Source organism: Pseudodesulfovibrio tunisiensis, from assembly GCF_022809775.1.
GTDB lineage: Bacteria > Desulfobacterota > Desulfovibrionia > Desulfovibrionales > Desulfovibrionaceae > Pseudodesulfovibrio > Pseudodesulfovibrio tunisiensis.
The window spans coordinates 686010-1137063 of the sequence record NZ_CP094380.1 but is presented as its reverse complement, the minus strand read 5'-3'; the positions used below and the strand labels follow the sequence as shown (position 1 = coordinate 1137063).

General features: G+C 57.5%; 466 protein-coding genes, 5 tRNA genes, 1 other RNA gene and 7 pseudogenes (2 of these 479 only partly in view). 245 read left to right on the top strand and 234 right to left on the bottom strand.

What is annotated here, in order from left to right:
• The 8 genes and pseudogenes from MPN23_RS05760 to MPN23_RS05725 all read left to right on the top strand — a co-directional run.
• A pseudogene (locus MPN23_RS05760) lies at window positions 1-112 on the top strand (Fe-S-containing hydro-lyase); it begins 442 nt to the left of the window's first position.
• A gap of 93 nt (window positions 113-205) precedes the next feature.
• Window positions 206-373: a hypothetical protein gene (locus tag MPN23_RS05755; protein ID WP_243546733.1), complete on the top strand. Its 168-nt coding sequence runs from the start codon at window positions 206-208 to the stop codon at window positions 371-373.
• 305 nt (window positions 374-678) lie between these two features.
• Window positions 679-1020: a DVU0772 family protein gene (locus tag MPN23_RS05750; protein WP_243546732.1), complete on the top strand. Its 342-nt coding sequence runs from the start codon at window positions 679-681 to the stop codon at window positions 1018-1020.
• 180 nt (window positions 1021-1200) lie between these two features.
• Window positions 1201-2379: an aminotransferase-like domain-containing protein gene (locus MPN23_RS05745; protein WP_243546731.1), complete on the top strand. Its 1179-nt coding sequence runs from the start codon at window positions 1201-1203 to the stop codon at window positions 2377-2379.
• Between the two features lie 33 nt (window positions 2380-2412).
• The gene (locus tag MPN23_RS05740) at window positions 2413-4122 is read left to right on the top strand and encodes an FAD-dependent oxidoreductase (RefSeq protein WP_243546729.1); all 1710 of its coding nucleotides are present in this window, start codon (window positions 2413-2415) and stop codon (window positions 4120-4122) included.
• An 84-nt stretch (window positions 4123-4206) separates the two neighbouring features.
• Window positions 4207-4602, top strand: coding sequence for a response regulator (locus MPN23_RS05735; RefSeq protein WP_243546727.1), 396 nt, complete (start codon window positions 4207-4209; stop codon window positions 4600-4602).
• Between the two features lie 218 nt (window positions 4603-4820).
• The gene (locus MPN23_RS05730) at window positions 4821-5192 is read left to right on the top strand and encodes a hypothetical protein (protein ID WP_243546725.1); all 372 of its coding nucleotides are present in this window, start codon (window positions 4821-4823) and stop codon (window positions 5190-5192) included.
• A 1-nt stretch (window position 5193) separates the two neighbouring features.
• Window positions 5194-5535, top strand: a complete 342-nt coding sequence (locus MPN23_RS05725) for a DsrE family protein (RefSeq protein WP_243546720.1) — start codon at window positions 5194-5196, stop codon at window positions 5533-5535.
• Window positions 5536-5556: 21 nt separating this feature from the next.
• On the opposite strand, the gene MPN23_RS05720 is transcribed toward MPN23_RS05725, so the two are convergent.
• The 6 genes from MPN23_RS05720 to MPN23_RS05695 all read right to left on the bottom strand — a co-directional run bounded on the left by MPN23_RS05720 (window position 5557) and on the right by MPN23_RS05695 (window position 11641).
• Window positions 5557-5739, bottom strand: a complete 183-nt coding sequence (locus MPN23_RS05720) for a DUF3955 domain-containing protein (protein WP_243546718.1) — start codon at window positions 5737-5739, stop codon at window positions 5557-5559.
• Between the two features lie 88 nt (window positions 5740-5827).
• Window positions 5828-6841 (bottom strand): ABC transporter ATP-binding protein, encoded by a 1014-nt coding sequence (locus MPN23_RS05715; protein WP_243547355.1) that lies wholly within the window; start codon window positions 6839-6841, stop codon window positions 5828-5830.
• A gap of 17 nt (window positions 6842-6858) precedes the next feature.
• The gene (locus tag MPN23_RS05710; RefSeq protein WP_243546717.1) at window positions 6859-7821 is read right to left on the bottom strand and encodes an ABC transporter ATP-binding protein; all 963 of its coding nucleotides are present in this window, start codon (window positions 7819-7821) and stop codon (window positions 6859-6861) included.
• Window positions 7822-7824: 3 nt separating this feature from the next.
• Window positions 7825-8742, bottom strand: a complete 918-nt coding sequence (locus MPN23_RS05705; RefSeq protein ID WP_243546716.1) for an ABC transporter permease — start codon at window positions 8740-8742, stop codon at window positions 7825-7827.
• The gene (locus tag MPN23_RS05700; RefSeq protein WP_243546715.1) at window positions 8743-9720 is read right to left on the bottom strand and encodes an ABC transporter permease; all 978 of its coding nucleotides are present in this window, start codon (window positions 9718-9720) and stop codon (window positions 8743-8745) included. It abuts the gene before it with no gap.
• A 283-nt stretch (window positions 9721-10003) separates the two neighbouring features.
• On the bottom strand, window positions 10004-11641 hold the full coding sequence (locus tag MPN23_RS05695; protein WP_243546714.1) for an ABC transporter substrate-binding protein: 1638 nt from the start codon (window positions 11639-11641) through the stop codon (window positions 10004-10006).
• 376 nt (window positions 11642-12017) lie between these two features.
• On the opposite strand from MPN23_RS05695, the gene MPN23_RS05690 reads away from it, so the two are divergent.
• Window positions 12018-12269, top strand: a complete 252-nt coding sequence (locus tag MPN23_RS05690) for a hypothetical protein (RefSeq protein WP_243546712.1) — start codon at window positions 12018-12020, stop codon at window positions 12267-12269.
• A gap of 78 nt (window positions 12270-12347) precedes the next feature.
• Here MPN23_RS05690 and MPN23_RS05685 read toward each other — a convergent pair whose 3' ends face one another.
• From MPN23_RS05685 to MPN23_RS05670, 4 genes are all read right to left on the bottom strand, one after another.
• On the bottom strand, window positions 12348-14894 hold the full coding sequence (locus MPN23_RS05685) for a TIGR03960 family B12-binding radical SAM protein (RefSeq protein ID WP_243546711.1): 2547 nt from the start codon (window positions 14892-14894) through the stop codon (window positions 12348-12350).
• Between the two features lie 70 nt (window positions 14895-14964).
• Entirely contained in the window at window positions 14965-15306 is a 342-nt protein-coding gene (locus tag MPN23_RS05680; protein WP_243546709.1) for a hypothetical protein, read from the bottom strand.
• Between the two features lie 195 nt (window positions 15307-15501).
• A complete protein-coding gene (locus MPN23_RS05675) occupies window positions 15502-17073 on the bottom strand; it encodes a sodium/solute symporter (protein ID WP_243546708.1) in 1572 nt (523 codons plus the stop codon).
• A gap of 1 nt (window position 17074) precedes the next feature.
• Window positions 17075-17344: a DUF485 domain-containing protein gene (locus MPN23_RS05670; protein ID WP_243546707.1), complete on the bottom strand. Its 270-nt coding sequence runs from the start codon at window positions 17342-17344 to the stop codon at window positions 17075-17077.
• Between the two features lie 184 nt (window positions 17345-17528).
• On the opposite strand from MPN23_RS05670, the gene MPN23_RS05665 reads away from it, so the two are divergent.
• The 4 genes from MPN23_RS05665 (at window position 17529) to MPN23_RS05650 (ending at window position 21253) form a co-directional block, all read left to right on the top strand.
• The gene (locus MPN23_RS05665; protein WP_243546703.1) at window positions 17529-18593 is read left to right on the top strand and encodes a putative nucleotidyltransferase substrate binding domain-containing protein; all 1065 of its coding nucleotides are present in this window, start codon (window positions 17529-17531) and stop codon (window positions 18591-18593) included.
• 63 nt (window positions 18594-18656) lie between these two features.
• On the top strand, window positions 18657-20207 hold the full coding sequence (locus tag MPN23_RS05660) for a glycosyltransferase family 9 protein (RefSeq protein ID WP_243546701.1): 1551 nt from the start codon (window positions 18657-18659) through the stop codon (window positions 20205-20207).
• 81 nt (window positions 20208-20288) lie between these two features.
• Window positions 20289-20894, top strand: coding sequence for a DUF8043 domain-containing protein (locus MPN23_RS05655; RefSeq protein WP_243546700.1), 606 nt, complete (start codon window positions 20289-20291; stop codon window positions 20892-20894).
• 2 nt (window positions 20895-20896) lie between these two features.
• Window positions 20897-21253 (top strand): hypothetical protein, encoded by a 357-nt coding sequence (locus tag MPN23_RS05650; protein WP_243546699.1) that lies wholly within the window; start codon window positions 20897-20899, stop codon window positions 21251-21253.
• A 57-nt stretch (window positions 21254-21310) separates the two neighbouring features.
• Here the strand turns inward: MPN23_RS05650 and MPN23_RS05645 are convergent, their stop codons facing one another.
• The gene (locus MPN23_RS05645; RefSeq protein WP_243546697.1) at window positions 21311-22213 is read right to left on the bottom strand and encodes a hypothetical protein; all 903 of its coding nucleotides are present in this window, start codon (window positions 22211-22213) and stop codon (window positions 21311-21313) included.
• A 13-nt stretch (window positions 22214-22226) separates the two neighbouring features.
• Window positions 22227-23399: a murein transglycosylase domain-containing protein gene (locus tag MPN23_RS05640; RefSeq protein WP_243546695.1), complete on the bottom strand. Its 1173-nt coding sequence runs from the start codon at window positions 23397-23399 to the stop codon at window positions 22227-22229.
• A 141-nt stretch (window positions 23400-23540) separates the two neighbouring features.
• On the opposite strand from MPN23_RS05640, the gene MPN23_RS05635 reads away from it, so the two are divergent.
• Window positions 23541-23846: an Hpt domain-containing protein gene (locus MPN23_RS05635; RefSeq protein ID WP_243546693.1), complete on the top strand. Its 306-nt coding sequence runs from the start codon at window positions 23541-23543 to the stop codon at window positions 23844-23846.
• Window positions 23847-24223: 377 nt separating this feature from the next.
• On the opposite strand, the gene MPN23_RS05630 is transcribed toward MPN23_RS05635, so the two are convergent.
• The 6 genes from MPN23_RS05630 to MPN23_RS05605 form a co-directional block, all read right to left on the bottom strand.
• Window positions 24224-25015: a 2-amino-3,7-dideoxy-D-threo-hept-6-ulosonate synthase gene (locus tag MPN23_RS05630; protein ID WP_243546691.1), complete on the bottom strand. Its 792-nt coding sequence runs from the start codon at window positions 25013-25015 to the stop codon at window positions 24224-24226.
• A 239-nt stretch (window positions 25016-25254) separates the two neighbouring features.
• A complete protein-coding gene (locus MPN23_RS05625) occupies window positions 25255-25890 on the bottom strand; it encodes an HAD family hydrolase (RefSeq protein ID WP_243546690.1) in 636 nt (211 codons plus the stop codon).
• Window positions 25891-26033: 143 nt separating this feature from the next.
• Window positions 26034-26417, bottom strand: coding sequence for a Rid family detoxifying hydrolase (locus tag MPN23_RS05620; protein ID WP_243546689.1), 384 nt, complete (start codon window positions 26415-26417; stop codon window positions 26034-26036).
• A gap of 23 nt (window positions 26418-26440) precedes the next feature.
• Complete coding sequence (locus MPN23_RS05615) at window positions 26441-27406, bottom strand: hypothetical protein (protein ID WP_243546688.1); 966 nt, start codon at window positions 27404-27406, stop codon at window positions 26441-26443.
• A 109-nt stretch (window positions 27407-27515) separates the two neighbouring features.
• Entirely contained in the window at window positions 27516-29702 is a 2187-nt protein-coding gene (feoB, locus tag MPN23_RS05610; protein ID WP_243546687.1) for a ferrous iron transport protein B, read from the bottom strand.
• Window positions 29703-29761: 59 nt separating this feature from the next.
• Window positions 29762-30004 carry a FeoA family protein gene (locus MPN23_RS05605; RefSeq protein WP_243546685.1) on the bottom strand — a complete coding sequence of 81 codons (243 nt, stop codon included), beginning with the start codon at window positions 30002-30004 and terminating at the stop codon, window positions 29762-29764.
• A 452-nt stretch (window positions 30005-30456) separates the two neighbouring features.
• On the opposite strand from MPN23_RS05605, the gene MPN23_RS05600 reads away from it, so the two are divergent.
• The 3 genes from MPN23_RS05600 to MPN23_RS05590 are packed head-to-tail and all read left to right on the top strand — an operon-like array spanning window position 30457 to window position 32220.
• Entirely contained in the window at window positions 30457-31128 is a 672-nt protein-coding gene (locus MPN23_RS05600) for a PilZ domain-containing protein (RefSeq protein ID WP_243546683.1), read from the top strand.
• Between the two features lie 21 nt (window positions 31129-31149).
• Window positions 31150-31353 carry a hypothetical protein gene (locus MPN23_RS05595; RefSeq protein WP_243546681.1) on the top strand — a complete coding sequence of 68 codons (204 nt, stop codon included), beginning with the start codon at window positions 31150-31152 and terminating at the stop codon, window positions 31351-31353.
• Window positions 31354-31356: 3 nt separating this feature from the next.
• Window positions 31357-32220, top strand: coding sequence for a DMT family transporter (locus MPN23_RS05590; protein WP_243546680.1), 864 nt, complete (start codon window positions 31357-31359; stop codon window positions 32218-32220).
• An 81-nt stretch (window positions 32221-32301) separates the two neighbouring features.
• On the opposite strand, the gene MPN23_RS05585 is transcribed toward MPN23_RS05590, so the two are convergent.
• The 3 genes from MPN23_RS05585 to MPN23_RS05575 form a co-directional block, all read right to left on the bottom strand.
• Entirely contained in the window at window positions 32302-33033 is a 732-nt protein-coding gene (locus tag MPN23_RS05585; RefSeq protein WP_243546678.1) for an amino acid ABC transporter ATP-binding protein, read from the bottom strand.
• Window positions 33030-34040, bottom strand: coding sequence for an amino acid ABC transporter permease (locus MPN23_RS05580; protein WP_243546671.1), 1011 nt, complete (start codon window positions 34038-34040; stop codon window positions 33030-33032). The genes MPN23_RS05585 and MPN23_RS05580 overlap by 4 nt, the downstream gene beginning before the upstream one ends.
• 79 nt (window positions 34041-34119) lie before the next feature.
• A complete protein-coding gene (locus MPN23_RS05575; RefSeq protein WP_243546669.1) occupies window positions 34120-34980 on the bottom strand; it encodes a transporter substrate-binding domain-containing protein in 861 nt (286 codons plus the stop codon).
• Window positions 34981-35278: 298 nt separating this feature from the next.
• Here MPN23_RS05575 and MPN23_RS05570 point away from each other — a divergent pair, with 298 nt between their 5' ends.
• From MPN23_RS05570 to mltA, 3 genes are read left to right on the top strand one after another with little or no spacing between them, the layout of a single operon-like run.
• A complete protein-coding gene (locus MPN23_RS05570; RefSeq protein WP_243546668.1) occupies window positions 35279-36841 on the top strand; it encodes a hybrid sensor histidine kinase/response regulator in 1563 nt (520 codons plus the stop codon).
• Between the two features lie 22 nt (window positions 36842-36863).
• A complete protein-coding gene (locus tag MPN23_RS05565) occupies window positions 36864-37946 on the top strand; it encodes an AI-2E family transporter (RefSeq protein ID WP_243546666.1) in 1083 nt (360 codons plus the stop codon).
• A 10-nt stretch (window positions 37947-37956) separates the two neighbouring features.
• On the top strand, window positions 37957-39168 hold the full coding sequence (mltA, locus tag MPN23_RS05560; RefSeq protein WP_243546665.1) for a murein transglycosylase A: 1212 nt from the start codon (window positions 37957-37959) through the stop codon (window positions 39166-39168).
• A gap of 13 nt (window positions 39169-39181) precedes the next feature.
• Here the strand turns inward: mltA and MPN23_RS05555 are convergent, their stop codons facing one another.
• The 3 genes from MPN23_RS05555 to MPN23_RS05545 form a co-directional block, all read right to left on the bottom strand.
• Entirely contained in the window at window positions 39182-39604 is a 423-nt protein-coding gene (locus tag MPN23_RS05555; RefSeq protein WP_243546664.1) for an RrF2 family transcriptional regulator, read from the bottom strand.
• 87 nt (window positions 39605-39691) lie between these two features.
• Window positions 39692-40537, bottom strand: coding sequence for a patatin-like phospholipase family protein (locus MPN23_RS05550; protein ID WP_243546662.1), 846 nt, complete (start codon window positions 40535-40537; stop codon window positions 39692-39694).
• Window positions 40538-40634: 97 nt separating this feature from the next.
• Complete coding sequence (locus MPN23_RS05545; RefSeq protein WP_243546661.1) at window positions 40635-40790, bottom strand: rubredoxin; 156 nt, start codon at window positions 40788-40790, stop codon at window positions 40635-40637.
• Window positions 40791-41020: 230 nt separating this feature from the next.
• Here MPN23_RS05545 and MPN23_RS05540 point away from each other — a divergent pair, with 230 nt between their 5' ends.
• The gene (locus MPN23_RS05540; RefSeq protein ID WP_243546659.1) at window positions 41021-42328 is read left to right on the top strand and encodes a (Fe-S)-binding protein; all 1308 of its coding nucleotides are present in this window, start codon (window positions 41021-41023) and stop codon (window positions 42326-42328) included.
• 58 nt (window positions 42329-42386) lie between these two features.
• Here the strand turns inward: MPN23_RS05540 and MPN23_RS05535 are convergent, their stop codons facing one another.
• From MPN23_RS05535 to MPN23_RS05505, 7 genes are all read right to left on the bottom strand, one after another.
• Window positions 42387-44135, bottom strand: a complete 1749-nt coding sequence (locus MPN23_RS05535; RefSeq protein ID WP_243546658.1) for an ABC transporter substrate-binding protein — start codon at window positions 44133-44135, stop codon at window positions 42387-42389.
• Between the two features lie 79 nt (window positions 44136-44214).
• Window positions 44215-44493, bottom strand: a complete 279-nt coding sequence (locus MPN23_RS05530) for a DUF2160 domain-containing protein (protein WP_243546657.1) — start codon at window positions 44491-44493, stop codon at window positions 44215-44217.
• A 12-nt stretch (window positions 44494-44505) separates the two neighbouring features.
• Window positions 44506-45309, bottom strand: coding sequence for a carbohydrate ABC transporter permease (locus tag MPN23_RS05525; RefSeq protein ID WP_243546656.1), 804 nt, complete (start codon window positions 45307-45309; stop codon window positions 44506-44508).
• Window positions 45306-46178, bottom strand: a complete 873-nt coding sequence (locus tag MPN23_RS05520; RefSeq protein WP_243546654.1) for a carbohydrate ABC transporter permease — start codon at window positions 46176-46178, stop codon at window positions 45306-45308. The genes MPN23_RS05525 and MPN23_RS05520 overlap by 4 nt, the downstream gene beginning before the upstream one ends.
• Window positions 46171-47268: an ABC transporter ATP-binding protein gene (locus tag MPN23_RS05515; protein WP_243546652.1), complete on the bottom strand. Its 1098-nt coding sequence runs from the start codon at window positions 47266-47268 to the stop codon at window positions 46171-46173. The genes MPN23_RS05520 and MPN23_RS05515 overlap by 8 nt, the downstream gene beginning before the upstream one ends.
• Window positions 47269-47303: 35 nt before the next feature.
• Complete coding sequence (locus tag MPN23_RS05510) at window positions 47304-48383, bottom strand: ABC transporter ATP-binding protein (RefSeq protein WP_243546650.1); 1080 nt, start codon at window positions 48381-48383, stop codon at window positions 47304-47306.
• 141 nt (window positions 48384-48524) lie between these two features.
• Complete coding sequence (locus MPN23_RS05505) at window positions 48525-49364, bottom strand: DeoR family transcriptional regulator (RefSeq protein ID WP_243546648.1); 840 nt, start codon at window positions 49362-49364, stop codon at window positions 48525-48527.
• Window positions 49365-49680: 316 nt separating this feature from the next.
• Here MPN23_RS05505 and glpA point away from each other — a divergent pair, with 316 nt between their 5' ends.
• The 6 genes from glpA (at window position 49681) to glpK (ending at window position 56687) form a co-directional block, all read left to right on the top strand.
• Entirely contained in the window at window positions 49681-51264 is a 1584-nt protein-coding gene (gene glpA / locus MPN23_RS05500; RefSeq protein WP_243546646.1) for an anaerobic glycerol-3-phosphate dehydrogenase subunit GlpA, read from the top strand.
• A complete protein-coding gene (gene glpB / locus MPN23_RS05495; RefSeq protein ID WP_243546644.1) occupies window positions 51261-52535 on the top strand; it encodes a glycerol-3-phosphate dehydrogenase subunit GlpB in 1275 nt (424 codons plus the stop codon). The genes glpA and glpB overlap by 4 nt, the downstream gene beginning before the upstream one ends.
• Before the next feature lie 66 nt (window positions 52536-52601).
• On the top strand, window positions 52602-53135 hold the full coding sequence (locus MPN23_RS05490; RefSeq protein ID WP_243546643.1) for a hypothetical protein: 534 nt from the start codon (window positions 52602-52604) through the stop codon (window positions 53133-53135).
• Window positions 53090-54238 (top strand): 4Fe-4S dicluster domain-containing protein, encoded by a 1149-nt coding sequence (locus MPN23_RS05485; RefSeq protein ID WP_243546641.1) that lies wholly within the window; start codon window positions 53090-53092, stop codon window positions 54236-54238. Before MPN23_RS05490 ends, MPN23_RS05485 begins: the two co-directional genes overlap by 46 nt.
• Entirely contained in the window at window positions 54235-55092 is an 858-nt protein-coding gene (locus MPN23_RS05480; RefSeq protein WP_243546639.1) for a CoB--CoM heterodisulfide reductase iron-sulfur subunit B family protein, read from the top strand. Before MPN23_RS05485 ends, MPN23_RS05480 begins: the two co-directional genes overlap by 4 nt.
• A gap of 83 nt (window positions 55093-55175) precedes the next feature.
• The gene (glpK, locus tag MPN23_RS05475; RefSeq protein ID WP_243546638.1) at window positions 55176-56687 is read left to right on the top strand and encodes a glycerol kinase GlpK; all 1512 of its coding nucleotides are present in this window, start codon (window positions 55176-55178) and stop codon (window positions 56685-56687) included.
• Between the two features lie 58 nt (window positions 56688-56745).
• Here glpK and MPN23_RS05470 read toward each other — a convergent pair whose 3' ends face one another.
• From MPN23_RS05470 to MPN23_RS05450, 5 genes are all read right to left on the bottom strand, one after another.
• Window positions 56746-57216: a GNAT family N-acetyltransferase gene (locus tag MPN23_RS05470; protein WP_243546637.1), complete on the bottom strand. Its 471-nt coding sequence runs from the start codon at window positions 57214-57216 to the stop codon at window positions 56746-56748.
• A gap of 1 nt (window position 57217) precedes the next feature.
• The gene (locus MPN23_RS05465; RefSeq protein WP_243546636.1) at window positions 57218-58372 is read right to left on the bottom strand and encodes an iron-containing alcohol dehydrogenase; all 1155 of its coding nucleotides are present in this window, start codon (window positions 58370-58372) and stop codon (window positions 57218-57220) included.
• 107 nt (window positions 58373-58479) lie between these two features.
• Complete coding sequence (locus tag MPN23_RS05460) at window positions 58480-60210, bottom strand: DEAD/DEAH box helicase (RefSeq protein WP_243546635.1); 1731 nt, start codon at window positions 60208-60210, stop codon at window positions 58480-58482.
• 115 nt (window positions 60211-60325) lie between these two features.
• Entirely contained in the window at window positions 60326-61111 is a 786-nt protein-coding gene (locus MPN23_RS05455; RefSeq protein WP_243546633.1) for a hypothetical protein, read from the bottom strand.
• Between the two features lie 2 nt (window positions 61112-61113).
• Window positions 61114-61881: an NAD kinase gene (locus MPN23_RS05450; protein WP_243546631.1), complete on the bottom strand. Its 768-nt coding sequence runs from the start codon at window positions 61879-61881 to the stop codon at window positions 61114-61116.
• A 213-nt stretch (window positions 61882-62094) separates the two neighbouring features.
• Between MPN23_RS05450 and MPN23_RS05445 the strand changes: the two genes are divergently transcribed.
• Window positions 62095-62170, top strand: a tRNA-Ala gene (locus MPN23_RS05445).
• A gap of 104 nt (window positions 62171-62274) precedes the next feature.
• On the opposite strand, the gene MPN23_RS05440 is transcribed toward MPN23_RS05445, so the two are convergent.
• The 3 genes from MPN23_RS05440 to MPN23_RS05430 all read right to left on the bottom strand — a co-directional run bounded on the left by MPN23_RS05440 (window position 62275) and on the right by MPN23_RS05430 (window position 64715).
• Complete coding sequence (locus tag MPN23_RS05440; RefSeq protein WP_243546630.1) at window positions 62275-63333, bottom strand: PIN domain-containing protein; 1059 nt, start codon at window positions 63331-63333, stop codon at window positions 62275-62277.
• A gap of 192 nt (window positions 63334-63525) precedes the next feature.
• Window positions 63526-64005: an S-ribosylhomocysteine lyase gene (locus MPN23_RS05435; RefSeq protein ID WP_243546627.1), complete on the bottom strand. Its 480-nt coding sequence runs from the start codon at window positions 64003-64005 to the stop codon at window positions 63526-63528.
• A gap of 11 nt (window positions 64006-64016) precedes the next feature.
• Window positions 64017-64715, bottom strand: a complete 699-nt coding sequence (locus MPN23_RS05430) for a 5'-methylthioadenosine/adenosylhomocysteine nucleosidase (RefSeq protein WP_243546626.1) — start codon at window positions 64713-64715, stop codon at window positions 64017-64019.
• A 120-nt stretch (window positions 64716-64835) separates the two neighbouring features.
• On the opposite strand from MPN23_RS05430, the gene MPN23_RS05425 reads away from it, so the two are divergent.
• Window positions 64836-65783, top strand: a complete 948-nt coding sequence (locus MPN23_RS05425) for a LysR family transcriptional regulator (RefSeq protein ID WP_243546624.1) — start codon at window positions 64836-64838, stop codon at window positions 65781-65783.
• Window positions 65737-66291, top strand: a complete 555-nt coding sequence (locus MPN23_RS05420) for a GFA family protein (RefSeq protein ID WP_341540099.1) — start codon at window positions 65737-65739, stop codon at window positions 66289-66291. The genes MPN23_RS05425 and MPN23_RS05420 overlap by 47 nt, the downstream gene beginning before the upstream one ends.
• An 83-nt stretch (window positions 66292-66374) precedes the next feature.
• On the opposite strand, the gene MPN23_RS05415 is transcribed toward MPN23_RS05420, so the two are convergent.
• The 10 genes from MPN23_RS05415 to MPN23_RS05370 form a co-directional block, all read right to left on the bottom strand.
• Entirely contained in the window at window positions 66375-68489 is a 2115-nt protein-coding gene (locus MPN23_RS05415) for an RnfABCDGE type electron transport complex subunit B (RefSeq protein ID WP_243546620.1), read from the bottom strand.
• A gap of 22 nt (window positions 68490-68511) precedes the next feature.
• A complete protein-coding gene (locus MPN23_RS05410; RefSeq protein ID WP_243546618.1) occupies window positions 68512-69087 on the bottom strand; it encodes an electron transport complex protein RnfA in 576 nt (191 codons plus the stop codon).
• A 15-nt stretch (window positions 69088-69102) separates the two neighbouring features.
• Window positions 69103-69780, bottom strand: coding sequence for an electron transport complex subunit RsxE (gene rsxE, locus MPN23_RS05405; protein ID WP_243546616.1), 678 nt, complete (start codon window positions 69778-69780; stop codon window positions 69103-69105).
• A gap of 9 nt (window positions 69781-69789) precedes the next feature.
• On the bottom strand, window positions 69790-70359 hold the full coding sequence (gene rnfG, locus MPN23_RS05400) for an RnfABCDGE type electron transport complex subunit G (RefSeq protein WP_243546614.1): 570 nt from the start codon (window positions 70357-70359) through the stop codon (window positions 69790-69792).
• A gap of 2 nt (window positions 70360-70361) precedes the next feature.
• Entirely contained in the window at window positions 70362-71333 is a 972-nt protein-coding gene (locus MPN23_RS05395) for an RnfABCDGE type electron transport complex subunit D (RefSeq protein ID WP_243546612.1), read from the bottom strand.
• Window positions 71334-71362: 29 nt separating this feature from the next.
• A complete protein-coding gene (locus tag MPN23_RS05390; RefSeq protein WP_243546611.1) occupies window positions 71363-72514 on the bottom strand; it encodes an electron transporter RnfC in 1152 nt (383 codons plus the stop codon).
• 5 nt (window positions 72515-72519) lie between these two features.
• Window positions 72520-72993, bottom strand: coding sequence for a cytochrome c3 family protein (locus MPN23_RS05385; protein WP_243546610.1), 474 nt, complete (start codon window positions 72991-72993; stop codon window positions 72520-72522).
• Between the two features lie 552 nt (window positions 72994-73545).
• Window positions 73546-74133: a nucleotidyltransferase domain-containing protein gene (locus tag MPN23_RS05380; protein WP_243546608.1), complete on the bottom strand. Its 588-nt coding sequence runs from the start codon at window positions 74131-74133 to the stop codon at window positions 73546-73548.
• 183 nt (window positions 74134-74316) lie between these two features.
• Window positions 74317-75648: a M23 family metallopeptidase gene (locus MPN23_RS05375; RefSeq protein ID WP_243546607.1), complete on the bottom strand. Its 1332-nt coding sequence runs from the start codon at window positions 75646-75648 to the stop codon at window positions 74317-74319.
• Between the two features lie 256 nt (window positions 75649-75904).
• The gene (locus MPN23_RS05370; RefSeq protein ID WP_243546605.1) at window positions 75905-76336 is read right to left on the bottom strand and encodes a CBS domain-containing protein; all 432 of its coding nucleotides are present in this window, start codon (window positions 76334-76336) and stop codon (window positions 75905-75907) included.
• A 171-nt stretch (window positions 76337-76507) separates the two neighbouring features.
• Between MPN23_RS05370 and MPN23_RS05365 the strand changes: the two are divergent.
• The 19 genes and pseudogenes from MPN23_RS05365 (at window position 76508) to MPN23_RS05275 (ending at window position 95576) form a co-directional block, all read left to right on the top strand.
• Window positions 76508-77150: pseudogene (locus tag MPN23_RS05365) on the top strand (protein-L-isoaspartate(D-aspartate) O-methyltransferase).
• 13 nt (window positions 77151-77163) lie between these two features.
• Window positions 77164-78147: a DUF368 domain-containing protein gene (locus MPN23_RS05360; RefSeq protein ID WP_341540098.1), complete on the top strand. Its 984-nt coding sequence runs from the start codon at window positions 77164-77166 to the stop codon at window positions 78145-78147.
• A gap of 45 nt (window positions 78148-78192) precedes the next feature.
• Window positions 78193-79077, top strand: coding sequence for a P-loop NTPase (locus MPN23_RS05355; protein ID WP_279388696.1), 885 nt, complete (start codon window positions 78193-78195; stop codon window positions 79075-79077).
• Window positions 79078-79089: 12 nt separating this feature from the next.
• Window positions 79090-79674: a CDP-diacylglycerol--glycerol-3-phosphate 3-phosphatidyltransferase gene (gene pgsA, locus MPN23_RS05350; protein ID WP_243546601.1), complete on the top strand. Its 585-nt coding sequence runs from the start codon at window positions 79090-79092 to the stop codon at window positions 79672-79674.
• 17 nt (window positions 79675-79691) lie between these two features.
• Entirely contained in the window at window positions 79692-79976 is a 285-nt protein-coding gene (locus tag MPN23_RS05345; RefSeq protein WP_243546599.1) for a hypothetical protein, read from the top strand.
• Between the two features lie 4 nt (window positions 79977-79980).
• Window positions 79981-80298 carry an FtsB family cell division protein gene (locus tag MPN23_RS05340; RefSeq protein ID WP_243546598.1) on the top strand — a complete coding sequence of 106 codons (318 nt, stop codon included), beginning with the start codon at window positions 79981-79983 and terminating at the stop codon, window positions 80296-80298.
• The gene (locus MPN23_RS05335) at window positions 80291-81100 is read left to right on the top strand and encodes a tetratricopeptide repeat protein (RefSeq protein ID WP_243546596.1); all 810 of its coding nucleotides are present in this window, start codon (window positions 80291-80293) and stop codon (window positions 81098-81100) included. The genes MPN23_RS05340 and MPN23_RS05335 overlap by 8 nt, the downstream gene beginning before the upstream one ends.
• Before the next feature lie 159 nt (window positions 81101-81259).
• Window positions 81260-81970 carry a hypothetical protein gene (locus MPN23_RS05330; protein WP_243546587.1) on the top strand — a complete coding sequence of 237 codons (711 nt, stop codon included), beginning with the start codon at window positions 81260-81262 and terminating at the stop codon, window positions 81968-81970.
• Between the two features lie 48 nt (window positions 81971-82018).
• Window positions 82019-83053 carry a class 1 fructose-bisphosphatase gene (fbp, locus tag MPN23_RS05325; RefSeq protein WP_243546586.1) on the top strand — a complete coding sequence of 345 codons (1035 nt, stop codon included), beginning with the start codon at window positions 82019-82021 and terminating at the stop codon, window positions 83051-83053.
• Window positions 83053-84141, top strand: a complete 1089-nt coding sequence (gene tsaD / locus MPN23_RS05320; protein ID WP_243546584.1) for a tRNA (adenosine(37)-N6)-threonylcarbamoyltransferase complex transferase subunit TsaD — start codon at window positions 83053-83055, stop codon at window positions 84139-84141. Before fbp ends, tsaD begins: the two co-directional genes overlap by 1 nt.
• Before the next feature lie 147 nt (window positions 84142-84288).
• Entirely contained in the window at window positions 84289-84609 is a 321-nt protein-coding gene (gene trxA / locus MPN23_RS05315; protein WP_243546583.1) for a thioredoxin, read from the top strand.
• 3 nt (window positions 84610-84612) lie between these two features.
• Window positions 84613-85533 (top strand): thioredoxin-disulfide reductase, encoded by a 921-nt coding sequence (trxB, locus tag MPN23_RS05310; RefSeq protein WP_243546581.1) that lies wholly within the window; start codon window positions 84613-84615, stop codon window positions 85531-85533.
• Between the two features lie 9 nt (window positions 85534-85542).
• A complete protein-coding gene (locus MPN23_RS05305; RefSeq protein WP_243546579.1) occupies window positions 85543-86271 on the top strand; it encodes an outer membrane protein assembly factor BamD in 729 nt (242 codons plus the stop codon).
• Between the two features lie 36 nt (window positions 86272-86307).
• The gene (locus tag MPN23_RS05300) at window positions 86308-87189 is read left to right on the top strand and encodes a hypothetical protein (RefSeq protein ID WP_243546571.1); all 882 of its coding nucleotides are present in this window, start codon (window positions 86308-86310) and stop codon (window positions 87187-87189) included.
• Between the two features lie 38 nt (window positions 87190-87227).
• Complete coding sequence (gene fusA, locus MPN23_RS05295; RefSeq protein ID WP_243546569.1) at window positions 87228-89243, top strand: elongation factor G; 2016 nt, start codon at window positions 87228-87230, stop codon at window positions 89241-89243.
• 3 nt (window positions 89244-89246) lie between these two features.
• Window positions 89247-89780 carry a DUF2062 domain-containing protein gene (locus MPN23_RS05290; protein ID WP_243546567.1) on the top strand — a complete coding sequence of 178 codons (534 nt, stop codon included), beginning with the start codon at window positions 89247-89249 and terminating at the stop codon, window positions 89778-89780.
• A 423-nt stretch (window positions 89781-90203) separates the two neighbouring features.
• Window positions 90204-92117: a methyl-accepting chemotaxis protein gene (locus MPN23_RS05285; protein ID WP_243546565.1), complete on the top strand. Its 1914-nt coding sequence runs from the start codon at window positions 90204-90206 to the stop codon at window positions 92115-92117.
• 149 nt (window positions 92118-92266) lie between these two features.
• Window positions 92267-94477, top strand: a complete 2211-nt coding sequence (locus MPN23_RS05280) for a chemotaxis protein CheA (RefSeq protein WP_243546563.1) — start codon at window positions 92267-92269, stop codon at window positions 94475-94477.
• A gap of 31 nt (window positions 94478-94508) precedes the next feature.
• Window positions 94509-95576: a protein-glutamate methylesterase/protein-glutamine glutaminase gene (locus MPN23_RS05275; protein ID WP_243546561.1), complete on the top strand. Its 1068-nt coding sequence runs from the start codon at window positions 94509-94511 to the stop codon at window positions 95574-95576.
• 77 nt (window positions 95577-95653) lie between these two features.
• Here MPN23_RS05275 and MPN23_RS05270 read toward each other — a convergent pair whose 3' ends face one another.
• Window positions 95654-95998, bottom strand: a complete 345-nt coding sequence (locus tag MPN23_RS05270; RefSeq protein WP_243546559.1) for a DUF190 domain-containing protein — start codon at window positions 95996-95998, stop codon at window positions 95654-95656.
• Window positions 95999-96022: 24 nt separating this feature from the next.
• Window positions 96023-96400: a fluoride efflux transporter CrcB gene (gene crcB / locus MPN23_RS05265; RefSeq protein WP_243546557.1), complete on the bottom strand. Its 378-nt coding sequence runs from the start codon at window positions 96398-96400 to the stop codon at window positions 96023-96025.
• Window positions 96401-96446: 46 nt separating this feature from the next.
• Here crcB and MPN23_RS05260 point away from each other — a divergent pair, with 46 nt between their 5' ends.
• The 4 genes from MPN23_RS05260 to aat all read left to right on the top strand — a co-directional run bounded on the left by MPN23_RS05260 (window position 96447) and on the right by aat (window position 100522).
• Window positions 96447-97043 carry a class IV adenylate cyclase gene (locus MPN23_RS05260; protein WP_243546555.1) on the top strand — a complete coding sequence of 199 codons (597 nt, stop codon included), beginning with the start codon at window positions 96447-96449 and terminating at the stop codon, window positions 97041-97043.
• Between the two features lie 83 nt (window positions 97044-97126).
• Window positions 97127-97441: an ATP-dependent Clp protease adaptor ClpS gene (locus MPN23_RS05255; protein ID WP_243546553.1), complete on the top strand. Its 315-nt coding sequence runs from the start codon at window positions 97127-97129 to the stop codon at window positions 97439-97441.
• Window positions 97442-97448: 7 nt separating this feature from the next.
• Window positions 97449-99764, top strand: a complete 2316-nt coding sequence (clpA, locus tag MPN23_RS05250; RefSeq protein WP_243547353.1) for an ATP-dependent Clp protease ATP-binding subunit ClpA — start codon at window positions 97449-97451, stop codon at window positions 99762-99764.
• A 53-nt stretch (window positions 99765-99817) separates the two neighbouring features.
• Complete coding sequence (gene aat, locus MPN23_RS05245) at window positions 99818-100522, top strand: leucyl/phenylalanyl-tRNA--protein transferase (RefSeq protein WP_243546551.1); 705 nt, start codon at window positions 99818-99820, stop codon at window positions 100520-100522.
• A gap of 25 nt (window positions 100523-100547) precedes the next feature.
• On the opposite strand, the gene MPN23_RS05240 is transcribed toward aat, so the two are convergent.
• A complete protein-coding gene (locus MPN23_RS05240) occupies window positions 100548-101024 on the bottom strand; it encodes a hypothetical protein (protein ID WP_243546549.1) in 477 nt (158 codons plus the stop codon).
• Window positions 101025-101111: 87 nt separating this feature from the next.
• Here MPN23_RS05240 and uvrB point away from each other — a divergent pair, with 87 nt between their 5' ends.
• From uvrB to MPN23_RS05215, 6 genes are all read left to right on the top strand, one after another.
• A complete protein-coding gene (uvrB, locus tag MPN23_RS05235; RefSeq protein ID WP_243546547.1) occupies window positions 101112-103109 on the top strand; it encodes an excinuclease ABC subunit UvrB in 1998 nt (665 codons plus the stop codon).
• A gap of 3 nt (window positions 103110-103112) precedes the next feature.
• On the top strand, window positions 103113-104147 hold the full coding sequence (locus tag MPN23_RS05230; RefSeq protein WP_243546545.1) for a potassium channel family protein: 1035 nt from the start codon (window positions 103113-103115) through the stop codon (window positions 104145-104147).
• Between the two features lie 17 nt (window positions 104148-104164).
• Window positions 104165-104533 carry a DNA ligase LigA-related protein gene (locus tag MPN23_RS17190; protein WP_424450066.1) on the top strand — a complete coding sequence of 123 codons (369 nt, stop codon included), beginning with the start codon at window positions 104165-104167 and terminating at the stop codon, window positions 104531-104533.
• Window positions 104475-106193: an NAD-dependent DNA ligase LigA gene (gene ligA / locus MPN23_RS05225; RefSeq protein WP_424450065.1), complete on the top strand. Its 1719-nt coding sequence runs from the start codon at window positions 104475-104477 to the stop codon at window positions 106191-106193. Before MPN23_RS17190 ends, ligA begins: the two co-directional genes overlap by 59 nt.
• Before the next feature lie 28 nt (window positions 106194-106221).
• Window positions 106222-107001 (top strand): 4-hydroxy-tetrahydrodipicolinate reductase, encoded by a 780-nt coding sequence (dapB, locus tag MPN23_RS05220; RefSeq protein ID WP_243546543.1) that lies wholly within the window; start codon window positions 106222-106224, stop codon window positions 106999-107001.
• Between the two features lie 111 nt (window positions 107002-107112).
• A complete protein-coding gene (locus MPN23_RS05215; protein WP_243546541.1) occupies window positions 107113-108471 on the top strand; it encodes an MATE family efflux transporter in 1359 nt (452 codons plus the stop codon).
• Between the two features lie 7 nt (window positions 108472-108478).
• Here the strand turns inward: MPN23_RS05215 and MPN23_RS05210 are convergent, their stop codons facing one another.
• The 4 genes from MPN23_RS05210 to MPN23_RS05195 form a co-directional block, all read right to left on the bottom strand.
• Window positions 108479-108832 carry an Hpt domain-containing protein gene (locus tag MPN23_RS05210; protein ID WP_243546539.1) on the bottom strand — a complete coding sequence of 118 codons (354 nt, stop codon included), beginning with the start codon at window positions 108830-108832 and terminating at the stop codon, window positions 108479-108481.
• A gap of 14 nt (window positions 108833-108846) precedes the next feature.
• The gene (locus MPN23_RS05205; RefSeq protein ID WP_279388695.1) at window positions 108847-110298 is read right to left on the bottom strand and encodes an RtcB family protein; all 1452 of its coding nucleotides are present in this window, start codon (window positions 110296-110298) and stop codon (window positions 108847-108849) included.
• Window positions 110299-110420: 122 nt separating this feature from the next.
• Window positions 110421-110852 (bottom strand): ACT domain-containing protein, encoded by a 432-nt coding sequence (locus MPN23_RS05200; RefSeq protein WP_243546538.1) that lies wholly within the window; start codon window positions 110850-110852, stop codon window positions 110421-110423.
• A gap of 39 nt (window positions 110853-110891) precedes the next feature.
• Window positions 110892-112196 carry a phenylacetate--CoA ligase family protein gene (locus MPN23_RS05195; RefSeq protein ID WP_243546537.1) on the bottom strand — a complete coding sequence of 435 codons (1305 nt, stop codon included), beginning with the start codon at window positions 112194-112196 and terminating at the stop codon, window positions 110892-110894.
• A gap of 282 nt (window positions 112197-112478) precedes the next feature.
• On the opposite strand from MPN23_RS05195, the gene MPN23_RS05190 reads away from it, so the two are divergent.
• The 5 genes from MPN23_RS05190 to MPN23_RS05170 all read left to right on the top strand — a co-directional run bounded on the left by MPN23_RS05190 (window position 112479) and on the right by MPN23_RS05170 (window position 116070).
• Window positions 112479-113213, top strand: coding sequence for a DUF547 domain-containing protein (locus MPN23_RS05190; protein WP_243546536.1), 735 nt, complete (start codon window positions 112479-112481; stop codon window positions 113211-113213).
• Window positions 113214-113294: 81 nt separating this feature from the next.
• Complete coding sequence (locus tag MPN23_RS05185; protein ID WP_243546535.1) at window positions 113295-113879, top strand: nitroreductase family protein; 585 nt, start codon at window positions 113295-113297, stop codon at window positions 113877-113879.
• 20 nt (window positions 113880-113899) lie between these two features.
• The gene (gene rsfS / locus MPN23_RS05180) at window positions 113900-114271 is read left to right on the top strand and encodes a ribosome silencing factor (protein WP_243546534.1); all 372 of its coding nucleotides are present in this window, start codon (window positions 113900-113902) and stop codon (window positions 114269-114271) included.
• Between the two features lie 19 nt (window positions 114272-114290).
• Entirely contained in the window at window positions 114291-115820 is a 1530-nt protein-coding gene (gene gpmI, locus MPN23_RS05175; RefSeq protein ID WP_243546533.1) for a 2,3-bisphosphoglycerate-independent phosphoglycerate mutase, read from the top strand.
• A gap of 4 nt (window positions 115821-115824) precedes the next feature.
• Window positions 115825-116070: a hypothetical protein gene (locus MPN23_RS05170; RefSeq protein WP_243546532.1), complete on the top strand. Its 246-nt coding sequence runs from the start codon at window positions 115825-115827 to the stop codon at window positions 116068-116070.
• 169 nt (window positions 116071-116239) lie between these two features.
• Here the strand turns inward: MPN23_RS05170 and MPN23_RS05165 are convergent, their stop codons facing one another.
• From MPN23_RS05165 to MPN23_RS05155, 3 genes are read right to left on the bottom strand one after another with little or no spacing between them, the layout of a single operon-like run.
• Window positions 116240-116410 carry a hypothetical protein gene (locus MPN23_RS05165; RefSeq protein ID WP_243546531.1) on the bottom strand — a complete coding sequence of 57 codons (171 nt, stop codon included), beginning with the start codon at window positions 116408-116410 and terminating at the stop codon, window positions 116240-116242.
• The gene (locus MPN23_RS05160) at window positions 116407-117303 is read right to left on the bottom strand and encodes a DMT family transporter (protein ID WP_243546530.1); all 897 of its coding nucleotides are present in this window, start codon (window positions 117301-117303) and stop codon (window positions 116407-116409) included. The genes MPN23_RS05165 and MPN23_RS05160 overlap by 4 nt, the downstream gene beginning before the upstream one ends.
• Before the next feature lie 6 nt (window positions 117304-117309).
• Window positions 117310-117966, bottom strand: a complete 657-nt coding sequence (locus MPN23_RS05155; protein ID WP_243546529.1) for an LOG family protein — start codon at window positions 117964-117966, stop codon at window positions 117310-117312.
• A gap of 194 nt (window positions 117967-118160) precedes the next feature.
• Here MPN23_RS05155 and MPN23_RS05150 point away from each other — a divergent pair, with 194 nt between their 5' ends.
• The 4 genes from MPN23_RS05150 to miaA are packed head-to-tail and all read left to right on the top strand — an operon-like array spanning window position 118161 to window position 121780.
• The gene (locus MPN23_RS05150) at window positions 118161-119768 is read left to right on the top strand and encodes an MBL fold metallo-hydrolase RNA specificity domain-containing protein (RefSeq protein ID WP_243546528.1); all 1608 of its coding nucleotides are present in this window, start codon (window positions 118161-118163) and stop codon (window positions 119766-119768) included.
• Between the two features lie 9 nt (window positions 119769-119777).
• Window positions 119778-120341, top strand: coding sequence for a 16S rRNA (guanine(966)-N(2))-methyltransferase RsmD (gene rsmD / locus MPN23_RS05145; RefSeq protein WP_243546527.1), 564 nt, complete (start codon window positions 119778-119780; stop codon window positions 120339-120341).
• Window positions 120329-120838 carry a pantetheine-phosphate adenylyltransferase gene (gene coaD / locus MPN23_RS05140; protein ID WP_243546526.1) on the top strand — a complete coding sequence of 170 codons (510 nt, stop codon included), beginning with the start codon at window positions 120329-120331 and terminating at the stop codon, window positions 120836-120838. Before rsmD ends, coaD begins: the two co-directional genes overlap by 13 nt.
• A gap of 6 nt (window positions 120839-120844) precedes the next feature.
• Entirely contained in the window at window positions 120845-121780 is a 936-nt protein-coding gene (gene miaA, locus MPN23_RS05135; protein ID WP_243546525.1) for a tRNA (adenosine(37)-N6)-dimethylallyltransferase MiaA, read from the top strand.
• Between the two features lie 6 nt (window positions 121781-121786).
• Here the strand turns inward: miaA and MPN23_RS05130 are convergent, their stop codons facing one another.
• Window positions 121787-122272, bottom strand: a complete 486-nt coding sequence (locus MPN23_RS05130; protein ID WP_243546524.1) for a SixA phosphatase family protein — start codon at window positions 122270-122272, stop codon at window positions 121787-121789.
• Window positions 122273-122434: 162 nt separating this feature from the next.
• On the opposite strand from MPN23_RS05130, the gene MPN23_RS05125 reads away from it, so the two are divergent.
• The 3 genes from MPN23_RS05125 to MPN23_RS05115 are packed head-to-tail and all read left to right on the top strand — an operon-like array spanning window position 122435 to window position 124843.
• A complete protein-coding gene (locus tag MPN23_RS05125; protein WP_243546523.1) occupies window positions 122435-123355 on the top strand; it encodes a hypothetical protein in 921 nt (306 codons plus the stop codon).
• A gap of 5 nt (window positions 123356-123360) precedes the next feature.
• Window positions 123361-124257 (top strand): hypothetical protein, encoded by an 897-nt coding sequence (locus tag MPN23_RS05120; protein ID WP_243546522.1) that lies wholly within the window; start codon window positions 123361-123363, stop codon window positions 124255-124257.
• 10 nt (window positions 124258-124267) lie between these two features.
• Window positions 124268-124843 carry a CDP-alcohol phosphatidyltransferase family protein gene (locus MPN23_RS05115; RefSeq protein WP_243546521.1) on the top strand — a complete coding sequence of 192 codons (576 nt, stop codon included), beginning with the start codon at window positions 124268-124270 and terminating at the stop codon, window positions 124841-124843.
• A gap of 78 nt (window positions 124844-124921) precedes the next feature.
• On the opposite strand, the gene MPN23_RS05110 is transcribed toward MPN23_RS05115, so the two are convergent.
• Window positions 124922-125113 carry a twin-arginine translocase TatA/TatE family subunit gene (locus MPN23_RS05110; RefSeq protein ID WP_243546520.1) on the bottom strand — a complete coding sequence of 64 codons (192 nt, stop codon included), beginning with the start codon at window positions 125111-125113 and terminating at the stop codon, window positions 124922-124924.
• A 133-nt stretch (window positions 125114-125246) separates the two neighbouring features.
• Window positions 125247-125588, bottom strand: coding sequence for a hypothetical protein (locus MPN23_RS05105; RefSeq protein ID WP_243546519.1), 342 nt, complete (start codon window positions 125586-125588; stop codon window positions 125247-125249).
• A gap of 143 nt (window positions 125589-125731) precedes the next feature.
• On the opposite strand from MPN23_RS05105, the gene MPN23_RS05100 reads away from it, so the two are divergent.
• The 10 genes from MPN23_RS05100 to MPN23_RS05055 all read left to right on the top strand — a co-directional run bounded on the left by MPN23_RS05100 (window position 125732) and on the right by MPN23_RS05055 (window position 132802).
• Window positions 125732-126523 carry a hypothetical protein gene (locus tag MPN23_RS05100; protein ID WP_243546518.1) on the top strand — a complete coding sequence of 264 codons (792 nt, stop codon included), beginning with the start codon at window positions 125732-125734 and terminating at the stop codon, window positions 126521-126523.
• Window positions 126524-126549: 26 nt separating this feature from the next.
• Complete coding sequence (locus tag MPN23_RS05095) at window positions 126550-127230, top strand: HAD family hydrolase (RefSeq protein WP_243546517.1); 681 nt, start codon at window positions 126550-126552, stop codon at window positions 127228-127230.
• A 76-nt stretch (window positions 127231-127306) separates the two neighbouring features.
• Complete coding sequence (locus MPN23_RS05090; protein WP_243546516.1) at window positions 127307-127624, top strand: YggT family protein; 318 nt, start codon at window positions 127307-127309, stop codon at window positions 127622-127624.
• A gap of 10 nt (window positions 127625-127634) precedes the next feature.
• Window positions 127635-128138, top strand: coding sequence for a DivIVA domain-containing protein (locus MPN23_RS05085; RefSeq protein WP_243546515.1), 504 nt, complete (start codon window positions 127635-127637; stop codon window positions 128136-128138).
• Entirely contained in the window at window positions 128135-128464 is a 330-nt protein-coding gene (locus MPN23_RS05080) for a DUF167 domain-containing protein (RefSeq protein ID WP_243546514.1), read from the top strand. Before MPN23_RS05085 ends, MPN23_RS05080 begins: the two co-directional genes overlap by 4 nt.
• 21 nt (window positions 128465-128485) lie before the next feature.
• Window positions 128486-128716: a DUF465 domain-containing protein gene (locus MPN23_RS05075; RefSeq protein ID WP_243546513.1), complete on the top strand. Its 231-nt coding sequence runs from the start codon at window positions 128486-128488 to the stop codon at window positions 128714-128716.
• A 1-nt stretch (window position 128717) separates the two neighbouring features.
• Window positions 128718-130409 (top strand): biosynthetic-type acetolactate synthase large subunit, encoded by a 1692-nt coding sequence (gene ilvB / locus MPN23_RS05070; protein ID WP_243546512.1) that lies wholly within the window; start codon window positions 128718-128720, stop codon window positions 130407-130409.
• 10 nt (window positions 130410-130419) lie between these two features.
• The gene (gene ilvN, locus MPN23_RS05065; RefSeq protein WP_424450064.1) at window positions 130420-130911 is read left to right on the top strand and encodes an acetolactate synthase small subunit; all 492 of its coding nucleotides are present in this window, start codon (window positions 130420-130422) and stop codon (window positions 130909-130911) included.
• 127 nt (window positions 130912-131038) lie between these two features.
• Window positions 131039-132031, top strand: a complete 993-nt coding sequence (ilvC, locus tag MPN23_RS05060; protein ID WP_243546510.1) for a ketol-acid reductoisomerase — start codon at window positions 131039-131041, stop codon at window positions 132029-132031.
• A 279-nt stretch (window positions 132032-132310) separates the two neighbouring features.
• Window positions 132311-132802, top strand: coding sequence for a DUF2179 domain-containing protein (locus tag MPN23_RS05055; protein ID WP_243546509.1), 492 nt, complete (start codon window positions 132311-132313; stop codon window positions 132800-132802).
• A gap of 90 nt (window positions 132803-132892) precedes the next feature.
• Here MPN23_RS05055 and MPN23_RS05050 read toward each other — a convergent pair whose 3' ends face one another.
• From MPN23_RS05050 to MPN23_RS04985, 14 genes are all read right to left on the bottom strand, one after another.
• Entirely contained in the window at window positions 132893-133759 is an 867-nt protein-coding gene (locus tag MPN23_RS05050) for an alpha/beta fold hydrolase (protein WP_243546508.1), read from the bottom strand.
• Window positions 133759-134172 (bottom strand): tRNA (N6-threonylcarbamoyladenosine(37)-N6)-methyltransferase TrmO, encoded by a 414-nt coding sequence (gene tsaA / locus MPN23_RS05045; protein WP_243546507.1) that lies wholly within the window; start codon window positions 134170-134172, stop codon window positions 133759-133761. The genes MPN23_RS05050 and tsaA overlap by 1 nt, the downstream gene beginning before the upstream one ends.
• Window positions 134173-134180: 8 nt before the next feature.
• Window positions 134181-135140, bottom strand: a complete 960-nt coding sequence (thiL, locus tag MPN23_RS05040; RefSeq protein WP_243546506.1) for a thiamine-phosphate kinase — start codon at window positions 135138-135140, stop codon at window positions 134181-134183.
• Window positions 135141-135163: 23 nt separating this feature from the next.
• A complete protein-coding gene (locus tag MPN23_RS05035; RefSeq protein WP_243546505.1) occupies window positions 135164-137281 on the bottom strand; it encodes an ATP-dependent helicase in 2118 nt (705 codons plus the stop codon).
• Window positions 137272-138588, bottom strand: coding sequence for an alkaline phosphatase family protein (locus tag MPN23_RS05030; RefSeq protein ID WP_243546504.1), 1317 nt, complete (start codon window positions 138586-138588; stop codon window positions 137272-137274). Before MPN23_RS05030 ends, MPN23_RS05035 begins: the two co-directional genes overlap by 10 nt.
• Window positions 138589-138650: 62 nt before the next feature.
• Window positions 138651-139427: a glycosyltransferase gene (locus MPN23_RS05025; protein WP_243546503.1), complete on the bottom strand. Its 777-nt coding sequence runs from the start codon at window positions 139425-139427 to the stop codon at window positions 138651-138653.
• A 154-nt stretch (window positions 139428-139581) separates the two neighbouring features.
• Complete coding sequence (locus tag MPN23_RS05020; protein ID WP_243546502.1) at window positions 139582-140466, bottom strand: DUF2156 domain-containing protein; 885 nt, start codon at window positions 140464-140466, stop codon at window positions 139582-139584.
• Between the two features lie 4 nt (window positions 140467-140470).
• On the bottom strand, window positions 140471-141835 hold the full coding sequence (locus MPN23_RS05015) for an MATE family efflux transporter (protein ID WP_243546501.1): 1365 nt from the start codon (window positions 141833-141835) through the stop codon (window positions 140471-140473).
• A 149-nt stretch (window positions 141836-141984) separates the two neighbouring features.
• Complete coding sequence (locus MPN23_RS05010) at window positions 141985-142698, bottom strand: energy-coupling factor ABC transporter ATP-binding protein (RefSeq protein ID WP_243546500.1); 714 nt, start codon at window positions 142696-142698, stop codon at window positions 141985-141987.
• Complete coding sequence (gene cbiQ, locus MPN23_RS05005; protein WP_243546499.1) at window positions 142695-143387, bottom strand: cobalt ECF transporter T component CbiQ; 693 nt, start codon at window positions 143385-143387, stop codon at window positions 142695-142697. Before cbiQ ends, MPN23_RS05010 begins: the two co-directional genes overlap by 4 nt.
• A 193-nt stretch (window positions 143388-143580) precedes the next feature.
• Window positions 143581-144195: a LysE family translocator gene (locus MPN23_RS05000; RefSeq protein ID WP_243546498.1), complete on the bottom strand. Its 615-nt coding sequence runs from the start codon at window positions 144193-144195 to the stop codon at window positions 143581-143583.
• A 27-nt stretch (window positions 144196-144222) separates the two neighbouring features.
• Window positions 144223-144786 (bottom strand): HD domain-containing protein, encoded by a 564-nt coding sequence (locus tag MPN23_RS04995; protein ID WP_243546497.1) that lies wholly within the window; start codon window positions 144784-144786, stop codon window positions 144223-144225.
• 187 nt (window positions 144787-144973) lie between these two features.
• The gene (locus tag MPN23_RS04990) at window positions 144974-145921 is read right to left on the bottom strand and encodes an ABC transporter ATP-binding protein (RefSeq protein ID WP_243546496.1); all 948 of its coding nucleotides are present in this window, start codon (window positions 145919-145921) and stop codon (window positions 144974-144976) included.
• Between the two features lie 6 nt (window positions 145922-145927).
• The gene (locus tag MPN23_RS04985) at window positions 145928-146896 is read right to left on the bottom strand and encodes an ABC transporter ATP-binding protein (RefSeq protein ID WP_243546495.1); all 969 of its coding nucleotides are present in this window, start codon (window positions 146894-146896) and stop codon (window positions 145928-145930) included.
• Between the two features lie 78 nt (window positions 146897-146974).
• Here MPN23_RS04985 and trmFO point away from each other — a divergent pair, with 78 nt between their 5' ends.
• The 4 genes from trmFO to traT all read left to right on the top strand — a co-directional run bounded on the left by trmFO (window position 146975) and on the right by traT (window position 152917).
• Complete coding sequence (gene trmFO, locus MPN23_RS04980; protein ID WP_243546494.1) at window positions 146975-148300, top strand: methylenetetrahydrofolate--tRNA-(uracil(54)-C(5))-methyltransferase (FADH(2)-oxidizing) TrmFO; 1326 nt, start codon at window positions 146975-146977, stop codon at window positions 148298-148300.
• A 148-nt stretch (window positions 148301-148448) separates the two neighbouring features.
• Window positions 148449-149750: an O-acetylhomoserine aminocarboxypropyltransferase/cysteine synthase family protein gene (locus MPN23_RS04975; protein ID WP_243546493.1), complete on the top strand. Its 1302-nt coding sequence runs from the start codon at window positions 148449-148451 to the stop codon at window positions 149748-149750.
• A 174-nt stretch (window positions 149751-149924) separates the two neighbouring features.
• Complete coding sequence (locus MPN23_RS04970; RefSeq protein ID WP_243546492.1) at window positions 149925-152165, top strand: S1C family serine protease; 2241 nt, start codon at window positions 149925-149927, stop codon at window positions 152163-152165.
• On the top strand, window positions 152162-152917 hold the full coding sequence (gene traT, locus MPN23_RS04965; RefSeq protein ID WP_243546491.1) for a complement resistance protein TraT: 756 nt from the start codon (window positions 152162-152164) through the stop codon (window positions 152915-152917). The genes MPN23_RS04970 and traT overlap by 4 nt, the downstream gene beginning before the upstream one ends.
• A 227-nt stretch (window positions 152918-153144) precedes the next feature.
• Here traT and MPN23_RS04960 read toward each other — a convergent pair whose 3' ends face one another.
• From MPN23_RS04960 to MPN23_RS04930, 7 genes are all read right to left on the bottom strand, one after another.
• On the bottom strand, window positions 153145-153477 hold the full coding sequence (locus tag MPN23_RS04960) for a ferredoxin-thioredoxin reductase catalytic domain-containing protein (protein WP_243546490.1): 333 nt from the start codon (window positions 153475-153477) through the stop codon (window positions 153145-153147).
• Window positions 153478-153480: 3 nt separating this feature from the next.
• On the bottom strand, window positions 153481-153849 hold the full coding sequence (locus tag MPN23_RS04955; RefSeq protein ID WP_341540097.1) for a glutaredoxin family protein: 369 nt from the start codon (window positions 153847-153849) through the stop codon (window positions 153481-153483).
• A gap of 4 nt (window positions 153850-153853) precedes the next feature.
• A complete protein-coding gene (locus MPN23_RS04950; protein ID WP_243546489.1) occupies window positions 153854-154744 on the bottom strand; it encodes an amino acid ABC transporter permease in 891 nt (296 codons plus the stop codon).
• A gap of 16 nt (window positions 154745-154760) precedes the next feature.
• The gene (locus MPN23_RS04945) at window positions 154761-155597 is read right to left on the bottom strand and encodes a transporter substrate-binding domain-containing protein (RefSeq protein WP_243546488.1); all 837 of its coding nucleotides are present in this window, start codon (window positions 155595-155597) and stop codon (window positions 154761-154763) included.
• Window positions 155598-155627: 30 nt separating this feature from the next.
• Window positions 155628-156446, bottom strand: coding sequence for an amino acid ABC transporter permease (locus tag MPN23_RS04940; RefSeq protein WP_243546487.1), 819 nt, complete (start codon window positions 156444-156446; stop codon window positions 155628-155630).
• 169 nt (window positions 156447-156615) lie between these two features.
• Complete coding sequence (tmk, locus tag MPN23_RS04935; protein ID WP_243546486.1) at window positions 156616-157248, bottom strand: dTMP kinase; 633 nt, start codon at window positions 157246-157248, stop codon at window positions 156616-156618.
• Complete coding sequence (locus MPN23_RS04930; protein ID WP_243546485.1) at window positions 157224-158252, bottom strand: 3'-5' exoribonuclease YhaM family protein; 1029 nt, start codon at window positions 158250-158252, stop codon at window positions 157224-157226. The genes tmk and MPN23_RS04930 overlap by 25 nt, the downstream gene beginning before the upstream one ends.
• A gap of 138 nt (window positions 158253-158390) precedes the next feature.
• Here MPN23_RS04930 and surE point away from each other — a divergent pair, with 138 nt between their 5' ends.
• From surE to MPN23_RS04915, 3 genes are all read left to right on the top strand, one after another.
• On the top strand, window positions 158391-159143 hold the full coding sequence (gene surE, locus MPN23_RS04925; RefSeq protein WP_243546484.1) for a 5'/3'-nucleotidase SurE: 753 nt from the start codon (window positions 158391-158393) through the stop codon (window positions 159141-159143).
• A gap of 98 nt (window positions 159144-159241) precedes the next feature.
• Window positions 159242-160219, top strand: coding sequence for a type I glyceraldehyde-3-phosphate dehydrogenase (gene gap / locus MPN23_RS04920; RefSeq protein WP_243546483.1), 978 nt, complete (start codon window positions 159242-159244; stop codon window positions 160217-160219).
• 237 nt (window positions 160220-160456) lie between these two features.
• On the top strand, window positions 160457-161701 hold the full coding sequence (locus tag MPN23_RS04915) for an EAL and HDOD domain-containing protein (protein ID WP_243546482.1): 1245 nt from the start codon (window positions 160457-160459) through the stop codon (window positions 161699-161701).
• 70 nt (window positions 161702-161771) lie between these two features.
• Here the strand turns inward: MPN23_RS04915 and cimA are convergent, their stop codons facing one another.
• From cimA to MPN23_RS04880, 7 genes are read right to left on the bottom strand one after another with little or no spacing between them, the layout of a single operon-like run.
• On the bottom strand, window positions 161772-163370 hold the full coding sequence (gene cimA, locus MPN23_RS04910) for a citramalate synthase (protein ID WP_243546481.1): 1599 nt from the start codon (window positions 163368-163370) through the stop codon (window positions 161772-161774).
• Window positions 163370-164602 (bottom strand): aspartate kinase, encoded by a 1233-nt coding sequence (locus tag MPN23_RS04905; protein WP_243546480.1) that lies wholly within the window; start codon window positions 164600-164602, stop codon window positions 163370-163372. Before MPN23_RS04905 ends, cimA begins: the two co-directional genes overlap by 1 nt.
• Window positions 164599-165105 carry a tRNA (adenosine(37)-N6)-threonylcarbamoyltransferase complex ATPase subunit type 1 TsaE gene (gene tsaE, locus MPN23_RS04900; protein WP_243546479.1) on the bottom strand — a complete coding sequence of 169 codons (507 nt, stop codon included), beginning with the start codon at window positions 165103-165105 and terminating at the stop codon, window positions 164599-164601. Before tsaE ends, MPN23_RS04905 begins: the two co-directional genes overlap by 4 nt.
• Window positions 165106-165113: 8 nt before the next feature.
• A complete protein-coding gene (locus tag MPN23_RS04895; protein ID WP_243546478.1) occupies window positions 165114-165566 on the bottom strand; it encodes a CBS domain-containing protein in 453 nt (150 codons plus the stop codon).
• Window positions 165553-167097, bottom strand: coding sequence for an NAD(P)H-hydrate dehydratase (locus MPN23_RS04890; RefSeq protein WP_243546477.1), 1545 nt, complete (start codon window positions 167095-167097; stop codon window positions 165553-165555). Before MPN23_RS04890 ends, MPN23_RS04895 begins: the two co-directional genes overlap by 14 nt.
• A gap of 14 nt (window positions 167098-167111) precedes the next feature.
• Complete coding sequence (locus MPN23_RS04885) at window positions 167112-167486, bottom strand: holo-[acyl-carrier-protein] synthase (protein ID WP_243546476.1); 375 nt, start codon at window positions 167484-167486, stop codon at window positions 167112-167114.
• A 6-nt stretch (window positions 167487-167492) separates the two neighbouring features.
• Complete coding sequence (locus MPN23_RS04880) at window positions 167493-168218, bottom strand: pyridoxine 5'-phosphate synthase (protein ID WP_243546475.1); 726 nt, start codon at window positions 168216-168218, stop codon at window positions 167493-167495.
• 188 nt (window positions 168219-168406) lie between these two features.
• On the opposite strand from MPN23_RS04880, the gene MPN23_RS04875 reads away from it, so the two are divergent.
• Window positions 168407-169744 carry a UDP-glucose dehydrogenase family protein gene (locus MPN23_RS04875; RefSeq protein ID WP_243546474.1) on the top strand — a complete coding sequence of 446 codons (1338 nt, stop codon included), beginning with the start codon at window positions 168407-168409 and terminating at the stop codon, window positions 169742-169744.
• A 75-nt stretch (window positions 169745-169819) separates the two neighbouring features.
• On the opposite strand, the gene MPN23_RS04870 is transcribed toward MPN23_RS04875, so the two are convergent.
• Window positions 169820-170035 carry a hypothetical protein gene (locus tag MPN23_RS04870; protein ID WP_243546473.1) on the bottom strand — a complete coding sequence of 72 codons (216 nt, stop codon included), beginning with the start codon at window positions 170033-170035 and terminating at the stop codon, window positions 169820-169822.
• Window positions 170036-170349: 314 nt separating this feature from the next.
• On the opposite strand from MPN23_RS04870, the gene MPN23_RS04865 reads away from it, so the two are divergent.
• The 10 genes from MPN23_RS04865 (at window position 170350) to MPN23_RS04820 (ending at window position 182791) form a co-directional block, all read left to right on the top strand.
• Complete coding sequence (locus MPN23_RS04865; protein WP_243546472.1) at window positions 170350-170841, top strand: chemotaxis protein CheW; 492 nt, start codon at window positions 170350-170352, stop codon at window positions 170839-170841.
• 89 nt (window positions 170842-170930) lie between these two features.
• Window positions 170931-174407: a transcription-repair coupling factor gene (gene mfd, locus MPN23_RS04860; protein WP_243546471.1), complete on the top strand. Its 3477-nt coding sequence runs from the start codon at window positions 170931-170933 to the stop codon at window positions 174405-174407.
• Window positions 174408-174416: 9 nt separating this feature from the next.
• Window positions 174417-175514: a peptidylprolyl isomerase gene (locus MPN23_RS04855; RefSeq protein ID WP_243546470.1), complete on the top strand. Its 1098-nt coding sequence runs from the start codon at window positions 174417-174419 to the stop codon at window positions 175512-175514.
• 103 nt (window positions 175515-175617) lie between these two features.
• Window positions 175618-176589, top strand: a complete 972-nt coding sequence (locus tag MPN23_RS04850; RefSeq protein WP_243546469.1) for a SurA N-terminal domain-containing protein — start codon at window positions 175618-175620, stop codon at window positions 176587-176589.
• Between the two features lie 3 nt (window positions 176590-176592).
• Window positions 176593-177555 carry a helix-turn-helix domain-containing protein gene (locus MPN23_RS04845; protein WP_243546468.1) on the top strand — a complete coding sequence of 321 codons (963 nt, stop codon included), beginning with the start codon at window positions 176593-176595 and terminating at the stop codon, window positions 177553-177555.
• Between the two features lie 25 nt (window positions 177556-177580).
• Window positions 177581-178345 (top strand): DNA repair protein RecO, encoded by a 765-nt coding sequence (recO, locus tag MPN23_RS04840; protein ID WP_243546467.1) that lies wholly within the window; start codon window positions 177581-177583, stop codon window positions 178343-178345.
• A 13-nt stretch (window positions 178346-178358) separates the two neighbouring features.
• Complete coding sequence (gene glyQ, locus MPN23_RS04835) at window positions 178359-179228, top strand: glycine--tRNA ligase subunit alpha (RefSeq protein WP_243546466.1); 870 nt, start codon at window positions 178359-178361, stop codon at window positions 179226-179228.
• Window positions 179229-179261: 33 nt separating this feature from the next.
• Complete coding sequence (gene glyS, locus MPN23_RS04830) at window positions 179262-181370, top strand: glycine--tRNA ligase subunit beta (protein WP_243546465.1); 2109 nt, start codon at window positions 179262-179264, stop codon at window positions 181368-181370.
• 128 nt (window positions 181371-181498) lie between these two features.
• Window positions 181499-181762: a 30S ribosomal protein S20 gene (gene rpsT / locus MPN23_RS04825; protein ID WP_243546464.1), complete on the top strand. Its 264-nt coding sequence runs from the start codon at window positions 181499-181501 to the stop codon at window positions 181760-181762.
• A 180-nt stretch (window positions 181763-181942) separates the two neighbouring features.
• Window positions 181943-182791 carry an ABC transporter substrate-binding protein gene (locus MPN23_RS04820; RefSeq protein WP_243546463.1) on the top strand — a complete coding sequence of 283 codons (849 nt, stop codon included), beginning with the start codon at window positions 181943-181945 and terminating at the stop codon, window positions 182789-182791.
• 70 nt (window positions 182792-182861) lie between these two features.
• Here MPN23_RS04820 and proC read toward each other — a convergent pair whose 3' ends face one another.
• From proC to MPN23_RS04740, 16 genes are all read right to left on the bottom strand, one after another.
• Window positions 182862-183659: a pyrroline-5-carboxylate reductase gene (proC, locus tag MPN23_RS04815; RefSeq protein ID WP_243546462.1), complete on the bottom strand. Its 798-nt coding sequence runs from the start codon at window positions 183657-183659 to the stop codon at window positions 182862-182864.
• Window positions 183660-184082, bottom strand: a complete 423-nt coding sequence (gene ndk / locus MPN23_RS04810) for a nucleoside-diphosphate kinase (protein WP_243546461.1) — start codon at window positions 184080-184082, stop codon at window positions 183660-183662.
• A gap of 69 nt (window positions 184083-184151) precedes the next feature.
• Entirely contained in the window at window positions 184152-184946 is a 795-nt protein-coding gene (locus MPN23_RS04805; RefSeq protein ID WP_243546460.1) for an ABC transporter ATP-binding protein, read from the bottom strand.
• Entirely contained in the window at window positions 184943-185842 is a 900-nt protein-coding gene (locus MPN23_RS04800) for an ABC transporter permease (protein WP_243546459.1), read from the bottom strand. Before MPN23_RS04800 ends, MPN23_RS04805 begins: the two co-directional genes overlap by 4 nt.
• Window positions 185843-185946: 104 nt before the next feature.
• Window positions 185947-186897, bottom strand: a complete 951-nt coding sequence (locus MPN23_RS04795; RefSeq protein WP_243546458.1) for an ABC transporter substrate-binding protein — start codon at window positions 186895-186897, stop codon at window positions 185947-185949.
• 117 nt (window positions 186898-187014) lie between these two features.
• A complete protein-coding gene (gene fliM / locus MPN23_RS04790; protein ID WP_243546457.1) occupies window positions 187015-187992 on the bottom strand; it encodes a flagellar motor switch protein FliM in 978 nt (325 codons plus the stop codon).
• 340 nt (window positions 187993-188332) lie between these two features.
• On the bottom strand, window positions 188333-189580 hold the full coding sequence (locus tag MPN23_RS04785) for a divergent polysaccharide deacetylase family protein (RefSeq protein ID WP_243546456.1): 1248 nt from the start codon (window positions 189578-189580) through the stop codon (window positions 188333-188335).
• A gap of 18 nt (window positions 189581-189598) precedes the next feature.
• A complete protein-coding gene (locus MPN23_RS04780) occupies window positions 189599-190885 on the bottom strand; it encodes a S41 family peptidase (RefSeq protein WP_243546455.1) in 1287 nt (428 codons plus the stop codon).
• A 41-nt stretch (window positions 190886-190926) separates the two neighbouring features.
• Window positions 190927-192024: a murein hydrolase activator EnvC family protein gene (locus MPN23_RS04775; RefSeq protein WP_243546454.1), complete on the bottom strand. Its 1098-nt coding sequence runs from the start codon at window positions 192022-192024 to the stop codon at window positions 190927-190929.
• Window positions 192021-192677, bottom strand: coding sequence for an endonuclease III domain-containing protein (locus MPN23_RS04770; RefSeq protein WP_243546453.1), 657 nt, complete (start codon window positions 192675-192677; stop codon window positions 192021-192023). The genes MPN23_RS04775 and MPN23_RS04770 overlap by 4 nt, the downstream gene beginning before the upstream one ends.
• A 1-nt stretch (window position 192678) precedes the next feature.
• The gene (gene prmA / locus MPN23_RS04765) at window positions 192679-193539 is read right to left on the bottom strand and encodes a 50S ribosomal protein L11 methyltransferase (RefSeq protein ID WP_243546452.1); all 861 of its coding nucleotides are present in this window, start codon (window positions 193537-193539) and stop codon (window positions 192679-192681) included.
• A gap of 81 nt (window positions 193540-193620) precedes the next feature.
• A complete protein-coding gene (locus tag MPN23_RS04760; protein ID WP_243546451.1) occupies window positions 193621-193833 on the bottom strand; it encodes a hypothetical protein in 213 nt (70 codons plus the stop codon).
• A gap of 61 nt (window positions 193834-193894) precedes the next feature.
• A complete protein-coding gene (locus MPN23_RS04755; RefSeq protein WP_243546450.1) occupies window positions 193895-195103 on the bottom strand; it encodes an aspartate aminotransferase family protein in 1209 nt (402 codons plus the stop codon).
• Window positions 195104-195120: 17 nt separating this feature from the next.
• Window positions 195121-195579, bottom strand: a complete 459-nt coding sequence (gene dut, locus MPN23_RS04750; RefSeq protein WP_243546449.1) for a dUTP diphosphatase — start codon at window positions 195577-195579, stop codon at window positions 195121-195123.
• 168 nt (window positions 195580-195747) lie between these two features.
• Window positions 195748-197355, bottom strand: coding sequence for a sodium:solute symporter family protein (locus MPN23_RS04745; protein ID WP_243546448.1), 1608 nt, complete (start codon window positions 197353-197355; stop codon window positions 195748-195750).
• Window positions 197356-197357: 2 nt separating this feature from the next.
• Window positions 197358-197498, bottom strand: coding sequence for a symporter small accessory protein (locus MPN23_RS04740; protein ID WP_243546447.1), 141 nt, complete (start codon window positions 197496-197498; stop codon window positions 197358-197360).
• A 634-nt stretch (window positions 197499-198132) separates the two neighbouring features.
• On the opposite strand from MPN23_RS04740, the gene MPN23_RS04735 reads away from it, so the two are divergent.
• From MPN23_RS04735 to secF, 8 genes are all read left to right on the top strand, one after another.
• Window positions 198133-199656, top strand: coding sequence for a glutamate synthase-related protein (locus MPN23_RS04735; RefSeq protein WP_243546446.1), 1524 nt, complete (start codon window positions 198133-198135; stop codon window positions 199654-199656).
• A gap of 12 nt (window positions 199657-199668) precedes the next feature.
• Complete coding sequence (locus tag MPN23_RS04730; protein WP_243546445.1) at window positions 199669-200115, top strand: 4Fe-4S dicluster domain-containing protein; 447 nt, start codon at window positions 199669-199671, stop codon at window positions 200113-200115.
• A 36-nt stretch (window positions 200116-200151) separates the two neighbouring features.
• Window positions 200152-201432, top strand: coding sequence for an NAD(P)/FAD-dependent oxidoreductase (locus MPN23_RS04725; RefSeq protein WP_243546444.1), 1281 nt, complete (start codon window positions 200152-200154; stop codon window positions 201430-201432).
• 14 nt (window positions 201433-201446) lie between these two features.
• Window positions 201447-202544, top strand: a complete 1098-nt coding sequence (locus MPN23_RS04720) for a class II glutamine amidotransferase (protein ID WP_243546443.1) — start codon at window positions 201447-201449, stop codon at window positions 202542-202544.
• A 3-nt stretch (window positions 202545-202547) separates the two neighbouring features.
• Window positions 202548-203309 carry a GltB/FmdC/FwdC-like GXGXG domain-containing protein gene (locus tag MPN23_RS04715; protein ID WP_243546442.1) on the top strand — a complete coding sequence of 254 codons (762 nt, stop codon included), beginning with the start codon at window positions 202548-202550 and terminating at the stop codon, window positions 203307-203309.
• 42 nt (window positions 203310-203351) lie between these two features.
• Entirely contained in the window at window positions 203352-203699 is a 348-nt protein-coding gene (gene yajC / locus MPN23_RS04710; RefSeq protein ID WP_243546441.1) for a preprotein translocase subunit YajC, read from the top strand.
• A gap of 127 nt (window positions 203700-203826) precedes the next feature.
• Complete coding sequence (gene secD, locus MPN23_RS04705; protein ID WP_243546440.1) at window positions 203827-205422, top strand: protein translocase subunit SecD; 1596 nt, start codon at window positions 203827-203829, stop codon at window positions 205420-205422.
• A gap of 12 nt (window positions 205423-205434) precedes the next feature.
• Complete coding sequence (gene secF / locus MPN23_RS04700) at window positions 205435-206508, top strand: protein translocase subunit SecF (RefSeq protein ID WP_243546439.1); 1074 nt, start codon at window positions 205435-205437, stop codon at window positions 206506-206508.
• 215 nt (window positions 206509-206723) lie between these two features.
• On the opposite strand, the gene MPN23_RS04695 is transcribed toward secF, so the two are convergent.
• The 6 genes from MPN23_RS04695 to MPN23_RS04670 are packed head-to-tail and all read right to left on the bottom strand — an operon-like array spanning window position 206724 to window position 211654.
• Complete coding sequence (locus MPN23_RS04695) at window positions 206724-207389, bottom strand: adenylate kinase (RefSeq protein WP_243546438.1); 666 nt, start codon at window positions 207387-207389, stop codon at window positions 206724-206726.
• A gap of 60 nt (window positions 207390-207449) precedes the next feature.
• Complete coding sequence (tilS, locus tag MPN23_RS04690; RefSeq protein ID WP_243546437.1) at window positions 207450-208460, bottom strand: tRNA lysidine(34) synthetase TilS; 1011 nt, start codon at window positions 208458-208460, stop codon at window positions 207450-207452.
• Between the two features lie 2 nt (window positions 208461-208462).
• On the bottom strand, window positions 208463-208810 hold the full coding sequence (locus MPN23_RS04685; RefSeq protein ID WP_243546436.1) for a hypothetical protein: 348 nt from the start codon (window positions 208808-208810) through the stop codon (window positions 208463-208465).
• Window positions 208810-210180, bottom strand: a complete 1371-nt coding sequence (gene hemA / locus MPN23_RS04680) for a glutamyl-tRNA reductase (RefSeq protein WP_243546435.1) — start codon at window positions 210178-210180, stop codon at window positions 208810-208812. The genes MPN23_RS04685 and hemA overlap by 1 nt, the downstream gene beginning before the upstream one ends.
• A 3-nt stretch (window positions 210181-210183) precedes the next feature.
• Complete coding sequence (gene ccsA, locus MPN23_RS04675) at window positions 210184-210990, bottom strand: cytochrome c biogenesis protein CcsA (RefSeq protein ID WP_243546434.1); 807 nt, start codon at window positions 210988-210990, stop codon at window positions 210184-210186.
• Entirely contained in the window at window positions 210977-211654 is a 678-nt protein-coding gene (locus MPN23_RS04670) for a precorrin-2 dehydrogenase/sirohydrochlorin ferrochelatase family protein (protein ID WP_243546433.1), read from the bottom strand. Before MPN23_RS04670 ends, ccsA begins: the two co-directional genes overlap by 14 nt.
• 108 nt (window positions 211655-211762) lie before the next feature.
• Between MPN23_RS04670 and MPN23_RS04665 the strand changes: the two genes are divergently transcribed.
• The gene (locus tag MPN23_RS04665) at window positions 211763-213022 is read left to right on the top strand and encodes a glycosyltransferase family 9 protein (protein ID WP_243546432.1); all 1260 of its coding nucleotides are present in this window, start codon (window positions 211763-211765) and stop codon (window positions 213020-213022) included.
• A 32-nt stretch (window positions 213023-213054) separates the two neighbouring features.
• Window positions 213055-214335, top strand: coding sequence for a CgeB family protein (locus MPN23_RS04660; protein WP_243546431.1), 1281 nt, complete (start codon window positions 213055-213057; stop codon window positions 214333-214335).
• Window positions 214336-214404: 69 nt separating this feature from the next.
• On the opposite strand, the gene MPN23_RS04655 is transcribed toward MPN23_RS04660, so the two are convergent.
• From MPN23_RS04655 to ileS, 7 genes are all read right to left on the bottom strand, one after another.
• Complete coding sequence (locus MPN23_RS04655) at window positions 214405-215139, bottom strand: protein phosphatase CheZ (protein WP_243546430.1); 735 nt, start codon at window positions 215137-215139, stop codon at window positions 214405-214407.
• A gap of 29 nt (window positions 215140-215168) precedes the next feature.
• Window positions 215169-215690, bottom strand: coding sequence for a PilZ domain-containing protein (locus MPN23_RS04650; protein ID WP_243546429.1), 522 nt, complete (start codon window positions 215688-215690; stop codon window positions 215169-215171).
• A gap of 13 nt (window positions 215691-215703) precedes the next feature.
• Window positions 215704-216147, bottom strand: coding sequence for an NIL domain-containing protein (locus MPN23_RS04645; RefSeq protein WP_243546428.1), 444 nt, complete (start codon window positions 216145-216147; stop codon window positions 215704-215706).
• A gap of 62 nt (window positions 216148-216209) precedes the next feature.
• Entirely contained in the window at window positions 216210-217133 is a 924-nt protein-coding gene (locus tag MPN23_RS04640; RefSeq protein ID WP_243546427.1) for a tetratricopeptide repeat protein, read from the bottom strand.
• A gap of 5 nt (window positions 217134-217138) precedes the next feature.
• Window positions 217139-217357, bottom strand: a complete 219-nt coding sequence (locus tag MPN23_RS04635) for a PLD nuclease N-terminal domain-containing protein (RefSeq protein WP_243546426.1) — start codon at window positions 217355-217357, stop codon at window positions 217139-217141.
• Window positions 217358-217394: 37 nt separating this feature from the next.
• Window positions 217395-217883, bottom strand: coding sequence for a signal peptidase II (lspA, locus tag MPN23_RS04630; protein WP_243546425.1), 489 nt, complete (start codon window positions 217881-217883; stop codon window positions 217395-217397).
• A 9-nt stretch (window positions 217884-217892) separates the two neighbouring features.
• Entirely contained in the window at window positions 217893-220709 is a 2817-nt protein-coding gene (ileS, locus tag MPN23_RS04625) for an isoleucine--tRNA ligase (protein ID WP_243546424.1), read from the bottom strand.
• 202 nt (window positions 220710-220911) lie between these two features.
• Here ileS and MPN23_RS04620 point away from each other — a divergent pair, with 202 nt between their 5' ends.
• Window positions 220912-221538 (top strand): tetratricopeptide repeat protein, encoded by a 627-nt coding sequence (locus MPN23_RS04620; RefSeq protein WP_243546423.1) that lies wholly within the window; start codon window positions 220912-220914, stop codon window positions 221536-221538.
• Window positions 221539-221684: 146 nt separating this feature from the next.
• A complete protein-coding gene (locus MPN23_RS04615) occupies window positions 221685-222746 on the top strand; it encodes a DUF697 domain-containing protein (protein ID WP_243546421.1) in 1062 nt (353 codons plus the stop codon).
• Between the two features lie 77 nt (window positions 222747-222823).
• On the opposite strand, the gene MPN23_RS04610 is transcribed toward MPN23_RS04615, so the two are convergent.
• Both MPN23_RS04610 and MPN23_RS04605 read right to left on the bottom strand, forming a co-directional pair.
• Window positions 222824-223117, bottom strand: coding sequence for a hypothetical protein (locus MPN23_RS04610; protein WP_243546420.1), 294 nt, complete (start codon window positions 223115-223117; stop codon window positions 222824-222826).
• Window positions 223118-223267: 150 nt separating this feature from the next.
• Window positions 223268-223654 (bottom strand): flagellar protein FlaG, encoded by a 387-nt coding sequence (locus MPN23_RS04605; protein WP_243546419.1) that lies wholly within the window; start codon window positions 223652-223654, stop codon window positions 223268-223270.
• 310 nt (window positions 223655-223964) lie between these two features.
• Here MPN23_RS04605 and MPN23_RS04600 point away from each other — a divergent pair, with 310 nt between their 5' ends.
• From MPN23_RS04600 to MPN23_RS04585, 4 genes are read left to right on the top strand one after another with little or no spacing between them, the layout of a single operon-like run.
• The gene (locus MPN23_RS04600; protein ID WP_243546418.1) at window positions 223965-225083 is read left to right on the top strand and encodes a FapA family protein; all 1119 of its coding nucleotides are present in this window, start codon (window positions 223965-223967) and stop codon (window positions 225081-225083) included.
• Window positions 225084-225089: 6 nt separating this feature from the next.
• The gene (locus MPN23_RS04595; protein ID WP_243546417.1) at window positions 225090-225842 is read left to right on the top strand and encodes a motility protein A; all 753 of its coding nucleotides are present in this window, start codon (window positions 225090-225092) and stop codon (window positions 225840-225842) included.
• An 18-nt stretch (window positions 225843-225860) separates the two neighbouring features.
• Window positions 225861-226622: an OmpA/MotB family protein gene (locus tag MPN23_RS04590; protein WP_243546416.1), complete on the top strand. Its 762-nt coding sequence runs from the start codon at window positions 225861-225863 to the stop codon at window positions 226620-226622.
• Between the two features lie 26 nt (window positions 226623-226648).
• The gene (locus MPN23_RS04585; protein WP_243546415.1) at window positions 226649-227383 is read left to right on the top strand and encodes an OmpA family protein; all 735 of its coding nucleotides are present in this window, start codon (window positions 226649-226651) and stop codon (window positions 227381-227383) included.
• Between the two features lie 46 nt (window positions 227384-227429).
• Here MPN23_RS04585 and MPN23_RS04580 read toward each other — a convergent pair.
• The 3 genes and pseudogenes from MPN23_RS04580 to MPN23_RS04570 all read right to left on the bottom strand — a co-directional run.
• Window positions 227430-229985 (bottom strand): annotated as a pseudogene (locus MPN23_RS04580) (ATP-binding protein); the annotation flags it as partial.
• Window positions 229986-230006: 21 nt separating this feature from the next.
• Window positions 230007-231116 carry an ABC transporter substrate-binding protein gene (locus tag MPN23_RS04575; RefSeq protein ID WP_243546414.1) on the bottom strand — a complete coding sequence of 370 codons (1110 nt, stop codon included), beginning with the start codon at window positions 231114-231116 and terminating at the stop codon, window positions 230007-230009.
• A 162-nt stretch (window positions 231117-231278) separates the two neighbouring features.
• Window positions 231279-231560 carry a hypothetical protein gene (locus tag MPN23_RS04570; protein ID WP_243546413.1) on the bottom strand — a complete coding sequence of 94 codons (282 nt, stop codon included), beginning with the start codon at window positions 231558-231560 and terminating at the stop codon, window positions 231279-231281.
• A gap of 205 nt (window positions 231561-231765) precedes the next feature.
• Here MPN23_RS04570 and MPN23_RS04565 point away from each other — a divergent pair, with 205 nt between their 5' ends.
• From MPN23_RS04565 to MPN23_RS04410, 32 genes are all read left to right on the top strand, one after another.
• On the top strand, window positions 231766-233514 hold the full coding sequence (locus MPN23_RS04565) for an amidohydrolase (RefSeq protein ID WP_243546411.1): 1749 nt from the start codon (window positions 231766-231768) through the stop codon (window positions 233512-233514).
• A gap of 263 nt (window positions 233515-233777) precedes the next feature.
• Window positions 233778-234542 (top strand): DUF1538 domain-containing protein, encoded by a 765-nt coding sequence (locus MPN23_RS04560; protein ID WP_243546410.1) that lies wholly within the window; start codon window positions 233778-233780, stop codon window positions 234540-234542.
• A 15-nt stretch (window positions 234543-234557) separates the two neighbouring features.
• Window positions 234558-235352: a DUF1538 domain-containing protein gene (locus MPN23_RS04555; protein ID WP_341540096.1), complete on the top strand. Its 795-nt coding sequence runs from the start codon at window positions 234558-234560 to the stop codon at window positions 235350-235352.
• 1 nt (window position 235353) lies between these two features.
• Window positions 235354-235701 carry a P-II family nitrogen regulator gene (locus MPN23_RS04550; RefSeq protein ID WP_243546406.1) on the top strand — a complete coding sequence of 116 codons (348 nt, stop codon included), beginning with the start codon at window positions 235354-235356 and terminating at the stop codon, window positions 235699-235701.
• A 25-nt stretch (window positions 235702-235726) separates the two neighbouring features.
• Window positions 235727-236122 (top strand): CBS domain-containing protein, encoded by a 396-nt coding sequence (locus MPN23_RS04545; protein WP_243546405.1) that lies wholly within the window; start codon window positions 235727-235729, stop codon window positions 236120-236122.
• A gap of 271 nt (window positions 236123-236393) precedes the next feature.
• Window positions 236394-238082 carry a potassium channel family protein gene (locus tag MPN23_RS04540; protein WP_243546403.1) on the top strand — a complete coding sequence of 563 codons (1689 nt, stop codon included), beginning with the start codon at window positions 236394-236396 and terminating at the stop codon, window positions 238080-238082.
• A gap of 712 nt (window positions 238083-238794) precedes the next feature.
• Window positions 238795-240636: a DNA primase family protein gene (locus MPN23_RS04535; protein WP_243546402.1), complete on the top strand. Its 1842-nt coding sequence runs from the start codon at window positions 238795-238797 to the stop codon at window positions 240634-240636.
• Window positions 240637-240910: 274 nt separating this feature from the next.
• Entirely contained in the window at window positions 240911-242350 is a 1440-nt protein-coding gene (locus tag MPN23_RS04530) for a primase-helicase zinc-binding domain-containing protein (protein ID WP_243546401.1), read from the top strand.
• Window positions 242351-242470: 120 nt separating this feature from the next.
• Window positions 242471-243811, top strand: a complete 1341-nt coding sequence (locus tag MPN23_RS04525; protein ID WP_243546400.1) for a DNA modification methylase — start codon at window positions 242471-242473, stop codon at window positions 243809-243811.
• Entirely contained in the window at window positions 243808-244545 is a 738-nt protein-coding gene (locus MPN23_RS04520) for a UBA domain-containing protein (RefSeq protein ID WP_243546399.1), read from the top strand. The genes MPN23_RS04525 and MPN23_RS04520 overlap by 4 nt, the downstream gene beginning before the upstream one ends.
• A complete protein-coding gene (locus MPN23_RS04515) occupies window positions 244532-246502 on the top strand; it encodes a terminase gpA endonuclease subunit (protein WP_243546398.1) in 1971 nt (656 codons plus the stop codon). Before MPN23_RS04520 ends, MPN23_RS04515 begins: the two co-directional genes overlap by 14 nt.
• A 10-nt stretch (window positions 246503-246512) precedes the next feature.
• Window positions 246513-246710 carry a helix-turn-helix transcriptional regulator gene (locus tag MPN23_RS04510; RefSeq protein ID WP_243546397.1) on the top strand — a complete coding sequence of 66 codons (198 nt, stop codon included), beginning with the start codon at window positions 246513-246515 and terminating at the stop codon, window positions 246708-246710.
• 141 nt (window positions 246711-246851) lie between these two features.
• The gene (locus tag MPN23_RS04505; protein ID WP_243546396.1) at window positions 246852-248150 is read left to right on the top strand and encodes an AAA family ATPase; all 1299 of its coding nucleotides are present in this window, start codon (window positions 246852-246854) and stop codon (window positions 248148-248150) included.
• A 4-nt stretch (window positions 248151-248154) separates the two neighbouring features.
• Entirely contained in the window at window positions 248155-248793 is a 639-nt protein-coding gene (locus MPN23_RS04500; RefSeq protein ID WP_243546395.1) for an RloB family protein, read from the top strand.
• 116 nt (window positions 248794-248909) lie between these two features.
• The gene (locus tag MPN23_RS04495; RefSeq protein WP_243546393.1) at window positions 248910-249134 is read left to right on the top strand and encodes a hypothetical protein; all 225 of its coding nucleotides are present in this window, start codon (window positions 248910-248912) and stop codon (window positions 249132-249134) included.
• Window positions 249131-250636 (top strand): phage portal protein, encoded by a 1506-nt coding sequence (locus MPN23_RS04490; RefSeq protein ID WP_243546392.1) that lies wholly within the window; start codon window positions 249131-249133, stop codon window positions 250634-250636. Before MPN23_RS04495 ends, MPN23_RS04490 begins: the two co-directional genes overlap by 4 nt.
• Window positions 250633-251880, top strand: coding sequence for a S49 family peptidase (locus MPN23_RS04485; protein WP_243546390.1), 1248 nt, complete (start codon window positions 250633-250635; stop codon window positions 251878-251880). The genes MPN23_RS04490 and MPN23_RS04485 overlap by 4 nt, the downstream gene beginning before the upstream one ends.
• 9 nt (window positions 251881-251889) lie before the next feature.
• The gene (locus MPN23_RS04480) at window positions 251890-252264 is read left to right on the top strand and encodes a head decoration protein (protein ID WP_243546389.1); all 375 of its coding nucleotides are present in this window, start codon (window positions 251890-251892) and stop codon (window positions 252262-252264) included.
• Window positions 252265-252273: 9 nt separating this feature from the next.
• Entirely contained in the window at window positions 252274-253278 is a 1005-nt protein-coding gene (locus tag MPN23_RS04475) for a major capsid protein (protein ID WP_243546388.1), read from the top strand.
• Between the two features lie 9 nt (window positions 253279-253287).
• Window positions 253288-253686: a hypothetical protein gene (locus MPN23_RS04470; protein WP_243546387.1), complete on the top strand. Its 399-nt coding sequence runs from the start codon at window positions 253288-253290 to the stop codon at window positions 253684-253686.
• Window positions 253687-253772: 86 nt separating this feature from the next.
• Window positions 253773-254012, top strand: a complete 240-nt coding sequence (locus MPN23_RS04465) for a hypothetical protein (protein WP_243546386.1) — start codon at window positions 253773-253775, stop codon at window positions 254010-254012.
• Complete coding sequence (locus MPN23_RS04460; RefSeq protein WP_243546385.1) at window positions 254009-254167, top strand: hypothetical protein; 159 nt, start codon at window positions 254009-254011, stop codon at window positions 254165-254167. Before MPN23_RS04465 ends, MPN23_RS04460 begins: the two co-directional genes overlap by 4 nt.
• Window positions 254167-254388 carry a hypothetical protein gene (locus MPN23_RS04455; RefSeq protein ID WP_243546384.1) on the top strand — a complete coding sequence of 74 codons (222 nt, stop codon included), beginning with the start codon at window positions 254167-254169 and terminating at the stop codon, window positions 254386-254388. Before MPN23_RS04460 ends, MPN23_RS04455 begins: the two co-directional genes overlap by 1 nt.
• Window positions 254315-254908: a transglycosylase SLT domain-containing protein gene (locus MPN23_RS04450; RefSeq protein ID WP_243546383.1), complete on the top strand. Its 594-nt coding sequence runs from the start codon at window positions 254315-254317 to the stop codon at window positions 254906-254908. The genes MPN23_RS04455 and MPN23_RS04450 overlap by 74 nt, the downstream gene beginning before the upstream one ends.
• Window positions 254893-255291: a hypothetical protein gene (locus MPN23_RS04445; RefSeq protein WP_243546381.1), complete on the top strand. Its 399-nt coding sequence runs from the start codon at window positions 254893-254895 to the stop codon at window positions 255289-255291. The genes MPN23_RS04450 and MPN23_RS04445 overlap by 16 nt, the downstream gene beginning before the upstream one ends.
• Window positions 255224-255496 carry an Rz1-like lysis system protein LysC gene (lysC, locus tag MPN23_RS04440; RefSeq protein ID WP_243546380.1) on the top strand — a complete coding sequence of 91 codons (273 nt, stop codon included), beginning with the start codon at window positions 255224-255226 and terminating at the stop codon, window positions 255494-255496. Before MPN23_RS04445 ends, lysC begins: the two co-directional genes overlap by 68 nt.
• The gene (locus tag MPN23_RS04435) at window positions 255493-255840 is read left to right on the top strand and encodes a hypothetical protein (protein WP_243546378.1); all 348 of its coding nucleotides are present in this window, start codon (window positions 255493-255495) and stop codon (window positions 255838-255840) included. Before lysC ends, MPN23_RS04435 begins: the two co-directional genes overlap by 4 nt.
• Complete coding sequence (locus MPN23_RS04430; protein ID WP_243546377.1) at window positions 255837-256517, top strand: hypothetical protein; 681 nt, start codon at window positions 255837-255839, stop codon at window positions 256515-256517. Before MPN23_RS04435 ends, MPN23_RS04430 begins: the two co-directional genes overlap by 4 nt.
• Before the next feature lie 11 nt (window positions 256518-256528).
• Window positions 256529-256987 carry a hypothetical protein gene (locus MPN23_RS04425; protein ID WP_243546375.1) on the top strand — a complete coding sequence of 153 codons (459 nt, stop codon included), beginning with the start codon at window positions 256529-256531 and terminating at the stop codon, window positions 256985-256987.
• 12 nt (window positions 256988-256999) lie between these two features.
• On the top strand, window positions 257000-258403 hold the full coding sequence (locus MPN23_RS04420) for a phage tail tube protein (RefSeq protein WP_243546374.1): 1404 nt from the start codon (window positions 257000-257002) through the stop codon (window positions 258401-258403).
• 3 nt (window positions 258404-258406) lie between these two features.
• Window positions 258407-258679 (top strand): hypothetical protein, encoded by a 273-nt coding sequence (locus MPN23_RS04415; protein ID WP_243546373.1) that lies wholly within the window; start codon window positions 258407-258409, stop codon window positions 258677-258679.
• A 35-nt stretch (window positions 258680-258714) separates the two neighbouring features.
• Window positions 258715-259008: a DUF1799 domain-containing protein gene (locus MPN23_RS04410; protein ID WP_279388694.1), complete on the top strand. Its 294-nt coding sequence runs from the start codon at window positions 258715-258717 to the stop codon at window positions 259006-259008.
• 274 nt (window positions 259009-259282) lie between these two features.
• Here MPN23_RS04410 and MPN23_RS04405 read toward each other — a convergent pair whose 3' ends face one another.
• A complete protein-coding gene (locus MPN23_RS04405; protein WP_243547430.1) occupies window positions 259283-259450 on the bottom strand; it encodes a hypothetical protein in 168 nt (55 codons plus the stop codon).
• Between MPN23_RS04405 and MPN23_RS04400 the strand changes: the two genes are divergently transcribed.
• The 8 genes from MPN23_RS04400 to MPN23_RS04365 are packed head-to-tail and all read left to right on the top strand — an operon-like array spanning window position 259395 to window position 268982.
• A complete protein-coding gene (locus tag MPN23_RS04400; RefSeq protein WP_243547349.1) occupies window positions 259395-261290 on the top strand; it encodes a tape measure protein in 1896 nt (631 codons plus the stop codon). The genes MPN23_RS04405 and MPN23_RS04400 overlap by 56 nt on opposite strands.
• 3 nt (window positions 261291-261293) lie before the next feature.
• The gene (locus MPN23_RS04395) at window positions 261294-261674 is read left to right on the top strand and encodes a hypothetical protein (protein WP_243546370.1); all 381 of its coding nucleotides are present in this window, start codon (window positions 261294-261296) and stop codon (window positions 261672-261674) included.
• Between the two features lie 8 nt (window positions 261675-261682).
• Window positions 261683-262198: a hypothetical protein gene (locus MPN23_RS04390; protein ID WP_243546368.1), complete on the top strand. Its 516-nt coding sequence runs from the start codon at window positions 261683-261685 to the stop codon at window positions 262196-262198.
• 8 nt (window positions 262199-262206) lie between these two features.
• Window positions 262207-262614 carry a C40 family peptidase gene (locus tag MPN23_RS04385; protein ID WP_243546366.1) on the top strand — a complete coding sequence of 136 codons (408 nt, stop codon included), beginning with the start codon at window positions 262207-262209 and terminating at the stop codon, window positions 262612-262614.
• On the top strand, window positions 262598-266923 hold the full coding sequence (gene gpJ, locus MPN23_RS04380; protein ID WP_243546364.1) for a TipJ family phage tail tip protein: 4326 nt from the start codon (window positions 262598-262600) through the stop codon (window positions 266921-266923). The genes MPN23_RS04385 and gpJ overlap by 17 nt, the downstream gene beginning before the upstream one ends.
• 1 nt (window position 266924) lies before the next feature.
• A complete protein-coding gene (locus MPN23_RS04375; RefSeq protein WP_243546362.1) occupies window positions 266925-267947 on the top strand; it encodes a hypothetical protein in 1023 nt (340 codons plus the stop codon).
• Window positions 267947-268495: a hypothetical protein gene (locus tag MPN23_RS04370; RefSeq protein WP_243546361.1), complete on the top strand. Its 549-nt coding sequence runs from the start codon at window positions 267947-267949 to the stop codon at window positions 268493-268495. Before MPN23_RS04375 ends, MPN23_RS04370 begins: the two co-directional genes overlap by 1 nt.
• A 10-nt stretch (window positions 268496-268505) precedes the next feature.
• Window positions 268506-268982: a tail fiber assembly protein gene (locus MPN23_RS04365; RefSeq protein ID WP_243546359.1), complete on the top strand. Its 477-nt coding sequence runs from the start codon at window positions 268506-268508 to the stop codon at window positions 268980-268982.
• Window positions 268983-269209: 227 nt separating this feature from the next.
• On the opposite strand, the gene MPN23_RS04360 is transcribed toward MPN23_RS04365, so the two are convergent.
• The 5 genes from MPN23_RS04360 to MPN23_RS04340 all read right to left on the bottom strand — a co-directional run bounded on the left by MPN23_RS04360 (window position 269210) and on the right by MPN23_RS04340 (window position 272904).
• A complete protein-coding gene (locus MPN23_RS04360) occupies window positions 269210-270502 on the bottom strand; it encodes a hypothetical protein (RefSeq protein WP_243546357.1) in 1293 nt (430 codons plus the stop codon).
• 126 nt (window positions 270503-270628) lie between these two features.
• Entirely contained in the window at window positions 270629-270814 is a 186-nt protein-coding gene (locus MPN23_RS04355; RefSeq protein ID WP_243546356.1) for a hypothetical protein, read from the bottom strand.
• 117 nt (window positions 270815-270931) lie between these two features.
• Window positions 270932-271768, bottom strand: a complete 837-nt coding sequence (locus tag MPN23_RS04350) for a DUF6694 family lipoprotein (RefSeq protein WP_243546355.1) — start codon at window positions 271766-271768, stop codon at window positions 270932-270934.
• Window positions 271769-271814: 46 nt separating this feature from the next.
• Window positions 271815-272438: a hypothetical protein gene (locus MPN23_RS04345; RefSeq protein ID WP_243546353.1), complete on the bottom strand. Its 624-nt coding sequence runs from the start codon at window positions 272436-272438 to the stop codon at window positions 271815-271817.
• Between the two features lie 79 nt (window positions 272439-272517).
• On the bottom strand, window positions 272518-272904 hold the full coding sequence (locus MPN23_RS04340; RefSeq protein WP_243546352.1) for a hypothetical protein: 387 nt from the start codon (window positions 272902-272904) through the stop codon (window positions 272518-272520).
• Between the two features lie 130 nt (window positions 272905-273034).
• Here MPN23_RS04340 and MPN23_RS04335 point away from each other — a divergent pair, with 130 nt between their 5' ends.
• From MPN23_RS04335 to MPN23_RS04285, 11 genes are all read left to right on the top strand, one after another.
• Window positions 273035-273361 carry a hypothetical protein gene (locus MPN23_RS04335; protein ID WP_243546350.1) on the top strand — a complete coding sequence of 109 codons (327 nt, stop codon included), beginning with the start codon at window positions 273035-273037 and terminating at the stop codon, window positions 273359-273361.
• Between the two features lie 61 nt (window positions 273362-273422).
• Window positions 273423-273728: a hypothetical protein gene (locus MPN23_RS04330; RefSeq protein WP_243546349.1), complete on the top strand. Its 306-nt coding sequence runs from the start codon at window positions 273423-273425 to the stop codon at window positions 273726-273728.
• Window positions 273729-273804: 76 nt separating this feature from the next.
• Window positions 273805-274311: a phage regulatory CII family protein gene (locus tag MPN23_RS04325; protein ID WP_243546347.1), complete on the top strand. Its 507-nt coding sequence runs from the start codon at window positions 273805-273807 to the stop codon at window positions 274309-274311.
• Between the two features lie 14 nt (window positions 274312-274325).
• Window positions 274326-274532, top strand: coding sequence for a hypothetical protein (locus tag MPN23_RS04320; protein WP_243546346.1), 207 nt, complete (start codon window positions 274326-274328; stop codon window positions 274530-274532).
• Window positions 274533-274826: 294 nt separating this feature from the next.
• Window positions 274827-275192, top strand: coding sequence for a hypothetical protein (locus tag MPN23_RS04315; protein WP_243546344.1), 366 nt, complete (start codon window positions 274827-274829; stop codon window positions 275190-275192).
• A gap of 134 nt (window positions 275193-275326) precedes the next feature.
• Window positions 275327-276046, top strand: a complete 720-nt coding sequence (locus MPN23_RS04310) for a hypothetical protein (protein WP_243546343.1) — start codon at window positions 275327-275329, stop codon at window positions 276044-276046.
• A gap of 332 nt (window positions 276047-276378) precedes the next feature.
• The gene (locus MPN23_RS04305) at window positions 276379-276639 is read left to right on the top strand and encodes a hypothetical protein (RefSeq protein ID WP_243546341.1); all 261 of its coding nucleotides are present in this window, start codon (window positions 276379-276381) and stop codon (window positions 276637-276639) included.
• Between the two features lie 25 nt (window positions 276640-276664).
• Window positions 276665-276961 (top strand): hypothetical protein, encoded by a 297-nt coding sequence (locus MPN23_RS04300; RefSeq protein ID WP_243546340.1) that lies wholly within the window; start codon window positions 276665-276667, stop codon window positions 276959-276961.
• A gap of 63 nt (window positions 276962-277024) precedes the next feature.
• Window positions 277025-277273: a hypothetical protein gene (locus MPN23_RS04295; RefSeq protein WP_243546338.1), complete on the top strand. Its 249-nt coding sequence runs from the start codon at window positions 277025-277027 to the stop codon at window positions 277271-277273.
• Between the two features lie 69 nt (window positions 277274-277342).
• Window positions 277343-277579, top strand: coding sequence for a hypothetical protein (locus MPN23_RS04290; RefSeq protein WP_243546337.1), 237 nt, complete (start codon window positions 277343-277345; stop codon window positions 277577-277579).
• Window positions 277580-277709: 130 nt separating this feature from the next.
• Window positions 277710-278906 (top strand): tyrosine-type recombinase/integrase, encoded by a 1197-nt coding sequence (locus tag MPN23_RS04285; protein ID WP_243546335.1) that lies wholly within the window; start codon window positions 277710-277712, stop codon window positions 278904-278906.
• A gap of 74 nt (window positions 278907-278980) precedes the next feature.
• On the opposite strand, the gene ssrA is transcribed toward MPN23_RS04285, so the two are convergent.
• The 3 genes from ssrA to MPN23_RS04270 all read right to left on the bottom strand — a co-directional run bounded on the left by ssrA (window position 278981) and on the right by MPN23_RS04270 (window position 280501).
• Window positions 278981-279367, bottom strand: a transfer-messenger RNA (tmRNA) gene (gene ssrA, locus MPN23_RS04280).
• A gap of 168 nt (window positions 279368-279535) precedes the next feature.
• A tRNA-Met gene (locus MPN23_RS04275) sits at window positions 279536-279612 on the bottom strand.
• Window positions 279613-279709: 97 nt separating this feature from the next.
• A complete protein-coding gene (locus MPN23_RS04270; RefSeq protein ID WP_243546331.1) occupies window positions 279710-280501 on the bottom strand; it encodes an undecaprenyl-diphosphate phosphatase in 792 nt (263 codons plus the stop codon).
• A gap of 200 nt (window positions 280502-280701) precedes the next feature.
• On the opposite strand from MPN23_RS04270, the gene MPN23_RS04265 reads away from it, so the two are divergent.
• From MPN23_RS04265 to MPN23_RS04255, 3 genes are read left to right on the top strand one after another with little or no spacing between them, the layout of a single operon-like run.
• On the top strand, window positions 280702-280884 hold the full coding sequence (locus MPN23_RS04265) for a hypothetical protein (protein WP_243546329.1): 183 nt from the start codon (window positions 280702-280704) through the stop codon (window positions 280882-280884).
• Window positions 280885-280893: 9 nt separating this feature from the next.
• Window positions 280894-282054 carry an LptF/LptG family permease gene (locus MPN23_RS04260; protein WP_243546327.1) on the top strand — a complete coding sequence of 387 codons (1161 nt, stop codon included), beginning with the start codon at window positions 280894-280896 and terminating at the stop codon, window positions 282052-282054.
• Entirely contained in the window at window positions 282054-283184 is a 1131-nt protein-coding gene (locus MPN23_RS04255) for an LptF/LptG family permease (RefSeq protein ID WP_243546325.1), read from the top strand. The genes MPN23_RS04260 and MPN23_RS04255 overlap by 1 nt, the downstream gene beginning before the upstream one ends.
• A gap of 82 nt (window positions 283185-283266) precedes the next feature.
• On the opposite strand, the gene gcvT is transcribed toward MPN23_RS04255, so the two are convergent.
• Window positions 283267-284352 (bottom strand): glycine cleavage system aminomethyltransferase GcvT, encoded by a 1086-nt coding sequence (gcvT, locus tag MPN23_RS04250; RefSeq protein WP_243546324.1) that lies wholly within the window; start codon window positions 284350-284352, stop codon window positions 283267-283269.
• Window positions 284353-284377: 25 nt separating this feature from the next.
• The gene (locus MPN23_RS04245; protein WP_243546323.1) at window positions 284378-286126 is read right to left on the bottom strand and encodes a hypothetical protein; all 1749 of its coding nucleotides are present in this window, start codon (window positions 286124-286126) and stop codon (window positions 284378-284380) included.
• 268 nt (window positions 286127-286394) lie between these two features.
• On the opposite strand from MPN23_RS04245, the gene MPN23_RS04240 reads away from it, so the two are divergent.
• Together MPN23_RS04240 and MPN23_RS04235 are read left to right on the top strand one after the other, a co-directional pair.
• Entirely contained in the window at window positions 286395-286598 is a 204-nt protein-coding gene (locus MPN23_RS04240) for a DUF6485 family protein (RefSeq protein WP_243546321.1), read from the top strand.
• A 63-nt stretch (window positions 286599-286661) separates the two neighbouring features.
• Complete coding sequence (locus tag MPN23_RS04235; RefSeq protein WP_243546320.1) at window positions 286662-287453, top strand: inositol monophosphatase family protein; 792 nt, start codon at window positions 286662-286664, stop codon at window positions 287451-287453.
• Window positions 287454-287468: 15 nt separating this feature from the next.
• Here the strand turns inward: MPN23_RS04235 and MPN23_RS04230 are convergent, their stop codons facing one another.
• On the bottom strand, window positions 287469-287873 hold the full coding sequence (locus MPN23_RS04230) for an NUDIX domain-containing protein (protein ID WP_243546319.1): 405 nt from the start codon (window positions 287871-287873) through the stop codon (window positions 287469-287471).
• 6 nt (window positions 287874-287879) lie between these two features.
• Here MPN23_RS04230 and rimI point away from each other — a divergent pair, with 6 nt between their 5' ends.
• The 5 genes from rimI to MPN23_RS04205 all read left to right on the top strand — a co-directional run bounded on the left by rimI (window position 287880) and on the right by MPN23_RS04205 (window position 291024).
• Window positions 287880-288554 (top strand): ribosomal protein S18-alanine N-acetyltransferase, encoded by a 675-nt coding sequence (rimI, locus tag MPN23_RS04225; protein ID WP_243546317.1) that lies wholly within the window; start codon window positions 287880-287882, stop codon window positions 288552-288554.
• Window positions 288555-288584: 30 nt separating this feature from the next.
• Window positions 288585-289787, top strand: a complete 1203-nt coding sequence (locus tag MPN23_RS04220; protein WP_243546316.1) for a phosphoglycerate kinase — start codon at window positions 288585-288587, stop codon at window positions 289785-289787.
• The gene (gene tpiA, locus MPN23_RS04215) at window positions 289784-290536 is read left to right on the top strand and encodes a triose-phosphate isomerase (RefSeq protein ID WP_243546314.1); all 753 of its coding nucleotides are present in this window, start codon (window positions 289784-289786) and stop codon (window positions 290534-290536) included. The genes MPN23_RS04220 and tpiA overlap by 4 nt, the downstream gene beginning before the upstream one ends.
• 43 nt (window positions 290537-290579) lie before the next feature.
• Window positions 290580-290924, top strand: coding sequence for a preprotein translocase subunit SecG (gene secG / locus MPN23_RS04210; protein ID WP_243546312.1), 345 nt, complete (start codon window positions 290580-290582; stop codon window positions 290922-290924).
• A gap of 13 nt (window positions 290925-290937) precedes the next feature.
• Window positions 290938-291024: transfer RNA gene (locus MPN23_RS04205), tRNA-Leu, on the top strand.
• Window positions 291025-291084: 60 nt separating this feature from the next.
• On the opposite strand, the gene MPN23_RS04200 is transcribed toward MPN23_RS04205, so the two are convergent.
• Genes MPN23_RS04200 through MPN23_RS04190 form a run of 3 tightly spaced genes read right to left on the bottom strand, consistent with a single transcriptional unit; the run spans window position 291085 to window position 292335 of the window.
• Window positions 291085-291315, bottom strand: a complete 231-nt coding sequence (locus MPN23_RS04200; RefSeq protein WP_243546310.1) for a hypothetical protein — start codon at window positions 291313-291315, stop codon at window positions 291085-291087.
• A 23-nt stretch (window positions 291316-291338) separates the two neighbouring features.
• Window positions 291339-291647, bottom strand: a complete 309-nt coding sequence (locus MPN23_RS04195; RefSeq protein WP_243546308.1) for an AzlD family protein — start codon at window positions 291645-291647, stop codon at window positions 291339-291341.
• Window positions 291640-292335, bottom strand: a complete 696-nt coding sequence (locus tag MPN23_RS04190) for an AzlC family ABC transporter permease (protein WP_243546306.1) — start codon at window positions 292333-292335, stop codon at window positions 291640-291642. Before MPN23_RS04190 ends, MPN23_RS04195 begins: the two co-directional genes overlap by 8 nt.
• A gap of 266 nt (window positions 292336-292601) precedes the next feature.
• On the opposite strand from MPN23_RS04190, the gene MPN23_RS04185 reads away from it, so the two are divergent.
• Window positions 292602-292688: transfer RNA gene (locus tag MPN23_RS04185), tRNA-Leu, on the top strand.
• A 54-nt stretch (window positions 292689-292742) separates the two neighbouring features.
• On the opposite strand, the gene MPN23_RS04180 is transcribed toward MPN23_RS04185, so the two are convergent.
• The 6 genes from MPN23_RS04180 to MPN23_RS04155 all read right to left on the bottom strand — a co-directional run bounded on the left by MPN23_RS04180 (window position 292743) and on the right by MPN23_RS04155 (window position 299625).
• Complete coding sequence (locus tag MPN23_RS04180) at window positions 292743-293705, bottom strand: ABC transporter substrate-binding protein (protein WP_243546304.1); 963 nt, start codon at window positions 293703-293705, stop codon at window positions 292743-292745.
• A gap of 16 nt (window positions 293706-293721) precedes the next feature.
• Window positions 293722-294600, bottom strand: a complete 879-nt coding sequence (locus tag MPN23_RS04175) for a transporter (protein WP_243546303.1) — start codon at window positions 294598-294600, stop codon at window positions 293722-293724.
• A gap of 437 nt (window positions 294601-295037) precedes the next feature.
• Window positions 295038-297152: a tetratricopeptide repeat protein gene (locus MPN23_RS04170; RefSeq protein ID WP_243546302.1), complete on the bottom strand. Its 2115-nt coding sequence runs from the start codon at window positions 297150-297152 to the stop codon at window positions 295038-295040.
• Window positions 297153-297651: 499 nt separating this feature from the next.
• The gene (locus tag MPN23_RS04165; protein WP_243546300.1) at window positions 297652-297930 is read right to left on the bottom strand and encodes a transcriptional regulator; all 279 of its coding nucleotides are present in this window, start codon (window positions 297928-297930) and stop codon (window positions 297652-297654) included.
• A 31-nt stretch (window positions 297931-297961) separates the two neighbouring features.
• A complete protein-coding gene (gene folK / locus MPN23_RS04160) occupies window positions 297962-298471 on the bottom strand; it encodes a 2-amino-4-hydroxy-6-hydroxymethyldihydropteridine diphosphokinase (RefSeq protein WP_279388710.1) in 510 nt (169 codons plus the stop codon).
• Window positions 298459-299625 carry an LL-diaminopimelate aminotransferase gene (locus tag MPN23_RS04155; RefSeq protein ID WP_243546298.1) on the bottom strand — a complete coding sequence of 389 codons (1167 nt, stop codon included), beginning with the start codon at window positions 299623-299625 and terminating at the stop codon, window positions 298459-298461. Before MPN23_RS04155 ends, folK begins: the two co-directional genes overlap by 13 nt.
• Before the next feature lie 191 nt (window positions 299626-299816).
• Here MPN23_RS04155 and xerD point away from each other — a divergent pair, with 191 nt between their 5' ends.
• From xerD to MPN23_RS04105, 11 genes and pseudogenes are all read left to right on the top strand, one after another.
• Window positions 299817-300746, top strand: a complete 930-nt coding sequence (xerD, locus tag MPN23_RS04150; RefSeq protein WP_243546296.1) for a site-specific tyrosine recombinase XerD — start codon at window positions 299817-299819, stop codon at window positions 300744-300746.
• Window positions 300747-300770: 24 nt separating this feature from the next.
• Window positions 300771-303455, top strand: coding sequence for a CBS domain-containing protein (locus MPN23_RS04145; RefSeq protein ID WP_243546294.1), 2685 nt, complete (start codon window positions 300771-300773; stop codon window positions 303453-303455).
• A 231-nt stretch (window positions 303456-303686) separates the two neighbouring features.
• Window positions 303687-304172 (top strand): HIT family protein, encoded by a 486-nt coding sequence (locus tag MPN23_RS04140; RefSeq protein ID WP_243546293.1) that lies wholly within the window; start codon window positions 303687-303689, stop codon window positions 304170-304172.
• Between the two features lie 11 nt (window positions 304173-304183).
• Window positions 304184-304549, top strand: coding sequence for a LapA family protein (locus MPN23_RS04135; RefSeq protein ID WP_243546292.1), 366 nt, complete (start codon window positions 304184-304186; stop codon window positions 304547-304549).
• A gap of 8 nt (window positions 304550-304557) precedes the next feature.
• The gene (locus MPN23_RS04130; protein ID WP_243546291.1) at window positions 304558-305700 is read left to right on the top strand and encodes a tetratricopeptide repeat protein; all 1143 of its coding nucleotides are present in this window, start codon (window positions 304558-304560) and stop codon (window positions 305698-305700) included.
• A gap of 51 nt (window positions 305701-305751) precedes the next feature.
• Window positions 305752-308367, top strand: coding sequence for a DNA mismatch repair protein MutS (gene mutS / locus MPN23_RS04125; RefSeq protein WP_243547348.1), 2616 nt, complete (start codon window positions 305752-305754; stop codon window positions 308365-308367).
• The gene (locus MPN23_RS04120; RefSeq protein ID WP_243546290.1) at window positions 308364-308825 is read left to right on the top strand and encodes a hypothetical protein; all 462 of its coding nucleotides are present in this window, start codon (window positions 308364-308366) and stop codon (window positions 308823-308825) included. The genes mutS and MPN23_RS04120 overlap by 4 nt, the downstream gene beginning before the upstream one ends.
• Window positions 308826-308855: 30 nt before the next feature.
• On the top strand, window positions 308856-310094 hold the full coding sequence (gene lysA, locus MPN23_RS04115) for a diaminopimelate decarboxylase (protein ID WP_243546289.1): 1239 nt from the start codon (window positions 308856-308858) through the stop codon (window positions 310092-310094).
• Window positions 310095-310145: 51 nt separating this feature from the next.
• A pseudogene (locus tag MPN23_RS17080) lies at window positions 310146-310292 on the top strand (RNA methyltransferase PUA domain-containing protein); the annotation flags it as partial.
• A 251-nt stretch (window positions 310293-310543) separates the two neighbouring features.
• Window positions 310544-310888 carry an RsmE family RNA methyltransferase gene (locus MPN23_RS17015; protein WP_279388693.1) on the top strand — a complete coding sequence of 115 codons (345 nt, stop codon included), beginning with the start codon at window positions 310544-310546 and terminating at the stop codon, window positions 310886-310888.
• Window positions 310885-312111, top strand: coding sequence for a replication-associated recombination protein A (locus MPN23_RS04105; RefSeq protein ID WP_243546288.1), 1227 nt, complete (start codon window positions 310885-310887; stop codon window positions 312109-312111). Before MPN23_RS17015 ends, MPN23_RS04105 begins: the two co-directional genes overlap by 4 nt.
• A gap of 45 nt (window positions 312112-312156) precedes the next feature.
• Here MPN23_RS04105 and mgtE read toward each other — a convergent pair whose 3' ends face one another.
• A complete protein-coding gene (gene mgtE, locus MPN23_RS04100) occupies window positions 312157-313494 on the bottom strand; it encodes a magnesium transporter (protein ID WP_243546287.1) in 1338 nt (445 codons plus the stop codon).
• Window positions 313495-313651: 157 nt separating this feature from the next.
• On the opposite strand from mgtE, the gene nadC reads away from it, so the two are divergent.
• From nadC to MPN23_RS04080, 4 genes are read left to right on the top strand one after another with little or no spacing between them, the layout of a single operon-like run.
• A complete protein-coding gene (gene nadC, locus MPN23_RS04095) occupies window positions 313652-314524 on the top strand; it encodes a carboxylating nicotinate-nucleotide diphosphorylase (RefSeq protein ID WP_243546286.1) in 873 nt (290 codons plus the stop codon).
• Window positions 314525-314536: 12 nt separating this feature from the next.
• Window positions 314537-315577: a quinolinate synthase NadA gene (nadA, locus tag MPN23_RS04090; RefSeq protein WP_243546285.1), complete on the top strand. Its 1041-nt coding sequence runs from the start codon at window positions 314537-314539 to the stop codon at window positions 315575-315577.
• Window positions 315578-315607: 30 nt separating this feature from the next.
• Window positions 315608-317200, top strand: a complete 1593-nt coding sequence (gene nadB, locus MPN23_RS04085) for an L-aspartate oxidase (protein ID WP_243546284.1) — start codon at window positions 315608-315610, stop codon at window positions 317198-317200.
• 6 nt (window positions 317201-317206) lie between these two features.
• Complete coding sequence (locus tag MPN23_RS04080) at window positions 317207-318127, top strand: hypothetical protein (protein ID WP_243546283.1); 921 nt, start codon at window positions 317207-317209, stop codon at window positions 318125-318127.
• 80 nt (window positions 318128-318207) lie between these two features.
• Here MPN23_RS04080 and MPN23_RS04075 read toward each other — a convergent pair whose 3' ends face one another.
• The 7 genes and pseudogenes from MPN23_RS04075 to MPN23_RS17185 all read right to left on the bottom strand — a co-directional run.
• Window positions 318208-319665: a TrkH family potassium uptake protein gene (locus tag MPN23_RS04075; RefSeq protein ID WP_243546282.1), complete on the bottom strand. Its 1458-nt coding sequence runs from the start codon at window positions 319663-319665 to the stop codon at window positions 318208-318210.
• Window positions 319666-321036 carry a Trk system potassium transporter TrkA gene (gene trkA, locus MPN23_RS04070; RefSeq protein ID WP_243546281.1) on the bottom strand — a complete coding sequence of 457 codons (1371 nt, stop codon included), beginning with the start codon at window positions 321034-321036 and terminating at the stop codon, window positions 319666-319668. It abuts the gene before it with no gap.
• A 138-nt stretch (window positions 321037-321174) separates the two neighbouring features.
• Window positions 321175-321834 carry a nitrite/sulfite reductase domain-containing protein gene (locus MPN23_RS04065; protein WP_243546280.1) on the bottom strand — a complete coding sequence of 220 codons (660 nt, stop codon included), beginning with the start codon at window positions 321832-321834 and terminating at the stop codon, window positions 321175-321177.
• Window positions 321827-322558: a nitrite/sulfite reductase domain-containing protein gene (locus MPN23_RS04060; RefSeq protein ID WP_243546279.1), complete on the bottom strand. Its 732-nt coding sequence runs from the start codon at window positions 322556-322558 to the stop codon at window positions 321827-321829. The genes MPN23_RS04065 and MPN23_RS04060 overlap by 8 nt, the downstream gene beginning before the upstream one ends.
• Complete coding sequence (locus MPN23_RS04055) at window positions 322536-322853, bottom strand: cupin domain-containing protein (RefSeq protein ID WP_243546278.1); 318 nt, start codon at window positions 322851-322853, stop codon at window positions 322536-322538. The genes MPN23_RS04060 and MPN23_RS04055 overlap by 23 nt, the downstream gene beginning before the upstream one ends.
• 12 nt (window positions 322854-322865) lie before the next feature.
• The gene (locus tag MPN23_RS04050; RefSeq protein ID WP_243546277.1) at window positions 322866-323642 is read right to left on the bottom strand and encodes an ATP-binding protein; all 777 of its coding nucleotides are present in this window, start codon (window positions 323640-323642) and stop codon (window positions 322866-322868) included.
• Window positions 323643-323832: 190 nt separating this feature from the next.
• Window positions 323833-324288 (bottom strand): annotated as a pseudogene (locus tag MPN23_RS17185) (4Fe-4S binding protein); the annotation flags it as partial.
• An 812-nt stretch (window positions 324289-325100) separates the two neighbouring features.
• Between MPN23_RS17185 and MPN23_RS04040 the strand changes: the two are divergent.
• On the top strand, window positions 325101-325748 hold the full coding sequence (locus MPN23_RS04040) for a Crp/Fnr family transcriptional regulator (protein ID WP_243546275.1): 648 nt from the start codon (window positions 325101-325103) through the stop codon (window positions 325746-325748).
• A gap of 1 nt (window position 325749) precedes the next feature.
• On the opposite strand, the gene cbiB is transcribed toward MPN23_RS04040, so the two are convergent.
• The 8 genes from cbiB to rsmA all read right to left on the bottom strand — a co-directional run bounded on the left by cbiB (window position 325750) and on the right by rsmA (window position 334937).
• Window positions 325750-326688 (bottom strand): adenosylcobinamide-phosphate synthase CbiB, encoded by a 939-nt coding sequence (gene cbiB, locus MPN23_RS04035; protein WP_243546274.1) that lies wholly within the window; start codon window positions 326686-326688, stop codon window positions 325750-325752.
• Window positions 326689-326742: 54 nt separating this feature from the next.
• The gene (rpoD, locus tag MPN23_RS04030; RefSeq protein WP_243546273.1) at window positions 326743-328497 is read right to left on the bottom strand and encodes an RNA polymerase sigma factor RpoD; all 1755 of its coding nucleotides are present in this window, start codon (window positions 328495-328497) and stop codon (window positions 326743-326745) included.
• Window positions 328484-330235 carry a DNA primase gene (gene dnaG, locus MPN23_RS04025; protein ID WP_243546272.1) on the bottom strand — a complete coding sequence of 584 codons (1752 nt, stop codon included), beginning with the start codon at window positions 330233-330235 and terminating at the stop codon, window positions 328484-328486. Before dnaG ends, rpoD begins: the two co-directional genes overlap by 14 nt.
• A gap of 25 nt (window positions 330236-330260) precedes the next feature.
• Window positions 330261-332564: an endonuclease MutS2 gene (locus tag MPN23_RS04020; RefSeq protein WP_243546271.1), complete on the bottom strand. Its 2304-nt coding sequence runs from the start codon at window positions 332562-332564 to the stop codon at window positions 330261-330263.
• Window positions 332565-332592: 28 nt separating this feature from the next.
• Complete coding sequence (locus MPN23_RS04015; RefSeq protein WP_243546270.1) at window positions 332593-333039, bottom strand: GatB/YqeY domain-containing protein; 447 nt, start codon at window positions 333037-333039, stop codon at window positions 332593-332595.
• A 5-nt stretch (window positions 333040-333044) separates the two neighbouring features.
• A complete protein-coding gene (gene rpsU, locus MPN23_RS04010; RefSeq protein ID WP_243546269.1) occupies window positions 333045-333245 on the bottom strand; it encodes a 30S ribosomal protein S21 in 201 nt (66 codons plus the stop codon).
• 370 nt (window positions 333246-333615) lie between these two features.
• Complete coding sequence (locus MPN23_RS04005) at window positions 333616-333888, bottom strand: HU family DNA-binding protein (RefSeq protein ID WP_243546268.1); 273 nt, start codon at window positions 333886-333888, stop codon at window positions 333616-333618.
• Between the two features lie 272 nt (window positions 333889-334160).
• A complete protein-coding gene (gene rsmA / locus MPN23_RS04000; protein ID WP_243546267.1) occupies window positions 334161-334937 on the bottom strand; it encodes a 16S rRNA (adenine(1518)-N(6)/adenine(1519)-N(6))-dimethyltransferase RsmA in 777 nt (258 codons plus the stop codon).
• 121 nt (window positions 334938-335058) lie between these two features.
• On the opposite strand from rsmA, the gene MPN23_RS03995 reads away from it, so the two are divergent.
• From MPN23_RS03995 to dapA, 14 genes are all read left to right on the top strand, one after another.
• Window positions 335059-335577 (top strand): adenine phosphoribosyltransferase, encoded by a 519-nt coding sequence (locus MPN23_RS03995; protein WP_243546266.1) that lies wholly within the window; start codon window positions 335059-335061, stop codon window positions 335575-335577.
• 16 nt (window positions 335578-335593) lie between these two features.
• Window positions 335594-336337: an S-methyl-5'-thioadenosine phosphorylase gene (gene mtnP / locus MPN23_RS03990; protein WP_243546265.1), complete on the top strand. Its 744-nt coding sequence runs from the start codon at window positions 335594-335596 to the stop codon at window positions 336335-336337.
• 12 nt (window positions 336338-336349) lie between these two features.
• Window positions 336350-337690: an amidohydrolase family protein gene (locus MPN23_RS03985; RefSeq protein ID WP_243546264.1), complete on the top strand. Its 1341-nt coding sequence runs from the start codon at window positions 336350-336352 to the stop codon at window positions 337688-337690.
• Window positions 337691-337810: 120 nt separating this feature from the next.
• Window positions 337811-338095, top strand: a complete 285-nt coding sequence (locus tag MPN23_RS03980) for a PxxKW family cysteine-rich protein (protein ID WP_243546263.1) — start codon at window positions 337811-337813, stop codon at window positions 338093-338095.
• 110 nt (window positions 338096-338205) lie between these two features.
• Window positions 338206-339429, top strand: coding sequence for a M20 family metallo-hydrolase (locus MPN23_RS03975; protein WP_243546262.1), 1224 nt, complete (start codon window positions 338206-338208; stop codon window positions 339427-339429).
• 12 nt (window positions 339430-339441) lie between these two features.
• Entirely contained in the window at window positions 339442-341325 is a 1884-nt protein-coding gene (gene mnmG / locus MPN23_RS03970; RefSeq protein ID WP_243546261.1) for a tRNA uridine-5-carboxymethylaminomethyl(34) synthesis enzyme MnmG, read from the top strand.
• A 228-nt stretch (window positions 341326-341553) separates the two neighbouring features.
• Entirely contained in the window at window positions 341554-342282 is a 729-nt protein-coding gene (locus MPN23_RS03965) for a hemolysin family protein (RefSeq protein WP_243546260.1), read from the top strand.
• A gap of 4 nt (window positions 342283-342286) precedes the next feature.
• Entirely contained in the window at window positions 342287-343798 is a 1512-nt protein-coding gene (gene lnt / locus MPN23_RS03960) for an apolipoprotein N-acyltransferase (RefSeq protein WP_243546259.1), read from the top strand.
• Window positions 343799-343801: 3 nt separating this feature from the next.
• A protein-coding gene (gene prfB, locus MPN23_RS03955; protein ID WP_243546258.1) for a peptide chain release factor 2 occupies window positions 343802-344921 on the top strand; the annotation gives its coding sequence in 2 pieces (ribosomal slippage) (window positions 343802-343876 and window positions 343878-344921; 1119 coding nt in all).
• Complete coding sequence (locus MPN23_RS03950) at window positions 344899-345753, top strand: GGDEF domain-containing protein (RefSeq protein ID WP_243546257.1); 855 nt, start codon at window positions 344899-344901, stop codon at window positions 345751-345753. The genes prfB and MPN23_RS03950 overlap by 23 nt, the downstream gene beginning before the upstream one ends.
• A gap of 12 nt (window positions 345754-345765) precedes the next feature.
• The gene (locus tag MPN23_RS03945; protein ID WP_243546256.1) at window positions 345766-346584 is read left to right on the top strand and encodes a MinD/ParA family protein; all 819 of its coding nucleotides are present in this window, start codon (window positions 345766-345768) and stop codon (window positions 346582-346584) included.
• A 101-nt stretch (window positions 346585-346685) separates the two neighbouring features.
• Window positions 346686-346994, top strand: a complete 309-nt coding sequence (locus MPN23_RS03940) for an HU family DNA-binding protein (protein ID WP_279388709.1) — start codon at window positions 346686-346688, stop codon at window positions 346992-346994.
• Between the two features lies 1 nt (window position 346995).
• Entirely contained in the window at window positions 346996-347853 is an 858-nt protein-coding gene (locus MPN23_RS03935; RefSeq protein WP_420705229.1) for a UshA-like (seleno)protein family 2, read from the top strand.
• A 43-nt stretch (window positions 347854-347896) separates the two neighbouring features.
• Window positions 347897-348778 (top strand): 4-hydroxy-tetrahydrodipicolinate synthase, encoded by an 882-nt coding sequence (gene dapA, locus MPN23_RS03930; RefSeq protein ID WP_243546253.1) that lies wholly within the window; start codon window positions 347897-347899, stop codon window positions 348776-348778.
• 189 nt (window positions 348779-348967) lie between these two features.
• Here dapA and MPN23_RS03925 read toward each other — a convergent pair whose 3' ends face one another.
• The 14 genes from MPN23_RS03925 to MPN23_RS03860 all read right to left on the bottom strand — a co-directional run bounded on the left by MPN23_RS03925 (window position 348968) and on the right by MPN23_RS03860 (window position 360364).
• Window positions 348968-349888, bottom strand: coding sequence for a manganese-dependent inorganic pyrophosphatase (locus tag MPN23_RS03925; RefSeq protein ID WP_243546252.1), 921 nt, complete (start codon window positions 349886-349888; stop codon window positions 348968-348970).
• A 94-nt stretch (window positions 349889-349982) separates the two neighbouring features.
• A complete protein-coding gene (locus MPN23_RS03920; RefSeq protein WP_243546251.1) occupies window positions 349983-350576 on the bottom strand; it encodes a hypothetical protein in 594 nt (197 codons plus the stop codon).
• A gap of 109 nt (window positions 350577-350685) precedes the next feature.
• A complete protein-coding gene (locus tag MPN23_RS03915) occupies window positions 350686-351150 on the bottom strand; it encodes a PTS sugar transporter subunit IIB (RefSeq protein ID WP_243546250.1) in 465 nt (154 codons plus the stop codon).
• Between the two features lie 2 nt (window positions 351151-351152).
• Complete coding sequence (locus MPN23_RS03910; protein WP_243546249.1) at window positions 351153-351527, bottom strand: PTS sugar transporter subunit IIA; 375 nt, start codon at window positions 351525-351527, stop codon at window positions 351153-351155.
• 72 nt (window positions 351528-351599) lie between these two features.
• Window positions 351600-352481 carry an RNase adapter RapZ gene (rapZ, locus tag MPN23_RS03905; RefSeq protein ID WP_243546248.1) on the bottom strand — a complete coding sequence of 294 codons (882 nt, stop codon included), beginning with the start codon at window positions 352479-352481 and terminating at the stop codon, window positions 351600-351602.
• A 14-nt stretch (window positions 352482-352495) separates the two neighbouring features.
• Window positions 352496-352945 carry a PTS sugar transporter subunit IIA gene (locus tag MPN23_RS03900; protein WP_243546247.1) on the bottom strand — a complete coding sequence of 150 codons (450 nt, stop codon included), beginning with the start codon at window positions 352943-352945 and terminating at the stop codon, window positions 352496-352498.
• Window position 352946: 1 nt separating this feature from the next.
• Complete coding sequence (gene hpf, locus MPN23_RS03895; RefSeq protein WP_243546246.1) at window positions 352947-353492, bottom strand: ribosome hibernation-promoting factor, HPF/YfiA family; 546 nt, start codon at window positions 353490-353492, stop codon at window positions 352947-352949.
• Between the two features lie 38 nt (window positions 353493-353530).
• Window positions 353531-354955, bottom strand: coding sequence for an RNA polymerase factor sigma-54 (gene rpoN / locus MPN23_RS03890; RefSeq protein WP_243546245.1), 1425 nt, complete (start codon window positions 354953-354955; stop codon window positions 353531-353533).
• 242 nt (window positions 354956-355197) lie between these two features.
• Window positions 355198-355923 (bottom strand): LPS export ABC transporter ATP-binding protein, encoded by a 726-nt coding sequence (gene lptB / locus MPN23_RS03885; protein WP_243546244.1) that lies wholly within the window; start codon window positions 355921-355923, stop codon window positions 355198-355200.
• Between the two features lie 5 nt (window positions 355924-355928).
• Complete coding sequence (lptA, locus tag MPN23_RS03880; RefSeq protein ID WP_243546243.1) at window positions 355929-356774, bottom strand: lipopolysaccharide transport periplasmic protein LptA; 846 nt, start codon at window positions 356772-356774, stop codon at window positions 355929-355931.
• A 7-nt stretch (window positions 356775-356781) separates the two neighbouring features.
• Window positions 356782-357402, bottom strand: coding sequence for an LPS export ABC transporter periplasmic protein LptC (lptC, locus tag MPN23_RS03875; RefSeq protein ID WP_243546242.1), 621 nt, complete (start codon window positions 357400-357402; stop codon window positions 356782-356784).
• Entirely contained in the window at window positions 357403-357930 is a 528-nt protein-coding gene (locus tag MPN23_RS03870) for a KdsC family phosphatase (RefSeq protein ID WP_243546241.1), read from the bottom strand.
• The gene (gene kdsA / locus MPN23_RS03865; protein WP_243546240.1) at window positions 357920-358723 is read right to left on the bottom strand and encodes a 3-deoxy-8-phosphooctulonate synthase; all 804 of its coding nucleotides are present in this window, start codon (window positions 358721-358723) and stop codon (window positions 357920-357922) included. The genes MPN23_RS03870 and kdsA overlap by 11 nt, the downstream gene beginning before the upstream one ends.
• A 6-nt stretch (window positions 358724-358729) precedes the next feature.
• On the bottom strand, window positions 358730-360364 hold the full coding sequence (locus MPN23_RS03860; RefSeq protein WP_243546239.1) for a CTP synthase: 1635 nt from the start codon (window positions 360362-360364) through the stop codon (window positions 358730-358732).
• 171 nt (window positions 360365-360535) lie between these two features.
• Between MPN23_RS03860 and MPN23_RS03855 the strand changes: the two genes are divergently transcribed.
• Both MPN23_RS03855 and MPN23_RS03850 read left to right on the top strand, forming a co-directional pair.
• Window positions 360536-361351, top strand: coding sequence for a phosphoribosylformylglycinamidine synthase subunit PurQ (locus MPN23_RS03855; protein ID WP_243546238.1), 816 nt, complete (start codon window positions 360536-360538; stop codon window positions 361349-361351).
• A gap of 7 nt (window positions 361352-361358) precedes the next feature.
• Window positions 361359-361847: a nucleoside deaminase gene (locus MPN23_RS03850; RefSeq protein WP_243546237.1), complete on the top strand. Its 489-nt coding sequence runs from the start codon at window positions 361359-361361 to the stop codon at window positions 361845-361847.
• Window positions 361848-361941: 94 nt separating this feature from the next.
• Here MPN23_RS03850 and MPN23_RS03845 read toward each other — a convergent pair whose 3' ends face one another.
• Genes MPN23_RS03845 through MPN23_RS03810 form a run of 8 tightly spaced genes read right to left on the bottom strand, consistent with a single transcriptional unit; the run spans window position 361942 to window position 369438 of the window.
• Window positions 361942-362400 carry a hypothetical protein gene (locus tag MPN23_RS03845; RefSeq protein WP_243546236.1) on the bottom strand — a complete coding sequence of 153 codons (459 nt, stop codon included), beginning with the start codon at window positions 362398-362400 and terminating at the stop codon, window positions 361942-361944.
• A gap of 9 nt (window positions 362401-362409) precedes the next feature.
• Window positions 362410-363726: a DUF2201 family putative metallopeptidase gene (locus MPN23_RS03840; RefSeq protein ID WP_243546235.1), complete on the bottom strand. Its 1317-nt coding sequence runs from the start codon at window positions 363724-363726 to the stop codon at window positions 362410-362412.
• A complete protein-coding gene (locus MPN23_RS03835) occupies window positions 363726-364709 on the bottom strand; it encodes an AAA family ATPase (protein WP_243546234.1) in 984 nt (327 codons plus the stop codon). Before MPN23_RS03835 ends, MPN23_RS03840 begins: the two co-directional genes overlap by 1 nt.
• A gap of 8 nt (window positions 364710-364717) precedes the next feature.
• Window positions 364718-366091 carry a methyl-accepting chemotaxis protein gene (locus MPN23_RS03830; protein ID WP_243546233.1) on the bottom strand — a complete coding sequence of 458 codons (1374 nt, stop codon included), beginning with the start codon at window positions 366089-366091 and terminating at the stop codon, window positions 364718-364720.
• A gap of 19 nt (window positions 366092-366110) precedes the next feature.
• The gene (locus MPN23_RS03825) at window positions 366111-366497 is read right to left on the bottom strand and encodes a DUF1987 domain-containing protein (RefSeq protein ID WP_243546232.1); all 387 of its coding nucleotides are present in this window, start codon (window positions 366495-366497) and stop codon (window positions 366111-366113) included.
• Window positions 366498-366541: 44 nt separating this feature from the next.
• Complete coding sequence (locus MPN23_RS03820; protein ID WP_243546231.1) at window positions 366542-367093, bottom strand: SiaB family protein kinase; 552 nt, start codon at window positions 367091-367093, stop codon at window positions 366542-366544.
• Window positions 367094-367109: 16 nt separating this feature from the next.
• Complete coding sequence (locus MPN23_RS03815; protein WP_243546230.1) at window positions 367110-368330, bottom strand: PP2C family protein-serine/threonine phosphatase; 1221 nt, start codon at window positions 368328-368330, stop codon at window positions 367110-367112.
• A 19-nt stretch (window positions 368331-368349) separates the two neighbouring features.
• The gene (locus MPN23_RS03810; protein WP_243546229.1) at window positions 368350-369438 is read right to left on the bottom strand and encodes a sensor domain-containing diguanylate cyclase; all 1089 of its coding nucleotides are present in this window, start codon (window positions 369436-369438) and stop codon (window positions 368350-368352) included.
• Between the two features lie 174 nt (window positions 369439-369612).
• On the opposite strand from MPN23_RS03810, the pseudogene MPN23_RS03805 reads away from it, so the two are divergent.
• Window positions 369613-370011 (top strand): annotated as a pseudogene (locus MPN23_RS03805) (transposase); the annotation flags it as partial.
• Between the two features lie 383 nt (window positions 370012-370394).
• The gene (locus MPN23_RS03800; protein ID WP_243546228.1) at window positions 370395-371507 is read left to right on the top strand and encodes an amidohydrolase family protein; all 1113 of its coding nucleotides are present in this window, start codon (window positions 370395-370397) and stop codon (window positions 371505-371507) included.
• Window positions 371508-372118: 611 nt separating this feature from the next.
• Here MPN23_RS03800 and MPN23_RS03795 read toward each other — a convergent pair.
• A complete protein-coding gene (locus tag MPN23_RS03795) occupies window positions 372119-372499 on the bottom strand; it encodes a hypothetical protein (RefSeq protein ID WP_243546227.1) in 381 nt (126 codons plus the stop codon).
• On the opposite strand from MPN23_RS03795, the gene MPN23_RS03790 reads away from it, so the two are divergent.
• The 4 genes from MPN23_RS03790 to MPN23_RS03775 all read left to right on the top strand — a co-directional run bounded on the left by MPN23_RS03790 (window position 372492) and on the right by MPN23_RS03775 (window position 377261).
• Entirely contained in the window at window positions 372492-373331 is an 840-nt protein-coding gene (locus MPN23_RS03790; protein WP_243546226.1) for a restriction endonuclease, read from the top strand. The genes MPN23_RS03795 and MPN23_RS03790 overlap by 8 nt on opposite strands.
• 8 nt (window positions 373332-373339) lie before the next feature.
• The gene (locus tag MPN23_RS03785) at window positions 373340-375838 is read left to right on the top strand and encodes a DEAD/DEAH box helicase family protein (protein ID WP_243546225.1); all 2499 of its coding nucleotides are present in this window, start codon (window positions 373340-373342) and stop codon (window positions 375836-375838) included.
• Between the two features lie 24 nt (window positions 375839-375862).
• Window positions 375863-376390: a hypothetical protein gene (locus tag MPN23_RS03780; protein WP_243546224.1), complete on the top strand. Its 528-nt coding sequence runs from the start codon at window positions 375863-375865 to the stop codon at window positions 376388-376390.
• 583 nt (window positions 376391-376973) lie between these two features.
• Window positions 376974-377261 carry a phage antirepressor KilAC domain-containing protein gene (locus tag MPN23_RS03775; protein ID WP_243546223.1) on the top strand — a complete coding sequence of 96 codons (288 nt, stop codon included), beginning with the start codon at window positions 376974-376976 and terminating at the stop codon, window positions 377259-377261.
• 46 nt (window positions 377262-377307) lie between these two features.
• Here MPN23_RS03775 and MPN23_RS03770 read toward each other — a convergent pair whose 3' ends face one another.
• From MPN23_RS03770 to MPN23_RS03640, 27 genes are all read right to left on the bottom strand, one after another.
• Window positions 377308-380151, bottom strand: coding sequence for a PLxRFG domain-containing protein (locus tag MPN23_RS03770; RefSeq protein WP_243546222.1), 2844 nt, complete (start codon window positions 380149-380151; stop codon window positions 377308-377310).
• Window positions 380152-380167: 16 nt separating this feature from the next.
• On the bottom strand, window positions 380168-387244 hold the full coding sequence (locus MPN23_RS03765; RefSeq protein WP_243546221.1) for a MuF-C-terminal domain-containing protein: 7077 nt from the start codon (window positions 387242-387244) through the stop codon (window positions 380168-380170).
• Window positions 387245-387254: 10 nt separating this feature from the next.
• On the bottom strand, window positions 387255-390320 hold the full coding sequence (locus tag MPN23_RS03760; protein WP_243546220.1) for a hypothetical protein: 3066 nt from the start codon (window positions 390318-390320) through the stop codon (window positions 387255-387257).
• A gap of 51 nt (window positions 390321-390371) precedes the next feature.
• A complete protein-coding gene (locus tag MPN23_RS03755; RefSeq protein ID WP_243546219.1) occupies window positions 390372-391739 on the bottom strand; it encodes a hypothetical protein in 1368 nt (455 codons plus the stop codon).
• Window positions 391740-391893: 154 nt separating this feature from the next.
• Window positions 391894-392175, bottom strand: a complete 282-nt coding sequence (locus MPN23_RS03750) for a hypothetical protein (RefSeq protein WP_243546218.1) — start codon at window positions 392173-392175, stop codon at window positions 391894-391896.
• Between the two features lie 4 nt (window positions 392176-392179).
• Window positions 392180-392749, bottom strand: coding sequence for a hypothetical protein (locus MPN23_RS03745; protein ID WP_243546217.1), 570 nt, complete (start codon window positions 392747-392749; stop codon window positions 392180-392182).
• Window positions 392736-393287 carry a hypothetical protein gene (locus tag MPN23_RS03740; RefSeq protein WP_243546216.1) on the bottom strand — a complete coding sequence of 184 codons (552 nt, stop codon included), beginning with the start codon at window positions 393285-393287 and terminating at the stop codon, window positions 392736-392738. The genes MPN23_RS03745 and MPN23_RS03740 overlap by 14 nt, the downstream gene beginning before the upstream one ends.
• Window positions 393284-393490: a hypothetical protein gene (locus MPN23_RS03735; RefSeq protein WP_243546215.1), complete on the bottom strand. Its 207-nt coding sequence runs from the start codon at window positions 393488-393490 to the stop codon at window positions 393284-393286. The genes MPN23_RS03740 and MPN23_RS03735 overlap by 4 nt, the downstream gene beginning before the upstream one ends.
• Window positions 393487-395274, bottom strand: coding sequence for a hypothetical protein (locus MPN23_RS03730; RefSeq protein ID WP_243546214.1), 1788 nt, complete (start codon window positions 395272-395274; stop codon window positions 393487-393489). Before MPN23_RS03730 ends, MPN23_RS03735 begins: the two co-directional genes overlap by 4 nt.
• Window positions 395274-395627 (bottom strand): hypothetical protein, encoded by a 354-nt coding sequence (locus tag MPN23_RS03725; RefSeq protein ID WP_243546213.1) that lies wholly within the window; start codon window positions 395625-395627, stop codon window positions 395274-395276. Before MPN23_RS03725 ends, MPN23_RS03730 begins: the two co-directional genes overlap by 1 nt.
• 12 nt (window positions 395628-395639) lie before the next feature.
• Window positions 395640-397094 carry a glycine-rich domain-containing protein gene (locus tag MPN23_RS03720; protein WP_243546212.1) on the bottom strand — a complete coding sequence of 485 codons (1455 nt, stop codon included), beginning with the start codon at window positions 397092-397094 and terminating at the stop codon, window positions 395640-395642.
• A 1-nt stretch (window position 397095) separates the two neighbouring features.
• Window positions 397096-397770, bottom strand: coding sequence for a hypothetical protein (locus tag MPN23_RS03715; RefSeq protein ID WP_243546211.1), 675 nt, complete (start codon window positions 397768-397770; stop codon window positions 397096-397098).
• A 9-nt stretch (window positions 397771-397779) separates the two neighbouring features.
• Window positions 397780-398169: a phage tail fiber protein gene (locus MPN23_RS03710; protein WP_243546210.1), complete on the bottom strand. Its 390-nt coding sequence runs from the start codon at window positions 398167-398169 to the stop codon at window positions 397780-397782.
• A gap of 11 nt (window positions 398170-398180) precedes the next feature.
• Window positions 398181-398822, bottom strand: coding sequence for a hypothetical protein (locus tag MPN23_RS03705; protein ID WP_243546209.1), 642 nt, complete (start codon window positions 398820-398822; stop codon window positions 398181-398183).
• Entirely contained in the window at window positions 398819-399478 is a 660-nt protein-coding gene (locus MPN23_RS03700) for a phage adaptor protein (protein ID WP_243546208.1), read from the bottom strand. The genes MPN23_RS03705 and MPN23_RS03700 overlap by 4 nt, the downstream gene beginning before the upstream one ends.
• Window positions 399479-399492: 14 nt before the next feature.
• On the bottom strand, window positions 399493-400116 hold the full coding sequence (locus tag MPN23_RS03695; protein WP_243546207.1) for a hypothetical protein: 624 nt from the start codon (window positions 400114-400116) through the stop codon (window positions 399493-399495).
• A gap of 63 nt (window positions 400117-400179) precedes the next feature.
• Window positions 400180-401274 carry a N4-gp56 family major capsid protein gene (locus MPN23_RS03690; RefSeq protein ID WP_243546206.1) on the bottom strand — a complete coding sequence of 365 codons (1095 nt, stop codon included), beginning with the start codon at window positions 401272-401274 and terminating at the stop codon, window positions 400180-400182.
• Window positions 401250-402521 (bottom strand): ICP22 family protein, encoded by a 1272-nt coding sequence (locus MPN23_RS03685; protein ID WP_243546205.1) that lies wholly within the window; start codon window positions 402519-402521, stop codon window positions 401250-401252. The genes MPN23_RS03690 and MPN23_RS03685 overlap by 25 nt, the downstream gene beginning before the upstream one ends.
• Window positions 402522-402863: 342 nt before the next feature.
• Window positions 402864-403067 carry a hypothetical protein gene (locus tag MPN23_RS03680; protein ID WP_243546204.1) on the bottom strand — a complete coding sequence of 68 codons (204 nt, stop codon included), beginning with the start codon at window positions 403065-403067 and terminating at the stop codon, window positions 402864-402866.
• Window positions 403064-405157 (bottom strand): portal protein, encoded by a 2094-nt coding sequence (locus tag MPN23_RS03675; protein ID WP_243546203.1) that lies wholly within the window; start codon window positions 405155-405157, stop codon window positions 403064-403066. The genes MPN23_RS03680 and MPN23_RS03675 overlap by 4 nt, the downstream gene beginning before the upstream one ends.
• Window positions 405158-406444, bottom strand: a complete 1287-nt coding sequence (locus MPN23_RS03670) for a hypothetical protein (protein ID WP_243546202.1) — start codon at window positions 406442-406444, stop codon at window positions 405158-405160.
• A complete protein-coding gene (locus MPN23_RS03665) occupies window positions 406434-406922 on the bottom strand; it encodes a terminase small subunit (RefSeq protein WP_243546201.1) in 489 nt (162 codons plus the stop codon). Before MPN23_RS03665 ends, MPN23_RS03670 begins: the two co-directional genes overlap by 11 nt.
• A 256-nt stretch (window positions 406923-407178) precedes the next feature.
• Entirely contained in the window at window positions 407179-407421 is a 243-nt protein-coding gene (locus MPN23_RS03660; RefSeq protein WP_243546200.1) for a hypothetical protein, read from the bottom strand.
• A complete protein-coding gene (locus tag MPN23_RS03655) occupies window positions 407418-407828 on the bottom strand; it encodes a hypothetical protein (protein WP_243546199.1) in 411 nt (136 codons plus the stop codon). The genes MPN23_RS03660 and MPN23_RS03655 overlap by 4 nt, the downstream gene beginning before the upstream one ends.
• 2 nt (window positions 407829-407830) lie before the next feature.
• Entirely contained in the window at window positions 407831-408238 is a 408-nt protein-coding gene (locus tag MPN23_RS03650; protein WP_243546198.1) for a DUF5675 family protein, read from the bottom strand.
• 227 nt (window positions 408239-408465) lie between these two features.
• Window positions 408466-409059, bottom strand: coding sequence for a hypothetical protein (locus MPN23_RS03645; RefSeq protein ID WP_243546197.1), 594 nt, complete (start codon window positions 409057-409059; stop codon window positions 408466-408468).
• Between the two features lie 21 nt (window positions 409060-409080).
• The gene (locus tag MPN23_RS03640; RefSeq protein WP_243546196.1) at window positions 409081-409752 is read right to left on the bottom strand and encodes a DUF2628 domain-containing protein; all 672 of its coding nucleotides are present in this window, start codon (window positions 409750-409752) and stop codon (window positions 409081-409083) included.
• Between the two features lie 372 nt (window positions 409753-410124).
• On the opposite strand from MPN23_RS03640, the gene MPN23_RS03635 reads away from it, so the two are divergent.
• The 4 genes from MPN23_RS03635 to MPN23_RS03620 all read left to right on the top strand — a co-directional run bounded on the left by MPN23_RS03635 (window position 410125) and on the right by MPN23_RS03620 (window position 412025).
• The gene (locus MPN23_RS03635) at window positions 410125-410448 is read left to right on the top strand and encodes a hypothetical protein (protein ID WP_243546195.1); all 324 of its coding nucleotides are present in this window, start codon (window positions 410125-410127) and stop codon (window positions 410446-410448) included.
• Entirely contained in the window at window positions 410441-411220 is a 780-nt protein-coding gene (locus tag MPN23_RS03630) for a BRO family protein (RefSeq protein ID WP_243546194.1), read from the top strand. The genes MPN23_RS03635 and MPN23_RS03630 overlap by 8 nt, the downstream gene beginning before the upstream one ends.
• Window positions 411221-411390: 170 nt before the next feature.
• Complete coding sequence (locus MPN23_RS03625) at window positions 411391-411762, top strand: type II toxin-antitoxin system Phd/YefM family antitoxin (protein ID WP_243546193.1); 372 nt, start codon at window positions 411391-411393, stop codon at window positions 411760-411762.
• Window positions 411759-412025 (top strand): Txe/YoeB family addiction module toxin, encoded by a 267-nt coding sequence (locus MPN23_RS03620; RefSeq protein WP_341540094.1) that lies wholly within the window; start codon window positions 411759-411761, stop codon window positions 412023-412025. Before MPN23_RS03625 ends, MPN23_RS03620 begins: the two co-directional genes overlap by 4 nt.
• A gap of 351 nt (window positions 412026-412376) precedes the next feature.
• Here the strand turns inward: MPN23_RS03620 and MPN23_RS03615 are convergent, their stop codons facing one another.
• From MPN23_RS03615 to MPN23_RS03575, 9 genes are all read right to left on the bottom strand, one after another.
• Window positions 412377-413522, bottom strand: a complete 1146-nt coding sequence (locus tag MPN23_RS03615) for a Fic family protein (RefSeq protein ID WP_243546192.1) — start codon at window positions 413520-413522, stop codon at window positions 412377-412379.
• A gap of 207 nt (window positions 413523-413729) precedes the next feature.
• Window positions 413730-413933: a MerR family transcriptional regulator gene (locus tag MPN23_RS03610; protein ID WP_243546191.1), complete on the bottom strand. Its 204-nt coding sequence runs from the start codon at window positions 413931-413933 to the stop codon at window positions 413730-413732.
• Window positions 413930-414724: a hypothetical protein gene (locus MPN23_RS03605; protein WP_243546190.1), complete on the bottom strand. Its 795-nt coding sequence runs from the start codon at window positions 414722-414724 to the stop codon at window positions 413930-413932. The genes MPN23_RS03610 and MPN23_RS03605 overlap by 4 nt, the downstream gene beginning before the upstream one ends.
• On the bottom strand, window positions 414721-415215 hold the full coding sequence (locus tag MPN23_RS03600) for a VRR-NUC domain-containing protein (RefSeq protein ID WP_243546189.1): 495 nt from the start codon (window positions 415213-415215) through the stop codon (window positions 414721-414723). The genes MPN23_RS03605 and MPN23_RS03600 overlap by 4 nt, the downstream gene beginning before the upstream one ends.
• A complete protein-coding gene (locus tag MPN23_RS03595) occupies window positions 415208-415423 on the bottom strand; it encodes a hypothetical protein (protein WP_243546188.1) in 216 nt (71 codons plus the stop codon). Before MPN23_RS03595 ends, MPN23_RS03600 begins: the two co-directional genes overlap by 8 nt.
• Window positions 415420-415704, bottom strand: coding sequence for a hypothetical protein (locus MPN23_RS03590; protein ID WP_243546187.1), 285 nt, complete (start codon window positions 415702-415704; stop codon window positions 415420-415422). Before MPN23_RS03590 ends, MPN23_RS03595 begins: the two co-directional genes overlap by 4 nt.
• Window positions 415682-416815 (bottom strand): hypothetical protein, encoded by a 1134-nt coding sequence (locus MPN23_RS03585; protein WP_243546186.1) that lies wholly within the window; start codon window positions 416813-416815, stop codon window positions 415682-415684. The genes MPN23_RS03590 and MPN23_RS03585 overlap by 23 nt, the downstream gene beginning before the upstream one ends.
• 5 nt (window positions 416816-416820) lie before the next feature.
• Window positions 416821-417204, bottom strand: a complete 384-nt coding sequence (locus tag MPN23_RS03580) for a YdaU family protein (protein WP_243546185.1) — start codon at window positions 417202-417204, stop codon at window positions 416821-416823.
• 4 nt (window positions 417205-417208) lie between these two features.
• Window positions 417209-417694 carry a phage regulatory CII family protein gene (locus MPN23_RS03575; protein WP_243546184.1) on the bottom strand — a complete coding sequence of 162 codons (486 nt, stop codon included), beginning with the start codon at window positions 417692-417694 and terminating at the stop codon, window positions 417209-417211.
• Window positions 417695-417753: 59 nt separating this feature from the next.
• On the opposite strand from MPN23_RS03575, the gene MPN23_RS03570 reads away from it, so the two are divergent.
• On the top strand, window positions 417754-418029 hold the full coding sequence (locus tag MPN23_RS03570) for a hypothetical protein (RefSeq protein WP_243546183.1): 276 nt from the start codon (window positions 417754-417756) through the stop codon (window positions 418027-418029).
• Window positions 418030-418036: 7 nt separating this feature from the next.
• Here the strand turns inward: MPN23_RS03570 and MPN23_RS17180 are convergent, their stop codons facing one another.
• A complete protein-coding gene (locus tag MPN23_RS17180) occupies window positions 418037-418255 on the bottom strand; it encodes a helix-turn-helix domain-containing protein (RefSeq protein WP_424450063.1) in 219 nt (72 codons plus the stop codon).
• Window positions 418256-418367: 112 nt separating this feature from the next.
• Here MPN23_RS17180 and MPN23_RS03565 point away from each other — a divergent pair, with 112 nt between their 5' ends.
• From MPN23_RS03565 to MPN23_RS03515, 11 genes are all read left to right on the top strand, one after another.
• Window positions 418368-418739 (top strand): hypothetical protein, encoded by a 372-nt coding sequence (locus MPN23_RS03565; protein WP_243546182.1) that lies wholly within the window; start codon window positions 418368-418370, stop codon window positions 418737-418739.
• A 222-nt stretch (window positions 418740-418961) separates the two neighbouring features.
• Window positions 418962-419693, top strand: a complete 732-nt coding sequence (tcmP, locus tag MPN23_RS03560; protein WP_243546181.1) for a three-Cys-motif partner protein TcmP — start codon at window positions 418962-418964, stop codon at window positions 419691-419693.
• 343 nt (window positions 419694-420036) lie between these two features.
• Window positions 420037-420759: a DUF5131 family protein gene (locus MPN23_RS03555; protein WP_243546180.1), complete on the top strand. Its 723-nt coding sequence runs from the start codon at window positions 420037-420039 to the stop codon at window positions 420757-420759.
• A gap of 258 nt (window positions 420760-421017) precedes the next feature.
• Complete coding sequence (locus tag MPN23_RS03550; protein WP_243546179.1) at window positions 421018-421305, top strand: hypothetical protein; 288 nt, start codon at window positions 421018-421020, stop codon at window positions 421303-421305.
• Window positions 421306-421503: 198 nt separating this feature from the next.
• A complete protein-coding gene (locus MPN23_RS03545) occupies window positions 421504-421767 on the top strand; it encodes a hypothetical protein (RefSeq protein WP_243546178.1) in 264 nt (87 codons plus the stop codon).
• Window positions 421768-421769: 2 nt separating this feature from the next.
• Window positions 421770-422078, top strand: coding sequence for a hypothetical protein (locus MPN23_RS03540; protein WP_243546177.1), 309 nt, complete (start codon window positions 421770-421772; stop codon window positions 422076-422078).
• Window positions 422079-422080: 2 nt separating this feature from the next.
• The gene (locus tag MPN23_RS03535; protein ID WP_243546176.1) at window positions 422081-422710 is read left to right on the top strand and encodes a YqaJ viral recombinase family protein; all 630 of its coding nucleotides are present in this window, start codon (window positions 422081-422083) and stop codon (window positions 422708-422710) included.
• Between the two features lie 12 nt (window positions 422711-422722).
• Window positions 422723-423640, top strand: a complete 918-nt coding sequence (locus tag MPN23_RS03530) for a DUF1351 domain-containing protein (protein WP_243546175.1) — start codon at window positions 422723-422725, stop codon at window positions 423638-423640.
• 15 nt (window positions 423641-423655) lie between these two features.
• A complete protein-coding gene (locus tag MPN23_RS03525; RefSeq protein ID WP_243546174.1) occupies window positions 423656-424909 on the top strand; it encodes a recombinase RecT in 1254 nt (417 codons plus the stop codon).
• Between the two features lie 81 nt (window positions 424910-424990).
• Window positions 424991-425437, top strand: a complete 447-nt coding sequence (locus MPN23_RS03520) for a helix-turn-helix domain-containing protein (protein ID WP_243546173.1) — start codon at window positions 424991-424993, stop codon at window positions 425435-425437.
• A gap of 325 nt (window positions 425438-425762) precedes the next feature.
• On the top strand, window positions 425763-426827 hold the full coding sequence (locus MPN23_RS03515) for a tyrosine-type recombinase/integrase (protein WP_243546172.1): 1065 nt from the start codon (window positions 425763-425765) through the stop codon (window positions 426825-426827).
• Between the two features lie 113 nt (window positions 426828-426940).
• Here MPN23_RS03515 and MPN23_RS03510 read toward each other — a convergent pair.
• A tRNA-Ser gene (locus tag MPN23_RS03510) sits at window positions 426941-427034 on the bottom strand.
• Between the two features lie 357 nt (window positions 427035-427391).
• Between MPN23_RS03510 and rbsD the strand changes: the two genes are divergently transcribed.
• The 10 genes and pseudogenes from rbsD to MPN23_RS03460 all read left to right on the top strand — a co-directional run bounded on the left by rbsD (window position 427392) and on the right by MPN23_RS03460 (window position 437375).
• Window positions 427392-427799, top strand: coding sequence for a D-ribose pyranase (gene rbsD / locus MPN23_RS03505; RefSeq protein WP_243546171.1), 408 nt, complete (start codon window positions 427392-427394; stop codon window positions 427797-427799).
• On the top strand, window positions 427799-429310 hold the full coding sequence (gene rbsA / locus MPN23_RS03500) for a ribose ABC transporter ATP-binding protein RbsA (RefSeq protein ID WP_243546170.1): 1512 nt from the start codon (window positions 427799-427801) through the stop codon (window positions 429308-429310). The genes rbsD and rbsA overlap by 1 nt, the downstream gene beginning before the upstream one ends.
• On the top strand, window positions 429310-430278 hold the full coding sequence (rbsC, locus tag MPN23_RS03495) for a ribose ABC transporter permease (RefSeq protein ID WP_243546169.1): 969 nt from the start codon (window positions 429310-429312) through the stop codon (window positions 430276-430278). Before rbsA ends, rbsC begins: the two co-directional genes overlap by 1 nt.
• Before the next feature lie 28 nt (window positions 430279-430306).
• Window positions 430307-431185 (top strand): ribose ABC transporter substrate-binding protein RbsB, encoded by an 879-nt coding sequence (rbsB, locus tag MPN23_RS03490; protein WP_243546168.1) that lies wholly within the window; start codon window positions 430307-430309, stop codon window positions 431183-431185.
• 32 nt (window positions 431186-431217) lie between these two features.
• Window positions 431218-431526: pseudogene (locus tag MPN23_RS03485) on the top strand (PfkB family carbohydrate kinase); the annotation flags it as partial.
• A 37-nt stretch (window positions 431527-431563) separates the two neighbouring features.
• Complete coding sequence (locus tag MPN23_RS03480) at window positions 431564-432190, top strand: PfkB family carbohydrate kinase (protein ID WP_243546167.1); 627 nt, start codon at window positions 431564-431566, stop codon at window positions 432188-432190.
• A gap of 3 nt (window positions 432191-432193) precedes the next feature.
• The gene (locus MPN23_RS03475) at window positions 432194-433204 is read left to right on the top strand and encodes a substrate-binding domain-containing protein (RefSeq protein ID WP_243546166.1); all 1011 of its coding nucleotides are present in this window, start codon (window positions 432194-432196) and stop codon (window positions 433202-433204) included.
• A gap of 107 nt (window positions 433205-433311) precedes the next feature.
• Window positions 433312-434103 carry a LytR/AlgR family response regulator transcription factor gene (locus MPN23_RS03470; protein WP_243546165.1) on the top strand — a complete coding sequence of 264 codons (792 nt, stop codon included), beginning with the start codon at window positions 433312-433314 and terminating at the stop codon, window positions 434101-434103.
• A gap of 1 nt (window position 434104) precedes the next feature.
• Window positions 434105-435835, top strand: coding sequence for a LytS/YhcK type 5TM receptor domain-containing protein (locus MPN23_RS03465; protein ID WP_243546164.1), 1731 nt, complete (start codon window positions 434105-434107; stop codon window positions 435833-435835).
• A gap of 118 nt (window positions 435836-435953) precedes the next feature.
• Window positions 435954-437375: a carbon starvation CstA family protein gene (locus tag MPN23_RS03460; RefSeq protein WP_243546163.1), complete on the top strand. Its 1422-nt coding sequence runs from the start codon at window positions 435954-435956 to the stop codon at window positions 437373-437375.
• Between the two features lie 107 nt (window positions 437376-437482).
• On the opposite strand, the gene MPN23_RS03455 is transcribed toward MPN23_RS03460, so the two are convergent.
• A complete protein-coding gene (locus tag MPN23_RS03455; RefSeq protein WP_243546162.1) occupies window positions 437483-438142 on the bottom strand; it encodes a lysophospholipid acyltransferase family protein in 660 nt (219 codons plus the stop codon).
• Window positions 438143-438309: 167 nt separating this feature from the next.
• Between MPN23_RS03455 and yedF the strand changes: the two genes are divergently transcribed.
• Both yedF and MPN23_RS03445 read left to right on the top strand, forming a co-directional pair.
• Entirely contained in the window at window positions 438310-438930 is a 621-nt protein-coding gene (gene yedF / locus MPN23_RS03450) for a sulfurtransferase-like selenium metabolism protein YedF (protein WP_243546161.1), read from the top strand.
• 82 nt (window positions 438931-439012) lie between these two features.
• Window positions 439013-439765, top strand: coding sequence for a pseudouridine synthase (locus MPN23_RS03445; RefSeq protein ID WP_243546160.1), 753 nt, complete (start codon window positions 439013-439015; stop codon window positions 439763-439765).
• A 67-nt stretch (window positions 439766-439832) separates the two neighbouring features.
• Here MPN23_RS03445 and lolA read toward each other — a convergent pair whose 3' ends face one another.
• The 4 genes from lolA to MPN23_RS03425 all read right to left on the bottom strand — a co-directional run bounded on the left by lolA (window position 439833) and on the right by MPN23_RS03425 (window position 443976).
• Complete coding sequence (gene lolA, locus MPN23_RS03440) at window positions 439833-440531, bottom strand: outer membrane lipoprotein periplasmic chaperone LolA (RefSeq protein ID WP_243546159.1); 699 nt, start codon at window positions 440529-440531, stop codon at window positions 439833-439835.
• Between the two features lie 14 nt (window positions 440532-440545).
• Entirely contained in the window at window positions 440546-442819 is a 2274-nt protein-coding gene (locus MPN23_RS03435) for a DNA translocase FtsK (RefSeq protein WP_243546158.1), read from the bottom strand.
• Between the two features lie 83 nt (window positions 442820-442902).
• A complete protein-coding gene (efp, locus tag MPN23_RS03430; protein ID WP_243546157.1) occupies window positions 442903-443460 on the bottom strand; it encodes an elongation factor P in 558 nt (185 codons plus the stop codon).
• 54 nt (window positions 443461-443514) lie between these two features.
• Window positions 443515-443976 (bottom strand): type II 3-dehydroquinate dehydratase, encoded by a 462-nt coding sequence (locus MPN23_RS03425; protein ID WP_243546156.1) that lies wholly within the window; start codon window positions 443974-443976, stop codon window positions 443515-443517.
• A 109-nt stretch (window positions 443977-444085) separates the two neighbouring features.
• On the opposite strand from MPN23_RS03425, the gene yihA reads away from it, so the two are divergent.
• Together yihA and MPN23_RS03415 are read left to right on the top strand one after the other, a co-directional pair.
• On the top strand, window positions 444086-444688 hold the full coding sequence (gene yihA, locus MPN23_RS03420; RefSeq protein WP_243546155.1) for a ribosome biogenesis GTP-binding protein YihA/YsxC: 603 nt from the start codon (window positions 444086-444088) through the stop codon (window positions 444686-444688).
• Window positions 444689-444767: 79 nt separating this feature from the next.
• Complete coding sequence (locus tag MPN23_RS03415; protein ID WP_243546154.1) at window positions 444768-445214, top strand: DUF1499 domain-containing protein; 447 nt, start codon at window positions 444768-444770, stop codon at window positions 445212-445214.
• On the opposite strand, the gene MPN23_RS03410 is transcribed toward MPN23_RS03415, so the two are convergent.
• The 6 genes from MPN23_RS03410 to MPN23_RS03385 all read right to left on the bottom strand — a co-directional run.
• Window positions 445211-445708, bottom strand: coding sequence for a GNAT family N-acetyltransferase (locus MPN23_RS03410; RefSeq protein WP_243546153.1), 498 nt, complete (start codon window positions 445706-445708; stop codon window positions 445211-445213). The genes MPN23_RS03415 and MPN23_RS03410 overlap by 4 nt on opposite strands.
• 78 nt (window positions 445709-445786) lie before the next feature.
• Window positions 445787-446194 carry a hypothetical protein gene (locus tag MPN23_RS03405; protein ID WP_243546152.1) on the bottom strand — a complete coding sequence of 136 codons (408 nt, stop codon included), beginning with the start codon at window positions 446192-446194 and terminating at the stop codon, window positions 445787-445789.
• A gap of 151 nt (window positions 446195-446345) precedes the next feature.
• On the bottom strand, window positions 446346-446528 hold the full coding sequence (locus MPN23_RS03400) for a ferredoxin (protein WP_243546151.1): 183 nt from the start codon (window positions 446526-446528) through the stop codon (window positions 446346-446348).
• Window positions 446529-446885: 357 nt separating this feature from the next.
• Entirely contained in the window at window positions 446886-448220 is a 1335-nt protein-coding gene (locus MPN23_RS03395; RefSeq protein ID WP_243546150.1) for an HlyD family type I secretion periplasmic adaptor subunit, read from the bottom strand.
• 19 nt (window positions 448221-448239) lie between these two features.
• Window positions 448240-449952, bottom strand: a complete 1713-nt coding sequence (locus MPN23_RS03390) for an ATP-binding cassette domain-containing protein (protein WP_243546149.1) — start codon at window positions 449950-449952, stop codon at window positions 448240-448242.
• 22 nt (window positions 449953-449974) lie between these two features.
• Window positions 449975-451054: the 3' portion of a TolC family protein gene (locus MPN23_RS03385; protein ID WP_243546148.1), read on the bottom strand. 243 nt of this gene lie beyond the right edge of the window; the window shows 1080 of its 1323 coding nt (coding positions 244-1323); its start codon lies off the right edge, out of view; its stop codon occupies window positions 449975-449977.

Genomic DNA, 451054 nt, shown 5'->3' with positions numbered 1-451054 from the left:
TGGCCCCGAAGCTGTTCGCGAAATGAAAGTCGAGGATTTTCCGCTGCTTGTCATCAATGATTGCCACGGGGGCGAACTTTATGCCAAACCGAGGCTTGACACGATCGGGTAAATTGTTCACCTAGGGGGCGGACGACGCAGCCGTCCGCCCTGGTAATTTTATATTATTTCCAAGGGAAAACCTTTTATAAAAGAGGGTTTAAACATGGAACAACGCGTGAACGAAAGCTACGATTGTTACCACGACGAGAACGAGTCCCGTACCTATGTCCCGTTTCCGGGCGCCGACGAAAAGTATGAAGACGGCAAGGATTGGCGACTCTATAATCCCGAGAAATATCGCGACCCGAACTGGTCTCCTGAAAAGGAGTAACGATAAGGGGCCGTTTCGGCCCCTTTCTCTTGGCCTGCCGATCTTCTGCCTCTGATTCACGTTGTCCCGGGATTTATCCCGACTTTCGACTTCGCACCTGATCGACTTTTCCAGTACGCCTTTCCCCGTCCCGGGCGGGGAAAGGCTTTGTTGTGTCCAATTTACCGCCTGATTTGTCGATGGGGAATTTTCCGGTTTTGCGGCGTTTTTTCACGTCAGGAAAGTTGTTGACACTTGAATGGTAATAGTTATTATTAACTCAAGTTCAACATCAATTTTCAACTGTGAAAAAATCAGGAGGACTCATGGGTAGCCTGAGAAATTTCAGAAATATGGATATCGACTGGAACATGACCCCCGAGGATGCTGTGACCATGTATCTGGAATGGGGAAACAACTCGTGGCATGCCGAGCACAAGCCCGTCACCTCCAAGGCCGACCACAGTACGTATTTCGTGGTGTATGCCTGGGACGAGAAGCCCAGAGCCATACTGATCCGCAGGAATTCCGAGGAAGCCCGGGAACTGGCTGAAGTGGCTCTGCCGACTGATCTGGCACAGCGCTTTCTCGAATCGACCGGGCGCCACAAGGGCGTATATGCCCCCACGCCTGAAATCCGGTCGTGGCTTGAGCACCAGCTCAACTAGGCTGACTTGTTGCAGCACGAATTGTGCATGCTCCTCTTCCTCCTCCCGGGGCCGACATCGTGTCGGCCCCGAATTACATTCGAGATCGGCATATTGAACCGCCCGGATTAAATGGTGTTGCGTCTTGCTTCCGGGATGGATTCGGGGTATGCCCGATACTCTAGTTTGGAGGAGCTTGTTATGTCTCAGAAATTCGCCCGTCGCATGGGCTCTGTTCATCGTTCGTTCATTCGTGAAATCCTGAAAGTCACCGCCGATCCGGAAATCATTTCCTTTGCTGGCGGGCTCCCCAACCCGGCCCTTTTTCCCGTGGCCGAGATGGAAGAGGCGGCCAGCCGCGTACTGTCCAATACCGGACGCTCCGCACTGCAGTATTCCACCACCGAGGGCGATCCCGCTTTGCGCCAATGGATCGCGGATCGCTATCGTACCCAAAAGGGACTCGACGTGGGACCGGATGACATCCTGATTTCCACTGGTTCCCAGCAATGTCTTGATCTTGTGGGCAAGATTCTGCTCGACAAGGGCGACAAGGTCGTTATCGAGCGTCCGGGCTATCTGGGTGCGATTCAGGCCTTTTCCTTTTTCGAGCCCGAGTTCGTTCCGGTTTCACTGGAGAGTGACGGACCGGATCTCGAAGAGCTTGAAGCGGCATTCAAGGATGGTGCCCGCGTCTTCTACGCGGTTCCCAATTTTCAGAATCCGTCCGGCCTGAGCTATTCTCTGGAAAAGCGCAAGGCCGTGGCCGAGCTCATGGACCGCTACGACGTGGTGTTCGTCGAGGACGACCCCTACGGCGAATTGCGGTTTCTGGGCGAGCATCTGCCGCCCGTGTACTCCTTCCGCACCGGTCCGAGCCTGCTGTGCGGATCGTTTTCCAAGGTGGCGGCTCCGGGCTATCGCATCGGCTGGGTCGTGGCTCCGCAGGAAATCCGCGACAAGCTGGTCATTGCCAAGCAGGCGTCCGACCTGCACACCAGCACCTTGGCGCAGGCCATCATGCGCGACTATCTGCAGCACAACGACCTCGATCGGCATATTGAACGAATCCGCGAATGCTATGGCAGGCAGCGGGGCGTGATGGTCAAGGCCATTGAGGACTGCTTTCCCGCCAGCGTGGAGGTTACCCGGCCCGAGGGCGGCATGTTCCTTTGGGTCACGCTTCCCGAAGGTACGGTGTCCATGGACCTGTTCGACATTGCCATTGAACGGAAAGTGGCGTTCGTTCCGGGCAGACCGTTCTATGTGGACGGTTCCGGCGAGAACACGCTGCGCCTGAATTATTCCAATTCGGATGAGGACCGCATCAGGGTCGGCATCGGCCGCCTCGGCGATGCGCTCACGTCTTTCATAGGGTGAGCAGACAACCTACAAACCATTGAGGGCAAGTAGATGGCACAGCATGTTGTCGTGATCGGCGGTGTTGCCTTGGGGCCCAAGGCCGCCTGCCGGTTCAAGCGTCTGGAGCCCGGTTCCAGGGTGACCATGATCGATCAGAGCGACGTCATCTCCTACGGGGGATGCGGGATTCCGTATTATGTTTCTGGCGATGTCTCGGACGAAGTCCAGCTTCGCACCACCAGCTTTCACATGGAGCGCTCTCCCGAGTTCTTCAAGGCTGTCAAGGATATCGATGTTCGGACCCTGACCAGGGCCACCTCCATCGATCGGGACCGGAAGCAGGTGCATATTCGGAATGTGGTCACAGGTGAAACCGACGTTCTGGATTACGACAAGCTGGTCATTGCCACAGGAGCCACGCCCCGCAAGCTGGGGCTGCCCGGCGAGGACCTCGATGGTGTCAGTTACGTGTCCACTCCTCATGATGCCGTGCGCATCCGCGAGCGTGTGACCAGGGGCGAGGTTGGAAGTGCCGTGATCGTGGGTGCCGGTTTCATCGGGTTGGAAATGGCCGAAGCCTTTGCCGACATGTGGGGCATCGATACCACGGTGGTGGAAATCACCGGGCAGATCATGCCCAGACTCGTGAGCCCGGCCATGGCGCAGATGGGTCAGCACCACATGGAAGAGCAGGGTGTGCAGTTCCACTTCGGTGAGACCGTGGAGCGCATTGAGGGCGAGGATGGCAAGGTGACCCGGGTGGTGACCAGCAAGCGCACCCTTGATGCCGATGTGGTCATCATCGCGGCGGGCGTGGTGCCCAGTTCCGATCTGGCCAGGGAAGCCGGATTGAACGTGCATGATCGCGGCGGCGTATTCGTTGACGAACACATGCGCACCAGCGACCCCGATATCTATGCTGGTGGCGACTGCGCCATCATCAGGCATCTCATTACGGACAAACCGTTTTTCCTGCCTCTCGGCTCCATGGCCAATCGTCAGGGTCGGGTGATCGGCAACAATCTGGCTGGCGAGAATGCCACGTTCGACGGGGCGACCGGGTCTTTCGTGGTCAAGATGTTTGAAACATCCATGGCCGGAAGCGGTCTGTCCCTTGATGCGGCAAAGGACGCAGGGTTCGATGCCTTCAGCGTGCTGCTGACCCAGATGGACCGTGCGCATTTCTATCCGACCAAGGATCTCATGACCTTGGAACTGGTCGTGGAGAAGCCCACCCGCCGTGTGCTTGGCATTCAGGGATTCGGCACTTCGGGCGATGCAACCGTGGGGCGCATCAATGCGGTTGCCGCGCTGCTCAAGTTTCATGCGACCATTGACGACATAGCCAACATGGAGTTCGCCTATTCCCCGCCGTTTGCTTCGGCCATGGACATCGTGAATACCTTGGGCAATCTCGCGGACAATGTGCTTCGCGGCATCAATCGGGGCATGGGACCGGACGGGTTTGTCGAGCTTTGGAACAACAGGGATGCGGACGATTGCTTTTTTCTGGATTGCCGGGAGCTGCCCAATGCGGAGCCCTGCATGGAGCGCAACCCCGGCCGGTGGCACAACGTGCCTCAGGGCGAGATTTACCAGCGGCTGGACGAAATCCCCAGGGACAAGCGGATCGTGCTGGTGTGCAACACCGGTGCGCGTTCCTATGAAGCGCAGATCATGCTGGATGCCAGCGGCTACGACGACGTGGTCAATGTGCAGGGCGGCATGGCTGCCTTGAAAAAATACGGCGTGGAAATCTGATCCGCCGTTGAGTCAGGTTGAAAAGGCCGGGCTGCCAAGGCGCGGTCCGGCCCTGCTTCATCATCGCCCATCCGGAGTCATGCAGTGCGAGTCCTGATTGTCGACGACGACGAAAGCGTTCACCTTTATCTGGACATGGTGCTTTCCCGGTTTGCGAATTGCGATTTCGCGTTTTCCGGGCCAAAGGCATTGGAAATGTTCGATGCTGCCCATGTGGTTGAAAAACCGTATCATGCCGTGTTCATGGATATTCTCATGCCGGGCATGGATGGGCATCAGTGCGCCGAACTGATGCGGGACCGCGAGGACCGTCTGGGCATTGAGGAGCGCGATCGGTTCAAGCTGGTCATGATTACCGCTCTGGTGGATGACGCCAACGTTAGCAGGGCGTTTTTTCGCAGCCATGCTTCCTGCTATCTGGTCAAACCCTTTGAAAAGGAACATATCCTTGAGGAACTCAAGGCGAATTTGATTCTTTGAGTTTCTTCTCCTTTTCGTTTTCATCCTTTTTTTCGCACATTGGCAGGGAAGGTCTTTCCTGAAATGCGAACCACGGGCTTTTGTCCGGTTCGCGATTTCAATGGCGTTGCCGTCCCTTTTTCCTTTGAAAAAGGGGACGGCAACGCCGTATTGCAAGGCCTGTTGGCAGTCTGGGCAGAACTTTCTGTCCCGAATGAGTTGAATCAACCGGAATTTCAATGACAGACAGTCAGATTTCAAGAGTCGACTACCAGAAGATCATGGTCATTCTTTCCGAGAAGCGGACTGCGCATACCACGCTCCGTTCCGGGATTGCGGTTTGCGCTTTTTCCATGACCATCATTTCCTTCCTGATAGCCCTTGGTTTCGGCCATCAGTTCGCGTCGAGCACGATGGTGCTCGTCTTTTATCTGTTTTGCGCCGCAATGCTTTTTTTCGGCGTGTACCTGATTCGGCGCGGACTGGTGCGAATAGCTTTTCACGACCGGATGCTGACAAGAATTCTTGATCGGAATCCGGAACTCGCTTCCGTTTTCTACAGCAGGGAGCGAGCCGACAACCTTCAAAAAAACAATGCTGAGGATGATTAGCATGGATCGGAAGATTCTTTTTCACGTCGACAAGGGCCCCGAGGACTTGAATATTGCCATCAGCAATGTGGGCAATGTCTTCAATGCGTTGAGCTGCGAGGAATGTTCGCTGGTCATGGTTGTCAACGGTCCGGCGATCAGATTCATGAAAAAGGACGGGGAACATGCCGAAAAGCTGGAACAGCTTGCCAGGAAGGGGCTTTCGCTGCGGGTGTGCAACAATGCCCTGAATGGTTTCAACATCCTGCCCGAAGAATTGAATGCGGCCTGTGAAATCGTGCCTGCCGGAATTCTGGAAATTGCGGACTTGCAGCGCGAGGGATTTGCCTACATCAAGCCGTGACTGGTGGATTGCGGGGAACTGTCAACGGTTGCGGAGTCCTTTGCGTAGCAGGCTGGCAAACGCGATGACAGCTCCGGCCAGCAGGCAGAGCCAGCCGAGCGGGATCAGGGCGAAAGGTTCATGAAGAATGCCGTTGTCGTCCACATTGGAACCGACAAGCCGAAAGCCCGCCATGCAGGCGAAGCCAAGGCTGAAAAGAGGCAATGACACTTTCCATGAAATCGGTTTGCCGAGCATGTTGTGATCCTGTCTGAAGAAAGGCCCATCCGGATGGATGGGCCTTTTTCAATGGCTATATTCTGCCTTCCTCGACGGCGTGGCAGGCGAGCTGCACGCCGGATTCGAGCTTCTGGTGCTTGGGGATTTCCGTGTGGCAGCGTTCGTTTGCATGCGGACAACGTCCATTGAAAACGCAGCCGGGCGGCAGGTTGATGGGGGTGGGCACATCGCCGGACAGACGAATGTGGTCCCCGGCCGTGCCGCCGAGTTTGGGGATCGCGGAAAGCAGCGCCTGCGTGTAGGGATGGCGCGGATTGTGAAACAGTTCCTTGACCGGACCGAGTTCGCACAGGCAGCCGAGGTACATGACTGCCACACGGGTGGAGATGTGTTCCACCACGGACAGGTCGTGGCTGATGAACAGGTAGGTCAGGTTGCGTTCGGCCTGTGCATCCATGAGCAGATTCAGAATCTGTGCCTGAATGGACACGTCCAGAGCGGCAATGGGTTCGTCGGCCACGATGAATTCCGGGCCGAGGACCAGTGCGCGGGCAATGGAGATGCGCTGGCGCTGGCCGCCGGAGAACTCGTGCGGGTAGTTGCCTGCCCAGACCGGATCGACGCCCACCGCGCTGATGACTTCGGCCACGCGGTCCTTGACTTCGGCTCGGCTCATTTCCGGATGATGGAAGCGCAGGGGTTCTTCGAGAATCTGGCGGACCGTCATGCGCGGGTTCAGGGATGCGTAGGGGTCCTGAAAGACCATCTGCATCCTGGTGCGGTAGGGCCGTCTGGTGGAGCCGCTGAGCTGATCGATGCGCTTGCCCCGGTAGAATATTTCGCCCCGGTTGGGGTGATACAGGCCCATGACCGTGCGCGCCAGTGTTGATTTGCCACAGCCGGATTCGCCCACCACGCTCAGGGTTTCGCCTTCGTGAACGTCAAGAGTGACGTGGTTGACGGCCTTGACCACGGTCTGCTTGCGGGTGAGCTTGCCACCGCGCAGCGAGAGTTGGTCAAGAAACGAACCGGATATGTCGAAGTGCTTGTCGACGTCGTTGATATGCAGGATCGGTTGTTCGGACATGCTCATGGGAATCCTTCCTAATCCCTTTCAAAGCACGCCACATGCGCGCCGGTTGCCAGTTCCCGCAGGGCGGGAACCTCGTGTTTGCACCGTTCGAGGCGGATGGGACATCGCGGTTCGAACGGACAGCCCGTCGGCATGTTCAGCAGCGAGGGCATCATGCCCGGAATCTGGTTGAGGCGATTGGAGCCTTCGGCCATCTGGGGCAATGCCCTGAGCAGACCCTGTGTATAGGGATGCTGCGGGTTGTTGATGATCTGTTCGGTGGGGCCGATTTCCGCGACCCGGCCGGCATACAGCACGGCGATGCGCTGCGTGACCTCGGAAACCACGGCCAGATCGTGCGTGATGAGGATCAGGCCCATGTTTTCGGTTTCGCAGAGCTCCAGCAGCAGGTCCATGATTTCGGCCTGAATGGTCACGTCCAGTGCGGTCGTGGGTTCATCCGCAATGATCAGGCTGGGCGATGTGAGCAGAGAGATCGCGATGACGATGCGCTGACGCATGCCGCCCGAGAATTCGTGCGGGTACTGGTTCAGCCGTTTTTCCGGAGAGGGAATGTAGACCTTTTTCAGTTTTTCCAGACAAATGGCCTCTGCCTCTGCCTTGGAAACCTTCATGTGCGCGAGTACGGTCTCCCGCATCTGGGCCCCGATGGTCAGGACCGGGTTCAGGGTCATCATGGGGTCCTGAAAGATCATGGATATCCGGTTGCCCCTGATCTTGCGCATTTCGTCGTAGGAATACTTGGAAATGTCGTGTCCCTGAAACATGACCTTGCCGGATTCGATGTACCCGGGCTTGGAGATCAGGTTGATGATGGAGAAGCCGAGTACGGATTTTCCGGCTCCGGATTCGCCGACAAGCCCCAGACGTTCGCCCTTGTGTATCGAAAGACTCACGTCCCGCACGGCACGCAGGGTGCCGGTGCGCAGGGCGAAGTCCACGTTGAGATTCTGTATGTCGAGTAGCTGTTCCACGTTTTACCCCTTGTAGAGCTTGGGGTTCAGGAAGTCCCTGACCCAGTCGCCGAGCAGGTTGATCACCAGAATGAGACCGACCAGCAGGATGCCCGGGAAGATGGTGATCCACCAGGAACCGGAGAAGATGTACTCGAATCCGGCGGTGATGAGAGAGCCAAGGGACGGTTTGGTGATGGGCATGCCCAGACCGAGAAAGGACAGGGCCGCTTCGGACATGATGGCGTTGGCCACCTGCACCGTGGAGATGACGAGCACGGGAGACAGGGTGTTCGGCAGAATGTGCCGCCACATGATTCTTCTCTTGGACAGGCCGATGACGCGTGCGGCTTCCACGTATTCCTTCTTCCGTTCCGCCAGCACGGATGCACGGACCGTGCGCGCGTACTGGGGCCACTCGGCCAGACCGATGATGATGATCAGCAGGGGAACGGCCACGTCCTCGTAGCTGGCGATGCCGAATGCGGTCTGGAAAATGGCGCCGATGAAGATGGCGACCATGTATGTGGAAAAGGAGAGCTGCACGTCCGCAATGCGCATCAGGATGTTGTCCAGCTTGTGGATGTATCCGGAAAGCAGACCGACCACGATGCCGATGAATGCCTGAAGCGCCACGGCGCCGACGCCGATGATGATGGATACGCGCATGCCGTAGAGCATGGTGGACAGGATGTCGCGTCCCTGCGCGTCGGTGCCGAGCAGGAAGTTGGACGATCCTTCAGCCATCCATGCGGGCGGAAGTTCCGCATCCATGATGTCGATGGTCGTGGTGTCGTACGGGTTGTGCGGAGCCAGAATCGGCGCGCCGAACGCGGACAGGAAGAGCACGACAAGAATGGCGAAACTGATGTAGGCCATGGGGTCGCGCAGAAAACTGTAAAGGAAATAGGATTCCCTGAAACGTTGCCATTTGGATCGCATCTATTTCCTCCCTGCCACGCGAACTTGCGGGTTGACCAGGCCGTAGATGAGGTCCACCGCGGTATTGACCAGAACGAAGATGAAGCCCACGAACACGAGGTAGGCCACCATGAGGGCGGTGTCCGCGCGTTCCACGGATTCGATGAACATGGAGCCCATGCCCTGCCAGTTGAAGACCGTTTCCGTGAGAATGGTGAAGGCCACCATGATGCCGAGCTGCACGCCGCCCACGGTGATGACCGGGAGCAGGGTGTTCTTGAAGGCGTGGACGAACCAGACGCGCCACGGGCGGATGCCCTTGGCCCAGGCGTACTTGACGTATTCGCTTTCCAGAACTTCCATCATTTCGGAACGAATGAGACGGATGAAGAGCGGCAGCATGATGGAGGACAGGGCAATGGACGGCATGAACAGGTGCTTGAGCCCGTCCCAGGTGAGCAGACCCGTTTCCCAAACGCCGAACAGGGTGATGGTCTCGCCCCGGCCGAATGATGGTAGCCATCCCAGTTCCACGGAAAACAGGTAGATCATGAGAATGGCGGTGAGAAACACGGGCATGGACACGCCGATGATCGATCCGCCCATGACGAGCCGACTGAAAAGTCTCTTGGGTTTGATGGCTGCGTAGATGCCCAACGGGATGGAAAGGAGGACGATCAGCAGGGACGAGGTCATGACCAGTTCGAGCGTGGCCGGAGCCTTGCGCACGATGACGTCCAGAGCGGGCTTCTTGAAGAAGTAGCTGCGTCCCAGATCGCCGTGCACCGCGTTTTTGAGAAAGCGGCCGTACTGGATCACGAACGGGTCGTTTAGGCCGAGCTGGTCGCGAATCTGCGCCCGCTCCTCGGGCGTGATGCGCTCACCAACCAGCTCTCGCACCGGGTCGCCGAAGTTGTGCTTGATGGCAAACCCGATGAAGCTGATGATGAGCATGACCAGCACGGCTTGCATAATTCGTTTTACTGTGAAGGCAAACATGGTCTCTCGATTTGTTGTAAACGGCCTGACAATTCAGGAATCCGCTTCACCTTGCCGGGGAGGCTGCTTTGCGAAAAAAGGCCGGAAGGCCCTCCGAAGCTGATGCGGTGAACAGAGTGCAATCCTGGAACGAATTTCCACTGTCGCCTGTTAAGATCCCCAAACCTATGACAAAAGCGTGACAGGGAAACTCCGTGAAGTGTTCGGCCTAAAGGGGAACACCCGAAAGATCGGGGTTCCCCTTTAGTGTTATTTCCGTTTTTTGGCAAGTTCGCCGATATCCTTACTTCACGACCAGGTCGCCGAAGTAGGGGAAGTTCATGGCGTTGACCACGTCCTTGGTGTTCATGTTGCCCTTGGAGCCCCAGGACAGGTTCTGCCAGTGCAGCGGCACGAAAGCGGCTTCCTCGAAGAGGATCTTTTCCACTTCCTGCAGGATGGCGGCACGCTTGGCAGGATCGGTTTCGGTCTGGGAGGCGATGGTCAGCTCGTCGACCTTGGGGTTGCAGTATTCGCCGGAATTGTACTGACCGTAACCGGTTTCCTTGTTCGGGCACATCAGCAGGAATTCGGTGTAGTTGGCGGAGTCCTCGGTGTCCGGGTGCCAGCCGATGAGCTGGATGTCGGCAACCTTGGCGTCGAACTGATCCCAGTACTGGGCCTTGGGCATGGTCTTCAGGGAAACCTTGATGCCGATCTTGGAAACCATGGAAACAAAGGCTTCGGCGATCTTTTCGTCGTTCACGTAGCGGTTGTTCGGGGAGATCATGGTGCATTCGAAACCGTTTTCGTAACCGGCTTCCTTCATGAGCTTCTTGGCCTTTTCCAGATCGTAGCGGGGCTGGAGTTCAGGCACGTAGGAAACAAAGCCCTTGGGGCCCTGCTGGGCGGCCGGAGTGGCGAAGCCCTTCATGATCTTGCTCACGATGCCCACGTTGTCCACGGCATAGACAATGGCGTTGCGGACCTTGGCGTTGGCCAGAGCCGGGTTGCGCTTGCCGTTCATCTGCAGGGTGATGATGCGGGCGCCGGGCATGGTCACCAGCTGGAGACCATCGGTGGTTTCCACGCGGTTCAGGTCCTGCGGAGGCACGGGCATGATGAAGTCCACGTCGCCGGAGAGCAGGGCGGCCACGCGGGTCGCATCATTGGAGATGGGGGTCAGCACGATTTCCTCGACATTGCCGGAATCCTTGTCCCAGTAGTCGGCAAAGCGGGTGAAGACGTTTTTCACGCCCTGTTCGCGGTAGGTCACGGTGTAGGGACCTGTGCCGGATTCGTGGGTGTTGGCGTAGGAGTAGTCGGTCTTGATGATGGCATCCTTGGGCTTGCCCTTGTCATCCACGCCCGAATAGAACTTCTTGTCCATGGGGAAGATGTAGGTGGCCATGTTCAGGACCAGACCGTAAGGCTTCTTGGTCACGAGGTCCACGGTGTAGTCGTCGACGGCCTTGGCACCGGCGAACGGCTCGAACAGCCCCTTGTAGTCCTCGGACTTCTTCAGGCGTTCCATGGTGAAGACCACGTCTTCGGCGGTCAGCTCGTTGCCGGAGTGGAACTTGACGCCCTTGCGCAGGTGAAAGCGCATGGTCAGGTCGTCGATGCGTTCCCACTTTTCAGCCAGACGGGCTTCGAACTTCATGTCCTGGGTCCAGCGGATAAGCGGATCGAAAACCATGTGGGAGAACTGGAGCATGCCGCCGGAAAGCTGAACATGCGGGTCAAGGGAGACGGGGTCGGCGTCCATGGCCAGTTTCAGGACAACCTTTTCCGGAGCCTTGGCCGGAGTTGTGGCTTCGGCTTTTTTCGCGGGCTCCTTTTTCTCTTCACCGGCGCAACCGGCGAGGAGCATCGCCGAGACGATGATGGCAAGCAGCGTGAGCGAAAGCTTGCCCGCTGATTTGAGTGAGGTGAACTTCATACGGGATTTCCTCCATGATTGGTGATGTCGCGGACATCCGCGGCGTGAACCGTAACCTTTCCTCTGTCCGTTCGAAATTCGAGGCGTTCCGTTCCCCCCTCGGGAACAGGATTTGCCTTGTCGCCTGAAGGCGTTATACTGCCCGAACGGAAACGAAATTGTCATACACGTAAAACTTTTTTTTTACAATAGATTGGAGCAGTATTCCATTATGTGCAAAAGGCGAATTTTGTTCAGTGGCGCAGGGGAAAAATGTGTCATCTTGACACTTTTGTTGTTTTTGTGTGGTTGCGGTTGGGGCGGAGGAAGCGGTTTGTTCGCCGAAGCCCGAATTGTGGAATTGGATAACGGTTTTGAATTTTCCACGGAAGCGGACGTGGGTGCACGGATCGTACTGGATTGTCCGGTGCCTTTGGAAAAAGGGTACCGCATTGTCGGGGCGGCCTTTGATCCGATCATATTGAGGTTGGACGGGCATATCCGGGAATCTGGCGAAGAGGAGCATCCCCGGGTGCGGTATTCCTTCACGGCTCTGGAGGCGGGGCGTACGGACGTACTCGTGAAGATGGAGCCTCTTTCGGGCGGCAATCCTGAAGTATATCGGCGGGTGGGCGTTACGGTCCGCTGACAGTTTACGCAAAAGAAAGCCCCGGCAGTTTCGGCTGCCAGGGCTTTTTCATATTGTGTGGACGTGATTTCAGGCGAATCAGAGCTTGGCATCGAAACGCTGCGCTGTTTTCACAAGAGAGAAATCCAGCAGCGTGGCCTCGGGCATTACGGCCCGGGCAATGGTCAGAGGGCTCATGTAGCTGTTGCGCCAATCGAACACCACTTCAACGGTGTTGTCGACTTGCTCCACGCTTTTGGTCATGGCGCGGAGATCGATCTTTTTCACCTTGCCCTTCTTGGTGAGTTTTTCCACGGAAAGCTCGTTGGCGTCCCGGAAGCTCATCCACTGGTTGATGTATTGATCAACGCAATTGTCATCAGCGAATGAAATTCGGAAAACCTCTTCCACCTGTTGGGGCTGTTTCTTGCCCATGGAGAGCCTGTCCGCCTTGAGCATGTCGATGCCTTCCGGGAGCAAGCCCTTGAGCAGCTTGGCAACGGCGACCGGTTCCATGTCTTCCCGCAGGAATATGTTGAGCCATTCCGCACGGCTTTCCACGCCGACGGGCAGAGCCATGCCGAAGGAAATTCTCGGCATGGGGTGAAAACCGGCGGAAAACGACAGAGGCAGGCGGGCGCGGCGAAAGGTCCGTTCAAAGACGGACTGCAACTCCAGTTGGCTCAGGTAAGCTGCCGGGCCGAGTTTCGTGAACCAGAGGCGGTAATGCCCACCCTTGATCGTCAGGTCGGGCTTTTCCACGTTGTACGGGGGCTGTTCGCCTTCCTGATCGCGTTCCGTGAAAACGATTCTGGGATGAATTGCCTTGGATTGCGCCTGATTTTCCAGAGAGGATTCATGCGCGTCGAAATTGCAGACTCCACAGTTTCGGCATGCGTGATAGCGACAGTCCTGTGTGATTTTTTCGGAGAGCGCCCGCTCCCGTTCCTTGCGCAGGAAGGTCTCGCTCAGGCCGCTGTGCAGGTGGGACCAGGGCAGTCCGCGTTCCTGATCGCGCGCTCCCAGAAATTCGCGCCAGTCCAGACCGCATTCACGCATGGCCTCCATGTACGGTTCCAGTTGAAGATGATCCTTCCAGCTGGAAAAAAGTGCGTCCGCCTTGTAGGCGCGCTCCACGACCTCGGCCAATCTGCGATCGCCACGGGAGAAAATGCCTTCCAGAAAGCTCATTTCCGCTTCGTGGTACTTGAGCCTGATCTGCTTTTCCTGACGGAATATGTCGCGCAGATGGCCGATGCGACGCTGGATTTCCTCAAGGTCGATCTGCGCTTCCCATTGGAACGGCGTGTGCGACTTGGGCACGAAGGGCGAGACCGCAGCCGTGATCTGAAGCCGTTTGACTCCGAGATTGCGGCCGAGCTGACGTACCTTGGTGCACAGGTCAAGAATCGCGTCCAGATCCTCGTCGGTTTCCGTGGGCAGGCCGATCATGAAATAGAGTTTGACCGATTGCCATCCGTTTTCGAACAGGAGCTGCACATGGTCCATGATCTCGGGTTCGGTGATGCCCTTGTTGATCACGTCGCGCATGCGCTGGCTTCCGGCCTCGGGCGCAATGGTCGCCCCGGTTCGGCGGATGCTGGAAATGCGTTCCATGATGGGCGCGGACAGTGAGCCCACTCGCAGGGAGGGCAGGGAAATGGAAATCTGTTCTGCGGCGCAGTGGTCGAAGCTGCGGGCGAACAGGGTGTCCAGAGCCGAAAAATCGCCTGTGGACAGGGAAAGGAAGGAGGTTTCCTCGAACCCGGTTTCCTCCAGTCCCTTGATGAGAATGTCGTGCAGGTTTTCCGGATCGCGTTCCCGCACCGGGCGGTAGATCATGCCAGCCTGACAGAATCGGCAGCCGCGCGTGCAGCCGCGTGCGATTTCCATGGTCAACCTGTCGTGCACGGCCTGTCCGAAGGGCACGGCCTGTCCCGTGGGAAAGGAAATGGCGTTCAGGTCTTCCACAATCGCCTTTTCCACGATTTCCCGGCCCGGAATCAGCGCCTTGACCGGTCCGCCCGGTTCCTGCTCCTCGAAAAAGGAGGGAATGTACATGCCCGGGAGTTCGGCCAGTTTCAGGAGCAGTTCTTTGCGCGGAATTTTGTTGTCGCGAGCCGCGACAACCGTGTCCAGCAGCTCCACGATGGCGTTTTCTCCATCACCGATCACCATGGCGTCGAAAAACGGGGCCATGGGTTCCGCGTTGAAGCACGCGCCGCCGCCAGCCACGATCAGGGGATGGGATTCGTCCCGGTCCTCGGCGCGAAGCGGGATGCCAGCCAGATCGAGCATGTAAAGGATGTTGGTATAGCACAGCTCATGGGTCAGGCTGAAGGCGATCACGTCCATGTCGGCCAGGGGCGTGTCGGATTCCAGTGTGGCCAGAGGCGTGTTGTGCTCGCGCAGGATTGCTGCGGTCTCCTCGCAGGGCGTGTAGGCCCGCTCGGCCCAGTATTCGGGCCGGAGGTTGACGACATGAGCCAGAATCTTCTGTCCGAGATAGGACATGCCGACTTCATAGAGGTCCGGGAACGCCAGGGCGAGCCGGGCGGTCACTTTGGCGGGGTCCTTTCGGACAACGCCCCATTCGGACCCGAGATATCGGGCGGGCCTGGGCAGGATGGGAAGCAGTTCCTTCATGGTGCGACACAAAAAGCGGGGTGGTTTTCAAGGGAAACCACCCCGCTGGAGTTTAAAGGTTTGTTGTTCCTTACTTCATGATCAGTCCGCTGCCGGAACCGCCGCCGGCAGCTCCGCCGCCGAGGTTCAGTCCGCCAGAGGACAGGGTCAGGTTCGTGGCTGCCTCAAGGTACTTGGTCTTGAGTTCCTCGGGGCAGGTCTTGTACTGGAACATGACGTGATCCATGGAAATTTCACCTTCCATTTCGGAATCAAAGGGATATCCGAAGGGAAGCAGCATCATCTGCACGCCCTGCTGGGTCGGCACGGTCTGGATGATGGCGGGTTCTTCAATCTTGTTTTCTTCCGGCAGGAACTTGCCGATCACGGTGTCTCCGCTGACAAGTTTCACCAGCTTGATGTCGTAGCTCATTGATATCTCCTTGCTGTTTCAGTCGGTCAATAAGTAGGTATGGTGCTGGTGGCTGTCAAGGAGAATGCTGAAGGGCGAAGGACGCATTGCGTCCTTCGCCTCGGGCTGTCGACAGCGGGGCGACTGCGTTGTTGTTGTTTCAGAAAAGGCATTCGCTCCGTTCTCAACAGTCTGCCTGTTCAGGGGATGCCGTTTTTACGCCTGTTCCGGGCCATGCAGGATGGCCATGACCTCGTGGGTGTCGTGCGGCAGGGCGTCCTCGCCTCTGGCCGCGTATTCCATGCGGGAAACCGCGTAGATGGCCAGAAAGCTCAGCAGCATCACGAATCCGCCGGGATTCTTGAATTGCAGGATCGTGGGCAGATATTCCCTGCCCAGAATCATGGCAAACGAGCCGACAATGCCCGTGACCAGCCCGGCGCATGCTCCGCCTCTGGTCATCTTCGGCCACCACACGCCCATGACCAGCACCGGGAAGAAGGTGGATGCGGCAATGGCAAAGGCGAGTCCGACCAGAACCGCGATCTGCATGTTCTCGGCCATGAATCCCAGTGGAATGCCAAGCATGCCGATGAACAGGGAGGCGACGCGGGCGACCGTGACGCGCGTGCGTTCCGGCATGTTCGGATTGAACACGTTGACCACGAGGTCGTGACCGATGGCTCCGGCGCAGGCGATGATCAGCCCGGCCACGGTGGACAGGATGGCGGCGAACGCGCCAGCCACCACGATGCCGAGCAGGATCTGTCCGCCGAAGTGCGATCCGGCCACGGGAACGGCCAGATTCTTGCCGTTGGCCGCCAGCCATTTCATCAGGTGCGGACTCACGCCCAGGGTTTCGCCCTGAAGGTAGACGTAGCGGACCACGTGGCCCACGTACGGGCTGAGGATGTAGAACATGCCGATGAGCAGCAGCACGTAGATGACTGTGCGGCGTGCGGCCTTGCCGTCCGGTGCGGTGTAGAAGCGGACCAGAATGTGGGGCAGACCGGCCGTGCCGAACATCAGGGCCAGAAGCAGGCTCAGGGTATCCTTGAGGTTGGTCAGCCAGTAGGCAGGAGATGCATAGGCCCCGCCGTCGAACATCTTGCCCGTGGGGTCCGGTCCCTTGAACTGCTGGATGAACGCCACCACGTCGGTGTAGGTGTATCCCTTGACCATGAACGGGATGAAGGCGAGCAGGAACATGGCGCCGAACAGAATCCAGAACTGGACGAGCTGGTTGACCGTGGTGCCCTTCATGCCGCCCACGGCCACGTAGACCGTGATGATGCAGGATATGACCACGATGGCCGTGCCATATTCCATGTTCAGGAGCAGGCCCATGACCTTGCCCGCGCCCAGCATTTGCGGAGCCATGTAGAACAGGGACACGAACAGCACGCCGATCACACCCAGAATGCGCGCGCTCTTGGAATGAAACCGTTCGGACACGAAATCCGGCACGGTATAGCGGCCGAATTTTCTGAGCGGGCTGGCCAGAAAGAGCAGCAGGGCGATATAGCCCACGAAGAAGCCCAGTGCGTAGATGATGCCGTCGAATCCGAACAGGAAAGCCACGCCGGCGACGCCCAGAAACGAGGCTGCGGACAGATAGTCCGAGGAAATGGCCGAGGCATTGATGAAGGAATTGACCTTGCGTCCGGCAAGGTAATAGTCGGCAGATGTTTTCTGCCGTCGGAACATCCATGTCGTGACCACGGTAAAGGCCAGCATGCACCCGATCAGCACCAGAGCCGTGATGGGGATCTGATATCCGGTTTCCATGTTATTCTCCTCCCTCGATTTCGGCGATTTCGTCTTCCATGGCGTTGGCGCGGCCGACATACCAGATGAACAGAGCCCAGGTGAGGGGGTACACGGCTACGGCAACGAGCCAGTAGTGCAGGGGGAATCCCATGATGCCGACTCCGGCTACGGCGTCCTTTGCCAGATACACCAGCAGGAATATGCCGATGACAAAGGCGAAGTACGGAATGCCGATGCCCAGCGCCATGTTCAGTTGACGTTTGCGGATGGCCTCGATTTGCTGATCCATGATTTCCCCCGAATGTTGAAATTTTTGCCGATGAAAGCGTTTTACAGTAAGGAACATGAAGCAGGCATTCGCTTTCCGGTGAACGGTCAAAGGGCTTCGGTCACGGGAAAGTGACATTGGGCGGGCACGGCTAACGGATGATTTCCGCCGGTCAACGGCGGATGCGCATGGCATGGAGGCGCATGTGAACGCGAGTGGCGACGCGGATTCCGGTCGGGAATGGTCGATCCGGCCACCGGAACGGCTCGGGGCCGAATTGCAGGTCATGGCCGCGGACGGCAAGTTGCGCGGCATTCGGCGTACGCGTCTGGATCTGGTGCAGGACTGGCTGGATCAAGGGCTGGACGCCGAGGAGACCTGCCGCAGGCTGACCGCGTTCAACGAGGACGTGGTGCTGGCCGTGCTGGAGGCGCATGCGGATCGATATGCCTGGCTCAAGGACTGCACGTTTCTGGAATTCGGTTCGGGCGGACGCGGAGAGCAGGTCATGGGCTCGGATCAGGACAACGGTCTGCTCGTGCGCGGCAATCCCGATCCGGACGAACTGGACGAAGCTACGGGCGACATTGTTCTTGCGCTGGACGGAGCCGGGTTGCCCTTGTGCCGGGGCGGAATCATGGTCAGCAGCGAGGAATGGCGCGGGGACTTCGATTGCTGGCTGGAGCGGCTTACCGGCTGGCTTTCCAATCCCATGGAAAAGGGGCCGTGGCAGTCCGGGCTGATTCTGGATTTTCGTTCCCTGTACGGCAGCAGGGCCGAAGCGTTGCTGCTTCGCGATCGGCTGTGGGAGTTCGTGCGTTCGCGTCCGGTCGCAGTGCGGATGCTGGTGGACGAATTGACGCAATATCGATTGCCCCTGACCTTCTACGGGGCCTTCATCACGGAAAAATCCGGGCCGTGGCACGGTTTTCTGGACATCAAGCACAGCGTGCTGGCGCATCTGACCAATGGAGCGCGCATTCTGGCCCTGAAATACGGTTTGCCGGAACTGCACACCTGCGACCGCATTCGAGCCTTGGCTGCGCAAGGGCATGTGTCCGAAAGGCATGGCACGGACATGCTGACAGCATGGGAACACCTTCAGCGAATGCGTCTGGAAATCGGTCTGGCCTGCGCAGAGGAAGGATTGTCCGGGCACAGCTACGTCAATCCCTCCTATATGTGCAAGGCAGACAAAAAGCGATTGCGCGATGCCGTGGCGGCTGCGGAAAAACTGATCCGGCTGGTGCAGGCCGGGGCCGGATTGTAGGTATTTCGGTCCTTATCTTGCAAAGTTGCGATAGTGCACACTGAATTTTGACAAGGCGATTTCATGAACGTTCTGATCATCAATCTGACCCGATTCGGCGACCTCATTCAGACCCAGCCCGTGATTTCCGGTTTCAAGGCCCTTGGCGGCCGCGTGGGACTGGTCTGTCTGGAGAATTTTTCCGGTGCGGCGCGTCTGCTGCGCGATCTGGATTCGGTGTTCAGTCTGCCCGGGGCCCGGTTACTTGCGGCGCTGGACGGAGACTGGCGCAAGGCCGTGCGCGAATGCACCGGGTTCCGCGAGGCATTGGCTGCGGAGTTTCCGGCGGACATTGTCGTCAACCTGACTCCGTCCGTATCCTCGCGACTGCTGGTGCGGGCGCTGGCCCCGGATGGAGCTGAATTGCGCGGTTTCAGCGTGGACGAATTCGGGTTCAACGCGGACTCGGGACCGTGGGCCGCGTTTCTGCAAATGGCGGGCGGGAATCGGGGAACCAGTCCCTTCAATGTCTGCGACCTTTTTCGCAGGACCGCCGGGTTGCAGGACAAGGGAAAATCCCTGCGTCTGGCCGATCCCGATTCCTCTGTCATGGAGCAGGCACGCGAGCTGCTGACTTCCGGAAGTGGAGAGTCCGGAAAGGGATTTCTGGCCGTGCAGCTCGGAGCGAGCGAAGAGCACCGACGTTGGCCCGTGGCGCATTTCGTGCGTGCTGCCCAACTCCTTTGGGAAGAGGAAAAGCTTGTTCCCGTGCTGCTGGGTACGGCGTCGGAAACCGGATTGGCGCATCGCTTCAGCGAAGGCGCGACCTGTCCGCATATTGATTTGACGGGAAAGACCGGGCTGGAACAGCTTGGTGGTGTTCTGCGGCATTGCCGTGTCCTGATCACGAACGATACCGGGACCATGCACCTTGCTGCCGGTCTTGGTGTGCCCGTGGTCGCGATTTTTCTGGCCACGGCCCAGCCTTGGGATACCGGGCCGTACAGCGCCGGATGCGTCAGTCTGGAGCCGGATGTGCAATGTCATCCCTGCGAATTCGGCAGGGCATGTGCGAATGATCATGAATGCCGTCATGCCGTGCAACCGGAAACCGTGGTCGGATGCGTGCGCCAGCTTTTCGGGGCGCAGGCGGGCATCCCATGGACCGGTGCCAGAGTCTGGCGATCCGTGGTCGGTTCCGATGGATTCATGGCTCTGGAATCCCTTTCCGGGCATGGCAACACGGGACGCGCGTGGTGGATTGATGCCCAGCGCAGGCTCTACCGTGGTTTTCTGGACAGGGAATCTTTGGAAGGCATTTCCCTGCCCCGGTGCCCCGATCCGGATTTGGCCGAATTCCTGTCCAAAAATTTGACGGATGCGCATGACATCCTTTTTCTGCTCCTTCAGCAGGGCATGGTGCTTGCGAAGAATCCTCGGGAGCATGCCAAGCAGAAGTTTCTGGGCTCATGGCAGCGGTTTCAGAACCTTCTGGAAAGTGTTTCGGAACTCAAGATACTCGGATCATTGTGGATGTTCGAGTCCCACAAGGACGGAAACCATCTTGTCGCGTTGCTGGAAATGATTGAGCGCTACAGGGCGCTGGTCGGCGCGATGAAAACGGCAATTTACTGATAGGCACGTTTCTTGTATCTGAATCCTCGACCGGTTATGGGCGGCAAAAAAGTATCATCCCATTGCGCGAAGGAGTCAGCAATGTTGTTTATCGACGGCAAGAAATACGATCTTGGTGAACGCAATTTTCAGAATCTGGAGCAGGTCTTCAGCACGGTCATGGAAGACGGTGCGCTGGAGAACCGCATCGTCACGGACGTGCTGGTCAATGACGAGCCCTTTACGGAAATCTACCCGCATCAGGCCGAGGACATCGAGATGTCCGAGGTGGAGAGCGTGGAGATCAGGACCATGGCGGTCAACGACATGGCCGTGGAAATCACCCGTGAGCTGTACAAGGTCGTGACCATCATGAGCGAGGGCGGCAAGCGTGTGGCCGAACTGTTTCGTCAGGCCGACGACGCCGAGGCTCTCGAAACCTATCAGGACCTGCTGGACGTTACCCGCAATTTTCTCCAGATGGTGGGACTGCTCCGCAACGAGTATTCCCTGAAGGATCATGTTCAGTATGCGGACGCGGCCGAAGAGCTGTCCGGCCTGTTCACGGAGATGAGCGACGTCCTTGAAAACGAGGACTGGATTCTTCTGGCCGATCTGCTTGAATACGAATTTTTGCCTGCGGTGGAAAAATGGAAAAAGGTCATTGCCCAGCTTCGCGAGGACATTCGCGCCTACAGGAAGAAGTAGATATGGCTGAACGTCGTCAATTGCTCAATGAAGCCCTGAACATTGGGCGGCGCGAACTCGGTTCCCTGCTCGACGGGGATGTGTTCGAGGCCGACCGTCTTGCTCAGGACAGGGAGCGGCTGCTGGATCAGGCCATCGCCGATCTCGGGCGGGACGATTTGCAGTCGCTGGCCGACGAATTGGTGGAAATGAAGAACCTGCATGCCGAAATCACGAGTCAGGCCAGAAAGCTGCATGCATCGCTCAAGCATGACCTGCTCAACATGCGCAAGCAGAACCGCCGTTTTTCCGGTTACAGCCGGGGAGCCGGAAACATGCCGAGTCTTGCCAGGGATCGGTTCATCAGCAAGCTTGGTTGATTTTTTCGAACATGGGATCAAAAAAGGACCCGGCAAATGTCGGGTCCTTTTTGATTTCTAGAGATTGTTCCAGGTCAGTTCCCGAGCCGTGAATCTGCCGACGCCCGTGAATTCGATGCCGATTCGCGTGAACCCGGGCGAAGCCTGTCCAAGGGAGCGCACTTCGCCCTGATACCAGAAGGGGTGAAACTCCTTGTCCCTGAAGCGGAACATGAACAGGTTGACCGTCACCGGAGCGCCCACGCCGCACGTTTCCGGAAGCAGGGAGTCGCTGATGGACAGAGCCATGCCGCTTTTCGAGATGTTGATGACCGAATTGGCGGATTGGCCGTTGCGGCTGGCAAAGGCATTCACTCCGATATGCGGGACCGCGTCCTCGAAGGCGATGTCGGATTCCTGCGGATCAGCCAGCCAGAGCTTCACGCGCACGAATTGCTGGTCCACGACCCGCTTGCGTTTCTGGCTGCGTCGCGATTTGTGAAACAGCTTGTTCGGCCGTGCCAGCACGACGTGTCCAGCTTCGCCCTTGCTCAGGTCCAGTTCCAGCATTTCGGCGTAGAACGCATTGACGGTGCGGTCGTCCACGCGTGCGGGCGCGAACATGCACAGTGCGTTTTCCCCCTGTTCGACCTGTGGCAGATCAAGACGTTCCACGACCGCGCACCTGAGACGTTTTCGGGATACGGACGTGATTGCGCAGCGCAGTGCCGTCGACTTCGGCCCGTTCATCACGTCCAGCATCACGCCTTTTCTGCTGAGGTGGGCAAAAATGTCCCTACTGACGGTGGGCTTTTTCTTGCGCAGCAGGGACGCGGCGGCAATGAGCAGAAGCAGGGCCAGACAGACGAGCACGGTTGCCCCGGCATAGCGGAGCAGGTCCGAGGGCAGCCCCGGGGCAATGGATTGCAGGTTTTCGTTGACGGCCCTGGAGGCGGTTTGAAGGATTTCCTGAAGTGGCATGGGCGATTGCGGGCTAGAAGTTGACAAAGGATTTCTTGGCTTCCATCACCTTGAGGAGATAGCGGCGCGTTTCCGCCTGCGGCAGATCGGCCCTCAGGGTCCGATATACCTGATCCGGCCCCAGCGAATTGATATGGGAGACGGCCTTGTCCCTGTCCCGGGAAAAAGTGCGCAGCACATTGCCAGCACCCCCGTTGTATCCCGAGATCACACAATATTCCCGGGAAACCGGGTTGTCGATCCGGCCGAGAAAACGGGTGTCCAGCAGGTGCAGGTAGGCTGTGCCGTAGGTGATGTTCGTGTCGGGCTGGAACAGCATGTTCTTTGTGGGGCGACCGTCCCGGCCGTTGAGAAAACGGTACACGTCACTGCCTGCAGTTGTCGGCACCACCTGCATCAGGCCAAGTGCCATGGCGTGGCTCACGGCGAACGGATTGAAATCGGATTCCACCTTCATGATGGCGTAGATCAGGTTCGGGCTGACGTTGAACCGTTTGGCCGCAGTCCGGACGTGGTTGCGGTACTTGGCGGCGCGCACGTTCAGATGGTCCCGGGTCATGGGGATCGTGACATAGGTGGCAGTGCGTTTCCCTGACTTTGCGCGGATGGTTCGCGTCCTTGCATCCGAAACCAGTCGGTCGGCAAACCGTCCGGCGCGCCATTCCCAGCGGATGTCGCTGCCGTCGAAGTCCTTGACCTCGCCGAGCAGGAACGGAGTTTCGCCGAGGACCACGGGCTTGGCCGAATACAGGTCCACGGCCCGGGGATCGTCCGGGGTCAGCAGGGTGACCACGATGGCTTCCCGCAGGCTTTTTCGGGTGTCCTTCGTGTCCAGTGTTTCCACGGTGACGAGCCCCTTGTCGAAATCCACCGTGGCTCGCGACAGGTAGTCCTGCGTATATTTTACATAGGTCTTGGGCTGGGGCAGGCGCACGTCCTTGTCGCCCCATTCGCCCTGAATCGCCTTGACGAATTTTTCCAGCATGTTGCGGAAGGTCTTGATGTCCGAAACCAGTGCTTCCGGGTTCGTGGCATAGGAGACGGCCTGATCGCGCGCAAGCGCTGTTGCGGCTGCGGCGGGATCGCCCGAGGCTGCTGCGCGGGCAATGCGGTAGGCATCGTGCCGGGTGCAGGAGCCGACAAGGGCAAGACACAGGAGCAGGACGGCGGGTTTGATTGCGTTCATGGTATTATCATTTGCGGCGCGGAACCGAGGCTTGATATTTCAAGGGACGGAAACGGGACATTCATGCAGGCAGGGTAGTTGCCTTTGGCAAGGAGTTCAAGAGGCAACTCGGCGCGGGGGGCGGCCCGGATCGGAGGAATCATGGCGAAACAGCCCATGCTTGAACATGTTGATGCGGAACTGGAAGTGCTGATGGACCGCTTTTTTGCTTCCAGCCGCAGGGATGTGGAAACAATGCGCCAGGCTTTGGCGGAAGGCGATCTGGCAACCGTGACCCGTCTCGGCCATTCGGCCAAGGGCGCTGGCAGGGGATACGGTTTTCTGGGGATGGGCGAGCTGGGGCGCGAACTCGAGCAGGCGGGCAAGGCCGGTGACAGGAAGGCTGCCGAGGATGCTCTGGATCGGCTGGCCCATTATCTGGACAATGTTCGCTACGAGTTCAAGTGAGTCTTTCCCGGGCCGTTGCAACGAAAGGGCGAACGCTTGCGGCGTTCGCCCCGACGATCCGTGTGGGCCCGGTCAACCGTGGGCGGGCGGACTGGAACGGTTTGCTTGATTGGGCTCTGGCCCTTTCAACCTTCTGTTTGTGTTCGTTCCCAATCTCTTTCCAGCCTCACCTGTCTTCCAGGCTTTATATTAAGATAAGCACGATTCATGCCATTGTGAAGAGGGCATGGCTGTGGCGGATGAGGATGCAACTCCGATGCAAATCGGGGTGTTTTTCATGCTTTGAGGCAAGAGGAGGATCGTTGGAATTCCGACGGCGGGCAGAATGTGCCGGGTCGGGATGTGCATGGCTCCCGACCCGGTCTGATGCGGTTGAACTAGAGCAGCTCCATTGCCGCGTCAATGTCCCAGTCCTCGTGCACGACCTTGTGCAGTGCCGCGACGATCTTGACGGGATTGGGATGCTGGAAGATGTTCCTGCCCACGGACAGCCCTGCGCCTCCGGCCTGCACCGAATCATGGACCATGCGGACCAGATCGAGTTCGTTCTCCAGTTTCGGGCCTCCGGCAATGACCACTGGCACGCAGCAGCCTTCCACCACGCGGACAAAGGATTTCGGGTCTCCGGTGTAGTTGACCTTGACGATGTCCGCGCCGAGCTCCACGCCCACACGGGCGCAATGGGCCACCACATCCGGGTCGTATTCGTTTTCGATCTTGGGCCCCCGGGCGTACATCATGGCCAGAACAGGCATGCCCCACTCGTTGGCTTCCGAGCAGATTGCGCCAAGGTCCGCGAGCATTCTGGATTCGGTTTCGTCGCCCAGATTGATGTGCACGCTGACCGCGTCCGCACCGAGCTTGATCGCGTCCGTGACCGACCCGACCAGCGTCTTGGCATTGGGATGGGGAGACAGGGACGTGCTGGCGGACAGGTGGATGATCAGGCCGATGTCCCTGCCGTGACGACGGTGGGAGCAGCGGGGGATGCCCTTGTGCATGAGCATGGCGTTTGCCCCGCCTTCCGCCACCTGATTCACGGTTTCGCGCAGATCCACCAACCCGTAGATCGGGCCCACGGTGACGCCGTGGTCGAGAGGCACGATGATGGTCCGGCCATTGTTGCGGTTCATGATGCGTTCGAGTCGGACGGCTTTTCCGAGTTGCATGGCTTCCTCCCTGGAAGTTTTCGCGGGCCCGGGCCGAAAAAAAGGCCGCGGGGTGTGCCCGCGGCCTTTGATTGTTGCAGAAGTTCTGTCCTCGTGTCAGATGCGCACGCAACGGCCCCGGGCTGTTTCCTTGGAAAAGAAAAAGAAGAAAAAGGAAAAGCTGGACATGGTGCGCATGACTATCCCCTGCCGTGGATCGATATCCGAGTCAAGTATTTGTTTGCGGAGCCCTTGCCGTGTCAGGGAAGCAGAACGGAGCCGTAGTCCGCAAGATGGATTCCGGCCTTAAGGTCGGAGTTGCGATAGGCCCAGAAGGTCACGCCCGCGTTGTTCGCGGTGCGCATGTCGATGCTGGAATCGCCGATGAACAGGGCTTGCGCCGTGTTCAGGTCGAATTCCCCGAGGATGGCGTGCACGCCTTCGGGCGAGGGTTTGCCTTCGGCCACATCCGCCGTGGTCACGATCTTGTGGAACAGATGAAGCAGGCCCACGTGTTCCAGAATCATGTGCTGCTCGATGCCGCCGTTGGTGTCCACGGCCAGCTTGAAGCCTGCATCGCGCAGGCGTTCCAGAAATTCGACTATGCCGGGCTGGAGCTTGACCAGAGGAAGCAGCTCTTCGAAGCGGACGGTGGCCTTTGCCTGTGGGATCAGGTGCTTCAGATGGTCCGGGGTTATATGGTCGATGCTCTGGTCCACGGTGTGGATGAAGCTGTAGTCTTCCTGATCCCGAGACATGGGACCGAGGCCCATTTCCTGCCTGATGCGGTTGAAATAGTGAATCGAGGAGTCCCAGGAGTCGATGAGCACGCCGTCCTGATCGAAGATCACGGTGCGTGCGGCTTCAGGGAGGCGGATGTGTGTGGTTTCAGGCATTGTCTATCCTTGTCGGTGGTTGGTTCCCCTGACGAATGGCCGGGATCGGCGACATTGTCAATGAACCGGAGTGCGGTCGAAAAAGGAAACCGGCCGAGTGCATGGTTCGGCCGGTTTCGGAAACGGAATGATTTTCAGGATGATCAGTCTGTCAGGGCCGTGCATTTGAGTTCGACCAGACCGCCCAGAGGCAATCCGCCCACTTCGATGGCGGCGCGGGCCGGTTTGTGGTCCGAAAAGTATTGCGCATAGATTTCGTTGAAATCCCTGAATGCGGCCATGTCGTCCAGAAACACTTCCACGGCCAGTACCTTGTCCAGCCCGGAACCCGAGGCTTCCAGAATGGCCTTGAGGTTTTCCAGCGCCTGTTCTGCCTGCGCGCGGAATCCGGTGGCGAGTTTGCCCTGATCCGGGAGGATGCCGAGCTGGCCCGAGACAAAGACCATGCCGTTCGCCTTGGTGGCCTGCGAGTAGGGGCCGACAGCGGCCGGAGCCTTGTCCGTATGGACGATTTCAATGGATTTCATGCGCCTCTCCTTGCTGTTGAATGTCAGGCGGGATCGCCCCACAAGTATTTGTCGCAGAACTTTTCCGGCAGTTTGCGGACGATCTGGACCAGTACGGCTACGGCCATGATGCTGAATCCGAAGCGGCCCCAGAATATGCCGCTGAAATGCGCGCCGATGAGCGCGAGAAGCAGGGTGTCCTCGATCAGGGAATGGCAGAGCCCCATGAGCGTCAGGGAATAGAACACGTCCTGCCTGCCCACGGTGCCGGATTTGGCTTCGCTGATGATCAGGCCGCCTCCATAGGTCAGGCCCAGAGTCAGGCCGATGACCGTGATGGCCGATGCCTTGGGACCTATGCCGATGAGTTTGAGCACCGGGCGCAGGATGGCGTTGAGCAGGTCCACGATGCGCAGGGCGTGCAGCAGGCGCATCAGGGCCATGAGACAGAACACGATACCGAAGATGCCGAGCAGGTTTCGAAGTTCGCCGAGAGCCCATGTCGTGAGGGATGTCTCCGTTTGTGCCGATGCCTGAAACAGGACCACGGCAGGCTGTTCAAGCGTTCCCGCGGCCGTGTAGATCGTGTGGAGGAGCCAGCCGAGGCAGAGTGCACCGATTATGCGGGACAGGCATTGGAACAGGAATCGGCTTCCGGCCTTGCGTGCGATGGAGGATTCCACGGGCAGGCCGTGGGCCACGAGAAAGAGCACGCCGAGCACGGTTGCCTGCGCCGTTGTCAGGGGGGTATCCTTGATCAGGGACAGGAAGACGATGAGGCCGGAATATATGTTGTTGACCATGGCCGTGGCCCAGGCCAGCCCCATTTCCGCGGGCAGGCCCACAAGGCCCATGACCGGGCGCAGAGGCCAGGCAAGATACTGGATCAGGTCGAATTCCTGAAGAATCCTTACCCCGATGATGATCGGGATCATGACCTTGTAGAGTTCCCAGCAGGCCGAGGCCGCGTTGCGGAACAGGTCGCGCAGCAAGTCGAGGAGTTTCTTCATGCGTTCCACTTTGGTTGAGTAGCCGGGACTCTATGGCATTTCCGGTAAAATGAAAAGAGGGAGTCCGGTTCCGGACTCCCTCTTCAGTTTTTTTGCATGAAGAGTGGATTTACAGGATGTTCTTCGTGATCTGAAAAGCTGCCACGGCAAGGCCAAAGGCCAGTCCCGTGGAGCCGAATACGCTGAACATGGCCCATTTCCAGCTTGATTCCCGGGCCATGGTGACCACGGTGACGAAGCAGGGGGCATAGAGCATCACGAAGATGATCAGGGCGATGGCTCCGGCCTTGCTGAAACCCGGATCGGCCGCGATGCGTCGGGACAGGGGCTGGGCGTCCTCGGGGTCCACGTCCCCCAGGGAATAGGCCGTACCCAGCGTGGACACGATGATTTCCTTGGCTGCGAATCCGCCGGTCAGGGCGATGTTCGTGCGCCAGTTGAAGCCCGCCAGTTCGGACACGGGTTCCAGCGCGGTGCCGATGCGGCCTGCGAACGTGTTTCGCAAGGCGTCTTCGGCTTCGCGGTTCGTGATTTCCGAGAGCTTGTCCTCAAGCGGGGCAATCGCGGATTCCGGAGGATTTTCGCCGAGGGCCTCGATCTGGGCCGCTATGGGAGCGCGTTCGGCCTCGAATTTCGCCACTTCGGCTTCGGGAAGCTGGGGAAAGGTCATGAGCGCCCAAAGCAGGATGGAAATGCCCAGAATCACCGTACCCGCCTTTTTGGCATACTCCCATGTGCGTTCCCATGTATGGATCAGGACGCCAGCCAGAGTCGGCATGCGGTAGGGTGGCAGTTCCATGACAAAGGGGGTGGATTCGCCGCGGATTACGGTCCAGCGCAGAATGCGGGCCACGATCAGGGCCATGACCCATGCGCCGAGGGTGATGGCGACCATCACGGCCGCACCCTGGTTGGGGAAGAAGGCCGCTGCCAGCATCAGAAAGACGGGCACCTTGGCTCCGCAGGTCATGTACGGGGCCACGAACAGGGTGGCCAGCTTTTCCCGGGGGCTGCGCAGGGTGCGCGAGGCCATGACTCCGGGAACCGCGCATCCGCCCGCAATGCCGCCGGACACGATGAAGGGCAGCACGGACGTGCCGTGCAGGCCGAAGGTGCGGAACACGCGGTCCAGCATGTAGGCCATGCGCGCGATGTAGCCCGAGTCCTCCAGAGCCGAAATCATCAGGAACATGAACATGATCAGAGGCACGAAGCCGAGCACGCCGCCTACGCCGTCGATCACGCCGGAGACCATCAGCGATCGAAGCAGGCCGTCGGGCATGGCCGCATAGACGGTCTCTCCGAGCCAGCCGAACAGGGATTCCAGCCAGCCCATGGGAATTTCGCCCACCGTGAACGTGATCTTGTAGATCATGTACACGATGCCGAGCATGATGAGCGGGCCGAGAAACTTGTGCGTCAGCACCTTGTCGATCTTGTCGGACATGCTGATCCGTCTGGAGTCGAGCACGGGATAGCTGACCACGCCCTTGATGATGCCCGCAATGTAGCCGTAACGGTAGTCCGCAATGATGGCGTCCGGGGCTGCCTTCAGCGTCTTGATCGTATGGTCGGAAACCTTGTCCGCCATCTTTTCCAGACGGTTGGACACGTCTGCGTCCATAACCCGTCCCTTGAGCACCACGTCTTCGTCGTGTTCAAGGTATTTGATGCCGGTCCACCGGGCCGGGATTCGGTCGGTCATGAAACCGGAGGTCTCGATGATTTCCTCCATTTCCGTCAGAACCGGGTCCAGATCCGGGCCGTAGGAGATGTGCAGGGGATGCCATTCTCCCTGTTTTTCCTCGGCAAGCTTCAGGGCCGCGTCGAGCAGCCTGTTCTTGCCCTCGCCGTTGCGGGCCACGGTTTCCACGGTCGGGCAGCCCGTGAGGGTGGCAAGGCGTTCCGTGTCGATGTCCTTTCCGTGTCGGTGCACCTCGTCCATCATGTTCAGGCCGAGGACCAGAGGAATGCCCATTTCGCGGAACTGCACGGCCAGATAGAGGTTTCGTTCCAGCGCGTCCGCGTTCAGAATGTCCACGACAACCTCGGGGCGTTCTTCCACGAGGTAGTTCCGGGAAACCAGTTCCTCCTGCGTGTATGCGGTCAGGGAATAGGTGCCGGGCAGATCGACCAGTTCAATCTCCCTGCCCTGGGCGTGCATGCGTCCGACCTTTTTTTCCACGGTCACGCCGGGCCAGTTGGCCACATGCTGTCGCGCCCCGGTCAGGGCGTTGAACATGGTGGTTTTGCCGCAGTTGGGGTTCCCGGCAATGGCTATGGTCACTTTGTCCATCAAAAGACTCCTTGGTCACTCATGCGTCTTGAGCGCGCCCGTTGCAAATGAACGGCGTTCTAGTCCTCGAGCGGCTCGACCATGATGTGGTCGGCCTCGCTGTTGCGGAGGGTCAGGGTAAAGTCCTTGAGCCGAAGGGCAACGGGGTCCTTGAGCGGAGCCTTGCCGATGACGTGCACTTCGGTCCCGGGGATGAGGCCCATGTCGCGGATTCGACGACCGAGTTCACCTTCGGCGGAAACGGTCAGTATCTTGATTTTCTGGTTCACTTTGGCTTGCCTGAGGCAAATCGTTCTGGACATGGCTGCTCCTCTGTCATCCGAGAATGTATTTGATATGTTCTGCAAAAAGAATCAGCGGCAGCCGTCGCAATCCGTTCCGCAGGAAGAGCCATTGCATCCACCGCCGCATCCGCCGCTGCAACCGCAGCCGATGTCCCTGGCGGTGAACCTGCGGTAAAACATCCTTCCCACGTACAATGCGGCCACCGTGACGATGGCTAATACCAGTATTGTATCCATAAGAAAATCCCTCAAAGTTGGTCAGGCTTCAATACCTGACGACAGAGAAATAGTGATGTTGAGAATCAAAGTCAAGTCTAAAGTTGACAGCAGTAGTCGGAATTTCTTTTCCCGTCTTTTCAGGATGATTTCGTAAAAATCCAAGATCAGTCAACCTATTTGCCGAAAGCATATTGTCAAAATCGATATTTTGTGATCATATCCTTAAACATGTGTTTGGGAGGGGGGAGAGAGTGAATTCGACCAGAATGCTGCTTATTTGCGAGCGGGGGTTTGCCAGAGCCGCGTATGTCGAGCGGGTTCGCGGACTTGGCGTGGAAGTGGACTGCATTGAAGAGCCGGATACGCTGCGGCACGAGCTTTCCGAAGTGCCCTACAGCGGACTCCTGATCGATGTTCCCACCATGATTCGATCCGAAAGCAACGCCAAGGGATGGCTGACGGGATTCATGGCGCGTTTCCCGGTCCTGAGATTGGTGTTCGACCCCAGATGCGGCGGTATCAGGGGGCTGAATCAGGACTTCGCCATTTGTGACAATGCCGACATTGCGGATTTTGTCATGGACAAATGTATTCGCAATGCGCCGGTTTCCGTGCGCAAGGCTCGCCGGATTGAACTGGAACTGGGCGTGGAACTGCTGGATCGGGCCGATTCCGTGTCGGCAAGGGAACGGACCCGGACCTTGAACGTGTCCAAGCAGGGGTGCTTTGTCCTTTCCGATCATGTCTGGCCCGTTGACAAAACCATGTGGATCGTGGTCAACGAATTCGAAGACAAGACGCCTATCGGATTGAAAATTTGCTGGAGCCGGGAAAGCCGTGCCGCATCCCTGGTTCCGGGCGTGGGCGCCAGATTCGAAACCTTGACTGAACGTCAGTATTGGCAGCTTTGCTCGCTGGCGTAACCCTTTCCACACAGGAACGACATGCCCGACAACGATTCCAGAAATTTTCTCGAGTGGGTGGATGCCCTTGGCCGGGGCATTCTCATCGGTGCTTCGGCCGGAGCCCTTGCCGGATACATCGGTCTCATCGCCGTGAGCCGGGGTGTGTTTCTCGGCGGCCTTGTCGGCATTCTGGCCGGAATCACGATCAAGAATCGCCGCGACAGCCGCAAGAAACGGGATTAGTCCGTGCCGTTCAAGGTGTTGGCGGCTCTGGCCGTCACTCTGTTGTTCTGGGGTTCCGCATTCGTGGGCATCCGGGCCGGATTGGAGTCGTACGCGCCGGGCCATCTGGCTTTGCTTCGTTTTCTGGTTGCCTCTGCGGTCCTCGGCAGCTACGCCGCGTACAAGGGCGTGCGCCTGCCCCGGCTTCGGGACATCCCCGTCCTGATGGTGCACGGCTTTCTCGGCTACACCGTGTACCATGCCTGCCTGAACTACGGTGAACAGACGGTTTCCGCTGGCGGAGCCAGTTTCATCATCAGCACCATTCCGGTATTCAGCATTCTGCTGGCTGTCGTCTTTCTCAAGGAACGCATCGGATCTCGCAGCGTTGCGGGAATTCTGGTCAGCATGGCCGGCGTCACGCTCATCTCGTTTGGCGAGGGCGGCGGCTTTTCCTTCAATGCCGGGGCGCTGCTCATCCTGCTGGCTGCGTTTTCCGAATCCCTGTACATCGTGCTGCAAAAGCCGTTTCTGTCGCGGTATACGCCGCTGGAGTACGTGACCTATACCTTGACCGCGGGAACCCTGTTTCTGCTTTTCTATGCGCCGGGACTGGGACAGGCCGTGGCTGCCGCGCCCCTGCACGATACGCTGGCCGTGGTCTACCTCGGCGTGTGCCCGGCTGCCGTGGCCTATGTGACATGGTCCTACGCCCTGTCCCAGGGCGATGTCTCGCGCATCGTTGTCTCGCAGTACTGTCTGCCCGCCATCGCCATCGTGATCGGTGTGATCTGGCTGGGTGAACTGCCGACTCTGGTTTCGGTTTTCGGCGGTCTGATGGCATTGGGCGGCGTCGCGTTGATTACCGGCAGAAAAACTTCGGGATAGGATTTCGGAGATCCCGGCGCAACACAGCCCCTTCCGTTGAAAGGCGAAAGGGGCTGTGTTGCGTCGGGCGCGTGGAAACGGCTAGAGAATCTGGCTCAGGAACAGCTTGGTGCGGTCGTTTTCCGGATTGGTGAAGAAATGTTCCGGAGTGCCCACTTCGATGATCTTGCCTTCGTCCATGAACACCACCTGATCCGCCACTTCCCGGGCAAAGCCCATTTCATGGGTGACCACGACCATGGTCATGCCTTCCTTGGCCAGCGCCTTCATCACGTCCAGAACCTCGCCGATCATTTCCGGGTCCAGTGCGGACGTTGGTTCGTCGAACAGCATGACCTTGGGGTCCATGGCCAGGGCGCGGGCAATGGCCACGCGCTGCTGCTGTCCGCCGGAGAGTTGGGACGGATACACGTTGGCCTTTTCGTGAATGCCGACCTTGTTGAGCAGCTTCATGGCGTTTTCCGCGGATTCGTCCTTGCCGCGTTTGCGCACCGAGGTCTGTCCGATGGTCACGTTTTCCAGCACGGTGAGGTGCGGGAACAGGTTGAAGGACTGGAAAACCATGCCGACTTCCATGCGAACCTGATTGATGTCGGTCTTGGGGTCGAGAATGTCGGTACCGTCGATGAGGATGTGGCCCTCGTCCGCATACTCAAGGCGGTTCAGGCAGCGCAGGAACGTGGATTTTCCCGATCCGGACGGACCGATGACCACCACGACCTCGCCGGGCTCGACGTGATACGACACGTTGTGCAGGGCCTGGACTTCGTGGGGCACGTAAAAGGTCTTGTAGATGTTTTTGACGTCGATCATTGTTCCACGGTCCTTTTTTCAAGATATTGCACGAACATGGACAGCCCGAAGGTCAGAAGCAGATAGAGCAGGCCGCAGGTGAGCCAGAGCTCGTAGGCCATGAGACTGCCCGTGGCCGCCTCGCGCGTGGCCTTGGTCAGTTCGCGGATGGCTATGATGCCAAGCAGCGAGGAGTCCTTTATCAGGGAGATGAACTGTCCGGCAAGGGGCGGCAGGATGCGGCGGAACGCCTGAGGCAGAATGATCCTGCGCATGGCCGTGGGCGTGTTCATGCCAAGGGATCGGGCCGCTTCCATCTGACCCTTGTGCACGGATTGGATGCCTGCGCGCACGATTTCCGCGACATAAGCTCCGGCAAAGATGGCCAGTGAAGCCACTCCGTACCAGATGCCCGGAATTTCCGGCAGGCCCGCGCCAATGAGCAGCCTGTTGATCAGGGTGCCCACCACGAAATACCAGATCATGATCTGCACGAGCAGGGGAGAGCCCCGGATGAGTTCGATGTAGGTCATGGCCCCCCATCTGAGGGCCGGATTTGTGGAAATGCGGGCCAGCCCCGTGAACAGGCCCAGCAGGATGCCGAAAAGGATGCCCACCGCGCTGACCTCCAGAGTCAGGAGCAGCCCGTCCGTGAGCAGGCCGATTTTCCACTCCCTGTAGGAACCGATGGTATCGCCCATGTACACGGTGTCACCCCGGGACACGCGCAGCCCCTTTTGCGGGACAATATACTGTTCCGAGACATTGTCGCCCTGCACCACGACCACCATGTCCCTGCCTCTGGGCGTGACTGCGGCGACTTCGCCTTCGATTTCCGCCCGAATCCGTACGTCGTCGTGATAGTAGAAGTACTGGGGTACGCGATTCCAGCGCCAGATGTATTCCGCTCTTTGCGTGGCGTAATAGAAGCCCCACGCCACGATGAAGAGCGCGATGAAGAACACGATTTTCCAGATCAGTTGGCGTTTCGCCTCCTGTCTGGCCAAAGCCGTACTGCCTGCTGCCATGGCTGTTCCCGGAGTTTGTGTGCTGGAAAAGGGGAAAACCGGGAAACCGCATTGCGGTTTCCCGGTCGAGGTCCGTGATCTACTTCATGTCCCCGGCCCAGGCCGTGCTCCCGAGCCACTTGTTGTACATGCGTTCGTAGCGGCCGTCGTTTCTGACCTGCCGCAGGAAGTTGTTCAGCCAGTTCAGGAAGTCGGGATCGCCCTTGTTGATGGCCCAGGCCAGCGGCTCGAAAGTGAACGGCTCATCCAGAAACACGAGCTTGTCCCCGAATTCGGCCTTGAAGTAGGCGCAGTTCGGCAGGTCGTAGACATAGGCATCGGCCTTGCCGCTGATCACTTCCATGACGGCTTCGGTCTCGGCCTCGAAGGATTTGTAGTTGGCCTTGGGAATCATGGCCTGCACGGCCTTTTCCCCGGTGGTGCCGAGTTTGGAGGTAATGGTGTACTGCGGATTGTTCAGGTCCTTGTAGGACGTGATTTCGCCTTTCAGTCTGGGGTTGAGCAGAATGGTCTGTCCGACGATGATGTACGGGTCCGCGAAGAGAATCTTGAGATTGCGATCCTGCCGCACGGTCATGCCGGACATGATGATGTCGAACTTGTCCGAGAGCAGGGCCGGGATGATGCCGTCCCAGGCCGTGTTCACCGGCACGAATTCCACGCCCATGGCCTTGGCCATTTCCTTGGCCATGTCGATGTCGAAGCCGATGAATTCCCCCTTCTTGCTGGTCATTTCAAAGGGAACGTATCCGGCTTCGAAGCCCACGTGGAGCTGGCCGCGCTTGAGCACCTTTTCAATGGTGGACATTCTGGCCAGTTCCAGCTTGACGTTGACGTCCTCCCTGGCCGGAGCCTGCTGATCCTGCTGCTGATTCTGGCCGCAGGCCAGAAACATGAGAAAAACGCATGTTGCCGCCGCGAGAGAGAGTACCCGTTTCATCCTTTCCTCCTTGAAAACGTGAATTCGTTCCTGAACCGGCAGCCTGAAAGTTCCATCGGAGTATCGGGACATGTCGCTGGCCGACAGTTCGGGACGATATTACCCCATAGCCGCAATTGGCGACAAAAGACAAGATCGTTAGCCGAAATCGGGGATGCCGTTGGTTTCCTTCGGCCATTGCTCCTTGTCTTCGGACCGGCCTGCGTGAGAAAAGGCGCTGGAATTGTAATGGCCTTGGCCTGCGGGAAAGGGTATGTTCAAACAGTGGTGCGGAAATGTCATCAAGCGAGGAGTCGTCATGCCCACCGAACGCATTCTGGTTGTCGAGGACGAACCCATCTCCCAGCTGGATATCACGGCCGCTCTGGAACGGGCCGGATTCGAGGTAGCCGGAGTGGCCGCTTCCGGGGAGGAGGCCATTTCTCTGGCCGATTCCGAAAGTCCGGACCTCGTGCTCATGGATATCCGTCTGGACGGGACCATGGACGGAGTCGAGACCGCGAATCGCATTTCCCGCCGGTATGATATCCCGGTCATCTATCTGACCGTGTATGCGGATGAGGAAACCCTGCGCTGGGCCAAGGTCTCGGGACCATACGGGTATCTGCTCAAGCCCGTGGACCACAAGGAGTTGAAGTCCGCCATCGAGGTTGGTCTCTACAAGCATCAGATGGAGTGCGAACTGCGCAAGGCCAAGCGTGCCGCCGAGGCTGCCAACCGGGCCAAGACCTCGTTTCTGGCCACGGTGAGCCATGAATTGCGCACGCCCATGAATGGCGTGCTCGGCATGACCGAACTGCTCCTGCTCTCGGATTTGCCCGAGGCATATCGGGAAAACGTGCTGCTCATCAAGGACTCGGCCATGTCTCTGCTGTCCGTGCTCAATCAGATCATCGACTATTCCAAGCTGGAGGCGAGTTCGCTCAAGGTCCGGGAAATGGATTTTCGCGTGGAGGACCTGATTACCGGCGTGCTGTCCCAGTTCCGCCGGTCCGCGGAGGCCAAGGGAATCCATCTGGGATATTCCATAGACCCGGCCGTACCCGCGTGGGTGCGGGGCGACTCCGGCAAGGTTCGCCAGATTCTTTCCAATCTTGTGAACAACGGGGTCAAGTTCACCAGAGCCGGGCATGTGCTGGTTGAAGTGTCGGTCCGCGAGGGATTTCGGCCCGACCTTGCGTCCCTGCGCGTACTGGTCAAGGATACGGGGCTGGGCCTGCCCGAGGAGATGGCGGAAGACCTGTTCGAGAGCTTCACCCAGGTCGAGGACCCGCTTACCCGGCATCAGGGCGGCCTCGGATTGGGACTGGCCATAGTGAAGCGGCTCGTGGACATCCTTGGCGGAACTGTTCGATGCGAAAGCACGAAGGGGCGGGGAAGCGTGTTTTCCGTGGATCTGGACTTTCATGCAAGCGAATATGAAAACGAGGAAGCCGCTGCAACTCTGGCGGCAAGGCCTTTGGAAGGAATCAGAATCCTCGTTGCCGAGGACGATCTGATCAATCAGAGATACGTGACGCGTCTGCTTCAGAAGATGGGGGCCGACGTGTCCGTTGTGGAGAACGGCGAGCAGGCCTTGAAATCGTTGGCCCACGAACCGTTTGACATCGTGCTCATGGATGTGGAGATGCCGCTTCTGAACGGGCTTGAGGCCACTCGGGCGATTCGGGCGGGCGACTCGGGCGTTCGCGATTCGGAAATTCCGGTCATTGCCCTCACGGCTCACGCCATGTGGGGGGATGAGCAGCGGTGTCTGCATGCAGGCATGGACGACTATATTGCCAAGCCTGTTGATATTGACACCGTGGCCGCAATCATACAATCCAATCTGAGCAGGAAAAAAACAATAACAGCGGGTTGAGTCCCGCATCAACAGGCGGATCATGCAGCAACCAGACGGAAGGAACGGAGCCACCAGCTATTACAAGGCGTTTTTGGCGGTCCTGCTCCTGTTTTCCCTCTACCTCGGATATTCCCTGGTGGAGCCATTTGTCCACACGTTCATTTTCTCCACGGTGCTCGCCATACTGTTTTCCCCGGTGTTCTCCCGGGTGCTGAACGCGTGCAAGGGCAAGCGGACCATGGCGTCCCTGATGACCGTGGCCATCATCGTGTTCTGTCTGGTCCTGCCCATGCTGTTCCTCACTCTGGCCCTGATCGGGCAGGGCGTGCAGTCACTGGGCGCGCTCAACGACTGGGTCGTGAAGACCGATTTCAACGAATTGCTCAAGACCGGGATTCTTGACGAATACATGGGCGACTTTGCCAGACATTTTCCGTTTCTGCGGATTCAGGAAATGGACATTCAGGGCACCATCCTCCAGTATTCGAAGGAGTTTGCTCAAGCCATGCTCGGCGCGGGCACCAAGCTGGTGCGCAATGCCGTGATTCTGGTGCTGCACTTCCTGCTCATGTGTTTCATCCTGTTCTATTTTCTGCGGGACGGCGCGGACATGGTGTCCTATCTGCGGCATCTTTCCCCGCTGCGTGCCCGGCAGGAGGATTACATCATCGACAGCCTCAAGCGCGTGTCGCGCGGGGTGCTCATGGGCTGCCTGCTCGTGGCCCTGCTGCAAGGCATTGCCGGAGGCATCGGGCTTGCCATTGCCGGAATTCCCGGCGTGTTCTGGGGAGCGATGATGGCTCTTGCCTCTCTCGTGCCCGTACTCGGGACCGGACTGGTCTGGGTGCCTGCGGTCTGCTATCTGCTCATTCTCGGGCAGTGGGGCATGGCTGCCTTTCTGACCCTCTGGTGCGGAGTGCTGGTCGTGGGCATCGACACGCTGCTCAGACCCGTGTTCATGCGCGAGGCGGCCCGGGTTTCCACATTCTATCTTTTCATTGCCATTCTCGGCGGGGTCTACACGTTCGGCATGCTCGGCGTGTTCTACGGTCCCCTGATTCTCAGTTTCGTCATGGTCATGCTTCAGATTTACCTTGAAGAATACGCCTATGCCCTCAAGTAAGGAGGTTGGAGTGCTGTTCCGGCGGTTCGCTGTCCTGTTCGCGTTGTGTTGTGTCGTTTTTTCCGTTTCCGCCTGTACGGACAGGAGTGCGGAGCCGCCCGTGGTGGTCGAGGGATATGTTCGGGTCGAACCGGACGAGGCTGCAAAACTGTTTCAGAGCATGACTCCCGGATTGCAGGGGTTGCAGTCCTGGAACGACCTGCGTCCGGCTCTGGAGGACAGTCTGGGATACATTCTTCGCCGCCCCAAGGGAGCGCGTTGCGTGAACAGGCCGGGGCTGGACCTGAAATGGGGCGAGCTTGCCAGCTCCGTTGCCGAACTCATCGCGCTGCTGCCCCGGCTGGATGCGAATCCCGAGCTGCTCGCCGAGCGGTTCGCCTGGTTTCGCATGTCTCCGGAAACCCTGCTGACCGGGTACTATGAGCCGTGGCTCGAAGCTTCACTCGAACCCGGCGGCGAGTATCAGTATCCGCTGTACGGCGTACCGGAAGACCTCAGGACCGTTGATCTGGGGCGGTTTCATCATCGATGGAAGGGCCAGACGCTTGTTTATCGCGTGGATGGTGACAGGATCGAACCCTATTTCGACCGCGAGGGCATCGACGGCAATGGCGCGTTGAAGAAGCAGGACGTGGAGGTTGCCTGGGCCAAGGACCCGGTTGACGTGTTCTTTCTCCAGATTCAGGGGTCGGGGCGGCTCGAACTGCCCGGCGGACAGGTCAAGCATATCCTCTACGGCGGCAAGAACGGCAGGCCCTATGTCTCGCTGGGCAGGGTACTCATCGAGCGGGGACACATACCGAGGGAAGAGATGAGCATGCAGCGCATCCGGGCCTTTCTCAATGCCAATCCCGACGTTGCCCGCGATCTGATGTTCGAGAATCCGAGCTATGTGTTCTTCCGGCTCTCGGACAACGGTCCCTACGGGAGCATGAGTTCCATTCTCACGCCGCGGGTCAGCGTGGCCGTGGACAGGACCATGGCACCTCTTGGCGGGGTCATGCTGCTGCAAACCGCACTGCTGGATTACGACAACGGGGGCGTGACGCCGTTCAATTCCCTTGTCCTGGCGCAGGATACGGGCGGGGCCATCAAGGGAACCCGCTGCGATTTCTTTTGCGGCTCGGGCCGGGAGGCGGAGTTTCTGGCCGGACATCTGCAGGAGAACGCCCGGTTGTACATGATGGTCAGCAGGAGGGTGCTGGAGGCCGTGGGCAAGTAGGCTCGTGGCCGGGTCAGTCCATGAGTTCGGGGAACGGGGATTCGATCAGTTCGGACAGGAATATCGTATCCAGCTCGGTTTCCAGCGCCCGGGAGGCCCGTTCCCATACCTGACGCGTCTTGCAGCCCGGCGAGCGGTTGCAGGCCCCCTCGTCGCACAGGCAGTCCGCGAGGTTGATGCCGCCTTCCATGGCCCGGACAATGTCGCCGATGGATATCCTGTCCGGAGAATGGGCCAGCATGTGTCCGCCGGATGCGCCCCGCACGGACTTGACCAGCCCGTCCTTCTTCAGGGGGCGGATGATCTGTTCAATGAACTGGATGGTGATGCCGGTTGCCTCGGAGATGTCTCCGGCTCGCCGCGGCGTGTTGTCCGCGTGCACGGCGAGGTCCAGCAGGATTCTGGTGGCGTATCTGGTTCTGGCGGAAAATTTCATGTGATGCGTCTGTCTGGTTGTGGTTGTTGCCGGACGATCTTCCGGGTTTATATTGGAGTAGTTTAATCGGATTTTGGCGTCAAGCGGTCAATCGGCCAATCCGGTGCGTTCCAGCTCCCGGAAAAGCTGTTCCCTTGCTGCGGCTGCCTGTTTGTATATTTCCCGTGTCTTGTGGAATTCCAGCGATTTTACGCCGCGGATGTCCATTTCGATGTAGATGTCCGGCGGCCTGTGTTCCAGCTTCTGGCGGATGATGGATTTTTCCATGATCTGGAACGTGCTGAAAATGGTTTCGAACAGGTCCGGCACTTCGCCGTTCCTGCGGCCCGGGCCGGAGCTGATCAGGTCGATGGCAATGACTGCGTCGCATTCGTCCTGCAACAGATCGTAGGGCAGGGGATTGACTGCTCCGCCGTCGATGAGCACTCGGCTGCCCTGAGTGACCGGGGTGAAGACGCCGGGCAGGGCCATGCTGGCCCGGATCGCGGGTCTGAGCGGGCCCGAGTCGAGCACGATTTCCTCGCGGCTCCAGAACTCCGAAGCCACGACCTTGAGAGGAATTTGCAGGGCCTCGAAGGTGCGCACCCCGATCATTTCTTCAAGCATGTCCATGAAGCGGTCGCCGGAAAGCATGCCGCTCTTGCCGAAGCTCGGATCGATCAGGCTGATGATCTGTTTCAGGCGGTTGCCCGTGAACGCGTCCTTGATGGCATCCTTGATGCTGCCGGACAGCGGGCCGACAAGATCGTCCACGCCGCGCCGAAGATCTGCGCCGGAGTTGCCTGCGGCATAGAGTGCGCCCATGATTGCGCCGATGCTGGCCCCGGCAATGGCATGGGGCCGGATGCCTGCCTGATCCAATGCCTCGAGCATGACGAGGTGGGCCAGACCGCGCGCACCGCCAGCGCCCAGAGCCAAACCGATTTTTGTCATATGTATCTTCCGCTCCTTTTTTGCGTGGCAGAGGATACTGGCTTTGGCGGAAAAGGCAACGCCCTTGGCATGAGGGCGTTGCCGACGGTCGGGCTGGCTAGAGTTTTTCGAAAAATTCCTTTTCCGCTCCGCATTTGGGACAGACCCAGTCCTCGGGCACGTCTTCCCATGCGGTTCCCGGCTCCACTCCATGCATCGGATCGCCTTCCTCGGGGTCGTATACATACCCGCAAGGGCATTCCCACTTGTCCATGTTGCCTCCCTTGTTTGCATTTCATGCTAGCACAACCCCGAGGATATTCAACATGCGAACAGGGGGACATGCCTCGGGATCAGCGGAAATCAGGGCTTTGACCTGATGAAGAAGCTGGTGTAAGCGGTGGGCTGTCGTCTGGGCAATATAGACCTTTGAGGTATGGTTTCGGGCGATATTTCAATCGGGAGAGAAAGCGGCACGGCTTTCGTCCGTTTTCGGGAAGGTATATGAACAACTCGGCAACGTCCTTTCTGGATCATTCCACCAGAGAATTTCTGGATTCCTTCGAGTTCACGGCCTGCATGGTCTGCGGCTCCTGCTCCAATGCCTGTCCCGTGACCGGCACTCCGGGGCTGGGCATGGATACCCGGCGGGTCATGCGCATGCTGGCCAATGGGCTGGTGCAGGAGGTCGTGGAATCGGATTTCCCTTGGCTGTGCACCGGATGCGGCCGATGCGCGGCCTCGTGTCCCATGGGCATCGACATCCCGTCGGTCATGGGACACATGAAGAGCCTGCGCCCCCGCGAGGAGGTGCCCGGCTCCCTGCACAAGGGGACCGTGAACAATCTGGAAACCGGCAACAATCTGGCCATCAGCCGCGAGGACTATCTCGAGGGCATGTTTGAGCTTGGCAACGAGCTGGCCGAAGAATGCCCCGGATTTTACGTGCCCGTGGACAAACAGGGCGCGGACATTCTGTTTTTTCCCAATTCCAAGGAAGTGTACGGGGATTTCGAGGATCAGTTCTGGTGGTGGAAGATATTTCATGCGGCCCGCGAGAACTGGACCGTGCCGTCCGAGGGATGGGAAGCCGTGGACTGGGCCTTGTTCTCGGGCAATGACGAGGCCAACAAGGCGCTCGCCCGGCGCAAGATGGCGTACATGAAGGACCATGGCATTGCCCGCATGATCATGCCGGATTGCGGAGGCGGTTCCTATGGCTGTCGCAAGGGCATGGACAAACTGGAGCACGAGAATCCGGACAATTCCGTGGGCTTCCTCTATCTGTACGACTATCTGGTGGAACTCATTCGGGATGGCCGCATCCGACTGGACAAGTCCGTGCATGCAGGCAGGACATTCACCTTTCATGATTCCTGCAAGCATGGTCGGGAATTGGCGCGTCATTTCGGGCGCGGATTCTTTGACGAACCTCGTTGGATCATCAATCAGTGTGTTGACGAGTACGTGGAACTGAGCCCGAGCCGCGAGCGGAATTTCTGTTGCGGGGCTGGGGGCGGCATGTGGCCCATGCCCTATGAAAAGGAATCCGCCTGGCACGCCCGGTTCAAGTACGAGCAGATCAGGAGCAGCGGCGCGGACGTGGTTGTCGTGGGATGCTCCAACTGTCGCGATCAGCTCATGAGGCGCATTCCCAAATTCTATCCCGATGCGAATTACGAAGTGAAGTATCTGTGGCAACTGGTTGCCGAGGCCCTTGTCATCGAGCCGTGGGAATCGGAAGCGGTGGACAGGGCCGAACAGGAAGCGGAAGCGCAGTGGAAGCGGTTTGGCATGGAACCGATCGACTAGATGAACAGGAAGGGGCGCCCTTGGGGGCGCCCCTCTGACGTCGGTACAGGACGCGTGTCTACTTGACGCGACCTTCCTTCCATGCCTTGAGCAGTTTGTCGTAGTCCAGAGTCTTGCCCTGAGGCTTTTCATTGGCCAGCTTGGCCTTGGGAGCTCCGGGCTTGTTCAGCCAGTAGGACTCGTCCTTTTCCGGGTTCAGCTTGGGACCGCATTTGCCCAGCACGCCCGCGCGTTCGAGGCGCATCAGAATCTTGTCCTGTTCCTTGGCCAGATTGTCCATGGCGGTTTCCACGGTGACTTCGCCGGAAACGGCTTCACCGATGTTCTGCCACCAGAGCTGTGCCAGCTTGGGGTAGTCGGGCACGTTGGTGCCGGTCGGGGTCCAGGCCACGCGGGCCGGGGAACGGTAGAATTCCACCAGACCGCCCAGCTTGGGGGCGCGTTCGGTGAAGGACTTGTCGCGAATGTCGGAATCGCGGATCGGGGTCAGGCCCACATGCGCCTTTTTCAGGGACGTGGTCTTGGCCACGCAGAACTGTGCGAAGAGCCATGCCGCCTTGCGGCGATCCACCGGAGTGGACTTCAGGAACGTCCACGAACCGCAGTCCTGATAGCCGAGTTTCTGGCCTTCCTCCCAGTAGGGACCATGCGGAGACGGAGCCATGCGCCAGAGCGGAAAGCCCTTTTCATCCACGGTCATGTTGCCCTTTTCCCGGGATTCCACCAGAGAAGCGGTGAACGCGGTGTACCAGAAAATCTGCTGGGCCACGTTGCCCTTGGCCAGCGACGGCAGGGACTGGTAGAAGTCCATGCCCAGAGCGCCCGGAGGAGCATACTTGCGCAGCCATTCCATGTACTTGCGCAGGGCATACTTGGCTGCGGGGCTGTTGGTGGCGCCGCCGCGCGCAACAGTCGCGCCCACGGGACGGCAGTTTTCCACACGGATGCCCCATTCGTCCACGGGCTTGCCGTTGGGCAGTCCCTTGTCGCCGGCACCGGCCATGGACAGCCATGCGTCGGTGAAACGCCAGCCGAGGTCCGGGGCCTTCTTGCCGTAATCCATGTGGCCGTAGATGGCCACGCCGTCGATTTCCTTGACGTCGTAGGTGAAGAATTCCGCGATATCCTCGTACGCGGACCAGTTTTCGGGAACGCCCAGTTCATAGCCGTACTTGGCCTTGAACTTCTTCTTCAGGTCAGGGCGCTGGAACCAGTCGTAGCGGAACCAGTACAGGTTCGCGAACTGCTGGTCCGGAAGCTGGTAGAGCTTGCCGTCCGGGCCGGTGGTGAAGGACTTGCCCATGAAATCGTCGATATCCAGCGTGGGCAGGGTCACGTCCTTGGCTTCGCCCGCCATCCAGTCGGTCAGGTTGACCACGTGGCCGGAACGGAAGTGCGTGCCGATGAGGTCGGAATCATTGACGTAGCCGTCAAAGACATTTTCGCCGGACTGCATCTGGACCTGAAGCTTTTCGATGACGTCGCCTTCCTGAATCAGGTCGTGAGTGACCTTGATGCCGGTAATTTCGTGGAAGGCCTTGGCCAGAACCCTGGATTCGTACTCATGGGTGGGAATGGTTTCGGAAACGACCTTGATGTCCATGCCGCGGAAGGGCTTGGAGGCCTTGATGAACCACTCCATTTCCTTCATCTGTTCCGCCTTGCTCAGGGTGGAAGGCTGGAACTCCTGCTCGATCCATTTCTTCGCCGCTTTCTTGTATTGGGCATCGTCCGCAAAGCCGATGCCGGCGGTGGCGAGGAAGGCCAGAGCGAGCGTTCCCGTCAAGAGAACACGCCACAGTTTCATACGATCCTCCATCTGCTGAAAGTGAATCCTCTTCAACAAGCAACACCTAGTTCACAATCCGTCGGCTTTCGGTCCGGGGCTAGCCCCAGCGCAGCATGATCGCGATGAAGCAGACGGAAACAACCGTAGCAATCCACAGGCTGAAATCGGTCAGACCGAGCCAGGCCAGGTGAATGTATGCGCTGCCCAGCAGTCCCATGAAAAGTCTGTCCCCACGGGTGGTGACGATGGGCAGGAATCCCTTGCGCGCCACGGTGGGCACCATGACCTGCCAGATCGTCATGCCGATGAGCATGAGCATGATGAACGTGAAGAAACAGGCTGTCAGGGGCGTCCATGCCATCCATTCGAGATTCATGTCCGTACCTCCTTATACGCGGCCCAGAGCAAAGCCCTTGGCAAGATGATTGCGCACGAACCAGATGACCAGCGCACCGGGCACGATGGTCAGGATGCCAGCGGCGGCCAGAAGACCCCAGTCGAGGCCGGTCGCGCTGACCGTGCGGGTCATGGTCGCGGCAATGGGCTTGGCGTTGGTCGTGGTCAGGGTCCGGGCCAGAAGCAGTTCCACCCAGCTGAACATGAAGCAGAAGAACGCGGTCACGCCGATGCCCGCCCGAATCAGGGGGATGAACACCGTGGCAAAGAATCTGGGAAACGAATACCCGTCAATGAACGCGGTTTCATCGATCTCCTTGGGCACGCCCGACATGAATCCTTCCAGAATCCAGACCGCCAGCGGCACGTTGAACAGGCAGTGCGCCAATGCCACGGCAATATGCGTGTCAATGAGGTTGAACACGGAATAGAGCTGGAAAAAGGGAAGCAGAAAGACTGCGGGCGGAGCCATGCGGTTCGTCAGGAGCCAGAAGAACATGTGCTTGTCCCCGAGAAAGCTGAACCGGGAGAACGCATAGGCAGCGGGCAGGGCGAACAGCAGGGAGATGATCGTGTTGAGGGTGACGTAGATGATGGAATTGACATAGCCCATGTACCAGGAAGGATCATGGAATATCTTCAGGTAGTTCTGCAGGGTCGGGTCCTTGGGGTACAGGGAGAATGCCGCCATGATGTCCGCATTGGTGCGCAGGGACATGTTGAGCATCCAGTAGATGGGCAGCATGAGCAGGATCAGGTAGATGATCAGCCCTATGTAGCGTTTGCTTGTTTTCATGATTTCTCTCCGGTTCCGACGTTTTGCAGAGCCTGATAGAAGAGGAAGCAGAACAGCAGGATGATCAGGAAGTAGATCAGGGAAAAGGCCGCTGCCGGGCCGAGGTCGAACTGTCCCACCGCGATCTTGACCAGATAGATGGACAGGAACGTGGTGGAGTTGCCCGGCCCGCCGCCCGTGAGCACGAAGGGTTCCGCGTAGATCAGGAAGCTGTCCATGAACCGCAGCAGCAGGGCGATGGTCATGACCCCGCGCAGCTTGGGCAGCTGGATGTAGCGGAAAATCGCGAATTGCGATGCTCCGTCGATCCTTGCGGCCTGATAATAGGCCTCGGGAATGGCGCGCAATCCGGCATAGGCCAGCAGGGCCACAAGCGGCGTCCAGTGCCAGACCTCCATGAGCATGAGCGTGACCCAGGCGTCGTGTGCGCTGGCCGTATGGTCGAACGCGATGCCGGACGTATTGATGAAATATCCGAACAGGCCGATGTCCGGTCGGGTGAAGATGATCCAGATGGTGCCGATCACGTTCCACGGGATCAGCAGGGGCAGGGCCAGGAGTACGAGACAGAGGGATGCGCCCCAGCCTTTCTTGGGCATCATCAGGCCGATCAGGATGCCGAGGGGAATTTCGATCAGGAGCACGAGCCCGGAAAACAGGAGCTGGCGGTACAGGGCCTCGTGCAGCCGAGTGTCGTGCAGCACTTCCCGGAACCACTCCGAGCCCACGAAAAAGCGTTGTCCCGGTCCGAAGATGTCCTGAACCGAGTAGTTGACCACGGTCATCAGCGGAATGATTGCGCTGAAGGCCACGATGATGAAGACCGGGAGGACCAGGAACCAGGCTTTGTTGTCCTGCCATTTATCCATGCTGTTCCTCCTTGACCAGATAGCTGTCGCAAAAGAGCTTGGTGCGCTCGGCCGGAAAGTTGACCCAGCATGCGTCGGCCGGGATTTCCCTGCCTTCCGGCACCTTGGCCTTGAGCTTGTTGTCCCCGACCATGACCGTGGCGATGCGGCTGCTGCCTTCGTCGTCCACGTTGATCACGGTGCCGGGCACGCCGCCGTTCTTCTTTTCTCCGGCAATGTCCAGATACATGGGGCGGATGCCGATCTCGACCTTGCCCGCGTCTGCGGCCGCCTGTGCCAGATGTTCCGGCAGAGGCAGGGTTCCGCCGCTGAACACGGCGTTGCTGCCGTCGAGAGAACATTCGATCAGGTTCATGCCCGGGCTACCAATGAAGTAGCCCACGAAGGTGTGGGCCGGGTTTTCGAACAGGTCCTCGGGCGAGCCGATCTGGAGCAGCCTGCCGTCATACATGATCACGATGTTGTCCGCGAAGGTCATGGCCTCGGTCTGGTCGTGGGTCACGTAGATCAGGGTCAGGTTGAACTGCTTGTGGATTTCCTTGAGCTTGCGCCGGAGCTGCCATTTCAGGTGGGGGTCGATGACCGTGAGCGGTTCGTCGAACAGGATGGCCGCCACGTCCTTGCGCACCAGTCCGCGTCCAAGGGATATCTTCTGTTTGGCGTCCGCGGCCAGTCCTGCTGCGCGTTTGCCCAGAAATGGGGTCAGATCGAGCGTCTCGGCAACTTCCTTGACGCGCTGGTCCACTTCGGACGCCTTCACGCCCCGGTTGCGCAGGGGAAAGGCCAGATTGTCATAGACGGTCATGGTGTCGTACAGCACCGGAAACTGGAATACCTGAGCGATGTTCCGCTGTTCCGGCGGCAGCTTGCTCACGTCTCTGCCGTCGTACAGAATGCGGCCCTGACTCGGGGTGAGCAGGCCGGAAATGATGTTGAGCATGGTGGTCTTGCCGCAGCCCGACGAGCCGAGCAGGGCGTATGCGCCGCCGTCTTCCCAGGTGGTGTGGACTTCCTTGATGGCATAGTCCTCCGGTCCCTCGGGATTGGGCTTGTAGCTGTGCGCTATGTGTTCCAGTTCTATTTTCGCCATGAAAAAACCTCTCGCGCTTCGCTGTTCGGCCCCGGTTAATCCCGTTCCGGGTGCAGGACCAGATTGCCTTCCTCGTTGAACACGTAGAAATCGCAGGGCCGGACGTACATGGTGACCGAGTCTCCGGCCTTGCGGGAGCGGACGCCCTGTTCGTGGGCAACAAGGGATCGATTCCTGTAGTGGAAGTGGAGGAAGGTCTCGGAACCGTTGATTTCCGAGAGCTCGACCATGGATTCGATGCAGATGTCTTCCGGGGTCTGCCGGTCCAGATTGAAGTGGTGGGGCCGGATGCCGAACTGGTAGGTGCCGGGCTGCAATTCCGACAGGTGCCCGCTCAGGGGAAAATCCAGACCGATGCGCAGGTGTGCCCTGTTGTCGGCCACGTCCGCCCGAATGAAGTTGATGGGCGGATCGCTGAACACCTCGGCCACCTTCATGGTGGCGGGTTTCAGATAGACTTCCGAGGTGGTTCCGGTCTGCAGGATGCGGCCCTTGTCCATGACTACGATGTGGCCGCCGAGCATCAGGGCTTCGGTGGGTTCGGTCGTGGAATACACCACCACGGACTGGCGCTGGCTGAAGATGATCTGCAATTCGTCGCGGAGTTCCTCGCGCAGCTTGTAGTCGAGGTTGACCAGAGGTTCGTCAAGAAGCAGGAGGTTCACGTCCTTGACCAGAGCGCGGGCAATGGCGCACCGCTGCTGCTGGCCGCCGGAAAGTTCGGCCGGAAGCCGGTCCAGCATGTCGTCCAGATGCAGCATGGCCGAGGCCTCGCGTACGCGCCGGTCGATTTCGGGCTTGCTTGCGCCCGCTATTTTCAGGGGAGAGGCAATGTTGTCGTAGATTTTCAGGGAGGGATAGTTGATGAATTGCTGGTAGACCATGGCCACGCTGCGTTTTCGGACCGATACGCCGGTCACGTCCTCGCCGTCCGCCACGACCTTGCCGGATGAGGGACGGTCCAGCCCGGCCATGATCCGCATCAGGGACGTTTTTCCCGCCAGCGTCCTGCCGAGGATCACGTAACGCGACCCGGAATCCAGAGTCAGGTCCACGTCCGCCAGATGGACTTCCCCCGCCACCGTCTTGTTCACATTGACCAGTTCAAGCCCCATGCACACGCTCCAGTTGGTGAAAGCCGATGGTTGGCAACAGATTGTTCGAAATAGGTTACATTATGGTCGTAAACGCATAACATTTTCACGGGACTTTCTCAACCGAAAAGAAAAAAACATGCTCCCCTTTTCCTGTTTTTCTCATTTTTCATTCCCGCAATCCGTGTCGGCCACGAAAAATTGCACATCCGCCTGTTCCATGCGTTCCACGATGGGCTGCGGTGGCATCATGTCCGTGAACAGCGCGTCGATTTCCTCGATGCTGCCGAGACGGACCATGGCGTTTCGTCCGAACTTGGTGTGGTCCGTGACGAGAAACACCTTGCGCGAATTGTCGATGATGGCTCGGGCCGCGCGCACCTCCCGATAGTCGAAATCCAGCAGGGTGCCGTCCGCGTCGATGCCGCTGATGCCGATGATGCCGTAGTCCACCTTGAACTGGCCGATGAAATCCACGGCCGCTTCGCCCACGATGCCCCGATCCCGGTGCCGTATCAGACCGCCAGCCACGATGATCTCCGCATCCTCGTTGCCGCACAGGGTGGAGGCCACGTTCAGGTTGTTGGTGATCACCTTGAGTCCCTGATGCCGTATCAGCGCCCGGGCGACTTCCTCGGTGGTGGTGCCGATGTTGATGAACAGGGATGAGCGGTGGGGAATGTGTCTGGCCACCATTTCGCCGATGTGCCGTTTTTCCGTGCGGCAGAGCACCTTGCGGTTGGAGTAGTCCACGTTTTCCGTGCTGACGGCCGGACCGGCTCCGCCGTGGTAGCGCTCCACGAGTCCCTTGTGGCTCAGGGTGTTGATGTCCCGGCGAACGGTCTGGGGCGTGACGTCGAAATGCTCGGCCAGTGCCTGGATCGTGGCAAACCCGGATTCCTGAATCAGAGTGACCATTTCCTCGTGGCGATTCCTGACCGAGGCGTGTTTGGCCGTGTCGGGCTCGTGTGCGGCGAATTGAGAGGTTGAGTGCCCGGGCATTGTTGGAATGTCTCCTTGATGTTCGAATGTGAAAACAAAAAAGGTGATTTGTGATGCAAAAAAGAAAATTTATATGGCGAGAATCAAACAGACATGATAATGTACAGTCCAATATTGACTCGGCGCGCCAAAGGTTGTGTGTTTGGGTGACCATAGCACCCGTGTGGACATTAGACAATGTTCTTTACGCATATTCCTGTTTGTTCGCGCACAGGCTCTGATCGTGAAGAAGCAATTTTCATTGCATTGCGAAAGCGGCGAGCGCAATCCGAAAAGAAAATTCCGGGTGAACGCGAACTGTTCCGGGAAGGGAAGAATGGCTATCGAAGCAAGAGTGCTGATCATCGGCGGCGGAGTGACCGGAACCGGAGTGGCGCGAGATCTCGCGCTGCGGGGCGTTCCCTGTCTGCTGCTGGAAAAGCGCGACATCAATGCCGGGGCCTCGGGCGGCAACCACGGGCTGCTGCACAGCGGTGCGCGCTATGTGGCTTCGGACATGGAGGCTGCCGTGGAATGTCGCGAGGAAGGGGAGATTCTCAGGCGGATATCCCCGCAATGCATCGAGGACACGGGTGGTCTGTTCGTGGCCGTGCAGGGTGATGATGAAGATTATGTCGCCGATTTTCCATCCCTGTGCACTCGCAGTTCCATCCCCAGCCGCAAGCTCGATCCTGCCGAGGTCCGGGAGCTTGAACCTGCCTTGTCGGACAGGGTGATCGCGGCCTATGCGGTCGAAGATGCTGCCGTGGACCCGTTCATGCTTTCTCTGGACAATCTTTCCCATTCCCTGACCTTGGGCGGAAGCGTGCAGCGCAATGCCCGGGTCACGGCAGTGGAGACCGAAGGGGGGAGGATCAGGCGGGTTCGTTTCGTGGACGGGAATTCCGGGGCCGAGCATGTGGTGGAACCGGAGATCGTGGTCAATGCGGCCGGGGCATGGGCCGGGTTGGTCGCGGAAATGGCCGGGGCGCATATCGATCTGCTGTATTCCTCGGGCTGTCTGCTCGTGACGCAGGACCGCATTTCCCGGCGCGTGGTGAACCGGCTGCGCAAGGCTTCGGACGCGGACATTCTGGTGCCGGGCGGCACCGTGTCCGTGCTGGGCACCACGTCCGTGACCGTGGATCATCCCGACCATTGCCGTCCCACAGTGGAGGAGGCGGACCGCATCATCGAGGACGCCCGGGCCATGATGCCCATTCTGGAAACCACGCGCTACATCCGCGCCTATTCCGGGGTGCGGCCTCTGGTGCTGTCCGGTGACGCCGGGGACGCTCGCAGCGTGAGCCGTGGCTTTTCCCTCATTGATCACGCCCGCGACGGACTGGACAATTTCGTGACCATCACGGGCGGCAAGCTGACCACCTATCGGCTCATGGCCGAGCGAACTGCGGACATGGTCTGTGCCAAACTCGGCATTGATGCACCGTGCCGAACCAGAACCGAACCCGTGCCCGCATCTGCCATGGGCATGTGGACAGAGCCGGGCCGCGCGCCCAGAAACTGGGTGGACAGACGGGCCGAGGACGACCTTGTGCTCTGCGAGTGCGAAATGGTTTCCCGCAGCGTGGTGGATGCCATCATTGCGGAGCTGGGCGACATGCGCGGTCGATCCATGCTCAAGGCCATCGGCATGCGCAGCCGGGTGGGCAAGGGACCGTGTCAGGGCGGATTCTGCGGCCTGCGCATTACCGGGCACCTGTACGATCAGGGGCATCTTTCCGGCGACAGGGGCATTGCCGAACTCAAGGCATTCGTGGAGCGACGCTGGCGCGGTTTTTCCCCGATCCTGTGGGGATTGCCGCTCATGCAGGCCGATCTTCAGGAAGCCTTGTATTGCGGCATGCTCGATATGGAGCTTGCCCGGCCCGAATATTTCGAATCGGAGGACGGGGAATGAGCAGCGGGGAGCGCGTCTACGACGTCATGGTCATCGGCGCGGGATTCGCGGGCATGGCAGCCGCCCTGTTCGCTGCCTCCCGGGGCAGGTCCGTGGCGTTGGCCGGCTCCACCGGAGGCATTGATTTCAGCACCGGTCTGATCGATCTCATGGGCGTGCATCCCGTGGAACAGGGACGACGCTGGGATGATCCATGGGCCGCGATCCGGGCTGTTGTCCGGGATTGTCCCGAGCATCCCTACGCCCTTGTGCCGGAAGCGCAGATTCGCATTGCCCTGAAACAGTTTTCGGATTTTCTCGCGGAGCAGGGGCTGCCCTATGTCGGCGACCATGACCGCAACATTCCGGTCATCACGCCTGCCGGGACCGTGAAACGCACGTTTTTCACCCCGGCTTCCGCGCATGCCGGGACCGTGGCCTTTGAGGAAAAGGCTCCGACCTTGCTGGTGGATTTTCATGGTCTCAAGGGATTCAGCGGCGCACAGATCGTGGAGAATCTCGGGCCGCAGTGGCCTGATCTGCGTACGGTACGAATCGATTTCCCGGGTGGCCGCGGCGAATTGTATCCCGAGCACATGGCCTGGACCATGGCGGATCCGGCCCGGAGGGAGGAGCTGGTGAAACATCTTGCCGAGCATGTCGGCAATGCCTGTTTTATCGGTTTTCCTGCGATTCTCGGTCTGATTGATCCCATGAAAATCATTCACCATCTCGAGTCGTTGACAGGACTTCGAATATTTGAAATTCCTACACTGCCGCCGTCCATCGCAGGTACTCGGCTGCGGGCCGCTTTCGATCGCGGGTTGCCCGGGCTGGGTGCGGACACCTTTTCCCAGAAAATGGTGATCCAGGGGGAACGTGAGGACGGCGGCACCTTTCTTTTTCGCGTCGGCAATGAACGACACAACCTGTCCGTGCGTTCCCGGGCCGCAATTCTGGCCACGGGTCGCTTTTTCGGCAAGGGGCTCCGGACGGACAGGAAAAAGGTCTTCGAACCGATCTTCAACCTGCCCGTGATTCAGCCGCAAGCCCGTACCGATTGGCATCAAGAGCGGTTCTTCGATGCGCAGGGACATCCCGTGAACATGGCCGGAGTGCAAGTGGACGACTGCATGCGTCCCTTGAACGACTCCGGGAAATCGGCCTACGGCAATCTGTACGCTGCCGGGGCCGTATTGGCGCATCATGACTGGATGCGCATGAAATGCGGGGCCGGATTGGCCGTGGCCACCGCATACAAGGCTGTTGCCTGCATGGCCGAATCCGGCTGATTGTCCGGGGTTGGCCTTTGTCGGGCGGCCGGACCGGGTCGCCCCTGATCCATGTCAGGAGGGGGTATGGATTCTTTCACTGTCGGCCTGTTTCTCTCCCTGATGATCTGCCTGATCGGAACCGTTTGGCGCGTGGCCGGATGGTTTCGGGGACGGGCTGGCGATTCCGGTCCGGAATCCCTGCGACCGGGCCGATTCCTTTCGATTTCGTTTTCCGCGATTTCCTCGTTCCTTTTCGATATCCTTCTGCTTCGCCGCACCGCCCGGACCGGGCCCATGCGTTGGCTGGCGCATTCCCTGATCCTTTTCGGCTTCATGGGGTTGCTGTTGTTCCATGCCCTGGACGGGGTTGTCACGGCATCCCTGTTTTCCGATTACGAATCCACGCTTGATCCGTGGCAGTTCCTGCGCAATCTGTTCGGCGCGCTGGTGCTGTTCGGGGTGGTTTTGGCCGCGGTGCGCCGGTTGGCGGACACGCGGCTTCGGGCCTTGTCCCGGTTTCAGGATTGGGCGCTCCTGCTTGTTGTCGGGGGTATTGTGGTGTCCGGCTTTTTTTGGAAGCGTCCAAGATCATGTCCGAGGCCGTGTACGACCGCATGATCGCGGAATATTCCTTTCTTGATGATGCGCGGGAAATGGAGGCGCTTCGGGCCTTCTGGGCCCGGGAATACGGCGTGGTCTTTTCCGTGACCCCCCAGGATTCCCCGGAATTCCTGAATCTGGGAAAGGCGGTCGACGCGGACAATTGTGCCTCCTGTCATTCCGATACTGCATCGGCCTTTGTTTCCCGCAGTCTTGCTTCGGGACTGTTCTTTACCGCCCGGGCCATGAACACGAGCCGGGCCGATCTGGTGTTCCGGCATGTGCATCTCGGCCTGTGCTTTCTGGGGTTGGCACTGCTGCCGTTCGGCAAATTCTTTCATCCCGTGGCGGTTTCGGCGAATCTGCTGGTTCGGCAGGGGAAACATGTGGCCGAAAGGGCGGAATCCTCGGGGATTGGCTCGGGAGTGGGGCTTGATGCCTGTTCCCGGTGCGGGGAATGCAGCCTGCATTGCAGCGTTGCGCCCGTGTTTGCCGTGTTGGGCAATGCGGATATCCTGCCCTCGGAAAAACTGCGTTCGCTGAATAGGCATGCTGTGGACGGACTGGATGGACGCGCATTGGAACTGTTCGCCGAAGGTAGCCGCATTTGCACGGAATGTCTGCGCTGTACGGATATCTGTCCGTCCGGCATGGATCTTCAGTCCTTGTGGATGGCTTCACGGGAGCATTTGGCTCAGGGGCGCACTGCCGGGCCGAATGCGGAAATTCGCATGGGGCATCCCAAGGGGTGGGCCACGGCGTTCATGGAAATGGGCGAATTCGAGGCCGAGCGTACAGGCGGGGACGGGCTGGCCGACAGGGCGGAATCCTACTGGGCATGCGTGCAGTGCACCACCTGCACTAGCGTGTGTCCGGTCGTGGCCGTGAGCAGCGACCCGACGCGCGATCTCGATTTCACGCCGCAGCAGATCATGAATCTCCTGCGCATGGGACTCAAGGATCAGGCCTTGGGCGTGCGCATGGTCTGGAGCTGCACCACCTGCTACAAGTGTCAGGAGCATTGTCCGCAGAACATTCCCGTGGCGGACGTGCTGTACGAGCTCAGGAACGTGGCTGCGGCCCGGCTTCGGGAACAGCGGGAAAAGAGGGAAGGGCGATGAAGTACGCATATTTTCCCGGTTGCAAGGTCGCTCATCATCTGCCCCAGTACGGTCTGTCTGTGGAAAGCGTGTGCCGTGCCCTTGATATCGAGCTGGTGCACATCGAATTCAACTGTTGCGGCTGGCCCGTGCGGCATGAGAGCTTCGAGGCGTCCATCTATTCCGCGGCGCGCAACCTTGCCTTGGCCGAGGACGCGGGCCTGTCGATTCTCACGCCGTGCAAATGCTGTTTCGGCAGTCTCAAGCATGCGGTTTCCCGACTTGCCCATGGCGGTCGGCTGGCTGGGGGCACGGCGGAGTTGCTGGATCGGGACGGGCTTTCTCTGCCGGACAGGCCCGAAGTGTTTCATCTGCTCACGGTGCTGGCGAAGCATGTGGGCATCGATACGCTCAGGGGCAGGGTATCGCGTCCCTTGGCCGGGCTGGCCGTGGCCTGCCATTACGGGTGTCATGCCTTGCGGCCCGGGGATGTGACCGGATTCGACGATCCGCTTGCTCCCACGATCTTCGAGCGCGTGGTTGCGGCGTTGGGCGCCGAGCCCGTGAACTGGGATTTGCGGCTGGAGTGTTGCGGTCATCCGTTGCGCGGCAGGGACGACGTGATTTCCGAGGCCTTGATGCGGCGAAAGCTGGAGGACGCGCAAACAGCCGGGGCGCAGATCGTGGCCACGGCATGCACGTATTGCCAAATGCAGTTCGACACGGAACGCGACCGGCTGGACTGGCGCGACCCCTTGCGGTCCGCACCACCTGCCGTGCTGATCTCCCAGCTTGTCGGGCTGGCTTTGGGATTGGATTCCGACTGTCTCGGACTGGGGAAGAACCGCATTCCCTTCGATTTTTCCGGGTTTTAGGGATTTCGGCTTTATGCTATGGACTCGAAATCGAACCGTTGTGTCGCCCCGAGGCGGCCCATGCGAGCACAAGGAGACGAAATATGGCGAAATACGTGGGAGCCGTGGATTCCGGGACCACCAGCAGCCGATTCATCATTTTCGATGAACAGGGCAGGATAGTGGGGCTGGATCAGAAGGAGCACGAGCAGATATATCCCAGACCGGGCTGGGTCGAGCATGACCCCATGGAGATATGGAATAATACCCGCGAGGTGATTCGGGGCGCATTGACCAAGTCCGGGCTCAAGGGATCGGACCTTGCGGCCATCGGCATCACCAACCAGCGCGAGACCACGGTGGTCTGGGATCGCAATACGGGCAAGCCGTTCTGCAACGCCATTGTCTGGCAGTGCACCCGTACCCATGAGATATGCAAGGAACTCATGGCCGACGGCGGACAGGATCGGTTTCGCGACAAGACCGGTCTGCCTGTGGCGACATATTTTTCCGGCCCCAAGATCAAGTGGATTCTGGACAACATCCCCGAGGCCAGAAGTGCGGCCGACCGAGGGGACGCCATGTTCGGCACCATCGAGACATGGATCATCTGGTGGCTCACGGGGGGGCCCAAGGGCGGGGCGCATGTCACGGACGTGACCAATGCCAGCCGAACCATGCTCATGGACCTGCGCACTCTGGAATGGGATGAGGAAATCATGAAGATCATGGGCGTGCCTGCACAGGGGCTGCCGCGCATCGTGCCTTCCTCGGACGAGAATACGTGGGGGCCGACGGCCGAGGATGGACCGTTCGGCGCGCGCGCGCCGGTATGCGGGGCCGTGGGCGACCAGCAGGCCGCTCTGGTGGGCCAGACCTGCTTTGCTCCGGGCGAGGCCAAGAACACCTACGGCACGGGCTGTTTTCTGCTCATGCATACCGGCCACGAGCCCATCAAGTCCGAGCATGGTCTGGTGACGACCTTGGCCTACCAGTTCAGCGGGCGCAAGCCGTCCTATTGTCTGGAAGGCTCCATCGCCATTGCCGGCGCTCTGGTGCAGTGGCTGCGCGACAATCTGCGCATGTTCGATTCCGCGCCCCAGATCGAGGACCTCGCCCGCAAGGTCGAGGACACGGGCGGCATGTACATCGTGCCTGCATTTTCCGGGCTGTATGCCCCGTACTGGCGGCCGGACGCGCGCGGAGTCATGGTTGGTCTGACCCGGTACATCAACCGCAATCACATTGCCCGGGCCGTGCTGGAAGCCACTGCGTTCCAGACCAAGGACATTGTGGAGGCCATGAACAGGGATTCCGGCGTGGAGCTCAAGACGCTCAAGGCCGATGGCGGCATGGTGTTCAACGAACTGCTCATGCAGTTCCAGTCCGATATTCTGGATGTGCCCGTGGTGCGGCCCAAGGTGGCGGAAACCACCTGTCTCGGCGCTGCCTATGCCGCAGGCATTGCCACGGGATTCTGGTCCGGACGCGAGGAGTTGTACAACAACTGGAAGGAAGACAAGACCTGGAATCCGGACATGGAGGAGCGCAAGCGCGCCTTCTTGTACGCGGGATGGAAAAAGGCCGTGGAGCGGACCTACGGCTGGGTCGAATAGAAGAAAGAAATTTGCAGGAGCGAAAAGCGCCCGGCATGTGATGTGCCGGGCGCTTTTTTCATATTTCCAGTTGCATGGGCAGATGGCGGATGCCGTTGTGTTCCTGCATGGAGTCGGTGGGGTGGAAGCCGAATCTGCGGTAGGCCTTGACGGCATTGGGGGAAGCATTGACCGTGACTGCCGCCAGCGTCGGATTGATTTTTCGCAGCAGGGAAACCGCGTGATCCAGAAGCGTTTTGCCGAGGCCCGATCGTTGGCAGGCGCCGTCCACGAAAAAGAATACGATATGACTGTTGTTTCGGAGCTCCATGATTCCGGCCAACCCTTCTCCGGTTTCGCAACCAAGCAGTATGTTGCCCGAAGCCAGTCGTTCGCATGCCGCTTCCGCATTGGCGTATTTGCGGAATTCCCGGCTGCCTTCCGAAGAGAATTCCGGTGCAACGAATTCATCGAATACGCGGAGCACCAGAGCCATGGCCTGTTCCGCATCTTTGGCTGTCAGTCGTCTGAAGCATGGCTTTGTGGTCATGTCAGTCCCCCAGTTGCAGAATTTCCAGAAGTTCGTCCCGTGTCAGCTCAATGGGATTTCCCTTCATGGAACTGGCGTTGCCCGCCTTTTCCGCCAGATTGGGGAAGTCCTTTTCCGTTACGCCCATGGCGCTCAGTCCGGGGATGTTCATGTGCAGGCAGAGCTGCTTGATTCGGGCGATGCCGTCTTCAGGCGTTGCATCGGCAGTGTTCGTGAGGATGCGAGCAACCTCGGCATAGCGTGCAAGGGCCGGACTGTTCGGCATGCGTTCCCGGAGCGCGCGGATGTTCACGGCCATGACGCCGGGAAGCAGGGCCGCGCAGATCGCGCCATGCGGGGCGTGGAATTCCCCGCCGAGCGGAGCAGCAAAGCCGTGCGCTGCGCCGAGTTTGGCATTGGCCAACGCCATGCCCGAAAACAGGCTGGCGACAGCCATGTCCTCCCGAGCCGCAATATCGTCGCCGTGGTCGAAGGCCTGTTTCAGGGAACGTCCGGCCCGGACAAGCCCTTCCCGGCACAGTCCGTCGGTCAGGGGTGTTGCCGCGTGGGTGACGAACGCTTCCAGAAGCTGGGTCAGGGCATCCATGCCCGTGGCTGCGGTCACGCTCGGCGGCACGTCCAGCGTGAGTTCCGGGTCCACAAGTACGATGTCCGGGATCATGGCTGGCGAGCGCAGACTGACCTTGACCTGATGTCGGGGCGACAGCAGTACGGCGTTTGCCGTGACTTCCGCTCCCGTGCCCGAGGTCGTGGGCACGGCAATGCACGGAGCAGGGCGGCTGGTCAGCGGAAGTCCCTTGCCCACCACTTCCAGATAGTCAAACAGGTCGCCGGGATTGGTCAGGAGCGCGGCAAGAGCCTTGCCCGTGTCCAGCACGCTGCCGCCACCCACGGCGATCACCATGTCGTTCGATTCGGCCTTGGCCTGCCGTGCGGCCTTGATCAGGGAATCCGTATTCGGCTCTTCCGCAACCGGGATGGTGAGGGGAATTTCAATGGTTGAGCGCAGCTTTTTGATCAGCGCCTGATGTCGTTCCGGCTTCGATCCGGTCACGAGACAGGCTCGTTGCCCGAGTTCGGCAGCCTGTTCAGGCAGATCGGACGCTGCACCGGGGCCGAAAAGAATTCTGGATGACGTGGCGAATGAAAAGTGCATGGTTTCTCCTTGCAATGCGCGTAACTCGCTGAATCCTGTACCATTGCGGAGGGTTGACGGCAACAGGGGCAATGAAAAAGCCCCCGGAACGGGGGCTTGTCTGCTTTCTAGGAACGAGGGCGTCTGCGCCTGCGGCGTCTTGGCCTTGGCTTGGGCTCATCGTCTGCCGGAGCGGCTTGGGCCTGTCTGGGGGCAGGTTTGGGAGCGGGCTTCTGCTGTCCCTCGGACTGCTTCCGGGGCTGTTTGGGAGCCTGCTCCCCTGATTTCTCCAGCTGTTTCGGCTCGGTCTTTTGCGGCTGTGGTTTCTGCTGCGGTTTCTCGGGCCTGGATTCGGCCGGAATCTTGGACTCCTGCGGCTGGGGCTGACTCTTTTCGCTTTTGGGTTTCGGCTTTTTGCGTCTGGCCTTGCGTTTTTCCTCGGTCTGGGAGGGCTTGGGGGTTGGTGTGCTTTCCGGCTGCTGGGGAAGGGCATGCAAGGTATGCTGATACAGTTCGTCCAGCAGGATGGCGAGCAGAAATGCGGTGTCCGGGTCTTCGCCGAAACGCTTCGCCATGTCCTTGTAGCGGGAAATGCGTTCGCGTTCGATGGGTTTCACGGCCCGGTTCTTCTTTTCAAGCAGGGCCGTGAGTCGGGTTTCGGCCAGCTCGGCAACGTCCTTGTCCGTGGGAATGGATTTTTCCACGAAATCGATGCCGAATTTGACGCCGATGCGTCCGAGTTCCGCCTTCTGGATCACGTCCACAAGGGTGTAGACCGTGCCAGAGGCTCCGGCGCGGCCTGTGCGGCCAGCCCGGTGAATGTAGGATTCCGGGTCCTCGGGCGGTTCCATGAGAAAAACGTGGGACAGTTCGTGAATGTCGATGCCTCGTGCTGCCACGTCCGTGGCCACCAGAAAGCGGAGTTGGCCGGACTTGATGCGTGCCAGCACCTTTTCGCGCTTGCTCTGGGTCAGGTCGGACGAAAGTCCTTCGGCGTCATAGCCGAAGTTCTTGAGAACCTGGGTGATGAACTCCACGTCCCGTTTCGTGTTGGAAAAGATGATGGCCGAGGTCGGGTTTTCCGTTTCGATGAGTCGAACCAGATTCCGTTCCTTGCCCATGGCCGGAACTTCGCAATACACGTGCTCGATGTTGGCCACGTGCACCTGATCCCCGGACAGGCTGAGCATTTTCGGGTTGTCCTGAAACTGCTCGGCAAGGCGCAGGACTGCGTGCGGATACGTGGCCGAGAACATGAAGGCGCCGAACAGGCGTTTGGGCAGGTAGCGCTGGATTTCCTTCATGTCCGGGTAGAAGCCTACGGACAGCATGCGGTCGGCCTCGTCGAAGATCAGCACTTGCAGCTTGTCCAGCGTCAGGTTGCGCTTCTCCAGATGGTCGAGAATGCGGCCCGGTGTGCCGACCACCAGATGCGCGCCCTCGTTGAATGCGTCGATCTGGGGCTTGTAGCCAACGCCGCCGTAGACTTCGACAACGCGCAGGCCGTTTTCTCCGGCAAGGGTGCGCGCTTCCTGTCCCACCTGATGGGCCAGTTCGCGGGTGGGCACCAGAATGAGGGCCTGACAGTGCGGTTTGGCCGGGTCGATCTTGTGGATGAGCGGAAGCACGAATGCGCCGGTCTTGCCGCTGCCGGTCCGGGCCTGAACCATGACGTCCTTGCCCTGAATCAGGTAGGGCAGTGCCTTTTTCTGTACGGGCATGAGGTCGTTCCAGCCCGCTCGTTCGCATGCTTCCAGAAGCGGTGCGGGCAGGGTCTCGAAGGACACCTCGGGAAGAAGGTCGAGTTGTTGTTCGGATTCGGTTGGGCCGATTCCGTTTTCTTGTGATTGATCGTTCATTTGGTTCCTTTAGTATAATGCATATACGGTCCGATGGCTCGGACACTGCTTTGTAACATGGTTTTACCGGGAAATACTATCTTGTCCCGGAGAAATGCGCAAATCCGGATTGAAATCACATGTAGCGTGTGCGGATTTGCCTGAACAGATCGGGCTTGCGGTCGTACTGGTGCACGATTGTCGCCTTGCTGCCGCTGTCGTTGAGAACATCGCCGTCGGCATCCGTTTCCGGTTCGCCTTTTTTGTAGGCCAGCGTTAGAATCGGGCCGGAATTGTCGTGCTGCGAACATTGCAGCAGCCGATTGTGCACGATGTGGTTGTGCACGCCCTGGTCATAGCCGTTCATTCCCTTGCCCGGCGTGAAGGGAAGCAGAAGTTCGGTCAGCACGTCCAGATATTGGAGCATGGTCTCGCGGTCCGCCAGCGTGGTTCCCGAACAGGAAATGTTGCGTTCGCGAAGCGTTTTCCATGCCGATTCGCCGAGGTGGCCGCTTATCCAGCGGGAGGCGTACGGACACGCACCGATGGTCATGCGTCTGTCTTCCAGTGTGACGTTCAGGCCTGCGCCCCAGGCATGGGAGAAAGGGTCGCTCTGAAAGATGACGTCCCGTACGTCGGAAAGGAGAATGCGCCCATTGCATTCCGGATGGGCGGCCAGATAATCGCGGTACAGGAAATAGCGCCATGCATTGTACGGCACGTGGCCAGCCCTGTCCGGACGGTCAAAGGGAATGACTTCCGCCCCGAGTTCCTCCATGCATTTCAGATCACGGGTCGTGTTCGAGACGAACAGCACGCACCTGCCTTGAAAACCGCTTTGCGCAAGAGAGACGAGAAACGGGCGTACATCACCGCAGTGGTATCCGGCGGCAAGGCCGAGGACGAGATCGTTTTCGGCCATGATCAGGAGCTGAACTGTTCGTTGAAAATGCGTTCCTCCAGAGAGTGTCCCGGATCGAACAGCAGCATGGCACAGGGATTGTGTTTTTCCTGAACCGTGACCCGGATTACATTTCGTGCTTCGAAGGAATCCGCGGAAACGCCGACCGGACGTATTTCCGGTTCCAGTATGTCGAACTGGACCGTGGCCGTGTGCGGAAGCAGGGCTCCGCTCCAGCGTCGGGGCCGGAACGGGCTGACCGGGGTCAGGGCCAGCACGTTGGACCCGAGCGGAATGATCGGGCCGTGTGCGGAAAGATTGTAGGCCGTGCTCCCCGCCGGGGTGGACACCATGATGCCGTCGCAGACCAGCTTTTTCAGTCGAACCCTGCCGTTCACGCTGACACGGATATGTGCGGACTGCTGAAATTGGCGGTTCAGGGCCACTTCATTGAATGCCAGTGCACTGAATATTTTGCCGTCCACTGTTTCCGTATACATTTCCAATGGGTGGAGGCTGTGCGCCTCGGCCGCATTGATCCGTTCCAGCAGGTTGTCCTCGCTGTAGGAATTCATGAGGAAGCCGACAGTGCCCCGGTTCATGCCGTAAATGGGCACACCAAGGCGCAGATGGACATGCATGGTGTGCAGCATGGTGCCGTCGCCGCCGAGCACGACGATGGCCTGAGCTTTTTCCACGGGGACGAAATCGTAGCGTTCACTGAGACGGGCAAGGGCCGAGTCGGCGCGTTCCGTCCCGGAACTGATGCAGGCTATGCGGGAAATGGTCATACCGGGTTTTTCTCTACTCGGGTTGCCCGGGAAGGTAAAGCCCGGAAAAAGGGGAGTTTTGCCTGAACTGTCACAATAGATCGGCACAGAATGCCCGTTTGCCAATGGCTTGTCCGGTATCATCGCGCCGTTGCTAACGAAAATTTTGAAAAAAATGAAATTTCCTGTTGACACCGGCACGGTTTTTCCGCAGATTGACTTTCCCAACGACGTGGGGCTGTAGCTCAGTTGGGAGAGCGCTTGAATGGCATTCAAGAGGTCGTGGGTTCGATTCCCTCCAGCTCCACCAAAAAAATAGAAACAACCACTCAAGGTCTGTCTTGAGTGGTTGTTTTTTTCTTTTGTGGAAATGGGTATACACCGAGGTATACAAATGAAATCTGAAGGTTTAATTTAGAAGCAATCGTGATTCTGAACTTCAAAGTAGATTGTATCAGGGATATCAGTTTCCCAGTCAATCAGTCCTTCAAACTCTCCAGAGTCTGGGTTCAAAGCGTATGTGAAACGTCCCCCAACTTGAATTTCATTTACTACTTCATCGTTTTCAACCTTTTCCCAATAGAAGACCTCTTTGGTTTCGTCATCTTTATACCATGAATCTGGATCGCTATAGCTAATGTTGGCTGTATATGTGATTAGGCTATCAGCTGAAAATATTATATATTCGTCGTCAGCTTCCTCAATAAAGAAGTTGATTAAGTCGACTTGATTAACCTCGACTGAATCCACGTATTCATCGGGGACATCGGTTGCCATGAATCCATGGTTGGGAAATCGCTCTTCGAATAGTTCCCGTATCGGAGAGAAGTGCTGTTCTATCACCGCATGGGCTTTGCGAAGTCTAGCGGCTTCAACTAGCATTTTTTCAATGTGGGAGAAGAAGGGGCCAGACTCTAGAAAAAATGTGCATTTTTTTTCATCTTTGAAGGCCTTTTGCCAGCCTTTATCTCTTGAGATTACGTGGTACTCTTCATCAAAGAAAGCCTTCGTGGATTCAATTGCAAAGGCGTCGGGGAATTCATTTTTCTTTTGTTCTTTATTTTCAAAAGGCGGCTTCAACGAAAAATAATCGTTAAAGACGTTAGTGCTTCTTTCGCATGCCAATGGTATTATTGTAACATCTAATAATTGTTTGAATTCTTCATATTCTTCAATTACTCTGGAGATCAAACTGTTTTTGCTTTCTCTGCTCTGAAAAAAAATCACCATAGCTTTAATCGGCTCTAGATTGGACACAGCAATTGCGGGGGTGTTGTCGAATTGTTTTTTGATGGAAGCAAAGGCCTTTTTCGCCTGTTGGGTAAGGTGGTTTTGAATTTCTCTGTCCACCACTTCAGGTATATATACTTCAATGAGTCCGTCGGCATGGAGTTGCTGTAACAGTAGGTTCTTCCTGCTTTTCCAGTCGAATTTTTGTTCGAAAAAAAATGTAGTGTCGAAAACAGCTTTCATGATTGATATTCCCGCTATGCACTTCGAAGTTATCAGGTAATCCTCTTATTTCAGGCCCCTTAGAAATGGGAAGATTACCGGAGGATTACCGTGACAACGTTTTCAGTGCAAGTTGTCACTCGAAATGAGAAAATCGCCCACCTGAAATGAGAAATTTCGGGTGGGCGATTCTTTTTTTCGAATATACCCGCGTTATGCGGGGTAGGTCAGGTTTTCGTTTTGAATGTCGGTGAGTACTTCGCGGAGATATTTATCGGCTTCATGTTTTGCCTTGGCAAGGTCCATGAACGTGCAGTTGCCGCATTCGACGGGCGAGGCGCCGGGGATTTTGCCTTCGAAATCCGCCATGAATCGGAACAGTTGCCGGAGGAGAGGGACGATTTCCTCCGATTCGTGATCGCTGCCGAGCAGCAGATAGAAGCCGGTCATGCAGCCCATTGGGCCGAAGTACACGATTTTCTGTCCGTATTCGGAATGGTTCCTCAGGAAGGTTGCCGCAAGATGCTCGATGGCATGGGCGGCCGCCGAAGAAAGTGCGGGTTCGTTGTTCGGTTCCTTCATTCGGATGTCGAACGTGGTCACTGTCGCGTTGCCGAGGGTGTCCTTGCGGGAGACGTAAACGCCTCGCTTCAGCTTCGTGTGGTCGATTTGAAAGCTTGCAATCCGTTTCATTTTCGTGCTCCTCAATTCATGCTTTGAAGTATTCCAAGCGCCATTCTGACGGAACTTTCCGCAGCCTTGTTCAGGCTGTTTTCGTAGACGGACTTGTTGTCCGTATCGCGAATCCTGTCCGAGATGGAGCGGATCAGGATGAACGGGATGTCAAAGAGAAATCCGGTCTGTGCGATGGCGGCCCCTTCCATTTCCACGGCCATGGCTTCGGGAAATTTTTCCGCCAGAAAGGAGATGTGCTGCGGCGTGTGAACAAAGGTGTCGCCCGAAAGGATGGCTCCCTGATGCACCGCCACGTTCGTATCGCCCAACTTGACCTTGCCCGCTATGCGCAGGAGGTTGCTGTCGGCCTTGTAATTCGCCGGCATTTGCGGAATCTGTCCAAGTTCGTATTGAAATGCCGTTGCATCGGCATCGAAGTGCCGGACCTCGGAGGATATGACCACGTCGCCGACGTTGACTTCATTGGAGAAGCCGCCAGCCACCCCGATGTTGATGAGGTAGTTCGGCTTGAATTTTTCCAGCAGCAGGGTTGCGCCCACTGCGGCGTTTACCTTGCCTATGCCGCACCGCGACAATATGACCTCGATTCCGTTGATTTTTCCGACATGAAAATCGAATTGACCGATTCGCATGTCGCTTCTTTGATCCAGTTGCGCGGTCAACTGGACGAGTTCTTCGTCCATGGCCGCGATTATGCCTATTTTCATGAATGACTCCTGCGCCAGACTTGGCGAATTGGCTTGCACAATAGGGTGGAGTCGATTAGTAAGTAAAATTAATATTACTACGCATTTTGATTAGTTTTAATGATGTATATGGAGAAAAGCATGCTTCCTGATTTCAACAGGTTGAAGGTGTTTTATCATGTGTACGGCCAGCAGAGCAGCACGGAAGCGGCCAAGCGACTGCACATTACGCAATCCGGTGTCAGTCAGCATTTGAAGAAGTTGGAGGAGGAGCTTCAGACCGCTCTGTTCACCCGGGTCAACAGGCGATTGGTCCCCACGGCCGCTGCCCACAAGCTGTATGCCATTGTCGAGGATTTCATGACCCGGCTTGAAGGTGGTGTTCGGGATCTCAACGCGGCACTTGAAACACCTTCCGGCGAACTTCGCATTGGCGTTCCCGCCGAGTTCGGGAAAAGATACATGCCAAAAATCGCGGCATCGTTTCGTCGTCAATATCCGAATGTGACGTTCAACCTTGAGCTGGGCGATCCGAACCATCTGTTCGGCAAGCTTTCCAGAGCCGAGCTTGATTTTGCGTACATCGACATCCTGCCGATTTTTCTGAATACGCCGGGCGGTCGGGCCGCCTATGATATCGTGCCGATTCTCAGGGAGGAATTCGTTCTGGCCTGCTCCAGAAAATACTATGAGGAAAATGTGCGCGGAATTGATTACAATGATTTGGTCAAACTTCAGTACATTGGGTACAAGAAGGACCTTGCCCTGTTCCACAGCTGGTTCAGGCTGCATTTCGAAAGTACGCCTCCAGCTTTGAACATGGTGTTTGTTGCGGATAACACCGGGGCGATCATTTCAGCCATTGAAGCGGATATGGGCCTTGGGGTCATTGTCAGCCATTTCATCAGCGAACAGATCGCAAACAGGTCGATTGTCACCATTGCAGCATCGGGCGGCAGACTGGAAAACACCATTGCGTGCGTCCAGTTGAAGAACAAGGCGGAGACTCTCACGGAAAGGCGGTTCAAGGAACACCTTCACAATGAACTGGGAATGGTTTCCAACCTTCGGCTGCTCGACGTCGAATAGGCGGATTCCACATGAGCCTGTATTTTTCGGGAAACGTCCGGGGAAGGCGTTTTCGTCAACTGATCAGGTCATGGAGACAAACGGAACAGGAGGATATGTCGTGAAACATTCCGGGGCGTGCCTTTGTGGCAGAGTTCGTTTCGAAGTTGATGGGGTTTTCGAGAGTTTCTATCTTTGCCATTGCGAACGATGCCGAAAGGATACCGGATCGGCTCATGCCGCAAATCTGTTTTCCGCTTCCGCAAGACTCCGGTGGTTGTCGGGTGAGGGGTGCATCAGGACCTTCGATTTCAATTCCACCGGTCATGTCAGGAGTTTCTGCACTGTTTGCGGGTCGGCGCTTCCCAACGTGCAGATGGATGGGGCCCTGCTGGTCGTGCCTGCCGGGAGCCTTGACACCGATGTGCCGATCCAGCCTCAAGGGCACATCTACTGTTCGAGAAAGGCCAACTGGGATACGGCATTGGAGGCTGTGCCCAGGTTCGAGGAACTCCCGGAAGAGGAGTGAATCGGAATCGCGATTCTTTTCGGATTTTTGACTGAATGACACGGGCCGCCCCGATCGGGGCGGCCCGTGTCTGTGGGAATGGATCAATTGTTTGCGGCTTTTGCAAAGGGTTGCACGTCTTCGTCCACTGCGTATTCGGCACCGGCCTCCGCATCGTAGCAGGTAAGCCCGCAACGCAGACAACGGCTGGCTTCCTTGCGGGCCGCCTCGAAGGAAATGCCGCCCTTGACCTCTTCCTTGAACGTGGACTTGCGCTCCTCGATGGATATTTCCGGCACCTTGATGCGCGGAATGGTGTAGGTGATGTGCACGTCCTTGAGAATGGTTTCCGGAATGACGCGGAGCTGGGGCTGCTCCGGGGCCGGGATTTCCCCCCGGGTCACGAGGAAGTGGATGGCGCGAGCCGCGCGGCGACCGTCCGCAACGGCCTGTATCACGTAGTTGCGCCCGGTGTGCACCTCGCCACCGGCAAACACGTGCGGGATGCTGGTTTGCAGGGTGATCGGGTCGACCTTGACGCCTCCGGTCTTCCTGTCCATTTCGAACAGGGGCGCGCCGGTTTCATCCACGAATGGGGAAGTGTCCACCAGCCGATCCGTGGCGACGATGATCAGATCGGCACGCATCACGGCTTCCGAACCGGGGACAGGCTTGGGCGTGCCCGAGGCCTTGGCTGGATCGTCGTATTGCAGGGAACGGTATTCGATCTCGCACACGTTGCCATCTCTGGTCATGATGCGCATCGGTTCCGTGAGCAGCATGAGATCGGCACCCAGTTCCATTGCACGCCTGATTTCATTCTTGTTGGCTGCCATCTTGCGTTCGATGCACGGAATCAGGGCATGGGTGTCCGCACCGAGGCGTATGGCGCTGCTCAGGGAGTCCATGGCCGTGTTGCTGTCGCCCACCACCACGACCTTCTTTCCGCGCAGGCTGGTGAGCGTTCGACCTGCCTCGTACAGAAAGTCGATGCCTGAGACAACGCCGTGCGCATTACTGCCTTCGATAGCCAGGGGGGGCACCTGCCAGGCCCCTGTTGCCAGAAAAACAGCTTCGTACCCTTGAGTTTCCAGATCATGCAACGTGAAGTCCCGGCAGAATTCCATTCTGTTTTTCACGGACACGCCGAGGTCCAGTATGGATTGGATTTCCCAGTCCACGACCTTTGCGGGCAGCCTGTATTCCGGAATGACGCCCTTGAGCAGGCCCCCTATCCGTTCCCTTTTTTCAAATATCACAGGTTCGTGGCCGATGCGGCGCAGGAAATAGGCGCATGCCAGTCCTGCCGGACCGCTGCCGATGATTGCCACGCGGTGGCCTGTCGGCGGATTGCAATCCACCTTGACCCGTGAACCGGAATTCATTTCCCAGTCCGCCACGAAGCGTTGCAGGGTATGGATGGCCACGCCGTCGCCAATAATGTTGCGGCGGCAGATGGTTTCGCAGGGCGCGGGGCAGAGCCTGCCCACGACCAGCGGGAACGGATTGCGTTCCTTGATGGTCAGAAGCGCGCCACGCATGTCTCCCCGCTTGAGCTGGGCTATGTAGGTGCGGACGTCCACCTGTGCCGGACATTTCTGCATGCAGGGAGACAGGCAGTCGCCGTTGTTGTTGAGATGCAGCAGGTCCTGCGTCATGCCACTGAGCCGGATGGCTCCGGTCGGGCAGGCTTCTGCGCATTTTCCGCAGGAGCGGCAGGCGTTGCGGTCCACTACGGGCAGGCCGTCGCTGTTCAGGCGGATTGCGTCGAACGGGCAGACCTTGACGCAGGTGCCCATGCCGATGCAGCCCAGTCCGCATATCTTGTCTCCGCCGTAGAGCAGGGCTTCTGCGCGGCAACTGTGAATACCCTCGTAATCGAATATCTGATTGGCGCGAGACCCGCCCGTGCAGATGCTGTGCGGCAGTTTGGGCTCCTTGAAGGCAATCTCTGCCCCCATGGCCAAAGCTATCTGCGAGGCGATGTCGTTTCCGCCTGCAACGCAGACATTGGGTTCGGCCTCTCCGTTGACCACGGCCCGCGCTGCTGCCGAGCAACCGGGATATCCGCAGCCGCCACAGTTTGCTCCGGGCAGGCAGGCTTCCACCTCTGCAACGAGCGGATCTTCCTCCACATGCAGGATGCGTGAAGCCGCTGCGAGAATCGCGGCCATTGTCAGGCCCAGAACGAACAGGACCAGAATGGATGATGTGACCATGACGTATCCTTTGTTCCTTCGGTTATGCGGCCATGCCCTTGAAGGCGAAGAAGGCCAGGGACATGACTCCGGCAGTGATCAGGGCAATGGGAACGCCCTTGAACGCGGCCGGAACCGGGGCGATGTCCATTCTCTCCCGGAGAGAGGAAATGATGACCAGAGCAATGGTGAAGCCGATTCCCGAGGCAAGGGCGTAGACCATGGACTTCAGGAACGTGAATTCGCTGCGCTGCACCATGATCGCCACGCCCAGCACCGCGCAGTTCGTGGTGATGAGCGGGAGAAACAGGCCCAGGGAGAGATAGAGCGGCGGGATCAGCTTTTTCAGGAACATCTCCACGAACTGGACGAGCGAGGCTATGACCAGAATGAAGACGATGGTCTGAAGATATTCGATTCCGTACGGCTTCAGCACATACTGATGCAGGGGCCATGTGATGGACGTGGCCATGAGGATGACGAATATCACGGCACTGCCCATGCCCAGCGCTACGTCGGTTGATTTTGACGTGCCCATGAACGGGCAGGTGCCCAGATATTGAACCAGAACGATATTGTTTATGAATACCGCGGAGATGAACAGCAGGAAATATTCCATGACTTTCTGCTCCTTCTAGTCTCGGGGAAGAGGGTTGCATGCGCCGCAGGAAGCGCAGGCCGAGTTCAGCGGTTCCGGGGCCTCTTCGCCCTTTCTGCGGCTGAGGTGTCTGTTCAGGGCATTCATGCATGCCAGAATCACGCCCAGAGCCATGAACGCGCCCGGGGCCATGACCAGCAGTCCGGCGGGTTGAAAGGATTCCCACAGGACCGGCATGCCGAAGAGCGTGCCGCTTCCCAGCACCTCGCGCAGGCCGCCGAGAAAGGTCAGGGATGCGGTGAATCCGAGGCCCATGCCAAGGGCATCGGCAATGGAGACCAGCACGCCGTTCTTGGAGGCAAAGGCTTCGGCGCGTCCCAGAATCAGGCAGTTGACCACGATCAGGGGAACGAAGATGCCCAGCTTCTGGTAGAGCGGGTAGGCGTATGCCTGCATGAGCAGCTCCACTGCAACCACCAGGGAGGCGGCGACAACGATGAAGCAGGCTATGCGCACCTTGGCCGGAATGGTTTTGCGCAGCAGTGAAATGATCATGTTGGACATGGTCAGCACCGCAACCACGGCCAGTCCCATTCCCAGACCGTTTTCCGCGGTCGATGTCACTGCCAGCGTGGGGCACAGGCCGAGAAGCACGCGGAAGGGCGGCAGTTCGGCCCACAATCCCTTGATGAATTCCTTGAATATGCGATGCATGGGCGGCTCCTATGATGTCTGCCAGCGTTCCAGAATTTTCGGCTTGATGGCACGATACATTTCATACGCCTTCTGTACGGCATTCACGGTGCCACCGGAGGAGTAGGTGGCACCGGAGATGCCGTCGATGTTCCCGCCTCGTGACGCAAGGTCCACCGAAGCCGGATTTCTCGTCTTGAACTGGTCGGTAAAGGACGGGGAAGCGATTCGGCTTCCCAACCCCGGAGTTTCGGTCTGCGTGGTGATGCCTATGCCCACGAGCACATCCTTGTGCACGTCGAAGCCGACCATGACCCCGATGTCGCCGGAATAGCCGGGAGCAAAGGCTTCCAGAGCGATGCTGACGAGCTTGCCGTCCCGCATGGCCGGAAAGACGGTCACGTCGTCGATTGTCGCCCGTTCGGCAATGGGATCGTTGTCGCGGTCCGCCAGAACCGAAAGCAGGGCCGGTCCTTGGACATAGGTGAGCACCTGCTGCTCGATCCTGTCCTTGGTGGATATTTTCAGGTTGACCAGAAGAGCGCCGGAACCGGCGCAGATCAGGGACAGCACCATGATCATGTGGAGTATTTCGCGCATGACTACTTCGCTCCGAAAGGCTTGGGATGCACATGGTCGAGCAGCGGGGTGAGTAGGTTGGCCAGCATGATGGCGAACGGTGCGCCGTCCGGATAGACACCGTAGACCCGGATGATGACCACAAGAGTACCGGCTATGAGTCCGAACAGGATTTGCGGCAGCATGCCCACCGGGCTGGATGCCACGTCCGGTGCCAGAAAGAATGCGCCGAAGATCGTGGAGCCGGCCAGCAGGTGAAACATGGGGTCCGCGTACAGCGTCGGATCAATGAGCCAGAACAGGCCGGACGTTGCCACAACGCCAGCGAGAAACGCCGTGGGAATGAAGGCGCGTACCCATCCGGCACCGATCAGGCAAAGTCCTCCGGCCAGCAGGGCCGCAACCTGTGAGGCCCCCAGTCCGCCGAGCTGCTTGCCGATGAACAGGTCCATGTAGTGGAACTGGCTCAGGCTGGCCACGCCGAAATGCTTGAGCTGGTCCAGGGGCGCGTTGCTCAGGAAATGAGCCAGATTCAGGTCGATATCCATGGCCTGTGGCCAGGACAGGCGGCAGAATGCCCATGCCACCAGCGGAGCGCAGACCGGGTTCGTGCCGTAGCCGCCGAATACGGTTCGGCCCAGGGCAATGGTCAGCATGGCGCCGATGGTCACCAGCCACCATGGTGCCGTGGCCGGGAGCAGAAAGGCGAAAAGAATGCCATCGTACAGGGCCGTGAAATTATCCACTGTCACGGGGCGGCCCTGCAACCGAAGACAGACGGCTTCGGTCATCACGGCCACGGAGCCGGACAATCCGATCACGGCCAATGCCTGCGGGCCGTACATGCCCACGGCCATGACCGCGGCCGGGGCAAGGGCGAGCAGGTGCGCCTGCATCATCTTGAGCACGGTGCGCCTGCTCCGCCAGTGCGGTGCGGGCGACACGGTGAGCCTGACCGTGATGTCGGACATGGCTTTGACTATGGGAGGATTCATGTGGCTCGTCCTTTTGTTCGAACGGGTTGTCAGTTTGCGCCTTGAACGGTTTCGGCCTGTCCTCGGGCCTTCAACTGTTCCTTTGCCAGCCGGATGTATTGGAGCAGGGGGCGTCTTGCCGTGCAGTTGAACGAGCACAGACCGCATTCAAGGCAGCTGTGCAGGCCGCACTTTTCGGCCTTTTCGAACATTTCGAATTCCGCATATCGGCTGATCAGGTTGGGTTGGATTCGTCCGGGGCAGTTCAGTACGCATTCTCCGCAATTGATGCAGGTTGCGTCCTCGATGGGCGGGAATTCGTCTGCCGGGATCACGAACAGGCCGTAGTCCCCCTTTTTCACGCCTTCATCCAGACTGTAGACTGCTTCGCCCCGGAACGGGCCGCCAAGCACGGCCTTGTCTCCGGAGGAAATCGGGATTTCCAGAACGCTGAGCAGGTGCTTGATGGGCGTCCCCACCGGCACGCGGTAGTTTCTGCCCTTGATGGTCATGATTGTGTCCGTGACCGGAAGGCCGCGCAGGGCCACCAGCCCCAGTTCATAGAGATTCATGAGGCTCAGCACCCGGGTGTTGTCCGGATATTCCTCGCCTGTGACGGCCTTGACCGTGAGCGCGTTCAGGGAATTCGGATACTTGGCCTCCACCTTCATGGTCTCGGCTCCGGGCAGGATGCAGGAACTCGACGGCGCGGCCAGAACCGTGCGCACGGGCATGATGATTTTTTCGGCAAGGCCGAGGCCCGCTTCCAGAATGTCCGATTCGGTCTGAAGAAGCTGTCCGGCAACCGATATGCCGGGCTCGGGATTGAGCCCGTTGATGACCAGCAGGTCGGCTCTGGAGAGCTGCGTCATGTCCAGTCCAAGGTCCTGCAGGGTGAGCATGAGTTCCTTGCCCGGCCCCATGGCAGCCACGTTGACCGGAGCAACGTCGGTTTCCTTGCCGTCACACTTGATGGACAGATGGTAGTAGGTGACCTTGGTTATCTTGCCGGATGCCGCGGCGTGGTGCGTCCTGCCCGTGCGAGCCGGGTGCTCGGCAATGAGTTCGCCGCGTTTCACGGTCTTGCCTTTTCCGGTCTTCAGCACGAGATTGCGCACGCGCATGTTGAGTTCGGACGGCGCGGGAATTGGCCTGATGACTCTGTTCGGGTCGGTTTTCAGGGAGTAGTTGATGGAGAGCATTGGCGTTACCTCGCGTGGCAGGTGGAGCAGTCGTCGCCGTCCGGACCGCCGTCGGCGGCGTGGCATTCGATGCATTGACCATGAAAGGCGTCGGCCCGAAGCGGAATGCATTCCGCGTCAGGGCGTTCGGAATCGACCAGAGGTGCGTGGGGAGCCGCATCGTGACATCGCAGGCAGGCTGTTTCTGTGGAGAAGCTGCGTTGATGTCCGATTCGGTACTCCTGATCGTGAGCCGCAGGGTGACAGGCGGAACAGGCAAGCGGGCGCTTTTGGTCCGTGTCGTCGTGATGGCAGTCCGTGCATTCGTATCCGTATTCCGAAGCATGCACGGCATGAGCAAAGATCACTCTGCCGCCATTGTTGTCCAGAATCACGCGGGTCGGATTGTCCCGGGCCGTGGCCGGGGTCAGATATACTGCGAGGGCAACGGCCAGCATGATGGCCGTTGCGCTTGCTATGGGGAAGTATCGATGTTTCAAGGTGCTGTCCTCTTGGGGCTGCTGTTGCGACATGCCGAAAACCGCAGGCATCCGGCGGTCCGGAAGCGGACCGGAATTTCCGCCGGATGCTGTGCGGAGCAGGATGGGCCTGTTTACGTGATTTCGGACCGAAGGTTCGGCATGCTTGTCCTGCCTTGCGGGGGTGAGAATCCGGAAACCATGAAAATACAGAAGCAGGTGAAGGAAACGTATCTCATTTTCATCAACTCTCTTGGTTGGTTACGTCATGCGTTTCATGGGAGGAATTTGCATGGTGTGTGCCATGCATTCATGGATTGCGCGAAAAAAAGGTTTTCTGGCTTTATCAAGTCTGATTGAATCTGTAATTCATTGTTCTCAAAGACTTTTTCTGTCTCGCAAGACGTCGAGGAAATCGTGGTTGCAGTCTTGCTGGATGTGCTTCGATCACGCAATTCAATCAGAGGGTTGTGCAGGAAAGAGGCGAAAAAAGAGAGGAGTGTTCCGGAACGTGAAACGGGCTGATTCCGTGGAATCAGCCCGTTGGGAGGAAGCTTGCTGCAGAGTCGCAAACTATGGCATCCACTCCATGATGCCGTCTGCGGGATTGTTCCTGGTCCATTCCAGGAATTCCCGGTAGTTGCGTACTCCATCTCGGATGACGGATTGGTAGATGGCGATGCTGTTGGCCTTGTTTTCAAGAGGCATTTCATTCTTGATTGCCAGAATGGCGTGTCTTGTTTCCGGTGTCAGGGCTTCCCGGATGCGGTCAGCCACTTTCTCGAAGTAGCCAGCGAACGGGGAATCCGCGTGAATGTGGATCATGTCGATCTGCCACAGTCGGTCATCGTCGTCCTGAAACCATGCGTGCCATTCCAGACATTTTTCCTCGGTCTCCAGCAGATTGGCGTATTCGATGCGTTTGATTTCCCTGTTCTGGGCCAGTTCGGCCATGGCGGCAAAGCTGGCGGACAGGGAAAACGGGTCGGAGTAGATGTGGAGGTCGATGTCCAGATGCTTCATGAGCAATCCGGTACGCAACGAGCCCACCAGATGGGGTTTTGCACCCACGGATTCCCAGATGCGGAAAAGGCCGGTTTCTTCGAGTATTTCATTGGCTCTTTGCAGATTTTCGGCAGCCGTATTCGTGAAGTCGGACATGGGTTTTCCTTGCGTGTGGTTGTTCTGGTGTGGGAAATGCTGTCGAAGTTGCTGATGGCCGGAACTGTGACAGTCGATTTCATGCAGGGTGGAGCGAATACCCAAGTATGGGGTTGGAAGCAACACGCGGCGAGTTGCGGGCAGAAAAAAGGCGGCCGGGAGGGCCGCCTTTCGGATGAGGTGCTAGTTCAGCTTGGACGTGATGTTGTTTCTGATCCAGGCCGCGTCCCACCATTCGATGGGCTGGACCGGGATGCCCGAGATTATCACGCCGTAGTGCAGGTGGTCGCCGCCAGCCAGCCCGGTCGTGCCGGTATGGCCGATGATCTGTCCCTTGGTCACGGTATCTTCGGCCTTGACGCTCATGGAAGTGAGGTGGGCATACAGAGTTTGGAGACCCAATCCGTGGTCGACCACCACGCAGTTGCCGTAGATGCCGAGAAAATCGGCCCAGACGACCGTGCCGCTGTTGGCCGAGGGAACCGGAGCGTTGCGCAGGCTGGCCAGATCCAGGCCCAGATGGGTCTGATGATCCACCTTCTTTCCCTTGTACATGTAGTCGCGTGCATCCGCAAAACGGGCGCGGTTGGCGGCATTGGGCAGTCTGACAAAGGTTCCCTTCCACAGAAAGGTCGGGCTGGTCTTGCGGCCCAGCTCAAGGAGCTTGGCCCTGTTCTGCGTGCGGATCGTATTGTTGATGAAAAGGTATTGGTCGAGCAGGGAGCCTCCCACACCCTTCAATTGTGCCTGGAATTCCGGGATGGTGCGTTCCATGAACCTGTCGGACAGGCCGATGCGGTCCTTGCGGAACGAGCGGGCGTTCGCGTGGAAGTTGAAGGAACGGCTGGTCATGTTGCCAGCAGCATCTTCGGCCTCGATCATGGGCGCGAATTTGGAGGGCGGAGTATCCCAGGGAATGGTGAACATGCAGTAGTACAGATTCTGCTGCGAGGCGCCCTGTTGCAGATATGCGGGAAACCAGCGTTCGCCAACACGGATTCCGGCTCGGGTCGCGGTTTCCGAAAGCGTGAAGGCCAGCAGGCCCGCTCCGCCCTGATTCAGGTTGTTGGTGTGGGTCTGGACATAGATGCGCGGCGGAGTCGCGTCGAGCAGAAAGTCGCGGGAAACCGTGGCCAGTCCGGCATCGCCGAACGGGTACAGGGAGTTGTCGCGAGCTTCGACGCGAATTGAAAATGCGCCTTCCTTGATGTCCGCCTTGTCCAGAGTGACCGTTTCCTCAAGGGCGGCTGTTCCCTTGGGCAGGGCCTTGTCCACGAGCAGGGCCTGTTTGTCTCCCTGCACCGCATAGATTTTTACCCATTTCAGGCCCAGCCCCATATCCTGGGTAGTGACCGTATACCGGGTCTTGGCTCCGACGGTTGCGGTGTCCGGGCCGATGGATATGACGGGCACTTCGGTGTCCCTGAAAAGAAAAAACGCGCCCGCGCCAAGCGCCGCGATGACGAGCAGGGCCGGGATCCAGATTCCGAGTCCTTTTTTTCCGTTGGTACTCATGATTGATACGTCTCTTTGGGTTTTCTGGTTCGGTGGCGATTAAGTCTAGATTATGTCTATACAGTTTCCCTCGGGACCTCAAGGCCGCTTTCCCGGATTCGGGCAAAAGGTAGGGTCTCAGCCCTTTGTGCTACTCGGTTTTCGGACAATTCCTTGGGAAGAGCCTTTTCGTGAAGAGGAGTGCCCATGACTGCATTTGCGCAAGAAAAAAGGGATGGCCGGGCCATCCCTCCGAGTTGCCGGGGGAAAAACGTTGTCAGTCCTTGTCGTTCAAGGCTTCCAGAAGGTTGATGGTCAGCCGGAGAAAGTCGGCCTCGGTCACGATGCCGACAAGCTCTCCGCTGGAGACTACGGGCAGGCAACCGTACTTGTGGTTGAGGAGCAACTGGGCTGCTTCCTTGAGATGGGAATCCTGCTCCACGGAGGTGATGTCCGTGCGCATGATTTCCCGGATGGGGATGCCTGCGTCGATTTCCTTCTGGGTTTCGGGGTCCAGTTCCGCCAACTGGGAAATGGTTGCCGAGAGAATGTCCCGATGCGTGAGCAGGCCGATGAACTTGTTGTCCGCGTTGACAATGGGAATGTGCCTGATGCGCTGCAGGTTCATCAGCGAACGCGCGTTGTGCAGCGAGTCGGTTTCCTTGAGAGAGAAAACCGGCGTGGACATCAGGTCCTTGACTTTGAGCATGCGGTCCTCCAACTGGTTCCGATTTCATGAAACTCTTCCCGAAAGACGGGCCTGTGTCAATATGGCCGGCGGATTGAAATCATAAGATAGGGCATTTTATTGACTTGGCGGTGAAAATCTGTTCAGCATCGCGCAGATATTCGTGCCCGGAGTCCCGGGTGCTCAGGAGGAGTGATGATCGATCCCGTACGGGTCAGGGAGCGCATGGTGCGCGAACAGATTAAGGCGCGCGGCATATCCGACCCGGCCGTGCTGGCGGCAATGCGAGAAGTGCCCCGCCATATTTTCGTGGAAGAGGCTCTTGCGGACAAGGCCTATGGCGACAGTCCGCTGCCCATTGGCGAAGGGCAGACCATTTCGCAGCCGTACATCGTGGCTCTCATGAGCGAACTTCTGAAGGTCGAGTCCGGAATGAAGGTACTGGAAATCGGGACCGGGTCCGGATACCAGGCCGCGGTGCTCGCGCACATGGGAGCCGAGGTGTACACGGTGGAACGCATTCGCAAGCTTTTTTTCGGCTCGCAAGCGCATGATGGACATGCGGCTGTTCAGCGTGAAGCTGAAGCTTGACGACGGCACCACGGGCTGGCCGGACGAGGCCCCGTTCGACCGCATCATCGTGACCGCTGGCGGTCCGGAAGTGCCGCAACCGCTGGTCGATCAGCTTGCGGACAACGGCAGAATGCTGATTCCCGTGGGGGATACCCGGCGGCATCAGAGCCTGAAACTGGTGGTCAAGAAAGACGGAAAAACCGAAATTCGCGACATGGGTGGCGTGGCCTTCGTGGACCTCGTCGGCCGTCATGGCTGGTAGCCGGGGAGAACTGGTGTCTGAGGAAATCAAGACTTTCAGGGATGCGTGGATGGCCGGTCCCGGCCCCAGAAACGCGCGTTCCGCCGCGCTGCTCTGGGCCAAGGGGTTCTGCATGGGGGCGGCCGACATCATTCCCGGCGTTTCCGGCGGAACCATTGCCTTCATTACCGGAATCTACGATCAGCTCGTGGATGCCATCCGTTCCTTTGACCTGAATTTTGCCGGTCGTCTTCTGCGATTGGATGTGCGCGGAGCCCTGGCTTCGGCGCATCTGCGATTTCTTGTCTGCCTGCTGTTCGGGATTCTGACCGCCGTGGTGGGCATGGCCCGGGTCATGAACCACATGCTGGTCAATCATCCTGTACAGATATGGTCCCTGTTCTTCGGGCTGATCGCGGCCTCGGTCTGGATCGTGGGGCGGAAGATCGAGCCGTTTTCCGCGTTCAATATCGGCATGGTCATGCTCGGGGCCGCAGGGAGCTATCTGCTTGTCGGCATGATTCCCGTGTCCACGCCGGAAACCATGGGATTCGTGTTCCTGTGCGGGGCCGTGGCCATCTGCGCCATGATCCTGCCGGGCATCAGCGGGGCCTTCATTCTGCTCATGCTCGGCAAGTACGAATACGTGACTCGTACTTTGAAAAACCCATTTTTGGCGGATAACATGATGATAATTCTGGCCTTTGCGGCCGGAGCAGTGGTCGGGATCATTGTCTTTTCCCGTATCCTGCATTATCTTCTCCGCAACTGGCACGCGGCCACGGTCAGCGTGCTGACCGGATTCATGCTCGGCGCGCTTCGCAAGGTCTGGCCCTGGAAGGAAATTCTCGACTCTGTGGTCATCCGGGGCAAGGTCCATGTCCTGAGCGAAAGAAACGTCCTGCCTTCGGGTGTGGACTCCGAGCTGTTCCTCGCTGTCGGCCTCGCCCTTGCGGGTGCCGCAGCCGTATTGGCATTGGAAATGTTGTCGCGGAGCCGTCCCGGTTCCGCTTCCTAGGTCCCGGCCCTGTCCGGCTGACTAACTAAGGATAGGTGACAGACAATGAGCGAATGCAGTTCCTGCTCTTCCGGGAGCAAGGAAAACAAACAGAGCGCCAAGCAGATGATTCAGGACGAGATGATCAAGTCCACGCTGGCGCAGATCAAGTACAAGCTGTTCATCATGAGCGGCAAGGGCGGGGTGGGCAAGAGTTCCGTCTCCGTGAACCTGGCCGCCGCGCTGGCAGCCAAGGGGTACAAGGTCGGCCTGCTGGACGTGGACATTCATGGTCCCAGCGTCCCGACCCTGCTCGGACTTTCCGGTCAGCTCGACGTTGACCGCGGTTCCCTGATCCTGCCCAAGGCCTACAACGAGAATCTGCACGTTGTGTCCATGGAATCCCTGCTCAAGGACCCGGATCAGGCCGTGCTGTGGCGCGGTCCCATGAAGACTTCGGCCATTCGTCAGTTCATCTCCGACGTTCAGTGGGGCGAACTCGACTTTCTGGTCGTGGATTCCCCTCCGGGTACCGGCGATGAGCCCATGACCGTGCTCAAGACCGTTCCCGAAGCTCTGTGCGTGGTGGTGACCACCCCGCAGGAGGTTTCCCTGTCCGACGTGCGCAAATCCATCAACTTCCTCCAGTATGCTCAGGCCAACATCCTTGGCGTGGTGGAGAACATGAGCGGCCTGATCTGCCCGCACTGCCACGAGTCCATCGACCTGTTCAAGAAGGGCGGCGGACGCGATCTTGCGGAAAAGTACGGGCTGGAATTCCTCGGCGCCATTCCTCTGGACCCCGCAACCGTGGTTGCCGGAGACCGTGGAACGCCCGTGGTACTGCTCGAAGAGGATTCGTACGCCAAGACCGCGCTTGCCCAACTTGCAGACACTGTTGCCGAGGCCGCTGAAAAGAGCCTGGAAGCCGCCTCGACCACTCACGCTTAAGAGAGAAATGCCATGGCCCGCAAAGCCCTGAATCTGCCCAATTGTCTGACCCTGGCCAGAATTCTGGCCGCTCCCGTTATCGTACTGCTTCTTTACCTGGAGATGTGGTTCCAATTCCGGTTCGGGGCCTACCTGGCCTGTCTGATGTTCATGTTGGCCTCCTTGACCGACATGTTCGACGGCATGATCGCGAGGCAGCAGAATACCATTACCAATCTGGGAAAATTCCTGGACCCCCTTGCGGACAAGCTGCTGATCGGCTCGGTGCTGATCATGCTCGTCCGCATGGGGGCGGATTGGAAGGTGCCTGCCTGGGTGGTCATCATCATCGTGGGGCGCGAACTCATGGTGACCGGCATGCGTGCGGTCGCTGCGGAAAAGGGCGAGGTCGTGGCCGCGGACAAGTTCGGCAAGGCCAAGACCATCGTGCAGATGTTCGCTCTGGTGCCCCTGCTCTGGCATTACCCGGTGTTCGGCTACAATCCGGTCCCTCTGGGACAGGTCCTGTTGTATCTGGCTCTTGTGCTTACCGTGTTTTCCGGGGCGAATTACCTTGTTAATTTCTATAAAAAGTGGTTAAAACAGGAAGAGAATTGATAACCGGGACGGTACTGATGACCGATTCCAGCTCCCTGAATCACCTTGCCCGCATAACGAACTGTCTCCAGACCATTCTGGACCTGGAGCCCGAGCTCGAGAAGCTTGAGCTCGGGCAGTCGTTGCTGGACGAGTTCGCGGTTCTGAAATCCTTTCTCGAAAAGGTGGATCGCATGAGCCTGAGCGAGAAGGATGTGGAGCGGATCGAAAAGGCGACGGCCAGCTTTCTGAAGGAACTCAAGGGCCCCTTGGCGCAGTCCGAAGATGAAGGCAACTCGCGGAAATCCGCTCGGTTGCAGTGACGCAATGATTGGACGCGGCATTCTTCTGGCGTTTCTGGTGCTGCTCAACCTGTTCCTCGTGGTCAGGCTGATGTGGACAGATCAGGGCGTCTTCGCCTACCTGGAGCTCAAGAATCGCTATGAGGTATTGCATCAGCGGCTTGAGAACGTGGATGCCGGAAACATGGACCTGAGTCTGGAAATCCGTCGTTTGAAAACCGACAGGGCGTATCAGGAAAAAGTCATTCGGGAACGCATGAATTTCATCAAGAAAGACGAGATACTCTACATTTTCCCCGAGGCCGGGACCCACCCGAACACCGGAGATGCGACTGATGAGTGACAAGATTGAGTGGTATCAGGAAGTTCTTTCCCTTGAACCCGGCTCAAGAGTGTTTTTCCCGCTTGCCAGACTTTTTGTGGAAATCGGCAGGATCGAGGATGCGGTCATCACGCTTCAGCGCGGGCTGGACAGGCATCCCGATTATCTGGAAGCACGCATGCTGCTTGTCGATTTGCTGACCCAGCTTGAGCGTGATGACGAAGTTCATGATCAGCTTGAGCGCATCATCGGCCCTCTGGCCAAGCATCCTTCGTTCTGGAAGGCCTGGGCGCGCAGCCTCCCCGAGGAGCGCCGAGATCTCGGCGTCTTCATCATGCTCGTGGCCTCCAATCTGCAAGGCGAGGAAATAAGCTGGACAGATGTGGTATTCGAGGGCATGTCTTCCCTGTCCGACCGTTTGGTGGGAGCGCCTCTGCCTCCGCCAGCCAAGCATGTTCGTCGGCCTGCCATGCCGGAAGTGGATGTGGCGGATCAGGATTTCTTCGAGGACGAGCAGGGCGAGCCAGAGATTTCAGCCGTTTCCGGCAATCTTCGGACAAAGACCATGGCCGGGCTTCTCGCGTCCCAGGGGGACTTTGACGGAGCCTTGGAAATCTATCGCGATCTGCTGGCCGACGCCACTGTTGATGAGGTTCGCGAAGACCTCAAGGTACGCATCGCCGATATTGCCGCGCGCAAGCGGGACGCCATGCGTGCTCCGACCGAAGAGGATCGGGATGTGTTCGGCTCTCAGGCCAAGGATCGGCTCATCGGCGCTCTGGAAGCGCTTGCCGCCAGATTCGAGGCCCGGGTACAAGCCTGATTTCGGCTTCCGCCGTTTTTGTGAAAACCGGGCCGTCCGTGTGATCGGGCGGCCTGTTACCGTCAGGATTCAATCGATTTTATGAGAAAGTCTGTTCTTCTGTTCGTCTTGCTTTTGGTTTTGCCCGGTTGCAGCACGTGGCACTCCACCAAGAAATATGTGAAGCAATCCTGGGAGACTACCAAGGATTATATTGATCCTCCGCCGGAAATCGATACGGACAGCTATCAGTTCACCAATCCCAATCAGGAAAAGCTGGCCAAGCTCATGACGCCTGTGGATGGGCCGCTGTCTTCCCTGATTCGTTTCGTGGAAGACAAGGATTCCAAGCCTGACGAGAATTGGCAGAAGCTGCTCGTGACCCGGTTTCCTTGGGTGCATCGCGTATTCGTGACCGACGGAAATGGGGAAATTCTTTTTCAGCAGCCCGGGATTCCCATCAAGAAATTCAGCGAACCGCTGGAATTCTGGGGCGTCTGGCGTGAAATTTCCATGGCTACGGTTGTGGACTACGCCGACCTCGGGGCTGAGCTGTATATTGGTCGCCCCTATTTCGAGAACATCGATTTCAAGGGACTCATCGGCGTGGGGTTTGATCCCCGAAGCCTGTTGAATCTGGCTCCCCACCCCGAGGAGCTGCTGTTCATCCATCCGGGCGGAGGCGTCTGGTCTCTGGGTGAGGTGGACGAGCGCGGAATTCTGGACCTTCCATGGGACGAGATTCTCAGGGAACATGTGCAGGGGCAGGTCAAGGTGGGTGATAAATATTACACCTGGCTGGTCAAATACATCGGGGAAGAGTATTACATTTATGCCACTGAAAGCGTCGATCCAAAGGCGGACGGCGATTCCGGCTGGTGGTTGTTTTAACGCTTCGGCGAAGGATATTCCATGAAAACGTGGGCTAAGGAGGTGGCCATGCCGCAGCAAGTCACCGTGACAGAACACATTATGCTGCATCAGAAACGGATTCCGGGTGCGACCGGACAGTTTTCCCGGCTCCTGAACGAGTTGGTCATGTCCGCCAAGATCATTGCCCGAGAGGTGACAAAGGCCGGTTTGGTGGATGTTCTGGGCTTTACCGGCGAGATCAACGTGCAGGGCGAAGAGGTCAAGAAGCTTGACGAATACGCCAACCGCATCCTGATCCATCGGCTGTCCCGGTCCGGCGTGCTGTGCGCCATGGCCTCCGAGGAGAATGCCGACATCATCGAAGTCCCGGATTCCCTGCCCAGAGGCGATTACATCATGATTTTCGACCCGCTGGACGGGTCCTCCAATATCGACGTGAATGTCAATATCGGTACGATCTTTTCCATCTTCCGTCGCAATAGCGACCCGGAAGAGCCTTTGCTGGCAGGCGATGTGCTTCAGAAGGGGGCGGAACAGGTTGCCGCCGGATATGTGCTGTACGGCACCTCCACCATGCTTGTGCTGACCACGGGCGACGGCGTGCACGGATTCACCCTTGACCCGAGCGTGGGAGAGTTTCTGCTGTCCCATCCCAACATCCAGATTCCGGAGCAGGGCAAGATATATTCCGTGAACGAGGGGAACTACAAGTACTGGAGCCCCTCCATGCGCAAGGCGTTGAACTATTTCAAGTCCAACAGGAATGCGCTCAAGAAGCCCTACAGTCTGCGCTACATCGGTTCGCTGGTTGCCGATTTCCATCGCAATCTGCTGTACGGCGGTGTCTTCATGTATCCGCCGGATGTGCGCGACCCCAAGAAGCCCACGGGCAAGTTGCGGCTTACCTGCGAATGCAATCCCATGGCCTTCATCGTGGAGCAGGCGGGCGGCATGGCCACGGACGGCGTCAATCGCATCCTCGACATCGAGCCCGACCATCTGCACCAGCGCGTTCCGTTCTACTGCGGTTCGCGAAACGATGTCCTCAAGATTCAGGAAATCTTCGAGGAAGAGGCCAAGGCGAGCGCAAAGAAGGCCTGATGCTGACACTCGGTATTGAGAGTTCCTGCGATGAAACCGCTGTTGCTCTGGTGGACGGCGGTCGGCTTCTCGGGGAAAGGATTGCGTCGCAGGTGGACGTGCATGCCCTGTTCGGGGGCGTGGTCCCGGAAATAGCCTCCCGGGAGCATTTGCGCGTGCTGCCCGGGTTGTTCGAGGATTTGCTGCGGGAAACCGGCGTTTCCGTGGACGATATAGAGGCTGTTGCCGTGGCGCGCGGTCCCGGCTTGCTCGGCAGTCTTCTGGTAGGCGTGAGTTTTGCCAAGGGACTGGCACTGTCCACGGGCGCACGGCTGGTGGGCGTGAATCACCTCTGGGCGCATCTGCTGGCGGCCGGACTTGAGCGCGAGCTGCATTTCCCTGCCTTGGGGTTGCTGGTTTCGGGCGGACACACCCATACCTATCTGATCCGCTCGGACTGTGAATTCGAATTGCTGGGCCGGACATTGGATGATGCGGCAGGCGAGGCGTTCGACAAGGTCGCCAAGGTGCTGAATTTTCCGTACCCCGGTGGCCGATGGATCGACAACCTTGCTTCCGAGGCCGAGCCGGACAAAAAGATGTTTCCCCGTGCGTTCATTGACAATCCGAGTCTGGATTTCAGTTTCAGCGGTCTGAAGACCGCCGTGGCCAACCATGTGGCTGCTCATCCCGAACTGGTCATGAGCGAGATGGCCGACGCATCCCTGCTGGAGCATGTTGTAGGGCCGCGTCGCGAACAGCTTGCCGAAATGTGTGCGTCCTTCAACTGGAGCGTTGCCGACACGCTGCGCATCAAGGTGGAACGTGCCTTGAAACAGGCTGGAAAGGTCGAAAGCCTGATCGTGGCGGGCGGCGTGGCTGCCAATTCCATGATCCGTTCCTTCATGACGGAACTGGCTGCAAAACAGGGGATCGAGCTGACTTTGCCCGGGCTTGGTCTGTGCACGGACAATGGCGCCATGATCGCCCATGCCGGTGAACGATTTGCCGAGGCCGGGTATGCCCATGATCTCGATCTGGAGGCGATACCCCGCGGACGCGTCGTGCCACTGGATTGGCATGGGCCGGACAGCGTCTGCCGCAGGTGATATTTTCCCCGGTCCAGCTTGACAGGTGGATGGGGGGCAACTAGTTTATGTATCTTGGTTTGACCGTCCTGACGTTTCGTGTGAACGCCGCGGGCGGGTAGAGGGTAACGGCTTCGAGCCGATGCAACGAATAATAAGGAGATATTCATGGCCATTCAGGTGACCGACAGCAACTTTGAGGAAGAAGTGTTGAACTGCGATCTGCCCGTCCTGATTGACTTCTGGGCGCCCTGGTGCGGCCCCTGCAGGGCTATGGGTCCCGTTATCGACGAGCTGGCCGATGAATACGCCGGTCAGGTCAAGATCGCCAAGATGAACGTGGACGAGAATTCCGCCACCCCCGGGAAATACGGCATTCGCGCCATTCCCACCCTGATCCTGTTCAAGGGCGGAGAGGTGCTGGATCAGAGCACTGGTGCTGTGTCCAAAAGCAGCATCAAGGAAATGATCAGCAAAAAGGCTCTGTAGTTCATGAGAGAATACGACGCCGTAGTTATTGGGGGCGGTCCGGCTGGAATGACGGCCGCCCTTTATCTTTTGCGTGCCGGAGTCAGGACGGCCATGATCGAGAAGCTGTCGCCGGGCGGACAGGTGCTGCTGACCTCGGAAATCGAGAATTATCCCGGTTTCCCCGAAGGGTTGCAGGGCTGGGAGCTGTCCGACAAGTTCTCCGCACATCTGGATAATTACGAATTGGACCGGATCAATGACGAAGTACGGTCCATCACCGTGGGCAAGACGATCCACGAGATCGCGGTCGGCGACGAGGTCGTGGGTGCAAAGGTCATCGTGCTCGCCTCCGGTGCGCGGTATCGCAAGCTGGGCGTGCCCGGCGAGGATCGGCTTTTGGGACGCGGCGTGTCCTACTGCGCTCTGTGCGACGGGAATTTTTTTCGGGATCGCGAGGTTGCCGTGGTCGGGGGAGGCAATTCCGCTCTGGAAGAGGCCCTGTATCTGGCCCGGCTGTGCAGCAAGGTGCATCTCATTCATCGCCGCGACGAATTTCGCGGTTTGTTCTGCTATCAGGACAAGTGTTTCAAGCACGACAAGATCAATGTGATCCGCAGCACTGTTGTTGAAGAGATCGTGGGCGGGGATGATTTGGAAGCCCTTGCCCTGAAAAACGTCAAGACCGGCGAAAAGAGCCGTTTGGAGTTGGACGGTTGCTTCATCTTCGTGGGATTCGAGCCGATCATGGATTTCGTTCCCGAAGACGTGAAGCGTGATCCCAATGGCATCCTTACGGATCAGGAAATGCGGACCAGTGTCCCGGGCATTTTTGCCGCAGGCGACATCCGGTCGAAAATGTGCCGCCAGGTGGCCACCGCCGTGGGCGATGGAGCCACCGCCGCAACTGCGGCCTTCTCTTATCTGGAGCAGATGGGGTACTAGGGAGTCGTGATGAGGCGTTTGTTTGCCCCGATGTTGATGCTTTTGCTGCTGGCTTCGTCCGGCTGTGCGCTTATTGACGCGTATTTCCTGCCTCCGCCCGAGGATACGGCGCAGGAGTTGTGGGAAGCCGGAACCGATGCCATGAGCGAGAAGGATTACATCGAGGCACAGGAATATTTTGGCAAGATCAAGGACCGTTTCCCGTTCAGCCCGTTCGCCCTCAAGGCGGAACTGGGTCTTGGAGACGCCTACTTCCTCAACGAGGACTACCTTCAGGCTTTGGATTCCTACAAGGAATTCGAAGCATTGCATCCCAGCTACGAGGAACTGGATTATGTCCTGTTCCAGATCGGCATGTCCAACTACAAGATGTTCCGCTCCATCGACAGGAGGCAGGAAAACATCAAGGAAGGACTGGAATACTTCTACCGTCTCGAAGAGTCGTACCCGGATTCCAAGTATGCGCAATCCGCACGGGGACTCATTCTGGAAAGCAGGAGAATTCTGGCCGAACACGAAGTCTTCATTGCGGATTTCTACTGGCGGACCGAAAAGTACGGTCCTGCCTGGAACCGCTACCAGTTCGTTGTGGAGAATTTTTCGGATATCCCGGACCTGCGCGACTATGCCAGACGGAGGGCCGAATACTCCTACTACGAATATCAGAAGACGCTTTCCGAGGATGAGCGACAGCGCATTCAGGGAAGTTGGATCAGATGGGTCAAGAAGTGGCTTTAACGATTTGAACAGCGGTCTTCCGGCCGCTTTTTTCTTATGAGCGAATCAACATTCTCCTTTCCCGAGTGGCTGCAAGAGCACGTTCCCGACGATTCCCTGTTCGCCTTGGCGTACGGGGACATCCCCGCTGAAAAGCGTGCACTCATCAAGACGTCCATAGCCCGTCTGTACGACTGGTACGGCCCGTGCCGTCATGTCGGGCTGGAGGAGAACCGGCGTTTTCCTGCCGGGTTTACCGCCTCGTCCAGAATGGAGCCCGTGGAATTCGCGGTGGTGCTGTTCGACAGCAGCATCCTGTCCCCGGCCCGGCTGCTTGCCGGTATCGTTCCGGCCATTGCCGCAGGCATTCGCGATGTGGTCGCGGTTCGGGTCGGCAAGGGCGGCCCCTGGCGAAAGGCCGTGCTGACCGGGCTGGAACTGGTCGGGCAGGAGTTCGTTGCGGATTTGACGGAACTTCAGACCAAGCGGCTGTTCAGCGAACTCAGGGATACCGGTCGTCCCGGAGCTGTCACCGTGCTCGGACCCAAGGCTGCGGCCATCAAGACCGTGGAACTTCAGGCCGCGTCGCGAATCTCGTTCTGGCGTCCCCGGTATCGCCGTGCCGCCACCGTGTGGATGGACGACGAAAACACTTTTGATCTGGAAGCGCTGGCATTCATGCATCCGGATATCATCTTCAGCGTGTTCGGCACGGAAGTGGAATTGCCTGCCGACAATTTTTCCTATGAGGGGAACGGGTTCGACGATTGCCTTGATTCCATCATGGACGTGGCATACATGCCCATTGCCCGGGCCGACGTCGCCCAATCCCGCGCCAAGTTGACGCTATGCCCCGGCCAGGAAGGCTGCTGGGTCTGGCCGGACCTGCATCTCGATCACTTTCTGTTTCACACCACCACCTGGGCCATCGGAGACTGACCGTGACGAAAAGCAATGCTCCTTCGGCGAAGGCTCTCATGAACCTTCGCAATATCGGCATCATCGCGCATATCGACGCCGGAAAGACCACGTTTACCGAACGTGTTCTCTACTATTCCGGAAAAATCCATCGCATCGGCGAAGTCCATGAGGGCACGGCCACCATGGATTACATGCCCGAGGAGCAGGAGCGCGGCATCACCATTTCCTCGGCCGTGACCACGTGCCCGTGGCAGTCGTTTCTGGTGAACATCATCGATACCCCGGGCCATGTGGACTTCACCATCGAGGTGGAGCGTTCCCTGCGCGTTCTGGATGGTGCGGTCGGCGTGTTTTGCGGCGTGAGCGGTGTGGAGCCCCAGTCCGAGACCGTGTGGCGGCAGAGCGAAGCCTACAAGGTTCCCAAGATCGCGTTCATCAACAAGATGGACCGGCTGGGAGCTGATTTCGAGGCTGTGCTGGAGACCATGCGCACTCGTCTCAAGGCCAATCCGCTCGCCGTGCAGGTACCGGATGGCGAGGGACAGGATTTTCGCGGCGTGTTCGATGTCATCCGGCTGAAACGGCTGGTTTTCGATCAGGAATCCAAGGGATTGGAGTTTCGTACGGAAAGCTTGTCCGAAGAGGAGCTGGAGCGCGTACTGCCTTGGCGGGAGCGGCTCGTGGAAACTGTTGCCGATCATGATGACGAGCTGCTTGAACTGTATCTGTCCGGCGAGGACATCCCCGAGGAACGCATCAAGGCCGTCATTCGCAAACTGACGCTGGAAAGAGTCGTGGTGCCGGTTCTGGCCGGTTCCGCTCTCAAGAACATCGGGGTGCAGCCGGTGATGGACGCGGTGTGCGACTATTTGCCAAGCCCGCTTGAAGTGCCCACGGCTTCCGGCATTGTTCCGGGAACAAGGGAACGCATTTCGTTCAAGCCGTCGCACAAGGAGCCGCTTTCGGCTCTGGCCTTCAAGGTCAGCATGGATTCGGGGCGCAAGCTGGTTTTTCTTCGCGTCTATTCGGGCCGTCTGGAAGCCGGGAACACCGTCTTCAACGTGACGCAGGACAAGGACGAGCGGATAGCGCGTCTGTTCCGGCTTCATGCCGGGCGCAAGGAAAAGGTCGAGGCAGCCTTTCCCGGCGACATGGTTGGCGCTGCGGGCATGAAGTTCGCCAGAACCGGCGATACGCTCGCCTTGCGGGAAAAACCCATTCTTCTGGAGCAGATTGCGGATTACAAGCCGGTCATTTCTCTGGCTATCGAGCCCAGAAATTCCGAGGAATCCGACAAGCTCGATGAAGTTCTGGAAAAATATCTGCTGGAAGATCCCACCCTGACGTGTCAGCGCGACGAGGATACCGGGCAGATCATCCTGTCCGGCATGGGCGAACTGCATCTGGAAGTCATTTTGGAGCGGCTTCGTCGGGAATACAGGCTGGAGCCGAGAACCGGCAAGCCTCAGGTCGTGTATCAGGAAACCTTGGGCGCATCCGCAACCGCCGAATCGGAGTTTGATCGCGAACTTGGCGATGAGCAGCACTATGGCTGGGTGGCTGTGGAAGTGGAACCGCGCAAGCGGGGCAGGGGTGTGGACATCGTGCTCGAGTTCGACCCGGAGCCGTGGCCCGAAGTCTGGCTTTCCGCTGTGGAAGAAGGCATTTCCGACGGCTTGCAGAGTGGCGTGGTACGCGGCTATCCGGTGCAGGACGTGCGCGTGCGCGTGCGTGAAATCCGGCGTCGGGAGGGCCAATCCAGTCCCGCAGGCTACCGCATGGCTTCGGCCATGGCCCTGAAGCGTGCCTTGGCGGACGCCTCTCCCAGACTCATGGAACCCATCATGTGGGTGGAGATCGGCGTTCCCGATGAATTCGTGGGTGAAGTGGTCGGCCTGCTCGGCTCCAAGGGGGCCAAGGTCGAGAACATGTTCGATCGTACCGGGCAGAAGGTGGTGCAGGCACTGGCTCCGTTGCGGCAATTGTTCGGCTTTTCCACCGATCTTCGCTCCGCAACGCAGGGCCGGGCCGGTTTTGTCATGAAGTTCTCCAAGTTCGACGTGATGGAGTAGTCGGTGGCGCAGGATGCACGGAACCCCCTCGACGGGCAGGCCAATCAGGACAAGGGGTGGTGGCCCAGAACCAAACGGGCCACACGATACTGGTATCTGCGGGTCATGCGCCAGCGGTCTTCGGCCCGGAATCTGGCCGGAGCCATGGCGCTCGGCATGTTCATCGGCGCGATGCCCATCATTCCCTTTCAGTCGGTGGTGGTCATCGGTCTGGCGTTTCTGTTTCGCGTGAACAAGCTTACGGCATGGCTCGCCACCTGCTATTCCAACGCCTTCACCATGGTGCCGTTCTACTATTTCCTTTTTTTGGTCGGCAAGGTGGTTACCCCGTTCAAGGACGTGAGCTTCGATCCCAATCATCTGGAAATGCGTCAGCTCATCGAGTCCGGATGGGAGGTGTTCGTGGTGATATTTTCAGGTGGGCTGGCATTCGGGATTCCTGCCACCATTCTGACCTATTTCATTTCTCTTTTCGTGATTCGGCGATATCGCCAGCGGCGCGCCATCAGGCGCTTGCGCAAGCAAACCCAGCTGTAGGGCGGGGTACTGCATGTCTTTCTGAAGCACGAGACTTCGGGCCGGAACCGGAATTGCGGTTCCGGCCTTTTTTTCGGACTTGCTTTTGCTTCGGAATGCTTGTCCTCGGCGTTTGTTTTATTATTTCATCTCTTTTTTCACTCGGCGTTGCATTTCGCACTGATTGTGCGTAAAAACAGTCTAGGAAATAATACCAATTTTGTTGAATGATTCAGGTCGCTTTATTTTGAGTCCGCCTTTTTTTCGGAGTTGCAAATGAACAGCGTTTCCGGTTTCAAATCATTTTTTGTCGTCGTTGTCGTCTGTGCCTTGTTTGCAGGGGCCTATTGGCAGGGAACGCCCCTGTTTTTTTGGGGAACTGTCGGAATCGGCGTTGTCCTGGGCTTTGCTGGCGCATGGTGGGTTGCCGCTTCGGAACGTCGAATGCGTCGGCTGCTCCATGATGTGGCGGGGGCCGGGGATGTGGAAGAGGCCTGCGATCTGGTTCGCGGTGAAAGCGCTTTCGAGGGCGTGGGCAACTTGCTGGAAGCCGAGGCTGTGCGGAAGTCCTTTTATCGCGATGCGCTCAAGGTCCTCGGCAATCCGGCTCTGCTGACCGATGGTGAGGGGCGCATCCTGCTGACCACCGAATCTCTCCTTCAGCTTTTGAAAAAGTCCGGTGATCAGGTGGTCGGTCACACCGTGAGTCAGGCGTTTTACAACACCGAAGGAACCTCCATCACGGAAAAGGTGCTGAATTCCGGACGAGCCGAAGATTCCATCACGGAACTGAAGCTGTGGGATGGTCGCTCGGTAACAGTCCGAATCTTTGCCAATCTGGTCTTTGACGCTTCCGGCAAGCCTGTGGGCGTGGCCACTTCCTTTGTTGATTTGTCCGAACAGGTGCAGAGAAGGCGCGAAGCGGAAGAGCAGAAACAGCATATTGAAAAAATAGGAAATGAACTCAGTGTGTTGGCTGAAAATGTTGCGTCCGCTACCGAATTGCTTTCCGCATCTGCGGACGAGCAGGCGAACGGCGCGTTGAAACAGCGGAACCAGACCGCTTCCGTGGCCACGGCCATGGAGGAGATGACCGCCACGGTATTCGAAGTGGCCAAGAACGCCTCGAACACGTCCGAAGCCGCCGAGGAAGCGCGCAAGGCAGCAGGTGACGGCGTGAGCATGGTGACGCAGGCCGTGGGAGCCATCAACAAGGTGGCGGAATCCGCAGACCGGTTGGCTCAGGAAGTGGGGGAGCTGGATAGTCAGGCCGAGGAAATCGGGCGCATCATCAATGTGATCAACGACATTGCCGATCAGACGAACCTGTTGGCCCTCAACGCGGCCATCGAGGCTGCACGCGCCGGAGAAGCTGGGCGCGGCTTTGCCGTGGTGGCCGACGAGGTCAGGAAGCTTGCGGAAAAGACGGTTGCCGCCACCAAGGAGGTGGAGGAGGCCATTGTCACCATTCAAAGCCGGTCCCGTCACGCCATGGAGGCCATGCAGCAGACTGAAGGTCAGGTCACGGAAAGCACGTCGCTTTCCAATCAGGCCGGGTACGCCTTGCAGCATATTCAGGATCGTACCGAGGACATGGTGGGACAGGTTGCGCAGATCGCCACTGCAGCGGAACAGCAGTCCGCGGCTGCCGAAGAGATCAATCGGAGTGTCGATGAAATTGCCGTGATCGCTGGCGAGGCTGATGAGGCGGCCGGACAGGCTGCCAGCGCTACCCGTGATCTTGCCAAGCTTGCCCAGCAGCTCGTGGACGTGTCCCTGAGTTTCGGAGGCGACTCTGGCGGACAGGCCAAGCTTCGCGCTTCCGAGGGGGAGATGAAGGGCATTCTTCCCAAGATCACCCAGAATTTCGTGAAGGAGAAGTACGGAAACGGCATGTACGAGCACATGCAGGTGGAAATGGGGAATCCGGTCTTTTTGCCCACCGGCAGCTATCCTGATCAGGTGCTCATGCAAATGGCTGAAATCGTGGCTGAACGTCAGGGATTCACCCCAAGGGATTTCTTCCTTGAACTCGGCAAGCATACCGTGGTGCAGTTCCACAAGATGTACACCAGATACTTCAAGAACGAGTCGCTCAAGGAATTCTATTTGCGGATGAACGACGTGCATGCCCAGTTGACCAAGGACAATCCCGGCATCAATCCTCCCAATTTCACGTACGAGGACAAGGGGCGCGTTCTGTTCATGAATTATCGGTCCGGGCGAGGGCTGTTCGACTACTTCGAGGGCATTCTTCTCGGGGCTGCGGCGTTCAAGAAGGAACGGGTCTCCGTGCGGATCACGCCCTTTGACGAAGAGAGTGCCCGGGCAGAAATCGAGTTTCTGGACATGCCCTGATGTGGGGTGAAAAGTCCATTTCCCGGCAATTTATAATGGGAATGGGAATTCCATCTGTGTGATAAACTGAATATCCAGATCGGCTGGCGGTCTATCCGAACAATTCGTAATCGTGCGATTGCCGCGTTGCTGCCCTAGGAGAATCCCGAATGTCGGATGATCTCAATAGACAGATTTTCAAAGAAGAGGCCTATGACCTTCTGAGCGAACTCGAGGGGACGCTGCTCGAGTTGGAGCAGGCTCCCGAGGACATGGACCTCATCAACCGGATATTCCGGGCCCTGCATACCATCAAGGGGTCCGGCTCCATGTTTGGGTTCGAGGATATCGCGGAATTCACCCATGAGGTGGAAACCGTGTTCGACCTTGTTCGCAACGAGGAACTCGCAGTTACCGGGGAATTGTGCAATCTGGCGCTCAAGTCCAGAGATTACATCCAGAAAATGTTGGACAATTCCGAAAGCGACGACGTTGTCGACCCGCACGAGATGGAAGCCATTCTTTCGGGGTTGCAGGGATTGCTTTCCGGTGGCGGAGCTGAGGAGGACGTGTCCGCCGGGGAAGAGGCGGCTGTCGAATCCGAGTCCGAATCCTCTGAAATCGAAACCGCCGAGCCGGAAGCCGAGAGCGTGACGTTTCATCTTGTCCTTCGTTCGAAGAACCCTTCGGAATCCGATGGTGAGAAACTGCAATCCCTGTTCGAGGAACTGGAGCGGCTCGGTGCTTTTTCCCTGCTGTCCACGCCGGAAGGATCGGGCGAGCCCGTATGGGAGGGCGAACTTGTTTCCACGCATTCCCGCGAGGATGTGCAGGACATTTTTTTCTTTGCGGAAATCGATCTGGACGTGACGATTGCCGAGGCCGGAGCCCCGTCCGGGGATGCGGCTGAAGACGTGTCGGCTCCCGAACCCGAATCGAAGCCTGTAGTGGAAGTCCGGCCGGAGCCTGCCCCTGCTCCGACGCCCAAGGCGGCTGAAGATTCCGCCGAGGATGATACCGAGGATGCTCCAAGGCTTGGCGAAATGCTCGTCAAGAGCGGGGAAGTGTCCGAAGACGACGTCAAGGAGGCATTGGCCAAGCAGAAACCGCTTGGCCAGATTCTCGCCGAGAATGGCAAGGTCTCCCGGGAGCGGGTGGACAAGGCAGTGCAGCAGCAGGCGCAGGCCAAGGAAGAGCAGGCGTCCAAACGCCGTCAGGAAGTCGTGTCGAGCATTCGCGTGGCTGCGGACAAACTGGACTATCTGGTCGATCTGGTCGGCGAACTGGTCATTGTTCAGGCTCAGATCACGCAGGTCGTCGGAGAACGCAGCGATCCGCAGATGACGGCTCTGGCGGAGGAATTGGAGCGACTTTCCGACGAATTGCGGGATTCCACTCTGGGAATTCGCATGCTGCCCATCGGCACCACGTTCAGCAAGTTCCGTCGTCTGGTGCGGGACCTGTCCGCCGAACTCGGCAAGGAGATCGGTCTGTCCACCAGCGGTGCGGAAACCGAGCTGGACAAGACCGTGATCGAACGGCTCGGCGACCCTCTCGTGCACCTTCTGCGCAACAGCATTGATCACGGCATTGAGCAGCCTGCGGACAGAAAGGCCAAGGGCAAGCCGGAAAAGGGCATGATTCTGCTTTCCGCGGAACATTCCGGCGGCGAGGTGCTCATTCGCATCACGGATGACGGCAAGGGCATGGATCCCAAGGCCATTCGTGAAAAGGCGATTGAAAAGGGTCTGATCGCGTCGGATGCCGAGCTGACGGAAAAGGAACTTCTGAAACAGATTTTCGAGCCCGGTTTTTCCACGGCCTCACAGGTGACAAGCGTGTCCGGGCGGGGCGTGGGCATGGATGTGGTGAAGCGCGCCATTGATTCGTTGCGCGGCACCATAGACATCGACAGCAAGCCGGGCAAGGGCACCACCATCACCATTCGGCTGCCCCTGACTCTGGCCATCATCGATGGACTTCAGGTGTGCGTGGAGGACGGATACTACGTCATCCCGCTGAGCCTGGTCGAAGAGTGCGTGGAACTGACCCGGGAAACCGTGGATGAGAGCGATTCCGGGCAGCGCATTCTCTATCTGCGCGGAGAGATTGTTCCCTACATTCATCTGCGCGACTGGTTCGACATCGAGGGAGAAAGTCCGCCCATTGAACAGATAGTGATCTGCGGCGTGGAAGGTTCCAGAGTGGGCATTGTCGTGGATACCGTGATCGGCGAACATCAGACTGTCATCAAGAGCCTGAGCCGGGTTTACAAGGACGTGGAAGGCTTGTCCGGTGCGACCATCAAGGGAGACGGTTCCATTGCGCTGATTCTGGACGTTCCCAGCCTGGTGCGCCGGGTGATTGCCGAATCCCAATAGCATTCAACCTACAATTTCGACGGTAAAAACGATGGCAAACAAGATTCGCGTTCTCATCGTGGATGATTCCGCAGTGGTGAGGCAGACTTTGGAGGACATCCTTTCCTCTGACCCGGATATCGAGGTCATTGGTACGGCCATTGACCCGTTCGTGGCCGCGGAGCGTTTGAAAAAGGAAGTTCCCGACGTCATTACCCTGGATATTGAAATGCCGCGGATGGATGGTCTGACCTTTCTCCGCAAGCTCATGGCCCAGCATCCCATTCCCGTGGTCATCTGCTCCTCGGTGGCGGCCCAGGGAACGGAAACAGCTCTCAAGGCTCTGGAATACGGAGCAATCGAGATCATCAGCAAGCCGAAAGTCGGCACCAAGAAATTTCTGGAAGAATCCAAGATCAGGCTGTGCGACGCAGTCAAGGCCGCGGCCATGAGCAAGCCGGGCAAGGCCAAGCTCATCAAGCCGCTTACGGTCAAACCCAAACTGGATGCGGATGCGGTTATTCCCATGGCCAAACCCCAGCACATTTCCGCCACGGAGAAAATCTGCCTCGTGGGTGCGTCCACGGGTGGGACCGAGGCTCTGCGAGTGTTTCTGGAGCAACTGCCTGTCGGCTGTCCGCCGGTTGCCATCGTGCAGCACATGCCCGAGCATTTCACCGCAGCCTTTGCCCGGCGACTCAATTCCATCTGCGCCATCGACATCAAGGAAGCCGAGGACGGGGACAACATGGTTCGCGGACAGGCGCTCATTGCTCCGGGCAACAGACACATGCTGCTCAAGCGGAGCGGCTCCCGGTATTATGTCGAGGTCAAGGAAGGCCCGCTGGTTTCCCGGCACAGGCCGTCGGTGGACGTGCTGTTCCGCTCCGGAGCCAGATACGGGGGCAGGAATGTCGTTGCGGCCATCATGACCGGGATGGGCGATGACGGTGCCAAGGGCATGCGCGAATTGTTCGACGTGGGCGCATATACCATTGCTCAGGACGAGGCGACCTGCGTCGTGTTCGGCATGCCGCAGGAAGCAATCAAGGCGGGCGGCGTGAACAAGGTCATGCCGTTGCAGCGCATAGCTCAGGAAATGGTTCGCATGTGCGGGTAGTTCCTTGAAGATTGCCAGAGCGAGTCAAGGCCCGGCAGCGTGTTGCTTCCGGGCCTTGTTGCGTTCGGAAAAGAAGATCAGCCGTGTTTCTTGCCGTGGCGGTAGGCAATGACCTTCACAGGCTCGCGAGTGATCATGCCTTCGCCGATCATGGTGTCCAGAACCGGAAGAAAGGCTTCGATGCGTTCCGGATGTTCCACGATTTCCACCACCAGAGGCAAATCCTCGGACAGGCGGAGAATCTTGTTGGTATGAATGCGGCTGTTCGCCCCGAAGCCGCTCAGGCCGCGAAATGCCGTTGCTCCGGCAAGACCCTGCCTTCTGGCTTCCTCCACGATGGCATCCACCAGAGGTTTGCGTCCGTGCTTGTCGTCTTCGCCGATATAGATTCTGAGCCGTTCGGCTTTTTCCAGCAGTTTCATGCTGTTCCTCCTTGTGATAATGCGTTACAGCAGACGACCGAAGGCCATTCCGGCAAAGACCAGTGCAAGACCTGCGAGGCTCTGTCCGGCCACATTGGCGAACGCCATGGCCAGTTGGCCGAATTTGACGAGGTTGGCGGTTTCGAACATGTAGGTGGAAAAGGTGGTAAATGCGCCCATGAATCCCGTGAGCACGAGAAGCCGAATCTGACTGCCGGGAGCCACGCGGTTTTCCAGATAGCCCCACACCGTGCCGAAGAACAGGCATCCGAGCAGGTTCACGGCTGCGGTGCCTGCCGGAAAGCCCGAGCCGAAAAAGCGTTGGGCCACGCCCGAGAGCCAGTAGCGGGAAAGGGTGCCTGCCGCACCGCCCATTGCGAGAAAAAGTACTTTGGTCAACATGATTCATTCCTTGCAGAAAAATATAGCATAGGGGCGGAGTAAGACAATGTCTCTGGAATGTGAAGTAAAATTCCCGGAAGTGGATCCTTCGGAACTTGCTGCTCGGCTTGTCCGGGCCGGGGCCGAATCCCTGGGACGGTATCTGGAACGCAACCTCGTGTTCGATGATGCGAGCCGTTCGCTCAGGGAGGCGTCCATCCTGCTTCGCCTGCGCAGCAGGCAGGGAGAGAGCGTACTCACTGTCAAGCGTCCACCGGACAATCCTGTCCCTTCCAGCCTCAAGGTGTTCGAGGAGCTGGAAACCCACGTCGCCGATTTCCAGATCATGCGGGCCATTCTGGAGGCCTTGGGATACTCCGTGGCTTTTGGCTATGACAAGGTGCGGGCCAGGTTCCGGTTCATGGATTGCGTGGTTTGCGTGGATGAACTGCCGTTCGGCTGTTTTGCGGAAATCGAGGGAAGCGAGGAAACCGTGTGGCCGTGCGCCCGGGTTCTGGGGCTGGAACGGGCAACCGCATCCACGGAAACCTATCATGCCCTGAATCGTGCCCATCGGGAGAGGAACGGGTTGAAGCCCGATGAAAATTTCACGTTTTCCCGGGAAAGACTGGACAGAATCCGGTTGGAACTGGAGAATCTCTAACGGCTCTATACTCGACAGGCGGCCCAAAGCTTTTTATATTGGGTTGTAAGGATAAACAGGAAAATGTTGGAGCGGAAACTTCCATGACTGAACCTGCGACAGGTGATGGCTTTCAGCCAGAGGTCATTGACGAACGCGAGGTCCGGGAACCTCGCAAGTACAAGGTCCTCATGCACAATGACGACTACACCACCATGGATTTCGTGGTGGAGGTCCTGATTCGGGTCTTTCACAAGAGCGAGGCCCAGGCCACGACCATCATGATGGCCATTCACAATCAGGGAGTGGGCGTCTGCGGAATCTTCACGGCCGAGGTTGCCGAAACAAAGGTGGATTTGGTTCACCGGCTGGCCAAAGGTGCCGGCTTTCCATTGAGATGCAGCATGGAAGGTGTTTGATATGACGATGCTCAGCAAGGAACTGGAAAACGCCCTGACCGTCGCGGTCAACGAAGTGAAGCGGCGCAACCATGAATTCCTGACTCTGGAACACCTGTTGTTTGCCATTGCTTCCGGTGATCAGGGTGAGGAAATACTTGAGGCGTGCGGCGCTGATCTGGAAAAGCTGCGCGATCAGCTTTCGCGTTTTTTCGTGGAGAACATGGAGGCGCTGCCCGAAGGGACCGAGACCGAGGTCATCCAGACTCTCGGGGTGCGGCGCGTGCTGCAACGGGCCGTGTGGCAGAAGAAGGCCTCCGGCAAGGATATCGTGGACGTGGGCGACGTGATCGCGGCCATGTTCGACGAAGAGGATTCCTATGCGGTCTATTTCCTGCGCACCCATGACGTGTCCCGTCTGGACATTCTGGAATACATCTCCCACGGCATGGCCTCCGGCGAGGAATGGGGTGGCGGGCCGGAAGAGGAACCGCATCGCCCGTTGCGCGATGTTGCGCCCAAGCCCGGAGACAAGAAGAGTCCGCTTGAGGAATTTACGGTCAATCTGACCGACAAGGCCGCCGAGGGCAGGATCGATCCGCTCATCGGCAGGGGGCCGGAACTGGAGCGCACCGTGCAGGTGCTTTCCCGTCGTCGCAAGAACAATCCCATTTTCGTGGGCGACCCGGGTGTTGGCAAGACCGCCATGGCCGAAGGGCTGGCCCTGATGATCGTGGAAGGCAATGTGCCCAAGGAGTTCCTGAACGCCGAGGTCCATGCTCTGGACATGGGCGCGCTTCTGGCCGGAACCAAGTATCGTGGCGATTTCGAGGCCCGGCTCAAGGGCGTGCTGGCTCAGCTCAAGACCAATCCCGACGCCATTCTGTTCGTGGACGAGATTCATACCATCGTGGGCGCAGGTTCCGTGAGCGGGGGCAGCATGGATGCCTCGAACATTCTCAAGCCCATGCTCCAGTCCGGGGAAATCCGCTGTATCGGGTCCACCACATTCGAGGAATACAAGAATCATTTCGAAAAGGACCGCGCCCTGTCGCGCCGGTTTCAGAAGATCGAGATAGCCGAACCTTCCGTGGAAGAGACCATTGCCATTCTCAAGGGACTCAAGCCGCATTACGAGCAGTTCCACGGGGTGAGCTATTCCCATTATGCGCTCAAGTCCGCTGCAGAACTGTCTGCCCGGCATATCACGGATCGGCATCTGCCGGACAAGGCCATTGACGTGATGGACGAAGCCGGTGCCCTGTACAAGCTGTCCGGCAGAAAGCGCAAGGACGACCGCATCAAGGTCGCGGATATTGAAAAGGTCGTGGCGCGCATGGCGCGCATTCCGGCTCGCAGGCTGTCCGTGACCGACAAGTTGCGGCTTCAGGGACTTGAGGAAGATCTCAAGAGCGTGGTCTTTGGCCAGAACGAGGCCGTGGATGTACTGGCCCGTTCCATCAAGCGTTCCCGCGCAGGCATGAAGCAGGCCGGTCGGCCGGTCGGCAGTTTTCTGCTCGTCGGTCCCACTGGGGTGGGCAAGACCGAACTGGCTCGTCAGCTTGCCTCCTGCATGGGAATCGGATTCCTGCGTTTCGACATGTCCGAATACATGGAAAAGCATGCCGTGGCACGACTCATCGGTGCGCCTCCGGGCTACGTGGGGTTCGATCAGGGCGGCCTGCTCACGGATGGCATCCGCAAGACCCCGCATTGCGTGGTGTTGTTCGACGAGATCGAAAAGGCGCATCCCGACGTGTTCAACATCCTGTTGCAGGTCATGGATTACGCCACGCTTACGGACAACAACGGGCGCAAGGCCGACTTCCGGCATGTGGTCCTGCTCATGACCTCCAATGCGGGGGCGCGCGAGGTTGCCAGGGGCAGCATCGGTTTTCGTCGCGACGAGGAGTCGGATCGCAGGAGCGGGGCGGTCAAGGCCATTGAAAAGGTGTTCAGCCCGGAATTTCGCAATCGACTGGATGCCGTGGTGCCTTTCTCTGCCTTGGATACCGATGTCATGGAGCGCATCGTGGACAAGTTCATCGGTGAACTCAACGGCCAGCTTGCCGAACACAGGGTGGAGGTCAGATTGACTCCGTCCGCCCGTGCGCGCTTGGCCGAACTGGGCTATGATCCGGCCATGGGCGCACGGCCCATGAGCAGAATCATTCAGAACGAGATCAAGGATGCCATTGCCGACGAACTGCTGTTCGGACGGCTCATGAAGGGCGGCGTGGTCGAGGTCGATTTTGCGGGCAAGGCCGTGAAGGAACGGTCAACGATTTCGTTCGGCCCATCCGGCGAATTCGCCTTTTCCTACGAATCCGCCTCGGGAAAGTAACTGGAAACGAATTGCAGGGGGCGGCGCAGGCCGCCCCTTTTTCCTGGTCGCATATGGTCATTTACCGGCTTTTCGAGGAACCTGTTTTCCCTGATCCGGAAGAAGCTGATCCGGACGGGCTTCTTGCCGTGGGTGGCGATCTCAGCCCTCAACGGCTTGTCAACGCCTATGCCAACGGCATTTTTCCCTGGTATTCGGAAGATTCCCCCATCCTGTGGTGGTCCACCGACCCCAGACTCGTGCTGCTGCCAGATCAGTTGCACGTGCCGCGCAGTCTGCGTCGGCTTTTGCGGAAGGATGCGTTTTCCTTCACGCTGGATGCGGCCTTTGACGAGGTGATCCGGGCATGCGCCCAGTCCGGCAGGCCGGAGCAGGACGGCACCTGGCTGGTGGAAGAGATGATCGAAGCCTACACTGACCTGCACGAACTGGGAGTTGCCCACAGTGTGGAGGCATGGCAGGACGGGCAGCTTGCTGGCGGACTGTACGGCGTGTCCTTGGGCCGGGCGTTTTTCGGGGAATCCATGTTCTACCGCGTGCCGGATGCGTCCAAGGCCGCGTTTGTCACTCTGGTCCGTCAACTGGAGCGCTGGAAGTTTCAACTGGTGGATTGCCAGCAGACCACGGAGCATCTCCTGCGCTTTGGTGCGTTCGAGATGCCTCGGTTCCGGTTTCTGTCCACGCTGCGGGACGCACTGGAGTTTCCGGACAGGAAGGGCCCCTGGCGGTTTGATTCTCAGGAAGAATGCGATTCCTGAGTGAACTGTCCACGAATGCGGACGATCAGGCGTCCACGATCGGCTCGTGCTGGCTCAGGTCGTACAGGCCGCACAGAGGCAGCTCAAGGGAATAGCTCGGAATTTTCCTGAACTGGACAATGCCCACGCTCTTGCCCGGCTGCACGTCGGAAAGCGCGGGCAGACCGGCAGGAACCGGGAATTCCAGCGGAACGGAGCGTATGGCCGTAATTCTTGTGGAATACTGTTCTTTCAGGTAATTTACGATCCGGTCGCGCTCCTGTTGCGTGAAGGATTCCATCACGATCTTTCGGCTGCCTCCCTCGCCTTCCAGCGGGGTGTCGTCCGAGGGCACGATCAGGTCGTCCCACGGCATGGCCGCTTCTTCGGATTCCGGCCATTCCGAACGGAAGAGGTGCAGGTCCACGTTGCGGCGGCCCTTGAAACTGCGGATGGTCATGCAGACCGCGTAGGCGCGTTCAACGGGAAGAGTGGTTGTCGGATCGAGGATTTCCATGTCCATTGCTGACTCCAAGTCTTCGATTATTCAGGTGAATGTTTTCATGATACGTTGTTTGAACGAATCTCTCAAGCCGTTTGGGTGGTTTTGATGCCGGATTTCAGGTTGCACAGCGAATTCACTCCTACCGGGGACCAGCCCGAAGCCATTGATCAGCTCGTGGCGAGCCTTGCTTCCGGCGTCGAGGCGCAGGTGCTTCTCGGTGCCACGGGCACGGGCAAGACATTCACCGTGGCCAACGTGGTGGAGCGGCTCAATCGTCCCGCACTGGTGCTGGCTCCGAACAAGACCCTTGCCGCACAGCTCTATTCCGAATTCAAGTCGCTGTTTCCGGAAAATGCGGTGGAGTATTTCGTCAGCTATTACGACTACTACCAGCCGGAAGCCTATCTGCCGCATTCGGACGTGTACATCGAGAAGGATTCGTCCATCAACGATGACATCGACAAGCTCAGGCACGCGGCTACCCATGCGCTGCTCACGCGGCGGGATGTGCTGATCGTGGCATCCGTATCCTGCATTTACGGTTTGGGTTCTCCCGAATATTACGCCAAGATGATCATCCCGGTGGAGCAGGGGCAGGCCATGAGCATGGAGTCCCTGATCGGGCGGCTCGTGGAAGTGCATTACGAACGCAACGACTATGATTTTCATCGCGGTACGTTTCGGGTGCGCGGGGATGTGGTGGAGATCATTCCGGCATACAGCCGGGAAAAGGCGCTTCGCGTGGAATTCTTCGGCGACGAGATCGACTCGCTTTCCGAGACCGATCCCCTGACCGGCGAAGTGTTGGCCCGGATGCGCAAGACCGTGATCTACCCGGGCAGCCATTACGTTTCGGATCGGGACAACCTGAATCGTGCTGTTTCCGACATCCGCGACGAATTGCAGGAACGGTTGGCGCAACTGCGGCGGGACAACAAGCTCGTGGAAGCCCAGCGTTTGGAACAGCGCACCATGTTCGACCTCGAAACCATCGAGGAGCTGGGATACTGCAACGGCATCGAGAACTATTCCCGGCATCTGGACGGCCGCAGGGCCGGGGAACCGCCCGCAACCCTTCTGGACTATTTTCCGGATGATTTTCTGCTTTTCGTGGACGAATCCCACATAGCCGTGCCGCAGGTCGGAGCCATGTACAACGGGGACCGATCCCGCAAGACCACGCTTGTGGACTACGGATTCCGGCTGCCGTCCGCTCTGGACAACAGGCCGCTGTGCTTTGACGAATTTCTGGAACGCATGGGCCAGGCCGTGTTCGTTTCGGCCACGCCCGGTCCGTGGGAACTGGATCGGGCGCAGGGCGTGGTGGCCGAACAGGTCATCCGGCCCACGGGCCTGCTTGATCCGCAGATCGAGGTCCGCAAGGTGCAGGGCCAGATTGACGATTTGCTCACGGAATGCAAGAAAAGGCAGGAGCGGAACGAGCGCGTGCTCGTGACCACGCTGACCAAGCGCATGGCCGAGGATTTGAACGACTATCTGAACCAGATGGGCGTTCCTTCCCGCTACCTGCATTCGGACATCGACACGCTGGAGCGCATGGCCATCATTCAGGCGCTTCGGGCTGGAGAATTCTTTGTGCTGGTGGGCATCAACCTGCTGCGCGAAGGGCTGGACATTCCCGAAGTCTCGCTGGTCGCCATGCTCGATGCGGACAAGGAGGGCTTTCTCCGGTCCACGCGTTCGCTGATTCAGACGTTTGGTCGGGCCGCGCGCAATGTGGATGGCAGAGTCATCCTCTATGCGGACAGGGAAACCCCGTCCATGCGCGAGGCCATGAACGAGACCGCACGCCGCCGGGAAAAGCAGGAAGTGTACAATGCTGAGCATGGCATTGTTCCCCGGACCATTCGCAAGAGTCTGGACAATGCCTTGGGACCGCTTGCTTCCGATGGCAGGGAGAGTGCTGCCATAGCGGCGGAATCCTCTGCCGAATACGGATCGGATCCGAAAAAGCTGGAAAGGATCGTGAAACGGCTGGAAAGGGAAATGCGTGAGGCTGCAAAGGAATTGGAGTTCGAACGGGCTGCGGAGTTGCGGGACAGGGTCGCGCTGCTCAGGGAACGCATTCTGACGCTGGGGTAGCTCATGTTCAAGGTTGTGCACCAGAGGATGCTGCGGCTGCGGGCCAGACTGGGAACGCTGTGGAGCGTGGTTCTTGGTGTGGTGTACATGGTTCTGATCTTCAGCGTGGGCATTTCCTGGTACATGCTGATCGAGGACTGGGATTTGGCCAGTTCCTTCTACATGGTGGTCATCACGCTTTCCACGGTGGGCTTCATGGAAGTGCACCAACTGACCACCGAAGGCCGGATTTTCACGGCGTTCATGATCATGGCCGGTGTCGGCGGCTTCGTGTTCATTGCTGGTGCGTTCGCCCAGCTCATCATCGAGGGGCGGCTTCAGATTCTGTGGGGGAAGCGCAAGATGCAAAAGGAAATCAGCAAGCTCAAAGGGCATTACATTGTCTGCGGCTATGGCCGGATCGGCAGCATCGTGGTTCAGGAGATCATGCATGAAGGCCACCCCGTGGTGGTGGTCGAGCAGGACCCTGAACTGATCGACAAGATGGAACAGGAGGGCGTCCTGTGCATCGAGGGCGATGCCACGAGCGATGAAGTCATGATCATGGCCGGACTTTCTCAGGCCTGTTCGCTGATCACGGCGTTGACCAGTGATGCGGCAAACGTGTACGTGACCCTGACCGCGCGCCAGCTCAATCCGGATATCACCATTGTCGCCCGTGCTGGCGACAAGTCCCATATTTCCCGGCTGGAACTGGCCGGGGCCGACAGGGTCGTTCTGCCTAATTTCATCGGCGGGGTGCGCATGGCCCAGAACGTGCTCAGACCAACGGTGACCAATTTCATCGACCTTGCCGTGCGCGGGGGCATCGATCTCCAGATGGAGGAACTGCTGGTGTCGCCCGAGTCGGAGCTGGTGAACAAGGATTTGATCGAATCCCAGATTCGTCCCAGATACAATCTCATCATCATTGCCATCAAGAAGGAATCCGGCGACATGGTGTTCAACCCCGGTCCCAAGGAAGTGATTCAGGGGAATGACACGCTTCTGGCCGTGGGCAGGAAGTCCGGACTTTCGGAAATCAAGGAAATCCTTTAACATAATCAAGCTGAAATATGGTTTCATCCGACATTGTCCGCCGCGCAGAGGATTTGCGCGCGCGGCTTGAGTATCACAATCATCGCTACTACGTACTGGACGCGCCGGAAATCACGGACGCGGAATACGACGAACTGTTTCGGGAGCTTCAGGCTCTTGAAGCCGAATATCCGGAACTGGACGATCCCAATTCCCCGACCCGCCGGGTCGGGGGCAAGCCTGCCTCGGGTTTCGAGACCTACAAGCATGCCGAGCGGCTCTACAGTCTGGACAACGCCATGAATCTTGACGAGTGGAACGCGTATGCGGACCGCGTGGCCAAGACGCTTGGCAGGGACTCCCCTTGCCTACTGGGCCGATCCCAAGATGGACGGACTGGCCCTTGAGGTCATCTACGAGAACGGCGCATTCGTGCGTGCGGCAACGCGCGGCGACGGCAGCGTGGGCGAGGATGTGACCGCCAACATGCGGACCGTCATGAACCTGCCCCTGCGTCTGCGCGGCAATGATGTTCCGTCCCTGCTGGAAGTGCGGGGCGAGGTCGTCATGAAGAACCGCGAGTTTCAGGAACTCAACCGGCGGCAGGAGGAGGCCGGGGAAAAGGTGTTCGCCAATCCCCGCAATGCCGCAGCCGGTTCCATCCGCCAGCTCGACCCCAAGGTTGCCGCGTCCCGGCCCTTGCGGTTCATGGCCTATGGCGTTGGTCGGGTGCAATGGGCTTCGCCGCTCATGGCCTGGACCACGCAGCACGAGATAATGGAACGCCTTGGCGGCATGGGGTTCGAGATTCCGCCCCAGACCCGGCTTTGCGCATCCCGGAAGGAAGTGGCGGAGCATTACCGTCTGCTCATGGAAACGCGCGACTCCCTGCCGTTCGAGATTGACGGCGTGGTGGCCAAGGTGGACAGTCTGGAGATGCAGCGGGCCCTCGGATTCACCTCACGCGCACCGCGTTGGGCTCTGGCCCTGAAATTCCCGGCGCGGCAGGAATACACCGTGCTGGAGGAAATCCGCATTCAGGTTGGCAGGACCGGTGTTCTGACTCCGGTTGCCGAACTGCGGCCCGTGCGTTTGGCCGGGGTCGAGGTGTCCCGTGCAACCCTGCACAACAAGGGCTACATAGCGGAACACGATTTTCGCGAGGGGGATACCGTGCTCATTCAGCGGGCAGGCGACGTGATTCCGCAGGTTCTGTCCGTGGATTTGGAAAAGCGGCTGGAGCATTCCGTGGAGTTCGCCTTTCCGGATTCCTGCCCGGTGTGCGGGAGCGAGGCGCGCGAGGACGGCGAGGCCGTGCGATGTACGAATTCGGCCTGTCCGGCCAAGACCGTGCAGCGCATCATCCATTTCGTGTCCAAGGCCGGTCTCGACATGGAAGGCGTGGGCCGGACATGGGTGAAGAAGCTCGCTGAAAACGGCGTGCTCAATACGCCGGCTGATCTGTTCACCCTGACCAAGGCCGATCTGCTCAAATACGAGCGCATGGGCGACAAGTCGGCCGAGAAATTCATCGCCTCGGTGGAACGTGCCCGGGAAACGGCCCCGTTCTGGCGACTCATTGCCGGGCTGGGCATTCGACATGTGGGCGAGCAGACAGCCCGGATTCTTGCTTCTGCCTATGTTGATCTGGATGCGCTGGGCATGGCCACGCGCGAGGAATTGCAGGATCTGGACGATGTCGGTCCGATCGTGGCCGAGTCCATCCACGGATTTTTCGGAATGCCGGAAACGCAGGAACTGCTGGCACGGTTTCGCGAGGCCGGGTTCTGGCCTGTTGGCGGAGCCGAGGAGCCTGCGCCATCCGCGGAATCCCCGTTGTCGGGCAAGGTGTTCATCTTTACGGGAACCCTGCCGGACATGTCACGCTCCGACGCGCACAAGCTGGTGGAAGAACGTGGCGGAACCGCCGTGAAGTCCATCTCCAAAAAGGTGGATTACGTGGTTGCCGGGGAAAACGCCGGGTCAAAGATCGCCAAGGCCGAGAAACTCGGCCTCACGGTCATCGGTTTTGATGCCTTCATGGACATGGTTCGGCAAGGCGAGTAGTGTACTGGAAATTTCAAGGAGAGAGATAATGGCGACAAAGGTAGTGATTCTGGGAGCCAAGGGCCGCATGGGAGCCACGCTGGTCAATCTGGCCAGAGCTGACGAGGAACTGGAACTCGCCGGAGTGTGCGAGCGCCCCGGTCACAGCGACGGACTGGAATATCTGCATTGCGAGGTGGATGACGATCTGGACGCGCTTCTGCCCCGGACTCCGGGCGCGGTGATTGTGGATTTCACGGCTCCAGCAGCCACCGTTGCCAACGTCAAGGTCGCGGCGCGGCACGGCAATCCCGTGGTCATCGGTACCACGGGCTTGAACCCGGAACAGATGGGTGAAGTGCGTACGGTCGCGGAATCCCTGCCCGTGTTTCTGGCTCCGAACATGTCGGTCGGCGTGAACGTGCTGCTCAAGATTCTGCCCGAGCTGGTCAAGGCGCTTGGCCCGGATTACGACATGGAACTGGCCGAGATTCATCACAGGATGAAGAAGGATGCGCCCAGCGGCACGGCCCTGAAGCTGGCCCAGTGTCTGGCCGAGGCGCGTGGCTGGGAGTATGACGAGGTCAAGCAGCATTGCCGGGACGGTATCATTGGCGAACGGCCCAGAGAGGAAATCGGCGTGCAGACTTTGCGCGGCGGTGACGTGGTGGGCGATCACACCATGTATTTCTTCGGACCGGGCGAACGCATTGAAGTGACGCATCGTGCCCATTCCCGCGACACCTTTGCCTCGGGAGCGCTTCGGGCGGCCAAATGGCTTTCCAGTCAGAAGCCGGGCAAGCTCTACGCCATGGCCGACATTTTCTAGACTCCCTTCCGAAGGCTGGAATTCCGGCAACTTCGGGATGTTTCCCCGCGCCGCGCATTCTGGTGCGGCGCGGGTATTTTTTCCGCCTTGCGCGCGTGAACGAGGTGCGCCGTGTCCGATTCCCATGCTCACGGGGAACACCCCTTTGTCTCCTCTCCGAACAGGACGCTTGCCGGACTTGCGGTGCCTGTCCTGTTTTCCCTTGTGGCCGAACCTTTGACCGGTTTGGCCGATACCGCGTTCGTGGCCAGATTGCCCGGTTCCGAGCCCGTGGCTGCGCTGGGAATCGGGACCGTGGCCTTTTCCTCGATCTTCTGGGCGTTCACCTTTCTGGGCATTGGTACGCAGACCGAAGTGGCTCATTCCCTTGGCCGAAACGACCGGGGCCGGGCCGTGCGCGTGGCTTCCCTTGCCTCGGTGCTGGCCGCAGCCATTGGCGTGATCCTCATGATTGTCGCATTGCCACTGCTGGACTGGTTCTCCCTGCTGCTCGGGGCAAAGGGCGTGGTCGTAGACCATGCTGGGGAGTACATGCGCTATCGTCTGCTTGGTGCCCCCGGCGTGTTGGTTTCCCTGGCATGTTTTGGTGCGCTTCGTGGCATGGAAGACATGCGCACGCCCCTGTGGGTGGCCGTGAGCATGAATGTCCTGAATATTCTTCTGGATTGGGCGTTGGTGTTTGGCGTGGGACCGTTTCCGGCCATGGGCGTGGCCGGGGCGGCTGTGGCCAGCTCCATAAGCCAGTGGTTTGGTGCTGTTTGGGCGTTTCTCGCAGTCACGGTTCGTCTGGGGTTTCTGCTTGCCCCAAATCGTACTGAAGTGGGCAAACTGTTTTCCATCGGTGGAGATTTGTTTGTGCGCACTGGCATGGTGCTGCTGTTTCTGGCGTTGTGCACACGGGCGGCAAATGCGGCCGGAGCACATGAAGGTGCGGCGTATCAGGCCATCCGTCAGTTCTTCATTTTCGGATCGCTGTTTCTGGATGCGTTCGCCATTACCGGCCAGACTCTGGTGGGCTATTTTCTGGGACGTCGAAATTGGGCGCAGGCGCGGCGCGTGGCCGCATACGTGTGTTGGTGGAGTGTGGGCATGGGCGGACTTTTGTGCGTGTTCATGCTGTTTTTCCGGCAGGGGATCGCCACACTGCTGGTGCCACCGTCGGCCGTGCATGTGTTTTTCCCGGCCTGGACCGTTGCCGCACTGCTTCAACCCATCGGTGCATTGTCCTATGCCACGGATGGCATCCATTGGGGAACAGGGGATTTCCGCTATCTGAGAAACGCCATGATCGTGGCGTCCCTTGTGGGGGGAGGCGTGGTGTTCGGTCTGGAGCAGGTCGGGCCGGACAACGTGCTGGTTTACATCTGGCTGGCAACCATTCTGTGGGCCGGGATCAGGGCCGCATTCGGCCTTGTGCGGGTCTGGCCGGGGATCGGCAGGGCCCCCTTGGGACGAGGTGGGGTACGGTAGGGAGAAATCAGTTCTCTGCGAGAAAGTTGAACATGAACGCGTAGGCGTTCCGCATCTCGCTTTCCAGACATTGCAAATGCTTTTGCGCTGCCTGAAGGTCGTTTGATTTTGAAGCCTTTTCCAGAAGCAGACAACAGTCGCGCACGCGTTCCGCCCCCATGGTGGCGGCACCGCCCTTGAGGGCGTGGGCCAGCATTCGCAGTTCCTTCACGTCGCCCGAGTTCAGGGCATCGCGGATTTTCCGGATGCGCTTCGGCTCCTGCGAAATGAAAACCGTGAACATTCGTTTCAGGAACGGATGCTTGCCGGCCATGGACGCCAGAAAGCGGCTGTCTATGACTTCCTTTTCCACTTCAACCATCTGGAAAACTCCCTTTACCCCTTGACGCACACCAGGGGGAGCACTTTCGCTACCGGTATGACCAACCCCGCCCCGGTGGCGGAAGCAACGACTTCATCTATACATTTATACGCGTCGGGAGCTTCTTCGGCAATACCTTTGCTTGAAAAACTGCGAACGAAAATGCCGTTGTGGCGCAGGGAATCGGCCACATCGCGACCCTTGAACCGCTTTTTTGCCAATGTCCGGCTCATGACCCGCCCCGCGCCATGGCAGGCGGACCCGAAACTGCGCTGCATGGCTTGCGCGGAGCCTGCCAGAATGTAGGAGGGCGAGCCCATGCTGCCACCCACCAGTACGGGCTGTCCGGTCTCGCGGAATTCTCCGGGAATGTCCGGATGCCCCGGACCGAACGCCCGGGTTGCGCCCTTGCGGTGCACAAAGACCGTTTTCCGTCTGCCGTTGACCTCGTGCGTCTCGATCTTGCAGGTGTTGTGGCACACGTCGTAGAGCTGGGAAAGAGTGGATCCGGGGAACACCGTGTCGAAAGCCTGTCGCACCAGATGGGTGATGACCTGCCGGTTGGCAAGGGCGCAGTTGATGCCCGCCTGCATGGCTCCAAGATATCGCTGGCCCGCGTCGGAATGGATCGGGGCGCAGGCGAGTTCCCGGTTCGAAAGCGTGGCCGAAGCTGCTGCTTTCCGTTTTCTGTTCCTGCCTTTTTTCGGGGCGAGTTCGTCCAGAAAGTCCGTGCCGATCTGATGGCCGAGGCCACGCGAACCGCAATGAATGGAAACCACGGCATCCCCCTGCCGCAGCCCGAAAATCTCGGCTTTTGCGGGATCGAGAATGGATTCGACCCACTGGACTTCAAGATAGTGATTGCCGGACCCGAGCGTGCCCACCTGATCGCGGATGCGGGTCTTGGCATGGTCGGAAACGTGTTCCGGTGCGGCCCCTCGCGCATATCCGCCTTCCTCGGTACGCGTCAGGTCGCGGGCGGTTCCGAGTCCTTGATCCACGGCCCATGCAGCGCCACGGTAGAGCATGGCATCAAGTTCGTCTCCGGCAAGGATCAGTTTGCCGCCGCGCCCCACGCCCGACGGCACGGCCGAGAACAGGGTCTCGGCAAGCGTCTCCTGCCGGGAGATGATGTCATCGCGCGTCAGGCCCGTGAGCAGGGTCCGCACGCCGCAGGCGATGTCGAATCCCACGCCGCCCATGGAGACCACGCCACCTCTTGCCGGATCGAATGCAGCCACTCCGCCGATGGGAAAGCCGTAGCCCGAGTGCGTGTCCGGCATGGCATAGGCCGCGCCTGCAATGCCGGGCAGGCAGGCCACGTCCCGAAGCTGGCTGACTGCGAGTGCATCCATGTCGCGGATCAGCGGTTCGCTCGCATAAATGATCGCGGGCACATTCATGCCTTCGGAACAGGGCAGATGCCATTCGAATTCACCGTGCTGGATCAGGGGCAGTCGCTTCATGGTGTCCGCTCCTTCATGAACGGTCAGGATACGGCATCGGCAGGAAGGCGGCAACGCGTATCGCACGAAAAAAGGGGACCGGTGACCCGATCCCCTGTTGCTTCGATTCGTTCGATCAAGGGCTAGAGCTTGTAGAGCGTCGCGCCTTCGATGATCTTGATGTTGTTTTTCTGCAGGACTTCGATGCCCTCGTCCGTGCGGTCGAAGCGGAAGATCAGCACGGCGCTGTTGCCGCTTTGCTGCACGAATGCGTACATGTATTCGACATTGATGTCCGCATCCTGAAGCAGATGCAGAATGTTGTTCAGACCACCGGGCTGGTCATCCACCTCCACGGCCACGACCGAAGTGCGGCCAACGGTGAATCCGTTTTCCTTGAGCTTGTCTCTGGCGGCCTCGAAATCCGAAACGATGAGGCGCAGGATGCCGAAGTCCGAGGTGTCGGCAAGGGAGAGGGCGCGGATGTTCACGCCCGATTCGCTCAAAAGGCGAGTGACTTCGGCCAGACGTCCGGCCCGATTTTCCAGAAATATGGAAAGTTGATCTACTTTCATGGTGCTTCCTCGCTGTTTGCGTGAGCGCCGATGGAGCGGCTACTGTTCGTTCCTCTTGTCGATGATGCGCTTTGCCTTGCCCACGGAACGCTCTATTCCCTTGGGTTCCACGAGTTTGACCTTGGCGGTGACGCCGAGGAATTCCTTGATGTTTTTCATTACCTTGGTTTCAAGACGTTGTAAATTTTTAATTTCGTCGGAGAACACGCCTTCGTTGATTTCCACCTGCACTTCCAGCGTGTCCAGATTGCCGATTCTGTTCACGATCAACTGGTAATGCGGGCTGAGTCCGTCGGTTTCCAGAAGGATGGATTCGATTTGGGACGGGAACACGTTGACGCCGCGAATGATGAGCATGTCGTCGCTGCGGCCCATGATGCGGTGCATGCGCGCTGTAGTGCGGCCGCATTTGCAGGGCGTGGTGTTGAGAATGGTCAGGTCGCGGGTGCGGTAGCGTATGAGCGGGATGCCTTCCTTGGTCAGGGTGGTGAACACGAGTTCGCCGGGTTCGCCCGGAGGCAGCGGTTCGCCGGTTTCGGGATTGATCACCTCGGCCAGAAAATGGTCTTCCTGAATATGCAGACCGTCCTGCGCCGCCTCGCATTCGATGGCAACGCCCGGGCCCATGATTTCGGACAGGCCGTAGATGTCCAGCGCCTTGATGCCGAGGCGTTTCTCGATGTCGCGGCGCATTTCCTCGGTCCATGGTTCTGCGCCGAAAATGCCGACGCGTAGCGGGAGCTGCTGCGGATCGATGCCTGCCTCCTCGGCGGTTTCGGCAAGGAACAGGGCATAGGACGGAGTGCAGCAGATGACTTCCGGGCCGAAATCCTTGAGCAGCATGACCTGCCTGCGGGTGCCGCCGCCGGAAACCGGAACCACTGCCGCGCCAAGGGCTTCCGCGCCGTAATGCACGCCGAGGCCACCCGTGAACAGGCCGTAGCCGTAGGCGTTGTGGATCATGTCCCTGGAGGTCGCGCCTGCCGCCATGAAGCTGCGCGCCATGAGCTGGCCCCAGGTCTGGATATCGCGGCGGGTGTAGCCCACCACCGTGGCCTTGCCCGTGGTGCCGGAGGAGGAATGGATGCGGACGATCTGGTCTCGACTGACTGCGAACAGGCCGAAGGGGTACTGGTCGCGCAGGTCCTGCTTCTGGGTGAAGGGCAGCCGCTTGAGGTCGTTCAGAGAGCGGATGTCCGACGGCTTGATGCCTTTTTCATCGAATTTTTTCCTGTAGAACGGGACATTGGCGTAAACCCGTTCGCACAGGGCCTGCAATCGTTTGAGCTGAAGGGCTTCCAGCTCTTCCCTTGGCATGGTTTCATTCTGTTCGTCGTAAATCATCCTTTTCTCCTTGATTGGTCCCGGCGCAGCGTGGCGAAAAAAAAGGCCACGGACTTCTGCCCGTGGCCTTTTCGAATTGACGTTACAACACGTACTCTATCCACGAGCTCTTCTTGGCAAGTCGGTAAAAAAGAAAAAGCTGGTGGCGATCGTTTTTTGCATAACCGAGAAGATGCACAAACCCGGCCCGGGCGTCAAGAGCTTTATGCTCGCGAATTTCTAACCGGAATGCGCCGTGTTTCATGGTATGCAGACGACATGTGCATCAAAAAGGCAAGACATGTGTGGCTGTTGTTTTTTTTCGGCTTGTGGCCGCTCTCCGCATGGGCCGGGGTGGACAATGCCCTGTATGCCGAACTGCTTGCGAATCATGTGCACGGCGGGCTGGTGGACTATGCCGGACTCAAGGCGGACCGCGCCGGGCTGGATGCGTATCTGGATCATTTGGCCGAAGTGCGGCCCGGCGAACTGTCCCGTGACGAACAGATGGCCTTTTACATCAATCTGTACAATGCCCGGACCCTGCAACTGGTGGTGGACAACTATCCGGAGATCGAGACCATCAAGGATCTCGGAGGATTGTTTTCCTCGCCGTGGAAGGAGGACATCGTGCGTCTGGATGGCAAACTGGTCTCTCTGGACCATCTGGAGCACGACATCATCAGGCCCGTGTTTCAGGACGAGCGTGTGCATTTCGCGCTCAACTGCTCGGCGCGGAGCTGTCCGCCGCTGTTTGACAGGCCGTTCGAGGGGCGCAGGATCGAGGTGCAGCTCGAACGCGTGGCCCGGGCCTTTGTCAATGATTCGGAGTTCAATCGACTTGATGGGGGCACCCTGTACGTCAGTCGGATTTTCAAGTGGTTTTCGCGGGATTTTCCGCCGGACCTGATTGGCTGGTTTCTGGATTATGCTTCCGGAGATTTTCGGAAGGAACTGGAAGAACTGGTGCGAAACGGCGATCGGCCCGGAATACGCTACCTTGATTATGACTGGTCTCTGAACGATGCCGGGCGGTGACGTTCGGGGGGCTCCATTGTCATCATTGCGCTACCTGTCGCAATCCTTTACATTCCGGGTACCGAACGTCAGGAGGCGGAAATGGATTTCAAGCAGCTTGTCACGGCGAGCCGAAGCATTCGCCGTTTCGATCAGTCCCGACCTGTCAGCGAAGAGGTCTTGTGCGAACTGGTGGACATGGCCCGGCTCACGCCGTCCGGCCGCAATTCCCAGCCCCTCAGGTACGCGGTGTGCTCGGGACCGGAAATGTGCGACGCCATTTTTCCCCTGCTTGGCTGGGCCGGATACCTCAAGGACTGGCGTGGCCCGGAACCGGGCGAACAGCCCACCGGGTATGTGGTCGTCATGCTGGACAGTGATGTTCAGGATTCGCCGGGGTGTGACCATGGCATTGCGGCGCAGACCATCATGCTGGGGGCGGCCCATCAGGGCCTCGGCGGGTGCATGGTCGGCACGGTGAATCGAAGAAAGTTGGCCGAACTGCTTGAATTGCCGGACAATCTGGAAATTCTGCTGGTGCTGGCCCTCGGCGTTCCAGCCGAGGAAGTCATTTTGGAATCCCTTCCCCTTGACGGGAAAATCGAGTATTGGCGCGATGAAACGGGACGCCATCATGTGCCCAAGCGGAGCTTGGAGGACATTCTGGTGATTCGGCGGTCCCGATAACGAACTGCAATGGTGGATGCATGAACAAGGAAAAGAAGTATCTGGTCATGGAGAGTGGCGACAAGGCCAAACTCGTGGCCGACTGGCTGGATGAGAAACAGGGCGAGGACATCGTGATGCTGGACGTGAGCGGATTCAGTTCCGTGACCGATCAGGTGCTTGTGGTGTCCGCCCGCGGCATGAAGCACGCTCAGGCCCTTGCCGATCATTTGCTTGATCAGGCCAGGGAGAAGACCGTGGAATATCTGGGCATGGAAGGCTACCGTTCCGCAGAATGGCTTCTGGTGGACCTGAACGACGTGGTCGTGCACATCTTTCAGAAGGAACTCAGGGGATTCTACAATATCGAAGGCATGTGGGCCGAGGCTCGCCGAACCGATTACACTGCCTAGCCGGGCAGGGGGAACGCGTATGTCCGAGTACACGAAAACACTGCTGCTGATTCTGGATGGCTGGGGCATTGCTCCGGACGGCAAGGGGAACTGCGTACGCAACGCGGCCACGCCGTATCTGGACAGTCTGTTCGACGCCTATCCGCATGCCAGCCTGCAATGTTCGGGCAGGGCCGTGGGCCTTCCCGACGGATTCATGGGCAATTCCGAGGTCGGCCACATGAACATCGGCGCGGGCCGAGTCGTGTATCAGGACATGACCCGCATCGATCTGTCCATCGAGGATGGATCCTTTTTCGAGAATCCCGCGTTGTTGGACCTCATGAAGCGGACCAGGGACGGCAGCGGGCGGTTGCATCTCATGGGACTGGTCTCGGACGGTGGCGTGCACAGCCATCAGAATCACATTGACGCGCTTTTGGAAATGGCTCGGCAGCAAAAGGTTCCCGAGGTGTTCGTGCACTGCTTCATGGATGGTCGCGATACGCCGCCCACAAGCGGATTTGGCTATGTGGAGCGGCTGGAACAGACCATGAAGCGACTTGGCGTGGGACGCGTTGGCGTGGTTTCCGGCCGATATTGGGCCATGGATCGCGACAGGCGTTTCGAGCGAAACGAGATTGCGTACAAGGCGTTGGTGGATCGCGACGCGCCCGAACGCCCGGATGCGCTTTCCGGCATCCGGGCGGCCTATGATGCTGGTGAAACCGATGAATTCATCAAGCCGTTCGTGGTTCGGGGCGTGGATGCGCAACTGGGCGACGGAGACGGTCTGTTCTTTTTCAATTTCCGTGCGGACCGTGCCCGACAGATCAGCCGGGCCATATTTGAACGGGATTTCAGCGAATTCGAGCGCAAGCGCGTGCCCGAGCTGGCCGGCTTTGCCACCATGACCCGGTATGAGGCCGCGTTTCCGCTGGCCGTGGCGTTTCCGCCTCAGACGTATGAGGACACGCTCGGCGAGATGGTGTCCAAGCTCGGACTCAGGCAACTCCGTATTGCCGAGACCGAAAAGTATGCGCATGTCACCTATTTTCTGAACTGCGGCCGTGAGGAGCCATTTCCGGGCGAGGATCGGGAACTGGTGCCTTCCCCCCGCGAGGTGGACACCTACGACCAGAAACCCGAGATGAGCGCACGGCAGGTATCCGATCTCCTTGTGCAAAAGATGGATCAGTATGACCTGTGCGTGTGCAATCTCGCCAATCTGGACATGGTGGGGCATACCGGCATCATCGAGGCGGCGGAAAAGGCGTGCATTGCCGTGGACGGCTGCGTGCGGTCCATTGTGGAGCGTATGCTGGAGCTGGGCGGTCGGGTGCTGCTGACGGCAGACCACGGCAATGCCGAAGAGATGATCGACGCAAACGGCGGTCCGCAGACCGCGCACAGCACCAATCCCGTACCGCTGGTCTACATCGAGCAGGGCAGGGAGGCTGCCCGGGTGCATTCCGGCATTCTCGGCGATCTGGCCCCGACCATACTTTCCCTGTGGGGCGAGTCCCTGCCCGGGGCCATGACCGGAAAGAATCTCATAGAACAAGGATAAGCCAATGATCGGCAACAACAGAAAGATAGTGAATCCGGTCAAGCCAACGGGCATGGAGATGATTTTTCTCTATCCGTGCCCGCATTGCGGAAGCGAGGTTCCGCTTCTCGCTCCGACCCGGCCTGCCATGGCTCAATGCAATGCCTGCCGTCAGGATTTTCCCATAGTGCCTGTGGACGACAAGGCCATTCGTTACATGAAGACCATCTATGCGGATGGCAAGGCTGCGGTGGACCCTGACTTTTTGTAGTCAGCAACGCGAATAATCATGCAAGACAGCCCGGCACGATTCGTGTCGGGCTGTCTTTTTATTCCCTGAAAGTCTAGATAAAATTTAGTGTTTTTCTAATATCCTTTTTTATCGGATGGATAAGATGCAAGAGGTGGATGCCCTTTCGAGGAAGCCGTTTTCTGTTTCTCTATGAATGCATATGGCCCAGAAGCACCATGATGCCGATAAATGCTGGAAATCCGACTAGACAGGCGAGGGCCGCATTCCAATCGGAATTCAGCATGTCCGTTGGAAGGAGTGATAGTATTGCGCCTGTGCCGACAAGGGCGAGCAGCGTGTGGATGAAGTTGCGGATCATGATTTTCTCCTCCATTGCATGAGCGCGTTGCCAGCGATGATGAAGACGAGTCCCGTCACGGTGGAGGGCAGGATGTCCTCACCCACCAGAAAGTGGATGAAGATCAGGGACAGGAACGGCGACAGGAAGATGAGGTTTGCCACGCGCGCGGTGCCGCCGCCGTCCGGAGCCGCTGCATGCTTCATGGCGGCGAGCCAGAGGGCAAAGGTCACGCCCATTTCGAATACGCCGACATAGGTCGCGCCAAGCAGTCCTGCCGGAGTCAGGGACGGCAGATCGGAAAAAACAATGCAGGTGATGAGGATGAGCGGTAGGGCAAACAGAAAGTTGAGCAGGAGTCCGGCAACCGGGTCGGCCTTGCTGCGAGTGTTGCCTATCCAGTACAGGGCCCAGATCAGGGTGCTGAGCAGGGCCAGCCCCACGCCTGTCGGGTTGCTGAAACTCATGGAAAGCGGATCACCGTGCGTGGAGATGAGTACCACGCCGAAATAGCTGACAAGGATGGCGGCCAGTCCCCTGAAGCTGATCTTCTGCCCCAGCAGGGGGACGGAAAGCAGGGAAAGCGTGATGGCCCACGTGTAGTTCAGGGGTTGGGCCTCCTGAGCCGGGAGCAGGTCATAGGCCTTGAACAGGATGACGTAGTAGAGAAACGGGTTCAGAGCGCCGAGCAGGGCACAGCGCAGGACTTCGCGCCGGGGCATGGTGCGGATGCGAGCCAGTCCGCCCTGAAGAAGCAGAATTGCGGTCAGGACGAGCAGGGATGCGCAGTCCGCCAGCAGCAGGAGTTGCAGCGGGTCGAGGTGGCGCAGGGAAAGTTTGAAGGCCGAGGCCACGGTGGACCAGATGCCCACCGTGGCAAGACCGAAGAGAAGCGCTTTTCTGCTGCGGGTCATGATCTGCTAGATGATGACATGCCGCTTGATGTGGGCCACGGCTTCCTTGATGTCGTCCGTGACGATGAACAGGTCCAGATCGTCTTCGTGTGCGTATTTGTCCGTGACCAGCTGGTTCCTGAACCAGTCCACGAGGCCGCTCCAGAATTCCGTGCCGAACAGGACGATGGGAAACGGCTTGATGCGTTTGGTCTGGATCAGCACCAGCGCCTCGGCCAGTTCGTCGAGGGTGCCGAAGCCCCCGGGCAGGGCCACGTAGGCAAGGGCGTACTTGATGAACATCAGCTTGCGGATGAAGAAATAGCGGTAGTCGCTGCGGTGGGTCAGGTAGGTGTTCGCATCCTGTTCCAGCGGCAGGTGGATGTGCAGGCCTATGGATTCGCCGCCAGCCTCGAATGCGCCCTTGTTGCCCGCTTCCATCAGGCCGGGCCCGCCGCCCGTGATGACCGAGAATCCCGCCTTGACCAGTTCGCGGGCCATTTCCTCGGTCTGCTGGTAGATGGGGTCTTCGGGTTTGACCCGTGCGGAACCGAACATGGAAACCGCCGGGCCGATTTCGGACAGGGTTTCGAAACCGTCCACGATTTCGGACATGATCTTGAAGAGTCTCCAGGACTCGTGCATGGACAGATCATCAATGAGATACTGTTTGGAACGATTCATGTTTTCTCCTGAGTTGTGCCGGGGAATTCCCGGTTCGCATACGGAATTGTTGCCTGAATTCGGGTAATAAGGCATTCTTTCCCAATGATGGGAGCCGATGTTCGACTCCTTGGCCTTCATGTTACATTTTTTTTCCTCCGCCCGGAAGGGAGAATCCGTATCGGGCCGGGAAAAAAAGAAAACCGGAGCTGCCGATGAAAATAACGTTCATGGGAGCGGCCCGCACGGTCAGCGGGTCATGCTACATTCTGGAACATGACGGAAAACGGTTCGCCGTGGATTGCGGCCTGCATCAGGGAAACGCGGAAATAGAAAAGCGCAACCTGAACATCAGCGCCTACGATCCCAGGAACATAGATTTCATTCTCGTGACGCATGCCCATATCGACCACAGCGGCTACCTGCCGGCTCTGGTGGCCAAGGGCTACAAAAATCCCGTTTACTGCACCGCGCCCACGCGTGATCTCATGGAAATCATGCTGTTGGACAGCGCCCATATTCAGGAGATGGAAACCGAATGGGCCAACCGCAAGCGGCTGCGTCAGGGCGAACAGCCCCAGAATCCCCTGTACGGGGTGCCGGATGCCGAGGCTTCCATTCCCCTGCTGGCGACCGTGGAATATGCCAAGCCATTTGAACCCATGCCCGGAATGACCGTGACCTACAAGAATGCCGGGCACATTCTGGGCTCAGCGTTCATTGAAGTGGAATACATGGAGGACGGCAAGCCGACCAAGCTGGTCTTTTCCGGTGATCTGGGAAGGCCGGAACAGCTCATTGTCAAGGACCCGAGCGAAGTGGAGAGCACGGACTACCTGTTTCTGGAATCCACCTATGGCAACCGCACCCACAAGGATGAGGAAAACAGTCTGGACGAATTGGCCGCGGCCATTGAATACAGCTACAGGAACAAGGAAAAGGTCGTTATTCCGGCCTTTGCCGTTGAGCGGTCCCAGCAGCTCATCTATTCGCTTTTTCTGCTCGACAGGCAGGGACGTCTGCCGCGGGACATGCCGATCTATCTGGATAGCCCGCTGGCCATCCGCGCTACCGAGATATTCCGCAAGCATCCCGAGTTCTATGACAAGCAGACCCAGGAGTTCATTGCCAAGGGGCAGCACCCTCTGGACCTTCCCAACCTGCATTTCACGGAGACCCGGGAGCAGTCGCAGGCCATCAACGAGACCCGTGGTCCGGCCATCGTGATTTCCGCCAGTGGCATGGCCAATGCCGGGCGCATCAAGCATCATTTGCGTCACAACCTCTGGCGAACCGGGGCGAGCGTGATTTTCGTGGGCTGGCAGGGCGTGGGGACGCCGGGCAGGAAGATCGTGAACGGCGCGAAAAAGATCAAGCTGTTCGGCGAAGAGGTCGAGGTCAATGCCAAGATCTTTACCATCAACGGCTTTTCCGGTCATGGGGATCAGAACGATCTCATGGAATGGCTGGAAAACATGCGCGGCAAGCCCGTGAAGATCATTCTGGTGCACGGCGAGGCCGAGGTGCAGGCCGAATTCGGTCGGCATATCAAGGAACGTTTCGGCTTTGACGTGCACATTCCCGAATACATGGAGGAACTCACCCTCGAACCCGGTGCGGAGATGGTCCCGCTGGTGGATATGGACAAGGCCCGGCCGCGTGTGGATTGGGAGTTCCTGCTCAAGGACGCCGATCACCTGTATGCCGAGCTCATGAAGCGGCTCAAGGATGTGGACAGGAAATCCTGGGTTGACCAGGCCGACATTCGCGACCGCATGCTGGACATGAACCGCGCCATGGTGGCGCTGATAACGGATTTGTAGGAGAGTGGAGTGCGTATAGTCGGCGGCGAGTTCCGAAACAGGAAAATCGCCACATGCGAGGGGCCGGGCTACCGGCCCACGACGCACAAGGTACGCGAGGCCGTTTTTTCCATGGTTCAGGCCCGAGGGCTTGCATGGGACGGCCTGCGCGTGCTGGACATGTTCGCGGGCAGCGGTAGTCTGGGGCTGGAATGTCTGAGTCGGGGCGCGTCCGAAGCCTGGTTTGTGGAGAAGAGCGGCAAGGCCGCAAGCCTGATTCAGCGGAATCTCAAGGAATTGGGAGTGGGGAAGGATCGGGCCAAAGTGTTGCGCAAGGATCTGTTTTCGGTTCTGTCCGGTCGTCCGGATCAGCCTTTCGGCCTGTTTTTGGTTGACCCGCCGTACGGGAGGGATTTATTGCTCCCCGCGCTGGAGAAAGCCCTTGAGAACGGTTGGCTCGCCCCGGGCGGGTTCGTGCTGGCCGAGCTCGAAAGCTCCGCGTCCGTGCCCGGCAAAGGGACGGCGCTCGAGAGCCTGGAGTGTGTAACCGACCGCGAATACGGTCAAACCAGGATTGTGATATGGCGGAACTGAACCCGAGACTGGCAGTATATCCCGGAACCTTCGATCCGTTGACCATGGGGCACGTCAGCCTCATCAAGCGTGGCCTGTGCGTGTTCGACGAGGTGATCTTCGCCGTGGCAAACAGCACGTCCAAGAATACGCTGTTTTCCATTGACGAGCGGCTTGAGTTGGCCCGCAAGGCCTTTGCCTCGGAGCCGAGGATCATTGTGGAGGCGTTCGACGGTCTGCTCATCGATTACGTGAACAACCGGGGAGCCGGAAGCATTCTTCGTGGCCTGCGCGCAGTGTCCGATTTCGAATACGAATTCCAGATGGCCTTGATGAACCGCAAGCTGAACCGCGACATCCAGACCGTTTTTCTGATCACGGATTTCAAGTGGATGTACCTGAGCTCCACCATAATCAAGGATGTGGCCCGCAATGGCGGCGACATTCGGGGCATGGTGCCCGGATGCGTGGTGCGTCGCCTGTTCGAGAAATTCGGCATCAGCCCGACCTGGAAATAGGATTTCATGTCTTTCAAGCCCCCCATCGTCTGCCTGCTCGGAGCCACGGGCACGGGCAAGACAGAAACCGCGCTCGCCATTGCCCGGCGCATGGATGCGAGCGTGGTCAACTTTGATTCCCGACAGGTGTACGCGGATTTCCCGATCATCACGGCCCAGCCGGATGCCGGGGAACAGGCCGTGTGCCCGCATCTGCTGTACGGTTTTCTGCCGACCTCGGAAAAGATGAATGCGGCCCGGTTCACGGAACTGGCCAAGGAGACCATCGAGTCCGTTCGGACGCAGGGCCGTCTGCCTGTCATGGTCGGCGGGACCGGAATGTATCTGCGTTCCCTGCTGCAGGGCATTGCCCCGATTCCGGAAATTCCCCGGGATGTTCGCGAACGCGTTCTGGCTCGCGTCAAGGCCGAGGGCCCGCAGGTGCTGCATGCGGAGCTCTGCGAGACCGATCCGGACTATGCCGCGCGCATCCATCCGAACGATTCCCAGCGCAATGCCAGAGCTGCCGAAGTCTTTCTGGCCACCGGGCGCAACATGACATGGTGGCACACGCAGTCCGAGCACGTTCCGGCTCCGTATGAGGCGCTGAAGATAGGCATTCGGCTCGATCTGGACGTGCTGACTCCCAGATTGGGAGCGCGCATCGACAAGATGGTCGAGCAGGGGGCCGTGGAAGAGGCGCGCCGGGCATATGCCGCGTGCGCCGATCCCGAAGCCCCGGGCTGGACCGGCATTGGTTGCGCGGAACTGCTGGCCCATCTTCAGGGAAAGATGACCCTGGAGCAGACCAAGGACCTTTGGGCAAGAAATACGCGTGCCTATGCCAAGCGGCAGATCACGTGGTTTCGCCGGGAAACGGGTATCGAATGGTTCGATCCGGGGCAGGGCGAGGCGGTTGCCGCTCGCGTTGCCGAATGGCTGGAACAGCGGGTCGAAAACTGAGTCGGATCAGGAAGCCGCGACAAGTCCGAGCTGTGCCGGAGAAAGATACCAGGACAGGGTGGCGCGTGTGGCGGGCGAGTCCGTATCGATACGCATGATGCCGCCGTTTTCGATGGCGATGTTCAGTCCCGGCCCCTGCACGAGCAGGTGCGAAGCCACCTCGTTCAGGGACGGCAGATGTCCGCAGACAAGGATGGATTCCGCGCCGAGGTCGCTCAGGTAGTCCATGGTCGTGGAGACCGGAGCCTTTGCCTTGACTGCGTCCGTGACCAGAATGGCCTTGGCCGGATAGCTGGTTGCCTCGGCCATGATTTTCGCGGTCTGCATGGCCCGTTGCTTGGGGCTGCTGACGATCGCGTCAAAGGCGAGTCCCATTTTTTGTGCCGCGATTCCGCTTTTTTCCACGATTTCGCGGCCTACCGGGCTGAGTGGCTGCTGCGGGTCGAGTTCCTTCGGGAGGCAGACGCCGTGTTGCATGAGATGGATGCGCATGTTGGCTCCTTGGTGTGTTGGCGCAATGCGTGAAGGCTATCACGCGCTCTGGTGCCGGGGCAAGGACCGTGGCGACCCTTGCGGAAAACACGCAAGCAGGATACATGCGGATAGTTTTCACTTCGGTCCCTCTGTCTGATTTCAAAAAGGATTCGTGGCTGTATGGCCCTCAGAGTATTTGTACTCCTTTCGTGTTTTCTGTTCCTGGCCCCCGGGGCGCAGGCATTTCAGGGATATGTCCGGACTCAGGGCAATGCAACGATCGCCTGGGGCGACGGCAGCCTGAGCGTTGCGGAGCCGCTGGAGGTTGCCGAGGACGCGTTCGATCCGGATCATGCCTCGGCCATTGCCGTGCGCAAGGCCGCGACCAGCGCCCGCAAGCAGCTTCTGGATACCATCCTCGGCATTCGTATTGATGCGCGAAGCACCATTGGCGCGTATCTGGCGGATAATGACGAATTGGCCGCCGCCTTGCGCGGACTGGTGCAGAATTCGCCGCTTGAACGGCCTTCCGCGCTGGAAGGTCCTGCCGAGGTCCGGGTTTCCGAGTCCCTGCGCGGGGAACTCGCACAGTACGTGCTGCCCACGACCATGCCGTTCCAGAGCAATATTCCGCCGCGACTTTCCACCTCGCTGGAACAGCAGTTCATGGAAGACGCCGTTGAACCCGCACCGGCGGGCTATCTGCCCGGCGGATATACCGGACTGGTGGTCGACGCCCGGGGCCTGAACGTGACCCCGGCTCTGGCCCCCGTGATATACGGGCAGGACGGCGAAGGCGTGTACGGTGCCTTTCTCGTGAGTCGCGACGCGGCCGTGAGGCACGGCATTGCGGCCTATGCCGACACCGTGGAGCCAGGTGCTCTGGTGGAGCGCGTGGGAGACAGACCGCTCATGGTCAAGGCGCTCAGCGCCTTTGGTTCCTGGCGAACCGATCTGGTGGTGGCTACGCCCATGGCCCATATGATCAAGGGCCTGATGCGGCCCGGTCCGGTTGTGGAAACGTGCAGGGTGGTGATTGTTCTCGATGCTCCGGCAGCCCCCCTTGAAGAGACCGAGGAGTCCGGGGAGGGAATGGAATGATGAGAATGCTGAAACATGTTTCGATTGCCGTCATGGCGGTTCTGGTGTTTGCCGGAACCGTGCTTGCCGCCGAGGTTCGGGTGTTCAAGCCCATGGAAGAGGGCATGTCGCAGATGCAACTGCGCCGACAGGCCCTTGACGAGGGGTTTGCCCAGGCCGTGCTGGACGAGGCCGTGAAAATTCTTCCCGGAGAACTGGACGAGACCCGGCGCGAACTGTTTCGTCAGTATCTTTTGCCGCGCGCCGGAGCCTATGTCCGCGAATACAAGGTAATTTATTCTCAGGCTCTTGAGGCGGGCGTGATTCTGCGTCTGAACGTTCGGGTCAATCAATCCGTGCTGCGGGACGGGCTCGTTCGCATGGGATTCATGGAGACATTGGCCGTACCGTTGCCCGTGACCGTGGAACGGCCCGAGGACCTTTCCGAGGAAGAGGCGCTTGCTCTGGACAATCTGCTGGTGCTGACCAATGCCATTCCGCAGGAAAATGCCGGATTCCGGTTCATCCTGTCCCGTGGGGCGGAAAATCTCTACCGGGGCCAATTAATGACTCCGGATCGGGAATGGACTGCTCTGGACAAGGATATGGCTAACCTCTGGTTTACCTTGTGGGCGCATCATTTCAACAGGGCCGAGGTTCGGTCCGCAAGTTCCGACCGTGCCACGCTTGCGGTTTCCGGCTGGTTTTCCCCGGATGGCGTGCTGGAGTTTCAGCGAGTGGTCGGAGGCTGGGATTCCGTTGTCAGGGACGTGAATCTTCTGGACATGGACATGGAATCTTCCGGAGTCGGTGCGAGCTGGAGTTTTCGCATCATGGATGCCGAGGGACTGAAGCGCAGGCTGGATGCCTATCTGCCTGAGCGCGGGTTGCGGTATCAGATCGTCCGGGAGGCGGACAAGTAGGGGGGCAATGATGAGCCGCGATTCGATTTGGACCGTTCCGAATCTGCTGACCGCCAGCCGCATTCTGCTGACGCCGGCTTTTGTCGTGGCCTATACCAGCGAGCGTTTCTATCTGGCGTGGGCTCTGTTCGCCATTGCGGGACTGACCGATGCTCTGGACGGTTTTCTGGCCCGTCTGCTGCGCCAGCGCTCTCAGCTCGGAGCCATGCTCGACCCGTTGGCAGACAAGACCCTGCTCGTGACTTCCTTCATCTGTCTTGCGTTGCAGGGCTGGATTCCCACATGGCTGGCGGTTCTGGCCGTGAGCCGGGACGCGATCATTGTCGGCGGGCTGGTCTTTCTCCAGATTTGGGGCGTGGACGTGAAGTCGCGCATTCAACCCATCTGGGCGAGCAAGTTCACGACCACGGCCCAGATTCTGCTCGTGATCTATGTCATGCTGGAAAAGACCTTCATGTTTTCCTTTCCCGTGCTGCTGCAGAGTCTCATCTGGGTGACCGGGCTGCTTACCATTGTTTCCGGCATTCTGTATTTTCGGCGCGGTTTCGCCATGATGGCCGAGCCCATCGAGGACCGCACCTGCTGATTTGCTTCAATGCATGAAAAAAAGGCCCGCAAGCATGTGCTTGCGGGCCTTTTTTCATTGACTTGGAACGGGGGAGGACTAGCCTTCCTTTTTTTCCTCATCTTTTTTCGGGGTCACGTCGATTTCGTCGGGCTCATTGGTGGCCCGCTTGAAATTGCTGATGGCCTTTCCGATGCCGCCGCCGATTTCAGGCAGTTTGTTGGCACCGAAGATAAGCAGCACGATGACGAGGATAATCAACAGTTCCCAGATGCCGAAGCCGCCGATCATATATGTCCTCCAGTGGTAGAAGTCTTAAAGGGAAAGCAGATTGCGCTATACACCCGGCCGTCTTCAAGGTCAAGGATGCAGGCCGTGGCACGGGCGGTTTCCCGGGGCCGGGCTTTACAATTGCGGAGTCGGCCTATACATCTTCCGTAACAATGAAAAGCCGGTGTGCGGTGAAGTTCTCTGAGGGGTTGGCGCGTAATCGGAAGGATTCGGGAATATGGGTGATTTTTGTCGTTTGCCGGGGCTCGGATGCGTTTATTACGCAAGGGGGCGCTGCCTGTACGAAGAGGAGTTGAATCCCGGATACAATCAGGCGTTGCGGTGCAAGGTCCTTTTGCACTGGGAGGCCGCCTATGACGATTTTCTTTGCCGTGTGGATGCGTTCGCTCTGGATCAGGACGTGGTGCCGGACTTGTGGCGGCGTCGGTTCGAGCGACTCGTTCAGGAACAGTACGGGTGCGATGATTTCGAACATGCGCCCGGGGCCGGTCCTCCTTCCTGCGCTTTTGTCATGGATGGGCTGTGTCTGCTGCGGCTGCCGAGATGCGAGGGGCGGTGCAGGCGTTTCAAACCTGTGGTGACAGGTGATTTTTTCGATTTTTGATCAAGGAGAGGACCATGCTTATATATTTTCCTTCCATGCATCCGGGAACGCTGACGAACCGGATCGTTTCTGGCTCCCTTTTTTTTGATCCCGGCTTGACTGCCGACAGGAACGAAGCCTGTTTTCGGCCCGAGGGACTGCCGCTTGATCCTGCCGCGGCGCAATCTCTGGTTCGCGACTGTGTGGCTTTTGGCGAACAGTTCAAGGACCCTGCGGAAATGGCATACTTCGGCGTGCAGACGTCCGAGGAGTTCTATGCAAAGGACAGAGCCAGTGCGATTCAGCAGGAGCTGCTCAACCGGATTTCCGGCAATGCCGGGGAAAAGGCGGAGCACGAGGCCCGGGCCAGAGCGCAGTTCGTTCTGGTGCTGGCATGGTCCTTCGAGGAACGCATGCTGGAATTGCAGGGCATCGAACAGGGCGTGAAGCGGTCATGGGGAAAGTTTTTCGATGAGACCCTCGGCATGGACGAGGAGGATCGGCGCGAGGAAAAGGTGCTGAACGTGGAGCAGGCATTGAGCCACACCGGTGGCGTTACCGACGGATTGCGCGTGGACCTGCCCTGGCAGCGCATGATCGAGGCGCTTGCGGTTCTTCTGCCGGAAGACAGTGTGCTTGTGTGCACGGATGAAGCCGTTGCATCCCAGTGGCGGGACATGGATATCGAGTTTGTCCCGGCTGCGGGAGACGATCTGCCCGAAGGGGCGCAGACCGCCCGGGTTCCGGCCTGGAGACTGGCCGGTCGCAGAAGCGCGCCGAAGAGCATGCCCCATGTGCTCCGCGACATGACAGTTGTTTTGGTTTAACAGGAATTGATTTCAAGGAGATACGAGTGATTCAACTGAATGACCTCATGCGGCTGGACTGCCTCAAGGGCCTGAAGTGCATAGTGTTTGATTGCGATGGTGTGCTGATCGATTCATACGACGCGAACATGCGGTATTACGGGATGGTCAAGGAGACGCTGGGACTGCCTCCGCTTACTCCGGATGAAAAAGTGTATGTGCACAGCCACACCCACAAGGAAGGGCTGGAATACATCACTCCCGAGGACCGTTTCGAGGATGCGTGGAAATTTCAGGAAGGATTTCATTACAAGGACCTGCTTCCGTATCTCAAGCTGTCCGACGGGTTGCATGAACTGCTCTGGTGGCTGCGGGACGCGGGCTTTCTCATGGCCGTGAACACCAGCCGTACCGATACCATGCCTCTGATTCTGAACCAGTTCGATCTGGAGCCGTATTTCCACCCGGTCATCACCTCCGCCGATGTGCGGCGGCCCAAGCCCAATGCCGAGGGCATGCATCGGATCATGGCCAAGCTGAATGTGGAAGCCCATGAGATCGCCTTCATCGGCGATACTGCCGTGGACATGCGCACTGCGCGGAATTCCGGTGTGCGTTTCTGGGCCTATGGCGACGAGTTGCTTGATGCAGACGTGCACATATCGGATTTCTGGACTTTGCGTCGACTGCTGCATAGGGCATACGAAGGGGCGGGACGCATCATTTAGCACTTGATTTGTGAATGGCTGTGTGCAAATTTACTGTCTTGAAGGCAGTCTCTGAAAACAACGAGGCGGAGGATTCATGTCCGTTCTGGGTTCCCTTGTTCAGGCCGCAGCTTTCGTGCTCGGCGCAGTGTTGAATATCTATTTCTGGATTGTCATTGTTTCCGCCCTGCTTTCCTGGGTGAATCCCGATCCGTACAATCCCATCGTCCGTTTTTTGCGGGCCATGACCGAACCTGTCTTTTACAAGATCCGCCAATGGATTCCCTTTGCGGTTGTGGGCGGCTTCGACCTGACTCCCGTGGTCGTGCTGCTGGTCATCAAGGTCGCGGAGATCGTGATCGTGGGGAATCTGGCTCAACTGGCATTTTCCCTTCGTTCGGGAGCCATGATGTAGGAGGGCAGAAGTGACGCTTTCCAAGATCGATCTTCTCAACAAGCGGTTTTCCCGCAGAATGTTCGGGTACTCCCGGCTCGAGGTGGACCAGTTCCTCCTTGAACTCGCCGAGGTGCTCGGAGATGCGGCGGAAACCCAGAAATCCCTGAAAAAAAAGGTCAAGCGGCTGGAATCGGCCGTGAGCGAATATCGCCAGCGGGACGAAACCCTGCGCGATACGCTCATGAGTACCCAGAAAATGGTGGACGACCTCAAGGTACAGGCGTCCAGGGAAGCCCAGCTCATTCTGGACGAGGCTCGCACCAAGGCCGATGCCACGGTGCAGAAGGGTCACAACCGGCTTGCTCAACTGCATGAGGAGATAGAGTCCATCAAGCGCCAGCGCACGCAGTTCGAAATTCAACTGAAGGGGCTACTACAGGCGCATATGGAAATGCTGGAAAGGTGCGACCCCGAACGTGACAAGTTCGAGGAAATGGAGTCAAAGCTCAAGTATCTGAAAAAAGCTGAATGACGAACACTTCCTCTTCAATACAGCACGAATTCGTGAATTTTGCCGGAAACGGCACGTGGCGGGTCGCCGTTTGGGTCCAACCGGGATCCAAGACGGATGGACCCGCCGGTTTGTATCAGGGGTGCGCAAAGATTAAGCTTTCCGCCCCTGCCGTGGACAACAAGGCGAACAAAGCACTTGTGGCTTTTGTGGCAAAACGATTAGGATTGAAAAAACGCCAGATCGAAATTGAAACAGGCCATACTGACCGCAGAAAGCGGCTGGCCGTCAATGCGGCGGTGGAACCCGATTGGGAAAGGCTGTTGCCTCCGGTCGGCACCGCGTGACCCTCAACAAAGGAGCGGTACATGGAAGCCAGAGACATTGAAATCATTGAGCGGTACCAGTCCCAGGACGCCGAACTCAAGGCGCTATGGGACCAGCACACCTCTTTTGAGAAGATGCTCGCCAAGATGGAATCCAAGTCGGCCCTGAGCCCGACCGAGACGCAGGAAATCAAGGAACTCAAGAAGAAGAAGCTGGCGGGCAAGACCAAGTTGCAGACCTTGTTGGACAAGTATCGACAAACGGAGGCTTAGTATGGAAATGACCGGGGCCCAGATCCTTTTGAAGTGTCTGGAAAAAGAGGGAGTGGATGTCGTGTTCGGTTTTCCGGGCGGCGCAGTCATCGACATTTATGATGAAATTCCCAATTCTTCCGTAGAGCATATTCTCGTACGTCACGAACAGGGCGCGATTCACGCGGCTGACGGCTATGCCCGGGCAACGGGCAATGTAGGGGTATGCCTGGTCACTTCCGGCCCCGGTGCGACGAATACGGTTACCGGGATCGCCACCGCGTATGGAGACTCCATTCCGGTGGTGGTCTTTACCGGGCAGGTGCCCACGCCGCTCATCGGCAACGATGCCTTTCAGGAAGTGGACATCGTGGGCATCACCCGGCCCTGCACCAAGCACAACTATCTGGTCAAGGACATCAAGGACCTGGCGCGTACAGTGAAGCAGGCCTTTTATCTGGCGCGCTCCGGTCGTCCCGGTCCCGTTCTGGTGGACTTGCCCAAGGACGTCATCACCGCCTCGTGCGAATTCGAGTATCCCGAAGAAGTGCACATGCGCAGCTACAATCCGAATGTGAAACCGCACATCGGACAGGTGCGCAAGGTCGCCGATCTGATCAGAAAGGCGGAACGGCCGCTGTTCTACACGGGCGGCGGCGTTATTTCCTCCAGAAGTCACGAAGAGCTGGTCTGGCTGGCGGACAACCTCAGGATTCCCGTGACCTCCACCCTGATGGGACTGGGTGCGTATCCGGGCGAAGGGGACATGTGGCTGGGCATGCTCGGCATGCACGGCACCTATGCCGCGAACATGGCGGTGAACAACTGCGATCTGCTTCTGGCCGTTGGCTCGCGTTTCGACGACCGCGTCACGGGCAAGATCAGCACGTTTGCCCCGCATGCCACCATCGTGCATATCGATGTGGACCCCACTTCCATTCAGAAGAACGTGTCCGTGCACGTCCCGCTGGTTGCGGATTGCAAGGCTGCGCTTGGTGCGCTCAAACGGGAGCTGAAACCTTCCCTTGATCAGGTCGACTGCGGTGAAAAGCGCCGCGACTGGATTGATCAGGTGACGCAGTGGAGTCAGGAGCATCCGCTTACCTACATTGATGAAAGCGATTCCATCAAACCGCAGTATGTGGTGGAAAAGATTTACGAGATCACCAGGGGTGACGCGATCATTGCCACGGAAGTCGGGCAGAATCAGATGTGGGCGGCCCAGTTCTACAAGTTCAAGGGGCCGAATTCCCTGCTTACCTCCGGCGGACTTGGCACCATGGGGTACGGGTTTCCCGCAGCCATGGGCGCACAGCGCGCGTTTCGCGACAAGCTCGTCATCGACATCGCCGGTGACGGCTCCATCCAGATGTGCATTCAGGAAATGATGACCGTGGTCTGCAACAAGCTGCCTGTGAAAATCGTCATTCTCAACAACGGCTATCTCGGCATGGTTCGGCAGTGGCAGGAGCTGTTTTACGACCGGAACTACTGCGAGACCTGCATGGACGCGCAGCCGGATTTCGTGAAGCTGGCCGAAGCCTACGGAGCCGCCGGGTTCCGGATTACGGAAAAAAAGGACGTGGAATCAACCCTGCGCGAAGCCTTCGCTCTGGACAAGCCGGTCATCGTGGATGTCCGGGTGGCCCGGGAGGAGAACGTGTATCCCATGGTTCCGGCTGGTGCGTCCCTGACTGAAATGCTGCTGGTGTAGGAGAATGGCGATGAGCAAGCACACACTTTCCGTCACGGTTGAAAACGAACCCGGCGTGCTGTCCCGGGTGGCCGGGCTGTTCAGCGGCCGCGGCTTCAATATCGAGTCCCTCAATGTTGCGCCCACTCTGGAAAAGGGCGTTTCCCTCATGACCATCGTTGCCGAGGGCGACGACCAGATCATCGAGCAGATCGTCAAGCAGCTTCGCAAGCTGGTACCCACCGTCAAGGTGCGCGATCTTACGGAACTGGATTCCGTGGACCGTGAAATGGTGTTGCTCAAGGTCAATGCCGAGGATTCCAAGCGTGCGGAAATTCTCCGCATTGTGGATATCTTCCGGTGCAAGGTCGTGGACGTGAGTCCCGACGAACTGACCATTGAAGTGACTGGCGATCAGGGCAAGATCACCGCACTGATCAATCTGCTTACCCGTTTCGGCATCAAGGAGATAGCCCGTACCGGCAATGTAGCCATGATGCGGGCCATGCAGAGCAGCCTATAGCGGGCCATCCCTTTTGTTTCCACGGGTCCGGGCTGCTGGTCCGGTCCCGGTGGTTGCCTTTTGGCATATAGTTCACCCCCAAACAACGCGGCCACGCGTGGCAAAACGTATATGAGGAGAGAATCCCATGAAAGTGTATTACGAAAAGGATGCTGATCTGAAATTTCTCAAGGACAAGACCGTTGCCATCATCGGCTATGGCAGCCAGGGTCATGCCCATGCCCAGAACCTGCGCGATTCCGGCGTGAACGTGATCGTGGCGCAGCGCCCCGGCGGTCCGAATTATGATCTGGCCAAGGAGCACGGCTTCGAGCCCATGAGCGTTGCCGATGCTTCCAAGCAGGCGGACTTGATCATGATTCTGCTGCCCGACCAGTATCAGGCCGATGTGTTCAGAAAGGACATTCAGCCCAATCTGGTTCCCGGCAATGCGATTGCCTTTGGTCACGGCTTCAACATCCACTACCAGCAGATCACCGCGCCCAAGGGTGTTGACGTGATGATGATCGCGCCCAAGGGCCCGGGCCATCTGGTTCGCCGCACCTACACCGAGGGCGGCGCTGTTCCCGCTCTGGTGGCAGTTGCACAGGACGAGTCCGGCAAGGCCATGGACATTGCTCTGGCCTACGCCAAGGGCATCGGCGCCACTCGCTCCGGTGTTATCGAGACCACGTTTCGCGAGGAGACCGAGACCGACCTGTTCGGCGAGCAGGCCGTGCTGTGCGGCGGTCTGACCGAACTGTGCAAGGCCGGCTTCGAGACTCTGGTGGAAGCCGGATATCAGCCCGAGGTCGCGTACTTCGAATGCCTGCACGAGCTCAAGCTGATCATCGACCTGATGTACGAGGGCGGCATGGCCAAGATGCGCTATTCCATCTCCGACACCGCCGAGTTCGGTGATTACGTGACCGGTCCCCGCATCATCACGGACGAGACCCGCGAGGAGATGCGCCGCGTGCTCAAGGACATTCAGCAGGGCCGTTTTGCCCGTGACTTCATTCTGGACAATCAGGCCGGTCAGGTCGGACTCAAGACCATGCGCCGCGTGAACGCCGAGCACCAGATCGAGGAAGTCGGCGGTCGTCTGCGCGAGATGATGAGCTGGCTCAAGAAGGATTAGTTCCGATTCTTTGGCATCCGTTTCAGCGGCCTTCCCTTGCGGGAAGGCCGCTTTTTTGTGCCGTTTCGCGTCTCGAATTCTTTTTCCCATTGTTTCAACTGGTTGTGAATTTATTGCAGAAAGGGCCGTTTTGTTGCTTGACCCGATGGAAAAGTGCTCTTAAAAGGTGCCTCGTTTTTGAGATAACGAGGTGTGCAAGTGGAATCGAATGTCCTTATATTAGGGATGGTTATATTTCTGGCTGAGGTTGCGGTTCTGACACTTGGGACCATCCGGACCATGGTGACCGTGCTTGGGGAAACCAAGGCGGCCTTTCTGCTGGGCTGTCTGGAGATGTCCCTGTGGATTTTCGGTACGTCCGCAGTCATGCTCAAGGTGGGGGAAGAGCCGTTTCTCGGCGTGTGCTACGCCGTGGGGTTCGCCTGCGGCAACGTGGTGGGCATTCTGGCCGAACGCAAGCTCGCTCTGGGCAATGTGGTGGTTCGCATCATCAGCGCATGGCATGGGCCACGCATTGCCGAGGCCGTGCGGCAGGCCGGGTACGGCATTACCACGGTCGCCGGGGAAGGCTCGGAAGGACCGGTCACGGTGCAGTTCGTGGTCTGCAAGCGCAAGGACATGAAGCATGTGCTTCGCGTTGCCCGGGAAGTCGATGCCGAAATTTTCTACACCTTTGAAACCGCGGGAGGGGCGAACCACGTTCAATCTCCGTCGGAGAGCCGCGCCCGGCGCATTGCCGGTATGTTCAGAAAGGCGGTTCCCCAGTTCTAGCCACAGTCCCGCGTTGACATATAGTGAAGACAAAACGCCCGGCCTTGCGCAAGCCCGGGCGTTTTGTCTTCCGGTTCGGAATGTGGAGGCTCAGTCGAGCGTGGCAGCGAATTCGCGTACTGTCCGGTTGAAGTCCTCGGCGTCCTCGTAAAAGGGAATGTGCCCGCTGTGGTCGAACAGGGCCAGGGTCGAATTCGGCAGGGAATCCGCCACGAATTGTCCGGCTCCCGGGCCGTAGCAGAGGTGCTCTGACCTGCCGTAGGCCACGAGCGCGGGCACGGAAACCTTGGGCAGCACGTCCAGATAGTCCCGGCGCGCATAGTCCGCATAGATTGCCGCGGCCGAGCTGGCGGGAATCTTGAGGTGCTCCCGGAGCATCCATTCCATGTCCTGCTGGGGGGCGACCCCGGAAAGGAACATGTTGCTCACGAACAACCTGCCGTAAGTGTCCCGGCTGCGTTCCATGGCGTCCAGATCCGCTTCCATTGCCTCGGCGTTGTGGTCGCGGTAGCGGTGGGTGTTCCATGGTTCCGAACACATGGGCGCTGGCGCGGATTCCACCAGGCCGATGCCGTCCAGCCTGTGTCCGCCGAATTGGTTCCAGTATTCCAGCACGGCGGCTCCGCCCATGGACCAGCCCATGAGCAGGCATCCGTTCAGGTCCAGAGTGTCGATGATGTCCCGAACGTCCTTGGCGTAGCGGGGCATGGTGTGCCCGTTGTCCGTGTTCGTGGAATTCCCGTGGCTGCGGAAGTTCACGGCCACGAGACAGAAATCCTTTTCCAGTCCCTGCATCTGCCGTTCCCAGAACCGGGAGCTCATGGTCCAGCCGTGCAGCAGCACGAGGGGACGTCCCTGTCCGCGAATCTCCACCCGCAATCTGGCCCGGTCCGTGGTTGTCACTCCGAGTTCTGCATGGTCCGGGCCGCGGTGTTCGATGATGTCGACCACTCCCATCAGCGTTGGTCCGGGTCGGTTTGAGGTACGGGCTTGATGTCGATCACCGGGGTATTGTCCAGTGCCTCGAGCGGTTCCACTTCCAGTCTGGCACCTTCAATGGACACCAGAGTGACGCGATGCAGACCGATGGGATTGGGGCGCTGGGGCGAACGCGTGGAAAAGACTCCGCGTTTGGGCCGGGATTTGTCGCCTCTGGGATGAACGTGCGTCACGGAGCGATCGGACAGGTGGAACCATGTGAACAGTTCCAGAGCCATGCCCGGCTTCAGGCCGTTCAGGCTGGAGGCGAATTCCGGGGTGATCTCGACGATGGCGCGTACCGCGCCGGGTTCGTCTTCCATTTTCGGGGCGGAATCCAGAGTCTTGATCGAGGACCGGATGTGGCCGATGGGGGTGAGAGTCAGGTCCATGTGCGCTCCTAGTTTTCGAAATGGTCGAAGCCCGGGGCCTCGAAGGGCTGTCCGTTCACGATCAGGCCCGGCATGTCCGTGACTTTGCCGATGACCCGGATGCCGGGAACGGATTCGATCTTGCTCTTGAGGTCCAGAAAATCCGCTGCGCCGACAAGGGCGTAATCCTCGCCGCCCTGGATTGCCAGATTGACGGGGTCGGCATTGATGGCGTTGGCGAATTCAATGACTTCAGGGTGCAGCATGTCTTCGCGGATGTCCAGACTGGCTCCCAGTTCCGGGCCGACAAGCCGGGGCAGATCGCGAGCCAGTCCGTCGGATACGTCCATCATGGATTTGACGCCAGCCGCATTGAGCAGAGTCCCGATGAGGACCTTGGGTTTTGGCCGGAGATGCGCGGCCGTGGCCGAAGGAAGGGCCTTTGCCGCTTCCGGGCCCGAGGCTTCCAGCGCCATGAGGCCGGCCCGGGCAAGGCCCATGTCGCCGGACAGGAACAGGATGTCTCCGGGCTTGCAGTTTTCGCGTTGCACGAAACGTCCGCCGCTGCCGGGCTGGCCGTAGATGGTGATGCTCACGCCGATCTTTTCCGCGCGGCTGAGATCGCCGCCCACAAGCGCAAGGTCGTTCTGCCGGGCTATCTGGCTCATGCCGGAGAAGAATTTTTCCCAGAATTCGCCGGGCACGTCTGCCGGGATCATGAGGTCCATGCCAAAGGCCAGAGGTTTGGCTCCCATGGCCGCGATATCGCTGATGCTGACGGCAAGGGCCTTGTATCCGATGTCCTCCGGGGAAAAGTAGCGGGTGCGGAAATGCTGGTCTTCCAGAAACAGATCCGAGGACACGCACAGTTCCGTGCTCGCGGGCAGCACGCCGCAGTCGTCACCCCTGCCGAGTACCAGATGCGGATGGCGGCGGGGAAAATGCCGATCAATGCAGGCGAGGAATTTCTCTTCAGAGTCAAGTTTCATGGTTTGCTCTCGATTTCAGTTGGTTACAGCATCTTGAGATAATCCCCGATAATGACCTTGAGGCCGAAACCCGGGAAGTTCACTTTGTACTTGTTGGGCGGGATGTGGGCGATGATTTTCCCTTTCCCGAAAATCTTGTGTTCGCAGATGCCCAGTTTGCAGGGCGCAGGCTGTGCCGGGGCCGTGGACGTCGGGAATGCCGGGGCCTTTGGCGTGGTAGCGGGTTTTCTGCGTTGCTCCAGTCCACCGGAATAGGATTCGTTCAGGCTGTCGTACACGGTTTCGGGCAGTTCCTGAATGAACGGGCTGGGCAGGGCCGGATCGGACATGCCGTTGAAGCGGTTGTAGATTGTGGAAGGCACGAACAGGTACAGCTCTTCCTTGGCACGGGTGCAGGCCACGTACATGAGACGGCGTTCCTCCTCCATGTCCTCGGGCTTCTGCATGGCCTTGCGCGAAGGAAAACGGTCCTCCACCAGATCGATGAGGATGACCGCACTCCATTCCAGCCCCTTGGACGAATGGACCGTGGACAAGACCAGAGCGTTTTCCTTGCGTTTTTCCTCTTCCGGGTCGCCGTCGAGACTCATGTCGCCGAGAAAGGTTTCCACGTCCTGATAGCTGCCCGCGATCTGGGCAAGCTGTTCGAGTCCGGCCTGCCGCTTGGGGTAGTCGTCCGGGTAGCGTTCCACGAGCATGGGCTGGTAGAACGTGATGATCCGGTCGATGGCCGGGGCAGGCTTGAGCTGCATCTTGCCCAGAGCATCCAGCTCGGCCAGCATGTCCTTGAGCGCGGGCTGCTTCCTTTTCATCTGCTCGAGGTATTTGGCATTGCCCGTGTGAATGGCCTGATAGATTTTCTGGACCGTCTTGGGACCGATGCCCTTGAGCGGAGACAGGGCACGCTGCCATGCCATGAGGTCGTGGGAATTCACGGCAAGGCGCAGATAGGCCAGCACGTCCTTGATGTGAGCGGCCTCGTGAAAGCGGATTCCTCCGTATTTCTGGTACTCGATGCCCACGCGGGCCAGCGCCACTTCCAGAGGATAGGACTGGTATCCAGCCCGGAACAGCACGGCGATGTCGTGCAGATCGTATTTCCTGTAAAGTTCCAGCACCTTGTCCACCACGAGCCGAGACTGGGTCTGATCACTCATGGTTTTGACCACGCAGGGCAGCTTGCCGTAGTTGCGGTCCGAAAACAGGGTCTTGTCGAATTTGGTGAACGCGCCTTTCAGGATTTCGTTGGTCATGTCCAGAATGGGCTGGACCGAGCGGTAGTTCTGTTCCAGCCGGATGACCCGGGTGTTCTCGAAGAAGTTGGGAAACTCCAGAATGTTTGCCACGTTTGCGCCGCGAAAGGCATAGATGGACTGGGCGTCGTCGCCCACGGCCATGACATTGCCCCGGCGACCGGCAAGCTGCTTGACGATGCGCGCCTGCACCAGATTGGTGTCCTGATATTCGTCCACCATGATGTAGCGGTACCGGGCCTGAAGCTGGTTGCGGAGCGGTTCGTTGTCCCGAAGCAGGGTGTCCAGCTTGAAGAGCAGGTCGTCATAGTCCATGAGTGCGTGGTTGCGCTTGAATACGTCGTATCCCTTGGAAATCTGAACCAGATCTTCCAGATACGGATTCAGGTGGTAGGCTTCCTTGTCCAGAAGCTGATCCAGCGTGAGTTCCTTGTTTCTGGATTTGCTGATCAGGTCCATGAGCGTGCTTTTTCTGGGATAGGATCGGTCGCCCTTGCCGAACTTGAGGTCGTCCTTCACGCTTTTGACGATGGATTCGGATTCGCCTCTGTCCATGAGGGTGAATCCGTTGTCGAATCCGATGTCCATGGCGTTTCGGCGCAATGTGGCATAGGCAAAGGAGTGGAACGTGCCTCCGCTGGTTCCGGTCAGGGGGCGACCGAGAATGAATTCGGCGCGCAGAAGCATTTCCTGCGCCGCCTTGCGCGTGAAGGTCAGGAGAAGAATCTGTGACGGATCAACGCCCTGTTCCACGAGATGGGCCAGACGGTAGACAATGGTTCTGGTCTTGCCACTGCCTGCGCCCGCGATGACGAGTACCGGGCCTTCGGTGGTGGTGACGGCTTCAAGCTGGGCCGGATTGAGTTCCTTGGCAAAATCTATGGGCATATGCTGTTGTCTGCTATGTCGAAATGTTTGAGGATTTCCGCTCCGGTGTCGCGCATGCGTTCCGGGCGGCTTCCGTGGGAGTCGAACCAGATCGCGCCGTTGACCGTATGCGTGCCGGTTCTGCCGAAATGGCCGAACACCTCGGTTCGGTCGAATTTGGCCTTGAGGTCGAAGCCGGGGCGGGCCTGACACACAAGGTCGGGAACCGCCGGGCCTTCGGCTTCGGGATAGAGTTCCGCTGCCGTGTGCACCTGTTCCATGACCTGTTCGCCGTTCCAGGTCAGGGCCATGAGATCGTCTCGGATGCGGTGCGTCAGAGCGGCCGTCTGTTCCGGCTGCACCTGTCCGCGAGCGAACCGGGAAGAGGTATGCATGTAAATTCGGCCCGGGTCCAGAGCAAAGGCGCGTGTTTCCGGCCCGATGCACGATGCATCCCATTCGTTTTCCGGTTCACGGTTCAGCATGAGCAGGCCCTGATGCTTGAGCCATGTGTTGAGGCATACTTCGGTCTTGAGTTCCGTGAATCCGTGGTCCGCCACGACCATGAGCCGTTTCGGGGCATCCAGAGCGTCGTAGCGTTCCAGAATCCGGCCTATGGCTGCGTCCCATTCCACGAAAAAGGCCAGACAGTCGATGTGGTGAGGGTGATCCGGGTGCAGGACCGCATCCATGAGAAAGTGGAAGAGTCGGTCCGTTTCCGTGAGCACCAGCACGAAGACATCCCACGAAAGGTCGGGCCAGAGCAGATCAAGGGCGTTCATGCGCGAGGCCAGTGTACGGCGCAGCCCCTTCAGGAGATACGCGGGATCGGATGCGCCTCTGTTGGTGTCCGCTTCCAGCTCGTAATGCATTTCCCGCAGTTTTTCCGCGAGAAAGGGGGGATATGCGGCCTTGTCCATGTCCTGCGCCACGAATCCGGAGATGAGCATGCCGCGCAGCGGTTGCGCCGGATAGGTATTGGGCAGGTTGATGATTCGGGACACGTATCCGGCCTGCCCGAGCCGGTCGAAGATCGTGGGACAGGCTACTTGCGTGGCATCGGCAACGGAAACTTCGTAGGTTTGCGGATTCATGCTGGCAAATCCGTAGATGGAATGGCTTTCCGGACCTCGGGCCGTGGCAAGGGATGTCCAGTTCACGGGCGAAAGCTCGGGAAGTTCGGCCCGGACCCGGGTTGCTTCACGGGCAATGCGCGCGATGTTCGGCAGGTGCGTTCCGAGCGAACGCGCCAGATCAAGGGGAAGGCCGTCAAGGCCGAGCACCACGAGACGGTTTCGCGGTGCATGGGACGAGAGAAGTATGCTCATTCGTGCTGTGTCCGGGTTGCGATGATCACGACCGGACATGGTGCGTCATAGGCGCGGCGATGTCAAAGTCCGGGAAGGTCGTTTTCCGGCAGGAATGTACGGGCAATCAGGTTGTAGGTCGTGTCCTCGGAGCGGAGCACCTCGGGCGTAAGGCCCTGAATGCGGCTCCACGAGCAGTTTTCCCAGAGATGCAGGGAATAGACGTCGGAATCCAGAGGTTCGTTCCGGTCGAACATGGCGGCAATTCCGGCCCGCGTGTACAGGAAGTGGAAAAAGCTTTTCTGCGGTTCGATGTGGATGGCGTCCGGCATTTTCCTTGCCAGCAGGCTCGGGTAGAAGATGGAATGGTTGTCCCATTCGCGAGAGCCGGGCTCTCCGCCCTGAAAGCAGTGGACGTGATCCTTGAGCCATGCCGCGGCAAATCGGCTGCCCTTTTCCGCCATCATCAGGGCGTTGCACAACCCTTCGTGTCCCTGCGGGGCCATGACGAACGGGTGAGTGTACAATTCGTCCGGCATGGGGTGCACGAACAGGGTGTCCATGTCCGCGTACACGCCGCCGTTCGCCATGAGGATTTCCAGCCGGAGCACGTCGGCCTGATGCGCGTAGCTGGATATGGGCATTCCTGCGATTTCCCTTGGCGGACGGGCCTTTTCCAATGTGAGATGCGGCCTGATCCAGTCCCACCACGGCCCGTATGGCTCGAAATGATGGTGAAACACGACCGAATCGGGGCGGTTGACCGCAATGCAGGACTTGACTGCCAGGGCGTGGACCATGTGCAGTGGCGCTGTCTGTTCCTTGAGGCCGAAGATGAAGTGGAATTCTTTCGGGATCATGGCGACCGTCCTGTTTGCGGTTTTCGATCATTGCATAAGTACTTGTGCAAGATCGTTTTTGTCAAGGAACGGTCACGGCATGATCACGGCATGAAAAAAGCCCGGCTCATGCCGCTTGGGGCATGGCCGGGCGCGTATCGGCGAATCCATGGAGTCAACTGAGGATTTCGGCTTCGAATTTTTTCAGGAAGAAGACGGGATTGTACGAAAGCTTGGCCTTGCGCAGACCCTCGTCTCCAAGGTCCTGCTCCCGGTTGACATAGGCATGCTTGCCTGCCTCGTTTTCCAGAAACATCTGGTTGATGGCCTGGTACACGCCCTTGAAGCGCACGTCGCCCTTTTCGAAATGGATGACCATGGTGTCGCCGCAAAGCGGTTCGGCCACGGTATAGGCGATGACCTTGCCATCGATGCGCAGGGTGGCTCCGGTCAGGTTGTCGATCTGGTCGAAGTTGTGCAGCACGCGGGTGATGGCCCGGTTCTCCGCCTTGAGTGCTTCGGACGGATTGTGCTCCTCGTACCATTTGTACCATTCGTCCTGCATTTCCAGAACTTCCTCGACGCACTCCGGTCCCATGGGCTCGTACTGGTAGTCGTATTTCTTTTTGAACTGGTTGAGCAGGTTCTTTTTCTTGTGGAATTTGTTGCCCTTGAGCGCAACCATCTCCTCCACGGAATATACGTAGTCCCAATGGTCGCGGTTTTCCGTGATTTCCATGCGCGGCCCGAACGCCTTTGCCCACAGTCCGGCCAGATGCTCGGGTACCCGTGTGAAGCTGGCTGCATCGAGCATGGCCTTGCAGTCGGTCCAGTCGTAATCGTCCCACGCTCCCACGGGCGCCCAGTATGCGGGAGTCGGATAGTTCTGGCGAATGAAGACCAGTCCCTTGTGAAAGGCCCATTCCAGCTTGTAGTATTCGGCCCAGCCCCAGATGTTGGCCAGCGCGAAGTCCGAGGTGACGAGCTGGGGACAGCCGTTCAGCGCGGCGCGATATTCTTCCTGTCGGTCCAGTGAAAGCGGTTCAAAAGTCAGGGACATGCCATCAGTCCTTGTTGTTTCTGGTTTTGATCATGGCAAAACGCTGCCAGTTTCTGAATGTATAGAAGTACATGAGCAGCAGGGCTTGAACGATTTGCGAGCAGAACATGGCTATCCAGATGCCCGAGGCGTCCTGCATTATCTCATGCCCGAGAATCCATGCCAGCGGCAGGCGGATGCACCAGACAGCGGTTCCCATGAGTACCATGTTGTACAGCGTGGCGCCAGCGCCGTTGAATGCGCCCGCCACGATCATGCCGGTCAGGGTGAACGGAATCGCCATCATGTTCCATTTGAGATACTCCACGGCCTCGGCAGCCACGACCGCATCCGGAGTGAGCAGGCCGACCCATGGCGTGACAATCTGCCACACGGCCAGTGTGAGCAGGGAAATGGACGTCAGTCCGATGCCGAGGATGCGGAAGCCGAACATCTTGGCTTCCAGAGGCTTTCTTGCGCCGAGGTAATGGCCGATGATGATGCTCGCGGTCATGTTGAAGGCGAATGCGGGCAGGAACATGGCGGATTCGATGCGCAGACCGATGGCCATGCCCGCCAGAGCATTGACGTTGTCGCCAAGTGGCAGGCTCGCGGTGATCGCATACAGCACCATGTATCCGGAGTGCCAGACCACCTGCATCAGGCCGGACGGCCATGCCACTTTTGCCAGATAGGGCAATGCCCGTTTCGTCCAGCGCCATGGCGCGAAACATCCGGCGCAGAGCACCTTCTTGCGCAGCAGGATCAGAACATTCATGGCCGCGCCGCCGCAGATGGAGCCGAAGGTCGCCCATGCCAGTCCCTTGAATCCGATTTCCGGAAATCCCCACCAGCCGAGACCGAGGCCGATGTCCAGCACCGCGTTGACCGTGGTGACCGTTATCATGGAATACAGGGGATACATGACCTCCTTGCGCGCCCGGAAGATCGCGTTGGTGATGATCAGCACGTAATACGGTGGCAGAACCAGCAGATATACCGTGAGAAAGTACTCGGTGATGGGTCTGATCTGGTCCGGGACCTGAAGAGCGGTCACGAAGACGTTCTTCATGGGCAGGCCAATGAGCACGAACACGCCGCCCATGACCACGGCCAGTTGCAGACACAGGCCCACGTAGCGCATCACGCGTTTGTGCAGTCCGGCGCCCATGGATTGGCTGATGGCGGCGATGGAACCGTTGGCAACGGCCATGGCCACCACGAGCAGAAAGATGAGGGATTGCGTGATGATCCCCAGTGAGGCCTGCACATCGCGGTCTATCTGTCCGGCCACCCACACGTCGGCCATGCCGATGAGAAAATGGAATCCCATCATGAGCACCTGGGGCCAGGCAAGGCGCCAGATGGTGCGGTATGGGGACCGGGACATGTCTAGTTCGTTGAAATCGTTGGACATGAAAAATAGTGTTTCAGCGTGGGCATGAAGTCGACCGCGCCGGAAGACAATAGGCATTATTCGGCAAATGCCAAGCCGTGTCTGCAAAAAAGTGCGTTCAGTGCGAAAGATCGGTGTTTTTTTCAGTGCTGATGCGGCACATCGCCTTCGGCGTGCACATGGACATGCGTATGCGGCTTCATGGTGCCGGGCCGGACCTTGCCGTTCTGCATGGCCAGAATCGTGTTTGTGGTGGCCCCCAGAAAATCCGGGTTGTGGGACACCACGAGTCTGGGCAGAGCCAGTGAATTCAGGATGGAAACAAGACGGTCCTTGGCGTCCGGGGACAGCCCGGTGGTGGGTTCGTCCAGAATCAGCACTTCCGGGCGCATGGAAAGCAGGGTGGCAAGTGCGACCAGCCGTTTTTCTCCGCCGGACAGGCGGTAGGGCACGTGATCCTCGAATCCTTCCATGCCCACGGTGGCAAGCGCTTCAAGAGCGCGTTCCCTGGCCTTGGTTCGGGAAAGCCCCTGATTCAGGGGGCCGAATGCCACGTCGTCCAGCACGGTGGGGCAGAATAGTTGATCATCCGTATGTTGAAACAGAAAGCCGATGCGAAGCCGGACTTCATCGAAATCCTTGGATGTTTCCATCCTTTTGCCAAACAGTTCCACTTCGCCGGATTGCGGCGCGATCAGGCCCATGAGTATGTGCAGCATGGTTGTCTTGCCGGCACCGTTCGGCCCCATGAGTCCCAGCTTGTCTCCGGCATGCAGGTGAAAATCAAGGCCGTTCAGGGCATTGCCCCTGCCCGGATAGGCGTAGGTCACGTTGGTCAGTTTGATGAGTGCGCTCATCCTGCAAGTCCCCGGTAAAAGATTTCCATGATGATCATTGCGCCGGAAAACAGGGCGAACAGCATTCCGAACGCGTGATCCATGCGGCAAAAGGCAAATTCGGCAAGGGAATGGAACTTTCCCTTGAATCCCCGGCAGCGCATGGCGTTGTTTACGCGTTCGGCCCTGTCCCAGCTCTTGACCAGAAGCATTCCGGCCAGCCAAGCAAAGGAACGATAGGTGTGCATGTCGGTTCGGGGATGGAAGCCCCGGGCACGCATGGCGCGGCGCATGGTTCGGTATTCGTGGTGAATCACGAAGATGTAGCGATAGGTGAACAGGAGCAGATGGCAGAGCTTCGGGGGAACGCCCATCTTCTGCATGGCCGGCCCCAGCGTTTGAACGGGAATGGTGCCGAGCAGCGGCATGAGCATCAGGGAGATGGCATTGGTCTTGATGGTCAGGAGCAATGCGAGCCGGAAGCCCGGGACAGTCGCATGCAGGGGACCGAACGACCAGACAGTGTGCCCGGGAAGGGAAAAGGGCAGGAAAAGCCAGAGAAACAGAACGAATGCGTTGATTGCAAGCAGGCGTTTGCCGACCCGGGAAAGAGACAGTCCGGCCAGCAGGGTGAGCAGCGTGCCGATGCCGAGGGCCGCGCATGCGGTTTCCATTGTCTGGGCAAGCGCCGCAGGTATGGAGAGCAGCACTGACTCCGGCAAGCCGGGTACGCGGGTCCAGTGCGTGGATGCGGGAATCCCCTTTGGCGAACGGCACGGAAAGATTGGTCAAGCCTGTCTCTTCACTGATGATTGGAGTTTCTGGTGATGAAGACAGATGCGTAATACACTTGCGGGGATCGTGCAACCGGATAAAGGCGGCGCAATCGAACCTGACGATCGTCTAGTCGCTGGCCACGGCTATGCCTGCGCCTATCATGACTGCGCCTGCCGACCTGTTGAGAATCTTCCATGCCCTTGTGGAACGGAGCAGACTTCTTCCCTTGGACGCGAGCCATGCGTAGCAAAGCAGTACCGAGACAATGGAGCTGATGACCGTGCATGCCGCGATGAGTACATCGGTCGGCGTCAGGGTTTTCAGGTCCATGAAGCCGGGGAGGAAGCCGCAATAGAAGGCAATCACCTTGGGATTGCTCAGGGATATGCTCAGCCCTGCGGCCAGCGAGCGGAGTCTTCCGGTCCGGGGCTGAATCGCGTTCTCGGCAATTTCGAGAGGGCGCGAAGTCCAGTGCCGGACTCCCAGATGGATCAGATAGGCCGCGCCAGCGTATTTCAGGGCGAGAAAGCCGCTGCCGAACTGTTCGGCCATCCAGCCCAGCCCGAAAATGGCGGTGAGCAGGTAGACAAGGTCTCCCAGGGCCATTCCCACGGCCCACAGCGCGGCGGTGGAGAATCCACGCGTCAGGGATTGGGTCACCATGGCCGCAACTCCCGGACCGGGGATCAGGGCGAAGAGCATGGTCGCCAGTGCCAGAGCCAATGTGCTGTGGGGCGTCATGGGAACGGCCTTCCTGAAAGCTTGCGGCTATTCCGCAGCCAGACCCACTTCCGGGGCTATGGCCGTGATGGACGTGATGGCGATCTGAAGGAAATCACCCAGTTCCAGACCGATCCTGTCGCATTCGCGGATGCAGTCGCGGTTGACGCTGGCGGCGAAGGCCTTGTCCTTCATCTTCTTTTTCAGGCTTTTGGGCTTCATTCCATCAATCCTGGTGGGGCGGACCAATGCTCCGGCATGGACCATGCCCGTCACGGTTTCACCACATCGCAGGGCGTAGTCGAAATCGGTTTCCGGGGCTTCCGCGCCGTTCATTTCGCAGGCATGGCGGCGGATTGCATCCAATGCTTCCGCCGGGAGCTGGGCTTCCAGCATGTCCGCAGTGTCCAGTCCGTGGCGTTCTGGCTCGGATTTGGTCTTGGCGTAATCCAGATCGTGCAGCAGGCCGGTGATGCCCCAAAGTTCCTCGTCCTTCCCCAGCTTGGCGGCCAGACCGCGCATGACGGCTTCGGATTCCAGAGCGTGGTTGATGAGGCTCCGTTCGGAGTTGTGTTTCTTCAGCAGTGCATAGGCTTCATCACGGGAAATCATGGCAAGCTCCTTGTCGTTTCAAATATTAAAGTTAAACTTTAACTTTAATAAATTATACTGATATCTCAATGGGTAAGTCGTTTGGCGATTGCCAATGCCCCCTTGAGGATGAGATACTGTCGCAGGAAATCTGTTTGCGGTACAGCCACAGTTGCGGACCTGTTCGGCAATAACAGATGCGGCCGGGTCAGTACAGCCAGCAGGCCACGCTGCGGTTTCCCATTTCCCGCAGTGCAGGTCTGCGTTCGCGGCATTTGTCAAAGGCCTTGGGACAGCGTGGGTGAAACGGGCAACCGGATGGCGGATTCATGGGGCTGGGCATGTCACCACCGATTCCGACCGGATTGGTTTCCCGATCCGGGTCAGGAGGAAGTACGGCGGACAGCAATGCTTCGGTGTATGGGTGCTTTGGCGATTCGAACAGGATTTCCGTGGGGGCCAGTTCCACGATTCTGCCCAGATACATGACCGCGACGCGATCGGAGACATGGCTGACCACGGCAAGATCATGGGAAATGAACACATAGGTGAGATCAAGCCGTTTCTGAATGTCCCGCAGCATGCGCAGAACCTGGGCCTGTACCGACACGTCGAGCGCGGAGACGGGTTCGTCGCAGACAACGAGGTCCGGATTCAGGGCCAGACTGCGCGCCACGGCAATGCGCTGGCGCTGGCCACCGGAAAATTCGTGCGGGTAGCGGGACGCCTGTTCCGGGCGAAGACCGACCAGCTCCATCAGTTCCAGCACCTTGCGCTTGCGTTCTTCGCGCGTGCCGAGCTTGTGGATGTCCAATGCCTCGCGAATGATGGAACCGACCTTCTGCCTCGGATTGAGCGAGGAATACGGGTCCTGAAAAATCATCTGGATGTGACGGCGAAGCAGTTTGTTGTCCCAGTCCTTCAGAAGCTTGTCCTGAAAGGATATGCTGCCTCCGGAAAGCGGTTCAAGGCCCATGATGCATTTGGCGAGGGTGGATTTGCCGCAGCCGGATTCCCCGACCAGTCCGAGCGTTTCGCCTTTGTTCACGGTCAGCGAGACATCGGATACCGCGTGCACCGTGCCGGATTGGAGGCCGAGCAGACCGTTGGTCACGGCATAGTGTCTGGAAACGTCATGCAGTTCGAGCAGAGGCATGATGGGTTACTCCTGGGCGTGCAGCCAGCAGCGCACTTGTCTGTTGCCCATGGCCAGCAGGGGGGGCAGTTCTTTCGAACATCTGGCGAACGCCTTGGGACAGCGCGGGTGGAAGCGGCAGCCCTGTGGCTGGTCGAAAATGCCGGGCACGATGCCGGGGATCGGGGAAAGTTCCCGTTTCAGGCCGATTTTCGGCACGGACCCGAGCAAGCCCTGCGTATAGGGATGAAGCGGGGCATGAAACAGGTCGCGGGCCTCGGCAAGTTCCACGATCTTTCCGGCATACATGACCGCAATGCGTTGCGCCATGCGGGCGACCACGCCGAGATCATGGGTGATGAGCATGAGGGAGCCGTTCATGCGCTGCTTCATGTCATTCATGAGATCAAGAATCTGCGCCTGTATGGTCACGTCGAGCGCAGTTGTGGGTTCGTCCGCAATGAGCACGTCCGGATCACAGCTCAGGGCCATGGCGATCATCACGCGCTGGCGCATGCCCCCGGAAAGTTCATGGGGAAAGGCGCGGGCCACTGCCGAAGGGTTGGGAATCCCCACGCGGTCCAGCATGTCCACGGCCTTGTCCAGCGCTTCCCTTTTGCTCATGTTCCGGTGCAGGCGAAGCGGTTCCGCGATCTGGTCATTGATGCGGAAGACCGGATTCAGGGCGGTCATTGGTTCCTGAAAGATCATGGAAATGTCGTTGCCCCGGATCGTGCGCAGTTCGGGTTCGCGCATGTCCAGCAGGTCGCGGCCCTTGTACAGGACCGAACCTTCGGTAATGCGTCCGGGGGGATCAGGCACCAGACCGAGTATGGAAAGGGCCAGCACGGTCTTGCCGCAGCCGGATTCCCCGACAAGGGCGAGGGTTTCTCCTTGCGTAAAGCCAATACTGACGGTATCCACCGCCTTGGCTATGCCCTGCGGCGAGGAAAAGCAGGTGGTCAGGCCCTGTATGTCGAGAATCGGGGTTGTCATATCGGGATAATCCGGGTTCGATGTTTTGCCACATATACGGCAAAAGCTGTTGAACCACAATAATACCAAGGTGCTGAGATGAAGAAGGTGGTTATCGTCGGCGGTGGACTTGCCGGGTGCGACTGCGCCTGGACCCTGGCCCGGGCCGGTGTGGCTGTGGAGCTGTACGAAATGAAGCCGGAGAAACATTCCGAGGCGCATACCGAGGACGGGCTTGCCGAGCTGATCTGCTCCAATTCCTTTCGTTCGGACGAGCCCGTGACCGGTGTTGGTCTGCTCAAGAACGAGATGCGGACTCTGGGCAGTCTGGTCATGGAAGCTGCCGAGGCGACCCGCGTGCCTGCGGGCAAGGCCCTTGCCGTGGACCGGACCCTGTTTTCCGAATACGTGACCCGCAGGATCGAGGAGCATCCGAACATCACGGTGATTCACAAGGAAATCGATTCCGTGGACGCGCCGGAATTCGCAGGGGCGGATCGTGTGGTCATTGCTGCCGGACCGCTTGCCAGCGAATCGCTCACGCAGAGCCTGATGCAGGCCGTGGGCGACAACAGCCTGTATTTCTACGACGCCATCGCGCCCATCGTGAGCCGGGAGTCCATCGACTTCGACAAGGCGTTCTGGGGATCGCGTTGGATGCCCGGTGACGAGGACTATCTGAACTGCCCCATGAACGAGGAGGAATACAAGGCGTTCGTGGCCGCGCTGCTGGAAGGGGAAAAGGTTCAGCCGCGCGAGTTCGAGAAGAAGATACATTTCGAGGGGTGCCTGCCCGTGGAGGTCATGGCCGAACGCGGGGAAATGACGTTGGCATTCGGTCCGCTCAAGCCCGTGGGGCTGGAAGACCCCAGAACCGGGGAGCGTCCCTTTGCCGTGGTGCAGCTTCGTGCAGAGAACCGCGAAAAGACCGCCTTCAATCTGGTGGGCTTTCAGACCAAGCTCAAGTATCCGGAGCAGAAGCGCATCTTCCGCATGATTCCGGGGTTGGAAAACGCCGAGTTCCTGCGTCTCGGTTCCATCCATCGCAACACCTACGTCAACGCGCCCGAGGTGCTGAATCCGGACCTGTCCCTCAAGGCGAGACCGGAAATGCATCTGGCCGGGCAGATCACCGGGGTGGAAGGCTATCTGGAATCCGCCGCCTGCGGCCTCTGGCTGGGCCTCTCGCTTGCCGCGACTCTTGGCGACAGGGTTGTGCCCGAACCGCCTGCGCAAACGGCTCTGGGTGCGCTTCTGAGGCATCTGCGCACCGAGGCCAAGAAGTTTCAGCCGTCCAACGTGCATTTCGGGCTCATGCCCGGACTCGGAAAACGCATTCCCAAGAAGCTGCGCAAGGAAGCCTATGCCAAGCGGGCCGCCGAAGTCTTCGACGTCTGGGCAAGGGAGCAGGGATTTCGGGAGTAGTCTGCCGAGGTCCGATGCGCAGAAAAAAACGTTTGTTCCGAACCCGCCCCTTGTCATGGGGGCGGGTTTTTCGCATTGTGGGGGAGACGTGATTCCGGGCCGGGCGCCGGACGGGATCATTCCTCATGTCTTCAAGGAGAGAGAATACATGGCTGACAAGAAGACGGGCCTTCAGACATTGGCCCTGCATGCGGGACATACCCCGGATTCCGATACCCTTTCCCGGGCCGTGCCCATTTATCAGACTTCGAGCTACATGTTTCGCGATGCCGAACATGCGGCCGACCTGTTCGCCCTGAAGGAACCGGGCTACATCTATACGCGCATCGGCAACCCGACCACCGAAGTGCTGGAAAAGCGCATGGCCGCCATGCACTCGGCTCCGGCCGCTCTGTGCACGGCTTCGGGCATGGCCGCGATTTTCTACGCCGTGACCAACATCACCTCGGCCGGGCAGAACATCGTGACCGGATCGAATCTGTACGGCGGCACCCAGACCCTGTTCGAGCATTCGCTGAAGCGGTTCGGCATCGAGGCGCGGTTCGTGGATTCCTCGGACCCGGCGAATTTCGAAGCCGCCATTGATGAGAACACCCGGCTCGTCTACACCGAGGCCATCGGCAATCCCAAGTGCAACGTGGATGATCTGGCCGCAATCGCGGACGTGGCACACGGGAATGGTGTGCCGTTCATCATGGACGCCACGGTTGCGCCGCCCCCGATCTTCAATCCGTTTGACGTGGGCTGCGACATTGCCGTGTATTCCATGACCAAGATCATCGGTGGGCATGGCTCATCCATTGGCGGCTGCATTGTGGACGCTGGTTCCTTTGACTGGGGCAACGGGAAATACCCGGAGATTGCTTCCCCGGACCCGACGTATCACAACATCGACGTCTGGGAGATGCTGGGCGGTCTGGAGAAGTCCGCCCCGGCCTTTGTGACCAAGGCGCGCATGGGCCTGCTTCGGGATTTCGGTGCGGCCCTGTCGCCCATGAACAGCTTCCTGATTCTTCAGGGCGTGGAAACCCTGCCCCTGCGCGCGGAACGGCATTGTGCCAATGCGCAGAAGGTGGCTGAATTCCTGCAGAATCACGAGGCCGTGGCGTGGGTCAACTATGCGGGCCTTGCTTCCCATCCGGATCATGAACGGGCCTGCCGCTATTTTCCGCTCGGCCCGGGCGCGGTATTCGGATTCGGGGTCAAGGGCGGTCTGGAAGCCGGGCGGAAGTTCATCGAGTCCGTGGAGCTCTGTTCGCATCTGGCCAACATTCTGGACGCGCGCACTCTGGTCATTCATCCGGCCAGCACCACGCACGGCCAGTCCTCCCCGGAAGAACAGCTTGCGGCCGGAGTACCGCCGGACCTCATCCGCATTTCCGTTGGGCTGGAGGATGCGGACGACATTCTGGCCGATTTGGATCAGGCCCTTTGTTCGGCTGTTGCCTGACGCGGAAATGGAACGGGAAAAACGGAAACGCTCCGACTTTGGTCGGGGCGTTTTTTTGTTAACATGCCGATTGGGCTTGCCTTTTCATTTGCGGACGAGTATCGAAAGTTTTTATTGAGAACGTTCAATCTGTATTTGTCCGCTTTTCGTGTTCATGTTCCTGAGGTGGAAGGAATGAGGCGTTTTTCTTCTCTGGTTCCGATTGTCCTGTTGTCCATTGTCCTGATGTCCTGTCAGGCCGGGAAAGGCGGGAATGGATCTCTTGATTCCGAAGCTCCCGATGTGCAGGTGAAAATTCTGATGGAGCAGGGCTATCCGGATCGCGCTGTTGCCGTGGTCGTTGCCCATGAAGCATGGTTCGCGTCCGCTGCGGCAACGAATGCCGAGGTCCGGGCGTTGCTGGACAGGCTCAAGGCCGGGGTGGATTACCTTCATGCGCCTGAAGCTCTGGCCGTGCAGCAGGAGGTTGCCGCAATCATTTGGCCAGTGGACCGGAGCGGCTGGCCGTTGGTGAAGGCCGATCTGGAACGGCTTGGGATCCGAGTGGATGCGCTTCGGGAGTTGGCCTGTTACAGGTCTCCGCGCTTTCGACCCGAGAGTCTGGACAAGGCCGTCCATGCCTTTGAAGGAAGACTGGCGGAAATCAGGCGGGGAGCGGTCAGGGCCTTTGCCGTATATCCGCTGTTTTCCGGTCTGGATTTTTTTGCGGAGTATCCGGTTCCCGTGGATCGGGAAACCGTGCTGTCCGAGAATGCATCGCATGTGGCCGAGGCATTGAAAAAGGCAACGCCTTCGCAGGTTGCCGCGTTCGCGCAATGCCATGGCGATGCCTTGCCTCAATCCATGCGTGATTCTTTGGGGGAGCGGTATTTCCTGTCCCTGTGTCCCGAGCCTGCCGGAGCCGATCTGCATGATATCCTTGCGGCGTATCGCAAGTGCACGGACGCCGGGTATTCCCTGTCGCGCATTCCGGGCGTGAAGGTGGCGTTTCTTCAGGTCACCAGCCCGGACCTGATCCGGAAGAAGGTGCTGGATTTTCCCATCGACGTGAAGCTGGATGTGCCGTTCGAGGCGAAAAAGGCAAACATGAAAACCGCGTTTTCCAGCGTGACCGTGAAGAACGCGGACATCCTGATTCTGATGAACGTGGCCATGTCCAAGGCGCGGCGCTCCGTTTCCGAGACCGAACGCATGGAGTCCGTGTTCGTGGCCTCCTATGGCAAGGAGGAGAATCCGGAATACGAGATCGTCAGGGCCGAGCTGGAAGCCGCATCCGAACAGTATCATGCAGCTACGTCCAAAAGCACCACGCCGTGGGCCTGGTCCATCCTTGTGCACATGGCCGAGGAGAGCGCCAAGGAGGATCAGGTGCGGGACACGGCCACGCGGCTGGAACAGCTCAAGGTGAAAATGCGCAACACCCCGAAATATATTTCCGTTCCGAATTATCAGCCCTACATGGTAACCCGTGCGCACATGGACGTGTCCAAGGCGGCCACCGTGGATTACTACGTGGTGGACCAGCGCAGCCGGACATGGTTTGCCAACACGTTCGACGTGCGCCGCAAGTCGTATTTTGCGGTTTGTTACGACATGATGGAGTCCGATCCGGACAAGGACAAGTTTCTGGGTTCTTCCGTGCTTGAGGACGATGTGGTACGATTCGAACAGGAGGCCGTGACCGTGAATCTGTCCGATCTGCTGGCGGATTTCGCAGCGGATGGGGCTGCGAGAAAACGCTATGCGTCGCTGGCATCCGTGCATCGGGAGATTGTCAGGGATCGCAACGTTGCCTTGGCCAACCTGAAAAAGGAAACCTTCGACTTCGACAGATACCATGACAGGCGGTTCGACAGCGTGGTGGTCGTGCAGAACATGGGCCGAGGGTTGGGCTCCGGGTTTTATGTCACGGAAAATCTGGTGCTGACCAATTATCATGTGGTGGAGGAAAATTCGTTTGTGAAGCTTCGGCTTTTCGACGAGCGGGAAACCTTCGGCAAGGTGGTGGCCAAGGATGTGCGGCTTGATCTCGCCCTGATTCAGGCGGATACCATGGGCAGGCCCGTGCGATTCTATTCCGGGCGGACCATGCCGCTTGGCGAGACACTCGAAGTCATCGGGCACCCCAACGGCCATCTGTTTTCCGTGACGCGCGGCATAGCCAGTTCCGTGCGCAAGGCCTCCAGCGTCATGGGTGTGAAGGGCAAACCCGTCCTGTTCGTGCAGACCGATGCTGCGGTGAATCACGGCAACTCGGGCGGTCCACTGTTCTGGGGCAATCAGGTGGTCGGCGTGAACGATTGGGGCGATATCCGGGATGGAGCGGTCAGTTTGAATTTTTCCATTCACTATTCCGAAGTCTGCAGATTCCTGAAGGACAATGAAGTCGCCTATCTGACGGGGAGCAAGCAATGAGAAAGCTGTTGGTGTGGATTCTGGCCGCATGGATGATGCTGCTGGTTGCGGCCTGTGTTTCCACGCAGAAGAACAGATACAAGCTGGTCAAGGACCCGGGCACCGGGTTCTCCTATGGTGCGGTCAAGAGCGGGGAGTTCGTCACGGACCCGGCCATGTACAGGGACAATCGGCTCAAGCTGCGCATCCGCAATACCTCGGGTGATCCCGATCTGGACATGTACGCGTTTCGGACCCGGCTGGAGCAGGCGTATTCCAATCTCGGCTACGAGGTGGTGCATGGTTCCGGCTTCGGCATTCTGCTGGACGTGAATGTCCGTTATTTCGGGCAGGTCACGGACATGCTGCCCAGGGAGTACACGTTTCTGGGCACGGCCATGGGCGGCGTGGCCGGGGCGGCCCCGGGCATTCAGGGCGGGCGGTCCGCGGACACCGTGACCGGCGGCATGGCCGGGATGGTGATCGGCACGGCATTGGCTGAAATCATGCGAAACTATGCCACGGAGGAGACCTTCATCATTGTTTCGTCCGTTTCTCTTGCCACAGTGGTGCCGGACCAGTTGAAGGACGAGACCACCATCAGTTTTGTCACGGGCAGGAAGATCAAGGAAAAGAAGAAGAATTTTCGGGGATTTCGTTCCCGCGACGTGGTCGACCTCGCAGTGTATGCGGGGGGACGCATGATCAGCAAGGGTGATGTCATGAACGAGGTGCGCGACAGGTATGCGCGCATTCTCCGGGACATCATCTGATTGTTCCGATCCAATCGGATCGGGTGGGGTGCGTGGTCTTTGCCCCCGACGGCTTCCTTGTCCGGATTGGGCTCTGCAGGGCCTCTCCCACAAATCCAGGACAAAAAAAGGAGTAATCCGGGTCGCTACCGGAGTTGTGGAGCCGTCGGGGGCAATCCTGCGTTGAAAAGAGAAAGGGCCGGACACATTCGTGCCCGGCCCTGTTGATTTATTCAGGGATTTTCGTGTCAGAAGACGATTTTTTCCGGTGGTCTGCGTTCCGGCACGGTCTGTTTTTCGATCTCGCCATTGTTCCATGCCTCGGATACGTACAGTCCGCAATAGCATTCTCCGAATTCCTCGACATCGGGCTGGCGGTAGACGCAGGGACAGACAATGTCCCGGTCGGCTTGAAAGTCGCCATTGGCCAGCCTGCATGGGCAGGCCATGTAGCCGTAACGCTTCTTGTTTTCCAGCAGGCTTTCCAGCAGGGACAGAGTGTGGTCCATGTCCTTGTTGAACTGGAAGCCCTGCGCTTCCTGAATGGCCTTGAGATTGTCGTAGAGCGTTTTTGCGTCCATGATCTACCCCTTGAGCGCGTCGTCGATTTTGTCCTTGTTGAATCCCACGACAACCTTTTCCCGGATGACGATGGTGGGAAACGAAACAGCGGGGTTGTGTTTTTTCACTTCTTCCACGACTTGCTTGCGGTCATCTCCCGAGAGCTCATCAACGTGGATACAGGCGTATTTTACCCCGCATTCGTCGAGGTACTTCTTTGCGTTTCTGCAATGAATGCAGGTGGAAAGGGCGTAAACCTTGACATCTTCGCTCATGATGAATGCCTCCAGGTCAAAGGGCGTTGTACACGCGGTTGCCTTTGCAACCGCGGTTGACTGCGTCTTGCCAGCGTCCAGTTTGGGCCGGAAGAATCGTTTCAGGAAATCGAGCATGATCCTATTTCCTCTGCAGACCGAGTTCCAGCTTGCGGACTGCCAGGGAGCAGCAGAATGTCAGGGCGAAATACATGGCGAGCACGGTTATCCAGACTTCGAAGCTGCGATAGGTGGTCGCCATGAGCTGCTGGCCCTGAAAGGTCAGTTCCTCGATGGAAATGACCGACACGATGGCGGAGTCCTTGATTGTGGATATAAACTGTCCTGCCAGTGCTGGCAACATGCGTTGCATTGCCTGCGGCATGATGATGTAGCGCATCTGCTTGAAGCGGCTCATGCCGAGGGAACGGGCCGCCTCCCATTGGCCCGGTTCGATGGAATCGATGCCGGCCCGCACGATTTCCGCAATGTATGCGCCCTCGAAGAGCGAGAGCGTGATCACCGCGGACAGGAACTGCGGCAACTGGTGCGGCGGTCCGAACAGGAATTCCACCGGTCCCAGCGAGGAGAGCGGAAGGCTCCGGATGAGTTCGTCCATGTGCAGGAGCGCCATGATCTGGTCGCCGATGTAGAAGTAGAAGACAAAGACGAGAACCAGCGGCGGAGTGTTGCGGATCAGTTCCACATAGGTGCCGGCAATCTGCCTGCGGAACAGGCGGGGGCTGACCCGGAACAGCCCCATGATCGTTCCGAGGATGGTGGCCAGGACTCCGGACCACAGGCTGAGCCGGATCGTGGTCAGGAGTCCATGGACAAGCAGGCCCGGAACCCATGCCTTTGCGGTTTCGTCGAAGCGCAGGATGTACTGGGGAATGATTTCCCATTTCCAATGGTAGTTGAGTCCGGTCGCGGCCTTGTAGCCGACGTAGCCGAAGGCTCCGGCAACGGCGAGCAGTATCGCCGCATCAACCGGAGTGATGCGAAAGGCGCGGGGGCGCGTGGAGTGTCTCAAGGTTCCGCTTTCCGTTCTATTGAATCCGGTTTTCCCATTCCTTGGTCTTGAACCAGTAGTCATAGCGGTTCTTGAGCCAGCCCTTGGCATTGGTGAACAGAATCCAGTTGTTCACCCAGTTCAGGAAGTCCGGATCGCCCTTGCGCAGGGCGAATCCGATGGGTTCGCTGGTGAAGTCCTCCTGAAGCGGGAGGTATATCTGATCCGCATATTCCGCGGCAAGGTTCGCCGGGAGCGGATTGGAGGCCACGAGCGCGTGCGCACGGCCGTTCAGCAGTTCCTGAATGGTCTGGGATTCCTCTTCGAAAAAGCGTTTCGTGGCCTTGGGCAGAAAGTTCTTTGCGGCTTCCGCTGCCGTGGTGCCCAGTCTTACGGCGACCACGATCTCCGGCTTGTTGAAGTCCTCGAGGGAGGAAAGGCCCGGGGCCTTGGCCTTGTTGGCAAGGATGGCCATGCCCGTGAATTCGTAGGGCATGGAAAAATTGACCTTGAGATTGCGCTGCGGGGTGATGCCCATGCCGCCGATCAGGATGTCGAACTTGCCGGAGAGCAGGGCAGGGATGATGCCGGACCACTTGGTGGGCACGAATTCGGCCTTGACGCCCATGTCCGAGGCCAGCCTTTTGGCCACGTCGATTTCAAAACCGATGTATTCTCCGGTCTTGTCCTTCATGGCCCATGGTTTGAAAGTGTCGAAACCGATCTTGATCGTACCGCGTTTCAGGATGGTTTCCAGAGAGCTTTCCCTGGCCAGCGCGTTGCGCGTGTCGCTTCCGGCAAGGGTGACGTGGGATACGCCGAGGATGACGACCAGAGTGACCAGAGATGAGACGACTGTTCTCCACAAGGTCATGGCTTTCTCCTGTAGTTGGGGTTGCGGCCTTCAGGCCGTGGTATTGCCGAACCGCCGTTCCATGACGCGAACCGCCCCGGAAAGGGTCAGGGTCACGGCAAGATAGATGGCGGCCACGGTGAACCAGACTTCAAACGTCAGAAATGTTTCCGAAATGATGGACATGCCTTGCATGGTCAGGTCGAAGATGGCGATGGTGCTGACCAGCGCGGAATCCTTGACCAGGGATACGGCCTGCCCGGTGAGGGGCGGCAGTATCCGACGGATGGCCTGCGGCAGGATGATGTGGCGGTACATGGCGAATCCGTTCATGCCCAGACTTTTTGCTGCCTCGAACTGGCCCGTGTCGATGGACGTTATGCCTGCCCGGAATATTTCCGAAGCGTACGCCCCCTCGAACAGGCTCAGGGCCAGCACTGCGGACCAGAATGCGGAGATGTCCAGAATCGGGGCGATCACGAAATAGAGAAAGAATATCTGGATGAGCAGCGGGGTGTTGCGGATGATTTCCATGTATGCCCGTGCTACGCCTCGGGCTGCCCACGAGTCCGACTGACGCATGAGCGCGGATCCCAGTCCCACGACAAAGGCGAGGATCAGGCTCCAGATGGTTATCCTGAAGGTCACGCCGAGGCCGAGCATGAGCTTGCCCCACTGGAAACCGTCGTCGGTCGTTGTCCAGAGGTATTGGGGAATCTGGTACCACTGCCAGTTGTATCCCAGCCGGTCGCTTCCGGCTGCCAGCAGCCATGTCAGCGCACCGACGACAGCAAGGTATTTGACGGTATCCAATATGACTGTCGGCTGGAGAAATCTGCCTTTCCCCGGCCTTGGAGGTTCATGATTCATTGGCTTGCGTGTTGTTGCGAAATGGTTGTTGTTCCTGCGAACATATCACATTACGTGCTGCATGGGCAGGGAAGAATTATATTCGGCGTTTCCCGGGACGTTCTTCCCGGTAAATGAAAAAGGACAAGCCGGCGAAAAGCCGGCCTGTTCATTGATGCTCTGGAAATCCTTATGCCTGTCTGGATTCGATGATGCTGAGGACGCGTTCGAAAACCGTGTCCGGATCGGGGGTGGCATCCACCACCTTGATGCGGTCCCGGTTCATGGCCGCCCATGTCAGGTAGCCTTCGCGGATGCGGCGGTGAAAGGTGATGTGCTCGGCCTCGAAACGGCCTTCCTCCCGGGAAATCCCGTTTTCCGCATTGCGGCTGTTGGCACGTTCCAGACCGGTTTCCGGGTCGATGTCCAGAACCACGGTGAGATCGGGCCACAATCCGTCAACGGCAACTTCGTTCAGCTGGCGGAGCAGGTCCACGTCCAGCTCCCGTCCGTAGCCCTGATAGACCACGGTGGAGTCCGCGAATCTGTCGCATAGCACGACCTTGCCCGCTTCCAGCTCCGGCCGGATGACTCGGGCGACATGCTGGGCGCGGTCCGCGAGATACAGGAACAGCTCGGTGATGGGCGTAATGTCACTGTTGTCCACATGGAGCAGCATCTTGCGCAGTTCCCTGCCCACGCGGCTGCCACCCGGTTCCAGCGTCAGAAATACCTCGCGGCCCTGAGCTTCGAAGTGTTCGCGGACGCGCTGAATCTGGGTGGTCTTGCCAGTGCCTTCTATCCCTTCAAAGGTAATAAACATTGGTTCTCGCTGGAGTTGCTGTTTTTGCGCGTGCTGTCCGGCGTTCTGGGAGCGCGGTGGATGTTGCGTTCGAGAAAGCGCATGTACGGGGACCATTCCTGTCCGCTCTTGTCCATCTCGTCACAGGCCTGTCCGATGATGTTCATCTTGGCATCCATGTTGTCCGCGAAATGCAGGGCGAACGCTTCGGCAGTCTTGGGACGAATCGGGGAACCGAATTCGTGTTCTCCGTGATGGCTGGTGATCAGGTGCTTGAAGTGCAGCTTGAGTCCCTGATCCAGATCTCTGGTCTTGGCAAGGAACGGTTCGAGTTTTTCCAGACCGAGCTGGATGTGTCCCATGAGTCGCCCTTCGTCCGTGTAGTCGTTTTCCGGACCGCCGGACAGTTCCCATGCCTTGCCAAGGTCATGGAACAGGGCTCCGGCGAGCAGGGTCTGTCGATCCAGTTGCGGATAGACATCGCACATGGACATGCACAGCCGGGCCACGTTCAGGGAGTGTTCAAGCAGGCCACCCACATAGGCGTGGTGCACGGTCTTTGCGCCCGGAGCCGTGAGCAGACGGTTGCGGATATCTTCGGAGCGAAGCAGCTTGCGGCAGAACTTCTTCCACGGCCCGTGCTTCATGTATTCGGTGATCATGTCTTCCATCTGCTCCAGAAGGTCCTGGGGCGGCACTTCCGAGCTGGGGAGAAAGTCAGCGAAATCTATCTGTTCCCGAGGGATCGGGTTCAGGATCAGGTTGTCGACCTTGATCTGGGGCTGGTCGCGGTAGCTTTCCACCCAGCCGAGCACTCCGGCCACCGTGCCGGATTCCAGTGCGGGATATTCCTGACTCTTGGGGTTCCATATCTTGGCATTGACCTTGCCGGTCCTGTCCTGGAGCACGAGGTTCCAGTACGGGCCGTTTCGGGACTGGGACAGGCTGGCAGATGCCAGCAAAAAGATGTCGTTGATCTGATCGCCGGGCGTCAGCTCATTAATATACTGTGTTTTTTGTGGCACGTGTCTTGTAAACCGGTTGATGTTCAGGTACCCCTCGGAAATCGCATCCCTGTGGGGACTTTCAGGGGGTGTTTCCCCGCTAGAAGGTTATGAACCTGATTTCACTGCAATTGTCAAACACACAACGCCGGAGGCTGCATGGACATCTTGCTTGCCAATGACGACGGCATACAGGCTGCAGGCCTGCGGGCGCTCTATTTTGCCCTCAAGGAGGCCGGACATTCGGTGCATGTTGTCGCACCCGTGACCGAACAGTCCGCCGTGGGACATGCCGTCACCCTGAGCATGCCGCTCAAGGTCAAGGAATTTCGGGAAAACGGGTTTCAGGGACTCGGAGTATACGGGACTCCCGTGGACTGCGTCAAACTCGGACTTACCACGCTCCTGGAGCGCAAGCCCGATCTCGTGCTTTCCGGCATCAATGCCGGGGCGAACGTGGGCGTGGACATCCTGTATTCCGGTACGGTTTCCGCAGCCACGGAAGGCGCGCTCATGTGCATTCCCGCCATGGCCGTGTCCATGGACAGCTTCAAAGCTGTCGAGCTGAGCGGACAGGCCCGGTATGCCGCGGATTTGCTCAACCGGATTCCCTTTGATCGTCTGCCGGAAAAATGCGTGCTCAACCTCAATTTTCCGGACAGGCCGATGGAGGAGACCCTTGATCTGGTCGTCTGCCCTCACACCCGCGCTTCGTATGACGATTGGTACGACGCAAGGATTGACCCCAGAGGCGGGCCGTATTATTGGCTCAACGGCATGATTCCTCCCGAGCGGCTCAGTCCCGACAGGGACCGCGCACTGCTGACCATGGGACATGTCACCCTGACCCCGTTGCGTTTCGATTTCACGGACAGACAGGCCATGGACACGCTGAGGGATGGTATTTTCTAATTCACCCTCGTTGACGTATATTCCCTGCGTCAGTATGGTTTCGTCTATCCCATTCTGTAGTGTACGGAATAAAACTCTCATTTTCAGGAGGATCGGATATGGCAGTTAAAGTTGGCCTCAATGGTTTTGGACGTATCGGCCGCTACATGGCCCGTTTGCTGGCCGAAGAAACCGAGCTGGAACTGGTACAGGTGAATGCCCGCGCTTCCAATGAAGACCTGGCCCATCTGCTCAAGTACGACTCGGTGCACGGCCGTTTCATGGATGTGGAGGCCAATGATGACGGCTTTGTCATGGCCGGGAAGCAGGTCAAGGTGACCCGCAATGCACCGGGGGAATGGGATTGGTCCGGTTGCGATCTGGTTGTGGAATCCACGGGCAAGTTCCGTGATCGCGAGAGCTGCGAGAAGCACATGGCTGGCGGTGCCAGAAAGGTCATCATCAGCGCTCCCGGACAGAATCCGGACGTGACCATCGTCATGGGCGTGAACGATCAGGACCTCAAGCCCGAACACAGGATCATTTCCAACGCCTCCTGCACCACCAATTGTCTGGCGCCGGCTGCCAAGGTGATCAACGACACCTTCGGCATCAAGCACGGCATCATGACCACGGTGCATTCCTATACCATGAGCCAGCGCATTCTCGACGGTTCCCACAAGGACATCCGTCGCGCCCGCGCCTGCGCCGTGAACATGGTTCCCACCACCACTGGTGCGGCCAAGGCCGTGGGGCTGGTCATCCCCGAACTGAACGGCGTGCTGGATGGCATGGCCATCCGCGTTCCCACTCCCAACGTGTCTCTGGTGGATCTGGTGTGCGAACTGGAAAAGCCCACCACCGTGGAAGAGGTGAACGCCGCGCTCAAGGCCGCGTCCAACGAGAACATGGGCTACACCGAAGAGCCTCTCGTTTCCGTGGATTTCATGGGCTCCACCCACGGCGGCGTAGTTGACTCGCAGCTGACCCGTGTCATGGGCGGCACCCAGCTCAAGCTGATCATCTGGTACGACAACGAGGCCGGTTTCACGAATCAGCTCGTGCGTCTGACCCGCAAGGTCGCTGGTACGCTGTAGGCAGCCCGAAGGCTGTTTCAGGCTTTTTGTCAGGCCCGCGCTTCTGCGCGGGCCTGTTTCTTTTCGGGGACGGAATCATGTTAGCCGATTCCCAAAATAATGGTGCGCAGTGGCGTTTTTTGCTGGAGAGTATTTACTTGGGGAAAGTTTTCAAATATTGAACAATAATTCAAAATAGGTATGCCCTTTCAGGGTGGCAACAACATGACGGCGTGTGGGAAGAGGAGCCTCTGGAACATGCTTTCCGACGAAACCATGGAACTCGGCGACAGTTCGCTTTTTCTCGTTCGGCAACCGGTTTTTGACCGGGACAGGAACGTTTGGGGGTACGAACTCAAAACGAATGCTGTCGAGGCCTTGGATGGGCTCGTTCAGGAAAACATGGTGGACGCGTTTCGGGATACTCTGGCCGCCATCGGCGAGAATGCCGGAATCGACAAGAAAATATTCGTCAGCGCGGATCTTGAGGAACTGCTTGGCGAGGGAGACACCCCCATCGACTGGGGCAATTGCGTTGTCACCTTTTCCGGCGAGTCGGCCGGGTCCCGGGAACATCGTCTTTTCGTCGAGACCATGAAGCAATTCGGCGGAACAATGCTGCTGGATCAGGATGTCGGAGCCGAAGTCTTTGATGAACTTGCCGCAGAGGCCGACATCTTTCGGGTTTCACTGGCTGGAAAATCTCCAAGGGATATTGTCAAGGCGAGACATTCGCTCAAGGATTTTCCCGGCAGGTTTCTTGCGTCGGACATTGAAAGCTGGGAAGCCTATGAAGGGACGCGGGCTCTCGGATTCGATCTGTTTCAGGGTTCGTTTTTCAGCCGTCCGTTCATTGATCCGGAAAGGGATATTTCTTCGGGAAACGTGGCCAAGCTGCAACTGCTGCGGGAATTGAACAATTCGGCTTGCGAGCTTGACGAGCTGTCGGCCATCATTTCCACGGACGTCGCCTTGAGCTACAAGCTGCTCAAATACATCAATTCCGCATCCTTCGGCATGCGCAACCGCATCCGTTCCATTCCGCAGGCCGTTTCCCTCCTCGGACTCAAGGAGGTGCGTCATTGGGCCATGGTCGTGATCATGGCCGACCTTGACCCCACACCCAGGGGAGAAGAACTGGCATACATGGCCTTGCAGCGTGCCCGGTTTCTGGGGAAGCTTGCTTCGGTCCTGTCCCGGTTGCCGCAAAGCGGGGAATCCATGTTTCTGCTCGGCCTCTTTTCCAAACTGGATGCACTGCTTTCCTATGACATGCGTCAGGCTCTGGCCGACATTCCGCTTGATCATGACATGAAGGCGGCCTTGTGCGGCGAGGAAAACGAATATCGGGAGTGGCTGGACATGCTGGACGCCGTGGAACAGGCCCGTTGGGGATATGCCAACGGGTTCATCGTCCGGTTCGGCGCCTGCCTGACCAAGGCTGCCACGGAATATCTCAAGGCCTCGTCATGGGCGGCTCGGCAACTGCCGAACATCCGCTGATTTTCGAAAGGAAAACGCCCGGCTCCACGTGAGGGAGCCGGGCGTTTTTTTTTTGCAGGATGAAAGCGGGTCAATCCGCCTGTCGCCGGAGGTCGTCCTTGTACAGCTTGTACTTGATGGAATCCACCACGGCCTGCCAGCTCGCTTCAATGATGTTGTGGGAGACGCCCATGGTGGTCCAGCGCGATTCCCTGTCGCCGGATTCCACCAGCACGCGGACAAACGAGGCGGTTCCACCCGTGTCGCGCATGACTCCGGACAGGACGCGGACCTTGAAGTCGAGCAGGCGTATGTCCGAAAGTCCCGGATAGAAGCGTTTCAGCCCCTTGCGCAGGGCGCGGTCAAGAGCGTTGACCGGTCCCATGCCCGTGGCTGCGGTGTGTTCCACCTCGCCCTTGACCTCCACGATGACCGTGGCCTCGGAAAAGGGCTCCGGGTCTTCCTCGCGTTTTGCGTCCACAACGAAGAAGTTGCGGAAGTGGAAGTAGTCCAGTTCCTTGCCCAATGCCTTGAGCAGGATGAGTTCGAAGGAGGCGTCGGCCACGGAATATTCGTAGCCCATGCTTTCCCTGAGCTTCAATTCCTTGAGCAGCCGGTCCAGAGTCGGATCGTTCTTGCCCAGATCATAGCCGAGTTCCCGGGCCTTGAACATGATGTTGCTGCGCCCGGCAAGGTCGGACAGGAGCACCCGCTGTCCGTTGCCGACCAGTTCCGGTCGAATGTGTTCGTAGGTCCGGGAGTCCTTGAGAATGGCACTGACATGCACGCCGCCCTTGTGTGCAAAGGCGGATGCGCCCACGAACGGCTGGCGCATGAAGGGGCGCAGGTTGGCTGTCTCGCTTACGAAATGGGAGGTGGCGGCCAGTCGTCTGAGGTTGTCTGCGCCCACGCAGTGGATGCCGCATTTGAGTTCGAGATTCGGGATGATCGAGCAGAGGTTGGCATTGCCGCACCGTTCACCGTAGCCGTTCATGGTGCCCTGAACCTGCACCGCGCCGAGCCGGACCGCTTCCAGAGAGTTGGCCACCGCAAGTTCGGAATCATTGTGCGCATGGATGCCGAGAGCGGCTTCGGGCAGTTCTTCGCGGACCGTGCGAATGATTTCGCCGACCTCGGCAGTCAGGGTGCCGCCGTTGGTGTCGCATAGCACGAGCACGTCGGCCCCGGCCTCGTGGGCTGTCCTGAGACAGGTCAGGGCGTATTCCGGATTGTTTTTGAATCCGTCGAAGAAGTGTTCCGCGTCGAAGAAGAGTTCGGGAGTCCGTGGTCTGAGATACCCGAGGCTGTTGGCGATGAGTTCGAGGTTGCGTTCCAGTGGGACCCCCAACGCCGTCGTGGCGTGGAGGTCCCATGTCTTTCCGAAGATGGTGATGGCGTCCGTGCCCGCTTCGAGCAGGGCCGCGAGATTGGGATCGCTTTCCGGCGTGAGCTTGGCCAGATGCGTGCTGCCGAACGCGGTTGTCTTCGCGTTCTTGAGCGGTTGCCGTTTGACGGCGTCAAAGAATTTTCTGTCTGTTGGGTTGGAACCCGGCCAGCCTCCCTCGATGTAGTGGATGCCGAATTCGTCCAGTTTTCTGGCTATGCGGAGTTTGTCCTCGTGAGTGAGGTTCAGTTCCTCGGCCTGGGTTCCGTCCCTGAGCGTGGTGTCGTATATTTTGACCTGTTTCATTATTCTCGTATTGTTTGTTCTTCTTCCAGCTGAAAAGCCTTGTGAAGAGTTCGCACCGCAAGTTCGGTGTATTTGTCGTCTATGAGGCATGTGACCTTGATCTCGGAAGTGCTGATCATCAGGATGTTCACATTCTCGTCGGCAAGCGCGCGGAACGCCCGGGAGGCCACACCCGAGTGGCTGCGCATGCCGACGCCGATAATCGTGATCTTGGCTACGTTCAGGTCGGAACGCAGCTCCTCGTAGCCTATTTCATATTTCAGTTTGTCCAGGATTTTGACGGTCTGGTCAAGGTCGGCGCGAGGCACGGTGAAGGTCATGTCCGTGACACCGTCCTTGCTCGGGTTCTGGACGATCATGTCCACGAGAATCTTCTTGTCGGCCAGGGGACCGAAAATGGTGGCGGAAACGCCGGGCTTGTCAATGACGTGAACAAGAGTGACGCGAGCCTGATCCCGGTCGTAAGCGATTCCGGAAACAAGTGCAGCTTCCATGTTTTCATCCTCCTGAGTGACTATGGTGCCCGGCTCATCGGAAAAGGTGGAGCGGACATGTACGGTAACATTGTATTTCTTGGCAAATTCAACAGAGCGGATTTGGAGCACCTTGGCACCCATGCTGGCCATTTCCAGCATCTCGTCGTAGACGATTCTGTCCAGCTTTCGAGCATCGCTGCAAATATTGGGGTCCGTGGTGAATACGCCGGGGACGTCGGTATAGATCTCACAGAGGTCGGCCTCAAGGGCGGCGGCCAGAGCAACTGCGGACGTATCGGAACCGCCGCGGCCCAAGGTGGTGATGCGGCCGCAATCGCTGCATCCCTGAAAGCCGGCCATGACCAGCACGTCGTATTCCTCAAGCAGACCTTTGAGCTTGTCCGCGTCTATGTCCATGATTCGGGCCCTGCCGTGGGAGCCGTCGGTCGTGATGGGGACCTGAAAGCCGAGCACGGAGCGGGCCTGAATGCCCTGATTCTTGAGCAGCATGGCGAAAAGCGAACAGGAGACCTGCTCGCCCGTGGAAACAAGCGTATCGGTTTCCGCCGGGTCCGGGGTGGAAGACCATTCCCGGGCCAGGTCCAGCAGCCGATTGGTCTCGCCGGACATGGCGGAGAGCACCACCACGACCTTGTTGCCGTCCCGCAGAGGGCGAAGCACTTTTTTCATGACCTGGCGCTGGCATTCGAGGTTGCGGACCGAGGTTCCTCCGAATTTTTGTACAACGATGTTCATTTTGGCCTCTTTGCCCCGACAAACCTCTCCAGCCGGGGTTTCAGTGTTTCGATCAGACCCTCGGCATCCTTTCCAATGGCATGCATTTCGAGGGTTCGTCCAGTCTCGCACGGCTTCCATTCCAGAAACAGGCCGTTGTCCGGCCAGTATTCCCGGTCCAGAAACTGTATCCATTCGACTGCCGTGAGAGTGGATGGGGCGCCCAGAAATTCGAACAGGGATTCGTCCGGAGGCATGCCCTCCAGACGGTACAGGTCGAAATGGGCGACAGGCGGGACGGTCGGATACAGATTGAAAATATTGAAACTCGGACTCGAAACTTCAGCGAGTTCCGAGCCGGGCAGGGATTCCACCAATCCGCGGATCAGCGTGGTTTTGCCGGAGCCGAGATTCCCCTGAAGGAGCAGGGCCGGCACGGGACGGGCTGCCGCCAGTACCTGTGCCAGTATCCTCCCCAGTTCAAGGGTGTCTTCGGCGGTATGCAGGCGGAGCGTCAGAAGCATGGGAGAAGTTATTGCCCTTGCACAAGGGTACGCAACACGTCTTCCTTGCCCACGACGCCCACCAGTTCGCCATTGTCGATGACCGGAAGGGTATACAACTTGGCGTTGGCCATCAGGGTCGCGATTTCCTCGACAGTGGACTCCGGAGTCACGAAGGTCGGCGCCGCGGTCATGGCGTCGCCCACGGTCAGGGCCGTGATCTTTTTCATCTCGGCTTCCAGCTCATCATGAGAGGATAGGGGAAACACGCCGTCGAGCAGAGTGAAGAAGGAAGGCAGCGTCACCTTTTTCTGCTGGGCGACCAGATCGGATTGGCAGAGCACGCCCACGACCTTGCCGTCTTCCAGTACCGGAGCACCATTGATTTTTTTTTCAAGCAGGGTTTTGGCCGCAACGGAGATTTCGGTGTCCGGAGTAAAGGTGACGCATTTGACGGTCATGATGTCTTCAGCTTTCAGCATTGCAATGCTCCTTTGCGGCTCGCGGAAGCATGTCCGCGATTTCATGGGCCAGATTGCCCCTCATTGGATATTCTTTTCGTAACAGTTTTCCTGCCAGCCCGTGCCAGTACACGGCCAGACTCGCGGCGCGGACGGGCGGCATGCCCTGCGCTGTCAATGCGCCGATGATGCCCGAAAGCACGTCTCCGGAACCGCCGACAGCGAGATTGGGCTCGGCGAATGGGGACAGGCAGGTCATCACCTCGTTGGCCACGATGGTTCCGGCTCCCTTGAGAACCAGAGTTGCCGACGTGCTTTCCGTGAAAGCCCGGACCGCCCCGATCCGGTCGGCCTGAATTTCGGCCGTGGAAACGCCCGCCAGACGGGCCATTTCTCCGGGGTGCGGGGTGAGTACGGTGTGGTATCCGAATTGTCCGATCAGTTCCGGCGTTTGGGCCAGAGCGAACAACGCATCGGCATCGTACACGACGTGCGTCGGCCACTCTGCAACAAAAGCCCGGAGGAAATCAACCGTTTTCGGGTCCCTTCCCAGACCGGGGCCCACAACGGCCGCGTCGAACCTGCGGGAATGCTCGAGAAGTTGGGCCAGACAATCCCGGTCCCAGTCCGGTCCGCATCCCAGCGCCAGCGTCATGATGTCCGGGCTGCCCGCCTTGATGCTCTGGGCCAGCGCACCGGGGCAGGCGATGGTGGCGAGGCCCGCTCCTGCTCGCAAGGCACCGAGTGCGGCCAGATGCGGCGCGCCGGTCAATCCCGGGGAACCGCCCACGATCACGACATGTCCGGCCGTGCCCTTGTGCATGTCCAGGCCGGGGACCGGGATGTGGTTCATGATGTCCGGTTCTATCAGGTAGTGACGGGTTGGCAGGTTCTCACGAATCTTCCTGGGAATGCCGATGGAGCGGACATGCACCTTTCCGGTGTAGGTCCGGGCCTCGGGCATGGCCAGACCGAGTTTTGCCGCTTCGAACGTGGCCGTGGCATTCGCCCGGATGGCTTCGGGCTGTGGCTGTCCTGTCATGCCGTTCAGGCCGGAGGGGATGTCGATGGCCAGCACAAAGGCGTGAGAGCCCATGCTGTTCAGGGTGCGGATCAGTTCCAGCGCATCCGGTCGGAGTTCTCCGGCGAATCCGGTGCCCAGAATGCCGTCCACGATGATGTCCGGCTGGGGCAGGGTGCTGATGTCGGTTTGGGAAAGATAATGTATTGGCACACCGACTTCGCGCGCCCAGTTCAGGTGCATCCGGGTTTCGCCACGGTAGCGCTTCTTGGGCTTGGTGTGGAATACGGACACCTTGGCGTCCATGTCCAGAAGGTGGCGGGAAAGGGCGAACGCATCGCCGCCGTTGTTGCCGGAACCTGCGAAGCAGTACACGGTTCTGCCTGTCACGGGGCCGTATTCCCGCAGGAGTACGTTCAGGGCCTCGCGGCTGGCGGTTTCCATGAGTGCGGCCCCGGGAAATCCGAGGCCCTGTATGGTTTCCGAGTCCCAGGTGGACATTTCGGCTGGAGTGGGCAGGGGAGTCAGCATGGTCGGGTACCTCCTCAGCCCTCCAGTATCACGGTTGCCGCCGCAGTGTCACGGGAATGGGTCAGGGAGATGTGTGCCCGGGTCGCACCCAGTTCCCTGAATCTTTCCTGACCAGCGCCCAAAAAGGCTATTTCCGGTTTGCCGGATTTGGCGTGGAGTATTTCAACGCATTTGAAATGAATGCCGTTGGCGAACCCGGTGCCCAGGGCCTTGACCGCGGCTTCCTTGCCCGCAAACAGGGCCGCGAGTCTGGGCACGGGGTTTTTCCCGGGCAGTTGAGCGAGTTCGTCCGGGGTCAGGATTTTCCGGGCGAACCGTTCTCCGAATTTTTCATGGAGCATGCGGATGCGATCCAGTTCCGCAAGGTCTGTGCCTATGCCTTTTATCATGTGTCCCTAGTCCGCGAAGGTTCTGACAAGTCCGGCCATGTCGCGCACGGCCCGGTCCAGCCCCACATAGATGGCGCGGGCCATGATGGCGTGTCCGATGGAATATTCGCTGATGCCCGGCACATTCCTGAAGGCCAGAATGTTGCGGTAGTTCAGGCCATGTCCCAGATTCACCTTGAGATCGTGCTTCTGGGCCAGTTCGATGCCTTTCAGAATCTTGTCCAGTTCCTTTTCTCTGTCGCGGAAATCCTTGGCATCCGCATAGTGACCGGTGTGGATTTCGATGAATTCGCTGCCGATGGCTGCGGCAGCTTCGATCTGGGCCGGGTCCGCGTCGATGAACAGGCTGGCTCTGATGCCCTGATCGTGGATCGGTTTCAGAAATTCGCGCAATTCCTGTTCGCGGCCAATGCAGTTCAGGCCACCTTCTGTGGTGAGTTCCTGACGTTTTTCCGGGACCAGACAGACCATTTCCGGATTCACTTTCAGGGCGATGGACTGCATTTCCCCGGTTGCTGCCATTTCCAGATGCAGACGGGTGTTGCAGGTGGCCTTGATCAGTTCCACGTCCCGGTCCTGAATATGCCTGCGATCCTCGCGCAGATGGACAATGATTCCGGTGGCTCCGGCAGTTTCCGCCATGTAGGCGGCCGTGACGGGCTCCGGCTCGATGCCCATCCGGGCCTGGCGAAGGGTGGCAACATGGTCCACATTGACGACGAGAACTGGCATATGAGTACCTCCGGGGTGAGATTGCGATTGAAAGTCATTGAGTAAGACTTCCGGGACCGGAATGCAACCTTTGGCGCGCTTGGTCAACGGGTAATCGGCATGAAGGGTGCATTGACAATATGCGACGCACGGATGTATCCAACACAGCCTGAAATGGATTGAAAAAAAGCTTTGGAGTTTTTTGCATAATGAATATCTGCATCGTTGGGACCGGATATGTCGGCTTGGTGTCCGCCGCATGTTTTGCCGAAATGGGCAGCCATGTGATGTGCGTGGACGTCAATCCTGTTGTGGTGGAAACCCTGAAGAGCGGCAAGGTGCATATTTTCGAGCCCGGCCTTGAGGAGATGGTTGCCCGCAACACTTCGGAAGGTCGATTGGATTTCACGACCGATCTGGGGCAGGGACTGGCCGAGGCCGAAGTCGTGTTCATCACCGTGGGGACGCCGTGCGGTGAGGACGGAAGCTGCGACCTGCGCTACGTCGATGCCGTGGCCCGCGAAGTCGGACAGCGCATGACCTCGCCCAAGATCGTGGTGGACAAGTCCACCGTGCCCGTAGGCACTGCGGACCGGGTTCGGGGCATCATTGCCGGGGAGCTGGCAAAGCGCGGTTTCGACATCGACTTCGACGTGGTTTCCAATCCGGAGTTTCTCAAGGAAGGCGACGCGGTCAACGATTTCATGAAGCCGGATCGCGTCATCGTGGGCACGGACAATCCCGCCTCGGCCAAGGTGTTGCGTTCCCTGTACGCTCCGTTTGCGCGTAGTCGGGACAAGCTCATCGTCATGGGTGTGCGCAGCGCGGAAATGACCAAGTATGCAGCCAACTGCATGCTTGCCACCAAGATTTCCTTCATCAATGAGGTTGCCAACATCTGCGAGCGCGTGGGCGCGGACGTGTCCGAGGTGCGTGCCGGAATCGGGTCGGACAGCCGTATCGGCTACAGTTTCATCTATCCCGGCGTGGGCTATGGCGGCTCCTGTTTTCCCAAGGACGTCAAGGCGCTGATCCGCACCGCGGACGAGCACGGGTGGAACGCGCGTTTGATTCGGGCCGTGGATGACGTGAATGATGTGCAGAAAGGCGTGCTGGCCGACAAGGTCAAGGCGTATTTCGAACCGCAGGGGGGTGTCGCCGGAAAGACGCTGGCCTTGTGGGGTATCGCTTTCAAGGCCAATACCGATGACATCCGCGAGGCCTCTTCCGTGGTCGTGATTCGCGAGTTGACGGCTGCGGGCATGAAGGTTCGCGCCTTTGATCCGGTGGCCAGCGAGCGCGCCCGCAAGGAGCTGGCGGACGTGGAAGGGCTGGAGATCGTGGAGAGCGAGTACGAGGCTCTGGAGGGAGCGGACGCTTTGGCCGTGGTCACGGAGTGGAACATGTTTCGCAACCCGGATTTCGAACGCATCAAGGCGTCTCTGACCGCTCCCATCGTGTTTGACGGCCGCAATCTGTATGCGCCCGAGGATATGGGGGCGCGCGGATTCGCCTATTTCAGTATTGGCAGAAAGGCCGTGGCCTGATGTCAGAACAGCGAAAAAAGCCCCCGTCCGCTTCGGACGGGGGCTTTTTTTTGCGTTTCCTGATCGTTTCCGGAACTAGATGTTGCCCCGGCAGCAGGTCCTGAACTGCAACTCCTGAAGGATGATGCGTTCGTACTCGGGACAGTATTCGGCGTCGGGATTGTCATCCTGGTTTGCCATTCTGGCAAGCTGTTGGGTTTCTTCCCAGAAATCCAGTAGTTCCTCGTCGGCCAGAGATTTGACCTGTTCCTCCAGAGTCGAATCGCTTGTGAAGGCGGCATATTGACCCATGCGCGCTGCACCGTCCTTGATTAGAAAAATTATAAGAAAATCAAACTGATAGGTACAAATTGAATTTTAAGTTAGTCCTTTATTTTCTGGCCGTCAACCTGCTCAAACCCGTGTTTCGCGGCGCAGCGTGTCAACTGGTGGGCTTTGTTGGCTAAAAAAAATGCAGGAAATGGCATCCCGGAAGACGAACGCGGGCGAGCTGTGGCTGTCTGTTGGGCGCGGGACTTTTCCATTGACAAACATGTTCTGGGTTGCCAAGGTGATTCGACTGAAATGTTTGTCTTTTATTTGTCATGTCGTTCGCGAGGTGCGTGATGGATTTCCAGCCCGAGGAAACCGAAGTCAGGGAAGTGGACCAGAAATTGATTCAACTGGTCACGTTCAGCATTGGTGAAGAGGAGTTCGGCGTCGATATTCTCCGCGTCCAGGAAATAATCCGGACCATGGAGATCACCAAGGTGCCCAGAGCTCCCGAGTTCGTGGAAGGGGTGATCAATCTGCGCGGCAAGGTCATTCCCATCGTGGACCTGCGCCGCCGGTTCGGTCAGGAGTCCAAGGAACACGACAAGTATACGCGGATTATTGTCATGGAAATCGACATGATGATCGTCGGTTTTGTCGTGGATTCGGTGTCCGAGGTGCTTCGCATTCCCGCCAACTCGGTTCAGCCGCCGCCGCCCGTGGTTTCCGGCATGGATTCCGAATACATAGAAGGTGTCGGCAAGCTGGAGGACAGGCTGCTCATCCTGCTGGATTTGAACCTGCTGCTCAGCGGCGAAGAACGTGATGCACTGGCCGCTGTCTGACGACACGGTGTTTTTTCTGGTGACAAGCCGCCCTTGAACCCGGTAGGGAAAGGGCGGTTTTTCTTTTTTCCCACAAACACTATTCAGTTATGGCAATCGTTTTTCCCAAAGAGGCCGCCGAGTTCCTTTCCGGTCGGCTCAATTCACTCCGCATTTTCAAGAGCGGTCCCGGAACGCAGGCCCTGTTCGCGCAGACGCTGTTGTCGCGCGGCAGGAATTGCGTTGTGGTCGTGCCAGGTGCCCGAGAATTTCGGGAGACCCGTGCCCTGCTGGGGCTCATGGCCCCGGGCAAGGCCGGAGAAGCTCCGGTCTGGGAGCGCGGTTGGGCCGTGTTTCCGCCGTATCTTCCCAAGCAGCCCGATGCCGAAGCCTGGGGCGAGCGCTGGGCCGCGCTGTATTCTCTGGAATACGGACGCAAGCCGTGCGGCGTTCTTCTGACCGTGGACAATCTGCTGCCGTACTGGCCGCCGCGCCGCATCTTGCAGGGCAACTGGATTTCCCTGTCCAAGGGGGACGACATGTCCCCGGAACTGCTCATGGAGCAGGCCGTGGCCTGGGGCTATACCCGTCGCAAGCTGGTTTCCGGCTGTGGAGACATGGCCATGCGCGGCGATATTCTGGACATTCACGCTCCGGGCTATCCCATGCCGCTTCGTCTGGAATTCTTTGGCGATACCCTTGAGGGCGTGCGACTTTTCGATTCGGCCACGCAGCGGTCCAGAACCGAGCTCGACGAGGTGGTGATTCTGCCCGTGGCTCCGGGCATGGGCATGGAGCCCTGTGCCGGGCAGGCCCGGGAACACTGGTCCAGACTTCGTACCACCGGGGAAATCAGTTCTGCCGAGGAGCATCATCTTGGCGAACGGCTCGAAGTCGGGGACGGCAACATCTGGCCCGGCCTGTTCTACTCGGATCGAGGCGGGCTTGAAGACATGTTTCCGCCGGATGCCGCGTACATTCTGGCTTCGGGCGAAGTTCTGCGTTCCCGTCTGGAGGATGTGGAGCAGGGATGGCGCGACGCCTTGGAGGCCGAGACGCGCGAGAGCGGCATGAAATGGCCGCTGCGGTTCATCTGCCGGACCGAGGAGAGCGCCCGCAGCGTGTGGCGCGACAAGCCGCAGGCCGTGTTCGAGGATTTGACTTTGGGGTCGGACCGAATGGGGATCGATCTTCCCGAGCAGGCATATTCGGATTTCGGAGACATTTTCTGGAAACCGGAAGCCGCGCGGCGTCCCTGGGCCGTGCTCATGGCCGCTCTCGGGGAATGGGCAAGGGAGCAGGGGCAGACTCTGCTCAGTTTCCGCTCCGAGCGGTCCCGCAGCAAGTTTCTGTCCCTTGCCGAGCAGGAAGGGATTCCCATGTCCCTCGAGTATTCATCGGACGGCAAGGGCGTGTTTGCGCTGGTGTCTCCGTTTCGGGCCGGCATGGAGTTCTCCTGGTGCGGTTCGCGCATTCTCGGCGAAAACGTGCTTCAGCCCGAAGCGCCGCGGGAAGGTGCGGCCAGAACCGGTGCCTTCAAGGGCATGGATCGGTACGACGATCTGTCCGAGGGGGACCTGCTCGTGCACCGCGATTACGGTCTGGCCCGGTTCGGTGGGTTGCACAGCATGAACATCGGCGATGTGTCCAACGACTACCTACTGCTGTTTTTTGCCGGGGACGACAGGCTGTACCTGCCTGTGGACCGGCTCAATCTGGTGCAGCGGTTCAAGGGGCCCGAAGGCGCGGCCCCGGTCCTTGACAAGCTGGGCGGTTCCCGCTGGGCCAAGACAACCGCCCGGGTCAGGAAGGCCATCGAGAAGATCGCCATGGAACTTGTGGAGATGTATGCGCTCCGCAAGGTGTCCAAGGGATTTTCCTACGGGCCGCCCGACGAGATGTATTCGGAATTCGAGGCCACGTTCGGATTCGAGGAAACTCCGGATCAGGAACGCGCGGTCAATGACGTGTTTCGGGACATGGAGAGCAGCGAGCCCATGGATCGTCTTGTCTGCGGAGACGTGGGCTTCGGCAAGACCGAGGTGGCGCTTCGTGCCGCATTCCGGGCTGCGCTCGAAGGGCGACAGGTCGCGCTGCTGTGTCCGACAACCGTGCTTGCGGAGCAGCACTACCAGACTTTCGTGCGCCGCATGGAGGGGTTTCCCGTCAGGATCGGCATGCTCAGCCGGTTCGTGCCCAGAAAGCGCCAGCGTACCGTGCTGGAAGCTGCGGCTCGGGGGGAAGTGGATATTCTCATCGGCACGCACAGGCTGCTGTCCAAGGACGTGGCCCTGCCCAACATCGGTCTGCTCATTCTGGACGAGGAACAGCGTTTCGGCGTCAAGCACAAGGAAAGGCTCAAGCAGTTCCGGAAGAACATCGATGTGCTGACCCTGACTGCCACGCCGATTCCGCGTACCTTGCAACTTTCGCTTTCCGGCATACGTGGGCTGTCCGTCATCGAGACACCGCCTCAGGACAGAAAGCCCGTGGAAACCGCGCTCATCACCCGGGACAAGCATACGCTCAAGGGCGTTCTGGAGCGGGAACTGGAGCGCGGCGGACAGGTTTTCTGGGTCTACAACCGCGTCAACGGGCTGGAACGCGTGGCCGAATACGTGAAGGAACTTGTGCCGGACGCCCGGGTGGGCATGGCGCATGGGCGCATGACGGAAAAGGCGCTTGAGGAGGCCATGCGCGGATTCTGGCACGGAGAACTTGATGTGCTGGTGTGTACCGCCATCGTGGAATCCGGTCTGGACTTTCCCAATGCCAATACCCTGATCGTGGATCAGGCCCAGCTTTTCGGGCTGGGGCAGCTCTATCAGCTTCGGGGCCGCGTGGGCCGAAGCGATCGGCAGGCCTATGCCTATTTCGTGGTTCCGTCTCTGGACGACATCTCCGAACTCGTGCGCAAGCGGTTGCGCATCATTCTGGAGATGGACTATCTCGGGGCTGGATTCAAGGTGGCCATGGAAGACCTTCGGCTCCGGGGAGCCGGAAACATCCTCGGCGAAGCCCAATCCGGCCAGATTGCCAAGGTGGGGCTTGATCTCTTTCTGGAAATGCTTGAGGAAGAAGTACGGCGCATTCGGGGCGAAGCCAGCAACCGGGCCACGGACCCGGAGCTCAATCTGGTCTTCGAGGCGCATATTCCGAGCGACTATGTGCCGGACCCGAGAGAGCGTCTGCGCTATTACAAGGCGTTGTCCTCGGCCCGCGACGACCGGACTCTTGTGGAACTGGAGGCCGAACTCAAGGATCGTTTCGGCCATCTGCCCGAAGTGGTGGAGGTCTTTGTCGGCGTGCTTCGGCTCAAGCAGACGCTTTCGCGACTTCAGGTGGAGCGCGCCGAGCTGTATCCGGCCAGAATCGTGCTGACCTGGGGCAAGGACATCGACGCGGTGTCGCCGCAAAAGCTGGTGCGCTGGGTCGATGAACGAAGCGACCGGGCCAGAATGCTGCCGCCAGCCAGACTGGAAATCCGTTACGGGGATACGTGGTCGGTCCGGCATGCCCTGGAACAGACCGCTGTTGAACTCGAATTCCTGCTGGACGTCCCGGACGCTCCGGCCATTGAACAATAACGAGGGCGTATGCTGCGCAAATATCTTCTTTTTTTCTGCATGGCCGTGGTGCTTTCCGCATGCGCGGACGATTCCGAGGATATCGGGATCGTGGCCCGGGTGAATGACAGCCCGATCTATCTGTCCCAGTTGGAATTTCAGCATGACCAGTATCTTTCCGACGTGACCGGAAGCTATGTCCCGAGCGTGGAAAAGCTGCGTGACGAGTATGGAAGCATTCTGGGTGATCTGATTGTTCAGGAACTGGTGCTCCAGAATCTGGAACAGGACGGACTCGGCATTACCGACAAGGAGATGGTTGATGCCGAGGACAAGGTTCGGGCCGATTATCCGGACGGAGCGTTCGAGCAGGTTCTTGTCGAGGAATACATCGACCTCAAGTCGTGGCGGCGGCAGCTTCGCTACCATCTGGCCATGAACAAGTTCTTCCAGCATGTGCTGCGTCCGCGGATCAAGATCGACTACAAGGAGGCCGAGCAGTACTATCGGGATCACATTTCCGAGTTCTACCTGCCCGAGGCCATGAAGATTCTCGTGGTGCGCGGGCCGAGCCGGGAGATCGTGGAAAAGGCGGTGCACACGTTTCTCAAGGAAAAGGACCGCGAGGCCCTGACCGTGGGCTTCGGTGAGGTGGAAACCCGCGAAGTCGTGGTGCGCGAGGGACGTTTGTCCGCAACGTGGCGCAACGTTCTGGCCGATCTGGAACCGGGACAGGCCTCGGACGTGCTGACCGAACGGTTCGGCTTCGAGGCACTGGTCCTGCTGGACCGCAATCCGGCCAAGGTGCTGGAACCGGCTCAGGCCTATCCGCTGGTCGAGGAATCCCTTCTGGAAAGCAAGCTTCAGGCCGCCTTTGCGGAATGGCTGGACAAGGTTGTTGCCCAGGCGAGGATAGAGGTCAGCGAACATCTTCTGGAACAGGCGGCGCAGCAGCAGGCTGCCGGAGACATGATTCAGGACGAGGAAGTCCTGCAGCAGCCGAGCCCTGCGACCGATGAAGATCAGGTAGCTCCGGAGGATTCGGAAAGCGGAGACCAGGGCGCTGAGGGCGACAAGCCCGAGGCCGTCGGAGCCGATCAGCCGGACGAGCCTGCTGAAAGCCAGTGATCCATAGACGTTGCATACTGCGTGCAAACCGTCTAGACTATCTGCGATTTGGTGTACTGAAAGCGAGACTTATATTCCGGCTTGGCCGGGTATGGGAGTTTGAATGATATTGAGAGTTTTGCCCGCGCTGATTCTTGCATTGGCATTTACCGGAGCACAGGCGTGTGCCGAAGAGTTCGTGTACGACCGCATTCTGGTCAAGGTGAACGATGGCATCATCACCAAATTCGATCTGGATCAGGAGATGAAACCCGTCTACGCCCAACTCAAGGGCCGTGTCCTGTCTTCTGCCGAAAAGAAGCAGCTCGCCAGGCTGCGTCGCCAGATGCTGGACAAGATGGTTCAGGACAGGCTGATGGATCAGGAGGTCGCGCGGTTCGGCGTCACGGTCGATGAAAAGGACATTGATGACGAGATCCGCCGCATTTGCAAGAAACGCGGCATGAACGAGGACGAGTTCGGCGAGGTCGTGAAACAGGACGGCCTGACTCTGGACGAGTTCCGCGAACGTCTTGGCGAGATTCTCAAGAAGCAGCAGCTTCTCAGCCACATGGTGTCTCAGAAGGTTGTTGTCACGGACACCGAGATTCAGGAAGCGTATGAGGCCGACAAGGATGCTTATGTTCTTGAAAAGGCCATCGATCTTGCGATAATAATGCTTCCGCAGGATGTGGCGGCCAAGGAAGTGCGCAAGCGTATTCTCGATGGCGAGATGACTTTTGCCGAAGCTGCGGCCAAGTACTCGGTTGGACCGGCCAGTGAAGAGGGCGGCGCCATTGGCGAGGTGGAATGGTCCGCCATTGCCGATGACTGGAAGGCCGCGCTTGAGGGCCTTGAGGCAGGCGGCGTTTCCGAACCGCTCATCGTGCAGGGACGCGAGGCGCTTCTGGAGTTGCGCAAGGTTGCGGAAGACCGCATGGTTCCCTTGGAGGAAGTCAAGGACGAACTGTATCGCAAGCTTCTCGAACAGAAGCATCAGGAAGTTTTTGACGGGTATTTTCAGGATTTGCGGCGGCGTTCCGTCATCGTATACATGGACGACACCAATGCCGGCCCCGAAACGGCAACGGAGTAGCATATGAATTTTGAGGAACTCGGCCTGACGCTCAAGCGTCAGCGTGAAACGCTCGGATTGACGATCGAAGAGGTCATGGAAGCGACGAAGATCAGCCGTCGCAACATCGTGGCCATGGAGACAGGGAATCGCGATGACCTGCCGCATCCCGTGTATACCAAGGGATTCGTGCGAAGCTATGCCCGATATCTCGGTCTTGATGCCGAGGAACTGTGCATGGTGGTCGACCGGGATTTCCAGTTTGGCGAGGATGAACCGCTGGAACAGCCCTATGATGTGTCTCCGGGCGCGGAAAAGGCGTTTCACGAACCTGTCCGTCCCAAGGGGGAATCCCGGAAAGGTTCGTGGATGACGTTTCTGATCGTGCTCATGCTTGTCGGCGTGGTCGTGTATCTGGTCGTGAACCTCAACAAGTCGGATGACTCCGTGCCCACGGCGCCTCCCGTGACGATCGAGGAGACTGCGCCCGAGGCTGCGTCTACCGAGCCCGATTTCGCGTCCGACAGTGCCGCCGCTCCTTCGGAGGGCGTCGAGGGGTCCGCCGGACAGGAAATGCCGGAAGCTTCCGCGGTTCCCGAGGCGGAACAGCCTGTGCCTGAAGTGGAAGCTGTGCCGCAGGCACAGCTTCCTGCGGCTCCGGTTCAGGCCGCAGCCGGAGAAACTGTTGATGACGAGGATGAAACCTCCGGCACGGAAGAGGATCAGCCCAAGTATGCGCACATGATGGTCATCACTGCCACCTCGGACAAGGGATGCTGGGTTGGCGTGTGGCGCGGCGATGCAGAGCGGATGGCTCGGGATTTCGTGCTCAAGAAGGGGGAACCCCTTCGGCTCATGTTCAATACGCCCCGCCGTATACGCATTGGCAACGTGGCTGGCGTGACCGTGACCTACAATGGCGCTCCCTATTCCCTTGATGATACCAAGGGCAACATTCAGACGCTTCGGTTCGGATATTCCGACTGATCCCGGTCTGACGGAAACGGCTGACATGGCCATGGTCTCCACCGAAAAAGCTGTTGTGCTCAAGGTGGGCAAGTTCAAGGAAGCGGATTGCTGGGTCCGGCTTCTGTCTCCCTCCAGGGGAATTTTCAATGCCTTTGCCTTCGGCGGCTGCCGGAGCCGGAGGCGTTTTTGCGGATGCCTTGATCCGCTCAATCTCGTGCTGTTTTCCATCGGGGCAAATCGATCCGGTTCCTATTCCGTGCTTGAGGAAGGTTCGCTGCTGAATGCCTATCAGACAGTGAAGACCGATCCTGCCCGAACCGGGATTGCGGTGAATTGTACGAAATTTCTGGAAAAGCTTGAACTCGATGCGCAGGCCGCCCGTCCGGTGTTCGAGTTGGCTGTGGAAATGCTGAACGCGGTGGAGCAGGGCGGGGTCGGGCTGGAAGCCATGCCCTGGATGTTTCGCATCAAGTTGGCTTTCGAGATGGGCTATGCCCCGAGTTTTGTGGAGTGCGGGCTTTGCGGCTCCGAAGTGGGCAATGAATCCGGGTATCGATTCTCCGTGGAGCGCGGTCAGGTTGTGTGTCCCGCTTGTCATTCGGCCGGGAAATCGGTAGAGGGTTTTGCTCGCCCGGTTACTGCGGGGGCGTTGCGCGTTCTGGACTGGATTCACGACAGTCGTCCGGCTGAGTGGAGCCGGGCCGCGCTGTCCGCGAAGATCGGTCGCCAGTGCCGCCAGATGGCGGAGCTGTTTGTCGCGTATCACCTGGGTTTGTCCTGGGAAAACGGATTTTATAAACAGGTTTGAGTTGGAGCAAAGAATGTATTTTCAGGATGTCATCTTGAAGTTGCAGGAATTCTGGGCGAGCCGCGGTTGCGTCATTGTCCAGCCCTACGACATCGAATGCGGAGCGGGTACCTTCAACCCCTCCACTTTTTTTCGCGTCATCGGTCCCGAACCCTGGAAAACCGCGTACGTCGAGCCTTCCCGCAGGCCCACGGACGGCCGCTACGGTGACAATCCGAATCGGCTCCAGAACTTCAACCAGTTTCAGGTGATCCTGAAGCCGTCCCCGGACAATGTTCAGGAACTGTATCTGGAGAGCCTCGCCGCATTGGGCATCGATGCTGCCGAACATGACATCCGTTTTGTCGAGGACGACTGGGAATCTCCGACTCTCGGAGCCTGGGGCCTTGGCTGGGAAGTCTGGCTCAACGGCATGGAGATCACGCAGTTCACCTATTTCCAGCAGGTGGGCGGCATTGATCTCAAGCCCGTGAGCGCGGAAATCACCTACGGCCTTGAGCGCATCTGCATGTACCTTCAGGAAAAGGAATCCGTGTACGATCTGGACTGGAACGCGAACGTGACCTACGGCAACGTGTTTCACCAGAACGAAGTGGAGATGTCCAAGTACAATTTCGATTATTCGAATGCGGACATGCTCTTCGATCTGTTCGACAAGTTCGAGGCGGAATGCCTGAATCTCTGCGAGGAGAGCCTGCCGTGGCCCGCCTACGATTACTGCCTCAAGTGTTCCCACTCCTTCAACCTGCTGGATGCCAGAGGAGCCATTTCCATTACCGAACGGGCCACCTACATCGCCCGTGTTCGCAATCTGGCTTCCCGGATCGCCCATCTCTACGCTGCGCAGCGCGAGGAAATGGGCTACCCCATGCTGAAGAAGTAACCGCCGGAATTTTTTAGAGAGAAGAGTAGAACAATGGCCGAATTCATACTGGAAATCGGGACCGAGGAAATGCCTGCCCGTTTCGTGCCCAAGTTGGCGGCGGAACTGGAAAGCGTGTTTTCCGCGCTCCTTGGCGAGGCAATGATCGAAAACGGCGGTGTGGACACCCATGCGACCCCGCGTCGCATTGTGGCCCACGTGGCCGACATGGCTGAAAGCCAGCGTACCGAAGAGGAAACCGTGACCGGACCTCCGGCACGCATTGCCTATGACGGCGACGGCAACCTGACCAAGGCCGGACAGGGCTTTGCCAAGACGCAGGGCGTGGCCGAAGGTGACCTGTTTCGCATGGAAACGCCCAAGGGCGAGTATCTGGCCGCCAAAAAGATCGTGGGCGGCGGCAAGTCCGTGGACATCCTGAGCGGAATTTGCGTCAAAAGCATCGAATCCCTGAGTTTCCCCAAGAAGATGAGCTGGGGAGACTATGATTTCACCTTTGGTCGTCCCGTGCGCTGGCTGCTGGCCCTGCTGGGCGACGAGGTCGTGGATTTCTCGGTGGAGAATCTGGTTTCCGGTCGCGAGACCCGGGGACATCGCGTCATGGGCGCAGGACCGTGGACCGTGAACTCCGCCTCCGAATATTTTTCCGTCATCAGTGACAAGTGCAAGGTCGTCATCGATCCCGAGGAGCGCAGGAAGCTCGTCGTGGCCGAAGGCAACAGGCTTGCCGAAGCTCTGGGCGGCAAGGTGGTCTGGAAGGACTCCCTGCTGGAAGAGGTTGCCAATCTCGTTGAATTCCCCAAACCTCTCATTGGCGACATTGATCCCAGATATCTGGAACTGCCCCGTGAAGTGCTGCTCACTTCCATGCAGTCCCACCAGAAGAGCTTCGGCATCGAAGGACCCGACGGCAAACTGCTGCCGCACTTTCTGACCACCTTGAACCTTGAGCCGCGCGATCTGGCTCTGGTCAAGAAGGGGTGGGAGCGTGTGCTCAAGGCTCGACTGGAAGACGCGGTGTTCTTCTGGGAGGCCGACTGCAAAGTGGACATGAAGACCTGGCTGGACAAGCTGGACAAGGTCGTGTTCCTCGGTCCCCTGGGCAGCATGGGCGACAAGACCCGCCGTATCGGTTCCCTGTGCGAAAAGCTGGCTGCGGCTCTTGGCGAGTCCAAGGGCATCCTGCCCGGCGAAATCGAGAAGTATCGTACCGCAGGCCGTCTTTCCAAGGCGGATCTGGTGTCCGAGATGGTCAACGAGTTCGACTCGCTTCAGGGCGTCATGGGCGGCATCTACGCCGAGCGCACCGGAAAGGGCGAAATCGTTTCCAAGGGCATCTACGAGCAGTATCTGCCTGCGGGAGCGGACTCCCCGGTTCCTTCCAGCCTGTCCGGTGCTCTGGTGTCCTTGGCCGACAAGGCCGACACTCTGGCCGGATGTTTCGGGCTGGGCAAGAAGCCGTCCGGAGCCAACGACCCCTATGCGCTTCGCCGCTGTGCACTGGGCATTGCCCGCATCATCATGGATCACGGTCTCGACCTTGATCTGCGTACCGTGCTGGAATGGGCTCAGGCCGCCTATGTCGACGTGAAGTGGAAGGTTGCACCTGCCAAGGCTCTGGAAACCCTGATGGATTTCTTTGGCCAGAGGCTGCGTGCCCTGTTCACGGGCAAGGGGTTTGAAACCCGTGTCGTGGACGCGGCTCTTGGAGCCGGATTCAGCGACATCCGCACTTTCGAGAAACGCCTTGAGGCTCTTTCCGAATTCGCGGCCGGTGACGATTTCGAGCAGGCCGTGCTGACCTTCAAGCGTGCCGCCAACATCATCCGCAAGCAGGGTGACGAGGCTGGTCAGGAATTGACCGGGAGCTATGACGCGGAATTGTTCGAGGATGAACATGAAATCGCGCTCGGTTCCCTGTTGGAGGAGACTGCCGCCCGGTTCGCCGAGCTGTGGGAAAATGATGATTTCCCTGGTCTTCTCGGCATGTTGCGGGAACTGCGTCCCACTGTGGACGGCTTTTTCGACAATGTGATGGTCATGTGCGACAATGCCGCGCTCAAGCTGAACAGGCTGAATCTGCTCAAGGCGCTGGTCGACAGACTGAGCCGTCTGGCGGATTTCAACGCCTTGCAGGTCTAGCCCGACGTGACGGATTGTGCTAAAAAATGCTTGACAATTGTGGAAGAGTCCATATAAAGGGGCCTTCCCGTTTGGGTAATTCAAACAAAAACGCAATGAAATAACATACCAAGATCAGGAGAATCGTTTTGGCTAACCACAAGTCCGCCCTGAAGAGGCACCGCCAGAGCCTGGTGCGCAATCTGCGTAACCGGATGACCAAGACCCGCATCAAGAACTCCGTCAAGGCCGTTCGCCTTGCCGTGGAAGAGAACGACGCCGCCAAGGCCGCCGAAGCTCTGAAGGAAGCCACTTCCGTTCTGGATCGTGCCGCTACCAAGCGGGTCATCCACGCCCGTCAGGCTCAGCGCCGCATCTCCAGGCTGCAGCAGGCCATCAACAAGATCGCCTAGCCTGATCTAGCCGATATGGCTGTTCAGCCCGCCTTGCCCCGTGCAAGGCGGGCTTTTGTCGTGTGGTTTTTCGGACGGAATCCGGTGTCAAAAGGGCATGATGAATTATGTTCTTTTCGGCATAACTCGCGCAGGCTACATGATTGTCTCCACTGAAACCCATTTGGCGAGGAGTTGATCATGAAACGGTTGTTTGCGGTATTTGCGTGTCTGTTGCTGCTGGTTTCGGCGGCTCAAGCGGCTGATGTGGCCTGCAAGGCCAGTTATGGTTCCGGTCAGACTGTCTACAAGGTGGCAACAGGCAGTCCGGGCGAACTTGGATTGCTCAAGGAACTGGCTGACGTGTTCAATGCAGAGCACGACACCACGATGTGCTGGGTCAAGGCTGGATCGGGCAAGTCGCTGAAGCTGCTCCACGGCGGAATGGTGGATGCCTGCATGGTGCATGCTCCGGCAGCGGAGAAGCTGGCCATGAAGGACGGTTGGGCAGCCGGTCGGACCTTGATCGGCTCCAACGAATTCTACATTGTCGGCCCGAAGAATGATCCTGCCGGAATAGCCTCAGCCTCAAGCGCGGCCGAGGCGTATGCACGGATTGCCGATGCAAGAGCAAACTTTTTGTCCCGCGGCGACAATTCAGGAACGCACAAGAAGGAATTGGCCATCTGGGAAAAGGCCGGGATTTCCCCGAAAGGGGATTGGTATGTCGTGACCGGAGACTTCATGATGGCCACTCTGAAAAAGGCCGACAAGTCCAAAGGCTATTTCATGACAGACAGCAGCACATGGGTCGCGGGCAAGGCCGGAATGGCGAATCTCGAGGTTTTGTATCGCGGCGATCCCATGCTCATCAATGTCTATCATGCGCTGGCGCGGCCAGAAGGTGCGCCGAATCAAGCGTTGGCAATGGAATTCATCCGTTTTCTCGGATCGGACAGGGGGCAGAGCATAATCCGGGATTATGGCAAGACGGAATTCGGCGATGCCATGTACAATGATGCGGAGTACGCCAGACAGTACGATCACTAGTTCGGGACAGACAAATGAAAAGGGGAACCGCGCAATGCGGCTCCCCTTGATTTCGTCATTCGAACAGCGGCTATTCGCCGAGTTCGACGCTACGCAGGTACGCTTCGATGGCACCGTCGATGATGGTGCCCCGGACCGCATTGCGGTCAAAGTGCATCAGGCCGCGGATGGTGGTGCCTCCGGGGGAGGTGACCATTTCCCGTAGCTCGGCCACCGAGTGGTCGCTCTCCGCAGCCAGCTTTGCCGAACCGAGAAACAGCCCCTTGACCATGTCCACGGATTGCGGACGGGTCAGACCGAGGGAGACCCCGGCCTCGATCAGGGCTTCCATGAAGTAGAACACGTAGGCAGGACCCGAGCCGATCACGCCGGTGTAGGCGTCGAACAGCTTCTCGGACAGCTCGTGCACCGTACCGATTCCCTTGAACAGCTCGGGAATCGAGGTTTTCATGTCATCGGTCAGGGCGGCATCGTCCAGACACACCGCAAAGACGCCTTCGCCGACAAGGGCGGGCGTGGTGGGCATGACGCGGACGACAGGACAGGCATTGCCGGTCCATTCCCTGAACTGCTGGCTGGTAAGTCCGGCGCAGATGGAGATCAGGCACTTGGAGTCGTTCAACTCGGGCGCGATCTCCCTGACCACGGGCTCGGCATGTTGCGGCTTCACTGCCAGAAGCACGTAGTCGCACTTGCCGGCCATTTCCGCGGCATTGGTCTCCACCACGAGTCCCAACTCTTCGTGCAATTCGTCGAGCCGGGCCGTGTTGAGGTCGATACCGTGAATTTCAATATCGCGGGAGGCAAGGCCCCTGATAATGGCCGTGCCCATGTTGCCTACGCCGATAAACCCGATTTTCCTGGACATTTATCCCACCAATTCGTCTTCGTTGAAAAAGAAAGCCACTTCGTTCCTGGCGGTGTCGGGAGCGTCGGAACCGTGGCAGGAGTTATTCTGGATGTTCTGGCCGAACCGTGCGCGGATCGTGCCTTCCTCGGCCTGCTCGGGGTTGGTAGCACCCATGAGCTTGCGGTAGTTCTCGATGGCGTTTTCGCCTTCAAGGCAGGAAACCACGACCGGGCCGGAGGTCATGTATTCCACCAGCTCGCCGAAGAAGGGGCGCTCCTTGTGCACGGCGTAGAAGCCTTCGGCCTGCTCCTTGGACATGTGGATCATCCGCATGCCCTTGATCTTCAGACCGGCCTCGGTGATCATCTTGAGGATGTCGCCGATGAGGTTGCGTTCCACTGCGTCGGGTTTGATGATGGAAAAAGTGCGTTCGATAGCCATTGTGCCTCCGTAGCAAGTTGTTTGTTGAATCATATACACCAGCCGTGAGCCTCCGCCAAGGGAGGGCGGCTAACAGAGCAGCATCCGATCCGAAACCCCTTCCTCGCCCCTGAGTTCCGAGAAGCGGAACAGCAGGTCTTCGACCTTGAGGGTCTTTTTCTCCTCCCCACTGATGTCCATCACGATGGTGCCGCGATGGAACATGATGAGCCTGTTGCCCAGAGCAAGGGCCTGGTTCATGTTGTGGGTCACCATGAGGGCGGTGAGGTTCTGGGATTCCACGATTTCCTCGGTCAGTTCGAGGATCATGGAACCGGTCTTGGGGTCAAGGGCGGCTGTATGCTCGTCCAGTAGCAGCAGTCTGGGCCGGACCATGGTGGCCATGAGCATGGTCAGGGCCTGCCGCTGGCCGCCCGAGAGCAGGCCGGTGGCGGTCCTGAGCCGGTTTTCCAGACCGAGTTTGAGCAGGGAGAGACGGTCCCGGAAGAAGTCCCTGTCCTTGCTCTTTACGCCAAATCCCAGCCCACGTCGCTGCCCCCGTTTGAGGGCAAGGGCCAGGTTTTGTTCAATGGTTGCGTCCGCGCAGGTGCCCAGAAGCGGGTCCTGAAATACGCGGCCGATGAGCGAGGCGCGCTTGTGCTCGGGCCAATGGGTCACGTCGTGATCGTCCATGACGACCTTTCCGTCATCCAGAGGAAAACAGCCTGCAAGCGCGTTGAGAAACGTGGATTTCCCGGCTCCGTTCGAGCCGATGATGGTGATGAAATCCCCGTCCTTGATATCGAGATTCACGTTGCTCAGGGCAACGACTTCATTCACGTCGCCCTTGTTGAACGTCTTGCCGATGGATTCGATGCGGATCATTTGGCCCTCCCGGCAAGCACCTTCTTTTTCATTTTGGGCATGACCAGCGCGGAGACCACGAGAATCGCGGTAATCAGATTCAGGTCGCTGGGCGTGACGGAAAACGCCCCGAGCTTGAGACCCAGCGCAAGGGCGATGGCAATGCGGTAGATCACGGAACCGAGCAGAGCCGCAATGAGTGCCCGGGCAATGGTCCTGTCCCCGAACAGGGTTTCGCCGATGATGACCGAGGCCAGACCCGCGATGATGGTGCCCACGCCCATGTTCACGTCGGCCGCGCCCTGATTCTGGGCGACCAGTGCCCCCGAGGCTGCGACCAGCGCGTTGGACAGGCCCACGCCGAAAATGATGACGGTATGCGTGTTCACGCCGAGGCTGGTGATCATCTGCGGGTTGTTTCCCGTGGCCAGCACGGTCATGCCGATTTCCGTATGCATGAACCAGATCAGCACGGCCACGGCCACGGCGCAGATGATGCAGAAAAGAATCGGGGTGGACATGTATTGGGGCAGGCCGGAAAACGCGGTGAAGGAATCGACCACGGTATCCTTGCCCAGCAGGGTCATGTTGGGTTTGCCCATGATGCGCAGGTTGATGGAATAGAGCGAGATCATGGTCAGGATCGAGGCCAGCAGGTGCAGAATCCTGAACTTGGTGTTCAGGATGCCCGTGACCATGCCTGCCAGAAATCCGGCGCAGGAGGCCATGATGATGGCCAGCACCGGAGAATGGCCGTTGGTGATGGCTACGGCGGATACGGCCGCGCCCAAAGGCAGGCTGCCGTCCACCGTGAGGTCCGGAAAATCCAGAATCCGGAAGGTGAGATACAGGCCGAGAACCATGAGGCCGAAGGCGAAGCCCTGTTCAACGGCGCCGTAGAAAGCGTAAAGTGTCATGAGATGTCCTTGTCTGCCCGCATTGGAAAAATGAAAGAAGGCGCGTTGCGGACAACGCGCCTTTTAGCCTGTCTTGGAACAAGAAGCAATGCTCGGTGCCGGGCCTAGTCAATGACCACTTCAGCGCGCTTGAGCACGGATTCCGGCAGGGAAACGCCCATTTCCGCAGCAGCCTTTTTGTTGACGTGCAGATTCACCTTGTTGATGAATTCCACGGGGATGTCGCCGGGGGTGATGCCATCGGCAAGGATACGCTTGGCAATGTCCGCAGTCTGCACTCCCATGCCGTAGTAGTCAACAGCCACGGCCGCAATGGTGCCGCGAGCCACGGAGTCGGTGTCACCGGAGATCAGGGGCAGCCGATTCTGGCGGCAGACCTTGATGGCGGATTCCAGCGCGGAGACCACGGTGTTGTCCAGCGGAATGTAGATGGCATCGCAACGGCCCACAAGGCTTTTGGCGGCCTGATATACGCCACTGGAGTTGGCGATGGTGGCTTCCTCCACGGTCATGCCGAGCTTGGCGGCCTCTTCCCTGAGTCGGGTGACCAGAACCACGGAATTGGGTTCGCCCGCGTTGTAGATCACGCCGACGGCCTTGGCATCCGGCACGATTTCCTTGACCAGCGCGGCATGCTGATCCATGGGACTCATGTCGGACATGCCTGTGATGTTGGTGCCGCCCGTGTTGTTCAGGTCCTTGACCAGACCGGCGGAAACCGGATCGGTCACGCCCGTGAACACGATGGGGTGGTCCTTGATCTTCTGGGCCACGACCTGCGCGGATGGGGTGGTGATGGCCAGAACCAGATCCGGGGCCTCGCCCTTGATCTGGTTGGCAATCTGGATGTTGTTGGCCTGGTTGCCCTGCGCGATGTGCACGTTGTAGGTCGCGTCAAGACCCAATTCCTTGAGCCTGTCCATGAAACCCTGACGCATGGCATCCAGCGACGGATGCTCCACGATCTGATTCACGGACACGACATGCTGTTTTCCCGCAATGACGCTGCCTGCCACAAGCAGCACCGCCATTGCGGCGACGAGCAGTTTCTTCATGGGACTCTCTTGCCTCCTCATGGGGATGATATCATGAAATTTTGAACGTTGGGCAGGGGGAAGTCAAGCGCTTCAACGCTTTCCGTGCAAAAAAGGGGAGAGAGGAAAGGGGAATCGCTAGTAGCGGATTTCCTCTTCCTTCATGACCTGAAAGGATTTGTTGCCCTTGACCCGGCCGGGCAGGCCGTAGAACTTGCGCACGCCTTCGACCTCGGCTTCGAGGAGTTCATCTTCATCCGTGTCCAGCAGCAGGATGTCGCCTTCGCGCAAATGCAGAAGCTGGCGGCCACTGATCTTGGTCCGGCCCATGCGCACCACCATTTCCACCGGCGTTTCCATGAGGCGTTCCTTGAACCGGTTGATCCAGACGTGGTCCACTTCGAGTCGTTCGGACTGGAACGAGGCATGGAGCTTGGAACGGATGGGTTCCATGGTGGCGTAAGGCAGGCAGACGATCAGGGAACCGATGGCGTTCTCCAGCTCCACTTCGAAGGTGACCACTATGACCACGTCCGAAGGCGGTACGATGGCCGCGAACTGGGGATTGACCTCGGTGCGCACCATTTCGATGTGCACTTCGTGAACCGGTTTCCAGGATTCTTCCAGATTGGACAGGGCGATCTTGACCACGCGTTCCACGATGGCCTGTTCAATGGGCGTGAAGTCCCGACCTTCGACCTTGGGCTGGCTGCCTGCGCCGCCGAAGAAGTTTTCCACCAGAGCAAAGACCAGCCGGGAGTCCACCACGAGCAGGGCGTTGCCGCGCAACGGGTCCATCTTGAAGATGGAGATGGACGTGGGCACCGGCAACGAGCGCATGAAGTCCCCGAACTTGGACATGTCGATGGAGATGGGGTTGATGTCCACGCGTTTGCGCATGGTGTTGGCCAGCGCATTGGTGCACAGACGTGCAAAACGGTCGTTGACGATCTCCAGAACCGGCATGCGGCCGCGGATGATTCTGTCCTGATTGGCCAGATCGAACGCGACAACCCCGGAGTCGTCCTCCGGTATCTCGGTTTCGGTTTCGACGTCACCGCCCGAAAGCCCCCGCAACAGGGCATCAACTTCATCTTGTTCGAGAATCTTGCTCATGCGTCACAAAACCTTTTTCCGGTTCCGAATCGGGACCACTTGCCGTCGTTGTGACGGAATTCTGAATCCCTCGCAAACCAAAGCAAAAAGCGGGCCGTTGTGTCCGTCTTCTTTTTCGGTGTCTTGCCGGGATTCCTTAGGAAGTTCATTACACGCTGTCGGTGCCAGAGGCAATACCCGTCGCGTTTTGCTTTCGTGAAAAGGGCATTCTATCTATAGAAAGTCTAGAAAAAATCTAATATTGTTTCTATCTGTCTGAAATAAATTGGTTTGTTTCTGTACCTGTCGAGTTGCGTGATTTTGCCTTGTCAATGTTTCGTGCCGCAGGCCATTTGCCGGTTCAGGGGCGTTCCGGAGGCAGCGACGACAGGGAAACAATGGTTATTTTTCTGTCATGTTTTTTTGCCCAACTGCGCAGGGCTGCAAGGGTTTCCCGGTAGGGATGACCAATGGCGATGGCATGGCCTCGTTTCAGAGCGAGGCGTTCCGCCTTGCGAAGCTGGAGCACGATGGCTTCCGGGTCCTTGACATTGTCCAGAAAAACATCCCGCTCATAGAAGGGAACGCCGATCTTGGACGCGCAGATTCGGCCCACGCTTTTCGGTGTGGTCAGGCTGTCCAGAAAGAACAGGTTGCGATCGTGAAAGACCTGAAGCGCGGCGCACAATTCAGGGCTGTGCTCGGTCAGGCGCGAGCCCATGTGATTGTTCACGCCGATGGCTTTGGGGACCCGGTTCAGGTTGCGGGCAACAAGAGCCGTTATTTTGCTTTTGGTCATTCCCACGAAGAGAGCATCATCACCGGGGTCGACCTCGGGATAGCCGCGAGGTTCCATGGGGAAATGCACCAGCATGTCCTGATTCTCTCGTGAAATCAGGCTTATGGCGTCGTCCGTATGGCTTGCATTGGGCCAGACCGCATAGGTCAGGGGAATGTCAAGGCCGAGCAGCCCCTTGAGTACACCCATGTTTTCGCCCACGTCGTCAATGACCACTGCCACCTTGGGGCCGGGGATGATCTCTGGTTCCGCAACCGGATGGGAAGGAGCGAAAAACAGCTTGTGTGTGGGAATGCCGAAGATGGTGACCATGGCGCGGTCCTGTCCGGCTTCGGACAGCACAGCCTTTGGCGCACGGCTGGTCAGGTTGGCGCGGATGGCCTCCATGAACGCCTTGCGGTCGTCGGGAGAGGGCAGGGCCAGCTCCTGATAGTGGTAGGTGCGTCCTTCGTGGTGCCGCAGTTCCACGTCCTGAAGGTCGAGCTTGTCCATGCCGAGACCTGCGGCGCGCATGGCCTGAATGATGGCCAGATCCACCTGCTTGACGCGGTCTTCCAGATCGCTGCCGAGCTCGGCTTCGTACTGGCGGGGCTTTGCTGTGGGGCCGGGGACTGTCTCTTTCGGAGCGGATGCCACGGGAGCAGGCTCGGACGTGGGTGTTTTCAGGGCGAACCAGGCTATGGAGAGCAGCCCGGCCACGATGAGGGTGAAGAACAGGATAAGGGGACCGGGACGATAGAGCCTGCTGCGCAGGCTCTTCGTTCCGGTCCCCGTGGTCTCTTGCCGGTCTTCTGGCTGAAGGTCGGTCATGCCGGAGAGTCTCCCGGACTACTTGATTTCCTTTATCTTGGGCAGGGACTTGACCAGTTCCAGACCGAGGCGGAGCTGATTGTCGCGCTCCAGCATTTTTTCGGCCCTGTCGTCCTGATCCATATCCTGTGCCTTGTCCTTGCTGCCGTTTTCCAGATGGCGATTCAGGTCCTTTTCGCGCAGGGTGAAGTGCTCGCGCAGCTCCTGATCTTCATCCGAGGCCGGAGGCAGGAATTCCACGCGTACGTCCGGCTCGATGCCCTTGGCCTGAATGGAGCGGCCCTTGGGCGTGTAGTACAGGGCTGTGGTCAGCTTGATGCCTGCGCCGTCGGACAACGGGATGATGGTCTGGACCGATCCCTTGCCAAAGGAGCGTTCGCCCACGATCAGGGAGCGCTTGTGGTCCTGAAGGGCGCCGGCCACGATTTCCGAGGCAGAGGCCGAACCCGCATTGATCAGGGTCACCATGGGCACCGTCACGGTGCCTTGGGTGCGGGAAGCCATGAAATCCTTGCGGTTGGCTTCGTCCTTGCCCTGAATGTACACGATCAATCCCTTCTCCACGAAGGTGTCCACAACCGAGACAGCCTGTCCGAGCAGACCGCCCGGGTTGTTGCGCAGATCGAGAACAACACCCTTGAGCTCATGCTTCTTGCGGTAGGCTTCAAGCTTTTCGCGCATCTTGGCCGTGGTGGTTTCGTGGAATTTGGTCAGGCGCAGATACAGGTAGCCGTCTTCCAGCTCCTGGCTCTTGACGCTGACGATGGGGATGGTGCTGCGGGTGATGGCAACCTCGATGGGTCGGGTGCCGTCTCTGTGCAGGATCATCAGCTTGACCTTGGAGCCCTTGGGACCCCGGATGCGTTTGACCGCATCGATCAGGCCCATGTCGCGGGTCGATTCCCCGTCGATCTCCAGAATGATGTCGCCCGCCTTGAGTCCGGCCTTGAATGCCGGGGTATCCTCAATGGGGGAGACCACGGTCAGGCGACCCTGCTCCATGCTGATTTCAATGCCTATCCCGCTGAATTTTCCGGAGGTGTCTTCCTGCATTTCCTTGAAATCCTCGGCATTGAGGTAGGCGGAATGCGGGTCGAGCTCTTCGATCATGCCCTTGATGGAATTTTCGATCAGCTCTTTCTTGCTAACGGGTTGGACATAGTAGTGCTCCACCATGTCGAGTACCTGGCTGAAGCGTTTCAACGCTTCGAAATTCGCTGCATTGTCCGCGCCCACGACAGGGCCGGGCATGACGGTCAGGGTCAGCAGCAGGGCAAAGGATGCCAGCCAGAGGGTTTTGCGCATTTTTTCCTCCAGGAAACGAAAAATTGGGGGTCGGACTGCCGCTACTTTTGCGCAGTCAACCAGACTCTTGGATTAATTGGTTTTTGGTGAAAACGCAATTCAAAATACAGGCCGGGGCCGTTGGCCTTCGGGCAATATCCGGCTTTTCCTATGGGTTCGTCCTTTTCCACCTCCTGCCCCATGCGGACGTAGGAGTCCTCCAAGTAGGCATAAAGGCTGTAGTAATCATAGCCATGGTAGACGATGACCACCCGGCCGAAACCGCGAAGCGTGTCGTTGTGCACCACCTTGCCCCAGAACACGGAGCGCACGTCCGAGTTGGCGCCAACGCTCAGGGCGATCCCCCGTACCGGAGGCTTGGCGTTCGGAGCGAACCCCTCGACCACTCGCCCCTGTGCGGGCCATGGCAGGCTTCGCTTGTAGTAGGCGAACCGTTTGGTCTTCTGGGATTGCAACTGGTATTTGATGTCCTCGATAACCGACAGGATGGAGTTGAGTTCGGCTTCCGCGTCACGGCGTTCCTTGCGGATCGATCCGAGCTTGCCGCGCAGTGCGTACTTGTTTTTGAGCAGGGTGTCCTTGTTGCCGTTGATGCGGCCAAGCTGGATTTTCGCTTCCTCTTCCAGAATGCGCTGACGTTCAAGGTTGCGCGTGATGCGGTCGTAGTTGACACGGGCCTCCTCGAATTTGCCTTTTGTCGCGTCGTAGATATCGCTCAACCAGGCAAAGCGGCGGTCCAGCGAAGCCCAGTCCCCGATGCCCTGAAACTTGGCCCGGGTATTCTGCATGTGCACGGGCCACAGGGATTGGAGCAGGCCCCGGAGCTCGCTGTGGATGCGATCCTTTTCCTTCCTGAGGGCAAAATGTTCCTGTCGGGCGGCACGTTCGCTTTCCCGGATGTCGTTCAGTATCCTTTCCTGACTGCGAATTTTCCGCTGCAATGCGGCTATGTTGGATTCGATTCGGTCTATTCGGCGGGTGAGCTGCCCGGCAACGCGGTCGAGCTTGCGGACTTCCTGTTCCTTTCTGTCGGCCTTGACGTGCTCCTTCTGCAACGCCTCGGGAGAGACCTCCTCGGCCGAAGCGGGCCGGGAAAACGCCAGAAGCAGGGCAAGGAAGAGAAAAAGGGTTCGTTTCATGCGTCGTCGAGAAAAGGTTGGAGCGGGCATTGTTCGCAGAGCCCGGCTTTCTTTTTGCACCACTGATTGCCCACGCGTACCAGCAGGGCGTGAAATTCGTTGTACAGTGCCACATCTTCGGGCAGCGCGTCCATGAAAAGGGCCTGAAGTTCTTCGTAGGACACGTTTTCCTGAATCAGGCCATGGCGGTGGGCAATGCGTGCCGTGTAGGCGTCCACAACAAAGACCGGCATATCCAGCGCATACAGCAGAATGGAATCCCCGGTTTCCGGGCCGACCCCGTTGACCGACAGGAGACGTTCCCGAAGCTGGATCGGATCGCTTTCCATCAGCGATTCCAGATCAAAGGCGCATTCCTCGTCAAGAAAGCGCAGCAGGTTGTGAAGGCGTTTGGCCTTCATGTTGTAATAGCCTGCCGGACGAATGATTTCCGCGAGTTCCGGGACGGGCATGGCCAGCAGGTCGGGCCCGTTCAGCAGATTCCTGTCGTGCAGATTGGCCATGGCCCTGGTCACGTTCCGCCAACTGGTGTTCTGGCCGAGAATCGCGCCCACGATCACTTCAAAGCGGGTTTGCGCGGGCCACCAGCCGCTTGGCCCCAGCTCGGAAAGCAGGGTGTCATACATGGCAGTGAGCCGCGCAAACGTGCCCATGCTAGGCCCCCACCTTGCGCCAGATCAGACCGGCCCATTCTCCGTCGATGCGGATTTCCGGCTGGCCGATGCCTCGGCGGGCATAGGTCTGGGCAACCGCGTCCGCCTGTTTTTCCGCAAGGATGCCGGACAGGATCAGGCAGCCGCCGGGCTTCACATGGGGCAGAATGTCTCCGGCCATCTCGATCAGCGGGCCGGACAGGATGTTGGCCACGACCACGTCGTAAAATTCGTTTTCGTCAAGACTGTCCGCACTGGCAACGGCCAGTTCCATGGCGTCGGCCACGTCGTTGGCAGTCAGATTTTCCCGAGCGCATTCAATGGCCTGCGGGTCGATGTCCAGACCGATGCCGGTCAGGCCGAGCTTGCACAGTCCGATGCCCAGAATGCCGGACCCGGTGCCCAGATCCAGAAAGGTCTGGCCCTTGCGAATCAGTCCTTCCCCGGCCAGATCGCCGATGGCGGCGAGACAGACCGAGGTGGTGGGGTGGTGCCCCGTGCCGAACGCCATCTTGGGTTCGATCACGATGTGCATGGTCTCGTCGTCTTCCTCGTCAAGCCAGGGAGGGAGGATGCGGAAACGGTCGCCGCAGTTCACGGGATTGAAGAAGTCCTTCCAGGCCATGGCCCAGTTTTCGGATTCCTGTTCCGAATGGGTCACGCCGCAGTCCGGCCATTGGTTTCGGATTGCTTCGACGACTTCCATGCCGAGCGAGTGGTCTTCCAGAAAGATGGTGAAGCGCATGGAGTCGCCTTCAGGAGTTTCCTCCCAGCCGTGGGGCACCTTGGCCGTGATGAATTCTCCGGCGGCCTCGGCCTGGTCCGCGGGAAGCGTGAACTGAATTTTCAGCAGAGTGGGCATGTGAATCTCTCTTGGGTTCCGTAATTGCATGAAAAGGGCCGGGGAAGATTCCCCGGCCCGGATTTGCTGTTTCGGCGCGGGTCAGATCATGTGATCGATGAATCCGCCCTTGCCCGTATATTGGGAGTTCTGAACCGTTGTCTGGAAATCCTGCTGCTCGCGGGCCGACTTGACCTGCTGCGCCTGAACTTCCTCATCGGGAAGCTGGCGCGCGGGCTCGATTTCCTCGCGCTTGGCCTCATATCGGTTGGGCGCATATTCGCTCAATGGTTCAAGGGCGCTTATGTCGCTCATGCGAACTCCTTGTCCACAAACATAGGTGTTTCCGGGCAAGGGGTCAATGTCCGTGCTTCTGCTATGCTTCCGGTGAGGAAAGCACGTCGTCCAGAGCGGCCATGAAGGCGCGCACGTCGTCCCGCGTGATGGTCAGGGGCGGCACCAGCCTGAGAATGCGGCCCTGGGTCAGGTTGCAGATGAACCGGCGTTCCAGCAGGCCGTTCCACACGGGCTTGCCCTCCACGGACAGCTCGATGCCGAACATGAGGCCCAGACCGCGCACGCCCTGAATCTTGTCGGGGTGCCTTTCCTTGAGCTTCAGGGCCTCGGCCTTGACGAATTCGCCCATTTCGCGGGCGCGTTCGGCCATGTCCTGTTCGTTCATGATGTCCAGCACCTTGGAGGCCACGGCGGAAACAAGGGCGCCGCCGCCGAATGTGGTGGCATGGCTGCCCGGGGCAAAGCCCTTGGCGACTTCGTCCGTTGCCAGAACCGCGCCCATGGGCAGGCCGTTGGCAAGGGCCTTGGCCGAGGTGAATATGTCCGGGGTGATGCCGTAATGCTGGTGCGCCCAGAATTTGCCGGTCCGGCACATGCCGCTCTGCACTTCGTCCACGATCAGGAGCACGCCGTTTTTGCGGCAGATGTCCATGACCGCATTCACATAGGCCGGTTCAAGGGGACGCACGCCGCCTTCGCCCTGAACCATTTCCATCATGATGGCTGCGGTCTGCGGGGTTACTGCCTGTTGCAGCGCCTCGATGTCGTTGAACGGGACCGTGAGGAAGCCCTGCGGCAGCGGTTCGAAGCCGTCCTTGATCAGGCCGGTCTGACCCGTTGCCGTGAGCGTGGACAGGGTCCGGCCGTGAAAGGACCGGGCAAGGGTGATGATCTCGTACCGGTCCTCGTTGCGCACCTTGCGCATGTATCTGCGGGCAAGCTTGATTGCACCTTCGTTGGCCTCGGCGCCGGAGTTGCAGAAGAAAACCTTGTCCGCGCCGCAGGTGGCGACCAGCTTTTCGGCCAGTTCGATCTGCGGAGCCTGGTAGAACAGGTTGCTGGCATGCACCAGTTTCCGGGCCTGTTCCGCCATGACGTCGGCCAGGTCTTCCCGGCTGTGGCCAAGGCTGCAAACGGCTATGCCTGCAAGAAAGTCGATGTATTCGTTGCCGTCCAGATCATAGAGGCGGCAGTCCCTGCCGTGGGAAACGGCCACGGGATACCGGCCGTATGTGGAACAGATGACGGAATTTTCCCTCTTTACCATCTCGTCGAACTTCTGACTCATCGTGAATTGCCTCGGGGTTAATGTTTGCCTGTGGACCCGAAACCTCCGGCGCCACGGTCCGTGCTGTTCAGCTCTTCGGACCTGAGGATGTTCGCCTGGAAGCAGGGCATGAACACCAGTTGGGCGATGCGCTGTCCGCGCGTGATTCGTCGCTTCTCGCCCGAGGTGTTCAGCAGGGACACCTTGATTTCCCCTCGGTAGTCGGGATCGATGACGCCCACGCCCTGACTGACGGTCAGGCCTTCCTTTGTGCCCAGACCGCTGCGGGAATAGAGAAAGCCCGCAATGCCGGGTTCGCGGATTTCAATGGCGATTCCCGCGGGAATCGCTGCTCTTTCGCCCGGGCCGATTTCGATTTCATCGGCATCGATGCAGGCGCGCAGGTCCAGACCGGCGGAATGCTCGGTGGAGTAGCCGAGAGTGTTTTCCTCCCAGACTTCGTGCAGGAACTTAACCTTGACGTCGATCTTCTTCATGTCATCAATCCATGTATCTTGAGTTTCCAGAGGAAGTTGGTTTTCAACCTTATCCGCTTCGCTGTCAATGGCGGCTTGTGTCGAAACGGAAAAACATGAGGCTCCGGAACATCCGGCGGGAGAGGAATGCCTGGTGTCCCGGAGCCCTTCTGCGGGAATGCTGGCGGGTTATCCGATTCCCTCCCAGCAGGTTTGCAGATGCTTCTGCGCCAGTTTTCCGGTCACGAGACTGACTCCCACGGCAAGGCACAGAGACGCGGGCAGGGCAACCACGTTGGGGTCCACCCATTGGAGCAGCCAGAGCCATGAGCCCCTGGCCGCATCCGCCACAAGGGTGTCGCGGCCGATCAACGCCTTGCACAGACCGATGGACGCGGCTTCCTTGAGATGCACGAAGAGCAGCCAGAACATGGACAGGCAGAAGCCGCCGACCATGGAGGCCTTGGCTCCGGCCTTGGTCATGCCCTTCCAGTACAGGCCGAGCACGTATGCGGGCAGGAACGAGGCCGCACACAGACCGAAGAAGAAGGCCGTGGCCCGGGCAATGATGTTGCCGGGCAGGAGCCATGCCCAGACCAGCGTCATGACGACCGTGGCCGTGACTCCGATCTGATTGATCTTCATGGAAGCGCGCTCGTCCCGGGCCGAAAGGTACTGCTCGAAGAAGTCGCGCGCCAGTGATGTGCCACCCACATGATATTGGGAGCTCATGGTGGACATGGCTGCCGCGAACATGGCCACGAGAAACAGGCCCGAGAACCAGCCGGGCATGATCCTGTCAATGTAGATCGGGATGATCCTGTCGAAGTTGCCTTCGGCCATGGCAATGGAGATTTTGCCGAATTCCTTGAAGAATACAGCGTTGGAGAGTGCACCGACGCTGAAGGCCACGCCGGTCATGAGCAGGATGAACACGCCTCCGATGGCCACGGCACGGTTCAGTTCCCGGTCGGACGGCACGGTCATGTACCGGATGGCAAGCTGGGGCTGGGCCAATACGCCGATGCCCACGCCATATATAATGGTAGTGTAGATGGTCAGCCCGATGGGCGAGTTTGCCCGTGGTCCCTCGGTCCAGCTCGTGTTGCCGCCCAGTCTGAGTTTTTCCGGCATGAGTGCGGCCATGTCCGTCAATGTCTGGTGTGCTTCGGTCACGCCGCCGAGCATGGTGTAGGTGGAAACGAGCAGGATGACCATCATGGCCGCCATGATGGTTCCCTGAAACGAGTCCGTGTACATTACGGCCTTGAGGCCGCCCATGACCACGTACATGGCCACGATGCCGGTGACCACGATGAGCCATGAGCCGTAGGACACTGCCGGGATCGCCACTTCCAGCATGCGGCAGATGCCGATGAGCACGGCTGCGGCGTATACCGGGATGAACAGGAAGATGACGATGCCGGAAAACTGCTGGATGAAGCGCGAGGAATAGCGTTTGCCGAGCAGTTCGGGGAAGGTGTGGCTGTTCAGGGCGAGTCCCATGCGTCGAGTGCGTTTGCCGAAAAAGACCATGGCGATGAACACGCCGACAAAGATGGTGAGAAAGGTCAGCCAGAGCAGGGAAAAGCCGAACAGTCCGGCCACGCCGCCGAATCCGATGATGGCCGAGGTGGACACGAATGTCGCGCCGTAGCTCATGGCCATGATGAACGGATTCATTTCCCGGCCTGCCAGCATGTAGTCCGTGGACTGCCGGGTTTGACGCCATGCCTTGTAGCCGAGATGGAATATGACGCCAAGGTAGAGGAGAATGCCGATGACTTTACCTGTCATGATCAGCCTCCGCGTTTGCTCGGGCCGGTTTCATTTCTGCCCGAATTGTTCCAGTTCCTGATTCCGTAGGCGACGCAGAGTGCCGTCGCTGCCAGACACAGCCAGAATGCCGTGGCTATCTCCACGCTTTCGAATCCCATCATGTTTTTGCTCCTTCCCTGTTGCGGGGCAGGCGTCCGGACGGCAAAAGGAAAGGGCCGCCGGCGTGATGCCTGCGGCCCTTTGGTTGTTACTGTGTTGTTTTTTCAGCGAATACCAACCATCCCCCGGCCACAGGCGTGGGTAAAACGGAAAAAACGGAAAAAGAAATAATTGGCCGTACAGGCCTGACAGGTGGTATTCATAAGACAGTCACTAGGGTGGAGGCCGGGAAAAGTCAAGTTTTGGCAAAAAAGAGGTGCGCAAAACATTTTTTCCGGGCTGAAAAGATTATAAAACGAAAATACGTTCTGGATGCCCTGTGTTTCCATTCCATGGATACTCTTGGGTATTTTGATGTAACCAGTTTGAAACACAGTATTTATAGCATGAATGCGAAGGAGGAATAATGCGAAAAAGCTTGATTGAAAGCATTTTGACAATATTTTTTGAGAAAATAAAATATTTTAAAACAAGCTGTTAACAGAGTTGTTGACATTTTGACGTGCAATATGGTTTTCTGTTTTCTCCTGTTAAATACAAGATTTTCCTTTTTTGTGAAAATCAATAGGTGTCGTTTGGGTCGTCAAAAAGAGTGATGACTTTTTTGGCAAACCTAAAGAAAAGAGGATACACGCCTTGCTGTTCCAGCCCATCAACAAGAACTATCACGAGTTTCACATTGATCGTGACAAGGACCTGTGCATCAACTGCAAGGTCTGCGTGCGTCAATGTTCCTACGAGGCCCATTACTGGGACGAGGCTCGGCAAAGGGTCATGCACGACAATTCCAAGTGCGTGGGATGTCACCGCTGCGAGGCCCTGTGCCCCACGGCTGCGTTGCACATCCGGACCAAGCCGTCCGAGTTCCGGCCCAATCAGAACTGGAAGCCGCATTTCATCCAGAACGTGTACAAGCAGGCCGACACGGGCGGCGTGCTGCTCGCGGGCATGGGATCGCCGGTGGACATCCCCGTCTACTGGGACAAGCTGCTGCTGGATGCAAGCCAGGTCACGAATCCGTCCATCGACCCGCTGCGCGAGCCCATGGAGCTGAAGACCTTTCTCGGCGCCAAGCCCAAACGGCTGGAGATCGTGGTCAAGAAGGGCAGGCCCGAACTGGTCACGAAGCTGACCCCGCAGATAGAGCTCAAGTATCCCATCATGTTCTCGGCCATGAGCTTCGGGTCCATCAATTTCAACCTGCATCGCGCCATGGCCCGGGCCGCTTCCGAACTCGGCATCATGTACAACACGGGCGAGGGCGGTCTGCACAAATCCCTGTACAAGTACGGGAAGAATACCATCGTGCAGGTGGCTTCGGGCAGGTTCGGCGTGCATCTCGACTACCTGAACGCGGGTGGCGGCATCGAGATCAAGGTCGGGCAGGGAGCCAAACCGGGCATCGGTGGCCATCTGCCGGGCGAGAAGATCAACGACATGGTTTCGGAAACCCGTATGGTGCCCATTGGCTCCGATGCGATTTCCCCGGCTCCGCATCACGACATCTATTCCATCGAGGACCTGCTTCAGCTCATCTATGCGCTCAAGGAGGCCTCGGAATACCGCGTGCCCGTGTCCGTGAAGATCGCGGCTGTGCACAACGTGGCCGCCATTGCCTCGGGCATTGCCCGGGCCGGGGCAGACATCATTGCCATCGACGGCATGCGTGGCGGAACCGGCGCGGCTCCGGCCATGATCCGCGACAACGTGGGCATTCCCATTGAACTGGCCATTGCTTCGGTCGACCAGCGTCTGCGTGACGAGGGCATCCGGCATCAGGCCAGCATCGTGGCTGCGGGCGGCATCCGCTGTTCCGCGGACGCGACCAAGGCCATAGCTCTGGGCGCGGACGCCGTGTACATCGGTACTGCCGCGCTGCTGGCTGTGGGCTGCACCCTGTGCGGCCGCTGCTACACGGGCAAGTGTCCGTGGGGAATCGCCACCAATGATCCCCGGCTCGCCAAGCGTCAGAACCCGGACATCGCGGCCAAGAAGATGGCCAATCTGGTCCGGGCATGGGGTCACGAGATCGAGGAAATGCTTGGCGGCATGGGCCTGAACTCCATCGAGAGCCTGCGCGGCAACCGCGACAAGCTGCGGGCTGTCGGACTTTCCGACACGGAAATGGATATCCTCGGCGTGAAGCATGCCGGGCGGTAGACGGAGGACGATATGAAGAGAGTCTACCCGGACAAGGATTACTGCATCGGCTGTCACCTTTGCGAACTGGCGTGCCTGACCGCACATTCCGAAAGCAAGGATCTGATCATTGCCTATACCGAGGAGCGCGCCCGCGACGGACTGTCGCCCTGCAAGCGCGTGTTCGAAAAGGGCACGGTGAGCGTGGCCATCAGCTGCCGTCATTGTGACGAGCCTTCCTGTGTTGCGGCCTGCATCTCCGGCGGCCTGCAAAAGGATCCGGAGACCGGACGCACGGTCTACAACCGCGACAAGTGCGTGGGCTGCTGGTCCTGCCTCATGGCGTGCCCGTACGGCGCGATTCGCAGACATCCCACGGAAAACAGGATCGTCAAGTGCGACCTGTGCGCGGACAGGGAGGAAGGCCCGGCCTGCGTGGCCGCCTGTCCCAATCAGGCCCTGAAATTCGAGGAACGGTAACTGCTGGTTCGCCATCCCACAAAGCCGAGGTCTTCAATGAAATACGTCATCATCGGTAACGGCATCGCCTCCATCGGGGCCATCGAGGGCATCCGCAGGGTGGACAGGGAGAATGAAATCCTTGTCATCGGCGCGGAAAAATCCCCGGCATATGGCCGTCCCCTGATTTCCTACCTGCTGGCCGGAAAGATCGGCCCGGACCGTCTGGCCCTGCGTCCGGCGGAATTCTATGACAAATGCAACGTGACCCTGAAACTGGGAACAAAGGTATCGGGCATTGATACGAAGGCCCGTACCGTAACCACGGATTCCGGCGAGGTCATTGCCTACGAGAATCTGCTTGTTGCCACGGGGGGCAATCCGTTCACTCCGCCCATTCCCGGTTCGGACGGTCCCGGCGTGTACAACTTCACCAATCTGGAACATGCTCAGACCCTGATTGCCAAGGCCAGGGACATGAAGCGCGCCGTGGTCATCGGTGGCGGGCTCATCGGTCTCAAGGCCGGGGAATCCCTGTTTGACAGGGGAGTGGACGTGACCATTCTCGAACTGTCGGACCGCATCCTCAGTCTTGCCTTTGACGAGAATGCCGCAGCTCTTGCGGGCGGTCGTCTGGAGGAGGTCGGCCTCAATGTTCGATGCGGAGTGACGGCCAAGGAGATTCAGCGCGATGCTGACGGCAACGTGGTCGGCGTGCATCTGACCGATGGCAGCTTTCTCCAGACCGGAGTCGTGGTCATCGCCATCGGCGTGGTGCCCAACTACGACCTTGCCCGGGATGCGGGCATTGCCGTGGATCGGGGCATCAAGGTGGACGAGCACATGCGCGCCAGCGCGGAAAACGTGTATGCTGCCGGAGACGTGGCTCAGGCGCGCGATCTGCTGTTCGGCGACGACCGGGTGATCCCCATCTGGACCAACGCCTACAATCAGGGCTTTTGCGCGGGCAAGAACATGGCGGGCGAACCCACGGAATTTTCGGGCAGTCTGGCCATGAATTCCATCAGCTTCTACGGTCTGCCCACCATTTCCGTGGGCAATGTGAATCCGCCCGAGGGGGACGAATCCTACGAGGTTTCCGTTTTTCTGGACGAGAAAAAGAGGAGCTACCGCAAATTGGTGTTCAAGGATGAGCATCTCGTGGGCTACGTGCTGGTCGGGGATATCGACATGGCGGGCATGTACACCGCGTTCGTCAAGTTCCAGATGGCCGTGCCCGAGGAGGCCAAGCGTCAGCTTCTGGCCGGGGAACCGGACGTGCTGCTGTGGCCCGAGGATTTTTTTGATCAGACCTGGAATCCCGAAGTCCGGGATTAGAGAGCGAGGATACAATGAAAGCGCCTGCAAGGTACTACGACTTTGAAAAGGATATTTCGGGTTGCGGAATATTCGGCGTCATCCACAGGAAGCGCGGGCTGATTTCCGGAGACATGCCCATTTCGGCCATGGCCTGCATGCATGATCGGGGCAACGGCCTTGGCGGCGGGTTCGCGGCCTACGGCATCTACCCGGATTTCGCGGACAAGTACTGCCTGCACATCATGTGCGATGACAAGAACGCCGTGGAAGGCTCCGAGCGCATGATCCGGGAGTTTCTGGACCTGCACGAGTACGAGCCGATTCCCACCCGCAAGACGCTGGCCATCACGAATCCGCCCATCGTGAACCGCTATTTCGTGAGCGTGCCGGAACGGCCCGTGGGGGAATTCGCGGAGCTGCCCGAGGAAGACTACATGGTTGCCGTGGTCATGAAGATCAACACCCATGTGCCGGGCGCGTTCGTGTTTTCCAGCGGCAAGAACATGGGGGCATTCAAGGGCGTGGGCTTTCCCGAGGATATCGCGGACTTCTTTCGTCTGGACGAGTACAAGGCATACATCTGGACCGGACACAACCGGTTTCCCACCAATACGCCCGGCTGGTGGGGCGGGGCGCATCCCTTCACCATCCTGAACTGGTCCATCGTGCACAACGGCGAGATTTCCTCCTACGGCATCAACCGTCGCTATCTGTGCGAGCATGACTATCTCTGCACGCTCATGACCGATACCGAGGTCGTGGCCTACGAACTGGACCTGCTCATCCGCAAGCACGGTCTGAGCTGGGACATGGCTGCCAAGGTCTTTGCCCCGCCGTTCTGGGACGAGATCGAACGCATGCCGGAAAGGGAGCGTGAATTGTACACGGCTCTGCGCGCCACCTACGGTCCGGCCATGCTCAACGGTCCGTTCGCCATTCTGGTTGCGGACAACAACCGGCTCATGGGGCTGAACGACAGGATCAAGCTTCGGCCTCTGCTGGTGGCGGAAAAGGACGACATGGTGTTCATGTCCAGCGAGGAATCCGCAGTGCGCGACGTGTGTCCTGATCTGGACCGGGTATGGATGCCCAAGGCTGGCGAACCAGTTATCGTGGATATCGAGGAGTAGGGAATGCCGAGCAGGAGAAAACAGCGGACCTTGAGCGCCGGGCGCACCTATTACAAGCAGTTCAACGAGCAAATCCGGGAGCTTGCCCGAGACGGCGTGACGGATTTCATTCTCAAGGACGTGAACGGGCAGCGGTATATTGCCACGGCCATGGACGGGGATTTCCGTTTCGACGTGTACGGAGTTCCGGGACAGGATCTTGGCGCATTCATGCGTGGCCCGCATGTGCGGGTGAACAACAACGCTCAGGACGGCGTTGGCAACACCATGGACGACGGCAGGATCGTGGTGGATGGTCTGGCCGGGGACGTGCTTGGTTATGCCATGCGTGGCGGCCGGATATACGTCAAGGGCGATGTCGGCTATCGTGTCGGAATTCATATGAAAGCCTACATGGATCAGAACCCGGTCATCGTGGTCGGGGGCAAGGCCGGGGATTTCCTCGGCGAATATATGGCTGGTGGAATTATTTTGCTTCTGGGGATGTTTTCTGGTAAGCCTGATGCGCCTGTTGCGGGACGAAGTCTTGGCACGGGCATGCACGGTGGCGTGATCTACGTGCGGGGCGAAGTGCCCGAGCAGCAGCTCGGTCCCGGCCTGCACGCTCAACCCGTGGATTCCGAGGATCTGAAGGTCATCGAATCGCTGGTTGCGGATTTCGCCAAGGAGTTGAAGCTGGACACCAAGGAAATTTTGAGCGAAAACTTCGTCAAAATTCGCCCGTTTTCGCATCGGCCGTACGGAAATCTGTACGTTCCAGCGTAAGAGAAGCCGACGGCAAAACAACCATATCCCCGTGGAGGAAGTATGTTATTCGAATCGGTCGCCTATGCCATGGGAGCCGCTCCCAATGGCGCTCAGGCCCAGGGTCCCGCCGGCATGTTTCAGGCTTTTCTGCCTCTGATCCTGCTGTTCGCGATTTTCTATTTTCTGCTCATCCGCCCGCAGCAGAAGAAGCAGAAGCAGCATCGCGCCATGCTCGACAGCCTGAAGAAGGGTGACAAGGTCTGGACCAATGGCGGCATCCTCGGCACCATTTCCGATATCGACGGTGACAATATGACCGTGGAAATCGCTCAGGGCGTCAATGTGGTCATCAAACGTGGTTTCGTTGCCGATCTGGACCGTCAGAATGACAACAAAAAGGACAAGTAGCAGGCTGTACGGCCTGGTATAAGGGCTTGTATGCGGACCGGACCACGATTTTCGTGGCCCGGTCCGCCTTGTGTTTGGCTGTTATGCCTTCACACATCGCAACCCGTTCGCATTATAGGGAGTTTTCATGCAGAGTCTGCGTTGGAGAATCATCGTCACCCTCCTGGTCCTGGTCCTCGGGCTGGCGTACATGCTGCCCTCGATACCGGGCATCCAGGGAACCTCGCTCGCCAAGTTGCTGCCCGGCGACGCGATCAACCTGGGGCTCGATCTCAAGGGCGGCATCCATTTGACCCTCGGGGTCGACATGGATACGGCCATGAAGAACAATCTCGCCCGCCTCGGGGACGACCTCAAGGCCTCGGCTGCTGAAGAGCAGGTTTTCGTGCTTCGCCCCAGAGTCCTGGGCGAAGACAAGATTCGGGTTGTTCTGCTCAAGGGCGAGCAGAAGGACAAGTTCAAGGGTATCCTCAAGCAGTTTGATTCGCTGAGTGTGGATGCCACGGAGCCCGGGGAAAACGGCAAGGTCGAATACATCCTTTCCCTGACTCCGCAGTACAGGAAGTATCTGACCAAGCTGACTCTGGATCAGGCCGTCAAGACCATCCGCAACCGCATTGACCAGTTCGGCGTTGCCGAGCCGGACATTCGCAAGCAGGCCGGCAATCGCATTCAGGTGCAGTTGCCCGGTCTTCAGGACCCGGAGCGCGCCATCAAGATCATTGGTCGCACCGCGCATCTGGAATTCAAGATGGTGGATGAAGGCGCGGATGTGGAGACGGCCAAGAAAGGGGCTGTTGCCCCGGGTCGCGAACTGACCGTGTTGCTGCATCGCAAGCCTGACGGGTCCTACACCGAGACGCCCATCGTCCTGAAAAAGGACGCCGTGCTCACCGGTGAGTACATCAAGGATGCCCAGGTGCGGTTCGATCAGTTCAATACTCCGTACGTCGCCCTGAATTTCAACACTCGCGGGGGCACCATTTTTGCGCGCCTGACCGGCGAGAACGTGAACAAGCGCATGGCCATCGTACTGGATGGCAAGGTGTATTCCGCTCCCGTCATTCAGGAGAAGATTGCGGGCGGCCGCGCCAGCATCACCGGCTCCTTCGACAAGGAAGAGGCCACTGATCTGGCCATCGTGCTGCGCGCCGGTTCCCTGCCTGCGCCCATCGACATTCTGGAACAGCGCACCGTGGGGCCGTCCCTTGGTCAGGAGTCCATCGACAAGGGTGTGACTTCCGCCGTGATCGGTCTGGCTCTGGTGCTGGTCTTCATGGGCATCTACTACGGCATTGGCGGCCTGGTCGCGGATATCGTGCTGGTCCTGAACATCATGCTCATCATGGCCGGTCTGGCCGCGTTCGGCGCGACCCTGACCCTGCCGGGCATCGCAGGCATCATTCTGACGATCGGCATGGCCGTGGACGCCAACGTCATCATCTTCGAGCGCATTCGCGAGGAATTGCGACGTGGGCTGACTGCGGGCGCTGCGGTTACCGAAGGATATGGCAGGGCGACTTTGACCATTCTGGACGCCAACGTGACCACCATCATCGCGGCCATCATTCTGTATCAGTTCGGCACCGGCCCGGTGCGCGGCTTTGCCGTCACCCTGACTCTGGGTATTCTGACGTCGATGTTCACGGCCATCTTCGTGTCGCGCATCATGTTCGATCTGTACACCAGAAACCGCGCCGACCGCGCCAAGCTGAACATTTAGGGGGAAGTTCCTATGGGACTGCAAATAATCAAGCCTGATACCCATATCGATTTCATCGGTTTCAGGAAAATCGCCTTCATCATTTCCGCGATCGTGATTCTGGCCGGAATCGGGTCGCTGCTCGCCAAGGGCGGCCCCAAGTACGGCATCGACTTTGCGGGCGGCATGATCGTGCAGATCAAGCTGGACAAGGCAACCGATGTTACCGACCTCAAGGGGGCCATGAAGGAACTGAACCTTCCCGGCCTGACCGTCCAGACTTTGGGCCTTGAGGATGACCATGAATACATGATCCGTACCTCCTCTTCGGACATTTCGTCCCAGGCGGTGCGTGACGGCATTGACCGGAGCCTCGCCGCCAACCTCAAGGATCGGACTTTCGAGATTCAGCGTCTGGAAATGGTCGGCCCCAAGGTGGGAGCGGATCTTCGCGCCAAGGCGCTTGAAGCGCTGTTCTATGCCGTGCTGCTCATCGCCGTTTACATCTCCGGTCGTTTCGAGCAGCGCTGGACCGCAGCCGGAATCATGGCAGCGGCCCTTGCAGGTGGCATCTACGGCATCGGCCTGACCGGGTTGGACATGGGGTGGCTCATCATCTCCGCTCTGGTCCTCACTCTGGGCCTGTGCTGGTACCTGAAGCTCAATTATGCGCTGGGCGCGGTGGTCGCCCTGATCCACGACGTGATCATCACCGTGGGCATCTTTTCCATTCTCGGAAAGGAATTCGACCTGACCATCATTGCCGCTTTGCTGACCATTGTGGGTTATTCGCTGAACGATACCATCATCGTGTTCGACCGCATCCGCGAAAACAATATCGCGGCCAAGAGCGGAACCTACTTCGGCGACACCATCAACAAGAGTGTCAACCAGACCCTGTCCCGTACACTCATGACCTCGATCACCACTCTTCTCGTGGTGTTCTGCCTGTTCGTGCTGGGCGGTGGCGTCATCCATGACTTTGCCTTGGCTCTGCTCATCGGCATCGTGGTGGGTACCTATTCCTCCGTCTTTGTGGCCAGCCCGATTCTGCTCGGGTTCGGTCCCGGCTCCCATGTCGGCGAAGGAGAGGTTGAAGCCGCATAGCTTCGAAATCTGCATTCAAAAAAAAAGGGAAGGATCAAAAATCCTTCCCCTTTTTTTTGTGTCCAATCGGCGTTTGCTACTCGGAAAAGAGGTTGGATTTTCCGAATCGTCAACACCGCCCAGAGGCTGTTGGTGTATGGAGGTCGCATCTTCAAGGAAAAGGCCCGGCCGGATGATTTCCGGTCGGGCCTTGCATGTTCTTGCAAATGCGAAGCTTAGGCGAGCTGGCTGATCAGGTAGTCCTTGATCTCGTTGATGGACTGTTCGCCGTCGAGCTGGATGTATTTGAAGCCGCCATCCTTCATGTTCTTGTAGAAGTTGCAGGCAGCCATGGTGCCGGTGGTTTCATCGTAGTAGATGTTGTGGCGCTTGTTGATGGCTTCCTCGTCCTGATCGTCGTCGCGAGCGGACAGGGCACCGCCACAGACACGGCACTTGTCACCGTCGGGAGCGATGGCCGGGATGCCGATGTTGTTGGGGTGGTTGGCGTTGTTTTCGCACAGGCGGCGACCCATGATGCGGGCCTTGGCGATCTCGCGGGGCAACTTGATTTCGATCACGTAGTCCAGCTTCACGCCGTCCTTCTGCAGGGCTTCCCAGAGCTTTTCGCCCTGGACCAGGGAACGGGGAAAGCCGTCGAGCAGCCAGCCGTTGGTGGAGCCGGAGAGCACGTCGAGAACCATGGGAATGGTGATGTCGTCAGGAACGAGTTCGCCCTTGTTGATGTATTCCTTGGCCTTCAGACCGAGTTCGGTTCCGCCGCCAATGTGTTTGCGGAAGATGGCACCGGATTCGATGTGGTCCAGGGAATACTTGTCTTTGACCAGGTTGCCCTGGGTGCCTTTACCGGAGCCGTTGGGGCCGAAAATCAGAATATTCATGAATCTCCTCCTAACATTGTGCAAAAGATCACATGCTATTATCCCGGCTCAAGCCGGAAGTCAATGGGTGTGCCGGAAAACCACGCCTTTGCGTGCAATTCTGGCGGTTTTTTTCCCGGGAAATTGAAACATTGCGCCAGTTCTTTTCTCCAGCCATGCCTGATCCAGACGAAACAGGGTGTCTGCAAGGGCCTGTCCCGGCCCTAGATGGTCCAGCCCGGCCTTGTACAGCCGCAGGCGAAGCGCCTTGTGCGCCTTGTTCAGGGTTTCGGCTGGGATAAGCTCTTCGCGTATTTCACAAGCCGTGGTCCAGTAGTCCTCGTCAATACGCCCCACGCGCCAGAGTCGGGCCACGGATTCCGGGAAATTCGGATTTTCTCGCAGGAACAGAGGGAGAATCTCGTGGCGTATCCGGTTGCGGGTGCAGTCCGTATCCGCGTTGGTCGCGTCCTCGCGCCACTGAATGGACAGGGCTTCGAGGAATGCCTGCAATCTGGCCTTGGGCGTGAGCAGGAAGGGGCGGACAAGGTGGCGATCATTGTCGATTCCGGGCATGCCCGCCAACCCGGGCCAGCCGGTGCCGCGCGAAAGGCGCATGAGCATGTCTTCGCACAGGTCGTCGAGATGGTGGCCGAGAAATATTGCGTCCGCCTTTGCGGCGATTCGGGTTTCCTCCAGAAAGGCATAGCGGGCCAAGCGGCCCGCTTCCTCAAGCCCGACGCCCTGTTCCCGGGCCAGAGCCGGGATGTCCCGTCTGATCTTGGTGAAGCGGATGTTCGCATCCTTGCAGAATTGTTCTGCCCATGCCGCATCCTCGCCGGACTCCGGCCGGATGGCGTGGTCGAGATGCGCGGCAGTCAGCACGGCATTGTTTTTTGCGCAGAGGTACTTGAGAACCAGCAGCAGGGCCGTGGAGTCGATGCCTCCGGAAAACGCGACGACAACGGAACGCCCCTGAAGGTCGTATCCGAGTTCGTCGTGAAGAAAGTTTTCGGTATGGAGGCAGAAATGCGCCCATTTCGGAGGCAGGTCCTGCAGTCTGGCAGGGGGGATTCCTGACGCAGGAGACATGATCAGACGGCCACGTCGAGATCCTTGATGAAGGCATCAAGGTAGTCGATCATGTGGTTTCTCTGTTCGGAAGAGGCATAGGCCACACAGGAACAGCGAAGGCGATTGCGGCCGCGTACCAGCAGTTCCATCTTGAGCATGTTTCCGGAAATGTCGGGGACGGCTTCCACGGCCAGAAAATACGGACCGCAGTCGTTCAGATGCGCAGTCTGTTCCTCGGAAAGCAGGTTTTCCGGCATGGGCAGATAGTAGATGTCCTCGATGGGGCCCTTGAATCCCGCGGCATCGAATGCGGCGCGGATTTTTTCGAAATCGTTGTCGTAGAGGTCTTCGATGAGGTAGGTGCGCATTACTGTTCCTTTTTGGTGGCGTCGATGAAATGTTCGATTTCGTCCGAAGTGCAGACCCCGGGCTTGCGGTTCATGTGGGCGCTTTCGGGAATGATTTCATCATCCAGATTGAACATGCGTCTGGCCAGATCGATGAATCGTTCGGCAGCGCCTTCTTCCTGAGTGCGGCGTTTGAGAAAACAGATGGGCTCGTGCAACACCTTGTGCCCCACGGACAGGACCAGCGTTTCCAGAGCCTTGCGTGTGGCTTCGTCCACCGGGCCGATTCTCTTGAGGGTCTTGGCGAGTTCGCGATGCGCCACTTCCTCGGCATTGTCCACAAGGCCCACGATGGTGGGTTGCAGGGTCAGGGAGTTCAGCCAGTTGCCGAATGTCGCGGTTTCCGCTTCCACCACGGACATGGCCTTGTCCGCTTCGCCCTGACGTTGGGCCATGTTTTCCTCCACCACTTCCTTGAGGTCGTCGATGTCGTAGAGGTAGACGTTGTCCAGATTGTTCACGTCCGGGTCGATGTCGCGCGGCACGGCGATGTCGATGAAGAACATGGGCTTGTTCTTGCGCTTCTTGAGCACGGCCTTCACGTCCCTGGCGCGGATGACGGCAGTGGGCGATCCCGTGGAGCTGATCACGATATCCACTTCGTGCAGCCGATCCGGCATGTGTTCGATCTGGATCGGCTCGCCGTTCATGCTTTCGGCAAGGTCCTTGGCTCGGGACAGGGTGCGGTTGGCGATGATGATGTCCTGCACGCCGTTGGAAAGCAGATGCGTGGCCGCCAGTTCCGCCATTTCCCCGGCACCCACAAGCATGGCTCTGGTGCCGTGCAGGTCGCCGAAAATCTTGCGCGCCAGTTCCACGGCAGCAAAGCTGATGGAAACCGCGCTGGATGCGATGGCGGTTTCCGTGCGTACGCGTTTGGCAACGGAAAAGGATTTGTGCAGCAGGCGATTGACGATGGTTCTGGCCGTGCCACGATCCACAGCGTTGCGGTAGGCGTCCTTGAGCTGGCCCAGAATCTGGGGCTCGCCCATGACCATGGAGTCCAGACTGGACGCCACGGCGAACAGGTGACGCACCGCGTCGAGTCCCTGATACTGGTAGATGTTGTCCGCCAGCACTTCGGGCGATCCCTTGCAGGCCGATGCCCAGTACTGGAGCAGGCTGTCCAGAACCTCGCGTTCGGTTGCTCCCGAGGATACCGCCACGATCTCCACCCGGTTGCAGGTGGAGAGGGCCATACATTCCCGCACCGGACAGTGGGCCACGAGACCCTGTTCGAAATTCTCCACGTCGGTCAGGGCGAATTTTTCGCGAACCTCGACTCCCGCGGTCTTGTGGTTGAGTCCTATGAGAAAGATTTTCTGGTTCATGGCTTACGACCGGAACATGATTGCATGGTGGATAAGGGAAATGGCCAGGCCAATGAAGACCCAGACCGCTGCAATGGCGGGCTTGCGACCGCGCCATCCCAGCACCAGCCGCTGGTGGAACAGGAACGCGAACACGAACCAGACCGCCAGGGAAGAAAGATTCATGATGTCCCAGGAAAACTGCTTGCCCGGGGAAATCCAGTACCAGACATAGGAGGAGAAAAGGCCCAGCGTGTACAGTGGAAATCCCAGAAGCACGGCCCAGCGGTTGACCCTGTCGAACATGTTCAGGGATGGGGTGTCCTTGCCCAGACTGGCCAGCCCGGCCTTGGTCTTGATTTTCCTGTTGTAGTGGATGAAGGCCAGTCCCGCGCCGAAGGCCATGGTCATCATGCCCATGGTCACCACCAGCGTGCCGATGTGCAGGCCGAAGAAGAGCAGGGTCAGTTCCCGTGGCATGGAAACCTTGATGCCGCCCAGCGCCATGGACCCGGCAAAGAGCAGCAGGGCCAGCGGCAGGGCGGTCAGGGCCAGAAATTCCAGCCGCAGCTTCCACCAGAGAAAGAAGTAGATCAGCAGCACGCACCAGGCAAGGGTGCTGAAGTAGAAGTTGCCGCCCTGAAGCACGGACACATCCTGGATCAGGAGCGCGGCAATGTCGGCGGTATGCAGGGCGAATCCGCCCACGGCCAGATACATGGAGATGCGCTTGAGCCTGTCGTTGCGGGTGGTGAGTCCGGTCAGGAACAGGAGCGCGCCCATGAAATAGAAGGCGATGATCACGAGTTGAGTCAGTTCAAACAAGCCCATCCAAAAGCTCCGGAATGTTGGCGTGCAACGGTTCGGGCAGGGTTTCCTTCAATATGTCCCCGGCCGCGTTCATGTCGCGGGTTCGGAATGCTTCGAGCAGGCCGGAACTTACCAGGGAACGGAACACGGCTGTGTTGTCCCGGGTCGGCATGCCCATGCCCAGAAGCAGGGGACGAATCCGGCCCATGGTCGTGAGCAGGATTGCGTATTCGTCGCCGAAGCTGTGCTGTAAATCCTTGCGTATCCGTTTGGCAAGTGCCGGGCTGCGTCCGGCCGTGGAAATGGCCACGGTCAGGTCCCCGCGCTTGACCGTGGCGGGCACGATGAAGCTGCACTTTTCGGGCTGGTCCACGATGTTGCACAGAATGCCGCGCTCGGCGCACAGATTGCTGATGCGCCAGTTCACGTCTTCGCTGGAAGTGCAGGCAATGACCAGAAATTTGCCGTCCAGATCGCTGTCCCGGAATTCGCGGCAATGAAAGTCCACGTGCTTCAGGTCGAGAATGGACTGCATTTCCGGGTCGGCTTCCCGTGTCTCGATGATGGTCACATGTCCGGCCCCGGAATCGATCAGGGACTGGATTTTCCTTTTCCCGACCTCTCCGGCCCCGACCACGAGGCAAGCCCTGTTTTCCAGATTCACGAAAATGGGGTAATAACGCATTGCGGCATGGTACCTTATGCCTTGGCGCATGTAAAATCTGAAAATGCTCGTTTCTTGCATAATTCGACCGGATTGGGCAAAAAAGCGACAGGGCGGCACAAAAAGAAAATGAAACACTATCTCGTCATGCAACTCGCCAGATTCGGCGATCTGATCCAGAGCAAGCGGCTTGTGGCAACGCTCATGCGGCGCGATACCGCCGTGGTGCATCTTTGCGTTGACAATTCATTGAAATCACTGGCGGAAATTGTTTACCCGGAAGCTGTTGTCCATGCCGTGGCTGCTCATGGCACAGGCGTGAAACCAGCCGAAATCGTGCGCACTCTTCTGCTTGGAAATCTTCCGGCATTTGCCGAATTGCGACAAATCGAATTTTCCGAGGTGTTCAACCTCAACTTTTCTCCGCTCAATTTTCGGCTGGCTGCCCTGTTCGACCCGGAAATCGTTCACGGATACAAGTGGCGCAATGGGCAGGATTTGGTGGACACGTGGCCGTCCATGGCCATGCGTTGGTCTCGCAACCGGCGGATCGGGCTGAATCTGGTGGATTTCTGGGCCGGATATTGTCGGGACATGATTCCCGCGGCCCAGGTCAATCCTGAAGCAACCCCGAAAGGCGGAGGCATTGGTGTGGTGCTGGCCGGGCGTGAATCCCGGCGTTCCCTGCCACCCGAAGTGCTGGCGAGGATCACGGCAACGCTGGCTGCCCGAGACCATGCCCCACAGGTCGTGCTGCTGGGCGGGCAGTCCGAACGTGCCACAGGCAGGGCAATGATGCGGGAACTGCCGCCACGGGTTCAGGCCGTGACAAGAAATCTGGCCGGGCAGACTGATTGGACCGGGCTTGTCGAGGTCGTGGGAAGTCTGGACATGGTGATTACTCCGGACACGGGTACCATGCATCTTGCCGCGCATCTGGGGACGCCGGTACTCGCGTTCTTTCTGTCCTCGGCATGGTGTTTCGAGACCGGACCGTACGGGATGGGGCATACCGTGTATCAGGCGCAGGCTCCCTGTCTACCGTGTCTGGAAACCGTACCGTGCGAATACGGAGTGAAATGTCTGTCCTGTTTCGATGATCCCGGCTTTCCGCGTTTTCTGACCACGGGAAAAGCGGAGCATTGCCCGGACGGACTCACGGCATTCCACTCCGGATTCGATGATTTGGGCATGGATTTTACCCCTTTTGCCGGAACGGATTCCGAACGGAAGACACGGCAGGCATTCCGGAAGTTTCTGGCTGACTATCTGGGACAGAAATGGCAGGCGGGTGGGCAGGAACCCTTTTCCGGGGCGGAACGGATTTTTCAGGCACGGGATTGGATGGGCGAGGCCGAGGCCAACGGGTATCGGTTTACGGCCGACTAGAAACGGACCAGACATCAGGCACAAGGTTGATCATGACGGATTCACGTTTGCAAGGATTGAAGATTCTCGTTGTCCTGCCTTTGTATGGCGGTTCCCTGCCCGTGGGGCGGTTTGCTGCGGATGCATTGCGTCAGTCCGGGCATTTTGTCGAAGTGTTCGAGGCCCCGGAGTTTCTGGACTCGTACAATTCGCTCAGGAACCTCAAGGTTACCACAGATCGATTGGAATATTTGCAGAATTCCTATCTGAATGTGGTCAGTCAGGCTGTGTTGGCCAAGGTGGAAACCTTTGAGCCGGACATGGTGCTGGCCATGGCGCAGGCACCGTTGACGCATCAGGCGCTCAAGCGGCTTCGGCGCGACAAGGTGGTCACGGCCATGTGGTTTGTGGAGGATTACCGGCTTTTCACCTACTGGAAATCCTACGCGCCTTTTTACGATCTTTTCGCAGTCATTCAGAAGGGCGAATTTTTCGAGGAACTTGCTGCCATTGGGCAGCCCAATGCCCTGTATCTTCCTCTTGCCATGCAGCCCGACGTGCACAAGCCATTGGAACTGACATCCGTTGAAAAGCGGAAGTTCGGTTCGGCGTTGTCCTTCATGGGCGCGGGATATCCCAATCGGCGCATCGCGTTTCGGGAACTGGCGCACAGGGATTTCAGGATATGGGGCACGGAGTGGGAGGGCGATCACGTACTGGAACCTCTGGTGCAGATGAAGGGTGCGCGTGTCTCTTCCGAGGATTGCGTCAGGATTTTCAACGCCACGGCCATCAATCTGAACCTGCATTCAAGCATTCAGGCCGACCAGTTGGTTTCGTTCGGGGATTTCGTGAATCCTCGGACCTTTGAAATTGCCGGATGCGGAGCTTTCCAGCTTGTTGATGAACGAAAGCTTTTGCCCGAGGCATTTGCTCCGGATGAAATGGCCACGTTTTCCAGCATGGCCGACCTGAAGGAAAAGATCGGATATTTCGCGTCCCATCCCGACGAAGTTCGGGAATACGCCCGCAAGGCAAGGGCGCGGGTTCTTGCCGATCATACCTATGCGCACCGCATGGCAACGCTTGTGGAATTTGCGGCTGCGCGCATGGAGGGCTGGCCAGCGCCTCGGAAGGATGATGCCGTTTTCGGGCCGGATTTTCCCGAAGAACTCAAGGCGGACATTCTGGCTCTCATCACGAGGTTGGGACTTCCCGAAGATGTGGGATTCAGCGATCTGGTCTGGGCCGTGCGCCAGCAGCAGGGACGGCTTTCCGAGCTGGATACCGCAATTCTGTTTCTGGACGAGTGGCAGAAGTTGTACAGGAATTAGCCGAGGCCAATTGAAAAAGCCCCTGATGCGTTCCTGCATCAGGGGCTTTTTTTTGGGAAAATGCTGTTTCTAGTCCAGACCGAGAGAGGAAAGCAGGTCGTCCACGTCGTTCTGCGAGTTCTCAAGTTGCGGTCCCTTGAGGTCCGAAGCCTTGTTCTTGGCTTCCTGCGACAGGGAATCAATGTCCCTTTCCGGTTCCTCTTCACGCTGGCGGAGCATCAGCCCCGTGGAAACCATGACATCGCGCACGATTTCCTCGACCTTGCGTATGGAGTTGATGATGATCTTGATGCGCTGGCCAGTGAGGTCCTGAAAGCTCAGGGTGACCATGATGGTGGAAAGGTCGTTGCCCAAAGTTTCATTGATTTCCTTGAGCCTTTCGCGGTTTTCCCTGGTTACGCCGCCGGATTCGAAGCCCTTGACGATGTCGGCCACGCTGGTCTGGAGTTCCTGAAGGTTCTCCACGATGTCGATGATCTCCACGGCAGCCTTTTCCGTGGTCTTGAGCACGGCGTCGAGTTGGTCCGAAGCCTCGTTGAACAACTCCTCGGGATCGATGTCCGCCTCGATCTTCCTGACCACGGTGCCGCCCTTGGCGGCTTTGACTTCCTGATAGATCTGCTTCAGGCCTTCCTGGAGATCGTCATTGACCCGGCGGTAGAATTCGCCTTCCAGCAGAGCTGTGGAAAGGTTTTTCGCGATTTCCCTTTCCACGGAGGCCGTGATGGAGTCCCGGAGACTGTTGACCAACTGGTCCGAAACCTTTTCCATCAAATCCCTGACTATTTCCTCATTGGTGGTCATTGGTTTCCTCCTCCGGGAATATGGGCGCCCTAGCGCATGCTGGAGTTGCGAATCTGTTCGCGCTGCTGCTGGAACACGAATTGGACTATGGCTTCCTTGTCCGTGTCCCGGATGTTGACGAACTCAAAGCGGAACAGATTCGTTTCCGCATCCAGTCCGACAATGCGGCCCTTTGCTCCGGCCATCTTCAAGGGCACGCGGTTCAGGACGAAGACGGCCTCGAGGCAGTCGTCCACCTTGAGCGGATCATCCGTGCGAAAGCGGACGCCAGCAGCGGAAATTTCCATGACATCCAGATTCAGGGGAAAATCGTCCCTGAGCTGATCCTGACTGAGCAGGCCGAGGATGCGGTCCATTTTCCGGTCCATTTCCATGAGGAAATTGGCAAGGTCGTCCGGGAGCTTGCTTGTGGCGGCGAAGCCCTCCCGGCTGGAAAATTCGCCGATTGCGCATCCGCGGAAAAGCTGCGGGGATTCCAGACTGTCGACCCGACGCGCATAGGTCTTGACGCGGGCCTCCACTCGGGAAAAGGAGCGTTTTTCCTCACTCATGGATTCCTCCGGGCTAGTGGGCTCCGTTTTCATCCAGATCAAGGGTCATGGCCTTGACCGGACAGATTCGCGTGCACATGCCGCAGGCGGAGCATTTGTCCACGTTGAAGGTCACGGTCTTGTCGCTTCTTTCCAGTGTCAGTGCATTGGTCGGGCACATGGCCGTGCACAATCCGCAGTGGATGCAGGCATCCTCGTCGCGAAAAATCTTGTGCGCCACGGGCGTGATGCGAATGCCGCTTTCCTTGAGATAGGCGATTCCCTTTTGAAATTCGGCTTCCATTCCGGAAATTTCCAGAGTCATGGTGCCCTCATGCCGGGGACTGATGTCAGCCTTGAGGATGTTGAAGCTCAGGTCGAACAGCTTGCCCAGATTGCACACCACGGGGCGACCGGAAATGTCCGGGGGGAACGTGAGGTAGACGATCTTGCGAAACCCTTTGACAACGTCTTTCATGGAATTTTCCGCCATTTGTTATGTATGCCATACGGTGCGGGACAGCCGCAAGTCCGGTGCCGTTATTTCATTTTCTCCAGAAACCGTTTTGCCTGGGTGGCTTCCACGGTCTTGGGGAATTTGCCGATGACCTCGTTCAGGCGCATTCTGGCCAGTTCGGGCTTGCCCAGATGGCTCCAGGAATAGCCGGAGCGGAGCAGGGCGGATTTGTATTTCGAGCTCTTCTTGTGCTTTTCGATCACGTCTTCATACAGAATGACGGCCCGGGCATAATCCTTGAGCTTGTAGTAGCACTGGCCCTGCCAGAACAGAGCGCTGCCAACGTAGGCGTGTTTCCTGAAGGTTTCCGTGAACTCGGCCCAATAGGAACGGGCCTGGTCGTATTTGCCTTCCTTGTACAGGGCATAGGCCTTGTCATACAGCGCCTTGGCCGGATCGCTTTCGACCTTGGGAGATTCCTTGGCCGGAGCCTTGGGCGCGGTTTTGGGGGCATCCTGTCCGGCTACCGCTTCGGTTGCGGCTCCGGCAACGACTCCGGTTGCTGCGGCCTGCTGCGCGGTCTGGTCTTCCGTGGTTTTGGGCAGCTCAACGTGAAGCTGGTTTTCCAGAGCGAATTCGATTTCCTTGATGCGTCTTTCCAGAGAGGAAACCGTGGTGGGGGAGTCCGCAGCGCCCAACTGGCGGTCCATGCGGATTTCCATGGTTTCCAGTTCGCCGCGGAGCTTGGCGAAAGCCATTCGCAGTCCCTGAATCTCCGCCCAGATGTCAGCGGTTTTCTGTCGGACAGGGGACTGGGATTTTTCGATTTCCTCCTTGAGCAGCACTCGGGATTCCTCGAGCTCCTGTTCAAGCTGCTGAATCCGTGCGCGGTCGCGCTGGCGTTCGGACTGGATGGTTTCCATGTCCTGTCGCGAGGCGCAGCCCCAGGTGCCAGCCAGAGCCATGGTCAGGGCCAATACCGTGAAGGTCCTCGAAATGCGATTCATGGTGTTCAACTCCCTCGTTTTCTTCCTACGAAAAGATATGCCAGTGCGCCGAGAATGGGAATGAAAATGCACATCTGCATCCAGAGCGCCTTTTCGTTGGACGATTCGAATTGGCGCTTCCAGACGTCCAGAATGCAGAAGGCGCTGAGTCCGAAACACACGGCCACAACGCCCAGTATTACGGTCCATTGCTGCGCGGTAAGAGCGGAGAAGTCGGCGAACATTGTCGATTCCTTGAAGTCTTTCGGCGTGGGAATGCCGTTATGCGTTTTGGTCCCTGTCCCGGTTTCGGTACATGGAAATCAGGATGCAGACCGCGCCCACGGTCAGGGCCGAGTCCGCAATGTTGAACGCGGGCCAGTGATATGAATTCACGTAGAAATCCAGAAAGTCAACGACTTCACCCAGACGGACGCGGTCGATGAGGTTTCCGATCGCGCCCCCGGCGATCATGCCCAAACCCGTGACCATCCACTTGTCGTCTTCGCGGGTGGTCTTGAGCATGTAGGCGATGAAGCCGAGGGCAACGATTGTGATTCCTATGAAGAGCGGCACCTGCCAGTCGATGTCTTCCCGGTCCAGAAAGCCCCAGGCCGTGCCCTTGTTGTGCACGTGCACGAGGTTGAAGAAGCCGGGGATGATCGTCTTGTACGTCCATTCCGGCATGGTGCCCATGACCAGCAGCTTGGTGAGCTGGTCAAGGGCGGTCATGGAAACGGTCCAGACTGTGGCAAGCGCGTAGCGGTTCATTCCGACCTCTTAATTCAGAGTGGAGAGCACGGCGGTGCAGCGCGGGCAGGCATCGGGATGCGCCGGGTCGGTTCCCAGATCCTCGCAGATGCGCCAGCACCGTTCGCATTTGCGGCCCGGAGCCTGAGCCACGCCGATGCGCAGGGATTCGATATCCTCGGCATGTGCGGCATCCTCGGGCGCGCTGCCGAGTTCGTCCAGCACGACCTTGGACACGATGAAGAGTTCCTGAATGTCCAGATCCTCACCGGAAAGCAGGTCGCGCAGGTCCTCGTCGCAGTACAGGGTCACCTGTGCGTCGAGGGATTTTCCGACCACGCCATCCTTGCGTTTCGGTTCGATGGCGCGGTTCACCGCGTCGCGAATTGCGGCCAGAGTCTCCCATCGTTCGCATTCGTCTTCGCTCAGGTCGGTTTCGTCCGGAGTGAAGCGCAGGGCGAACACGGTCTTGTCCTGGGAGAGCTTGCCCTTGATGGTGTCGGGCAGGGCCTGGAAGGCTTCCTCGGCAGTGAAGGAAAGCACCGGGGCCATGTCCTGAAGCAGCATGAGCAGAATCTGCCACAGCACGGTCTGGGCCGAACGGCGTCTGATGCCGTGCTGTTCCTCCACATAGAGGCGGTCCTTGATGATGTCGAGATAGAATGCGGACAGGTCGACCACGCACAGGTTGTGCAGGGTGTGATAGACCTTGTGGAATTCGAAATTGTCGTATGCCTCGCGAATGGTCGCATGTCGGCGGGTCACCAGATCGAGGGCGTAGCGGTCCAGCGGCAGCAGATCGTCGACAGCCACCTTTTCCGCAGGATCGAAGTCGTTGAGGTTCGACAGCAGATAGCGGCAGGTGTTGCGGATGCGACGATATGCGTCAACCAGTCTGTTCAGGGTTTCGTCCGAGATGCGGATGTCTTCCTGATAGTTGGAGGCGGAAACCCACATGCGCAGGATTTCCGCGCCGTACTTGTCGATGATTTCCTGAGGCGCGATCACGTTGCCGATGGACTTGGACATTTTGCGGCCTTCGCCATCCACCACGTAGCCATGGGTGAGCACGGTCTTGTAGGGGGCCTTTTCCCGGGTGCCCATGGACGCGAGCAGGGAGCTGTGGAACCAGCCGCGATGCTGGTCCGAGCCTTCCAGATACAGGTCGGCCGGATACTGGCATTCGTCACGTTGCTCGACAACGGCCGCAAAGCTGGTGCCGGAGTCGAACCACACGTCCAGAATGTCGCGCTCGCGCTTCCAGTGGGTGCCGCCGCATTTGGGACAGGTCAGTCCCTCGGGAACGAGTTCCTCGATGGGAGCTTCGAACCAGTAGTCGCAACCCGTGGGGTGCTTTTCGTACTTGTCGCAGATGTCGTAGACCCACTGCGCGTCGAACCAGGTTTCGTCGCAGTCCTTGCAGATGAGTGCGGAAATGGGCACGCCCCAGTTGCGCTGGCGGGAGATGCACCAGTCGGGACGGTTCTCGACCATGTTGAAGATGCGTTCCTCGCCCCAGGACGGCACCCAGTTCACGTTGTTGCGAATGGCGTTCAGGGCGCGGGAGCGCAGGTCGTTTTCCTCCATGCCGATGAACCACTGGGTGGTGGCGCGAAAAATGACCGGCTTCTTGCAGCGCCAGCAGTGCGGGTAGGAGTGGGTGATGTCTTCGGAGGCCAGCAGGTTGCCGAGTTCCTGAAGTTTTTCAATGACCTTGGGATTGGCTTCCCACACGTTCAGACCGGCGAAGAATTCCACCTCGGGCAGGAACACGCCCTTGTCGTTCATGGGGGAAAGCACTTCCAGACCATAGCGGATGCCGGTTTCGAAGTCCTCGCGGCCATGGCCCGGAGCCGTGTGCACACAGCCCGTGCCCGAGTCCAGCGTGACGTAGTCGGCCAGCACGATCGGGGATTCGCGGTCGTAGATGGGATGTTTGGCCTTCAGGCCTTCAAGCTCCGAGCCTCTGACTCGGGTCAGGATTTCCGGGGCTTCCCAGCCGAACTTGCCCGCGCATTCCTCGAGCAGGGCCTCGGCCATGACGTAGAAGTCCTCGCCGACCCTGATCACGGCGTAGTCGAAATTCGGGTGCACGGCCACGGCCATGTTGTCGGGGATGGTCCAGGGGGTGGTGGTCCAGATGGCCACGTACAGCCGGTTCATGTCCACATCGCCGAGCTTGGAAGCAGCCGGATCGGTCAGGGGAAAACGGACGAAGATGGACGGGGAGGTGTGGTCCTCGTATTCCACCTCGGCCTCGGCCAGAGCCGTGGAACAGTCGCAGCACCAGTGCACGGGCTTCTTGCCGCGCACCACGCCGCCCTTTTCCATGAAACGTCCCAGTTCGCGGGCCGTGGCTGCCTCGTAGGTCGGGTTCATGGTGCGGTAGGGTTCTTCCCATTTGCCCAGCACGCCGAGCCGCTTGAATTCCTTGCGTTGCACGTCCAGCCATTTGGCGGCGTACTCGCGGCAGATCTTGCGGATGGTCAGCGTGTCGAGTTCCTTTTTCTTCTTCTTCAGTTCCTGCTCGACCTTGTGCTCGATGGGCAGACCGTGGCAATCCCAGCCCGGGACATACTGGGCCCTGATGCCTTCCATGTTCCGGGACTTGACCACGATGTCCTTGAGAACCTTGTTCAGGGCCGTTCCCATGTGGATATGGCCGTTGGCATACGGCGGGCCGTCGTGCAGGCAGTATTCGCCCTTGTCCCCGCCGGAGGTAATCATTGCGTCGTAAGCGCCGATCTTTTCCCAGAACTTGAGCATCTCCGGCTCACGTTGCCGGAGATTGGCTTTCATGGGGAATTTGGTTTTGGGCAACAGCAATGTTTTTTTGTAATCGCTCATGACGTTTTCATCCTCCAGGGACCGTATATTTCTTTAATCTAAATGCCGGGTGCTAACGAATCGGGGTAGATTGGTACAAGGTGGCCCGGAAGTCAAGCGCTGCGGCGGTTGACGTGGACTTGAGCAAATCGGACCAATCAGATAAGGAATGCCTTGTTTCGCCGGAAGTCTGTCGAAAACCTTATCCGGAGAAAAAAGTATTATGGGAACGAACAAACGTCAGCGTGAATTGGAAGAATTTCGAAACAGTCACGTGAAGAAATCCACGTGTGCGGTTCTGGTCGTGTTTGCCGTTCTGGCGGGGGCCTTCATCGGCAATACCGCGACCGTGTTGTACATGAGCCCCAAGCATGTTGCGGCTCCGGCTTCGACTTCGCAGCCGCAGGACAGCCCGCAGGCAACCGGATCGTTCACGGATTTGCAGAAGCTGGAAGCCGCTACGGCGAAAAGTCCCGGTGATGCGCATGTCTGGATCGATCTGGGCAATTTCTGTTTTGACAACGGGCTCAACGAAAAGGCTGTTGTTGCATATGAACGGGCTCTGGAGCTTGATCCGGTCAAGCATCCCGGCGTCTGGTCCGACCTCGGGGTCATGTATCGGCGCGTGAAGCGGTTCGAGGACGCGGTCAAGGCTTTTGACCGGGCCGCGGAACTGGACCCCGGGCATGTGACATCACGTTTCAACATGGGCGTGGTCCTGCTGCACGATCTGAACCGCAAGGCCGATGCGCTTGCCGCATGGAAGGCTGTGCTTGCGGTCAAGCCGGATGCGCTTTCTCCGAGCGGAGTGCCTGTCGCGGACATGGTGCGTGATTTGGAAAACGATTGATTTGCCGGGAATCTTGTGGTGGTGTGAAAAAAACCGTCCCGCATGATTCCCGAACATTTTAGCATGAAATTCGATGCAGGGGGCGGTCCCAAGCCGCTCCCTTTTTTTCGTGTTCGCACATCGGTGGGGGGCAGGAACATGCTGACATGAAACATTCCCTTGTGCGTGCTTTTTTTCTTGTGCTGATTCTGCTGTGGATCGGCTTTCTGCTGTTCATGATGAATCAGGTGGCCGGACTTGCCGATCTGGCGAATCGCTTCGTCCCCGGAGCCGAGCCGTATGTGTTCTGGGGCGGATGTGCGCTGGTCTTCTGGTTCACGGCGGTCCCGTTCGTCCTTGTGTTTCGGCGTCCCCGTCCACTCAGATTGCCCGAGAACGCCTCGGCTTCCCAACGGTCCGACTTCTTTCGGAAGGCAAGGAAGCGGCTGCGCCGCAATCCGCATGTGCGCAAGGCCGAGCTGGGCTTGCGCACCGAGGAGGATGTGGAGCTGGCCCTGCACCATCTGGACGAGGTGGCCAATGAGGCCACGAGGAAGACCGCATCCCGCATTTTTCTGACCACCGCCATCTCCCAGAACGGCAAGCTGGATTCCTTCGTGGTCTTCGGCCTGCTGACCAAACTGGTCTGGGACGTTTCCGGAATATACAGTCAGCGGGCTTCCCTGTCCGGTCTGGCTCGTGTCTACGTGAATGTGGCTGTGGCAACATTCCTGGCCGGAGGCGTGGAGGAGCTGGATGTACAGGAACAGATAGATTCCATACTTTCCCCGGTGCTGGCGAGTTCGGCCATGGGCGCGATTCCCGGCGCCAGCGGGGTTGCAGCGGCTCTGACCGCGGCCTTGCTGGATGGGGCGGCAAACGGGTTCCTCGCGCTCAGGGTCGGCATCATCACCCGCAACCATTTCAACTATCAATTGGACGGCTCCAGTGCAGCCTGTCGCAGAGGTGCCATGTCCGAGGCCGGAACCATGCTGGTGGCCGTGACCGCCAATGCGGCCAAGACCATCACGTCTGTCTACCTCAAGTCCCTGACGCATGCCGCGGGCAAGGGATTCATGAAGGCGGCACGGGCCGTTGTCGGGACTGCGGACATGACCGTGGATGCGACTTCCAGAGCTGCACATGCTTCGGCCGATGCCGTCAGTTCCGGGGCCAGAGGCGTGGGCAGGTTTACCAAGGCGGCAGGACGGATATTTCGCAAGGAATAGGAAAAGACGGTGAGTAAACGAAAAAGGCCATCCACATATGTGCGGATGGCCTTTTTCGTTTTCTGTCCGGGAGGGGGTCAGGCAACCTTGTCGGCAATGGACCCCGTGCCGTCCATGAGGGCGTTGCTGACGGCCTTTTGAATGTCGACATCGGTTCCCGTGGACGAGAAATCGGTCCCGGATCCGAAGAACTCCGTGTTTCTGGATGCGAGTTCCGCTCCGGCCGGAGCCATCTCGACCTGATCCATGCCGTCGGGATTCACGCCGGAAATTTCGGTGTTCGAATTCTGCCCCACGGACTGGATACCTATGGATTGTTCGTCAAAGGCCATGGACTGAGGCGTCATGGCGGAGATGCTGATATCGGACATACTGCCTCCCCTGCTGGGATTTCCCTGTACTCAATATGCCCGAACCCGGAGAAATAGGCAAGACGCGACAAAGCGTCCGACCTGCAGGGCCGGAGCCTTGTCCAAGCCTTGAGCGAAACTTCGCACGAGGCGTGATTGCCTTGACCGCGATCAGGACGTCCTGTCCAGAAATCCGCCGACGAATTCCTTGATGGACTGCGAGAGCTTGATCATCTCATCAGCCGGAATCTTTCGGATGACCTTGCCCTGTTCGTCCTGGACTTCCACCTGAACCGTGTCTTCCTTTTCAAGGACATTGAACTTGAGCTTGATGTCCCTGGCGTCCAGCTTTTCCTGGACGGTCTGAACCTGCCGTTCCACTTCCTCGCGGGAGGCACTGCCTTCCTTTTGCGGGTCAGCGTCGGCCTTTCCCGTTTTCTGTACGGCATCCTTGCGAAAGCTCATGTCCTGCGGAGGACTTTCCTGCGGCTTCACGGCAGGCGTGACGTTCTCCGAACGAAGAGCCCGCACCTCGTTGTTGACTTCCGGGATATTCATGGTCTCCCTCCCTGGTGTTGCACGAATGATCCCAACCTGGGTTCCCGTTTACGTCTGATTTATCGGCAGGCGGGGCGTTTTCTTTAGGGAGGGTAGGGGCAGATCGGGAGTATTCCCCAAATGGTTCCCGACATCTTGAATTCTCGGGATGGTGTGGCTATAGCATTGACGGCCTGTGTAAGGTGTAAGTATGATAATCACTTCCATAAGGGTGGCCTGTTCGCTCCTTGTGAACACGTCTGTTTTGTGGAAAGGAAGGTGATGGTCCCGAATTTGGGACCGGACAAGCTGAATCATCCAAGGGGTGCCGATGCCTTACTACCTGAAACATCATTTTGATCCGGATACGGGTCGTCGCCGATTGGTTCCGGAAAAACAGGCGGATGGAAGTGTTGATCATTTCGAATTGAACTACGTTCAGAATGTCGAAGCCGGCAACGTCATTGCGGAGTGGGTCGAGGTTGACGAAGAGGAAGCCGAAAAGCTGGATTCCCGATACCTTTTCGAGGAAAGAAAGTTTCCGGCCGGGCACGGGACCGGCATCAAGCATAGGCACCCGGATCGTCTGTATGCCGCAGTCAATGGTTGGGTCGGGTACAGCGATGGCAGGATTCGCGTCCATGAAAAACTGACCATTGAAAAGGACGTCGATTACAATACCGGCAACATTGATTTCATCGGCAATCTCACTGTCAGAGGCTGCGTGCGCAGCGGATTTCATGTCGGCGGGCGAGATGTCAGGATCGATGGACAGATCGAAGGTGCCAGAGTGGAGGCCCTGCACAGCCTGAGTTGTCGGGGCGGAGTCAAGGGAAGTCACGAGGCGTTTCTCGAGTCCGGCAAGACCATGAAACTGGCGTTTTGCGAAAACGCCACGCTCAAGGCGGGCGAGGACGTGCTGGTCAAGGGTGCACTCATGCACAGCGATGTGTATGCCGGTCGCAGATTGGCCGTGGGAGGCCGCCTGACGGGCGGAAGAATCGTCTGCCATGAGTATATCTATGTGGGAGAACAGCTTGGCGGCGGATTGGACACGAGCACCCGAATTATACTCGGCTACAATCCGACATTGATGTACGCTGACGAGGAATACAACGCCCGGATCAGATTGCTGCACGACCGGATCAAGACTTATGAAAAACAGATGAGCAAGGGGCCCGATTTTCGAGAGGAATTCGGTCCCAAGCTTGAGGCGGCGATCAAGGAACTCAATCTGGTCAAGATGCTCAAGGTCAAGCTGTGGGAAGGAATTCAGGGAACCGAATGCCTTGATGAATGCAAGATCCTCGTGCCCGGCGTGGTCAAGCCCGGTGTCGAAATCAGCATCGGGGACGCTTTCCTGAAGGTGGACGACTATTTCGAGGACGTCTATTTCTATTACGAGAACTACGAAGTGAAGATTGGAACGTCTTCAAAGAGGCTTGGCTAGCTACATATGGATATTGCAACGTTAATCGGACTTGTCGGCGGTTTCGGCCTTATCGTCACCACTGTCCTCATGGGAGGCAATGCCGGCGGTTTTGTGGATCCGCCGTCCCTGGTCGTGGTTGTCGGCGGTACGCTGGCCGCAACTTTCGTCATGTTCCCTCTGAAAACGGTCATTGGCACGGCCAAGGTGGCCATGAAGACCATTCTGTTCAAGTCTCAGGATCCGCAGGACATGATTCGTCTGATTACCTCGCTCGCGGATACCGCGCGCAAGGAAAGTCTGGTTGCTTTGGAAAAGGTCAACATCGATGACGCGTACCTCAAGAAAGGGGTCATGCTTGTTGTGGATGGTTCCAGCGAATCTCTCGTGCGATCCGTCATGGAAATCGAGCTTGATTTCATGAAGCAGCGGCACAGAGCCGGGCAGGGGGTTTTCAAGGGAATGGGAACCATGGCTCCGGCTTTCGGCATGATCGGGACGCTTATCGGCCTTGTGAACATGCTGCAGAACCTGTCCGACCCGTCCTCCATCGGCCCGGCCATGGCCGTGGCACTGCTGACCACGTTTTACGGTGCTGTGCTGGCCAACGTGGTTTTTCTGCCTCTGGCAACCAAGCTGGAACAGCGTTCGGAAGAGGACGCCCTGTTCATGCAGATCATGATAGAAGGTGTCGCGTCCTTGCAAAAGGGCGACCATCCCACCGTGGTCAAGGAAAAGCTGCAGGCCTTTTTGTCTCCGGCTCTCCGCGAGGAATCCTAGCCCGCCCGGGGTCGATCCATGGCAGACAAGCAAGAAGTTCTGGAACCAAGGCAGCCGGAACCTCCCAAGCAGGAGGAGGGGTTGCCCGCCTGGATGGCGACGTTTGCCGACATGATGACGTTGCTGCTCTGCTTTTTCGTCCTGCTTCTCTCGTTTGCCGAGCAGGATGTGGAGAAGTTCCGGGATGCGATGGGCTCCCTGAAAGGGGCGTTCGGCGTCAGGGAAGTCCGGGCGGTGTCCAAGGACATGGCTCTGTTCAATACCAGCAAGAGCACGCAGGACATGGTGTCCAAGATTTCCCATGACGAGCGGCTGCTTCTCGGTGTGGTCATGCGCATCAAGTCGCTGCTTGAGGATGAAGATGTGGAAATGCGGAAGGGAACCGGAGTGACCGCGGATCGCGACGGTGTCGTTTTCAGCGCGGATTCCGCAGCCATGTTCAAGCCCGGAACTGCGGAACTCACGACGCGCGCCAGTGCCATTCTGGATAACGTGGTCAAGGTGCTCAAGGACTACAAGCTGAATCTGGTCGTTCGGGGGCATACGGATGATCGGCCGATTTCAACAAACAAGTTTCCATCCAACTGGGAGCTGTCGGCAGCCAGAGCCGCCGTGGCGCTGGATTACATTCTCAGGAAGGGAAACATCGAGGTGAGTCGGGCCAAGGCGGTCGGGTATGCCGACACGCGGCCTGCAGCGCCCAATGACAGCCCCGAAAACAGGCGCCGGAACCAGCGGGTGGAGTTCTATCTTCACATGCCGCAACGGGACGCGTGGTAAGTATGCCGGATAAAGACGGAATTGCTTTGAATGCTCCCAAGCCTCCGAAAAAGCAGGAGCCGCCCCGGGGCGAGGAAGGCATCCCGCCGTGGATGGCCACCTTTGCCGACATGGTGACGCTGCTCCTGTGCTTTTTCGTGCTGCTGTTGTCCTTTACCACGCAGGACATCAACAACTTCAAGATGCTCATGGGCTCGGTTCAGGAAGCGCTCGGCGTGCAATACGAGGACCGGGCTTCCCGTTCCATTCCCTATGCCGAGACCAGCTTTCGCGAACACAAGCTTGTCCGGGAGAATCGGGAAATCGTGGAGATGGGTGCGCGGCTCAAGCAGTTCATTCGGGCGCAGGATTTGACCAGTATTGCTCGCGTGAGCCGGGAAAAATCCGGGGTCATGCTCAGAGTCGGCAACTCAGCCCTTTTTGCTCAGGGCTCGGCTCGTCTGACTCCCGGTGCCAGACGCGTGCTCGCCGGAGTCGTCGATGCTTTGAAAAATTCGGATTTCAACATGGTGATCCGTGGGCACACCGATGGGGAAAGGCCTGAACCCGGCATGTACCATTCGAACTGGGAACTTTCGGCTGCCCGCGCTGCTGCCTGCCTGCGTTACGTTCTGGAACATTCCGACATTTCGGCGCGACGCATGAAAGCCGTGGGCTATGCCAGTGCCAAGCCGTTTCTTCCCAGCACCACAGCCGCAAACAAGGCCGCCAATCGGCGTGTGGAATTCTTTTTCCTTCCCAACGGCGACTCCAAGTGGTGATCCGGATTACTGTCTGAAGTTCAGCCGTTGCAGAAGCTGCTGTCAGTTCTTCGATGCTCACGGGTTTGGGCAGATAGTCGGACATGCCCATGGCAAGAAAGCGTTTTCGATCTTCGGGCATGGCGTGGGCTGTCAGCGCAACGATCGGGATTTCCGATTGCGGAGGCCCCAACTCCCGAATGTGTTTCATGGCCTCGATCCCGTCCATCCCGGGCATTTGTATGTCCATGAACACGCAGGCATACTCGTTCTTCTGCACGGCTTCGACCGCTTCCTGTCCATTTCCTGCGCATTCGGCCCGGTGGCCGAGCTTTTCAAGCATTTTGGTGATGGCGATCTGGTTGATTCGGTCATCTTCGGCCACAAGAATTTTCTGTGAGAACGGCTTCAGCACGGGAATGGCATCCTTTTGCTTCGGATTGGCTGTCTCGGGGTGGGGCTTTTCGAGCTCCAGGGTGAAATGGACCGAGGTGCCGCATCCCTCCTCGCTTTCCACGGCAATGGTGCCGTTCATGAGTTGAACGAGCTTTTTGACGATTCCCAGACCGAGACCGGTCCCCTGATAGGCCCGTGTGTAGGTCCCGTCCACCTGCGTGAACGATTCGAAGACAAAGTCGATCTTGTCGCTGGGGATGCCGATTCCCGTATCCTGGACTTCAAAGAGCAGACGTACCTTGTTTGATCCTTCCAACATGGGCAGAGCGGACGCGGAAACCGAAACCTTGCCGGAATCCGTGAATTTTACGGCATTGCCGACCAGATTGAACAGAATTTGACGAATGCGAACGTCGTCGCCTTTCAGAAGCTTGGGAAAGTTGGGGCCGATGTCGATGGAAAGTTCGATTTCGGAGCCTTCGGTGGAATGCTTGAAGAATCGGTACAAGGTTTCCAGCAGCTCCTCGGGGCTGAACAGTTTTTCATGCAGAACCATTTTCCCGGCCTCGATTTGAGAAATGTTCAGAATGTCGTTGATGACATTGAGGAGCACCTTGCTTGAACTGATGGCCGTGTCCACATATTCGGCCTGTTCCTCGTCCAGCTTGTTCTTTTTCACAAGTTGCAGCATGCCGAGAATGCCATTCAACGGCGTTCGCAATTCATGGCTCATGTTGGTCAGGAATTCGGTCTTGGCCGTGTTGGCGGATTCTGCCGCAACCTTTGCTTCATGCAGGCTGGATTCGACATTCTTCCGGCGGGTTATGTCCTCGGCGACTCCGACCAGCCGGACTTTGGTGCCTACGTCGTCATAAACAGGGTAGGCTTGGGCACGAATCCATTTGGTCGAGCCGTCCGGCTTGAGAATCCTGTATTCCTCGTTGAAGACGATTCCTTGACTCCGCAAGGCTTCGCGTGCCGAATCAACGCGTTTCCTGTCCGTGGCCATTTGCGTGCTGAGTATCTCCAGCCCTCCATCCAGAAGCTTTTCCCGGGGAACGCCCCATATCTGTTCAAAGGAGGGACTTGCATAGAGAATCCTGTCCGTAGCGAAATCCTGTATCCAGAATACTTCATGAATGCTTTCGACAAGCTGTCTGAATCGTTCCTCGTTTTCGCTTATCTCCTGTTCCCGCAATTGGATGTTCCGGGTCATTGCATCGAATTCCTGCTCGATGACCGCCAATTCGAGAAACTTGTTGGTCTGGGGAAAGGGGTGGTCATATTCTCCGCGTGCCACCATGTGCATGGACTTGGTTACATTGGAGAGCGGGGTGATGACGTTTCGTCGCAGGCGGAACTGAAGATAGCGTGCGAATATCAGGAAGAGCACGGCCGCTGTTCCCAAAAGGGCAACAATCGAGGATATCAGAGGAAAATAGACCGTGAATGCCGGCTGGGAAATGAGGATGAGCCATGCGGTTTCCGGAACACGGCTTATGGTTCCCAGAAACAATTGATCGTCGTTCCTGTATACCGTTGTCCAGGGCGAGGCCTTCCTGTAGTCCTGAATGATTGAAAGATTGCCTATGTTGTCCTGCTCCATCACCCGTCTTGAGTCCGGATGGATGATGAGGTTGCCGTATCCATCGCACAGAACGAGTTCTCCGTGGTCCTGCGGAATCAGGCCGGCGAGCCGTTTCTGCAGCATGTTCAGATTCAGTTCCCCGATCAGGATGTTGCCGGATTTCAGCTTCATGCCGATGTGGACCACAAGATTGCCCGTGGTCGTGGAGGGAACCGGCTTGAACATGATCGAAGGCTTGTCCGAGATGCTGCCCTGAAAGAGATTCAAGGCGGCGAAATCGTTTGCCTGAGGGCTCGCTGCAAGAATCTTTCCCTTGGACGTCAGGTACACGATGCGTTCGAAGTCCGGGTTGGACTGGAGAAAGTTGCCCAGTATCCAGGAATACCAGAACGGGTCGTATTTGATTATACTTTGGCTAAGTGCGTTGACTGCTGTCTGTGCGTTGTAGACGTGCAACGTGATGCTTTTGGCGACGGAAACGGCGAGAATCGAATTGTTCGTGTCGAAATCCTTGTTCCGTTCGTATGCCAGATAGATTCCCAGCAGAAGAATAAAGCAGAGACTGGGCGTCAGAATCCATTGCAGCAGGTTGGCATGCACGATTTTGTTGAGAGAGGGAGGAGCATGGTGTCTCTTCATTCTTTTTCCCATCGTTTGCCGCTACCGCATTTCAACCGTGTGGAAATTGCCTTCCTGAACCGCAATGATGAACATGTTGCGTTGCACGTCGCCGTATTCATCAAAACGAAAGTCGCTGACGATGCCGTTGGTCACGCCCTGTTCCATCAGGGCTTCGGCCAGTCCTTCCCGTTTTGCCCCATTGAGTTCCAGGGCCTTGGCCAAGGCAAGGACCGCCTCATAGCTGAATGCCGCAGCAAAGTTGGGCATGGAGCCGAAACGATTCCTGTAGGACACCTTGAAGCGGATGAAATCCGGGTCCGGATTGTCCGGGGCGTAGTCCAGGGAAAGAACCATGCCTTCGACGAATTCTCCGCCATAGGTCAGCAGGTCGTCCGTGTACGCCCATCCACCGCTCAGGTATTGGCTTGTCGCGCCTTGCGAATTCATGTGCGCTATCAGGGCCGCTGCATCCTTGGCTGAGCTGCTGATGACAACTCCGTCCGGTTTCTTCTGGATTATGGTTCTGACAAGAGCTGGCCAGTTCGGATTCTTGGATGAAAAATCAAGGCGGGTCAGGGTCTTGCCTCCGATTTTCAGAAACGCCTGACTGAATTCGTCCGTAAAGGTGTATGTATAGCTTTTGTTGTCGATGTCCGCGACCGTGATTGCGGTCTCCATGTCCAGAGCAAAGCGGGCGTAGTCCGCCAATTCCCCGGCCTGGTGGGAATTGTCGTTCATCAATCTGAAAAAGAAGTCCTTTTTTTGGGTGAGCAGGGTTGTCGTGACGGAGGGAGAGATCATGACGACATTATGCTGGGCGAGAAAATCACTGGCAGCAAGAGCCTGAGAGCTTGTCATGTGGCCGATTATGGCGACAACGCCAGCCTGAATCAGTTTTCCATCGGCCTGTACGGCCCCTTCGGGGGTGTTGCCATCATCGTGCGCCAGAAGCTTCAGAGGCCTGCCGTTGATGCCACCTGCCTTATTGATTGTTTCAACGGCAAGTTGAGCTCCATTGCGGCCATGTACGCCGAGAATGGCGTTCTTTCCCGTCAATTGTCCGGAAAAACCGATCAGGATGGGGGTGTTGTCCCCACATCCTGCAAGCATGAATATCATTGCTGCCAGATGGATGATCACTCGGTTCATTGTGTTGCCCGTACCGGTTTGGGTGATGCCTGTACTTGTGAACCAAGGTAATCCGACGATTTGTTTTTGGCAATTATTGCTTTTGTTTTTGGGAGAACAGGGCAATGGCCGGGAAGAGGATGTCCACCGGGCTCCTTGTTTGAAACCCGGTGGAAGGATCGGCTAGTTCTGCAGAGCAGCGACCGCAGCGGCGCAGAGTGCGCATGCGGCGTCGGAGCTTTCCGAAGCGAATTCCGTTTCGTTTCTGGAGAAGGACGCTTTCCACATGGAATCGGTCAGGCTCTTGGGACAAAGGTCCTTGAGCTTGAAGGCATATCCTCTGGCTTCCATGATTTCCGCTACCCGCAGCGCGACGTGAATGTCGGCCGTCGGGTGTTCCGGCATTTCCGGCCCAAGGCATTGTTCAAGTTGTTCTTCCAGAATTTTTCTTGCTTGTTCGGACATGAGAGTGTCTCCCGGATAGCTGATTATGAAAATCGAATGATGCAAGTAGTTGGCATGGCATGTCAATCATGGCCTGAAGGCTGTTTTGCCCATCACAACCGGTGCAAAGTGCCAGAAAGTTCGTTTCGGAAAATAATACACAATGCGGCTGACGTGATATCCGGTGTGCGATGTCTTGTGGTATTGTTTGCGGTACAATTGTCGTTTGCAGGTACGTACGAAAATCATTTCCTTATGCGGAAGGGAGGAATCAATGAGGAATTCGAAATGTTTTCGACTTGGAATGACACTGGTGAGCATCGCGATCATGCTGGCGTTGGTGTTTGGATTTGGTCGCCCGGTCGAGGCGGCACAAGCAGGAGGGCTCATGCGAATATTCGTCAATGGAACCATCCATCTGGATGCAAAGCGGACAGCGACGAATCTTGTTGTTCAGGACGGAAAGGTCATGGGTTTTGATGTTGATCTTCAAAAGCATTCGGAAGCCGAGGTTGTGGACCTTCAAGGCGGCGTAGTCTATCCGGGATTCAACGACAGTCATTGCCATCTCATGGAGGCGGGATCCTTTCTTCGGATCGGGGTGGATCTTTCGCAGTGCACGGATGCCAAGTGCATCGCGGAAGCCATGCGAAAAAAGGCGGTAACGCTGAAAGGCAGGGAAGACATGCTTCTGGGAATTGGGTTTTCCCTTGAGAACTACGATGCATGGTCTCTGGCTGATTTGGCTCAACTGGATTCCGCCACGGGTGACCATCCGACGTTTCTGATGGACAAGCTCGGGCACAATGTTCTGGTCAACTCGGCTACCATGGCCCTGACCGGGATAAAGCCGGGTACCACGCCTCCGCCGGGAGGGAAGATCGTCGAGGAAAATGGGAAGCCCACCGGGATGTTGCGTGAATCGGCAGCGCTTCTCGCCGGAAACGCCATCTATGCTCGACTGGATGCCGGACAGGTCAAGGCGGGTACCCTCGAATTGCTGCGCAGGTGGGCATCCATGGGGTATACGGCCATTATCGACATGATGGGGTCCCCTTCCGGGCGGATCATGCAGCCTGAGGTCTTTCGGGAAATGGAACAGGAAGGTTCGCTGCCGTTGCGGATCAATTACATGTACACCATCTACAAGCTTGATGATGTCGAGGATGCATTGAAATATGCGGGCAAGGATACGGACATGGTCCGTTTCACGGGGGTGAAGCTGTTCGTGGACGGAGCATATGCCGGAGGGCTGGCCTGGACCACCTGGCTCAATGCTCAAGGCGGACACGGTCTGCATTATGTGGATGGGGATGATGCCGAAGGCGATCAGTACAATCTCGATCGAATCGTGCAGCGCATCGAGAAGTGCGGGCTCAATGCGCATTACCATGTTCAGGGGGATGCCGGGATCAAGGCCCTGCTGAATGCCCTGGACAGAATTGTGAGCGAGCAGGGCGCGTTGCACAGTACTCATACGATTATCCATTTGGCATTTCCGACCCCGGAGCAAATCGAGCGCATCAAGCGTTTTGAAGGCAAGGTGGTGACAACCGTACAACCTGCCTTCTGGGTAGTGGAAAGCGATGCAGATCATTACTACGGGAAACGGGCTCCGGGAGCCTACCCCATCAAGAAGCTGATTGATGCCGGAATTTCCGTGGGGATGAGTACGGATTTCAGCGTGTCCCCCCTGTCCCATGCGCCGCCAACAATGATCATGAAAGTCGCGGCCACGGAATCCGGTCCGGGGCGCAAGCCTGTTTCGGTTCCGGAAGTTGTTCACGGCTTGACCGTGGGAAGTGCGGCCAATACGGCAAAAAGCGACATTGGCATACTTGATGTGGGCTACAAGGCGGACATGGTCGTTTATGACAGGGAACTTTTCACGTCCAAGCCCGAAGGATTCGACAAGGATGTTCCCAAGGTCCTCTCAACATGGATAGGGGGGCGCAAGGTGGAAATTCCTCGATAGAAGTACCTGTGTCTAGCGAAAAGGGCCTGCAGTGAATGCAGGCCCTTTTTATTGGCACAATATAACAGTATAGATAGATCTTTTGTTGGTATGTGGTTGAAACTGAAAACTGCAAAGAAGGGCATGCCGTTTGGCAGATGGGTCGAGGACATCTGGTTCCCTCGAAACAGGAGGATTATCCAATCAGTTGTCTTGAAATGGCGTTTTTTGTCAGGGACGACAGATTGAAGGCCATAAATATCTGAAGAGTGAGAACAGAGTTCATGAATGTCAAAAGTCATTCCCAAGCACGCAGCATTTTGAAGGCAGTTCTTCGGAAGCTTTGGAGTTCCTTCAAAGACTTGTTGCCGATAATTCTGGTTATCGCGTTTTTTCAGGCCGTGGTGTTGCGTCAGCCTCTGCCAAACCTGGAAGATGTGATTTTCGGCGGTATTCTGGTGGTGCTTGGGCTTACACTTTTCATGCAGGGATTGGAGATGGGGCTTTTCCCCATCGGCGAAAACATGGCCCATGCACTGGCCCGCAAGGGCAGTCTGTTTTGGTTGCTCTCCTTTTCTTTTGCATTGGGATTTTCCACCACCGTGGCCGAACCGGCGCTTATTGCCGTGGCCGCTGAAGCTGCCAGCATTGCTGCGCAGGGCAGCCTTATTGCTCCCGGAGAGGAGTCTCTCACCAGCTATGCACTTGGCTTGAGGTTCTCAGTGGCTTTCTCGGTTGGCGTGGCAATTCTTGTCGGCGTATTGCGCATTCTCAAAGGCTGGCCTGTGCACTATTTGATCATCATTGGCTATGTGTTGGTCATGCTCATGACCTTGGTGGCCCCCAGCGAAATCGTGGGCATAGCCTATGATGCAGGCGGCGTGACCACTTCCACGGTCACGGTGCCGCTGGTCGCTGCTCTGGGGGTCGGTCTGGCCTCCATCATCAAGGGGCGAAGCCCACTTTTGGATGGTTTCGGACTCATCGCCTTTGCTTCGTTGCTTCCCATGATTTTTGTCATGGGCTATGGACTGATCATCTTCAATTGAGAGAGGGGCAATACCATGCTGCAATATCTTGTGGACTTCGGATCAGTCCTGCTCGCCACTATCAGGGATATCCTGCCCATTCTCATTCTGATCGTCTGCTTCCAGTTGTTTGTGTTGAGACAGCCCATTCCGCATCTGAGGCAGCTCATTGTCGGCGGCGTGTATGTTGTGCTCGGTCTGGCTCTTTTTCTGATAGGTCTGGAGAAAGCTCTTTTTCCTGTAGGCAAGGTAATGGCTGCTCAGCTTTCCGATCCAGCCTTTCTCACCGGGGGAGTCTCGGATATTGCGCCCACAGATTGGAAGGCGTACGGCTGGATTTACCTGTTTGCAGCCATGATTGGTTTTTCCACCACCATTGCCGAGCCATCGTTGCTCGCCGTGGCCCTCAAGGCTACTGAAGTGTCCGGCGGAGTCATCAGTCAGTGGGGGCTGCGCATCACTGTGGCCCTTGGCGTGGCATTGGGCATCTCGTTGGGGACGTATCGGATCGTTACAGGGACTCCATTATATATCTATATCATGATAGGTTATGTCATCGTGATACTTCAAACGTTTGTGGCACCCAGGAAAATTGTCGCTCTTGCCTACGATTCGGGTGGTGTAACCACTTCAACCGTGACTGTGCCGCTTGTTGCGGCTCTTGGTTTGGGGGTGTCCGAGGCTGTGCCGGGACGCAACCCGGCTCTGGATGGTTTCGGACTTATCGCTTTTGCCAGCCTTTTCCCGATCATCACCGTTATGGGATACGCCCAGTATACGCATTGGGCCGCACAAAGAGCCCGTTTGGCAACCAGCTCCAAGGAGGCATGAAATGAAGTTCAAGCTTGTACTCGCATTAGTCAAAACCCATAAGACCGATCCCATCGTGGACGCGGCCAAGGCGGCAGGTGCTACCGGGGCAACCATCATCAGCGGACGGGGAACGGGGGTGCATGAAGCGAAGACTTTTTTTGGTCTGACCTTGGAAGATCAGACAGACATGGTGATGTTTCTTTTGGAGGAACATTTGGTCAAACCTGTCATGTCTGCCATAGAGGAGGCCGGGGAATTTCATAAGCCAGGTACGGGCATAGCCTTTGCCATTCCTGTGGATTTCATTACCGGCATGGAAAGCCAGATGGAAAAATTCAAGGAAAACATCAGGGACCAGTATTTCTAGTTTCAAACAAGAAAAGGAGCAACCAATGGTTCGATCAATCATTCGAGTACAGGATGTCATGCAAAAGGAATTGTTGACTATAGACGGCATGGCAACTTCCAAGGAAGCCGCAGCAGTCATGCGTTCTCACGGAGCTTCCGAGCTGTTGGTGCATAAAAGAAATGATGACGATGCCTGGGGCATTGTGAGTATCTCGGACCTCATTCGGAAAGTTGTTGTCCCGGACCGTAAAGCTGAGGATGTGTATGTGTATGAGATCATGACCAAGCCTGTAATCACTGTGCCTGCGGATATGGATATCAGGTACGCCATTCGTCTTGTTCATGGAACAGGGCTTCATCGTGCCCCTGTGGAAAGCATGGGGAAGATTGTTGGGATGATTACCCTTTCCTCACTTGTTTTGGATCATGAACTGCTTTAGGGGGGCGAATGCGAGATGCCTCTGTATGCGAGGATTTCTGCTGCTTCCCAAAAGAGGGAGAGCCGAGAGGGGCTTGAAAAAAAGAACAGTCAGGCTTGGTGCAATGCTCAAGCAGGTATGCAATGATGATGTTCGTACACGGAGCACGTAAAGGCAGGTGGAATGTTTTGCCGCCGTCCACACCTTGCCGAAGCTTTCAACAACGTGTGTTTCAAGTACAATTTCTTTGCGACGCCGACTGGGAGTATGAGCACAAAACGGAATGGTCTTCATGAAATACATCCCTTCACAGTTACTCTATTTCTTCCATGATCGACGCGCCCAGCGCAATCTGAATTCTCTTATCAAGTTCATTCTTTTCCTTTGCCTTTTCATCGTTTTCTACAGTGTGCTGTTTCATGTACTGATGGAGATGGAAGGTCAGCATCATTCCTGGATTACTGGCGTGTATTGGACGCTGACGGTCATGTCCACCCTTGGATTCGGCGACATTACCTTTACTTCGGACATTGGCAAGCTGTTTTCGCTTTGCGTCCTCATGTCGGGCATTGTCTTTCTCCTGGTCATGCTGCCATTCACTTTCATACAATTCTTTTATGCGCCATTTCTTGAGGCCCAAAGCAAGTCCAGGGCCGCCCAGGAATTGCCAGAAGATACTTGCGGACATCTGATCATTATCGGTTCAGATAGGGTAGCCCTCAGTTTGGCTACACGCGTCAGCCAATTCAACTACCGATATTGCATCCTCGTCAATGACGTGAACCATGCTTTGGATCTGGTCGACAAAGGATACAAGACCGTGGTGGGAGATTCCGACAACCCCAAGACGTATTCACTTTTGCGAGCGGACCAGGCGGCCATGGTCGTGCTTTTGAGTGATGACATGAAAAACACCAATGCGGCATACACGTTGCGCGAAGTGGCGCCGGAGGTGCCAGTCGTGGCCAATGCCGACTCCGAGGAATCGGTTGATATCCTTCAATTGGCCGGAGCAAGTCACGTCTTTCAGTTCATGGACATGCTTGGAGAAATACTCGCCCGGCGGACCCATGGTGGGGATACCAGAAGCAACGTCATCGGCAACATTAAGCAATTGTATATCGCCGAAGCACCAGCCGCTGGTACGCCGTTTGTGGGGCAAAGCATCAGGAATTGCGGGTTGCGAGAAATTACAGGTATGAATATTTGCGGTCTGTGGGAACGCGGCCGTATGATTCCCGCCCATCCGGATACCATTATCAATTCGAAAACAATCGTCGTTTTGGCTGGAAGTGAAGATCAGCTTCGAGCGTATGACGATTTTGTCGGAGAGATTTCCTTGGGTGGGGCCCCCGTACTTGTTCTTGGCGGCGGTCGTGTTGGACAATCTGCTGCCAAGGTGCTTGATCTACGTGGAATTTCCTACAAGATAGTGGAGAAAAAAGCCGGTCTCATCAAAGATGATATTCATTATGTTCACGGAAGCGCCTCGGATATCGATGTCCTGAAGTCAGCAGGAATCGACAGAGCACCCTCGGTGTTCATTACGACGCACAACGACGATTTGAATATATATCTTACCATTTACTGCAGGCGACTCAGGCCGGACATTCAAGTCATCACCCGAGCAACATTCGACCGCAATATCAATGTCTTGCACAAGGCCGGTGCCGACTTGGTCATGTCGTATGCCACCATGACAGCCAACACGATCATCAACCTGCTGAGCCCCGGCAAGGTGATGACACTCACGGAAGGGCTCACCATCTTTCGGGTCGAAGTCGGTCCTTCGTTGGCGGGCAAAACACTTATGGAAAGTAACATCCGAGATGACACCGGTTGCAGTGTCATTGCGGTATTGCGCGGTGAGAAAATGGAAATCAATCCGGATCCGATGCAGCCCTTGAGTCAAGGGGCTTCACTGCTTGTGATTGGCGGTGATGAGAATGAACGACGTTTTCTGGAAAAATATCAAACCTGACAAGCTGAATCTCGCCTTAACACCATTGGATGTCTGACGGAATGCTTCGGGCAGTACGCAAGGAGCTCCAAACTGTCAAAGGGAGCCATGGCGCAGGTCGGGAAGATGTTCACGCTCTCCGGCGAATGTGGGTAACTCTTTTGGACGGATTCCTTGTTACCCGGAAAGTTACCCGCATTGAACCCCGGATGTCAACGGATCGGGCTGGACGGAGTTGGATGCTCGAAAAGAGAAAAGCCCTTGCTGGGCAAGGGCTTACTGGACTTTTCTGGACACCGTTGGACGGTGCTCTGGTGGAGGCGGGGGGAGTCGAACCCAATAGCGTTTTGTGAGCCTAACGCTTCCAAGAATATCGCGCACCACATGTGTGCTGAATCGGTGCTGCGCGGTCACTGTTTTGAACCTCGATTTTCGTGGCCCGGGCGCGGGGGATGCTTTGCGTTCCCCGCCGCCTGGCGGGTCGGTCTTCAGTGGGCAGGGCGGACCTTTCGTCGCGTCCTCTCCGCCCTCTCCTCAAGGAATCTCGCCAATCATCCAAATCTGCGGCGGGGTGTCTCGGGTCCTTCCCGGGCCTCCGAATTACAGGGGTCGCCAACAGCGTGGTTGGTGTGCGCGTTGGGATTTTTTGTTGGGTGGGAAAATGGGAAGCGTGTTTTCCATGACATGAATTGTGGCACTTCGCAGAGGAACGTAACACAAGCGAGGTGCGCAAATGTCCAATGATTCCAAGAAGATTTCAGCAGAGGTTATGCCTCGGCTGACCTTGCCTCAAGGGTACTCGCTGCATCAGGACACCAACGGGCACTGGGACGTGGTTCCGCCGCCCGATGCGGATCTGAGCGATCCCAAGGTGCTTGGGCTTCTGACCGACCTGCGGCGTTCGCTGGAGGAAGTCCTGTCCCCATCGCCGCCCGGCGCATCGCGTCAGGACGGCCCGCCGCAGGAGATGCCGCGCTTCCGGCCTTGGGAAAACCTTGATCCGGCATGGATTCTGACCTCGATGTACCGGAACGTGACCGGGGATGCCGAGGTCTATGCAGCCATGCACAAGGACCACGTGGCCATCAACATCACCACGGGCGGCGACCGCAAGACTCCCGAGACCCTGCGCTTCACCGGCCATCACTGGGTAATGGATTCGGCCAGCGTGTATGCGCATTCGCTCATGGAGAACGTGGCGCTTTCCTATCAGTACGCGCACCAGATGAAGGTGGTCGTCAGCTTCCAGCGGAAGATCGGCGAGCTGGAGGAGCGCGTGGAAAAGGCGGTGACCGAGGAGGAAAAGACCCTTCTCGCTGCGGACGTGCTCAGCCTGAAGAAGGCGCTGGCCGCCAAGAACAAGGCGGTTCGGGAGCGGATGAATTCGCTGCGGTCTCCGAACAGGGAGAATTCGGTCATGACCAAGGTGCGGTCCATTGCCGGGTTTCCCCTGAACTGCGAATCGTGGTGGCTCGACAACCGGCCCGATCTGCTGCCGGTTGCGAACGGCGTTGTGGATCTGACCACTGGTCGCCATCGCCCGGGCCGCCCGGAGGATTGGATGGTTCGCGCTGCTCCCGTGGAGTGGAGGGGCGAGGATGCCGACCGGAAGGACTGGCTCGAATGCCTGAACGGCATCTATGCGAATCCCGAGACCGGGGAACCGTATCAGGATTTGATCGCCTTCATTCAGCGGCTGTGCGGCTACGCCCTGCTCGGAGCCACGCCGAACCATATCCTGCCCATTCTGACCGGGCGCGGCCGGAACGGAAAGTCCACGCTGCTCAATACGCTGTACAAGGTGCTTGGCCCGCTGGCCGGAGCGTTGCCTTCCGAACTGCTGCTGGATCAGGGCGTGAATCGGTCCGCGGATTCTCCGACACCGTCCATCATGTCGCTCAAGGGACTGCGGCTGGCATGGGCCTCGGAAACAGCCGAAGGCCGCAAGTTCAGCATCGACCGGGTCAAGTGGCTGACCGGAGGCGATCCCCTGACCGGCCGCCATCCCAATGACAAGTATCCGACCACGTTTGCGCCGACGCACCTCATGTTCCTGCTCACCAACAACCTGCCCTCGGCTCCGGCCACGGACTATGCGTTCTGGAAGCGGGTCATGGCCATTCCCCATGCCATCTCCTTTGTACACGGTGAACCCACGCAACCGTGGGAGCGCACCATTGATCCCGATCTGGATGCCAAGCTGGAGCAATGCCTGCCCGGCATTCTGGCCTGGCTGGTGGAAGGGCATCTGGCGTGGCGCAGATACGGGCTGAACCCTCCGGCCATCGTGACCGAGGCCACGGCCCAGTACCGGGAGGGCGAGGACATGCTGGGCGAATTCCTCTTCGAGTGCTGCGATGTTGACGAGAACCTGCGGGTGGGCAGCTCCAAGCTCTACGAGGTGTTCAAGCAGTGGCACCACAAGAGAATGGGGAAGTTCGAGCCGTCGCAGAAGAAGTTCGGCAGCTGGATGAAGGACAAAGGGTTCGAGAAGATCAAGTCCGGAACCATCCTGTATCAGGGGCTGGCCCTGAAGGAACGCCATTTCGAGGGCTTCAACCCGCAGGAGGATTAGTCGAAGGTCCGCATGGTCCCTGCATGGTCCGGCAAAGGTCCATGCCGCAACCCTCTGAAATACCGGGGAAGGCCGTAATGCGTGGGATGATAGGGAGGGTTATCCCTATACCAAAAGAATCTTGAATCAAAGAATGGCAATAAGAGGAAATAGAAAACAGGTCCCTATGGTCCCAATCTGTTTCAACCTGTTGGTTTACCGTTTGTTATCGGTCGGACCATTGGCCGGAGTTTCAGGGACCATCCGGACCATTGCAAGCGAATGGAGGAACGCCATGCCTGCTGAACTGGTTGAATTGGTTCGCGCCCGGGTCGGCTCGGGCTTTGATCTGGCAAAGGGAGCCAGAGGGGAATTCCATGGGCCGTGCCCTGCCTGCGGCGGTACCGATCGCTTTCATGTGTTTGCGGATCAGACTCCCAGTGGCGATCTGGCTATGCGTGCGGGCATGAACGGCGGGTACTGGTGCCGTCAGTGCGGTTTGGCTGGCGACTATGTGCAATGGCTGGTGGAGATCGAAGGGTGGGATTGGACAAAAATTTTCGAATATCTGGGAGTAGAGGGCGCGCAGACGGAACGGAGCGAGCCGGTGCAGCGGGCTGCGGCGCGGCCAGCGGTCACGGGCAGGCCCGTGAACGAGCTGCGGCCGTTGGAGTTCCCGGCAGTGGCGTGGCAGGAGCACGGGGAAAAGTTCGTCCAGACATGCGCGGCCGCGCTGGAACGCAATGCGCGTCTTGTCCGTTGGCTGGAGGACAGGGGCGTGCCTCTGGAGGTTGCCCGGGAGTATCGGCTCGGGTGGCATGCCGGACAGCGGCAGAAGAACAATCGGCCCCCCTGTGCCTATCGCAATCGGGAGTCGTGGGCACTGCCTCCGGCAACGTTTCCGGACGGCAGGCCCAGAAAGAGCCTGTGGCTGCCGCGCGGTCTGGTCATTCCCAAGGTCAGGGAAGGGCAGTTGCTGGGCATCCGGATTCGTCGGCCTTCCGTGGATCTGGAAAGCGGCAGGAGCAGAAAGAAGTACGTTCAGGTCGAGGGTTCCAGACACGGCTGTCTGATCACGCCCCGGGCGCGCGCCTATGTGGTGGTGGAGTCCGAGCTGGATGCGCTGGCCGTGATCGCGGCGAACGTTCCGGACGTGGGCGGCTGCGCCATCGGCAGTCTGTCGGCCTATCCGGACCTTGAGGCGGCGGAGCATCTGAAGCGGGCCGTGGACATTTTGCAGGCACTGGATTTCGAGCCGCAGGGGGACGGGGAAAAGCAGGGAAGGAAGTTCCGGACATGGTGGCTGAACGCCTTTCCCCAGTGCCGACGCGCGCCCATGCCCGTGGGCAAGGATCCCGGAGAGCTGGTGCAGCGGATCGGCATGCAGGGATTGCAGTCGTGGATCCTGTCCCAGATATCCCCGGTTCTGCGCGTGGCCGCGCCCAGACCCAGGGGCCGGGTGGCTTCGGCTCCGGAGCCGGCAAGGGCGGCGGAGGGCGCAATTCCCCGGAGCGTGCGGCGGCTCGACAGCCTGATGCGGCAACTCAATGTACCGGTGTGGCGAGGACCGGACAGGATCGGCGTGGATCTGGAACATCCTTGGCATTACCCGTCCGGGCCGGAAGCGGACGAACTGATGCGGCTCTACTTTTCCGGGGAGGTCATGGACTGGATCGGCGAGAACCACAACCCGGGCAGGATCATGCCCGGCCAACTGCTGCGGACGGGAAACTAGGAGAGGGTTGCCGGTTGGAGTGGCACCTCCTTCCGGCGACCGGATAAGCGCGTATCCGACCAGGAAAACTCCCAACCCTCGCGCTAGTAGACACCGAGGGCTTACCACGGGTGGGGTCGGATGGAAAAGCTCAAGCTGGAATTCTGGTCATTGGAACGGTTCGTCAGGTACGCAAGACGGCTCAGGAAGAACGAGGTGCACGTGGAAAAGATGATGCAAAGCATTCGGGAGTTCGGGTTTCGCGTTCCGGTGCTCGCCATGTCGGACGGCGAGGTCGTGGACGGGGATCTGCGTCTGCAGGCGGCGGAACGGCTGGGCATGGCCTCGGTGCCGGTTGTGCTGGCGGACGGGTTGAGTCCGGCGCAGGTCAAGGCGTTTCGCCTCATGGCGAACAGCTCGGCGGCGTGGGCGAACTGGGATGAGCAGGGTCTGGGGCTGGAGCTTCAGGAACTCCGGGCTTTGGAGTTCGATCTGGAACTGACAGGGCTGGACCTGTCGATCTGCGAGGACCTGCTGGAGCAGCTCCGGCTTGCCGGGGACGAACGCGACCCGGACGCGGTCCCGGAGAGCGGCGGGCCGTGGGTGACGGAGCCGGGCGACCTCTGGACGCTCGGGGAGCATCGGCTGCTCTGCGGGGATTCCACCAGCGTGCGGGACGTGGAGCGGCTCATGAACGGGGAGCTGGCGGACATGGTGTTCACGGACCCGCCCTACAACGTGAACTATGAGGGCAAGGCCGGGAAGATCCGGAACGACCACATGGCGGCCGAGGACTTCTACCGTTTTCTGTACGATGCCTACACGACCATGTTCCTGCACCTGAAAAAGGGCGGTCCCATCTACGTGGCGCACGGGGAATCCGAGGGCGTGGCCTTTCGCAGGGCGTTCGAGGACGTGGGCTTCAAGCTGGCCAGTTGCGTGATCTGGGTGAAGAACCAGTTCGTGATCGGGCGCAGCGACTATCAGCCGCAGCACGAACCCATCCTGTACGGCTGGAAGCCCGGCGCGCGGCATTGCTGGTTCGGCGGGCGCAAGCGGACCACCTCGGTCCGGCTGGACGGGGATGTTGTTCAAGTGGAGGATGATGGTCTGCAACTCAATCTGCCGAACCGGATTCTTCGTGTCTGCGGCCGCGATCTGGGCATCGAGGAACTGGTGCCGTCCGTGGTCTTCGAGAAGAAGCCGCTGCGCAGCGACGACCATCCGACCATGAAGCCCGTGGCTCTGGTGGAACGGTTTCTCCTGAACAGCTGCAAGCGGGGCGAGCTGGTGCTGGACCCGTTCGGCGGTTCGGGTTCCACGCTCATGGCCTGCGAGACCAACGCACGGCGCTGCCGGACCATGGAGCTGGATCCGCGCTTCGCGGACGTGATCGTGCGGCGGTGGCAGGAGTTCACCGGACGGCAGGCACGGCTGGATGGTTCGGGCATGACCTTTGCGGAAAAGGAGGCGCGGCAGTGACCGATCACGAGTTGCAGCAGCTGGTGGAGCAGAGCGCGTCAACGGACATGGCCTTTCTGCTCAAGGCCAAGGAGGATGCCAAGGCGCGCATGAAGGCGGACCCCAGCAAGGCGAACATCGCCGCCTTCAACAAGGCTGCCGAGGCCCTTGACCGACTGGTCCGGAACGGAAGGGACGCGGCCGGAAGAACGGGCAGCGGCAGGACGTTCGATTCCGTGGAGGCGGTGCGGCGATTCCTGTCCGAGAGCGGCTTTGCAGCGGCGCGGACCACGGTTTCCCGGCATCACGGCAAGGGGCTGTTCGGCAGGAACAGCGACGGGGTGTTCGAGGAGACTGCCGTGCTGGCCTATGCCGAGGCCCATCTCAAGCTGTCCGGCTCCGGGAAGAAGGTGTCCGAGGAGGACAAGGAGCGCAGTCGGCGCAAGTCCGAAGCCGAGATAGCCCTGCTCGAGGAAAAGCATCTGCGCGAACAGCTGAAGCGCAGGCGCGAGCAGGGCAGGCTGGTGGAGCGGAACGAGCTGGAACTGTATGTGGCGGCCCGGGCCGGAGTGCTGGAGTCCATGATCAAGTCCGAGTTCCAGAAGCGCATTCTGGAATACGTGGAGCTGGTGGGGGGCAGGCCCGGCCGGGCCAAGGATCTGCTTCAGGAACTCAACCATACCCTGGATGCCGCGCTGAACGAGTATGCGCGCACCGACAGCTTCGAGGTGGTGTTCCGCCATGACGACGCATAGTAGACAAATCGCGGTTTCCTCACGCTGGCTTCCGGATGGGGAATCCCGGCCCGAGAGCTACGTGTTCTCGCCGAGCAGGGCCGAGCGCAAGGCGTGCCGGAAGCGGCAGCACATTGCCCCGAGCGTGTGGGCACCAAGGCATCGCATCCTTTCCGAGGAATCCGCGCTGCCCGGGCCGTGGCAGAACGATACGGCCCCGTTCGTCACGCCGATTCTGGATGCGGCCTACACCTCGGGCATCGAGGAAGTGGACTGGTGCGCGGCTCCGCAGGTGGGCAAGACCGAGGGAGTGAACACGATTCTGGGCTATGCCATCGACCGCGACCCCGGGCCTGCCATGCTGGTGTATCCGGATCGGGACACGGCCAAGCACAACCTGAGCAAGCGCATCTTCGAAGGGCTGATCCGGCCGAGCGCGCGGCTGCGCTCCTATCTCACGGGCGCGGAGGACGACATTTCCTCGACCCGGATTCTGCTGGAGCACATGGCCATCTACACGGCATGGGCCAAGTCGCCGTCCTCCCTGTCCAACAAGGCGATCAAGCTGCTGATCTTCGACGAGGTGGACAAGTACCCGCGCACGTCGTCCCGGAAGGAGACCGGTCCCATTCCGCTGGGGGAAAAGCGGACCCGGACCTACAAGTGGTCGCGCAAGATATTCAAGATTTCGAGTCCCACCATCGTGACCGGGGAAATCTGGCAGGCGTTGCAGGCGTGTCAGGTCGTGTTCCATTTCTTTGTCCGCTGCCCGCACTGCGGCCAGTTCCAGCGCATGCACTGGGACCAGTTCCGGATGCCCGAGAACGTGCGTGACCCGGAACGGATCGAGACCGAGGGACTGGGCTGGTATGAATGCGAGTTCTGCAAGGGGCGCTGGGAGGATCATCATCGGGACAAGGCCGTGTCCATGGGCGAATACCGGGACATCCTCACGGGCAAGGAGCTGTTCGCGTATCTGCGGGAGCATCGCCCCAAGCGGATCGGCTTTCATACGCCTGCCTGGCTGTCGCGGTTCGTGCCGCTGGCCGAGGTCGTGGCCGCATTCCTGCGCGGCAGCAAGAAGCACGGGGGCACGGACTGGAAGGAGCGGGCCAAGGATTTCCGGAACGCCTACGAGGCGGAACCGTGGGAGAACTTCGAGGTGCAGCGCGAGGCGGACCGCATCTGGGAGCTGTGCGACAACCGGCCCCGGATGCTGGTTCCCGGCCCGGTGAACGGGATTCCGCGCGTGGCCGGACTGGTGGCCGGGGTGGATACGCAGGACAGGAGTCTGCCCTATTCCATTGTGGCGTTCGGCTGGGGGCAGGCCGAAGAGTCGTGGCGGATTCGGGTCGGCACGGCCCTGACCATCCCGGTTCTGGAGGAGATCCTGTGGGGGCAGGCGTACAGGGACGCGGAGGGCAACGAGTACCGCGTGCGCTGCGTGTTCTGGGATGCCATGGGACACCGGACCAAGGAGGTCTATGCCATGGCGGTCAAGCATCGCGGCAAGATGCTGCCCATCCGTGGGCGGGACACCCTGTCCACGCCGATCACGTTTTCCCCGATCGAATATTATCCCGGCACCAAGATCCGCATTCCCGGTGGCGTGACGCTGGCGAATCTGGACACCAAGTTCTTCAAGGACGACTTGAGCACCGCCCTTCAGGTGCAGCCGGGCGATCCCGGCGGATTCCACCTGTACGACAGGACGGCAATGCCTGCGGACTATGCGGATCAGATGTGCAACGAATACTTTGACGACGAGACCAACAAGTGGATCCAGCCCGAGCACAAGCGTGTGGATTTCTGGGACTGCGAAGTCTACGCCCGTGCCTGCTGGTACTATCTGGGCGGCGCGAACTGGGATCAGCCCAAGGCAAGGGTACAGCCCAAGCCACGGCCCGTGGCGGAACGGACCGTGACCCAGGCGGACATTCTAAACGGATTCCGGCCGAGCTGGTTCGGCCAGTTGTAGGGAGACTCACATGGAAGCAAAGCAGGATCTCGGCCCGGGCCTGAACTGGAAGCAGGCCATCAAACGTCTGGGGTGTTCCAAGAGCATGTTCTACTACCTCGTTGAAAACGGCGCGTTTCCCAATGCCTACCGACTCGGTCGCAACAAGGGAGTGAGAGTTCCCTTGGCGGATATTGATGCGTTTCGGGGGCAGAAACGGTTAGCATAAAATTTCTAAATTTGTGATATTGGTATCAATCCTATATAAATTTAGGTTGCAGTTGGGTAAATTCTGCCATAGTGATAGGAAAAATCCAAAAAATGGATACAAACGTAAAATAAATCGAAAGGCTTTCTGCGAGGAGTGGGCATGCTTTTGGAATTTACAGTTGGTAACTTCAGGTCCTTTGGAGAGAAACAAACTCTATTTATGCAACCAGCTCGCAAGCTGTCGGGATATCATGATATTTTGAATACTGGCATTTTTAGGGAGCCAGATGCTTTGCCTTGTGCTGTTATTTATGGGGCTAATGCGTCGGGAAAAAGTTCTTTATTGAATGCTTTTTCCTATTTGAGGTTGATTGTTAAGACCAGTGCTTCTCGTGAAAAAAAACAAAGCTTTTCTGATAAACGATTTAAGTTGAAAGCTGTATATCAGGATAAGCCTTCTGAGTTTGATATTAAGTTTGTTGGGCCTGACGGTAAGTTGTATACTTATTCTTTGTCGTTGAAGCCTGATCAAATTTTATTTGAAAAATTGACAGTCAGAGGTGCTGCAAAGGGGTCTCAATGCATCGAATTAATCCTTCGTGAAGAAAATGATGTTAGGTTGCACAAATCTATTCATTCGAACAAAAGTTTTTTAGACGTTTGGTCTGCAGAGGTTAATAAGCAAGAAACTTTTTTGGCGTTTTTAGCTAAAAAAGGCGATGTTCATGTTTTTGATCCTGTGATGGATTGGTTCTCAAGTTTTTTGGAAATTCCGTTGCGCAAAACCCGTCCTGATTATACTGCGACCCTTATCCATAATGGAGTACTGGATGTAAATTCTGTAATCTTGAAAATGGCAATAGCGGATATGAACATCCATGGGGTGCGTGTAGAAGAGCAGGAGATAGATATTCCTATTCTTTTGCGGCAATATATAACTGAAGAATTGGCCAAGGAAGGCGAAGATGCAAAATTAAAAGACAATCCAACCGTTGCGAATACGTATTTTGAGCATCTGGATACAGATGGTAAAGTCGTTTTGTTTGATTTGCTGGACGATGAGTCAGAGGGGACAGCAAATTATTATTCGTTGCTGGGGTATATTCTAATGGCTCTAAAAAACGGTTTTACCGTTTTTGCAGACGAATTAAATCGTTCTCTTCATCCATATTTGCTTCGCAAGATTGTTCAAATGTTCACATCGTCTAAAACCAATCCGAATAAGGCTCAACTTATTTTTTCAACACACGACACAACTATTATGGATAAAAAATTGTTACGTCCCGATGAAATCTATTTCACAGAGAAAAATAGTTGTTCTTTTGAATCTTCTCTTTTTAGTTTAGCAGAATTCAAAAATATTCCATCTGTAACTAAGAACGATCGAGGAGAATTATTTTCAAAAGAGTATTTGGCTGGGAATTTTGGGGCTGTCCCCAATATTGATTGGGGGGAATAAACAAATGGCACGGCGTAGTCGACCTACTAGGGACAGGCAAAAGAGATGTTTTGTTGTGTGTGACGGGGAGACTGAGAAAAATTATTTTGATTATGTGCTAGGAAGATTCTTAAATGACAAGAGGGGAATACAAAAGAAACTCACAATAAAAACTAAAATTGGGATACATCCGGATCATGCCAAGCGAGAATTGTGCAGAGCCCGTGAAAATTATGATTGCGTAATTTTTTTATGTGATTTGGAAAGACCAAACCTTGTTCCCGGCGATGTCCAAAGGATAAGGAATTTTGCTGCCGAAGTGAAATCATACAATTCCAGACAGCAACCGTGGCATATCTTTTACAATATGCCGAGCATCGAATATTGGTATATTCTTCATTGTGAATGTTGCACTCGGGCATTTCCTGATTCAAGAGCCGCTGAGAATCATTTAAGAAGAAATTGGTTGCCAGAGTATGAAAAGCCAATGCCCAGAAATTGTACAGAAGCAGAGTTTTTTCTAGCAAAAGTCGATGATGCCTTGCAAAACAATCGCAATGCACAACCTCTCGGGCAGCTTCGATACTCCATACCTAGTTGCCGTGATGCCACTAACCCTTATTCTGCATTGAAAGATATCATAAAAATTCTTTTAGATTTGTAAGTTTTTTTCATAGAATTTGAAAATGTGTTTTGGGGCTAACAAAATGCATTTTCTGTCCATGACGTCCATGACGTCCATGACGTCCAAGACAGCATGTCGAAATTCGACATATTATCTTGGGCATGAATATCTGGACCGAAGCTGAACTTCTTGAGGCCATAGCAACGACCAAGAAGGCGTTGCAGGAGGCCACTGTCCTTCGCGTGGACACGGGTGACGGCAGTCATGAGATGGCCAACCCGTATCAGCTGCGCGAGAATCTCGAATACTACAAGCGCGAGCTTGAGGCGCTGCGCGGACAGAGCGGACCCATTGCCGTGGTCGGGAGGGTGATCCCATGATCTCTCCTCTGGTCAGGTCTCGGGCCGTGGCGTTTCGCGGCGTGCGTTCTCGCGGGTTCGGGCGGGTGCGGTCGGTTGCCGGCCGGCATGAGGACATCCTGTCCAACTGGAATACGGGCCGGGCCACGCGGGACGGGGAGGCCCGGGAACGCGAGGTGATCGCGCGCCGTGCCGAGGAACTGGTGGACAATGATCCGAACGCGGCTTCGGTCATTGATTCCATGACGGTCAACATCGTGGGCGGCGGACTTCGGCCGCAGGCCAAGGTGGACCGCAAGCGGCTCGGGCTGACCGAGGACCAGGCCGAGGAGTTGCAGGACGCGCAGGAAAAGGCGTGGCTCCGCTGGTGCCCGGAAGCCCATGCCGGGGGCCGGGCCTTTTTCGGGGACATGCAGTTCCAGTCCCTGCACTCCGTCCTTGCCAAGGGCGAATTCTTCTATCTGCCCAGAATGCTGGACGAGGCGCGCTATCCCGAGCGCATCTTCTCCCTTGCCTTGCAGGACGTGCATCCGGCGCGACTGTCCACGCCCGTGGACATGCGCCAGCGCGAGGACATGGTGGACGGCATCGAGATCAACGACGACGGCCGCGCCGTGGCCTACTGGATCTGCAACCCGCCCAAGGACCAGTACGGCGAATTCCTTTCAAGCTCCCATTACGTGCGGATTCCGGCCCGGATCGGACATCGGCCGGGCGTGCTGCACGGATATCGGTACACGCGCGAGGAACAGTTCCGGGGCCGCAGCGTGCTGGCTCCGGCCATGAAGTTCTACCGGCTGCTGGGCAAGTCCGTGGACTACGAACTCATCGGTCAGATCATGGCCGCGTCCATGCCCGTGTTCATCGCGTCCCAGAACCCCATGGGCGCAGCCATGCCCATGGGCCAGCCCGATCCGCCGAGTCCCTACGACGAGTCCGGCCAGCCCAATCCCCTGTATCACCGGACATACTCGCCGGGCACCGTGCTCTACGGCGCGCCCGGGGAACGGCCGTACATTCTGGAATCCAACCGGCCGGGCAACAATTTTCAGGCCTTCGCCCATCTCATCATGCGCGCCATGGCCGCTGCCACGGGCATGCCCTACGAGGTGCTGGCCAAGGACTTTTCCCAGACCAACTATTCCAGCGCACGCGCGGCCCTGCTCGAAGCGTGGCGGGTGTTCATGGTCTACCGCAGCTGGGCCGGGGCGCATTTCTGCCAGATCACATGGAACATGGTTCAGGAGGAGGCGTACCTGCGCGGCCTGTGGTCCGTGCCTGCGGGTGCGCCGGACTTCTACGACGATCCCTTTGCCTATCTTGGCGTGCGCTGGATCGGCCCGGCGCGGGGCTACATCGATCCGGTCAAGGAAATCCTCGCCTACGTCAAGGGGCTGGAAAACAACATTTTCACCCATGCGGACGTGGTGGCCGAGCAGGGCGGCGACGGGCAGGAGGTCGCCGAGACCCGTGCCCGGGAGCGCAGGCGCGACCGCGATCTGGGGCTGGAGGCGATTTCATGAACGAGCTTTTGCAGCTGATGTCCGGTGTGTGGGCCATTTCCGAGGAAGGATTGCACAGCCTGATGCGGCGGGTCCGCCCGGGCGCGCAGGGGAGCGATTCCCCGGCCATGCTTTCCTTCACGGAACCGGAACGCTCGGACGGGCTGGTTCCGCGACAGGACTACGGCCGGGTGGCGGTGCTCGAAGTGTACGGCACGCTGGTCAAGCGGACCCGCTGGAGCTGGTCCGGCATTGCCTCCTACGAGAACATCCGGGCCTCGCTGGACGCGGCCATGGCGGATTCGGGCGTGGATGCCGTGGTGCTGGACATCGATTCCCCGGGCGGCAACGTGGACGGCTGCAAGGAGCTGGCGGATCACGTGTTCAGCCTGCGGGAGCGCAAGCCCATCTATGCTCTGGCAAACGGCACCATGACCAGCGGGGCGCAGTATCTGGGCGCGGCCACGGGCAATGTCTATGCGTCCAGCCCCACGGTTCGCGTCGGTTCCATCGGGGTGCTGGCCCTGCATACGGACTGGTCCAAGTGGAACGACATGCTGGGCATCAGCCCCACGTGGCTGCATTCGGGCCGGTTCAAGGTCATGGGCAATCCCGACGAGCCTCTTTCCGAAGAGGCTTCCCGCTATCTGCAGGGGAACCTTGATCACACCTACAACATTTTTCTTGCCGATGTGGCCCGGTATCTCGGGCTGGATCCGGCGCGGTCCGCCGACTGGGCGGACGGCAGGGTCCTTGACGCGGAGGCGGGACTGGAGCTGGGGCTGGTGAAGGGCATCATGACCCGGCAGGAACTCATAGCATCCATACAGGAGGAAGCCATGACGAAAACAGCGGCTCAGCTCCGGAACGACTACCCCGAAGCTGTGCAGGAGATCGTGAACTCGGTGGAGGCCAAGGCCAAGGCCGATGCGGAAAGGCAGAACGGCGAAGCGGTCGCTGCGGCCACGGCGCAGGGACGTGACGAGGTGATGACCATGGTCGGGGCCGTGCTGGGCGATGCGGCCAAGGACAGGCTGGAGCCGCTCATGGCGGCCGGGGTCACGCCCGAACAGCTTGTCGCCATCGGGTACACGCCCGAACAGACCGAGGCCAAGGCCGGGGACGAGGATGCCCGGGCCGCGATTCTGGATCAGCTCAAGGCGCAGGACCCCGCCGGGGTCAAGGCCGGAGCCGACCCGGCATCCATCAGCGCGGAACAGAAACTTCAGGCCCGCATCGACAGGATCGGCGGGTTGAAAATCTAGGGGGAGCATATGACCAGAGCCATGGCGGAATATCATGATTTTGCCGTGCGGGAATTCGTCGGTTCCCATCCCGTCATCACCATGGCGGCGGTGTTGGCCTCCACTGGCGAGGTGCAGGAACTGGCGGCCGGGACGGTTCTCGGCAAGGTGACTGCCAGCAAGAAGTATGTGGTGTGGGACGCGAGCGCAGGGGACGGAAGCGAGATCGCCGCGACCATTCTGGGCGAGGACGTGACGGTCCCGGCGGCTGGCGACGAGGCGGCCCTGCGCTACGTGCATGGCGAGTTCAGGAAAAACGGCCTGACCTGGGACCCGGATGCCGACGAGGCCGCCATTGACGCGGCCATCGAGGCTTTGGCCAGCAAGGGCATCTACGTCAAGTAGGGAGGCGACATGGAACTTTTCGACAGAAGGACGCTTACCGGCATCATCGACCGCCGTCCGGTCAAACCCAAGCTGTTCAAGGAGCTCTTCTTTTCCAGAAGGAATCCTCTGGACACGACCACGGCCCAGCTCGACATCATCGTGGGCGGCAAGTCTCTGGTGCCCTTCGTGACCAAGTTCGAGGGCGGCACGCTCATCGAGGGGACCACGCGGGAATCGCAGGTCGTGGAAACCCCGCGCATGCGGCCCAAGATGCACTTTTCCGCCTGCAATCTGCTCGACTTCCGGCAGGCCGGGGAACCGCCCGTGATCAAGCCCGGGGTCACTGACGACCGCGTGGACAAGGCCATTGCCACGGACATGCAGGAACTCAAGGACCGGGTGGAGATCACGGTGGAGTACATGGCGGCCAAGTCCCTGCAGGGCGGCAAGATTCCCCTTGTCGGGGAGACCTTTCAGGGCGAGGTGGACATGCGCATGCCTGCCTCGCACATCATCGTGCTCGGAGCCGGGGACACCTGGGCCGATGCCGGTGCCGATCCGTGCGAGGATCTGGAAGTCTGGGCCGACCTGATCGTGGACGCGACCGGCCTGACTCCGGATGTCTGCGTTCAGGGAGTCAATGCCTGGCAGGCGTTCCGCAACAACGCCAAGGTGCAGGGCGAGCTGGACAACCGGCGCATGGAGACCGGGCAACTGGCTCCCGAGGTGGGCAAGGCGTATCGCGGCCACGTCAACGGCGTGGACATCTACCGCTACGGCGGCTCCTACCACGATGCGGCCGGGCAGGTGCAGAAGCTCATGCATCCGGACTACGTGGTGTTCGGCTGCACCGAGGCGGAAACCACCATCGACTTCGGCCTGCCCGAGGATCTGGAGAACAGCGGCCCCGTGGAATACTTCGCCAAGAGCCGGATCAACTGGGATCCGTCCTATCTGGAGTTTCTGGCCGAGTCCCGGCCCCTGCCGTGGCTCAAGCAGCCCGATGCCTTTGTCTTCGTCAAGGTCGTGTAGGGGGACATCATGGCAAGCAAGGAAAGGATGAACGTGATTCTGACCGTGGCCTACAAGCAGGGCGGCACGACCATGGCTCCGGGAAGCCGGGTCGAACTCCCGGTCAAGCAGGCGCAGGCCCTGATCGACAACGGCCATGCCCTTGATCCGGGAAGCCTGTTTCCCGAGGCCCCGGAAGGCGACAAGGCCGTGAAGGTGTTCAAGGACAAGATCGCCGAGTTGCAGGCTTCGCTCAAGCAGGCCAAGGCCGCCAAGGCCGAAGCGGACACGCTTCTGGCCGGGGCCGAGTCCGGCCTCAAGTCCCTGAGCCGGGCCGTTCTCGATCTGGATCCCGAGGCCAAGTCGCTTCCGGATTCCGTGGCCGAGATGCAGGAAAAGCTGCGGACGGCCCTGTCCAAGGCTCCCTAGGCAGCAACCTCCGTCCCTTTTGCCGGTCCGGTCTGCGGCAAGCGCCGGGCTGGCAAGAGGGGAACGGGCAACCACAGGAAGGACGGATGACGTTTACCCCTGCCGAAGCCTTGTTGAGCACGCTGCTGGTCACGGTGATCACGGCGGCGGTTGTCCGGGCCTGGGATGCCCGCAAGTTCGTGACCTGTGACGAATGCAAGGCTCGACACGAGGCCGACAAGGAAGCCGTGCGCATCGTTTATCGCATGGTCCGCGCCCTGATAGTCCATTCGGATATGCCCAAGGAGGAAAAGGAAAAGATTCTGAACGACAGGAGCGTGGAATGATCACGGCACTGCTGGCGTTCCTTCAGCATCACCTGAACGGGCTGCACATGGAGTGCCGCCTTGTGGGATTCGGTTTTTCCCGGTCTCGCGCCAGACGCGTGGCGCGGCTCTGGGAAAAGGCGATTCGGCCAATACTCTACCGCAAGGAGGGGTGATGTTGGAACTCATCGGCATCCAGTATCTGACCACAGCCCTGTACGCCATGACCGCACTGGTGCTCGTGCTGGGGCTTCTGCGCTGGCTCGACAAGAGCGCGGGGCGGCCCTGGGGCGACGTTATCGACATAATCAGGGAGGATCCCCATGCGGCTGCGCTGTATTACGGTGTGCGCTTTGCTGGCGCTTGCCTGCTCGTTGGCCTGGTCATGTCCAGCTAGGGCGGGACAGGGCATTCCCGGCAGGTACGATTCCCTGATCCGGTCTGCGGTCCATCGCTGGTGGCCGCGCGTTCCGCATGCGGACTGGCGGTACTGGAAGGCGCAGCTCTATCAGGAGTCCCTGCTGGATCCGGACGCGGTTTCCCCTGTGGGCGCGCGCGGACTGGCCCAGTTCATGCCCGGCACATGGCGCGAGGTCGCCGGACAGCTGGGGCTGGGAGCGGTGTCGCCGCATGCGGTGCGGCATGCCATCAATGCCGGGGCCTACTACATGGCCCGGCTCTATCGCGCCTGGTCCAGCCCGCGTCCGGACCCGGACCGCTGGGATCTGGCCCGGGCCAGCTACAACGCGGGCATGGGCAATCTGCTCAAGGCCCAGCGCAGGGCGGGCGGGGCAACCGGGTTCGCGGACATCATGGCCGCGCTGCCGCAGGTCACGGGCCATCACAGCCGGGAGACCATCACCTATGTGGAACGCATCCACCACATCTACCGGAGGCTGACATGTGGACGGCGCTGATTGCCCGGGCCGCGTCCCTGTTCGGCGGTTCCCGGCTCGTGAAGTGGCTGGTGGCCGGAATTGCGGCCGTGGCGATCGTCGCGGCCTTCGGATGGATCCTGCGCGACAATGCGCACAAGGACGCGGCTCTGGCCCGGGCGAATGCGGCAAACGCCGCGCTCCGGTCCGCGCATGCGGCCAGCCGGGCCGCGCTTGCCGAGATGGAGGCTGCGGACGCGGCCAAGGAAGCGGCTCTGGCCGAACGGGAGAAAACCATTTCCGCAATCAACGCCGACCGTGCGGCCCTGCGCCGCCGGTGGCAGGAGGCTTTGCGCCATGACGAAACTGTACGCGACTGGGCTGACACTCCTCTGCCTGATGCTGTGCGCGGCATGCTCCGGTAGGCAGCAGCCCGAGGTGGTTGCCGTGCCCCGAATCGTGCGCGTGACTCCGCCCGCACATCTGCTGGCGGACACGCCTGCCCCGGATTGCCGCGATGCCCGGACCAACGGGGACCTGCTGCAATGCGTTCAGGACTATCGGTCCGCGCTCCGGCAGTGCAATGCGGACAAGGCCGCGATCAGGGCGGGCATGGAGGGCAGGCCATGAGCATGGAATATGCGGCGCGCGTGATTCTGGATCGGCAGGGCCAGCCCGTGACCTATCAGCCGTGCGAGGGCGAGGCGCGGGAACTCACGGCTCTGGTCATCGATCACGGCTTCGGGTCCACGCCGTCCGGCTGGGACAGCAATTTCTTCGAGGGACAGGCCAGATACGCGGAACTCAAAATCGTGTTCAGCGACATGACGGATGCGCCCGGGTACCGGGATGCCTTTGTCTTCAACGGATTCACCTACGATGTGCGCGCGGCGTATCCGGTTCCCAAGACCGGGGCGAGAAAGATGTGGTGGGTCGTCTACGGCGTGGCCGATCAATGCGGGGTGTTCGCATGACCAGTTTCGAGGGACGAGTTCCTGTTCCCACAAAATGGGTGGACAAGGATGGCGTTGATCGGATTCGTGTCCGTCACTATCCCTTCCATTCGAAGGCCACGGGTTCCATGCTGGAAATTCGTGATGGTGTAACGCCATTTCTCGCCTACTGCGCCCGCACCTTTCCCAACGAAATGAACAAGGCTCTCGGCCACATTGGGTGGTGGATGCGCAAGCGGATTCAGGAAGCGGTCTACAAGGAGAAGCCGCAGGGGACACACTGGCCTGCGTTGTCCGACATCCAGCGGATGCGCACTCTGGATGACGTCAAGCGTGAGCGATTGGGCAAGAGTCTCCGCGCACCGGCGACTCACGCTTTCGGACAACTGGTCAAGGCAGTGGGCTACAAACGAGACAAAGCGCTCATGCGTGTGCGCATCGGCTGGCTTTCCAGGGCGGCTGCGGCCAAGGCTGCCAAATTGCAAGCCGGGTTTTCCACTCCGGTTACCCTGAAGATGAAACGTTTTTTTGCCGCCGCAGGACTTGGCATCCCGGAAGGCGGTTCCATCCGCACCGAGGGACGCGAGCTGATCCGGCCCATGTTCGAAGCCTCCCAGCGCGAGGTCATGCAGCGCATCGAAGACAAGATTCACAGCTACCTTTTCCGCGCGGAGCGGAAGTTCAAGCTGGTGGCATAGGAGAAGATATTATGGACACCACCAGTCTGGACATCGCCGAGACCTGGTACGAGGCTCTGCTCGCTTCCGTGGCCGTCAATGAACATTGTCAGGCCGCGTTCGGCAAGCTGCCGTCCATGTTCCTGGATTTCGACAAGCGGGACAAGCACGGCGCACAGCAGGTGCCGTATATCGGTGTCATCCCCATGGCCGATCGCGACGGCGATGAAATCGGCATGGGAGTTCATTCCATTCTGCTGGTGCTCGGCATCAAGGACGACGACACGGTCGAGGACGCAGGAGGCCGCGGCGTTCGCTACATGGGCGGCAAGACTCTCCAGCGGTTCGAATCCGTGGTGCGATCCTTTCTCGCATCGCTCCGATATCCCCTGTCCGACTGGCAGGCGGAGAAATCCAACCCGGGCAACGGCTACTTCGAAAAGCATATTTTCATCACCGTCAACCTGCCCAACACCCTTGGGCGAGCATAGAGGAGATCTGGCATGACCCAGGCAAGAGGATACAAAGGCAAGTTGCTCGTGGATATCGAGGCGGCTTTCGGCGTGGCCCCGACCATCAGGAAGACCCACCTCATGCCCTACAACACCTGCGATCTGTCCGCCTCGCGCGAGCAGAATACGGCGGCGACCATCACCGGCTCGCGCAACCCCGTGGCCCCGTTTCAGGGCAACGTGGACGTGCAGGGTACGGCTGAAGTGCCGGTTGACGCGCACAGTTTCGGCCTGTGGCTCGTGGGGATGTTCGGTATGCCGACCACTTCGGCCGTGGCTGCGGTCAATCTGGATGCCGGGGACGCCGTGGACAAAGGCTCCGGCAAGGTCGGCCTGCCCGCTACGGGGCATGGATTCGAGGCCGGGGCAACCATCGTGCTTTCCGGTACCACCAGCTACGACGGCGCCCACATCCTGCAGCCGGAAACTTCCTCGAATGAACTGGTGATTTTGGCCAGCTTCACGGGGGAGACGTTTTCGACCACCGACGAGGCGCAGCTGGCGGCTCGGGTCAATCTGGATGCCGGAGACGCCGTGGACAAGGGAAACGGTCTCGTCGGCCTGTCTGCCGCCGGCCATGGTCTCGCCGTGGGGGCAGAAATCGTCATCGCCGGGACCACCAACTACGACGGCACCTACATGGTCAAGCGCGGTACCTCCATCGGCGAGATCGTCATCGAGGAAACCTATGCTGCCGAAACGTTCGACGGTTCCGAAACCGTCACTGCCCTGTTTCGGGACCACGTGTTCAAGATCGCGGAGAGCATGCCTTCCCTGGGTGTGGAAAAGCAGTTTCCGGACATTCCTGCCTATCTTCTTGCCAGCGGCATCAAGATCGGTTCCTGCGCCCTTTCCGTGGGCGGTTCCGACGAACTGACCGCCTCCCTGTCTCTGGTCGGGCGAGACGAGACGCGCAACGCCGCCGTCTACGACGCCAATCCTGTGGAGTTGCCGTTCAACCGCTTCGGCAACTTTCAGGCGCGAATCATCGAAGGCGGCACGCTGCTCTCCAGCCGCAACAAGACCGTGAACATCAACCTCGATTTCGGTCTGGACACCGACCAGTACACCCTCGGCGATGGCGGCGTGCGTGGCGACATCCCCGAGGGGCTGACCACCGTCTCCGGCGACATCGAGGCCCTGTTCACCGATACCCGCTTTCTGGACAAGGCCGAGGCCGGCACGCGTTCCAGCGTGGAAGTCCAGCTGGTCAACGGCGGCTACAAGCTGTCCGTGGCCATGCCCGAGGTGGAATACCAGCGCAAGACTCCCGGACTCGCCGGTCCGCGGGGGGTGCTGGAAAACTTCTCCTTTGCGGCGTTTCACGACACCGATTCCGCAGGTTCCGCCGTGGTCGTGACCCTGCGCAACGAGATCAAGAACTGGACGGAGTAACCCATGGACAAGAAAACAATCGAACTGGGCGGCGAGGCCTTCGAGGTTCGCCCCATGAATTATGGCACGGCCAAGGCTTTGAACCTGGCCGGGATCAATCTGGCCAATCTGGACGAGCAGCCGGATCGGCTGTTTGACGCCATGACCATCCTGCTGGACAGGGTCTATCCGGACGAGGCGGATCAATTGCGCATCGAGGCCCTGTCCCTGAACGACGCCATGAAGTTGTTCACGAGCGTGATGGAAGCTAGTCAGGCTGCTGAATCGGGAAACTGATCGAGGTCTGGGCGTGGCATTCGAATCCGAGGCGATTGGCCTACTGCGAAATCTGTGGCGCTTCGGATGCGTGCGCGGAGTGCGACTGGCGGCGTCCGGATCTCTGGCCGGGCAACGAGGATGCCTGGTCGCTGTGGGTGGCATCCAGCACGCAATGGCGGTCCACCGGTTTCGGCATCATCGGGTTGGACTACCCGGCAGTCAAGCTGGTCTCGGAAACGATCGGCATGCGATTCACGCCGGGCCTGTTCGCCAAGATCCGATTGCTGGAGATGGAGTCGCTGGCCAGACAGGTCGCGCGGCTAGAGGAACGATCCGATGCAGACTAGGGCCGCCAGAAAGCCGATCACGACGGCGGCTCCTGCGAGCCAGCCCAGGCCGTAAGCAGAGAGCAGGGAGAACCCCAACCGAACAGTGCCCGGTTCTTGCGGTTCTCTAGAGTCGAAGGAAGATCTCATACCCCTCTTATAATCATTAACCCGAGGGGAGGCAAATCGTGTCCGCTGAAACGCAAATGATATTCACGGCCAAAGACATGATGACCAGTCATGTCAGGCGGATGTCCATTGCCGCCCAAGGACTGGCGGTCAAGTTCGTTGCCATTCAGGGCGCGATACGCGGCGTCATGAGCCTGTTTTCCGGTGCTGCCGGGTTGATGAGCGGTTTCACGGGGACAGCCTCGGAATTCGAGACGTTGTCGATCAGCCTGGAGACCGTGACCGGCTCTGCCGAGCAGGCCGAGGCCGCCATGGCGTGGATCACCGATTTCACTGCCCGGACTCCCTACGAATTGCAGGAGGTTTCGAACGGATTCCGTCAGCTGGCGGCGTATGGCCTTGATCCGACAAAGCATCTCAAGCCTTTGGGCGATACGGCATCCTCCATGGGAAAGACCCTTTCCCAGGCTGTGGAGATGTTCGCCGATGCGGCGCAGGGCGAGTTCGAACGTCTCAAGGAGTTCGGTGTGCGTGCGTCCCAGCAGGGCGACACGGTCACGTTCCGGTGGTCGCAGAACGGTCGGGACATGGTGAGGACAGCCCGGAAGACGCAACAGGGCATCACCACGACACTGGGTGAAATCTTCAGACGTTTCGAAGGAGGGATGCAAAAGCAATCCCGTTCCTGGGAAGGCATGATGTCCAATGTGAGCGACATCTGGACCCAATGGAAGCTCATGGTCATGAAATCTGGGCCATTCAGGGTCATGAAAAAAAGTCTGGAGGAGTTCCTGAAAAGTCTGGAAACCAGCGAAGGCCGCATGAACTTGGCCAGGTGGGCGGCGATGACGGCGGAAGTTATCGTCGGAGCTTTCCAGGGGATGGTTGTCGGAGCGGAGTTGTTTCTGGATTCCATCGACGTAATCAAGAAGGCGTGGGTCGGATTGCACAGGGTCGTCGGACGGTTCGTGCATGATTTTTTCGAGGCACTATCGATGCTGCCTGGCCTCGGGGACAAGTTTGGTTGGCAACAGCTTGCTGCCAAGTCCAACCTCAAGAAATTCAGGGAGGAATATGCAGAGATCGACAGGTCTCTGGATGACAGGGAAAAGGCTTTCGACAAGGTGTTTTCCCTGTTGAAGAAATGGGGCGCGGCATCGAGCGACCTCACTTTAATGGCGGCAAAGGGGGATGCCTCAGAGTTCAAGTTCGCCGGTGGTGGCAACGATGCAGCTGCCGGGGTGTCCAAGACGTACACCTCTCAGTTCGACGACCATATCAAGGAATGGCAGAAATATCAGGATCGAAAAACGGCGACTCTGGAAAGGTTCAGCAAGGACTACCAGCGCATCACGCTCGGAGAAACGGCGTTTCAGATCGCCGAGGTTCAGGCGCGATCCCGGCAGTTGCAGGACATGGTTGTCGGCGATGCCGACACGATTGCCCAGATCAAGGAATGGGAAGCCAAGTCGATTGTCGAAATCAATGAACAGGCCGCCGAAAAAACGCAGAGCGTCTGGGAAAAGTATGCGGCCTCATCCATGGACCAGATGTCGAACATGGGCGACATGGCAGCCACGGTGGGGCGTCGTCTTGAGGACTCCTTTACCGATGCCTTCACTGGAGCCGAGGTCTCGGCCATGGATTTTTTCAATGCGATTTATGCCGAGATGATACGCATTTCCGTAGCCAAGCCTTTGGCTGGAGTCGTCACCGGTGGAATCGGCAGCATCATCGGCAGTCTGTTCCCGTCCGCCAAGGGCAACGTCCTTTCCGGCGCAGGCATATCCTCACTTTCCAACGGTATCTACAGCAGCCCGACCTATTTCGGGTTCGATCGGCATTACTCCAAGTTCGCCAATGGCGGTGTTCTTGCAGAAGCCGGGATCGAGGGCGTTTTCCCCCTGGCCAGAACAGCCTCCGGCGATCTCGGTGTGCAGGCTGTCGGCAATGGCCGCAGCGGCGGCAACGGTGGCGACAACGTTCAGGTGATCATTCACAACTCCACCGGACAGTCGGCGACCCAGCAGAAGAGCAGCGACAACTATGGCAATACCCGTGTCGATGTCATGATCGGCGATGCCGCAGCCAAACAGCTGGCCACGCCTGGCTCCTCTTTGAATCGGGCCATGCGCTCCAGCACCGGCATGAAACAACAGGTTGTCAGGAGGTAGCACATGGTATCCGTCTGGCCCACGGGACTCCCCCAAGCTCCGCTGTATGACGGCTTTTCGAATCCCTATCCGAATCGCCTGCTGACATTGTCCATGGATTCCGGTGATGACAAGACCCGTCGGCGCGGGCCGAAGCCGAGACAGCTGGATGTCCGGTACTCCATGTCTTCCGCTCAGGTCGCTGTTCTGGAGACGTTTTGTTCGGATACGATCAAGGATGGTTCTTTGTGGTTCGACTGGCCACATCCTTTCCGTGGAGATTACGTCCGCGCGAAACTCGTTCCGTCCGGTTCCGGCCTTTTCTCTTTGGAACCGGACGGTGTTTCGCTGAACTGGCTGATCGGATTGACCATCAAATACTGGCCTGACGTGCCGCTGACATAGGAGGCTGAATGGCTCTTTCCCCGCGCACCACGACCGCCATGATGGCGCAGGACACGGCCGATCGTGATGTCGTGCTCATCACCATGACCCACGAATCCTGGACCGAGCCTGTACGGTTGTCCACCGACGCGACCGAGTGGTTGCACAATGACGAGGACACCGGCGAGCCGATCATGGGTACCGTCAGCCGCGGTGAGCAGTATCTGTTCGTGCCCATCAATGCATCCCTGCCCACATCGTCGGACGAAAGTCCGCCCGAGGGCAAGGTCTCCTTTGCCAACGTGGGGCGCATGGTGACGCCGTATCTCAAGATGGTGGACGAGGCATATCCCAGGATAACTCTCGAATTCGTCAATGCGGAAACCCCTGACGAGGTCGAGGTCTGCTGGCCGGAAATGGAGCTTGGATCCGCCGAATGGGATGCGTCCATGGCTGACGTCACGATCATCAACAACATTGCCTCCAGCGAACCCATGCCCTGGCTGCGGTTCGTCCCGGCGTACTTCCCCAACCTCTTCGACTAGGCGGCGGCATGGACACGAGCAAATACATCGGCATCCCCTTTCTGGACCACGGCACGGACCGGGCCGGTTGCGATTGCTGGGGATTGGTGCATCTGATCTACCGCGAGGAGCTGGGGATCGGGATGCCCGACCTGGGCGACCGATACTCCGACGCCTACGCTCGCGGCGAGGTCGACCTTCTGGTGGACGGCGTGGCCGAGGAGTCCTGGAACGTGGACGTGACCGCCGGGCCGTGGCGTTCCCTGGACGTGATGATCTTTCGCCGCGCCGGGGTGGAGGCCCACGTCGGGCTTTATCTGCGGCCCGGCACCATGCTGCATGTCGTGGACGGCATGGCTGTTGCCGAGGAACGGTACGACACGGCCCGGTGGGGCCGCAGGCTTTCAAGGGTGCTCAGGCATGTCGATGCACGCTGACCAGACCGTTGCCGTCATGGGGCGGCGTTTCGACTCCACGCGTCCGGTCTTTTTCGAGACTATGGCAGGGACGACATTGGCGACCGTTGTCGAAGAGGCCGTGGGAAGGCTGCGTCGGGATCGGGTGTACACCCCCTCTCAGGCTCGATTTCTGCTGCGTTATGCCCGGTGTCGTGTGGACGGCGTGGAGATTCCGAGGACGCACTGGGCCGACACCCGCCCGGTCCCCGGCGCGCGCATCGAGGTTCTTCGCACGGTGCTGCGGCGGCGGGGAGGCGGAGGCAAGAGTCCGGTCGGCATGGTCGCGGCCATCGCGGTGATGGCCGTGGCCGCCTACGCCGCACCCGCGCTGCTGGGCGCCATGGGCGGGATCGAGGCCGGTTTCGTCGGTCCGTTGGCGTCCGGACAGTTCTACATTTCCTCCTGGATGACGGCGGCCATGACCGGAGGACTGATGGCCGCCGGATCGTTCGCCTCCGGAGCTCTGTTTTCCCAAGCCGTGCCGTCGCTTGGCTCGTCGACCTACGACGCAGGGACAGACTCGCCGACATACTCAATCTCCGGGGCCAGGAATGCGGCAAATCCTCATGGCTATGTTCCGTTGGTGCTCGGTTCCCATCGTCATACGCCGCCGCTGGGTGCGAAAAGCTGGACTGCGTGGGAAGGCGAGGATCAGTTCTTCAACATGCTGGTTGTCTGGGGACACAAGGATGTCGTGGTTTCCGATTTCCGCATTGGCGAGACCTCTCTGGACGAATTCGCCGACGTCACCCATGCATTCCATCAGTCCACCATCGGCGGCGACCTGACGTTGTTTGCCAAGTCGTACACCGAAAGCAGCGTCGGCTCGGCGCTGACCGAGTCCGGCGGCTGGGTCACCAGAACCGTGGGCGAGGCCGAGGAACTGTCCTTCGACATTTCCTTTGAACGCGGACTGACCACCATCGACAGCAGCACCGGACGGCGCGGCGATCGGACAGTCCAGTTCGAGGCCCAGTATCGCGCGGTCGGAGCCGAGTCGTGGATCGATTCCGGGTTGGGCACGTTTTCCGTCACCAAGGCCCAGACAACATTCTTTGTTCATACATTCCGCGTCGAGTCCCTGAACCGGACCACCTACGAAGCTCGGCTTCGCAGGGTGACGGCCGACTCCGACAGCCAGTACATCTACGACGAGGCGACGTGGTCTGTGGCCCGCGCGGTTCTGGGCCAGCCTGCATTCAATACGCCGATCCCCATCTGCGTTTCGGAGCTGCGGATCAAGGCCAACGACCAGCTTTCCGGATACGTCGACGACTTCAACGCGCTGTGCTCATCGAATCTGCCGTCCTGGGACGGGGCCGGATGGGGGACTGTGGCCGAAACAGCCAACCCTGCGGACCAGATGCGTTATCTGCTCACCACGAGAAGCGGTTTGGCCCGGCCGTACTCCGAGACCAAGATGGACGACACCACCCTGGCCGAGTTCGCCGAATGGTGCGATGCCCAGGGACACGAGTTCAACTACATCTGCGACAGCGAGACACGGGTATGGGAGCGGCTGACGCAGATTCTTTCCGCCGGGCGGGCTGCCGTGACCACGGACGTCGACGGGTTGTGGGGCGCGACCATCGATCAGCCGGGGAAACGCATCAGGCAACTCTTCACTCCGCGCAATTCCTGGGGATGCAAGATCAAGCGCGGGTTCATGGAGCTGCCGCACGCGCTGCGCGTCTCCTACGTGGACGAGGACGACGACTACAAGACCAAGGAGGGCTTCGTCTATGCCGACGGGTACGACGAGAACTCCGCCGTGGACATCGTGTCCTGGGATTACCCGGGCGTCACCAACTGGTCAGCCATCTGGAAGATGGGGCGTCGTCATTTTGCCAAGCTCCTGCACCGGCAGCTTTCCATCTCCCTGTCCACGGACTGGGAATGGCTGGCCGCGCATCGCGGTGACCTGGTCGGGGTGGCGTCGGACGTGCTGATGAACGTGTTCGGCACGGCCCGGATCCGGCGGTTGCTGTTCAACATCGACGGCGAAGAGGTGCTCGTCGGGCGAGAGGAGGACATCCCGCTGGATGAGGGCGACGAGCCTCTTATTCCCATCGGCGTGCAGATCGACGATACTGTCGTCTTTTCCGATCCTGCTCCGGCCCGGTACGGCATGGCCATCCGGGACAACTCGTCGAGGCTGACCACCTACGAGATCGTGCCCGAATACGGCGAGGAAAATGACGTGCTCCGTTTTTCCTACGTGATCTCCTCGAAGCCGGCCCCCCAGCTGGAGGCGCTTTGTTCGGTGTCCATCCTGGGCGAGGAGTATGACGAATATCTCGTGTCCGCCATCACGCCTGGTGAGAACCTGACTGCGGACCTGACGCTGATACCTGCTGCCATGGACGAAATAGAGGCGTCCGTGTCCGGGGCAATCCCGGAGCATGCTCCTCCTGTGCGGTTGGACGTAACGAGGGGACGGTTCATTCCGGCACCACGCATTACTCTGGTCCGCAGCGACGAAGGGGTCATGGTGCGCGACGCAGACGGCACGCTTTCGTCGCGCATCTGTGTCGCCTATGCCCTGGGGGCAGGTGCGTCGGCCGCAGAATCGGTGCAGGTGCAGTATCGCGAAAGCTCATCGTCGCAATGGATCAATGCACCTACGGTCAATGCCGGGGTTCAGGCCTTCATCGCTGGGGTCGAGGACGGGGCTGCCTATGACATACGCATTCGTGCCGTAACGTCTGCCGGAGTCGGATCGATTTGGACCGTTGAAACCGGTCACACTGTTGTCGGCAAGACCAGCAATCCCGGTGATGTCAATGTGTTCACCCTGTCCGCTGCCGACAACAGCATTGTCGCGACGTGGGAGCAGGTGGTGGATTTGGATGTCAGCCGCTACGAGATACGGTCCACGGATTTCGGCTGGGGCGACGGCAAAGAGGTCGCCACGGGCCCGGGATCCACGGCCGCCTTGCCAATGACTGCCGCCGGAACGCACACCTACTACATCCGCGCGCTGGATACGACGGGGCATTATTCCACGACTTCGGCATCGGCCACCATCGTCGTTCTCCCCCCAGCACAGCCTTCGGTTGCCGCGACCATTTCCGGTACAAACATTCTGCTGTCCTGGAGCAGGCCCTCATCATCCTTTGCCCTGTCTGGATGCGAGGTCTTGTATGGCCCAGATCTGGCCTCTGCCGAATCCGTTGATGCGGGGTTGATTTCCACCAGTCGGCAGTTTCCGGGGGCGGCGGGGTGTCATCGTTTCTGGGTGCGCTACACGGATGCGGCGGGCAACACGGGGCCAGCCGCATCCGTGGACATGACCATCATCGCGCCGGGCGCCGTTCTGGTCACACAGCAGGTGATCGACAACAACGTGCTGCTCTACTGGACGGAACCAGAGACCGGCACCTTCCCCGTCTCCAACTACATAGTGCGCTCCGGCGAGACGCTGGAGACATCCATGATGCTGGGCACGGTGGATGCCCGGTTCATTTCACATTTCGAATCGCAGGGAGGTTCTTACACCTATTGGGTGGCGGCTGTGGATACGAGCGGCAACGAGGGCGCATTCGCATCGGTGTCGGCCACGGTCAGCCAGCCGCCGGACTATGTGCTGCTCTACGATTATGATTCGCCACTGGGAGGAACTGCGACCCGATTCATCATGGAAGGCGGGGAGCTGATAGGCCCGGCGTTCGACGAGACGTGGCAGGAGCATTTTTCACGTTGCGGCCAGACGACCATGCAGGATTTTGCCGACGCCGGTTTTCCTCTCTACCTGCTGCCCAACGCGACAAGCGCCGTCTATGAGGAGGAGATCGATTACGGCACAGTCCTTTCGGGGAGCAAGATCACGGTCACGCCGACCATGCAGGCACTCACGGGTGCTCCTTCCGCCACATGCCGGATAGAGGTCCGGGCGGCCACGGACGAAGCCTGGAGGTTGGTGGCCGACGATTGGCAGGGCTATGCCACGGCGTTCCGGTATCTGCGGGTGACAGTCTCCGTCATATCGGATGGCAGGGGGGCGGTGCGCATCTCCGGCCTGAACATCCGCTACGACATCAAGCAGCGCAAGGAGGGTGGCATGATGCAGTGTCTGGCGTCTCACTCCGAAGGCACGCCGGTGACATTTGCAGACAGCTATGTGGACATTCAGGCCATCGCAGTCACGCCCAAGGCCGGCAGCGCGGCCAGGTACGCCCTCTACGATTTCGTGGACGAGCCGAACCCGACCGGGTTCTCCATATATCTGTACAACGCCAGCGGTGCCCGTGTGGATGGCGAGGCCAGCTGGTCAATCATAGGAGTTTAGCATGACAGCCGATTTCAGCAAGCCGACTGCGACGAGTCCGTACACGAGTTTTCCGGCGGAAATTCGCGAAATGTTCGAAGCCCTGGCCAGGCTCTTTGACGGTACGGCGACCCTGAACATGCCCGGCGGGACGATCCGGTGGAATTCGACGAACAAGCGGTTCGAAATTTATGACGGCACATCATGGGGGCCGTTGACCGATCAATTCAACATGAACGTGTCCAACCTTGGACACGCGTCTCCGGGCAACGCCAGCGGCAATATCCCCGTATCGAACGGTGATCGCTGCGTGAACCTGGTCGCGGACAAACTGGACGGGCTGGAGGCGAGCCAATTTGCACGCAGGGATATCAGTGCCCTGATGACCTCTCCGTTGTATGTAAACTCGTCCAGCGCATACGCCGAATTGCGCTTGCGCAGTGACGTAACTCAAAAGATTCGTGCAAACCTGAATGCCTCAATGAGCACGAATACCGCCAGATTTTCCGTGTACAATGATGCTGGTGATTCCTACAAATATCTCGAAATCGGTTATGACGGAAGCTTCGCTTGGAACGGCACCACGGTGCTAACTGATGACAATTCCCCCACTGCGGCATTCACATCCGGCGATGTCCCTCGGCAGATGATTTCTTTGACTGACATGACGGACAATACGTTTGTCGGAGTGGTCGTGGAACGTCAGCTTGCCGCAGCCACGAATGCCGGTACGCTGGTCTGCGTAAACAGCACCGGCCAAGCCGCGCCTGCCGACGCGGACGCGTTCGCCACCATGCCCGCCATCGGTATCCAGTGCTGGGCAGGCGCGGCGGGAACGGTCCGCCCGATCCTGGTTCACGGGTTCTTTCGTCATACAGCGTGGTCCTTCACTCCCGGCGACATTCTGTATGCTTCGCCTGTTGGCGGGCAGACTATCAGCACTCCGCCGAACGGCAGCGGAGACATTGTTCAGGCCATTGGGGTCGCCGTGACCTCCGACATAATTCTGGTCAACCCGTCCCTGACCTACTTCGAGGTGGCGTGATGGCAGTCTTAACGACGATGGATGGAGTGAGCTTCGCCCACATCGCCCGCATCAACGCCCATTCTGTCGGCCAGTTGGCATCCTGCATGGGGATGGAGTGGGGCTTTGACGCTTACAAACACCGTTGGGCTGTCTGGAACTTTGCAACCGGTACTACCGGTTGGTCAGACGATTATTGGAATGAACTGCATTCGCCGAACGGCATTGCTACTACTGCGAATGATGCTGCATACGGATTTCTTGGCGCTGACGTAACCGCTATCGGGCACAAGACCCTCAATGTGTCCGGGAATGTTGCAGCTTCTTCGACGGTTGGGCTTCGAGAAATATCAACTCATGTATGGACTGATGGAGGTGGCATGACTGGAAAGGTTGTCCGGGATGTTGCAATTGCGGTTGGTCAGCCCTTCTCCTTCTCCTGGACTCCTCCTGCCACTGTCAGCTCTTGGACGATAGCTGGTCCGTGTTGCATTACCTTTGTCAAAAGTGATGCACCTAGCAACAATCTTTTCGTCATCGAGAATTTGAAAATTTGGGTGACTGCATAGGAGGCTTTCCATGACGTACTACAAACTTCCGGCGTCCAAGAATCCTGACGGGGGTGATCAGCTTGTCGGTCCTTCCTCCACCATCTCCACTTTCCACTTCCTGAACGCTGACGGTGTGGCAGAAAAATTCGGTGGGGGCGATTACGAGAACCCCATGAAGCTGGCTGAAGCGGGGCTGGTCGTACTTCACGTCGATGGTCCCGATACCGAACCGGACGAATTCTCAACCCTCTCCATCACCCCCGACTTTGCCAACAATCGTGTCCTTGTGGTGCTCGAACTTCTGCCGGAAGACGAGGTGGCTGAAATTGTTCGTGCCCGTCGTGATGCCCTTTTGCGGGCCAGCGATCATACCCAGCTGCCGGATTCACCGTTGTCCTCTACTGTCAAGGATGTTTGGTCCCTGTATCGTCAGGAATTGCGGGATATCCCACTGCAGGCAGGTTTTCCCCATTCTGTCACTTGGCCCGAAATCCCCAATGCTTAACGGGGTGCAGAGAGCCTATGGTTATTGTTTTTTTTTTTGAGTTATTCTTTGCGGAATTTTTTCTGACGATGAAGGTGACGATATCATTTACGAAGTCCTTGAGTCTTGAGGGCTTTGCGCGGTAGTGGGGGCAAAATCACTGATATAAGATGTGGTTATGTGGATTGAAATTTGGCATACAGATGTAATGAGATTGTTATATTGTCATAATTAATTCAACCTTAAGGCTATTGCCATTCTTCCATCAAATTTCCAAAACCTTCACCATATTCTTCTCCAGCATACCAAACGGATTGTATGTTTTCTGGGACAAATCCATTTCTATTAAAAGTTGTCACTGTTTCTTCAACGTCAAATAAGCCCTCAAGAGGAACTATATACTTAGCGATATGGAGATATATTCTTTCCAAGCCTTCCTGATTGTCTTCAAAAGAAAGTATTTCTTGGAAGTTGTTGCGAAGTCTTTCATGATAGGTATTTAACCCATTGCATTCTTCAATTAAGATGTGAATATCTCCATGATAGCCAGCATTTATTTGACGTGTCGCTTCAGCTATTTTTCGTTTTGCGTGTTGGGCCTTTTTTTGAGCTGATTTATAATTGTCGAGATTGCCAGAAATTACTGAGGCAGAATTTATACGATCTATATATGGTCCATACATTTGCCCACTGAGCAGAAGTTTATAGTTAATAAAAGGGCTGTAGCTGCCAGTTAGATATTCTATTATGGTTGCTCCTTGAACATGGCGCATAGGGTCCATGTCAACATTTATTAAATTGGGATTTATTGGAGAAAATTTAATTTTGAAATCTTTGTTTTTGGTAATGTGAAAAGGTCTTGTTATTGATTGGCATACATCAATTTTTTTGTAGATTTTACGAAAAATCCGCTTTGGATTTATTTTTTCTAAGACCTGCAAAAATTTGATATGAATGTGCCCAGATAGTTCTGTTTCGGTTATGATTTTTTTTATGCCATCAGCTATTGCGTACCACCTTACCAATTCTTTATATGAGTATTGGTTTCCTCGTTGCATTTTTTTACATTCAACATGCCTCAAGACTCCATTTTTTTCAATTTGTAAATCGGGAGTACGTCTATTCCCTACTGGCACAAACGATACATTATAACCCAATCCTACATACCCTAGTGCTACTAATATTTCAAATATGGTAGCGTCGATATTGTTGTTCGCAACGTCGCACATCTCAGTTATTTTATCTTCATAATTTCCTATTTCATAAATGTTTGGCCATTTTTGAGCTAGATTCACGAACATTGGAATGGATCTAGCCCCTTCGTTAAAGTTGTACAAAGTGAAGTCGTTATTTATTATCGATTGTGCATAAAAAACATATAGAAATAATCGATCTGGACAATTCCTATATATGGGATCTCCGGTTCCTAGAAAGGTAATGATTCCGTCAATCCTTTCCCCGTATTGATTGCCGAGTCTTTCTTGTAGGTATGAGTTAAATTCTGCAAGATGTGCAATAGCGTTTTCCATATTAAGTGGCATTCCCCCCCCCCTATAGTTCCCTTTTGTCGCATTGTTTCATTGAAATAATGCTCAATTGATTCTGATTGATTGTCCATATTTTACAAGGCGTAGCCAAGAGGCCCGGCGCGAGCCGGGCCTCTTGTGCTAGGTCTGATTTTCCTCGGACGGTTGGGCAACGACGATTTCGTCGGCAATCTCGTGGAGCCGTTGGGCAATGCGGCTCTGGAGGTAGGCATTGCCCGGGTGTTCCTCGAAGTGTGCCTTGGCGATGAGCAGAAGCGCGTCCCCCATTTCATGCAACTCTCTGATGATTTCCAGCTGATGGTCCATTGGGTGCCTCCTTCACGTGGAATGTCGATTACGGTATGCGTGCAGCATGGGACATTCCGTGTGATTCTCCACGGCTTTTCGAGCCGGGCAGGGAAGAGGCGGATCTGTTTTGTTACGTCAGTTTTGTGATTGATATTTGGCTTTAAGTTCTTCCAATCGTTTCCTTTTGGATTCGGAAAAGTCAGAGGAGAACAGTTCCTTTTCGTCTGGCCCGTCAAGGCGTGTGATGGTCACTGTGAGAACAGCATCTTTTGGCGCATCCACTTTCCCCCATGTGCTGAAGGAATTGGGCGCAAGCGACCAGTCGCCAATTTCGCCGGGTTCCAATCCTCCTGCTATCTGGTAGTTGAATTCTTCTTGCAGCCAAGGGATGGCTCTGCCGGGGCTAGCCAAAACGCCTTGGCAATATATGCGGGAGATCGGATATGTCGTTTCGTTTTTGACCTTCAATTCGATAATTGGTTTTGCAGTGAAAGAGTGCTCTTTTTTGTATTTGTAGAAGCGGGATTTGAGCACTTTGAATTTCTCAAGTTCCACTTGAGCTTCTTCCGCCTTGATCTTGGAGGCCTCAAGTTCGGCGATTTCCTTAAGGGCTTGTTCTCGCATCTTTTCTTCTCGTTCCTTCATGACCTGGTTGGCATGTGTTATTATCTGGTCTGCGTTCATGCCTTTCAGGTCCTGAAGAGATGCGAAAGGATCATATTCCTTGCCCGCCAAGGACGCACGCATGGCGGAGCCGAGGTCTATGGAATTGCCGATAAGAAAAGTGAGAGCTTCTTTGAATTCTTCGCTTTTTGTTGCGTCCAAGGATTTCATGATTTGTTCGGTTGACGTTTCAAAGGTTGCCTTCGATGTCGTGTCAAGGGTTGGTTCCGTACATCCAAAGACACAAAGTGCAAATGCTAATAGGCAAATTGGCTTGACGAACCCTTCGACACTTTCATGAAAAGACATTGTCGTATCCTCGCTATGCGGTTGAGAGTGAGAGCAAAAAACATCACTATTGCGGGCAAGATGCAAAGCCCAGTTGTTTCCCTTCTTTGTCCTTTATCGCCACGTTTGCGCCCGTGATTCCATGGTCTGCCAGTACGCCACACAAATACTGGGCAAAGCCGTCATGAGACCCCTTGTAGGGGGTGACTGCTGTCATGAGTGTCTGGTCTTGCCATTCCGCAGCAATGATCTTTTGTTCGTTGAGTACGGCCTTCAACGCCCGATCCAGTGTTTGCTGGCAGCGGTCGAGGTCGGCTCTGTATTCGTGATTGTTCGGGGCAAATCGGGTCAGTTGTTCGTAGGCCGCCAGTCGTTCGCCAACATGGGAGACGGGGATGTCCTTCATTTCCTCAAGCAGAAGCTGTTCTTGTATCTGATTGCGCAGAGCCTGAAGGTTCTGGTTCGAGTAGTTCTTGTATTTGTCGGTTTCAGCGAGGGCGGCGTGATAGGCATGGGCATCCACCAGTGTTTGTATCTCGGCAAGAACCTCATCCGGATTGGCGTTCAGGCGAGCGATGGCTTTGGTTTGCTGGTTGCCAACAGTAACCGCCTCCCATTCCTCGACTAGGGAGATGGCAAACCATGTCGCAGCCATGAAAAGGATGATTGCAAGACAGCCTGATCGTTTCATCTGTTTTTCATTGACGAAGTAATTCGTAAAACGAGTTGAAGTGGGTACATAAAAAGCCGCGACAAAGCGGCTTTTTCCTTTATTCCTCTTTGTCCGCGTTGACCTTGGCCAAGCCCATGACGGTCTGCCAGACCACGGCATCCGTGGCTCCGGCCTGACGAAGCGCTGTCTCTGCCGTCCGGACTGCATCCGCTACCGGAGTAGCTATTGTGTGAGTCGGGGATGATTCTTGGTTTTCTTCAGATTTTTGAAAGGGTTTTCCCTCGCCAAAGACAAGCCAATTTCGATTCACTGTGGGGTATTTCTCCAGAATGTTCAGGAGGAGAGATAACTTAACCCTTTGTGCACCGTCTTCCACCAGATATCCGTGAAAAGTGGAGTTGTTTACCCCAATCTTGTCGCTGAATATCGAGCGTGATTTTTCAAGTTTTTCAGCTAAATAAAGTAATCTTTCGTTAATTTTCATTTATTTTCTCAAATAGATTTCCGAAAAACTATTGACCGTTTTCAGATTTTCAAATAAAAGTAGCTCAACACCAGAAAACAGTTTCCTAAAATGGTCCTTAACCTGACACGCGTTGTGCAAGGAGCATGTCATGAGTCAAGTCGCCATACCTGTTGGCCCGTTGGGGTGCCCGGAGTTTGCGTTAGCCCGCATTCATGCCTCGCTGGAGCGGCACGACTATGTGGACGATGTTCCCGGACGGTCATGGACCAAGGTCTTCTTCTCCCAGAAAACCAGAACGCGGACCCGGGTTGTCGTGGTGCTCCACGAAGAGCAGGGCATCACGATTTCGGGATCGTCCATGCTGGCCGGTCTGGATACGCCTTCCATAAGGTTCTGCTGGGCTGACCGGGAATGCGACCCCGAAAATCTGGACGCGACGCTTGGTCAGTTCGACCGCTTCTTTTCGGAGGCATAAGCCCAGCCTAGCTTCTTCATGGGCTGCCCCTTTTCAAATTTTAGAGAGAATATTTAAAAAAATGGTTGACCGCAAGAAAGAGATAAAAAAGTGGCTCATTGATCATGAATTGAACTTCGTCGAGCTGGGGGAAGTCTATGGCTGCTCCAAGCAGGCGGCCTACAATTATCTGGTCAATCTCAAGACATGCCCTCCGAAATTCGTCGAGCTGTGCCGGGAATACGGCATTCCCGAGCATCTGTTGCCGTATCCGACCAAGCCCAAGGGGCAGTTGCTGGCCGAGAACAAGCGGCTTCGCCGGGAGCTTGCCTGGTGCTGGTCCAAGCTGGAGCAGTTCGGAACGCATCCGGGTGAGGCGATTCGGTAGTTCGTTTTCCGGCTGATGTTCAGTTTTTCGAAAAGCAGACGCATCCGCAAGATAAGAGCACGAGGGAATATCCACCATGAACAGCAATCCGCACGAGTCCATTGACCTGACAACGCTGGCGCTGCCGGACGTGTTGCAGCTGATGGTCACGTCCTCCGGCAGGAGCTGGGAGACCGTGGCCAACATGGTCGGCTGGGGGCCTGCCAACGTGAACCGCATCCGTGATGCCAAGGATGATTACTGGCCCACGCTGCCCAAGCTGGCGCGGTTCTGTTCGGCCTGCCGGTCCACGCTGGTGCTGGACTGGATCGGGGCGCAGGTGGAGATCGGCGCGGTGGAGCTGGAAGTGGCGGCGCTGGATTGCGTGTCCCTGCTCGACAGTCTGGGCGACCTGTTCCGCGAGATGGGCGAGGTTGCCAAGGCTGGCGGGGATGCCGTGCATGATGACGGCGACAAGGGGTGCCACATTTCCCAGCGCGAGGCGCGGCAGATCATCCGCGAGCTCGTGGACGTGATCAATCGTGGAATGCTCATGGTGTCCCGGCTCCGGCCCATCGCGGGCAAGCCCGGGGACCGCATCTAGGGGAGGGGAGAGACATGCAGGGCGCGACTTCGGTTGAACAGCATCTGGCAGAGGCGCAGCGGCATCTTGAGGCGGCCAAGCGATTCTATCCGCAGGACATGCTGGCCCGGCGCGCCCTGAACGTGGCTCTGGTCTCCATCGGGCATCTGCGCGGACGCAAGCCACTGGCTCTGGTGCCGCCCGCGTCCGGCGACGTACATCGCGGCTGCCGTCTGGATTGACGATTTTTTCCGGCTGTCCCGGGTTGTCCGGGCCGCCATGTGATCTTTGACCTGTTCGGAATCCGCCGAGACCTCCTCAGCAGATGCAGGGACGCGAGTTCATCCCCCCTTTACGCTGCGTCCCTGCTGGCTGCGGCCCACATGTGCCGCATCCTTTGGTCGTGGATCCTGCGCCGTCGGCGCGGGCTGACCGTGCCTCGGGGGTTGTGATGGTCGGGGAAATGCTGTTCGTCATCGGTCTGGCCGTGGGCGTATGTCTGCTGGTCCGGCGCGTTTTCGACAGGGGAGGGAGCCATGGGAAGAAGTCGCAAGGATCGTGAGGCCATCTACAGGACGAGGGTCAGGCGGCTGGCCGAGCAGCTGTACGGCTGCATCGTGAAGGGTGAAAAGGCCGTGCGCATCGGCCAGCTCTGGAGCGAGTTCGGCGAGGACAATCTGCCCGGAGAGGCGGACATCCATTCTCTCGGGGGATTCGCCAAGTTCGTGGACTCCTGCGGCCTGCCGCGTCAGGGCCGTCCGAGCGAAATCCGTCTTGCCAGCCGGGCCATCCGTTTCGTGGAACTGCACTGGCGCGTCCATGCCGTCCCCGGAACAGGTGTGGGAGACGCGGGAGTTCGCGCCCGTGGGCGATCCAATTTTCAGTCAGGGCGGGGCGGTTGAGTCGTAAAGTCTTTGGAGGGATCGAGCCGCGTTTCGGGCCATGGACCGAGACAAGGCGAGGGGCAGCGCGCATCGCCCGCCCTCCTGAATTTCGCATCGGGGAATGAGAGGGTAGGTTTATGGAATTAGGTTGCATGCCGTTCACCGCTTCGCTTGCGCTCTCCATCTTGGAGGGCCGCAAGACGCAGACGCGAAGGGTTATCCCTGACCGTCTGACCATTAACGCGGACATCGATAAAAACGACCCGACATACTTCTTTGCCGAAAATTCATACGGTGACTTTTATCCAGGAGAACGGTTCGCCCCGCATCAAAAAGGCGATGTCCTTTGGATTCGTGAACCTGGCCGTGTGGTTGCTTACGAAGAATCACCGGACTGCCAGTATGAATGGATGCGGATCAAATATATGGCCGATGATCACGAAGAAGAAATCAACACCCCATGGCGGATGTCTGAGGTTTGGGACTCTAACGGCCAGAAGTTCCCATATGGTGCGCCTAATTGGGTCTGGAAAAAACAGGGCATACCCAACGGCATTTTTAAGGAAGCCGCCCGTCTCTTCGTCAAGATCACCGACGTTCGCGTCGAGCGGGTTCAGGACATCTCCATTGAGGACTGTATCGCCGAGGGGATTGGTGATGAGGAAACGCCGTGTCCGGTCAGACGCGACAGGATTCATTCCGACGCTTGGTACGACGGCGAGGGCTGCGAGGCTTGCGGTGCGCTGTCCGCTAGGGAGTTGTTCCACTCCCTGTGGCACGACCTCTACCCCGGCTCATGGGAGAGAAATGACTGGGTGTGGGTGTACGAGTTCGAGCGCACTGAACGGCCCGCCAACTGGCCGCAAAATTGATAGAAGTGAGGCAATTTTATGAACCGAACAAACTCAGTATCCAGGCCTTCGTTGGGTCCACAAGAAAAGCAAGGGCAAGGTCTCCCAAAAAGAGCACGCAGAACCCGACAAAAAAAACTGTCAGATTCCAAAGGCTTTTCCAAAAATAACGGCAAAAGGTGCTTTGGCAGTTTCCCTCCTGCCACCCAAAAAAGCCACCACACAATTGGTCTACTTTTTCATGCGCCCAGCTTGTCATTTGTTGGCCTCCCGATTTTACGGGGACTATGCACCCCGTATCAATTTATTGCAAATACCCCGCAGACCAATGCTTCAAAATCAGGAGACACAAAATGACCATGGAAACCCCGGAAAGCATCATCTCGGACGAAGAAATCGAGCGCGTCCACGCATACGCGGATTTTGGCGACCACATCACCAAGCGCGAAGTGGTTGATATGGCCGTGCTCAAGGTTGCGTCCGGCTACTACCAGGGCCACACCTCGCGCACCATCGCCGAAAAGCATGGACTGGTGACCGCTGAGTACGACCTCACACCCAAGGGGCGCTCCTATCTGTGGGCCGTCTACAGCAAGGCCCATCCGAATTTCTAAGACTATCAGCAGTCAGGAGTTGACCATGAATAAAATCAGGCAAGCGGCGTGGGCCGACAGGAATCAAAAGCCGACCTATGGCTCCATTGATAGGCAGGCCCGGCGCGTCCTATTTTTGGAGAGGGCGTACCGCTATCAGCGGGCAGCAAACATGATGCTGGTCGAAATGATCAACGCCTGTCAGCAACGCGCCTGTGGAATGGAATCTCAGTGGGGGTTCTCCCCTGAGAAGCACGATGCAGCCATCGAAAAGCTCTCTCAAAAGAGGGCTTGGGTGATGGGACAGGCAACCGCGTATTACGAACGGGCCGCAACAATCTAGCCCTATCCGCAATCATCACAATTTTTCCGTAGGCACGAACGTAAGCACGCAAGGAGATACGCAATGATTGCAAAGTTTGAAACCGAACACGGATGGAGCTTCATGGAGTGCGTCAAGCTGGACACCCAAAACGAACGAGTCAACCCGGCCATGGCTGATGAAGAGTGCTCGTACTCGTTTGGAATGGACGACACGGCCAAAGACTGCAAGCGGCTGATCCTAGCCCGATACGACGGCGACGTGGTGGCCGTTTACTACGACAGGAAAGCGTACCTGATGAACGATCAGGGCGACACCGTTTGCGCACTGTAGCGCAACCAAGGCAGCCCCTGGAGCCTACGCTGGGGGCCGTCACAACAACTTTTGGGGAAGAGGGGCATCATGAAAGACAAAAGCAAGGGCATTTACAACAAGTATGTCGTGTTTCGAACGGACCGGCGGGATGCTCCCGGTGAAAAGCATGATGGGTGTGAGTATTTCGTTCTGGATGTCACCCATGATCCGCATGCGATTCCGGCTTTGCGTGCTTACGCTGAGTCGTGCCGGGATGAATATCCGGTTCTGGCCGCTGACCTTGATGCGCTTGTCGCCCGCACCGAACAAACTGTCAAAGGCTGATCATGGCTTGATGTCTTTCCGGTCATGGTCCGCATGATGAGAAACCATAAGGAAACTCATTAAGAAAATGAACAGGTTGTACCACCATAGCCAGCATGCTACTCCTGTGGGTTTATCAGGAGGTTTATGCATGAAAGGCAACATCTACACTCGGCAGAAGTGTGGCATTTGTGGTGGTCCCCTGCGGCATGACGAGCGGCGGGGCGGATGCTTTTGTCCCAGACATCCGCATGTGGCGGCGTACCGTCAGTTCTACGTCAAGTTCGGCCGCGAGCTGCGGAAGTGCTTCCGGACCTACGCCGAGGCCGAGCGATTCCTCAACGGGATCCGGTTCGAGGAGGACAAGGGAACTCTGGATTTTCGGGATTATCAGGCCGACAACCCATTATCCTTTGAAAAGCTGGCCGAGGAATTCGTGGACGAGAGGCACGCGGAAACGAATCTGTCCGACAATTACAAGCAGAAGCTGACGCGGGTCATGAAAATGGCCATCGAGGCGTGGGGCGACCGGAACGTCAAATCCATCGGGCGGCGCGAGATCAAGCACTTCCTGCTCGGATTGAACGTGAAGAGCAAGACCAGGGCAAACTATCGAAGCGTGTTGAACGTGTTTTTCACCCGGTGGCTGGTCGAAGAGGAAATCCTGACCCGTGATCAGGTGCCTGTCCTTCCGGTCATCGAATTCGAATTGGGCTGGCGCAACTTCACGGACTGGGAGACCCAGAAGAAGATCAAGGACAAGGTGCGGGAGCTGACGTGGGACCTCAATCCAAAGATATACGTGGGGATCGACCTGCTTTCGATCTACACCAATCTGCGGCCGCTGGACCTGCTCCGGCTGGAAGAAGGCCACATTGACCTGCACTACGGCGTGCTGGATTTCCCGCGCCCGACCAAACGCAAGAACCGGCGCAAGACCGTGCGGCTGCTGGACGAGCATGTGGAGGTGCTGGACTGGCTCAAGCGGAAATATCCCGCGCTGCCCGGCACGCTGTTCTTCCGGCATCACAATGCCATTCCGCCCGTGAAGGAGGGAACGCCCTTCGGGCAGAAGTATCTCTATGTCTGGTGGAAGCGGGCCTGCAAGCTGGTCGGGGTTGAAGGCGTGGATCTGTACGGCGGAACCCGGCACACCTCGACAACGCAGCTCGCCAAGCTGGCTGGCCGGGACGCTGCCAAGGATGCGTCCGAGCATGACACCAACAAGGCGTTTGATCGGTACTGCCAGCTCCAGGGAGAGCGGGCTTTCGAGATGTCGAAACTGATTCGCCGTGCACAGGGGAACGGCGAGAAAATCGTTCACTTGAAACGACGTGGAGGAGGGTAATTATGTGCACCACATCAACACCACGGGTTTTCGGGGTGTTTGCAGCGCAAATAATTGAAAAGATTGAGGATAAATGGTGGAGGCGGGGGGAGTCGAACCCCCGTCCGAGAACGCTTTGCTCAAGGCGTCTACAGGTTTAGGACCGTTTGTGAATCTCGCCTGACGGATTGCCCCGGCCCAGGGCGGCCGTCAGGCCAGCGCGCTTTTAGTTCTCACGCCTTCCGCAACGTGCAAACGGAAGACGCCAGCTTCATGAATTGACGACTCGTTCCTCCTATGAAGCCTCGGAGAAGGAGTCGTGACAATCAGATGTTGTCAGGTGCTACTCTGCGCTAGGCAGCCATAGCGTATTCGTAATCGTTATTGGCACTTGTGTGCTTGGTCGATTTTTACGAGGCCATCGACCAACCTCGACCTGCAACCTTGGCATCGACTATCCCCGTCGAAACCAATGCGCCCCCATTTCAAAGAACCTCTTGAGGTCAAGACCTATATAAGGATCAAGGCTCTCTTGGCAAGGGAAAAAGTTGGAATATCTTTGAAATGCCCGTACGCCGAACTTTTGTTGAATTGTGAATTGGAGAAAAGAAAAAGCCCGCAAGATGAATCCTGCGAGCTTTGTGTTACCGTGGTAGCGGGGAGAGGACTTGAACCTCCGACTCTGCGGATATGAGCCGCATGCTCTGACCAACTGAGCTACCCCGCCACGTTTTGGGGTCGCGCCCTCAGCGCGGAAAAGCATATAGACCGACTTTGAGACGCTTGGCAAGTAAAAAATGAATTTTTTTACGATTTGAAATTACTTATAAAAAAAGCAAAACCAGCGGAGCCAGAGCCAGACGATAAACAGCAAAGGGGCGGAGCGTGGTTTTTCCCAACAGGTAAATGAATCCCTTGACCGCGGCCCAGGCGGAAAAAAAGGAGACGCTGAATCCGATGGCCAGAAAAAGCATATCTCCGGCCTCGAACAATTGGTAGTTTTTCAGGAAATCGTAGCCCGTGGCCGCGCACATGATGGGGACGGCGGCGATGAAGGAGTATTCCGCGGCGGTTGAGCGGCGGACTCCGAGGAGCATGCCGCCCATGATCGTGGCCGCGGAGCGGGAAAAGCCGGGCCACAGGGCGAGGCACTGGAAACAGCCGATTCCGAAAGCCAAGGCTGGCGTGATGTCGTCAATTTCGGCAGCGGTTTCCTTCTTGTTCATGCCTTCCACGATGAAAATGATGACCGCGCCCACGCCAAGGGCCCAGGCAACCGTGACCGGGGAGAACAGGTGGGTCTTGATGAACTTGTGAGCCAGCAGGCCGACAACGGATGCGGGCAGCGATGTCAGGAACAGGAGCCAAAGTCCTCGTATTCCCGAGAAATTCCTTTTGCCGGAAAAATCGAGAAGTCCGTAAAAGCGTTCCCAATAGAGCACCACCACGGCGAGAATGGCACCAAGCTGGATGACGATTTCAAAGGTTTCCGCCTTGGGGCCGGTGTAGCCGAGCAGGTGCCCGGCAATGATGAGATGCCCGGTGCTGGAAACCGGAAGGAATTCGGTCAGGCCTTCGATTATGCCGAGAATGACGGCCACGTACCATGAAGTCATTGTCACCCCTTGTGGTGTGTGCTGCGTGTTCAGCGAATTTGCCGACATGCCATGGAACATGGATGCCGCCTCGGCAACTTGATGCGAGGCGCTGGAAATCCGCATGGGTAACCAGCCTGCTAGCCCAAGGCGGCCCGCCTTGCAACCCCTTGTAAGGTGGTGTAGTTTAGCCGCGAAATCTTGAACCACAGGAGAATGCCGTGACGACAGTCATGACTCACAGCGAATTGGCCAAGAAGGCCGTGGCCTGGATCAGTCAGGCCCGCCAGGACAATCCGGAAAAACCGCTTTCCAAATTGGTCGAGGAGGCCGCCATGCGTTTCAATCTCGGCCCCAGGGATGTGGAATTTCTGGAGCGTTTTCTCGCTGAACAGGAACGGTAATTCCCGCCGGTGAAGTTGCTCCATCGTCACATATTCATGGAACTCGTCAAGCTGTTCGGCCTGACGGTGTCCTGTCTGCTCGGGTTGATTCTCATCGGCCGGATGCTGCAATTGCGCACGCTGCTGCTCGCGCTTGATCTCGGCGTGCTTGATCTGTTGCAGCTTTTTTTTCTGATGAGTCCGCTTTTCATGCTGCTCATCGCGCCGATCAGCTGCATGCTGAGCGTGTTTCTGACCTTTTTGCGCATGAGTTCCGACAATGAGCTGACCGCGCTCAAGGCCAGCGGGGTCAGTCTGTTTCGGATGCTCCCGGCACCGTTGCTGTTTTGCGCTCTGGTCACGACCTTGACGTACGGGGTTTCCTTTTACGGCATTTCCACCTGTTACGACGCCTTCAAGGTGCGACTTGTGGAACTGGCCAGAACAAAATCCAGACTGGCCATTCAGCCGGGCATTTTCAATCAGGAATACCCCAACCTCACCATATATGCCCGCAAGGTGGACCCGGCCACCAGTTCCTTCAAGGACATCTTCGTGGAGGACAGGACGAACAGGAGCGTCAAGGTGGTTGTGACCGCACCTTCCGGACAGGTGCATTTTGATCATGATACCGGGGATATTCGCATCGAATTCCGTAACGGCAGCATTTTCAAGAATCAGGGCGACAGCCTGACACTGCTGAAATTCGGCAAGTATTCCGTACGGCTGCCGTTCGCCAACATGGTCGGGGGAATTTCCCTTTCCGGCGAGGAAAAACCAAAGGAAATGTCGTTTGCCCAGCTGGGGGAACTGTTGGAACAGGGCAACGCGGATATGCGGTATTCCACGCGGAATTTCAACAAGATACATACGGAGTATTACAAGAGGCTGACCTTGCCGCTTGGCTGCTTCATTCTCGGCTTGTTCGCTTTGCCCATGGCAGTATTTTTTCAGGGCTTGAATCAGAAATACGGTCTGTTGCTCGCCCTTGTCTTTTTTCTTGTCTACTACAGCGTATTCTCCGTGGGGGTGAGCATGGGGGAATCCGGGGCGTCGAATCCCGGATTGGCTCTGTGGGTGCCGAATCTCCTGTTTGCTCTTTTTTCCGTTATGGGCTTCAGATATGCCAATCTGGAACGGCTTCCCTCGATTGTCGTCTGGGCGACGCGTTTGCGAAGGAGATCGGCCTGATGCGGTTCGGCGTGCTCTCCCGATATCTGCTGCGGCAGAACATGTATTACATGCTTATCTGCCTGTGTTGCGGCGCCTGTTTGTACCTGTTGTCCGACGTGTTCGACAGGCTGGACAATTTCGTGCAGGCCGAAGTCGGAACCGAAACGATATTCTTCTATTTTCTGGTCAAGATTCCGCTCATCATCTCCCAGCTCATGCCCGCGATTTTCGTGCTGGCCATGGTCATTCAATTGGGCATTCTTTCTCGATCGAAAGAGATGCTGGCCTTGCGCGCCGGAGGGGTGTCATGGACATGGTTCATCATGTTTTTCGTCTGGTACGGACTGTTCTGGAGCGGCGTGCAATTCGGTTTTTCCCAGGTTGTGGGCGTCTATGGCGAGCATGAGGCCAACCGCATCTGGAAGGAGGAGGTTCGCAAGCGGCAACTGGATGAGTTGCGAATCAAGCACCTTTGGTTTCGGGACGGCCCGTTTGTGGTGCATGCCGAGGAGGCCCAACCCAGCAAGAGCAGGGCTACGGGTGTCACTGTGTATGAATTCGCCACGGACAGCGAGCGGCTGATTCGAATCATTTCCGCGAAAAAGGCTCTGGTGGACGACAACGGCTGGGGCCTGCTCGATGTGCATGAATTGGACACCCGGACCTTCAGGGCGGCGGAACGACTTTCACAATTCCTGTCGGTTCGGCAGAATCTGGAGTCCTTTTCCGCTGTCAAGCTGAGTAATGACAAGGCCCAGTTGCCTCTGTGGGAACTGGGGGATGTCATTGGGAATCTCAAGGTGTCCGGTGCCAACGTGAATCAGCTGGAAACCGTGTGGCACTCCCGCTTTGCCTATGCCTTTTCCGTTTGTGTCATGGCCTTGCTCGCCTTGGCCCTGTCCACGGTGTCGGACAACCTGTTCCTGAACATCGGTTTGGCTCTGGCTCTCGTGTTCGTGCACTACGGTTTTCATGTAGTCGGTGTTTCCGCGGGACAGCAGGGCACTGTGCCGCCCGTTCTGGGGGCATGGTTCGGCAACATGGTCATGGGCGGGCTGGCCGTGCTGCGGTTGGCCTGGGTTTCCGTGCCCGGGTTGGCGGATTCCGTGAAAAACTGGTTGGCCGGATTGCGTTTCGGCAGAGTGTGACGCAGAGTTCATTGCATTGAAAAAACAAAAAAACGGGGGACATTGCTGTCCCCCGTTTTTTTGTTTTCCATGAGATGATTGCCTAGGCGATTTTCCTTCGGGCAGTTCCTTCGGCATAAAAGGGCAGACCGACCTTGGCGGCCTCAAGCTCGGCCCGGGCCGTCTTGACGATGAAGATGTCATTATCCTCGTCCTCGGCCCGGACATAGGCCAGAGCAATGCAGTGCCCAAGGGATGGGGAAAAGGAACCGCTGGTGATCACGCCGGTTTTCTCGCCGGACGGCAGGCAGACGTCATCTCCGTGACGGGCGGTGCGGCGTCCCTGAATGGACAGGGGAACGAGCTTTTCCCGAACTTTTCCAAGGCCGGCTTTGCCCATGTACTCGGTTTCCTTTTTCAGGAAGAAACCGCCGCCGGATTCCACGGGGGTATGGTCGTCGTCCAGATCCTGACCGTACAAGGGGTAGCCGATCTCCAGACGCAGCGTGTCTCGTGCGCCCAGTCCCACGGGCTCCACGCGCTCGTCCGCAGCAAGTTTTTCCCAGATTTCCAGTGCCTTGTCCGCAGGCAGGTACAGTTCATACCCCAATTCGCCGGTGTAGCCGGTGCGGCTGACGATCATGGAGCATCCCGCGACCTGACACTGCTCGAAATTGAAATATTTCAAATGGCTGAAGTCCGCGCCAAGAACTTCGTTGATCACGGCCAGACTTTCGGGCCCCTGAACGTCGATCTTGGCGGTTTCGTCGCTGACATCCTTCAGGGGCAGGGCATCGGGCAGCTTGCCGGAGATTGCGGCATGGTCCTTTTCCCGGCAAGCGCCATTGACCACGAGCATGTAGGCGTCATCTTTCAGACAGTAGACGATGAGGTCATCCGTGATTCCCCCGGATTCATTGAGCAGGAATCCGTAGCGGCATTTGCCCGGGGCCAGGGTGGTCAGATCGTGAGTGACAACTTTGTTCAAGGCTTCAAGGGCGCCGGGGCCCTCCAGAATCAGTTCCCCCATGTGGCATATGTCGAAGATGCCGACCTTGGAGCGGGTGTGTTTGTGTTCGACAATGATGCCCTTGTACTGGACGGGCATGTCGAAACCGGCGAACGGAGCCATTTTCGCCCCGTTTTTCCTGTGCCATTCGGTAAGGGGGGTGACAGCGAGAGAGTCCAAATTCTCCTCCTTGTTGGTACTGGAACTAGAAGCCTATGCTGCGAGTGCCGCCGGTGGACATGCGGGATTTCCGGATGGAACGGAATTCGTCCAGAAGCGCCACGAGGCGATAGTACAGCCGCTTGGTTTCAAGGCCGTATGCGGACAGCTCCTCGTCCTTCTTTTCCACATAATTGCGTTGCAGATACCTGTCCGAGACCATGTCCTCGCCAATGACGAGAACTTTTGCGACGAATTTGTCGAAATAGTTGACGATTTCAAACTTCAATTCATTGAGTATGGATGTCATCAGCTCCAAGGTCCTTCGGTAGCCGATGCGTTCGCCCTTGTAGCGTCTGGCGTGGAGATCCTCAAGCGCCCTGATTTTTCGCGCCTGCTGAATCTGGCTGTATTTCGACCAGACTTCCTGATGAAGGTCGAAGAGTTCATTGAAGACGTCGTAGTTGTCCGGGGCGAGCAGATACCCGTCCAGAACGCGCACCACCTGTGCATAGTATTCATCCGAGTAGTCGATGATCCGGTGCATGTGCTTGGACAGCCAGCTGAACAGGAATTTCAGTCGTTTCTCGTGCGTATCCGTGTCCGTGACGTTTTCCCGGCGCTTGTAGTTCACCGTGCCCTTGAATTCGCCGCGCACGATGTCGTTGAGTCGCAGGATCATGTTCTGGACGTCCTGAATGATGTTCAGATGATCCAGAATTCGCCCGGTGATCGGGTGAATGACTTCCTGCGTGCGGACGGAAAGCGCTCTGTCTTCCCGGATGTTGCGGGAGTTGTAGTCGTGCTGCTGGTAGGTGACGCGAAGTATCACGACCCGTTTCTTTTCGTCCACGAAAAAGCCCTGATCCTTGAGCAGGGCGATGGCTTCGGTCTGATTCTCATTGACCTGCACCAAAGCGATCTTCTCCACCTTGGGATGGGCTTTCCGACGTCTTGCGCTGACTGCCAGCGGAGACGTGAACGTGGTGATGGTCCTGTCGCTCTGGCCGAGGACGCGGATCATGAATCGTTCCCCCTGACGCAACAGGCGGCGAGCGAACATGGCGGCCGAGGTGCGACGCTCCGAGACAATGGGAAATCCGTGCAGTTCCATGAGAAAATGGTACACGAACAGTCGGTTGCACTCGTACATGAAGCTGTCGCCCGGCTTGAATTTGCCGATTTTCAGGCCGAACTGCTTGAGCTCGGAATCCAGATTCGAGGGCAGGGAGGCGTAAATCCCCTGAAGTCCGAACGCGCCGGAACTGTCATGGGCAATGATGTGCGCGCGTTCAAGTTCGAGGAGGAAGGGAAGCATGTTCTCGTAGTTTTCCAGAGCGCATATGTCCGAGTCGTGCATTTGCTTCACGAATTCGGCGTGATGCCGTTTGGGCAGGCGGCTCAGAAACGTGCGGGTGTTGGCTGCCGAGACATTGCCTTCCAGAGAGCAGGCGTCGGCTTCGAAATCCAGTTGCCAATCCGTAAGGGAATGCAGGGAATCATATTGAAATATTTCCTGAAAGGAACTCAGGGGACGCTCGAAGACAACTGCCGTGAACCCCGGCAATGCCTTGTATTCGTAGAGATCCACTTCAAAGGAGGGAAGCAGTTCGCGAGATTCGACCAGAGGATATTCTTCGGTCTCGAAATACGGTTTCAGGAGGCAGTGCTTGATATGCAGCCAATCGAAATGGGATTTGACCTGCTCGATAGTACGCAACTCCAGCGGAGTTGCCTCGCTGGATTCATTTTTTCGGAACAGTCCCGGAACTTCGCTGAAAGCCTTTTCCCACATTATTGGTCTTTTGGTGAACGTGTGATGATTGATTTCATCGTATTCGCAAAGGGCTGAGTTGACCAGTATTTTATGCAATCAGGTTCGGGATTTGGCAACGGGCTATTGGGAGAGTCGAGCCGGGGGCTGGTGTGAATGCTTCATTCGGGAATCGTGCGATTATCAGGTTTGCGACCTCGAATATTGACACCCGTTTAAAGGTGACGTAGTATTCATGACCTCGTTAACAGGCTGGCAAGTTTGATTTTTCCTTTCAAGGTGGGGTGGTATGAAAAAAAAGGACCAATGCCCTCGGGCAAAGATCAATGAACAATACTGTACCTGTACATACCCTTGCGACAGGCATGGTATCTGTTGCGAATGCCTGCACTACCATCGGCAGCGTGGGGAACTGCCCGGATGCTATTTCACTCCGGAAGAGGAAAAGACCTACAATCGGACAGTGGAATTCTTTGTGCAGCGGCGTTCATAGCCGGAGCTGTTCCAATTTGAACGGGCGGTTTTCAACCGCCCGTTTTTTTTGTATGTACACTGCATGCACAACAGCGACCTTTCCCAATTGCTCGACTCCTTGATTCCCGTGGTTGCCCGTTCCGGCGAAATCATTCGCGAGGCCGACGGCAGAGAGCGCCGGATTCGGCACAAGGGCAGAAACGATCTTGTCACGGAAACCGATCTCGGTGTCGAGCTGTTTCTCAAGGAACAGCTTGCCGCATTGGTTCCCGAGGCTGACTTTCTTGCCGAGGAGACGGCCAAGCAGACCGAACCGGGTGAATTGACATGGATAATCGATCCTTTGGACGGCACCACGAATTTTGCGCACGGCTTGCCGTTCGTGGCGACTTCCGTGGCGCTCTGGCATCGTGATCGTGTTGTGGCTGGTGTGATCAATCTGCCGCTGCTGGGCGAATTGTACAGCGCGGGCAAGGGGATGGGGGCTTTTCGCAATGGTGCCCCCATTCATGTCTCCCGCGTTGACGACGTGCAGGACGCTCTGGTTGCCACCGGATTTCCCTATGCCATCGAGGAGCATCTGGACACGGTCCTGCGTCATTTGCAAACGCTGCTTCCCGCTTCGCAGGGGGTGCGTCGGCCCGGGGCCGCGGCCTTGGATTTGGCCTATGTGGCTTGCGGTCGATATGATGCCTTCTGGGAAAGCGCATTGAATCCCTGGGACGTGGCTGCCGGAATTCTGCTGGTAAACGAAGCGGGCGGGTGCATCAGCGAGTTTGATTCGGCAACCCCGCATCGGTTGCGTTCGCCGAATATACTGGCCTCCAACGGCCTTCTGCATGAAGCCATGGCCGGGCTGCTTGCTCGACAATAGAAGGAGCTGGCCGGATCAGGAATCAATGGTTCCGGTTTCCCACAGGGTGACGAGCTGCGGAGTAAGCAGTTCCCGAAAGTTCCTGACCAGACAGGTCAGTTCTTCTCTTGAATAGTAATAGCCTTCGTCCACAGCTTCCGGGTTGGGCGTTATGGTGAGCGTATTTCGATGCAGGGCAAAAATGGAAACGAATTCAAACCCGGTTTCCGGGCAGGCGGGGAGTTGCCGCACGAAGTGCAGGCGGTCGGTTTCAAGCCCGAGCTTGTCCCGGACCACACGGACCGCAGCTTCGGAAAACGATTCGCCCGGTTCGGTGTGCGTACTTGCGGAAACATCCCAGCGGCCCGGGTAGAACTGTTTCTTTCTGCTTCTCTTCTGTAGATATATCTTGTTGTCCGGATCAAAGATGAGCACCAGCACGGACTTGTGATACAGAAGATGCCGGTGGGCTACATCCTTGGGGATCAGGGCAAGGGGCGGCGGCTGGCATCATCCACCACTTCGACCAGACCGTCGAACCTCTTGTCGGGTTCAAGAAAGGCGTTTCTGTTTGTCATTGCCTGCACGTACCTGAATTGTTTTGCTTTACGTTTAAACTATGTATACACTGCATCACAGGGATTTTCCAGAATTATGAGTGCCCAGTCCCGATCAGGCAAAACGTCGTTCAATGTCATTCGCCTTGGCGAAAACGACGTGGATGACCTTATTGCCCTTGAATCCTTATGTTTTGCCTATCATTGGACCAGAGAGCAGTTTCTGCTCGGTCTGGAACGAAATGCCTTTGTCGTCTTCGGCATTCGAGAAGCCGAACGACTTGTCGGCTACATCGCGTTTTCCGTGATTCTGGATGAAATGGAAATTCTCAATATCGCGGTCCATCCCGATGCCAGACGGCGGGGGATGGGCGCGGTCCTGTTGGAGAGCGCGCTTGCGTACTCCCGGGAAAAACAGGTGGCCAAAAGTTTTCTGGACGTAAAGGAAAGTAATGCGCCGGCCATAGCCCTTTATGAAAAATACGGGTACAAGCAGATTGGCGTCCGAAAGAAATATTACCCGGACACCCGGGAGGACGCCCTGCTTTATCGTTGTGACCTGTAGGACAGCAGCAATCAGAATCGGAGATATGTCATGCAATTCATAGATCAACTTGATATCACGAACAAAAAGCTTCTTTTTCGTGTCGATTTCAATGTGCCTCTGGATGGGAAAACCATTACGGACGACAACCGTATTCGTGCGGCGCTTCCCACATTGCAATACGCGCTGGACAGGAATGCCGCTGTGATCGTCTGTGCGCATCTGGGCAAGCCCAAGGGAGAGGTCCATCCCGAGCTTTCGCTTGCGCCTGTTGCCGCGCGCCTTGCCGAACTTCTGGAATGCAACGTGGACCTGGCTCCGGATTGCGTGGGCAATGAAGTGGAACGCATGGCCGCCGAATTGAAGCCCGGCCGGATTCTGATGCTGGAGAACCTGCGGTTTCACAAGGAAGAGCAGGGCAAGACCCCGGAAGATCGCGGCGACTTCGGTGCCCGGCTTGCTTCCCTGGCCGACATCTATGTCAATGATGCCTTTGGTGTGGCCCATCGGGCCAATGCCTCGGTCGTGGACATTCCGGCTCACAGTCCGATCTGCTGCGCCGGCTTTCTGCTGAAGAAGGAATGGGAATATCTCGGGAAAGCCCTGAAGAATCCGGCGCGTCCCTATGTGGCCATTTCCGGTGGAGCCAAGGTTTCCACCAAGCTGGGCATTCTGCACAACCTGCTGGGCAAGGTGGATGACATCATCATCGGCGGAGCCATGGCCAACACGTTCATGCTTGCCAAGGGCTACGAAGTCGGTCGTTCTCTTGTGGAAAAGGATTTGGTGGACGAGGCCCGGACCATCATGGACAAGGCCGAATCCAGCGGTTCCACGCTCCATCTGCCCACGGATTTCGTGTATGCCGAAGATGTCAAGGCCCAGAAGGCTTCGGGAGTTTGCGCTGCGGATGCCATCCCCGCAAACAGCATGGCTCTGGACATCGGCCCTGAAACAGCAGCCGCGTTCAATGCGGTTTTGAAAAAGGCGAAAACCATAGTCTGGAATGGACCCATGGGATTGTTTGAAGTTCCGGCATTTGCCGAAGGCTCCCTGTCCCTTTGCCGGACCATGGCCGACCTTGAGGATGCCCTGACCATCGTGGGCGGAGGCGACACCGATGCCGTGGTGCATCAGGCCGGACTTGCGGACAGGTTCAGCTTCATCTCCACTGGCGGTGGTTCCTTTCTCGAATTTCTCGAAGGCAAGGAGCTTCCCGGCTTCAAGGCCTTGAAGGAGTGCGTGAAGAAATGAAGAAATTGATGGCAGCCAACTGGAAGATGTACAAGACCTGGGATCAGGCATGTGCCACGGCCCGGGAGCTGGTCCAACTGGCCGCAAAACAGCTTCCTGAGGATCGGGAAGTGCTTGTTTTTCCGCCTTTTACTGCCTTGCGTGGCGTTTCCGAGGCTTTTGCTTCCTCCGACTTCATGACCGGAGGGCAGGATTTTTATCCCGGGGAGGAAGGTGCGTTTACCGGCGAAATTTCTCCCATGATGCTGGACGATGCCGGGGCGGTTTACGGCTTGACCGGACATTCCGAACGCAGGCATGTTCTGGGCGAGCCCGATGAGCTTGTTGCGGCCAAGACTGCCTATGGTCTGGACAAGGGGTTGAACGTCATCCTGTGCATCGGGGAAAGGATCGAGGAAAGAAAGGCCGGAAAAGTCGAGGACGTGCTCAAGCGGCAGCTGGAGATCGGCCTTCAGGACGTGCCGAGGGATGTTGATCCGGAGCGGTTGAGCATTGCCTATGAACCTGTCTGGGCCATCGGTACCGGAGAGGTTGCCGGGCCTGAGGAAATCAAGGCCGCGCACGGTTTCATCAGAAAAATCCTTTTGGATATCTTTGGTGAAAAGGCGAATGAAATCAGAATATTGTACGGCGGAAGTGTCAAATCTGCCAATTGTGCCGAGATCATTTCCCTTGACAATGTCAATGGTGTGTTGGTAGGAGGCGCGAGTTTGCAGGGCGAAAGCTTCAGCCAGATTGTACTGGCTTAATCTGCAAGCTTTTTTCAACGAGTCAGGGATAGAGGAAGAGACCTTGGAAACCATACTGATAGTTGTTCACGTTCTTGTTTGCATTTTCCTGATCGTCCTGGTGCTGCTGCAGAGCGGCCAGGAGGGCATGGGAGTTATTTTCGGCGGAGGCAGTTCCTCCATGTTCGGCAGTTCTGGTGCAGGCGGTCTGCTTGCCAAGGTGACCGCCGGACTTGCCGCGCTTTTTCTTCTGACTTCCCTGGGCTACAACGTGCTTACGGGCAACAAGGTTGCGGATCAGGACTCCATCATGATGCAGGGCGAGGGCGTGGTGAAACCCATTGTCCCGGCCGAGCAGCAGAAACCGGCGATCCAGTTCAAGGATTCCGGGGAGGCCAAGTCCGAATAGCCCTCTTCGATATGCCGAGGTGGTGGAATTGGTAGACACGCTGTCTTGAGGGGGCAGTGGAAGAAATTCCGTGGGGGTTCGAATCCCCCCCTCGGCACCACGAAATCAAAAGGAACAGCCTGCAATTGCAGGCTGTTCCTTTTTTTTGTGCAAGTTTTTTTCAACTTTCAATACCCATATGCTTCAATACGGCACGGCCAATTGCTTCCGGTTCCAATTTGACAGGATGTCCTTCTTTCTCAACGCCTACATGAAGTTTTTCCCCTTCAGGACGAACCGTTCGCTTGATGAAAAGTGCAGAGACTTTACCCTCGCGATTGCCAACATAAAGACGCAGCCCCCGTCGATTCGGATGGTTTTCCCAGTCCTTGATATGGGAATTTTCAGCCATTTTCATTCCTCCTGTTTTTTGCATTATGCTCCGAACATCTGCAATTGCCTGAGAAATGCGACGGAACAGACGCCAGCCATCAAAGCGAGAGGCATGCTTTTGCATTTGAAGGCGATGACAAGGGTGATGCCTGCGGCAACGGCTTCGGCCGGGCCTGTTGCAAATACCAGAGGGGCGAGCAGAGCAGCCAGAATGCTTGCAGGCAATTGGGCCAGACAGGCTTCCAAACGATGGTTGCCCTTGACCAGCCGAACAAAAAAGGGGCCGCAGATTCGTGTCAGGTAGGTGACCAGTGCCATGCCGCCTATGGCCAGAATGCTGTCGTTATCCACGATCCCTCCAAAGTCCGGTCAGGCTCCCGGCCAGTCCCCCGAGGATGATGTACCATTTGCCGGGGATGAAGTGGTGGGCGCACAGGGCTGTTGCTCCGGCTACAACCCACGCGGGCAGGTCTCTGTTGTCCCGCCACAGTCCGGCCAGCAGTGCAAGGAATACTGCGGTGAAGGCGAAATCCAGTCCGAATTTTTCCGGAGACGGAATGGCTGCCCCGAGCAGGTATCCGCTCAGCGTTGCGCCCATCCATGTAAACCAGAGCACGATTCCGCAGCCAAGAAGGAATCCCATGTCGGCCGTTTTCTTGTTGAGCGCGCCGATTGTCAGTGCCCAGCTTTCATCCACGAGGAAGAACAGCAGGCCGCAACTGGTGCGCGGAGGAATGCCCTGCATCCACGGAGCGAGCGACGCGCCCATGAGAATGTGCCGCAGGTTGACTATCAGCGTCGTAACGATCAGGGCCATGACCGGCAGGGGATGTGTCCACATGTCCAGAGCAACGAATTGCGCGGAGCCCGCATAGACCAGTCCGCTGGACAGGGCGGCTTCGAGCAGTGTCATGTCTGCCTCTCGTGCCAGCAGACCGTAAACCGTGCCGTAGGCCAGAACGCTCAGGGCCACGGGAATTGTCTGTAGCGCTCCAATGCGGATGGATGCCGTGGTGAGACGAAAATGAATTTGTGTCATATTTGTTTTGTCTTGTTGAAATGTTTCGATCTTATGGGAAGCCAACGGGATAGGCAATCGAATACGGATGGGCGTTCGACTGTTTTTTTAACGGCTGTCGGATTCTTTTCGGGGCGTTTTTCGGGAAAAAACGGTTTTGATGGCTTTTTTTCAAGAAAAATCATTTTTCTTTCATTACTTCCTTGACTTATGCGCAGCATCCGGGCAAAAGGTTTTTCCCGGACGCGACGAGGCCAACTCAAACGTTCGGCAGTTCATTGCATAGAGCCGAGGTGGTGGAATTGGTAGACACGCTGTCTTGAGGGGGCAGTGGAAGAAATTCCGTGGGGGTTCGAATCCCCCCCTCGGCACCATGTAAAAAAGGGCCGCAACCATATTGGTTGCGGCCCTTTTTTACATGGTGCGCACTATTGCTGCAGTGCCTGGCTCCATTGGCGGAATATGTGGGGGTATTCCAGCACGCCGGAGTCTCCGTAAAACGGAAGGCTGTATACGGCATTGTTGCGGATGGCCGGAATTTGCGAGAGTTCCGGATTCCTGGCGATAGCCTTTTTCAGGGCGAGCTGGACGGCAAACGCGTCGCCTGTCGCCACGATGACGTCGGGATTAGCCTTGGCAAGCCCTCTGAGCCTGCCGCCCGAGACATGCCCCTTGGTAATCTTCATGGTGTCCGAGATCATGGCGTCAGCGGCATTGCGACAACCCAGCGGAGTCAGGATGTACTGGTCGGAATAGCCGCCCGGGGCTTCGATTCGGACAAAGCCTTTGCCGGACAGGTCGGAATAATTGCCGTTCAGGATCAGGACGCGTTTGCCGAGCCCCTTGGGCATGTTTTTTTCCACCTTTGCCATCTGCTTTTCATATTCCGCGACAACCCTTCTGCCATGTTCCTCGACATTCAAAAGCCGCGCGGTCTGCATGATGGCCGGGGCAACCCCTTGGCCGAAGTCCACGAATTCGACTGTCACTCCGGGGATATCCTTGACCAATTCGGCTGCACTTTCCGGTTTGACTTTGGGGAAATACAGGCAGAATTTTTCATTTCTTTCAATGATGACACGGGTAATTCCGTGAGTCTTCATGTAGTTGGGCACGGTTTCCGGCTCCTTGACCGTGACCCGGTTGGGGCAGCCGAGCAATTGGGTCGCCAGACGCAACTGATCCCCTTTTGACCAGATCGATGCACGGACCGACATGGCTTCGGGAATCACGCCAAGCTTCAGAGCGACGTCCACGAGACGGTCTCCGATCATGATGGCCCTGATTTTTTGCGGAACCGGATGCGGATGGGCAAAGGCCGTACCAAAGGCCACGACCGAAAAGAGAAAGGTCAGGCACAGGGTCAGCAACATCAATTTTCTGTTTTTCATTTGGATATCCTCGTGATTAGAAACTGAACCCGAGGCGGGTAACGACTTGGAATTCTTCACCCAGCCCGAATTTGCCCAAGCGTTCCGGAGTTCCGGGTTCGCCATTGAGATTGCGATACATGACCAGAGGGACGCCGAGTGACAGATGGCATTTGTCCGTGATTTTCCAATGAACGCCCGGGGTCAGGAATATGGTGTGCCCACCGGTGTTCACTGTCGAGGCATGATCGTATCGATGTGATTCCTGAGCTACGCCGTTCAGTTCCAGTTCAAGGTCAAAGTACTTGTTCAGGGCATAGCCGTACCCCAGATTGTACAGGAACTGATTGCCCTTGCGGGAACCATGCGCACCATCGCCCGGGATCGTGTACATGAAGTGCGCGTCGACGCGGGAGCGTCCCATGAATCTGGTCGCGCCAAGTTCGAATTTCGGGTCCCAGGAGCCGGTGCCGAGTTGGCCGCCCGGGCCCATGTACTTGTGGGTTTTGGAAAAGGGCAGGGGATTCTTGTGGTCGGCATCCCCCGTGGGAAGTTTCAGGCCCGCTCCGATGGCCAGATTCATCCAGTCGCCCTTGCGCTGGCTCATCAGGGCATAGCGGCCCATGATGACAACATCGCCAAGTCCGGACAGATTGTCGGTGTCGACGTGCTTCGGGGTAATCCCTGCTTTGCGTTTCACCTGCTTGTCCCAGAAGGGGACCATGATGCGGGCTTCGAAATTATCGAAAATGCCGGCTTTTGCCGTCATTTGATAGAGCATGTTCACCCGGTCGTATTTTCCGTTGTAATTCCCCTTTTTTTCCGTGCTGCCGTCAAACAGTTTGTCCTTGTGCACGTATTTGGCTTTGACGCAGGCCGTGACCTTTCCCCTGGGAAGCACCATCCCATTGGACATGTTGACCAGTCCGATGCATTTCACCGGTTTTGTGTCAGGACGATTCTTCAGTTTTTTTTCCGAGTTCTTGCCTCCACCCATGACCGGGCCGGCCAGAGCTTCAGGTACTGTTGCGGAAAACAGCAGAAGAGCGGCAAGGAGTAGTGAAGATAATCGTTTCAAATGTTCCTCCTGTTTGTTTTTGCCAAATCCTTCCCTCCGGGATTTTAATGAAATCGAAAATCGTTTTCATTTTCAACAAGGGCGAGGATTAGCCGAAGAAGGAATGGAGTGTCAAGAAGATATGATTCCGTAAATAAAGACTAAATTGGTGTGAAATGAGGCAGAGCCGAGGCGTCCTCAAACAGGTGGACACCAAAGGAATTTCTTCAAGGACGAGATGAACCAGAAAAAGGGCGCACTCCGATCGGAGTGCGCCCTTTGCTTTTGGGGTACTGCTAGAAGGGGTAGACCAGCGCGCTTTTTCTGTCGGTCTTTCTGCCCATCTTCTTCTCGATGGCGGCGAGTCGGGCCTTTGCGGCGTCGCGTTGTTCCTTGCGGTCGGCTTGTTTGACCACGGTTCCGAGCAGTCGTTTGGCGGTTTCGTATTTCCCATTGCGCTCGTAAATGATGGATGCGCGGTACATGGCGGTCAGAGCCCAGATATTTTCCTGCGGGTACTGCCAGGCCAGTTTGAGGTAATAATCCAGCGCCTTGCGGCTGTTGCCCATGCCCTGTTCTCCTTCTCCGAGCCAAAACAGGGTTTCGGCCTGAAGTTCGGTCGAGAGCGAGCCCCGTTGTTCCCAGAGTGCGAGCAGCTCGCGTTCCGCCGCCTTGAAATTGCGGCGTTGCTGCAGAAGCAGGGCCACGCGAAGCCGCGTCATGGCGGGTACCATGTCATTGGAAAGACTGACCAGCTCGGTATATGTCTCAAGAGCCTTGTCCGGCCGTCCGGATTCCAGTTCCAACCGAATTTTGGCATCGAGCCAGGAGGCGCGCAAAGGTTCGGGCAGCATGCGTTCGTTGATCTGATTCAGATAGAAGGCGGCAAGCCGCAAATCCTTTTTGCGGACTTCGTGGTCGGCCAGTGAAAGCAGACTTTGGATGCCGAAGGAAGTTCCCTTGAAAAGGAAGGCGGCTCGTTTGGCCAGATTGACGTCTTCTCCGGCGCCAAGGCGCTGCTGCCAATAGGCGAGGAGAAGCAGACGATCCATCGGGTAGGTGTCCGTGGCAAAATCTTCCAGTTGGTCGTCGGAAATCGCGGTCCAGAAGGGGGCTTCATGGGAAGCCGCAAGGTCCAGCCCTGCAGCGCCACTCAGGGAGGAGAGGAGAGGGGCTTCCTGAAATGAAAGTCGAGTATCGGACGTCAGAACATCCTTCAAGTTTTCCTTGAAGAGAAGCATTCCTGCCAGTTTCAATGAAAGAGGGAGGTTCCGTTTATCCACATTGGCCCAGAGGGAGCTGGCCAGAACGGTTTCTCCGTGCGTCAGTGCATAGGCCAGCTTGAAGTTGCGAAGGAGTCTGGCGGTCTGTTCGGAAATGAGCATGGATCCCAGCTCCTTGTCGATGGCCTGATAGGCTTCGGCAGGGGCCATGTCCAGAAGCTCGTTGCGGAATCGGGTCCACGGCGTGGAATCGGGATTGCCGAGGAACCATGCGTCCCGGTTTTCCGCATACCGGGAAAGAATGTCTCCGGACCAGAACGCCAAGGGCTTGAGATAGCCTTCGGCGCGGTAGGGGGCCATGTTCAGATTGCTGCTTCCCGATTCGAGAAAGGATTCCAGATCGAGCCAGAATTGGCGGACGGTTGAAGCGGATATCGTGTTCAGCAGTTCCCTGGCCTTGTCGAATTGCTGAAGGGAGAGCGCGGCAGCGGCCATGCCGATAACGCGAGTATCGTTCGGGGAGACGGCAGTGGTGGCAGGAGGAGTGCTTGATGTCGAGGTCTGAGGAGCTGCTTCCGCTATGGCGGTTCCGGAGATGCGCTCAAGAATGAAGCGGGCTTTCTCCCAGAATGGACCTCCCCAGACTTTTTCCGCAATCTCAAGGCTTTCATTCAGGGTTTTCAGTTGGGCCTCCCGAGAGGCGGTGAAATTGGCATCACATGTCCATAAAAGATTGCGCCAGGCATCGCGCCAGACAATATCAAGCCGAGGTTCCGCCTTGCAGCGGGCGGCCAGTGTCTTGTCGTCCATGTGCCGGGATGCCTGGGAAAACCAGAGCACGGCGCGGGAGAGGTCTCCAAGGGCCCGGTGTGCCTGACCGCCGATCCACAGCCGGGAAGCCTCTGAAGGATCGTCGTCAAAGGCCGGAGTCATTTCCACGATCTCCAGGGCCTTGTCCGGCGAGTTGAGGTTCAGATACACCTCGGCGCGCTTGAGGGTGGATGTTTCGGAAGTCGCAACCGATTCCTGAGTCGCATATTCCTTTTCCAATTGGTCCCATGCGCCATATTTTTCAAGCCAGTGCTCAAAGGATTCCGCGGGAGCCGCGTCAGCAGGTCCGGCGCCAGCCAAAAGCAGGGCGCAAAACAATGCAGCCAGAAAAGAGGAATGGAAGAGAGGTGCTTTCATGAGCAGTCTTATGGGGTTTCTCGGACATTTTTTTCAAATTTTCGATGTGTAATCTAGCAGCAGCCAGAAAAATGCTCAACGGCGCAAATTTGGGTCCTGTGTCGAATCGAAACCCATCGGAAAGCGTAATTTACATGTCCAAAGGGGGTTGCCATTTTTAAAAGTTTACATAATTTACATTATGAGACATCAAAATGATATTGATTTTATCTCTTTAATATCTGGATGTTGTGTCAAGTATGGCCTTGGTTCAAGTTCTCTTTGAAAGGTCAAAACCGGTTTTACCGAATTAAGCAGCGACTGAATTTTGAGTGTTGCTTTTTCAGGTAAGACACTTACCGGTCAGGATGGGCTGTCTGTCGTTGATTGGTTGGAAAACTGGCTTTGTCAAATGACCTAAAGTCAACTATTTCTGCAGGTTAAGTGTGTGTTTGTCAACTGACTAAGTTCTTTGCGTAAAAAAAGGGCTCGAAATGAGCCCTTTTGTGTCCGAGATGATTTAGTCGTCTTCCTTTTCAATGGTCACCGCTTCAAGCTGCTTCAAATACTTGTCCCGGCACTCATAGGAACAGAACACATGAACCTTGTCCCCTTCCCTGACGCGGATGTCTCCGTCCTTTTTGACGTAGGTCCCGCAGATAGGGTCCTTGACCATTTCGCCGGTAGCGACTTTACGCTTGGTTTCCTTGGCCTGGTTCATCTCCCGCTTCTTCTTGTCGCCCATGAACAGCTTGTACACAATGAACAGGGCAACGCCTATGATTACAAATTTCAGCATGATGTCGTCCTTTCGGCGGTGGCCGCGAGCATTAGTCCTGCCAGATCTTCCTGTCTTCCATCCTGTAGGAAATGGAATCGAGTGCCTGGTCGATTGTGGTTCCGTCGGGAAACACGAGGTCCGGGGCAATTTCCTTCAGCGGGATGAGCACGAACGCCCTCCTGGTCGCTCTGGGATGCGGAATGGTCAGGAAATCGCTTTCCTGAACGGAATCCCCCCAGAGAAGGATGTCCATGTCCAGTGGACGCGGACCATCCTTTTTCCCGCAGGTTCGACCCAACTGTCCTTCTATGGCCTTGCAGGTGGACAGAAAGCCTTCCGGAGACCATATTTCCGCGTCGATTTCCAGTTCCACCACCTGATTCGTGAACCAGGGCTGATCCTTGATCTCGCCCTGCGGTTCGGTCTGGTAGTATTCGGACTGCCGCTTCAGGGTGATCTCGTCACCATAGGTTTCCAGCCGCGCCAGAGCCTCGTTCAGGTTGTCCTCGGGTTCGCCCATGTTGGAACCAAGGCCGACGTAGCAGGTTACAGTTTGGATATCCGTGATACCGCCTCCTCGAGCAGATCATTGTTCACGGTCAGGGAGATGCGGAAATACCCTTCTCCCGGCTTGCCGAAGCCGTTGCCCGGGGTGAGCACCACGCCTGTCTGCTTCAGGACGCTGGTCACGAATTCGGACGAAGTATGGCCTTCGGGGGTGTTGCACCAGAGATAAAAGGATGCGTCGGGCACGCGATGCCTGATGCCGATCTTGTTTAGGGCATGGCTCACCACGTCGCGGCGTTCCTTGTAGATGGCCCTGAATTTTTCGGCGTGAGGTTCGCCGTGCCTGAGAGCGGCGACTGCCGCTTCCTGAACAGCCTGGAAGATGCCGGAATCCACGTTTTCCTTGACCTTGCCGAGACCGGCCACGAGCTGCGGGTTGCCGACGGCCATGCCGATGCGCCAGCCCGTCATGTTGTAGGTCTTGGACAGGGAATGGAATTCGATGGCCACATCCTTGGCGCCCGGGGTTTCCATGATGGAAAGCGGTTTTTTGGCCGGATCGTAGTAGATTTCCGAGTATGCCAGATCCGACACCACGATCACGTTGAACTCACGAGCCTTGTCCACCAGTTTTCTGTAGAATTCAGGGGTGGCCGTGGCTGCCGTGGGGTTGTTCGGGTAGCACACGAAAATCATCTTGGCCTCGCGCCAGGTGTCTTCGTCGATGGCGTCGAGATCGAGCAGGAAGTCGTTTTCCTCAAGCAGCGGGAAATATTTGACTCTTCCACCCGCAAAATTGGTGGCAACCGGATAGACCGGATAGTTCGGCGTCGCCACGATCGCCAGATCCCCGGGGTTGATGAATGCCAGGGGGAAGTGCGCGATTCCCTCCTTGGACCCGATCAGGCTCACGATTTCCGTGTTCGGGTTCAGATCCACATTGAACCGCTCCTTGTACCAGTCCGCCACGGCCTGCCGGAACGCCAGCATGCCGATATAGGACGGATACTGGTGGTTCACGGGCTTTTTCGCGGCTTCATGAAGCGCTTCAATGATGAAATCGGGAGTGGGCAGATCCGGGTCGCCGATGCCCAGGCTGATGATGTCCATGCCCTGTGCCGCGACCTCCGCCTTTGCCTTGTCGATGGCGGCGAAAAGGTACGGGGGCAGCATGGCCAGCCTGTCAGCGAGCTTGAAATTTGACATGTATACTCTCTCCTTGAAAAAACGTAAGAAAGAAACTCATAAATGGGGTGCGCATCACTGTCAATGGTCGCCCTTGCGCCCTGCTCCGCTCTTGTGGGCGTTTGATGGAACGTGTAGGCTTTTTCCGAATCCGCATTCGTGCAATGTGCGGAAATGCTTTTTTATCAGCAACCGAAGCGTGTGATCAAGGCATGGTTGAAACAGCAGATACCCTCTCTTCTTCCGAACAGGTCGCGGTCCACCCCTGGGTGGATCGCTATCTTGAGCATCTGCTCGTGGAAAAGGGCCTTTCCGAAAACAGCCTCAGCGGATATTCCACGGACCTTTCTTCTCTGCTTGATTTTCTGGAGAGCAAATCCGCCACGCTCGAAGAGGTGACGAGCCGCGTCCTTTTCTTGTATCTCACGCATCTGAGGGTGCGGGGGTTGGCGAGCCGTTCTCTGGCTCGGCATCTTTCTTCCCTGCGCGGTTTTTTCGTTTTCGCCACCGAGGAAGGCTGGTACAGGGAAAATCCTGCCCAACTGCTGGAGAACCCCAAGCTGCCCAAGAAACTGCCCGAATTCCTTCTGCGTGAAGAAATGGCCCGCATTCTCGCCCTGCCGGACACGAGCACTCGGCTGGGCATGCGTGACCGCGCCATGCTGGAGCTTTTGTACGCGGCCGGGCTTCGCGTTTCCGAACTGATCGGACTCAGAGTGCTGGACTACGACCCGCAGACCGGATTGTTGCGTGTCTTCGGCAAGGGTGCCAAGGAGCGGCTGGTTCCGGTTCACTACACGGCACAGGAAGTTCTGGCCCAATATCTTTCGACCACGCGTCCGACTTTTCGCCCGGCTCAGGATTTTCTGTTTCTCAACCGCTCCGGCAAGGGGTTGAGCCGTCAGGGCGTGTGGAAACTGATCAAACGCTATGCTGCCGAGGCCGGAATCAAGCGCAGCATTTCTCCGCACACGTTCCGCCATTCCTTTGCCACGCATCTGCTGGAAGGCGGTGCGGACTTGCGCACCGTGCAGCTTTTGCTCGGCCATGCGGACATCAGTGCCACGGAGATATACACGCATGTGCAGGCCGGACGGCTTCGGGCCCTGCACAAGGAATTTCACCCGAGATCAGGCATGTAACCCTTCAGAATTCAGAACCACGACATGACCACACCCAAAGCCAAGATTCAGGCGGACACCATAATCACCGCCCACGCCAATGCGGATTTCGACGCACTTGCCGCCATTGTCGCAGCCAGCAAGCTGTATCCGGATGCTGTTCTGATTTTTCCCGGTAGTCAGGAAAAGAATCTGCGCAACTTCTACATCCAGAGCACGACGTACCTTTTCAATTTCAAGGCATTCAAGGACATAGACCCGGATTCGGTGAAGCTGCTCGTGGTGGTGGACACCCGGCAGCGGTCGCGATTGCCGCATGTGCGCCCTCTTCTTGAGCGCGATGACATTACAATACATCTATATGATCACCATCCGGATTCGGACGAGGACCTTGCTGCGGAAAAAAGCGTGGTCAAGCCGTGGGGATCGTCCACGGCCATTCTTGTGGCGGAAATGCGCGCTCTGGGCATCGAGGTGAACCGGGAGGAAGCCACCATGCTCGGGCTCGGCATATACGAGGACACCGGTTCGTTCGGTTTTTCGTCCACCACGGAACATGATCTTGCCGCTGCAGCATGGCTGCGCGGTCACGGCATGGACATCGACGTGATAACCGACCTGCTGTCACGCGAATTGTCCGTGGAGCAGATTACCAACCTGGGTACCCTGCTGGAAAATGCCACTACATATGACATTCATGGCATCGAAGTGGTGGTGACCGAAATTTCCACGGAAAAATTCGTCCCGGATTTCGCGTTCCTGATCCACAAGCTGGTGGACATGGAGGAAATCAACGTGGTGTTCGCGCTCGGACGCATGGGAGACCGGATTCATCTTGTGGCCCGGTCCAAGAATCCCGACGTGAACGTGGGCCAGATTTGTTCCTCCCTTGGCGGAGGCGGACACGCGTACGCGGCTTCCGCCACCATCAAGGACAGGACTCTTGCCGAGGTGCGCGACGACCTGTTCGCCCTGTTCTACTCGCAGATCAACCCGCAGGTGGTTGTGGACGGGCTGATGTCGCGTCCTCCCATCACCATCGGGGACGACAGGACTCTGGACGATGCCGTTGAACTGCTGACGCGGTTCGGACTCAAGGACGTGCCCGTGCTGGCTGCGGGAACCGAACACTGCGTGGGCATGATCAGCCACAACATTGCGGACAAGGCGGTTTCCCATGGACTCGGGGACATCAATCTGACCGAATACATGGTCCGCAGGTTCAATACCGTGGCTCCGGACACGGATTTGTATCAGGTCATGGAAATCATTCTCGGCAACCGGCAGCGCATGCTGCCCGTTGTGGATGACGACAAGCTGGTCGGAGTGATCACCCGCACCGACCTCATGAATCTGCTCATCGAGGAACCGGCCCGGATTCCGGAAACCCTGCTGCCTGATCGGCGCAGGGAAAAGAACATTGCTTCCACCGTGTCCAACAGGCTGCCGCCGGATCTGCTTGAACTGCTTCGTGCTGCTGGTGAACTGGGACAGGATTTGGGATGGGAAGTCTACACCGTCGGCGGTTTTGTCCGTGATATTCTGCTCAGCCGAAGGAATTACGACATCGACCTTGTCGTGGAAGGCGACGGCATTGCCTTTGCCTACGCCCTTGCCGAAAAGCTCGGCGGCCGCGTCAAGGCGCACCGCAAGTTCAGGACCGCAGTCGTCATTCTGGACAAGGACGACCAGCGGGTGGACGTGGCCACGGCCCGGCTGGAATATTACGAGTATCCGGCGGCCCTGCCTACTGTTGAACTGTCTTCCATCAAGATGGACCTGTACCGACGCGATTTTACCATCAACGCCCTGGCTCTTCGCCTGAATCCGGATCGCTTCGGACAGCTCGTGGACTTTTTCAGCGCGGAACGGGACATCAAGAACAAGGCTGTCCGGGTCCTGCATTCCCTCAGCTTCGTGGAAGACCCGACGCGCATTTTGCGGGCCATCAGATTCGAGCAGCGTTTTGATTTCAATATCGGTGGTCAGACCATGCGTCTGATCAGGAATGCCCTGAATCTGAATTTGTTCAACAGACTTTCCGGAAGCCGAATCATGCACGAGATGCAGGCGATTCTGGCCGAGGATAATCCTCTGCGCTGTCTGGAACGCATGGAGGAGCTGGGAATTCTCGAAGCCATTCATCCACACCTCAAGCTGACTTCGGACAAGGTTGTCGTGCTTCAGGAACTGGTCAAGGTGCACAACTGGTACAAGCTGTTGTATCTGGAGCCCGAAGTCCAGCCGTGGAAGCTTTTCATGCTGGGGTTGACCATGGGGGTGAAACGCGACGAAATCAGTCAGGTTGCGAGACGGCTGCATTTCTCCAAGCGCGAGGAGCGTGAGTTCATTCATATGCGCAGCATGATCGGGGACGCGCTCATGAAGTTGATGAGCTGGAAGGAGGGCCGCTCCAAATTGAGCCGACTGTTTTTCATCCTCGACCCCATGCCCCTGGAGGGGGTACTCTTTCTCATGGCTCGGAGCCGCAAGGAGGAGATTCGAAGGAACATTTCCCAGTACCTTGCCAGATTGCGCTATGAATCTCTGGAAATCGACGGCAATGATCTGCTGGAGCTGGGCATTGAACCCGGGCCGGTCTATGCCCGGATACTCGAACGGGTAACCGCCGCGATGATCGATGGTCGAACGGTTTCGCGGGAGCAACAGCTCAAGCTAGCCTTGAAGCTTTCCGGAAGACTTGCGGAGAATACAGAGGATGCGAATTGATTTCCCGATGGTTGGCTCTTGCTCTCTTGTGGCAAGACGTGTAAATAAACCAAGCTGTTTCATTATGCAGCCCCGGTCCCGCCGTTGCTTGGCTCTGGCTTGTTCCGGATGATGGAATTGGAATGCGACAGGCTCGTCCTGCCCGACTTTTGAAAGGTTCCGGTTGCGTTGCTTTTTTTGTTTTTTCGCATTGCCTTGGAACTGGTGAAATCTGAGTTGGAGTGATACGGTATGGACGTTTTGTGGGCGCCGTGGCGTCTCGATTATATTCTTGGACCCAAACCGGATGAATGCGTGTTCTGCATTCCGGAACACACGGATGAGGATGAAGAACGGCTCGTGCTCGCCCGCGGCAGGCACTGCTTTGTCATCATGAACAAATTTCCCTATAATAATGGGCATTTGATGGTCACTCCGTACAGGCATGTAAGTTGTATTACGGACCTGACGGAGGAAGAGGCCAATGACTGCATGCTCTGGGTTCGTCGCTGCGTCAAAATCCTCAAGCAGGCCTTCAACCCCCAGGGGATCAATGCGGGACTCAACATAGGCGATGCGGCCGGCGCGGGAATTGCTGCGCATCTGCATTTTCAGATTGTGCCCCGTTGGAGCGGCGACGCTTCGTTTATGGCGGTTTTCGGAGAGACCACGGTCATTCCCGAACACCTTGCCTCCACGTACGGAAGGCTCAGGCCTCTTTTTGATGAAATAGCCTAAGGAGAGTGTGCATGCGTTTTGTAAAAGTCCTTTTTCTGGTGCTTCTGTTCGTTCTGTCCATCCTGTTCTTCAACCAGAACGACGCATTTTTGTCCCAGGCAAATCAGCTTGTGCTGGATATTCCCTACATCGCCAGCTTCAAGTCGGTTCCCCTGCCCTACTACCTGATCGTGCTGATCGCGTTCGCGGCAGGTTCCATTCTGACCATGCTGTATTTTCTGGCCGACAAGTTTCGCGGTTCCGCCAAGCTCAAGGAATGCCGCACCCGCATGGCCAGCCTGGAGCAGGAGTTGAATTCCCTGCGCACCATGCCCATCAATGACGATCCTTCTCTTCCGGCCACGTCCGAGGAAGAGAAAAAGGACGAACAGAACTAGGAATCCGTATGGCCTGGAATTTTTTCCGCCGCAAGAAGACAGGCATTGCACCGAAACTCGACATGGCCCGGGAGGCCGGAGGAGCCGATGCGCCTCCGGTGCAGGACACCCGCGCCGCCATCGAGGAGCTGAGCCGCGTTGTCAAGAACGACCCCGAAGCGGTGGAAATCTACCTTGCCCTTGGCAGCCTGTACAGGTCTCAAGGGGAGATAGAACGGGCCATTCAGATCAGAAACAGTCTGATCCTCAGGCCGGGCCTTGATGCAAGATTCAAGGCCCGTGCCTGGTTTGAACTTGGGCGCGATTTTCGGCGCGGAGGTTTTCTGGATCGGGCTTCCAGCGCTTTTGCCGAAGCGCGTTCCCTTGGATACGAACCCACTGCCATTCTTCTGGAAAATGCCCGTCTTGCCGCGCAGCGCAGCGATTTCGAACGCGCTGCCGAGGCTTACGGACAGCTCGGTCTTCCCCTGCCTCAGGCGCATTACTATGTCCGTCTTGCTCAGGAACGGTTTCGTGACGGTGCGGATTCCCAGGGGGCTCGAGCTCTCCGGCATGCGTTCCGAGCCTATCCCGGATCGCCTGAAGCATGGTTGCAGAAGATCGAACAGGCATATTTTTCCGGCAATCGTTCCAAGCTGGCTTCGGTCTTTGCCGAAGCTCTGGGCAATGTGGAGCCGGAATTGTGCTTCGTGCTCATGGATGAATTGTATCGCATGGTGGACCGGACCGAAACTCGCAGGCAGGCCGATGCCGACGAGGCAACAGGTCGGGAGTGTTCTCCCAGGGATGTTCTCAAGGCCGTGCTTCCGGCCATTGAAGAGCGTGATCAGGATGTGCTGCTCCTGTTTTATGCCGCCAAGATACTGCTTCGCTTCGATGAAATTTCCCAGGCCAGAACATGGCTTGAAAAGGCGCTGCTGCTGCATCCGGACTTCTGGCTGGCTCGGCTGGAACTTTTCGAGCTTTCCAGAAACGAGCAGAGCCTGACTCCCTTCTTCAAGGAACAGTTGAATTTCTTTCTGGCTCGTGCACACGAGGTTCGCAGGTTCTATTGCAGAAAATGCGGGCTCAAGCGCGATCAGGTATTTTTCGTGTGTCCGCGCTGTCATACGTGGCATTCCATAGCCTTCAGGACCGATTTTTCCCAATAAAAGACGTAAATAAAGGGTGGGCGACTCGTGGCCGAGAAAAAACTGACCCCCATGCTTGAACAGTATTTGCAGTTCAAGCATGAGCATCCGGATGCTTTGCTGTTTTTCCGCATGGGCGATTTCTATGAGCTCTTTTTCGAAGATGCCGAAGTCGTGGCCCGTGCCGTACAGATAGCGCTCACCAGCCGGAATCCCAAGGACGACAACCCGATTCCCATGTGCGGAGTGCCCCACCATTCCGTGGAGCCGTACATGAGCCAGCTTCTGGACAAGGGATACAAGATTGCGATCTGCGATCAGATCGAGGACCCCAAGCTGGCCAAGGGGTTGGTCAAACGCGCCGTAACCCGGGTGCTGACTCCGGGAACCGTTGTGGAAGATGCCAATCTCAATGCCAAGAATCACAATTATCTCGGCGCATTGTTCTGGAGTGAATCCAAGGGACGCGGCGGTTTGGCGTGGCTGGATTTTTCAACCGGTCAATGGTCCGGGCTGCATTCCAGAAAACAGGCCGAGCTGTGGCAATGGGCAGTCAAGATCAATCCGCGGGAACTGCTGTTGCCTCAGGGAACCAAGGTGCCGCCGCAGTTCGGCGAACTGTCGCCTCAGGTGACCACCACGCCGTCCGGCTCCTATTTTGATGCTGCGGCAGCGGCCCGTCGTCTCAGGGATGTGCAGAAGACCGCCGGGCTTGAAGCTCTGGATCTCGGAGACAAGCCGGAACTGGTTCGCGCCTGCGGCGCCCTGCTCGCCTATCTGGAGCAGACGCAAAAAGGCAATTTCGGACATCTGGGCGAATTCCGTCCCGTAAACATGACCAAGTACCTGCTTCTGGACGAGGTCACGGAACGCAATCTGGAACTGTTCCGCCGCCTGGACGGCAAGGCCGGAGTGGGCACGCTCTGGAAGGTGCTGGACAGGACCATGACGCCCATGGGTGGCCGCCTGCTCGAAGCCCGTCTGCATCAGCCTTGGCGGGAATTGGGACCGCTGGAAAAGAACCTGTCCTGCCTCACCTTTCTGCATGAAAACGACATGCTTCGGACCGAGCTTCGTTCCGCGCTTGATTCGGTCTATGATCTGGAGCGGTTGTCCACGCGCATTTTTCTCGGCCGAGCCGCACCCAAGGATTTCATTGCCTTGCGCATGAGTCTGCGCATGCTGCCCACGATCCGCGACGCGCTTGTGCGTTCCGAAGGGGAAATGCCTCCGGCAATGGAAGAACTTGTCCGGAATTGGGACTCCCTTGAGGACCTGTGCGAGGTGCTGGAGGGGGCCTTGGTGGACAGTCCACCTCCGGCCATCACGGACGGTGGCCTGTTTCGCAAGGGGTATGACGCTGCACTGGATGAACTCATCGAACTGCATGAACACGGTGAAGACAAGATTCGCGCTCTGCACCGCAAGGAGCAGGAAAACAGCGCCATTCCCAAGCTCAAGCTCGGGTTCAACAAGGTTTTCGGCTATTACTTCGACGTGTCCAAGGCCTTCAAGGGGCAGGTACCGGAACATTTCATCCGCAAGCAGACTCTGGTGAACAGCGAACGCTACGTGACTCCGGAGCTCAAGGAAATGGAAGAGCGGATGCTTTCGGCCTCGGACGAACGCAAAGCTCTGGAATACCGTCTTTTCCTTGATTTGCGCGACAAGCTTGCCGCAGCCAGAAGCCGTTTTCTGTTCATGGCCGACACTGTGGCATCCCTTGACTACTGGCAGGGGCTTGCGGAAGTGGCGCGAGTCAATGGCTGGACCCGGCCGGATTTGCACGACGGCATGGAAATCGAAATCGAGGCAGGCCGCCACCCTGTTGTGGAAGACGCCATGGGCGGAGCCAACTACATCCCCAACGACATTCAGATCGATGAAAATCGGCGGATTCTGCTCATCACCGGTCCGAACATGGCTGGTAAATCCACGGTGTTGCGGCAGGTTGCCCTTTTCGTGATTCTGGCGCAGATCGGTTCGTATGTCCCGGCAAGGCACGCACGCATCGGGCTGGCCGACCGCATTTTTTCGCGGGTCGGTGCGTCGGACAATCTGGCGCAGGGGCAATCCACATTCATGGTGGAAATGACCGAGACCGCCCGCATTCTTCGTCAGGCCACCAAGCGCAGTCTGGTCATTCTGGATGAAATCGGACGCGGGACCAGCACCTATGACGGCCTGTCGCTGGCATGGGCCGTGGTCGAGGAACTTTCCACGCGCGCCCGGGGTGGCATTCGAACCCTGTTCGCCACCCATTACCATGAACTGACCAGTCTCGAAGGCTCCATCGACGGGTTGCGCAACCTGAACATTGCGGTCAAGGAGTGGAAAGGCGACATTGTTTTTCTGCGCAAGCTGGTGCCCGGGCCTGCGGACAGGAGTTACGGCATCGAGGTGGCCAAGCTGGCCGGAGTGCCTCGGCCCGTGGTTGAACGGGCGCGGGAAATTCTTGCGAAGCTCGAAGAAAAATCGCAGGATGAGCGTTCGGGCAAGATTGTGGATCGGGCCTCCCAATCCCTGCTGCCCGGCTTCGGCGTACCGAGGGTGGAAATTCCGGAAGAAATGACCGAGCATCCCGTGGTCACGCAACTGCGGGAAGTGGACGTGAACGGCATGACTCCGATTCAGGCGTTGGTCATGCTCAATCAGCTCAAGCAGACGCTTGACGACATGGAGCAATGATGCGTTTTTCCGTGATTCTGCCTGCTGCCCTGCTTGCCATGGCCCTGCTTCTGATTTCAGGCTGCGCCATCGGCAAGAAGGAATGGCCTTCCGCCGTGCCCAAGGAGGACAGGTTTTCCCTTCATGTGGAACAGGGAATGTTCGAAGGCGACTGCCTGCTGCTTTCCATTCGGGTGAGCGGCGCCGTGAATCGGCTTTGGGCCGTGAACGTTCAGTATGAATCCGTTGGCCTTGACGAGGGGGACGGATGCGAAGGCTGTCCGTTCATGCCCCGAACCGCCGAGTATTTTGCCCGCGGCCAGAAGGGGTTCGACCTGAATGGAAACGTGCTTTCGGTGAGTGTGTGCGGCTTGAATCCCGACAAGCAGTACCGCTTCCGCATTGCCGGGGAAAACGAACTGTCCGGCATGGACCTTGAGTACACCGAGGTTTTTGAGACTCTGTCTCAGATCGATTAATCGTCTTTTTTGGAAAGGAGAAAGACCCAGATGCATCATTTCGAGTACCGCGACGGCACGCTGTATGCCGAAAACGTGAGTATTCCCGAGTTGGCGCGCGAATATGGCACGCCGCTTTACGTCTATTCCGCAGCCACGCTGCGCCGTCATTTTCAGGCATTCGACTCTGCGTTCAAGGGCCTGGATCACATGACCTGCTATTCGGTCAAGGCCAACTCCAACCTGTCCGTCCTCAAGCTTTTGGCCGAGATGGGCGCAGGCATGGACATTGTTTCCGGCGGCGAATTGCACCGGGCCATCAAGGCCGGAGTCACCCCGGAAAAGATCGTGTATTCCGGCGTGGGCAAATCCGAAGCCGAAATCCGTCAGGCCCTCGAGACAGGAATTTATGCCTTCAACGTCGAGTCCATTGCCGAGCTCGTCAAGATAAATGAAGTGGCCGAAAGCATGGGCAAGGTGGCACGGGTCGGATTCCGCATCAATCCGGACGTGGACCCCAAGACCCATCCGTACATTTCCACGGGCATGAAGAAGAACAAGTTCGGTCTGGATTTCGAGAACTCCCTGCGCGCCTACAAGATGACCCGTGACATGAAGGGTGTCGAGGCCGTGGGCATGGACTGCCATATCGGCTCCCAGCTCACCAGCATCGATCCCTTTCTCGAAGCGCTGGAAAAACTGCTCGATTTCTACGGGACGTTGCGTGATCTGGGACTGGACATCCAGTATCTTGATCTGGGCGGCGGTCTGGGCATTCCCTATGATGCCGAGGAACCGCCCCACCCCACCGAGTTCGGAAAGGCTCTCGGCGAAAAACTGATCGGTTTGCCGCTCAAGGTCATTCTGGAACCGGGACGTGTCATTGCCGGCAATGCAGGCATTCTCGCAACCGAGGTGCTGTATGCCAAGTCCACGCCGAGCAAGAATTTCCTCATTGTGGACAGCGCCATGAACGATCTGGTGCGCCCCAGCCTGTATGGCTCGCATCACACCATTGCCGAGGTCGTGCAGCATGGCCGCCCGGCAAAAATGGTGGATGTGGTCGGACCGATCTGCGAGTCCAGTGATTTTCTGGCACGCGACAGGGAGCTGCCCGAGGTCATGGGCGGCGAGCTGCTCGTGGTGTATTCCGCCGGGGCATATGGGTTTTCCATGGCTTCCAACTACAATTCCCGCCGCCGCGCCTGCGAACTGCTTGTTGACGGCGACAAGGTCATCGTGGCTCGCAAACGCGAAACCTACGACGATCTGATTGCCAACGAAATATAAACCGATGTCGCCCGGGTCGCATCATGCGCCCCGGGCGGATCAGGACTCCACATGGCCCGCCTGAATTCGTTTTTTCTTCCCTCCCCGGCCTGGCCTTCCTCTGTTGGTGAATCCACTCTGCTGGACGGCCCCGAGGCCCGGCACATGCTCAAGGTTCTGCGGACCAGAACCGATGATGTTGTTCGCCTTTTCGATGGCTGTGGCCGCGAAGGCCTGTTTCGCGTGGCGGAAACGTCCAGAAACAAGGCCGTGCTTGAAGCCGTGAAGCTGGATTTTCACCAGCCGCCAGCCGCGTCCGTGACCGTGGCCTGTGGCTGGAACAAATCGTCGCGACGGGGGTTTCTGTTTGAAAAGGCCGTGGAACTGAGGGCCGGAGGCGTCGCCTTCTGGCAATCGGCGCGCAGTCAGGGCGGAATGCCTGATTGCCCCAAGGATGTCTGGACCGAAAAATGTGTTCAGGCTGCCAGCAGCAATGCGGCAACCCGTGTCTGCCCGAGTTGCATACGGTTGCCGGGGGCGTGCCGGGATTGCTGGAATTCGGAGAGCGCTTCGACCGGAAATTTGTTGCCTGGGAAGGAGCGGAACGGGAATTTCCCCTTTCGCCAGCACATCTTGAGGATGGATCGTCTCTGGTTGTCATCGGACCGGAGGGCGGTTTCGATGATGACGAGGCCGAAGCCCTGATGGACGGTGGTTTTGCACCCGTAACCCTGGGCGACAGTATTTTGCGATGGGAAACAGCAGCCCTGTATTGCCTGGGGCTGGGATTTTTTGCACGGCAGGTTGAAAAATGAGACTTGAAATAAGTGAAGGACAGCCGCTTGCGGATCGCATCCGGCCGAAATCCCTTGAGGAATTCATCGGACAAAGTCATATCCGCAACCGCGTGGAAGCGTTTGCCAAATCCAAGCGCATGCCGAGCCTGCTGCTGTTCGGCCCTCCGGGGTGCGGCAAGTCCACCCTTGCCCTGCTTCTGGCCAAACTGACTGGAAAGACCTTTCTGCGCATCAGTGCGCCCGAAGCCGGATTGACCCAGCTTCGCAAGCGGTTGCCCGGGCATGACATTCTCATTCTGGACGAATTGCACCGGTTTTCCAAGGCGCAGCAGGATTTCTTCCTGCCGATTCTGGAGACCGGGGAAATCACCATGTTGGCTACCACCACGGAAAATCCTTCGTTTTCCGTGACCCGGCAGTTGCTTTCGCGGCTGCATGTCCTCCGCTTGCGCTCGTTGAGCCGGGAGGAACTGGAGCAGGTTGCGGCTCGCGGTCTGGAAGAACTGTCTCTGGAGCTGGACGAGGAAAGCGTGAAACTGCTGGCTGCCATGTCTGGTGGAGACGGCAGAACACTTTTGAATCTTTTGGAATACACGGCGGAATTGCCACGCGATCAGCGTGATGCCGAATCCTTGCGCGAGGCTTTGCCCGAAATCGTGGTACGCGGTGATCGCGGCGGGGATTCACATTATGAACTTGCCTCGGCACTCATCAAATCCATTCGCGGCAGTGATCCGGATGCCGCCTTGTATTATCTCGCCTGTCTGCTCGAAGGCGGTGAAGATCCGCGATTCGTGACCCGCAGGCTCATCATTTCGGCGTCCGAGGATATCGGATTGGGTGATCCCGGCGCATTGCAGATGGCGGTGGCCTGTCATCAGGCGATCGAGACCATCGGCATGCCCGAAGGCTTCATTCCCATGGCCCAGACCGCCGTGTATCTTGCTCTGGCCCCGAAGAGCAATTCCACCTATGCCGCCTATCGCAGCGCGCAGAAGGAAGTACGTGAAAACGGCCAGAAACCGGTTCCCCTGCATTTGCGCAACGCCACGACCGCGCTTCAGCGGGAGTGGGGATATGGTCGGGGATACCTCTACCCGCACAATTTTCCCAAGTCCTGGGCCGATCAGGACTACCTGCCCGGAGAGTTGCTGGGCAGGCATTTCTACAAGCCCAAGGATCAGGGAATCGAACCCAAGCTTCTCGCCTGGGTCAAGCAGTTCAGGAAGACATCGAAATAGATTTCGGCTCAGGGCCGATAATGTGAGAAGTATTCGTCAGCAGAATCAGCCGCCCATGAGTACGACCCCTGCCAGACCAAGCAGGAACAGAAAGCCCATGGAATCGGTGATGGTGGTCAGAAAAATGCTCGAAGCCTGAGCCGGATCGCGTCCCAGCTCTTTGAGAATCAGGGGTATGGATGCTCCGGCAAAGGCACCGACTATCATGTCTATGCCCAACGCCGCGCCCATGACTGCAGCGAGCAGCCATTTGCCCGTTATGAGCAGAACGGCGCACAACACCAGAGACGAGACGATCAGGCCGTTGAGCATGCCGATGCGGAGTTCCCGCACCACGGCTAGCCAGGCTTTTCTGCGGTCGAATTTTTCCATGGCAAGCTGACGGATCATGACTGCCAGAGCCTGCTGGCCCGTGTTGCCCGCCTGATTGGCCACGATGGGCATGAGCACGGCGAGCACGGCCATTTCCGCAATGTTGCCTTCGAAAAGATGCACTACCCAGGCCGAGATGGCTGAAAAAAGCACATTGATGATCAGCCAGGGAAGCCGCATGCGCACGGAATACAACCATGGAGAATCCGTGGTTTCGTCCGCGCCGGCACCGACCATTGCCTGCATGTCCTCACTGGCTTCCTCGTGAATGATGTCGATGACGTCGTCAACAGTCACCACGCCGAGCAGGCGGTTGCCGAAATCCACCACGGGCAGAGCCAGAAGATTGTAGTGGGCGATTTGGCGCGCCACCTCTTCCTTGTCTATGTTGTAATTGACGGAAATGAGATTCTGGGTCTTGACCAGACCTTTGAGGGTGACCCCTCTTCGGGCGAGAATGAGATCGCGGAGAGAGACAACGCCTACCAGGCGTTCGCGACGATCCACCAGGTAGGCATAGTATGGAATTTCCTTGTCCTCGACCGCATCCCGGAGTTGGGTGATGGCCTGATCTGCGCTGAGGTCCTGATCCAGTATGACCACCTCGGTGTTCATGACGCCACCGGCGGTGTCCGGGTCGAAGGTGAGCAGGGTCTTGATTTCCGCCCTGTCTTCGGCTGCGACCTTGCTCAGGATGGATTTGCGAAGGCCTTCATCGAGTTCCTCGAGAATGTCCGTGGCATCGTCGGGAGCCATCTGCTCCACGATGCGTGCGGCAAGACCCTCGTTGAGGTTCCTGATCAGGACCACCTGGTCGTAGGCGTCCATCTCCGCAATGGATTCGGCCGCATCCCTGATGGGGAGCTGCTTGACGAACTTGATCTGGTCAACAACGTCGAGTCCCTCGATATGCTCCGCCGCATCTGCGGGGTGCTGGTTCTCGAGGTCCGCGAGGTTCTGATCTTCGTCAGTTCTTGCGACCGTTTCGGTATTCTCGGGCTTCTCAGTCATGGCTCCTCTCCCTAGCTCAATTCACGGTCGAGGTCAAAGAAATAACATCCCGGCAACGCTACGTATTTGTGAAATATTTCATGAAGTCGGCCGCGCCTTGACGAAAATCCGCCCGTGGCTTACGAGCGAGCAAGTTATCAAAAAAGCGAGGTTTGTCATGGCTTCCGATATATTCGAGAATTTTTTTCAGGCAGAAGCCCGGATGTTTCTGCTTACAACCATCCGCATTGCCCTGGCCGAGGATGGCAGCGATCTGACTTCCCAGGCATTGTTCAAGGAAACCGACACGGCGCAGGCCAGAATTGTGGCCAAGCAGGACACCGTGGTTGCGGGCATCGACCTTGTTCCTCTTGTATTGGAATTCGGCAGCAACGAGTGTCAGGTCCTGCTGAACGTGGACGAGGGCGACCGCGTGAGCGAGGGAACACTGGTTGCGGCCCTTCAGGGCCCTGCCCCGATCGTGCTCAAGGCCGAACGCGTCATTCTCAATTTTCTCTCCCATCTTTCCGGCATTGCCACGCAGACCGCAAAATATGTTGATGCGATCAAGGGAACCGGAGCCCAGGTTCTGGATACACGCAAGACCCTGCCCGGGCTCAGGTATCCGGAAAAATACGCCGTGCTTGTCGGGGGCGGCACGAATCACAGGCTGAATCTGAGCGAGATGCTGATGCTCAAGGACAACCACATCGACCGCGCCGGGGGCATTGTTCCGGCTGTGGAACGGCTGCGTACCGAACTCTCCACCTGCCCCCCCATCGAGGTGGAATGCCGCAATCTCAAGGAAGTGCGTGAGGCCGTGGAGTGCGAGGTGGATCGCATCATGCTCGACAACATGGACGCAGACGGCATTCGGGAGGCCCTGAAAATCGTGCCGGAATCCATTGAGACCGAAGTCAGTGGCAACGTGACACTGGAAAACATCCGTTCCATCGCGGAACTCGGACCGAATTTCATTTCCGTTGGCAGGCTGACCCACTCCGCCCCGGCCTCGGACTTCAGCATGCAGTTTTCCCTTTTCGACGACTAACCAGAGGTAGCCATGCCCAATCACGATGACATCATCGCTGAAATTCGCAATCAGCGCGGTTCTTCCCTGGCCATTCTGGGCCACCACTACCAGTCGGACGCGGTAATCGCACATACCGACATTCGTGGCGATTCCCTGGAACTGGCCCGCAAGATCAATGGTCTGGATGCCGAGTACATCGTGTTCTGCGGCGTATACTTCATGGCTGAATCCGCTGCCATTCTGCGGCGGTCCGGGCAGAAGATTCTCATTCCCGACACCTCTGCGTCCTGTCCCATGGCGGACATGGCCAATGCCGCAAATGCGGAAACCGTGCTGTCGATCCTGAACAGCGCCGAGCAGCGGATCATCCCCCTGACCTACGTGAATTCCTCTGCTGCGGTGAAGGCCGTGGTGGGCCGTTTCAACGGTTCAGTCTGTACGTCCGCCAATGCGCAGACCATGATGAAATGGGCTTTGGCGCAAGGCGACGGCGTGCTTTTTCTGCCGGACAGGCATCTTGCCGTGAATACGGCCAACGCGCTGGGTGTTGCCGAGGACGAACGGGTCATCCTCAATGACAACGTGATCCATGGAGACCCTGCCCTGTATGTGGATGCCTCTCTGGCCCGAGGCAAGAGACTGATTGTCTGGCCGGGCTTCTGCCCCATTCACGAGGAATTCACGGTTGCGGACGTTGCCCGGATTCGCCAAACCGACCCCGACGCGAAAATCGTTGTGCACCCCGAATGCCCGCCCGATGTGGTGAGTGCCTCGGACGGCAACGGTTCCACGTCCTATCTCATCAGATTTGCGGAAAAAGCTCCCGAGGGAGCCATCATATACATGGGTACCGAAGAGAACCTGGTCCGCCGCCTTGCCGCAGAGCATGCAGGACGCAAGACCATCATTCCCCTCAAGGCGAGCCAGTGCGAAGACATGGGCAAAATCACCCTTGAAAAACTCGCCGCCCAGCTTCAATCCCTTGATCAGGCCGAACCTGTGGACGTCCCGGACGATGTTCGCGAACCGGCCAGAGCCGCCCTTGAACGAATGCTTGAGGTCTGCTCCTAACACAAAGACAGGTACGCTATGTCAGCAGCCATGAATGATTTTCGCCTCCAATCCGACGTACTGGTCATCGGGTCCGGCATTGCCGGAGCCACTGCCGCGCTCACGCTTGCCAATCAGGGTGTCGACGTGGTGCTGCTTACCGCCGGGGAGGCCCTGACCTCGGGCAATACGCAATTGGCTCAGGGCGGCATTGTCTATCAGGCCGAGGACGATGACCCGAGCATTCTGGAAAAGGATATCCTGACCGCGGGCTGGAAACACAACTATACCAAGGCAGTACGGTATCTTTGCCGCAAGGGACCGGAAGTTCTCAAGGAATTGTTCATAGATCGCTACCACGTCCCCTTCAATCACCGTGAGCCCGGGGACTGGTTCCTGACAAAGGAAGGCGGTCATTCCCTTGCCCGCATTCTGTACTGTGATGATCATACCGGCAAGAACATCATCGAAACCCTTTCCGCGGCCGTGGAAAAATGCCCGAACATTCGGGTTCTCACCAAACGTACGGCCATCGACCTGCTGACCACCCGTCATCACGGAAGACATCACGACTTCAAGTACAGTCTCTCGAATCAGTGCGTCGGTGCCTATGTGTACAACGAGGACCTCGGACAGGTGGAGACCATCCTGAGCCGGTTCACGGTCCTTGCGACCGGCGGCGTCGGTCAGGTGTATCTGCACACCACGAACACCAAGGGCTCCATCGGTGCCGGCCTGACCATGGCCATGCGCGCCGGAGCCGAATTGCTGAACTGCGAATACGTCCAGTTTCATCCCACGGTCATGTTCGGTGGTTCCAAGCGCGGCGAACGGCGTTTTCTGGTGTCCGAGGCCGTACGCGGCGAAGGCGCCCGGCTGGTGAATTCCCAAGGGGAACAGTTCATGCCGCGTTATGATCAGCGTGCGGATCTCGCTCCCCGGGATATCGTGACCCGGGCTATCATGGACGAGATGCTGCATTCCGGCGACGATTGCGTGTATCTGGACGTGGCGAACAACGTCAAATGTGACATTCTCAAACGTTTTCCCACGATTTCGCAACGCTGCCGGGAAATCGGCGTCGATATCTGCAAGGACCCGATTCCGGTGGTTCCGGCCGCGCACTACTTCTGCGGCGGCGTGCTGGTGGACACCCGGGGCCGCACGACTCTGGATCGACTCTATGCGGCAGGAGAATGCAGTTGCACCGGCGTGCATGGCGCGAACCGGCTTGCCAGTACTTCCCTGCTTGAAGGCATGCTCTGGGGCCACAGTGCCGCCAACGACATTGCCCAGCGGCTTACCCGAAGCTCCCAGCTCAGCCGCAAGCTCATGGACAACATTCCGGATTGGGAATCCCCGGGCAACGTGCATAACGAGGACCCCGCTCTCATTGCTCAGGACTGGGCCGCCATCCGCAACACCATGTGGAACTATGTGGGCATTACCCGCACCAGCGCCCGGCTGCATCGAGCCTTTACGGATTTGCGCAAGCTGTCCAAGAACCTTCAGGATTTCTACAAGCAGACTCCCCTTACCAAGCCGCTGATCGATCTTTTTCACGGGTGTCAGGCTGCGTATACCATCACGCTGGCCTCGCTTCGCAACAAGAAGACCAATGGCTGTCATTATCGGGCCGATTAGCCTCCCTTGAAAAGCGGCAATTTGCTGCGCTGCTTTCAAAAAGGTCACCCCGTTGAAAATGGCCCTGCCACGTCTTGTGCGGCAGGGCTTTTTCTTTTTTTTATCCTGTTCTATCCTGTCTACTTCGGCTTCAAATCTTGCCTTTTGCACATCAATCACAGGACTTTTTTCATGATATCAATGCTGAAAACCCGTTTTGGAATCTGGCTGATCCTGCTGGCGGCCCTGTCAGGCTGCGTAACGCTTTCCGCGTCCGCCAAGCATCGCGCAACCTCGGAGAATGGCTGGAAACCATTGCCGGACAACGTATCTAATAATTCTCTAGACAATCTTGAAACTTTTCGAGGCCTGTTGAGGCTTGGGCATGAGACGCATTCGTTCTCGCCATGCGGGGAAAAAAAGGAATATTGGGTGGTTGATCGAACCAATGGCGACCTGGCCGACCTATATGAGGAATTGACTCGCAAGCCCTATGAACCGATTTTTGTCGAGGTACACGGATTTGTGGGCCGAAAGCCGAAAGACGGATTTGGCGCGGATCATGATGCTTCACTTGTCGTGCTGGAAGTGGTTCACGCCTCGCGCCTTGAGGATGCCTGGGCCTGCCGGGAAAAATATGCGGAGTTCGCGTGGAAGGTGCAATGCAACGAACCGGGCATGATGGTTGTCGTCATTCCGGATTCCGTGACGTCCTACAGCATGGACGGAACATTCGCGTTCACTCGTTTTTCGCATCGGATACGGAACGAGGTTGTGGAAATGGCTGCTTCGAACGGCGGGCATTCGCTTCGGCTGCGTATTCGTCCGGAACGCTGCCGTGACACCATGGTGGATGAAATCTTCGGTTGGTCTGCGGAGGTGAAATTCGATGGCCGTGTTCTGCATGGTTGCGCCAGGAAAGGTGATCTTTCCATGCCAGAGGAATAGGAGTTCCCTTGTGTCCGCTTGCATGAAAAAGGCCGTGCTGTTCGACAGCACGGCCTTTGCTTTGCGGAAATCGGTTTTGGCTACTTCCGCCAGAATTCCGGAACGAACAGGATGATTACGGTGTAGATTTCCAGCCGCCCCAGAACCATGCAGAATGTCAGGGCCCATTTTGCGGTTTCCGGAAGCCATGCGTAATTGTCCGTGGGCCCTACCCCGCCAATGCCCGGGCCAATGTTGCCGATGCAGGCAAGGGACGAGGCAAATGATGTCACCACATCCACGCCTGAAGCGGCCACCACGAATGCGGCCAGCGTCAGCAATCCGAGCCAGAGAATGAAGAAGCCCCACACGCCACTCATGACGTCGTCCTGCACCACGGTGCGGCCCATCTTGATGCGGCTGATGGCTCTGGGATGGATCAGGCGAAACAGCTCCTGATAGGACTGCTTGAGAATCAGCATCATGCGCATGACCTTCATGCCGCCACCTGTTGAGCCTGCACAGCCGCCCACGAACATGCAGAACAGCAGAATGGCCTGGGCCAGCCCGGGCCAGAGTTCATAGTCCGCCGTGGCAAAACCGGTCGTGGTCAGGATCGAAGCCACCTGAAACGAGGTGTATCTGATCGCATCCGGCACGTTTTCGTAGTTGCTGTTCATGAGTACCGCAATCGTGATGATAACCGTGAACCCGAGCATCATTGCGGCAAAGACGCGAAATTCCGGGTCGCGAATCAGGGATTTCGGGCGTCCCTTGAGCAGCAGATAATGCAGGGAAAAATTCACGCCTGCAATGAACATGAAAATCGTGATGACGTAATCGATGTATGCGCTGTCGAAATAGGCGACCGACGTGTTCTTCGTGGAAAAACCGCCCGTGGCCATGGTGCCGAAGGTGTGGCACAGCGAATCGAACAAATCCATGCCGCCGATCATGAGCAGCATGGTTTCCAGAATGGAAAACAGGACATAGACCTTCCACAGGGTCATGGCCGTGTCCTTGATCTTGGGCTTGAGTTTGTCCGGCACGGGGCCGGGCACTTCGGCCTTGTACAACTGCATGCCGCCGACGCCCAGAAATGGAAGAATGGCAAGGGAGAGCACGATGATGCCCATGCCACCCAGCCAATGGGTCAGGCTGCGCCAGAACAGAATGCCGCGTGGAACGGCTTCGATGTCCGACAGCACGGATGCGCCCGTGGTGCTGAAGCCGGACAGGGATTCGAACACGCAGTCCACGAACAGGTCGAAGGTACCGTCGAAAAAGAATGGCAACCCACCTGCCAATCCAGCGGCAAACCACCCCAGAGCCACGATGGCCATGCCTTCGCGGTGGCTCATCGGCCGTCGCGAATAGTCCGGATTTCGAAACAGAAAAAACAGCGCAGCTCCACTCACAACGGAAACACTCAGGGCCAGCGCGAGCGCGCCAGCCGAACCGTCGTCATAATAGACGGCCCAAAGCAGGGGCCAGAGCATGGTCAGCCCGACACAGGCAACAAGGGCACCAATGATGTGCAGGACATATTTCCAACGCATCTACATGAACTCCACCTTGACGGTCAGGGCTTTTTCCACCTTGGGAATGTTTCGCCGCATGGACAGGATGATGAGTCGGTCCTCGGGCTCGATCACGGTGTCGCCTCTGGGAATGATGACCTCGTCTTCGCGTTGGAAGCACAACACCAGACATCCCTTGGGAAAACCGAGATCCATGATGGGTTTGCCCACTATCGGAGAGTTGGCCTCGGCAATGGCTTCCAGCGCTTCGGCCTCCTCGCCCTGAATGCTGATGGACGAAATGATCTTGCCTCGCCGGATGTGGTGCAGAATGGAGTTGATGGCCGAAAGCCTCGGGCAGACCAGATGGTCGATGCCGATGGGTTCGATCAGCGGCATGTAGCCGAAATTGTTGATTCTGGTAATGGTGCTCTTGGCCCCCAGACTTTTGGCAAGCAGGCAGGTGAGGATGTTGGTTTCCTCATCCCCGGTCACGGCGATGACCATGTCCATGTCCTCAATGCTTTCCTGCCGGAGAATGTCCTGATCCGTGGCATCGCCCATGAGCACGATGGGCCTGTCCAGACGTTCCGAGAGGAATTCGCAACGGGACTGGCGGGCTTCCAGAAGTCGGGTATGATAGAACTTGTTGTCCAGCGCCTTGGCCAGCCTGTAGCCGATGTTGCCGCCCCCGACAATGAGGACTTCCCGGACCGGCTCGGCTTCCACGCCGAATCTGTGCAGGATTTCCTCCTGATCCTGAATGTCACAGGCGAAATACACCACATCGCCCGGCATGATGGCGTCTCCGCCGGACGGAACTATCAGTCGGTTGTCGCGGACAAGGGCCGCAATCACGAACCGAAGTTCCTGACCGACCTGTTCTCGAAGCTGGTGCAGCTTGACTCCCATGACCGGACTGTTGTCAGGCAGGCTCATGCCGATGAGTCGAATCTTTCCTTGGGCGAATTCGTTGATTTCCACGGCTCCGGGCACGCTCATGAGTCGGAGTACCGAGTTCACCACTTCCTCGTCGGGATTGATGATCTTGGTAATCTGTGCCCCTTCCCCGGTGAGAAGATGCTTGTAGCTGGTGTATTGCCTGCTGCGGATGCGCGCCAGCTTGGTGAGCTTGCCGTTCGAAAGCATGTTGGCAAAGAAGCAGGCGATGAGATTGACCTCGTCGCTGTCGGTCACGGCAAGCAGGATGTCGGCGGTTTCGATGCCGGCCTCGGTGAGAATCCTGGGACTGCTGCCCGACCCCTGAATGGTCTGGACATCGGAGGTTTCGGCCACCTTGCGGAGTGCTTCGGCATCCCGGTCGATGACCACGACTTCCTTGTTCTCAACGGCAAGACGCTGGGCAACGTGAAATCCCACTTCGCCAGCGCCGATAATAATGATTCGCAATGAAAACTCCTATTGCTGCGCCAAAGCGCGAAATCACCGCTCTACTACGCTTCTTTCGCGACCAACGCAACAGTCGGACGTGGAATCAAACAGTCAAACCAATATACCGCATCCCCAGTTGAACGAAATGTTGAATTTCTATTCTAATATTGCCTGTTTTATTGCGTCAATGCCGACCTTGTCGAGCAGCCTTGCCGTGCGCAGTCGTTTGCCTCCGTTTTCCCGGTAGAAGTCGAGAAAGCGTTCCACGAGTCGAATCACTTCGTCCCGAGTCAGTTTTTCCGCCAACACGTCGGCAATGCGCGGACGGCCCGAGGCGTTGCCACCCACGACCATCGTCCATCCCTTGGGTTTGCCTATCAGCCCCACGTCGCGCACGTAGCTTTCCGCACAGCACATGGGACATCCCGAGACCCCGACCTTGAGCTTGGCCGGGAGTTCCCTGCCCACGAACATTTCCTCCAGCTCCAATCCCAGTCCGAGGGAGTCCTGTACACCGAGCTTGCAGACCTCGGTCCCCGGGCAGGCCTGCACATAATGCACGCAGAGCCCTACGGCAGGTCCTGCATCCATTTTCAGGTCATCCCATACCTGATCGATCTGATTCGGTTCCAGCCCGACCAGAGCGATGCGCTGTCCCGACGTGATCTTCATGATGGGAACGGAGAATTTCCTTCCCACGCGGGCCAGGGCTTCAAGAATGTCCGGGGTCACAAGTCCGGCAGGTGTTCTGGGGACAATGGCGTAGGTCTTCCTGTCCCTTTGCAGAATGGCTCCCTTGGGTGTTTCGTCAGACATGTCCATTTTCTCCGTCCTGTTCCTGAATTTCCGCCTTGCTCATGACTCGTCGAATCGACTCGATGCCGACCCGTTCCACGAATCGCGCGGTTCGTTCTCCAGCCTTGGCATTTTCCCTGTAAAAATCAAGGACCTTCGCCAGAATATCAAGAACCTCGTCCTCAGACACGTTTCGGGCCAGTTCATCGCCCTTGCGTACGCGTTTGCCTGCATTGCCGCCGAACAGAATGGTCCAGCCGTTCTTTCTGCCAACAAGGCCGATGTCACGCACATAGCTTTCCGCGCAGCACATGGAACAGCCAGCCACTCCGGATTTGACTTTTGCCGGCAGATCGAACTGGTTCAGAAAGCTTTCCAGCTCAAGGCCCATTGTCTGGGAATCCCGCATTCCCATCCGGCAGGTCACTGCACCGGGGCATGCCTGTACATACTGTTTGCAGGTGTCGCCCATCAGGCCCAATGTTTCAAGCACTGCTTGAAGTCTTTCTTTCGGGATGTTGGGAATCATGAGTCGTTGCCCAGCGGTTACACGGATTTCCTCAAGTTGAAAGACTTCGACAACATGCTGTATTCTCGCAAGTTTTTCAGCAGAAACAACCCCCAGCGGCATGCGCGGAGTAATGGAGTAGCAGCCATTGCGTTGCCGCCGGACTCCCTTGGGGAGCCCGGCGTTTTCCTTGTTTTCGGGCATGGTGTGGTTCCTAGATTGGTGGGGCAATGGCAACCAGCACACGCATGTCGGTAGTGGCGCGGATCCCGTGGGGGGTAGCAATGGCGGAAATCAGGACATTGCCGGGCTTTGCCGGTATTGCCGCATTGTCCGCGCCCAGGAATTCCCCTTCGCCTTGCAGTACCGTGATGGTCAGCTCCCCTTCAATGTCATGGGAGTGGACCGGAAGCGTCTGCCCTGCCCTGAAGTTGAAATTGATGACCTTCATGAATTCCGATTCGTGAACCAGAAAGTTGGAAAAGGTTGCATCCTTGAATCCGTTTTCGGCAAAGACATCCATTTTCTTCATGAGAATATCCTCCTATACATTTACATTTTCCTTTGCAAGAACGGTCCCGTTGCGTCCGACTATGATTCGTTCGGTGCGAACTGTTTTCCCGGCTCGTTGCATGGCCTTGCCCAGAATGACGCTCATGGAGGAGCAGCAGGGAACTTCCATTTCCATGACCGTGATGGATTTCAGGTTGTTGGCCGAGATGATCTGGGCGAGCTTTTCCACGTATTCCATCTGGTTGTCGAATTTGGGACACCCCATGGCAACCGCGCGTCCGGCAAGAAAGTCCTGATGAAATCCCGGAAGCGCAACCGGAACGCAATCCGCGACCAGCAACAGGTCTGCCTCTTTGAAAAACGGTGCCTCGGGCGGAACCAGTCGGAGTTGAACGGGCCAGTGCCTCAACGCGCTGTTTTCGGATGCATTGGAGCTAGGCTGGTTGGCCTTGGCGCATGGACTGAGCTGCATGGCCGCTGCTCCGGGACATCCGCCCGGCCGGGGTGGCGAATCCATGCGCAGGGATTCCGGGCTGGGCATGTGGTTTGGCACTTTCCTGCCCTGTGATTGCAGATGATCCGTTACGGCATCGGGGTTGAAATCCTCGACTTCGCGCACCTCGATGGTCAGTGCGCCCTGCGGACATTCCCCAAGACATGCTCCAAGTCCGTCGCAGTAGATTTCCTTGACCAGTCTGGCCTTGCCGTCCACGATCTGCAATGCGCCCTCTTCGCAGGAAGGAACACACAGACCGCAACCGTCACACTTTTCTTCGTCGATCCTGATGATTTTTCGGGTGCTCAACATGCGGATAACCCTCGCTTTTGTTTCATATTCTTGCCACGCCGAGGAATACGGCATGGAGGCTGACGACAATCACGAGAAAAATGGTTCGTGCCGTTCGTGAAGAAAGCCCCGGGAATCGGTATTCCAGATGACCATGCGGACAGGCGGAAACGCAGTCGCCGCACAGGGTGCAGCTCAGGCCCGGCCTGCCTGTTGCCATTTGGTCCAGACTCAGGGCATTATATTGGCAACTGGGAAAACATGCACCGCATCCTGTGCAATCGGAATGAACGCGTATTCGCCAAGGTGAAAGTTTTCCCGCCACGTTCGCAATCAGGCCCATGGGACAATATGTGGTACAGTGCGCCATGACTCCGGCTTTGCGAGAGATCATAACCATGATGCCCACGCCGATCAGGCCGAAGCCAGCGGCAAGCCCTGCTGCGACAAGTCCGGAGACTCCGGCTATTCTCAGCAGCCATGCCGTGCCCAGCGTCAGAACCAGCGTGCTGATCCTTCCGGGAATGGTCCAACGCGCCACGGATTCAGCCAAGGGCTTTCTGCGTGTGGCCCGACTCATGGCATCATCCCATGCACCGATGTAGCAAAGATGGCTGCACCATGCCGGTCCGACCAGAAGGACCGTGACGGAAAACAGGATGATCATGAACAGTCCGCTTCCGCGGAAGACCGGACCTGCCGTGATGAGAGCAGGCACAGGCATATGCAGTGTCCCGGTCATGAGCAGTTCTTCGACTCCGGCAAGTCCTGCGGCGAATTGCAGGAAAAATATCAGGGAAAAACCTCCCCAGATTACGGGACGCAAATTTCTGTGCTTTGCCGGGGTCAGCATCTTGCCGCCGATCCATGTCGCATACAGGGCGAGAAGCAGGATTTCCAGCCAGCCCCAGCCCGGGAAAAAACGGTCAGCCAGCAGGATCGGAAACGATACCTTGGCGCGAGCCATGCCCAGTCCAAGTACAGTCAGCACAAACATGCCTGTCTGGGCAGGAGCTGCTTCTCGGTTGCGAAGAAAATGGAATTCGGCCCGTCTGCCAAGAAGCACGGCAAGGGCAAGCACATCGAACAGAAGCACCCCGGCCATGATCAGGCCGAGTCGCATCCATGGCTGGTTCAACTCCAGACGGAGGCGAATCAGATGAATTCCGCTGTCCGCCCAGACAAAAGCCCCCCAAGCCAGTACAGCCGGAATCACCCAGCGGGTCCATGCCTGACGAAAGGGAACGAGTGCGGCCAGAACAAGAAAGGCCGAGGCCAGACCGGGGTCTCCTTGTCGCAGGACGTGTGCCCCGAGCAGAATCAGGGCCAGCATGGGTATGGTCATGAGCATGTGCATATCATTCGACTCCAAGGTCACTATTCACCCATTCTTTGACCTTAACCATGACTTAGGTCAAATTGATCGGACAGATTCTTTTCAGAGGGAAAAACATGGATGTGAAAACGTTGATCCGAACGATGCCGTTTTTCGATGGATTGCCCGAGGAACAGATTTCCGCTCTTGCGGAGATAGCCACGGGAAGAAAAATCGTGAAGAACGAGTTGCTGTTCGAGGCCGGAACCGAGGCCAATGGATTCTATGGTGTGGGAACGGGCCGTGTGAAGGTTTTCCGCAACTCCCCTTCCGGCAAGGAGCAGATCATCCATGTGTTCGGATCGGGCGAGGTGTTTGGAGAAGTGCCTGTCTTCGAGGGCAGTACCTTTCCGGCCAATGCGCAGGCCCTGGAAGCTGGCGAACTGCTGTTTTTTCCGCGTCGGAATTTTGTGGAAATCATTCGACGCGATCCGGATCTGGCCATGAAGATGATGGCCGTGCTCTCGCAGAAACTCCGCTTGCTGGTCAGGAAAATCGATGACCTGAGCCTCAAGGAGACTCCGGCCCGGGTTGCCTCCTACCTGCTTCTGCTCAGGGCGACGCACAAGGCGGACGTGTTTGAGCTGGATTTGCCCAAAGGACAGATTGCCTTTTATCTCGGCACAATACAGGAGACCCTGTCTCGCATTTTCAAGCGTTTTGCGGAACAGGGAACCATTGCCATGGACGGCAGGAAGATTCGCATTCTTGCGCCGGATGTTTTGCGGGAAATGGCGGATGAAGGCCGATAGTCTATAGCCAAGGCAGCAAGAGAAGGCAGGTGACCGCTGCAATAATGCCGGCCCGATCCACCAGCTTCAGCAAGGTGCGGATGGCCTGTGCATCCCAGTTCCGGTTCTCCGGCCCGAGGATCGGCTTGCTTTTGACCTTTCCGAAATAAATGGTGTTGCCACCCATCCGCCGGCCTGTCAGCCAGGCCGAGGCCGCCATGGGCCACCCCGCATTGGGGCTTTCCATCTTGTGTGCATCAGCGGGAAAACGCTGCATGGCCGTACGCCAATCCAGCCCCGCCATTTTTCCGGCCACAAGCAGGCAGCCTGCCGCGATGCGAGCCGGAACAAAGGCCAGCACATCATCGGTTTTGGCTGCGGCATACCCCAATTCCGCGTACTCCGGGGTAAGGTACCCCCACATGGAATCCAGGGTGCTGACGGTCTTGTAGGCCCAGAGTCCGGCCGGGCCGAACAGGCAGAGATAGAAGACCGGAGCTACGAAACCATCATTCAGATTTTCGCTCAGGGTTTCGGCCAGACTGCGGCGCAACTCGCTTTCACCCATGTTTTCCGTATCCCGGGAAACCAGCATGGACAGGGCATGACGGGCTTCCGGCAACCTGTTGTCATCAATCAGTTCTGCCACGTTGCGGCATTCCCTGAGCAGTGAGCCCATGGCCAGTCCGGCAAACCCCAGATACACGGCCAGAATCGGTCCGAGATAGGGAATTCCAGCCAGAGCGTGGGCTGCACCCCAGGCAATGCCGGAAAAAAGAATCAGTACGCACCACCCGCTTGCCTGTGGGGACAGCCTGTGTTGGCGGATTGTTCGTTCGGCAAGGTCCAACCCCTTGCCGATGAACCTGACCGGATGGGGCCAGTTCTGCGGGTCGCCGACGAGACGATCCAGAACAATGGATGCAGCCGGGACAAGAAAGGAAGTAATGCTTATGCCCATGATACGATGTGGTGGCCGAAAAAAAAGGCCGGGAATCGATCCCGGCCTTTTCTGCTAGTTTTCGAAGTAGGACCGCAACAGGGCGCTGCGCACCGGATGGCGGAGTTTTCTCAAGGCCTTGGCCTCGATCTGCCTGATGCGTTCGCGGGTGACGTTGAAAAGCTTGCCCACTTCCTCAAGGGTGTGGTCGGACTTTTCGCCGATGCCGAAACGCTTCCGAAGTACCTGCTCCTCGCGCGGGGTCAGATCGGACAGCACGGACGCAATCTGCTCGCCGAGCTTGGTGGAAACCACCTCTTCGGCAGGTGCAGTGGCCTTCTTGTCCTCGATGAAATCGCCCAGGCTCGAATCTTCCTCGTCGCCGATCGGAGTTTCCAGAGAGATGGGCTCCTTGGCGATCTTGAGCACTTTCTTGACCTTTTCCAGCGGGTAGTCCATGCGCTCCGCGATCTCTTCGGGCGTCGGGTCGCGTCCCAACTCCTGAACAAGATAGCGCGAAGTCCGGATGAGCTTGTTGATCGTTTCGATCATGTGCACCGGAATGCGGATGGTGCGGGCCTGGTCCGCGATGGCGCGGGTGATGGCCTGCCTGATCCACCATGTTGCATAGGTGGAGAACTTGTAGCCGCGCTGGTATTCGAACTTGTCCACGGCCTTCATCAGGCCGATGTTGCCTTCCTGAATCAGGTCCAGAAACTGCAGGCCGCGGTTGGTGTACTTTTTGGCGATGGATACGACCAGACGCAGGTTTGCGCGAATCAGTTCCTGCTTGGCGCGCATGGCGGTGTCGTTGCCGTGCTTGATGCGCCAGAGGACTTCCTCGAGGTCGCCTACGCTGTGGCAGCACTTGTCCTGAAGCCGCTGGATGATTTCCAGCTTGCCCGCGAGCATTTCCTTGAAGGAGAAGAATTCCTCCACCATCATGCCGAGGTCGTCGGCAGCAGCCACGGGCGAGACTTCGCGGGCGTCCACCTGCTGGAAGAGCTCGCGGATTTCGTTCTTGGTCTTGCCCACGGAAAGCACGTATGCGGAAAGGTCGCGCTGGCAGTTGTGCATCTGGCGCACATAGTCGTTGACCGTCTCGATGATGCGATCAATGAGCGTCTTTTCCAGCTTGATATCCCTGAGTCGGGAAACCACGTCCTCCTTGTAGTCAAGGATGCGTTTCTGAATGGCGTAGACACGTTTCTCGGTCTGGGCGCACTCGTCGAGCTTTTCGTAGACGCTGTATTTCTTGTTGAAAAGCTTCTTGACCTCGTCGAGCAGGAAAATGACCCGCTGACGCTGGTTCATCTCATCTTCGGAAGGATCGTCTTCCTCGATGGTCTTGACCACGTCCTTGAGCTTGATCTTGCCGTCCTTGAGGTCCTCGCCCACCTGAATGAGTTCCTCAACCGCAACCGGAACCTCGATCAGGGCGTAAAGCACGTCGAGTTCGCCATTCTCGATTTTCTTGGCGATGACGACTTCACCCTCGCGATCCAGAAGGGGCACGGCACCCATTTCTCGCAAATACATGCGTACCGGGTCCGTGCTGCGTGTGGCATAATCGGCCTCGTCCTCGGAATCGTCGGTCAGATCCAGTTCTTCGGCATCGTCATCGGACTTTCCGGAACCTTTTTTCTGGCCGTTGCTGTCAACGATGGCGATATCCATCTGGTCGAAGATGGATATCACTTCATCAATTTGTTCAGCCGTCGTGAAATCCGAGGGAAGCGCCTTGCTCAACTCCTCGAACGTGAGAAATCCCTTTTTCTTACCCTCTGCAATAAGGGTCTTGATTTGCTGGATTTCCTTAATGTTGCTCATCATCCCTCCCGAGAGATTCATTCAAGGCCCGGAGACATTGCATGATTCGTTGACTGTCGCCCGCCTGCTGTGCCTGTAGCAGGGCCTCTTTGAGCTGCCATCTATTCAACCGCTGTTGTCCAGAGGCGATTTTATTACAGATATGTTCCCATTCGTCCAGCAGTTGCTTTCCGGAAAGCATGTTTTCCCGCAATCTCTCACGACAACGGATGTAGAAGCGCTTTTCATTGTCGTTCAGCCGAGACAGAATGTCTGCTCCTGGCTGCTGTGTCTTGAGCTTCTCCCACAAGGCCTTGGCCCAGTTCGTGGCCAGAATGCGTTCAAAACCCTTTTTATCCAAATCCCGGATGTAATCCGGATACTGGATCGGAAAACTGATGAAATACTTGTCGTCCTTGTCATCCTTGCCGACAGGTCTTGTCTGTGCGGCTTCATTGTTTTCGGGCTTTTTTTTTGCCCGCGTGGTCTGTGCCGACCATGCGCCTCCGGCATTCTGCCGAAGTTCCGCCTCGTTCAACCCGAGCCCGTTGGCTATTCGAGGCAGATAATAGGCCCTGAGAGACGAATCTCCAAGGTCCTTGAGAAATCCCTTGGCCCAGTCCATTATTTCCCTTGGCGAAAATTTTTCGCGCAAGGTGGACAGGCAGAAGTCCAGGCCGTCCGGTGCGGTTTCCGCGCATTGCTCGAAGCCGTCCCGGCCGTGCGTCTGCAGCAGGCTGTCCACGTCCTCGCCGTCCGGCATGAGCAGGACCCGGCAGGCAACGCCCTGAAGCAGTATCATCCGGCTGCTTTTGAGTGCGGCCTTTCGTCCTGCATTGTCACCGTCGAAAACCAGATCCACCCGCGAACAGAACCCGGCTAGCCGCTTGACCTGATCCGGGGTCAATGCGGTTCCCAGCACGCCGCAGGCATCGGTATATCCGAACTGGTGCAGCGAGATCACGTCCATGTATCCCTCGGTCAGAATGGCCCGCCGGGTGCGTGTCATGCTGGGGCGCGCCAGATTGAGTCCGTACAGATGATCGCCCTTCTTGTAGATGGGCGTATCCGAGCTGTTGAGATACTTTGGTTCTCCTTCACTAATTATTCTGCCGCCAAAAGCAATAACCTTGCTTGACAAATTTTGGATGGGGAAAATCAGTCTCGATCGGAACCTGTCGTAAATGTTGCCTTTTTCATTTTTTACCAACATGCCGGCCAACACGGAATCTTCCTGAGAAATTCCCTTGGACCGGAAATGCCTGTCCAGACCGTGCCAATCGTCCGGGCTGTAGCCCAGTCCGAACTTGTCGATGACTTCGGCGGCAATGCCTCGCCGGGACAGGTAATCCCGGGCAATTCGACCGGTTTCCATGCGCAGGTTGCGCTTGAACCACGCGCAGGCCTCGTCATGGATGTCGAGCATCAGCTTCTTGCGGGCCTTGCGCTCCGCAGCATGCGGGTCAGGAGCGGAATACCCGAGTTCAATACCGGCTTCCGCTGCAAGCTGTTCCAGGGCTTCACGGAATTCAAGGCCGTTGATGCGCATGTAGAAATCAATGACATCACCGGAAGCCTGACAACCGAAACAGTAGAAGAACCCTTCCTCGTCGTTCACGGACATGGAGGGTTTGGTTTCCTGATGAAAGGGACATGCCCCCATCCAACGGCCCGAAACCGGTTTCAGGTCGACATAACGTCTTACCACATCAACAATGCTGATGCGTGCTTTGACGGCTTCAATTCCGTTTTTTTCCATGCCGTTCCACCAAATTCGCTGGCGGCTACCTGAGAAACACTTCGGTCATGCCGTCGCCGCCCCTGTCTTCCGGGGCCAGTTCAAAACGATCCACCGCAGGATAATGCTTGAGAAATTCGTGAACTTCACGTCGCAGAGCCCCGGTTCCCCTGCCGTGAACAATCTCCAGACCGGCGGCTCCGCGCATGATTGCGTTGTCCAGAGCACGTTCCAATTCGCTGAGCGCCTCGTCGGCGCGTCGTCCTCGCAGGTCGAGCTCCAGCATGACCGTGGGCTGGTGCTGGACGCCTCCGGCGGATTGTCTGCCGGATTTGCTGCCACCGGATTTCGCGCCGCACAGGCCGAGATGCTCGGCCTTGACCCACATGGCCACGCCGTTCACGTCCACCTTGGCCTGCTTTTTCCGGTCATTGACTTCCAGAACGGTTCCGGTCTTGTTCCATGCCAGATACGCCACTTTTCTGCCGGGAACAATATCCTTCCAGTCAAGCCCTTCCGTCCTTGCTTGCGGCTTGCCGGTCATGGTTTCGACCGCGTCCCGTTTTTCCGCCAGTTTGCGGCGTGCTTCCTTGCGACCGATCTTGTCGGCCTGCCACTGCTTGACAATGGCCTGCGCCTGTCCCTGAATTTCGTTCAGAACGGATTTGCGTTCCTGTTCGAACCGTTTTTCCAGTGAAGCGCGCTTGCGTTCCATCCTGGCCTTTTCGCCAGCCAGTTCCTGCAACTGCGATTCCCGTTCCACGGCAAGAGCATTGAGACGGTCCAGAACCGATGAGGTGTCCGATCCGTCCAGAAGCAGATATTTTTCGGCCCGTTCAAGGATTTCCACAGGCAAACCGTGTTCCCGGGCAACATCAAGGGCAATGGACGCGCCAACCTGATCATAGGCCAGACGGTACAACGGCTTCTTGGTTGCGGGATCGAACAGCACGCTTGCCGCACGCACCTTTTCCGCAGCCATGGCATACGCCTTGAGCGCGGGAAAATGCGTTGCCACAACGGAAATCGCTCCCCGTTCAACCAGCGAATCCACGACTCCCTGTGCCAGAGCCGCGCCCTGCGTGGGATCGGTGCCTGCGCCGAATTCGTCCAGAATGAACAGCGTGTCGTTGTTCACGTTGGGCCATACGCGCCGGAGATACTGAATCTGGGCGGTAAAGGTGGAAACATTTTCCTCAAGGCTCTGCTCGTCGCCCATGACCACGAAAATCTCGGGCCAGAATGGCAATGAACTGCCCTCCTCCGCCGGTACGGGCAGGCCGGAGAACGCCATCAGGGAAATCAGCCCCAACGTCTTGAGGCAGACGGTCTTGCCGCCGGCATTGCCGCCGCTGATGATCAGGGCCTGCTGCCCTTCGCGCAATTCGATGTCGAACGGGACAACATCATTGCCGAGCGCGAGCAATGGATGCCGTGCATTTTTGAGGCTGGGAGCGTCGTTGTCGGAAATGGTGATGGTCCGGCCATCGAATTCCAGAGCGAGCTTGACGCGTGCGCACAGGGCGTCGAGTGCCACAAGGCAATCATAGGCTCCCTGCACCCCTTCCCGCTCCTGTCTGACCAGTTCGGTCAGATAGGTGAGGACCTTGTATTCCTCTTCCCGTTCCTCCCGCTTCAGTTCCTGAAGACGGTTGTTGGTTTCCACCAGAAACATGGGTTCGAAATAGCAGGTTTCCCCGGTCTGGGAATAGTCGTGGATGATGCCCTTTATCCGTCCCTTGAAATTCGATTTCAGCGGCAGCACGTATCTGTCGGACGAAATGGTCATGAACTCGTCCTGTAGTGCGTTGCCAAGGTCTTCGCGCAGAACGAATTCCTTGACACGTTTGGTGCAGCGCTGATGAATGGACCGGATTTCCTGACGCACGGCAAGCAGATCGGGAGAGCTTTCGTCGCGAATGCGGCCTTCCGGGTCGAGGCAGCGTCCAATGCCGGACATGGTGCGCTGGGGCCAGTTCTTGCCGAAAACCAGTTCGAATAGGCCGTCCCAACCGCGTTCCTCGCATTGATTCAAGGCATTGCGAGCCTTGTCTGCTTCGGAAAGAACCGTCTTGAGCGCGAACAGGCCATCCTGATCCACAACGCCATTGGGGCGATCCAGATAGGAGAACAGGCCATCGAGTTCCGGAAAAGGTTTGAGAGAATATCCGGTTTCTCCAACCCATGCGTGCGCCTGATTGGTCAGGGCGCAACGTTGTCGGGCCTGATCCAGCGTATCGGCCGGGCGCAACGAAAGACACGCCCGAGCTCCTGGCTCAGAAACGGAAAAATCGGCCAATACGCCGAGAATCTTGGGAAATTCCAATACCTGTAAGGTCCTGGACTCCATGCCGACCTGCTTGAGTGGACAGAGGTTTTCAGGAAGAGAGCCTGGCTTTCACCAGACCGCTGGCCTTTTGGCCATCGATGCATCCCTTGTGGGCCTGCATCAGGGCTTGCATGACTTTGCCCATGTCCTTCATTGAAGAAGCACCGGAATCGGCGATGGCCTTGTCCACGGCAGTGGCAAGCTCATCGTCGTCAAGCTGTTTGGGAAGGTAAGTCTCCAGCTCCGCCAATTCAAGAGCTTCGATCTCGGCAAGGTCAGCGCGTCCGGCCTTTTCGTACTGGACAATGCTGTCCTTGCGCTGCTTGACCTGTTTGGCAACAAGATCAAGCACTTCAGCATCGGACAAATCAGCGCGCACCTCGACCATGCGGTTCTTGATGGCCGCCTTGAGAAGTCTCAAGACGGCCACTTTAACCGTTTCTTTCGCCTTGTAGGCGGTGAGGTAATCCCTCTCTATGCGTTGTTGCAGACTCATATGGTCTAGAGCGAACGCATCTTGCGCATTTTCTTGAGCAGCCGCTTCTTGGCGGCAGCCTTCTTCTTCTTGCGCTGCACGCTGGGCTTTTCGTAGTGCTGACGCTTCTTCAACTCGGACAGAATGCCCGCCTTCTCCACCTGCTTCTTGAAGCGGCGCAGAGAGATGTCGAAGTTATCGTGGTCATCAAGGTAAACACCAGGCAAGGAAATCACCTCCTCTTCAGTCCTTCGCCTTATGCGAAGTGACGAAATGAACACAGCAAATTATACATGAAATACGGCTTTGGCAAGCATTATTTTCAATCCGTTTCAGGCCAAAAAAAGTCCGCCGCACAAGAGTGCGGCGGACCTGACTCTCTGGATCAAAAACGAACGGCCCGAAGGACTAATGTTCGGGATTGTCGCAGTTAGCCTGACACCAGGACTTGATGAAAGTGTAAGCCAAGCCAATGCCAATGACGCCCAGGACAATGTACAAAACGCCAAAGAAGACGAAATGATCAGGCATCCACCAAGGGAGGTCCTGAGGCAGAGGGCTATGTACAGTTTCGCCGTGGAGCATGAGAACCTCCAGTTACTTGACGGCTTCCTTGAGGATCTTGCCGGGGCGGAATTTCACAACCTTGGTAGCCGGAATCTTGATTTCGGCACCGGTGCGGGGATTGCGGCCAACGCGGGCCTGGCGCTCTTCCACCATGAAAGTGCCGAAGCCGGTCAGGGTCAGCTTGCCGTCGCTCACCAGCGTGCCTTCCACGGTTTCCAGGAACGCATTCAGGGCGCGCTCGGCGTTAGCTTTGGTCAGATTGGCCTTCTCTGCGATTTTGACAACCAACTCAGCCTTCGTCATCAGTCCTTCCTCCTCAATTAAAACGATGTTGATATTCGGTTAAAGTGCTGCCTTGATGCGGGTTGCATCGGCACTTCTGTTCCGTGCGGCTCACCTCTTGGGCTTTAAAGCAAACTCAGCTTTGTGTCTAGTCTGGACACTCAAAAAAACGAAAAAAACTACGCCTGAAGCCACTTTTCAGCCTTTTTGCCCTTCTCGAACGATCACCCCACAGACACTTTTCCCGCGAGATAGTCAATAGGTGATATTCCCATTCTATGTGAAAAAATGAACTAAATGCAACGGGAAAGTCGCTCGAACTGCTCCGGAGAGAGAGTTTCCGGCCGAGCCGAAGGCGCAACCCCTTCCCGGTCGAACCATTCCCGGACCGGTTCGGTCCATTGCTTCTTCAAAATGGTGGAAAGCTGTTTTCTGCGCTTCTGAAACAGGAGACGAATCAGCTTGGAGAGCGCGTCGGGGTTTTCAGGCCGTTTCCCCGCAGGCAAAGGCAGAAATTCCACCACGGCGGAATCCACTTTGGGTTGCGGCCTGAATACGGTGGGGGGTACCTTGAACAGATATCTCGTCTCGGCATGATTGCGCACCCAGACAGTCAGTCCGCCGAACGCCTTGGTGCCCTGCTCTGCCGTCAGCCTCAGTGCCACCTCATGCTGCACCATGAAAACTGCCCGCTTCAGATTCGGAGTACGGGCGACAATATCCCAGATGAGCTTTGATCCAATATTGTACGGAAGGTTGCCCACGATGGTGCACGCTCCCTTGCTGCCGAAGTCCTCCCAGGAAAAACGGAGTGCGTCCGCCTGAAGCACGGTCAGTTCGGGATGATCGTTTTCCAGCCGTTCCGCAAGGTCACGGTCCTTTTCCACCACTGTCAGATCGCAGCCGGTTTCCAGCAGGTGACGGGTTAGCGCCCCCTGCCCCGGACCGATTTCCAGCACCCGGCTGTCTTCCTTGATCCGCGCGGAATGGACGATTCTTCGACAGATGTTCTGGTCCACCAGAAAATTCTGTCCGAGGCTCTTCTTGGCTCGATGATAGGTGTTATTCATTTTCCCTCTTTGGCTTGGACGGCCGTGGATAGCGCAACATGGCAAAGGTATCAACCATATTGACACGTTCGCAATACTGTATTTAAGACTCTTCCGTTACGAGAAACAAGGAGGACTTTTCATGAACCTGCGCGCCCATATCCGGGATATTCCCGATTATCCCAAGGAAGGCATTGTTTTTTTCGATATAACCCCGATCCTTTCCGATCCCGAGGCGTTTCGCCACACGATCGACCGCCTTGCCGAAAAATTCAAGGACTGCGGTGCAACCAAGGTGGTTGCAGCCGAAGCCCGCGGATTCATTTTCGGCGCACCTCTGGCCTACAAGATGGGCATCGGCTTCGTTCCGGTCCGCAAGCCGGGCAAGCTGCCCTACAAGACCCGGTGCGTGACCTATGATCTGGAATACGGCACCGACACCCTGTGTATCCACGAAGATGCCATTGCTCCGGGCGAAAAGGTGCTGGTCATTGACGATTTGCTCGCTACCGGCGGCACGGCCGAGGGAATGCTCAAACTTGTCAAGGAGTCCGGCGGCGACATCGTGGGCGTTGGATTCGTGATTCAGCTCGGCTTCCTTGATGGTCCGCAGAAGATCAAGGATTCCGGTTTGGAATACACCTACCTGCTCGAACTCTAACCCATCGGATTCTGCTATGAAAATCGGCATCATCGGCGGCAGCGGTCTGGACAATCCCGACATTCTGCAAAATGCCCGGGACATTGAGGTGGAAACCCCGTACGGGAAGCCGTCTTCCCCGATCAAGGCGGGGACCATCGAAGGCCGGGACGTGTGCATCCTTGCCCGGCACGGACGCGAGCACACGGTTCCGCCTACCCAGGTCAACAACCGGGCCAACATCCTCGCGCTCAAGCAGGCCGGATGCGACCGCATTCTTGCAACCACTGCGTGCGGCTCCCTGCGCAAGGAAATCGATCGCGGCCATCTGGTGGTTCTGGATCAATTCATTGATTTTACCCGGCTTCGCGCCTTGACGTTTCATGAGCATTTCGAGCCGCATGGCGCTGTGCATACCCCGATGTCCGAACCTTTCGATGCGGACCTGCGATCCCTGCTTTGCGATGCATGCAAAAAGCTGGATGTGGTTCATCATGAACGCGGCACGGTCATCACCATTGAAGGCCCTCGTTTTTCCACCCGCGCGGAATCCAGCATGTTTCGCATGTGGGGTGCGGACGTGATCAACATGAGCATCGCGCCGGAGTGCATACTGGCCAACGAGGCCGGCATTCCCTATGCCGCCATTGCCATGAGTACGGATTACGACTGCTGGAAGACGGACGAGGCTCCGGTAACCTGGGAAGAAATTCTCGAGGTGTTCAAGGGCAATGTGGAAAAGGTGACCTCGGTGCTGATGCAGGCCATTCGGATCATGTAGCGGAGAAATCTCATGGCGGATTCCCTTTCCCCACTTCCCTGCGACCTTCTGGTTTTTGCCGAGACTGTCGTCACTCAGGATGCGGATCGTCGCATCCTGAGTGACGCGGGTGTTGCCATGCGCGACGGCATGATTGTCGACGTGTCGGATCGGAACTCTCTCAAGGCAGGATTCACGGCGCAAGAGGAACTCGACCTTGGTCCAGCCATGCTCATGCCGGGACTGGTCAATGGGCATACCCATCTTCCCATGACCCTGTTCCGGGGCGTTGCCGACGATCTGCCGCTCATGGACTGGCTGGAAAAGCACATCTGGCCCGTGGAGATGCAGCTCACGCCCGAGCTGCTCGAACTCGGAGCCATGGTCGGCTGCATGGAAATGATCCGAACCGGTACCACGGCATTCCTCAACGGTTACTTCAAGGAAGAAGCCGTGGGCGATGCCGTGGAACGCACCGGAATTCGTGCCGTGATCGGCGAGGGATTCTTCGATTTTCCGTCGCCGCATTTTCCCAGTCCGGAACATTACCGCGAAACCGTGGAACGGCTTGTCGACCGCTATCAAAACAGTTCACGCGTTCGCGTGGCCGTCACGCCGCATGCGGTTTTCACGGTCGGGGCCGACGCTCTTGTCGAGAGTCATGCTCTTGCGCAGGACATGAACATTCCCTGGCAAATCCACCTTGCCGAATCTCCGGCCGAGACACAGGCCTCTTTGAAAAAACACGGCAAGCGGCCCGTGGAACTTCTGGAGTCCCTGGGATTGCTTTCCGAACACGTCACCCTGCATCACTGTGTCGATCTGACAGACAGGGAGATTCGCGTTCTGGCCGACAGCGGCGCGCGCGTTGTGCACAATCCGTGTTCCAACCTCAAGCTGGCCTCGGGCGTGGCCCCCGTGCAGAAGCTGCTGGATGCCGGAGCCGTGATGGGGCTGGGTACGGATGGTGCGGCCAGCAACAACCAGCTCAACATGTTTCGTGAAATGAGTACTGCCGCCCTGCTTGGCAAGATTGCGGCCAATGACGCTTCCGCAGTCAATGCCGGAGACGTGCTCGACATGGCCACGCGTGGGAGCGCGGCCTGTCTCGGCTGGGAAACGCTGGGCCGTCTGGAAGCTGGCTGCCCGGCGGACATGATCGCTCTGGATTTGCGCCAGCCCAACATGATGCCCATGTATGCGCCGACTTCCCATGCCGTTTACGCGGCCACGGGCATGGAAGTGCGCCTGACCATTGCGGAAGGCAGAATTCTGTATCGCGACGGTGAATTTCTCACGTTGGACGCGGAAAAACTGCGCCGGGAAATCCGCAGAGCCGCGAAATGGATTTCGGCCAAAAAACGGAAAAAATGAGCAGATCACTTGACAATACCCGCCTCTGGCGCATATCGAATGTCGCTCTTGCGTGATGAAAATTATGACGTGCCGTTTCCGGCATGGACTGAGCCGCATAAATTTATGGAGGATCCAAGAATGGCTAAGAAAAACACCGTATCCCTTGAAGGCGCTGTCATGACCGAGAACGGTTTGAGTTACAAAGGCGTCATCATGGAGCCTGTTGTCGAAAAGTGCGAAGGTTGCGACCGTATGGTTGACTTCGAAGGACAGAACTTCTGTCCCACCTACGCCCAGCCTGCCCGCAAGTGGGCTGGCGGCGTTTGCAACTTCGCCACCCATGTCCGCGCCGAGATGGACAAGGGCGGCAAGGTCAAGATCAACCCGCTGAAGGCTTCCAAGCGCGCCGCCCGCGGTCGCTAGGCCATATTCCGACGGATGTTCGGGGCGGGGCGTCAGCCCCGCCCTTTTTTGTTTTCGCTGACTGCCGGAATCGAGTATACCTGTCTCTCACCCTGTGATCGGAGGACTTAATGGACAAGATTTTCAAGAGCCTGGACACCAGAAAGGACCTGGTCGTCGAGCTGCAGAGGAAACTGACCGCCATCCCGGCCATCGGGCCCAAAAACGGCGGTACTGGTGAAAAGGAAAAAGCCGATTTCCTCATGCAGTACCTGAAGGACATGGGCATTTCCGACATTCGCGAATTCAATGCTCCGGATTCTTCCGTTCCCTGCGGCTACCGTCCCAACATTGCCGCCGTCATTCCCGGCAGGAACACGGAAAAAACGCTTTGGGTCATCGGACACATCGACATCGTGCCTCCGGGCGACCTGACCCTCTGGAACACCGATCCCTACGAACTCGTGGTCGAGGGCGACAAGCTCATTGGCCGGGGTGTGGAAGACAACCAGCAGGCCATGGTTTCCGCTCTGCTCGTGGCGCATGAACTGCTCGAAAAGGACATTACGCCCGAATTCAACTACGGCATGCTGTTCGTGGCTGACGAAGAAACCGGCAGTGCGCACGGACTGGGCTACATGGTCGAGGAACACGCCGAGGTCTTCCGCAAGGGCGATTTGTTTCTGGTGCCGGATTCCGGTGAACCGAATGGCGAGGCCGTGGAAATCGCGGAAAAAAGTTCGCTGTGGACCAAGGTGGTTGTCGAGGGCAGACAGTGTCATGCCTCTTCTCCGGAACAGGGCAATAACACCATGTATCCTTCCGCAGCCCTGATTCTGAAGATTCGGGAGCTGGAAGAAATTTTCGACGCGGAAGATCCCCTGTACGACCCGTCCCGTTCCACGTTTCAGGCTACCAAACGCGAGGCCAACGTGGAAAATGTCAACACCATCCCGGGCCGCGACGTGTTCCATGTGGATTCCCGCATTCTGCCCGAATACAAGATCGAGGACGTATCTGCCAGAATTCGGGAGTTCGCTGATGAAGTCGCCGAAGAGTACGGCGTGACCATCACCTGCATTGCGGATAAGGGCGAACAGGCAGCGCCTCCCACGCCCGAAAACAGCGAAATAGCGCTTCGGACGTTGAAAAGCGTCAAGAAGGTCTATGGCAACAATCCGCGTTTTGTCGGTATTGGCGGCGGCACTGTGGCTGCGTTCCTGCGTCGCCACGGCCATGACGCGGTTGTCTGGTCCACCCTGCATCACAACGCGCACCAGCCCAACGAGTGGGCACTGATCAGCAACACCATCGGCGACGCCAAGGTGTTTGCGGACATGGTGCTGTCCAACTAGCCGGAATCGATCATGCAGCAGAAAGCCCGGTTTCCCGAATTGTTCGACCTGATCGTGGTGGGCGCTGGCCATGCCGGTTGCGAAGCCGCCATGGCCTCGGCCCGCATGGGCTTCTCCACCTTGCTGTTGACCATCAATGTCGACCGCATTGGACATCTGTCCTGCAATCCCGCCATAGGCGGCCTTGCCAAGGGACATATGGTCAGGGAGATGGACGCTCTGGGGGGCATGATGGGACTCTGGGCCGATGCTGCGGGCATTCAGTTTCGCACCCTGAACACCCGGAAAGGACCGGCCGTGCGTGCCTCTCGCGCGCAGATCGATCGAGCCGAGTACATGCGCGTCGTGCAGCAGTCCATATTTTCCCAGGATAATCTCTGGGTCTTTCAGGACACGGCCAAATCCGTGATCACCAAGGACGGCAGGGCCGCCGGAGTCACCACGGATCTGGGAGAAGTCTTTGCCTCGCGCGCCGTGCTTCTGACCACCGGGACTTTTCTCAAGGGACTCATCCATGTGGGGCTGGATCATTTCAGCGGCGGGCGCCTCGGCGATCCCGCATCCAACTCCCTGAGCGACAGTCTGCGGGAGATAGGTCTGACTCTGGGACGTCTCAAGACCGGAACAACGCCCCGACTGCTGCGGGCAAGCATCGATTTCGACAAACTGGAGGAACAGCCCGGCGATACCCCGCCCAAGCCCTTCAGCTTTCGAAATCGAACCGTGCCCCTGCCGCAGTTGCCCTGCTACCTGACCTATACCAATCCCGAAGCGCATGCTGCCATCCGGGAAGGCTTCAGCCGGTCCCCCATGTTCACGGGCATAATCGAGGGAACCGGAGCGCGGTATTGTCCATCCATCGAGGACAAGGTCGCCCGTTTTCCGGAAAAGGATCGGCATCAGGTCTTCATCGAGCCTGAAGGACTGGACCATCCCGAAGTCTATCCGAACGGCATTCCCACCAGTCTGCCTCTGGATATCCAGAAGCGGATGATTCATGCCATCGTGGGATTGGAGCACGCCCAGATCGTTCGGCCCGGGTATGCCATCGAATATGATTATGCCCAGCCGACCCAGCTTCGCCCGACTCTGGAAACCAAGGTGCTGCCCGGTCTGTATCTGGCCGGACAGATCAATGGAACTTCCGGATACGAGGAGGCCGCAGCGCAAGGCATGTGGGCTGCAGTCAACGCCTGCCGTTCCATTGCCGGGGAATCGCCTTTTCTGCTCACCCGCGATCAGGCCTACATGGCCGTGCTCGTGGATGATCTGGTCACCAAGGGAACCAACGAGCCGTATCGCATGTTCACTTCCCGGGCCGAATACCGTCTGCTGCTTCGCGAGGGCAATGCGGACCTGCGTCTTACCGAGACGGGCCGGAAGCTCGGCATGGTCGATGACGATCAGTGGAACATGTTCACGGCAAAAAAACGCAATCTGGAACAGGTGCTGGAGGCCATGCATTCGATCACCATCCGGCCGGACGCGTCCACGCGTGACATGCTTGCCGACATTGGTGCATCGATTCCGGGCAAGGCCGTTGAACTGGCCGCCCTGCTGCGTCAGCCGCAGATGACCATCGAGGCCTTGACGCCGTTCTGTCCCATGCTGGCGGAAATGGACGAGGACGTATTGCGCGAGGCGGAAACCCAGATTCGCTATGAAGGGTATCTCAAGCGTCAGGAAGACCTTGTCGCCAAGTTTCAGGACATGGAGGGCACGCCGCTTCCTTCGGACCTGGACTATGCCGAAGTGGCCGGTCTGACGCGCGAAGCCGTGGAAAAGCTGTCCAAAGTCCAGCCCATGACACTTGGGCAGGCCAGTCGAATTTCCGGCGTGACTCCTGCCGCTGTTTCTTCTCTGGAGATTCATTTGAAGAAACTTGGTCTTCTGTAAGGCCGACCGTCGTTCTTTTGTTGACAGGCTCCCCTACCCCGCTTAGATAATGGAAAAACGACGAATCCACACTTTGGATTCGAATCGGCTTTCATCAACATTCATGCAAGGGAGCAGAAATTGGACGAGGTCCCCGGCAGTCGATTCAAAAACATCTTCAAAAAATTATTCGGTTCCAACGGGCATCCGCTCGAAGAACACATTCTTGAAGCAGAAGAAGAGGGGGAATTGGAGAAGGACGAAGTCTCCATGCTCCTCAACATTCTCGATCTCGACGAGAAAGAGGTTTCCGAAATCATGGTCCCCAGAACGGACATGGTCTGTGCGGAAAATCACAGTTCCGTCGAAGACGTCGCCCGGATCATCTTTTCCCTGGGCGCCCATTCCCGCATTCCTCTTTTCGAGGAAACCAAGGACCGCATCATCGGCCAGGTGCATGCCAAGGATCTGCTTGAGCCGCTCTTGCGCGGCATGGGCGCTGCCCCGGCCTCAAGCTACATGCGGCCTCCCTATTTCGTTCCCGAGGACATGAGTCTGGACATGGTGCTGTCCCGATTCAAGAAAAACAAGATTCACATGGCCATTGTGCAGGACGAATACGGTGGAACCGCCGGACTGGTGACCATGGAGGACGTGCTCGAGGAAATCGTCGGCGAAATTGCCGATGAATATGATGAGGAACGTCCCGATGAATTCGTGGTCAACAAGGATGGTTCGCTCACGGTTTCCGGCCGCGTCACCCTTGAGGACCTGTGCGAAAAATGCGCTCTGGAACTGGAATCCGAGGAAGTGGATTCCATAGGCGGCTATCTTGCCGCCATGGCTGGCCGCATTCCCCATGCCGGGGAATGCTTCATGATCGACAACATGAAATTCACTGTTCTGGAAGCGGACGAACGCCAGATATGGTCCATTCGTCTGGAACAGGCACCTGAATCGCAAACTCCCGCCGAATAGATTCGTGTCGTATCTCATTCTGATTGCCATGTTCGGAGCCTGGGCCGGATTTGCCAACCCGGTATTCCAGTTTCCTCTGGCTGCGCTCGGCTTGCCTCTCGGACTTGCCTGGATCGGTTTTCGTGCCACTTCCGCCAGAAAGGCGTTTCGTTTCGGATGGCTGGCAGGGACATTGGCGGCAACCGGCTGTCTGTACTGGATGGTCATTCCCGTCAGCCAGTATGGCAATTTCCCGTTTTTGCTGGCCTTGCCCTGCCCCATGCTGGTGGGAGCGGTGCTCGGCATGTACTACGGCGCGTTTTCCGCATTCATGCACGTGGCCGGAAAGCATGTTTCCGGCGCGATTCTCTGTTTGCTGGCCGGTCTTGTCTGGGCCGCCCTGGAAATCCTCTGCGGCACGCTGTTCACGGGATTCCCGTGGATGAACCTTGCTTCGGCATTCACGCCGTGGCCCGCTGCAATCCAGCTTGCTTCCATTGTCGGGGCATACGGTCTTTCCGGCATATTCGTTGTGCTGGCCGTCAGTCTCCTGCTTTGTTCCACGTATCGTTCCTCGCTTGCACTGGCCGTGTTCATGGCAATCCTGGTTGCCGGATTCGGCCTGTTTCGATTGCAGCAGCCGCTGCCGGACGGCCCCGAAATCGACATTGCCCTGATTCAGGGCAATGTCGATCAGAGCCGGAAATGGGATGGCAGGTTTCAGGTCGATACCGTTGAAAAATACATCGGCCTGACCCGCAAGGCCGAACAGGAAGCAGCCCCGGAGCTGGCCATCTGGCCGGAAACCGCCATGCCGTTCTATCTTCAGGAGCGTACACGGCTTTCGGAGGTGGTGCGGAAATTTGTCCGGGAATCCTCCGTGGCCGTGCTGACTGGCACCCCGGCCTATGAAATGACCAACCCGCAAACGCGCGACTATGTCCTGTTCAACCGGGCCGCACTGGTTTCCCGGGATGGTCGCATTCGCGAGTATTACGACAAGGAACATCTGGTTCCCTTTGGCGAATACATGCCGTTCGAGGAGTGGCTGCCCTTTGGCAAGCTGGTTCAGGCTGCCGGGGATTTCGTGCCGGGAAAGACCTCCGCACCGCTGTCCGTGGGAAAGGCGGCTCTCGGCACGCTCATCTGCTACGAAGCCATTTTCCCGGAGCTGGCGCAGAAACAGGTTGCGCAGGGAGCGACCGTGCTGGTGAACATCAGCAACGACGCATGGTTCGGCCGAACTTCCGCCCCCATGCAGCACCTGTCTCTGGCGACTCTTCGCGCTGTTGAGCAGGGCCGTTGGCTGGCAAGGTCCACCAACACAGGCATTTCCGCAGCCATCGACCCCCATGGCCGCATTACGGCGCGCTCGGGCATGTTCACGGAAGAGTTTCTGAACATCCGGGTGAAAGCCATTGACGAAAAAACAATATTCCACCACACTTGCCCCACGCTGGCTTGGGGGATTCCCTTGGCCGCTCTTTTGGGAGTCGCCTTTGTGGTGAGGCGTGAGCATATCGCGAGAAAGAGATAATTTATGCAAGAATACCAAGACTTGAAACTGGCATCCGCCGACCTTCTGAAAAAATTCGAGACGCTCTGGGGGCGTCTTTGACTATTCCGAGACCAAATCCCGCCTCGATGAGATAGAAAAGGAATTTTCCAAGCCCGGAGCCTGGGACAAGCCCGAAGAACTGACTCCTGTCCTCAAGGAAAAGAGTCAGCTTGCGACCAAGCTGGAAATGTACGATGGGCTTGCCGGAGCCAAGGAAGATCTTGAGGCATGGCTTGAACTTGCCCACGATGATCAGAGCGAGGACGCCCTTTCCGCTCTGAATGATCAACTCGCTGTCTTCAGGAAGCACCTGCACGGCACGGAAATGGCCGCCATGTTCGCATTCGAGCATGATCGGTCCAATGCCATTCTGGAAATTCATCCGGGAGCTGGCGGCGTCGAGTCTCAGGACTGGGCGGAAATGCTCTTGCGCATGTACATGCGTTATGCGGAACGACGGGGATTCAAGGTAAAGCAGCTTGATTACCAGCCCGGCGAGGAAGCGGGCGTCAAGTCCGTGACCATTCAGATCGAGGGATTGTATGCCTACGGTCTGCTCAAGGGCGAGGCAGGTGTTCATCGTCTGATTCGCATGTCTCCGTTCGACTCCTCGGGTCGAAGGCACACGTCGTTTTCTTCGGTGGATGTCTACCCCGACATGGACGAAGACATTGAAATCGAGGTCCGCGAAGAGGATTTGCGCGTCGACGTGTACCGGGCCAGCGGTCCGGGCGGTCAGCATGTGAACAAGACCAACTCCGCCGTGCGCATCACGCATGAACCCAGCGGAATCGTGGTCCAGTGCCAGAACGAAAAGTCGCAGATTCGAAACAAGCAGACGGCCATGCGCATCCTCAAGGCCCGGCTCTACGAACAGGAGCTGAAAAGGCAGGAGGAAAGCCGCAGAACCGACTATCAGTCCAAGGAAGCCATTGCCTGGGGCAGCCAGATACGGACGTATACCCTGCAACCGTATCGGCTGGTCAAAGACCACCGGACCAATGCCGAGGACGGCAATGTCGATGCCGTTCTGGACGGAAGTCTGGACGAACTCATCAGAAACTATCTATTGTACCTCCATGCCCAAGGAAAGCCGAAATAGCCTTTTTTCCGAATCCGGAATCGCCAGGGAGCTCGCCAACCTCCAGACCGAACTCTGCAATCTCTCCGAAGAATGCGGAGCCATCGGCAATGGGGACAACGCCATCTGGGTCTTTCGTCTTTTTCAGGGCGTCAGTCCAGATGACTGGGTTGATCTTGCCAAAAAGCATGATTTTTCCGGCTGGCTCACCCTGCCCATAGACGGAAACGCCTATCCGCATCTGCGGCAGTTTCAGGAAATACTCGAACGGTTGGCCTACCAGACCGAGCACGATCCCCTGACCGGCTTGGCCAATCGAAGAGCTTTTGACAGAACGCTGGAAATCGAAATCGAGCGGACCAAACGGACAAATGCACCCTTGTCCCTGGCCATTCTCGATCTGGACGATTTCAAGCATATCAACGACACCTACGGGCACCCCAAGGGCGATGAAGTGTTGAAGCAGTTTGCCGAATGCCTGGATTCAACGACTCGTGCCTATGATCTTGCCGCCCGCATCGGCGGTGAGGAGTTCACCCTGCTTCTGGCCGGAGCCGGAACCGTGAAAGCCAAGCAGATGCTGAACCGCGTGCGAAATCAACTCGGCAGCATTCGCTTCGACTCTCCTCAGGGAGCTTTCAACGTGACCTGTTCCATAGGCCTGACCTGCTACAAGGGGGCCGTGGATCTCTCCACCGCCGAATTCATCGAGCTGGCGGATCAGGCTCTTTACGAAGCCAAGCGGGCGGGCAAGAATCGTCTGGAGGTGTCGAGACTTCCCTTTGTCGACATGGTACCCAAGGAAACTCTGGTTCATGCCGATGAAAAGCAATTTCTTTTCGGTTCCAAGTAGCGGAGCGTGGATATGATCAATCAGAACAAGACACTGAGCCTGTCCATCATGAGCGGCAAGGGCGGTGTGGGCAAAACCAATATCGTGCTGAATCTCGGCTATGCCCTACGTGAGGCCGAACAGTCCTCCATGCTCATGGATTGTGATCTGGGCCTTGCCAATCTCGACGTGTTGCTGGGAATTTCCCCGGACAAGAATCTTCAGGATCTGCTGCAGACCGGCGTTTCCGCCGAGGATGTGCTGGTTCCCATCGAACCCGACGGAGGTCTGGACATTCTGCCCGCCACAAGCGGCGTGCCCGAACTCGTGGAGATGGACGAGGACATGCAGGACATCATCATCCACAAGCTTACGGGCATGGCCGGGGATTACGATTTCCTGATTCTCGACCTCGGCGCGGGCATCAGCAGGACCGTGCTCTCCTTCGCGGCCCTCACCCAGTTGCGCATCATGGTCGTGACCCCGGAGCCGACCTCCATGACCGACAGTTATGCCATGATCAAGGTCTTGTCCTCGCAGCACAAGGTTCGCGATTTTCTGATTCTCGTGAATCAGGCCGCAACCCGGAATGAAGCCAAGGTCACCTTCGAACGGTTGGCCGCCGCCTGCAAAAACTTTCTGGATATCACGGTCACGAATCTCGGCTATATCCGTCAGGATTCCACGGTGATTGAATCCGTGCGCCACCAGACCCCCCTGTTGAAATTCGCGCCTAACTGTCCGGCCAGCAAGGATATTCGAGCGCTGGCAAAGCGACTTCTCCGGTACCGGGAAGACAACAGGGACCGCATTTCCAGACGGCCGATTCTCCGGGATTTTCCCGAAATGTGAACCGCAATTTAATAGTTGACGAAAAGCACCATTTTTCGGCATAGTTAGTGAGAATATAGGTCCAGAACCAATTGCGTTGGCCCTTTCGGCTCGAATTCGATCTGGTTCAACCACATCTCTCAGAGGGGGAAACCATGAACAAAAGTGAATTGATCAAGGCTCTGGCAGAAAAGAGGAAAATCCATGTGGACGAAGCCACCAAGGTGGTAGGAGCCTTCGTCGATTCCATCAAGGAAGCGCTCCTTCGCGGCGACCGTGTGGAAATTCGCGGCTTTGGCAGCTTCAAGATCAAGGATTACGAAGGCTATGTCGGCCGTAATCCCAAGACCGGAGACGTGGTTCAGGTTCAGCCCAAAAAGCTGCCCTTCTTCCGCCCCGGCAAGGAATTGAAGGAATACATCAACAACTAGAATGCGACGGATATTTTTCAGCCTGCTGCTGGCCGTGCTGTTTTGCGCAGCATCGGCCAGAGCGGGCGATACCCCGTTGCTGACCATACTCTACACGGCGAACACCTTTGGGACGCTTCGCCCATGCCCCTCCTGAGGCGGAAAAACCTTGGGAGGTGTGGCCCGGCGGGCCACCTATTTCATGGAGCATGAAGCGGATTCGCCTACGTTGAGAGTTGGCGGCGGTTTTGAATTCATGCACAAGGCCGGTCCGGTTCCGGAACCGGCCTCTCTTTCTGCCCTTGCAAAAGCCCTGAATTTCATGAAGTATGACCTCGGGCTTTTGGCCGAGGCGGAAACTGACGCCTTGCGGGATGCTGGGATTGGTCTTGACGGCGCCTGGCATTCCGCAGAGGATCACCCTTTCACGACAGTGGTTCTCCCCTCGGGAAAACGGATCGGCTTTCTGAGATATCCGGAACTCCGTGGGGATGACGAAGTCCCATCCTCTGCTCTTTTGAAAAAAGTACGGTTTCAGGTCAGGGAGCATCGCTCCAAGGTCGATCTGCTGATAGGCATGAGCGACTGGGGGTGGATCGGCGAACGCGAATATCTCGCTGGTTCGTCCGACGACATGCCCCACATCCTGCTGGGAAGCGGCAGAGGCAGCGGTGTCAACGGCCGATTGAACAATGCGGGCAACTGCATTTGGGTCCGCCCCTACGACAAGGGACGTACTGTCAGTGAAATTCGCGTAAGCGCGCTTCCGGGGCCGAATCCGGATTTCAAGTGGAACAACCTGGATACGGTTTCAGTAAAGGCCGTGGGACTGCGCGACAATATTGCGGACAACCCCGAAGTGAGTGCCATCCTCCCATAGAGACGCTCCTTCGGGATAACATCATGCTTAGGAGGAGATGACTATGGAATTGCGAGGAGCGCTAACAGCTCTGTCAACGCCGTTCAAGAACGGTGAAGTTGACGAGGAAGCCTATCGCGCGTTCATCGAATGGCAGATCGAGCAAGGCATCGACGGGCTCGTTCCCTGCGGAACCACGGGCGAAGCCGCTACCCTGGACCACGACGAACAGGGACGTGTCATCCGCATTTGCGTGGAACAGGCCAAGGGCCGGGTGCCGGTCATTGCCGGAGCCGGTTCCAACAACACCCGTGAAGCCGTGTATCTGACCCGCCTTGCCAAGGAGGCCGGGGCCGACGGTGCATTGCAGATCACGCCGTATTACAACAAACCCACTCCTGACGGCCTTATTGCCCATTTCAAGGCGATTTCCGAGGAAGTCCCCTTCCCCATCGTCGTGTACAATGTTCCCGGGCGTACCGGCCTGAATCTGCTTCCCAAGGATTTGAAACGCATTGTGGATGCGGTTCCCGACGTCATCGGCGTCAAGGAAGCCACTGGCAACATGATCCAGGCAGCTCAGGTCGTGGAGGAATGTGGCAAGGACTTCACCCTGCTTTCCGGCGACGACTTCACCGTGCTGCCCCTGCTGTCCGTGGGCGGACGTGGCGTCATTTCCGTGGTGTCCAACATCATGCCCGGGGAAATGGCCGGTCTGTGCAAGGCATGGGAAGAACGCGACATGGAAACCGCTCTTGACCTGAGCCTCAAGCTGGCCCCGGTCAGTCGTGCCATGTTCATGGAGACCAATCCCATTCCCGTGAAGACCGCCCTGTACATGAAAGGCATCTTTTCCTCCGAGGATTTTCGTCTTCCTCTGGTCAACCTGCGTTCCGAGAACAAACCCAAACTGGAAAAAGTGCTCAAAGACGCTGGTCTATTGTAATATTCGAAAGCCCCTGCCGTTTGGTCGGGGCTTTTTTTCGAGTCATCTCCGGAAAGGACGGGCTGCGGCCCGTCCTTTCTTTTTTGCTCGCTCCCAACTTCGGAATCCGTTTTTTCTCAGGAAGAAAAAACAAAAGCCCGACGGGGGGTCCCGCCGGGCTTGAGTACTTTGCGCGTCAGACTCGTTCGATTAGGCGGAGAAGGCCTTTTCGAAATTGGGGACGACCTGCTTCTTGCGGCTCATGACGCCGTCCAGCCACACGGACTTGCCGTCGACGGACACGCCAAAGGCCTTCTGAACGACGGTAGCGTCGTCGGAAGCGATCAGCATCTCGGAGCCTTCCTTCATGATGTCGGTCAGGAGCAGGAAGACGGAATGACGACCGTCAGCCTTCACCTTTTCGATCTCGGCCTGAAGGGCTTCCTTGTGGGCGTCCAGCATGGACAGATCAACCACTTCCAGCTGGCCGATGCCGATCTTGTTGCCGGACATGTCGAAATCCTTGTAGTCACGGAACACCAGCTCGCTGGGAGCAGCGCCGTCAACAGCGGATTTGACCTTGAACATTTCCATGCCCAGAGCGTTCACGTCGGCAACGCCGGCGATCTTGGCCAGAGCTTCCACAGCGGCCTTGTCAGCGTCGGTGCAGGTCACGGACTTGAACATGACGGTGTCGCTCAGGATGGCACAGAGCAGGATGCCAGCGATGTTGGCCGGAACCTCGATGCCGTAGAAATCGTACATGGCCTTGATCACGGTACCGGTGCAGCCCACGGGCCAGACCCACATTTCCAGCGGATTGGGGGTGGTCACGTCACCCAGCTTGTGGTGGTCCACAACGCCCAGCACTTCACCCTTGGCCAGATTGTCGAGGGACTGGTTCAGATCGGAGTGGTCAACCAGAATGATCTTCTGATCGGTGGCATCGGTCACGATTTCGGGAGCCTGCAGGCCGAATTTCCCCAGAACAAAGGCGCTTTCGGGAGCGAGTTCGCCCTGAGCGATAGCCTTGGCTTCCATGCCGCGTTTGGTCCACAGGTCAGCGACAGCGATCGCGGAAGCGATGGTGTCGGTATCGGGATTTTTGTGTCCAACTACCAAGATAGCCATATCAAGTCCTCCTAGATTGAATTACCCGTGATTAGGTTAATTTGTCTCTCAAGACAGAATGTGCCAAATATCACAAACACTCGGACATGCCAAGTCAAAACCGACCCCATATCATAATTCCGACAGCAATTGCGATACCCGTTCCGAGCACGGCATACACTCTGGACAGACGCAAAGCCATGAATCCGCCTAGGGATGCGGCGATCCACAGGTGCGCCCAGGAAACATCAATGCGCGAAAGAACACCCGGAAATGCTTGAAAAAATATTTTGAATCCAAATTGAAGCAACATGGTTGCAACGAAAAAGCAAACCCAGGAAGACAGGAAAGTGAGAGCCAGAGAACGAGCAACAAGCATGGCGGGAACATGGTCCTGCTCCGGATGCCGGGACCAGTTCAGCAATTTGTTATAGCTCCAACGGGCCTGATCCCTGAGCATGGCTTCAACCTTGGCTCCCAGCCATGCCAGAGGCATGCTGGCGAACAGCACGCCCATGATTCTGGCGGGCTGTTCCAGCCCGAAATAGGTCGTGAGCGCAAGTGCGGAAAAGGTGGCGGCAGTCAGATGAGGCGGCAGAAATGTGCCCGCAGGGATGAGATCGAGCCAGAAAAGCTCAAAAAAAACAGCTATATAAAGACTTGTCGTAAAGTCCCCTGAGTACACCCCCCCAAAACAGGCCGACAACAAGAGGACGTTCCAGCAGGCCAAGACTTATGGAGTATCTGAACAGGGAAAACAGGGCAAAAAAAAAAGCAGCCAAGGCAAACCACACTGTTGCGTCGTATATGACCATGATCTAAAACCTCACCTGCACCGGATCATTGGGGACACACCGGAAATCCAGGGTAACTCCCTGCCGTTTCAGCATTCTCAGACATCCTTCATCCTCTTCCGACAGAGCGACACTGGGAGAAATCTGTTTTTTCCCGGGGGAATAGTGCACATTCCCGATATTGAGCTGCTCAAAGGAGAACCCATGCTCGTAAGCACGCTTGGCATCCGAGCATGTGGAAAAAAGCACAAGCAGGTCTTCCGGCTTGCCGGGCAGCGAATCTATTTCGGAGGCAAGAGCTTCGACAGGCACGAAAAGGCTTGCCGTGGTCGCTGGAATTGCAAGGGACATTATCTCCTGCTGCAAAATGTCTCCGGCCAGTTCGTCGTTTGCCACGATCACCATGCCTGCTCCGGTGAAGGGCAGCCAGGTTTCAATGATCTGACCGTGAATAAGCCGGTTGTCTATGCGTACCAGAGTGACGGTCATGGCTACTTCCTCGTTTTGCGACGCAGCATGGCTCCGGCAACCATGATGCCCTGCTGTCCGGCATCCTTTACAGTGCTGGCCAGCTTTTCCAGATTCATCTTGCGTCCCTGAATGGCGGATATGACCATGGGCAGATTCACGCCGGTAACAACCTCGATGGTTTCGGATTTGAGCAGCGAAAGGCTCATTGTGGTGGGAGAACCGCCAAAAAGATCCGTCATGATCAGAACGCCGCATTGATCCCCGGCATTTCGGATGGCTCCTCTCACCTCTTCCAGAGTTTCATCAACGCCGCGGTTGACGTCCACCCCCACGGCAAAGCATTTTTCCTGTGGTCCCAGAATGGTCTGGGCCGCCTGGACAAGTTCATTCGCCATGCCGCCATGGGTTACCACCACAATACCGACCTGGCCTCCTCCGCACGATTTTTTCTGCTTTGCTGCCATGAATCAACCCAGTTCAAGGTGCCTGTGTTCGATGGATGCCGCGTAGCCCTTGTCCTTGAGCCGTGCATACACGGCTTCGGCCACGGCAACGGACCTGTGCCTGCCGCCAGTGCATCCCAGTGCCAACGTCATCCTGTATCGCCCTTCTTCCGCATACAGGGGAAGGATGTATTCCAGAAAATCAAGATAGCGGTCGAGAAATTCCGAGCCGGGCTGCCCTTGCAGAACATATTTCGAAACCGCTGCATCCTTGCCCGAAAGCTGCTTCAGTTTTTCATCAAAATACGGGTTCGGCAGGAAACGAAGATCAAAAACCAGATCAGCTTCCCGAGGCACTCCGTATTTGAAACCGAAGGAAATGACATGAACCCGCATTCCCTTGGCCTCTTCATCGAATGCCGCCCACTTCTCCTGAATCACGCGTCTGAGGTCATGGATGGAATACCCCGTGGTGTCGATGACCAGAGCTGCGGTCTGCCGGACGGGGTCCAACAGGTCGCGTTCCCGCTCCAGCGCCTGCTCCAGTCCCAAATCCCGGGTTTCCAGAGGATGCGGGCGACGGGTGGTGGCGTACCGTCGCACGAGCGTGTCCATTCGCGCTTCCAGAAAGACCACCTGAACCGCTGCCTGCTGCTCCTGCAACTGGCTGACGACGTCTTCCCAGCGCCGAGGGAAATCGGGCTGGCGCAGGTCCATGCCCAATACCAGACCTCGATGCTTTTTGTCCTGTCCGGAAAAAAGTTCGGCCAGCTTGGGCACCATGCCCGCTGGCAGGCCGTCAATGCAGAAATATCCGAGATCTTCGAATACCCGGAGAGCCGTGCTTTTTCCGGAGCCGGAAATGCCGGTGACCACGATGACGGGAAAAGTGTTGCGCGGAGACATCGCCACTCGGTTGGTTACGCGTTCTTGAGCAGGTTCCAGAGGGTATCTGCATCCACGGCATCCATGAATTCCTGTCTGAACGAGGAATCGCGCAGGAGCCGGGAAATATGCGCCAGAATGCGCAGATGCATTCCCGCCACCTGAGCCGGAGCAAGCACGAGAAAGAAGATGTGGCAGGGTTTGTGATCGAGCGCATCGAACTCCACCCCTTCGCTGCTGCGTCCCACCAGAACGAGAATCCTGTCCAGATCGTCGAGTTTGCCGTGGGGGATGGCGATTCCATCTCCGATGCCGGTGGAACCAAGCCCTTCACGTTCGAGAAGGACGCGAACGGCCTCGTTCGCGTCCAACTCGGAATATGCTTCGCCCAAGGGGGCGACAAGTTCTTTCAGTACCTCGGACTTTGTCGAGGAAACGAGGTTCGGAAAGATGAGTTTCTTGTCCAGGTAATCACCAAGTATCATGTCAGAATCCAGGTTCGATCAGTCCGAAATCCCCGTTCTTGCGCTTGTAGATGACATTGACGCCTTCGGTTTCCGCATTGCGGAACACCAGGAATTCGTGATCCATGGTTTCAAGCTGCATGGCGGCTTCGTCCACGCTCATGGGCTTTGGTTCATATTCGGAAGTCAGCTCGATCGACGGCGTACGTTCGCCGCTGAGGTCATCAAAGCTGAGGACGTTCATTTGCACGGTCTTGTTGCCGCGCGCCATCTTGCTGCGGCCCTTCATCTTTTCACGCATCTTTCTGAGCTGGGCTTCAACCTTGTCCAGCACCATGTCGATGGTGGAATACATGTCTTCGGAAGATTCGAAGGCCGAGATATGAATATTGTCGGCGGTAAGCACGATGTCCGCCTTGTGGCGAAACTTTTCTACCAGCAAATTCACCTGCAGTTCGGCAACCTCGTCGCCGGTGAAAAACTTTCCAAGCTTTTCAAACCGCTTGTTTGCATAGCCCTTGAGATGATCGGACGGTTCGAAATTCTTAAAGGTGAAGCTGATGTTCATGGTTACCCTCCTGGTTGATGATGGGTACAGACAACCTGTTAAAAAAACTGCTTGCGCTTGGAAGAGGACGGAATGTCCATTGCGGAACGATACTTGGCCACGGTGCGTCGGGCGATGTTCACGTCCAGCTTTTCCTTGAGAATCTCGCCGATGCGTTCGTCGCTCAGCGGCTTCTTGGGATCTTCCTCGGCGATCATCTTCTTGATGAGCGCCTTGACGCTTTCAGAGCCCACCTGAGAGCCGTCACCCAGGTCCAGCGCACTGTTGAAGAAAAACTTCAATTCGAAGATTCCGTGCGACGTGGACACATACTTGTTGGTGGTAATCCGGCTGACAGTGGATTCGTGCATGCTGATGTCCTCGGCGACCTCCTTGAGGATGAGGGGCTTGAGTTTGGTCACCCCGTTCATGAAGAACTCGCGTTGAAAGCGGACTATGCTCTCAACTACCTTATACAAGGTGCGCTGCCGCTGGTACAGGCTTTTCATGAGCCATGCAGCCGAACGCATCTTTTCCTGAAAGTATTCCTTGTCCTTGGCCGGAGCCGCGTCCAGGCTGTCCATGTAGAAGGAATTCATCTGCAGCCGAGGCAGTCCGTCCTCGTTCAGGATGATGACGAAATCGTCGCCGTAGCGGTACACGAAGACATCCGGGCTGACGTAATATGGTTCGGTACTGCTGAAATTAGTCCCGGGCATGGGGTCGAGCTTCTGGATTTCATCCAGATAGCCCTTGAGTTCTTCCAATGAAATCTTGAACTTGCGTGCAAGGGGCTTGTAGCGATGCTTTTCAAGGTCCTCCAGATGCTCGGTAACCAGCGAGACCAGAATGGGGTCTTCGTCCATTTTGAAAAACTCCATCTGGACCATCAGACATTCCTGCGGGGTGCGGGATGCCACGCCCACCGGATCAAGCCGCTGGATGCGTTTGATCACGGCCTCGATGCTCTCTTCCGGAGCGGAAACCATGCATTGTATTTCCTGAATGGAGGCCTGGAGATATCCCTTGCTGTCCAGATTGCCCAGAATGACTTCACAGATGGCAAGGTCCTGTTCCGTGAAATCGGAAAGATGAATCTGCCAGCTCAGATGGCCTTCGAGAGAAGGTTTCGATGCCAGACGGGCTTCAAAGGAGAGCCCTTCTTCAGGGTGGTCCGTTTCCCGGACCTGAGCCTGCTTCGAGGTACTTGAAAATTCACCGAGATAGTTTTCCCAGTCCGCATTGCGGACCAGTTCCTCGTTTTCCTGGGATTCGCTCAGCTTTTCGTTGGGGTCGCTTTCATGCTGCGGTTCGATGGGGTCCGTTTCCGATTCGTCCAGAAACGGGTTTTCCAGAAGTTCCTGCTGAACCGTTTCAACCAATTCCAAACGCGAGAGTTGCAGCAGCTTGATGGCCTGCTGCAACTGGGGAGTCATGACCAGTTGTTGCGAAAGCTTGAGTTGTTGTCTGAGTTCCAGTCCCATATTGATGCCCTGTGAACGCCGCTGAAGCCCGTTCCGGGTTGTGCTCGATTATCAAATCATGCGTTATTGTAATCCGATCGTTTGTGATACTATGCCACACACTGGGCACCCCTGCAAGACAAACCGCCTAACATGCCGTGACTATAGAAAATATACAGGCAGATACACGATATGAAAAAAGTGTACCAAACCTTTCCGGGAGGTGTAAATCGGGAAAAGGGGAAAAAACGCGGAATCCGCTTTTACAGGCGAAAATCCTCGCCGAGATATATCTGCCGAGCCTGACTGTTCTGGACGATTTCCTCGGGAGCTCCCTCCAGAATGACCGCGCCTTCGTAAACGAGATAGGCGCGGTCGCAGATACTCAGGGTCTCGCGCACATTGTGGTCGGAAATCAATACGCCGATGCCCATGCTCTTGAGCACGGAAATGATTTCCTGAATGTCGATGACCGCAATGGGGTCAATGCCGGCAAACGGTTCGTCGAGCAGGATGAAATCCGGGTCCAGAATCAGGGCCCGGGCGATTTCCAGACGACGACGTTCGCCGCCGGACAGGAACATGGAGGCCTGATCCTGAAGTTTGGTGATGGTAAACATCTCCAGCAGCTCGTCGGCGCGGGCCCGCTGCTGAGCCCGGGTCATGTCGGTCTGTTCCAGAATGATCTCCAGATTCTGGCGGACGGTCAGCTTCTTGAAGATGGAGCTTTCCTGGGGAAGATAGCTCACGCCGAGGCGTGCGCGTTCATGAAGAGGAAGGCCGGTGATGGGCTTGCCATGCAGCGACACCTCGCCGGCATTGGGTTTGACAATGCCGACAAGCATGTAGAACGTCGTGGTTTTCCCCGCGCCGTTGGGACCGAGAAGTCCCACGACTTCCTTGGGATTGACCTCAAGGCTGATGCCGTGCACCACCTCGCGTTGGCCGTAGCGTTTGGCCAGCCCTTTTGCAGCAAGTCCTTTGGACATTTTCGTTAGTCCACCTTGATCTTGGGAGTCAGGAAGATGGCTTCAACGCGCTTCTTGCTGCCGCCCACGACTTCGCTGCGGTTTTCACGCACGTAGAAATTGATGACTTCACCGGCAATGGAATTGGGACCGTCCTTGAGAACCGGATTTCCCTCCATGCGAAGCAACTGCTTTTCCACATGGTAGGTGACGGTTTCACAGGAGCCTTCCGTGTTGTCCTTGCGAGCCCGGACATTGCCGTTGGCCACGATACGGTCAACGCTGTCCACGCTGAACGCCTTGTCATTGGCCGAGGAAAAGAAGGCGGAGAGTCTGTCCGCATCGAGGATCAGCTTGCCGTGCCTGGCCTTCACATTGCCAACAAAGGACACGACCTTGTTTTTTTCATCATAGGTCATGCGGTCGGCCGTAATCTTGACCGGGGCCTTTTGGGGATCAGCTCCCAAAGGCTTGACTGCTGCCGGAGGTTCCACGGCCACCGCCGCAGTCAGTTCGCCCTCCCCTTCGGGTTCGGGGACGGCTTCCGGCTGTTTTGCCGGAGTATTCACGACTTTCGCGGACTCGGGAACGGCAACCAGATATTTGGCATTGGCATATCCCAAGGCGCGTTTTTCGTCCCTGACGGTTTCCTTGAGATCAAACACGGCAATCCATCCATCCCTGGCAAAATCCACGCGTACCTGTTCCCCCTTGGTCAGGGTCAGCACATGCGCGGACTTGGGACTACGCGCCTCTCGCACATTGAGATTCACCGAGGCGGCCCGAATTTCTCCCCACTCCCCGGCCATGGCGGAAAAAGCGGCGAGAAACGTCAGCAGTATGGCGAAAGATGCGATTCGGGTCGTTTTCATCGGAGAGTTACTCCTTGTTCTGTGCTTCGTAAAAGGGACTTTCTTCAATGCCTTCCGGGGCCAAAAGAGCGGTCACCCCGCCAGCCGCGATCATCTGACGCGACACGAGATCGATTTCCACGGCCATGGCCTTCACCAGCATATCCGGCCGTTTCACGGCCACTCCGCCCTTGAGGTATACCTTTTCAATGGCACCGACATAATCAAGCTGCCCGGCATCCAGAGTAAACGGACCGAAGCGGCCCTTGACTTCATCGTGCAGCATGAGGTTGTCATTTTGCTGGTCCACTTCGCCGGTTGCCGCCTTGACATAGACTTCCTGACGGTCTTTGCCAAAATAAGCCTGCAACTGCGGTCGTTTGACCACAATATATTTCATTTCCTGATTGTATTTGGCTTCGGCCGCAAGAATCTTCCACTGCATGACCCCATCCCGGCCCTGCACCAGTTCAACATCCTCGGCGGAAACCGTGGCATTGGCAACGGCGCGTTCTGCCTGGGAAACAACGGGACGGACCTGCTTGGCAGGCCGAGGCGGAGTGGAAAAAAAGTACGCCTTGACAGCAATGCCCAGAGCAAGCCCCGAGGCGAATATCAGGAGTAGAACCAGAGCAGGACGCCCTTTCATCTAGTCAGCCCACTTTTGCCAGAGACCGTCCAGCAGGCCCTGTGCGTCGAGGATGAATTGCACGGCCTCGCGTACAGCCCCATGCCCTCCGGCTCGGGTGGAAACCCAGTGGGCTTCCTTGAGAACCTCGGGCACAGCGTTATTCACGGCCATGGAAAGCCCGACTTTGCGCATGACACCCACATCGACCCAATCGTCGCCCAGAAATGCGGCCTGATCCGCAGTGACGCCGACCTTTTCGCACATTTCCTGAAACAGCGGCAGCTTCCGTCGCTTTCCCGGATAGTAATGTTCTATGCCGAGTTCGCGGACACGGGTTTCCACGGCCTTGTGGTTCAGGCCGGTAATCACCCCGACCTCCACCCCGGCGGCCTGCGCCAGCTTGATGCCGAGACCATCCTGAACATTGAAGCGTTTCATGACTCTGCCATCGGCATCGTAATAGAGACCGCCGTCCGTAAGCACGCCATCGACATCCAGCACGAGCAGCTTGATTTTCGCGGCTCTTTCCCTTGCATTATCCGGCATCGGAAATCTCCCAGAGGGCCTTGAGGCGACGCAGCACCTTTTCGACATCCCGCAGAGCCAGACTGTTGGGGCCGTCGCAAAGCGCCTTGTCCGGATCGGGATGCACCTCCATGAACACGCCGTTCGCGCCAGCGGCCACGGCTGCCCCGGCCAGTACCGGGACATACTGGCGCTGGCCTCCCGAAGCGGTGCCCAGTCCGCCGGGCAACTGAACGGAATGCGTGGCGTCGAACACCACGGGCACGTCGAATTTGGCCATTTCCGGAATGGACCGGAAGTCCACCACGAGATTGTTGTACCCGTACGTGGACCCGCGTTCGGTCAACCAGACGCGGTCATTGCCGGAATCCCGCACCTTCCGAACTGCGTTTCGCATATCCCAGGGGGCCAGAAACTGCCCCTTCTTGATGTTGATGATGCGTCCGGTCCCTGCTGCGGCAACCAGCAAGTCGGTCTGGCGGCAGAGAAAGGCCGGAATCTGCAGCACGTCCACGACCTTGCCGACAATTGCGGCCTGATCCGGGACGTGAATGTCCGTAATCACGGGCAAACCGGTTCTGTTCCTGACTTCCTCCAGAATTCGAAGCCCCTCCTCCATGCCCGGCCCGCGGTAACTGGTTACCGAAGTCCTGTTGGCCTTGTCGAAAGAGCTCTTGAATATCAGGGGAAGGCCGAGGCCTCCGGCGATTTCCGCCAGAGCCTCGGCCGTTTCAAGCACTATTTCCCGGCTTTCGATGACGCAAGGACCGGCAATGATGAACGGGCCTTCCTTGCTCGCGGTGTACAAATCCATGAAGTGCTACTTGTCCTTGTTTACCTTTGCGGCCTTGATGAACTCCCTGAACAGGGGGTGCGGACGCATCGGGGTGGACTTGAATTCCGGGTGGAACTGGCAACCCAGGAACCAGGGATGATCAGCAATTTCCACGATCTCCATCAGGGATTCGTCCGGAGCCGTGCCGGAAAAGCTCAGACCGCCCTCTTCGCAGCGCTTGATGAATTCGTTGTTGAATTCATAGCGGTGACGATGGCGCTCGTCGATGTTCACGGTCTGGTAGGCTTCATACGCCTTGGTGTCCTTCCTGAGCTTGCAGGGGTATGCGCCGAGACGCATGGTGCCGCCCTTGTCGGAATCCTCGTCGCGCACTTCGATCTTCTTGGTGCGGAAGTCGTACCATTCCTTCATCAGATAGATGATGTTGTGCGGAGTGTCGGGATCGAACTCCTCGGAATGCGCGCCTTCGAGACCAAGCACGTTGCGGGCGAATTCAATGCAGGCGCACTGCATGCCGAGGCAGATGCCGAAAAAGGGCACCTTGTTTTCGCGAGCATACTGGATGGCGAGAATCTTGCCTTCCACGCCACGGGCTCCGAAGCCGCCGGGAACCAGAATGCCATCCAGTCCCTGCATCTTCTTGGCCACGTTCTTGGCCGTGACCTTTTCGGAGTTCACGTATTCCAGCTCGACCTGCACCTCGTTGGCCACGCCACCGTGAATCAGGGCTTCGTGCAGGCTCTTGTAGGCCTCGGTCAGGTCGACGTACTTGCCGACAATGCCGATCTTGACCGATCCCTTGGGGTTCTGGAGAGTGTGCACGAGGTTCTGCCAGGAAGCGAGCTCGGCATTCTTGGCCGGAAGACGAAGCAGGATGGCAATCTTCTGATCCACGCCATCCTCGTAGTACTTCAGCGGCACTTCATAAATGTTTTTGACGTCAATCGCGGAGAACACGGCATCCGGATCCACGTCGCAGAACATGGCGATCTTCTTCTTGAGGCTGTCGTCCAGAGTGACCTCGGAGCGACACAGAATGATGTCGGGCTGAATGCCGATGCTCCGCAGTTCCTTGACGGAATGCTGGGTCGGCTTGGTCTTGAGTTCGCCCGCCGCGCGCATGTAGGGGACCAGAGTAAGGTGAATGTACAGGACGTTTTCCCGGCCCAGATCGTTCTTGAGCTGACGGATGGCTTCCAGAAAAGGCAGTCCCTCGATGTCGCCCACGGTACCGCCGATTTCGATCAGGGCCACGTCTTCGCCGTTGGGCATGTTGATGACGGCTTCCTTGATCTGGTCGGTGATGTGCGGGATGACCTGAACAGTGCCGCCGAGGTAGTCGCCGCGGCGTTCCTTCTGAATGACGGTGTTGTAGATGGAACCGGAAGTGTAATTGTTCTTCTGGCTCAGGGACACGCCCAGATAACGCTCGTAATGGCCAAGGTCCAGGTCGGTTTCGGCGCCGTCGTCGGTCACGTACACTTCACCATGCTGAAACGGGTTCATGGTTCCCGGGTCGACATTGATGTACGGATCAAGTTTCTGAATGGTTGCCTTGAGGCCGCGTGCCTGAAGCAGAGCGCCGATGGAAGCGGCGGCAAGGCCTTTACCGAGAGAGGAAAGCACTCCTCCGGTAATAAAAATGAACTTGGTTTTCATGGAATTGAAAGCCCCTTGCTTGTGCTTGATTTCTAAGGGTTATCACAAAAAAAAGTCATGGACCGGCCATGTTGACGGCGGGCCGTCGGACACGTATGTTCCTCGCCATCGCCGCGCTGCGTAGAATTATGCAGGGTAAAGCCACAAAGTCAATACGAAGAGGAGAAATTCATGTCCCGCGTCAAAGCCCTGGTGATCACCGGTTACGGAACCAACTGCGAGAATGAATCCGCATACGCGGTCAAGGCTGCGGGAGCGGATTCCGCAGATGTCATATATTTCTCCGATCTGGCGGCAGGCCATGTGCGCATGGATGCCTACAATTACCTGATTTGTCCAGGCGGATTTCTGGATGGAGACGATTTGGGCGCAGCGCAGGCCGCCGCGCTTCGCTGGCGTTGGTCCAAGACCGAAAACGGCGACCCCGTTCTGAACCAGTTGAAAAACTTTTTTCAGGACGGCGGCATCATTCTCGGCATCTGCAACGGATTCCAGCTTCTGTGCAAGCTGGGACTGCTCCCGGCTGTTGGTGGAAAGTACTTTGAACGGCAGGTCTCCCTGTCCTACAACGACTCCGGCAGATTCGAGGACAGATGGGTGCATCTCAAGGCCAATCCGGCCTCTCCCTGCGTCTTCACCAAGGGATTGGACAAGCTGTATGTCCCGATTCGCCACGGCGAAGGCAAGATCATTCCCAAGGATGAAGCCTTTCTGCAGGAGCTGGTGGATGCCAACCTTGTTGCCGTCCAGTACGTGGACCCGGAATCCGGCAACCCCACGCAGGAGTATCCCTACAATCCCAATGGTTCGCCTCTGGGCATCGCCGGTCTGACCGACCCTTCCGGCCGCATTCTGGGCCTCATGCCCCATCCCGAGGCATACAACCATCCCACGAATCACCCCTCCTGGACCCGTGAAGGTGCGGACGCCCATCCTCTGGGGTTGGCCATGCTCGAAGCCGGAGTCCGCTACCTCAGGGAACTGTAAGCCCGTCATGTCCGGTTCCCGTCACATTCCGCCGACCAATCTGAATTGGCGGGAACTCATGGCCCCGGCCTTTGCCGAAGCCTGCAAGGCAGCCAAGGCCGGGGAAGCTCCCATTGGAGCCGTCCTGTTCACACTTTCCGGCGATCTGATCGCCTCGGCGCACAACGCTCCCATCGTCATGAATGATCCGACCGCGCACGCGGAAGTGCTCTGCTTGCGCAAGGCAGCGCAACAGCTCGAAAACTACCGCTTGCCGAACACCGTTCTTGCCGTAACGCTCGAACCCTGCATCATGTGTGTCGGGGCCCTGCTTCATGCCCGGGTCGCAGGCGTTGTCTTCGGAGCCCGCGACCCCAGAGCCGGAGCCCTTGTTTCCAATCTCGACGGACACGCCCTCCCCTTTGCGAATCATCACCTCTGGACAGTGGAAGGCGTTCTGGCCGAAGAGAGCTCGGGGCTGCTGAAACGGTTTTTCCTGGAACGAAGAAAACACTGACGCTTTTCCAATTTCCCTTTTGATGATCCTTGCCTGAAGAGATCCGCCGACTTCGCGTCTTCTTTCACCCGGACACCCCGCAATACATTCGCATCTACAACCCCACGGCTTGCAGAAAACGTTGTGCGGCCACACCGGTAGCGACATGCCGACGGGTTTCCCCGGAAAGCTCAAGGCGTCCGGATTGTTCGAGAGGCTGACTGTCGTAGGTGTTTTTCAACACGATTTCAAAATGTTCGCGCAACAGGCGGAATGACGTTTCAACCTCGGGATATTCCCCGTCTTCCCGCCACGGCAGGCGGAGGCTGTCCGAAAGCTTTCCCTGCTTGTGGCTCGGCGTATGAAGCCGATAGGTTTCGCAAGGAAGTCCCGCACGCTCCGCATGGCCGGGATGGCAGTGGTTCGTCCATCCCTGCGGAGGTCTGGGAATGGAGCTTTCCAACACGACCTGAGGAACAGCCAGATTTCGTTCAAAGGGTTCCAGACTGATGGAGTATTCCAGCATGGGACGATAGTTGCCGCGTTTCTTGCGGATGGTCCATTCAAGAATCATGTCGCCTCCTCATTGCACGATGTCGATGACGTTGCCGAACGGGGGAATCCGTCCGCCTCCTCCGATACGTGCCCACAGCACGGGATACGGAGGAATGTTTTCAGGAAAACCTGTGGAGACCATGTCCGTCAGATATACCAGACAGGCTGGTGCCATGCCGGTTTCCTCGACATGGCGGAACACGGGCCGAAAATCCGTTCCACCGCCACCGCATGCCTTCAGCGAGAGGGGCAGATCTTCACGGCGAACCGTTTGTTCCCCCATGATTTCCCGATCGCAGTACAGAATTCGAAGTGTGGTGTCATACTGCTCCAGAATCGCGGAAAGCTCGGCCGCAAACTGTTCCAGATCATGGGCAGTCACGCTGCCGGAAGTATCAAGAGCCAGAACGACCTCGGGCAGAGCTTCCTGCGCAAGGGACGGGAAATACAGCCCCATGTGCAGATGTCTGCGGCTGGGAGGTGTCCAGGCATAGTCGTTGCGTGCCCTGTCCCGAATGAACCGATCCAGCAATTCGCGCCAATCCAGCCTCGGGGAAAGCACGGACTTGACCAGCCTTTCCAATCCGCCGGGCAACTTGCCCATGTCCCTTGCCTGCTGCGCGGCTTCGGCAAGAGCCATGCGCCATTCCTCGTCCGCCTTTTCCTGTCCCCGAGGACTGCCGGAACCGTCCTCGTTGTCCGCGTCGCGCACTTCGCCGCTTCCACCCGGATCGCCGGACATCCCGGGGTCTTTCGAATATTCGGCCTCGCCATCATCCCCGCTGTCCGGTCCGCCATCCTGTTCGCCCTGCCCTCCACTTCCGGAAACTTCGTCTCCCGAGCCCTCTTCGCCATGCGACGATCCAGCCTGTTCCGGTGCGGCATCGCCCTGCTCCTGGCCATCCCCGGACTCGCCGAGTTCCCCGGGACCGTCACCGGATGCAGCGGAGGCCAGAGCCGCATAGATTTCGTCCGCATTCAAGCCGTGGTAGGCGGGATTGTCCAGATACCCGACAGGCAGGTTCAATCCGGCATCCAGCAAAAGCCAATTGATGGCATGATCGCAGGCCATGTTCCATAAATCATGGTCGCGCCCCTTGCGCCGGGTGTGATGCTGACAGGCTGGGTGCATCACGGTATGCGCCAGCAGGCCGCAGAGGGCGTCCGGTTCCAGACTGTCCACATAGGCCGGGTTGTAGGCAAGAGTTCGCCCATCGGTCCATGCTGTTCGGCACGTCGAGTCCTCCTCCGGAGTCATGCGCAGACACAGACTCCCGAAAAAGGGGTGATCCAGAACAAGGGCTGTCCGCGCCTTGAGCAGTTTTCTGCGGATGGTCTCGCGCATCAGAACAGCACATCCGCATTGGCTTCGGCCCAGCGGGAAAAGGCTGGGGTTCGCACCATGTCCCGATGGGTGCGCACCGCGCCGCGAACCAGAACCACACCGAATTCCGACGGCAGTCTGGAAGCATAGGTCACAAGCGCCTCGGAAGTCTCGTTTCCGGCCTTTCTGGCCAAGGCTTCACACAAGGCGTACATGGTGGCTGGACTTTCGGGCATGGCAGCGGTCTCTGGAGCGGCAAGGACCTCATCCGGATCGGGAAGCTCGCGGTAGACCTTGCAGAAACCGACGAATTCCGCAGCCGCACCTTCGCCCACGGCCCCCTTGACCAGATCGTATTCCATGTCGGCCGCAGGTACTGCCTGCGCAATGCGGGCAACATATTCCCAGGTACGCGGCGAGGGAAACGCCTTTTCACTTCCCTGCGGATCAAAATCATGCAGCAGGGCGGGGCGGAAACGGATGAAGGCAAGCAGTTCCGGCGACAGGCCCCGGGATTCCGCCCATTCGAGCCAATCCTTCACATCCGTCTCGAAATCAAGGTGAACAAACCGGTTGGCCAGAGCCGATGGCATCCGATGCGTCACCGCACGATCGGATTCCCGGTTGCCGGCCGCCACCACGGTCCATCCGTCGGGCAATTCATATTCCCCTATCCGACGGTCCAGCACCAACTGATAGCAGGCGGCCTGCACCAGAGGCGGAGCCGCATTCAATTCATCCAGAAAGAGAACCCCTTCTCCCCGAGTCGGCAAAAAGGACGGCGGGCACCAGCTTGCGGTTCCGTCCTTCTCGATCCTCGGCAGTCCGCGCAAGTCGACCGGGTCGAGCAGAACGGCTCTGATGTCCACGAGTTCACGGCCCAGTTTCTCGGCCACCTGTGCCACAATCTGACTTTTGCCCACTCCCGGCGCTCCCCAGACAAAGACGGGCTGAGCCAAAGGCACAAGGAGCTTCAAAGCGTTTTCAATCTGTTTCGGTGTCATCAATATTCCTAGGCAGCCTTGCGAAAGGCAACGCCCTCCTGGCGCATGTCTTCCACGATCCGCTGCAGTTCATTCATGTTTCCGATCAACCGCTCCAGGCATTCATCCGCCCGTTGCGTTCCTTCCGCCGTATTTCCGGCTACATCATTGATGACCTTCACAACACGCCCCATCTGTTCCGATGCTGCGGCCTGCTGATCCGATGCCGTGGCAATTCCCTGTATGCGGTTCGTTGCATCCCGAGATAATGTCACGATGGCATCGAGCGCCTGTCCGGATTCCCTGGCCGAGGAGGTCACGTCATTCATGGCTTTTCCCGCCTCCCGCATTCCTTCGATATTGGAATCCGCGACAAGACGAATGGAATTGATGATTTTTCCAACCCTGCCGGTGGCATCCATGGTCTTTTCCGCCAGCTTGCGCACCTCATCCGCCACCACGGCAAACCCTCGACCGGCATCTCCGGCACGGGCCGCTTCTATGGCGGCATTCAAGGCCAACAGATTGGTCTGATCCGCTATGTCGCTGATCACCTCGATGACGCTGCCGATGTTCCCGGTTTCCCTGCCCAGTCTGTCCACGTTTTCGGCCAGAGAATGATACAGGGCGTCCAATTCCGAAATCGCATGAATGCTCCGTTTCACGATCCGAGCCCCCTGCACGGCCTGTTCCGTGGCCATGGAGGACTTGGCGACAGCCTCTCCGGAATTGCTGGAAATATCCGCTGCCGCGATGTTCATCTGTTCCATGGACTCCCCGGCCTCTTCCAGCTTGCGTTGCTGGGAAGCAGCTCCCTGCCCTGCGGAACGCACCGTTGAAAGCAGATTGCCGGCTCCGCCGCACACCATGTCCACCACCTGTTCGATTTGCGACGACGCCTGTTCCAATGTCTGTCCTCTGGCTGCCTCGGCTCTGGCGGATTCCTGTTCCGCACGCCGCACGGCGCGAGTTGCCTTGCGGGATTCCTTGAAAGCTTCCCGGCGCATGGCTTCGGCATCATCGATTTTTTCCCGTACACCGAAAATGATTTCACCCACGGCCTTGCCAAGCTCTCCCATTTCCGCAGGATGGTTCGACCGGGGGAGATTTTCATAATTCCCTGACGCCGCATCCCGGCACGAAGTGCAAATGTCCTCCAGAGGGCGGCACACGTACCGGCACAACGCTGCCGAGGTAAAAAGAAACAGGATGAGCAGTCCCAGCGCCACGGTTCCGCCAAGCCACCAATGCGCATGAGGCATTTCCATCCGGGCAACATGAAATCCGCTGACCGCGGCCGCCCCGAGGCATACGCCGCCGACCAGTCCGTTGACAGCCCAGATGCAACGGGCCGCACGATTCAGACGAAAAAAGGATCCAACAAGGAAAAGAATCCGCCGCATATGTTCTCCCGTTACGCAATCAGGCTGGAATTTCCACAAGGTTGAAGCGAACGTTGCTGACATCCTCCATGAATTCCTCACCGCACTCCTGCGCGATCTCGTTTTCCTCGTGATATCGCCAATTCACCACAATATTCCGGCCTTTGGCCGCCTCATTGTCGAGCATGTCGAAAAGGTCCATGAACACCTTGGACGTGGAACTGTTGAAATAGATGACCTCCATGTTCAATTCGGTGCGGGTGCGAGGGGCGGAGTCCATGTAGGATGCGAGCCAGTCGAACATGGGAGTGTAGAATCGGGAGCAGTTTTCCGGGTACGATTCCCCCCTGATCTCGAAAACACCTGACGTCGGATCGAAATCGATGAAAGGAGATGATTTGGTCCCCTGCACGGTATATTTGGTCATGGTTTGCCTCCTGTTGACAGTGTGTTCAAATCTTCAAGCCGGAATCAGGCAACGACCTTCATGGAAAAAAAGGACGTATCGCAATCCACGGGAATGATCCTGAAATCCATGGGCCCGGCAGCCTTTCGGGCCATGTCGATGAATCCCAATCCCGCTCCCTTGGAATCCGGTGCAGGACCATTGCGGCGTTGTTCCCTGTAAAGAACCTTGAGGTCGGCCTTGCTCATGGAGCGAACCTTTTCGATACGTTTCGAAAGAGTCTCTCCATCCTTTGCCGCGATCCGATTGGCGCAGGCCACGAAAAAACGTCCGTCATCCTCCTGCCCCACGACAACCTGCCCGAGAGCAATTTCGCCATTGCTTTCAGTATGATCCGTACTTTTGTCCACGGAGTATCGAACGATGTTCTGCATTTGTTCCACAAGAATCGCAAACACGCGGTGCACGACATTTCTGTCCGCGACCTCAAAACGCATCTTTTCGCGCATCAATTCGGCAAAACTCTCCACCATACCCTGTGAAACAGGACCGTTGAAATACAGTATTGCCCGATCTTTCTGGAATTTTTCATAGTATCCAAACATTTCCGGTGTCATTTCATTCGCTCCTCGCCTAAATTTCAAATCCAAGCACCGTGACATCATCTCTTCTGGGTTCCTCACCTCTATAGTCTTCAAGCGTTTTTCTCAGCGGAATATCCTGTCCTTCCAACGTGTTGTCCGCATGCTCCAGCAAAAAGGCCAAGAGCCGACTTTTTCCAAACGGCAATCCCCTGGGACCGCCGACCTGATCCGTGACGCCATCCGTTGTCAGAAAGAAACGCATTCCGGGCCGCAACGAAACTTCGTGATCGGTAAAAGCAAATGCTTTGGGCGAACGCACGTATCCGATGCCGCAACGATCTCCCTTGAGCGTACGAATCTGATGATTTTCCATGATGAACAAGGGACGATTCGCACCGGAAAAAAACAAACGGCTTCTGTCCGGTTCGATGAAGCACAACGCGCAATCAAGCCCGTCATCGGATCGGGACGTCCCATCGTTTTGACCAAGAGCATCCTTGATGAGGCAATTCAGTCTGGCCAGCACTTCGGAAGGCTTTGCGGAATTCGCTTCGAACACGGCCCTTTCCAGCATAGACTGCACGATCAGGGTCATGAATGCGCCGGGCACGCCATGGCCTGTGCAATCTATGACCGCCACGAAAAAACCGGAGCCGTACCGTTTCACCCAGCAGGAATCTCCACCAACCCTGTCCCGTTGGCTCCAAAGCAGAAAATGACTGCTGAAAATGTCACTGAATTTGCCCACGTCCGGCAGAAACGAGGTTTGAATCAGGCTGGCGTATTCGATGCTTTCCAGAATCTGATGTTGCGTTTCGGCCAGTTTGTCGATGGCACTGGCCAGCTTCTGCTCCCGAGTGGCAATGGCGTACCCCATCCAGTGCAGATTTCGCCTGAGTCGCATGAAATCATGCTCCTCCCCCTGCTCCGGCGGCAGCACATCCAGAGAATAATCCCCCCTCTTGAGCCGATAGCACTGGTCATTCAATTTCCGAATGCTGTGTTCGGCCATGAGCAGACTGAGCCCGCGCGATATGGGGATGAAAAGGATCACGGACAAGGTCAGAAATCCTACCGTGAAATTGAGCAGTGAGCTCTGATCCTGCGAATAGCCGACCAAAAGCAGTGCGAGGGGAAAGAGAACAAGCCCCAGAAACAGGACAATATCCATTTTTCGTCTGATGCTCCACCCGGCTACGCGTTCAACCATGCCATTCACCCATGTCATTTTCGTTTCAACCTGTTTTATGAATTTGAGTTTCATTTTCATTAAAGTTCGAAAAAAAACACTACATGCAGCAAGGACGACGAAACACTTCAACCCGATCCCGACCATTTTTCTTGGCCGCGTACAGCGCGATATCCGCGTATTTCAGCAGTTCATCAAGATCACGTGTCTTTTCACTCCAGGAAGTGACGCCGATACTGACAGACAACTGCAATGGGCCGTCCCTGGTCGGCACGATTTCATCCCTGACCGCAGCTCGAATGCGATCCGCCACAAAACAGGCGTCCATCCTTCCGGAACCGGGAAGCAGAATGACAAACTCCTCTCCTCCGAAACGTCCGATAACATCAATTTCACGGACCGAGGCACAAAAAACCGAAGCCAGGGTTTGCAAGGCCTGATCGCCCACATCGTGCCCGTGGGAATCATTGACCGACTTGAAATGGTCCACATCCACCATGAGCAGGGAAAGCGCTCCGCCATGCCGTTGATTCCGCGCCAGTTCCCTGCGGGCCAACTCAATGAAGTAGCCCCTGTTCCACAGCCCGGTCAGGCTGTCCGTCCGGGCGAGTCGGCACATCTCTTCCATCATGCACTTCCGTTCGGTCACGTCCACGATCACGCCCACGATTCCGCCAGGCGCTTCCTCCTGTTCAGGCAACAGACTGGCACTCAGTTCTCCCCAGAAGAATCTTCCGTCCGAATGCTTCATTTCGGTTTGATAGGCACGCAGGCTTCCCTGCCGTTCAAGCGTGTTTTCATAGCGCTTCACTGAGGAAATACTGCGAAACATTTCCTGCACCCTTGAAAAACAGGCCAGAAAATCAGAGGGAGTGGCATAACCGAACATGTCAGCCAGAGCGGGATTGACCTCTACCAGCCTGCCATCGGGGCTAGCGCGAAAAATGCCTTCAACCACGTTTTCAAATATGCTGCGATACTTCCATTCGCTGGCGGTCAAGGATTGATTCAGTTCATTCAGACTGTTCTGCATCCTGTCACCCATGGTCACCAGACGACGACTTTGGCGCAGCAATTTTCCGTATTCCGCAACAAGGGAATCAAAAGCCTGAATTTTTTTCCCTGATTCCAAGCAGGTACGAACCCGGCCCAGAATTATTTCCTCTTTCCTGAATACCGCCTTCTGCACGCGCTTCCCCTCCGGAATCCGAACTGATTTCGTCATGTCGAATTGACTGATATTGATATTCGTTTTCAATGTCAAGAGACTCCCACTCTAAAAAAAGCATTGGCGCTCTTCAGCAGGACACCGAAATGAGATTCTGTTTCGTAAGGGACCACCGCTCGCATTTTTTGGTGAAGAGGATGTGCCGTACGCTCAAGGTTTCCAAGAGCGGATATTATGCGGGCTTTCCACAAGGTTTTTGCCCGAAGGCGGCCACCTCACGGCCTTTTGATCCACAGCGACAGGGAAATTCAGCTTGCCAGCCATGATTTCCGATCGGAATTGAGAAGACATGGCTGCGTTCAGAGCATGAGCCGCAAAGGAAATTGCTGGGACAACGCCGTTGCTGAATCCTTCTTTCATACCCTCAAGACTCAATTCGTCCGACATCGGCGATTCTCAAACAGCCTTGAGGCGGAACTGGCGCTGTTTCAATACATCGAGGCCTACGACAACCGGAGGCGGAGACATTCCTCAAATGGCTGGATATCGACCGCCGAATTTGAAAAACAACTCGTCATGAAGGAAGTGGCTTAACTGGTGGTCCACTTTTTTGTAGCAGGATCACATTGTTTCTCATGACTTTTGAAGGACCATGGTGGGCTTGGGAAGGCCTCCATAAATCAAACGCTCCCTCGACTCAGCTGATCATGGGGGCGATATGCATTGCGGCCCTACCCTTAATTCTTCAACGAAAACCCAAGAGCTGTGGCTGGCGAGAAATGGGCCCGGGCCCTCTTGAATGCCATTTCGAATCATGCCATGATTCAATATAGACAACCCTGCGTCAGGGCGCATTGAGTCTTGCGCACGGAGGATGGCCGCGTCGATTGCATGTATTGCTGCCACTTGCCTGGAACCGCCGACTCGCGACATCCGATTTGCTACCAAGCGGTTCCGGCGAGAGAATGCAAATGACCATGACGCGACGTGAGATGTTGCAGGCGATGGGAATGGTGGCTGCGGCCGCCGCCGTAAGCCCCGGGACGGCTTTGTCCAAGTCCATGCCCAAAGCTCCGGGAGGGGGCCTCCTCAAGAGCGACGCCCACTGCCACGTGGTGGACTTCATTCAGGGCAGCGAAGGGCTCAAAAGCCTGATCGGGCATATGAACAAGGCCGGGGTGGCGCACTGCCAGATCATGGGTCTGCCTGTGACAAAAAAATGGGACAGGGTCGATCGGAAGCCGCCGACCTATTATCTCGACAACGATTCCCGGGTTTATTTTTACGGGTCCACGGACGTGGACGTGGCCAGAGCGTATCAGGCCCTGCCAGAGAGCGAACGCGGTCGGCTCCACCCGTTCCTGTGCGGTTTCAATCCCACCGACCAATACGCCATCAACCATGTACGCCGGATGTTCGACTGGTTTCCCGAAGTCTGGCAGGGCATCGGCGAAATCATGCTGCGCCACGATGATCTCACCGCCCTGACCTTGGGCGAGACGGCCACGGCCGACCATCCGGCCTTGGATTCGGTCTATGCTTTTGCCGCCCGGCGCAACCTACCGGTTCAACTGCATTCCAATGTCGGCAACAAGCGGCTTGGGGAACCGGTGTATCTCTACGAAGTGGAAAACGCTCTGGCCAAGCACCCGGAGACCACAATTATCCTGGCGCACGCCGGGGTGTCCCGGTCTTTCTCCATTCCGACCATCACGGCCGACATCAAGGGGCTGATGACCCGCCGTCCCAACCTCTGGATCGACCTGTCGTGGGTGGTCTACGAGGAGTGCGTGGCCCCGGGCGGCCATGTGGACGAACGCTGGGTCGATTTGGTGGAGACGTTTCCCCGGCGGGTCATGATCGGCACGGACATGATAGGCCACTGGTCGGAGTACGCGGCCGCCATCGGCAAGTACGATCCATTTCTGGCCAAACTGGGGCCGGAGACTGCCATGCGGGTGGCCAGCCGCAACTTTCTGGATTTGGTCGGCGCAACAAAGCGCACCCCGGCCACGGCCGATCCCGGGAAGGAGGAACAGCCCTTGCAGCAACGTCTGTCCTTGCTGTCCTCGGACGTGGTCGAGGTATAGCCCGGCCGTCGGGGACATTCCCCTTTTCGCACCCCAAAACGGTGAAGGCTCCTCGGTGTCGCGCTACACCTAGAAATGGGAGGATTACCTGTGCATCTAAGGTGTTGGCGCAGATCACAAGGAACCACCATCCTGAAGTAAGCACCATGGGTAACGAGATAACTGGGCCATTGCTGACTTTTCGGGGCATGCCGTCAACTCCGATTTGTGTGACCGATTTGTGTAATTGGGTCACCGGAGCATGATTTCGGCCCTTTTGTTCAGGACGTCGAATTGGAAAAAAGAAAAGGACTACAGGCGTTTACCCATAGTCCCCATTGCTGGCTGGCGGAGAGGGTGGGATTCGAACCCACGTATGGGGGTTACCCATAACTCGATTTCGAGTCGAGTATAAAGAAATCAAACGAACTGAAAATCAAAGAGTTATGCGGCTTTAATGTGTGATAATGTGCGACAAAATGTAAGAGCATTGCAAAGAATCACACATCAAATCACACATTGTTTCTCATGACTTTAGAAGGACTATGGTAGGCTTGGGAAGGTCTCCATAAATCAAACGGTCCCTCGGCCCAGCGGATCATGGGGGCGTGTTTTTTTTGCGAACCTGCCCTCTAATTGAGGGATGGTGAATTGCACCCTTCCAAGGCTTCCACAAACGCTTCGTCGTGGTCCTTTTCAAGCCCCGGGAAAAAGTTGAGTCCGGTCCGAATTTCGATCGCATTGACCGAAGCGGCGTAGCCCATTTCCTTTGCCCCCTTGGCGTATTCTGGTCGAAAATGAATCCGAGAAGCCGCAAAGGCTGTTGGGAATCTTCCGTCATGATCGCGATGATCTTCCAATACCCGGACGGCACCTTGTGCGGCCGCGAGTAATTGGGCAAGGACGGCATATCCTGTCATTTTGTCAAAAGTACGCTTGAGCCGGATGAACCTTTTTTTGTTTGGCCCTTGGCTTTTTATAGACGGAGGAGTATGCCGACGACATATGATCATACCCAAATACCACGAAATGGTGATCCCCACGCTAACTGTCATCGACGAACTTGGAGGTTCTGGAACCATTCAAGAAATCGCCGAAGGAGTAATCCAGCTTCTCAACCTGCCGGAAGAAGTCACTTCCCCCCCTCACAACCCTGAGAAGTCCAGCCAGACCGAAGTTGAGTATCGTCTTGCTTGGGCTAGGACCTATCTCAAGAAGGTCGGCCTGATCGAGAACTCCAAACGAGGTGTTTGGTCTTTTACCGACAAGTACCAACGTGGGATGAAACTCGACGCTGAAGAGATCGTTCAAACGGTTCGAGGGTTGACAAAAAACTCAAGAAAGAAAGTCATTGATGATGCTCCCGAAGCTCTTCCAGAAATGGGTGATTGGCGTGAGGTTATTCACCAAGCGGTTCTAGCACTTGATCCGAGTGCTTTTGAACGTTTGGCAAAGCGCATCCTTCGTGAAATTGGTTTTGTTCAAGTCGAAGTAACAGGTCAGTCTGGCGATGGTGGTATCGACGGAAAAGGAATCGTGAAGATTCAGGATGTCCTAAGTTACCACGTTGTCTTCCAGTGCAAACGCTACAAAGGCTCTGTTGGACCGGGAGCAATTCGAGATTTCAGAGGTGCCATGGTTGGCAAAGCAGACAAAGGACTGTTCATCACCACTGGGACCTTTACACGCGAAGCAACCAAAGAGGCGACCCGTGATGGGGCTTCACCGATTGATTTGATTGATGGGGATGACCTCGTTGAAATGCTCAAGAAGCTACGGCTTGGTGTGAATGTTCGGATGGTTGAGGAAGTTGAAGTCGATAGCCAATGGTTTGAAAAGATATAGGGACAAACATGTTTGACAAAGTAAGCATCCGAAAGGCGGGCAAAAAAACCGCAGTTGATCCGCTTGAAATATTTAATGGACTAACTCTCCGAGGAACTGTTGAAAACATTTGGGCTCCTCAAAACGAGGCGTTAGTCGAATGGTCAAAGCAACGAGAAAATGACGACATCATAGTTGAGATGAACACAGGCGGCGGGAAGACCCTTGTAGGGTTACTCATCGCACAATCAATCATAAACGAACATCGAGAAAAGGTGCTCTACCTTTGCCCAACAATTCAGTTGGTCGAGCAAGCAGCTAAAAGAGCCAGCGAATGCGGACTACTTGTTTCAACGTATGTAAATTCTAGCTGGACAAACCGCGAACATTTTGACCGCTGCGATGGCCCTTGTATTACAACCTACGCTGCGCTGTTTAACGGATTTAGTATATTTAATCGAGAAGAAATCCGAGGATATGTTTTTGATGATGGACATGTCGTCGAAGGGATACTTCGTGATTGCTTTACCCTAAAATTCAAACACGGATCAGATGCATTCGATGAAATCATTACACTCTTCCAACCATTTTTCGAGGATTCATATCAGTCCGAAATCGTAAACGATGTGCGCTCCGGGAAATATGAAGCGATGCTTTACCTTCCTCAATTTGAACTGAGAAGAGAGAAGGAAAAGCTTCTTGAAATTTTAAGACGCAACAATGTAGCAGACGATGACAACAAGTTTGCATGGAATCATATCAAAGATGATCTGGTGAGATGCTGCTTAATAATTGATGGTTCAGGCATCGAAATAACACCTCCCTGTCTTCCTACACATCGACTCAACGTCTTTGCTGCTGAAAGCAAAAGGGTATACCTCACCGCTACTCTACCAATAAAAACCGATTTCATACGAACATTTGGCATTGAAGCACCGACAAGCATTACTCCTTCTGGAAAATCGGGTGACGCGCAAAGACTGTTTGTATTTCCTGAAGGAGAGGAAGATGAGAAGCAGCGGGAAGAAGCCGAAAATCTAATAGAAGACAAGAAAGGCTGCATAATCGTTCCATCATACAAAGCGGCGGAGGAGTGGAACCACATCGGAGAAATATTTGATAAGAATTGTGATGAAGAATTCTTAGAATCATTCAGAGGTAGAGACGACAATTCAAAACTCATTTTAGTTGCTCGATATGATGGGGTTGATTTGCCAGGGGATAGCTGTCGTATTCTTATTCTATGCAGAACCCCATCGAGCTCTCATCACTTCGACAAATTCCTAGAAAACAAGCTTCAAGTCTCAGTATTGAGATCATCGAAGACAGCTATTCGTATAATTCAAGCTATTGGTAGAATTTTTAGAAGCAATACTGACCATGGAGTCGTTGTTGTCACCGGAAATGAATTGCGACGCTGGCTTTCAACTCCAAAAAACATCGTGCACTTTCCCAGCCTTCTTCAAAAGCAAATCAAACTTGGAGAAGAGTTAAAACGAAACGTGGCCCTAGGCAACATCGCATACGATGATTTGGTTGAGGGGGTACTCTCTGGAAACCCTGAATGGGATAACTTCTATTCAGAAAACATCACTCAGATGGAAACTGAACCAGATCAATTTTTGCCTAGTTGGATATCTGAGATACTTCTCAGGGAAAAAAGAGCGTTTCAAAAACTATGGGAAAGTGACTATCAGGCAGCTTTGAGACTTTTTTCTAAACTTTGCGAAGAGACCCAGAGGCAGGATATTCGTCTCGCCTCTTGGTACCGTCATTGGCTTGGCTTCGTTTATGAAGAACTGGATGACCACATATCTGCTTTTAGGGAGTACAGAAAGGCTGCAAACACTAGGGCAGCCCTTGGACTCCCTAAAAATTTACAAGACTTAAAAGCTAGCATTGGCAAGCAAGACATAAGGACACAGCAATCCACTAACATATTTAGAATATTCGAATCCAGCTATCCCAGAATCCTTAGGGACTTTGACGATCTTAGAGCCGACATCATTTATGGAGACAAGACAAACCCTTGTGAGGAAGCCCTCAAGCAGCTTGGGGAATTGCTTGGTCTTGAAGCTAGTAGACCTGACAAAGAACACAAGACCGGACCTGATGTCTTATGGATTGATCATGAGTCAAAATCGCTATTAATTTTAGAAGCGAAAACAGACAAAAGTGACCCTGCAAAATACAGAAAGAAGGACGTTGCTCAATTCGACGATCATGTTAGATATGTTAATGCAAAATTTCCTGGATATGAAAAATTCCTTGTGATCCTCGGAAGAAACCTTGATGTAACAGCAAGCTGCAACCCACACCCTGACCTAAGAATTGTAAACATAGAACAGTTTCAACGTCTTTGCGACATTGCAAAAGAAATATACAAAGATACCCAAACACTCGGAAAGAGCAAATCAGATTGTCTCGTTTACGATTGGTTAGAATTCAGAGGAGCTAATTGGCCGAGATGCATTACCAATATGCAATCAACACTAGCCATCGATTTGAAAGAAAAACCTAGGGATTAACTTCATATATTGAAGGGGAAGGCCATGAGCTACTCAGAAGTGAAACAAGAGCAAGAAAAGTCAATTCTAGAGGACTATCTTGATTGGCTCAATGAAGGCGAAGATGAATATGAAGTCATCGCCACCCCTGACCCACCAGATGGGATAGTACAAAATCTCACGACAGACGAAACCTTCTGGGTTGAAGTATCGTCTTCTTACCATAGTGATAAATGGGCAATAGACCTGAATTCGTATGCCGACCCAGACCGAAATCATATAGCGATGCCGGATGGTAGATATATGAACATGGACCAGTACGTTGCAGAAAAATTCGCTGAAACCCTAGCAAGCAAACTTTCTAAGACTAGCTACAAAGAAGCATTCGATGAATATGGTCCAGGAGCACTCGTGATAAAAGTCTACTCTCCATGGGCGGTGGATGACACAACATTCGGACTCATGGAAGAAGAGTGCAAGTCAGTGAAAAATGAAACGGGCTATTTCGATGAAGTTTTCATCTACCACAATGACGGTGATGGCTACCGTTTTAGTGAATGGGAAATTGATTAGTCTCTTAAAACCTGACCCATCAAACTTCCCCTGCAAATCCGAGAGGATAAGTGCATTTAGCCGGGAGCCATGGCAAAATTGCACATTCCAACCCTGCGCGATTACTACCTAAAAATAAAAATGTATCCGATGGATGTGTCGGTAATCCCCCCCTAGAAATGGGGGGATTACCTGTCCGATGTTTTTCGGACCAGAAAATAGAAAAAGGATCTTAACCTAAACGACTAAGATCCTTGTTCTATTCTGGCGGAGCCGAAGGGACTCGAACCCTCGGCCTCCGGCGTGACAGGCCGCAACGTGCCAATCTTGACCCTTCCTTCACTCAATTATTCCAGTAACAACCGATTTGAGCAAGCCTCTCAATCCCCTCGCGGGGGTTCAGGAGGGGGTACAGGTTTCCACCCCAATCTCCCCCCTCCAACTCCCACCGCGCGCATTACTTCCCACCCAAAAGGAAGTCTTGCTCAACCCAGACACGCTCATCCGACTGGCGACCGACCTCAAGACTGAACGCGAAAAGCGTCAGGAGCTTCAAGCAGAGCGCGACAGGCTCAAGCCAAAGGCCGAAACATTGGATTAGCTCATGGCTTCGGACACGACTCTGCCCATCGGATCGGTAGCCAAGGCCCTGCACAAGGATTTCGAAATTGGCCGCAACAAACTGTTCAAGTTTTTCCGGGATCGGGGAGTTCTTATGGCGAACAATGAACCCAAACAGATTTACATAGACCGAGGATATTTCCGTGTCGTGAAACGCCTCTACGAGGTTCACGGCGAGATGCGCGTAGGCACGCAAACGCTCGTCTACCAGCGAGGCGTGACCTTCATCGTGAAAATGTTGCACAACTCCTCTGACAAGGCAGCGGCGTAGGACAAAAAGAGAAGGCCCTCAAAAATTTGAGGGCCTTCTCTTTTGCTCAATACGCCTTCATCTGCTCCAGCACCATGCCGATATCTCTTCGGCTGACCTTGTGGACCTTGGCCCGGGCCTTGACTCGGGTGGCGAGGTTCGTGCTCGTGATCTGCATCCACGGCTTGCCCTCGGCCTTCATTTCCCGGTTCCATGCTTTCCACTCCGCCTGAATCTCATGCACCTTGCGGCGGTCGTGATCCCGGAAGGCGCGGACAAGGCGATTGGCAAGTTCGCCCGCCTTTTCACTGCGCACCTGCGTCTTCACCTGTCTGGAACGGTATTGATCGTAGGACTTCCGATTCGACACAGGCTGGAATCCGAGACTCTTGCCGATGGCCTCACTGCCAGCCAGCTTGCGCGGACCGGGCTGGCCCGGGTCGTTGATCGGCCTGCCGGACAAGGTGTACTGACCGTCCCGCCACATACGATATCCGGCCATGCCGTTGCGCACAATGGTCGGCGCGACTTCCTCGAAGGCCCTCCAGTCATCCCCGGCCTTTCTGGCCTTCATGAATCTCGACGGCTTGGTCACGATCAAATCCCATGGAATGCCCAGAATGTCGCCCAGATTGTCGGCGATGTTCTCTTCCAGCGTTGCGCCCGGCTCCATTCGGGCGAGAACCGGAGTCTCCAGTCCCACTGATCCGCCAAGGGAAAAGCCCGCGCCTGCGGGCAGGCCGTAGGAAACGATGTCGCGCAGCACGTCACCTTCAGGCAGCCGCTTGCGGATTTCCTCGGTCCAGTCGTCATCATCGCCAGTCAGCCACTGGAACAGATGCATGATCGTGGCGTAGAACGGCAATGCCGTGAATCCGCCAACCAGAGCCGTTCCCAGCATGGACTTGGCAAAGGCAGTGCGCCCTTCCCTGCCCTGCGTGCGCAGCATCCAGCTCCAGATGGACAGGATGTTGTGGGAGAAGGTCCGGAACGTGTAGACCGGATTCGCAGCGCGCCCGGCCACGGAATTGCGGAGCGGCTGGGGCAGGTTGGTCTTGCCGTAGACAAAATGGGAATCTCGCACGATGTCTTCGGCAAATGCCTTGGCAGCCTCGAAGTTCATCTTCCTGCCCGGATGCTGTTTCAGCTTGCCGTCCCGCGCGGCCCGGTATGCGGCCAAAGCCAGAGACGCCCGGTTGAACCGCTCGGCAATGGCCATGGGCATTCCGGCCCACCGAAGCAGCTTGTTCCAGAGGTTGCCCAGACTCACACCCTGCACACGCCCGCGAATCTCGTTGAGGAATCCCTCGGTGATCACGTCCTCGCGGTACAGGTCGTTCAGGAGCCGCGCTTCATCCTCGGGCAGATGCTTGCCCTTGGTCACCGCATCCGTCAGCGTAGCCATGGCGGCCTTGGCATACCGGAATCCGCCGTCCCTGGTCTCCATGCTCAAACGCGGCACGCCCACGATGAGGTTCTGCGTCAGGTTGAGCGCGGCGGTCTTGAGGTTGAAGCCCAGATACCACAGAAAGGCCAAGGCCTTCACATTGCCCACGGTCCGGTCGATCCGGTCCCCGTTCCTGAGCATGTTCTGCACGTAGTTCGTTGCATAGACATATTCACGCGGATGGTCTTTCGCATCAATCTTGCCCAGCAGCTTCGTGAAATCCCGACTGGCCTGCATCTTGGTAATCCATCCGGAAAGCCCAGCCTTGTAATCGTAGAGAATGCCCTGAATGTCCTCGGTTTCATACCCGGGAACACCCTTGCGGCCAATGGTCGCAGCGGACCAGCCCCGGGCCTTCATGATGTCGGACACGGCTTCGGCCATTCTGGTCCTGATCTCTTCGCCCCTCTTGCGATCCTCCACCTTGTCGGCAGCGGCGTTGATGATCTGCTCCATGGCGTTCGTGTCGATGGGGAATTCGTACAGCTCGTCGGGAAGGTGCTTGTTCTCCCCCTTGTCCCAGTTCCGGGAATCCGCAAGGTCGATGTCGGGAAACCTTTTCTGCAGTTCAGGCCATTTGGCCTTCAGCTTCCGTGAAGCCGACGCCTTGTTGGCTGCGTCAAAATGCTCCCGATAAACCACTCCCCTCCTGTTCTCACGCCAATACTTTTGGGCGGTAGATTCCTTGGCAAATTCATCCGATACGATATCCCCCGCGCCATTGAACACAGCCCAGTTTCCGCTTTCAGTCCGGCCAACCCGATTGTCGCCCATGATCTGAATGTAGTAGGCGCCGTACCGCTTGTGCGGGAAGTAGTTGTGGACGTGGTTGATGTTGGTCCGGAAGGCCTTGATCGTATCGTCGTCCACCTCGGCCATTTCCCGCATGGCATCATAGGCCCGCAAAAAATCCCGATCCAGCGACGTTCTCAGGGCCAGCAGGGCCTTCTTCACCTTGTCGGACACGGGCTGCCTGTCGAGCCATGCCTCGAACATTTCATGGTAGCGCGGATTCATTTCCAGCACGACCCGACCGTTCTCGATCACGTCCCGGCCTCTGTCGTCCCGGACCGCAATGAACTTGTCCAGATTCATTCCGGGCAGCTTCCTGCCATCGATCTTCCAGATCATGTCCCGCAGCGAAGCCTGATCCTCCCTGCTCATGTCCGCAAAGAAATCCTCGACTTCCTCCAGCGACTCGCGCAGCACCTTGGCCCGCTCGTCCATGCGAGTGAGCTGACGGCGATAGATGGCATCGAATGCCGGGAACCGCTTGGCAATCCAGTGCGGCAGACTGCAGACCTCCTGAAGGGAGGAAAGATCGCCGGATGAAAGCTTGTAGACGAAGGACGGGACCGAATCCTTTCGAGCGGCCTGTTTGGCAATACGGCTCGGCTTGTCTGTCAGGCCACGTGCAGCAGCTTCTCCCCACTTCGGGAGCCTGCCGTGGTTCCTGTCCCGCATTTCTTCAAGGAGTCGCTTAAGGGGATTGAGTTCGCCTCGGGAGAACTGAGCCGTTCCGGAATCCGGCTTGACAATATCTTTTTCGCGAATTATTTTGTTTCCACTCCGGAGTTGGAAGGCCCCAGGCAATTGCAGCTTGGACATGCGTCTGACCTCGGAGTATTTTTTTTTCATTGAGATACTTCAAGCGGCCTTGTCTCGCCTGACCAACCACCCAATTCCATCCCGAAACCTTTCTGCCGTCTCTTTCGACGCTTCGGTCATGGATGCTTGCAATCTCATTGACCACAGCTTTCCCACCCTGAACGTCCAAATGGACGGGAACAGCCAAATGCTCTCCGGCGTGTTCCATTTCCGTCATGACAACCAAACTGTTGGCCATGGTCGCGGATTCCAAAACAAGAATCGGGTCCGCAAGATGCAGCGGAAGAAGGTGAAGCACTTCCAGAGGAATATCGTGCTTGTTCCGTGCCTTTCGAAGGACATGCTGAGACATGACCACAGGGACATTGCTGGCCCCCAATTTCCGGAGGACATCAGGAGTTTGCCCCACAGTCAAAATTCTTCGAGGATGAAGTTTCCCGGCTTGGAAGTCATCCAACTGTGATTCCCACTGCTCCACATCGCTTTGCACCTGCTTGGTGACCTGCGCCTGCGTCTGCCGTTCCTTTGCATCCCTCTGGGCAAAGGACACCGCAGGCTCCATGCCTTCCACGGTTTCGCCGTTTTCCCGGGAACGCCCATGGATGGTGGCACGGATGGATTCGTTCACGATCCACGCGACCTCGGAACCCGTGAGCCGCAGGTTCACACCGTGTCGTCGCAACCATTCGGCCACAGCCTTGACGAACCGCCGCCATGCGGAAATCTCCCGGCCCTCAAGAGCATGATCCGCCTTGACCTTTTCCGCGAGGTGCGCAAGGTATTCCTCGGCAGCCCTGCGCTGATCAATACGGCTGTTCAGATCGAATCCGTACTGCTTGGCAATGAGCCGGAAGGTCGGTCTCCCGCCTGCCGCCACGTACACGAGGTTGAGCATCCGGCGATATTCCAGCGGGGAAAACAGCTCCCGCAGTCCGGTATGCACGCCCTGCTCATGCATCCAGAGAGCAACGGCCCGGCGGACCGACCCGATGTTCTCGGCAACAAGGTAGACCTTTTCCCGGTCGTTCGCGGCCTCGATGTACCCGGAACCCTTTTCCCGGGCCTGCGCCTTGATGGATTCCGGCAAGTCCTCGAAGGACTGCACCACTTCCAGCGGCAGAGCGTTTCTGGCCTTGCTCTGCAATCGCTGCAAGGTCGCCAGAAGCAGCTTGCGGGGCATGCCTCTGGTCCTTTTGCTGGCAAAGGAAAACGCAGCATCACGAGCCGTGTCGGGCTTGGAAACGCCCTCCTCCCGCAAGGACTCGGGCTGCACCATTGCCTGAAAGACCTTTCCGTCATCCTGTCTGCGTTCAAGAAGCACGGCAGGCATCCCGTCGCGCTCTCGAACCGCCTGTCTTGCGCTCCCGGCAACAAGACCCGTGGTCCGGTAGGCTTCGCCATCCTCGGCCACGATGGTTTCCGACTCTTCAAGAGCGGCCCGGGAACTCCGGGAAAGACTGCGAGTCCGATCCTGTTCGATGAACTTGTTCGGACGACTGCCGCGCTCAATGTCCGCTTCGGCTTCGGCAAAGGCCACCTGTTTGGCCAGCCACTGCACTTCCTCGCGCAACGCATCCCGCTCCGAGGTGTCGACCTCGATCCGGGCCAGCTCCTCATTGCGCGGCTTGGCCTTCTTGAGCTTTTTCAGAGAAGTCTGCGCTGCTGATCCTTCCCATTCCACCAGACGCGAAAGCGTGGTCGGGGAAAAGACCGAGGCAAGGTTCGAGGAATTGACCGCTTCCTTGGCGCGAACGGCTTCCAGCCGCAAACGCTCCCCGCCCTTGGTGACCAGCTCCACGAGAAAACGGATACGACCGTCCCTGTCCTTCATGTCGCCGGAGATTTCCAAGGCGGCTTCCCCCAGATCAAGAGAAACCGTCTTTCCATATCCGGCCTTTCCGAGTGCCTTGCCGACAGCCCGGGCATAACCGGACCGGGCCTGCATCTCCCTGCTCATCAGGTGCGGCTTGACGGGCGGCTTCGGAGCCACGGGCGGCTTGCCTCTGGTCTTCTCCGGAGCGTTCTCCCATCCGGCAAACGCCTTTTTGTACTCCTCGAGGGCGAGCTGGTGCGCAGCCCATTCCCTGTTGAACTGCCGCGTCAGGGCATCCATGGCCTGAGCGTATTCCTCCACGGAGCCACCTTCCCGCCCGTATCGAATCCGGGAGACCGAAACATTGCCGAATTCCCGAGCCCGCTTCTGCAACCGTTTGGAATTTGCGTCGAAGCGGTCAAGAAAAGCCTTGGCGTTCTGTCTCGACATCAATGCGCCGTCGATTTCGGCGGAGATTTCGTCCAGCTTGCGTTCGGCCTCCAGCTTCTGCCGGAATACCGGGTTGCCCGTGGAAGTGGCCATGAACTCGGCGTACTGGTCGGAGTCCGAACTTTCCTCCTGCACGGAATCAATGTCCCCGGAACGGAACTGCTCGATGGCTCCGGCCTTTCGTTCCAGAATCTGCCACATGACCGTATCCGAGGTCTGGCTGGTGGAATACGCGGTAATCTCGACCTGAAACCCGTCCGGGTCCTGTTCGTAGAACATGTTGCCCTGACGGATGATCCGGCCTTCACGCTGTTCCACGTCACTCGGCCGCCACGGGGCATCCATGTGATGCAGGGCCACGAGTCGCCGCTGCGCATTGGTCCCGGCCCCCATCTTGGCGGACGAACCGATCAGCACGCGCACATAGCCGTTGTTCATGCGGCCGAAGAGCTTGTCCTTCTGCTGAGGCGTGTTGTGATCGTGAATGAATTCGATCTCGGTCTCGGGGATTCCCCTTTCCACCAAAGCCGCCTTCAGGTCGTCGTAGACGGAGAATCCCGTATCGGCCACGGCCATGGTGGTCAGAATGTCCTCCGGCGAATTCGCGGCAAAAAAGGCCTCCACCTTGTCGCGCATATCGTCCCGGGCCTGCGGGTCGCTGACAAGCGCTTCGACGCGCTCGTACAGCGTTGTCCACTGGTCCGAATAAGGCATGGACCCCAGACTGCGCAGAAAGGACGCAGCCCGCTTTCTGTCCATGACCAGATGGGCAACGTCGCGCAGCGTCTTTTTGGCATTCTTGGCGGCCTGCTTGGACGGCGTGGACAGATCGCAGAAGACAAGCTGAGTGCCACGCTGTGCGTCCCATTTGCTGTAGGTCTCGGAAATCCGTTCCGCTGCCCGGGCCACCTTGCCGCCTTCGTCCCGGGGGGCGGCATGATCGACCGTGCGAATGTCCAGACTCATCTTGCGGGCATCGGACAACACCCAGAGGGCATTATCTATGCTGGCGTAGTCCCGATCGCTCTTGTTGGCTTCAATGGCAGCCATCCGGGCCACAAGGTAATCCATGAATTCCCGCTGGGCCGGAGTGATGTCCCCGGTATCCAACTGCCTTCCGCCGCCCTTGACCTTGGGCAGAGGGAATTCGGCCCGTTCATGAGTCCCGTGTTTCCTGTTCCGCTCCCTGACCTCTTCCGCATAGATTCGCTTGAGGTCTTTCAGCGAGATCACATCGGCAAAATGCTCGTAGATCTGCTTGAGCGCAGACAGGTTGTTCAGGCCGGAAAGAACGCGACGTTCCTTGAGTTTCTGCGTGGCCGTGTACTCCAGCCGGGTTTCCGTGGCCGCATATGCACCGGACCAGGAATCGAACTGCAACTGGTTGCGCGCCGCCAGTTCGTCATGCGCGAGGTAATTCATGATGGTGTAGATTTCGACCAGCGAATTCGACACCGGAGTACCCGTGGCAAACACCACGCCGCCACCGCGCTTCTGGACGCCGCGAACCTTGATGTAGAGGTCGAAGGCCTTCTTGCTGCCGTTCGGGTCGTTCATCCCCACGACGCGCTCTCCGGCCGTGGCATACTCGAGGTTCTTGAACTCGTGCGCTTCGTCAACCACAAGGTAGTCCACGCCCATATCCTTGAAGTTGATACCCATCTCGTCTCTGGGCCGCTCCTTGAGTTCCTTCAGCTTGTCCTCGTAGCTGTCGATCCGGTTCTGAATCTGCGTCAGAGTCCGTTTGCTCTCCCCGGTACGCCGGGCCTCTTCCAGCACCTCGCGCAGGGCATCCATCTTTTCGGTGACGATGATCTCGACATCCTCGGTCGGAGCCTCGATGAACCCGAGCGAGGAATGCCCGATGATGACCGCATCGAAGTCCCCGGTCGCAATCCGGGCGAACAGGCGGCGGCGATGCTTCTTGGCAAAATCGGCCGGAGTCGCAGCCAGCACCTTGGCGCCGGGGTACAGCTTGTAGAAATCCTGCGCCCACTGCGTGACCAGATGATTCGGGACCACGATCATGGGCTTGCGCGAAAACCCGATGCGCCTGCGCTCCATGATTCCGGCAATGGCCGTGAACGTCTTGCCCGCACCAACCACATGATCCAGCAGGACGTTCTGATCCTGAACCATGCGCCATGCCGCGTTTTTCTGGGTCCGACGAAGCTGGATGGCCGGGGTCATGCCCGAGGGCCTGAAGTACTTCTCGCCGTCATATTTTCGGGGCGAATGCGTATTCATCTTCTCGTTGAAGGCTTCCACGATCATTTCGACCCGGCCTTCATCGGAATACGCCCAGTCCTCGAAGATTTTGGCCATCCTGTTGACGAGCGCGTTGACTTCCTTTGTCGCCTTCTCGTCCTTGTACGAAGTCTCGCCGTCCCGCCGCATGATCGTCAGGCTTTTTCCGGCGGCTGCCGCATTGAACAGCTTGACGAGATTCGTATCGGGATGACGGAAGGTCAGGCCCAGATCGGTAAGGCTCTGCCCCTGCATCTTGGCAACCATCCGCCCCTGAGACTCAAGCAGGCTGAGGCTTGCGTTCTGCGCTCCAAGGGCTTCCAGAAAATCCTTGAAAATCTGCTTGGGAATCCAGAAGCCACGGATGTTCGGCCGAATCTGTTCCCTTGTCTTGGGCGCAGGCATGGCCACTTTCAACGCCTTGATGTTCGGAGCCATGTCCCGCGTGCTGTCGCCTTCCATGGCCCGATCCAGCTTCCGCTTCACGTTGCCGGACAAATAGCTTTCCGCGTCCTCGAACGCTTCCGTTTCCGGGTTGAAGAACAGCTCGGGGTTTTCGCCAGTCGTCAGATCGTCAATGACCGCGTTGATGTCCTGTCCGGTCAACTTGGCCATGTACGGCAGGTCAACCTTGCCGTGCTCCACCATGGACACACGCAACGCATCCGACGAATTGGCTGCGGACGTTATCTCCTTGCGCGGATAGTTCACCCGCTGGTTCAGGATGTCGGACTTGGTGGCGTGGGCCTTGCGAGGTTTGTCTCCGGTTTTCTTTGAAACCGAAGAACTTATTGCTGCTTCATACGAAGACTCCAGCCCGGCTTCCGCGCCGATATCTCCGCCAAGCAGACGAAAGTTTCCGGGTGCACTGACAAAACCATGCTTTTCGACAAAGGCATCGTAGGCCCTGTTCAAGTTCTGCCTGAACTTTTCGATATTCGGGCCATCCGCCAGTTCTTCCTGAATCAGTCGCTGGGTACGGTTGCGAAGGTCCAGCAGGCCCTTCAAGGCGGCATGCCCCCTTGTCCCCAGCTTCTTGCGGCTGTAGTTCCGGCGCACCTGTTCAAGGTCGTCCTCGTAGTCCCACTTCAGGCGACTTCCCTGCGCTTCCACGGCATTCCTGATCCGGTAGACCGAGGCCTCGGCTCTGGTCGGCTTCGGCTTTTCCTTCATGCCCTGATTGTAGGCGACCTGCGCGGCCTCGTTGAACTCCGCAAGGATCGCTTCCGGGACATCCCCCTGCTGCGCTCTTGTCCTGATTTCCTCGGCAGCATCGGCCAAGGACTCCCATTCCGCAGCCTGATCGCTCCATGGCGTTTCCGGCGTGACTTCCGTCACAACGGCATTGCCGGATTCATCATCCATTTCCCGACGCAGGATTCGGCCTTCGTCATCGAGCATCATGCCGCCAATGGGAATGTCGCTCTGTTCCAGCATGGCCGGAGCCAGGTCCATGTCAGCGGCAGTCCTGTCCAGAATGCCGGACAGTCCGGAAAGGGAACCGGCGAGGATTTCGTCAATGGCCTTGCCCACGTCGCGCCCGTCACCATGCACCGTGTACTCCTCCGCACCACGGGCATACATGGACCCGTCCATTGCCGACTTGCCGAGAATATGGCCGGAATTTTCCGCAAAATACCGATTGACGCGAATGCCGTCTTCAAGCTGGCCCGAGGTGTCCAGCCACGCGGCCCCCGGTTCCGGCTTCTCATCGGCCCGGAGTTTCTGCAGAAGAATGATGTCCGTCACGACATCGGTTCCGGCGTTCGCCTTGAACGCATCGTTGGGCAGGCGGACCGCGCCGAGGAATTTGAAGTCCTTTGCCAGAACATTTCTTGCTTCCGGATTGGCCGTATCAAGGAAGCGGTGAGTGACCACCATGCCCATGACGCCGCCGGGGCGAAGATGCATGCCGGTCTTGGCGATGATGTAGTTGTGAATCTTCATGCCGGAAAGATGCTTCCGGTGTTCGGAACCATCCCGCACGACATTGGAGCCAAAGGGCGGATTGCCTATGGCGATGTCGAACACGCCGTCAGCAAATGGCGCGTCCTGAAATCCGGTACCGACCATGATGTTGGCTTCGGGATAGACCATTGCGGCCAACTGACCAGTGATCGTGTCGAGTTCGGCGGCATGCCATTCCGTGGCTGCGGCCATGTCCCGGGGTTGCAGCCCGAGAAAGTTGCCGATTCCCACGGACGGTTCAAGGGCTCTGCCACCCTTGAAGCCCATGAGACGGAACATGCGCCACATGGCATCCACCACGCCCCTTGCCGTGTAGTGGGCATTGCGGACGGAAGCGTATGCGTCGCGGTATTCGTCTTCGGACAGGAGTTTTTTCAGCTCGCGCTGAGCTCGTCCGTACAGGTCGGAAGATTCGGCCTTCTTGGGATCGAAGACCGACTTGAGTCCGCCCCAGCCGACATAGCTGGCCATGGCCGCCTGTTCATCCCGGGGAGGGCGGGCGATCCTGTTCCTGAAGTCTGCGAAGGATGCGGATGGCCTCAAGGTTGTTCCTGATCTTTTGGCTGTCCGTCCCCTGCCCCAGACCGAAATCCTCTTCGATGAAGAAATTGCCGGGATTTTCCTTGGCACGCTCAATGTCCCGCGTGGATTTGCCGGGACTGGTGGGGCCTGCTACTGCGGGTCGGGAACCACTGGCGGCACCAGACAGATGTGGCGCGCTTCGGTCCACGCCGTGGCTTCGTCCAGACCGATCTTCATCAGGTCGTCCATCTCGCGAAGCGTCATTCTGGCCAACGCCTTCCTCTGCGCCCGGCATTCTTCCGGCCCGATCTGCTTCACGATCTTCCGATAATTCCCCCACCAAAAATTCGTGATCGTGTGTTCGATTTCGTCCATTGTCATGGTCGCTCTCCTCATGTTGCGGTTCAAGGATATCACCGCTCATATCGTCGGGCAACTGCCCGGAGTTGTCCGAAGCCTCGTACTGTGCGACTTCCTCTTTCGTCAGGAACTCATGCTTGCCACGCTGGTACAGCGTTTCCGCAGAATCATGCATGCCACCGCCGGGAGTCATGGACACGGACTGCTTCGTCAGGATGTCGGGCAGTTCCTCCACGGCCCGCACGCCGTTTCCGTCCGCGTAGACATTCCTGTTGTCCCGGTTTCTGCCAAGGAGCTTGTAGGACCTGTCGGGAGGAATGTCGTCGCTCTTGGGCTTTGCCTTGGGAGCAGGTGTGTCGGCGGGCTTTGCCGCTTTTTCGATATCTGCGAGTTCGGCCTTGTCAATCTTGACCTTCGCGCCGGAACGCTGCCAGACCTCCGCAATATTCCCGGGTCTGGAGTAGCCAGCCTGCCTGAAGGACTCGCGAACGGTCTCATCGTCAACCGTTGTGGAAGTTCCCTTGTCGGACGTATGGACCCATCCCAGAGCCTCGGGTGCTTCTTCAAGAAACTGTTCTCTGGTCTTGCCCTGTTCCGCGTATTCCCGTGCAAGGACTTCCGCATCTTCAACGTACCGGGGAGCAGGCTGCTCAACCTTTTCCCTGATGCCCCAGGAATCGCCTTCGATCTGAACAGGCTCCCATTGCCTGCCGTCCCTGCTGCGGCTCTTTCCCGTGGCAGCAAGCTGTGCGCCCTTTCTGCTGTACGGCTTTCCATCGCTCTTGACCCTGATTCCCTCGGGAATCGCCTGAGCAAGGGGTTCAACCTTTGGTTCAGGAAACTCCTGATCACGACTTTCCTGCACCTGTGCCTGCGGACTCCGTTCAGTGCTCAGCGGTTCATGCGGCGAAACAATTTCCCCTTCGGGCATATCCCAAGCGTTCTCGAAAGGAGCAGCCTCTTCCTTTTCAGATGAAGAAACCACTTCCTCCAGAGCCTTCACCGGAGCTTCCCGCACACCCCATTTTCCGGGCTGATATTCCACAGTCTCCCAAGGCTTTCCGGTCCGCTCGGTCCGCGCCTTGGCCGCGACTTCCGCGCCCTTGGCCCGATAGGGTTCTCCGGAAGAACGCACCACCACACCGTCAGGCACGGACTCGAAAGCAGATTGTTCCCGAGGATTCTCCGCCTCACTCTGACGGACGGGAAAGTCGGGCTGTACAACCGCCACAGCCTGTCGCCTGCCCTTGTACGGAACGGGCAGATCACGCCGCTGCGCATCCGGCACCAGTTCATGATCCGGAGTATAGACTGTCTCGAAATTCGGGCTGTATGTCTCGATGGGGTCACCATTCCGAGGCTCCCCCACGGGGATTGGCGGATAGGTATTCGGAGCCTGCGGCAAAGCGCGTGGGGCCGGACCGCCATCAGGCAACGCCGTGCCTCCCCCCATTCCCTGAGGAGGTACAACAATAGGGCCATATCCGGTCTTTTCCGTCTGCTGGGGAATGACAAAAGGCAATGCCTTGGCTTCACCAGAAGGCAAGGCCAAAGACCCCTCCGGCATGCTTGGCGCAGTATCTTCGGCCGTTTCCTTTCCCTTGGCGGAAAGCCGATCATAAAGCTTTGCCCCAACCTTGTGGGCACCCAACTGCAAAGCGGAACCAACCGCAACGGGACCGGCCTGAGTATCAACGAACTCCCCCAGACTCGGGTCATCCTTGCGGAGTCCCATATCCTTCCGGATGCCCTCCTGCCCCATGTACGTGGCAAATTCGGTCGCTTCTTCCTCGACCAGTTCCCCGCTGATTTTCGCGCCTGCGCGAGTCAACGCCCGCTTCGAAATATTTTCGGTGACCTTGGCAACACCGGGTATTTTCCCCAGAAGCTTGCCGCCAACGCCCTTGAACAGGCCCGCAGTAAACGCCTGAGAGAGTGCTTCCGGTCCGGCTTCCCATAAACCGTACTGGGTTGCCTCATCATCAATGTCCTTCTTGATCTCTTCCCATTCCTCAGGGGTCAAATCGGCGTTGTTCTTTTTGGAAAGGTCGTACATTTCCTCAAGGAACTGGTCTTTCGCCAGCCGGTAGAACGCCACGCCCGAGGTTGTTCCGGCACCGACCATGCTGCCGACAAGAGCACCCCCCGCGACTCCCGGAGGCCCAAAGGGAGCACCTATGGCAGCACCTATTTTCCCACCTCCCAAAGCACCGGACACACCGGTTGCCGCACTGGTCACGACACTTGCCGGACCTTGAGCAAGAGCTTCGTTTACCTTGTCGCCAAGAATGACCTGTCTGGACAGAACACGCGAGGCTCGGTCCTTCTTCTGCTCGGCAATCCACCGATCTTCCCATGTGTCCGTCTCCGGATCGACATCGCCACCACGAGAAATGCGGGCCACGTCTTCGGGAAACTGATCCACAACAGCATGACCGATTCCGTGTACAAGTTCGGATGCTCCACCCCAAAATCCACTTCGGTCAGGGATGTCTTCGATAGAGATAGGCTTGTCAGGATTCGTCTGATTGTACCACGAGACGTAATCCCCCACCTTTTTGTTCTCGGCTTCAACCTCGGGATCGCGACCGAGCAGTGTTTTTCGCCAGTCAGGGGAAAAATTGCCCAGAAGCTCGTCGATTTCCTTGTCGGAATAAATACCCATTGTTCAACTCCAGTCCAACGTCGATTCGTGCCACCGCTATTATTTACCGCGTTACTTGTGGTCGAGAGCTTTCTTGAGTTCAGCCACAGCCTTATACAGCGGCACACCTTGCGCGACCTTTTGCATGACAAGGCCCGTGGCGTGGGCCACCTCGTTGTCCATCGGATATTCCCCGTTCAAATCAGCCTGATGCCCGAAGGCTTGAGCCACGGCCCCGTAGATTGCCTTCTGGTCCGAAAGGGAAAACGGCTTTCCCTTGCCTCCGCCTTTTCGGACAAGCTCCTCCTGAGCCTTGCTTGTCGCGGTCTGCTGCCGGGTCTTGGCAATCTCGGCCAGCGACTTGGCGCGTTCCAGATTCTCGGGCATGAGGCCACGGGCATTCAGTTCATCCATGCTGAACATTTCCGAGTTCTGCGAAGCCTCCGAGGATGTGCCGGAATGCGGATCACGATTCCCGGCCTGCTTGCCTGCATTCCGGATGATCTTGCCGCTGCTGTCCATGAGGATGTAGTCCGTGCTCCGGTCATGATCCCACAGGTTGTTCTGCGGTACGGCCTTGAACACGCGCCCCTTCCTGTCACGCAGGGTCAGCCAGTGGGACGGATCATTGCGAGCCTCCAGATTGCCGTGCCGGGTAGCTTCGTTGAAATTCAACGCGGTCTGGAAGAAATAGGGATTGACCGTATGTCCGGACTCGGACACCTGTTCGCCACGCATCACCTGCGTCAGGGCCTGCGCAGCTTCCTCCTCGGTCACATGACGATTCTGCTCCCATCTGCCTGTCCGGTTGTCGCGGAACTCCTCGACATAGAAGCCGGAACCTTCATCCCATTTGTAGCGGTACGGAATGGGCGCAGCCTTGCCTGCCGCCTCGATGTGCGGACGGGCTCCGGCCGTGTCCCCGGCCTGAATGCATTTCAGGGCTTCAATGGCATGAGGCCGAAACGTGGAATACTGCTGGCTGATGCGGCCCATCTGCGCCTTTCTGAGCTGGTCGCGGGCAACCTCGTTGTCGGTCAGCCCCCTGAAGAAACTGCTCTGTCCGGCCATTTCCGCCGCATTGGACGGGGCATGGAGCCTGTTCACGTCACCGCCGTTCCGCTTCCATTCCTCGGCATACTTGCGTGCGGCCTCATTGGCCTGCGACGTGGCAATGGCATCGCCATGCCCAAGGGATGTGGCATAGAGTCCCTGCGCGGCCACACGATTCTGCGGAGACAGGTTTTCAGGCACGTCCTGCCCGTTCTGCAAGGCGGCAAAGCCCTGCCCGACCTCTTCGCGGTCCTGTCTGCCCTGCCGAATTTCCTTCAGCTGTTCGTCACGCAGCTCGTTTCGCTTGTTTGCGTTCATCATGGCGGAAATGTCCGCCCCTATCTTCATGCCGTCCTGCATGGAAAACCGTCCGTACTGATCAGGCATTTCAACCTCCTATCTGTCCATTGAAAACACAGGCTGTTCCGAAATGGTGAGATGCAAGGCGCGAGAAAGGTTCAAGGCCGATGCGTATGAGGCAATACGCGAGGGTTTGAACTTTTCGACGCAACGCCGCAGATCGCCGTTTCGGGACAGCCTGTCAGGAAAAAAGATACGCTGCCGCGCCCAGACCTGCGCCGATGAGCATCGGAACCGGACCACCGATTCCCGCCATCAATCCAGTCGCGCCTTCCGCGGCCATCATGGAGCCGACACCTGCTCCGGCCACGGCACCGCCCAAGGCTCCACCAATAGCCCCGCCAGCGGTATGGCCCGGCACAGTGGTCTTCACGTCCCGCTTCTGCTGCAAGGACCCCATGGTGCTGGTCGCGCCCTGCATCTGCTGCGTTGCCCTGTCCGCCGGATTCATCACTCTGTACATTCGCTTACTCCCCCTTGGTCATGCCCATGGCCGTAGCCAGACGCTTGTACTGATCATCCTCGCCAGTCCTGCGGCCCATGGTCATGGCTCCGGCCCGCTTGGCGGCCTGATCCGTTGTCATGCCCGTCATTGCCGAGGCGAACTTCCCGGACGTGGGATCAAGCCCCATGCGCGAGGCACCCCGAACCATCTGCTCGTTGGCGTTGGCAAAGGAATGGGTCACATCCGCCCCGGCCTGCATGGCCCGGGCAGCAGGATCGGCTCCTTCGAGGCTCTGCCTGTAGAAGGCTTCCTGCACGGGCTTCTTCTGCGCGATCTCGGCCTTGTTCGCTTCGAGCATGGCGGACTCCACGGGCTTGTAGTCGGACTTCCAGAAGTTGAAGTATTCCCGCGCCCAGTCCTGCTGCTCCTCGGAAAGCGTGGCCATGCGGTTGTTGTATTCCTTGTCCACGGTCGTGGTGGAGCCGCCGCTTCCGCCCTTGCACAGCGCGACCGGACCCGAGTATTCGTGGGAATCCTCCTCAAGGACCGTCATGGTCTCCATGTCCAGCACCACGCGTTCAATCACTTTCATTTCGAATCCCCTCTCTGGTCAGGGTGATGATGTAGGCCTTCTCGCTCTGCCCGGTCTGCGGGTTGTAAACGCCCCGGGGCAGTTCCCCGGTGATCCTGCCGAAACACTTGCGGACATAGCTCACGGCCAGCCGGTTGCGGGCCGGAAGAATGCCCACGAGCATGTCCAGACAGTATCGTCCCCGACTGTCCCGCATTTCGAGCAGGGTCCGGTTCACATGCCTGCCAAGCTCCACGGCGGTCCTCCCCCAGACTTCCCGGAAGGTGCAGAAATGCATCTGCGCCCAGCGGTACTGAATGCGGTTCAGCCAGACGATTCCGGCAGGCAGTCCCTGAACGAACAGCACATAGGGATGCGTGCCGGGCGACTGCATGACCGCAAGAAAGGCATCCTCGCCGTCGATGCCGCTGCCCATGAACACGAGGCCAGCCGTGCCGTCTTCGACCATGCGCCGATACAGCCCCCGAATCTGTTCGTCCGAAAACGTGCGCTTCCCGCCCGCCTCGCAATACGGGTAAATGAAGAATCTGCTGTTCATTTGCGTTCCGCCTGCTTTCTCGCCCTGTCCTCGGGAACAAGTCCGAGGTCCACCAAATCCTGAAACGTGACCACCTTGCGCATTCTGTCGGGAATGCCCTGCATCCGCTGCTGCCACGAGGCACGCAACGCCCGAAGGAACCTCGCCAGCCACATGGGCACACCGTCCCCGCGCACTTCGGGAAGCATGGAAGTGAAACTCATTCCGCAAGCTCCTGCATGGACGGGGCAATGCGAATCGCCGACACGGGCACGTCCGCCGCAACAGCGAACTCCCATCGCCGGGCCGCGTAGCCCTTGGGCAGGGGAAAAGGTCGATCGTTCGATACATTCCTCGTGTAGCGAAGCTCGCCATCGCCCCAGAGCTGAAAGGTCACCTGCGGACATTCGGAATACGGGACATTCACGGTATCCATGACATCCCCGCCGAACACATGCTCACCGGCCGGGGAATCCCCGACCGCCCCGCCATAGTCGTCACGGGAAAGCAGATCGGCATAGGAGGCCAGCAGTTCGCGCCTGCGCTGCTCGAACTCCTCTTCCGTGATCGTGGACAGGTAATCGGCCTCGACCTGTGCCGCAGCCATGTTCACGGGAAAGGACGCGCGAAATTCCCGGGACCGGAATTCGGACCGGAAGGTGAACGGCGATGCAGCCCACTCCGCAATCTCGGTCACTGCCCCGTTTTCGCAGGCGAGGTACAGGGTGTTGCCCTTTTCCCGGACCATTCCGGCCACGGCATGAAACCCGAGTTCGCGCACAACGGGCGGCTCCCCGAACTCGAAGATGAAACCGCGCCGTTCGCCACGGCCACCCTCGAAAAAGCAGATGTACTGATCCTGAAACCAGAACGCGCACATGGTCTCGGGCCGCATGGCGTTCCAGTCCTCATCCGAGAATATCTGCCGGGAAACGTTCCGGGCAGCCGTGGATGCTGCCGTGATGAGATACAGGCCGTCCAAGCCCGGATAGATCACGCCGTACTGCGTGGAAACCACGCCCCGCGCAGACGCACAGGGGGCCGAGCCTTCCAGATCGCGCACCGTCATCATGGAAACGTCCGTGCAATCCACCACGGAAGGCACGCCGCAGGTCAGAACGGCCAGCGTATTGCCTGTCCGCGCCAGCGCCTTCACGTCAAAGCCGACCGTCAGGTTGAACCGGAGCGGCCATGCATGGGGATATCCGGGCAGGGAGAACCACAGATCACGGCCCTTGAACGCGGCAAGGAATCCGCCGGGCATGGCAGTCAATCCCTGCAATCCCGGCACGGGTGCGGTCCAGTCATTGGAAGGCAGCACCTCGCCCAGATCGCCCGCCGCCACCGTGTCCGTGAACTCGATCACGTCCGCCTCGATCTCGGCCACGAACTGATGCGCAGCACTGCCCGAGGCTCCCACGTTGACCCGGTAGATGCGTTTGGCCGTGATCCGGTTGCGGCCCGCAACATCGGGCATGAGCAAGCCGGATACCGTCACGGTCTCGCCGGGCATTGCCGTAATGTCGTCGGACGGCGGAGACGGCGGTCCTTCCTCGCCATGCTCGGACACGAGCGTGAACACGTAGTTGGTCGTGCTGGCTTCACCGTCCCCATTCCCGTTCCCGGCCACCTGCGGCTTGGCCGTTGGCGCGGGAATTCCCAGCAGGGTCGAATCAAAACGGCCCGGAGCCACGTCCTTTGCCGTGAACATCTTCACGCCTTCCGCGTCCGAGAAATAGGTCCGCAGCTTGGGATCATCTGCCAGAAACCCGCTGCACACGGAAACAGGTTCGGTCCACGCCAGCCATTGCGGCATGGGTGCGTCATGATAGTACACGCCTTGCACGCCGCCCATGTTCAGCCGATTCACGATTCCGGGACGCGCCAAGGCCCGGAACTCGCCCGAATCCAGCCGACAGTTCTCGGCCTTGCGCCCCTTTGTCTCATCCAGAAACTGCGGAGCCAGTCGCGGCTGAATCCCGGAAAACGCCTGTACCGAGAACTGCATTACGCCTGCTCCGGCTTGGGATAGCGCACCTTGATATCCTGAATGTCGGCCAGGAGCGCATTCAGCTTGTCGGGCCGGGACGGATTCTCCGCCGCCTCGGTCAAGGCTTCGAGCTGCTGCGGCACAGGGTGACGCGCAAGAATTTCCGCCTGCCGTTGTTCCTCGTAGGACGGTTCGGGCGGCTCCGGTCCTATGGGAACGGAATATTCGACGCCATTCCAGAGCCATCCCTGCTCAACTTCCTCAGACGCAAGATGCCAAGTGGCAGCAATTTCCGCTGTGAACAGTTGCGCCGGGTCACCCGACAATTCCACCACCTCGACAACCACTCCGTTTTCAACTCGTGCGTACATTTCAAAGCCACCTTAATATCGTATGATAACGCATCCCGGTTGCCCGTCGCCTGCAACACTTCCGTGTGTAGCCGTACCCGAAGTCGGACCTCCTCCAGATCCAAACCCACTTCCGGACGGCGCTTTTGCGTTCCCTTGCCCCATGCTATATCCACCTCTTCCATAGGGAGTATGGCCTCCTCGTCCATCATTACCGGTCGCCGAGCATGGAATGCCTTGTTCCCCATTCAGATTTATGTCCCCGCCAGTAGCTACCCCCGGACCACAAGCGATATTTCCACCTCCGGTACAGGTTATTTCCGAACCGAACGAGCTTGTTCCTCCGTTCTCGCCACGACAGTATTTGTCCCCCCAAAAACCATTGGAACCATTGCCACGTCCTCCCTTGCCGATGGTGATTTCATATTGTGCGCCCGGTGTTACCTTCAAAGCCTTCAGAGCGTAGGCTCCACTTGGTCCAGCTCCATAGCGTGAAGTGTAGTCGACGCTCGGTTTTACGATGTCCTTTGCGCGATTCCCGCCTCCACCACCGCCAACGACTTCAACCATGATTTGAAATACGCCTTCCGGTACAGTCCACGTCTGCGAAGCAGTAATTATTTCAATGTGAGGGACACAACCTTTTGCCTGTGCTTCAATGGCAGCCCTGACCAAGGCCGCACTCATAAGCCCAGTCCCCTTTCCAGTTTTGGCTGCGTCTTCCGAAGCAATATTCAAAACAGAAGAGGGAAATTTCCCACCAACAACTTCCGTCAGGTCGTCCACACTGTGACCATGGTGCGCCAGCGCATAATGCGAAGGTGCACGGCCACCAAACGTGGACGCACTGTCAGCCTGTTCCGCCCGATCCGCAGAGGTTGCATGGTCCGCAGTGGCGGCATGGCCGTATCTGGGGGCGGCCTTCACGTCCTGCCCGACCTCGACCAGCACCAGCCCGGCATCAAGGGAAAGGCCGGCCACGCTCACCACGGTTCTGCCAGCCCTTGCTTCGTAGTTCGAAGAGGCCACGTAGCCCGCAGCGTCCGCATTCTGGAAGACGCGGACCGCGCGATGAACCGGGAAGAACGCGGACCAGTCTCCCTTGAGGGCAAAGGAGGCCGCATTCAGCAGCTTGGGCGCGACCACGTTTCCCGCAGCATCCAGAGGGCGGTGCCAGTCGTTCCGGGCCAGTCCCTCCCATGCCTGAGCCGTGACGCGCAGTTCCACGCGATCTCCGGCAGAGAAGGCCCGGGCCACGGTGCCTTCCTGCCCGCGCTCCACTGTGAACAGATTGGCATTTCGGGCTGTCACCCTGATGAATTCCGTGTTGTGGCTGGTATCCACCAGAGCGGCCACGAACCAGTCGCTTGGCAAATCCAGAGCCGGAAACCTGTCCGCATCCGCATCCAGAACCCGCAGTGTGACATCATCAGCTCCGATTCCGGTCAGCAGCGAGGAAACCGCTCTATTCCTGAGTTGCACGCCCATGTTAAAGTACTCCTTGAAAAACTATGACCGGGCCGGATTCGCCCGGATCACGATCAAAAACACCCTGAAAGACAACAGGCCGGGCCGCTTCCCCTTCCTGAAACGCCACAGCCACGGCGCGCCCCCAGACCAGCCGGACCAGCCGTTCCGCGCACAGCCTTCCTACGCCCCTGGTCTCGACTTCCAGCCCCCGGATTCCGTCCAGCAAGGCAGACTCGTCCGTCTCCCCGGACACGGCAGCGCAGACCAGAATCCGCACGCCATGCAGCACAGCCAAAGGGCTTGCCTGCCCACGGCCGTTCACGGGCAGAACCCGAAACACAATGATCGGCCCCATGCCGCGGCCCTTTCCAGCAGCAAGCACGGGCAGACCCCGGACAGCCGCAAGCAGGGATTCCGAGCGGCTTTTTCCCGAAACGCCTGCCTTCAGTTCCTTGAGACAGGTCACGACAGCCGAACTCGTTGCCACGCCGCTGCCAGCCGCCACCAGCCAACGCACGCCGCACACTCCGGCCACGCTCTCGCCATGACCGTCCACACCAAGGGGCAGCCTGCGCAGACCATTCAGCCGGGACGCCCCCCGGGCCGAACCATCAGCCCGGCCCGGAAACGCTCCGACAACATGTTCCCCGGCAAAGGGAATTGTTCCGGCGAGAAAAGTGCCGACTGCGCCCATATCCTCTCCCTATTCTTCGCTGATGGTCATGCCTGCGGGCACCTGCGGCGTGTCGCCCTGATAGAAGGGCTTTGCCTGCGGGAAATCCCCGGCATAAAGCACGTTGCCACCCGTGGGCGCATCCATGATCGCCCAGCCCGTGACCGTTCCCCAATCCGTCGTGGCAATGGGAAACGTGATTGCCGTGTCGGTCGTGATCACGCCGTTCACCGGAGCCGGAAGCGTGGCCTTCCGCCGCTCGTATCCGCCTCCGTCCACTTCATGGGACAGGTCTCCGGCCTGCTCCACGTCCGTCATGTCCAGAAACAGGGCCATGAACACGCCTGCCGGGGCTGCGTAGGCAGTGCCGCGCAGAACGTGGTTCAACAGCTTGTTGCTCAGATAGATGCTCTTGCCCATGCTGCACTCTCCTAGATTCCCATCTTGCCGCCGCGAAAGCGGGCGTTGGTGCCGCCTCTGGACGCGGCTATTCTGGCGCGGTTCTCCTGCCGGATGAAATCCTGACCGTGCGCCATGCCGATCTGCAGATCGGTCCATGGCTGGTTCGGGATCAGCATCAGGTCCTTGAGTGCTTCGGCGGCAATGGTCCGATCATGCGCCGACAGCAGAAAGGACGGTGCCTTGTCACTGGTCAGGGTCGGAGTCAGGGCCACTTCCACGGTCATGGCTCCGGACATGTCCTGCGAGGGAATCGGCCAGAGGTGAACCATGCCGGGTTCCGTGACCATGTACTTCCCGGGCAGTTCCGCCGAACGGGTCGGGTCCAGCCCCCGCCACTGCTCGGCATTCACGGATTCCAGAGGCTGGCCCCTGATCTCGACCTTGAGCACGGCGCAGGTCTCGGCGTTCCGATCCTGCACGGCGCAGGCGTAATCCGCGTGTCCGGCCAATATGTCCGTAGCCTCGGACCGATGCGTCCAAAGCCGCGTCCGGGAACAGAACTTCCGCGCCGCGCCCCGCACGGCCTGCACAATGACCGGGACCGGACACTTGGGCACCTTGAGCTGAATCAGGGGAAGGAATTCCCGCCAGCCGACAAAGGGCATGCTCATGACGCGCTCCCCTGTTCCGCATTCGGGTTGAACACCAGTCGCGCCTTGGCTTCCTCGCCAAGGGACAGGTAGAAGCGGGAAAGGTATTCCTTGGATTTCATGAGATCGGCAGGAGAAGACGCGTTCACGCCGTAGCAGCGGTGAAACACGTAATCCATGAGCGGTCCCTTCCAGATGTCGCCCAAATCCGTCTCGTCATCCAATCCGGTCAGGGCCGAAGGCACCACCCCGTATTCCAGTTCCACCCAGACGCCCTCTTCCGGCACCGGACAGACCCAGAACACGGTGGGAACCTTCTCGTTGTAGGCATAGTGGTCGATCTCGCTGCATGGCGCGTCCATGTGCCACATTCGGCTTACGGCATCGAGCGCAGGGCGTTCCACAAGGGACACGGCCCGCCCCGGAGTCCTGCCGTCCGCGCCCATGTTGCGGACCACGCCGAGAAGCTGCGTCCCCCGCGCGGGCAAGGTCTGCTTGGACCCGCCAGCCAGAGGCACGGCTTCGACCACGGCATTGGCGTCCGGACGCAGAAGCACGATCTGGTACATGCCGTCCGTGACGAATTCGAGCAGGTCCTCACGAGTCCAGCGCACCGGATCGGCAATATCCTCGTTCAGGGCATCCAGAACCGGCTTGATGATCTGTTTCGCTTGCACAAGGCTCCTCCCTCTTATCGGGCCGTCATGGCCTGCATCTGCCTGATGATGGCCTTGCGCTTGGGCGCGACAGGCGTTCGAGCCTTGAACGCCTCCATGCCGAGCACGGCGGCGTATTCGTCGCACTGCGCACCGTCCATGGCCTGCACCTTGGCAATTCCGTCATTCAGGGAAACGCATCCCTCGGGCAGAATCAGGGTGTTTGCCGGAACCGATTCGGACTTCGGGGCCTCGGATTCCTCCTGCCGAGCCAGAATCTCCGGCACATGCACTTCGGCAGCATCCAGAATCAGGCTGTTGCGCTCCGCCTCGTCCATGCAGTTCCATTCGTCACGGGACAGACCGCTGGACCGGAAGGCGTATTCCGCCAGTTCCTCCACAGGCACGTCGATTGTCCGGCCCTGAAACTCCACCTTGATGGATGCGGGCAACGTGCTCGTCCCCGGCATGGGCACATCCGGTTCACAGGCTTGGCCCTCGCTGAACATGAGCGGGTTTTCCCGCAGCAGCCGGGGCGCGTCGTCCTGATCCACGGCACAGGTGAAGCCGTTCTCCCTGCCAAACGCATACGGCCGCGTGAGCCACGGCATGGTCAGTTCCAGATTCCGCTCCTTCCGGTAGTGCAAAAGCATATCCATTGGGATTCCTCTCAAGCCCGGGCCGGAAGTCCCTCCCTCCGGCCCGGGCGGTTCAATCACAGGCTATGCAGCCTGCACGTTCGGGTTGTGGCAGGCGGTGTCCACGGCCACCACGCCGAAATCCTTCCCGTTGTACCGGGACTTCTTGCTGCCGTAGATGCAGCCCGCAGTGATGGCGAGCTTGTTGCCGCGGTCGTCGGTTTCCTCGTTCCAGGAGAAGCGGTTGGCCTTGGTCGAGCCGCCGTAGGCGATCATGCCCGCCTGAGCCCCGAGAAACAGGGCGCGGGCCGCAGCCACGTCACCGCCGGAACCGTAGTCCGCGAAACGAATCACGTTGCGGTGCTTGTGCAGCACCACGTCCGCGTATTCGCCCATGGCGTTCCGGTACACGAGGTTCTTGTCCCCGCGAGCTCCGGCTGCCTTCTGAATGGCCAGCCAGTCGTTCTCGGAAGTGGCCGTGCGCATGGCGTAGGCCTGATAGGTGTGCATGAGCAGCACATGCTTCTTCTCGCCCTCCACCACGAACGGCAGCATCATGGGATCAAGGGTTTCGGCCAGAGCCACCAGACGCTCCACGAGCATGAGGCCCATCACGTCGTCCGCCGTGACATCGGCCTTGCCCGAGGCATCGCCGCCGTAGATCAGATGCGCCTTGTCCGGGACCTGCAAGGCGTTGCCAGCACGTCCGGTCCAGTCCGGACGCACATGGAAATCCGCGTTGATTCCGCGCGCTCCGGCCAGATACATCATGATCATTTCGTCGAAGTCTTCCGCGAACCACGTGGAGAGCGCATCACGGCCCTGCTTGCGCAGGTTGTACGGCACGCGCTGATCGCTCATCTTGCCCTTGGAACGGGTTCCCTTGCGGCGCTGGTCGATGAACAGGAAGTCGTCGAAGAAGTTCAGGGCTTCCTCGGCATCCGTGCCTTCGATCTTCTCGTCACCTTCGGCGCCATCCCCGGACAGCTTGCCGCGCAGCCCCACGGTGATCTTGTCGCCCGCGTTCTTTTCCAGCTCGGTCTTCACCTTGATCAGGGCATCGTCGCCCATGCCCATGAACTTGGAGAAGTACTGGCTCTTGGCCGCTTCCACGCCAAGGCTGGTGCTCCAACGCTGGACTGCCAGCGGATGGTTCACGCCAAATTCGGTATCAGCCATGATCTAGCTCCTCTTATTCCCCGCGAAGCAGACGTTCCTGATCCGCAGGTGAAAGTTTGGCGAACTCGGCTTCGGAAAGCGGTCCGCCGGACTGCGGCCTTTCCCCGCCTCCCGGACCGTCTCCCAAGCCCCGGAAGGATGTTTCCGGGCGAGTTCCCCCTCATTTTTTCCGCAAGCTCCGCCGTGATCTCGGCCCGCAGCGAGTCCGCAATGGACTTCCTGACGGCCTCGGGATTGGTGGAGCAGCTGAGGTCGTAGGCATCCTTGAGGAACCCCGCGACCTCCACCGCTTTTCGTCCGAGATGAACCTGCTTGCCCGATTCCGGGTCAATGATGATGGTTGACGGGCTGGTGAGCAGACCGACTGTCTCGCTGTCCAGTCCGCACTCTCCGGCATAGGCCACGGCCTTGGACGCGGTTTCGCCCCCTGCCGAGCCTTCCGGGAACAATCCGTTGAGTTCGCGAATGCAGGCGTTCAGGTATTCCCCTTCATGCCGCTGCTGCGAGGTCGAGACCTGTTCCCGAAGCTGCCTGTCGGCCTGAATGGCCATGGCGCAATCCAGAGCCAGATCAGGGTCGTAGTCCACCAGCCGACGACGAATGCGCGCGCCGTCCGGGGAATCCTCCACGGCAAGGTGTGCGTACTCGGGGTTCTTTCGCTGGAAATCCTCGACCACAGGCTTCAGATCGTCGGGTATGTCCGCTGCCTTCTTCGGCTCATCGGTTCCGGCAGGCTTGACCTGACGGGCCTTGAGACGGGTCTCGGCATCGGCCAGACGTTCCTGAAGCTCCTTGCGCCGGGCGCGTTCCGCGTGCAGGGCCTTGAGCGGCACCATCCTTTCCTGATCCGCGCCCTGCCTGTCGCCCTCCTGCGGTTCGTCCGCCGGGTCGGGTTCACTGTCTCCGGCTTCGGGCTTGGCCTTTTCGGAAGGCGCATCGCCCTGTTCCGGCCTGTCACTGCCTTTCGGCCTTTCCTGCTCCCCTTCTCCTGACGGACGGGACGGGTCCGACTGCTGCGTCCCCGGAGTCTCGGGGTCCTTCCTGACAGGCTCTTCACTTTCACCACGCAGGGCATCCTCGCTCGGCCCTTTCTCCCACCAGCCGCCTTCCTCGGCCGCGCCGGATTCCTGCTGCTGCGATTCGCCCGCAACAGGTTCCATGGATGACCCGGGCTGTTCCACCCCGCTTCCTTCCGACTGAGGCCGGGAAGCCGTGCTGCCTGCTTCACCGTTCATCTCCACTTTCATCTCGTTCTCCTTTTCCGCCCGAGAAAGGCGCGGTTTCGGTTGATGACGGGGACCGCCCCCGGAATGTGAGTGCTCGGCGATAACGCCCGCCGACAGCGATGGAAAAAACAAAAGCCCCGAAGCCGGACTCCTTCGAGTCCATGCAACGGGGCCATGACTGGCGCGGTTGGCCTTGCTGCAACGCGGGGCCGTCATGCGGCGCGGCGTTCAGCGAAATCCGGACGAATCCGGGGAAGTCCGACTACACGGCTTCCCCTCGCTCGATCTTTTCCAGAAGCGATACAATCAGCTTGAGTCCACGCAGAAGCGCGCGGATGATCATCCTGCTTTCCGGGGAAATGCTCATGCCCGATCCCACCTCACAGCGTCATAGTTCGACCGGAACCGCCTGCGGTCCTCCTCGGTCTCGGTCCGATTCCAGAACCGGAAATTGCGACCGTTGCGCAACTCCCGCTGACCACGAAAATGCTTCTCGGCCCTGCGTTCGAACGCCTGTTCCTGTGCCGGGCTCATTGCGCCCCAATCCCGCACGTTTTGTCTGCTCATATCCGCATCACTCCCTGAGCTGCCGAGGCTTCGGCCTTGCGCTGCTCGGTTTCCGCCTTCTGCCGAGCCTGAAGGGCCTCGCGTTCCGCCCTGCTCCTGTCGACTTCCGCCTTGTGCTGTACCTGAAAATCCTCACGTCCTGCCTTGCGCATCTCGCTTCTGGCCTTGGCCTTGGTGGCAAGAATCTCGGCCCGCAGCTTGTCGTTCTCCAGCTCCTTGGCCTGAATCTCCAGAGCCTCCATGCGCTGCTTGAGCTCGGCCATGGCCTGCGCCTCGGCCTTTTCCGATTCCATGCGTTCCATGAGGGCCTGCCTGAGCTCCTCCGGAGTCATGTCCTCCTCGCCCGGCATTCCGCCAAGCAGAGGCCGCAGCCGCATGAGCAGATTGTCCTTGTTCGGCAGGTTGGAAAGCTCAAGGGCCAGAGACATGAGGTGCGGAATCACTTCCGGCGGAGACTGCTTGATCCACTCGATGATGAGGTCCAGATTCTTTTCCCGGACCGTATCGCTCTGCGGCGCATCGGAAATCACGATGTCGTAGCGACCCTGCGTGATGTCGTTGCGGACCTCGAACCCGCCGTCACCACGCGGCACGGTCTCGTTGACCTCCACGAACCGCTCCTGATTCGTGATCCGGTCCGTGATGCGCAACACCTTGGGGCCTTTCCACTTGTCCTGAATCTCCGCACTGACCAGCGTTCCCAATCGGTTGAGGCTGCGCCGCTGATTGTCGAACACCGAGGCCAGCACGGTTGCTCCCTGCCGCTGCCGCTGTTCCAGAGCCCGACCCGAGGTGGCGTTGGACTTGTACCCGAGGGACTCGTCGTTTGCGCCGGATACCTGCTGAATCTCCCGCTCCGAGGCGTACAGAAGGTCCATCTGGGCCGGAGCCAGGTCACGGCCTTCGAGAATCTGGGCCTTGGCAATGCCGCCTTCCTTGAGCACAACCATGCCGTCCATGGAATTCACTTCGTCGTACACGGTCTGCAAGTCGTCCGCCGCGCCTTCCTCGATGATGATCCTCCGCCGCTGCAACTGCGCCAGAGCCATGGCCCGGCGCTTGTTCACTTCCTCGTCCTGTCCGCGAATCTGGCGGGGCAGGCCGAAGGGAAACTGGAAACGATCCAGATAGCCGATGAACGGCACGAAGGGATATTCATCGTGCCCAAAGGGCGAGGCCATGTGCTGCAACACCTGACGCCCCAGAAATGTCATGACGCGCATCTTGCGGACCTGCGCGGAAACCACTTCGGAAGCCTGATGCACGAGCTGGTAGATCAGGGCCGGATCGCAGTCCCGCCTGATCTCGATGCACTGGCCGTCCGGCATGAGCGCGAACAGTCCCTTTTCCATGACCGGATACCAGAGTTCCACGGGCCGCACCCGCTTGCGCTCCGGATCGGTCCAGCGTGTGGAGCCGAGCACGCGCTTGAGCTGCTCCACGTTGTCGGCCTCGTCGCCGTAGATGCTGCCCAGATATTCCGCGTCCTGATGGTTCAAGCCCCTGTACGTCTCGCGTATGGCCTTTTCCTGCTCCGGGAACCAGCCGATCAGCTCCTCCAAATCCATCCACCGCTGATGGAACACGTAGCGGCATTTGTCCGGGTCCAGCCACGGTGATGCGAACGGGTCCCACCAGATTTCCTTCCAGTCGCGCGTATCCAGCTTGATGCGCTCCTTGCGCGGGTCCGGGTTCAGGCCGACATACAGCCAGCCGATCCCGGGAATCGTGGCATTGCGGAACGCCTCGGAAATGAGAAACTGTCCCTGATTCTGGTCCAGCACGAACTGGATGCCCTCGGACATGATCTCGGCCATCTGCCCGTCCTTGTGCGTGCGGGCCTTGGCCACGATGTCCAGCCGATTCACGGCCTGAGAGCCGAGCACGAGGTTCACGGCAGGAAAGGTCCGGTTGATCACGAGCGGATCAAGCCCCTGATCCACGGCATTCTCCCGGTCCCGTGCGGACCACTGCGCTCCGTCATACATCTCCTGATCCCGCCACGACTCGGCCCGCCAATCCCGGGAAGCGGTCTGCGCCTCCTCCACGAAGCCGAGCGCGGTACGCGTATCAATGGGTTTGAGTGCCATCTATCTTCCCTTCCTCCGATTCGGACGAAAACCGCGCTGGTCGCCGGACTGCGGCCTGAAGCCCACGCACAGGTACCGGAACGCGTCCACGGCATGGCTGGTCCAGTCGTGCAGTGGATGATCGTGAAAGCTCCGGGTCTTGTCGTTCCACTCGCGCTGATACTGCCGAAGCGCGTCCACGCCGTGCTTGCATCGGGTGTGATCGAACCAGCACCGGGGCAAGGCGGTCCGGATCGCATTGATGCCGTCCTGCACCGGAATGTTCGGGCAGATGTCGAACCGGATGCCCAGAGACCGGGCCGTTTCCAGCCGGGACTTGCCCGTGCCGAGCTCGCGTACGCGGATGTCATGCGGCGCGATGTGCTGGCCGTACTTGTAGCCCTTGTCGTCCAGCACCTTGGCGTAATGCTCCAGCCCCTGCCCGTGCGCCTCGTAGTAGTCGATCAGGACGAACGAGCCGCCGGGCCGCGCCTGCATGAACCAGATGGACGTGGAATCGGACATGCCCAGATCCCACGCCGTATGCACGGGCAGTGCGGGATCGTAGGGAACGTCCGTCACCCTGCCGCTCTGGTCCGCCGCATTCATGAGCTGGCCGAAATACGCGCCGGGCAGTGCCGCATCAAAGGAGCAGTAGAATTCCTGCTGCACCTTGTCCTCGTCCATGCCCGCGTCCCGCTCCTCCTGAATCGCGGCTTCGGAAATCACATGCGTATCGTCCACGGTCAGCCGCTGGCAGAACCAGTTCGGGTTGTGCCGGGCCATGTCGTATATCTCCCAGCCGTGGTTTCTGCCGCGCGGCGTGTAGATGAACAGGGCCCAGCCCATGTTCTCGGCCAGAATCGGACGGATGTAGTCCCACGCCAGCGGATCGGCCAGAGACCATTCGGAAAAGATCACGCCGACCGGGTTGGAGCCGACCAGCGCATTGTAGTTGTCGCTGCCGCACAACTGCCAGATGGAGCCGCACTTGAGTTCGATGAGCATCTCCTGCGAGCTGGTACGGCTGCGGATCACGGGCGGGAACACCTGATCGATGATGCGTCGGCCTTCCCTGTCAATGCCGTTCCAGACGGATCGACGCGCCTGCTTCTGCGTGGGCAGCATGTGCCAGTACACGCCGACACGCTCATGCGCCTTCACGCACGTCATGTTCAGCGCCGTGGAGTCCTTGCCCGCCCTTCGATGCCAGACCACGACACCACGCAGACAGCCACCCGCAAACGACTGCCACAGCGGCAGCTGGTGCGGACGCGGATTCCAGTTGTATGGCAGATCAATTTCCATTCTCGCCGTTGCTCTCGTCATCGTAGCGTTTCAGGTTGATGGTCAGACTGCCTTCCACGTTGTGGTCGACCTTCTCGTTGAACATCCCGAGGTGCTTTCCCAGCAGCTCGTTCCCGCGCAAGGCTCCGTGGCTGTCGAACGTGTACGCTGGCACCTGTTCCCCGGCCGCGTTCTCCACGTACACCGGCTTTCCCTTGCGATCGGTCACAGGTTCCGCCTGCATGCACCGCTCGACAATGCTCACGATGTTCTTCAGCACGTAATCCTGCGTGATCTGCGTACGTTCCGTCCGTTTCTCAAGCTCTTCCCGTATCGCAGCCTGAATCTCAGCTTTCTTCAACAGTCGCTGTCCCTGCGAATAGGCCGACCTTTTGCTGTACCCGGCACGAATGGCGGCCTGCGTTGCGTTCAGGTCCACAAGGTATTCCTGAACAAACGCCCTTTGCCTTGCCGTCAGTTGCGCCGTCTTGCCTGCCATGTCATTTTCCCACGTCTGAAGACCCCAAAACAGAAATCGAAAGCTATGATCCTTCAACCTATGCCCTGCGAATTATCGAGCCTGCGGAGTCCATCCGACCGTTTTCCCTTTCAGGGCTCGGGCTGGCCGTCGTCACCACTCCCGAATCATTCGAACCGCGCTCGTTTATCCGTTACGCCGGGGCTTACTGCTCCTGCCCGGCAGATCGGCCTCCGGGGTCATGTGAGGCCGCAGGGTTTCAGTCATTGAAAAATGTCTATCGCCCGTACTTTTCCAGCCAGCCCTTGATCCAGCCGATGTCGTTCTTGACCTCGGCCATGTCGGACCTGAGACTGGAAGTCGCATCGATCTCGAGCCGCAATTGCCGGATGTCCTTGGAATTCGCCTGAACCTGTCCCTGCAGCCCGGAAGCCCACCAGATGGCGGCCACGGTCTGCATCAGGATGGCAAAGACAAGGGCGAGGGGAATCTTCTTGTCCAGAGTCCAGGGACTGCTCATTTCGAGCCTCCCCTGCTCAGGGCGTCCCGGACTCCGCGCACGGCCCCGGGCAGGTAGTCACCGATCTTCTTCACGCCCAGCACCGCAGCCACGATCCAGAAGAAAATCTGAAGAAACCAGTCGGGCAGGGACTCCCACGCATGGAGCACCTTGGCCGCCTCTTCCGGGCAGAACCCGGACCAGATGAAGAACCCGATCCAAGCGAAGAACAGCACATCGTCCTTCCACCCGGCGTTCTCCAGCTGCTTCATCTCCCACTCGTGATTGAACTCCTGATCCGACCGGGCCAGACGGACACGGTTCTCGACAACAGCCTTCCGAATCTCCTGCTTGCCCTTGAAGTGGCCGGTCACACCCTGCACGATGGTTGTGGCCAGTCCGGCCACGGCTCCGATGATGGGCAGCACGGCTACACCTCGCTCGCGTCGATGATGGTCAGGGCAAAGGGCTGGTTGTCGGCGACAGACAGGAACTCCGTCACGGTGTCGCGGGAAGTCAGGATGCCGCGCTGTCCGTCAAGGGTGCCGTATCGCCTGCCGAGCAGCACGCATCCCTCGGTATCCCGGACCAGATTGCCGGGATGCACCAGAATGTGGGTGCGGCCGGGTACGTTCGCGATCTCGTACACGTCGCCGAATCCGGGGGAATGCACGGGCTGGCAGAAATACCGGCCCTCCGGGATGCAGGACGCGCCCACGGCGTTGTCCCGATCCTGCGGTTCCAAGGTCATGCAAAAGACATGGCCGTTCAGCTTCAATACGCCGAACGTGCCGTCCTCGCCCTTTTCCAGTCGTACCAGCTCTGCCCTGTCGATCATGCTGTTTCCCCTTCGCGGTGGTCCGGTCAGGCCGCACGGATATCGCACCGCCGAGCCACAAGCAGGACGGGCGGTCCGGGCCTGAACGCGGACCCTCTTCAGTTGCCCGGGATTCTACCACGGGGGATTTTGCGCAGGACGACAGGGAACGGCACAGAACGGGAGAAGACGGGAATATGGGGGGTTGACAGGGATGAGACGGGAAAAGGAAAGGCGGCACAAAATACTTATTCGAAACGAATGCTTTTAACTATTTTTTTATAGTATTTTTTTTGAAGGAGTTTGAATGCATCATATGAATCGTTTTTATTCAAATAAGATTTGCCCACAATCAGAACCTCTATCATCCCCATCGGAACACAAACGAAGGACATTCCATATGTATGAGCTCCATCCATTTTTACATGAAACCCATACTGCAATCCATGCGCTCCCGAAACGGTCAATATTTGTGGATTAAAAGTCTGAAAATTTTTGCCAGAAGATTTTTCAATATACCTTAAATACCTTCTCACACGTTTCGTTTCATGCCGCTGCAATTTATAGAGATATAATATATCTTGTTTGTATGGAATGTTGTGAATACTAACCAGAATACTTCCGTCCGGGCCTTCATACGCAGCCAACTTGGTTGTCATATCTCTTTCTGTTGTATTAAATGTCTTAAAATCAACACCGTCTGGGCCTGAAAAAGATATCCCATAAGCAGTGAAAGCATTGCTGGCATATGTATTATTTGGATATATAAAAACAAAAGTTAGAATATGCACAACGCCAAGCAACAACAAATTCCGCACTTCCAGCCTCTTATGATATTCCAATTCAATACCCTTGCTTGCGCCTTAAAAATTGGCAAGGAAAGCTAACAAACCAAGCAGATACAGCACACCGGAAAGCCATGGCACCCAAACCAAGGTCCCTCCTATTTTTTTCAAACGCAACTTGTTGTCCTTGTTTGGGAATAAACGGCATATGGATTCAATGCTCTTCCGAGCGTTTTTGTAATACATATGATATCCTGCCCACCCCACGTAGCAATGCGCAATGAATCCAACAATTGGAATGAACGATAGAACCAAGACAAAGGCAGCTTGAGGGTACAGTTTCCGATACAGCAACCAAGCGGGAGCAAAAAAGAATCCGGGCCAATGCCACTTCCCTTTGTACTTGCCATCAAGACTATCGAAAAGCTCAATCCTCTCATAATATTTAATAAAATTATTTCCAACAAATGCTTCATAATCCTCGACAGAAATCCCAGTCCGCATAGACGAAGAGTCTGCCCTTTCTGTCTGTTGCTGCTTTGTCGCAGCTACGATCTGCTTGCCGATTTTCGAATCCGATTTGACTTCATCTTGCTGATACAAAGCTTGAACCCCCTTTTCCGGTTCCTGTTGAGGCTGTTTCGCCTCCACAGAGACTTCAGCGGTCGGGACATTGATCAACTTGGCCACAACCACGCAAAGCACAAAAAGGCCAACCATAACCAATATGATCAAGACGTTGGAATCCATCTTCTGACCTCACTTCTAGACAAAAAAAATACCCAGAAGGCATTTGCGTTATTGGCATATCTCTACTTGAACAAAAGTCAAATTTTCTTATTGACAGTTTGTAATCATGTAATTATTAAATTCTTATGAAAGAAGAACAAACCACATTTACAATGAGGCTCAACAAAAAACTCCACCGCAGGATTAAAATCCTTGCAGCAACGGAAGGCATGACCATCAAGGACATGTTCATTGAATGCATGGAAAAAAGACTGAAAGAGGCCGAGGAAAAGAAAAAGGAAACCAAGTAACCAAACAAAAAAAACGGCCCCGGAGGGAACGGCAATTCCCAACCGAGGCCTAACCACAAACGACCTTCAAGGGAGGTACGTCATGGCTCAGCGCAACGTAAACGAATCGCTATTCGTCCGCAACGGCAATGTTCTCGTCGTCAACTTCCATCCATCCGTTCAACCGGCCCAATCCCACCCCAATCCTTCCGCCCGCCAGTGCAGCCTTGAGGAAGCCCTTTGCGATCTGGTGAAACTCAGCGCCTTTGGTGCCCACAATCAGGTTGTCGCCCGTTCCTGCCAAGACAAGGCCATCGACATTGCTCATGCCATTGAGCACACCGTAGGCAATCTGCGTATCACTCTGGACAAGGAATACACCCAAGCCGAGCTTGTTCACCCCCTGCATGGAGGTTGCCATGCCTAGCAACATCATCCCCTTCCAATTCGATCAGGCCAATGTTCGTGTGGTTCAGGACGATCAGGGTGAACCCTGGTTCGTGGCAAAGGATGTGGCTGAAGTGTTGGGATATGCCGACACGGATCAAGCTATCCGTTCACATTGCAAAGCAGCTCTGACCTCACCCGTAAAAATGACGGGGCAGGCTCGGCACATGAAGATCATCCCCGAACGTGATGTCTATCGCCTCATCATGCGCTCCAAGCTTCCCGCAGCTGAGCGATTTGAGGAATGGGTGGTTGGCGAAGTTCTGCCGACCATACGCAAGCATGGCGCATACATGACGCCGGAGAAGATAGAGGAAGCCTTGCTCAATCCGGATACGATCATCCGGCTGGCTACAGACCTCAAGACTGAACGGCAAAAAAGGCTGGCCGAGAGCAAAAAGCGTGAGGTGGCAGAAGCGGAAAGAGACAGGCTCAAGCCCAAGGCCGAAACATTGGATTCGCTCATGGCTTCGGACACGGCTCTGCCCATCGGATCGGTAGCCAAGGCCCTGCACAAGGATTTCGGAATTGGCCGCAACAAACTGTTCAAGTTTCTCCGGGATCGGGGAGTCCTCATGGCGAACAATGAACCCAAACAGATTTACATGGACCGAGGATATTTCCGTGTCGTGGAACGCCGCTACGAGGTTCACGGCGAGATGCGCGTAGGCACGCAAACGCTCGTCTACCAGCGAGGCGTGACCTTCATCGTGAAGCTGCTACGAAAATCGGAAGACAAGGAAGCCGCATAAGGCAAGGAAGCCGGGGATAACACCTCGGCTTCCTTTTTTGCAAACACTCCTCAAATGGCTGGATATCGCACCGCCGAGCAACAAGCAGGACGGGAGAGGACGGCACAGAACGGGAAAAGACGGAAATATGGGGGGTTGACAGGGATGAGACGGGAAAAGGAAAGGCGGCCATGATTATAGGCAAAGAGGAGAACGCCGTGTTGGGGCTTACAAGACTCTTATTTCGCGCTCTTGACCCGCCCTTTGACATGTACTATTTATTGTACAGCAAGAAGGAGGAACTTATGCCTGAAGCCATCACTTACACCGAAGCTCGCCAGAAGCTAGCGTCAAAAATGGACGAAGTCTGTGATACCCACGAGCCGGTAATCATCACTCGCCGCAAGGCCGAGGCTGTAGTCATGATGTCCTTGAGGGATTACAATAGCATCACGGAAACCGCATATTTGCTCAGAAGCCCGGCCAATGCAGCTCTCCTTCGGGCAAGCATTCAGGCGGCCGAGTCCGGGCATTTGGAATCGCACACTCTCATGGAGGAATGATGACTCTCCTCACATGGACCCCGCAAGCATGGGATGATTACCTGGACTGGCAAAAGACTGACAAAAAGACACTTAAACGAATCAATTCGTTGATTCGAGATGCGATACGAACCCCATTCGAAGGAACCGGAAAACCCGAACCTCTCCGCTTTGATCTAGCGGGCTATTGGTCCCGCCGAATCGACCATGAACACCGTCTTGTATACAAATTTGACGGGAAAACGGATACACTGATTGTTGTTCAATGTCGCTATCACTATTAAAATCAGATAAATATTCAAAAATACAAACTGTCATCTGTTATAACTAAATGCAGGTCTCTTCATTCTCTTCATATTCGAAGCGAATAGAGTAGTATTTTTTAGGCTCAATACCATATAACAGACGGTTTGATATAAGTGCATAGAATAGTGACCAAGCCTTGAGACATGCCCCCCTAAATACTGATTACCTTCTTCTGTCTTTGTGATTTCTCTACGAAGAGATTCAACTATGCCGGAAGATTTTTTCCATCTACACTTTAATTATTTAAATCAAGGCAGTTACTTAAATCAAAACGGCCCCAAGCTTTTCGCCGGGGCCGTTCATGATTCGACTCGTCTTTCCACTCAGCTCTAGCCAAGCATCAGCAGATTCACGAGGTACTCCTTTTTGTCCTTGTGGAGTCGCAGGTAGCCTTCGTCGTACAGCTTTTTCAAATCCCTTCTGGCGGTGGATTCGCTTACCCCGGCGTACAGGTGCTTCATGACCGGATGCGAGAACAAATCCGACAGTGTAAAAGGCTTGAGCGTTTCCAGACAAAGCAGGAGCAGATCAGCCTGACGTTTGGAGAGCGCCTTGTTCTTCTTCTGGAAATAGACAAAATCCCGGATGGACATTTGCCGTATGGAGTACGTCACCTGTTCCTTGATCTCCTTCAGGGACTCGATCACCCCATCGAAGAAGAACGACAGGAACGGAGTAATGTCTTTCCTGTTCTTGCTCTTGTGCACGCTCGAGAACGCGATGAAATAGTCGTCGATGTTCCGGTAGTAGTAATTCGACATCATCTGGGGCAGATACTTGATTCCGGCTCCGTGCATGACCATGGCTTCGATGAACCGGGCCGTCCTGCCGTTGCCGTCCTGAAACGGATGAATCCTGGCCAGATGGAAATGAGCCGCAGCCGCCCGGATCATCGCGTCCGTTTCAAGCATTTCCTTGCAGTTGATCCACTCGACGAAAATCCGCATCAGATTCTCTATGTCCACAAGAATTTTGGGCGGCGTGTATGTCCCGCCATGCTCAGGATTGCCGACGTACACGGGCTCGTTCCGGTATAGACCGGGAGAGTTGTGATAGTAATCCAATCCTCTCGTCAGAACGTTGTGGACATCCTTGATGAACTTCTCCCTCACCTTCCACGGACCGCCCTGCCCTTTTTTCTCCAGAAAGGCATAGGCCCTTTTCAGGTTGTCGATTTCCAGCTCCGACCTGTTGGAAAGCTCTTCCCTTTTTTTCGAGGTAAGAACAGCTTCGACCTCATCCTCGGTCAGCTTGTTTCCTTCTATTGCGGCGGTCCCGAAGATGGACCTCCTGACAAGATCGGTCTGCATCCGGGCGGAAACATGCGGCAGAATGGGCAACCCGGTGACGGTCTGATACAGAATCTTCGCTTCCAGAACTTTGGGCATAATCAGGGCCGCATCATGTTCGCAGGAAAAGACGAACTTCCCGGACTTGAAAGTCAGATGCTCGGCGACAGGTATTTTTGAAGCCATAAATGAAACCTTAACTCTGCTGAATTTATAGCATTTTCATGAAATTCTTTCTCAATGTGAAAACTTTTTTACCGCGTATTTCGGCAACTGGCAAGCATTCCACGATACGCGCTCATGCGCGTCCATGTTTTCTCTCAAAATCAAACGGCCCCGGACATTCCATCCAGAGCCGTTCTTTCACGCAGACCTACGCCCGAATCATGCCCACTACACAGCCTCGGCCGCCCGGAACTTGCGGGCCCGCCATTGCTGCAACTCCCGCGCTGATGCGGAATACCTCGGCTGGCCTCCCCGTTCGGTGTACTCCACGGCGATGGGCGCACCGAGGCGCACCCATCGAAGCACACGATCCCGTCCGACCCCGAACCGGGCCTTGATCTGAGCCATGGAGGTCAACAGATCGTCGTTCATGCCGCCCGCTCCTTGAAATCCACCACGATCACGCCGGGCAATTCCCTTGCAGGCGACACCTCGTACTTGCCCGGCTCTATCCCGAGCTCCCGGGCAATGGTCGTTGCGGATATGACCCGTTCGGTCCGGCTCGTGCCGCCGCGCACCTTGACGGAATTCAGATCACGGGGCTTGTCCAGCAGCCTGATTGCCACGCTCTTGCGCTCCCTGTTCTCGAACAGATCGGCATAGGCGTACCGTTCCAGACCGAAAATCGTTGTCGCTGCCGCGTTCAGGTAAAAGTTCATGCAGCCCGTGCCTTCCCGAACCGTGAGCAGCGGCGGGTTGTGCCCGAGTCTCCGTCCGCCGGTCCGACGCTTGAACGTCAGGCCGTTCAGCACCAGAATATCCCCGTCACTGGCAACCGGGGCTGGCGTGGACTGAACCTCGGGTGCGACCTCGGTTGTCCGGCATTTGTCCCTGGCTTTGTCCTGCATGTCCTGTCGCAATTCCGCAGCCGTGGGATGTTTTGCCCGGATTTCCGGGTCAGCCTTGCATCGATAGCACAGGCCACGACTGTCCAAACCAATGGGGCCGCGTCCGCAATGTGCGCATTTGCCATGTCTTGCCATCTTCTCGACCTCCTTCTCGATGTTGCTTTCGCTGGTATTCGAGGCCTTGGCCCAAACGGTCAGGCCGTAATCGCATTTCGCGCATTCCGGGTAGCCGTGAATCCCGCGCCGATGTTGCGCGAGCTTGAGCAGGCAGACCCGAGGCTGTCCCATGTACTGGCAGTGTTTTCCGCTGTTCATGCCGCATCGTCTCCCTTGCCGAACATGTATTCCTGCAAGGCTTCCCGGGCTTCGAAGTCTCCCTTGCAGACCCTGACCAGATACCCGGCCCGTCTCAGGGCCGAGATCATCCGCTTTTGCGCATCGGACAACCTGCCGCCCTTTTGGCGTTTCATCTCGATGTAGAGCCCGTGATACCCAAGCCGAGGCCACGCCAGACAGATATCCGGCACTCCCGGCTTGACCCCTTCGGCCTTGAGCTTGCCAGCCACGGCCGGTAGCCGATGCCCGCCATTCGGGATGGCGTACAGCAACGGCTCCACTTCCGGCGGCAGGCAGTCATTGGCCCAATTGAAAAACGCAACCTGTTCCTCGTGCTCTGTCGGCACGATTTCCGGCGCAACCTGATCAGGCGCGACCCTGCCCATGGCCCGGGCTTTTCGTTGCAGTCCTTCCAGTCCGCCCATTTCACGCAGTTCCCGGGCCGAGATGTGCGGTTGCAGCTCACGCATGAAACTGCCTCCGCACGAACTCTCCGGCAGCCCGCATGGACGGACGGCAGGCAACCGGAATCTTGCTGGCCCCTTGGGTCACGATCACTCCGCCGTCCACGGGAACCAGCTCCGCGACAACGCCGGACCAGTCTCCGCGCGGCTGTCGATCCTCGCCGAACACGGAAAACGTGCCATCGGGATTCCGCAGAAATTCGAGCTTCATCATGCCGCCCCTCCCTTCCGGGTCTGTTCCCGGGCAAGCCGTCCGGCTTCGGCAAAACCGAGTCGGGGATTCCTGCGCCGGAGATTGGCCACCAGTTGCACCACGCGGTTGGTCCGGGTGTAATCCTCAGGCCTTTCGCCAAGGGGCAGCGTCAGGAGCTTGCCCTTGGGCATTCGACGATTCTCCACGGCCTTGGCAGCTTCAAGAATCTCCGCAGTGCACGGAAAGAACCTGTGACTGCGGCGATACTCGGCCACGGCCTCAAGAAACAGCCTCTCGCTCAAGTGCCCGAGGTCCGCCTCCCAGATCGGGAGCAAAGCCGCAATTTCGTCCGGTCCCATCATCGCCGCCGGGTAGTTCAAAGCCAGAACCGCAATTTCCTCGAGCATTCTGTCGCTGCTGATTTTCACGTTGACTCCTCGCCTGATTCAGGGCCTTTGCAAGCCGTTGTCGATTCTGCGCGTTCTGCTGGGCCTGCGTCTTCGCCTGTGGCATCCCGGAGACCAGGGCCGAGCCATCCTGCGGAGCCTTGTACGGCGTGTCGTTCCAGCGTTTGTCGCGCAAATAGTTCTCGAATTTCGGCGGACATCTGGTGAATCGTCCGTCCTCCTGAGCCATGAGCAGAATGTGCTCACGGATCGCCCACGGTTCTTCCAGCGTGCCGTTGTCTTCCAGACGGCACCATTCACGCCACGCCGCTTCCTCGCCCTGCTTGAGCGGATAGACCTGCCAGCAGGCAAGAAACCCCTGCCGGGATGGTCGGCCCTTGGAAGGCGAATCGGTTTTTACGGGACGGGAAGAAGGCGGGTCGCCTCCACCCAAAAAATCTTCCGGCATGCGCTTTGTCGGAGAGGAAGACTCTTGGAGTTTAGAAGAGCTTGTATTTGTATCTTCTGGAGTAGGAGATGGAGTAGGAGATGGAGAAGGGGGCGTTACTTCCATGTCACTCGAATGTTTTGCCCTGTAACGACGTTGCCTTTTTGCGTTGGAATTATTGACTTTTTGCTCTCTCCACATGCGCCGATTTATGAGCGTTATCTTTGCGTTACAAAGCGTTACTTCTGCGTTACTTTTTGCGTTACCATGTAACGCTTCCGTAACGCCCGCGCCTGTGAATTCGCCCTCTTTTATGACCCATTCCCCATCAATTGAGAGGTCAGCAAATCCGTATTGAATGATCTCCAAGACAAACTCCAAAAACTCTGCCGGGAACATGCCAAGGGCTTTGCATATCGATGTGCCGGGACCATCAAGACGGCCCCTCTGAGGATTGCGCCACATGCGGCAGAGGGTGCGCATCCAGCGCCCTTGCGTAGCGTCCGAGGCCTGCATAAGTCGGGTGTCCGACAGCCAGTCGTCGGGATAAATTTGGAATGCCGGTGCTTTCTTCGCCATAAGCCCTACCTAGCCTTCCGCATCTCGCGGTTGCGTTTCCACACATCTTGCATTTCCCTGTCTTTCCATTCCCTGTGCATCCGGCGGGAAACGAGCTGGACATTTTCGGGACATGCCGGGACATCGCCGGGACAAAATCGGGACACACTGCACAGGCCGACTCGTTCGGCCTCACGCAGAAAAGCCTCGATCTCGGATTCCGAAGCACCGCACATCCGCGCAAGTTCAGGTATCCCGGCCTCCAGTTTCCCCTGCTCCTCTTCAAGCCACATGTAGGCAAGGATATCGATCCAGATTCCCCGGGAAGCAAGGGATAAACGGCGGACTTCCGGTTCGGACAGCCAGTCGCGCACGTAGAACTGAAACGCGGGAGCTTTCTTCTTTGCCATCACTCTACCCTCTCTGCCTTGAACAAACCTTTTCCAGCAGGCAGCGCAGCAGGCCGTGACGACGAAACGCGGCATGTACCGGAAATCTTCGGGACAGGACGGCCTCGGCTTCCTCGATCACGGCATCCACGGCTTGGGTCACTTCAAGGCGGTCGGCCTGTCCGTCCTGACACAATTCCAGAAGCCGCGAGGCGGCCAGAAACAGGGCCACGGGCTGGAATTCGGTCACACCATCCTGCCCTGCCCGTGATTTGCGTCGGATCAGATTGTAGCCGCGCCTGTCGGCCAAATATTGCAACGGCTGATCCCCGGAACACGCAAGCATGAGCGGAAGCAGCAGCTCGGCTCCGAGTTTGGCGCCTTCGTCGAACTCGTTGAGTTCGCGCTTGAGCGTGCTGTAGGGCTTGCCGATCTCCTCGGCTATGGCCTTGATGGGTTTTCCCGATTCCTCGACCATGAGGTTCACGGCATCCAACATGCTGTCAGACATTAGAATCCCTCCTCCAAACGATAATTTTCCGTGCCCGGAACCCGTGGTTTCCTCTGAGCATGGACGCAAAGCTGACCATTCACTTCAAGGGACAGCCGAACGGCTCCACTCTGGCAACAGTGGTGCTGATCGTGGCCGGATTCGACTGTCCTGAATTCTACCGGGAAATACTGCCGAGCGGCGTGGACCCGTGGGCCGTGTACAATGACATAGCCACCAACGCCCTTGTTCATCTTCGCAAGGAGAAGCGGTCCGCGCCTCCGGACAAGGCACCGGACACAACCGGAAAGAAGCAAGGCAAGGTCATCCAACTCCATGCGGTGTTGCCGATCTAGGAGCACTTCATGCCGCCTTGTGGGACGAATCTCCGGGGAGAGCGGATTCCTGAACTGAGAACAGGAACGGCCACAGCTTTTCAATCGTCGTCGAGTGCAATCCCTTGCGTTCTCCGGATAAAATCCGGGTAATTACGGGCGGTGCTACACCCGCTTCTCTCGCCAACTTGGTGGCAGTCCACCCACGTTCCGCCAACGTCTTTTGAATGAGTTGTTTGATTTGCATGGGCAGAAAATACCACTAGGTACAAAAGTGGTCAATGGAGGATACCCACAGGATGATGACAGCCCATACCAAAAAGTGCATACCATCTGGTATGTCACTTTATGAAGAAATCATGGACGCTCTCAAGGTTGTGCTTGAACCGCGTGGGGAAAAGTCTCGTATCAGCAAACAGATCGACACTCCCCCCAACACGATCACTCGTTGGTTCTCGGATGACCCCAAGCAGAAAAGGGAACCATCTGGTAGGAACTTGCTTGCTGTTCTTGAATCAGTCGGGGCAAAGATCGTTATGCCCGGGGAGGAAATGGACTGCCCGGAGGTCCTCACGCCGGAAGCCCAACGCCTTGATGAAATCATTGCGGGAATGCGAAAGCTGAATCTATCCGATGCCGCGATCCATGACGCGGTGGCGGCCGAACTGGCTACGCTTTTTCAAAAAAAGACCGAGCCAGCTGAGACTGAAGAAAGAAGGCGTGCCAGTTAAAGGTTTTACGAGGAGGCAAGTCTCATTATCGGCAGAAAAAAATTAGAGATTATAGGCAGCCAAGACTTCGAATTATCCACACCAAACGTCTCACAAAGAGTAAAATTTTGTAAAAGAACTCAATTTGAGCAGCAACTCACCAGCTTTTTTTGAGGACAAAGATAGACAAAACGTATCGCGACAACCATAACCATATTCATTTCTCAAAAAGACCTTCCAACCATGCATAATTCTCATTTTTTCCAAGACAGCTTCGATGAAGGGACACACACCAAATTAACCCTACTAGAAAAATACGTAAGGGCATGGATTCCAACGTTTATCCACACGAATAGGATAAAAGAAATCCAAATGTTTGACCCTTTCTGTGGGCCAGGGACAACTGAAAAAGGCGACAAGGGAAGTCCGCTTATCGTACTTCGTGAAGCAGTCAGATACGCACGAAAATACAGCAGTTCTGCAAGACCACCAATTCGGCTCTTTTTTAGTGACTCAAAGCTCAAGGAACTGGAGCAGCTACAAACCAACCCCGAAATCGAAAACGCAAAAAAATACATAGACGTTCGCATTACCCACATGAACTTTCGCGACCTTTTCGAAAAATCGCGACATTCCAGAAAAGACCCTAGCATCGCGGCTTTTTTCTTCATAGATCAATTCGGTGTGAAGGAACTCTCATGCGATATTTTTTTTGATTTGGTAAATTCTCCTCGAACAGACTGGCTTGCATTCATGAGCTCCTCTACAGCTCGAAGATTTCTTAAGGAAGAATGTTTCAAATCCATTCCTCAAGCCAATTTTGGAGCATTGAAGGATTGCCACCGAGAGTTGACCGAAGCATACAGACAGCTTGCCAATAACCCGGAATATTTTATTCTCCCCTTCTCGATCAAGAAGGGAACAAATATTTACGGTTTAATTTTTGGGTACCGGTCACCCACGCGGTGCGGATAAATTCCTTCGAACTTGCTGGGATATTGACCAATTTGCAGGTGAAGCGAATTACTCTGTAGATAACCCACAAGCTTTGTGCACCCAACCTTCCCTTCTCCCTCCAACCAAGCTGACCCTCTACCATGACGAATTAAAAAGGCTAATTCAAAATGGCACCTTAAAAACCAATAAAGATGTTTTTCTCCATGCTCTTCGGGCTGGAATTTCAGCAAAAAAATCAAAAGAAGTCCTTTCTTCTTTGGTCAAAGAGAGAGTGTTATTAAAAAGGCCTTCCCTTTCTTACGAAACCATTTACAAAAAACATAAGGTTGCGAACTTGGTTCGATCTCGTTAAAATTCAGCTATGGCTAAATCAAAAATCGAATGGACTGAAGCTACATGGAATCCGCTGACAGGGTGTACCAAAATTAGCCCGGGTTGCGAGCATTGCTACGCAGAGACCATGGCGAAACGTCTGCAAAGCATGCACTCGCCTAATTATCAAAACGGTTTCAAGCTTACTCTACATCCACAAACTCTCGGAATACCAACGACATGGAAACAGCCTCGTTTGGTTTTCGTAAACTCCATGAGCGATCTTTTCCACAAGGACGTACCCATTAGTTTCATCCAAAAAGTATTTTTTGTCATCCAATCCACGCCTCAACACACCTATCAAGTCCTGACAAAACGTTCTAAACGTCTTCGTGAAGTAGCGAAGCAACTTGAATGGCCAAAAAACCTTTGGATGGGCGTCAGCATTGAAAACAACGACTACTGTTATCGAGCCAAAAACCTTGCTACTGTTCCATCCGCTGTCAAATTTCTTTCTCTTGAACCTCTGTTAGGCCCTCTTCCCGACCTAGATCTGGATAAGATAGATTGGGTAATTGTTGGTGGTGAGTCTGGCCCAAAGGCTCGTCCAATGCAGGAAGAATGGGTTTTAACTATCAAAAATAAATGCATTGAAGAAAAGGTTCCCTTCTTTTTTAAACAGTGGGGTGGAAAAAATAAAAAAAAGGCAGGCAGACTCTTAGAAGGAACAACTTGGGATGAAGCGCCTTCCAGAATTTCAATAGCCCCTTAGAAAAAAGTTTTTGGCCCGCCAATCCAGCGGGCTTTTTTTTACCCAATTTAATACCTATTGGTATTTTTATGTTGACCAGTTTTCTACCACTAGGTATCTTATATTCACGAGGTCAGCACGGGACCCACGCGGCAACCGCCCGGAAACCTGTGCAACCGCCCTGCTGGCTGCGGCTGGCAATCCGGGAACCGGGGAAAACAGGGCTGACTGAATTGAAAAGGACCGGAAGCGCGAAACGTACAGGCAAAGGAGGGAACCATGCCCGTCAAGACGTGCGGCTACTGCGAGAATTTCGAGGAAATCCCCATGGAGGACAGTGTCGGCAAGTGTGACCCCATGGCAGATGAACTGGCTTGGAAGTACCGAGGAATGTCGTTCTCCGTGCAGGTCAGGGCCGACAACGAGTGCAAGGACTGTCCCTTTTTCGAAGGCAATGACGAATACGACCGCGAGGTTGATACGGAGCTGGCGGAAGACATGACGAGAGAGCATCAGGTCATGCGCCGTTTCGTGCGCCGCCCCTACCCTCGTCAGAACGCGGCCTAGAAAAAATCTTGGACGAATACGGAGAGTCAACCGACATGGACGGCCTGTGTCCACCAAGGCGAAGCGGAGCGGATCGCATCCCCGTGAAGTAGCCAAGGGCATCGGGAAAAACAGGCGAACACACCTCCTTTGAACGGCCCGGGCCGGGAGGCCCAAATCCCGGCAGAAATTTGCAAACCGTAGAACCGGAGAATTCGCATGACGACCACAACAATGCAGACCATCGACCGCAGGCGGCGGACCTCGGACGGCAAGGCCATTTGCGCCCGATGTTCGCAGGTCATCCCCGAAGGGCAAGTGTACGTGGAGGAAACAAACTGCGTGGGCAACGGCATGGTGGAACGCGACTACTGCCTCGACTGCCTGACGAAACGTCAGACCCGAGACGTGGCCTCGTGGCTGATGATCATAGCGGCCAGCATCGGCCTTGTCGCGGCCTTTGCCCTGACAATGGTGAGGTAATCATGGCTCATCCTCAAATTATACCAGCTCTTCCTGAAAGTTCGGTTTCCAGTTTTACCCCTACCCCTTGGCGAGTAGGCACACATGGAGAAATCGTCACGGATTCCACCAAAGGGCTTCGATGCGATGAAGACATGCGCCAATATTATGGAGGAAATCTTGTTGCTGAAAGCATCACCAAAGAAAACGCACGACGCATTGTTGCTTGCGTCAACGCATTAGCTGGAATTCCAACAGAAATCCTTGAACAAAAAGGTCTTATTGGAATCCTCGAAATACTCAGCTTCCGCGCTACGAATAAAGGGGAATAGAAATGCCCTCTCGCGCGGAATGGCTGGAAGCCCGGAAAAAGGGAATCGGCGGCAGTGATGCGGCCTCGGTCCTCGGGTTGAATCCATGGAAAAGCAACGTGGCCCTCTGGGAAGAAAAGACGGGCCGAGCCGAAGCCGAGGACATTTCCGACAGGGAATGCGTCCGCTACGGCGTGGCCTGCGAACCGCTCATGCGGGAAATGTTCAAGCTGGATTTCCCGGAATTCCGTGTCGAACACGAAGAGAATTCCATCATCCAGCACCCGAAGTACCCGCAGCTGCAAGCATCGCTGGATGGCCAGCTCCGGGACCAGACGGGACGACTCGGCATTCTGGAAATCAAGACCACGACGCTGAACAGCCGGGCCGACCGCCAGCAATGGAAAAATGCGGTTCCGCAAAACTATTTCATCCAGTTGCTGCACTACATGCTCGTGACCGGAGCCGAATTCGCGATCCTGAAAGCCCGGCTCCGCAGCGAATGGGGCGAGCTCTGGATTACGGAAAAGCACTACCGCTTTGAACGCGCCGACCATGAAGAGGACTTGGCCTACCTGCTCGAAAAGGAACTGGCCTTCTGGCGCATGGTCGAGACCGACACCAGACCAAACCTGATTTTGCCTGAACTGTAGGAGGTTGGGGAAATGGCAATGGAATTGAAGATATTCAGTCCGAAGGAAGACGGCTTTATCAAGGCCATCGAGTTCAACCACGAGGAACTCAAAACCGAAATCGAAGCACAGCTCGAAAAGTATCAGGGCCTCGCCTACACCGACGACACCATTCAGGAGGCCAGAAAGGACCGGGCCACGCTGAACAAGTTCAAGAAGGCTCTGGATGACAAGCGCAAGGAAATCAAGGGCCGTTGTCTGGAACCGTTCAATGCCTTTGAAGTCAGAATCAAGGAACTTGTCGCTCTGGTGGACAAGCCCATGCTCGCCATCGATGAGCAGGTGAAAGGATACGAGGAGCGCAAGAAGGCCGAAAAACGTGCCGAGATCGAAGCGTTCTGGAATGCCTCCGAATCCAACGTCAAGACGCTCGTTCCCCTGAACCGCGTGTTCAATCCGCGCTGGCTCAACGCCACCTTTGCCATGAGCAGGATCGAGGAGGAAATCTCCGCGTTCCTCTCAAAGGTCGAATCCGAATTGGCGATCATCGAAGACCTGCACACGGAATTCGAGGATCAGGCCGTCCGCGCCTACCTGCATTCCTTTTCCATGGCGGATGCGCTGGCCGAGAACAAGAAGCTGCTGGAGCAGAAGGCCAAGCGCGAGGAATACCGCCGCCAGCAGGAAGTCGCGGCCAAGGCACGGGCCGAGGCCATTCGGAACATTCCCGAGCAGAAGATGGCACAGCCGGAACCGCAGCCCGCGCCGAAGCCCGAGGTGCGCCAGCCTTCCCCGGTTCAGGCCGCGCCCGAAGCCTCGCCCGTCGAGGAACCGATCCACCAGATCGACTTCCGCGTCTGGGGCACCGCAGCACAGCTTGCCGACCTCAAGACTTTTCTCCGCACACGCGGAATCCGTTACGGCCATGTCCCGCAGGAACGTGCCGCTTAAAAAGGAGCATCACTCATGAGCAACCTCAGACCTCAAAACACTCTTGCCCCGCGCGGGCAGGCCCCGGTTACATTCTCGGCTTTCATCACGTCCAACGGCATTCGCAAACGGATCAACGAGATGATGGGAGGGAAGGACGGACAGCGATTTGTGACAGCCATTGTCTCGGCCGTCACCAACAACCCGGAATTGGCAAAATGCGACCATATGTCCATCTTCTCTGCCGCCATGCTTGGCGAGAGTTTGGGCCTCTCCCCGTCCGTGCAACTCGGCCAGTTCTACATGGTCCCGTTCAAGGACAAGAAGCGCTGCCTGCATCCTCGGCAAAAGAACGACAAAAAATTCTGCAATTTCCAATGCGAATACAACAAGCAACCCGGCTGCAAAATTGCCACCTTCCAGATCGGATACAAGGGCTACATCCAGTTGGCCATTCGCTCCGGGTACTACCGCAAGCTGAATGTCCTCGCCATCAAGGAAGGCGAACTCAAGAGCTATGATCCGCTCTTCGAGGAGCTGGAAGTCGAGCTCATTCAGGACGAGGCAAAACGCGAGGCAGCTCCGACCATCGGCTACTACGCCATGTTCGAGTATCTGAACGGCTTTCGCAAGACCATGTACTGGTCCAAGGCCAAGATGGAAGCCCATGCCGACAGGTATAGCCAAGCGTTCAAACTCGATGTTTGCCGCCGGATTCAGAGCGGAGAAATCCCCGCAAGTGAACTCTGGCGTCGTGAGTATTCCTCGTTCTGGTACAAGGACTTCGACGGCATGGCGTACAAGACCATGCTTCGCCAGATCATTTCCAAGTGGGGCATCATGTCCGTCGAGCTGCAAAAGGCCTTTGCCGAAGATCACGCCAAGGAAGTCAACGCCCCGGACTACATCGACGCTGCGCCGATCACTCCGCAGGACGAACAGCATCGGGAAGGACCTGAGGAACAGCCTCGGCAGCCCGAAGCGGCTCCCGGAAGTCCGGAGGAGGACTTTTTCAGCGATGCGGAAGACGCACCGACTCAGGACACCGAAGAAAGCCTTGCGCAGGTCTTTGGCGACAATACCCAGAAATATCTGGACATGAACGCTGCGGAAAGAAAGGCGCACATCTCCAAAATGCTCAAGGCGTTCGGTGTTCAGGATGCGGACATGGACCGCAAGGTCGGCAAGTCCTTCGGTCAATGGGCCAAGAAGGAACGCATCGTGCTCCTGCAAGCCTACTTCGATCTCGCCAACGGCGCAGACCCGGCAACCGTTTTCCCGACAGCATAACCCTCCCCAACCCTGCAAGCGGGCGGGCTTGGCTCACGGCCATCCCCGCCCGCATTCCAAGAACTACAAGGAGTACATCCCATGTCCAGACGAAAGAATGAAACAACCATCGAGAATTGCGCCCTGTTCGCCGAACGCATGGAACGGGTCAAGACCGTCACTCTCACCAATACGCAGGTTCAGCTTGCGGAATTCCTCGGCGTTCGCCAGTCCAGCGTATCGGATGCAAAACGCCGCTGCTCCATCCCTTCCGAATGGCTCCTGACCATCCTCAGCAGGACGAACGTCAACCCGGCCTGGATTCTCAACGGCGATTCGGAAATGAAGTTCCGTACCCCGAACAACGAGCCCGGCACCATCGTCAACGTCAAGGAGCTGCGGCAGAGCATCGAGGCCGAAGTACGTGAGGAGCTGGACAACCTCCACGCAGAAGACCTGATTCACCGACTCGAAGCCATGGGCCTTCATGTTCAGGTCTGCCCGACTTCGGCAACATCCGAAAAACAGGCTGAGGACAAGGCGGCGTAAATTTGAAATGCAGCCCAAAGGGAGGGGCCGGGCTGAATTCCAAAAGGCCGGCCTTTCCTTTTCACAAACCACAAGGCCCACTGAAGCAGAGCCCGAGGTAAAAGGATTCCATTCGCTTCTCTAGAGAGTTATGAAATGAGTCCAGTTCTGGTTGATTTGGAAGGTCTCGCCGAGGCTATAAGCATAAGCAAGAGTACCCTGCAAAGATTCTGGACATCTTTGCCCCACATTCGTATTCCCTCTTCCGAGGGGGAAGACGCAAGAGGAGTACTCTTTTCCATCGAAGATGTATGCGCGTACCTGATTAGAAACCACGGAATCAATTATGGCCGTCAACAAATACAAGACGAAAGCTGGCGTTCGGTACCAAGCGATCCTGTATGTGAAGGGTCAACGCGTGGCGTTCAAGTCGGGGTTCAAGACGAAAAAAGACGCCAAGAAGTGGCTGACAAAAGAAGAGGACCAGTGGCAGTTCAGCGGGTCAAGCCGAACCGCAATGGACTTCGAAGAGCTGGCTGATCTCTATCTTGATGAAGTGCGCGATCGGCGCAAACGGAACACCTTCATATACAAGCGAAGCACGTTCAGACGCGTTCTGGAATATTTCAATTTTCGCCTTCCCCTCAAGGAAATCAATCGTGACATACTCGCAGCCTATGTCCGCGACCAGAAAAAGGTCCGAGGCTCGAAGGCAGCCAACTGCGACCTGCGGGAAATAGGCACTCTTTTCAATTGGGCCATACGGCGTGGCCACATGATTGCCAATCCGGCTCGTCAAATTGAGCCCTATGCCGAAGAGGCATACGTTCGCTATGTCCCACCCGCCGAAGATATCGCTGCCGTGAGAATGGCGGCCAACCCAGAAGAACGACGCATCTTCGACACTCTCTACTACACGGCAGCCCGCCTTTCCGAAATCCTGAATCTCACTTGGGAAGATATAAACTTTGACGCCAAGGTCATTCGCCTATGGACCTCAAAACGGCGTGACGGCAACAGGGAAGCCCGATTGCTCGGCATGCATCCTGAACTTGAAAAAGTCCTGCGTGATGCTTGGAAAAAACGTGATCCGCAAAGCCCTTACGTATTCACCAATCCGCAAAACGGCCAAAAGTACACACGGCACACTGAATTCATCCGACTTCTTTTCAAACGTCTCTGCAAGAAGGCCAACCTCAGAAAGCCGTTCACGGCCCACTGCATCCGCCATCACGTAGCATCCCGTTTTGCAGACTCCCACAAGGCAACTCACCGCCAGATTCAGCAGTTTCTTGGGCACATGAACTTGCGGACAACAGAAACCTATCTGCACGAACTTCATGTTGACCACGAAATTCTCAATGCCTTTGATGAGGAAGAAAAAGAAACTCAAGTTCAAGGCAAGCCCTGATTCTCTCAGTTCAGCACCTTTCTCAGAATCAATCACACATTTTTTCACACATTGAGACCGGTTCACACATAGGAAAAGGGGTTAGAGAATGAACTCTAACCCCTTGAATTTACTGGCGGAGAGGGTGGGATTTGAACCCACGTATGGGGGTTACCCATAACTCGATTTCGAGTCGAGCGCGTTACGGCCGGACTTCGCTACCTCTCCACGTTGGTTGGCTAACGCCGATGTGGAGAGGCTTATAAACGGACTCGGCCTGAGAAGCAAGTGTTTTGATTGTCTGATTCATCTCTGAAAGCGAAGCCTGTTTCATGACGGAAGCTTTCGCCGGGGCAATCGGGAGAAACCTTGACGATTTTTTTCAGGACAGTTACGTTTTTGTAGATTTTTTGGCAACGACATCAACCCCTGTTTTCAGGAGGCCGTTGATACTCAATAAAAACAACCAGATGAAAACAGTATGTCTCATGGCATACTGTTTTTTTGACCTTGCCATCGAAACGATTGCGCAACCGTTTCGATTCATTGAAGACTCGTTTTAGCCGCAATTATACTGGAATTAGCATGAAGAAAACGACACTACTCAATTCTGAAGTCTCCTACGTCATCGCCAAGCTGGGTCATTTCGATGCACTGACCGTATGTGATGCGGGGTTGCCCATTCCTGCCGGAACGCAGCGGATAGATTTGGCCGTAAGCAAGGGAATTCCCGGCTTCATGGACACTGTCAGGGCCATTGCCGCGGAAATGGAAATCGATTCCGTGGAGATTGCCGAGGAAATGCGCTCCGCAAGCCCTGCCCTGCACGAGGAACTGCTGGCTGCACTTCGCCGATTGAGTGAAGACATCACAGTGACCCATGTCCCGCACGAGAGCTTCAAGGCGAACACGAAAAACAGCGTCGCCATTGTCAGAACCGGGGAATTCACCCCTTATGCGAATGTGACGCTCAAGTCCGGAGTAGTTTTCTAGTGAAACACGGCGAAGAGCTGCTCAAGCTTGAAGGAATCGAAAAAAGCTTTCCCGGGGTCAAGGCTCTGGACAAGGTCACCCTGCGCGTCACGGCAGGCAAGGTCATGGCGCTGGTGGGAGAGAACGGGGCGGGAAAATCCACGCTCATGAAGGTGTTGACCGGCATCCACAAAAGAGACGCGGGCAGTATCACCTATCTGGGCAGAAAAGTGGCATTTGGCGGTCCCGGGGAATCCCAGACCGCAGGCATCGGCATCATCCATCAGGAACTGAATCTGCTTCCGGAACTGTCCATTGCGGAAAACATTTTTCTCGGACGCGAGAAAACAAGCCGCTTCGGTCGAATACTCTGGAAGGAAATGTATCATGAAGCGGATGAGCTGCTGAAAAAACTCGGGGTCAGACATTCCTCGCGCACGCGACTGGGAGACCTCGGCATTGGCGAACAGCAGATGGTGGAAATAGCCAAGGCCCTGTCCTTCGAGTCGCGTGTCATCATCATGGACGAGCCCACGGATACGTTGACCGCCACGGAAACCAAGGCGCTTTTCGCGGTCATTGATGAGCTTCGTCAGTCCGGCCACGGCGTTGTCTACATATCCCACAGGCTCAAGGAAATATTCGAAATCTGCGATGACGTGACCGTGCTTCGCGACGGGAAGTTCATCGGGGAAAGCCGGGTAAGCGATATTACCGAAGACGATCTCATCGAAATGATGGTGGGGCGCAAGCTGGAGGAACAGTATCCACGCATCCACACCAATCCGGGCCGTGTCAGTCTGAGAATCGATGAGTTGACCTGTCCCGGAGTCGAAGATGTTTCCCTCTGCGTGCACGAAGGTGAAATCCTCGGCATCTCGGGACTCATGGGATCGGGCCGTACCGAACTCATGAAAGCGGTTTTCGGGGCGCATCCCATTGAAAGCGGCACGCTCTCCCTGTTCGACTCTCCCCTTCGCATCTCCACCCCGAAGGACGCACTTGACGCAGGCATCGCCTACATCAGCGAGGACCGCAAGGCGGACGGATTGGTGCTCGGTCTTTCCATCAAGAAAAACATGACACTTCCGGCGCTCCGGCATTTCAGCACGGCGTACGGGCACCTGCACCAGTCCATGGAGCGCGATGCCGTGGACGGCTACATCGCAGCCTTCAACATCAAAACGCCTGCACGCAGTCAGGCCGTGGGCAACCTTTCCGGCGGCAATCAGCAGAAGGTCGCCATTGCCAAGGGCCTCATGGCCCGCCCTTCCGTGCTCATTCTGGACGAACCCACCCGTGGCGTGGATGTGGGCGCAAAAAAGGAAATCTATCAGCTCATCAACCGCTTCAAGAGCGAAGGCATGAGCATCATTCTCGTTTCTTCGGAGATGCCGGAAATTCTCGGCATGAGCGACCGGATCGCAGTCATGCATCAGGGACGCATCTGCGGGGAATTCCCGGCAGAAGAAGCGGATCAGGAAACCATCATGGCCTGCGCCATCGGCAGCGCGCGGGAGGAGACAGCATAATGATCGCGCAACAATCGGCACAGGCTTCCGCCATTTCCCTCAAGGATCGGCTCATCCGGCAGAAAACGCTCATTGCGCTAGTGGTGATGATCGTCATCGTATCCTTTCTGAATCCCAACTTCTTTGCCACGGGCAACATCCTCAACATCCTGCGCCAGACTTCGGTCAACGCCATCATGGCCGTGGGCATGACTCTGGTCATCCTTACGGCGGGCATAGATCTTTCCGTGGGATCGGTGCTCGCCCTGTGCGGTGCCATCGGCGCAAGCCTGATCGCCATGGAACTGCCCCTGATCGTGGGCATTGGCGCGGCTTTGGGGGCAGGTGCCCTGCTCGGTGCGACCAGCGGCGTGATCATTGCCAAGGGGCGCGTGCAGGCATTCATCGCCACGCTGGTCAGCATGACGCTGGTGCGCGGCCTGACTCTGGTCTACACGGACGGCCGCCCCATTTCCACGGGATTCACGGACACGGCAGACGCGTTCGCGTTCATCGGAACCGGCTACCTGCTCGGCATTCCCGTTCCCATCTGGCTGATGCTGCTTACCTTCGGCGCAGCCTGGTACCTGCTCAACCACACGCGTCTTGGGCGCTACATCTATGCACTGGGCGGGAATGAATCCGCAACCCGTCTGTCCGGCATCAATGTGGACCGTGTCAAGATCACGGTCTATGCCATTGCCGGTTTTCTCTCGGCCCTGTCCGGGCTGATCGTCACGTCAAGGCTGTCCTCGGCCCAGCCAACGGCCGGGGCCGGATACGAACTGGACGCGATCGCGGCGGTGGTCCTTGGCGGGACCAGCCTCATGGGCGGCAAGGGAACCATCATGGGTACCCTGCTCGGCGCGTTGATCATCGGTTTTCTGAACAACGCCCTGAATCTGCTCGATGTGTCTTCGTACTATCAGATGATCGCCAAAGCTCTGGTCATTCTGCTGGCCGTGCTGGTGGATACCAAAAGCAAATAAAGGAACACAAACCCAAAAGGAGTGGATGATGAAACGTTTCATGAGCTTCGCACTGGCCCTGGTTCTGTCACTCGGGCTGAGCGTGCAGGCACAGGCAAAGGATACCATCGCCCTGGTGGTTTCCACCCTGAACAACCCCTTTTTCGTGACCCTGAAGGACGGCGCGGTGCAGAAGGCCACGGAAATGGGTTTCGAGATCATCGTGCTCGATTCCCAGAACGATCCGAGCAAGGAACTGGCCAACGTGGAAGACCTGACCGTGCGCGGTGTCAAGGCCATCCTGATCAATCCCACGGACTCCGATGCCGTTTCCAACGCCATCCGCCTGATCAACGGCGCGAACATTCCCGTGCTGACCCTTGACCGCGGCGCTTCCCGCGGCAAGGTCGCCAGCCACATCGCCTCGGACAATGTGGCCGGTGGCAAGATGGCCGGAGATTTCATGGCCCAGAAGCTGGGCAAGGGAGCCAAGGTCATCCAGCTTGAAGGTCTGGCCGGAACTTCCGCAGCTCGGGATCGCGGCGAAGGCTTTGCCCTTGCGGTCAAGGCCGATGCCTTTCAGGTGCTCGCCAGCCAGCCTGCGGATTTCGACCGCACCAAGGGCCTGAATGTGATGGAGAACCTGCTTGCCAGCCATGGCGACGTACAGGGCGTGTTTGCCCAGAATGACGAAATGGCTCTGGGCGCGATTCGCGCTTTGCAGGCCGCTGGCAAAAAGGACGTCATGGTCGTGGGCTTTGACGGCACCGACGACGGCGTGGCCGCTGTCAAACGAGGTGAAATGGCTGGCACCATTGCTCAGCAGCCCGCACTGATCGGCGCCTTGGGCGTGGAAACCGCGGCTCGCGTACTCAAGGGCGAAACCGTGGACAAGTACATTCCGGTTCCCCTGCGCGTGGTGAAATAGAAGTTGCAAGACCAAGGCGCATCAAGGTATTGATGCGCCTTGTCTTTTCATCCATTCAAACTTTTCCGGAGCCGAACATGTCCCGCAAGAAACTGGTTGTTCTCGGCAGCGTCAATGCCGACCACGTCCTGCAGATCGATTCCTTTCCCAGACCGGGAGAAACCGTCACCGGACATGGCTATCAGGTGATTCCCGGAGGCAAGGGAGCGAATCAGGCCGTTGCCGCGGCCCGGCTTGGCGGGGATGTCTCCTTTATCGCCTGCGTGGGCGACGACGCATTCGGGTCACGGATGATCGAGGAATTTCAACGGGACGGCATGGACACGAGCGCAGTCATGACCATTCCGAACACGCCGACCGGCATTGCCCTGATTCAGGTTGCCGAGAACGGGGAAACACAGCATCGCCATTGCGCCCGAAGCCAATGCCTGCCTGACACCGGAGGCCCTTGCCCCGCATCTGCCCAGAATCAGGGAGGCCGACATTCTGCTCATGCAGTTGGAAACCCCGCTGGAAACCGTCGAACTTGCCGCGCAGGAAGCCCACGCACACGGTACCATGGTCATTCTCAATCCGGCCCCGGCCCGGGATCTTCCGGCAACCATCATGGACAGCGTGAGCCTGTACACTCCCAACGAGACCGAAGCGGAATTCTACACGGATGTTGCGGTCGGCTCCTATGCGGATGCCTGCCGCGCCGCCGAGATCATGCACGCCAGAAAGCTCGAAGGACTGCTCATCACCATGGGGAAAAGCGGTGCCTATTACAGCGGACCTCACGGAGCACGACTGGTGGACGCCTTTCCCGTCGAGCCCGTGGACACCACGGCTGCCGGAGACACGTTCAACGGCGCGCTTGCCGTCGGACTGGCCGAAGACATGGACATGGATCAGGCCATCAGATTCGCCCATGCAGCGGCAGCGATTTCCGTTACCCGGGCAGGAGCTCAGACATCGATTCCCACTCGTTTGGAAGTGGATGAATTTCTTAAAGCGAAACATTAGGAAATGTCGACGATCAAAGATGTAGCCGGACTTGCCGGCGTTTCCACTTCCACGGTTTCCCATGTGCTGAACAAGACGCGTTTTGTTCGGGATGACACCCGAAAACGCGTGGAACAGGCCATGCGGAAACTCGACTATCGCCCTTCCTCCATTGCCCGCAGTCTCAAGGTCAAGCGGACGGGTACCGTCGGCATGCTGGTGACCACGAGTACCAATCCGTTTTATGCCGAAGTGGTTCAGGGCGTGGAACGTCGCTGCTATGAACGGGGGTACACCCTGTTCCTGTGCAACACCGAAGGCGATGCCCAGCGCATGAAGGCCAATCTGGAAGCGCTGGAGGAGAAACGCGTGGATGGCCTGCTGCTCCTTTGCAGCGAGACCAATGAAGAAGTCTTCCGATTGTTCGAGGCACGCCGCACCATGCCCATCGTGGTGACGGACTGGGGGCCGATCACCGGAAACATGGATCGCATTCACGACAATTCCCGTCTTGGCGGCTATCTTGCCACAAAGCATCTCATCGCCATGGGTCACGTGCGCATCGGGTGCATCTCCGGCCCCCGAGACAAGCTGCTTGCCATGGAACGTGTCGAAGGATTCCGTCAGGCCATGGCCGAAGCCGATCTTCCGATTCGGTCCGAATGGATCATCGAAGGCCATTTCGACTGTGAAAGCGGCGTACAGGCCATGCGCCATCTGCATGAACTTGACGAACGTCCGGACGCCCTTTTCGTGGGCAACGACATGATGGCCTTCGGCGTGATCAACGAAGCCCGCCGTCTGGGGCTGAACATCCCGGACGATCTCTCCCTTGTCGGATACGACGACATCCACATGGCCAGATACATGAGCCCTGCCCTGACCACGATTCATCAACCCACCAGCAAACTCGGCGCATTGGCCGTGGACACGCTGCTTGATCGTCTGGATTCCAAACGCACCGAAGCCAAGGTCATTCGCATTGAACCCAGCCTCGTGATCCGGGAATCCGTGCGGGCAGGCCTGCAACCATGATCTTCATTCGACCGCCTGCGGCCAATCGCCAAACCGAACGCCCGATCGATAGTCACCAAACGTTTTTCCTCCTTGCCAAGCCGGAAAAGAGTGCTTACTGAAGGCGCGTGAACAAAGACACCAAGAAGATACGGACCGTGCTTGTCGATGACGAACTCCCGGCCATCGACGAACTGGCCTTTCTGCTCTCGGATGCGGAAGACGTGGAAGTGGTTGGAACGGCAGGCAATGCCACCGAAGCAGTGCAACTCATTCGGGAAGTCCTGCCCGATCTGGTCTTTCTGGACATCCAGATGCCCGGCAAGGACGGTTTTCACGTTCTGGCCGACCTGATGTCCGAATCCCTGACCCCACTGGTCGTTTTCATCACCGCCTACGACGAATACGCCATCCGCGCCTTTGAGGAAAACGCGGTGGACTACATTCTCAAGCCGATTCCAAGGGAACGGCTTGCCAAGTGTCTGGATCGGGTGCGGGATCGCCTTGAGGAATCCGAGGAAACGGGATCGCCCTCGGCCTCCCTGCAAAAACTGCTGGCCGAAGTGGGCATCAAGCCCGGCATTGCCCGGATCAGCGTGGAGCATTCCGGTCGCAACATTCTGCTCAATCCCCGCGAAGTGGATTTCTTCGAATACGAATCCCGCCGCGTGTACGCGCATACGACCAAAGGACGCTTTGCCTGCCAGTCCGACCTGACTCTGGACAGGCTGGAGGAACGGCTGTCCGGGTTCGCCTTTTTCCGGGCAAACCGTTCCCAGCTCGTGAACCTTTCACGGGTGCGGGCCTATGCCCCCTGGTTCAACGGCAAGTACGTCCTGACTCTGAATGATGCGGAAAAGACCGAAATAACCGTTAGCAAGGCGCGGGTTCGCGATTTCCGGGCCGCCATCGAATTGTAGCATGAGCACATATGAAATCATCCTGACACTGGCCGAACGTTTCGGCCTGCTGGTGGGTGGCGTATTTCTGGTCATGATCTTCACGCCTGCCCAACGCATCGGGTTCACGCACGGACAGAGTCGGATGCGCACCCTGCTTCTGATGCTGTTCTTCGGCATCTGCGGCATACTGGGCACCTACACCGGGAACTCGGTATTCGGGTCCGTGGCCAACCTGCGGGCCATGGTCGTGATCACGGGCGGTTTGTTCGGCGGTCCCGTTGTCGGCTTCGGTTCCGGCCTCATTGCCGGAGCGCATCGCATCCTGACCGACCTGAACGGATTCAGCGCATGGCCGTGCGGCATATCCACGGCCATCGAAGGACTTGCAGCCGGGGGCATCAGCCTGTGGTACGCCAGCCGCGCCATGAACTGGAAAATCGGCGCAGGTCTGGCCCTGCTCGGCGAAGCGCTGCACATGGTGCTGATCCTGATCCTCTCCAAGCCCTTTGACGAAGCCGTTGCTCTGGTGAAACTCATTGCCCCGCCCATGATCATCATCAATACCGTGGGCGCGGCCCTGTTTGTGGAAATCATCAACATCTTTTCCCGGGACCGGGAACGCCGCGATTCCGTGCATGCGCAGAAGATTCTGGACATCGCCAACCATACTGTGAGCTATCTTCGATCCGGCCTGACACTGGATTCGGCCGAAGCCATGGCCACCATCATTCGGGATCGCGTGGGCGTGGCCGCCGTGGCCGTCACGGACACCCGCAATGTTCTTGCGCACATCGGAGCCGGGGACGACCATCACCTGCCGGGCAGGGAAATCCGGACCCGCGCCACGCGGGAAGTGCTTCGCGACGGTGTTTCCCTGTACCTGAGGACGCGCAGCCGGATCCGCTGCGTGAATCAGGATTGCCCCATGACATCGGCCATCATCGTGCCGCTGACCAAGAACGGGGAAATCGTGGGGACGCTCAAGTTCTACGGTACTCGGGAAATTCCGTTGAACACCACCCTGTTCGAACTGGCCAAGGGGCTGGGCAACCTCTTTTCCACCCAGTTGGAGCTGGAGGACATCCAGATCAAGGAACAGATGCTCGCCCATGCGGAAATCAGGCGGCTCCAATCCCAGATCAATCCGCACTTCCTGTTCAATTCCCTGAACACCATCACGTCCTTCTGCCGCACCAATTCGGAAAAGGCGCGCGACCTGCTCAAGGACCTGTCCTCGTACATGCGCCGCAATCTGGATTTGAGCCGGGGCTTCATCCCCCTGTCCGAGGAACTGGATCAGGTGCGCAGCTATCTTGCCATCGAAACAGCACGTTTCGGAGACAGAATCAGCGTGGAAATGGACATTGCACCGGAATGCGAGGAATGGCCCATTCCGCCACTGATCCTTCAGCCGCTGGTGGAAAATTCGGTACGTCACGGCCTGCTTTCGCAGGAAAACGGCGGCACCATCACCATCAGGGCGCGATGCACGAACAAGCATCTGGAGCTGACCGTGGCGGACAACGGGGCGGGCATGAGCCGGAAAACCGTGGAAAGCCTGTTCACGAAGAACTGCGTGGAATCCCGGACGCAGGGCATCGGGGTACGCAACTGCCTGAACAGGCTGGAGCAGATATACGGCCCCAGCTATACCCTGAACATCCGCAGTGAGCAGGAACACGGGACAAGCATTGATTTCCGGGTTCCGACAATGCCCAAAGCCGCCGGGGCCGCCCCCCGATCAGCCTGACAGGTCATTTCAACCACTCGAAAAGACATTTCAGCCGGAATCCGTTGAATTCGGTCGCGCATACCTCCTAGGACGAAGGCACCCGAACGGGGTGTACTGAATATTTGGAGGTATTCACATGCTTTTCTTTCTTCTTTGCGTCGCGCTTCTGATTCTGGGCTATCTGGCCTATGGCGCGTTTGTGGACAAGGTGTTCGCTCCGGATGCCAACCGGGCCACTCCGGCCTATACCATGCAGGACGGCATCGACTACATGCCGCTCCCCCGCTGGAAACTCATTTTCATTCAGGTGCTGGACATCGCGGGCATCGGCCCCATCTTCGGCCCCATCCTCGGTGCCATGTACGGCCCGGTCGCCATGCTCTGGATCGTGATCGGCTGCATCTTCGCCGGGTCCGTTCACGACTACTTCAGCGGCATGCTCTCTGTACGCAACAAGGGCGCCAGCGTGCCCGAGGTTGTCGGTGAATACCTCGGCATGTCCGCCCGTCAGGTCATGCGCGTGTTCTCCTTTGTCCTGCTCATGCTGGTGGGCGTGGTCTTCGTGCTCAGCCCGGCCAAGCTGCTCAATGGTCTGACCGGCATCGACACCGCGATTCTGGTTGCCTGCATCTTCGGATACTATTTTCTGGCCACGATCCTGCCCATCGACAAGGTCATTGGCCGTTTCTACCCTCTGCTCGGCGCACTGCTGCTGATCATGACCGTTTCCCTGGTCGTGGCCCTGTTCGCATCCGGCCATGAAATCCTGCCCAATCTGGATTTTGCCACCAACACACATCCCGGTGACAAGCCGATCTGGCCCCTGCTTTTCATCACCCTGTCCTGCGGCGCGATTTCCGGATTCCATTCCACCCAGTCCCCGCTCATGGCCCGGTGCGTGAAGAATGAGCGTGAAGGTCGTTCCGTGTTCTACGGCGCCATGATCATCGAAGGTATCATCGGCCTGATCTGGTGTACCATCGGCCTGTCCTTCTATGACTCCCCGGAGACCCTGTCCGCGGTCATCGCCGCAGGCAGTCCGGCAGCCGTGGTCGCCGAAGTCTCCACGTCCCTGCTCGGTCAGGTTGGCGGCTTCATGGCCATTGTCGCCGTCATCATCCTGCCCATCACCAGCGGCGACACCGCGTTCCGCTCCACCCGCCTCATCGTGGCGGAGACCTTCAACGTAAAGCAGAACGCCACTGCCAAGCGCCTCATGGTCGCCGTGCCTCTGTTCGTGCTCGGCTATGTCATCTCCACCCAGAACTTCTCCACCATCTGGCGCTACTTCGGTTTTGCCAACCAGAGCCTTGCCACCCTGGTGCTGTGGACTTCCGCAGTCTACCTTGCCCAGCGTGAAAAGCTGCACTGGATCGCCACGATTCCGGCCGTATTCATGACCGCAGTGTGCGTCACCTTCATCTGCAACGCCACCATCGGCCTGAACCTGCCCTACCAGACCTCGGTCATCGCGGGCGTCATTGGCGCGGCTCTGGCCCTTGCCATCTTCGTCTTCAAATTCGTGATGAGCCGCAAGCCCCAGAACGAAGCGGCATAACCTGATCCTCTCCCGGAAGACCGGTCACGCCGGGCTTCCATAACAAAAACGGGCCGCGCATGTGCGCGGCCCGTTTTTTCCTTTTCCCAATCCTGAAACAACTCGATTCAGTCGTTCATCGGCTCCGGCCCGAGAGAAAGCATGCATTGCTCCAAACGTTCGCGTTCCGAAGCCATGACCTCGGGAGTCAGTTTTTCCCGAGTCACTCGAAAAGGTTCGCCCAGATACACGGGACAGCGAGTGAATGGAAACGGAACCACAAACCTGTCCCATGATTTTTCAAAGACATGCCGATGACGCGGATACGCCCGGATCGGAATGACATCCGCATCCGTGCGTTGCGCCAGAAAAAGAATGCCGTCCTTGATTTTGTGACGCGGCCCGCGCGGCCCGTCCACGGTAAAGACCCCGGCCCGGTTTTCCCGATCCATGATCCGCTTTGCCCTGAGCAGAGCCTTGACTCCGCCTCTGGTGCTGGAACCGCGTACGGTCGTATGCCCGAGCCGTTCAATGACCCGGGCAATGACTTCCCCGTCCTTGCTCTGGCTGACAAAGGTGACCAGATCAAGGTCCAGAGTCCAGCCGAATCCCGTAACGCAGAAAATCTCGCCATGCCACAATGCAATGATCTGCCGCTTTCCGGCCTGCTGGTTGCGGGTCAGAAGCGAGGAATCGCCATGCACTTCGAATCGCAGGGAACGAATCCAAAGCTTGTACAGTTCGGCAATTGCCGGGGAAAAGGATGCGGGATCAACGGGAATTTTCATGCGGACTCCATGTTCTCGGGAACATCCTTCCCTTACTGGGAGTTTCTGCCAAGGGCAAGTCCGGCATTGCATCGGCAATGCAAATGCACGGCGAGTACAATAATAGATTTCATCTATTTGACCCAATTGCCGCATCTATGGTTCATTGCAGACTCAAGGAGGATTTCATGACAGAGACTGTTCTGGAATGCCAGGGACTGCCCTGTCCGCAGCCAGTGCTCAAATGCAGGAAGGCCGTGGAACAGGACGCCCCGACTCGACTGACCGTCATCGTGGACAACGAACCCGCTCGCGACAACGTATCCCGTTTTCTCGGCAACAAGGGATATGAAACCAGCTCCACGCACCATGACGGCGAATACACGGTGATTGCCGAACGCGACGAATCCGGGTGTCAGGAATGCCGGGTAATGACCGACGAGCAGATTCGGTCCGCAGCCGAACCGGCCCAAGGCAGGCTTCTGGTTTTCATTGGCTCGGAAGTCATGGGCGGCGGCGACGATGAACTGGGTTCCAAGCTCATCTACAATTTTCTGGCCACGCTCAAGGAAATGGGCGACGAACTGTGGCGTATCGTCATGCTCAACGGCGGCGTGAAACTCGCCGTGGAAGGCAGTCCGTGCGTGGAGCTTCTGCGTGAGCTTGAAGAGGGCGGGGTTTCCCTGCTCGTCTGCGGCACCTGTCTGGAGCATTTCGGCCTGACGCCGAAAAAACAGGTGGGCGAAACCACCAACATGCTCGACATCGTCACCAGCTTTCAGCTTGCCACCAAAGTCATTCGCGTTTAATGGATTCAGCGACGGGGCCGTCTCGACGGCCCCGCTTTCGCCAACCCATGCCCAGCCCGTTCCCGGGCAAACGGACGCGACCATGACAGACACCAATTCTTCCATCCGACTCAACAAGTTTCTGGCCCAGCAGGGCGTGGCATCTCGCAGAGGTGCGGATACGCTCGTCTTTGACGGCAGAGTGCACGTCAACGGCGTTGTCGCGGATTCCCCGGGCATCAAGGTGGCTCCGGGCGATACCGTCGAAGTGGACGGCAAACCCATTGCTTCCACTCCGCAGGATGAGCCAACCGTCATTCTGCTGCACAAGCCCATACAGACGGTAACCACGGCCAGCGACCCGCAGGGCCGAAAGACCGTGCTCGACCTTCTGCCCCAGAACCTGCGACACCAGCGCCCCTTTCCCGTGGGCAGACTCGACTATTTTTCCGAAGGTCTGCTCCTGCTGACCACGGACGGCGACCTCTGCTACAGACTGACCCATCCCAAATGGCATCTGCCCAAGACCTATCTGGTGGTGGTGCGGGGACGCGTTCCCGAATCCGCCATCAGGACCATGCAAGCCGGCATGACGCTCAGGGAGGGGGAAAAGCTCGCTCCGGTCAAGGTCAAGACCCGCCAGCCCAAACAGAATTCGCAGGTGCTGGAAATGACCCTGATTCAAGGCATCAACCGCCAGATTCGACGCATGTGCCGCGATCTGGACCTGACCATACTCAAGCTCAAGCGCATCAGCATGGGACCGATTCGACTCGGTCCGCTCAATCCAGGCGAGCATCGCGTGCTCTCCCGGGTTGAAACCCGGAACCTCCGACGAGCCGTTGGCCTGAACTGATTCCTTCACACGACGAAAAAAAAGGCCGATCCCGTGGGGTCGGCCTTTTCCGCGTTTTCTCGCAAAATCAATAGCCCAAGGTGTTGTCCTCGACATCCACGCCCTCGGGCGGGGTGAACTGAAACATGTCTTCGGCAATATCCACATCGGTTTTCACGTCGGAAAGCCGAACCTCGTTACCATTGCCGTAAAAATCCACGATCATGATCCGCTTCAGAAGCGCGGTTTCCGGATCCACGCCCAGAAACGCATACATCATGGTCATTTCCGGTTCCTTGGGCACGAGTTCCAGCATGACCACGCCCTGCCCCCATTCGGTTTTCATCCTGTCGGAGTCCTTCCAGTCCGAATGAATGACGAAGTCCTCCTTCAGATTGGCCTGCCCGGACAGAAAACGCAGCATGGTCTTGGAGTTCAGAAACGCACTGACCGGATGCTTGAGCGCGACCTGCTCGTCTTCGATATATTCCCACGCAAACTCGGGGCCGATGATGAACAGTTCCCGGGCCGGAGCTTCCGTCGCCCAACGCAGTTGCGAAGGCTGGCGAAACCATATCCTTCCGTTACGCGTCTCGACCTGACCGCTGGACACATTGGTCAGCACCTGCTCGAAATCTGCGGCAAAGCTTTGCATGCCTTCATATTTCTGCTGAATGCGGTCAGGAATCTCCCCGACCGGGATATCGGATGCAGCACCGGCCAGAACCGGAAAGGCCAGCAGCGCGAGTACGCATGCAGCCTGAACAAACGCGAATCTGCGCGTCATGAATCTCTCCGTTGTCATTCGGGGTTGATGACCTTGCGGGGCTTGCTGCCCTCCTGAGGACCAAGCAGACCGTCCATCTCCATCTGTTCGATGTAGCGGGCAGCACGGTTGAAACCGATGCGGAAACGCCGCTGCAACAGGGAAATGGATGCCTTGCCCTGATCCATCACGAACTGCACGGCCTCATTGTACACGGGGTCGTCGGAATTGCTCACCCCGCCCCCGCCGTTGCTGTCGCCGGAATCCTTTTTCCAGTCCGCAAAATCAAGATCGAATTCCTGAGGCTGCATTTCCTTCCAGAAATTCACCACGCCAGCGATCTCCGCTTCATCCACGAATGCGCCGTGCATGCGCTTGAGCTTGCCGCCACTGGGCTTGAAGAGCATATCACCGCGGCCCAGAAGCCGTTCCGCGCCCACGGAATCCAGAATGGTGCGCGAATCGAATTTCGAGGTCACGAAAAAGGAGATACGCGTGGGAAAGTTGGCCTTGATCAGACCGGTGACAACATCCACGCTGGGCCGCTGCGTAGCCAGAATCATGTGAATGCCCGCAGCGCGCGCCAACTGGGCGAGGCGCACGATGCACTGCTCCACGTCCTTGGCTGCGGTCATCATCAAATCGGCGAGCTCGTCGATGATGATGACGAGATACGGCAGCGGAGTCCACTCCTGTGCTTCTTCGGGAATGCCGGAGCCGCTCTGGATTCTCTTGTTGAATCCTTCGATGTTGCGCACCCCGAGCTTGGCCATTTTTTGATAGCGACAATCCATCTCGAACACGGCCCATTCCAGCGCACTCTTGGCCATGGACATTTCCGTGACTACGGGATGAACCAGGTGCGGCAGTTGAGCATAGGGCGCAAGCTCGATGCGCTTGGGGTCGACCAGCAGCAGCTTCAATTCCTCTGGAGAAGCCTTGTACAGCATGCTCAGCAGGAAACCGTTGATCCCCACGCTCTTGCCTGCGCCGGTTGCGCCAGCCACAAGCAGATGCGGCATCTTGGACAAATCCGCGACCTTGGTCGCACCATGAATGTCCTTGCCCAGCGCCAGAGTCAGAGGCGATTTGCTGCTTTGAAATTCCTTGGATTCCAACACCTCGCGCAGATAGATGGTCTGTCGGCTGGGATTGGGAATCTCGATGCCCACGCTGTCCTTGCCCGGAATCGGAGCCTCGATGCGTACGGATTCCGCCTTCAGGGCCAAGGCAATGTCGTCGGTCAGATTTTCGATCTTGCTGACCTTGATGCCGGGCGCAGGCTTGAACTCGAACATGGTGACCACGGGACCGGGCACCACGCGATGCATCTCCCCCTGCACATTGAAATCCGCCAGACAATCCTTGAGGCGCACGGCCTGAGCATCGAGAATGGCCATGTCCACGGAATTGCCCTGTTCCGGAGGCGAGGAAAGGAGGTCCGTGCCCGGCATTTCCCCGGGCTTGACCGAGATGCTTTTTGCGGGCTTTTTCTTTGCAGCCGCCTTCTTCCTCTTGGGTTTGGACTCTTCGGCAAGAGGGGTAAGCACCAGATCATCTTCTGCTTCCTCATTTTCTTCCCGAAAGCCGGAAGCCTCCGCTTCCGCCTGAGCCAACTCCTCGGCCTCGGCGCGAGCTTCTGCCTCCTGCTGGCGTGCAAGCTTTCTGGCGGCCTTTTCCTCGGCCTTGGCCAATTTCATCCGGCGACTGCGCTCCCGGCGCTCCCCGCGTTTCAGGGAATAATCCTCCCACCAGACCATCAGGCGCTTCCAGAGCGAAGCCCAGCTGAAGCCCAACGTCATTTGCAGAGAAGCTATGGAAATGAACAGCCAAAGCAGAAATGCGCCGACCGGCCGCAGGTACGGCAAGGTATGCGAAGACAAGGCTCTGCCGACCCAGCCGCCCCCGATCAAGCCATAGGCATTGGGCGGCAGATCAACAAACCAGGGATGTGAGGCCCAAGCTTCGAAGGCAAGAAAAAGGCTGCATATGCCCAGCCAGCGCAGCCGGGACAACCGAATTCGCCGGATGAACCGGGACAGCCCCAGATAAAGGAAATAGAACGGCCAGACCAGAGCTCCCAGCCCGAACAGTTCCACCAGCAGACCCGCGGAATAGGAACCGGCCACACCGACCACGTTCTGCACCTTCCACCCCTTGCTCACGGCCTGATTGAAGCTGGGATCGTTGGCATGAAAGGAAAGAATGCTCAGAAACAGAAAAGCGGACAGGAACAGACAGGCCAGTCCGGCCAATTCCCTTGCAAATCCCTTGCGTTTCGGTGGTGGTGTGCTGCGGCGTGCTGCCATGAAATCCTCTATTCGAAAAAAAGGTCCTGGGCAAAGCGCCCACGACCTTTTTACGCAATTTTCCTGACGAGTTGCAAGTCCGACTATTCGCGGCCGAGGTACGCCCCGCTCCGGGTGTCGATCTTGATGGTGTCACCTTCGTTGATGAACAGGGGCACCTGCACGGCCAGACCGGTTTCCAGAGTCGCAGCCTTGGTCGCGCCGCTCACACGGTCACCCTGAATGCCGGGCTCGGTCTGGGAAACCACAAGCAGCACGGAAGCGGGAAGTTCCACGTCGATCAGCTCGCCGTTGTACAGCAGGACCTTGATCGTGTCTCCTTCCTTCATGTAGCCGCCGGAATTGCCCACATTTTCAGCGGCAACGTTCATCTGCTCGTAGTTTTCCATGTTCATGAACACGAAGTCGGTACCGTCCTTGTACAAATACTGCATTTCCTGAACAGCCATGTCGGGCTTGCCGACCTTTTCGCCGGAGCGAAAAGTCTTGTCCAGTACCTGACCGGTCTTCATCTGGCGTAGCTTGGTGCGCACCATGGCACCGCCCTTGCCGGGCTTGAAATGCTGGAATTCGACAATCTCGAAGGGCTTTCCGTCTATTTCGATCTTCAGGCCGCGCCTGAAATCCGTGGTCGAAAACATATATACTCCGAACCTGTTTGCCCCGGGCTCACCGGGATGATTGTTGACAAACGACTAGACAGTCGCAATACGCTGATATAGCGCCTGAACGGCCAGTGCATACCCCAGAATGCCGAATCCGGCAATGACTCCGATGCAACGCTCCCCCATGAGGCTGCGCTGCCGCAACGGCTGATCGGTCCGCGCCCAGATGTTGCTGAGATGCACTTCCACGCACGGCAGTCCTATCCAGGCCAGACAATCCGCAATGGCAAGGCTCGTGTGGGTGTAGGCCCCGGCATTGAACACGATACCTTTTACGCCTTCCTCGCGGGCCCGTTCCAGCCGATCGATGAGCGCGCCTTCGGAATTGGAATGAAAATGAACCAGTTCCACACCGGAGGCAGCCGAGCCCATCACCCCCACCAGCATTCCCGGAAGATCGTCCATGGTCAGCGTGCCGTAGATTTCGGGCTGCCGCTTGCCAATGTGCCCGAGATTCGGCCCGTTCATCACCAAAATCTTCAACTTCGACATGAAACACCTCGCTCCGCGTCCCGAAAACATTACGCCGGACTTGACGGGACAACGGAAATGAATGAACAGTGTCTGTTCCGGCGAAAACCCTAAAATCCGGTACCTCTTTATGAACCGAACCATCGAGTTAGTCAAAACAATATACGAATTGAACCAGCTGGAGCCGACTAGCGTGCCTCAGGTGGCCCTGGCCGGACGCTCCAACGTGGGCAAGTCCTCCCTGGTCAACTGTCTTGGCGGCCGCAAGCAACTGGCCAAGATCAGCTCAAAACCCGGCAAAACACGCAGCCTGAACTACTACAAGGTCCATCCTGACGAGTTCTATCTTGTGGATTTGCCCGGCTACGGGTATGCCAAATGCTCCAAGACGGAGCGGGCAAAATGGGCCAAACTCATCGACACGTACCTGAAAGGATCGGACAACGTCAAAGCCGTCGTGGTCCTTCTCGACTCGCGACTTTCCCCTCAGAAAAACGACCTTGAGCTGACGTCCTACATCAGGAACATGAATCTGCCCGTCATCCCGGTACTGACCAAGTCCGACAAGACCAAACAGCACGACCGGGCCATGCTCCAGAAGCAGTGGAAGGAAATCCTTCAGCAGGACAGAATGCCGCTGCTCTTTTCCAGCAAGACCGGCATGGGACGGGACAAACTCTGGGACATCATCGCCCTTGCCGCACTCGGCCCCGGGGCCGTCTCAGGCGAATAGCCGCAACTTTTTGAAAAACGATGTGATATCATGTACCATATCCTTGCCTTTTCCATGAAGGCAAGGATATGGATTTGTCATGAAAAACATCTTCCTTCCGTTACTTCTGATCCTGACTGCGATTGCTCTTTTCGGCTGCTCCTCAAAGGCTCCGGACAACCTTGGCGTTCGCAACGGCCTGCTCGCCCAGTGCCCGGATTCGCCGAATTGCGTCTCCTCCCAGGCCGATGATCCCGGGCACAGGGTGGAGCCATTCAGGGCCTCCGGCGACCGAAGCAAGGTCATGACCGACCTCGCCGCCAGCATTGAAAGCATGTTCGGAGCCAAAGTCGTTGCAGTCAAAGGCAACTATCTTCATGCGGAATACACCAGCCGAATCTTCCGGTTCGTGGACGACCTGGAATGCTGGTACGACGAAGATGCCGAAGTCGTGCATGTCAGGTCCGCATCCCGCGTCGGCCGTTCGGACATGGGGGCAAACCGGGACCGCGTGGAAGAACTCAGAAAGCGGTTCGAAGCCCGCTAATCCGACAACGGCAGACGCATTTCATGCCAGACGCTTCCGCCATGGGTGGAAGCCGAAACGCCACTGTCCAGAAAGCCGAATCGGGCATAGTAGCGGACCAGATGCTCCTTGCAAAGAAGCAGCACATTGTTCTTGCCCATGGCCCGTGATTCCATGATGAACCGCTCCAGCAACCGGGCGGCGACTCCATGCCGTCGACATTCAGGCAGCACGGACAGGGAAAAAATCACGATATTCCCACCAGCCGGGTCATGGCCGATCAACTGTTTGAAAGCCTCGTCCGTAATGTCCTGCTTGTCCGTGGCCCCGCTGTTCACCTGACCGATGACTCGGCCATTCCGTTCCGCAACGTAAAAGCCCTGCGGAAAATCACGAATGCGAATCCGCAAGGATTCCGGACCGGCAGCTTCACTTTCGGGGAAACTGCTGGATTCTATATCCAGACAGGCGGCAAAATCCTGCTCCATCACTCTGCGAACAACCAGATTATCCATAAAAAACGGCTCCCTTGCGCTCAAGTCAAAGAAGCCGGATTGTGATTCAAGCCTGCCCAAAAGGCAAGTGGCGCGACATCAACGTTTGCCGTCGGTATGATGAATCTTGGCCCGGGTCCTGGAAGGATTGCCTGCGAGATGCCGAAAACGGTTCAACGCGACCTGAGAGAAATCCTCGACAATGTTCGGCAGGTCCGATTCGTTCCAGGCACTCGTGAAAAGCGGTCTCCGACGGATCGATTCGGCGATTTCATAGCCGGAATCCGAATTCGGTTCCAACCGCACATCCCCGTAGTTGACCGGCTCATCCCGGCCAATAAGTTGACTGAACAGCGCCTGCATGGCTTCGGCGTAAAACTTCCTTACGTCCTCCGTCGACTCCGAAAGGTTCATCCGATCGCGAAAACCGCGCATCATCTCGTTGCGAATTTTGGAAAACGACACCTGCCTCGTCATTTTCTCCTCCTTTGCAAACAGGGTTTCCACCCCAGCATAGACAGGAGGCCATGAAAGGCAAGCCGAGCTCGAATCTTATAACAATCCGCCAGCCCCACGATGCAGAATTAGCAGAACCTTTTGTTTTCCATGAAAAAGGCCGCATTTGCATGCGGCCATTGCAGCATATCGAACCTGCGGATCAACTTTTCGAGATAGCCTCGTTGGGGCAGGTTTCAATGGCTTCATCCACGCAATCCGCCGTGGAATTGGGATCGATGACAACGGCCTTTTCACCGTCCTCATCCATCTCGAACACATCGGGACAGATTTCCACGCAGGACTCGCATCCTATACACTCGTCATGGTCGATAACAATAGCCATAGCAACCCTCCTGAATGAATAAAAAATACTTCAAGCCCAATTTTAAAATCCTTTTCCCTATAACTCCGTGCAAAAAACCTGGCAACTCTTTTTCGGTATCAAGTCGAATGCCGCATTCTTTCCAAGAAATATCGAACGTGTTCACCAGATTCCAGAAGAAAATCCCTCGCTTTGTTCTTTTCAAAAAAATCATTCAATATCATAATGTTATATTTTATCTAGAGTTTTTCTAAATAAAAGAAACGCTTTTTGAAAACATTTTGGGGCATTGTGCACGGGAATGAAGGAAGGAGAGAGGAACCAAAAGGACAAGGAGGAATACATGGGAACAAGTCACGAAAGGCGAAATCCGAAAGGCTAACGTTCGTGCATGCCTTCGTAGAGTGCGTCGAAATAGGGATACAGCAGGTATTCCATCACGGTGCGCTTGCCGGTACGAACACCGACAATCACGCGCATGCCGGGAAACAGTTGGTAGAATCTGCCCTCGCGCTCGAAGCGATCCTTGTCGGTTTCCACAAGGACCTTGTAGAACGTGCCTTCGTTTTCGGTGGTAATGGCATCCGGGCTGATATTCCGCACTCTGCCATCCAGATTGCCGAAACGACGGGCATCACTGGTAGCCAATTTGACATACGCGGTTTGCCCGACCTGCACATAGCCTATTTCACTTATGGGCAAGTGGGCTTCGATGATGAGCTTGTCGTTCAACGGGACGATGTCCAGAATGGTTATGCCCGGCTGAACCACTTCGCCTTCGTTGACGATATAGACGGATTTGACCACGCCACTGGCCGGGGAACGAATAACCGTACGGCTCAGTGAATCCGTCATCTTGCGCAGTCGCTGAGAAAATTCAAGCATTTCTCTTCGTGCGTTCTGCAATGCATCCTGAGTTTCCTCAAGAAAGGAATTCTTGATCTGCGCCAGATTCTCGTGAGCGGCAACCAGCATGGATTTGGACCGCTCCAGGGCCGCCCTGTCCTCTTCGATCCGGCTCTTGAGCTTGGATTCCTCCTTAAGAAATCCCAAATGCTTGTATCGGGTGGTCAGACCATCCTTAAGCAGATCCTCACTGATGCCGATCTGTTCACGCACATAGGCGAGACTATCCCTCTGATTCCGGACCCGCGCGGAAATTTCCTGAATATCCTGTTGCCGCTGCTTGATCTTTTCCTTTTGCGAGTTGATATCATTGACCAATCTGTTTTTGGTGGCCTGATACATTTCCCTTGCCTGTTCGACAAGAGTGGGAGCCTCGGCTGCAAGCTTCGAAGAAAAATCAAGCCGTACTTCATCCGGCTTGAACAATTCATCCTGAAACTCTTCAGGCACCCGGGAAACATCGTCCGCAACACCAAACCACAGCAGTTGCGCTTCAAGCCGCTGGATTTCAACCTTGAGCGAAGCCACTCGAACGGTCAATTCCTCCACGGAAGAATCCCTGGCTGTCGCCTCCAGCGTGACGAGAGGCTGGCCAACCTTGACGGTATCGCCCTCCCTGACCTTGATCTCCCGGACAATCCCACCTTCAAGATGCTGAATTCGCTTGACCTTTGTGCTTGGAACGACTTCCCCCACGGATTCGCTCACGATATCCAGAGGACTGACTGTCGCCCACCCCAGAAAGCTCACGCAAAACAGGATGCATAGATAGAAAAAAAGCCGTGTGGTCTTTGAAACGTCGTACAAGGATTTCTGCATCGAACGCCTACCCCTTGCCCGCCGAAGCCGCCTGCGCCTCATTGCCGTTTTTCCTCACGACACCAATCCGGGGCACTGGTTTGGAGTTGAGATCGACAACCGCATTGAATCCCTTGACGATCTGAGGGTCACTGGAAACCACAAGCATGGTGACGCGCTGTTTGGCAAACAGGTTCATCACGTTGTAGACAGCGGCACATCCCTCGGCGTCCAACCCTTCGGTAGGCTCGTCAAATACGGCGATTTTGGTCTGTCCGACCAGAGCTCGGGCCAGGGCAAGCCGTTTTCGAACGCCCACGGAAAGAGTTTTTCCTCCCTCCTCCACAGGCGTATCAAGGCCAGTTGGGCTGGCATCCAGAAAACCTTTCAAATCCACAAGCCGAACGATTTCGTTCAGCCTGTTTTCGTCGACATCCCTATTCAAAAGCGTAATGTTTTCACGATAGGTTCCGTTCAGAAAAGCAGGCTCCTGCGGCACATACACGACCTGCGAACGCCACCATTCCGTGGCCAACTGACGCAGGTCCACCCCATCGGCCAGAACCTGGCCGCGTATGGGCTCATACAGACCAACTGCCAGCTTGGCGAGGGTGGTCTTGCCCGTTCCGTTCTTCCCCATGATGCCGACAATGGTGCCGGGTTCCATGGTTACGGTCAACGACTCGAAGAGTGGACCGGAGGCACCGGGAAAAGCAATGGCGACATCCTTGAATTCAAGCTTGCCGGCATACTCCTTCAAGGCTGACCCCGAGCCGGATTCCCGAGGCAATGCCAGAAATTCACCGACCATGTGCAGGGTATCCCCGGCCTTTGTCATTCCAAGGGCTGCCTGATTGTAGTTGGAAGCAATCTGCAACGCCTTTGCCGACAGGATGCTGGCACCGATAAGCGCTCCGACAGTAAGGTCGCCGAGCACCACCAGCTTTGCGCCGACCGCGTATACAGCCACACGAAGCAGGGCCCCGAGGCTTTGCACCACGGCCTGCGAATAGCTCTTCTGATTGACGATGCCGTTTCGAAATGCAAGCAACCTGGCTATCTGTTCCTTCCAGACCCTGCCCAGATACTGGGCGGCATTGAACATTCTGACAGTATCGCCCCCGGCAATGGCGGAATTGACCATGCTTCGGTGGGCGACATGGGATTCACGAAAGACCGCATCGGCCTTTCTGGCGCGCGTCATGTTCATTCCCCCGGCAATCAGGGAACAGATGACAGCCAGCAGCGTGATGAGTGCCAGCAGGGGACTGAGCAGGAAGGTGGCGAACAGGAACAGGAGAAAAAACGGCATATCCAGCACCGCGGCAATGCGCGAAGCTTCGAAGGCAGCCTGTACACTCTGGGGGGCAAGGGATATTTCCTGAAGCCTGGCCAAGGGAATGCGACCAAGGGCTTCGGCCTTGATTCCGGCGAGAGCAGCGAGAACGGCTGATTGCAGCTCCTCATCCGGCCGTATGCTCAGGGCCGCACACATTCGCGTCCTGATCACACTGAATCCGGCACCAAGAACAAGCGCAATGAACATGCCCGAAGTCAAAGTGTAGAGTGTGCCGTCAAAACCGTACCCGATGTACCGGCTCAGAATCTGGATGACGAAAATGGGTGAAGCCAGCGAAAGCAGGTTCACGAAAAAGGAGGCGAGAAAAATCTCGGAAGCGAGGGTCTTGGAATGGAAAAGCCGCCGTTGCAGCTCCTTCATCCCGGCTCCTTTGATCAGCATGGAAACAACGTCTCGGGCGCGATCACAATTCCGTGATGTCCTTGGTGATCAGCCCCATCTGATATAGCAGGTTGTACCCGGCAATGATGATGTCGATGTCCGCGGCCACCTTTGCGCTGATGGAGCTGATGTAGTCGCGCTCGCCCACCAGAATGTCGAGCAGGCGGACATCTTCGCCCATGGCCTTCTTCTTCTTGACCAGCCCCAGAAATTCCCACGTGATATTGGCCTGATTCTCATACAGCTCGACGTTGCGACGCAAGGTGGTCAGTTCGAGCCACGCATTGCGCACCTGTTCCTCGATGGTCCGGCGGCGATCCAGCAGAGATCGTTTGGTACCGGTGATCTGGGATTTGACGGAACGGATGTCCTCGGTGTCCTGCATGCCGGAAAAGAGATTGTAGGTCATCTGCAGGGTGGCGCGATTCTCGGTGCGCACACCTCTGTTGCCCTGATCCTGCTCCTTGCGCTCGCCTTCGAGAACCGCATCGAACCGGGGATAGTATCTTGATTCCCGATTTCGCAGGTCGCCCTGCAATCGTTCCAGGGAATAGGAAATTTCAAGCAGAAACGGATTGCTGTCATTGGCTACGGAGATGGCCTCGTCGGCATTGGCGGGAAGCATCTTTCTGGGAACCGAAACGGACAGCAGCCTGTGCACGTCCTCGTCCGTCAGGAAAAAACCGAAAACCGACTTGAAATTGTTGCGGGCAATCTGCAGTTCCCGCTCCTGGGTCACGCGATAGGACTCCGCTCCTGCGAGCTGTCCCTTGACCTGCAACTCCTCGTAGGAATACCCGGCTCCGCGCTTGACCAAAGCCTCCTGCATTCCCGAGAGCTTGCGCATGTTGTCCTCGGAGCGCAACGCGTATTTCAGCATTTCCCGGGCTCGAATGACGCGTAGATAGGCAGTGATCCCGGCAATGACGATTTGCTGCGAAGTCTGGTTGAGCCTTGCGTCGAATTCGTCCCGCATGCCCCGGGCGGAATCTATGGCCCCACTGGTCCCGCCAAAGTCGTACACGAGCTGGGTGGCGGTCAGCGTCTCCTCGTTGCGCAGCTTGGAAGTGGCCTTCTGTCCCTGCTTGTCAATGTCCTCATG

What these genes read in the sequence shown, in the direction of transcription:
- MPN23_RS05755 (WP_243546733.1), top strand. Translation starts at nt 206, where the DNA reads ATGGAACAACGCGTGAACGAAAGCTACGATTGTTACCACGACGAGAAC.
- MPN23_RS05750 (WP_243546732.1), top strand. Translation starts at nt 679, where the DNA reads ATGGGTAGCCTGAGAAATTTCAGAAATATGGATATCGACTGGAACATG.
- MPN23_RS05745 (WP_243546731.1), top strand. Translation starts at nt 1,201, where the DNA reads ATGTCTCAGAAATTCGCCCGTCGCATGGGCTCTGTTCATCGTTCGTTC.
- MPN23_RS05740 (WP_243546729.1), top strand. Translation starts at nt 2,413, where the DNA reads ATGGCACAGCATGTTGTCGTGATCGGCGGTGTTGCCTTGGGGCCCAAG.
- MPN23_RS05730 (WP_243546725.1), top strand. Translation starts at nt 4,821, where the DNA reads ATGACAGACAGTCAGATTTCAAGAGTCGACTACCAGAAGATCATGGTC.
- MPN23_RS05725 (WP_243546720.1), top strand. Translation starts at nt 5,194, where the DNA reads ATGGATCGGAAGATTCTTTTTCACGTCGACAAGGGCCCCGAGGACTTG.
- MPN23_RS05715 (WP_243547355.1), bottom strand. Translation starts at nt 6,841, where the DNA reads ATGTCCGAACAACCGATCCTGCATATCAACGACGTCGACAAGCACTTC.
- MPN23_RS05705 (WP_243546716.1), bottom strand. Translation starts at nt 8,742, where the DNA reads ATGCGATCCAAATGGCAACGTTTCAGGGAATCCTATTTCCTTTACAGT.
- MPN23_RS05700 (WP_243546715.1), bottom strand. Translation starts at nt 9,720, where the DNA reads ATGTTTGCCTTCACAGTAAAACGAATTATGCAAGCCGTGCTGGTCATG.
- MPN23_RS05695 (WP_243546714.1), bottom strand. Translation starts at nt 11,641, where the DNA reads ATGAAGTTCACCTCACTCAAATCAGCGGGCAAGCTTTCGCTCACGCTG.
- MPN23_RS05685 (WP_243546711.1), bottom strand. Translation starts at nt 14,894, where the DNA reads ATGAAGGAACTGCTTCCCATCCTGCCCAGGCCCGCCCGATATCTCGGG.
- MPN23_RS05680 (WP_243546709.1), bottom strand. Translation starts at nt 15,306, where the DNA reads ATGAGCTACGACATCAAGCTGGTGAAACTTGTCAGCGGAGACACCGTG.
- MPN23_RS05675 (WP_243546708.1), bottom strand. Translation starts at nt 17,073, where the DNA reads ATGGAAACCGGATATCAGATCCCCATCACGGCTCTGGTGCTGATCGGG.
- MPN23_RS05670 (WP_243546707.1), bottom strand. Translation starts at nt 17,344, where the DNA reads ATGGATCAGCAAATCGAGGCCATCCGCAAACGTCAACTGAACATGGCG.
- MPN23_RS05660 (WP_243546701.1), top strand. Translation starts at nt 18,657, where the DNA reads ATGAACGTTCTGATCATCAATCTGACCCGATTCGGCGACCTCATTCAG.
- MPN23_RS05655 (WP_243546700.1), top strand. Translation starts at nt 20,289, where the DNA reads ATGTTGTTTATCGACGGCAAGAAATACGATCTTGGTGAACGCAATTTT.
- MPN23_RS05650 (WP_243546699.1), top strand. Translation starts at nt 20,897, where the DNA reads ATGGCTGAACGTCGTCAATTGCTCAATGAAGCCCTGAACATTGGGCGG.
- MPN23_RS05645 (WP_243546697.1), bottom strand. Translation starts at nt 22,213, where the DNA reads ATGCCACTTCAGGAAATCCTTCAAACCGCCTCCAGGGCCGTCAACGAA.
- MPN23_RS05640 (WP_243546695.1), bottom strand. Translation starts at nt 23,399, where the DNA reads ATGAACGCAATCAAACCCGCCGTCCTGCTCCTGTGTCTTGCCCTTGTC.
- MPN23_RS05635 (WP_243546693.1), top strand. Translation starts at nt 23,541, where the DNA reads ATGGCGAAACAGCCCATGCTTGAACATGTTGATGCGGAACTGGAAGTG.
- MPN23_RS05630 (WP_243546691.1), bottom strand. Translation starts at nt 25,015, where the DNA reads ATGCAACTCGGAAAAGCCGTCCGACTCGAACGCATCATGAACCGCAAC.
- MPN23_RS05625 (WP_243546690.1), bottom strand. Translation starts at nt 25,890, where the DNA reads ATGCCTGAAACCACACACATCCGCCTCCCTGAAGCCGCACGCACCGTG.
- MPN23_RS05620 (WP_243546689.1), bottom strand. Translation starts at nt 26,417, where the DNA reads ATGAAATCCATTGAAATCGTCCATACGGACAAGGCTCCGGCCGCTGTC.
- MPN23_RS05615 (WP_243546688.1), bottom strand. Translation starts at nt 27,406, where the DNA reads ATGAAGAAACTCCTCGACTTGCTGCGCGACCTGTTCCGCAACGCGGCC.
- feoB (WP_243546687.1), bottom strand. Translation starts at nt 29,702, where the DNA reads ATGGACAAAGTGACCATAGCCATTGCCGGGAACCCCAACTGCGGCAAA.
- MPN23_RS05605 (WP_243546685.1), bottom strand. Translation starts at nt 30,004, where the DNA reads ATGTCCAGAACGATTTGCCTCAGGCAAGCCAAAGTGAACCAGAAAATC.
- MPN23_RS05595 (WP_243546681.1), top strand. Translation starts at nt 31,150, where the DNA reads ATGCCCGACAACGATTCCAGAAATTTTCTCGAGTGGGTGGATGCCCTT.
- MPN23_RS05585 (WP_243546678.1), bottom strand. Translation starts at nt 33,033, where the DNA reads ATGATCGACGTCAAAAACATCTACAAGACCTTTTACGTGCCCCACGAA.
- MPN23_RS05580 (WP_243546671.1), bottom strand. Translation starts at nt 34,040, where the DNA reads ATGGCAGCAGGCAGTACGGCTTTGGCCAGACAGGAGGCGAAACGCCAA.
- MPN23_RS05575 (WP_243546669.1), bottom strand. Translation starts at nt 34,980, where the DNA reads ATGAAACGGGTACTCTCTCTCGCGGCGGCAACATGCGTTTTTCTCATG.
- MPN23_RS05570 (WP_243546668.1), top strand. Translation starts at nt 35,279, where the DNA reads ATGCCCACCGAACGCATTCTGGTTGTCGAGGACGAACCCATCTCCCAG.
- MPN23_RS05565 (WP_243546666.1), top strand. Translation starts at nt 36,864, where the DNA reads ATGCAGCAACCAGACGGAAGGAACGGAGCCACCAGCTATTACAAGGCG.
- MPN23_RS05555 (WP_243546664.1), bottom strand. Translation starts at nt 39,604, where the DNA reads ATGAAATTTTCCGCCAGAACCAGATACGCCACCAGAATCCTGCTGGAC.
- MPN23_RS05550 (WP_243546662.1), bottom strand. Translation starts at nt 40,537, where the DNA reads ATGACAAAAATCGGTTTGGCTCTGGGCGCTGGCGGTGCGCGCGGTCTG.
- MPN23_RS05545 (WP_243546661.1), bottom strand. Translation starts at nt 40,790, where the DNA reads ATGGACAAGTGGGAATGCCCTTGCGGGTATGTATACGACCCCGAGGAA.
- MPN23_RS05540 (WP_243546659.1), top strand. Translation starts at nt 41,021, where the DNA reads ATGAACAACTCGGCAACGTCCTTTCTGGATCATTCCACCAGAGAATTT.
- MPN23_RS05535 (WP_243546658.1), bottom strand. Translation starts at nt 44,135, where the DNA reads ATGAAACTGTGGCGTGTTCTCTTGACGGGAACGCTCGCTCTGGCCTTC.
- MPN23_RS05530 (WP_243546657.1), bottom strand. Translation starts at nt 44,493, where the DNA reads ATGAATCTCGAATGGATGGCATGGACGCCCCTGACAGCCTGTTTCTTC.
- MPN23_RS05525 (WP_243546656.1), bottom strand. Translation starts at nt 45,309, where the DNA reads ATGAAAACAAGCAAACGCTACATAGGGCTGATCATCTACCTGATCCTG.
- MPN23_RS05520 (WP_243546654.1), bottom strand. Translation starts at nt 46,178, where the DNA reads ATGGATAAATGGCAGGACAACAAAGCCTGGTTCCTGGTCCTCCCGGTC.
- MPN23_RS05515 (WP_243546652.1), bottom strand. Translation starts at nt 47,268, where the DNA reads ATGGCGAAAATAGAACTGGAACACATAGCGCACAGCTACAAGCCCAAT.
- MPN23_RS05510 (WP_243546650.1), bottom strand. Translation starts at nt 48,383, where the DNA reads ATGGGGCTTGAACTGGTCAATGTGAACAAGACGGTGGCGGGGGAAGTC.
- MPN23_RS05505 (WP_243546648.1), bottom strand. Translation starts at nt 49,364, where the DNA reads ATGCCCGGGCACTCAACCTCTCAATTCGCCGCACACGAGCCCGACACG.
- glpA (WP_243546646.1), top strand. Translation starts at nt 49,681, where the DNA reads ATGGCTATCGAAGCAAGAGTGCTGATCATCGGCGGCGGAGTGACCGGA.
- glpB (WP_243546644.1), top strand. Translation starts at nt 51,261, where the DNA reads ATGAGCAGCGGGGAGCGCGTCTACGACGTCATGGTCATCGGCGCGGGA.
- MPN23_RS05490 (WP_243546643.1), top strand. Translation starts at nt 52,602, where the DNA reads ATGGATTCTTTCACTGTCGGCCTGTTTCTCTCCCTGATGATCTGCCTG.
- MPN23_RS05480 (WP_243546639.1), top strand. Translation starts at nt 54,235, where the DNA reads ATGAAGTACGCATATTTTCCCGGTTGCAAGGTCGCTCATCATCTGCCC.
- glpK (WP_243546638.1), top strand. Translation starts at nt 55,176, where the DNA reads ATGGCGAAATACGTGGGAGCCGTGGATTCCGGGACCACCAGCAGCCGA.
- MPN23_RS05470 (WP_243546637.1), bottom strand. Translation starts at nt 57,216, where the DNA reads ATGACCACAAAGCCATGCTTCAGACGACTGACAGCCAAAGATGCGGAA.
- MPN23_RS05465 (WP_243546636.1), bottom strand. Translation starts at nt 58,372, where the DNA reads ATGCACTTTTCATTCGCCACGTCATCCAGAATTCTTTTCGGCCCCGGT.
- MPN23_RS05460 (WP_243546635.1), bottom strand. Translation starts at nt 60,210, where the DNA reads ATGAACGATCAATCACAAGAAAACGGAATCGGCCCAACCGAATCCGAA.
- MPN23_RS05455 (WP_243546633.1), bottom strand. Translation starts at nt 61,111, where the DNA reads ATGGCCGAAAACGATCTCGTCCTCGGCCTTGCCGCCGGATACCACTGC.
- MPN23_RS05450 (WP_243546631.1), bottom strand. Translation starts at nt 61,881, where the DNA reads ATGACCATTTCCCGCATAGCCTGCATCAGTTCCGGGACGGAACGCGCC.
- MPN23_RS05440 (WP_243546630.1), bottom strand. Translation starts at nt 63,333, where the DNA reads ATGAAAGCTGTTTTCGACACTACATTTTTTTTCGAACAAAAATTCGAC.
- MPN23_RS05435 (WP_243546627.1), bottom strand. Translation starts at nt 64,005, where the DNA reads ATGAAACGGATTGCAAGCTTTCAAATCGACCACACGAAGCTGAAGCGA.
- MPN23_RS05430 (WP_243546626.1), bottom strand. Translation starts at nt 64,715, where the DNA reads ATGAAAATAGGCATAATCGCGGCCATGGACGAAGAACTCGTCCAGTTG.
- MPN23_RS05425 (WP_243546624.1), top strand. Translation starts at nt 64,836, where the DNA reads ATGCTTCCTGATTTCAACAGGTTGAAGGTGTTTTATCATGTGTACGGC.
- MPN23_RS05420 (WP_341540099.1), top strand. Translation starts at nt 65,737, where the DNA reads ATGAACTGGGAATGGTTTCCAACCTTCGGCTGCTCGACGTCGAATAGG.
- MPN23_RS05415 (WP_243546620.1), bottom strand. Translation starts at nt 68,489, where the DNA reads ATGGTCACATCATCCATTCTGGTCCTGTTCGTTCTGGGCCTGACAATG.
- MPN23_RS05410 (WP_243546618.1), bottom strand. Translation starts at nt 69,087, where the DNA reads ATGGAATATTTCCTGCTGTTCATCTCCGCGGTATTCATAAACAATATC.
- rsxE (WP_243546616.1), bottom strand. Translation starts at nt 69,780, where the DNA reads ATGCATCGCATATTCAAGGAATTCATCAAGGGATTGTGGGCCGAACTG.
- rnfG (WP_243546614.1), bottom strand. Translation starts at nt 70,359, where the DNA reads ATGCGCGAAATACTCCACATGATCATGGTGCTGTCCCTGATCTGCGCC.
- MPN23_RS05395 (WP_243546612.1), bottom strand. Translation starts at nt 71,333, where the DNA reads ATGAATCCTCCCATAGTCAAAGCCATGTCCGACATCACGGTCAGGCTC.
- MPN23_RS05390 (WP_243546611.1), bottom strand. Translation starts at nt 72,514, where the DNA reads ATGCTCTCCATCAACTACTCCCTGAAAACCGACCCGAACAGAGTCATC.
- MPN23_RS05380 (WP_243546608.1), bottom strand. Translation starts at nt 74,133, where the DNA reads ATGTCCGACTTCACGAATACGGCTGCCGAAAATCTGCAAAGAGCCAAT.
- MPN23_RS05375 (WP_243546607.1), bottom strand. Translation starts at nt 75,648, where the DNA reads ATGAGTACCAACGGAAAAAAAGGACTCGGAATCTGGATCCCGGCCCTG.
- MPN23_RS05370 (WP_243546605.1), bottom strand. Translation starts at nt 76,336, where the DNA reads ATGCTCAAAGTCAAGGACCTGATGTCCACGCCGGTTTTCTCTCTCAAG.
- MPN23_RS05355 (WP_279388696.1), top strand. Translation starts at nt 78,193, where the DNA reads ATGAGCGAATGCAGTTCCTGCTCTTCCGGGAGCAAGGAAAACAAACAG.
- pgsA (WP_243546601.1), top strand. Translation starts at nt 79,090, where the DNA reads ATGGCCCGCAAAGCCCTGAATCTGCCCAATTGTCTGACCCTGGCCAGA.
- MPN23_RS05345 (WP_243546599.1), top strand. Translation starts at nt 79,692, where the DNA reads ATGACCGATTCCAGCTCCCTGAATCACCTTGCCCGCATAACGAACTGT.
- MPN23_RS05340 (WP_243546598.1), top strand. Translation starts at nt 79,981, where the DNA reads ATGATTGGACGCGGCATTCTTCTGGCGTTTCTGGTGCTGCTCAACCTG.
- MPN23_RS05335 (WP_243546596.1), top strand. Translation starts at nt 80,291, where the DNA reads ATGAGTGACAAGATTGAGTGGTATCAGGAAGTTCTTTCCCTTGAACCC.
- fbp (WP_243546586.1), top strand. Translation starts at nt 82,019, where the DNA reads ATGCCGCAGCAAGTCACCGTGACAGAACACATTATGCTGCATCAGAAA.
- tsaD (WP_243546584.1), top strand. Translation starts at nt 83,053, where the DNA reads ATGCTGACACTCGGTATTGAGAGTTCCTGCGATGAAACCGCTGTTGCT.
- trxA (WP_243546583.1), top strand. Translation starts at nt 84,289, where the DNA reads ATGGCCATTCAGGTGACCGACAGCAACTTTGAGGAAGAAGTGTTGAAC.
- trxB (WP_243546581.1), top strand. Translation starts at nt 84,613, where the DNA reads ATGAGAGAATACGACGCCGTAGTTATTGGGGGCGGTCCGGCTGGAATG.
- MPN23_RS05305 (WP_243546579.1), top strand. Translation starts at nt 85,543, where the DNA reads ATGAGGCGTTTGTTTGCCCCGATGTTGATGCTTTTGCTGCTGGCTTCG.
- MPN23_RS05300 (WP_243546571.1), top strand. Translation starts at nt 86,308, where the DNA reads ATGAGCGAATCAACATTCTCCTTTCCCGAGTGGCTGCAAGAGCACGTT.
- fusA (WP_243546569.1), top strand. Translation starts at nt 87,228, where the DNA reads ATGAACCTTCGCAATATCGGCATCATCGCGCATATCGACGCCGGAAAG.
- MPN23_RS05285 (WP_243546565.1), top strand. Translation starts at nt 90,204, where the DNA reads ATGCGTCGGCTGCTCCATGATGTGGCGGGGGCCGGGGATGTGGAAGAG.
- MPN23_RS05280 (WP_243546563.1), top strand. Translation starts at nt 92,267, where the DNA reads ATGTCGGATGATCTCAATAGACAGATTTTCAAAGAAGAGGCCTATGAC.
- MPN23_RS05275 (WP_243546561.1), top strand. Translation starts at nt 94,509, where the DNA reads ATGGCAAACAAGATTCGCGTTCTCATCGTGGATGATTCCGCAGTGGTG.
- MPN23_RS05270 (WP_243546559.1), bottom strand. Translation starts at nt 95,998, where the DNA reads ATGAAACTGCTGGAAAAAGCCGAACGGCTCAGAATCTATATCGGCGAA.
- crcB (WP_243546557.1), bottom strand. Translation starts at nt 96,400, where the DNA reads ATGTTGACCAAAGTACTTTTTCTCGCAATGGGCGGTGCGGCAGGCACC.
- MPN23_RS05260 (WP_243546555.1), top strand. Translation starts at nt 96,447, where the DNA reads ATGTCTCTGGAATGTGAAGTAAAATTCCCGGAAGTGGATCCTTCGGAA.
- MPN23_RS05255 (WP_243546553.1), top strand. Translation starts at nt 97,127, where the DNA reads ATGACTGAACCTGCGACAGGTGATGGCTTTCAGCCAGAGGTCATTGAC.
- clpA (WP_243547353.1), top strand. Translation starts at nt 97,449, where the DNA reads ATGCTCAGCAAGGAACTGGAAAACGCCCTGACCGTCGCGGTCAACGAA.
- aat (WP_243546551.1), top strand. Translation starts at nt 99,818, where the DNA reads ATGGTCATTTACCGGCTTTTCGAGGAACCTGTTTTCCCTGATCCGGAA.
- MPN23_RS05240 (WP_243546549.1), bottom strand. Translation starts at nt 101,024, where the DNA reads ATGGACATGGAAATCCTCGATCCGACAACCACTCTTCCCGTTGAACGC.
- uvrB (WP_243546547.1), top strand. Translation starts at nt 101,112, where the DNA reads ATGCCGGATTTCAGGTTGCACAGCGAATTCACTCCTACCGGGGACCAG.
- MPN23_RS05230 (WP_243546545.1), top strand. Translation starts at nt 103,113, where the DNA reads ATGTTCAAGGTTGTGCACCAGAGGATGCTGCGGCTGCGGGCCAGACTG.
- MPN23_RS17190 (WP_424450066.1), top strand. Translation starts at nt 104,165, where the DNA reads ATGGTTTCATCCGACATTGTCCGCCGCGCAGAGGATTTGCGCGCGCGG.
- dapB (WP_243546543.1), top strand. Translation starts at nt 106,222, where the DNA reads ATGGCGACAAAGGTAGTGATTCTGGGAGCCAAGGGCCGCATGGGAGCC.
- MPN23_RS05210 (WP_243546539.1), bottom strand. Translation starts at nt 108,832, where the DNA reads ATGGTTGAAGTGGAAAAGGAAGTCATAGACAGCCGCTTTCTGGCGTCC.
- MPN23_RS05205 (WP_279388695.1), bottom strand. Translation starts at nt 110,298, where the DNA reads ATGAAGCGACTGCCCCTGATCCAGCACGGTGAATTCGAATGGCATCTG.
- MPN23_RS05200 (WP_243546538.1), bottom strand. Translation starts at nt 110,852, where the DNA reads ATGAAAGTAGATCAACTTTCCATATTTCTGGAAAATCGGGCCGGACGT.
- MPN23_RS05195 (WP_243546537.1), bottom strand. Translation starts at nt 112,196, where the DNA reads ATGATTTACGACGAACAGAATGAAACCATGCCAAGGGAAGAGCTGGAA.
- MPN23_RS05185 (WP_243546535.1), top strand. Translation starts at nt 113,295, where the DNA reads ATGGATTTCAAGCAGCTTGTCACGGCGAGCCGAAGCATTCGCCGTTTC.
- rsfS (WP_243546534.1), top strand. Translation starts at nt 113,900, where the DNA reads ATGAACAAGGAAAAGAAGTATCTGGTCATGGAGAGTGGCGACAAGGCC.
- gpmI (WP_243546533.1), top strand. Translation starts at nt 114,291, where the DNA reads ATGTCCGAGTACACGAAAACACTGCTGCTGATTCTGGATGGCTGGGGC.
- MPN23_RS05170 (WP_243546532.1), top strand. Translation starts at nt 115,825, where the DNA reads ATGATCGGCAACAACAGAAAGATAGTGAATCCGGTCAAGCCAACGGGC.
- MPN23_RS05165 (WP_243546531.1), bottom strand. Translation starts at nt 116,410, where the DNA reads ATGATCCGCAACTTCATCCACACGCTGCTCGCCCTTGTCGGCACAGGC.
- MPN23_RS05160 (WP_243546530.1), bottom strand. Translation starts at nt 117,303, where the DNA reads ATGACCCGCAGCAGAAAAGCGCTTCTCTTCGGTCTTGCCACGGTGGGC.
- MPN23_RS05155 (WP_243546529.1), bottom strand. Translation starts at nt 117,966, where the DNA reads ATGAATCGTTCCAAACAGTATCTCATTGATGATCTGTCCATGCACGAG.
- MPN23_RS05150 (WP_243546528.1), top strand. Translation starts at nt 118,161, where the DNA reads ATGAAAATAACGTTCATGGGAGCGGCCCGCACGGTCAGCGGGTCATGC.
- coaD (WP_243546526.1), top strand. Translation starts at nt 120,329, where the DNA reads ATGGCGGAACTGAACCCGAGACTGGCAGTATATCCCGGAACCTTCGAT.
- miaA (WP_243546525.1), top strand. Translation starts at nt 120,845, where the DNA reads ATGTCTTTCAAGCCCCCCATCGTCTGCCTGCTCGGAGCCACGGGCACG.
- MPN23_RS05130 (WP_243546524.1), bottom strand. Translation starts at nt 122,272, where the DNA reads ATGCGCATCCATCTCATGCAACACGGCGTCTGCCTCCCGAAGGAACTC.
- MPN23_RS05125 (WP_243546523.1), top strand. Translation starts at nt 122,435, where the DNA reads ATGGCCCTCAGAGTATTTGTACTCCTTTCGTGTTTTCTGTTCCTGGCC.
- MPN23_RS05120 (WP_243546522.1), top strand. Translation starts at nt 123,361, where the DNA reads ATGCTGAAACATGTTTCGATTGCCGTCATGGCGGTTCTGGTGTTTGCC.
- MPN23_RS05115 (WP_243546521.1), top strand. Translation starts at nt 124,268, where the DNA reads ATGAGCCGCGATTCGATTTGGACCGTTCCGAATCTGCTGACCGCCAGC.
- MPN23_RS05110 (WP_243546520.1), bottom strand. Translation starts at nt 125,113, where the DNA reads ATGATCGGCGGCTTCGGCATCTGGGAACTGTTGATTATCCTCGTCATC.
- MPN23_RS05105 (WP_243546519.1), bottom strand. Translation starts at nt 125,588, where the DNA reads ATGTTCGAAATCATCGCACCCGTACTGTTCCTGAACGAGTCGCTCGAA.
- MPN23_RS05100 (WP_243546518.1), top strand. Translation starts at nt 125,732, where the DNA reads ATGCTTATATATTTTCCTTCCATGCATCCGGGAACGCTGACGAACCGG.
- MPN23_RS05090 (WP_243546516.1), top strand. Translation starts at nt 127,307, where the DNA reads ATGTCCGTTCTGGGTTCCCTTGTTCAGGCCGCAGCTTTCGTGCTCGGC.
- MPN23_RS05080 (WP_243546514.1), top strand. Translation starts at nt 128,135, where the DNA reads ATGACGAACACTTCCTCTTCAATACAGCACGAATTCGTGAATTTTGCC.
- MPN23_RS05075 (WP_243546513.1), top strand. Translation starts at nt 128,486, where the DNA reads ATGGAAGCCAGAGACATTGAAATCATTGAGCGGTACCAGTCCCAGGAC.
- ilvB (WP_243546512.1), top strand. Translation starts at nt 128,718, where the DNA reads ATGGAAATGACCGGGGCCCAGATCCTTTTGAAGTGTCTGGAAAAAGAG.
- ilvN (WP_424450064.1), top strand. Translation starts at nt 130,420, where the DNA reads ATGAGCAAGCACACACTTTCCGTCACGGTTGAAAACGAACCCGGCGTG.
- ilvC (WP_243546510.1), top strand. Translation starts at nt 131,039, where the DNA reads ATGAAAGTGTATTACGAAAAGGATGCTGATCTGAAATTTCTCAAGGAC.
- MPN23_RS05055 (WP_243546509.1), top strand. Translation starts at nt 132,311, where the DNA reads ATGGTGACCGTGCTTGGGGAAACCAAGGCGGCCTTTCTGCTGGGCTGT.
- MPN23_RS05050 (WP_243546508.1), bottom strand. Translation starts at nt 133,759, where the DNA reads ATGGGAGTGGTCGACATCATCGAACACCGCGGCCCGGACCATGCAGAA.
- tsaA (WP_243546507.1), bottom strand. Translation starts at nt 134,172, where the DNA reads ATGGACCTGACTCTCACCCCCATCGGCCACATCCGGTCCTCGATCAAG.
- thiL (WP_243546506.1), bottom strand. Translation starts at nt 135,140, where the DNA reads ATGAAACTTGACTCTGAAGAGAAATTCCTCGCCTGCATTGATCGGCAT.
- MPN23_RS05035 (WP_243546505.1), bottom strand. Translation starts at nt 137,281, where the DNA reads ATGCCCATAGATTTTGCCAAGGAACTCAATCCGGCCCAGCTTGAAGCC.
- MPN23_RS05030 (WP_243546504.1), bottom strand. Translation starts at nt 138,588, where the DNA reads ATGAGCATACTTCTCTCGTCCCATGCACCGCGAAACCGTCTCGTGGTG.
- MPN23_RS05025 (WP_243546503.1), bottom strand. Translation starts at nt 139,427, where the DNA reads ATGATCCCGAAAGAATTCCACTTCATCTTCGGCCTCAAGGAACAGACA.
- MPN23_RS05020 (WP_243546502.1), bottom strand. Translation starts at nt 140,466, where the DNA reads ATGTCCCTGACTTTTGAACCGCTTTCACTGGACCGACAGGAAGAATAT.
- MPN23_RS05015 (WP_243546501.1), bottom strand. Translation starts at nt 141,835, where the DNA reads ATGTCCCGGTCCCCATACCGCACCATCTGGCGCCTTGCCTGGCCCCAG.
- MPN23_RS05010 (WP_243546500.1), bottom strand. Translation starts at nt 142,698, where the DNA reads ATGAGCGCACTCATCAAACTGACCAACGTGACCTACGCCTATCCGGGC.
- MPN23_RS05000 (WP_243546498.1), bottom strand. Translation starts at nt 144,195, where the DNA reads ATGACGCCCCACAGCACATTGGCTCTGGCACTGGCGACCATGCTCTTC.
- MPN23_RS04995 (WP_243546497.1), bottom strand. Translation starts at nt 144,786, where the DNA reads ATGATTTCCCGTGATGAAGCCTATGCACTGCTGAAGAAACACAACTCC.
- MPN23_RS04990 (WP_243546496.1), bottom strand. Translation starts at nt 145,921, where the DNA reads ATGCCTCTGCTCGAACTGCATGACGTTTCCAGACACTATGCCGTGACC.
- MPN23_RS04985 (WP_243546495.1), bottom strand. Translation starts at nt 146,896, where the DNA reads ATGACAACCCCGATTCTCGACATACAGGGCCTGACCACCTGCTTTTCC.
- trmFO (WP_243546494.1), top strand. Translation starts at nt 146,975, where the DNA reads ATGAAGAAGGTGGTTATCGTCGGCGGTGGACTTGCCGGGTGCGACTGC.
- MPN23_RS04975 (WP_243546493.1), top strand. Translation starts at nt 148,449, where the DNA reads ATGGCTGACAAGAAGACGGGCCTTCAGACATTGGCCCTGCATGCGGGA.
- MPN23_RS04970 (WP_243546492.1), top strand. Translation starts at nt 149,925, where the DNA reads ATGAGGCGTTTTTCTTCTCTGGTTCCGATTGTCCTGTTGTCCATTGTC.
- traT (WP_243546491.1), top strand. Translation starts at nt 152,162, where the DNA reads ATGAGAAAGCTGTTGGTGTGGATTCTGGCCGCATGGATGATGCTGCTG.
- MPN23_RS04960 (WP_243546490.1), bottom strand. Translation starts at nt 153,477, where the DNA reads ATGGACGCAAAAACGCTCTACGACAATCTCAAGGCCATTCAGGAAGCG.
- MPN23_RS04955 (WP_341540097.1), bottom strand. Translation starts at nt 153,849, where the DNA reads ATGCTCGATTTCCTGAAACGATTCTTCCGGCCCAAACTGGACGCTGGC.
- MPN23_RS04945 (WP_243546488.1), bottom strand. Translation starts at nt 155,597, where the DNA reads ATGACCTTGTGGAGAACAGTCGTCTCATCTCTGGTCACTCTGGTCGTC.
- MPN23_RS04940 (WP_243546487.1), bottom strand. Translation starts at nt 156,446, where the DNA reads ATGAATCATGAACCTCCAAGGCCGGGGAAAGGCAGATTTCTCCAGCCG.
- tmk (WP_243546486.1), bottom strand. Translation starts at nt 157,248, where the DNA reads ATGTTTATTACCTTTGAAGGGATAGAAGGCACTGGCAAGACCACCCAG.
- surE (WP_243546484.1), top strand. Translation starts at nt 158,391, where the DNA reads ATGGACATCTTGCTTGCCAATGACGACGGCATACAGGCTGCAGGCCTG.
- gap (WP_243546483.1), top strand. Translation starts at nt 159,242, where the DNA reads ATGGCAGTTAAAGTTGGCCTCAATGGTTTTGGACGTATCGGCCGCTAC.
- MPN23_RS04915 (WP_243546482.1), top strand. Translation starts at nt 160,457, where the DNA reads ATGCTTTCCGACGAAACCATGGAACTCGGCGACAGTTCGCTTTTTCTC.
- cimA (WP_243546481.1), bottom strand. Translation starts at nt 163,370, where the DNA reads ATGAAACAGGTCAAAATATACGACACCACGCTCAGGGACGGAACCCAG.
- MPN23_RS04905 (WP_243546480.1), bottom strand. Translation starts at nt 164,602, where the DNA reads ATGAACATCGTTGTACAAAAATTCGGAGGAACCTCGGTCCGCAACCTC.
- tsaE (WP_243546479.1), bottom strand. Translation starts at nt 165,105, where the DNA reads ATGCTTCTGACGCTCCGCCTGCATACCGCCGAAGACACCCTTGAACTG.
- MPN23_RS04895 (WP_243546478.1), bottom strand. Translation starts at nt 165,566, where the DNA reads ATGCTGAAAGCTGAAGACATCATGACCGTCAAATGCGTCACCTTTACT.
- MPN23_RS04890 (WP_243546477.1), bottom strand. Translation starts at nt 167,097, where the DNA reads ATGCTGACTCCCCTGCCCACTCCAGCCGAAATGTCCACCTGGGACTCG.
- MPN23_RS04885 (WP_243546476.1), bottom strand. Translation starts at nt 167,486, where the DNA reads ATGATAAAAGGCATAGGCACAGACCTTGCGGAACTGGATCGCATCCGC.
- MPN23_RS04880 (WP_243546475.1), bottom strand. Translation starts at nt 168,218, where the DNA reads ATGCCAGTTCTCGTCGTCAATGTGGACCATGTTGCCACCCTTCGCCAG.
- MPN23_RS04875 (WP_243546474.1), top strand. Translation starts at nt 168,407, where the DNA reads ATGAATATCTGCATCGTTGGGACCGGATATGTCGGCTTGGTGTCCGCC.
- MPN23_RS04870 (WP_243546473.1), bottom strand. Translation starts at nt 170,035, where the DNA reads ATGGGTCAATATGCCGCCTTCACAAGCGATTCGACTCTGGAGGAACAG.
- MPN23_RS04865 (WP_243546472.1), top strand. Translation starts at nt 170,350, where the DNA reads ATGGATTTCCAGCCCGAGGAAACCGAAGTCAGGGAAGTGGACCAGAAA.
- mfd (WP_243546471.1), top strand. Translation starts at nt 170,931, where the DNA reads ATGGCAATCGTTTTTCCCAAAGAGGCCGCCGAGTTCCTTTCCGGTCGG.
- MPN23_RS04855 (WP_243546470.1), top strand. Translation starts at nt 174,417, where the DNA reads ATGCTGCGCAAATATCTTCTTTTTTTCTGCATGGCCGTGGTGCTTTCC.
- MPN23_RS04850 (WP_243546469.1), top strand. Translation starts at nt 175,618, where the DNA reads ATGATATTGAGAGTTTTGCCCGCGCTGATTCTTGCATTGGCATTTACC.
- MPN23_RS04845 (WP_243546468.1), top strand. Translation starts at nt 176,593, where the DNA reads ATGAATTTTGAGGAACTCGGCCTGACGCTCAAGCGTCAGCGTGAAACG.
- recO (WP_243546467.1), top strand. Translation starts at nt 177,581, where the DNA reads ATGGCCATGGTCTCCACCGAAAAAGCTGTTGTGCTCAAGGTGGGCAAG.
- glyQ (WP_243546466.1), top strand. Translation starts at nt 178,359, where the DNA reads ATGTATTTTCAGGATGTCATCTTGAAGTTGCAGGAATTCTGGGCGAGC.
- glyS (WP_243546465.1), top strand. Translation starts at nt 179,262, where the DNA reads ATGGCCGAATTCATACTGGAAATCGGGACCGAGGAAATGCCTGCCCGT.
- MPN23_RS04820 (WP_243546463.1), top strand. Translation starts at nt 181,943, where the DNA reads ATGAAACGGTTGTTTGCGGTATTTGCGTGTCTGTTGCTGCTGGTTTCG.
- proC (WP_243546462.1), bottom strand. Translation starts at nt 183,659, where the DNA reads ATGTCCAGGAAAATCGGGTTTATCGGCGTAGGCAACATGGGCACGGCC.
- ndk (WP_243546461.1), bottom strand. Translation starts at nt 184,082, where the DNA reads ATGGCTATCGAACGCACTTTTTCCATCATCAAACCCGACGCAGTGGAA.
- MPN23_RS04805 (WP_243546460.1), bottom strand. Translation starts at nt 184,946, where the DNA reads ATGATCCGCATCGAATCCATCGGCAAGACGTTCAACAAGGGCGACGTG.
- MPN23_RS04800 (WP_243546459.1), bottom strand. Translation starts at nt 185,842, where the DNA reads ATGACACTTTACGCTTTCTACGGCGCCGTTGAACAGGGCTTCGCCTTC.
- MPN23_RS04795 (WP_243546458.1), bottom strand. Translation starts at nt 186,897, where the DNA reads ATGAAGAAACTGCTCGTCGCCGCAATGGCGGTGCTGCTTGTGGCAGGC.
- fliM (WP_243546457.1), bottom strand. Translation starts at nt 187,992, where the DNA reads ATGAGCAAGATTCTCGAACAAGATGAAGTTGATGCCCTGTTGCGGGGG.
- MPN23_RS04785 (WP_243546456.1), bottom strand. Translation starts at nt 189,580, where the DNA reads ATGACCGACCTTCAGCCAGAAGACCGGCAAGAGACCACGGGGACCGGA.
- MPN23_RS04780 (WP_243546455.1), bottom strand. Translation starts at nt 190,885, where the DNA reads ATGCGCAAAACCCTCTGGCTGGCATCCTTTGCCCTGCTGCTGACCCTG.
- MPN23_RS04775 (WP_243546454.1), bottom strand. Translation starts at nt 192,024, where the DNA reads ATGAAACGAACCCTTTTTCTCTTCCTTGCCCTGCTTCTGGCGTTTTCC.
- MPN23_RS04770 (WP_243546453.1), bottom strand. Translation starts at nt 192,677, where the DNA reads ATGGGCACGTTTGCGCGGCTCACTGCCATGTATGACACCCTGCTTTCC.
- prmA (WP_243546452.1), bottom strand. Translation starts at nt 193,539, where the DNA reads ATGCCCACTCTGCTGAAAATTCAGTTCACGCTTCCCGCGGACCAGGCC.
- MPN23_RS04760 (WP_243546451.1), bottom strand. Translation starts at nt 193,833, where the DNA reads ATGAGCGACATAAGCGCCCTTGAACCATTGAGCGAATATGCGCCCAAC.
- MPN23_RS04755 (WP_243546450.1), bottom strand. Translation starts at nt 195,103, where the DNA reads ATGAGTCAGAAGTTCGACGAGATGGTAAAGAGGGAAAATTCCGTCATC.
- dut (WP_243546449.1), bottom strand. Translation starts at nt 195,579, where the DNA reads ATGAAGAAGATCGACGTCAAGGTTAAGTTCCTGCACGAAGTCTGGGAG.
- MPN23_RS04745 (WP_243546448.1), bottom strand. Translation starts at nt 197,355, where the DNA reads ATGACAGGTAAAGTCATCGGCATTCTCCTCTACCTTGGCGTCATATTC.
- MPN23_RS04740 (WP_243546447.1), bottom strand. Translation starts at nt 197,498, where the DNA reads ATGATGGGATTCGAAAGCGTGGAGATAGCCACGGCATTCTGGCTGTGT.
- MPN23_RS04730 (WP_243546445.1), top strand. Translation starts at nt 199,669, where the DNA reads ATGAAGAGAGTCTACCCGGACAAGGATTACTGCATCGGCTGTCACCTT.
- MPN23_RS04725 (WP_243546444.1), top strand. Translation starts at nt 200,152, where the DNA reads ATGAAATACGTCATCATCGGTAACGGCATCGCCTCCATCGGGGCCATC.
- MPN23_RS04720 (WP_243546443.1), top strand. Translation starts at nt 201,447, where the DNA reads ATGAAAGCGCCTGCAAGGTACTACGACTTTGAAAAGGATATTTCGGGT.
- MPN23_RS04715 (WP_243546442.1), top strand. Translation starts at nt 202,548, where the DNA reads ATGCCGAGCAGGAGAAAACAGCGGACCTTGAGCGCCGGGCGCACCTAT.
- yajC (WP_243546441.1), top strand. Translation starts at nt 203,352, where the DNA reads ATGTTATTCGAATCGGTCGCCTATGCCATGGGAGCCGCTCCCAATGGC.
- secD (WP_243546440.1), top strand. Translation starts at nt 203,827, where the DNA reads ATGCAGAGTCTGCGTTGGAGAATCATCGTCACCCTCCTGGTCCTGGTC.
- secF (WP_243546439.1), top strand. Translation starts at nt 205,435, where the DNA reads ATGGGACTGCAAATAATCAAGCCTGATACCCATATCGATTTCATCGGT.
- MPN23_RS04695 (WP_243546438.1), bottom strand. Translation starts at nt 207,389, where the DNA reads ATGAATATTCTGATTTTCGGCCCCAACGGCTCCGGTAAAGGCACCCAG.
- tilS (WP_243546437.1), bottom strand. Translation starts at nt 208,460, where the DNA reads ATGTCTCCTGCGTCAGGAATCCCCCCTGCCAGACTGCAGGACCTGCCT.
- MPN23_RS04685 (WP_243546436.1), bottom strand. Translation starts at nt 208,810, where the DNA reads ATGCGCACCTACCTCATCGAAGACCTCTACGACAACGATTTCGAAAAA.
- hemA (WP_243546435.1), bottom strand. Translation starts at nt 210,180, where the DNA reads ATGAACCAGAAAATCTTTCTCATAGGACTCAACCACAAGACCGCGGGA.
- ccsA (WP_243546434.1), bottom strand. Translation starts at nt 210,990, where the DNA reads ATGGGCTTGTTTGAACTGACTCAACTCGTGATCATCGCCTTCTATTTC.
- MPN23_RS04670 (WP_243546433.1), bottom strand. Translation starts at nt 211,654, where the DNA reads ATGCGTTATTACCCCATTTTCGTGAATCTGGAAAACAGGGCTTGCCTC.
- MPN23_RS04665 (WP_243546432.1), top strand. Translation starts at nt 211,763, where the DNA reads ATGAAACACTATCTCGTCATGCAACTCGCCAGATTCGGCGATCTGATC.
- MPN23_RS04660 (WP_243546431.1), top strand. Translation starts at nt 213,055, where the DNA reads ATGACGGATTCACGTTTGCAAGGATTGAAGATTCTCGTTGTCCTGCCT.
- MPN23_RS04655 (WP_243546430.1), bottom strand. Translation starts at nt 215,139, where the DNA reads ATGACCACCAATGAGGAAATAGTCAGGGATTTGATGGAAAAGGTTTCG.
- MPN23_RS04650 (WP_243546429.1), bottom strand. Translation starts at nt 215,690, where the DNA reads ATGAGTGAGGAAAAACGCTCCTTTTCCCGAGTGGAGGCCCGCGTCAAG.
- MPN23_RS04645 (WP_243546428.1), bottom strand. Translation starts at nt 216,147, where the DNA reads ATGAAAGACGTTGTCAAAGGGTTTCGCAAGATCGTCTACCTCACGTTC.
- MPN23_RS04640 (WP_243546427.1), bottom strand. Translation starts at nt 217,133, where the DNA reads ATGAATCGCATTTCGAGGACCTTCACGGTATTGGCCCTGACCATGGCT.
- MPN23_RS04635 (WP_243546426.1), bottom strand. Translation starts at nt 217,357, where the DNA reads ATGTTCGCCGACTTCTCCGCTCTTACCGCGCAGCAATGGACCGTAATA.
- lspA (WP_243546425.1), bottom strand. Translation starts at nt 217,883, where the DNA reads ATGAACCGCTACGCGCTTGCCACAGTCTGGACCGTTTCCATGACCGCC.
- ileS (WP_243546424.1), bottom strand. Translation starts at nt 220,709, where the DNA reads ATGAGCGATTACAAAAAAACATTGCTGTTGCCCAAAACCAAATTCCCC.
- MPN23_RS04620 (WP_243546423.1), top strand. Translation starts at nt 220,912, where the DNA reads ATGGGAACGAACAAACGTCAGCGTGAATTGGAAGAATTTCGAAACAGT.
- MPN23_RS04615 (WP_243546421.1), top strand. Translation starts at nt 221,685, where the DNA reads ATGAAACATTCCCTTGTGCGTGCTTTTTTTCTTGTGCTGATTCTGCTG.
- MPN23_RS04610 (WP_243546420.1), bottom strand. Translation starts at nt 223,117, where the DNA reads ATGTCCGATATCAGCATCTCCGCCATGACGCCTCAGTCCATGGCCTTT.
- MPN23_RS04605 (WP_243546419.1), bottom strand. Translation starts at nt 223,654, where the DNA reads ATGAATATCCCGGAAGTCAACAACGAGGTGCGGGCTCTTCGTTCGGAG.
- MPN23_RS04600 (WP_243546418.1), top strand. Translation starts at nt 223,965, where the DNA reads ATGCCTTACTACCTGAAACATCATTTTGATCCGGATACGGGTCGTCGC.
- MPN23_RS04595 (WP_243546417.1), top strand. Translation starts at nt 225,090, where the DNA reads ATGGATATTGCAACGTTAATCGGACTTGTCGGCGGTTTCGGCCTTATC.
- MPN23_RS04590 (WP_243546416.1), top strand. Translation starts at nt 225,861, where the DNA reads ATGGCAGACAAGCAAGAAGTTCTGGAACCAAGGCAGCCGGAACCTCCC.
- MPN23_RS04575 (WP_243546414.1), bottom strand. Translation starts at nt 231,116, where the DNA reads ATGAACCGAGTGATCATCCATCTGGCAGCAATGATATTCATGCTTGCA.
- MPN23_RS04570 (WP_243546413.1), bottom strand. Translation starts at nt 231,560, where the DNA reads ATGTCCGAACAAGCAAGAAAAATTCTGGAAGAACAACTTGAACAATGC.
- MPN23_RS04560 (WP_243546410.1), top strand. Translation starts at nt 233,778, where the DNA reads ATGAATGTCAAAAGTCATTCCCAAGCACGCAGCATTTTGAAGGCAGTT.
- MPN23_RS04555 (WP_341540096.1), top strand. Translation starts at nt 234,558, where the DNA reads ATGCTGCAATATCTTGTGGACTTCGGATCAGTCCTGCTCGCCACTATC.
- MPN23_RS04550 (WP_243546406.1), top strand. Translation starts at nt 235,354, where the DNA reads ATGAAGTTCAAGCTTGTACTCGCATTAGTCAAAACCCATAAGACCGAT.
- MPN23_RS04545 (WP_243546405.1), top strand. Translation starts at nt 235,727, where the DNA reads ATGGTTCGATCAATCATTCGAGTACAGGATGTCATGCAAAAGGAATTG.
- MPN23_RS04540 (WP_243546403.1), top strand. Translation starts at nt 236,394, where the DNA reads ATGAAATACATCCCTTCACAGTTACTCTATTTCTTCCATGATCGACGC.
- MPN23_RS04535 (WP_243546402.1), top strand. Translation starts at nt 238,795, where the DNA reads ATGTCCAATGATTCCAAGAAGATTTCAGCAGAGGTTATGCCTCGGCTG.
- MPN23_RS04530 (WP_243546401.1), top strand. Translation starts at nt 240,911, where the DNA reads ATGCCTGCTGAACTGGTTGAATTGGTTCGCGCCCGGGTCGGCTCGGGC.
- MPN23_RS04525 (WP_243546400.1), top strand. Translation starts at nt 242,471, where the DNA reads ATGGAAAAGCTCAAGCTGGAATTCTGGTCATTGGAACGGTTCGTCAGG.
- MPN23_RS04515 (WP_243546398.1), top strand. Translation starts at nt 244,532, where the DNA reads ATGACGACGCATAGTAGACAAATCGCGGTTTCCTCACGCTGGCTTCCG.
- MPN23_RS04510 (WP_243546397.1), top strand. Translation starts at nt 246,513, where the DNA reads ATGGAAGCAAAGCAGGATCTCGGCCCGGGCCTGAACTGGAAGCAGGCC.
- MPN23_RS04505 (WP_243546396.1), top strand. Translation starts at nt 246,852, where the DNA reads ATGCTTTTGGAATTTACAGTTGGTAACTTCAGGTCCTTTGGAGAGAAA.
- MPN23_RS04500 (WP_243546395.1), top strand. Translation starts at nt 248,155, where the DNA reads ATGGCACGGCGTAGTCGACCTACTAGGGACAGGCAAAAGAGATGTTTT.
- MPN23_RS04490 (WP_243546392.1), top strand. Translation starts at nt 249,131, where the DNA reads ATGATCTCTCCTCTGGTCAGGTCTCGGGCCGTGGCGTTTCGCGGCGTG.
- MPN23_RS04485 (WP_243546390.1), top strand. Translation starts at nt 250,633, where the DNA reads ATGAACGAGCTTTTGCAGCTGATGTCCGGTGTGTGGGCCATTTCCGAG.
- MPN23_RS04480 (WP_243546389.1), top strand. Translation starts at nt 251,890, where the DNA reads ATGACCAGAGCCATGGCGGAATATCATGATTTTGCCGTGCGGGAATTC.
- MPN23_RS04475 (WP_243546388.1), top strand. Translation starts at nt 252,274, where the DNA reads ATGGAACTTTTCGACAGAAGGACGCTTACCGGCATCATCGACCGCCGT.
- MPN23_RS04470 (WP_243546387.1), top strand. Translation starts at nt 253,288, where the DNA reads ATGGCAAGCAAGGAAAGGATGAACGTGATTCTGACCGTGGCCTACAAG.
- MPN23_RS04465 (WP_243546386.1), top strand. Translation starts at nt 253,773, where the DNA reads ATGACGTTTACCCCTGCCGAAGCCTTGTTGAGCACGCTGCTGGTCACG.
- MPN23_RS04460 (WP_243546385.1), top strand. Translation starts at nt 254,009, where the DNA reads ATGATCACGGCACTGCTGGCGTTCCTTCAGCATCACCTGAACGGGCTG.
- MPN23_RS04455 (WP_243546384.1), top strand. Translation starts at nt 254,167, where the DNA reads ATGTTGGAACTCATCGGCATCCAGTATCTGACCACAGCCCTGTACGCC.
- MPN23_RS04450 (WP_243546383.1), top strand. Translation starts at nt 254,315, where the DNA reads ATGCGGCTGCGCTGTATTACGGTGTGCGCTTTGCTGGCGCTTGCCTGC.
- MPN23_RS04445 (WP_243546381.1), top strand. Translation starts at nt 254,893, where the DNA reads ATGTGGACGGCGCTGATTGCCCGGGCCGCGTCCCTGTTCGGCGGTTCC.
- lysC (WP_243546380.1), top strand. Translation starts at nt 255,224, where the DNA reads ATGACGAAACTGTACGCGACTGGGCTGACACTCCTCTGCCTGATGCTG.
- MPN23_RS04435 (WP_243546378.1), top strand. Translation starts at nt 255,493, where the DNA reads ATGAGCATGGAATATGCGGCGCGCGTGATTCTGGATCGGCAGGGCCAG.
- MPN23_RS04430 (WP_243546377.1), top strand. Translation starts at nt 255,837, where the DNA reads ATGACCAGTTTCGAGGGACGAGTTCCTGTTCCCACAAAATGGGTGGAC.
- MPN23_RS04425 (WP_243546375.1), top strand. Translation starts at nt 256,529, where the DNA reads ATGGACACCACCAGTCTGGACATCGCCGAGACCTGGTACGAGGCTCTG.
- MPN23_RS04420 (WP_243546374.1), top strand. Translation starts at nt 257,000, where the DNA reads ATGACCCAGGCAAGAGGATACAAAGGCAAGTTGCTCGTGGATATCGAG.
- MPN23_RS04415 (WP_243546373.1), top strand. Translation starts at nt 258,407, where the DNA reads ATGGACAAGAAAACAATCGAACTGGGCGGCGAGGCCTTCGAGGTTCGC.
- MPN23_RS04395 (WP_243546370.1), top strand. Translation starts at nt 261,294, where the DNA reads ATGGTATCCGTCTGGCCCACGGGACTCCCCCAAGCTCCGCTGTATGAC.
- MPN23_RS04390 (WP_243546368.1), top strand. Translation starts at nt 261,683, where the DNA reads ATGGCTCTTTCCCCGCGCACCACGACCGCCATGATGGCGCAGGACACG.
- MPN23_RS04385 (WP_243546366.1), top strand. Translation starts at nt 262,207, where the DNA reads ATGGACACGAGCAAATACATCGGCATCCCCTTTCTGGACCACGGCACG.
- gpJ (WP_243546364.1), top strand. Translation starts at nt 262,598, where the DNA reads ATGTCGATGCACGCTGACCAGACCGTTGCCGTCATGGGGCGGCGTTTC.
- MPN23_RS04375 (WP_243546362.1), top strand. Translation starts at nt 266,925, where the DNA reads ATGACAGCCGATTTCAGCAAGCCGACTGCGACGAGTCCGTACACGAGT.
- MPN23_RS04370 (WP_243546361.1), top strand. Translation starts at nt 267,947, where the DNA reads ATGGCAGTCTTAACGACGATGGATGGAGTGAGCTTCGCCCACATCGCC.
- MPN23_RS04365 (WP_243546359.1), top strand. Translation starts at nt 268,506, where the DNA reads ATGACGTACTACAAACTTCCGGCGTCCAAGAATCCTGACGGGGGTGAT.
- MPN23_RS04360 (WP_243546357.1), bottom strand. Translation starts at nt 270,502, where the DNA reads ATGCCACTTAATATGGAAAACGCTATTGCACATCTTGCAGAATTTAAC.
- MPN23_RS04355 (WP_243546356.1), bottom strand. Translation starts at nt 270,814, where the DNA reads ATGGACCATCAGCTGGAAATCATCAGAGAGTTGCATGAAATGGGGGAC.
- MPN23_RS04350 (WP_243546355.1), bottom strand. Translation starts at nt 271,768, where the DNA reads ATGTCTTTTCATGAAAGTGTCGAAGGGTTCGTCAAGCCAATTTGCCTA.
- MPN23_RS04345 (WP_243546353.1), bottom strand. Translation starts at nt 272,438, where the DNA reads ATGAAACGATCAGGCTGTCTTGCAATCATCCTTTTCATGGCTGCGACA.
- MPN23_RS04340 (WP_243546352.1), bottom strand. Translation starts at nt 272,904, where the DNA reads ATGAAAATTAACGAAAGATTACTTTATTTAGCTGAAAAACTTGAAAAA.
- MPN23_RS04335 (WP_243546350.1), top strand. Translation starts at nt 273,035, where the DNA reads ATGAGTCAAGTCGCCATACCTGTTGGCCCGTTGGGGTGCCCGGAGTTT.
- MPN23_RS04330 (WP_243546349.1), top strand. Translation starts at nt 273,423, where the DNA reads ATGGTTGACCGCAAGAAAGAGATAAAAAAGTGGCTCATTGATCATGAA.
- MPN23_RS04325 (WP_243546347.1), top strand. Translation starts at nt 273,805, where the DNA reads ATGAACAGCAATCCGCACGAGTCCATTGACCTGACAACGCTGGCGCTG.
- MPN23_RS04320 (WP_243546346.1), top strand. Translation starts at nt 274,326, where the DNA reads ATGCAGGGCGCGACTTCGGTTGAACAGCATCTGGCAGAGGCGCAGCGG.
- MPN23_RS04315 (WP_243546344.1), top strand. Translation starts at nt 274,827, where the DNA reads ATGGGAAGAAGTCGCAAGGATCGTGAGGCCATCTACAGGACGAGGGTC.
- MPN23_RS04310 (WP_243546343.1), top strand. Translation starts at nt 275,327, where the DNA reads ATGCCGTTCACCGCTTCGCTTGCGCTCTCCATCTTGGAGGGCCGCAAG.
- MPN23_RS04305 (WP_243546341.1), top strand. Translation starts at nt 276,379, where the DNA reads ATGACCATGGAAACCCCGGAAAGCATCATCTCGGACGAAGAAATCGAG.
- MPN23_RS04300 (WP_243546340.1), top strand. Translation starts at nt 276,665, where the DNA reads ATGAATAAAATCAGGCAAGCGGCGTGGGCCGACAGGAATCAAAAGCCG.
- MPN23_RS04295 (WP_243546338.1), top strand. Translation starts at nt 277,025, where the DNA reads ATGATTGCAAAGTTTGAAACCGAACACGGATGGAGCTTCATGGAGTGC.
- MPN23_RS04290 (WP_243546337.1), top strand. Translation starts at nt 277,343, where the DNA reads ATGAAAGACAAAAGCAAGGGCATTTACAACAAGTATGTCGTGTTTCGA.
- MPN23_RS04285 (WP_243546335.1), top strand. Translation starts at nt 277,710, where the DNA reads ATGAAAGGCAACATCTACACTCGGCAGAAGTGTGGCATTTGTGGTGGT.
- MPN23_RS04270 (WP_243546331.1), bottom strand. Translation starts at nt 280,501, where the DNA reads ATGACTTCATGGTACGTGGCCGTCATTCTCGGCATAATCGAAGGCCTG.
- MPN23_RS04255 (WP_243546325.1), top strand. Translation starts at nt 282,054, where the DNA reads ATGCGGTTCGGCGTGCTCTCCCGATATCTGCTGCGGCAGAACATGTAT.
- MPN23_RS04245 (WP_243546323.1), bottom strand. Translation starts at nt 286,126, where the DNA reads ATGTGGGAAAAGGCTTTCAGCGAAGTTCCGGGACTGTTCCGAAAAAAT.
- MPN23_RS04240 (WP_243546321.1), top strand. Translation starts at nt 286,395, where the DNA reads ATGAAAAAAAAGGACCAATGCCCTCGGGCAAAGATCAATGAACAATAC.
- MPN23_RS04235 (WP_243546320.1), top strand. Translation starts at nt 286,662, where the DNA reads ATGCACAACAGCGACCTTTCCCAATTGCTCGACTCCTTGATTCCCGTG.
- MPN23_RS04220 (WP_243546316.1), top strand. Translation starts at nt 288,585, where the DNA reads ATGCAATTCATAGATCAACTTGATATCACGAACAAAAAGCTTCTTTTT.
- tpiA (WP_243546314.1), top strand. Translation starts at nt 289,784, where the DNA reads ATGAAGAAATTGATGGCAGCCAACTGGAAGATGTACAAGACCTGGGAT.
- MPN23_RS04200 (WP_243546310.1), bottom strand. Translation starts at nt 291,315, where the DNA reads ATGGCTGAAAATTCCCATATCAAGGACTGGGAAAACCATCCGAATCGA.
- MPN23_RS04190 (WP_243546306.1), bottom strand. Translation starts at nt 292,335, where the DNA reads ATGACACAAATTCATTTTCGTCTCACCACGGCATCCATCCGCATTGGA.
- MPN23_RS04180 (WP_243546304.1), bottom strand. Translation starts at nt 293,705, where the DNA reads ATGAAAAACAGAAAATTGATGTTGCTGACCCTGTGCCTGACCTTTCTC.
- MPN23_RS04175 (WP_243546303.1), bottom strand. Translation starts at nt 294,600, where the DNA reads ATGTCCAATGGGATGGTGCTTCCCAGGGGAAAGGTCACGGCCTGCGTC.
- MPN23_RS04170 (WP_243546302.1), bottom strand. Translation starts at nt 297,152, where the DNA reads ATGAAAGCACCTCTCTTCCATTCCTCTTTTCTGGCTGCATTGTTTTGC.
- MPN23_RS04165 (WP_243546300.1), bottom strand. Translation starts at nt 297,930, where the DNA reads ATGCTGAAATTTGTAATCATAGGCGTTGCCCTGTTCATTGTGTACAAG.
- MPN23_RS04155 (WP_243546298.1), bottom strand. Translation starts at nt 299,625, where the DNA reads ATGTCAAATTTCAAGCTCGCTGACAGGCTGGCCATGCTGCCCCCGTAC.
- xerD (WP_243546296.1), top strand. Translation starts at nt 299,817, where the DNA reads ATGGTTGAAACAGCAGATACCCTCTCTTCTTCCGAACAGGTCGCGGTC.
- MPN23_RS04145 (WP_243546294.1), top strand. Translation starts at nt 300,771, where the DNA reads ATGACCACACCCAAAGCCAAGATTCAGGCGGACACCATAATCACCGCC.
- MPN23_RS04140 (WP_243546293.1), top strand. Translation starts at nt 303,687, where the DNA reads ATGGACGTTTTGTGGGCGCCGTGGCGTCTCGATTATATTCTTGGACCC.
- MPN23_RS04135 (WP_243546292.1), top strand. Translation starts at nt 304,184, where the DNA reads ATGCGTTTTGTAAAAGTCCTTTTTCTGGTGCTTCTGTTCGTTCTGTCC.
- MPN23_RS04130 (WP_243546291.1), top strand. Translation starts at nt 304,558, where the DNA reads ATGGCCTGGAATTTTTTCCGCCGCAAGAAGACAGGCATTGCACCGAAA.
- mutS (WP_243547348.1), top strand. Translation starts at nt 305,752, where the DNA reads ATGCTTGAACAGTATTTGCAGTTCAAGCATGAGCATCCGGATGCTTTG.
- MPN23_RS04120 (WP_243546290.1), top strand. Translation starts at nt 308,364, where the DNA reads ATGATGCGTTTTTCCGTGATTCTGCCTGCTGCCCTGCTTGCCATGGCC.
- lysA (WP_243546289.1), top strand. Translation starts at nt 308,856, where the DNA reads ATGCATCATTTCGAGTACCGCGACGGCACGCTGTATGCCGAAAACGTG.
- MPN23_RS17015 (WP_279388693.1), top strand. Translation starts at nt 310,544, where the DNA reads ATGTGTTCAGGCTGCCAGCAGCAATGCGGCAACCCGTGTCTGCCCGAG.
- MPN23_RS04105 (WP_243546288.1), top strand. Translation starts at nt 310,885, where the DNA reads ATGAGACTTGAAATAAGTGAAGGACAGCCGCTTGCGGATCGCATCCGG.
- mgtE (WP_243546287.1), bottom strand. Translation starts at nt 313,494, where the DNA reads ATGACTGAGAAGCCCGAGAATACCGAAACGGTCGCAAGAACTGACGAA.
- nadC (WP_243546286.1), top strand. Translation starts at nt 313,652, where the DNA reads ATGGCTTCCGATATATTCGAGAATTTTTTTCAGGCAGAAGCCCGGATG.
- nadA (WP_243546285.1), top strand. Translation starts at nt 314,537, where the DNA reads ATGCCCAATCACGATGACATCATCGCTGAAATTCGCAATCAGCGCGGT.
- nadB (WP_243546284.1), top strand. Translation starts at nt 315,608, where the DNA reads ATGAATGATTTTCGCCTCCAATCCGACGTACTGGTCATCGGGTCCGGC.
- MPN23_RS04075 (WP_243546282.1), bottom strand. Translation starts at nt 319,665, where the DNA reads ATGCGTTGGAAATATGTCCTGCACATCATTGGTGCCCTTGTTGCCTGT.
- MPN23_RS04065 (WP_243546280.1), bottom strand. Translation starts at nt 321,834, where the DNA reads ATGTCTGACGAAACACCCAAGGGAGCCATTCTGCAAAGGGACAGGAAG.
- MPN23_RS04055 (WP_243546278.1), bottom strand. Translation starts at nt 322,853, where the DNA reads ATGAAGAAAATGGATGTCTTTGCCGAAAACGGATTCAAGGATGCAACC.
- MPN23_RS04050 (WP_243546277.1), bottom strand. Translation starts at nt 323,642, where the DNA reads ATGTTGAGCACCCGAAAAATCATCAGGATCGACGAAGAAAAGTGTGAC.
- MPN23_RS04040 (WP_243546275.1), top strand. Translation starts at nt 325,101, where the DNA reads ATGCCGTTTTTCGATGGATTGCCCGAGGAACAGATTTCCGCTCTTGCG.
- cbiB (WP_243546274.1), bottom strand. Translation starts at nt 326,688, where the DNA reads ATGGGCATAAGCATTACTTCCTTTCTTGTCCCGGCTGCATCCATTGTT.
- rpoD (WP_243546273.1), bottom strand. Translation starts at nt 328,497, where the DNA reads ATGAGCAACATTAAGGAAATCCAGCAAATCAAGACCCTTATTGCAGAG.
- dnaG (WP_243546272.1), bottom strand. Translation starts at nt 330,235, where the DNA reads ATGGAAAAAAACGGAATTGAAGCCGTCAAAGCACGCATCAGCATTGTT.
- MPN23_RS04020 (WP_243546271.1), bottom strand. Translation starts at nt 332,564, where the DNA reads ATGGAGTCCAGGACCTTACAGGTATTGGAATTTCCCAAGATTCTCGGC.
- MPN23_RS04015 (WP_243546270.1), bottom strand. Translation starts at nt 333,039, where the DNA reads ATGAGTCTGCAACAACGCATAGAGAGGGATTACCTCACCGCCTACAAG.
- MPN23_RS04005 (WP_243546268.1), bottom strand. Translation starts at nt 333,888, where the DNA reads ATGACGAAGGCTGAGTTGGTTGTCAAAATCGCAGAGAAGGCCAATCTG.
- rsmA (WP_243546267.1), bottom strand. Translation starts at nt 334,937, where the DNA reads ATGAATAACACCTATCATCGAGCCAAGAAGAGCCTCGGACAGAATTTT.
- MPN23_RS03995 (WP_243546266.1), top strand. Translation starts at nt 335,059, where the DNA reads ATGAACCTGCGCGCCCATATCCGGGATATTCCCGATTATCCCAAGGAA.
- mtnP (WP_243546265.1), top strand. Translation starts at nt 335,594, where the DNA reads ATGAAAATCGGCATCATCGGCGGCAGCGGTCTGGACAATCCCGACATT.
- MPN23_RS03985 (WP_243546264.1), top strand. Translation starts at nt 336,350, where the DNA reads ATGGCGGATTCCCTTTCCCCACTTCCCTGCGACCTTCTGGTTTTTGCC.
- MPN23_RS03980 (WP_243546263.1), top strand. Translation starts at nt 337,811, where the DNA reads ATGGCTAAGAAAAACACCGTATCCCTTGAAGGCGCTGTCATGACCGAG.
- MPN23_RS03975 (WP_243546262.1), top strand. Translation starts at nt 338,206, where the DNA reads ATGGACAAGATTTTCAAGAGCCTGGACACCAGAAAGGACCTGGTCGTC.
- mnmG (WP_243546261.1), top strand. Translation starts at nt 339,442, where the DNA reads ATGCAGCAGAAAGCCCGGTTTCCCGAATTGTTCGACCTGATCGTGGTG.
- MPN23_RS03950 (WP_243546257.1), top strand. Translation starts at nt 344,899, where the DNA reads ATGCCCAAGGAAAGCCGAAATAGCCTTTTTTCCGAATCCGGAATCGCC.
- MPN23_RS03945 (WP_243546256.1), top strand. Translation starts at nt 345,766, where the DNA reads ATGATCAATCAGAACAAGACACTGAGCCTGTCCATCATGAGCGGCAAG.
- dapA (WP_243546253.1), top strand. Translation starts at nt 347,897, where the DNA reads ATGGAATTGCGAGGAGCGCTAACAGCTCTGTCAACGCCGTTCAAGAAC.
- MPN23_RS03925 (WP_243546252.1), bottom strand. Translation starts at nt 349,888, where the DNA reads ATGGCTATCTTGGTAGTTGGACACAAAAATCCCGATACCGACACCATC.
- MPN23_RS03915 (WP_243546250.1), bottom strand. Translation starts at nt 351,150, where the DNA reads ATGACCGTCACTCTGGTACGCATAGACAACCGGCTTATTCACGGTCAG.
- MPN23_RS03910 (WP_243546249.1), bottom strand. Translation starts at nt 351,527, where the DNA reads ATGGCGAATGAACTTGTCCAGGCGGCCCAGACCATTCTGGGACCACAG.
- rapZ (WP_243546248.1), bottom strand. Translation starts at nt 352,481, where the DNA reads ATGTCTCCGCGCAACACTTTTCCCGTCATCGTGGTCACCGGCATTTCC.
- MPN23_RS03900 (WP_243546247.1), bottom strand. Translation starts at nt 352,945, where the DNA reads ATGATACTTGGTGATTACCTGGACAAGAAACTCATCTTTCCGAACCTC.
- hpf (WP_243546246.1), bottom strand. Translation starts at nt 353,492, where the DNA reads ATGAACATCAGCTTCACCTTTAAGAATTTCGAACCGTCCGATCATCTC.
- rpoN (WP_243546245.1), bottom strand. Translation starts at nt 354,955, where the DNA reads ATGGGACTGGAACTCAGACAACAACTCAAGCTTTCGCAACAACTGGTC.
- lptB (WP_243546244.1), bottom strand. Translation starts at nt 355,923, where the DNA reads ATGTCCAAAGGACTTGCTGCAAAAGGGCTGGCCAAACGCTACGGCCAA.
- lptA (WP_243546243.1), bottom strand. Translation starts at nt 356,774, where the DNA reads ATGAAAACGACCCGAATCGCATCTTTCGCCATACTGCTGACGTTTCTC.
- lptC (WP_243546242.1), bottom strand. Translation starts at nt 357,402, where the DNA reads ATGAAAGGGCGTCCTGCTCTGGTTCTACTCCTGATATTCGCCTCGGGG.
- MPN23_RS03870 (WP_243546241.1), bottom strand. Translation starts at nt 357,930, where the DNA reads ATGCCGGATAATGCAAGGGAAAGAGCCGCGAAAATCAAGCTGCTCGTG.
- kdsA (WP_243546240.1), bottom strand. Translation starts at nt 358,723, where the DNA reads ATGGATTTGTACACCGCGAGCAAGGAAGGCCCGTTCATCATTGCCGGT.
- MPN23_RS03860 (WP_243546239.1), bottom strand. Translation starts at nt 360,364, where the DNA reads ATGAAAACCAAGTTCATTTTTATTACCGGAGGAGTGCTTTCCTCTCTC.
- MPN23_RS03855 (WP_243546238.1), top strand. Translation starts at nt 360,536, where the DNA reads ATGTCCCGCGTCAAAGCCCTGGTGATCACCGGTTACGGAACCAACTGC.
- MPN23_RS03850 (WP_243546237.1), top strand. Translation starts at nt 361,359, where the DNA reads ATGTCCGGTTCCCGTCACATTCCGCCGACCAATCTGAATTGGCGGGAA.
- MPN23_RS03845 (WP_243546236.1), bottom strand. Translation starts at nt 362,400, where the DNA reads ATGATTCTTGAATGGACCATCCGCAAGAAACGCGGCAACTATCGTCCC.
- MPN23_RS03840 (WP_243546235.1), bottom strand. Translation starts at nt 363,726, where the DNA reads ATGCGCGAGACCATCCGCAGAAAACTGCTCAAGGCGCGGACAGCCCTT.
- MPN23_RS03835 (WP_243546234.1), bottom strand. Translation starts at nt 364,709, where the DNA reads ATGACACCGAAACAGATTGAAAACGCTTTGAAGCTCCTTGTGCCTTTG.
- MPN23_RS03830 (WP_243546233.1), bottom strand. Translation starts at nt 366,091, where the DNA reads ATGCGGCGGATTCTTTTCCTTGTTGGATCCTTTTTTCGTCTGAATCGT.
- MPN23_RS03825 (WP_243546232.1), bottom strand. Translation starts at nt 366,497, where the DNA reads ATGACCAAATATACCGTGCAGGGGACCAAATCATCTCCTTTCATCGAT.
- MPN23_RS03820 (WP_243546231.1), bottom strand. Translation starts at nt 367,093, where the DNA reads ATGACACCGGAAATGTTTGGATACTATGAAAAATTCCAGAAAGATCGG.
- MPN23_RS03815 (WP_243546230.1), bottom strand. Translation starts at nt 368,330, where the DNA reads ATGAAAATGAAACTCAAATTCATAAAACAGGTTGAAACGAAAATGACA.
- MPN23_RS03800 (WP_243546228.1), top strand. Translation starts at nt 370,395, where the DNA reads ATGACGCGACGTGAGATGTTGCAGGCGATGGGAATGGTGGCTGCGGCC.
- MPN23_RS03790 (WP_243546226.1), top strand. Translation starts at nt 372,492, where the DNA reads ATGATCATACCCAAATACCACGAAATGGTGATCCCCACGCTAACTGTC.
- MPN23_RS03795 (WP_243546227.1), bottom strand. Translation starts at nt 372,499, where the DNA reads ATGATCATATGTCGTCGGCATACTCCTCCGTCTATAAAAAGCCAAGGG.
- MPN23_RS03785 (WP_243546225.1), top strand. Translation starts at nt 373,340, where the DNA reads ATGTTTGACAAAGTAAGCATCCGAAAGGCGGGCAAAAAAACCGCAGTT.
- MPN23_RS03780 (WP_243546224.1), top strand. Translation starts at nt 375,863, where the DNA reads ATGAGCTACTCAGAAGTGAAACAAGAGCAAGAAAAGTCAATTCTAGAG.
- MPN23_RS03775 (WP_243546223.1), top strand. Translation starts at nt 376,974, where the DNA reads ATGGCTTCGGACACGACTCTGCCCATCGGATCGGTAGCCAAGGCCCTG.
- MPN23_RS03770 (WP_243546222.1), bottom strand. Translation starts at nt 380,151, where the DNA reads ATGCGGGACAGGAACCACGGCAGGCTCCCGAAGTGGGGAGAAGCTGCT.
- MPN23_RS03765 (WP_243546221.1), bottom strand. Translation starts at nt 387,244, where the DNA reads ATGGCCAGCTATGTCGGCTGGGGCGGACTCAAGTCGGTCTTCGATCCC.
- MPN23_RS03760 (WP_243546220.1), bottom strand. Translation starts at nt 390,320, where the DNA reads ATGGGTATTTATTCCGACAAGGAAATCGACGAGCTTCTGGGCAATTTT.
- MPN23_RS03755 (WP_243546219.1), bottom strand. Translation starts at nt 391,739, where the DNA reads ATGCCTGATCAGTACGGACGGTTTTCCATGCAGGACGGCATGAAGATA.
- MPN23_RS03750 (WP_243546218.1), bottom strand. Translation starts at nt 392,175, where the DNA reads ATGTACAGAGTGATGAATCCGGCGGACAGGGCAACGCAGCAGATGCAG.
- MPN23_RS03745 (WP_243546217.1), bottom strand. Translation starts at nt 392,749, where the DNA reads ATGAAAGTGATTGAACGCGTGGTGCTGGACATGGAGACCATGACGGTC.
- MPN23_RS03740 (WP_243546216.1), bottom strand. Translation starts at nt 393,287, where the DNA reads ATGAACAGCAGATTCTTCATTTACCCGTATTGCGAGGCGGGCGGGAAG.
- MPN23_RS03735 (WP_243546215.1), bottom strand. Translation starts at nt 393,490, where the DNA reads ATGAGTTTCACTTCCATGCTTCCCGAAGTGCGCGGGGACGGTGTGCCC.
- MPN23_RS03730 (WP_243546214.1), bottom strand. Translation starts at nt 395,274, where the DNA reads ATGCAGTTCTCGGTACAGGCGTTTTCCGGGATTCAGCCGCGACTGGCT.
- MPN23_RS03725 (WP_243546213.1), bottom strand. Translation starts at nt 395,627, where the DNA reads ATGTACGCACGAGTTGAAAACGGAGTGGTTGTCGAGGTGGTGGAATTG.
- MPN23_RS03720 (WP_243546212.1), bottom strand. Translation starts at nt 397,094, where the DNA reads ATGGGCGTGCAACTCAGGAATAGAGCGGTTTCCTCGCTGCTGACCGGA.
- MPN23_RS03715 (WP_243546211.1), bottom strand. Translation starts at nt 397,770, where the DNA reads ATGGGCGCAGTCGGCACTTTTCTCGCCGGAACAATTCCCTTTGCCGGG.
- MPN23_RS03710 (WP_243546210.1), bottom strand. Translation starts at nt 398,169, where the DNA reads ATGGGCAAGAGCATCTATCTGAGCAACAAGCTGTTGAACCACGTTCTG.
- MPN23_RS03705 (WP_243546209.1), bottom strand. Translation starts at nt 398,822, where the DNA reads ATGAGCATGCCCTTTGTCGGCTGGCGGGAATTCCTTCCCCTGATTCAG.
- MPN23_RS03695 (WP_243546207.1), bottom strand. Translation starts at nt 400,116, where the DNA reads ATGGATATGCTTTTGCACTACCGGAAGGAGCGGAATCTGGAACTGACC.
- MPN23_RS03690 (WP_243546206.1), bottom strand. Translation starts at nt 401,274, where the DNA reads ATGGCTGATACCGAATTTGGCGTGAACCATCCGCTGGCAGTCCAGCGT.
- MPN23_RS03685 (WP_243546205.1), bottom strand. Translation starts at nt 402,521, where the DNA reads ATGAAAGTGGAGATGAACGGTGAAGCAGGCAGCACGGCTTCCCGGCCT.
- MPN23_RS03680 (WP_243546204.1), bottom strand. Translation starts at nt 403,067, where the DNA reads ATGAGCAGACAAAACGTGCGGGATTGGGGCGCAATGAGCCCGGCACAG.
- MPN23_RS03675 (WP_243546203.1), bottom strand. Translation starts at nt 405,157, where the DNA reads ATGGCACTCAAACCCATTGATACGCGTACCGCGCTCGGCTTCGTGGAG.
- MPN23_RS03670 (WP_243546202.1), bottom strand. Translation starts at nt 406,444, where the DNA reads ATGGAAATTGATCTGCCATACAACTGGAATCCGCGTCCGCACCAGCTG.
- MPN23_RS03665 (WP_243546201.1), bottom strand. Translation starts at nt 406,922, where the DNA reads ATGGCAGGCAAGACGGCGCAACTGACGGCAAGGCAAAGGGCGTTTGTT.
- MPN23_RS03660 (WP_243546200.1), bottom strand. Translation starts at nt 407,421, where the DNA reads ATGAGCAGTCCCTGGACTCTGGACAAGAAGATTCCCCTCGCCCTTGTC.
- MPN23_RS03650 (WP_243546198.1), bottom strand. Translation starts at nt 408,238, where the DNA reads ATGATCGACAGGGCAGAGCTGGTACGACTGGAAAAGGGCGAGGACGGC.
- MPN23_RS03640 (WP_243546196.1), bottom strand. Translation starts at nt 409,752, where the DNA reads ATGGATTCCAACGTCTTGATCATATTGGTTATGGTTGGCCTTTTTGTG.
- MPN23_RS03635 (WP_243546195.1), top strand. Translation starts at nt 410,125, where the DNA reads ATGGCTCAGCGCAACGTAAACGAATCGCTATTCGTCCGCAACGGCAAT.
- MPN23_RS03630 (WP_243546194.1), top strand. Translation starts at nt 410,441, where the DNA reads ATGCCTAGCAACATCATCCCCTTCCAATTCGATCAGGCCAATGTTCGT.
- MPN23_RS03625 (WP_243546193.1), top strand. Translation starts at nt 411,391, where the DNA reads ATGATTATAGGCAAAGAGGAGAACGCCGTGTTGGGGCTTACAAGACTC.
- MPN23_RS03620 (WP_341540094.1), top strand. Translation starts at nt 411,759, where the DNA reads ATGATGACTCTCCTCACATGGACCCCGCAAGCATGGGATGATTACCTG.
- MPN23_RS03615 (WP_243546192.1), bottom strand. Translation starts at nt 413,522, where the DNA reads ATGGCTTCAAAAATACCTGTCGCCGAGCATCTGACTTTCAAGTCCGGG.
- MPN23_RS03610 (WP_243546191.1), bottom strand. Translation starts at nt 413,933, where the DNA reads ATGAACGACGATCTGTTGACCTCCATGGCTCAGATCAAGGCCCGGTTC.
- MPN23_RS03605 (WP_243546190.1), bottom strand. Translation starts at nt 414,724, where the DNA reads ATGAACAGCGGAAAACACTGCCAGTACATGGGACAGCCTCGGGTCTGC.
- MPN23_RS03600 (WP_243546189.1), bottom strand. Translation starts at nt 415,215, where the DNA reads ATGCGTGAGCTGCAACCGCACATCTCGGCCCGGGAACTGCGTGAAATG.
- MPN23_RS03595 (WP_243546188.1), bottom strand. Translation starts at nt 415,423, where the DNA reads ATGATGAAGCTCGAATTTCTGCGGAATCCCGATGGCACGTTTTCCGTG.
- MPN23_RS03585 (WP_243546186.1), bottom strand. Translation starts at nt 416,815, where the DNA reads ATGGCGAAGAAAGCACCGGCATTCCAAATTTATCCCGACGACTGGCTG.
- MPN23_RS03580 (WP_243546185.1), bottom strand. Translation starts at nt 417,204, where the DNA reads ATGGCAAAGAAGAAAGCTCCCGCGTTTCAGTTCTACGTGCGCGACTGG.
- MPN23_RS03575 (WP_243546184.1), bottom strand. Translation starts at nt 417,694, where the DNA reads ATGTCTGACAGCATGTTGGATGCCGTGAACCTCATGGTCGAGGAATCG.
- MPN23_RS03570 (WP_243546183.1), top strand. Translation starts at nt 417,754, where the DNA reads ATGGACGCAAAGCTGACCATTCACTTCAAGGGACAGCCGAACGGCTCC.
- MPN23_RS17180 (WP_424450063.1), bottom strand. Translation starts at nt 418,255, where the DNA reads ATGCAAATCAAACAACTCATTCAAAAGACGTTGGCGGAACGTGGGTGG.
- MPN23_RS03565 (WP_243546182.1), top strand. Translation starts at nt 418,368, where the DNA reads ATGGACGCTCTCAAGGTTGTGCTTGAACCGCGTGGGGAAAAGTCTCGT.
- tcmP (WP_243546181.1), top strand. Translation starts at nt 418,962, where the DNA reads ATGCATAATTCTCATTTTTTCCAAGACAGCTTCGATGAAGGGACACAC.
- MPN23_RS03555 (WP_243546180.1), top strand. Translation starts at nt 420,037, where the DNA reads ATGGCTAAATCAAAAATCGAATGGACTGAAGCTACATGGAATCCGCTG.
- MPN23_RS03550 (WP_243546179.1), top strand. Translation starts at nt 421,018, where the DNA reads ATGCCCGTCAAGACGTGCGGCTACTGCGAGAATTTCGAGGAAATCCCC.
- MPN23_RS03545 (WP_243546178.1), top strand. Translation starts at nt 421,504, where the DNA reads ATGACGACCACAACAATGCAGACCATCGACCGCAGGCGGCGGACCTCG.
- MPN23_RS03540 (WP_243546177.1), top strand. Translation starts at nt 421,770, where the DNA reads ATGGCTCATCCTCAAATTATACCAGCTCTTCCTGAAAGTTCGGTTTCC.
- MPN23_RS03535 (WP_243546176.1), top strand. Translation starts at nt 422,081, where the DNA reads ATGCCCTCTCGCGCGGAATGGCTGGAAGCCCGGAAAAAGGGAATCGGC.
- MPN23_RS03530 (WP_243546175.1), top strand. Translation starts at nt 422,723, where the DNA reads ATGGCAATGGAATTGAAGATATTCAGTCCGAAGGAAGACGGCTTTATC.
- MPN23_RS03525 (WP_243546174.1), top strand. Translation starts at nt 423,656, where the DNA reads ATGAGCAACCTCAGACCTCAAAACACTCTTGCCCCGCGCGGGCAGGCC.
- MPN23_RS03520 (WP_243546173.1), top strand. Translation starts at nt 424,991, where the DNA reads ATGTCCAGACGAAAGAATGAAACAACCATCGAGAATTGCGCCCTGTTC.
- MPN23_RS03515 (WP_243546172.1), top strand. Translation starts at nt 425,763, where the DNA reads ATGGCCGTCAACAAATACAAGACGAAAGCTGGCGTTCGGTACCAAGCG.
- rbsD (WP_243546171.1), top strand. Translation starts at nt 427,392, where the DNA reads ATGAAGAAAACGACACTACTCAATTCTGAAGTCTCCTACGTCATCGCC.
- rbsC (WP_243546169.1), top strand. Translation starts at nt 429,310, where the DNA reads ATGATCGCGCAACAATCGGCACAGGCTTCCGCCATTTCCCTCAAGGAT.
- rbsB (WP_243546168.1), top strand. Translation starts at nt 430,307, where the DNA reads ATGAAACGTTTCATGAGCTTCGCACTGGCCCTGGTTCTGTCACTCGGG.
- MPN23_RS03475 (WP_243546166.1), top strand. Translation starts at nt 432,194, where the DNA reads ATGTCGACGATCAAAGATGTAGCCGGACTTGCCGGCGTTTCCACTTCC.
- MPN23_RS03465 (WP_243546164.1), top strand. Translation starts at nt 434,105, where the DNA reads ATGAGCACATATGAAATCATCCTGACACTGGCCGAACGTTTCGGCCTG.
- MPN23_RS03460 (WP_243546163.1), top strand. Translation starts at nt 435,954, where the DNA reads ATGCTTTTCTTTCTTCTTTGCGTCGCGCTTCTGATTCTGGGCTATCTG.
- MPN23_RS03455 (WP_243546162.1), bottom strand. Translation starts at nt 438,142, where the DNA reads ATGAAAATTCCCGTTGATCCCGCATCCTTTTCCCCGGCAATTGCCGAA.
- yedF (WP_243546161.1), top strand. Translation starts at nt 438,310, where the DNA reads ATGACAGAGACTGTTCTGGAATGCCAGGGACTGCCCTGTCCGCAGCCA.
- MPN23_RS03445 (WP_243546160.1), top strand. Translation starts at nt 439,013, where the DNA reads ATGACAGACACCAATTCTTCCATCCGACTCAACAAGTTTCTGGCCCAG.
- lolA (WP_243546159.1), bottom strand. Translation starts at nt 440,531, where the DNA reads ATGACGCGCAGATTCGCGTTTGTTCAGGCTGCATGCGTACTCGCGCTG.
- MPN23_RS03435 (WP_243546158.1), bottom strand. Translation starts at nt 442,819, where the DNA reads ATGGCAGCACGCCGCAGCACACCACCACCGAAACGCAAGGGATTTGCA.
- efp (WP_243546157.1), bottom strand. Translation starts at nt 443,460, where the DNA reads ATGTTTTCGACCACGGATTTCAGGCGCGGCCTGAAGATCGAAATAGAC.
- MPN23_RS03425 (WP_243546156.1), bottom strand. Translation starts at nt 443,976, where the DNA reads ATGTCGAAGTTGAAGATTTTGGTGATGAACGGGCCGAATCTCGGGCAC.
- yihA (WP_243546155.1), top strand. Translation starts at nt 444,086, where the DNA reads ATGAACCGAACCATCGAGTTAGTCAAAACAATATACGAATTGAACCAG.
- MPN23_RS03415 (WP_243546154.1), top strand. Translation starts at nt 444,768, where the DNA reads ATGAAAAACATCTTCCTTCCGTTACTTCTGATCCTGACTGCGATTGCT.
- MPN23_RS03410 (WP_243546153.1), bottom strand. Translation starts at nt 445,708, where the DNA reads ATGGATAATCTGGTTGTTCGCAGAGTGATGGAGCAGGATTTTGCCGCC.
- MPN23_RS03400 (WP_243546151.1), bottom strand. Translation starts at nt 446,528, where the DNA reads ATGGCTATTGTTATCGACCATGACGAGTGTATAGGATGCGAGTCCTGC.
- MPN23_RS03390 (WP_243546149.1), bottom strand. Translation starts at nt 449,952, where the DNA reads ATGCTGATCAAAGGAGCCGGGATGAAGGAGCTGCAACGGCGGCTTTTC.